The sequence below is a fragment of the Bacillus sp. hwrm1 genome (genome assembly GCF_040207805.1).
Lineage (GTDB): Bacteria > Bacillota > Bacilli > Bacillales > Bacillaceae > Bacillus > Bacillus velezensis.
Genome location: NZ_CP157943.1, coordinates 2,981,642 through 3,443,014 on the forward strand (window position 1 = coordinate 2,981,642; position 461,373 = coordinate 3,443,014).

Genomic DNA, 461,373 nt, shown 5'->3' on the forward strand with positions numbered 1-461,373 from the left:
CATATGGTGAGTCTGGAACGGCTCTTTAATAATGGAACGCAGCGTTTTCCTCGGGTTAAGGGATGCGAAGGGATCTTGGAAGACCATCTGGATGTTTTTGCGGACGCTTTTTCTCAGCTTTTCTTCAGATAAGCCGGAGATATCCTGACCCTTAAATAGAATCCGGCCGTCTGTCGGCTTGTATAAACGGATCATCGTCCTTCCCGCCGTTGATTTGCCGCATCCTGATTCACCGACGATGCCGAGCGTCTCCCCGCGCTTCAGTGAAAAAGAAACACCGTCAACAGCCTTTATATCACCGACTTTCCTTTGAAAAAAACCGGAGCGGATCGGGAAATATTTTTTTACGTCTTTCAGCTCTAAAATCGTTTCTTGGCCTGCAGCTGTCATTTTGATTGGGCACCCTCTTCCTCATATAAAAAACATCTTACAGAACGGCCGCTTTCATGCGTTATCAGCTCCGGCTGCCCTGTTTTACATTTGTCCATCGCTTTTGAACACCTCGGGGCGAATCGGCAGCCTTCCGGAAGATTATCCGGTGTCGGGACACTGCCTTTGATCGCTTTTAATGTATCAATCTCTCCATCTATCACCGGTATGGAGTTTAACAGCCCTTCGGTATACGGATGAAGAGGGTTTAAAAATAAGTCCTCCACACTCGCGCTCTCTACGACTTGTCCGCAGTACATCACGATCACCCTGTCGGCGGCTTCGGAAACCACACCTAAATCGTGAGTGATCAGCAGAATGGAAGTATCGAATTTTTTGCAGAGGTCTTTCATCAGCTCCAATACTTGGGCTTGTATCGTCACATCAAGCGCCGTCGTCGGCTCATCAGCGATCAGAAGCTTCGGATTGCAGCTGAGCGCAATGGCGATCATCACCCTCTGTCTCATCCCTCCGGAAAGACGGTGCGGATATTCTTTCATTACTTGTTCCGCTCTGGAGAATCCGACGAGTTCCAGAAGCTCAACGGCTTTTTTGGACGCTTCTCTTTTATTCATTTTTTTATGGTATTCAAGCACTTCGGTAATTTGTTCGCCGATGGTCAGCACCGGATTCAGGGAAGTCATGGGCTCCTGAAAGATCATAGAGACGTCATTTCCGCGGATTTTGCAATATTCGTTTTCGGTGAAGGAGGCCAGGTCCCTGCCTTCAAGCTTAATCGAGCCGTCCATAATTTTTCCGCCCGAGCTTTGGACAAGTCCCATAATAGAAAGCGAGGTGATGCTTTTGCCCGAGCCGGATTCTCCTACAAGAGCGACGGTTTCGCCTTTGTTAATGTGAAAATCAACCCCGTCGACTGCGGGGATCGGCTGTTTCTTTCTGAAAAAATAGGTCTTTAAATTATTCACTTCTAATAGTGTGCTCATGATACGCCCCTTTCTCATTCCGCTGAAGCAGAGGGAAACATACGTTTCGCTATCACAAAATATAGAATAGTCGAAAAATTTTATAGTTGTATATTATTACATCATTATTACAAAAGCAAGAATTTTTTAGGATAAATGTAATATCCTTAAATAATTTCCATTCTTTTAATCTATTAAAGCGTTGCCTCCAGAAAGGTTTTTGAAGGGATGGCCAATGCTTCTTTTACTGTTTTTTGATGGTCGGTTAAATATTTTTTTACTATATTGAATCCGACGGCATAGCCGAGCATTGAGGGGAAGTATCCTTTTCCGTATAACAGCTGGGAAAACATTCTGCTGTCTCTCGTTAAGCGGAGGTTCGGCTTGACTCTTTTTTCAAACAGAAAATCAAGCTGCTCAGGCGTATAGTAGGACGTCCATTCCGCCGTAAGACTTGAGCCGAACCGCTCATATACAGCATATTCTGCCAGCCCCTCCATCATGATTGTATCAAGAAATGTCTCGTCTTTTTCGTCCTTTGTCACATGCTCTAACCGGCAGACGTGATTATATTCATGTGTCATAAGGGCGGATACAGCTGAATTGGAACTATCCGACGATAGAAAGAGGAACATTTTGTCCCGAAAGGCCAGACCGGATTTTGATCCGAATTCCTGACGGATTTTCCGGTTTCGTTCATCGACGGGCAAAACTACGATCGGCACGTCCGGCCCGTTCCACTTCTCCTTTAAATAGGCTTCCTCCTTTTGAATATGGCTGTAGCATCCTTTTTCTTTCAGCCGTTTACTGGTCCTAACGCCATCCTTCAAATGGCGGAACATGCCGTGGTTTTGCAGCATGCCGAGTATCGGCTTCCACTCTTTCTTATCGGCCCCTGAAAAAAGCGGCAAAAGATGCGGGGCCAGATCATTTACGGATGCCGCCTTTTCCATCCATTGATATGTCTGCTTGACGCTCATACCGGTTCGCCTCCTCTTGTTGTTATCATATGCACGCACAAAAAAACCGGCCACCTTTTTCAGGCAGCCGGTCAGAAACTGTATTATTGATATTTTTTAAAGATCAAAGTGGCATTATGTCCGCCGAAGCCGAGCGAGTTGCTGAGAACGACGTTGACATCCTGCTCGCGCGCTTTGTCCGGTACATAATCTAAATCACACTCTTCATCAGGTGTTTCGATGTTAATCGTCGGCGGGATAATGCCGTCTTTAATGGCCATGACGGAGAAGATTGCTTCAATTCCTCCGGCAGCGCCTAACAAATGACCCGTCATTGATTTTGTCGAACTGACGGCAAGCTTGTACGCATGATCACCGAAAACGGTCTTAATGGCTTTTGTCTCATATTTATCATTGTAGTACGTGCTTGTGCCGTGAGCGTTGATGTAATCAATTTCTTCAGGCTTGATGCCCGCATCTTTGATTGCTTCCTGCATCGCTCTCGCACCGCCTTCCCCGTCTTGGGCAGGCGCGGTAATGTGATAGGCATCACCCGTTGAGCCGTAGCCGACAATTTCCCCGTAGATTTTCGCACCGCGGGCAAGGGCATGCTCAAGCTCTTCAAGCACGACGATCCCCGCGCCTTCTCCCATGACAAAGCCGTCACGGTTTTTATCAAACGGGCGGCTTGCCGTTTTTGGATCAGGATTTGTAGAAAGGGCTTTGTTTGCGCTGAAGCCCGCAAATGACATTCTTGTCAGCGGCGCTTCCGTTCCGCCCGTAATCATCGCATCGGCATCGCCGCGCTGAATGACTTTAAACGCGTCACCGATAGAGTTTGTTCCCGTCGCACATGCCGTCACCGTACAGGAGTTGACTCCTTTTGCTCCGAGAGCGATTGAGATTTGGCCTGTCGCCATATCAGGAATCATCATCGGAACAAAGAAAGGGCTGACCCGTCTCGGCCCTTTTGTCAGGAAGATTTCGAATTGGGATTCAAGCGTTTCAAGACCGCCGATTCCGGACCCGACCCAAACGCCGACTCTCGGCGCGATCTCGTCTGTGATGTTCAGACCGGCATCTTGAACGGCCATTTTCGCGGCTACGACAGCGTATTGCGTGAAGCGGTCCATTTTTCGCGCTTCTTTTTTATCCATGTGATTTTCAATATTGAAATCTTTCAGTTCAGCAGCTACTTTCGCCGGATACTCGTCCGATTCCACACGTGTGATCGGTCCGATTCCGGATACGCCGCCGATTGCATTTTTCCAGCTTGTTTCGGCGTCGTTTCCAAGCGGAGACAGGGCTCCAAGCCCTGTAACGACTACTCTTTTTTTACTCATCTTGTGTGCACCTCACCTTTTTTTATCGTCCCCAGCGTATTGCTATGGCGCCCCATGTCAATCCTCCGCCGAAACCGACCATGACGATGACGTCGCCGTCTTTAATTTTGCCTGCTTCCAGTTCCTCTACTAATGAAATCGGAATGGATGCTGCGGATGTGTTTCCATATTTATGGACTGTTTTAGACATCTTTTCAACCGGAAGCTCCAAACGTTCCCGTGCGGCTTCCATGATGCGGATGTTTGCCTGATGCGGAATCAAAAAGTCTACGTCCTCTTTGGAGAGGCCGGCTTTTTCAATGACATTTACACTCGATTCACCCATTTGCCGGACGGCGAATTTGAATACTTCTCTTCCATGCATGATTGTATGCCCTTTTTCATCTAAGTACAAGTGCTGACCGCCTGTACCGTCTGCTCCGAGCTCAAATGACAGTATGCCTCTGTCGTCGCTGACCGGTCCGATGACCGCCGCTCCGGCTCCGTCTCCGAACAGCACAGCCGTATTGCGGTCGTCCCAGTCGGTAATGCTTGAGAGCTTTTCCACGCCGACCACGAGGACATGTTTGTATGTTTGCGATTCAATGAATTGTTTGGCGGTTACGATACCGTACATAAAACCCGCACATGCGGCGCTGATATCCATCGCGCACGCTTTTTTGGCCCCGAGCTTCTCTTGTATCATACAGGAAACGGTAGGGAAGGACTGGTCAGGAGTAACCGTCGCCACGAGGATCATATCAAGCTCCTCAGCGGAAATGCCGGCCTGATCAAGCGCTTTTTGCGCAGCCTCAGCGGCCATGCCGGATGAATACATATCTTCCGCGGCGATTCTTCTTTCTTCTATACCTGTTCTCGTACGAATCCACTCGTCCGATGTATCTACCATTTGTTCAAGATCATGATTTGTCAGCACTTTTTCCGGGATGTAACGGCCGACGCCAAGAATTCCAGCTTTCATTGGAAAGACTCCTTTTTTATAATGAATTTAAAACTAATTAGTTATGATCAATTATTAGTATCAGGTACTAATTCTACCCTATTTTTTTTCTGTTGGCAATATATTCGTCTAAACTATCGGACGCTGCTCCTCATAGAATAAAAGGAAGACGAAAGGAGGCTTCACTATGGATATTTTCTCCAAAATGATGTTCGGCGATTCCAGAGACCGGGATAAAGAACCGGAAGAAAACCCGGAGCAGCCTCAGGCTGAAAACGAAGAAGAGATCGATTACAACCACGTGATGAATCAGCTGGGGTCCATCATGAACTCTCTGGATCAATTAAAGCCCGTATTTAAAGACTTCGCGCCGATGGTGTCCGCTATAAAGAAAAAAATCATGTGAAAAGCCACTTCATGAAAAGTGGCTCTCTTTATTTATTCAGCTCCCCGGCATCAGATCTGCCAAGCTCATACGCTTCCGCCATGACCGATGTAAACAGGTCCATAAACGGCTGAATCATTTCCATAGACAGATCTATGCCGGATTTCTCAAGCTCCGCCTTTGCTTCCGGCAGGTATTTCATCGCGATCTGCATAAATTCAAGAGACTTTTCATGCTGCATGTGTATCCACCTCTATTCATTTGACGGCAGTTCATTTGTTCGGTTATACGTTTTTACAAGGTCTGAGATTTTGTCTTGAAATGCTTTGTCCACCAGAGGGCTGAACGTCCCCATTTCAACGACTCCTTCCCTGAAATCAAAGTTGTGATCTCCGCTCTTGAGCGTACCTTTATTATATTGCTCGGCAATTAATGTATAGGCTTTATCTACGTTTTGCACCGTGCTTGTCAGCACCGTGTTTTTGCCGAGATTCGATTGCTCGGCGACATAGCCGATGGCGTAAAGCCCGTCTTTTTTGATTTGCTGAATGACAGGAACATTATACCCGTCTCCGGCCGGATATACAACATCCGTGCCTTCCGCTTTTAACTTCTCGTAAAGATGCAGCGCTTCATTGCCGTTATCCCAGTGGTCCGTAAATTCAGTGTTGACGGTGATATCAGGCTTTTCATATTTCGCCCCTTTGATAAAGCCGTCTACTTCAGGCTGCCACAAAAAGGAGGCGATGACGCCGACCTCATTGGTTTTTGACATATGGGCGGCTGTCATTCCCCCGAAAAAACCCATTGCTTCTCCCATAAGATGAACGCTTGTGACATTATCGCTTTTCGCCGTTCCGTTTGCGACGACGAATTCCATGTCGGGATAATCCTTGCTGATCATATTGAAGATTTCCTCGTATTCATTTCCGTGCCCGTATAAAAGATTGACTCCTTTTTTATGAAAATCATCTATCGCTTTTAAAATATCTTCATCGGATCTGATATTTTCTTTATAATAAACGTCAACGTTAAATTCAGATTGTATCGCTAATAAACCTTTGTAACCTTTTGTGCCCCATACCAAGTCACTGATGGTATCGGGAAAAAGCATTCCGACCTTCTCAATTTTTCCTTTAAACGGAGTTTGTGCGCATCCGCTCAATAAAAGGAGGACAGAAAAGATCATGACAAGCCTGGTGATCAAGCCATGTTCAACCCCTTTTCAAACTCATAACATGTATAATTGATATACGTTTATTGTAGCGGTAATGCACATAACATGGAAGGTATTTCTTAAAAAATGTCGAATATTGATGAAAATTGTCTTTTCCATTCTTTAATTTTTTCTTCCGCTTCCGTTTTTTGCGTTTTTTCTTTTATTTCCAGGGTAATAATCTGATTTTCGTCTTCTGTGCCGTATGCCTCAAGCTGATTCATCAGCCCGCAGACTGCGTCTTCTAAAAAGATCCTGCTTTCGCCATCTTCTTTTGCTTCTGTCCACGGACCGTAAAGGGGAGGAAGGATAATCGCTTTTGCCGTATCCCGCTGACCGTTTTTTTCCCAGTCTCCGTGATCCTCACTGTAAACAATCCAATATAAAGGCTCAGCCCTTTCTTCAGGCAGACACCCGCTCCCGTATTGAACGCAGATACGATCGTATTCCTTTTCACCGATTTCATCTATTATTTGAAAAAGCCCGTTTCTCGCGAGCCACATTAATCGTTCTTCTAAATACAGCTGCCTCGTTTTGTCCTCCGGTTCTGCCAAAATGACATCAACATGCACGCCCTCATCCATCAACCGTTCGCACAATGAAAGGCCGAGAAATTCGTCTGCTCCAATGATCAGCGCTGTCTTCATCACATCTGCCGCCTTTCCGGTTTTTCATTCGCACACAAGCCAAACAGCCCTCTGAAAAGAGATGGCTGTTGTATTCTATTCATTACAGGTCTTTTTCATGACTGCGGAAAAACCGGCAGATGGCTCTGTACATACGCGCAGGGTTCTCAAGCAGGTGATACGTGATATCAGTCTTGCTTCCGGTCTTTTCCCGGGCTTCTTTATACGCATTCGCATGCAGGGTGTACGGGTACGGCGCTCCGGTCGTTCTTTGCCATATATGTACCGGCACGCGGGTGCGGCAGCCGGTAATGGTCTGATAGCTCAGTGAGCTTGCCTCTTTTTCAGAAACACCGAAGCTCTGTGCCGTTTCCCTCAGAAACTGCTTATAAAAAAACTTATTTTCTTTCTCTGATTCAAAATGGGCTTGAAGGTCAAGACAAGGATCTAACATTGCGGCTGAACGGATATGCTCCGCTGAAGACTGCAGCAATTGATCGGCGATAAGGGCGCCCATGCCTTCTGCGAGCAAGTGTATTTTCGGATTGAGGGTTTCTTGTTTCAACACATAATGCATCAGCTGTCTGGCGTAAAGGACGGCTTTTTCCGAACCCCAATGCCGTCCGTATAAATTGCTGTTAAAAATCGTGTACCCTCTGTCAAGCAGCACATGTAACAGCTGGTTTCTCCCTTCATGTTCGAGCCAAAAGCTTGAGTCCCGGCTGACAAAGTGGGTTCTGTCCCCCAGAATAAAGATACAGAAGCCATTCGGCCGATACGGCAGATGGATGACGTTCAGCTCAGATCCGAATTGGAAAAATCTTTCCGTAATCCCCATGCCTGCCCGCCTCCTTTTACTCCTAATCTCTCTATTGGCTATCATATGTAAGAAGAATGAAAACGGATCGGATAAACTCCTATTTGCTGCTATGTTTTGGCTATTATCCCGAGCACGGGAACCGAATTTTCCTTCAGACGGCCTGACAGGCGGGCAAATGTCAGTTTCAGGCGCGCTTTTTGATGAGAAAATGACCTTCCGCCCGCGCTTTATGTATGGTATGATACAACGTAGAATAAAATGAAGGACGAGGTGGAAACGTGCGGTTTATTATCGGTTTTATTTGGACGTTCCTTTTAACACATATGGCCTGTTATTTGGTCGCCTCCATGAACAGCGCGGCGTACAATTTCAAGCAATCATCCGTTATTGCCGTGGTTATTGCGGTGCTAGTCTTTGTTCTTGCGGAGATCATGCCTGTCAAACAGGATGCAAGCCAGCATTAAATAAAAAAACCTGCTATTCAGCAGGTTTTTTTGTGTTCACGGTTTTCGTTGATACGTCCACAATCTGTTGTGGTTTGAAGTTTCAGGGAACATTTCTCCCACTGTAAGCTTGATTTTTTGCGGGTTTTTGACCATGCTTCCCGTTTCGCCGATTTCAACGTACACACCGTTATTCGGCGCTTTTTGTCCCGGGCGGAATTGATGCTGCTGTCCCACGTCATTTCCTCCTTTTTCTTTTTTATGTAGTATGCGCTTGTATGCGGAGAAATATCAAAAACCGCTGAATGAGATTCAGCGGTTTTTTTGTTCATCCTGTTTGTAAAGAAGAGCTTTCAGGAGCGCTTTTTGCGCGTGAAGCCGGTTTTCCGCCTGCTGAAATACCGCAGAGTTCGGGCCGTCGATAATCTCGGACGTGACCTCTTCTTCCCGATGCGCGGGCAGGCAATGCAAAAATGTATAGTCGGGTTTGGCGAGACTGACGAGTGAGGCGTTGACTTGATACGGGGCAAACACATTCAGCCGCTGCTGCGTCTCTTCCTCCTGCCCCATGCTCGTGAAGACGTCGGAGTAAATCACGTCTGCATCCCGCACCGCTTCCTGCGGATTTTCGGTAAGGGTGATTTTCGCTCCGGAAACAGCCGCCGCTTCTTTTGCGGCATTTGCCGCCTCTTCCTTTACTTCATAGCCTTTCGGCGAAGCAATCGCAATGTCACAGCCCATTTTTGCGCAGCCGATCATTAGTGAATGCGCTACATTATTTCCGTCACCGATATAGGCGGCTTTTACTCCTTTCAGTTTTCCTTTTATTTCTTGTATCGTTAACAGATCCGCGAGTGCCTGACACGGGTGATACCGGTCGGTCAGCCCGTTTATGACGGGAATGTCTGCATGCTCGGCAAGCTCTTCGACTTTTTCATGCTCAAAGGTGCGGATCATAATGGCATCAACGAAGCCGGACAGCACCTTCGCCGTATCCGCGACCGTCTCCCCCCGCCCAAGCTGCAGGTCGCTGCTTGAAAGAAATAGTCCCGTTCCCCCGAGCTGGGCCATTCCCGCTTCAAAAGACACACGTGTGCGGGTTGAAGATTTTTCAAAAATCATCGCCAATGTTTTCCCTTGGAAAATCGGCTGTATCGGATGTTGTTTTAATAATGAAGCTTCTGTCAGAAGCGCATTGATGTCTGACGGGCTGACATCTTTTAAGGAAAGAAAATCTTTGCCGTACAAATGGGTTAATGTGTGTTCCGCTTTTATTGTGTGCATGATGCCACTTCCTTTTGATAAAGATCTTTGAGCGATACAGGCTGAGGTTTGCCCGAGCCGCTTGCTAAAAATGCCTTTACGGTTTCCGGTTCAGTAAAGACCGTCACACCGTGCGTCATGGCTTCGATCCGTTGTTTACGCGCTTCTTCAGAGTGATTGAAATTGATATGGACCGCTTTATCCTTTCGCTCTGCCCATGCCGGGAACGCATCTTTGCATACCGTAAATCCCGCCTCTTGAGCCTGACGTTCCAATTCCGCATCACAGCCTTCCAGATAGATGCTGCCTTTTTTCTCCCAGACGTGCGCGTAGATTTTTTTCAGGGCGCTTTCTGCGTCAAACGCGACACACATGCCTTCTCCGGTCGACTTCATTTCCGGCCCGGGCTTTACGTCCACATCCTGAATGGCGTGCGAAGAAAAAACCGGGAATTTCACTGCCGTTCCGTGCTGATTTTGAACCTCAGGCTTGATGTCTTTAAGGGAAGCGCCGGCCAGCAATCTGGCGGCAAGCGGGATCATCGGCACCCCCATCACCTTAGACACGACAGGAACCGTGCGGCTTGCCCGCGGATTCACTTCAAGAACGAGAATATCCCCTTTGTCATCAATGACAAACTGAATGTTCATGATGCCTTTAAAAGCCAGTTTTACCGCGATTTTTTCGGCGGCCTCTTTTATATTCCGCTGCATATCAGGTGTGACAGACGGACCCGGAAGAATCGCAAAACTGTCGCCCGAATGGACGCCGGCGCGTTCAATGTGCTCTGTGTAAGTCGGCACGAATACTTCATGTCCGTCGGAAATCAGATCGATCTCCAATTCTTTTCCTGTAATGTACTGATCGATCAAAATCGGATACGGCATGCCCGCTTCATTTTCCAGCAGTTCTGACATTTGCGCTTCTGAATCAACGATGATCATGCCCATCCCACCGATGACATAAGACGGACGGATCAGCACGGGGTAGCCGATTCGGCTTGCTTTTTCCGTTGCTTCTTCTTTTGAATAAGCGGTTTCGCCTTTGGCATGTTTGAGGTCAAGGTCATCAAGCAGCTGATAAAACAGATCCCGATCCTCCAGCGCATCAAGGGTTTCAAAGGATGTTCCGAGCAGCGGAATGCCCGCTTTTTCCAGCGGTTCAGCGGCATTGATCGCGGTCTGTCCCCCAAACTGGACGATGGCAAAATCAATGTTTTCATGTTCCGCCACATTCAAAATATGTTCTGTCGTCAGCGGTTCAAAATAAAGCCGGTCGGCGATTTCATAATCCGTGCTTACTGTTTCCGGATTGTTATTGATCATAATCGTTTCATACCCCAGCTTTTGCAGGGTCAGAACGCCGTGGACGGCGCTGTAATCAAATTCCACTCCCTGACCGATGCGGATCGGGCCTGAGCCGATGATGAGGGCGCGTTTTTTCTCTTTTCGGCTGATATCTCCGTCGCTTTCCCCGAGGTAGGTGGAGTAGAAATAATTCGTCTTGGCATCAAATTCAGCGGCGCATGTATCTACGATTTTAAACGACGGGACGATGCCTGATTTCTTTCTGAGAGCACGGATGTCTTCTTCCGTTTTTCCCGTGAGAGATGCGATCATGACATCCGTGAAGCCCTTTACCTTCGCCTGCTTTAAAAGCGGGAAAGACAGATGATCCCCTTCTTCCATCAGCTTGTTTTCCAATGTGATGATATTTCGGAATACATGGAGAAAAAACGGGTCAATTTTCGTTTTGGCATGGATGTCTTCTATCGTTTCACCGCGGCTTAACAGCTCCATGACGACGAAAAATCTCCGGTCATCCGGCGTTACCGCTAATTCCCACAGCTGATTGATCGTACAGCCGCCGAGTTCAGGCAGGCGGGTGCCGATCGTTTTCAGCTCAAGGGAGGCCGCCGCTTTTTGAATGGCCGCTTCCATATTTCTTTCAATCGCCATGACCTCTCCCGTCGCTTTCATCTTCGTTCCGAGCGTGCGGTCGGCATGTTTAAATTTATCAAACGGCCAGCGCGGGAATTTGACGATGACATAATCAAGCGCCGGTTCAAAGCTTGCATAAGTAGAGCCCGTCAGCGGATTTTTCAGTTCATCAAGCGTATAGCCGACGGCAAGTTTCGCCGCCATTTTGGCAATCGGATAGCCGGTCGCTTTTGACGCGAGAGCTGAAGAGCGGCTGACACGCGGGTTCACTTCAATGACATAGTACTGTTTGCTGAACGGATCCAGCGCAAATTGAATGTTGCAGCCGCCGACCACATCCAGCGCCGAAATAATCGCCAGGCTTGCTGAACGCAGCATCTGATATTCTTCATCCGTTAACGTCTGGGACGGTGCGACGACAATGGAGTCCCCTGTGTGCACGCCGACGGGATCGATGTTTTCCATATTGCAGACGGTGATGCATGTATGATTGCTGTCGCGCATGACCTCATATTCGATTTCTTTAAAACCGGCGATGCTTTTTTCGACGAGGCATTGGCTGATCGGGCTTGCTAAGAGCGCCTGTTTAATAAGCGTCTGAAACGCTTCTTTCGTTTTCGCGATTCCGCCTCCCTTTCCGCCTAACGTGTACGCCGGTCTCAGAATGACCGGAAATCCGATAGACTCAGCGAAACGGAGGGCGTCTTCTTCGTTGTCGACGATTTCGCTTTCCGGAACGGGCTGATCGAGCTCTTTCATCAGGGCGCGGAACTGCTCCCGGTCTTCGCCTTTTTGAATGGTTTCCACCGATGTTCCCAAAAGCTTGACGTGATGCTTCTTCAGCACGCCTGCTTCTTCAAGCTTAACGGCTAAATTCAATGCCGTCTGGCCGCCCAAATTGGCAAGCAGACCGTCCGGTTTTTCTTTTTCAATAATGGCCTCGATGCTGTCGGTTGTGAGCGGTTCAAAATATATTTCATCGGCAAACGCCTCATCCGTCATAATCGTTGCCGGGTTGTTGTTGACTAGAATAACGCGGTATCCTTCTTCTTTCAGAGCCATGCAGCCCTGCGTTCCTGAATAATCAAATTCTGCCGCCTGGCCGATGATGATGGGGCCGGAGCCGATGACTAATATGCTGGAAATGGTTGTATCTTTAGGCATGAGCGATTTCTCTCCTTGCTGGTATCACTTTCTCTAGAAATTCATCAAATATCCACTCGCTCTCAGCCGGTCCGGGATGAGCTTCAGGGTGGAACTGGACGCTTAATACGGGAAGGCGCTTATGAATGAGCCCTTCCACCGATGTGTCATTGACATGATGAAATCTGATGGACAGCTCGTTTTCGTCAATTGATGCTTCATCAACGACATAGCTGTGGTTCTGGCTTGTCATAAACACCCGTTTCGTTTTCCGGTCAATGACGGGATGGTTGGCACCCCTGTGGCCGAACGGCAGCTTATACGTATTTCCTCCGAAAGCCAGGGCAATCAGCTGATGCCCGAGGCAAATGCCGAGTGCGGGGAAATCACTGAGTAATGATGTAATCCGGTTCATGTACGGCGCAATCGCTTTCGGGTCGCCCGGGCCGTTTGAGAGCACGATTCCGTCGGGCTGAATGTCGTAAACAGCGTTCATCTGCTGATACGGAATGACCGTTACTTTACAGCCGCGCTTTACAAGTGACGAGGCGATTGATTTTTTATAACCGAAATCAATCAGCGCAATATGCCGGTCTCCATTCCCCATTGACGTGATGTCTTCAGACTGCGCCAGCTCCGCCGGGTTTTCTGTTCCGGATGCTGCCGGAATTTCTCCTGTTGTTGACACGGCAGCGTTCATCGTGCCGCCGGAGCGGATGGTTTTGACGACGGCCCGTGTGTCCACTTCGGTTAAGAGCGGGATGTTCCATTTATTTAAATACTCTCTCAAGCTTGAGACTGCTTCGTGGTGAGAAAAATGTTCACACGCTTCATAGACGGCAACAGCCTTGACTTGAGGAATCTTACTTTCAAGGTCTTTTTCATTAATTCCGTAGTTTCCGATGAGCGGATACGTAAAGACGATGATCTGACCCTTATATGACGGGTCTGTAAGCACTTCCTGATAGCCCGTCATTCCGGTGAAAAAAACCGCTTCGCCAACACAGCGGGCTTCTTTTTCAAGTTCACCGCCAAATGATGTTCCGTCTTCCAATACTAAATAGCCTTTCATCTAAAGCCCACCTCTTGATGAATAATTAATTAAAAATATGAATTTTTATACTTTTATATCGAAAAAAATTACCGTTTCACTGCCGAATGCGCTTCGATCGCTGCCTTAAGCATACTGACGGCCGACAGCATTTCTTCTTCAGAAACCGTAAGCGGCGGGAGCAGCCTGATGACATTCGGTCCGGCCGGAAGCACGAGAAGCCCGCGTTCCTGCAGATCTCCGATGATGCCGGACACGGGACCTGCGCATTCAATGCCGATTAATAACCCTTTTCCGCGGATTTCTTTTACAAAAGGCCCTGTCAGTTCACGGTTCAGCTGCGCTTTTAAAAATGATCCTTTGTCTGCTGCCGCCTGGAGAAAGTCCGGCTGAAACACAATATCCAAGGTTGCTTTCACAGCTGCCATGGCAAGCTTATTGCCGCCGAAAGTCGTACCATGCGTACCCGGCGTAAAGGCCTCTCCAAGCTTCTTTTTGCCGATCACGGCTCCGACGGGAAAACCGTTTCCAAGCCCTTTCGCAGCAGTGATGATGTCCGGAGAGATGCCGAAATGCTCATAGCCGAATGCCTTGCCCGTCCGGCCGATTCCGGTTTGAATCTCGTCTGCGATAAGCAGCGCCTGTTTGTCTTTGCAAAATGTCTGTAAGGCTTCGATGAATTCCGGATCGGCGGGATTGACTCCCCCTTCTCCCTGCACCGTCTCAAGCATGACGGCGGCGATATCATCCTCTTTTGAAAGCGTGCTGAATGCCGACGGATCATTGAACGGAAGATAGTGAAAGCCTTGAAGCATCGGTCCGAAACCGGTCTTGATTTTGTCTTGTCCGGTGGCGGCCATCCCCGCATAGGTCCGTCCGTGAAACGATTGATGAAATGTTACAATTTTTGTCTTTCCCGTTGCTTTACGGGCAAGCTTAATGGCGCCTTCATTCGCTTCGGCCCCGCTGTTGCAGAAGAAAACGAGATCTCCCGCGCTATGTTCGGCAAGCTTTGCCGCGGCTTTTTCCTGAAGATCATTTTCAAACAGATTGGAAACGTGCCATACGCTGTCAAGCTGTTCTTTCACTGCTTCTGTGACCTCATCATGACAATGGCCGAGATTGGAAACGGCGATGCCCTGAATAAAATCGAGATACGTTTTTCCGTTTTCATCCTCTGCAATTGTCCCTTTCGCTTTTTTGATATCGATGGGCCAGCGGCTGTAGGTTTGAAATAGACTGCTCATGACACGCTCTCCTTTTCTTTGACGATTTTTGTTCCTTGGAAGGCTTGATCGGTAAAAAACGCTCCTTTTCCGTTTACGATCATCACTTCCTCGACGTCTTCACTCAGTGCCGATAATGCCGAGTTTACCTTCGGAATCATCCCTCCTGAAATCACGCCGTCATCTATGAGGGCCTGAATCTCTTGCGGCGTCAAAGTATCCAGCCTGTTCTCTCCGTCCATAATTCCTTCGACATCCGTGACAAATAAAAGTTTATCGGCGTGTAAGGCTGAAGCGACGGCCGATGCCGCGGCGTCTGCGTTGACGTTCAGCGTTTCGAAATCACTTGTCATGGAAAGCGGAGCGATAACGGGAATGATGCCTTCTTTCATTAATGCGTGAATGATTGACGGATCGGTTTTTTGTATTTCGCCGACTTCTCCGTATTTGTCTTGATTAAGATAGGATGCTTGAAGGAGACCGCCGTCCTTTCCTGATATTCCCGCGGCTTTCAGCCCGTTTTTCGCGAGTTCGGTTACGAAAAATTTATTGATCGTCCCTGACAAGACCATTTCCGCTGTTTCCAGCACCGGTTTGGTCGTTTTCCGCTGTCCATCGACAAATTCCGTTTCAATCTGCAATGTTTTCAGCATTTTTGAAATGTCCGGGCCGCCTCCATGGACGACGGCAATGTTCCAGCCCGATTGCATAAGCTCTTTTACATTTTGAAAAAAATCGGCGGATAACTCTCGGATTACGCTTCCGCCGCACTTAAAAACGATCGTTTTCTTCATGCCGCTCCCCTTTGTTATGTGCGATAGCTCGCATTGATTTTAATATAATCATAGGTTAAGTCACAGCCCCATGCCCGGCCGCTGCCGGAGCCTTCCTGCAGGCGGACTGCAATCGTAATCTCATCACCTGATAAGTACTCCTTGGCATCAGTTTCCGAAAACGGCTGAGGTTCGTTGTGTTTAAACAGACACTGGCCGCCGAGGAAAACTTCCACTTGTTCGGCCGTTACGCTTGCCGCACTGTGCCCGATTGCGCCGATGATGCGCCCCCAGTTGGCGTCTGTGCCGTAAACGGCGGTCTTCACAAGGCTTGAGCCGACGATTTTTTTGGCGATAATATTCGCCTCAAGGTTGTTTTTCGCGCCTTCGACTCTGGCTTCAATTAATTTCGTCGCTCCTTCACCGTCTCTGGCTATATCTTTGGCAAGGTCTTCGCATACAAGCTTTAATCCCTTTTTAAAAGCCGGCCAGTCAGGGTGCTGATCCGTCAGGCAATCATTCCCCGCGCAGCCGTTTGCCATCACAAGCACCATGTCATTCGTCGATGTTTCTCCGTCAACGGTGATTTGGTTAAATGAAACATCCGTAATCTCTCTAAGCGCGTTTTTGAGCGCCTGTTCTTCCACGGCCGCGTCCGTTGTGACAAAGCCGAGCATTGTCGCCATGTTGGGGTGGATCATGCCGGAGCCTTTCGCCGCTCCGCCGATCGTGATGATGTCTCCGCCGATCACCAGTTCATAACACGTCTGTTTCGTCACTGTATCCGTCGTCAAAATGGCTTCTTCAAATGCTCCGGACACGGACGGCGCTTGACCGAGCTGTTCAATGCCCGCTTGAATTTTTTTCATGTCTAAAAGCTCGCCGATCACCCCGGTTGACGAAACCGCAACAAGCTCCGGCTCAATGCCGAGCTGGCTCGCGAAGCCGTCCCGCATTTCATAGGCGTCCTTTAATCCTTGGTCTCCCGTACAGGCGTTGGCAATCGCGCTGTTGACGATAACCGCCTGAAGCACACCCTCTTTTTTCAGGCTGGCTTGCGTCACTTTCAGCGGCGCTGCCTGAAAATGGCTCTGCGTATATACCGCTGCACTGACTGCAGGCGCTTCGCTGATAATTGCTCCAAGATCTTTTTTTGAATAGCGCAGACCGCAATGCACGCCCTTTGCCTCAAACCCTTTCGGCGAGGATACGCCGCCTTTTATTTTCGTGATTTCCTCACTCAGCTGAATCATATTTTTGAATCCCTCTTTCGTTCTATGGATAGACTGGCGTCATCGTAAGTCCCGTTTCTTCCTGCCAGCCATTCATGATATTTAAATTTTGAACCGCCTGCCCTGCGGCGCCTTTCATCAGATTATCTATGACAGAAACGATGGTGGCACGGTTTGTTCTTTCATCCACGGTGACACTGATATCACAAAAATTGCTGCCGTATACCTCTTTCGTCGCCGGAAATTCACCTTCCGGCCTGATTCTGACAAAATATGAATCTTTGTAGAATTCGGAATACAATTCTCTTACCTGTGCAGCAGACATACCCGGAGGAGCCTCCGTATACATCGTCGCCATAATGCCCCTTGTCATCGGCGCCAAATGAGCGGAAAACGTGATCGGGCCTGTGCCGGGCTGCCAAGCCGCTAATTGCTGTTCAATTTCCGGAGTATGCTGATGCTCATTAACCTTATAAATTTTGAAATTATCATTCAGCTCAGAATAATGAGTGCCCATGGATGCTTTTCGGCCGGCGCCGGATACGCCCGTTTTCGCATCAACAATCAGAAATGAATCTTGTAAAAGCTTATTCTTCGCCAGCGGGGCGAGCCCGAGCAGCACAGCCGTCGGAAAACATCCCGGATTGGCAATCAGCTTTGCAGTCTGAATCTCTTCTTTTTGCAGTTCAGCTAAACCGTAAACCGCGCTTTGAATCGTTCCTTCCGGAGCGGCCTTCCGCTTATACCACTTTTCATACACGGCCGGGTTTTGAATGCGCAGATCGCCGGATAGATCAATGACCGGGATGCCCGCCTCCGCCAGCTTGGGCGACCACTCTCCGGAAACGCCGGGCGGCGCGGCTATGAACATGACATCAATTTCGTTTCGGATCGTTTCTATATGAAGCGGCCGAAGTGATTGTGACGCTATATTCCTCAAATGCGGATATGAAGCGGCATATTCTTTTCCTTCGTCGCTCGATGAATATAATATACAATCTTCCGCATAAGGGTGATGGTTAAGAATCCTGACAAGTTCGGCGCCTCCATAACCAGTCGCGCCTATAATACCTATTTTCAACGGGTTCACCTTCTTGGTTTTTGTGAAATTATTTAACATTATAACATGAATAAAAATTAATTCAATTGTATATTTAATATTTTTTCATTCATTTTCCATCTGTTTTCGCTGACAAAAAACCCCCTCTCGATCGAGGGGGGGCATAAGAAAAACAGGCTGATCGGATCAGCCTGTTTTTTCAGCATCATCAGCCCGCTTATAAAAAACAGCACGGAGCTGGCGTAAAAAATAATATAAACCGTAAAGAAATCAGCGAGAAACCCGCCGAGAATAATGGCGGCAGCTGAAAATACGGCCGTCCAGAAATGATAGCTGCCGACTTTTTTTCCCCGCTCCCCGCCGTCGGTGTAATCGGCGATCATGATTTTCTCGCCGTGTTTTTGCATCGCGCCGAACAGGCCCAAAAGCACCTGCACAACATAAACCTGGTGCACGCCGGTAATGTGCGGGAGCGTCAGAAGAAGCACCGCCATCCCCCACGAATTTGCCATAAGGAACCAGCGGGAATCCAGTCTTGCCGACAGCCGGCCGAGCAGCGGATGAATCAATGCGCCGCTCAGACCGAACAAGCCGTATGAGAGACCGAATTGCGTGTAGCTGGAACCGATGTTTTTAATAAATAAAATATAAAACGGAAAGATCAGGCTGCCGGCAAAAAAGACACTGCTCTGTGACAGGATCAGCCATTTTAAATGGTTGTGTTTCATGATTTGTACCTCTGATAAAAATAATTCATAAACAAGTCATCCGGATCATATTTGTGTTTTTTCTGAAAGAACATATCGCTTTTCGGATATGCCTCGCGCATCTGCTCTTTCGTTTGATACAGCATATACGGGAGATAATAACTGCCGCGGTGGCGCAATGCCGTATCCGTCATTTTTCTGACAATCCGCGCAGCACTTGCCTGGCTGTCTGTTGAAAACCCTTCATTGATTAAAAGAACGAGTGAAAACATGTCTTCCTTTGCGTATGACAGATCGGCTTTTTCATTTTTTTGCACGTAGCGGATCGTAATATTTACGAGATTGAGATCTTCATGTGACAGCGTCTTGCGTAAATCATGAATGTACGGCGCAAATTCGCCGACTGGCACGAAGTATTCTTGCAGCACATCGGTGTTGTCCGTGTTTTCATATTCCAAAAATTTCGATTCTGACCGCATGACATTGTTCCTGGAGACTTTCACGCCGTTTTGGCTGAGAAAATAAGACTGCTGGGTTGACCAGAACCAATTTCTGCCCCAGTCATACCGGCGGGAGAGGCCGAGCGCGAATTTCGTCAGCGCCGGATGCTCATCTTCTTTCAGTTCATTGTGCCGCTTTAATTCTTTCTGGTTGTCTGAGAGTGTGTAATCAGTCACATACATATCGTGCAAAAAGCCTTTATCCCCTGTTGCGATCCGCGCGAGATGCATGCGCACGGCGGGGTTGCGCCGAACATGCTGCGTAAAATATTGACTGTATGTATCAGCGTTCATGCGTTTCGTTTTCATTTCATAAAGCTCATCATCCGTCAGCTCAATATCCGCGTCAAGGATGACGCCGAACAGGCCGTAGCCGCCGATGACGGCTGAAAACAGGTCATCTTTCGGAGTAACGGTGATGACTTTGCCGTCCGCCTTTAAAAGATGAAACGATTTGACCGTATCAATCAGCGAACCGTACCGGATATCCCGGCCGTGGGCGTTGGCGCTCAGTGAGCCGCCGATCGTAAAAATGTTTTGCGATTGCATGACTTTTACCGCGAGCCCGTACGGATTGACATAGCGCTGAATATCATTCCACGTCGCTCCCGCCTGCACCCTGATGATTTTTTTCTTTCGGTCGAGACCGAGTATTTTGTTGTAGCCCGTCATGTCGAGAACGATACCGTCTTCATAATACGTCTGGCCGCCCATTGAGTGCTGGGCGCCTGCGATTGAGATCTTCAGATGCTTTCTCTTTGCTTCCTTAATGGTTTCGACCAATGTTTCTTTCTCTTTTCCTTTGACCGTCTGCTTAATTTTCACGGGCATGAGACGGCTGACATCCGTCATTGTCCCTGCCTGCTGCACCGGCTCTTTGTGAAAAGCGGAAACAGCGAACAGCGCCGTATAAACAAGAATGCTAAGGATAATGAGAAGTAATTTTTTCTTCATGGATTCCTCCCTCGCATGCAGCCGGTCTATTATATCATGCCTCACGTCCGTTTTTTTCCTTTTTAACCCGATACCGCAAAAAACCCCGAATGGTGGGAAACTCGGGTTTTTTTAGTGACTTGCCCTTCTTTCCGAACGCCGGTCTGCAGCGGCAAAGCAGACAGAACGGCGCCCGACAGAATCATGTTTAGTACAGCTCGAAACGGTCAGCCGGAAAACACCGGGCATAAAAATCCACAGAAATCCTTAAAATGATTTTTTAGTCAGTATATAATCGATATATATGCAGATGTATTACCAGAGGGATTGTTTCAAACAAACATGTTAAATGAGGTGGGGAAAATAAACATAAAAGGAATCAATCATCTTCTTTTTTCTGTTTCAAATTTGGAAAAATCTATAGAATTTTATGAAAAAGTATTTCATGCACAGCTCCTGGTTAAAGGACAAAAGACAGCATATTTTGATCTGAACGGGCTTTGGCTTGCACTTAACTTAGAGGCGGATATACCAAGAAATGAAATACATAAATCTTATACGCATATGGCCTTTACAATTGACCCAAAAGATTTTGATGCAATACATCAAAGGTTAAAAAATCTAAATGTAAATATATTAAATGGGCGTCCTAGGGATAAGCAAGATCAAAAGTCAATTTATTTTACTGATCCCGATGGACATAAATTTGAATTCCACACAGGTACACTCCAAGACAGACTGTCCTATTACAAAAAAGATAAACCTCATATGAAATTTTATATTTAAAGGTTTGTTTGCGATCCAAAACAAACCCTCACTGTCGCTTATCCGCGTTGATTTTTTCCTTGTAAATGCAGACAAAAGAAAAGCACCTCCAAACTTTAGGATGTACCTAAAATCCGAGGTGCATTTTCTTATTACTGAATCCCTAATGCGATTTTTGCGTAGCGTGACATTTTGTCTCTTGTCCAAGGCGGATTCCAGACGATGTGGACCTCCGTCTCTTTTACATCCGGAATGTCGGCGAGCGCTTTTTTCACCTCGTCGACGATGATCGGAGCGAGCGGGCACCCCATTGATGTCAGTGTCATCGTAACGTGCGTGAGGCCGTCGTCATCCATATCAACGTCGTATACAAGGCCGAGATTGACGATATCGACGCCGAGCTCAGGGTCAACAACCTGCTCCAAGGCGCCCATGATGTTTTCTTTTAATGCTTCTTCCACGTTCCATCACTCCTTTTTCCTCAGTATAACGTAAAAGCGGCTTTTGTTAACACCTTTGTGCTTTATAAATGCTTATCGAACCAGGCGACGGTTTCTAAAACGGCGTATCTCGGGACTTTATGATCAGCCCGTTCGTCTTTCAGAAACTGAAGATGGTCGGGCCGGCTGCTGTAATGAGGTTTAATCGTTTCATAAAAGCCGCGGGTCGGTGCATACGGAACGACTTTGTCTTGAACGCCGTGCCAGAACAGCAGCGGGCGGCTGCGGAGTTTTTCCGGTTCCAGACTGAGATCGAACGGTTTGAGCCGCGCAAACAGTTCATCGACCTGTTCTTTTGTGACGTCAATGTCGATGTCCTGCTTTTGAATGTGGTCAATCTGCTGCTGAAAAAATGCCGTATAGTTCGGGCTTCCCATCAGACTGACGCCGGCTTTGACCCAATCATACGCGGCCATCGCGCCGAATGTCGTAATTCCGCCCATTGACGTGCCCGCAAGACCGATCCGCCCGTCTTCAATCAGACCGCGCGCTTCAAAATCCTTTTTCAGCACGTCAAGCTCCTCGATTTCATTTAATACAATGTCCCAAAAATGGACGGCGAGCTCTTCTGCTGACAGCTGTTCAGCGCGTTCACCGTGGTAAAGAGCTTCCGGCAGCACGGCCCTGAAGCCCTTTTCAGCAAGCAGGTAAGCGAAATGAAGATTATGCTCCTTCGCGCTTGTAAAACCGTGAATAAAGAAAACAAGGGGAGCGGGACGGTCCCGATTTTCTTCTTTTACAATATGTAAAAACGGAATGCCTGATACGGTTTGATGATCAATAAGAATCACGTTGACTCCCTCCTTAGGATAACCATAATCATAAGTGTAACATGTAGACAATAAAGATGGTAAAAAGCTACACTGTACATAAGTGAAAAACAGCAAATTATATGACAAAAGGAGTTATTTATGGAGACAAAACCTTATCTCATCGCCTTAGATCTGGATGGAACTTTATTAAAAGACGATAAAACCATTTCCCCTGAAACGGCACGGACGATTCAGAAGCTGAAAGAAGCGGGCCATCATGTCTGCATCTCAACCGGGCGCCCTTTCCGTTCCAGTTCGATGTATTATGACGAGCTTGGGCTGACAACGCCGATTGTCAATTTTAACGGGGCATTTGTCCACCACCCGAAAGACGAATCATGGGGACGCTACCACACGTCTTTATCGGTCGATGTGGTCAGACAGCTTGCCGAACTTACAGAGACCTATCAAATACATAATGTGCTCGCTGAGGTCATTGATGATGTGTACTTCCATTATCATGATGAGCATTTAATTGAGGCGTTTCATATGAATACGGCGAATGTCACATTCGGCGATCTGCGTGAAACGGTCAAGGAGGATGTAACGTCCGTATTGATTCATGCAAAGGAAGAGGACGTCGCGGATATACGCGCACATTTATCCGATGTGCACGCCGAGGTCATTGACCACAGAAGATGGGCGGCTCCGTGGCATGTGATTGAAATCATTAAACACGGGATGAATAAAGCGGTCGGCCTGAAGAAAATCAGCGACTATTACCAAGTGCCGAGAGAACGGATCATCGCGTTCGGCGACGAAGACAACGATCTTGAAATGCTCCGGTTTGCCGGGTGCGGCGTAGCGATGGGAAACGGCACGGATGAAGTCAAACAGGCCGCCGACCGCGTCACGGGATCAAATGAAGCGGACGGAATCGCCGAATTTTTAAAATCCTATTTCTCCCTGTGAGGTTTTGCCGCTCATAACACAAAGCCTTCCGCCCATACTAAAACAGACGACTCATCTCGTCTAAATATGGAAGGGGGACATTGCAATGGGTAAACGAAACAAATCAAAACGGTTTATTCAGCAAGGCAAGGACTCTGTCAGTCTTCATGACGCAAGATTTCCATATCGGTCTACATTAGAGGAAGCACAGCATGATGCAGCAAAAGATTCGGCTGAAAGGCAGGTTGACTTTTAATGAGAAACGAACTGTTTTCTCAAGCCAAGTCATTTGTCCAGCAGGCCGTCATGATTGCTAACGGTTTCGAGGACGGCGATCAGGAAAAAGCTGTCTCACGCGCCAAAAACGCCGTGTCTTCCGCGTACGCCAATTCGACGGATGCAGAACGTCAGCAGCTGCACCAATTTCAGGATCAGCTGGAGAAATTGCAATAAAAAAAGGCGCCCCGTTTAGACGAGGGCGCCGCTTTTTTATTTCACTTCAAATGTTTTTACCGTTTTCAGTCTTTTTCCGATCTGATCGGACTTCCCTAAAAACGTCACCGTCACCGTGTATGTTCCCGGACCGGGCACGTTCTTCCACACATCTGAAAAGTCATACGTTTCATTCGGCATTAAGGTCACAGTCTGAAACGCCTGAGTAAACATTTTGTCTTTTGAATAGCGGTACAGTTCTTTGTGATGTTGGTCATGTACGGTCAATTCGAATTTCTGCCCTGAGCTGAATGTGAAATCGATCGGGCTGCCGCTCTTGTTTTTTAAAGACATTTGAAATTCGATCTGCTGATCCGTCTGCACAGGGTTTACGGCTAATTCCGCTTGCTGTTCATTCATCTCTCCGGATACCTCCTCAGCGGGCTCCTTCTGCCCGGATTGACTGCTGCATCCGATCAATAAAATGACCGGTAATAACAGGCCAAACAGCCACTTCATTCTATCCGCTCCTATCAGTCTTTTCTGAAGAAACCAAAGATCCCCGTCGTTTGCACGATGTTTGTGAAGGCTTTCGGGTCGACTTCTTTCACGATTTTCTCAAGGTCATACAATTCGTACCGCGTGATGACGATGATCATCATTTCTTTCTGTTCGTTTGTGTAAGCGCCTTTTGCCGGCACCGTCGTAATGCCGCGGACCATTTTCCCGTAAATCGCTTCTTTGATTTCATCGGCTTTTTTTGTAACGATCATGGCGGTCAGTTTCATGTGGCGGGTGTGAATGGCGTCAATCACCCTTGTTGTGACATACAGAGCGACAAGGGTATATAATGCTTTCTCCCATCCTTGCAATAATCCTGCCGTCAAAATGATAATCCCGTTCAAAATGAAGAAATATGTGCCGACCGGCTTATCCTTCCATTTGGCCAGCACCATCGACACGATATCAAGACCGCCTGTCGAAGCGCCGAATTTCAGCGTTAAACCGATGCCGATCGCTGAGATGACTCCTCCGAATACGGTATTCAGAAGAATATCGTGCGACAGTCTCATTTCCGGGAGAATTCCCATAAAGACGGACGTCAGCGCTACGCTTAAAATGCTGTATACAGTGAATGATCTGCCGACTTTCAGCCACCCTAACACACCGATGGGAATGTTTAAGAGGAACATGAGAACTCCTGTCGAAATATAAAAGGGGGCGTATTGATCAACGACGCTTGACAGCAGCTGGGCGACACCGGTAAAACCGCTGGCATATACATTCGCCGGTATCAGGAATAAATTCAGTCCCGCCGCATACAGAAACGCGCCGATGACGACGATTGCTAATTTTTTTGCTTGTTCTAGTACCATGGCTTGCTCCTCCGCTCATTTTCATTATTAGCTTTTCCCTTAAAATAAAGTTTTGAACACTATTTTGCCACATTTATATGATATAGTTGGCATCACTCTCACCAATCGGAAAGAAGGGAATTATGATGACAGTTCACCTTATTGCTGACAGCGCCTCTGACCTGCCGAATTCTTATATTGAAGAAAACCGGATCGGGTTCATTCCGCTGCACGTAACACTTGACGGAAACGAATATGAGGACACGGTCACCATTCAGGCGGATCATATATTTCAAGCGATGCGGGACGGGAAAGTTCCGAAAACATCCCAGGCATCACCGGATACGATAAAAAAAGTATTTTTACAATACGCGGAACTCGGAGAACCGGCGATATACATCGCCTTTTCCTCAGGTCTTTCCGGCACCTATCAGACGGCCGTAATGATCGCCAATGAAGTAAAAGAGGAATTTCCCGATTTTGATTTACGGATTGTAGATTCCAAATGCGCTTCATTGGGCTGCGGCCTTGCGGTGATGCACGCGCAAACACTCTGTGTTAACGGGAATACAATACAAGAAATCGAAACGTCTGTAAAGAGCTTTTGCGCACGGATGAAACATATATTTACGGTCGATGATGTCGCTTATCTCGCGCGGGGCGGCAGAATTTCAAAAACGTCCGCTTTTGTCGGGGGGCTTTTGAACATCAAACCGATTCTGCATGTGGATGACGGCAGGCTCGTGCCGCTCGAAAAATTACGCGGACAAAAGAAACTGTTTAAACGGATTATAGACATGATGAAGGAAGAAGGCGGCGATTGGGCGGATCAAACCGTGGGGATCAGCTATGCAGATAACGAGGAGACGGCGCTTCGGATGAAGGAAATGATTGAAGAAGCGTTCCATCCGAAAGAGATCATTCTTCATTCAATCGGCTCTGCGATCGGCGCGCACTCCGGGCCGGGCACGCTCGCGATTTTTTTCCTGAAGCCATAATTTCAATGCGGGCGGGCATCCTAACGGACAGAAGGGAGGCTTTGCCGCATGAAAGATGATGATAAAAAACCGTTGGACAATAACGCCGTAAATCAGAAAAAGAACCGGCTTGCCGAAAAAAACCGGCAGGCGGGAAAAAACCAGAATTCCAAAAAACCGGACCATCTGTAAAAGCAAAACAGCCCTCTTGTGTATGAAGATAGAGGGCTGTTTTTTGTTCTATATGCGTCTAACATCACTTATCACGAATCCGCTTTCAGGCAATGCCGGCATTCTGGACAGGCTGAAGCTCAAATCTTGGGACGGAACATCGTACTCTATTTCATTGGCAAGAAACGCAAGGGAAGTTTTCATGACTTCCACGGTCATTCCCTCACCCGGACAGCGGTGGCCATTAGCCGGATCACCTCCGCCCTGGGGAATGAAATCAAATTTATTTTCCTCCCGCCCCTGAAAACGTTCCGGGCGAAATTCATTGGGATTTTCCCAAAGCCGGGAATCATGGTTTGTCCCATATAGGTCAAGCATGACGGATGCACCCTTTTTAAACTCACAGTTCTTCCATACGAAATCTTTTTTCACAACGGCTCCTAAAAACGGGGCAAACGGGTAATACCGCCGAACTTCATGTGCAAATCTTTCAGCCTCCTGATCATCTCTCGATCTCAGTTTGCCCCGATATTCAGGGTAATCATGCAATGCAAGAGCTGAAAACGTAATGAAGTAAGAAATGGCAGCAATCGGGCGCAGAACATTAATAAGCTCAACAGCAGCCATGTGAGAATCAAGTCTGTTCCCGTCAAGTTCTGTATGAAAAGCCATTTCATACAAGGCTGAGCACTCCGGCGTTTGCAGCTTGCCGGACCGCACATCCTCAATGACCTCCTCTATCCATTTCTCCGTTTTCAGCCTCGCCCTTCTGCCTTTCCAATGACGCGGTCCGACAGCGCCGAATGCGTCTACCATATCGGTGAAATCCTCCGCCCGCTCTTTCACCTCTGAGTCTTTCAGCGGGACGCCGGCCCACTCACAGGCAGCCCGGCACAGCACTTTCTTCGCTTCATCAAAAAGGACAATTCGGTTTGAACCCTCCCACATTTCCGCAGATGCTTTCCACTGTTTTGCCACCGCTTCCGCAAGCCGTTTTTGCCGGGGCGGCGTCATCAGCGACATAAATAGAAGCTTCCTGTGCTTATGCCGTTCACCGTCCATTGCCTGGATTGCCCCTGTTCCGAATAACGTTTTCTGCACCCGTTTGGGGAGGGCATGCTCCCGCTGAAATCGTTCTGTGTCATAAAAAAGCTTTGCGGCTTCCGCTCCGCTCATACAAATGAATGTCTTCCCTAATAAACGGGCGCGAAACACATCCGAGCGATAAGTCTCCGCTCGGTTTTTCACAAATACATAACCATCGCGTAATAAAGCCAGACTATTATCAAGACCCTTTTCATGCGGAATTTGTTCATCCATCCCGATTCCTCCCTTCTTTTTTCACCTTTCTCGAAAAAGAATAAATAACACAAGTATATTCAGTATTTGTGTTTCATTCAGAAGTTACTCATGTCAGGCTGCAAAAATCAGGGGGCGGGGCATAAGCCCGTTACAAAGTAAACCGGCGGACCTGATCGTTTAACCGCTCTGTCAGGCTCACCAGATTATTGACGCTTTCCGCCATTTTATGAAAAGAAGACAGCTGCTCAAGCGCGGAGGCAGAAATCTCTTCGCTTCCCGCAGCCGTTTCCTGAACGACGGCGCTGATGCTTTCGGCATGATGCAGCACTTGCTCACCAAGCTGTTTCGATTCGATGATCCGTCCGTCCAATTGAGTAAGCTCGGCTTTAATATGGGCGGCTTTTTGTTCAATATGGACGAATGATTCTGACGTTTTCTCCATCAGCTCCTGCTGTCTGTCCGCTAAAGCGACGCCGGTCGTGACAGCTCCGGTAATAGATGTGATGCCGTCTTCAATTTGCTTTACCATATCGAAAATCTGCGCGGTCGCTTTGGCTGATCCGTCTGCGAGCTTCCGTATCTCCTCGGCAACGACGGCAAATCCTTTTCCGGCCTCGCCTGCTCTGGCCGCCTCGATTGCGGCGTTTAATGACAGCAGATTGGTCTGGCCCGCAATGTCAGAAACGGTCTGCGCCATCATACTGATGCCTGCCGCATGCTCTATGAAGAGATCGGCGGCTTCGGAAATCTCTTTTGATGTCTCATTGCTTTTATCAATGGCTTGCTTGGTCTCGGCTAAAGCACCGCGCCCCGCAGCCACCGCCGCAATCGTCTCTTCGCTGCTTCTCGTCGTTTGTTTTGAACGTTCGGCGTTCGCCTTTGAATGTTCATCCATTTGTTCAATGAATTGCACCGCATGCTGCAGATCTTCTGAAATGGTTTGGGAGCCTTGCGCCATTTCTTCCGTCGACACGGACACCTGCTCGGTCATGTCCTTCAGCGTCTGGTTTTCCTTCGTCAAACCTTCCGCGAAAGTCTCGACTTCACGGCCGACCTCTCCGATCGCCTGAATTAAGGTGCGGAGCTGTTCAGCCATCATTCCGAATGAGTCATTCAGCTCTTTCAGTTCGTCCTTCCCTTTATAATCAAGCATTTCAACAGCAAGGTTCCCTCCTGCAATACGACGGGCATTTTCAGCCATGCGGCGGATCGGCCCTGCAATTCTCTTCGTCAGCCTGATGGAAGATATGACGGTGACGGCAAGTATCACGATGGTCAGCACGGCTGCGCTGTAAACGATAAACTGAATCTGGTCAGCCGTCTGCTTCTGCATGTCTTCATAGTGATCCCGGCTTTTCAGATTCAGCATATAAATATCATTCAGAAGACCGTTGATGCGGGCCGCCGTCCTTGTCGCTTCAGCCGGGCTTTTCGAATCAAGAGCAGCGTCCGCCTCCGCCTGCCATGATTCGTATTTTTTGGCGAGTTTGTCATAAGCGGCTTTGTCCGCATCGTCCGTCATCGTTTTTTTGAGCGCCGCCAGTTTGTCTGAACTGCTTTTCATATAGCTTCGCACATCTTCTTTCTGGGCGTCTGCGAGCGTATTGGAATAGCCGGTGATGCTTTCTTTTAACGTATTAAGGTCAGCTTTTGCTTCCTGGACGTTTAACAGCGCGTCCACTTCATCTTCATTTGAAGCCTGAATCTTCATCATGTTTACGATGGTAAAGCCGATGACGGCGGCGAAGCAAATCATCGTAACGGCTGCGTTAACGAGCAGCCTTGTCCGTAATGTCACTTCAGATCGCCTCCTTTTTCAATCAGGCTGTTTTTCATATCCGTGATCTTTTTCGCCAGCCCGCCTGCGTTTTTGACAACTCTGATCTTAGCTAAGTCCATGCCGTTTTCCTTCAGTCCGTAAACGATCTCACCGCTTTTGATCTCCTTGTTGTCTGTTAAATCTTTCGCCAATTCATAGATGACATGGTCGACGTTTTTCACTAAAGAAGAGATAACCGCGTGCTCGGCGGTGTAATATTGATCGCTGTCAACACCGATGGCGTATACTTTTTGCGCCTCCGCTTCTTTCAGTGCGCCGACACCCGTGAAGCCGGCCGCCGTAAACAGGACATCGGCTTTTTTTCGGATCATGTTTTGGGCGATGCTCTTCCCGAGCTTATCATCATCAAACGTACCGCTGATGTCCGACAGCACGCGGATATTCGGTTTGACTGATTCCGCGCCTTTCAGATAGCCTTTTTTAAACCGTTTAATGACGTCGGCATCTGAACCGCCGATAAATCCGATCGTGCCGGTTTTGCTCGTCATGGCCGCCAGCGCTCCGGCTAAGAAGCTTCCTTCATCCTCTTTAAACGTGACGGAGGTGACATTACCCAGGTCTGATACGGAATCAATCAGCACAAACCGCTGCTTCGGATATTTTTTGGCGACCTTTTCTAAATCCGCCTGCATGCTGTAACCGAGCCCCACCACAAGATCATTGCCTTCACGGACAAGCTGGGTCAGTCCTTTTTCGTATGTACCGGTGTCTTTTATCTCCCGGTAATCAAATGTGATGCCGAGCTCGTCTCTCGCTTTCATCAAACCTTGAAAGCCTGAATCATTAAATGATTGGTCGCCGAGGCCGTTGTCTGTCAGCATGATGCCGATTGTTTTCGTTTTTTCGGCCGCCGTTTCCTCAGATTTGCCGGCACATCCCGCCGTGCTGAGCGCAATCAGCAGTACAGCCGCAAATATCGCCATTTTTCTCATTGAAACTCTCCTTTTGTTTTTTTCTATAGTTATATATCGGTTCGGATGTCAGAATATTTTATTTCAATAAAATATGTATGTTCGGCAGGATGTTAAACAAATGAGGGTATAGGAGCTTTTGAGAAAATAAAAAACATCGGTTTTGGTTCACCGATGTTTTTGCAGAAAATTTATTGTTTTTCGTATGTCCAGCCGTCTTCCTGATAGACCTTGCCGTTTTTCATCAGATGCCCGAGCGCCCGCTTAAAGGCGGCTTTGCTTAAATGAAACCGTTCGCGGATATCGTCAGGATGGCTTTTGTCTCCGTAAGGCATCGCGCCGTTTCTTGATCTCAGATAGGTCAGAATCTCTTCCGCGTCAACCGAAAGCGCATCCTGCTTTCTCGGCAGCAGTGACATGTTGACGGAGCCGTCTTCCTTCACCTCGATGACACGCCCTGTCACGCGGCTGCCGAGTCTCGGCTCTTCTTTTCTTTCTGAAGGGTGAATAAACGCGCGGATGCCTTCATCGGTAATCAGAAAAGAGCCTGATGCAATCAGTCTGTACACCGTGCCCGTCAGGTCTTTATTCATGACGTCTTCCCCTGCATCCGTAAATAATTCACTGATGATATCTTCAGGCGCCGGCTTGGCAAACATGCGCCCGCGGCTTGTCACCTTCAGCATGCAATACAGTCTGTCTCCTTTTTGCGGCCAGACGGATTTGTACGGAGGCAGGTGCTCCGTTGCGACGAGCGCGTCTTTTGACAGACCGACGTCGACGAATACGCCCATATCTTCCACAGCGTCCGTCACTTCCACCCATCCGTAGTCATAAAAGCTGATGAGCGGCTTTTTCATCGTCGCCGCGAGTCTTTCCTGATGATCGACGTAAATAAATACGTCCACTTCATCTCTGTCTTCGATATCCTCTGTGATTTCACTGTTATGTAAAAGAACCGTATCCTCGCCGTCGGTTAAAAAATAACCGAAATCGGTTTGGTGATCTATACTAAGCGTGAGCTGCTGCCCTGGTCTCATGTTATCGTCCTTCCTGATTCGCCCGTATGAGGCTGATGTTTTTCTCATTTTTTCCAATATGCATAAATTCATGCTTTATGCTGTTGGACATTTCTCTTTATTCTACTATAATCAACTCATAAGTGAAATGTTATAGGAGGTTTTCTCATGGCAAAAGAAAGTTCTTTTGATATTGTATCCAAAGTTGAATTTCCAGAAGTGCAGAATGCGATTCAGATGACGCTGAAAGAAATCGGCACGCGCTATGACTTTAAAGGATCGAAAAGCGATGTAACTTTAGAAAAGGAAGAGCTTGTCCTGATTTCTGATGACGAGTTTAAACTGAATCAGCTCAAAGATGTGCTGAGCGGCAAGCTGATCAAACGGGACGTGCCGACGAAAAACATTGAATACGGCAAAATCGAAAATGCATCGGGAGGCACGGTGCGCCAGCGCGCGAAGCTTGTACAGGGCATTGATAAAGACAACGCCAAAAAAATCAACGCGGTGATTAAAAACTCCGGCTTGAAGGTCAAGTCGCAGATTCAGGACGACCAAGTGCGCGTCACCGGAAAAAATAAAGATGATCTGCAGCAGATTATTGCAGCCGTCCGCGGAGCAGACCTGCCGATTGACGTTCAATTTATTAATTTTAGATAAATTATGTGATTCCTATTGATTATTGTCTCTATTTTCGGTAAATTTGGAGAAAGGGATTTTCACAGTTAAGTTTTGGAAACCCATGACAATTACATGAACGTTCTTATCAAGAGAAGCCGAGGGACTGGCCCGACGACGCTTCAGCAACCGGTGTAGTGGTTTACCCAAACCATGACCAAGGTGCTAAATCCAGCAAGCTAAAAACAGCTTGGAAGATAAGAAGAGAGACAAATGATTACAAAGTCTTCTTCTTAAGAAGACTTTTTTTATTTCTCTTTTTTCCTTGCTGAATGTGACGAAGGAGGCAAACAATGGGACTATTACAAGACTTAAAAGAACGGATTTTAATCGGAGACGGCGCGATGGGCACTCTCCTCTATTCCTACGGCATTGACAGATGTTTTGAGGAACTGAACGTATCAAAGCCCGAAGAAATCAAGCGGATACATAAGGCTTACGTGGAAGCCGGGGCAGACATCATCCAGACAAATACGTACGGCGCGAATTTTATTAAGCTCTCAAGATACGGACTTGAGGATGAAACGAAAAAAATCAATCAGGAGGCGGTCAGAATCGCGCGCGCTTCCTCAGACGGCGCTTATGTATTGGGAACGATGGGCGGCATCCGCACCTTTAACAAAAACGCCTACAGCCTGGAGGAGATTAAACGCAGCTTTCGGGAGCAGCTTTATTTATTGCTGCACGAAGAGCCGGACGGTCTGCTTCTGGAAACATACTATGATTTAGAAGAGGCGCGTGAAGTGCTGAAGATCGCGAGAAAAGAAACGGAACTTCCGATTATGCTGAACGTATCCATGCACGAACAGGGCGTGCTGCAGGACGGAACGCCGCTTCGGGAAGCCCTCAGGTCCATTGCCGATCTCGGCGCTGACATAACGGGAATCAATTGCCGGCTCGGCCCGTACCACATGATTGAAGCGCTCACCGAAGTGCCGATTTTCCGTGACGCTTATTTATCGGTCTATCCGAACAGCAGCCTTCCGTCTTTAGAAGAAGGCCGGCTTGTTTATGATACGGACGATGCCTATTTCCGGGAGAGCGCCGTACAGTTCCGCACTCAGGGCGCGCGCATTATCGGCGGCTGCTGCGGTACGACGCCAAACCATATCAGAGCCATGGCTGAAGCGGTTCGCGGCCTTTCCCCCGTCACTGAGAAAGAAGTGAAAATCAGACGGGAAGAAGAAGTCATCTCAGTCAGCAACGAACGGACCGAGCCGGGTTTAAACGAAATCGCCGCTCAGAAACGGTCAATTATCGTAGAGCTTGATCCGCCGAAAAAATTGAATTTTGACAAATTTCTGCAAGCGGCGGCTGAATTAAAAGAAACCGGCATAGAAGCGCTGACGCTCGCCGACAATTCATTGGCGACACCGCGGATCAGCAATGCCGCCTGCGGTTCATTGCTGAAAGAGCGCCTTGATATCCGTTCTCTCGTCCACATTACATGCAGAGACCGCAATATAATAGGCCTCCAGTCACATTTAATGGGGCTGGATACGCTCGGGCTCACCGACATTTTAGCCATCACAGGTGATCCTTCAAAAATCGGCGACTTTCCGGGGGCTACCTCCGTCTATGATTTAACGTCCTTTGACTTGATCAGGCTGATTAAACAATTCAACGAGGGCATTTCTTTATCAGGGAAACCGCTCGGCAAGAAAACGAACTTTTCCGTAGCCGGAGCATTTAATCCGAATGTCCGCCACCTTGATAAAGCAGTAAAACGGCTGCAGAAAAAAATCGAGTGCGGAGCTGACTACTTCGTGTCCCAGCCTGTCTACTCGGAGCAGCAGCTCATTGACATTCATCATGAAACGAAGCATCTCAAAACACCGGTGTATATCGGTATCATGCCGTTAACGAGCAGCCGCAACGCAGAGTTCATCCATCATGAAATCCCGGGCATTAAGCTGTCAGACAGCATCCGCGAAAAAATGGCGCTCGCCGGCGAAGACAAGCGGAAGCAGAAAGCCGAAGGCCTCGCCATCGCCAAGTCGCTTCTCGACACGGCGTGCGAACTGTTTAACGGAATTTATTTAATCACCCCGTTTCTCCGTTCTGATTTGACGTCAGAGCTTGCAGCTTATATTAAGCAAAAGGATGAAAAGCGGGCTGATGTATATTTGCATTGACGCGGAAGAGGCCGCCTGATATGACAGGTGGCTTTTTCATGGTACGATACAGAAAAAGAATCAAGCAAAGGAGGATTTTTTCATGGTTGAAGTAAAACCCATCACCGCAGAAGACACGTACGCGATCAGACACAGCGTGCTGCGCCCCCATCAGACGATTGAGGATTGTAAATATGATCAGGACAGCGTCAAAGGAGCCTTTCATCTCGGAGGTTTTTACGACGGGACATTGATCAGCATCGCTTCTTACTACCCGCAGAACCAGCAGGCGTTACAGGCAGCGCCCGCCTACCAGCTGCGCGGCATGGCGACGCTTGAGGAATACCGGACGCAAAAAGCGGGAAGCACGTTAATCGCCTATGCAGAACGAAAACTGGCAGATATGGGGGCGGCGCTTGTCTGGTGCAACGCCAGATGTCACGTAAAGGGATATTACGAAAAGCTCGGCTGGAAAAGCACGGGCAGCCCCTTTGACATACCCGGCATCGGCCCGCATGTGATCATGTATAAAGAACTCGCCTGAAACAGACAAATGCCCTTGGGGACATGTCTCTAAGGGCATTACCTTGAATGTCACGTCTGCTTTTATATACGGTACTATTGACGCCCTACCTCTTTTTTAATACCCTTTGTACATTATGCAACAGCTAGGATGGCAGGCAGAAAACGATATCTGTCAATTGCCGTTTTCAGCTATTAATTCAGAAAAGGAAGTATGAGATGAATACGATCCAAAAACCGAAAATCCCGAAAGAATTGCCGGTGCTTTCTTTCACAGAAGCGCTTCAGGACGACCTCATAAAAGAAGTCGTCATAGAAAACGCCGTCGTAAACAGCAAACTGGACGGCCTGCGCGCCGAAAAAGTCATTTTCAGAAACACCGTTTTTACGGATGTCTCTTTCAGACATATGGAATGTACGGATGTCCTGTTTGACAAATGTGATGTCTCAAACGCTGATTTCAGCGGAAGCATCATCCATAGAACGGCGTTTCAGCATTCAAAACTTCTCGGCTTGAATCTGGCGGATTCCGCCATGCGTCATGTACGGTTTGAAGACTGCCTCGCAAATTACAGCTCCTTCAGCTATTCCAATATGAAGCATGTCCGGTTTGACACGTGCGCTCTTACAGAAAGTGAGTGGAATGATGCCGTTCTTGAATACACAGATCTTGACGTCTGTGATTTGAACGGCGCAAACTTCATCGGCACGTCTCTTTTTAATATGGATATCAGCACGTGCACATTTGATCATCTGCACGTCTCACTTGAGAAGCTGAAAGGATGCCGCATCTCTCCGTCTCATGCCATTACATTCGCAGAAGCACTCGGAGCCATTGTGACGTGATCTTTTATTAAACGAAACGGCGGGCGATGTCCGCTATCGTTTGAATGCCTTTTTCCAAGTCCGGTAAGGATGCGTATGAATAGGAAAGACGCAGGCTTTGCCGGTCTTCGGGAAGATAGAGAGCTCCCGGATTGATCAGCACGCCGGCCTCCAAGGCACGGGTGAAAAGCGTCTGAACGGCGATTGCTTGATGAAAAGTGACCCAAATATAAAAGCCCCCCTCCGGCACACGCCACTCCGCAATATCTCCCGCGTATCTTTCAAGAGAACGCAATGCCGCATCTCTTCTGATTTTAAGTTCCTTTCTGAGACGCAAAAGGCGCGCTTCATAGCGGCCGCTTGACAGCCATTGACATGCCGCCCATTGAGATAAAGCACTGGAGCCGTAATCCGTCTGCATTTTAATATCGGCGAGCCTGTCTGCAACCGGCTCAGGGGCGACGACCCATCCGATGCGCAGACCCGGGCTTACGGTTTTTGACAGCGTGCCGATATACAGCACATTCCCCTCACCGTCCATGGATTTTAACGGAGGCGGCGGTTCTTTATCGATCCATAAATCACCGTATGCGTCATCTTCAATGACAGGCAGGCGGTGATTTCTTGCGAGGACGATGAGTTCCTTCCTCCGCTTGAGTGACATCACCGTTCCCGTCGGATTATGGAATGACGGAATGGTGTACAGCAGCCCTGCTTCGTATTGCCGCCGGTAAGCGGGAAGATGATCCGTTTTGATTCCGCTCCCAACCATCGGCACTCCCTTAAGCCTGACGCCCGCTGATTGAAACACACGCAGGGAATGGAGATACGACGGGTTTTCAGTCAGCATGACGGAGTTTGGTTTTAGCAGCCCGATTGAAATGAGCTGAAGCGCCTGCAGCGCGCCTGAGACGATTACGATGGATGCCGGGGACGCGTGAATCCCCTTTGTTTTCAAATGTTCCGCGACGCTTTGCCGAAGCTGCAGGCTGCCCTTCGGTTCTTCATAGCCGAGCGCAAAAATGTTAGTTCCCGCTTCACGGAACAGTTCGGCCATCTCCTGCTCAGGCAGCAGCTCTTGACTCAGTTCACCCGTCCCCAGCCTGATCAGATCCGGACGCGGCTCGTTTTGATTAATGGCCTGAATCAAGGATGAATTCGGCTGATGACTCCCCGATGTAACGTATGTGCTCCAATCAAGGGGCTTAGCCGCTGCCATGATGCTCCACGTATTGTTGACGACCTTTGTGCCTCCCCCTCTTTTTCCTTCCAGAAGACCTTGGGCGATTAACTCATCAACTGCTGCCGTCACTGTGCTTCGGTTGACCTGAAGCTCCTCGGCGAGCTTTCTTTGTGAGGGAATTTTCGTGCCGATGGTCCATTCGCCATGAAGTATTTTTTCTTTTATATGCTGTTCGATCTGGAGATAAAGCGGTATGTGCGACTCCCGATCCGGACGCCAGCTGTTCATACGTCATCCCTCCTTCTTTATTTATTATACATTTGGCTGGTTCAAGTACCAGCCAAATGGCCGGAGACATCAGCACACAGTGCGGCTACAATGAGATTTAGTTGACGATTGGAGGGTTTTACGAAATGAATGCCATTCTTCACGGAGTGATGCTCGCTTTCGGCCTTATTTTGCCATTGGGCGCGCAAAACGTGTTTATTTTTCAGCAGGGAGCCTGGCAAAAACATGTGTGGCAGGCATTTCCCGCAGTGATTGCCGCCGCGGTATGCGATACGATTCTCATCAGCGCGGCCGTCGCAGGCGTGTCAATGATTATTGCAGAGATTCCCGTTTTTCAGACCGTCATGCTTATAGGCGGCTTTTTGTTTCTCAGTTTTTTAGGCTGGCAGACTTGGAGAAGCAAACCGCAGGCCGAACAGGCGAGAAAAACGGTTTTCACGGCAAAAAAACAGGCGGTCACGGCCGTCATGGTATCCCTTTTGAACCCGCATGCGATTTTGGATACCGTCAGTGTCATCGGCACAAGCTCCGCCGCCTATCCGGGAATTGATAAATGGCTGTTTGCCGGTGCTTGTATCGCGGTTTCCTGGGTATGGTTCGCCGGACTGGCATTCGCGGGACGGCTCGTTCAAACGGCGGATACAGGAGGCCGGCTCCTCGGCATCCTGAATAAATGCTCGGCATTGGTGATGTGGGGTGCTGCTTTTTATTTTGCGGCGCTTTTGTTTCGATAAAAGGAATTCGGCCAGGCCATGTTGAATGTACCGGAAGAAGAGGGGGAATTGGAATGTCAGACATTTTAAAGCTGTATCACTACCACAGATGGGCAAATGAGCAAGTTATTCAGCATCTGAAGACGCTGCCCGCGGTCAGCTTACAGCAGAAACTGAAAAGTGTTTTTCCGACTGTGAACGCCGTGCTTGTGCATATATACCGGGCTGATTACATTTGGCTTCACGTGCTTTACGGAGAAACTTTCGAACAAATCGTCTCGCAGTTTGATCAATTTGAAAAGCTTGACGGAGATTTTGAGGCGATTGAACATAGAATGACTGAACTGGACAAAGAATTCAGCGAATTTTTAAAAGAAATGGAGAACCCGGAAGGTCCGATCTCTATTTCTCATCCGCGCCTGGGGACGCTTCAGACGACATATGCCGATGTGATCCGGCATGTTGTGAATCACGGCACATACCATCGCGGCAATATCATCGCGATGCTTCACCAAATGGGCTATAAAGGCGTGCCGACTGACTACATTTTTTTCTCATACGAATCATAAAAAAGCAAAGGCCTCCCGGGCCTTTGCTTTTTTACTTCGAATCTATCATAATCCGATATAGCCGGAGACGCCCGCTTTTTCGGCCACATCGTAAATTGTCATTTTCATGCTTACCGATCCCTCTTTTGTTCTCTGGTTTTAGGTCAGTCCGTTTTCCGGCTTACGAATTTGCGGTATTCAAGCGGCGAAATGCCTTCAATCTGTTTAAACAGTTTGGAAAAATAGGTCGGGTCTTCCATACCGATGGCATCCGCGATTGTCCCCATTTTGTCATTGGTTGCGGACAAAAGACGTTTCGCCTCCGTCATTCTGACTTTGTTCGTATACTGGCCGGGCGTGACGCCGAGCACCTGCTGCATACAGCGGGTCACGTAGTCTTGGTTGTAATGAAGAGCCGATGAAAGCGCTTTGATGGTTGTTTTCTCCTTGTAGTGCTCCTGCAGGTACCGGGCGGCCTCCCATGCGACTCTTTCCTTTGCGGACGGGATTTGGAACGCTTCCTTCTGAAGATGGAGCAGCAGCTCTTCAAACAGAATCTGCTTTCTGAGCGGCAGGTCGGAATTCTCGGCGCTGTCATCTGTCAGCACACTGAATTGCCCGGCCATAAACTGCGGGCGTCTCACCTTCCCTTTTTGCGGCAGGGACAGGCGGTAGCGGGACGGCTCTTCAAAGCTCCCTTTTTTTCGCCTCAGCTCCGACCAATTGTTCCCGGTTGTTTCCGCCATCTCATAATCCGCTCCCTCAAAATGAAGCCACGAATAGGATGTCGTTTCTTCACTGCCTTTTGTCCCGTAATGTTCAAGCCCGGGAGAAAGCAGAATATATTCTCCCGCTTCAACGGAAAAGGCGTTTTCGTCTTCTGTAATGTAGAGGACGCCTTCTTTCACATACAGCAGATCAAACACCGGGAAGACCCGTCTCACATGGGTTTCGCCTTTTTTGAACACTCCTTCTCCCGCAGCGATAAAGACCGGGAACGGAGGAACTGTGAACTCGAGAAAGGACATATTTTCGGCCCTCCTTTTTAAGTCGGATTTTTGCAAGAAGTTTCGTTTCTCTCCCTTTTTATTATAAGAAAATGGAGGTACACTTTTAAACGTTGATTTTGTCAGGAAAGGGGTTAAAAGAAATGAAACAAGCGATTTTAAAACGGGCTGCGTTCAAACAATCCTCTGATCACAAACTCTCATTATACGCGCTGACTTGGCCGATATTTATTGAGGTTTCATTATATATGTTTATGGGAAACGCCGACACTCTTATGCTTAGCCAATACTCTGACAACAGTGTGGCGGCCGTGGGTGTCAGCAATCAGATTTTAAATTTAATTATCGTGATGTTCAGCTTTATCGCAACGGGTACGACAATTGTGATTTCACAGTTTTTAGGATCTAAACAGAAAAAAGAGGCGCAGGAAGTGGCTTATGTATCAATAGGAGCGAACTTTGTCATCAGTCTCGCCATCAGCGCCGCCATATTTTTTGCGGCCGTTCCGCTGCTTCATGTGATGGGTCTTTCCAATGAATTGATGCCGGATGCCAAAGTCTTTTTGCAGGTGGTCGGCGGGCTGTCCTTCATTCAGGCTTTGATTATGACGTTCAGCGCCATTTTAAAAAGCTACGGTCATACGAAGGATACGATGTTCGTTACGATCGGGATGAATATTTTAAATATTGCCGGAAACTTTCTTGTCATTTTCGGGCCGCTCGGCCTTCCGGTGTTAGGCGTCGCCGGTGTTGCGATGTCAACGTCCTTCGCGCGGATCATCGGGCTGATCGCGATGATTGTGATCGTCAAAAAACGCATCGGACTCGGTCTGACATGGCAAAAGATTTTTCACGTCCATAAAGAGCACTTGCGGAAACTCCTGAAAATCGGGATTCCGTCTGCCGGCGAACAGCTGTCTTACAACATTTCGCAAATGGTTGTCACTTATTTTATCGCCATTATGGGCGCTCAGGCGCTTACAACAAAGGTTTATACACAAAACATCACCATGTTTATCCTGCTGTTCGGAACAGCGATCAGCCAGGGCACACAGATTTTGATCGGCAGATATATCGGCGCCAAACGGTTTGACGACGCTTATGACCGCTGCATGAAAAGTCTGTACTGGGCGCTTGGCATTGCCGCTTTGACATCCGTGATCATGACTTTGTTTTCAAAGCAGCTGATCGGAATTTTCACAAGCAGCCCTGACATTATTGCGACGGCGAGCATGCTGATCGCCATGACGATCATTCTTGAGCCCGGCCGTTCATTCAATGTCATTATCATCAACTCGCTGCGGGCTGCCGGAGATGCAAAATTCCCCGTCTACATGGCGATGATTTCCATGTGGGGTATCGGACTGCCGCTCGCTTATCTGTTCGGCATCCATTTCGGATTAGGGCTTATGGGCATCTGGATTTCATTTATCGCAGATGAATGGGTCAGAGGCATTCTTATGTACAGAAGATGGCGGTCGCGGATTTGGATTCAAAAAGGGATTGCATAAACGCCCGAAGCTTCGTTATGAAGCTGGGCGTTTTTTTATGCTTGTGAAAGCCGTTGTCTCATGTCACCGAGCTCTGACCGGTAATGTGTGAGCAAGCCGGTAACGGCGGGCCTTGAGTATAACGGAAACAGCTCCAGCTCTTCAGACGCCTCCTCGAAATACGCCTCGGCCTCGAATGCGATGTACTCCCATACATTCATAAAAGCTTTGTTGACGGTATGGCTCTCCAGTTCTTCTTCCGTATAGCCGAATTGCTTCATCACCTGGCGCGGGAGACGCTTTTTCGCCCGCTCGTCCGTATGGACCTCCAGAAGCACCCGGGTCAGCTGAATGGCTGCTCCTAATGAAACGGCTGCATGGCGGAGTTTCTCTTGGTTCCGGCGCGCACAAACCGGCAGCAGCAGCAGGCCGAGGGCTCCGCCTGTTTGGCCCGCATACATCAGCAGGTCATCAAACTCTTGATACGTTACTTTTTCTCTGTCAGAGATTTGGCCGGCGATAAACTCACGTAACGGCTCTTCTTCAAGCGCAAATTGCTGCCGCACATCGGTGAGCGCCTCCCACAAAAAGCCGTCGGCGCGTGACCCGTTCAGAAAGTCTTGTGCCGCCTGTTCAAATCCTCCAAGTTCCTGCACATCAAGCCGGTCAGCTTCGTGAAACAAAGCAAGCACCGCCCATGCGGCCCGCCTGTTTTTTGGCGGCAGGGATGAGAAAGTCCGTTTATATAAAGGAAAGTGCGCCTCGGCAAGCTGGGCGCATGTTTCGTATTCGGTCATGGTATCACTCCTCTGTTTTTTAGTGTACCATATGTTTCACAATAAAAAGACCGATATCCTTCAGCGGAAACCGGTCGCGGCACTGTTATTCTTCTATATCGATACGGTACGCCTCAAACCATGTATGGATCTGGGCAAGATGGGCGATCAGCTGCGGGCCTTTCATCAGCTGGCCGAACCACGGAACCTGAAAAGATGAACCTTCTGTCTCCAGCAGCATTTCCAGCTTCTTTCTGTCAAGCAGGGTGTGAAGCACGGAATCTTTCTGTTGTAAAATCGTTTTCAGCCATTCTGTGACCCCCTGCGTGTATTTCGGGTGATGCGTTTTCGGATAAGGACTTTTTTTGCGGTACAAAATATCTTCAGGAAGCAGTCCTTCAAGCGCTTTCCGCAAGATACCTTTTTCCCGGCTGCCATGCATTTTCATTTCCCAAGGAATATTCCAAACGTATTCCACAAGTCTGTGGTCGGCGAACGGCACCCGTACTTCAAGACTTGCGCCCATGCTCATGCGATCTTTGCGGTCGAGCAGATTTGTCATAAACCAAAGCATATTTAAGTAGAACAGCTGCCGTCTCGCTTTATCTGTTCCCGTCTCACCATCTAACAGCGGCGTTTCCGCAATGGTTTCTTCATATCTCGCATTCACGTATTCTCTAAGATTCAGCCGTTTTTGCCACTTTTCATCCAAGAGCGTGACCCTCTCCTCAGTCGACCTCATCCAAGGAAATCCCTCTTCTTCTGCCGCTGTGTGAAACCACGGATATCCGCCGAAAATTTCGTCCGCACATTCTCCGGAAAGGCTCACGACAAAATCTTTTTTAATTTCCCGGCAGAACCATAATAGCGATGAATCAACATCAGCCATGCCCGGCAGGTCTCTGACGAGAACGGATTCCTTCAGATGTTCAATCAGCTGATCCTGCGTAATCACGCACTTATGATGCTGTGTGCCGAATGCATTTGTCATTTTATCGATCCACGGGCCGTCATCATTCGGCTGAAAGGCGCTCGCTTTAAAAAATTTGCTGTTCTCCTCATAATCAATTGAATAAGTATGAAGGGGATCTCTGCCTTGTTTCTCAAAATGAGCCGCGGCTATCGCGGTTATCGCGCTCGAATCAAGCCCCCCTGATAAAAACGTGCAAATCGGCACGTCAGATACGAGCTGGCGTGTCACTGCATCCTGAAATAAGTACCGAATGTGAGCTGCGGTTTCATCGAAGCTGTCTGTATGCTTTTCGCTCTTTACATTCCAATAACGCCATATGGACAAACCGTCCTTTGAGAAAGTGAACGCATGGGCGGGACGCACCTCGTGAATTCCTTTAAACACCCCGCAGCCCGGAGTTCTGGACGGCCCGAGTCCGAATACTTCCGCAAGTCCGCCGCTGTCTGTGCGGGCTTTCACATCAGGATGAGCAAGGATGGCTTTCAATTCCGACCCAAACAGAAAGGAAGAGCCGTGTTCTTTATAAAAAAACGGTTTGACGCCGAGCCGGTCTCTTGCCCCGAACAGCCGCTTGCGCTTTTCATCCCAGATGGCAAAAGCGAAAATACCGTTCAAGCGGTCCACGCACTCCTCCCGCCACTCAATATAGCTGTGCAGCAGCACTTCTGTATCAGAGGTCCTCTCAAAACGGTGGCCCCTCGCCTGAAGCTCCTTCCGCAATTCCTCCGTGTTATACAGCTCGCCATTATAAATGATGGTGTACGTTTCCTCTTGATGCGTGCAGGCCATCGGCTGGCGGCCGCCTTCAATGTCAACGACCGAAAGTCTTTTATGTCCGAATAAAACATGGGGCTCTCCCCAGACGTTTGAATCATCAGGCCCTCGTTTTGAAAGAGTGTCTATCATATTGTTCATAATATGTTTCTCTTGGACGAGCTGCTTTTGAAAATCGACCCAACCCGCAATTCCACACATGTGATATCAGCTCCAATCCCGTTTCTGTCGGTATCAAATTCGTTTCTATCAGCACTTTACCCAGTTTATGCAAAGAAACGCAGATAGTTGATTTGTCCCACTAAGAGTTGTATGAGACAAGCCCGATTTGGAAAGAACGGAAGAGAAGAAACAAACAAAGGAGACCGGCACGGTTATGAAACGAAAACAGCTTTTCTCAGAAAAAAACAAATGGGGGCGCGGCACCCTGATGATAGAGGACGGCATCTGCCTCATCGAAAACGATGAAGGCGATATCCTGCTTGCAGACAGTCTAGCAAACGCAGACGTATTGATGAAACGCGGCGGCAGATGGCAGCCGGCACGGATTTGCGGCGGCGCGGCCGAAATCGGTGCAGACACCATCCCCCTGCTCGGCGGGGAAGAAATCCGTTATGAAAAGGCGGTCAAACGGCCGCTGTTAACCTTGCTCGATTCGCTGGACGATGAAACGTTCCTGCTGTTTCTCAGCCATCTGCACGGGTTCGGCCTGTCTGTATATGATTGCGTATTTTCCTACAATCAGGCGCTGTTTTCCGGTGAAGGCGTTTCGTTTTATCACTTCTCGGCGGATGACGCACAATGCGCCCTGCAGCATCACCGCGGCAGCTCGGGTAAACACGACAGATTTGAATGGACGGCATCTGACGGGCGGCGCTCCATTATGTATTCTGCGGCAAAACAAGACGGCACCGCGTAACAAACAGGCGGCACCTTTTAAATAGGTGCCGCCTGATGTATTCAGCTTTGTTTTTCACGCTGATTGATGCCCGGCGTTTGCTTTTACCCTTCACAGCCGTAGCTTTTGCGGCAACAAGAGTGATTGACGCTTTTGGCATCCTGCACATCTCCTTCGCCTCATCAACATCCCCTGTCACGGCATTTCTCATTCAGCGGCACAGTTGCGCAACTAAAAAAACCCGGATGCATCCGGGTTTTTCAAGCGATGGATTAAAATACGTGAAAGCCGATCGGCAAGTGAAGGCCGAGCAGCACCGTCAGGACGAGCACGATAATAAAACCGATCCACAGTCCGCCGGTTGATTTGCCTTTTTTCTTACGGATGACGAGCATTTCCATCAGTCCGATGGTAATGATGCCGAGCAGCATTTTTCCGGCGTATTCTCCGTTCCAATTCGCAAAACGGACAAAAAGCTCAGCTCCGGTCAGAATAATAATAATGTAGAATAAGCGCAGAATCATATGCGTAATTTTTGCGCCCTTCGCTTTTCCGGAACCGTACAGCCCGTAGCTGACAAACACCAGGATAAGCGCAACGACCCATGAAGTAATATGCCAATGTGTCATTATGTTCAATTCCCCCTATCAGATCAATCTGCCTCACTTATGGTACCACAACAAGCCGCTCGGAGCATTATCAATCGTGCGATGGACACACAATTATCCGATTTGGTTCGACAGCGTGCCGATCGGTTCAATTGTAATGTCAATGCGGTCCCCCGGCTTTAAAAATTTCGGCGGCTTAAACCCTTTTCCGACACCGGACGGCGTCCCCGTCGCTATAATGTCACCGGCTTCAAGCGTCATTCCTTTTGACAGCGTTTCGATTAATTCAGCTATCGGAAAAATCATGTCCCCCGTTGATCCTGATTGGCGCAATTCTCCGTTCACCCGCGTTTCAACTTTCAGGCTTTGCGGATCACTGACGGCCGACTTATGTACAATGACCGGGCCCATCGGGCATGTCGTATCGAGGCTTTTGCCGATAAAAAACTGTTTATGTTTCTTCTGCAGATCGCGCGCTGTTATATCATTTACAATTGTATAGCCGAATATATGATCAAGCGCATGTTCTTTGGAGATGTGCGATCCGCTTTTTGATATGATTACCGCAAGCTCCCCTTCATAATCAAGCTGCTCCGTTACGTCCAAGTGGCTGTCCACTGTTTCTCCGTGTCCTGTAACGGCAGCGGGGGCTTTCGTAAAAACCATGGGATGCTCCGGTATATCAGCCTCACTCCCCATTTCAACAGCATGATCACGATAATTTTTCCCGATGCAGATCACGTTCTTTGAAGGTCTTGGAATAGGCGCGCAAAGCTTTACGTCAGACAGCGCATACATAAATGAACCCGACTCGTCATTCGGTTTTTTCGCCCATTCCGCAAGCTGTCCGGCATGCGCGACAAACTTATCTCCTTTTTGAATGCACTCGATCAGCGAACCCGGAATCGTCTCAAGTTCAAACAATTTTTTTTCAGCCTTTTGCAGATCTAAGATTTTGTCATCATCAATGATCAGACCGACAAATGTTCGGCTGTTCAGTTCCCCTGTCGCAAATTTCATGTTAATCCCCCATCATTTTTAAATCTGGCATTCCTTTATGTATTCTTCCTCCGGGCGGGAAATTCCTCTTTTAAACAGGCTGAAAATAAGTGTAAAAGAGTATCAAAAATTGTCACTTTTTTAGTCATATTGACGAAATAAAACCTTCTTGGCCAAAATGGGTTATACTATTATCATCCTATGTTTTCCAAAATAATCGAGAATTGGAGATCACACGATGAACAAAATTGAAGAAAAAAGATTAACTTTATTCGAGACAGCGCAAAAATTCGGAATCAATGCAACGGAGACCATCAGGTGCAGCCAGGAGCTGGACAGCCTTTTAAACGGGTGCCGGGGCGGGCTCATCCAACAAACGAAAGACAGCGGGCTGAACCCGGCCGCACAGATTGAGCACGGCCGCACCGCAGGAAAAAAAGAGGCTTTCTCATAAACGTGATATGTATATAAATCTGTATCATTTATGTATAAGACCCGGCATGCGTAAAGCGCCGGTGTTTTTACGTCTAAAGTTTTTTCCGCTCACAAAAATGTGCATTTGTCATAAGCTATTTTAGGCAGGCAGCCCAGATAAGCTCCTGAAGTGCAGTCATGAAAATCTTCACGAAAAGGATGTGCTCGTATGCCCGCAATTGTCGGAGCGTTTAAAATTAATGCCGTCGGTACGAGCGGAGTCGTTCATATAGGCGACTGCATCACCATTTCTCCAAAAGCAGAGGTTAAGACATTTGCCGGAGCGGGCAGCTTCAATACCGGAGACAATCTCACACTGACGAATTACAGGAATTCAACGAATGTGTACGATAATGATGTAATCGATCAGCCGATGGCAGGAAACGCATAAAGGAGGCGCCGTATGAATTTTTACGTCAATCAGTCGATCCATATCAATTACATGCGTGTAGAATCTGTCAGCAATTCCTCCATACTGCAAATCGGAAGCGCCGGTTCAATTAAATCTCTTTCCAATCTGTACAACACAGGGAGTTATGTTGAGCCGGCGCCGCCTGTCACCGCGGGGCAGCAGACTGTAACAACAGGGGGAGGTCCCGGCACCTCATCATTTGTACCGCTCCAGCCGCCAAGCCGGTAGTTTTAATGAAGGAAACGAGACGCGAGGTGAATGTCATGTATGATCAATCCGTTTCATCCTACCTGCAGAATTTAAATTCTTTCGTCCAGCAGCAGGCGCAGCAGATTCAGGAGCTCGAACGGCAGCTGAAAGAATTCCAAAATGAAATTTCAACGCTGAAGCAGCAGCCTTCTACAAGAATCGATCGGCTCGAGTATAAATTTGATCAGCTGAAAATTGAACGGCTGGAAGGAACGCTGAATATCGGATTGAATCCGACTGATCCGAATGCCGTGCAAAACTTCGAAGTCGGCCAGACATCTCCGCAGGTCGGAATGATGCAGCAGGAACAGGCGGGCCAGCAAATGCAGCAAATCCGCCAAAACGTCGATATGTACCTGAATGAAGAAATCCCCGCGCTTTTAGAACAGCTCGAAACTCAGTATGAGAGCAGGCTGGACGAAACGAACAAATATCATATTATTGAAGATATCAGAAAGCAGATGGACAGCCGGATTCAGTATTATCTGTCCCATGTCCCGAAAGAAGAAAATACGGCGCCCGCGCAATATGCCGAGCAGATTGCCGAACATGTGAAGCGTGATATTGTCAGGGCCGTTGAGCACTTTATTAAGCACATACCTGGTGAAATGAAAGGTGATGATCCGTCATGATTTTTACAGTGATTAACCGGAATATTGAAGTCGGCGACATCCGGTCTACCGGTGTGTCCAGTTCTTCCTTATTATTAATCGGCGACACCGATTCCGTCTATCTGTCTTCCATCTTTGACACGCCTCCGGAATCTCTTATTATCGGGCCTTATGTGCCGCTGGCGCCGGAATAATGTTAAAGCGCATTTCACGCCTCCGGAACGCCAAAATCAATTCAGTCGGGATTGCGAGTGTCTTTCAAGCAGGCGATACGAATGAAATCAATATGCGGATCAAAGTATTGGCCAATCAGCGTACTATTGCCTTATACAGAGACGATGAAGGCTCATTTAACAAAAAAGAATACCAGATCTTTCGGCAGCCGGCCGTCATGCCGTTACCGGAAACGGGAGTCCAAAGCGCATTCTGCCATGAAAACCCTTCAATTCGGGTAAGGAATGTGAAAGTTCAAGGGGTATCGTCAGCGTCCGTGGTTCAAATCGGATCGACGTCGATCGTTCTGGGAGATTCGCGGCTGAAACATATTAGGCAGATTGTCACACCAAGCTCACAATCACAGCAGCCCTGACATATAATGACGGTGAGACTTCTATAAAGGGTGTCGTTTATGCCAGCAATTACCGGACCTATAGCTATCAATTCCATATCGGGCGGAGTCGTAAACTTTGGTGATTCCTTTTACCTTTCTCCAAAAAGCTCTTCTAAATCTGCGCTCGGTTCGGGAGCAGGCAATACCGGAGATTTCCTGTTATTAAACAACGTTGTCAATGCGACAAACTATATAGACCCCGATGTCAGCGATCAAAATGTGGTAGGAAACGCCTAAAAAGCAGCCGCTCTTTCAGAAGAGGGCTGCTTTTGGTTCAGCGTTATGTTCGTTCATTTGCTTTTTTTGTTTTTACAAGCTTTTCCGGCGGCTGTTTTCTGATCCATTTCACAAACCGCGCGAGTTTCGGGTCACGCCGCAGCTCTTCTATTCCCGCGAGCCTTGCCGCAAGCTCCTGATTCGTATAGAGCGCGTGAACCTGTTTATGACAAGGGATGCAGAGCATTGCGGTCGGAAGGAATGTCCCGCCTTCTTCCTTAGGCGTTAAGTGGTGCTCCGTCAGCCGCACATGATGGCGGCCGCATAATTCACATGTGCCCTCGGCAGAATCGGCCATAATTCCTTCTCCTTTCTACATGATCTCCAATGTGACCCGGGTGCCTTTCCCGCCCGGTTCGGACGGATGAACGATTAATTTTTTCGGCAGACGCGCTCTCAGCTCCTGCACATGGCTGATCACTCCGACGGATAAGTTGTCCGATTGCAGCTTTTCGAGCGCTGTGACAACGGTGTCTAAGAGCCCTTGGTCAAGAGTCCCGAATCCTTCATCTAAGAAAAAGAATTGCAGCGGGTATTGCCCCCTCAGCTGAATCTGGGCGGACAAGGCAAGCGCAAGCGACAGCGATGTCAGAAACGTCTCCCCGCCGGAAAGGCTTGATACGGGCCGTTTGACGCCTCCGTTCGCGTCATCACGCATGACGAAACCGCCTTCTGAATCGACTAATATGGCATATCGCTGCCTTGTCAGCGCTCCGAGACGGGCAGAGGCGTCCCGAGCCACGCTTTCCAGCTGTTCTTCCGCTAAAAATTCGACGAATGTATTGCCTTTACATACAGACTGGAGCTTATCAAGCCTGTCAATCTGTGTCTGCCAGCTTTTCAGTTCGGCTTCAATCTCTTTAAAGCGCTTATGCTGTTTTTGCATAACCGCGAAGGCTTTTGCCTGTGCTCCTTTTTCCTCCATGGCGGCCCCTAACTCAGCCTCTGCCTGCTTCAGCAGAGAAACGGATGCTGTCCATTCTTCCTCCGATATCCGGCGCTCGGCTAATTTATCAGTAACACGGCTGATATTTGCCGATAGCTGTTTTGAGGTGTCCAGGAACTCATCAATTTCTTTTTTCATTTCCTCTGCACGCCCTTGCGGAAGCAGACTTTTTTTGACTTGGTCCGGCTCGGCAAACCCGGTGTCTTTTGACCTCACGCGCCAGTCGTTTTGCGCTTTCTCAAGGGAGGTCTCAGCATCCCTGAGTGACATGAGACTCCCGGATTCCCGGCCTTTTGCGTCATTCAGTGATTGCTGCGCCTGCTTCAGCGCGTCGAATAGGGACTGTTCTTTGGATTTTAACAGCTGTAATTCCTGCCGCACCGCTTCAAGCTTTGCGGAAATTGATGTTTCTTCGGCTGCTGTTCCGAGCTCTTGTTCATATCCGTCAATCACCTGCTGCAGGCGCTCAGACGCATAGTGAAGCTCGAGCCGTTCCCGTTCAAGCCGATGCTTCATCTCCTGCAGGCGTTCTTTCTCCTCTTCATGTTCCTTGAGGAATGCGATGCTTGTTTCAATGCGCTTCTCACATTCTTCTGCCTGCCTGTCCTTCTCATCTATCGAAGCCTGCCAGGCGTCAATCCGGTTTGGCGGAATATCACCGCAGACTTCATTGTACTGATTCAATCGGCTTTCTGACAGCGATTCAAGCTCTTCTAATGAATGTCTGAGACGGCCGACTTCTTTTTCCTCGTAGCGGATTCGTTCGGCAAGCTGCTCAGCTTGTTTCACCGTCTGCTGATGCGCGCTGATCAGTCTTGTGACCTTCTCTTTTACCGACAGCATATCCTGTTTCATTTGTTTCCACTCCAAGCGGACGGCGCTGAACGCTTCATCAAGCGGGCGTCCGCTGATGGAGGAAGCGGCTTCCAGCTCCGGAACCCGGGCGCTTTGCAGAAACGGACATTCTTCGGTAAAACGCCCCGACTGTTCTTCTAATGCAACCTTGGCCGTCAGCACCTCCTGAGAAAGAGCCGCCGCCTCAGAAAGCAGCGCTTCAACCTGCTGCAGCTGTTCCTGTACAGCCGTATCAGGCGAGAATGTTTCATGAGCGGAACGCGGGCGGTCATGCTGCGTCGAGCCGCATACAGGACAAGGCTTTCCTTCGATTAGTTTTTCCGATAATTCTTTTGTTAATGCAGCCGTTCTCGCTTCCTCTGAGCGCCTGCGGAGATCGGCTTGCGTTTTGTCAGCCCGTTCGGCTACGGCTTTCAGTGAACGTTCCGTTTCACAGACCATATGGTAAACGGTTTGAAGCGTTTGATAAGCGTGCGTAATATCTTCCTCTTCCGTTTTCGCTTTCGCTGTGAGCGACTCGCTTTCTCCGTTCAGCTTCTCCACGTTTTTCAGCTGCGTTGTCAGATTGGCCCGTTCTTTCGTGATTTGTTCCTGTGTCTGCTGAAAGCCTGCCGCCAGCTGTGCGGCGGTCTGGCATTTTTTCCGTTCATCGGCGGTCACTTGAACTGCTTTCAGCTCTTCTTTCAGCTCATTCTGCCTGTTTTGGCCGCGGGTCAGGCGGTCTTTCACTCCGGCCAGCTGTTTCGAGGCGGCTTCGTATTCTTCCTCTTTTTTGCTGTGTTCCGCATTTGTTTTTTCCGCTTCTTTTTTCGCTTCAAGCAGTTTTTGTTCAATGGCTGAAAGTCTTTGATACAGCTCTTCTTCCTTGACAAGCTTCGGCTCCTGTTCGGCCTTATGGGCCCGCCATGCTTCATAGGCTTCATTTTGCCGGGTAAATGAAACGGTTTCCGCCTCTGATTTCCGTTTGGCCAGTTCGTGTTCCTGTTCGGCGCGCTGCTTCCGGCGGACGGCTTCTGTGTAACGGTCTGCGTACGGCTCAAGGGCGAGAGCTGTTTCCGCCTCTTTAAGACGCTCAGTCAAATCCGTGATGTACGGGCGTCTTTCCTCAAGCTTTTTCTCCCGGCGCTCATATTCATCTCTTTCTGTCTGCAGGTTCCAAATTTCCTGGTGATTCTCAAAGCGCTCTTTTGCCCGGACCCGTTTCTTCTCAGCTTCTTCAAGCCGTTCGTTCGCTTCGTGAAACTGCTGTTCAGCCTGCTTCAGCGCATCTTCTCCTGCGTCTCCGAGGCCGGATTGTTCGGCCAGCATTTCATTTTTTTTCGCTGCCGCTTCCTGCGCCCGCCGCCGCAATTTTTTGACAAGCCTGTCCCCGTACTGTTCCAGATTAAACAGGCGCTGGAGCATATGTCTTCTTTCCGCGCCTTTAAGCGACAGAAACTCGGCAAACTTTCCTTGCGGCAGCACGACGGCTCTTGTAAAGTCGTCAATGGTCAGGCCAAGAAGCTCCTCTACCTTTTTGTTCACTTCATTCGCTTTATCGGCCAGCACCGTTTGTTCGTCTTTGATTTCAATCAGGCGGCAGAGGGCGGTTTTTACTTTCGTTTCATCCGTTCTCTTAAAAACGCGCTCGACCTTGTAGGAAACCCGGTGGCCGGATTGAAGCGCGAATGTAAATGAGACGGCGAGCTGATCTTCGGCATGATTCAAGATGCCGTGCGTATTATTTGCGGCGCGCTCCACTTTTCCGTATAAAGCGAGTGTCATGGCATCAAGGATCGATGATTTTCCGCTTCCGGTCGGCCCGAAAATTCCGAACACCCCGGCTCCGGACAGTCCGGCAAAATCAATGGTCTGTTCCTCCCTGAAGCTGTGGAGCCCTTTTATCGTTAACAGAATCGGCTTCATGTCGCATCCTCCTCATCATCTGTTGACGCAAGCTCTAAAAACAGCTTGACCATCTCCTCATCCGGCACGCCGCCGCCCGTTTGTTTTTCATAAAACTTCTTAAATCGATCCTCAATTGATGTGTGTTTCACTTCAATCCGGTCATTGCCGGTCTCTTTTTCTTCAAAAACCGGCCTGATATGGATAAAGCCGGGATGCGCCTTTCTCAGCCGATGAATTTCCTCGAGAGAAAGCTGATCCGTCAAATGGATATCAAGATCGATCCAGGCATTCCGGTCACGCCCTTCATCGAGCCAGCCGTGAACCTCGCTCAGCCCCTGCGCTTTCCATTTGACGAGCGGTTTACCGGAAGACAGGAAAATCTCTTCCCACTTCGCTTCTCCGCCGGGCTTCGCTTCTACCACCGTCACCGATTTGGCATAACCGGCTTCTGAAAAGCTGTATGCCAGCGGAGAGCCTGAATAACGGGCAGCCGTCTTGGCGCGCTTGATCGTTTGCGGACGGTGGAGATGGCCGAGAGCCACGTAAGCCGCATCAGCCGGCAGGCTGTCAGCGGCGACCGTGTAAGCTCCCCCGACTTCAATCGGACGCTCTGAATCGGTCTGATTTCCCCCCGCGACATAAATGTGGCTCGCCGCGATTTTCACGGCATCGTCCCGGCACAGTCCGCACATGTGAGTAAACGCCTCTCTGATTTTGACATCGTAATGATCGCGAAGAAGCTTTTCCTCAAACGTATCAGAAAGCACTTCGTTTAATCTCGCCTCTGACGGATATGCCAGCGCAGCTACGGCTAACAGCTCGTCCGCCGACGGCACTTCAATATGCACAGGTTCTGTCCGCGGATAGCCGATTAAATGAATGCCGCGCTCATTTGTTAACGGAGAAGCCGCCGCCAGCCTGTCGGGATTGTCATGGTTTCCGGCAATGACGACAACCGGGCGCTTTCCGCCGTCAGAAAGCGCGGAAAGACTTTCGTAATACAATTGTTCAGCGAGCGCAGGCGGGTTGACCGTATCAAATACATCCCCCGCCATAATGACCGCATCAATATTTTCTTCCTTGACAATGGTATTCAGCTCTTCCAATACCTCGGCCTGCTCGCTCAGCCGGCTTCTGCCTTCCAGCGTTTTGCCGAGGTGCCAGTCAGCTGTATGTAAAATGCGCATACCGCATTCACCTCACTTTTTGATAGAAAAAAAGATCCGCTCCAAAAAGGAGCTTCGGATCTTGTTACAGTGTAAGAACGTGACCTCCATCGAAAAAATAGAGCGCACGCCCTTTCACTTTCGTTTTTGTAATTTGTTCAACCGCTTTTGTATACAATTCGATTTGTGTTTCATACCTTTTTTGCAGAATCGGAGCCGCGCCTTCAAATCCGTTCCGGAATTTCCCCTCTATCCGATCTGTTTTATAGTCCAGCAAATAGAGACCGTCCGCAGTTTCGTAGAGGCAGTCAATAATCCCCTGCACGAGCAGCGGTTCACCGGCCGTTTCGGCATCCTTGTACACCTCGCCGGCCGGAAGCGCCATACTGAACGGCACTTCCCGGTCAATCCGCAGCGCCCTGAGAAGGTCTTTCCCGATTTCAGTTCCGAAAAACTGAACAATTTCTTCTATATCAATAGCTTCCTGCTGTTCTTCTGTCAGCAGCTCTTTTTCGTAAAGCATCCGGACCGTCCGCTCCGCTTCTTCGGCAGTCGGAACGTGCGTCAGCGGTATGTGCTGCATCACCGTATGCATCGCCGTCCCTTTTTCGGCGGCTGTCAGCCCTTTTTTCATCATAAAACCGGGACGCCTGTATAAAAGCGTGTCTCCTGACGGTTTGATGAGAGAGCGGCCGCTGTATTCATCCTCGTATTCTTGCTTTCTCTTCAGCTCAGAAACTGACTGCTTCGTTCTGATAGCCGTCAGCTCTCGGTACGGATATTCCCATTCAAGCAGACGGCGCGCCTGATCATCAAATGAAAACGAATCAGGAATCGGCTCACCCTGCTGAATCGCTTTGAGACGTTTGCTCTTTTCTTCAGCACGCTCTTTTGGATTCTCTTCCAGCAATTCACTTTGCTGAAGCATCCGGATGTGAAAACGCGACGGGTCGCGCGCGATATCCTCAGATGAGGAAAGTCCCGGCGTCCTGTGCGCCTCCATGTCACGGTGGCGGATGAGCGCCGGCCCGATAAAGTCCAAATAAGATGACGCCTGATAGCGGTCGAATTCAGAAAGAAGCCAATCGGCCCGGTCTGCTTGCGCCTGCCATTTGGCCAGCTGTTTTTCCCGGTTTTTGCAGGAACCGACGAGAAACAGCTTTTCCTTCGCTCTGGTCAGCGCCACATACAATACGCGCAATTCTTCGGATAAGAGCTCTCTGCGCATCTTTTTCTTCATCGCCACAAGCGGAAGAGTCGGATAGCTGATTCTGAGTTCCGGATGAATATACTTCGTGCCGAAACCGAGCTCTTTATCAAGCAGGTATGATTTGTTGAGATCCATCATATTAAAACTTCTGCCGAGTCCGGCGGTGAAAACGACGGGAAATTCAAGTCCTTTGCTGCTGTGGATCGTCATCAGCCGAACGACATCCTCCTGCTCGCTGAGCGCCCGGGCCGTCCCCAGATCATCGCCGCGCTCCTGCATCCGTTCAATGAACCGCAAAAAGCGGAATAACCCGCGGAACGCCGTCGCTTCGTACGAGCGCGCCCGGTCATACAAGACGCGCAGATTGGCCTGGCGCTGCTTTCCGCCGGGCATGCCGCCTGCATAGTCAAAATATCCGGTATCGCGGTATACTTCCCAAATCAGCTCAGACACCGAATGATTCGTCGAAAATGACCGCCACTTTTGCAGACTGTCATAAAAGGTTCTCAGTTTTTGATACAGTTCATCATGTCTGTCAGCGTTCGCTATATATGCTTTCAGCGCTTCATAAAACGGCGCTTTTTTCTTTTCAAGGCGTATCAGCGCAAGTTCATTTTCGTCACATCCGACAATGGGCGAGCGCAGCACGGAAGCAAGCGGAATATCCTGATACGGATTATCAATCACCTTCAAGACTGAAAGCGCCGCAGCCACCTCCACGGCTTCAAAGTAACCCGACGTCAAATTGGCGTACACCGGAATGCCCTGGTTTTTCAGCTCTTCCATTAATTGCGGCGCCCACGGCATGGAGCGCAGCAAAATTACGATATCCCGGTACTGGATATTCCGGTGTGTTTTTGTTTTGCCGTCATATACCTTAAACGGAGATGAGACAAGCTTTCGGATCTCCCCGGCTATCGCTTTCGCTTCCCAGTGCACGGTTTCAAAGTCTTCGGCATCCTCGGAGCTGTCTGCGCTATCAGCGCTGTCAATGAGCAGCAGTTCCGTTTTTGCCGCGTCATTCGGCGGATACGATGCGCCGAGCTTCAATGCCGCCTGTTCATCGTAGTCCACTTCGCCGATTTTTCCGCCCATCAGCTGCTTAAACAAGAAATTCGTACTGTCCAAAATATCGGAGCGGCTGCGGAAATTTTGGTTCAGGTCAATTTTCTGCCCCGCGCCTTCCCCGCTTTCTGTAAACCTTTTATATTTCCCGAGAAACAGCAGCGGCTCAGCAAGTCTGAAACGGTAGATCGATTGTTTGACGTCGCCTACCATAAACAGATTTCCCGCCTCTTCATTCCCGCTTTTAACAAGCTGCAGGATAGACTCCTGCACAAGGTTCGTATCTTGATATTCATCAACCAGAACTTCATGGAACTGGTCTTGATAATAAACTGCCGCTTCGCTCGGCACCCGCCGGCCTTCTTCATCAGCCGCAGTTAAAATCGCCAGGCAGTAATGTTCCAAATCTGAGAAATCAATAATTGATTTTTCTTGTTTCGCCGCTTCAAATCGTTTTCCGTACGATATCACGAGCTGAACGAGCGTTTCGATGACAGACTTCATATCTGCTAAACTCTTTAAGTGATCTTGCGGACTTCTTGTAAAGTAATCATTCTTTAACTTTTCGATCAGTTTCTTCGCGCCGTTTCGCAAATCGGTCGCTTCGTCCAAAAGCGCTTTGTCAAATTCATCACCCTTTACCGCCTTCGCCCGCTTAAATGAGACTGCGGGAACCCGTTCATACAGCGCATCGAAGTCATGCCGGCAGCTGATCAGCTCTTCTATCTGCTGAAGGTCATCCAGAAAATTATCAGCGCGCGGGGCCGGCCCGCCGGGCGCTTTTGTCAGTTCAAGCGCCTTTTCAAGCTTTTGTTTTGCCCCGAAGAGCGCCATTTCAGCATCTTCTCTCACATACTGGTAAAACGGAAGCTCTTCCATTTTGCTTTCTTCCGTCACGTCATACAGGCGGACAAAGCTTTGCAGCCACGCTTCCGGGTCAGGATGCGACCGGGAATACTCGTACACCCGTTTGACAAGGTCTTGAAGATCCAGATCATGCCTGTCTGTCGTATATCTGTCCGCAAGCTCAAAAAACGCCTGATTCCCTTTTGCGTATTCATCTTCAAACAGCTCATCAAGCACTTCGTCTCCGAGCAATTCGCCTTCCGTCTGGTCAGCCATCCGAAAACCGGGGTCAAGATCAATCATATAATAATATTTTTTAAGCACTTGCAGGCAGAAAGAGTGAAGCGTCGAAATGCTCGCCCGATTTAATAGAGAGAGCTGCCGTCTGATATGCAGAGATCCCGGATTTTTGGCGAGCTCTTTTTCTAATGCTTCCGCGATCCGATGCTTCATCTCCGCTGCTGAGGCGTTTGTAAAGGTCACCACAAGGAGCCTGTCAACATCAACCGGATCTTCCTCCGCGGTTATCTTTCTGATCATCCGTTCCACGAGCACGGCCGTTTTACCTGATCCGGCTGCGGCAGCGACCAGAATATCGCGCCCGGAAGAAACGATGGCGCTCCATTGGTCATCCGTCCATATGCTGTCTTTCGGTTTAGGAATTTGCATCATCATCCGCCTCCTTCTTCAGCCAATCCAGTATGGTGCCGTCTTTTTCCGCTTTCAGGCTGCGGTATTCATTTTCCTTAAGCGACTCATCAAACTGGCACACCGATTGAAACGCACAGTACGTACAAGGCGTCTTATCTTTCAGCTTATACGGGGTAATGGACACAAGCCCGTCCGTTATCGCTTCGCCCGCCTGTTCAAATGTCCGCCGCACATGGTCTGTCAGCAGATGAAAATCCCGTTCGCTGACCGCGGCTGAGTCGGATCTTAAAGAACCGTCCTTTTTCAAACCGGCATTGACGATATTTGAACGCCCTTCCTCCAAAGTCGTGTCCATCAGGCTGATCGCCTCCCGGTCACCGAGGAGAAGGCCTTTCATTTTAAATTTCTTAAAAATTTCCTGCTCGATTTCATCAAGCCCCATCGGCAGACTGGCCTGAATCATCGGATCATGAATATGGAAATACAAAACGCCTGCCGGGGTCGCTTTCATACCGAGCCAATCTTCGGAATGTGTAATCGATAAGTCAAGATATGTGAGCATTTGCAGAGCGAGCCCGTAATACACCTCAGCCAGATCAAGCCCCCTGTCGCTTGATTTATAATCAACGATTCTCAGCAGCAGGCCTTTTGAACTTTCCGCTTTATCCACGCGGTCGATCCGTCCGACGAGTTCCATCGTACAGCCGTTTTTCAGCGTGAAAGTGAGCGGAGGCAGCGGCCCGCTTCCGCCGAAACCGAGTTCAAGACCGACCGGGACGAAACCGCTCGCCTTCGCATGCTCGCTTAATATGCCAGAAACACGCGTGACGATCTTCTGCAGTTTTTCCTTCACATAAAAGTGTCTGTTTGAGCTGAGCAGAATCTCTTTTTGCAGCTTTGGCGCAAGCCGTTCCACCGCTTCATAGGAGAAATTCCGGCACTGATCTTTCGTCAGATCGCGCCATTCCAGCTTCTGCTCACGAAGCCGGTCTGAAATCAGCTTCAGGCTGGAGTGAAACAGCTGGCCGATATCCGGCGCGTCCAGCTTGAAAAACTGCCGCTCTTTTAATTGAAGCCCGTGAGATGCAAAATGAGAGAACTGGCAGGCATTAAACGCCTCCATCCGGGAGACGCTTCCTTTAATATGCTCGCCGTAAAGCTGGCGCGAAACAGGCCGTTCAAGACGCTTCGCCTCATTGCGGAAAAACAAGCTTGAAAACAGCTTTTTCGCACGCCGGTGATCAGGCTCTTTCATCAGCACATTGTATGCGCTCCACCATACGTCACTGATCTCGTACTCTCTTGTCCACAGCCTGAGCTGGCTTGCCGTATATGTCTGAGCCGCCTGTTTATTGACGAGATACTGAAGCTGCTCTTCTTCGCTTACCTGCTCGGGATCAGCCGCTGACAGCTTTTCCTGATGATCGGGAAACAGCTCGCCAAGCCTGTTTACAACGATTGACGGCAGGAGCGTTTTTCCTTCCGCATCGGCAATCGGGTATGACACATAAAGACGGTCAGACGGACTTGACAGCGCCATATAGATGAGAAAATGCTCATCAAGCAGCCGCTCACGCCCCGCGGAAGACAGCTCCACTCCGACTGCTTTCAGCCACTCCCGGTCATCATCAGACAGCACGCCGTTTTCATCCGGGCGCGCCGGAAGAACGCCGTCATTGGCCCCGATGACGAATGTGCAGGACGTGCCGTACATTCTTGAGAGATCCATATTCCCTACAAATACTTGGTCAAGCGCGGGAGGAATTAAAGAAAAATGAAGCGATTCCGTTCCCGTTTCAAGCATTTGCTGGAACAGCGCCAAAGATATTTCATCTTCACCCATCATGCCGGCAAACTCCTCGAGAAGCTGGATAACGGCATCCCACGCCTGGCCGTGCTGCTGCGCTTCGATCATGTTTCCGTCCTCTTCGGCCCGCTGCCTTTTCCGGTCCAGCTTCAGGGGAACATCGGTATCTTCCAAAAAGAGATAAAGAGCCTCCGCCATGCTTTGAACCGTTTTCGCCTTTTTCATCCGGTTTTGAAGCCGGACAAGGGGCGCGGCCATCCACTCTCTCGTCTCATTCAGCATGTGTTCCATCTCTATTTCCTGATCCGTCTGCGCGAAATCCTCATCGAGCGATACGAAGCGCCTGTATACAAACCGCTCGCCGCTCGTCCAGCGCTCCCCTTTAATGCCGTAGGCGATACAGTAATTTTCAAGCTGATCAACCTGCTCCCTTATTTTCTGCTCCGGCTGATCAAGCGGGAATAACAGTTCGGTTTTCGCACAGCGGAACACCGCTTCATATCTCCAGTTCCCCTTCACAACATCCAGGCTTGAACGGATGAATTCAATAAGCGGGTGATGCTGCATAGAAGCTTTTCCGTCAATAAAATAAGGAAGCCCGTAATCGGCAAACACTTCCTTCAGCAAATCTTTATAATCTTCCGGCCGACGGATGAGAATCGCCATATCTTTGTACCGGTATCCTCCGTCCCGGACAAGCGATTGAATTTCCCGGGCAATACCTTCAAGCTCAGCTCTTCTGTTTTGCGCCTGCATGACGGTAAAAGCTTCCTGTCCGCCGGTATACGCCGCGGCGGGACGCACATCGTACTGCGACTCTATGCAGGCAAGCTCCGGCACATGCCGATGCCGCTTCGTGCCATGCAGTTCCTTGCAGGAAATATCGGCATTCAATTCCTTTGCCGTCTGATAAAGCTTATAGTATGTGCTTCCCGTCATTCTGAACAGATCGAGCTCATCCGGTGCCTGTTCCGCCGAAGGGCTGTCCGCCGTCAGCGAGAATGTGACATGTTCAGCATGCATGATCAGCTGCTCCAGCACCCTTAATTCCTGCGGCGTAAATTGATAGAATCCGTCGACGTAAACACAGGCGCCTTTTACAGCGTCCGCCAAAGGAATCTGCTGAGCGAGCAGCGTCAAATAGTCCTCTGAATGCAAATAGTGTCCGGCGAGGCTTCTTTCCATCTGCTGATATAAAATGCCTAAATCATGAAGTTTTTCAGACAGCATCCGCTCTCCGCGATATTCTGACGCCGTTCCGCTTTCCGCCATGCGGCGGACGTCTTCAGGCTCAATACAGTACCGCTTAAACTCTGTCAGCATCCGTTCCACCTGCTCAGTGAATCCGGCTTTGTCACTCGCTTTTTGATACACTTTAAAATCTTGCTTATGTTCTTCAATCAGTTTCCTTAAAAGCATCTGCACACCCGTCGTCGTCACAAACGGGCGGTTCATGCCCCCGGTATGTTGAAGCACGCGCCACGCCAAACGCGAAAAACTGAACACTTGAGCGCGTATCATGCCGCCGATATCCGGCGTTTTAGCAAGCTCATATTCCATTAAAAACGTCATTTGATCCGGGACTAGAAAAATGATCGGTTTCCCGAACGACTCCCGGCGCAGTTCATCTTGAATGCTGTCGATAATCAGCCTCGTTTTCCCACTCCCCGATCTGCCTACTAAAAACTCAACACCCAAATTAGAAGACCCCTCTCTTTTTATCTTTCTACATTTTATCGAAAGTTGACGAAAATGACCAATCTCATCTGCTGGTAAAAACGGGATGACTGTTTTAAACATATCGTTTTTGACCAAATTAAAGAAAAAAAGGATTAAATATGATGTCAGAATATCCCGAAGTGATTGTGCGAACGATTCTGTCGTTCAGCATTCTGTTTATCGGCGCCCGGATACTCGGAAAACAAACCATTTCACAGATGACGCTTTTTGATTTCATTGCGGCCATCTCGCTCGGCGCCATCACGGCAAATCTGTCGTTTAATACAAAACTGCCGATTCATTTTACTGTCAGTGCTTACACGATTTTCGTGGTCATCATTTATCTTGTCGCATATCTTTCTATGAAAAACAGAACCGCCAGGGGTTTCTTTGCGGGCAAACCGACCATTATCATTCAAAACGGAAAAATACTTGAGCATAATATGAAAACGATGCGCTATACCATCGACTACTTGAACCAGCAGCTTCGTGAAAATGATGTATTTGACATTTCTCAGGTTCAGACTGCCATCATTGAAACAAACGGCAGCATGTCAGTGGAGGTCAAACCGGAATTCGCGCCCGTTACAAGACAGGATCTCGGCATCTTTGCCGGACATGAAAAGAACTTTGCCGTTGAGCTGATTATGGACGGCCGGCTGGTGATGAAGAATCTGGAAGAAAACCACGTATCGGAAAAATGGCTGAGAGAAGAATTGGACAAGAGAAACCTCAAACCGGAAGACGTCGTATACGCTGTGCGCGGAAGCAACGGCCGGCTTTTTGTCGACACATACGACGACCATATTACATCGCCGCTAGATCAAGAATAAACATGACATCCGCACATGTCACGGGCTGCCGCCGTATAATACCCTATAAACATCCGGGGGTGAGTCCAATGCACGAGAATTTTTTTCATTATACAGCCATCTGCAGTGACGATTCTGTGCTTATCAAGGATCTGGTAAAATCCATAAACGGTGAATACAGCGCTGTGATTTGCTACTCAATATTAGCCGAAAAAGCGCCGACCGCAGAAATCAGAAGACGAATCGAACATATCAGAGAGGAAGAAGTGCGCCACCTGCACGCTTTCTCTTCACTGTATACGTCAATTACCGGAAAACAGTTGATGCCGAAACAGACGGAGCATTGTCCGCACACATACAGAGAAGGACTGAGGGCGGCGTTTTATGATGAGCAGAAAACGAATGATTTTTATTTGCAGGCATCCGATAGAGCGGTGCATCCGGAAGCGAAGCGGTTATTTGCCCGCACGGCATTTGACGAACAGCGTCATGCCGTCTGGTTTTTATACGATATGGCCCACTCTCCTTCCCACCATACAGGGGGAACGGTATCAAACGCGCCGAACACAAGCTACACCGAGGTGAATACCGGCAAATAACGGTTCAGGCAGATCACGCTCCCCCGCCGGGAGTCTTCAGACCGCTGACAAACCCCGTTCTTTCAACATGAGAGAATGGGGTTTACTTTTCGAGCCGTTTTATACTCCCTCTAAACAGTGGATACCTTCTTCATTGTATAATCAGCAAAAACCCTTTATAATAAAATAAACCAACTGGTCGGTTTTAAACGAACCGAGCCCCGCTTTGCCGGGACAACGATATGAATGAGGCGGAAAGGATCTGTGTGAAGTGACAAATACAAAAGGCGGTGCCGGAAAGAGCGAAAAGACGAAGAACAGGCTCGTATCCGCTTCGCGTGACTTATTTGCAAAAAAAGGATATTCAGAAACATCGATTCGGGATATTTTAGAGGCGGCCGAAATCAGTAAAGGCAATCTATATCACCATTTTAAAGGAAAAGAGTTTCTGTTTCTTCATATCATGGAAGAGGATCACCGCGTGATGATCGAGACGTGGAGGGAAATGGAAGCTGATCTGAAAGATGCTGCCGAAAAACTGGCGGGCTTTGCGGAGCTGCTCAGCCGGATGAGCATCAATTACCCGCTTATGAGAGCAAGTGAAGAGTTTTATGCGAGTGCGTTTACGTCAGAGGAGGTCGTAAAGCGGCTCAACAAAATTGATATTGAATATGACGATGTGATGAGAGAGATCTTAGAAGAGGGGAATCAAGACGGCAGCTGGTCCATTCATCATGTCGAATCAAAAGTAAAAATCCTGCTATCCGTCTTCTACGGTTTAGATGTGTTATATAAAAACGATACCATTCAGCAAAGAATCGAATTGCAAAAAGAAGCCATCTCCGTGTTTATTCACGGGTCGATCAGCGCTGATAAACAGAATGACAGCTGACAAAGGAGAAACAACATGCAAAAACCGATCAGAGAACAAAAGGCTGTACTCATCATCTTATTAAGCAATATATTTATTGCGTTTTTAGGCATCGGATTGATCATTCCCGTTATGCCGCTGTTTATGAATGTGATGCACTTGACGGGCAGCACAATGGGATACCTTGTCGCTGCCTTCGCCGTTGCGCAATTAATTGCATCCCCCATTGCGGGGAGATGGGTTGACCGCTTCGGCAGAAAAATCATGATTCTCGCCGGACTGTTTTTATTCGCATTATCCGAACTGACCTTCGGATTGGGCACACATGTCTCCATTTTATATTTCGCAAGGGTGCTGGGGGGCATCAGTGCCGCTTTTATCATGCCCGCTGTTACAGCGTATGTCGCAGATATTACGACGGTGCAGGAAAGATCGAAGGCGATGGGCTATGTATCTGCCGCCATCAGCACAGGGTTTATCATCGGGCCCGGCATAGGAGGATTTATTGCCGATCACGGCGTTCGTATGCCGTTTTTCTTTGCGGCGGGAATTGCATTTATCGCAGTGATTTCCTCTGTCTTTATGCTGAAAGAGCCGTTAACTAAAGAAGAACGCGCAAAGCAGCTGGAAAGCGTCAAAGAATCAACTTTCTTAAAAGATTTGAAAAAGTCGATTCATCCAAACTACTTGATCGCCTTTATCATCGTTTTTGTTTTGGCATTCGGACTGTCGGCGTACGAAACGGTATTCAGCTTATTTACAAACCATAAATTCGGCTTCACGCCAAAGGATATCGCCATTATTATTACGTTCAGCTCCATTGTGGCGGTCCTCATTCAAGTACTCGCGTTCGGAAGACTTGTCAACTTCCTTGGGGAGAAAAAAGTCATTCAGCTTTGTCTGATCATCGGCGCCGTGCTGGCTTTCGTTTCTACGGTGATGTCAGGATTTTTGCCCGTGCTCGCTGTCACCTGCATCATTTTCCTTGCGTTTGATTTACTGCGCCCGGCACTGACTACTTATTTATCGAAAATCGCAGGAAATCAGCAGGGGTTTGTTGCCGGTATGAACTCAACATACACGAGTTTGGGCACCATTTTCGGCCCGGCTCTGGGCGGTATTTTATTTGATATGAATATTCACTTCCCGTTTCTGTTCGCAGGTGTGGTTTTATTTCTCGGTCTGGGATTGACCTTTGTGTGGAAAGGAAAAGCGGGCGAGGTTTCGGAGTAGGGTGCACTCACCCATCTCCGGAGCTTTTTTTGCGTTTGCGATAAGAAAAATGAGTGGATTATGAGAAATAATTCATTATTTATTTATCTCAAAATCTATACTATAGTAATAGTAAGGTTAACGAGCTTAACAATTTAATATGAATGTTTCAGGAAGAAGGGTTTTCATTGAAGAAAGACAAACATCTCCTTACGGATATCTGGTTTATTCTCATCAGTGCGGCAGGGGGGTTTCTTCTTTCGCTTACAGGGATGTCGATCGCCTGGATGCTCGGAACGCTGGCCGCCGGCTGCATCCTCTCCATGACGAGGCCCCGCTGGCTGTTCATGGCGCCTGACAGAAGAGGGATTCACCGCAGATGGCTTGCAGCGGGACAAATGATCCTCGGCATCGAACTCGGCCAGAAACTGAACCTGTCCGTTCTGTCGGTTTTACGGGAGCATTGGCTTCCGGTAGGCTTCATGCTGATTTTCTCTATCGTGATGGCGCTTGTTTCCGGATATGTGCTCTTTCGGTTCAGCCGGACGGACATGATGACAAGCTTTGTAGGCACGGCGCCGGGCGGTTTATCCGCCATGCCCGGTATCGCCCAGGAAGTCGGCGCAAACACCGCGATTGTAAGCCTTATTCAGCTGACGCGCGTCCTTTTGGTCGTCATGACAATACCGTTTCTCGTCATTTTCTTATTTACCAAACAAAACGGTGCAGCTCAGACATCAGCCGGAGCCGTTTCGGCAGGAGCTTTACATCCGGGCCTTACTCCCGTCTTGTTAACGGCCGGATTTATTTTGGCTGCCTGGCTTGCAAGCAAAGGCGCAAAACGGCTGAAATTTCCCGCCCCTTGGCTGCTCGGCAGCATGATCGGCGTTGCTGCTGCGGAAATCGGCGTGTCCGCCTTGGCGGGCAAAGACATGCTGGCCTGGTGGCCGCCGGAAGCGAACCAGCTGTCACAAATTTTTCTCGGCGCCACAATCGGATCAAAAATGTACAAAAGCATGTTCACCGGCGTGACGAGAGTGCTGACCGTCGGATTTATTTCTTCCGTCGGATTAATCGCCGCCATGATTCTGAGCGCGATTGCGGTTTCTAAATTAACGGGCATCTCCATGATTACATCTGTTCTCGCCTTTTCTCCCGGCGGGATCGCCGAGATGGCGGCGACTTCGATCACCCTGCACGAAGACTCGACTTTCGTCGTCGCGGTTCAGGTCATCCGGATCGTTCTCGTCATCGCCATGCTTCCGCCCTTCTATCGGCTGCTGCACCACCTTTCTCAGCTGAAACGGGCACACGGCGAGAGAGGCCGGGCAGAAAGAGGAACATGATCCGAATAAAAAAACACGCATTCATATGCGTGTTTTTTATTTGAACAGCTCTCCGCCGCCATTTACAGACCGCCAGTTTGCTGAAAGATCACGGAACAGCCGTTCAGCAAATAACAGTTCTTCATCTGTATAGCGGTCTAAAAACGCCAAGAGCCGCTTTTTTATCAATTCATGATATTCATGATGAAGGGAATGCAGCTCTTTCCCGGCAGGAGTCAGCCGGAAATAGACTTCTTTTTTATTGTCGCTCAGCCGGGTCCTGCGCAGAAAGCCGGCTTCCAAAAACTTCGCGCAGCTTCTCGACACGGTCGGCTTTGTCGTCTTCATTTTTTCCGCTATTGACGTGACATTGATCGGTTCATGATCTCCGATACACGACAAAATGTGAATTTCCGTCAAGGTCAGCTGTAATTTTTTCCCGTTTTCTTCACGGAGTTCGTCCATCCGTCCGGCCAACGACGCCCTGATGTCCTCCTGACACCTCTCCTGCTCGTGAAAAATATCTGTCAGCCCTTCAAGAATCATGTGTTTTGCATGGTCTGGCTGTCTTCTGTCCAACTGCTGAATCACCCTTCCGTATTGATTGTTTCTTTTACTATAACGTTTTGTTACACAAGAAACAATCACACAGGCGCATAAAAGGGTATCAGATGAATCCCCATCTCTCCAAACCGGCCAGAACAGCTTCTTCCGCTTCACGTCCCGAGCCGCCGGCTGCCCATGCCGCGTGGCCGTCCGGCCGGATTAAAACGGTGTGGACGTCATCCCAATCGGCACGTGTTTCAGCAAGCTCCGCACTGACAGCTGCCACGCTGTCCGTATCAATACCGGCATGAATGCTCCCTCTTAATGATAAAAGCACAAAGGCGCCCTTATGAAGAAAATCATACAGCCGGGCCGGCCGCCCGTCATGAAGGGTCAATTCGATATCCGGCAGGCGTTTTCCGTTCAGGATATGCGGCGGCAGCTCCGCATCCGGTTCATAATGCAGATCAAGCGCGGATACTTTTCCCGCCAATAAACGGTTGGACTCCTGAAAATCCAGCAAAGCGGTCATCGTTTCTCTTAAAGCCATCCCCGACTCGGTAAAATCCATGAGCTTTATCTGGGTTTTTATATTGTGCAACACTTCTTTTCCTATGCTGTGCCTTTCCTGATGATAGCTGTCCAGAAGATAAGGCGCCGCTTTCCCCTTCATTTGCGCCGCCAGCTTCCAGCCGAGGTTGAAGGCATCCTGAAGCCCCGTGTTCAGCCCTTGGCCGCCTGCGGGAAAATGAATGTGCGCCGCATCACCGGCCACAAAAACCCGGCCTGATCGGTATTGTTCGGCCTGACGCTCGGCATTGCCGAACCGCGACATCCATACCGGATCACTCAATCCGAAATCAGTGCCGCATATCCGCCGCAGGTCTTCTTTCAGCTCATTTTCGGTGACCGGCTCTTCCTTCCGCTTTTGCGGAGCGTGCGGAGAAACGATGAGGACGCGGAAAAGTCCGTCCGTAAGAGGGACAATCACAACCGATCCCTCCAGGCGGCACGTTGAAAAAAAGGAAGATTCGGGCGGATGTTTCAAAGCGGCATCACAGAGGGTTCCTGTTAAGTCGGCATCAGTGCCCGAAAAAGCGATGCCCGCCTGTTTCCTGACAATGCTCCCCGCTCCGTCTGTACCCGCGGCATATAAGCTGTGAAGAGTGCGGATCCCGCTTTCGTCCCGGAACACCGTCTCCACTCCGTCATCCGTCTGGGTGACAGCCACCGCTTCCGCCCCGCGGATGATGTCTGCGCCGAGACTTGATGCATACTCCTCCAAAATCCGCTCCGTTTCTGCCTGAGGCAGCATTAACGAATAATTCTGCTTCGTATCCAGCCGAGAAAAATCCAGCCGTGTATCCAGCATGGAAAAATGGCCGGAAGACACCTTCGTCCCTTTTTCCAAAAAGCGTTCCAATATGCCTCTCATGGCAAAAAGCTCAAGTGTGCGCGGATGCATGATAAGCGCTTTGGAATATGGCACCGTCTTTTTCAATCGTTCAATAACAGTCGTTTTCACTCCGGCCAGCGCCAGTTCTGATGCAAGCATAAGCCCGACCGGACCTCCCCCGATAATGGCAGCCTGTGTTTTCATCTCATCAGCCCTCTTTCATATTTTTTGTTACACGAGTAACAAAATCACCAAAAAATAAAACGCCTCCTTTTTGTTTCGCGCGTAACAATTTTCATTATAGTCTTCCCTCTGCTTTTTTACAATCATTTCCGAAAAAAAAGACGCCGTTTACTTGGCGTCTGATTCACTGATGACTCCGACAATGTCTTTATCCTTAATCGGACCGAAATGACGGCTGTCGAGGCTGTATATGCGGTTGTCGCCAATAACAAAGTATTGTCCCTTCGGTATGCTTTTGCGCCCGGTCGTTTCCTTCAGCGTATAATCACCGGTCACATGGCTCCCGACGGACAATGATGACTTTAACGGTTTTAAAAACGGTTCCGCCACCCGTTTTCCATTCACATACAGCTGATCCTCCCTGTATGCGATTGACTCGCCGGGGAGCCCGATGACACGTTTGATCAGCACTTTGCGGTGCGGGCCTTTGAACAGGACAATATCGAAACGGCGGATCGTTTTGTAACGATGGGAAAACTTGTTGACCATCAGCTCATTTCCTTGTTTAAAGGTCGGATTCATGCTGATTCCTTCGACTTTATAATCAATAAAAATGGCATTCTTTAATTGTATGGCCAAAACAACGATAAGCACGCCGGCTATAAACCAAAATCGTTTTTTCAAGATTCCTGTCTCCCTCCGTCTTTCTCATGCTGACTGATTCTCGTCTGTAAACGCCGTTCGATATGCTTTCCGGCATACCACAGCACCGCGATCACCATTATGGCGCCCGCCATCCTGAAAGGCTGTGTCATGAGTGCGTGTAGATCATATCCGATAAAGCTGATCATAAAAATCATGACCATTTTCCCCATAGCGGCTGCTGAAATAAACTGCAGCGCCCCCACCCGTGACAGACCGGCAACGATATGAACCGCAGCGGACGGCGTAAAGGGGAAGCAAAGTAAAATAAACAGCGGACCGAAACCGTGCCGCTCAACCCAGAGCATCATCCGCCTTATGGTCTGATGCCTGCGGATGAAACCGAAAGCTCTTTTCTGTCCGAAACGGCGGACGGCATAAAACATCAGCATCGATCCTGCCGCAGACCCGAGCCATGACAGAAAAAAACCTTCCCACAAACCAAATGCATTCGTATTCGCCACCACAAATACAACGAGCGGCAAAAACGGAAGAAACGCTTCAATAAAAGGCAGTGCAGCCGCAGCCGCCGGGCCGAAAGCTCTATAGCTTTGGAACCATTCCGTCAGCTGTTCCTCAGTCAAATATGATAAAAATTGCTCCAACGTTTATACTCCTTAACGAGTTTGTCTATCCTTATTCTACACATTATCTCCAAAAAACGAAAATGTTTACGAGATTTTCCGACTTGAAATATCGTGTAAGCGAGTATAAAATAAGAACAAACGTTCTCTTTTTTAAGAAAGAAGGAGTATTTATGCCTGACATCCGGAGCGGCACCCGCGATCTCATCGAAAAAGGGCTGTTTCTGCCCATGGCGGCTGCCATCCTGAACCGGGACCTCGAAGCGCTTGATTCGTGCCAGTTCAAATTAAAACAACCCTATAAACAGCTTATCAGCTGCTCTTTAAAATTAGCACAAAAGGATTTGAGTGATGTTCGAAAAGAGTTAAGAAAGCGTAAAATTAAAATATACGAAGCGGAAAGAGACGAAGCATTTACGCTTTATATATGCACCATTAACGGCTATGAAGAAAAACACCGTTATTTCAACCCGAGAATACGGGAACAGGTAACCGCCTTATTAGAATATTACCTGTCTCTTGCGACCATTTAAAAAGCAGCCGGGACTGCTTTTCCTTTTCAGCTGATAAATTTCAGACTATTCACACTATACATTCGACATGATTTTCTTTATAATCGGGACACGCTGTTTTCAATGAAAAGGAGGAATGTTATGAAACTGATTCATGTTCTCGCCGCCCTGCCCTTTTTCGGAATTCTCGCCGGCATTCCATTTGCCAACCGGGTGACGCCTTATGTTTTCGGAATGCCTTTCATTCTCGCGTATGTCGTCATCTGGGCGGTGCTGACTTCCGTTCTGATGGCCGCCGTTTACAAATTGGACAAAGAAAACAAGGCGGGTGAGGCGGAATGAACGCAGCATTTCCCGTAATGGCCGCCGTGCTCCTGTTTTGTGTATATCTCGGAATCCGGGCCCGAAAAGGAAAACATATGGACCTTGAACAATGGACGGTGGGCGGACGCGGCTTCGGCACGATGTTTGTCTTTTTATTAATGGCGGGAGAAATATACACGACCTTTACATTCCTCGGCGGAAGCGGATGGGCTTACGGAAAAGGAGGCCCCGCCTTTTATATTATCGCGTACGGCTGCCTTGCCTACATTTTGTCATATTGGCTTCTGCCAGCCGTGTGGACTTACGCCAAACAACACAAACTGATGTCGCAATCAGATTTTTTTATTTCAAAATACAACAGCCCGCTCCTCGGCATTCTCGTATCGCTCGTCGGCATCGCATCCCTCATCCCCTATCTCGTCCTGCAGCTGAAAGGGCTCGGATTAATTGTTTCAGCAACGTCATACGGACAGATTCCGCCCTCAGCCGCTGTCTGGATCGGCGCTGTCTCCATCACGATTTATGTGATGATATCAGGAATCCACGGTTCAGCGTGGATATCAGTCGTTAAAGATATCATGATTTTAGGCATCGTCCTGTATTTAGGCATTTATCTGCCCATTCATTACTATGGCGGATTTACGGAGATGTTCAAACAAATTGACGCCGCAAAACCCGGTTTTCTCACGCTGCCGGAAACCGGACAGAGCGTTTCCTGGTTCAGCTCAACGGTTTTGCTGACCGCCCTCGGCTTTTATATGTGGCCCCATACATTTGCCGCTTCCTATTCGGCGGAGCATCCGCGGGTGTTTCGGAAAAACGCGATCATCATGCCTCTTTATCAGCTCGTCCTGCTGTTTGTCATCTTTACCGGATTTGCGGCGATTCTGCAGGTGCCCGGTTTAAAAGGGACGGACACGGATCTCGCCTTATTAAAGCTGTCTGTGAAAACCTTTGATCCCTGGTTTGTCGGACTGATCGGATCGGCGGGGATTCTGACGGCGCTTGTACCCGGTTCAATGATATTAATGGCCTCAAGCACGCTGTTCGCCAAAAATGTGTACAAAGCCATTCTGCCCGGCACGACTGACGAAAAAGTCTCACGGCTCGCAAAATACGCCGTACCCGTCATCGCGCTGATATCCGTATATTTTACGCTGAAAGGCGGAAATACCATCGTCACCTTGCTTTTAATGGGCTACAGCCTTGTCACCCAGCTTTTCCCCGCCCTCTTATTCAGCCTGCCGAAGCGGCGTTTCATCACAAGCCACGGCGCTTTTGCCGGCATAACGGCCGGGGTCGGAACGGTGGCCTTCATTACGCTGACCGAATCAACCATCGGAACCCTCTTTCCGTTTCTTCCGCAGATCGTTAAGGATATGAATACAGGCATCATCGCACTGGTTCTGAACATTGCCGTCATGTTTGCAGTCAGCGCCGCAGTCAGAAAAAAACAAATCAGCGCAGCCGAAAAGGCGGCTTAAATGGTAAGATAGCGGTAAGATACACGAAAGGGGAAAAACGCATGATCATGACAACGACCGAAACCGTTGCCGGAAAACAGATTACGGAAGTGAAAGGCTTGGTGACAAGCAGTATCGTCCAGTCCAGACACATCGGCAAAGACTTGCTTGCAGGCTTAAAATCTGTCGTCGGCGGCGAATTGAAAAGCTATACTGAAATGCTGGAAGACTCCAAAAAAGCGGTGAAAGAGCGGCTGATCAGAGAGGCGGAGCAGCTCGGAGCGAACGCCATCGTCGGCCTGCGGTTCGAACTGACCGCAGGACAGAACACATCCGAATTAATCGGATACGGAACCGCCGTCACCGCCGAATCCATTTAAAAAACAAACCTCTTTAAAGAGGCTTGTTTTTTTATTTCTCACATGCGATATAGTCTTTATCTCGGTCAAGTCTTTTATTTGCATTGTAAAGCGCTTTTGATACATACGGCTTGTACTTTGTTCTGCCGCCCTTGTTTTTCACTTTCGACGATTTGGCCACGCCGCCCTTATACACCTTATTCAGCGCCTTGCAGTTTTGATACGTTTTCACCTTTGTTTTCGCTTCTGCCGTCTGCCCCGCTCCGTATGAACATCCGAACACAAGACCGAAAGACAAAAGCACAGCTGCCGTCTTTTTCATCTCTATCCTATCCCCTCTCCTGAGTTATGCGGTATTGCTGAACATATCATAGTTCAAATAATCTCCATTTACAAGATAAATAGGAAAATAGTTTTAATTTACGTCCGACTGTATATCTTTTATGGAATTTTTCCCAAAACCTTTTATAATATGAATTGATAGCGCGATCTGACTATGATGATAGGAGGAGAAATGATGATGAAAAAAGGGCTTTTTGCGGGTGTGCTCACTACAGCCGTTCTATTCGGCACATGTACGGCGGAAATTCCGGGGTTGATCAATCCCAATACGGCGGAAGCGGCGTCCCAGCTCAGCAAAGGAATCGGAGGAAGGGCCTACCTGAACAGCACAGGCTCAGTTCTCGTCACGAAAATTCAGCTTCCAAGCTCGATTCAGGTGTCAAATGGGACAGCCTATATTTACTCAGGATTTACCGGAGGCACAGAGGCTGATATCGGGCTTCAGTACAGTGACACCTATCATGTATGGAAACCGATCATGAAAGTCGGTTCAAAGGGACAAGGCCAGGTCCGGTATCTGGAAGGAGAAAGCCAATTCACCTATACGAAAGGCTTCCGGCCCGGCAGCACCGTACAGCTGACCATCTACAAAAATCTGAACGGCAATACCCGCGCCACATACTGGGGCACGAATAATGACGGATACACCGGCCGCATCATCTCAGAACTCGCCCAAACAAATGTAGGCTCTGTCTCAAAATGGAAAGCGCTCGCCACCGTCGCGGTCACATCAGAGGATCAGCGCCCTTACATCAAATCAAACTTCTCAACAGCCTTTACGAACATCACGATTGACAATAAAGCAGTCACACCTGTGATTGATACACAGGATTTTGCCAAATTGACAGTGTCAGGCAGCAGCGTCAGCATGTCTGTCGTCAAATAAAGAATGTTGAACGCACGATTTCTGTCATCGTGCGTTTCGTGAGGGTCAGCCGGATACGCAAATCCCTTATTTTTCGGATTACGTTTAATAAACAAACTCTGTTACATTCAAAATGTCGATTTCTATATAACAATTAGAGGAACCTCATTTGTTGAGGTTCCCCGTTATTCTCCAACTCACGCACCAGTTAACTTCACATACTGTCAGCCGGCTCAGGGCTGTCCAATTTTAGTTAGAATATAGCTTTAACAGGTCTTGTGCTGGAAAACGATCTGCATCGTTTGCCTCAACAAAATATGCCAACTGCCATTTTTGTGTTTCGATAGCTTGTTTGCTAGTGGGATTTTCCCATTCAGGGTAAACTCTAATTGCCATTTTTCCTTTTGTAGCGGCTGTTTTAAGGATATTTTGCTTTACAAGAACTTCTTTTGGAAAAACAAATTGTCCAAAATGATTATTACTGGCAAAAGTATTGATAACCAATAAATCAGCAGCTTTTTCATATGAAAAGGCTTGGTTTTTACCATCTCCATCTTTTTCCCAAAAAGCAACAAACTGTCCTATCTTGTTAGGCGTTATTTTTGCGACTCTGAATCGAACTGATTTTGAATGCAGTTGAAACATACCGGCCCCATACTCTGAGTTTTGAGCTTCTTCTTGAATATCATGTATCGTTAAGTGATTTGGTTCATAAAAAATTTTATTTACATATGTTAACGCCTTATAAAATTCATTCACTGCTTCGTACTCCTTATTTTTTATAGTACGTCATCCATTGCTTCTTGATTAAAATGGGCTGATCATGTGTTTCCAATAAAAAAACAGCCCTCCTCAGGGTTGTTTTTTTAACATTTCTTTCATTATTTCCGCCAAAATGCTGAGCAGTCCGCCTTATCCTGAATATTGAATTGAATCATGCGTTCAAGCAGCTCATAATGCACCGGTTCAGTCCATAGAATTCTGAACAAACGGGAAGTAGCGCTGTAGCCGGCATGGGCAATGTCGTCGGCAAAATGCGCAATTCCAGCTTCTTCGGGGGAAACACTTACATGATGCTTTGCCGCCGCAAAGCCGATAATAAAGGTGCCGTGATCGGTAAACATCGGCGTGTTCCACTTGATCTGCGCTTCTAAGTTCGGAAATTGGCCAGCCGTCCACGACAGGATTTCCTCCATTCGCAGACGATGATCAGGGCTGTCGATACTTGATAAATAGTCTTTGAAAACGTCCATGTCTTCCTCCTTCAACATCACGTCCGCTAGCGCCAAAACCCCGGATTTTCAGCTTTTTCCTTGATGTTAAATTCGATGATCTTCTTAAGCAGATCATAGTGCACCGGATCAGTCCATCGAATTCGGAACAGGCGCGAAGAAGCGCTGTACCCGGCTTGAGCGATGTCATCGGCAAAATGCTCCATCGTCTCTTTTTCAGGTAAAATGCTCAAATGATTTTTTGCCGCGGCAAACATAATGATATAGGTGCCGTGATCGGTAAATGTCGGTTTGTTCCACTTGATCTGCGCTTCTAAGTTCGGAAATTGGCCAGCCGTCCACGACAAAATTTCCTCTGCTTTGAGACGGTGATCCGGGTTATCGATTCCTGATACATATTTTGCAAACACATCCATGCCCATCTCTCCTAAAATGAAATATCATTACTCTTTACATCATCATAGCCAACAGACGGACACGATACAACTCTGGCCGGGCATGTAAATCGAAAAAAGCCCTCCCCAAAAGGAGAGGGCCCGTCCCTTCACATCACAGCTTTCTCTAATATCTCTCCCCCAGCTCCCGCAAAATAAAGTCGTAGATCATTCTTGTCCGCTCTTCTTTCGGATACAGCATGAATTCCTGCCGCTTCGGGATATGACTGCCCATCCTGTCCTGAAAAGTGGTTCTGAGATAGGCGGTTCTGTAAACCTGATTTTCAAAAGAATGATAGGATACTTCCAGTTCCATCGTTTTGCCGTTTGAGAACGTGACAGCTGTGTCATCAAATGCCGTCGGTTGAAAATCTTTAACGTGCACATGAGATATCCAGCCGCATTGAGGCCTTGCAGAAGAAAGTGTAGGGAATAAAAAGATGTGATTTGAAGGGTCCACCATAATCGGCGGCTTGTGAGAAATTTTAATCGCTTCATATGTTCCCGCTTTTCTCCCGGCATAGCTGGAGCCAAAGTAGCGGCAGCTTCTGTCGATGATGTGAATCGGCTTCATGCTGACATACAGAATGCAGTCTTTTTCAATGACCTTCGACCCCATTTTACCGTCTATTTCCTCAGGCAAAACAGCGATGGTTGAACGATTTACTTCATAGCTTTCTAAGGGTGCGTGTGTTTTCTGGCACATAATGTGCAGCCTCCAATCCTTTTCTTGAAAATTTATACTAATAATCTATCATCTGTCATTGGAAAACGACAGGTTTTTTTTGAATATAGCTAAAAATCACCTTTTAAAGATGTAATTTAGTCTTAAATTACTATTTAAATATTGTTTTTCTTTTTCGTTTCACCTCATTTATACGATGATCATTTTCGTTTTTTCGTCAATTTGCAGGATATGTCGATATATTTCCAAGTATTAGTTGTCTAAAGATTATAAAAATTAATTGATTTTTCCGGCCGTTATCCATATACTATAAAAAAGGCATTGGGGGGATTCTTTATGAAAGAGAAAAAGTCGTACACTGAGCTCATGAAGTCCCGCAACACGCAAATAGCAAACGAATTCGATGTGACAATGGCCGATATTTACATTCAAATGGTGCTTGATGAATCCTTGTATAAACGCCGGCTCGCCATGCTGACCATGCAGATTAATAAGGCGCTTGATGATAAAAATAAAGAAGCGTTCCTCACGCTTTCAAAAGAATATGCAGCACTTAAACAGAGTGAATAAGCCAATCCATATGGATTGGCTTTTTTTACATTATCCGTTTACGATGGTGCCGCCGTTCACATGAATCGTCTGTCCCGTGACATAGGAAGAATCATCGCTTGCTAAGTACAAATAGCTCGGCGCCACTTCAACAGGCTCTCCCGGGCGCTGCATCGCCACGTCTGAGCCGAAGACTTCCACTTCCTTCGCCGAGAAGCTCGCCGGGATCAGCGGCGTCCAGATCGGCCCCGGCGCCACTGCGTTTACCCTGATGCCCTGAGTGACAAGAGATTGGGAAAGAGATCTTGTAAACGTGACGATCGCCCCTTTTGTCGCTGAATAGTCAATCAATGTTTTGTGGCCTTTATAGGCGGTAATAGAGGCCGTATTAATGATTGAACTTCCTTTTTTCAGGTGAGGGAGCGCGGCTTTCGTTAAGTAAAACATTGAAAAAATATTCGTCTGAAACGTTCTGATGAGCTGGTGGCTCGTGATTTTCTCAATCCCCGGCTGCACGTGCTGCTCACCTGCGTTGTTGACCAGGATGTCAATGGAAGGAAAGGCTTGGCCCGCCTGGCGGATGACATCGTTGCAAAAGGCTTCGTCGCCGACATCCCCTGCAATCAGCAGACACTTCGCCCCCTCTTTTTCTACATATTGCTTCGTCTCTTCGGCATCCTGATGCTCATCAAAGTAAACGATGACCACATTAGCGCCTTCCTTCGCGAATAAAACGGATACGGCGCGGCCGATCCCGCTGTCTCCGCCCGTGATGATCGCCGTTTTCCCTTCAAGTTTTTTCGCCGCTTTCGGTTTGTCAAAAACGGGGCGCGGGTCCATTACATATTCAAAGCCCGGCTGCCGGTTTTGATGCTGCGGCGGCAAGGTTTTCTTCTTCTGGTTAGCCATTTTGATCACTCCTTTACATTAATTACTATATTATGAGTAATTTGAGCATCTTATACGAATTTCATGTATGAATAGAGTCTTATTGGAAAAATTAAGAATATACAACAGAGGAGGTAAATCTGAATTGACTACTTTTTCAAACGAGGAACCGGCTTCCTATTGGAAAGCAACAGCTGACATTCCTTCCTTTCCCGCCCTCACTGAAGATACGGAATGTGACGTTGCGGTTATCGGCGGAGGAATTACGGGCCTGACAACGGCATACGAACTGACGAAAAGAGGTTTCCGTGTCGCTGTCATTGAAGCAGACCGGATTTTAAACGGGACGACCGCGGGCACGACCGCAAAAATCACCGCCCAGCATGATTTCATCTATGCCGATCTTATTCAGCAGATCGGCCTGACCAGCGCAAGGCTGTATTTCGAAGCCCATCTCCGCGCCATGGAAGACATGAAGCAGATCATCAGAGACCTTTCGATTGACTGCAGACTGATTGAACAAGACGCATATCTTTACACGAATACAGAATCAGGCGTCAAAAAAATGCGCAGTGAGCAGGAAGCTTATACCAAGCTCGGTATTGAACACGAGCTTGTGAAAGAACTTCCCGTCCCCGTTGATTGCAGGCTCGGTCTCGCCATGAAGAATCAGGCGCAATTCCATCCGCTTTTATATGGTGCGGCGCTCGTCAAAGAGATCGTTAAAAACGGGGCGCGGATTTTTGAACAGACGGCTGCGATCGACATAAAAAAAGAACCGCAGCCGGAAGTGGTCACGAAAAACAGACACGGCATCAAGTGCAGCTATATTGTCTGCTCTTCCCACTTTCCTTTTTATGACGGAGGCGGGCTTTACGCCGCCAGAATGTATGCCAGCAGATCCTACGTACTCGCGGTAAAACCGAAACAAGCGTATCCGGACGGGATGTATCTCAGCATAGACAAGCCGTCCAGATCACTGCGATACACCGATTTGAACGGTGAAAAACTGGTTCTTGTCGGCGGCGAAAGCCACAAAACAGGCCAGGGAAAAGAAATGTCCGAGCATTACGAAGCGCTGAAACAATTTGCGGAAGACACAATCGGGGTTGAAAGCATCCCATATCATTGGTCTGCACAAGACCTTGTCACCATTGACAAAATTCCGTTCATCGGTCCCATCTCAGGAGATGAAGAACATATTTTGGCGGCGACCGGTTTTAAAAAATGGGGCATGACAAGCTCAGCGCTCGCCGCGAAGCTTTTTGCTGATCATATTCAAAACAAAAAGAACCCGTTTTCCGGCCTGTTTATTCCGTCACGCTTCCACGCAGATCCGGGACTGAAAAAACTGATTTCCTATAATGCCGACGTGGCCAAACACCTTATCTCGGGCAAACTTGAGAGGCCGGACGCTTCACCTGAGACTCTTCGGCCCGGGGAGGGAAAAATCGTAACGGTAAACGGCAAACGGGCCGGCGCCTATAAAGATGAAAAAGGCTGTCTGCATCTTGTCGATACGACATGCACCCATTTGGGCTGTGAGGTCGAATGGAATGACGGCGAACGGACGTGGGACTGTCCTTGTCACGGGTCCCGGTTCACACCCGACGGCGGGGTTGCCGAAGGTCCCGCCATCAAGCCGCTGAAGCGCCTCAGCCAAGATTAACTAAACCATTCTGTTCGAATGGTTTTATTTTTTTGCATTAAAATATTTTTATCAGATTCCTTCATTCAAGTTCCTTCCATACCGATAAAAAGAAAAAGAGAATATCTGGGGGAACTTATATTGTTATTTAAAAAAGACCGCAAAAAAGAAACAGCTTATTTTTCGGAAGCCGATGGAAAAAAACGCATCGCGCTTTCAAATCAATATGCAGATGTCCAAAAACAGCTGAAAATGGTCAGGCTGGGAAACGAAGAACTTCATGTGCTTGAAGAGCTGCAGCCGTTAATAAAAGAACATATCTCAACAATCGTCGATTCCTTTTACCGAAACCTGGACCACGAAAAATCATTAATGACGATCATTAACGACCACAGCACGGTCGAGCGCCTGAAAAAAACATTACGGCGTCATATCCATGAGATGTTCGCCGGCACGATTGATGATGAATTCATTGAAAAAAGACAGCGCATCGCTTCCATCCACTTGCGGATCGGCCTTGAACCGAAATGGTATATGGGAGCGTTTCAGGATCTGCTTCTGTCGATGATGAACATATATGAAGCAACCATTCCGGATTTGCATGAGCTTTTAAAAGCGATCAAAGCGACGACGAAAATATTGAATCTTGAACAGCAGCTCGTCCTTGAAGCATTCCAGAGCGAATATAACTGCCAGCGTGACGAACAAGAGGAAAAGAAAGCCCGTCTTCATCAAAAAATCCAGGAAACATCCGGATCACTCGCTGATTTGTTTTCAGAAACGAGCAGAGCCGTGCAGGAGCTGGTCGATAAATCCGAGGGCATTTCCGAGGCGTCAAAAGCCGGCACCGTCACTTCCGTACATGTCGAAGAAAAATCAATCGGCGGGAAAAAAGAGCTTGAAAGCCAGCAGCAGCAGATGAATAAAATCGACGCCAGCCTTCTGCAGATTGAAGAAGAAATGGACAAGCTGAATGACATCGCCCAGCAGATCGAAAAAATCTTCGGCATCGTGACGGGGATCGCCGAGCAAACGAATCTCCTGTCACTCAACGCTTCAATAGAATCCGCGAGAGCCGGGGAGCACGGCAAAGGGTTCGCCGTTGTGGCGACGGAGGTAAGAAAGCTTTCAGAGGATACGAAAAAAACCGTTTCCACCGTATCAGAGCTCGTGAACAATACCAATACACAAATCAACATTGTGTCCAAACATATTAAAGATGTAAACGGACTTGTAAGTGAAACGAAAGAAAAAATGGCGCAGATCAACCGTCTGTTTGATGACATCGTCCAAAGCATGAAAACGAGCAAAGACCAGACAGGCAAAATCGACGTTGATTTGCAGGCCTTTCTCGGCGGCCTTCAAGAAGTCAGCCGCGCGGTTTCCCACGTTGCATCATCCGTTGATTCACTTGTTATCCTTACAGAAGAATAAAGATAAACCGACCGGCCTTTTTCATAAAGGGCCGGTCTTTTTAATGTTAACTTAAAATATAATAGAGTTGACATATATAAAGACTCGCTTTATTGTATAAACATATTTTGATAAGCTGGAGGAATACATAATGAAATTGACAGAAATGATGCATATTGCCGTGTTTACCGCCATTATGGGACTTTTGGGGGTGCTCCCGCCGCTTTTCTTATCCTTTACGCCGGTTCCGATTACGCTCCAGACGATCGGTGTGCTCTTATCGGGAAGCATCCTAAAACCGAAAGCGGCGTTTTTAAGCCAATTGCTGTTTTTGCTGATTGTGGCATGCGGAGCGCCTCTCCTTTCAGGCGGCAGAGGCGGGTTCGGGGTTTTTTTCGGGCCGAGCGCCGGATATCTCATCGCATATCCGCTGGCGGCATTACTGCTGAGCCTCAGCATCCAAGGCCTTCGCTCAGCTGCTGTCCCCCATTTGTTTATCAGACAGTTCTTGTTCGGCGTGCTGTTTTTGTATGTCATCGGCATTCCCGTTCAGGCTTTTATGATGCACATTGATATCTTGACTGCCGTAAAGCTCAGCCTCATCTATGTGCCCGGAGATCTGCTTAAAGCGGCCGCAGCCTCATTCGCAGCCGTAAGAATCAGAAAAACTCTTCAAGCAAGCCGGCTTTTGCCGACGAAAGGAAGCTGATTTTAGTCATCATGATTACATCATCATATTCAGATACAGCCGGACAAGCGCCGGAACAGATCGCAATTCAGACAGAAACAGAACAGATCACCTATCAAACTTGGAACAGGCTGGTAAACCAAACCGCAAACTGGCTTGGCAGCCTTTCAGGTAAGCCGGAAAACATTGCAATATTACTGCCGAACGGCATCCCTTTTTTACAACTTTTCGCAGGGGCGGCGCATGCCGGCTGCACGGCGGTTCCGTTAGATCCCCGCTCGGCAGCGGCGGAACTCGCGGACCAGCTGAACATCAGCAAAACCGGCCTCGTCATCTGTGACCGCCGGCTGAGCGGCAGACTGGACGGCGTCAAAACGCCTGTCATCCTGTGGGATGAATGCAGGCCTTTGATCGAGGCGGAAAAAATGGAAGGCGCTTTTATCAAAAACGCCGGCCTGCCCTTTTATACCGGATTCACCTCGGGATCGACCGGTAAGCCGAAAGCCTTCACCCGCTCTCACCGTTCGTGGCTGGAGAGCTTTTCTTGTACGAAACGTGAATTCGGCATTTCCCCTGATGACAAAGTGCTGGTACCGGGCATGCTTCGCTCGTCACACTTTTTATACGGCGCCGTCAGCACTTTGTTTATCGGCGGAACCGTCATCCTTCAAAGAAAATTCAACCCGGCCGGAATGAAAGACCGGCTCAGACAAGCTGACGTTCTATATACCGTTCCGACAATGACGGACGCCCTGCTCTCACTAGAGGCGTTTCCGGATACACCGCTCAAGGTGATTTCTTCCGGTGCAGACTGGCCCGCTTCGTCTAAACAAGCGTTGTCAGAGCGCTATCCCCATTTGCGGTTATACGATTTTTACGGAACGTCTGAGCTGAGTTTCGTGGCGTTCTTATCGCCTGAAGACAGCGCCCGAAAGCCTGACGCCGCGGGCCGCCCGTTTGAAAATGTTACAATCGAAATCCGCCGGCCCGGCGGAGAACGCTGCATGCCGGGCGAAACGGGGAAGATTTTTGTGAACAGCCCGATGAAATTTTCCGGATACATCAACGGCGCAAAACCTGATGATTCCGGCTGGATGACGGTTGATGACATGGGATATATTGATCGGGAAGGCTATCTTTATATCGAAGGACGTGAAAACGGGATGATCGTATCAGGCGGCCTGAATGTATTCCCTGAAGAGATAGAACGTGTGCTCAACCGCTGTCCGGGCGTCAGAAAAGCGGCCGTCATCGGCATTCCTGATGATTATTGGGGCAGCATCGCCGTTGCGGTGATCGACGGAGATGCAAATGTAAAGGAACTGAAGAAACAGTGCCGCGAGCAGCTGGCGGCATATAAAATCCCGAAAAAATGGCTGTTTTCAGAAATACCGGAAACAGGCGGCGGAAAGATCGCCCGTGCCGCCGTACAAAAGCAGGCAAAGGACATGATGGAATGGAAGCTGTAATTACGGATGCGAAACGGACAATTTTCGCCCGGGAAAACGGCCTGTTAAAAGACTGTCTCCCAGAAGATTTGGCAGCTCCGCTGATCCGCCATTTGAGCCGGAACATGCCCGAAGACATTGATGAAGTCCTGATCGGAAACGCGACGGGCCGCGGCGGGAATCTCGCCCGGCTGTCAGCCTTGGCCGCCGGACTTCCTTTGAGCGTGTCCGGTACGACCATCGACAGGCAGTGCGGCTCCGGACTGGACGCCGTGAGGGTCGCGTGCCACTTTGCTAAAGCCGGTGCGGGGAGCACATACATCGCGGGAGGAGCGGAGAGCAGCAGCCGTTCCCCTTTCTCATCCCGGGCGCGCTTTTCTCCTGAACACATCGGCGATCCTGATATGGGCATAGCAGCAGAGTATACGGCACAGGCTTACGGCGTAACGAGAAAGATGCAGGACGAATATGCCCTTCTCAGCTATGAACGGAGCGTCAAAGCGCACGAAGACGGCTTGTACCGCCCGGAAATTCTTCCCTGTCACGGATTCGCCGCTGACGAAAACATGCTGAAAAAGCGGAACATGGAGCCTCTCATCTCCCGTGCCAAGCCCGTCTTTCAGTCCGGAGGCTCTGTCACCGCCGCCAACAGCTGCGGAATTTCTGACGGGGCGGCGGCAGTTTGTGTGATGGAAGAACAAAAAGCGCGGTCTCTCGGTTTAAAGCCGGGATTGCGTTTTATCGGAAGCGCGGTAAGCGGCGTCCATCCGCATTATCCGTCAGCAGCTCCGGTTTATGCCGTCAAAAAACTTTTGAAGGAACGGGACCTGTCACCGGATGATATTGATATATACGAAATCAACGAGGCGTTTGCCGTCAAAATATGCGTTTTTTCACAGCAGCTTCGAGTGCCGTATTCTAAAATAAATGTCCGGGGCGGCGCTCTGGCCGTCGGGCATCCGTACGGGGCTTCCGGAGCGGCGCTTGTCACCCGGCTTTTTTATGAAGCAAAAAGACGCCCGGATGCCCGCTACGCAGCAGCAGCGATCGGCAGCGGAGGCGGAGTCGGACTGGCGCTTCTCTTTGAAGTGTTAACGTAACGGCAGTATAATAGATGATATCGATAAAAAATGATCGGAGTGGAGACTTTATGACTGCCGTTTGTTTAGTAAGACATGGAGAGACTGATTGGAATGCCCAAAAGAAGCTTCAAGGCAAATCGGATATTCCGTTAAATGCGACGGGAGAGCGTCAGGCGAAAGAAACAGGAGAGTACTTAAAGGGGTCCGAATGGGATGTCATCGTCTCAAGCCCGATGAAACGGGCCAGAAAAACAGCTGACATTATTAACGGATTTTTGAATCTTCCCATTGTCGTCATGGAAGATTTCAGAGAACGGAGCTACGGTGATGCGGAAGGAATGTCTTTACCGGAACGGTCGAAGCGCTACCCGGATAAAAACTACCCGAACATGGAGACAGCAGAAGAGCTGACAGACAGAATGCTTGCCGGTTTAGTGAAAGTTCAGGAGCGGTTTCCTGAGCAAAAAGTTCTGATCGTCGCTCACGGCGCAGCCATTCATGCCCTCTTGTCCGCCATTTCTGACGGTGATACCGGCATCCAAAACGCAAAGCTTGTCAATGCGTGCCTAAGCAATATCGAACGAATTGAAAATAAGTGGCGCATCAAAGATTACAATGTAAGCAGCCACCTATCAGAATCATAACAAAAAGGCCCGAATTCAGTTTTGGGCCTTTTTGGCGAGCATTTTTTTCTGAAGATCATGTAATATGGCGTCCGCCCCGTCAATGCTCCGGCGCTCCGTCCATACCGCCCTGTCCGCGCGGTAAACGTGTCCGTTTTTTACGGCTGTCAGCTGTTTCCAGAGGTGATTTTTTTCGAGTTCTTTCTCACCGTCCAACAGCACGATGTAATCAGGATCGATATGCAAAAGCTGCCCGGGCGCCATCTTGATAGAGTCTGATTTCCCGCCGGAATCCGTCTGGACCGCATAGGTAAACCCTGCGAGCGTCAAAAGCCGGGACGTAAAAAACTGATCATCCTTTACGGAAATGCTGTCATTTGCAGCGTCAATTAATAAAATCGTGCCGCCTTCTGCATCCAGCTTTCTTTTGATGTCATTCAGCTTTTCTTCCTGAGCCGACAATTGTTTCTCTATGATGCCATCTTTACCGACCGCCTTTTCAATAGTAAGGGCAGCGTCAACCGCATCCTGATAATCCGCAGCTTCATTTTTTAAAGCGATTGTCGGAGCGATCTTTGTCAGTTTTCGGTATATCCCCCTGTGAAGGCTTGAGTCTGCAATGATGAGATCGGGCTTTAACGAAGTGATCTTTTTCAAATCAGGGTGTGACGGTGGTCCGACAGACGGACTGCCGTCTTTTCGCTCTGTCCGGTTATCCGCCGCGGCCGCCGGCTTTATGCCGAGATCATGGAGGGTATCAATAAAGCCCTCATTCAATACGGCGATGCGCTGCGGGTGCGCAGCCACATGCGCCGTCCCCAGATCGTGCCTGACGGCGGTTTCATGTTCCCGTTCTGAGCATGCCGTTATGAAGAGAACGGATAAGATCATCAGCATACTGAGCATTTGTTTCATCTGTTCCCCCTCTTTCGTTTTTCCGCAATTATATCATTGACAATATAAGTATCAATGATATTCATTATCATTATTTTTATAAAATGGTTTCACAGCTTTTCTCCGTCAAGAAAGCCGAAGACTGATTCATGCCGGCCGCTTTATTTCATTCCGCTTCCGTTTCCATCAGACTTCTGCATTCAACAAAAGGTGACATTTATCCTGTTTTTGCCGCAGCTTCCAAAAATGGAATCAAACCGTTCGACCCAGCAAACAAGAGAGCGATTGCGGCTGTGTACAAATACTCATGTCCTTCCATCGGTTTTTTCCATTAAAATTTAAATATTTCGGGTTCCTATTAAACGAAAGAGAGATGATATACCTAAATAGAAATAAAACAAATTGAAAAAAATTGGGTCTACTAAAATATTATTCCATGCTATACAATTAATCCACAGAATAATCTGTCTATTGGTTGTTCTGCAAATGAAAAAAAGGAGAGGATAAAGAGTGAGAGGCAAAAAGGTATGGATCAGTTTGCTGTTTGCTTTAGCGTTAATCTTTACGATGGCGTTCGGCAGCACGTCTCCTGCCCAGGCGGCAGGGAAATCAAACGGGGAAAAGAAATACATTGTCGGATTTAAACAGACAATGAGCACGATGAGCGCCGCTAAGAAAAAAGATGTCATTTCTGAAAAAGGCGGGAAAGTGCAAAAGCAATTCAAATATGTAGACGCAGCTTCAGCTACATTAAATGAAAAAGCTGTAAAAGAGCTGAAAAAAGACCCAAGCGTCGCTTACGTTGAAGAAGATCACGTTGCAAAAGCGTACGCGCAGTCCGTGCCTTACGGCGTATCACAAATTAAAGCCCCTGCTCTGCACTCTCAAGGCTTCACTGGATCAAATGTGAAAGTAGCGGTTATCGACAGCGGTATCGATTCTTCTCATCCTGATTTAAAAGTAGCAGGCGGAGCCAGCATGGTTCCTTCTGAAACAAATCCTTTCCAAGACTACAACTCTCACGGAACTCACGTTGCCGGTACAGTTGCGGCTCTTAATAACTCAGTCGGTGTATTAGGCGTTGCGCCAAGCGCATCTCTTTACGCTGTAAAAGTTCTCGGCGCTGACGGTTCCGGCCAGTACAGCTGGATCATTAACGGAATTGAGTGGGCGATCGCAAACAATATGGACGTTATTAACATGAGCCTCGGCGGACCTTCTGGTTCTGCAGCGTTAAAAGCGGCAGTTGACAAAGCCGTTGCTTCCGGCGTCGTAGTCGTTGCGGCAGCCGGTAACGAAGGCACTTCCGGCGGCTCAAGCACAGTGGGCTACCCTGGTAAATACCCTTCTGTCATTGCGGTAGGCGCTGTTAACAGCAGCAACCAAAGAGCATCTTTCTCAAGCGTAGGTTCAGAGCTTGATGTCATGGCACCAGGCGTCTCTATCCAAAGCACGCTTCCTGGAAACAAATACGGCGCGTACAATGGTACGTCAATGGCATCTCCGCACGTTGCCGGAGCGGCTGCTTTGATTCTTTCTAAGCACCCGAACTGGACAAACACTCAAGTCCGCAGCAGTTTAGAAAACACCACTACAAAACTTGGTGATGCTTTCTACTACGGAAAAGGGCTGATCAACGTACAGGCGGCAGCTCAGTAAAACATAAAAAAACCGGCGTCGGCCATGGCCCCGCCGGTTTTTTTTATTATTTTTCTTCCTCCGCATGTTCAATCCGCTCCATGATCGACGGGTGGCTCCCTCTGAAAATTTTGACGAGAAACGGCGGGTTGACCCGGCTCAGTCCCGTATCGGCCAAGTCCTGAAACGTCTCAATCGCCGCTTCCCGGTTTCCGGTCAGCTCGATGCCGTAACGGTCGGCGGCGTTTTCCTGATACCGGGAGACGGCATTCGTAATCGGATCAGAAGCAAAACTGAGAACGGATATGAGCAGCAATAACAGCGGGAGGGCGGCCAGATCTTCAGGCCCCTTTATATGAAGCATTCGGCCGAAGAATTTGGACAGCCGCTTATAAAGCTTGTCAATGATATAGAACCCGGCTAATGACAGCAGGAGATACCCGGCCAGTCCGATGTACACGTGCTTCATCACATAGTGCCCCATCTCATGCCCCATAATGAACAAAATTTCCCGATCCTTCAGTTTGTTAAGCGTCGTATCCCACAAAACGATTCGCTTATTCGAACCGATTCCCGTCACATACGCATTCAGCGCATTCGTTTTCTCCGACATATTTACTTCATAAACATGGCTGGCCGGAATATCGGCCTTGTCGGCAAGCGACAAGATTTTGCTTTCCAGCTCCTTGTCTTTCAGCGGATAGAAATCATTGTATAAAGGATCAATCACGACCGGCTGCAGGAAAAACAAAAACAGGGTAAACGGCACAGTAAGACACCAAGCGTAAAACCACCATTTTTTTGTATGCTTTGTGATCAGCCAGTAAAACACAAGCACACACACGGCAAACAGCGGAAAACTGATCCAGAAATCAATGACATGGTCTCTTATCCAACTTGCTGTTGTCTGCGTCGAAATATGATACGCAAGCGAAACCCGATATCCGATCCATTCAAGCGGAAGCGAAGCCGCCGTAACGATGAGTGAAATCACAAATACGAAGCTTCCGATTTGCAGCACCCGAAAGCGCACCGCTGCTTCCAGCCAATGCTTTATTTTTTTGGCAAGCCCCGTAATAAGCAGCAGAAAAAATAAAAACCAATCTAACGGCGCACCGATGAAAAATAAAAAATCCTTTACATTTGAAAAGTTTTCAGCGGCTTCCAGGCGGCCCGGGTCCATAAACGAGGACGGATCGGCTTTCGTTCCCTTTACGGCCTCCGGGACGGCGGAGTCGCCTGTCATAAAGAAATACCAATAGAAAAAAAGGCCGTACAGCACATAAGCAAGTCCCGCTGCCGCTATCCATTTGCGCATGGAAGTCTCCCTCCTTAGCCTGATGACTTACTCCTATTGTAAGCATAAATGCAAATAAATAGAACCAGGCCTCCGAAACGGATGTTAATCTTTTCATAACAGAAAAGAATGGAACAACAGGAAGCGGGAAAGACTAAAAGACGGAGTGATGAATATGAAAAAAATAATCGCGTTTATTGTAGTAATCGCCCTTTTGGTTATTGCTTTCTTCTATGTATACAGCCGGACCGGCGATGTGTTTCCATCAAGCAACGCAGATCTGATTATTCTGTCTGAGCACGGAAAAAAAGAAATCAAAATTAAAGACAGGCAGAATGTAAAAGATATGCTCGATATCTTGAACCAAGGAAAACAAGTCAAACTGACCAAAAGCGTATCTCCCGATTACGACGGAACGGTCAAATACCATGAAGACCGTTTTGATTCATTCAGCATGTGGCTCGAAGGCGGCAATTATATGCTGTACAAGTATAAAAACACGTATTACAAACTGACCCGGCATGATACGAAGCTTGTGCAAAGCATCATTAAGGAAGAATCGCAGAGCTGACCGGATCAGCATGTAAAAGCGAAGCCCCCGGCTTCGCTTTTCGTCCGTCATTTCGGAAGCATGTCCCGGACCGCCCGCCTCAGCAGCTTCCCGGTCGCGTTCTTCGGAATCTCATCAAGAAAAACCACTTCCGCCGGCCGTTTATATTTTGCCAAATGTGTTTCACAGTAATCAAAAACCGCCTGCTCTGTCAGCTCACCGTCCCCCGGCACTATATAAGCATGCACCGCTTCCCCCGTTTTGGCGTCAGGAACGCCGATGACCACGGCTTCTTTAATGCCCTCATGGCTGTAGAGCACTTCTTCTACTTCGCGCGGATAGACGTTGTATCCGCCGACGAGAATCATATCTTTTTTTCTGTCGACGATATAAAAATAACCGTCTTCATCGCGCTTCGCCAAATCACCCGTGTACAGCCAGCCGTCTTTCAGCGCGTGCTCCGTCTCCTCGGGCATCTTGTAATAGCCTTTCATCACATTCGGCCCTTTCACGATCAATTCTCCCACTTGATGGTCGGGCAATTCGCGTCCGAGCGTATCGACGACTTTATTTTCGACATGTAAAATATTCGTCCCGATCGAGCCGGGCTTTCTCCCCCGGTCAAACGGATTAAAACAAGTAACCGGAGACGCTTCAGAAAGTCCGTACCCCTCCAGAATGGTGACGTCAAAGGTTTGTTCAAACGTCTGCAACAGAGCGACCGGCATGGAGGCCCCGCCTGAAATGCACAGTCTGACGGACGCAAAATCCTCCGCCTTGCCGTGCTCGTATTGATACAGATAGTTATACATCGTCGGAACGCCGGCAAAAATGGTTGCCTGACGGCTTTTAATCAGTTTAAACACAGAAGCCGGGCTGAATTGCGGCTCGATTAAGACACACGCTCCGCTCATCAGAGGCGCATTCATACAAACGGTTAAACAAAAAACGTGAAACATCGGCAATGCCGCCACAATTTTGTCTTTCTCATTCATTCCTAAGTATCCGGCGACATCATTTGCATTGGAGAAAAGATTCTGATGGGTGAGCATGGCGCCTTTCGGTTTTCCGGTCGTCCCTGAGGTGTATAAAATGACGGCAGTATCATCTTTGGACAATATCGGATAAGTTCTGCTGCGCTCCGCCGGGCAGAGCATTTTTGCAAACGTTGTCATTTTTAAGCGCAATTGAGGGTCTTCTGTCGATGGAGCGTTCTCTGCTGTCTGGCTGATAATGATATGCTCCAGCAGCGGCAGCGAGCCGTGCAGGCTTTCAAATACGGGAATTAAAAGGTCGATGCCGGCGATCGCTTTGACATCGCCGTTTTTCAGCATGTATGCGATTTCTGAAGGTGTATATGCCGGATTTACAGGTATGACGACAATTCCCGCTTTTAACGCACCGAAAAACGCAATAACAAAATCAGGCGTATTTCCGAGCAGCAGCGCGAGATGATCCCCTTTTTTCAGTCCCCTGTCCCCCAAGCCGTTTGCAAATGCTTTGATTTTACCTGCCAGCTCCTCATACGTCATGTACTGATCTTGAAACAGACAAGCTGGTTTTTCCGGTTTCTGCGATGCCGTTTCTTCCAATTTGGAAACCAGATTCATTTTCCCACCCCTTTAAAAATTGTAATGAATGAATAGTCATTCATTTATCCGGAATAAACGTTCACTTTTATTATAGAAAAATATAGAAAAACACTCAAGGGCAAAAAGCCCCGAGTGCCGTAAAACCGGAAACTATAATTGTTTCAGCGCTTCACTGACCGGCGTGCCGCCCGCTGTCAGATCGAACGCTTTTTCATACGTATTCGGTTCATCAAGGGATGCGATAACGGTCTTGGCGACATCTTCTCTTGAAATGGAGCCTCTTTCTAAATCAGCCGCGGCTTTGATATTTCCCGTGCCGGGATCATTTAATAACCCGCCCGGCCGGATAATCGTATACGTCAGACCGCTCGCTTCAAGAATTTTATCCGCATAATGCTTTGCGGCGTAATACGGCTTCAGCGCTTCATTCCAATTGCCGCGGTTATGAGCCTGAAGGGCGCTTACCATAATGAACCGCTTGATGCCGGCTATCTTTGCCGCTTCTATCGCTTTCGCGGCTCCGTCAAGATCAATCAAAAGCGTCTTATCGTATCCGGTGCTTCCTCCTGATCCGGCGGTAAACACAATCGCGTCACAGCCTTCAGCGGCTTTCGCGATGTCTTCCGGGCTTCCTTCCAAATCTGCAAGAACGGCTTCTGTTCCCGCGGCTTGAAGCGCTTCTTTCTGCTCTTGTTTCCGGACCATCGCCCGCAGCGTATGCGTGCCGTCTTTTTGAAACAGCCCGGTCAGCCGCTGTCCGATCTGTCCGTTTGCTCCGATGAGAAATACTTTCATCATGATCCCTCCCCATTCATTATGGTTCTATCATTTCACAAAAACGGGCGCTGATTCAAATCATGCGTTCGGCAAATGTTCTAATAAATCAGCTCGAGGAAATCTTCCAGCTCTATTTTGCCGAAATACTGTTTCAGATCGATTCCGGCCAGCGCCTCCTTGATAGCGGTTCGGTCATACTGTTTTCCGGTCAGCGCCTGTTCGACTTCACTCACATCTTTCGCACCGAAGAAATCACCGAAAATTTTGCAGTCCTGAATGATTCCTTTTTTCACTTCAAGACGCAGATCAATCGATCCGACCGGATAACGTTTCGAATGCTGAAGGTTAAATGCGGGCGACCTGCCGAAATTCCAGTCCCAGTTTTGATAACGCTCTTCGGAAATCTTCCGGATCGCTTTCCAGTCTTCATCGGTCAGTTTATATTCCGGCACTTCGGAAAGATCATTTGTATTAAAAATATGGTGAAGCAGGTGCTTTTTGAATTCATCCGCCGTCATTTTGTCATCAAGAAACTCGCTGATGTTGGCGACACGGCTTCTGATCGACTTAATGCCTTTTGATTCAATTTTGTCTTTTTTCACTTTCAAGGCTGACACAACATGATCAATGGCGGAATCCAGCATTAATGTTCCGTGGCTGAAAATACGCCCTTTCGTCGAAAATTGAGCGTTGCCGGAAATTTTTCTGCCGTCCGCCACGATGTCATTTCGGCCGCTTAATTCAGCTTCCACACCGAGCTGGCGCAACGCCTGAATAACGGGTTCGGTGAATTTTTTAAAATTGTGAAAGCTGTCGCCGTCATCCTTCGTGATAAAACTGAAATTCAGATTCCCGAGGTCATGGTAAACCGCACCGCCTCCTGACAGCCTGCGGACGACGATAATTCCGTTATCTTCTACGTATTTCGTATTGATTTCTTCTATTGTGTTTTGGTTCTTCCCAATGATAATCGACGGCTGATTGACATAAAACAGCAGGTATGTCTGTTCAGGGTCGAGATGCTTCACGCAATATTCCTCGATCGCGAGGTTGATCCTCGGGTCGGTTATGTTTTGGTTGTCGATAAATAACATGGTGCTCCTCCTTTATTTCTCCCACTTCAATCCGGAAGCGGCGATTGTCACTTCGCCCCCGAACACGGATTCCGCTTCTTCTTTCAGCTTCCGGTGCTCGCCGAAATGAGGCAGATGCGTGAGAATCAGCTCCCCCGCTCCGGCCTCCTTCGCGATACGTCCGGCTTCCAAACTGTTCATATGGCCGGCTGACGTGCCGTCCTGGTCTGCGTAAAAATTGCACTCGCAGATCAGCAGATCGGCATTTTCCGCAAACGGGATAAACGCGTCCTGGTAGCTTGAATCAGCCGTATACACAACAGAAGCTGAACCGTCAGTAATCCGCATCGCATAACAAGTGACCGGATGCACTGTTTTCAGAAAGGTAATGGTGAACGGACCTAGAGAAAGCGGGCGGTCCGGCTGATAGGCCACTCCCTTTGTATGCGTTTTATATGTAAGGCGCTCAAACTGTTCTATATCAGCATCATGCCCGTAAATCGGCAGTGCATGCGTCCCTTTTCCGAGAAAGGAGCCGACCTGTTTGGCAAATTGAAGCGGCCCGATATCAGCGATATGATCATGGTGATAATGGGACAAAATGACGGCATCAAGCTCTTCTGCCGGAACATAGGCAAACAGCTTTGATAATACGGCGCTTCCGCAATCGACGAGCAGAGAATAGCCGCCGGACTGAAACAGATAGCCTGAAGTTGCTTCGTTTGCGGCCGGAAACCCGCCGCAGCATCCAATAACTGTAACTTTCATATAATCCTCCGAATGTTTATGATAAAAAGATCCTTTCCTCCAATATACCTATTTTTCGTACAAATTGCATGTTTTAAACATTGTGTCAAAACAGCCGTTGATTTTCCAAAACTGTTATAATACAATATAGAGACAAAACAATGAAAGAGGGATGGGTATGTTGGAAAAGATGTCGGATTTTTTCAGAAATTTACCCGGTAAGAAATGCGAAGAATGCGGAAATGAGATTGTTGAGCAGTATGAGTGTCACATTAATCTGTGCAATGACTGCTTGAAAATTAAGGATATGTGACAATAGGGCGCCGCACAATTCTAAGTTGTGCGGCGCCCGTTTTTTCGGCCGTCATCATACTTTCTGAATAGGGCGTTATTCACCATTATTAGCAATTATCTGTACGTTTTAAAAGATTCAGTATTTTCAATCTATATTTTTCTATAGACGGATTGTTTTCTTTTCTATTATAATTTGTTCTAATAGCTATCTTTTTAGATACTTATTGCACTTTTTTCTTCGGGAGGTAATCTATGAAAAAATTACGCTTTGGACTAGCGACGCAAATTTTCGTCGGACTCATACTAGGGGTTGTAGTCGGTGTCATCTGGTACGGCAATCCCGCCATTCCAACATATTTACAGCCTATCGGCGATTTGTTTTTACGCTTAATCAAAATGATAGTGATTCCAATTGTCGTCTCCAGCTTAATCATCGGCGTTGCCGGCGCGGGAAGCGGAAAACAAGTCGGAAAATTAGGCTTCAGAACGATTTTGTATTTTGAGATCATTACCACTTTTGCCATTATTCTCGGGCTGGCTTTGGCGAATCTGTTTCAGCCGGGAGCAGGCGTTAATATACATGAAGCTCAAAAGACAGATATCAGTCAATATGTTGAAACAGAAAAAGAACAAAGCGGTAAATCCGTTGCGGACACATTCCTGCATATCGTACCGACAAACTTCTTCCAATCATTAGCCGAAGGAGATCTGCTTGCCATCATCTGCTTTACCGTGCTGTTTGCACTCGGCATCTCGGCAATCGGTGAAAAAGGAAAGCCCGTATTGGCCTTCTTTGAAGGTGTTTCTCATGCGATGTTCCATGTTGTGAACCTCGTCATGAAAGTTGCGCCGTTTGGTGTTTTTGCGTTGATCGGTGTTACCGTTTCCAAATTTGGGCTCAGTTCCCTGCTTTCACTCGGTAAACTGGTCGGTTTAGTATATGTAGCTTTGGCTTTCTTTCTCATTGTTGTATTCGGAATCGTCGGAAAGCTTGCCGGAGTAAACATTTTCAAATTCCTCGCCTATATGAAGGATGAAATTTTATTGGCGTTCAGTACGTCAAGCTCCGAAACCGTACTCCCCCGCATCATGGAGAAGATGGAGAAAATCGGCTGTCCGAAAGGTATTGTTTCCTTTGTTGTGCCGATCGGATATACCTTTAACTTAGACGGATCTGTGCTGTACCAATCAATCGCCGCTTTATTCCTCGCTCAGGTATACCACATTGACTTGACCATTTGGCAGCAGATTACCCTTGTGCTTGTCTTGATGGTCACTTCCAAAGGAATGGCTGCCGTGCCCGGGACTTCTTTCGTCGTCCTGCTTGCGACACTCGGCACAATCGGCGTTCCTGCAGAAGGCCTTGCATTCATCGCCGGTGTTGACCGGATTATGGACATGGCCCGTACGGTCGTCAATCTGACCGGAAACGCGCTGGCATCCGTTGTGATGTCAAAATGGGAAGGCCAGTATGATCCCGTTAAAGGCGCGAAGGTCATGAGCCTCGCCAAAACAGAACAAAACACAACCATCTCAGGTTAAAATGAAAACCCTGCACGGAATGATTTCCGCGCAGGGTTTTTTATGCCATCGGCGATAAAACGTACCGGTGCAAAAGCTTCGCCGTATTAAGAAGCGATAATTCATGCGTGCGTTCAAAAGCGTGTGAAGCATCAATTCCCGGGCCGATCAGCCCATGGACGATGTCATGGCCCGAACGGATGGCTGCTGAGGCATCAGAACCGTAATACGGATAAATATCAAGCTGATAATCAATGCCATAGCGCTCCGCAAGCCCGGCCAGATGTTTTCTGAGCTGATAATGGTACGGGCCGCTCGCATCCTTCACGCAAATGGAGACGGTATATTCATCCGTAGACTGGCCGTCGCCGATCGCCCCCATATCAACAGCCAAGTATTCGACGGTCTCAGGAGGAATGTTGGAATTGCCGCCGTAGCCGATTTCTTCATTATTAGAAATCAGAAAATGCGTCGTATACGGAAGTTCGATTTTCTCTTCCGTGATGCGGCGGATTAAATTCAAGAGCAGAGCCACGCTCGCTTTGTCATCAAGATGCCGGGACTTAATAAAGCCGCTCGGCGTAATCTGCACGCGCGGGTCAAATGAGATGAAATCGCCGACCCTGATACCGAGATCGGACGTCTCTTCCTTCGTCCGGACAGGCTCATCAAGGCGGACTTCCATATTCTCCTGATTTCGCTCTGCCTTGCCGGCGTCCTTGTAGACGTGCACTGAAGTCTGATGCATTAAGATGGTGCCTGTATAGGTTTTGCCGGAAGAAGTTTGGATCTCGCAATATTCCCCTTCAATCGAGTGATATCGGAAGCCGCCGATCAAGTCAATCTTCAGCCGGCCGTCCGCCTTTATCTCCTTTACCATCGCGCCGAGCGTATCGACATGCGCCGTCAGCAATCTGTGTTTCTTGTCATCACGGCCGGGAATTGTGACAAAAAGACCGCCTTTGCGGTTTCTGTAAGAGGAGACGCCCCATTCTTTTAAAAGACTTTCTGTATAGGCGATAACCTCGTATGTATTGCCCGTCGGACTCGGAATCGACACCAATTCTTTAATCAGTTCCATCGTATGTTTCATATTTGCCACAGGTCATTCCTCCTATCAATTTTATTCTTCTTAAAATATACTCTTTTGATCCACAACCCGTCCAATCTTTTCCTTCTCTTTTTTCATAGAATGAAGGGAGCATGAGCATAGGAGGGAAATGTATGATCAGCCGTAAACCGCACAAGCGGAAAAGGTTTCATAATGATTGGTTTGAGGATTGGTTTGAGGATGATTGGTCTGGTGCAGCCTTCTGGGGCTGTAAAAAAGAAGAAGATCACTGTAAAAAGAAAAAAGAAGACCCTTGTAAAAAGAAGAAAGAAAAAAAGAAGAAAGACAAAAAGAAGCATCATCATTCATGCCGCCGCTGCTGCCGTCATTGGTAATCGTTCACACAAGCCCGTTTTACAAATAGATATCTCATGCTCCCCAAACAGCGGATGCTGCTTGGGTTTTTTTATTAAAATTAGTACCAAGTAATAATATCAGGTGTTATAATCTGATATAAAGGAGTGATTTTTTCATGTCAAAATCTAAAATTACAGCAATCGGTACATATGCTCCGGCACGCCGATTAACAAACGCGGATTTGGAGCGTATCGTCGATACATCTGATGAATGGATCGTCCAGCGCACCGGTATGAAGGAAAGACGCATTGCCGGCGAACATGAATTCACATCGGATTTGTGTGTGGAAGCGGTGAAAAACCTTGCAGAACGATACAGCGGAACTCTTGATGATGTCGATATGATCCTTGTCGCCACAACGACGGCGGACTATGCGTTTCCAAGCACCGCGGCACGCGTGCAGGCTTACTTCGGCTGGCCGCACACGGGGGCGCTTGATATTAACGCTACATGCGCCGGACTCACTTACGGCCTTCAGCTCGCAGACGCATTAATTACCGCCGGTTCCCATCAAAAAGTGATTGTCATTGCCGGTGAAACATTATCAAAGGTAACGGATTATACTGACCGGACGACCTGCGTTCTTTTCGGAGACGCTGCAGGCGCCCTATTGGTGGAACGCGATGAATCAGCGCCGGGCTTTTTGGCAGCCGTGCAAGGAACAGCGGGAGGCAGCGCGGACGTGCTGTATCGCACGGGACTGAGCGCAGAATTAAACGGCGAGCCGCTTAAAGGCGGAGGAAACATGGTGCAAAACGGGCGCGAAGTATATAAATGGGCGGCCAGAACCGTGCCTGAGGAATGCAATGCCCTTTTAGAAAAAGCCGGCTTTTCAAAAGACGATCTGGATTGGTTCGTTCCTCACAGCGCCAACATGCGGATGATCGAATCCATCTGCGAAAAACTGCCCTTCCCACTTGAACGGACGTTGACAAGCGTTGAATATTACGGCAACACTTCATCGGTTTCTATTATTCTCGCATTGGATGAAGCTGTGAAAGCAAAAAAACTGTCGGAAGGCCAGACGCTGGTATTATTCGGGTTCGGCGGCGGATTGACGTATACCGGACTGTTGGTAAGATGGGGATTTTAATAATACGACGATCGAAATCTAAAAAAAGAGGCCCTGAGCATCTGCTCAGAGCCTCTTTTTCTTATGCTGTTATTTCTTCTTCCGTTTTGTGTTCTTTTTTGCTTTGCACCGTAAAATACACGATGGTCAGCGCGATCATGACAACGGCGATGCCCAACAGAATGGATGCCTGCTGCCACATGTAGCCGTAGTCGCCATTTGAAATGACGGCACGGAACCCGTTGATGCTGTAAGTCATCGGCAGTGCCCCGTGAATCACTTGATAGAATCCCGGCAGGAGTTCAAGCGGGAAGGTTCCTCCGCTTGCCCCGAGCTGGAGCACCAGAATGATGACAGCGATAAAGCGTCCCGGATTCCCCATCGTTGTCGCCAATAATTGAATCATGGACAGGAACGCGATGCTGGTAATCATCGTAAAGAGATAGAATCTCCACGTGCTTTCCACATCAAGCCCGATTCCTTTTAACAGAACCGTGGCGACAATAACGGATTGAATCAGTCCGACAAGCAGAATAACACTGAATTTGCTGAGGAACCATTCAAAACCGTTTCTCGGACGCCCTGAAGCTTCACTCAGAGGGAATACGACCGTCAGCATCAATCCGCCGACATACAAGCCCATAGAGAGAATATAAGGCGTCAGTCCGGTACCGTAGTTAGGCACGGAATGAATCGCGTTATCGTCCGTTTTTACCGGATCGGCAAACATGCTGTACGTTTTGTCATCTGTCTTAATGTCCCCGGTTTGATCGGCCGCATCTTTCAGCTGGCTGGACAATTGTCCGGTGCCGTCTAAAAGCTTGCTTAAACCGGTGCCGAGAGACGCTTGCCCCTGCTCAATTTTGGACGAACCGTCATGGATTTTGTTTTGCGCGTCCAGCAGTTTCGTTAAGCCGCCTGATACTTGGCCGCTCCCTGACACTAACGCTTCTGATCCTGATTTGAGCTGTCCGAACTTGCTGTTGTATTCGCCGATGCCGGCTGTCAGTTTGTTTTGGCTTTCAAAAACGGTCTGCGCTCCGCTGTATAATTTATCAGTTCCCGCTGTCAGCTGGTTAATCGCGTCTTGTACCGCCGCTGCGCCGTTATACAGTTTCGATGTGGACTGAGGCAGTGCTTTCAGCTGATCAGCCTTCGCTTTTACATCTTTGAGCGCGCTTTTTATGACTGACATATCCGGAAGCTGAATATCTCCGCCGGACGGAAGCTGGCTGACGATATTGTCTAAATCCGGAAGGTCGGCCTTCGGAAGCTTCTCATTCAGAAGCTGAACAAGTTTCGCTTTTTGCTCATCCGTTAAGAAATCACTGTCCTTAATCACCTTTTTGACCGCGTCATCCCGGGCATCCAGGCTGTTTTTCAGATCAGAAAGCTTCTTCTTAAACTGCTGCAGATCCTTTTCAGTCTGTTCAAGCTGCCCAACCGCGTTTTCAATGTCTGACAGGTTGACTGAATTGATCGCATCTTCAAATGCCGCCGCTTTTTGCGACACTTCCTGCGCCTTGCTGTTTAACGCACTTAATCCATTCGTTAAATCCGGAAGCTTTTGCTGGAGCTGCTTTTGTGCGTCAAGGCTTGTTTTCAGCCCGCTGGCCACTTGGCCTCCTCCTGAAGCAATCTGTCCTGATTTATCTTGAATTTCGGCGCTTGCGCTCTGAAGTTTTGCGATAGAGCTGTCAAGCGTTTGAATTCCGCTTGTCACTTTCGCCGCGCCGTCTGCAAGCTGCTGTGTTTTATCGCCGATGGTGGCGGTGCTTTCAGTAAGCTTCGCTAAATTTTCCTTCAGCTTGGCGCTGCCGTCTTTCGCGTTTTTCGTGCCGTCGTCTATTTTCTTGGCTCCGCTGCTGGCTTTGCCGAGCCCTTTGGCAATATCTTTAAAGTTATCAAAAATGACTTTTGCGTATTGCTCTGTCACTTCTTTCGACACGGAGGCTTTCAGTTTGTCGATCGCCTTTTCCCCGATTGTCGCGCCGACATAGTTTGATCCGGCATTCGTATGATATTTCAGATCCAGCTTCTTCGGATTTTTATCCATTACCGTGCTGGCGTTTTTAGAAAAATCTTCAGGAATCTCGACCAATAAATAATATTTAGCATTTAATAAGTCCTTTAACGATTGATCAAGATCGCTTGAAAAATGCCAATCAAAATTATCATTTTTCTTTAACTCTTTCACAAGATCGTCACCGATCTGAAGATGTTTCCCTTCGTAGTCCGCCCCTTTATCCTGGTTGACAACGACAACCGGCAGCTGATCCACCGTGCCGTACGGGTCCCAGTACGCCTTCAAAAACACTCCGCTGTAGATCAGCGGAACGAATAATATGGCAATGATGGGGATTAACAGTTTCTTGTTCGTTACAATGTCTTTCCACTGGCTTTTTATTGTATTCAACCCTGTTGCCTCCTTCCGCAAACTGACTCATTTGACAAAACGGTCACTGCACCTAAAAAGTGAAGGATCATCTATTATTTAGATAATCCTTGACCAACATACATTTCCAGCAATTCGGCGATCGTCTCTTTTTCAAGAGGCGGATGGTTTTTTTCCCAGTCAAATATCAGCGCGATGTAGAGCTTGAGCATCACAAAAGCGGTCAGTTCCGGATCACACGGTTTAATGCTTCCGTTTTCAATGGCTGTTTCTATCTTTTCTTTAATATATGACAGAATGGCCCGCTCCATTTTCGCAATGACATCCTGAACGGCTATTGTACCAATCTCGGCGTTCTCCTGAAAAATTTTAATAGTCAGCTGGTGTGTTTTTCTGAATTCCAAAATCGCGACAAGCGCCCGGTGGACATTTTCGTGAAATGAAAGCTCCGGTTTCATCGCTTCGTCTGCGTGTTCCTTCATTTCTCTTAAAATAGTGGTGAAAATATCATCAAACAGTTCTTCTTTGTTTTTGAAAAACGTGTAGATGGTTCCCTTCCCCACATTTGCAAGCTTTGCCACCAGATCCATTGTCGTTGCTTTGTAGCCGAATTGTGTAAAAGACTTCGTTGCCGCTTCCAGAATGAGCTTTTTCCGATCGACGGACATGTTTCCCACCTCGTTAAATTGACCGTTTGAACGTTTTAGTCATTTTGTACATAAGATAACTTATCACAGTCATAAAGAAGATTCAAATGTTTTCTCTCTTTATTGGTGTTCCCTTTACAGAACGGGAACATGCAAAAAAACCTCCGTTTTACGATAACGGAGGCTGGTACGTTTCAAATAAATAAGCCAGTGAATCGTATACGGCGGCTTTTCCCTGGTCGATACAGTCGGGGATGCCCACCCCTTCGAAAGACGCGCCCGTCGCGTATACGCCCGGATAGGAAGCTTTCAGCGCATCTCTGAACTCTTTGATGCGCTCCTTATGGCCGACATGGTATTGCGGCATGCTTTCGTTCCAGCGGGTCACACAGGTCATTTCCGGTTCGCCATTTATTTTCATTACTTTTTTCAAATCTTCCATTACGATTTTAATGATCTCGTTATCTGAAAGATCTACGATGGATTCATCTCCGGCCTTTCCGACGTACGCTCTGAGAAGCGTTTTGCCCTCCGGCGCCGCGTGCGGCCATTTTTTATTCGTCCATGTGCAGGCCGTGATGGAGAAGTCGCTGTTTCTTGAGATAACGAATCCCGTACCTTCATGCTCCATCTTGACGGCTCCCTCAGGAAAACCTAAAGCGACGTTGGCAACGGACGTAGAATGCATGTCTTTAAGACATGAAACCGCCGGCAGATCAGAAAGCATTTTCGCCGCGGCTTTATGCGGGGCTGTCACTATGCATCCTTCCGCATAGAGCACTTTGCCGTTATCAAGCGTCACGGAGTATCCCTTCTCCTCGCGGCCGATATGGGTGACTTTCGTTCCTTTCATCACCCTTGTCAGCGTAAGCTGCTTTTCCAGCTCCTCCACCAACGTTTGAAGCCCTGTCGTCAGCGTTAAAAATTGGCCCTGCTTTTTGGCCGTCAGCTGCTGTCCCGAAGGCTGCGGACGCGATTTTTTCATGCCGAGAATCAGGCTTCTGTGCTTCTGCTCAGTCTGATAGAATTGCGGAAACGTGGACATGAGGCTCAGCTTATCAATATCTCCGGCATAAATCCCTGATAATAGCGGTTCTATTAAATTCTCAACGACTTCGTCACCGACGCGTCTGCGGAAAAATTCACCCAGAGACTGATCTTCCTTCGGTTTGCTCGCAGGCAGGACAAAGTCAAGCGCCGCCCGCGCCTTTCCGGGAACAGAAAATAAACCGGTGGAGATGAACGGAGCGATTTTGGTCGGAATGCCCATCACCGCGCCCTTCGGCATCGGATGGAGCGTCTCGTTGACGAGCACGTAAGACTGGCCGGTCGCATTGTTGACGAGCAGATGCTCAAGCCCCAAATCCTTGACGAGCTGCGGCGCGCTTTTTTTCCTTTCCAAAAAAGAATCCGGCCCCCGCTCAATGATGTAGCCGTCTTTATGCGCCGTCTGAATTTTGCCGCCCGCTCTCGGGCCCGCTTCAATCAGAGTGACCTCAAGCGGCAGCTGTTTTTCTTTGATTTCTTTTTCCATGTAGAAGGCGGCGGCTAATCCCGTTATGCCGCCGCCGATGATGACCAGATGTTTTTTATCGCCACTCATTTTTATCGCCTTCTTTACCGTTTAATTCTACTTGTCCAGCTCTTTCAGCACGACCGCTGCAAGCGCGTCGATAAATTCAGGCTGTGCGTTCGGCATAGCCGGACGATAGTAGCTTGCGCCGACTTCTTCGGTCACAGCTTTGCATTCATAATCATTATCGTAAAGCACCTCTAAATGATCGGCAACGAAGCCTGCGGGCACGTATACAAATGCTTTATAAGGATGCTTTTGGTACAGATCGCGCGTGAGATCCTGCACATCCGGCCCGAGCCACGGATCAGGGGTATTCCCTTCGCTTTGCCAGCCGACTGCGTAATCGGTAATTCCGGCGCCTTCGGCAATCAGTTTTGCGGATTCCTCCAGCTGGTCAGGATACGGATCGCCGTATTCTTTTATTTTTTCAGGAAGGCTGTGCGCTGAGACGATCAGCATCGCGTCATCCCGTTCTTCTTTCGGCATTGATTCATACGTTTTCTTCACCTGGCTGACCCAATAATCAACGAATTTCGGTTCATCATACCAGCTTTCAACAGACTTGATGGTCAAGCCGCCGAGCTTCTCCGCTTCTTCTTTCGCGCGTTTGTTGTATGACTGGACGCTGAATGTTGAAAAATGAGGGGCGAGCACAAGGCTGACAGCTTCTGTAATGCCGTCTTTATGCATGTCCGCCACCGCGTCTTCAATAAACGGTTCAATATGTTTTAATCCGATGTACACTTTGAATGTTACGTCATCCTGGATTTCATTTAAACGCTGTGCGAGCTTCTCCGCCTGCTCCTGCGTAATTTTTGCAAGCGGAGAAATGCCTCCGATCGCTTCATATCTGTCTTTTAAATCTTGAAGCATATGAGGCTCCGGCTTTCTTCCGCGTCTGATATGCGTATAATAACGTTCTATGTCCTCTTCTTTGTAAGGCGTTCCGTAAGCCATGACAAGAAGTCCCATTTTCTTTTTGCTGCTCATTTTGTTAAACACCTCTTTTGATGGTCTGTCCACCTTGATTTTGACAGGAAAATCTTCTTATAACCAACGATCTGCTCAGGAAGATTGTTCCGTTTTTTTGGCCGCGGAATATTCATGTACAAACGCCGTCAGCTTTTTCAGCGTTGCCGGATTGACATCAGGGAATACACCGTGCCCTAAATTGAAAATAAACCCGTCCGTTTTCATGCCTTGATCAAGTATCGCTTTCGCTTTTTTCTCGATGACTTCCCAAGGCGCAAGAAGAAGCGACGGATCAAGATTGCCCTGAACCGTTTTTGTAATGCCTTGTTTTCTGGCGTCATCTATGCCGAGTCTCCAATCAAGACCGACGACATCAAGAGGAAGGTCATGCCAATCCCCGGCCAGATGGCTTGCGCCTACGCCGAACATGATCAGCGGAACTTGCTCTGCTGAAAGCTCCCGGAATATTCTGTCCATCACCGGTTTTATAAACTGCCGGTAATCTTCGCGGTTCAGCGCGCCGACCCATGAATCAAAGATCTGAATGGCTTTTGCGCCGGCGTTAATCTGTGCTTTCGCATAAACGATAATCATGTCCGCGAGCTTGTCCATCAGCATTTGCCACGCTTGCGGCATACTGTGCATAAACGCTTTTGTTTTGTTGTAATTTTTAGAAGGCCCGCCTTCAATCATATAACTGGCCAGCGTAAAAGGCGCTCCCGAAAAACCGATGAGCGGAACATTCAGCTGTTCGTTTACGAGTAATCGGATCGTTTCCAGCACGTAAGGAACATCCTGTTCGGGATTCAGTTCGCCGAGCTTTTCAATATCCGCAGCAGAGCGCACCGGCTGATCGATCACCGGGCCGATTCCGTTTTTTATTTCAACATCCACTCCGATATAAGGAAGCGGCGTCATAATGTCTTTATATAAAATGGCAGCGTCCACTCCGTACTGCTCGACCGGGAGCCTCGTCACATACGCGCACAGCTCGGGCTGATGCGTAATTTCGACTAAGCCGTACTTTTCCTTCAGCTTGCGGTATTCCGGCTGAGACCTCCCCGCCTGTCTCATGTACCAGACAGGGACGTGATTTGTTTTTTCTCCCCGTGCCGCTTTTAAAAACGTATCATTAAACGCTTCTCGTTTACTCATCTGAATTTCCACCTTTCCTCCTGCAACCATACGTTCGTGTTCTTCGCCCATTACACTATACCTTGTTTTTTCAAAAGCGTATAGAATTGAGGCTTAATGTTCAAAAAATCGCCGAATTCATGATTAAGAAGAAAAAAGCTTCGGCTGAACGTATTCCGTTCCCTCTCCTTCTTGATCCGTCTGTGAATTATATGGAACGACTTTGTATGAAGCCCCTGAAAACAGATTGGCGTACGGTATGTCAAAGCTGCCTTTTCCTTTCACCGAATCCAGAAGTTTGTCTTTTCCGTCTTTCTTCTCATATATTCGGTAAACAACCCGATCATCCTTTTGAATATCCCATTTTAATTGAACCGTAATCAGTCCCATCGCCTTAAATGTATAACGGGCCGACAGGGACTTTACCGCCTCCAGCTCAATCGGGCTGCCCAGTTCCTTCACATTTTCAGGCTTTTTGAATGTCCGGCCGTTTTCCCCCGCTTTTGTGACGATATCTTTAAAGAGTCTGACCGGGTATTGGCTTCCGCCTTTCAGGTAATGGGTTTTATCCGTTTTGTCATAGCCCATCCAGACGGCTCCCGTCAGTCCGGGAGTGTATCCTGCAAACCAGGCGTCCTTTGTCGCGCCGGGGACGCCGGGAAATGTGGTCGTGCCGGTTTTCCCCGCCAGGTCACCTTGATAGCTGCCTTGTGAAGCGGTTCCTTCTTTTACGACCTGCTGAAGCATTCTCGTCATATTCCATGCCGTCTGTCCGCTGAAGACGCGCGTTTTGCCGTTTTTAGGCCCGGATAACGTTTCTCCGTCTTCGTCCGTGATGTTCTCTATAAAAAATGGCTTCGTATACATTCCGTTTGCCGCAAAGGTATGATAAGCTCCGGCAAGCTGAAGCGGGGTGACGCCTTCTGACAGACCGCCAAGCGCAATCGCGAGTCCGTTGTCAGAAATGTTCATGCCGTTTTTCTCAAGATACGATTTTCCCGTATCTACGCCGATCTGCTTCAATGTCCAGACAGCGGGCGCATTTATGCTGTAAGTGATCGCATCCTGCATCGTCACTTCCCCCTTGTACTGTCCGTCATAATTTTTCGGTTCATACCCGTCGTAGGACGTCAGTTTGTCTTGGAGAAGCGAATACGGTTTGAACTTGTCTTCCTGCATGGCGGGCCCGTATACGGCAATCGGCTTAAACGTTGAGCCCGGCTGCCGCTTCGCCGTAACCCTGTTGTATCCTTTTGTCACGTAGTCGCGTCCGCCGACTGCCGCGCGCACGCCTCCGGTTTTATTATCAATAAAGACGGCGCTTCCCTCTGCCGCCTGATCCGTCCCCGGAAAATAGCCGCTTTCCTTCATGAGGGTGTATGCCGTTTTCTGCAGCTTGGAATCAAGTGACGTCCGGATCGTATAGCCGCCTTGAAGCAGCTGTTCACCTGACATCGAATAACGGGATTCCGCCTCTTTGATGACAAGATCAATATAACTGTCAAACCAAGGCGTTTCTGATGTTTTCTTGACATTAAGCCCCAATGTCCGGCCCTGGGCTCTGACGGCTTCCTTGGCGCTGATATAGCCTTGGTCGTTCATCATTGCAAGAATCGTATCGCGGCGTTCTTTATTTTTATCCGGATGCTGAATCGGCGAATAAAGAGATGGCGCCTTCGGAATCGCTGCCAGAACGGCTCCTTCCGCAACGGTTAAATCTTTTACTTCTTTATTAAAGTAGTAGTGGGACGCGGCTTGAATGCCGTAAACGCCATGGCCGAAATAAAGCTGGTTCAGGTACATTTCAAGCAGCTTGTCCTTGCTGTAATCACGCTCAAGATTGATGGCGATAATGACTTCCTTCGTCTTGCGCAAAAATGTTTTATCATGAGTCAGAAAAATGTTTTTCGCCAGCTGCTGGGTGATCGTGCTGCCGCCCTCCACCTTGCCGCCTGCTAAAACATCCCGGAACACCGCCCGGCCGACAGACTTCACATCAATGCCGTGATGTTCGTAAAACCGTTTATCTTCAACGGCGATAAAGGCATCTCTCACATCTTCCGGAACCTGCTGAATGGATACCGGCTCGCGATTTTCCGTATAGAGGCTCGCGATTTCATCACCGTTTTGATCGACGATTTTTGAAGATGCGTGCAGTATTAATTTCTTTTCATCGATGACATAATGGCCGAGAAATATAATGATAATGTATCCGATTAACGCGAGAAAAGCGGTTGCCGCCGCAATTACAGCCGGAATAAAGAATCTTTTTTTCTTTTTCAGCATAAGTCACCTCGCCTTTCTTAACTTGTAGTATGGGAAATATTGTTTCGAATTATGTCAGAATGAGTCGCCAATAGAAACTTATACCACTCTTTTGATATACTAGCAAGCAGGAGGTGGCTGATATGAAGGTTTATATTACATACGGGACAGCCGATTTTTTAAAGACGATTGCAAAGAAACACCCGAGCGAGAATATGGTGCTGATGCAAGGGGAGGATAATGCGGTTTTAATTCATGAAACAAATGGAGAAACCGTTTTTCAGGCGCCCCATTCCTATGAAAGCATCGACAGCGTCGGGGAAATCAAAAAGCCGGGCTACGCCGTCCTCAACAACATCGCCGTTACCCAGGAAGGCCGTCCGCTGTTTGAAAACCGGTTTAAAAACCGCGCCGGCAAAGTGGAAAATGAACCCGGTTTTCAAGCCATCCGCGTATTAAGACCGCTCGAAGGCGATACGTATGTCATTTTGACCCTGTGGGAAGAGGAAAAAGCCTTTCAGGGCTGGCAGCAGTCAAACTCTTATCAGGAAGCCCATAAAAAACGCGGAACATCTGCCGGCATCGACACGATGTCTATTTTTTCCCGCCCGTCTTATGTAACCGCTTATTACGCAATAGACTGAAAACCGCCGGAGATTCTCCGGCTTTTTTAATGTCCCGATTTTACGCTTCGTTCTTTGCACCTTCCGCCCGCCTATGAATAACCTGTAGCAATCCTATTTATAAACGGAGTGGTTCAATTGGGGATCGGCGTCTACTCGGTACATCTGCTTTATGTTGCTTTTATCGCGGCCATTATCGTTTTTATGCTCCTCAGGAAAGATACAACCTTTATTTCACTCGCCGGCATTTTTGTGATTGCGCTATGGACGACGCATTCATTCTCCGCTTCGGTCAGCAGCCTGTTTCACAGCTTCACGTATGCCGCCGGAGAATTGCTGCCGACGATTTTTATCATTTGTTTTATCGTGGCGATGAGCGGCCTCTTGACCGAAACCGGTATTAATGAAGCGATGATTTCTCCGTTTGCAAAGGTGATGAAAGGGCCGGCTGTCGCGTATTGGGTTATCGGCTGTCTGATGTTTGCCATCTCTCTTTTTTTCTGGCCGTCCCCAGGGGTGGCGCTGATCGGCGCTGTGCTGCTTCCCGCAGCGATCCGGGCGGGCCTTTCTCCGATCGCCGCGGCAATGGCGATGAACCTGTTCGGCCACGGATTCGCTTTATCGGGGGATTACGTCATTCAGGCGGCCCCGAAATTAACGGCCGATGCCGCGGGCATTCCCGTGAGCGATGTCATGCAGGCAAGTATTCCGCTCGTTTTGATCATGGGGTTAACGACGACAATCACCGCTTTCATCCTCATCATGCGGGATCGAAAAAAAACGAAGACCCCCCTCTCCTTGGACAGCTCCGGTTCTTTGGACACAAGTATGTATCTGCCGAAAAAACTCAGGGTGGTCCTGGCGGTTTTCATTCCGCTTGTTTTTCTCGCCGATATTATCTGTATGATCGTATACCGTCTGCAAGGAAACGATGCGACGGCACTCGTCGGAGGAACCGCGATCGGCATTCTCCTGATCATTCATTTCATTGTATATAAAGAGCGGCATTTAGAAAAGATCACCGAGTATTTTATCGGCGGTTTTCAATTCGGCTTTAAAGTATTCGGCCCCGTCATTCCGATCGCGGCCTTCTTTTATCTCGGTGACGCGGGGTTTAAAAGTATTTTGAACACCCCGCTGCCGAAAGGATCTGCGGGGATCGTCAATGACCTCGGATTGGCCCTGTCCCATTCTTTTCCGATGTCCGGAGAATTCGCCGGCATCGCCCTGGCCGCAGTCGGTGCGATTACCGGGCTCGACGGGTCAGGGTTTTCCGGTATATCTCTTGCAGGCTCGATGGCAAAGCTGTTTTCCGCCGCGCTTCATACGGACCCGGCCGTTTTAACGGCGCTGGGCCAGATTTCAGCGATCTGGGTCGGGGGCGGAACATTGGTCCCTTGGGCACTGATCCCCGCTGCGGCTATTTGTAAAGTTGATCCGTTTGAGCTTGCCAGGAAAAACTTTATCCCGGTTGCGGCCGGGCTAGTCGTCACAACGATCGCCGCCATCATCATTCTCCCGTAGCAAAAGGATTGAAATCTTCTGACATTTTCTATACAATCATGGGAAAAGCAGACGAGGGGGCATCGCTTTTGACGTTAACGATACTTCAAAAAAGCTTAAACGCTCAGCTTGACGGGCTGTATGAGGAAATGGTTGAAATCAGGCGTCACCTTCACATGAATCCCGAGCCATCCTTTAAGGAGAAAAAAACACCGGCGTTCATCGCCTCATTTTATGAAAAGCTCGGCGTTCCCATCCGGACGAATGTCGGGGGAAACGGTGTCACAGCCTATATTGAAGGCGGTGAACCGGGACCGGTCGTGGCACTCAGAGCTGATTTTGACGCTTTGCCGATACAGGATGAAAAAGATGTGCCCTATGCTTCACAAATTCCCGGCGTCATGCACGCCTGCGGGCATGACGGCCATACGGCGGCTCTGCTCGCGGTCGGAAAAGTGCTGTACCGCAACCGGGAAAAACTGAAAGGGTCATTTGTGATGATTCACCAGCACGCCGAGGAATTATCTCCCGGCGGAGCAAAATCAATGATTGAGGATGGCTGCCTCGAGCATGTCGATGCCATTTTCGGCACTCACCTTTGGGCGACTGAACCCGTCGGGACGGTCTTATGCCGCCCGGGCGCAGTGATGGCCGCCGCTGACGGCTTTACGATTAAAGTCATCGGGAAAGGCGGCCACGGCGCGATTCCTCACGATACGAAGGACGCCGTTTTAATCGGCTCACAAATCGTCACGGCTCTTCAGCATATCGTCAGCCGGCGGGTAAATCCGGTGCAGCCGGCCGTCATCTCAGCCGGCTCGTTCACCGCTGAAAATCCGTTTAATGCGATTGCCGATCAGGCAGTCATATCAGGCACCGTCCGCTCGTTTGACGAAAGTGTGCGCAGCCTGCTCGAAGCAGAAATAGAAGCCGTCGTAAAAGGAATCTGTTCCATGCACTCCGCTTCCTATGAATATCGTTTCAAGCGCGGTTATCCCGCCGTCGTTAATCATCCCGAGGAAGCGGCGCACGCGGCGGCAGCCGCAGCGGAAACAGACGGCGTCACGAAGGTCATTGAAGGAGAGCCGCAGATGGCCGGAGAGGATTTTTCCTATTATCTGCAGCATACAAAAGGCGCATTTTTCTTTACGGGCGCCGCTTTAGAAAACCCGGAAACCATTTATCCTCATCATCATCCGAAATTTGATTTTAATGAAAAAGCGATGCTGACGGCCGCCAAAGTGCTTATCGGCGCCGCGGTGAGCTACCCCCGATAGGGCATAAAAAACAGCCGGTACATTACGTACCGGCTGCTGTGATTCTTAAATGAAAAACGTGCCTTGCCGTCTCACCGAGCTGTGACAGCAGTTTATAATTGGCCGCTCCGCCCACGGCGGCTCCGACGACCGGCAAAAGCTGAAACAATTTCACTACGTCCAGATAATCGCGGTATTCCTGCTGAAAAACTCTCCAATCGACATCATGCTTTTTCGAATCCCATTGTTCAATCATTGAGTATATGCGTTTCCGCTGTTCACCGCTTGAGAAAGCCAGCTGAAAAATAAACAGCAAAAACAATCGCTCATCCCTGTCTTTCACATCATAGCCGTAAATGGAGGCAAGATCGAACAGACATTTCATTTTAATGGATAACAGCAAAGGAAAATCAGCCATCCCTAAAAAAATTCCGCCGGCCCCCGTACCGATACCTTCGGCTGCCGCGACCTTTTGGTACGATGCGACGGTTTGTCTGGCGAGGGCATCTTTTTCAGCAAGCGTCATACCGTTTGTATCCCGCTTGCTTTTCACCAGATTTGAACCCGCCATTGTTGCTTCGGTCATTTTTTTAATGCTTTCTGTGATGACGGCATGAATTTTATCGGGAATCCGCTCATTTATTTTCGCCTGCATTCCTTTAGAAAAACGTTCAAGCATAGAATCTTTGCGCAAAAAACGCGCTTTCCATTGCAGTGCTTCCTGTATCAGCTGCTGATCGTCGGTCATCTGTGTCTCCTTCTTTCATTGAGGTTTCAAAAACCCGATTGATTACAGCTTGCCGTACTTTTTCAATCTTCCGCCCATATACGAAGGCATGATCACAAAAATCAGAACGGCTGAAGCAACGGCCGCATACAGCGCCCCGCTGACTCCCGCGGCATAGGCTGACGCTGCGCAGAACAGCAGCGCCTGCACGGTTAATGCCGATTTCATCAGCGAAAAGAAACTTTGCAGCTTCGCTTTCTGATTGACCGGGTAAAGCTCCTGCAGAGAAAGATGATGAAAATGCCCGAACAGCGGCAGAAGCTGTATTCCCGTAATAAAGACGGTAAATACGGTTAACGCCGCCGTTATCCACGGATTGGCGGAAACGAGCATAATAATCAGGATAAAAATAATCGTGAGCCTGACCTGAATGCCGAGATAATCATTTGAACGCAGAAAGGCCCGCGCATACATATAGGAGAACGTTTTCCGCTGTTCGAACGGAATCATTCTGAGCAAAAAGTCGAGATACGCCCGGCGTTTTGCCTGTTTTTTCAGGTGAGGCACATCGGTAAACAGATTGGCGATTCTGTAAAAACGCTGCTTCCTTCTTAATTCATATTCAATATGGGCTTCCCATTTTAATGATTTATGTTTTGCGGCCGATGTGAAATACACATAAAGGCCGGCCATCACAATGTAGACGGCGGCAGCGTACACATAAAACGACTGTAAGACGAAGTATAAAAGCAGCATATTGCAGATAAAGCGTATGACCGCATCCTTCATTTTCATGCTTCTGTCATTCATAAACGTCATCCGCCACTCCATGGCCTGATTCCACGCTTTTACCGCCAGCATCTGAATAAATACGGCGGCATATGACGCAAGCGACGCCCCCGGACTTACAGCGAAAAACAGAGGCATGCATACAAGCGACAGAGCAAGAAGCGGAAACAGCTGTGACAGATAGCTGTACTTAAATGAATGCTTAAAGTATGTCCCCATTTTCGGTTCAAGCGGCAGCAGAAACACGAGGTCCGCTTCCTTTAGCAGCGTCCGGACGTATGAACCGGTCAGCACAAATGAAAAGAGCACCGCCATCACCCAAAATGACGGAAAATGAACGGGAATGTCTTTGACCCACTTGCTGTACCAGCTTGCCGCGCCGGCAATAAAAAAGATCAGCACAATGACGAGATGATCATTGAGCATATATTTCATATACATTCTGGTTTCCTTTATATGCTCTTCAAGCCGGGACTGCCAAATCGTAGACATATTATTCATGGCCGGCGTCTTCCTTCGTCAGTTCGATATACAAGTCATCAAGAGCTGCGTCTTTCATGCCGAACTGCTCTCTCAGTTCTTCCAGTGTGCCGCTTGCCCGCACTTCGCCGTTATGTAAAATAATGAAAGCGTCACAGTAGCGCTCTGCCGTAGCCAGGATATGCGTTGACATCAGCACGCTTGATCCGGCTTTTTTCGCGGCCTCCATCCGCTCCAGCAATGCATTGATCGCAAGCGGATCAAGGCCGAGAAACGGCTCGTCAATGATATAAAGCGAAGGCTCCGCGAGAAACGCGCACATGATCATGACTTTCTGCTTCATCCCTTTAGAAAAGTGAGCGGGAAACCATTTCAGCCTTTTTTCCATTCTGAATTCTTTCAGAAGCGGAGGAAGCCTTTTTTCAAGCGTTTCTTTGGAAAGGCCGTACGCCATGGCCGTCAGCTCCAGATGCTCTTTGAGCGTCAGTTCTTCATACAGCACCGGCGTTTCGGGGATGTACGTAAATTGCGAGCGGTAGCTTTCCTTATCCTCCGAAAACGTCTTGCCGTTCAGCTCGATCGAGCCTTTATGCGGATCCATTAATCCGATAATATGCCGGATCGTCGTGCTTTTGCCCGCGCCGTTTAATCCGATGAGTCCGACAATCTGGTTCGGCTCAAGGGTGAATGAAACATTTTTTAAGACCGGGTTTCTCGTATAACCGCCGGTTAAGTCTTTTACCGATAGCAGAGACATAATTTCTCCCCTTCTGATTCGTTTTTCTTCATAGTACCAAAAATAAAGTCTGATTTGAAACGATTCCCTTTTTTTCTCACGTGAAAAGTGTGCATAGTTATCGTTTTGGGGGACATCATAATGTATGTAGAAGGAAACAGCTTTAATCAACTGAAAATGAGGTGTTTATAAAAGACGTCTTAGAACAGTTGGATGAAAATCAACATGTCCTGTGCTTACAATTTCTTCACACACTGCTTTGATGATGTTCTTCATTCATGATGAAATAATCAAATGAGGTGTTTGTCCCAGGAATGATTAAGCAGACCCATAAGTCTTCATTTTAAAAACAAATGAGGTGCTTACAAAAGGCATATTCAATTTTCTATGATAAAGCTCGTACTTCTGCATCAGGGTGAACGCGCAGCCGTTCATCCTGTTTTTTGTTTTGGCCGTTTTTGTGGTACGATGAGAATATACATATATTTCTTTTCAGGGAGGAAACCCATCTATGCACAAAGCGGACGATTGTATTTTCTGCAAAATCATTGCCGGTGACATTCCGTCTTCAAAAGTATACGAAAATGAACACGTCGTGGCGTTTCTTGATATCAGCCAGGTCACAAAAGGCCATACGCTCGTGATTCCGAAAACACATATCGAAAACGTGTACGAGTTTACGCCTGAGCTTTCTAAAGAATATTTTGAAGCGGTGCCGAAAATCGCACGCGCCATCCGCGATGAATTCGAGCCGATCGGGCTGAATATTCTCAATAACAACGGTGAAAAAGCGGGCCAATCGGTGTTCCATTTTCACATGCATATCATTCCGCGTTACGGAAAAGGCGACGGTTTCGGGGCTGTCTGGAAGACCCACGCCGAAGACTATACGCCTGACGATCTTCAGGAGATCGCTTCAACCGTCAGAAAACGGCTTGCCTCATCTTAAAGATGAGGTTTTTTTGCGTCCGGAAACACAAAAAACATAAATTATATTTTTTTATATCAAAAAAATCAAAAAATTGTGATAGGATAATTGTATTATTTCTTACACTAAAGCGGAAAACAGGGAGAGATCGTAAACATGGAACGTACAACGAATTTCAATGCAGGACCCGCAGCCCTTCCACTGGATGTGCTGCAAAAAGCACAAAAAGAATTTGTCAACTTCAAGGATACCGGCATGTCCGTCATGGAGCTGTCCCACCGGAGCACGGAATATGATGCGGTGCACCAAAAAGCCAAAAGCCTTCTGAAAGAACTGATGGATATTCCCGACGATTATGATATTTTATTTCTTCAAGGCGGCGCAAGCCTTCAATTCTCCATGCTGCCGATGAACTTTTTAACGCCGGAAAAAACGGCGCACTTCATCGTAACGGGCGCATGGTCTGAAAAAGCACTCGCCGAGGCGAAACTGTTCGGAAACACATCCGTCACGGCAACAAGCGCAGATTCAAACCACAACCACATACCGGAAGCGGACCTCTCAGGAATCAAAGACGGCGCCTACCTGCATATTACGTCAAACAACACGATTTTCGGAACGCAGTGGAAAGAGTTCCCGAATTCACCGATCCCGCTCGTAGCCGACATGTCAAGCGACATCCTGAGCAGAAAAATTGATGTCAAAACGTTTGATGTCATCTATGGCGGAGCCCAGAAAAACCTCGGGCCGTCCGGCGTCACGGTCGTCATCATGAAAAAATCATGGCTTGAAAACGAAAACGCCAACGTCCCTAAAATGTTGAAATACTCCACCCATACAAAAGCCGATTCACTGTATAATACGCCGCCTACATTTGCGATTTATATGCTGAGCCTCGTCCTTGAATGGCTGGCTGAAAACGGCGGTGTCGAAGCGGCTGAACGGCGCAATCAGGAAAAGGCCGACATCCTGTACGGCACAATCGACGCAAGCGGCGGGTTTTACGCGGGGCATGCCGCAAAAGACAGCCGTTCTCACATGAACGTCACGTTCACCCTCCGCGACAGCAGTCTCACGAAAAAATTCGTTGAAGAAGCGAAAGCGGCTAAAATGACCGGACTCGGAGGCCACCGCTCAGTCGGAGGCTGCAGGGCGTCTATCTACAACGCCGTCAGCCTGGCTGATTGTGAAAAACTGGCTCAGTTTATGAGAAAGTTCCAGCAGGAAAACGAATAAATTTCTTCTAACATAACGGTTCCTTTGATATACTGTTTGCATATCAATTTTTCCGGCCATCGCAATAAATGACGAGCATATTATTGGATGGCGAAAAAGCTTAGCAGAGGAGAGCTTAGTATGAAAACAAAAGAATTAGTCATTATGGCCCTGTTTGCGGCAATCGGAGCGGTGCTTCATTCCATTATGCCGCCGGTATTATTCGGAATGAAACCCGATATGATGCTTGTGATGATGTTTATGGGTATTCTGTTATTCCCCCGTGTGCAGAACGTGCTGATGATCGGGATTGTAACGGGAATCATTTCCGCACTCACGACATCTTTTCCGGGCGGACAGCTTCCGAATATCATTGAAAAACCGGTAACGGCGTTTCTGTTTCTCGCGCTGGCGCTTTTGGTGAAAAAGAGCGTGAAAACAGCGCCCGCCGCCGTCATTACGATAGCCGGCACCTTCATCTCCGGTTTGCTCTTTTTGGCGCTGGCCCTTCTGATTGTCGGCCTGCCGGGCGGATTCACCGCATTGGTGCTCGCGGTCGTCCTTCCGGCGGCTGCGCTGAATACGATCGCCATTATCATTATGCATCCGATTGTGCAGACGATCTTAAAACGGTCCAATATGATTGAAACGGTGAAATAACCGCATACCGAAACCTCTTCCGGCCGGAAGAGGTTTTTTAATGTGTTTCAGCATGTTTTATACGAGAAGTTTTGTGAAAAAAATAAGGAACAATGCGAGGGCGGTTCCTGCTGAGCAGACGATGGCCTTTTGGCGGACGACCCGCTTCGGCGGATAAGAAGCGGCCTGGCCGAGCAGTTTCAGGTAATAAACGGCGCCCGCCGCAAAGACAAGAGCCATACAAGATAAAACAATCATAAAGACAGACAACCTTCTCCCTCCTTTTCCCTTAAAAAATATGCTAAAATAAAGCAAGCTATGTATAGAAGTTTATTCTTCTGAACAAAAATGATAAAAGTTATGAGAAAAAAAACGGGGTGATTTCAAATGGCTGACGGACGTTCCCTTTTAACAGGCCTTTTCGTAGGCGGATTGATCGGAGGCGCAGCGGTGTTACTCTCGGCTCCTTCATCCGGAAAAGAGCTGCGGGGCAAAATCAAAGAGAATTGCAATTCAATTGAGGACACAATCAAACGGTTAAAAAAAGACGGAATGGCGCTTAAGGACCAGCTTGTCCAAACGGCGAAAGAAAGCGCAGAAGTCATTAAAGACGTAGGCGGAGAGCTTCAGACCAGCATTAAAAGGTGGCAGGAGGAAATCAAACCGCACCAGCAGGATCTCCAGAAGGAAATCGCTGATATTGAAGAGAAAATCAGACAGCTGGAGAAAACCTTACAAAACTAATATCCTATACAACCAAAAAAAGTGCGGACATATTGCGTTCCGCACTTTTTTTTGCGGTTTAAAGCCTTTCCCAGCAACGGATCAAGAATTTATTATAAAATTCTTAAATTTTCATCTTTATTAATCTTTATTTTATTGGCATAATAGAGGAAAAGAAAATGTGAAGCAGGTGATCTGTATTGAATCGTGTTGAACCGCCTTACGATCTAAAAGAAGCTTTAATCTATACCCAAAAAATGGCGCAGCTGTCCAAAGCGCTCTGGAAATCTATCGAGAAAGACTGGCAGAATTGGCTGAAGCCGTACGACCTTAATATTAATGAGCATCATATATTATGGATTGCCTATCAGCTTAAAGGAGCTTCTATTTCAGAAATCGCCAAATTCGGCGTTATGCACGTATCAACTGCATTTAACTTTTCAAAAAAGCTTGAAGAACGGGGATATCTGAAATTTTCCAAGCGGCTGAATGATAAACGGAACACGTACATTCAGTTAACAGAAGAAGGGGAAAATGTATTCGAAAGCCTGCTTGAGGAGTTTGATCCGTCGAGAAACGCTGTGTTTAAAGGCTCACAGCCGATCTACCACTTATTCGGGAAGTTTCCTGAGGTTGAAGAATTAACCTGTGTCATCCGCCACATTTACGGCGAAGATTTTATGGAGATATTCGAGAAATCATTGACAAACATAAACAATGATTTTGATAGTGAAGACGGAAGGCTGAAGAAAAAAACGGACGAATCGGCTGTCCATGAAACGGCTGAAGAGCTGGAACCGATCAACAGTTAATCAAAGTGCTTCATAATCTCAATAAATTCTTCCATCAGCGCTGTATAAAGCCCCTGCTCATAAAGAGCAAAAATCGTTTCATGAACATCTAATTTTTCGTTCAGCTGTCCCGCAAAAAGCGCAAGGAGCTTGTCAAACGTCACAAAGCCTTGCGCTTTTTGCGACTCCAGCTCGTCCTCCAATTCGCGGCAGATCCGCCCGACCTCTTCTCCTTCTTCTTCGGTCAGCCCTTTTTCAATCATCATCGCATAAAAAGGGTACTTATCCATATCCACCGTTTTCACCAGCAATTGTATGTAATATTCTAAACGCCCGATACGCTGATCCATTGAATCCATCCGTTTCACTTCTTTCTATCTTTAATCTTATTTTAGCTGATAATGAATGGAGAAGAAAGGTTAAACCGTACATTTCCATGTTTCACCGAGCTCTTCTGTTCTTCTCTTTCCAGGTTTATTTTTTTCTTTAAAAAAGGATTGATTTTTTCTCCTGAAGAGAGTAAATTATTTTGAGATTGTATTCCATCTTTGTACGGAAGGATGACTCTGATGAATTGCTGGAAAACCATTAATCTGATCAAAGATTATGGTGCGGTTCGTTTATTATTGACTGCTGTAGGTTTTATGATCCTGTTTTTTATATGCAACTTCTTGGCATTCGGGCTGCTGCGTCCGAATATCAGTTTAAGTGACGGGCACGTGTTTGCTTTTTGTGTTCTGCTCGTTGTTACTTTATTTGTACATAAAGTCATACATGTCCTGCCGATGATCTGTAAAAAAAGAAAAAAGGAAATGAAAATGTACTTCTTACGGATGCCGACATGGAAAGGCATACCGAAAACGACGATGCTGATTTCAACGATCAGCCCGTTTTTATTCATTACGCCGTTATTGTTTTATGCCGGACTGGCATTTCCGAGACACGCTCATTACTTTTATATGATTTCGAGCATTCATGCGGGGTATTGCCTGCCTGATCTTCTGTTTGCCCTGCATCTGGTCAAAGCGCCCAAATCATGTCTGATTGACCAGGAATCCGACGGTTTTGATATTTTAGTAAAAAAAGTGCCGGAGTCTTGATGTCCCGCTGATTTTTCAGGTTACATTCTATCTTTTTTAATAAATATTTGGTAATGTAATATGGGAGCAGTTCAGAGAGAGGGGGAATCTCCCATCATTTTATTCTATTTTATCGTGGCTGCCCTGTTTATTCTTTATTTCATAAACAGGCTCACAAATACATTATGCCTTGTCAGAGAGATTCCTGAAGACCGGCAGGATAAGGTATTCCGTTTTATTAATGTATCTATTTTAATTTTACTGATCTCTTCATTCGTCGAGATCTCCTTTACTGTGTAAACAGGCAAAAAAATATGGCTGACGGAGGTCTGACTCCCGACAGCCATATTTTTTTCTTAATAAAGCCAAGAAGCGCCGATGATGATCAATAAGATGAACAGAACAACCAATAATGCAAAACCGCCTGCAAATACTTCACCCATCTCCAAAAGCACCTCCTACAAAACGTTTTATTTTTCCAATTACATCATATGCAATTTACTTCTGAAACGATTAGGCGCCCGGGTAAGAAAACGGACCGCTTTTGGAAAAAGCGATCCGTTTCGCTTAACAAATGTAAGCTGCACCTACGATGATAAGCAATATGAACAGTACTACGAGCAGTGCGAAACCGTTTGAATATCCTCCGCCCATGGTTCATTACCTCCTTTTCATGATCAATATATTTGTATGTATCAGGAAAAAGTTTGACTAGACGAATGCCCTTTATTTAAAATCTTTTTACAGAAAGCCACAATATGTTATGATACGCATATGCAATTTAATTTGGATGATTAGGAGTGTTTAATGGAATGAAGAAAATCGCGATAGCAGCTATTACGGCAACGAGCGTCCTGGCTCTCAGCGCTTGCAGCAGCGGCGACAACGACGTGATTGCCAAGACGGATGCCGGAAATGTAACAAAAGGCGAGCTCTACACGAACATGAAAAAAACCGCGGGCGCAAGTGTGCTGACACAGCTCGTACAAGAAAAAGTATTAGCAAAAAAATACAAAGTATCGGATAAAGAAATCGATACCAAGCTGAAAGAGTACAAAACGCAGCTCGGCGATCAGTACAGCGCCCTTAAACAGCAGTACGGCGAAGATTACCTGAAAGATCAGGTGAAGTACGAACTGCTTGCACAAAAAGCGGCGAAAGACAACATCAAAGTGACTGACTCCGATACGAAAGAATATTACGACGGCTTAAAAGGTAAAATCCGCGCGAGCCACATCCTTGTCGCTGACAAAAAGACAGCTGACGAAGTGGAGAAAAAGCTGAAAAAAGGCGAGAAGTTTGAAACGCTTGCGAAAGAATATTCAACTGACAGCTCAAAAGACAACGGCGGCGACCTTGGCTGGTTCGATAAAAAGTCAATGGATGAAACATTCAGCAAAGCTGCATTCGGCCTGAAAGTCGGACAAGTCAGCGATCCGGTCAAAACAAAATTCGGTTATCATATCATCAAAAAGACAGAAGAACGCGGCAAATATGATGACATGAAAAAAGAACTGAAAGAAGAAGTTCTTAAGCAGAAATTAAACGACAACTCAGCTGTACAGGCGGCAATTCAAAAAGTCATGAAAAAAGCTGACGTAAAAGTGGAAGACAAAGACTTAAAAGACACGTTTAACACTTCAACTTCTTCTGAATCTAAATAAAAAAACTGTGCGGGCTGGGACTGCCCCCCGTTTTTGAGACAGGGGTCAAAACACCTTTTAAACAGCCAATTGCCGATAGTTTATCGGTGATTGGTTGTTTAGTTTGGTTTGAATACGAATATTGTTATAATAATGAATGTATTCTATGACAGTGCGTTCTACGATGGCAGTCGTAGTTCGATCAATGCTGTTAAGATAGAACGTTTCAGACTTTAGCGAGGAATGAAACGATTCGATGGAGGCATTATCAGCGGGCGTCCCTTTGCGGGACATGCTCATGGTAATGCCTTTTGTTTTAACAGCTTTTTGATACTCGTAAGATGTATACACAGAACCTTGGTCACTATGTAACACGCAGTTCTCAGGCAGCATTGGTAGCTGATCAAGTGTGTCTAAGACAAAGGCTGTGTCCTGCTTATCCCCAATAGTAAAAGCAATCACTTCTCCATTGTATAAATCTAATATACTGGAAAGGTACAATTGTTTCTGTCCATAAGGCAAATATGTGATGTCCGTTACTAGTTTTTCAAGAGGACGATCAGACTGAAAGTTCCGATCCAATATATTATCGACCACGGCATATGGCTGCCCATCCTTCTTGCGCTTTTTCACCTTAACCCGACACTGCCATTGATTTTTCTGCATAATACGTTGAACCGTTTTATGGTTAATACACATTCTCTTTTTTAGTATGGCTGTGATTTTTCGATATCCATATCGATACTTGTGCTCTCGGCACAACGTGCCGATTTGTTTTTCCAAATGGCGCTTGGGATGATCCTTCATCAGATTCTTCTTCCAACGATAATAAGACGCTCGAGAGATACCTAAATGAATACAGATATCCTGTACGGTCATTGTGCTGTGCAATATTTCTACAAGTTCGACTGACGTTTCGCTATCAACTTCCTTTCCAATTCGTTGTACTTTTTTAAAACTTCATTCTGTTGTCTCAGGTAACGAATCTCTGCCTGCAGTTTCTCTAAATCGGAAGAATACTCCGGACCTTTTCCGTAAGTGTATTGCTTTCCAACAGGCTGTTCGAATCGATGTGTATCACCAGCCTTATACCATCTAACCCATGTCTGAACCTGTGTCTTATTCTTAATATTCAACTCCTGCAGGATCTCTTTCATAGGTACGCCTGCCAATCTCATTTCTACAGCCTTCTGTTTCACTTCAACCGGATAACTCACTCTTGTTCTCATAGAAAAAACACCTCCAAGTCTAATTTCGGATAACAATCATCCGTATTCAAACTTGAAGGTGTTTTTATTTGTCTCATCTTATGGGGTCAGTCCCGGCTCTCGGCGAGCCGCACAGTTTTTTTATGCGATGGAATGATTGGAGTTTTCTTCCGCATCCCCGTTTTCACTTGCGGGCGCCGCCATACGGCGCTCGCGTTCCTGTTCCATCCGTTCAATATACACCCTTCCTTCTTTTTCAATAAACGACTGGTCAAGCTTTTCCTCTTCTTTAGCTGTTGTGAAAAGCTTATAAGCGCTGAAAATAATTCCGATAATGCAAAGGTATACCCACCAAGGAAAAAATAGCACGTCGGTTTCCTCCCTTTTTCGCCCAGAGTCTTTATTCTAAGCTATGCTTGATAAAGACAAGTTATGAGAGCTGAACGTAAAAAAGACCGATCATAGAGAATCGGTCTTTTTTATCTTATTGATGGAAAGTCGGTTTGTAGAAAGAACGGTTTTCAAGCGCAAATACACGCTCTGTGTATTCGCCCGGCTTCACCCGTTCCAGCGCTCTGTCCATCATGATCATTTTTGCATCCAGATTGTCAATGTAGTGAAGAATTTCCGCTTCTTTCACCATCGGCGGTTTCGGGCTTCCCCATTCCGCTTTTCCGTGATGGCTTAAAATCAAATGCTTCAGAATCAGCACTTCTTCAGCGTCAATCTGAAGCTCTTCGGCTGCTTTTGAAAGCTCTGTCACCATGATCGAAATGTGTCCGAGCAGATTCCCTTCCACGGTGTACGTCGTGGAGACGGGGCCTGAAAGCTCTTTTACTTTGCCGAGATCATGCAGAATGACTCCGGCATACAGTAAATCCCGGTCAAGAGACGGATACAGATCGGCAATCGCTTTTGCCAGGTTCAGCATGGACACTACATGATACGCGAGCCCGGAGACGAACTCATGGTGGTTTTTAGCCGCCGCCGGGTAGTCCATAAACTCAGCCGCATATTTCTTGACCAGATGTCTTGTGATCCGCTGGATGTTTGGATTTTTCATTTCAAAAATGTATTGAGTGACGGTTTCCATCATTTCGTTTTTCGGAATCGGCGCCGTTTCCAGAAAATCATCAATGCTGACATTTTCGTTCTCGCCGGCCGGCCGGATGTTTCTCAGCTTAAGCTGGTTTCGTCCGCGATAGTGATGGACATCTCCGATCACCTTCACGATCGTCTGCGCCGCGTACGTTACTTCATCAGTCGGCTTGGCATCCCACAGCTTCGCTTCGATATCTCCCGATTGGTCCTGCAGCATTAACGTCAGGAATGGTTTTCCGTTGCTTGCGATTCCCTTAGTCGAAGATTTAATCAGAAAGTATTGATCGACCTGCTCGCCGACCTCGTGCAGCATAATACCTTTTGCCATTCTATTAAAAGCTCCCTCCATATCTTACATAATACCAGTATAGCACATACCTCTTTTTTGAAAATAAACTCTTTTATGACAGGAGCCGCATGACTTGTCCGCTGTGAAAAGACCGGCTGACATGCTCATGGCAGGTGAAATAAAGTATCTGCCGCCCGCCTTCTGAAAGCTGATTCAGCACATCAAACAGCCGCTGCAGCCGCTGCCTGTCAAAATGGACAAAACTGTCATCAAGTAAAAACGGCAGTGATACCGCAGATTCCCTCTCTGACGCAAGCGCAAAACGAATCGCCGCATAAAGCTGCTCGCATGCCGCCTGTGACAGTTCGCCTGCAGAAAACACCGTTCCGTCTTTCCGCATAACCATAATGGAATCATCAGCCTCGGAAAAATACAATTTGTGATAGCGTCCGTCCGTAAGCGGTCCGTATAATGCACCGGCGGTTTCTAACAGACGGGGAAGCGTCACTTTTTTATGCCGCTCCATTTTTTCCCTGATAATGTGTCTGACCGTCTGTAATGCGGCCCACTCTTTAGCGGTTTTTTTCACGCGCTCCTTCTGCATTTCTGTCTGCTGTTTTAAATCGGATACAAGCCCCGAGGACTCCAGCTGCTCTTGCTTCACCGTTAATAAAGCGGTTTGCTCACGGAGCTTGGCGCTTTTTTCCTCAAGCGTTTTTTTCTCTGTTTCCTTCTGAACGACTGTATGTTCAAGTTCGGACACTGTGCGGCTCATGTACGGCTCCAGCTGTTTTCCGCCTATGCCGGACAAGTGCGTTTTGATTTCGCGCAGCTGCCGCTCTGTTTCCCGGCGGCTTTCAGTCAGCCTGGCGAGTTCACAAAAGTGTTCGCGGTTTTTTGCGCCTGCCGCCATGAAAAGCTGTTTGACCTGCTGTTCGTAGTAATGAACTTCTTCATTTAATTCACGCATTTGCTCTTGTGCATGCAGCAGATCCGTTTCGAGCGCCTGCTTTCGTTTTGCTTCCTCACGGGCTCGTTCCGCCTGCGCCAGCAAAACGTGCAGTCTTTCTTTTACGGACAGCTCCCTTCCGTCTGAAGGACTCAGCTTTTTGACCCGGTCCTCAAATGCTCTTTGCAGCTTTTGCAGCCTGCCCGCTTCAATGGTCAGCTCATGCTTGTTAAGGATTTCTTTTTTGACATCTTTCATCACATGATATGCGTCAAGAAGATGGGAAGGACTTCCTGAAAACCCCAGTTCATTCATAAAAAGTTCCGCCTGTTTTTCAGACGGCGCCATTTCGGCCTCCCATTCTTCATATTGGCGGATGACTCTTTCATATGCCGCTTCTTTCTGTTCAAGCACGGCTTGATCCGCAATCAGCTGCTGCCGGTGCCGGCCGTCACGCCAAAGCTCTTCCTGCAGAAGATCAGCCGCTTCTTTAGAGATCGCCGGCTTCTTTTTCTTGTGTCCGGGCCCTCCTCTTTCTGACGGCAGCGGTTTTTGCATGCCGGACAGCATATACAGCAGCAGAGCGCCGGTAAAAAGGGCGGCGGGCAGCCATTCCTTTAACATAGCGAAAATCGCAATGAACAGAATGCCCGCACCGAGAAAGAGCTTTTTTTGTTTGGCGCGCTGTTTTTCCAGATGCTGAACATGTGCCTGCCATTCGTTTCCTTCTGTATCAGCCATTTGCTTATATGATTGTAAAGCGGCTTCTTTTTCTTTCCTGACAGCGGGGTCCAAAATGTTTTCTGCCGTCAAGGCATGTTTTCGTTCGGCTTCTTCCAGCTCCAGCCGCGCTTGTTCGAAAATCGCATCAAGCTGTGTCTTTCTTTCTCTTGCCTGTCCGGCGCTCTGCACGGCTTCCTGCAGCCGCCATTCATATTCATAATCGGTGTTCAGTGAAAGAATGCCGTCCTCCTCATGTCTTCCGAGCTGCTGCAATCCTGACGAAACGCGGGCAGATGTCTGCCGGATCTGTGATTGGATGGCGGCAAGCTGTTCGCCGCGCGATTCGTACATATGCTGCTCGCCGGAAAGCTCCTGCAGCTGCCGCTCTTTTTGCAGCAAGTCCTCATTTGGAGCGAGCAGATCAGCCTGCCGCCTGAGTTCAGCCGCTTTTGCCCGAAGCCCCTCAAGACGGGCCGCTTTCGGATGGAGATGCGATTCGTATTTTTCAAGCTGATGCATTCCGTCCTTCGGGAATTGCTTCAATGCTACCGGATAAGAAGAAAGTTCGCTTTCCAAGGCTGTTTTTTTGTCTGCGAGCGGCTTTGCTTCTATCGCCGATTTTACTGTTTTGATTTCTTCAGTTATGTCTTTCAATCGTGCTTCGGCATCCTGCAAACGGCCGCCGGCGCTTTTTTTCTCTTCCAGAAGGCTGTGATAGCCCGCTTCCGCAGCTTCCGCCTGTTTCAGCTGGGCGCTGAGCCGCTTTAATGTATCCAACTCCTGATTTAAGCGGGGGTTCCGCCCGTTCGGCTTATACATCCTGTCAAGTTCTTTTGCCAGTCGCCCGTCAAGCTTTGCCGCCGCTTCCGACCCGAATAAGCTCGAATACAGGAGAAACTCGCCGATTTTGTCCCGGTTAAAAGCTTGAATCTCCTGCAGTCCGAATACATCGAACGAATAGATCGCTTCGTACAGCGCCCGGTCTGTATCGGAGAGAAGCTGTTTGAGCCATTCTCCGTCCTTGATTTCGCCTGAAGCCGTATACACTCTGACTTTTTCGGCAGCGCCTTTTGTCCGTTCGATTTTGACAGCGCCGTGATCGCCATGCTTCAATTCCACAGTGCCGCCGTAAACCCCGCCGTTTTTCGGTTCGTATTTTTTTGATTTCGGAAAACCGAACAGCACGCTTTTGATAAAGGACATCAATGTCGTTTTGCCCGCTTCATTTAACCCGTAGATCACTTGCACGGGAGAATCTGACAGCTGAAAACTTCGGTCGGAAAATTTTCCGTATTGGTAAATATGCATCGCCGTTATTTTCATCTCTGAAGCTCCTTCATCTGGCGTCTTAAAACGGCTTGAGCCTGCCGCTTAATATCCAGTATCTCTTCATCTGTAAATGAAGCCATCTGACGCCGGTATACGGGATGACGCTCAAGGGCTTCAAATACACCGCTCATGTCTGCGCATTGTTCTATGTCCTGAAGGAGCCCTTTAAAAAACGGATCGGGCGGCACGGTGTCTGTTTCATCCGTCCGATCCTCAAGCGCAAGCGGCCAGACGAAACATTCCTCTTCGGCCTCTTCCTCCTGTAAAGCGGAAAGAAGCTCCTCCGCGATACCTGCGGGCGCCTCCGTCCAAAAGCGGGGCGCCGCGCCGCGAAGCACCAGCCTGACACATGCCGGGCGGCCCGCCGCGCGCAAGCCGGAGAATGTATCCGATGCGGCTTTCAGAAGTGAAGTCATATGTTCAGCTCCGGAGATATCCAGATCAATTTCCTCCCATAACACATCATGCGCTTCTTTGAATTCCCAAGACATCTCACCGTTTGCCGCCCGGACGAGATAATATCCCTTAGGCCCGGTTTCTTTTAAATGCCGGGCTTGAATATTCCCCGGGTAAATGGCGGCGGGATGCTGGGCGGACAGAACCTGCCGTTTATGAATGTGTCCGAGCGCCCAGTAATCCATGCCGCTTTTTTCAAGGTCTTCTTTCGTAAACGGGCAGTACGGGTCATGCCCTTCCGCTCCTGATAACATGCCGTGGAGCATGCCGATATGATAAGGCGCGCCGGTCATTTTCCGGTAACGGGCCGCCTGATTGACCGTTACGCTTCTTTCCTGATAGCTGCATCCGTATATGCTTGCCGCAAGCTCTCCGTTTTTAAAGAAAGATTTTTCCTCCGGTGTATCCGAGGTGAAGATATGTACATTTTCCGGCCATTCAATCGGCGACCACTTACCGCCCAAATGATCATGGTTGCCGAATATGACGAACACTTGGATATCCGCTTCCTGTAATCTCGTAAACTGTTTTCTCAAAAACAGCTGGGCTTTTAAACTTCTGTTGGCTTCGTCAAACAGATCCCCCGAAAGCAGCACGAAATCTGCCTGCTCCCGGAGTGCCCCGTCCGTCAGTCGGCGGACGCTGTGAAATGTGCTTTCTTTAATACGCGCATATACCGGTTCAGGCAGATTCGAAATGCCGTAAAACGGGCTGTCCAGATGCAGGTCAGCGGCATGAATAAACGTCAGATCAGCCATCTCGCCCTCCCCTTTCTGCAAATTGAATTACCCTTATTTTAGCACCGTTTTTATACGAATGCACGTTCTGTAAAATAAAAAAACAGCCCGGCTGTTCCGGGCTGTTTCACTTATTTTTTGGAGATGCGCAGCGCTTGTTTGATCGCTTTGAATCCGCTGGCGTTTCCGTAAATCAAAACGCCGCCTTTGTAAATTTTCGCGCCGACCGCTGCAAAGATCACGATAGTGAGCAGTGTCAGGGCGATTCCGGCCGCAGCCTGCCAAAACGGGATATCGAGCATCCCGACGCGTAAAAACATAATCATCGGCGTGAAAAACGGAATGTAAGAGGTAACGGTAATAAAACCGGCGTCAGGATTGCCGATGCCGAACATGGCGATCATAAAACCTGCCACGACTAAAAAAACCATCGGCTGAATCGTCTGCTGTACGTCCTCTATCCGGCTGACAACACTGCCGAGAAACGCGGCAAGCGTCGCGTAAAGAAAATAGCCGAGCAAATAGAAAATGACAGCATAGACTATCGTCGAGACGGGAACATCCTTAAAATTGAGAAATGCACTGATCGGCGACGACGCATCATTTTGAGGGTTCAGCTTCAGTGAGAGATAACCAGCCGCAATCAGCACCGCAAACTGTGTGATCCCCACGAGCGCGATACCGAACAGTTTGGCAAACATCTGCTGAATCGGCGGCATGCTTGAAATTAAAATTTCCATGACGCGGGACGATTTTTCCGTCGCCACTTCCATCGCAATCATGCTTGCGTACATGATAACTGAGAAGTAGATGACAAACAGCATGATGTAGACAAGCCCCATTACCTGACCGAGCTCTTCCTCAGATTTCGCCCCTTTTTCCAGCGCGTCTTTGCTGACTTCCGGCGGAGTGTAGAGGCTGCTGACTTTTTCTGCCGAAATGCCGAGCTTGGCGGTTTCGACAGCGGTTTTTGTCTGGGTTAAAGCCTGCTTGAGCAGTTTATACGCTGATTCATCAGAAATGGTCAGCGCTTTGTATGCTCCTGTTATCGTTCCTTTTTGATCTTGTCTGATGATAAACAGTCCGTCCCATTCACCGTCTTTGACACGCTTTACGGCATCTTTTTCGGACTCCTTCGTCTCCATTGCCTGCAGATCATTGTCTGTATCCGCCGCTTTAAGCTGTTTTGCAAACGCCGGGTACAGCCCGCCCGTTTCATCAATCACCGCAATTTGCTGCTTGCCGTCATCCGATTGAAACACGGATATAATCGATTGCAGATTGGTCACCGCTAATACTAATAAAACGGTAATGGCGGTCGAAATAATGAATGACTTTGTCGCGATTTTGTTTTTATATGTATGAAACAGCATAATCCAAAATTTATTCATAAACGGCCCCCACCTTTTCTATAAAAATATCATGCAGTGACGGCTCTTCCAATTCAAACTTCCGTATAAAACCTTTCCCTTGCAGCGCCCGGAAAATATCCTGAGAAACCGGTTCATTCGCGACCTGCAGTCTGATTCCGTCATTTGTTTCCTTCCATTTCACGACGCCTTCATGCGTTTTTAAAAAGCTGAGGTCATCATCTGAATGAACGGTGACATTTTTTTTGCCGAAAGACCGCTTAATGTCTTTCAGATTGCCTTGAACGACGGGTTTTCCCTTCTGGAGAATGCACAAATTCTCGCAAAGTTCTTCCACATGCTCCATTCGGTGGCTTGAAAAAACGATGGAAACGCCGCTGTTTTTCAAAGAAATAACCGCTTCTTTCAGCAGCTCGACATTCACCGGATCAAGACCGCTGAAAGGTTCATCGAGAATCAGCAGTTCAGGCTTATGCAGGACGGCCGAAATGAACTGGATTTTCTGCTGGTTTCCTTTCGACAGCTCTTCGACTTTCTTATTCTTGTAATCTGTAATGCCGAACCGCTCGAGCCATGTCATGAGCTCTTTTTCCGCCTCTTTTTTGCCCATTCCTTTTAATCTCGCCAAATAGACAAGCTGGTCACTCACCTTCACTTTCGGATACAGCCCCCGCTCTTCCGGAAGATAGCCGATTTTTTCACTGATGGAATAATTGACCGGCTGCCCTTTCCAGGTGATATGCCCGTCAGTCAGGCTTAAAAGACCTAAAATCATCCGAAAGGTCGTCGTTTTTCCCGCGCCGTTTGCGCCGAGGAGCCCGAACATTTCCCTTTCAGGTATTTGCAGGTTCAAATTGTCAACAGCGGTAAAGCTGCCGAATGTTTTCGTTACGTTTTCAATTGTAAGCACGAATCCAACTCCTTCCTTGACCCATTATATACTAATAATGGGTAAAAATTAATGGAGGATTTTAAATTCTTTATCAGAATATCATTCTATAAAGGGGGTGACATGATGGGACAATATGTATTGACCGCATTCCATGCGTCGGGAGAAACGCTGCTGAATGAACGGATCGAAGCGGATAATGAGGTGGAGGCGAAGGCCGCCGGAGAGGCTTTATTGAAGGAAAAAAAGCTTGAGAACAGTACTCATCGCTTGGTAAATGAAGCCGGAAAGCTGATTTTATTCCACAGATAACAGAAGCTTTCCGGCTTCTGTATTTTATCGGTTAAATTGCGGCGTCCGTTTTTCTAAAAAGGCGCGGATGCCCTCTTTATGATCATCCGTTTTTCTCATATTTTCCTGGGCCTTTCGTTCAAGAGACAAAACATCTTTTAACCGGCTGATATGGAGGCTCTGATAAATAGCCTTCGTTTCAATCATCGCTGACAGCGGCGCATGCAGCAATCGGTCGATATACGGTTGTGCCCCCTCCGCAGGGCCGCCGCTGAACAGCCCGTCGGCAAGCTTGAGCCGCACCGCTTTTTCAGCCGGTAATTTTTCACCGCTCCAAATCAGTTTTTTCGCTTCGATCTCACCGACGCGTCTCATTAATAAATAATGGCCTCCTCCATCGGGAACCAATCCGATGCCGATGAAATTCATCGCGAGGCGGGCGTTTTCTTCAGCGAGCACCACATCGGCGCACAGCGCGAAACTCAGCCCGAGCCCCGCCGCGGCTCCGTGGATGGCGGCTATCACAATTTTTTTCATATCATAGAGCGTCAGCGTAATGGATTCGATCATTTTCATGAGCCGTTCATATTCTCCTGAATCATGATCAGACGTCATCATCTGGATATCACCGCCCGCGGAAAATCCCCGGCCTTCCCCCCGCAAAAGGACGATAAGCGCCTCACTGTCGGCTGCCATCACGCATGCGTTTTCCAATTCCCGGAGCATTTGTTCATTCAGCGCGTTGTAACTGTCAGGCCGGTTCAGCACAATCTCCGCGATCTTTCCCTTTTCTTCATAACGAATATACTTCATGTTTACATCCCCCTTGAATCCGCTTACATATTTTGTTCAAATGATATATTCCTTCCGCCGAAGCGAAATTCCTTTATTTTTCAAGGTCAATAGATACCGAAAAATGCATATCATTTGAAACTGAACATACATTTTTATATAGTGAAATTGATATACAAAACAAAAGGGGGGGAAAAACGCCGATAATGAAATATGTGATACTCAGCTTGTTACTGAGCTTTTTTATGGTGCTGTTCCCCCCTTCGGATGTCGCTCTTCCTTCCCAATTGGTGACAGAAACAGACAGCCATGTACAAATTTCGGTTTACCCGCAGGAAACGGATTCGGCAAAGACGCCGGTTCACACCAAAACCGCTCCGCAAGGCCTGTCAAAAGGATACGGTGCGTTATCCCGGATGATCTCCCTGTTATCTGTCAAACCTCTTGATCAATTCATTGATTCCACAATGGAAAGGACATGCGCCATTCCGATACAATACCAGTCAAATTACCTCCGGCATCAGACCATTTCTCATTGCCAATCTGTATTTACGGTGTAAAAACAGTATATTCCGGAGGGATTTTTTATGAATATTAAAGAAAACGATCTGCCCGGTATCGGGAAAAAATTCGAAATCGAAACGAGAAATCATGAAAAAATGACGATCATCATTCATGATGACGGCAGGCGGGAAATTTACAGATTTGATGACCGCGACCCTGATGAGCTTCTGGCAAGCATTTCACTTGATGATGCGGAAGCAAGACAGATTGCCGCGATTATCGGCGGGATGGTGTACAAACCGCAGGCGCTTGAATCGATTGAAATGGCGTTCAACGATCTGATTATCGAATGGTTTAAAGTTGAAAAAGGGGCAAAAGCGGCAGGGCGGACGCTCGGCGAACTGGATGTGCGTCAGAACTATGACGTGACGGTCATCGCCATCATTAAGCATAACCAGAAAAAGCTTTTAAACCCGGGCGCTGATTCGCTCCTTGAAGCAAACGATACACTCGTCCTCTCAGGTGAAAGAAAGCATCTGAAAAAGCTGATCCAAGACTTCCTCTCCAGAGACGGAGTGTGATCTGTTTATGGACCATCTCGTATTTGAAGTCGGTACGGCGTTAGTTCTTGTAGCCATTGCGAGTGTCATCGCCAATAAAATTAAATTCTCGATCATCCCCTTCCTGATCATTTTAGGAATGCTTGTCGGGCCGCACGCGCCCCAAGCGGGCATCATTGACCTGACGTTTATCGAAAGCCGGGAAGTGATTGAATTTTTCGGACGGATGGGCGTCCTGTTCCTCCTCTTTTACCTCGGGCTTGAATTCTCGGTCGGAAAATTAGTCAAATCCGGACGTTCAATCGCCGCCGGCGGAACGATTTATATTCTGATTAATTTCAGTTTAGGGCTGATATACGGCTTTATCACGGGCTTTTCCTTTTTGGAAGTGCTTGTATTGGCGGGCGTCATCACGATATCATCAAGCGCCATTGTCGCAAAGGTGCTTGTCGACTTAAAGCGCACGGCCAATCCGGAAACGGAGCTGATTCTCGGCATCATTATGTTTGAGGATATCTTTCTGGCGGTTTACTTATCCGTCGTTTCCGGGCTTGTTCTGGGAGACGCGACGTCTGTCGGAGGCGCGCTGATGTCAATCGTGATCGCTTTCGGATATATGCTGCTGTTTTTCATTGCCGCTCGAAAATTGCCGCCTCTGCTGAACAAGCTGCTTGATATCCGTTCAAACGAGGTATTTGTCATCGTCATTTTCGCCGCGCTCTTTTTCATTGCCGGCTTTTCCGAAACGATTCATGTCGCTGAAGCGATCGGCGCGCTCTTGCTCGGACTCGTGTTTTCGGAGACGGCCCATTCTGACAGGATTGAGCATCTTGTCGTGCCGTTCCGTGACTTTTTCGGGGCCATGTTTTTCTTCAGCTTCGGTCTGAGCATTGATCCGTTTTCACTCGGAGATGCGGTATGGCTTGCCCTCGGCGCCGTTCTGCTGACGATTGCCGGAAACTTTATCGCCGGCATGATCGCCGGGCGCCGGGCGGGGCTTTCTCATAAAGCATCGTCTAATATCGGGCTGACCATTGTGTCACGCGGCGAATTCTCCATTATCGTCGCAAATCTCGGCATCGCCGGCGGCCTGTCCGCTTCACTTAAACCTTTCGCCGCCTTATATGTTTTGATACTGGCCATCTTCGGCCCTTTGCTCACGAAAGAATCGAAGCGGATATATCTCCTGTTGAACAGCGTGTTCAAATGGAAGACGCCTGAAAAGAAGCCGCAGAAATCATAAAAAAAACTGACCTCTTCATAAGGGGTCAGTTTTTTTGAGCGGGAAGAAATTGCTGAAAAGCCGTTTTTTTATTAATGGAGAAATGCTCTTTTCCCAGAATGGTATTGATGATTTTTTGGTTTCTGTAAACAGACAGCTTCAAATTCGTAGCGCCCGTTCCGTGAGCATGATCAAGATTCGTTAATGTGAAAAAATGATGCCGCCTGTCGTCCTTAAAGACAAGACGGGAATCGGCCGTCACTTTAAACCGTTTCTCATCCTCCCATTCGATATCGGGGGCAATTGCCGTAAACCATTCCGGAATATGAGGTTTAAAGCCGGTCGCCAAAATCACTTTTTCTGAATCGGCCGTAAAGGTTTCATCCATCTGCCATTGATGAAAGCTCAGTACGCAGCGCCCGTTTTGCTTTTCAATTTTTTTAAGCTCCGCCATCGGCTGAATATATACGTCAGGCGAACCTCCGCTGATCGATCTGTGATACAGGGCATCGTAAATGGCGGCAAGTGTGTCAGAATCAATGCCGTGGCGCAGTCCGTCCAGCTCAGGGAGCGTGTTCAGCCGTTCTTTAAAAGGCAGGCGGTTAAAATATTCCACATAATCAGGTGTAAACATTTCCTGTCCGAGCTTGGCGGTTTCCAATTCTCGGAATCCGGCGGAGCGTGTCACCCATTGCAGCCGGCTGCGGCGGTATTGTTCATCGTGCAATAAGTCAGAAAAGATCTCCGCGGCGCTCTGTCCGGAGCCGACCACTGTAATTGATTCGGCGCCGGCGAGCTCGTCTTTCCGAAACAAATATTCCGTGCTGACCATCGTGTCCTGACGCGCTTCGGCAGCAATCTCTGCGGGAATAAGCGGTTCAGACCCCGTCCCCATGACGAAATGCTTCGTTTGATAGACACTGATGCTTCCGTCCTCAATGTTCTTGACGCTGACGTCATAATGTCCGCCGGCATTTTTCACGCCGATTACCTCTGAGCCGAAACGGCATGATTTGATTTCTGAAGCCGCCCAGCTCAAATAGTCGTTAAATTCCCGTCTCGGAATATCAAATTCATTAAACGTATAAAACCGGTACAGCCGGTCATGTTCATGGAGAAAGTTTAAAAACGTGTAGCGGCTTTTCGGATCGGCGAGCGTGACCAGGTCCGCCAGAAACGCCACCTGTAAATCCGTCCCTTTAATTAATAGACCGGGATGCCACGCAAATTCTTTCTTTTTATCGAAAAAAAGAGCGTCTGTTCCGGGTATATCCTCTAACAATGCGGCAAGCCCTAAATTAAACGGCCCGATTCCCGCTCCTATGACATCATACATATTATGCACCTCTTGCGAATAACAGTCTGATGGTCTTTTCCCGTTTTTACAGACGGTTAAACATAAAAAAACGGCACGCTGATTCCGTGCCGTTTTTGATATTATAATGCAGATTTGACGAACATCTCATCTAAGTATTTGATTTTCTCTTCTGTATAATGCTCGAATCGGTCATTATATGATTTCGGGTCTTTCGGATTGGCGAAGTGCGTGATTTTTCCGGTTTCCGGATGAATGAATTTGCTTGCCGCGCCGCAGCCGATACCGATAATCGTCTGCACTTCTTCCATAATCATAATGTTGTAGATGCTTTCCTGACCAGGGAAGGAGTAGCCGACATTTTCAAGGTTTCCGAGAATGTTTTTCTGCCGGTACAAGTAGTACGGCGTATAGCCGTGCTCTTTTGTCCAGCGGACGGCGTCATCCATCATGCGGGACACTTCCTGTCTGTCGGCAACTTTATACTTATGCTTGTTTCTCGTCATTTCTGACGCCCGTTTAAAAGAAAGCGTATGAACGGTCAAAGATTCAGGCATCAGCTTTTCCGTTTCCTCAAGACTGTGCCTGAACTCAGCCGTCCCTTCTCCCGGCAGGCCGATGATCAGGTCCATGTTGATGTTGTTCATGCCGTGTTTGCGGGAAAGATGGTATTTTTCGATGGTTTCTTCAACTGTATGATGTCTGCCGATGGCCTTAAGCGTTTCGTTTTCATAAGATTGCGGGTTGATGCTGATTCTGTCAATCTTATACTTATTTAAAACGGCCAGCTTCTCCTCCGTAATCGTGTCGGGACGGCCCGCTTCAACGGTAATCTCCCTGATATTCGCGACATCCGGGAAAGAGCGGACCATTTCTTCATATAAAAGATCCATTTCCTCAGCGGTAATGCTTGTCGGCGTGCCGCCGCCGAAATAAATGGTCGTCACTTTGATATCATGCCGCTTCAGCCATTCTCCGATTTTCTGCATTTCATAGTGAAGCCCCCATAAAAAGGAGCCGACTCTTCCCGCCTGTCCTTGAATGGCATAAGCCGGAAACGTGCAGTAGGCGCATTTCGTCGGGCAGAACGGGATGCCGATATATATGCTGACTTCATCTTTGACCCGGTACAGATCGGGAACAGCAGCGAGCTGGCGGTCGACGATCTCCTGCATCAGATTGATTTTTTCATCATGGATCAGATAATCTTTTTTCAGATCGGCATGCGCCTCTTCTTTTGTCAGGCCGCTCTGCAGCTTTTTATGAAGAAGTTTAGTAGGCCTGATGCCGGTTAAGATTCCCCATTTTTGTGTCATGCCCGTATGCGATTGAAGAAGATTTAAGTAGACATATGACAGCGTGTTTTTCACCTGTTTAAATACTTCTTTTTCGCTCCATCCGGCAATAAGCGGTTTCGTATGGTGTTCCTTTTCGCCGGTTCCTTTGATTTCTCCAGATACCGACACGCTGTCTGCATCTTGAGAAATGGCAAGTGAGATGACGAGATCAGAGGGTTCCTCCGTTTCGCCGTACGCAAGAACACACTCTTCAAAAAATAAATTCGCGATGTTTTGCAGCGGACGATGCAGCCTGTCATCCGTGATGCCGTCTATTTTTATTTGCAATGTGATCACCTTATTTTTCAGATTCAAAACTTTCTTTAGTGTACAGAAAGAACAGGCTAAAATCAATCCGCGAAAAAGCCGCAGACCGGCGTTTCGCGTCTGCGGCTCTTGATTACGGCCGTTTCATATGGAACTTATCGAGAAAGCCTTTGCGGTGCTGCATGCGAAAATATTCCTTAATCATATAGGCGACTCCTTGTTCATCATTTGACCTTGTCACCCAGTCCGCTTTTCTTTTTAATTCATTTGAGGCATTCCCCATCGCGACGCCGAGACCGGCCAGCTCGATCATCGGCAGATCATCTTCCTGATGGCCGATAGCTACAACCTCTTCCATTGAAAGCCCGAGTTCAGCGGCGACCATCGAAAGTCCGCTTTCTTTTGAAACCCCTTTAGGCACGATGTTCAGTTTTTCTCCGTTGACGCGGATCACATCGACGGCCGGGAATGCTTTCATTATCGTATCCGTTATATCAGCCTGCAGGCCATCTTCGGCATGCACTTCAATGACGGGCGCTGAAACCGGCTCATCAAGGAGCAGGTCACTTAATGATTCGACAAACTGCACCGGATAAAAAATCGGGTCAGACGGATGAATCATCGTTTTCCCGACCAGATTGGAGTTCACTTTCTTCTTGTTTCCGATCGAATATTTTTCGTGAAGAAGCCGGATATTGCATGGATAGCTTTCCAGCACCTGAACAATATTAAACGTGTGATCTTCTGATATTTTCTTTTCAAAAAACGGCTCATCTATTTTTTCAGAAATGTATGCGCCGCTGTGGGTAATCAATTTCGCATTCAGCTTTAATATTTTCGCCACTTTTTGAGCGGAGCGAAAATGGCGGTTTGTGACCAGTGTGACGTAAATTCCTTTTTTCTTGACGTATTCGATGGCATCCTTTGTCGTCTGATGAAGTTTGCCGTTGGAGCGAAGAAGCGCTCCGTCTATATTTAACGCCAGCATTTGTTTTGACACAGAGAAGTCCCCCTCCTTGATGACTGTACTTGTCATTAGGATATGACCCTGTCTCTTTGTTTAGAACAACCTTTTCTCCGCAGCAAAAAAGCCTGCCTCAAGCAGACTTTGAACTGTCGTTTTGTTGGGATACGATCGATTTGCTGCCTTCTCCCCAATGTGTATTTCTATTTACGAAATATATCAGGAACCCCTTATTTGACCGTTGATGCGCTCGTTTCACTTACTCTCTGTTGCTACCCCTTAACATACCAGGCAGTATAGGCGACCGTATCCTTAGATCATCTGTAAGTGTAGGCGCTTTCAGAGTTATTATCTCAATTATATTGTTAAAAAACAAGGGTTTTTTTAACTAAAAAAATCAGAGGAAATATCTATGCTGAATGTATGATAAAGTTGCGAGGGAACATACATTCTCATATAATAAAAGAAAAAAAGCGGTGACTGTCATGTCTCTATTAAAAGATATTTATAACGAAGAATTTGCAGAAGCACTTCTGAACAGAATCAAATCGGCGTATCCGGCTTTTGAGCGGGACAAGTGCCGGGCGCTGATGTTTCAGGAAGATTGGCCCGGACTGACGTTAAAACAGCGGATGCGCCGGATCACAGACTCTTTATATGAAACACTGCCGAAGGATTACATACGGGCGCTTGACGTCTTATATGAGACAGCTCCCCACTTCTCAGGGCTCGCCGGGATTATTTTTCCCGATTATGTCCAACAGTACGGAACGGATCACTGGGACGAATCAATGAAGGCGCTTCAGTATTTCACTCGTTTTTCCACTTCCGAATTTGCGGTCCGCCCGTATATCAGGCTTGACCGGGAGCGGATGTTCAAAGAGTTCCTTTCCTGGACGGAGCATCCGGACGAACATGTCAGAAGGCTTGCCAGCGAAGGCTCAAGACCGCGCCTGCCATGGGGAATCTCCATTCCGGCTCTTCTTGACGATCCTTCCCCGATTCTCCCTGTTCTGGACCGCTTGATGCAGGATGACTCGTTATATGTCAGAAAAAGCGTGGCGAATAACCTGAATGACATCTCCAAAACACATCCGGATGTTCTGGCACAGATCGCAGCCGAGCGGTTCGGAAGCTGTCCGCACACGGACTGGATTTTGAAGCACGCCTGCAGGACACTGTTAAAAAGAGGAGACAAACAGGCGCTTGCGGTTTTCGGGTTTGAAGACGCCTCCCGGATTTCATTGGAACGTTTTACACTGAATTCGGAAACGGCCGCCATCGGAACAAGCATACATTTTTCTTTTCAGATCCGCTCATCCGCCCGGCAAAAAGTCAGGGTTGAATACGCGATTGATTTTGTAAAGAAAAGGGGGCACCGCAGCCGCAAGGTGTTTAAGATGTCGGAGTCCGCCATGGATAACGGAGACGTAAAAGCCTTCAGCAAACACCATTCCCTTAAAGATTTAACCACCCGCAAGCATTATCGGGGAATTCACACTCTGTCTGTCATCATTAACGGAACGGTAAAAGGTTCGCTTGATTTTTCTGTTGAATAAAAAAAACCCCTCCATTTCATAGATGGAGGGGTGTGGAGCTTATTCCGGGCTGCCGTAAAGCTCTTCAAGAGGTTTCATAATGATTTTGTTTAACTCGCCGATCAGCATGCTCATGCGCTGTTCCGCTTCCATCAGCTGAGAAATCAATTCATGCTGCTGTACGAGAGCAACCGTTTTTTGTGCCTGCTCTACCTCTTCCTGAGTGATTTCTTCACCTGACATCTGTTTCTGCTGCAGCTGCAGCTGTACATTGCGGAAGTTATCAAACATGCGTTTTGCGGATTCATCTGCGTTTACTTGATCATAAAGCCCTCTCAGACGGCTGTATTCATCACTGTTTCGCAAAGCTTTTTCAAGATCATATGCTGCATCATAAAAATGAACTGCCATAATAACCGCTCCTTTCTTCCTTTCGGACATACCACTCCACTATAACAGACTGCGGAGCGACTTTCATCATCGGCGTATGTTTTCCTTAGAAAAGAATGACAAACAAAGCCTGAATTGCTCCGATTATCCCGCCGAGCAGACCGCCTAAATACGTTATCATCTTAAATTCTCTCTTGGAAATCGACAGCACCATTTCCTCCAGCCGTTCAACGGGAAACTGATCAACCTGCTCTTTGACCACTTCCTCAAGACGCAGCCGTTTCAGCACATTCTCCAAATGAGCGGCAATACTGCCGAGTGCCGCATCAAGCAGCTTCGGCGCGTACGTTCCCGTAATCTCACCTTCATAACGGGAGATGATGTCACCGAGCCGGCATTCGAAAAAGGGCGCGGTTTGAAGTGCGGCCAAAGCCCGCTTTTTCATGCTGAACAGCAGATCTTTCGCATTCCACTTTTCATCGGCCTCATAAAGTGTATAAGATTTGAGCTTGCCCCATTCTTGAGAAAGCAGATCAGCCAGAAGCTTTTTCGTTTCCTCATTGCGCAAAAACTTTAACAGCTCAGGCAGCACACGGTCTGCCAAGCTTGAATTGCCGAGGAACATCTGCACCATGCTGCCGAGCATCCCCCGGGAATTCAAAAAGTCGTCAATCATATTTCCGAGCCTGTCTTTCCCTTCTTCGCTCTCAAAATAATCAATGCTCCGCTTCAGAATATAATCTGCGGCCAACGGGACTTTTTCATCCAGCTTTTCCTGAAGCTCATCAGGAAGCCAGTCTTTTATGGCGCGGTGCTCATATTTCCGGTACAGTTCCGAAAGCTTTTCATCGGTAAAACGGTCAATCCAGGCATCCGTCTTTTCCTGCGGATTCCGGATGCCCGCGGCAGCCAAAGCTTCGTGCACCGTCATCTCGGAAGCGGCCATTTTTTGCGTGAATTGTTCGGCGAAAAGAAGCGCCTGGTTTTTAACGGTATCTGATAAAAGCCGCTTTTTTATTCCTTCCGGGGTTAAAAGGTGGTTCGTCACCATGAGCCCCATTTGTTTTGCCAATTCATCCCGTCTTTTCGGGATCAGCCCCGGCGTAAACGGAACCCGTTTTCCGAACAGGTAATACGGCCGGTACGGACGAAATAACATCTGAATGGCAAGATGATTCGTCACCGCGCCGATCGCGGCTCCGATCACAATCATAAATAGAAACGTTCCTGCTATGCCCATTCCTTTTCTTCTGCCTCCATCTTATGTTCTATTTTCTTGATGATATATCTATTCGTATTATAGAGGCTGGCGGGCATGCGGGCAAATGAAGAACCTGAATTGTTGTTTGTGAGGAATAAGGCAAGATGCTGTTTCGTACTCTTTACAGTAGATCATCTTTTATAACGCGCTTAGCATATTTATTGGATGGAAGGGCCGTTCCATCAGCGGCTTTTTGAATAAAGGGGGAGTAATAATATGACAACACTCGGTTTTATGTCTGTATCCCGCCGGCACGAGGAAGATTACGCCGGGGAATTGGCTGAAAGAGCGCCTCAATATAATGTGCGCTTAGCCCGCTTTACACCGTTTGATATATTTCCGGATTCTTTGCGCGTGAAAGCGCTCGTCTATCACCCGCAAAGCGGAAAGTGGAACGAAACGGAAATCGATATTCCCGAATATATTTACGACCGCTGTTTTTACGGAAAATCCGCTGAAGCGCAAAAAGCCAAACCGATCGTCGAATGGCTGAAAAAATATCGGAAAACGGAATTTATCGGCCGGGGGCTTCCTGATAAATGGACGGTCACGGATGCGCTCCAAAAGCATCATCTGATCAGTCCCTATATTCCTGAAACGGCCGAAGTCAGCCGCTATGAACAGGTGCAATCATACTTAGCCAAGGAAAAAGCATGTATACTTAAGCCCGCTTTCGGCGCGGGAGGCAGAGGCATCATCCTGCTTGAAACAGGCAAAAAATCAATTACGGCCACTTACTATATCGGAAAAAACAAACAAACAAAATCATTTTCCAATCACGTGTCTTTTAAGTCTTGGTGCAAAAAAGTGCTGCAGCACCGCTATTTGCTTCAATCCTACTTAAATATCCAGGATAAAGAGCGGCATCCGTGCGACATCCGCATTTTCATGCGCAAAACGGAGTCAGGCGTTTGGGAAACGGTCGGAAAAGCGGTCAGAAGGGGTTATCAGAACGGTCTTTTATCTCATTTGCCCGGAGGATCTGAACCGATTAAGTTTGACACATGGTTTGAGGAAATTCCGAGAAAGCAGCAGGCCGTTTTATTGGATGATGTCTTTTCGATCACCCAATCCGTCCCTTATTTCCTTGATGAACGGTTCGGGCCGCTGTTTGAGCTGGGGCTCGATATTTGTTATGCCAAAGACGGACGCATCTGGCTTTTGGATGTCAACTCAAAGCCGGGACGGAAAGCTATTTTAAGCGTGGCTCCGGAGGCGAAAGAGGATTTGTATACGAGTCCGCTGAGACGCTTCCGCGAACTTCAGTCACAGGAAAGCCGGAAAGGAGTATTACCGCGTGAATCATAAAGGGATGATTGTCGGCATCGATAAAAAAAGCAAAAATACGCTGTTTCTCCCCTCCTCCATGAAACGGGAAGGGCTTTTATCCGCTGCCTTCGGGACCAAGGTTGTCAAATGCCGTGTAGCCTTTTCTCAATCACTTGAAAAAAGCGCGCTCCTTTCTGAAGATTTGTTCGAGGAGCTGTTGATACCGCATAAAAGCCGGGCTGACTTTCTCATACACGGCCAGACGGTGCACATCGGACCGCTGATCGGCGTTTTCACAGCCGGGTTCACATCATCGCCGTCCCGCCCGTTAAGAGACCGTACAGCCTTCTTTTCCAAGATGCTCTCTCTTCATGAACAGGCGAACGGATATTGTTTCGTTTTCGGGGCCCATCAGATCAACTGGGAAGAAGGCACCGTCCAAGCGCTGATTTATAAAGAAAACAGCTGGAAACGGACGGCCGTCCCGCTTCCGAATGTCGTATATGACAGGCTCCCGAGCCGAAAAACGGAAGAAGTTCCGCTTTTACAGCAGACAAAACAAAGGCTGATGAATGACTATCAGATTCCGTGGTTTAATCCGCAATTCTTTAATAAATGGGACATTCATAAGCTTCTGGAAAAAAACAGTCTCACCGCTTCACTTCTGCCAAAATCTGTCCTGCACCCGAATGCAGAAGCGTTAGAAACGTTATGCAGCACGTTTGACACCGTCTATATCAAACCTGCAGACGGCGCACTCGGCACGGGGATTTACAAGGTGGAAAAAACAGATGCCGGCTTATCTGTCAAACACACGAATGAGGAAAAAACGGTGGTGACGGCAGAGTATTCAGATGCGGCATCCTTCATGACATCATTTAAAGAAAACAATGACCCGTCCGCATTTTTAATTCAGCAAGGCATTGACCTGATCCGGCTGGATGGGCGCCCCGTCGATTTCAGGGTGCACACGAATAAAAACGCCGAGGGGAAATGGACAGTGACGGCCATTGCGGCAAAAATTTCCGGTGAAAACAGCATCACGACGCATCTCGCAACCGGCGGAGAAGTCAGGACGTTAGCTGAATTATACGGCGATCCGAGAGAGAGAGTCGGCATGATGCGGAAACTTTCAAAAGCCGCCTTGGCGGTCAGCCGCGTGTTAAATGAGCACATTGAAGGTTTTATCGGCGAAATCGGTTTTGACCTCGGCGTCGATCATTCAGGGAAAGTTTGGATGTTTGAAGCCAATTCCCGCCCCGGGCGCAGCATATTTTCCCATCCGAAGCTGAGATCGGTCGATTACCTGACAAAACGGAGAAATTTTGAATACGCGTCGTATTTATCAGAACGGTCCATCACCGCCCCGGAAAAACTTTGGCGGTGAGGCTGTCTTTTTTTAGGTTTACCCGGGACAGGCATTGAACGATGAGCTACAATGAACAAGATCAACATTTCCCATAAGGAGCGTGAACGTCATGATTTCGCACTTCAGCTGGAAACCGTTATTCAAAAAAGAGAAACTGCCCGGATGGCGGATTTCATTTTACTGGCAGGGTACGCATTACGAAGGGATTTACCACAAGTCAGGAGACATTGAATGGGGACACACACATCCGGGAAAAGAAGAGCCGGCTCTCGTAAAAGAGCTGCATGAATTAATGCTTTATCACATATATGACTGAAAGCTAAAAGCTCAGCCGCACCAGGCTGGGCTTTTCTTTTTCCTTCCGCTATTTACCACACCGTTTTCCGAATGAGATGCCGTTTGATTCACCATAATACGTAGTACAAAGCGGCAAACAGCATTGGGTGAAGCCGAGCTGGCAATGGTTTTCGTTCCGAAAATCATCGGCTGGTGCAATTCCAGCAAACCCAACCATACTACTTTATAAAGGAGATCATACAAATGGCAAACAACAACTCTTCAAACCAACTAGTAGTACCCGGCGCTGCTCAAGCAATCGACCAAATGAAATACGAAATTGCTTCTGAGTTCGGCGTAAACCTTGGCGGAGAAACAACTTCTCGTGCAAACGGTTCTGTCGGAGGAGAAATCACTAAACGTTTAGTATCTTTCGCACAGCAGAACATGGGCGGCCAAGGCGTACAATAACTCAATAAATGGCTTACAGAAGGCGCGGGATACCGCGTCTTCTTTTATGCCGTCACCCTTTTTTCCTATTCCACATACCCTAGGAAAAAAGGAGGGAAAACATGTCATTCATTGCCTCAGTCAATTGGGAGCTGATTCAGTTCGTAAGTGTTTCTTTGGTCAATGAATATGTTGCCCACCATTTCCCGTTTATTCACAGGTATTCTTTTCCCCGCTGCTTTGAATGATATAATGAGCGGCGAGGAGGTTTTTTACATGAACATCGCTTTACTCGGAGCAACGGGAAGAGTCGGACAGGCTTTTATAAAAGAAGCGCAGAAACATGGACACATGGAGATATTCGCTCTTGTCAGATCAGCCGGAACAGTCCTTCCCATTCCTGAAAAACAAATCATAACAGGGAATGCGAGGCGGCGGGAAGATGTAAGCCGATTGATTTCCAAAGCGGACACAGTCGTGAGCTGTCTCGGCACGGACGGTGACGATACCCTTTCAACCGCTATGACCCATATAATAGACAGCATGAAACGGCATCATGTTCAGCGTCTGATTACGATCGGCACCGCGGGTATCCTTCAATCACGGCTTATGCCTGATCAATACCGTTTTGAATCGGCAGAATCAAAACGAAAATCAACAAGAGCCGCAAAGGAACACGCCCGCGTATACGAGATGCTGCTGGCAGAGGATCTTGACTGGACGATCATCTGTCCCACCTACCTTCCTGACGGAGATGCTGCCGGAGTTTACCGGTTCGAACAGGATCGCCTTCCTGAAGACGGCGCTGAAATCACCGTCGGAGACACGGCGCACTTTCTGTACCGTGAGCTGATCAGCCCGCAGTTTGTCAGAAAACGGGTGGGACTGGCTTACTGAATGAAAAAAAGGGCGAATCTTTGATTCACCCTTTCCGATTACACCGCGGACTTCGCCGTTCCTTTCTGCAATTCATACATTTGGTGGTACTGCCCCTTTTGCGCCATTAATTCGTCATGGCTTCCCTTTTCAATAATGCGGCCCTTTTCCAGCACGAGAATCTGGTCTGCGTGTCTGATCGTGGAAAGCCGATGGGCGATAATAAATGTCGTGCGTCCTTCTTGAACGACTTGCAGCGCTTTTTGAATGACTGCTTCTGTTTCGGTGTCAATGTGCGCCGTCGCCTCATCCAAAATTAAAATGGCCGGATCGAACACAAGCGCTCTTGCAAAAGAAATCAGCTGACGCTGGCCTGAGGACAGTGTGCCGCCTTTTTCGGTGACGGGCTCTCTGATGCCCTTCGGCAGGGATTGCAGAAGACTTGCGGCGCCGACTTGGCGAAGCGCTTCTTCCGCCTGCTCCAAAGAAATACGCTGATCATCGAGTGTCACATTGGAGCCGATCGTGCCCGAGAAAAGATACGGGTCTTGCAGCACAATGCCCATATGCGACCTCAGCTCCTGCCTCGACATGCCGTATATGCTTTTATCGTCCAGCAGGATATCTCCTTTTTGGGCATCATAAAAACGGAACAGAAGATTCAGGATGGAGCTTTTGCCGGACCCCGTATGGCCGACGAGGGCGACCGTCTCCCCTTTTTCAGCTGTAAAGCTGATCTGTTTCAGCACCTCTTCTCCCTTTCGATACCCAAAAGAAACATTGCGGAATTCCACTGTCCCTTCCGCCTTTCTGTCTGCGGGAGCGCCTTCTTCTTCCGTTTCCTCCTCCTGTAAAAGCTCGAATACCCTGGCGGCAGAGACACGGGCCAATTCAAGCTTCGAAAATTGGTTGACAATCCCCGTAACCGGCTGGAACAAACGGTTTAAATAATCAACAAATGCATATAAAACACCGATCGAAACAATACCGGCCGCACTCAGACTCGCGCCTCCGAAATACCAGATCAGCCCGACAAACGCCAGATTGCGCAACACATTGACAAGACTGTGGGACATGAGGGAATTTAAGGACAGCATTTTGTTTTTGTAGCGGAAATGAGCTTCATTCAATTCTTCAAATTCCTTCATCGTTTCCTTCTCGCGGCGGAACGCCTGAATAATCGGCATTCCTTGAATGGACTCGTTCATTTTCGCATTAATGTCACTGTTAATGGAACGGATTTTTTGGTTGAAGACGGATGCGTATTTGCGGTACACAACCGACCAGATCATTAAAATCGGAATAATCAGCAGGCAAACGGCGGCCAGCCTGACGTCAAGCATAAACAGCGCCGTAAAAATGCCGAGCATATAAACGCCGCTTGTGATAAATGTCGACAGCACCGTTACATATAAATCCCTGACCGCTTCTGTGTCATTCGTAATGCGGGCCACGACTTTTCCGGCAGGCAGATTATCAAAGTAGCGGATCGGCATTTTCTGAATGTGTGAAAATACATCCTGCCTCATGCGCTGTATGATCCGGTTCGCTCCCATCTGCAGCAGATAATGCTGGCCGTAATGAAAACATACGGAAAACATGAGCAGTCCCGCGTAAATGGCGGTCAGCGTCAGCAATCCTTTTATTTCGGGACGGTAAAATTGAAAAATCTCCTGTCTTGATAACGTAATGGCGGGATATGACCTGCTTTCTTTACCGTTTGATATTGTCAGCCGGCCGTCAGACACCGAACGGTTTCCGTCAAAACTGACGGGACGGTCAACAAAATAGTAGCCCGCACCGACTTGATAAATGTGCGCCTCTCCGGTTTTGTCCGCCCCCGGTTTGAGCCGGTCCTCCCTGACATAATCATGCCCCCGGAACCTGACGGCGCCCGGATCGTCCGCAGAGGCTTTAACCCATGTTTTTTCAATGCCGAGAATGTGGTCGTCAATCATTTTTTTTCCGATAAACGGGCCGGTCAGCTCAGTGCCGACCGCAATAATGAGCAGGACGACCGCCCATATCAGCAGCTTCTTATATTGAAGCGCGTAATTCCATAATCTTCTCCCGGTCTTCATGCGCCCGTCCCCCCTTCTTCAAGAGAGGACAGCTGCTGCCTCTCATATTGTTTTCGATACCAGCCGTTCTGCGCCAACAGCTCCCGGTGCGTGCCTCTTTCAGACACCCGGCCTTCATCCATGACGAGAATGAGATCTGCGTGTTCAACTGCCGAGAGCCGATGGGTGGTGATAATCGTTGTTTTATGCCGCCGTTTTTTACGGATGCTGTCAATGATGGCGGCTTCCGTTTTCGCGTCTACGGCAGAAAGCGAATCATCTAATATGAGAATGTCAGGATCGGTCAAAAGCGCTCTCGCAATTGAGATGCGCTGCTTTTGTCCGCCAGAGAGCGCTACGCCCTTCTCGCCGACCAGCGTCTCAAGCCCGTCGGAAAGCATACCGATATCGTTTTCAAAATGCGCATCTTTCAGCGCGCTGCCGATTTCCTCTTCGTTTGCATCCTGCCGTCCGTAAAGCAGATTCTCTTTTACAGTCTTTGAAAATAAAATATGATCCTGCGGCACATAGCCGATCCACCCGCGGAGCTCCTCAAGCGGAATCTCCTGAATCGGAACGCCTGTAAACGTGATTGCTCCCGCGCCGGGCGGATATTCACGCAACAGCTGCTTAATGATCGTCGTCTTTCCGCTTCCCGTCTTCCCGACGATGCCGAGTGTCTGCCCTTTTTCTACGGAAAAAGATACATCAGAAACCGCCGGTCCCGCTCCGCTCGGATACGTGAAAGTCACTTGTTCAAAAACAAGACGCCCGGGCTCCTTGATGCCGGCGGGGTGCTTGGGCCCGATCACGTCTGGCTCATAGGAAAGCGTCTCATTGACACGATCCAAGGAGGCATTCCCGCGCTGCATGATATTGATTAATTCTCCGATCGCAAACATCGGCCAGATCATCATTCCGAGGTACACGTTAAACGATACCAGCTCTCCCAGCGTCAGCCGGTTTTGAAAAACGAGATATGCGCCGTAGCCGAGACCGATGAGATAGCTGAGGCCGACGAGAAGTTTCACAGTCGGTTCAAAAAGTGAATCGATAAACGCCACCTTCATGTTTTTCTCATATACATCCGCCGTCATATCACCGAACCGGCTGATATCATTTTTTTCCTGTACGAAAGCCCGGATGACCCGGACGCCGGATACCGACTCCAGCACCTTGTCATTTAATGATCCGAAAGCATCCTGCGCTTCCGTAAACCGCTCATGGATCTTTTTTCCGTACAGGCTGACCGCAGCCGCCATTATCGGCAGCGGAATAATCGCGGCAAATGTCAGCTTCCAGCTGATGAGAAGCCCCATTGTCAAAAATATCGTCAGCATATACATCGTCGAATCAACGAGCGTTAAGACCCCGAAGCCCGTCGTCATACTGACGGCCTGCAAGTCATTTGTCCCCCGCGCCATTAAATCGCCCGTTCTGTATTTCTCGTAAAACGGCGGTGACATTTGAAGAAGCCTTCCCATCAGCTTTGAACGGAGAATCTTCTCCATGACATTCGCCCCGCCGAAAAGCTGATACATCCAAAAATAAGACAGTAAATAGACGGCTGCCGTTAATGCGAGAAATACACATATGTAAAACAGCATCCCGCTTTTTGTAAACACGCCCGCCTTCATATCGTCTATCGCGTTACCGAGAAGTTTAGGCGGAAACATTTCAATGACATTCACAATCAATAACAGAACAATCGCTGTCGTATAGCGCAGCCAATAGGCTTTAAAAAACCATGCGAGCTTTTTTAATACAGTAAACAAATACTGTCATCCCCTTTCATCAATCAGCCGCCCTCAAGCTTTTCCGGATTGTTTTTCATTGTTTTCGCTAATACCGCCACAAGCATCACACCTGTCTTTCTTTCATTTTTTTGTATAAAAAAAGACATGAAGCCTCAGCTCCATGCCTCTTATTATTATAAATAAGGTACAGACCCGCCGCTTATGCGCGACTGCCCCGTTTTTAAGCAAATGTTCAGAAAACGGACGCTGTATGGGAGTCACGCCGGTATTCAGCTGAAGATGAGTTGACAAGCTTTAGTTTTGACATGATCCATACCTCCTTTTTCCCTATATTGTTCCTTCATCATATAAACAAATCCTTTTTTTGTCAATGCAGGTTTTACATTTCTGCCATTCGGGTATTGTAAAACAAACCTTTTTTACTGAAAGGATGAGGCCGATGTTTCACGCGGACCGGTTGATAGCAGCTTTTGACGGAAGTGATGATAGTAAAAAAGCGCTCCAAAAAGCCATAGACCTTTCAAAAACATTTCACGCGGATTTAACGGTCGTACATTCCCACAATGCAAAAGATACCCGGACGATTGTTGATCCCCCGAGGCCGGGAGCCGGGGCAACGTATATCGGCGGCGGGATTGCAAGCGTTCCTGACCCGCTCCAGGCGGAAAGAATCTCCCCTGATCCGATGATTTATGAAGACCGTACGGAAGAAATCGTTGCGGAAGCGAGAATGCTGATGAACGACAGCCAGATTGACGGGGATATCGACATTTTAGAAGGTGATCCCGCTGATGCCATTATCGAGCATGCCGACCGTATATCGGCGGATTTGATCGTCATGGGGAGCCGGGACCAGAACAGGCTGAAAAAACTTTTATTCGGAAGCGTCAGTGAAAAACTGTCATCGAAATCCGATATTCCCGTGCTGATCGTAAAATAATTCTTTCTGTAAAGCAGCTTAATCAAAAGCTGCTTTTTTTACAGCTCCCGGCTGTTTCTTCTTTTTTTCGGCATCACAAAAAAACTCGCCATGATCAAAAAATCGATGCACAATACGACAGACCAGCCCTTTAACAGCTTGCTGAGCGCTTCGGTGCGGGAAGCGTCCTGAATGAGAAATACCGTTCCGGCTAAAAGAACGCCGCCGATGACAAATGCTAATACATGTCTTCCCCATCCTTTTGCATAATGTTTGGCATAATCCAGTCCGTACCGTTTGACCGGTTTTGCCCCTTCCTTGACCACATAATAGCGGAACCGCTCATCCGCCCATTGAATCATGCTTTTCCCGAAGGCGACAGACACTCCGATATAAATGGCCGCCACCGCATGCGCCATAGTCGCCGCCGCCCCTCTGTATAAATCAGCTGCGGCCGCCAGAAACAGTACGGCATCCAATAAAGGAATGAGAGCGAAAAAAAACATTCCGAGCTTTTGCCGCCTGAATATATAGCGCGCCGCCAATCCGAAGATGACAGCCGCCCAAAAAGCAGCCTCACAAATGACAATCAACCAAGCAATCGCGTTCAATCCGGTTCCCCCTTATCGTTTTCTAAAATGCATTGTATCACTGCTTTTTATTTAATACAACTGTATTACAAAATTGCAAGAAAAAATATTTCCTGTTACACTGGAACCATGCCTAAAATAATCGATCATGAAAAAAGAAGAAAACAAATAGCCGAAGCCACTTGGCGGACGATTTTGGAGCGGGGAATGGAAGGAGCGACAGTGAGAAACATCGCCCAGGAAGCGGGTCTTTCTTTAGGCGCGCTGAGGCACTATTTCACCACCCAGGATGAGCTTTTAGGGTATGCGATGACACTCGTAAAAGAAAAAGCGGCCGCCAGAATTAACGAAGTTGCCATGAAAGATCTGCCGCCGAAAGAAAAAGCGGTGCGTCTGATGCTTGAAATCATCCCGACAGATGAAGAAACGATGGCTGAAATGGAGGTATGGTTCGCTTTCACAGCTTATGCCAGACATAAGGGAGAAGAGTTTCAACCCCAGCAGGACGGGATCTTGGCATATATCCGCGGTCTGATTGACTGGCTGGATGAAAATAAGCTTCTGAAACCGAATCTTGATAAAGAGATCGAAGCGGAGAAAATGTACGCCATCGCCGACGGATTGGCGCTGCATGCCATGCTTGAACCTGAGCGTCTTTCAAAAGAGAAGATCTCCCGTGTGCTCGTTCAGCATATCGAATCTCTTTTTATCTGACTGAAGTAAAAAGGCCGGATGTGTTCCGGCCTTTTTTCAGCTTATGACTGAACCCCGAGCTCCTGCTGAATGTGCGACTGAAAAGCCTCCTGAATCGTTTTGGCTACAGGTCCCGGCACTCCGCTTCCGACCGGTTTCCCGTCAAGGGTTACGATCGGGATTAATTCAGCCGTCGTTGACGAGATGAAAATTTCATCCGCATCCCTGAGTTCGTCTTCGGTAAGAGCCTTCTCCCGCACCTCAATATCGTTTTCTTTCATCAGCTCTAACAGTTTCATCCGCGTAATGCCGTTTAAAATCAGCTCATTTGCAGGATGCGTCCGGACAGTGCCGTTTATGACGGCGTATACATTGGAAGAGGTTCCTTCCGTGACCGCTCCGTCCCTTATCAGCACCGCTTCATAAGCGCCTGCTTCATAGGCTTTTTGTTTAATCATCACATTATACAGTAAATTCAGACTCTTAATGTCACACCTCAGCCAGCGTTTGTCTTCCGCCGTTATGGCCTGCGCTCCGGCTTTTTGTTCATTTTCCGGTTTTTTTACTGAAAAGGTGTATGCCGTCGTCTGCGGTTCCAATCCTTCGTCATACTGGTGCTTCCGCGGCGCCTTCCCTCTCGTCGTCTGTATATAGACCCCGCCGTCAATGAGTTTGTTTTCCTGTACGAGCTTTTGCAGATCCCATTCTATGTCCTCTGCGGAGAACGGCAGGGTGATGCCGATTTCTGCGGCGCTTCTGAAAAGACGGTCGATATGCTCACGCAGACCGAATAAGGCGCCGTTATACACTCTGATGACCTCATACACACCGTCACCGAATTGATATCCGCGGTCCTCAATATCAACTGCCGCTTCTTCACGATCAACCAACTGGCCGTTTACTAATGTCTTCATGTAAACCCTCCTCATCGTTATCTGCCGTGATGTGCATTCTCAGCTGTTATTGTCAACTATTCTATCATACTGAACGAGCCGGCTGCGGAGTTTATTTTTTTCTTAAAATCTTATTATTCGACATCTTTTCTATGTCTTTTCCAGTTTTGTTCCTGTATACTTGATTCGACATACATATGCTGTTAACTTATGGCACTTCGCAAGCCTCCGCTGTTATCGGCATTATGCAGAAACTTATGCTACTGGAGAGATTGTTATGCGCAACACAAAAGAAGGTGCTTCCCCTTCTCTGTTTTCATTGGCTTTTAAACTTACGAGTTTAGCAGTTTTGTGCGGACTGCTTCTGGTAATCGTCATAATGGGATATTCCGCTTCCGCCGCAAAAAACAAACAGGTCACCGTGACCGCAAACGGGCAGCTTCGGGATGAAGCAGAAAGCCTGCGGCTGAAAAATGATTCTCCCGACATCTTAATGAAACATTTGCAGAGAGAGCGTGACCCAGGAAAAAAAACGGTATATTTAACCTTCGACGACGGGCCGTCTCCATATACTGAACAGCTGTTGAATGTATTGAAGGCAAATGGCGCAAAGGCCACTTTTTTTATGCTTGAACCGCGGATGAAAGCCTATAAGCATTCCGTGCAAAGAGCGAAGCAGGAAGGAATCGCGCTCGGCCTGCACGGCGTGACGCACGATAATCACCTGTTTTATCAAACACCGACATCACCGCTGAACGAAATGCAGCAGGGACGCGATACACTCGAGGCAATCACCGGGGTAAAAACGGATCTTGTCCGCACGCCTTACGGCAGTAAACCGTCATTGACGGATGCCCAGATTAAGAATCTCGAAAAAGGCGGATTCGTGTACTGGGACTGGACGATAGACAGTGAAGACTGGAAGTACAAAAACGCACGGTACGTGCCGGAAGTATTGAATCAGCTCGCATATTTGGAAAGCGTTCATACGAGCAGGCCGCATGTCATTTTAATGCACGATCTGCCTGCGACGGTGCACGCTTTGCCGAGCCTGATCCAAAAACTGAAAGCCCAGGGCTACTCCTTTGATGTTTTGACGGATCAAATGATTCCCGTCCATGAATAAGAAAAGCCGGATCTGTATATGATCCGGCTTTTTTTATGTCGCGGCGCTGATCCGTTTTGCAAATTCACCGATCTTCTCATGGATGACAAGATCAAATAAATGGTCGCAATATGTCGGCTCAAGGTTAATGATCACCTGCTTCAAACCGGGAATCCGGCCCGCATCCTCAGGGACAAACCTTGCCGGCGCCACTTCAAGCGAAGTGCCGATCACAAGAAGAAGATCAGCTTTATCAAGCTTTTCATAAAGGGTTTCAAAATGCTGAACGAGATCGCCGAACAGCACGACATCCGTTTTTAATACGGTGCCGCATACCGCATGATCACCGATTTCCGCCGTACATTCCGGCACTTCGTCCTTCAGCAGATGAGAAAGCCCGTAGCGCGCTCCGCAGCGGGGGCATGCGGCGGTCTGAATTGAACCGTGAAGCTCATAGACACTGCTGCTTCCCGCTTTCTTATGCAGCCCGTCAATATTCTGCGTAAAAATGTCTACCTGCTTTCCCCGCTTTTCAAGATCCGCCAAATACGTATGGCCGGCATTCGGCTCATAGCTCCCGCTCATTTTCATCTGAAAGAGCTGTTTGAATTTAGGCCAGAATTCACGCGGACGGCGTTCAAAGTATTCCCTGCTCATCGCTTCCATTCTGGATGTGTCTTCGGTCCATATACCGCCCGCCGAACGAAAATCAGGAATGCCGGATTCCGTGCTCATTCCCGCTCCCGTCAGCACCACGATACGTTCCGCCTGATTGATCAATGTCATAAACGCTTCCACTCTTCCACCGCCTTTTCTTTTTATCATATCATGAAAAAAGAACGGCGCCTGTTATGCCCGTTCTTTTTCTCCGGAATGATCCTTCACATGAACCGGATCATCGTGGCTTTTCTGTTTTACGAATACATTCTGGCCCGGATAGGCGAATTCCACGCCTTCCTCAGCAAAAATATCAATAATCCGGCGGTTGATATCCTGCCGCACATCCAGGCTTTCCGCCCACACGATGGTCTTTGTGTAAAAGTTGAAAAACAGATTGTAATAGCTGTCCGCAAACACGTCAAAGTTAACCATAATCGTATCATCATGCACGCCTTCATGTTCACGAAGCATTTCTCTGAGCCTTGTGATGCACCGCTCTAAACGATCAATCGGCGTCGCATAAGAAACACGAACGGAAAACGTGACCTGGCGCTTCGTCATCCTCGTCCAGTTTGTGATGGCTTCCATGGACAGCGTTGAATTGGGTACGGTAACAAGCGCCCCCTGCGCCGTGCGGAACCTTGTGCTTCGGAATGTGATATCTTCAACGCCCCCCGTTACAGATGACGTCTCGACCCAGTCGCCGATCGTAAACGGCTTTTCCGTAATGATGATAATGCCGCCGAAAAAATTGCTGATCGTATCTTTAGCCGCAAGCGCGAAGGCCAATCCGCCAAGTCCGAGTCCGGCCACGAACCCGTTTACATCATAATTGAATTCCTGCGCGATCACACTGACGCTGAGCGCGAGAATGACAAAGCGCAGCACCTTGGATAAAAACGGCGCCAAAATGTCATCCATATCAAGCTCAAAGCGCTGATTGACTTTATGAAATAAAAACGAAGACGCCGATGTCAGATTGCAAAGCCCCCAGGCGATCAGCGCAACGATCAGAGAGCGGTATAATTTTTTGACAATGTCCATCTGCCCGTCTAAAAACGGCGAATACTCAATCGCCAAAAATAGACCCAGCGCCACGAAAAACCATCTGGCCGGCTTGTCAAACGCTACGGCAATCTGTTTGAATATGTCGGTTTTCGGCTTGTTCGCCAATTTGTAAATGAGCTGAAAAAAGTATTTGACAAACAGTTTTCTCAAAACGAGAAAAGCCGCTAAAATTCCGATGCTGATACTGATCTGCAAAATATGGTCAAGCGTAAAAAAGCTCTGAAATTGTGTCATCATGGCATATGCTCCTTTGTCTTGTCGAAAATCTATTATACTAAAACATTCGGACATCAGCTTCTTTTAATGTCTTTAGGCAGCCTGAAAAACCCCGGCATCAGAGCACAGCCGGGGTTTTTCACACATTCGTTCATCTTTCAGCCAGATACAACAGGGTCAGGCACTATTTCTTCTTTGATTGTGTCTGTTTCAGGAGAGTCGCTTTTTGGATTTCAGCATCGGTTTCGGCCTTAATTCTTTCTTCCACTTTCAATCTCCCTTTTCCCATGATCTCGCCTCCTTTTTGCCATTATAAATCATCACTGCGGATTGTAAACCGAAAAAAGCACTATCTTTATTCCAAAAAAATACTGTTTCGCACATTCACCAGTTTGAATCGCTGTGCATATACGAATCTGATATAATAACAGAAATGCCCATGAGGGGAGCTGACAAGCTTGTATACCATCGCTCATCGCGGCGCATCCGGTTACGCGCCCGAAAATACATTTGCGGCATTTGATATCGCTGCCGAAATGAACGCTGATTTCATTGAGCTTGACGTCCAGCTCACAAAAGACGGCCAGATTGTCGTCATCCATGATGACAAAGTCGACCGGACGACGGACGGCTCCGGTTTTGTAAAAGATTTTACGCTGAAGAAGCTGCAGTCTCTGGATGCCGGCAGCTGGTATGGGGCTGAGTTTAAAGGGGAGCGGATTCCCCTGCTCGAAGAGGTTCTGAAGCGTTATCATTCTGAAATCGGATTTTTAATTGAACTGAAGGGGCACGTTTCTCAAGTCGGTCTTGAAAAAGCAGTCGGCCAGCTGTTAAGCAGGTTTTCCTTTTCCATCCGCCCTATCGTTCAATCATTCAGCCTCAAGTCAATTCAGACCTTTCACGACATGTATCCGTCCGTTCCGACTGCAATAATTGCAAGACCCAGCTTCGGGATGTTTTCCAAAAGCCAGCTGGCCGCCTACAAATCAGCCGTAAATTATGTCAATATTAAATATACCCGCCTGAATCGGTTCTTGATTTCCACCGCTCACAGACACGGCCTGAAAGTATTTGCCTGGACGGTCAGAAATCAAAAGACGGCCGAAAAACTGCAAATGATGGCAGTTGACGGCATTGTAACTGATTTTCCGGATTTTATTTCTAAGGATGGCTGATATGAAACAATACATCGCAATTTTTATCGGAGGCGCGCTTGGCGCATTGCTCCGCTTTGAAATGAGCGCGCACATTCACAGCAGTTCTTTCCCGGCGGCCACTTTCCTCGAAAATGCGGCGGGAAGCCTTTTACTCGGTCTTATTACGGGTTATTTCATCATTCGGGCTAAACGCCCTCTTTTGACCGCCTTTTTAGGAACCGGTTTTTGCGGAGGTTTCACGACGATGTCAACCTTCGCAAAAGAAACCATTTTTCTGCTGCAATCGTCTCCCGCAGCGGCTTTTTGTTATTTTGCCGCGACATTAGTCTCTGGCATTACCCTTGCATGTGCCGGCATTTTCTGGGGACGGCGGATTGCCCTTCACGCAGCGGGAAGGGGGCATGATACGCCATGACGATTGTCCTGATGCTTATCGCAGCGGGTATCGGAGCGGTATTACGGTCTCTGCTGGGTAAAACAATTTCAGAAAGAACAAAAGGTTTTCCGATGCCGCTTGGAATGGCTGCGGTCAACCTGCTCGGCTCCTTCGGCCTCGGCATGTTCACCGGCCTGGGCCTGGATAATCCTTCTGCCGGCATCATCATCGCGACGGGCTTTTTCGGTGCGTTTACGACCTTTTCCACGTTCAGTATTGAAGCCGTGCAGCTGATGATGAACAATCGCATAAAGGAAAGCCTGCTCTACATCGCTGTTTCAGCAGCCGGAAGCCTTTTGGCGTTCTGGTGCGGCTTTGTTATGATATCCATTTAAAAAAACCTTGAGCTTATTTTTCGCTCAAGGTTGCGTTATGAAGCATGACCGTTTCAGGCACGGGCAGCTGGCGGTTTATTGTTCCCTGACCGCCCGGGCGGCCCTGTTCTTCTTTGAGTTCAAGCTGTTTAATAAACCGGCCATCCATTTCTAATATGAGGGCAGTGTATCCCCCGATTTGTATCGACTCACCCGCACAGATGTCAATATTCCGTTTCAGCACAAGACCGCCGATCGTGTCGACTTCCTCTTCAATCCCTGCGCCGAGAAGATGATTCACCTGATCAATCCGAACCTTTCCGTCCAGCACATAATGGCGTTCGGACAGCTTTTGAATCTGCGGCTGTTCGTCCTCATCAAATTCGTCTCTGATATCGCCGACGATTTCTTCAAGGATGTCTTCGGTCGTCACAAGACCGGACGTTCCGCCGTATTCATCAGACAATATCGCCAAATGAATCCGTTCTCTCTGCATTTTTATCAGCAGGTCGTGTATCGGGATCGTCTCGATGACTTCAATCACCGGGCGGATGTAAGACGTGATGGATACTTCCGCTTTTTCATCTTCTGTCATAAACAGCAGATCTGAAAAGAGATGCTTCGTATTGATCATGCCGATGACACTGTCTTTGTCCCCGTCCGTTACGGGCCAGCGCGTATATTTGTCTTTCAGCATCATCTCAAGCATTTCCGGCACGTCCATATCAGTGGAAACAGCCGCGATTTCTTTTCTCGGGATCATGATTTCCTTGGCGATCCGATTATCAAAATCAAAAATTTTATTCACAAATGTATATTCAGACGGATTGATTTCTCCGTTTTTTAAACTTTCTGACAGCAGGATCCGCAGCTCTTCTTCAGAGTGGGAGCCTTCATGCTCAGATGCCGGCTTTAATCCGGCCAAACCGGTCAGAATTCTCGCGGAGCCGTTCAGCACCCAAATAAACGGGAACATGAACACGTAAAATAACCGAAGCGGTCCGGCAATCCATAACGTCAGCTTTTCCGCTTTTTGAATCGCAACCGTTTTAGGCGCAAGCTCACCGACGACGACATGCAGAAACGTAATCAGCCCGTACGCCGCAGCAAAAGCAATCACATGCTCAGCAGAATCCGGCAGCCCCATGCCCTGAAACACAGGATGAAGCATCCGCTCAAATGCAGGCTCTCCCAGTACGCCGAGCCCGATGGATGTGAGTGTAATGCCAAGCTGCGAGGCGGATAAATACTCATCAAGATCCGTAATGATACGCTTTGCGAGCACCGCCCGTCTGTTCCCTTCTGAAATGAGCTGATCGATTCTGGATCTTCTCACTCTGACGATCGCAAATTCACTCGCCACGAAAAATGCCGTTAACGCAATGAGCACACCGATTAAAATCAAACTGTCAATATCGTCCATTTCACCTTATCCCGAATTGAAGGATAAGGACGTCACCTCCTGATTTCATCGTTTTTTCTTAAGCGAGAGGAACGAAATGGATGATTGACTACACAGAGGGCCCCATCCTGCCACCTCCTAAGTCAAAGCATGATTGTCATTTGTATAGTTTATTGTATCACAACTCCATTCTTTCATCATTTTCAGATTTTTATCATATAAAAAACAGCCTTCAAAAAGAAGGCTGCCGTTATCTGCTTCGGAAATGATTTTCTAAACAAAGCGCCGTATTAATCCCCCCGAATCCCATGCTTAAGCTTAACGCATGGTGTACGGTATGGGCGCTCGGCCCGTCGGTCACCCACTGAAATGAATCGTCAATCGGCTCCGTTAAGTTTCGGATCGGATGAAGCTTGTTTTCCCGCATTTGCAAGAGAGCAGCAATGATTTCCACCGTTCCGGCCGCACTCAGACCGTGTCCGGTAATCGATTTTGTCGCATTAATCCGCGCGTGCGACAGGCCGCTTTCAGAAAGCGCCCGGCATTCAGTCTTATCACCGATCGGCGAACCGGTGCCGTGCGGGTTGATGTAATCGATCTCTTTTGCTGAAAGACCGGCCCGCTCCAGCGCCTGGCGGATCACCGTCATTTCGCCCTCTGCTGAAGGATTCGGGTTGCGGTTCGCATCGGAAGCCATCCCCCAGCCCTTTAAGCCGGCCCACGATCGTGCGCCCCTCTGTTCGGCAGATTCAGCGCGTTCCAGCACAATCGCCCCGCACGCCTCTCCGAATATAAACCCGTCCGTATGCCGGTCAAACGGGCGGCAGGCGGCTTCAGGCCGTTCAGCGTATGTATCAGTGCCCATCGCTCCCAAAGAACGGAGAGCATGACACTCCATGTACGACAGATCGGCCAGCGCCCCGATCACGATGCACCGGTCAAACAGGCCGCCTTTGATTCCTTGAGCAGCCTGAATAACCGCCGCCTGGCCGCTTGCCGACGCGCCGCCGACCGTAAAGGCCGGCCCTTTTATCCCGAATTGCTCCGTACAAAGCCCCGACAAATCACTATCCATAAAAGAAAGCCCGTATGTCGGATTTACAAATTGCGGCGTTTCACCGTTTTTCTCAAAGGCCTGCAGCAATTCGCGCTGCGTCATATTCGAGCCGCCGATGATCAGACCGGTGCGGCTGTGATCAGCGCCGTCTAATTGAGCGTCATGCCACGCTTCATATAAAGCGATAAGCGCCGTCTTTCCTGATAATGCGGCCCTTCGGTACAAGCGCTTCGACAGCGCGTCCGGCGGCGTTAATTCGCTAAGCTCCGCGCCGATAAACGAACTGCCTTTCTGCCGGCCGGGCCGTTTCATCACATCAAAGGCGTGCCGCCCCTCCATAAGCGCATCGAGAAACGCCTCCTTGCCTTGTCCGACCGCGGTTAAGACTCCGATTCCTGTAATGCTGATGTCTGACGTGCCATTATTACTCCTCGACATTTGTCCGTTCTCCCATCTTTATGTATTGGAAGCTATGAAGAAAAATCTTGATACAGTGCTTTGAAAATATCGCGCGACTGTCTGATCTGTTCTGAAGGCACGCTGAAAGATAATCGGAAATAGCCGCTTTTTCCAAATCCGCTGCCGGGTACGATCAATAGTTTGTATTTCTGTGCGGCATGCATGCAGAATGCCACCTCGTCTTCAATCGGTGATTTCGGAAAGACGAAAAAGCCTCCTTTCGGCATTTCAAATTCGAAGCCGGCTTCTGTGAGGATGTCCACCATAAGGTCTCTCCGCTTTCTGTAAGGTTCAGAGTCAATCGAAAGATCATCCATTTTCGCCACGGCGCGCTGCATCATGACCGGAGCGTTCACAAAGCCGAGCGTCCGGTTGCAGAAAACGAACGCATCCGTCAGAAGATCGCCCTCAGGCATTTGGGCGCCTGCCGCGATATACCCGAGCCTTTCCCCCGCAATGCCGAGATCTTTACTGAACGAACTGACTAAAATCACGCGGTGATACGCCTGAAACGGATTCGCCTGCTCTTCTCCGTAGATCAGCTGGCTGTACGGTTCATCAAATAAAATAAATATGCTTTGGCCGTTCCGCTCTTCGGCTTCTTTTAATAAGGCGCCTAATTCGTTAAGGTTTTTCTGGCTGAGCACAGTCCCCGTCGGATTATGCGGCGTATTAACGATCAGTCCTTTCGTACGGGGGGTGATCGCACCTTTAACCGCTTCAATATCAATCTCAAATGAGTCAGTCAGCGGGCAGATGACGGGTCTGCCGCGGTAATTTTCAACATACGCTTTATATTCCGCAAAATAAGGCGCAAGTAGGATGACTTCTTCCTCGGGGTTTAAAATGCTTTTCAGCGCGACATTCAGCGCCCCGCCGGCTCCGACCGTCATGACTGTATGCCTGGCGGAAATTTCTGTCTGAAACCGCTCTGACAAAAAGCGCGCAACCTTTTCTCTCGCCTCCGGAAGCCCCTGGTTTTGTATGTATCCGTGCCGCCCTGTTTCAGCCGCTTCGCAAAGCGCCTTTTTAAATGTTTCAGGCGGCTCCGCAACCGGATTTCCTATTGAAAAGTCAAACACCTTATCGGCGCCGAACTCTTTTTTCAGCCGAGCGCCTTCATCAAATAGTTTGCGTATCCATGAACCTTTCTCCAGATTCTGTGTCACTTCCCGTGATAAACCGGCCACTGTCATCTGTCCCTTCTGTCTTTTTCTTCCGTTTCTATTTACAATGATTATGAAAGATTTACATGGCGCAGTCAACGCTTTTTCAGACAGCCCGCCGCGCCGTTTCAGGAGAAAGACGGAAAACAATAAACTTGTGCAAACTCCCCTTCATATATTAAACTATTCTCATAACTATAACGTGATGGTTGGGGAGGGATTTAGATGGGGCTGAGACTTATCGCATCAGTGAATTAGCAGAGCTTGCCGGTGTAACGAAACGCACGGTGGATTACTACACAAACCTCGGGCTTTTAAAGCCTGACAGGTCTTGTTCGAACTATCGTTACTACGATACACTTGCACTTAATCGGTTAAAGTTTATAGTCGCTTGTAAAAAGCAGCGATTGGCCCTGTCTGATATAAAAGATCGACTGGAGAACCAGTTTCCCTCTTCAGCCCTGCCTGACGATATTGGAAATCTGGCATCGGAAATTGATCACATGAATCAAAACATCTCCGTGATCTTGAATCGGTTTGAAAAGCTTGAACCAGAGGAGCGCGCCCAGCTGAAAAAAAGGCTGGCTCCTGAAAAGCTTGCAGTGCTTCAATCATTTATGCTGCTGTTAAGTTAAACCATTATCTTACTAACAGGAGGTGTTACCTTCATCTTCCCAAAAGGAGTGAAGGTTCTAATTGGACATTGTGAATTTGATTTTAGTCGCGGTTTTAATCGCGCTGACGGCATTTTTCGTAGCATCTGAGTTTGCGATAATCAGAATCAGAGGCTCACGGGTTGACCAGCTTATAGCAGAAGGAAATAAAGCCGCAATCGGTGTCAAAAAAGTGACCACGCATTTAGATGAGTATTTATCGGCGTGCCAGCTCGGCATAACATTGACTTCCATCGGTCTTGGTGTCTTAGGCGAATCAACGATTGAACGCTTGCTTCATCCGCTTTTCACAAAGATAAACGTACCAAGCTCATTATCGCATATTATTTCATTTATTCTCGCCTATGCGATCATTACATTTTTACACGTGGTCGTGGGAGAGTTGGCGCCGAAAACAGTCGCCATCCAGAAAGCGGAAGCCGTTTCAATGCTGTTTTCGAAACCGCTCATTTGGTTTTACCGCATCATGTTCCCGTTTATCTGGCTTCTGAACAACTCCGCCCGTCTTTTAACGAAGACGTTCGGTCTGGAGACGGTATCTGAAAATGAGCTTGCCCACTCTGAAGAAGAGCTGCGCATCATTTTATCGGAAAGCTATAAAAGCGGTGAAATCAACCAGTCTGAATTTAAATACGTGAACAAAATCTTTGAATTTGACGACAGACTTGCAAAAGAAATCATGATTCCGCGTACGGAAATCGTCAGTCTGCCGCATGATATCAAAATTTCTGAAATGATGGACATCATTCAGATTGAAAAATATACCCGTTACCCTGTCGAAGAGGGTGACAAAGATAATATTATCGGCGTCATTAACATTAAAGAAGTGCTGACCGCCTGCATCAGCGGCGAAGTATCAGTCGACTCGCCGATTACCGATTTTGTCAATCCGATCATCCATGTGATTGAGTCGGCACCGATTCACGATCTGCTTGTAAAAATGCAGAAGGAACGCGTTCATATGGCGATTCTGTCGGACGAATACGGCGGAACCGCGGGACTTGTCACCGTTGAAGACATCATCGAAGAAATCGTCGGGGAAATCCGTGATGAATTTGATATCGATGAAATCAACGAAATCCGTAAACTCGGCGACGGCCATTACATGCTTGACGGCAAGGTCCTGATTGATCAAGTGAACGAACTCCTCGGCATCCATTTAGAAAATGACGAGGTCGACACCATTGGCGGCTGGTTCCTTACCCAGAAATACGACGTCGAACAATACGACTCGATTATCGAAGAAGGCTGTGAATTTATCATTAATGAAATTGACGGCCACCACGTCGCATATATCGAAGTGAAAAAACTGGCGTTTGATGAACTGCTGGAAACGGCCGAACAAAAAGAAGCATAACAAAAAAGCTTGCGCGTCTGATACAGACGGCAAGCTTTTTTTCATTTACAATTGTTCAAGTTTTTTCTCAAGCTCTTTAATTCTGGCATTCAGCTCTTCTGTCATGGCCGCAAGCCTCTCCTTCGGCGCAAGATCGGAAAAGTCCTCCAAAAAAATCGGCTCGCCGATGATAAGCCGCATTTTTCCCTTTTTAAACAGCGCTTTTCCCGTAGACGGCCCTTTATATGCGGCCGGAACGAGCGGCGCTTTTCCCATTTGGGCGATGGTCACGGCCCCTCTTTTCAGCGGGACGTCTTCTGATGTTCTCGTACCGCTCGGAAAAATCCCGACAATCTTTCCTTCCTTCAGAAGCTTAATCGGCGTTTTAATGCTGCTTGGGCCCGGATTTTCACGGTCAACCGGGAACGCGTGAATCTTCTTCAAAAAACGTCCGATCCACTTTTTCTGAAACAGCTCTTTTTTCGCCATATAATGAATCTGATGGGGCAATATCCCGACACCGAGCGTGAGGACGTCCACCCAGCCCGCATGCGTGCACGCGATAACGAATCCTTTATCAGACGGAAGATTCTCTTTATTGTACACTTTCACTCCTCCGCGCAGGGATAGAATGCATTTGATGGCATTTGCACAAAACTTATACATAACGCACTTCCTTTGTTGTAATGATCAAAAGTGTTCTCTCTCTCTATTATAACAATATTTTTTATTACCTGGTACTAATAATTATATTTTTCCTCCGCCGATCTCTATCTTTTATGACGGATTTTGGGTACTATAGAGAAATGGTGTTTGATGAGGTGAAAATGAATTTAAGCCGTTTGCATGGAACGTGCAACTTTAAACCTTTCTTATGCGTGTATAACATAGAGGGGAGAAAAGGCAGTGACGATCGATGAAATTTACCAAATGTATATGAATGATGTTTACCGGTTCCTGCTCTCCATGACAAAAGACAAGCATCTCGCTGAAGATTTGCTGCAGGAAACCTTTATGAGGGCATACATACACATTCACTCCTACGACCACAGCAAAGTAAAGCCATGGCTTTTTCAAGTGGCGAGAAATGCGTTTATAGATTATGTCAGAAAACATAAAAAGGAAGTGACCATTTCCGATGACTTAATTGGGAGCCTTTTTCAGACGGCTGTTCAAAGCCCGGCTCATCAGATTGAAATCAAGGAAGTGCTGACAGGGTATATGTCCGAACTTCCCGACAATTATCGGGAGGCCTTAACACTGTATTATTTAAAAGAACTGAATTACAAAGAAGCATCCCATATTATGAATATTTCAGAGGCTAATTTTAAAAGTGTTTTATTTCGTGCCAGACAGCGGCTGAAAGCACTTTATAATAGAGGTGTTAATGATGAATGAAGAATTTAAAAAGCGTTTTTACCAATACAAAAATGGAGAAATGAGCGACCGGGAAATGGCCGCCTTTGAAGAAGAGCTGGAAAAGCTGGAAGTCTATCAGGAGTTGATTGAAAGCGAAATGCAGGACGACCGGGAATGGGACGTCGGCATCAGCCCGGAAAAACAGAAGGCCATTTTATCATACGGAAAACGCAAATCGTATTTGCGGATTTCAGTTCTCGCCGTCATCTCCACTTTGATGATTTTGCCGCTTTGTACATTAGGAAGCTACCTCTATTACGGTCTGGGAGGAAAAGAAAGCACCGGCAATCAATTAATGGAGACCGCGGCAGTGACGGTGGCGACCACAATGCCGAACGTCCTCGTCGATACCTCCGGACTGAAAAGCCAGGTGAAGCTGTTTGGAATGAATACGGAATTTCCGCTGCAAAAGCAGATCGGCACAAAAACGAAATCCGTCGGCGGAGAACGGATTGAAATGTTTTTAGATACGGTCAAATCGCCTGCCGTTAACTACTATGATCTAGACGCGGCACAGGCAAAGCATTATTTCGCCCATCCTTCCGGCTTAAAGGAACGCACGATTGACAAAGCCGGACAGACATTAAAAAAATTGCCTGAAGGAAGCGTGGCGGAGGTCTATCTTTCTTATGACAGGGCCTACCCTTCTTCTCAAGTATATTCGACTTTTAAAAAATACGATGTGAAGTTTTTATGGAACGCGGTCGAAACGGAGAAAAATCTGAAAGACAGTCCTTATGCAGAGCCGTTAGGATTTCCCGGGAAAGATTCCAAGATGGTGTCCTCTTTCGAAACGCAAGGACAGACAGACCGTGAACAATTTATCAATGCCCTTGAATTTATGTCCCGCCATAAAAAATGGGCGCATGCAATATCGAAACGCAAAGACATGAATCTGGGCAGCCGAATCGACTATGTTGAACATCACGGAATGAACGTATACGGCTCTGTCGTGACGGGGCCGACAAAAGAAATCGAACGTCTGCTGAAAAACAAAACAGTAAAAGCAGCAAACATCGGTGAGGTGGAATTATGGAATTGGTAAGAATTTTTAAAGAGCATAATGTTTTCGGCTGGATATCAGTCGGTACCGCGATTTTGTCGCTGCTGCTTTTGAACGTGGCAATCATCAGCAATGTGACTTTCTATTCTTATCAGATGCTGCCGTTTGCGATGGCCGCCGTGCCGTTCGGCATCATTGAGCTGTTTATTAAAAAAGGACGGACGGGCCCGGGACTGCTCGGTGTCATTCTCAATCTGTTCGTCATTGTCTGTGTATATACGATCGTTGCCGTTGATACGAATCTGCAATTCGGTTTTTAAACATAAAAACAGGCCCTTTTACGGGGGCCTGTTTTTTTAAAATGAAAGAACGCCGATTAAATGCAGCAATACGACAATGATCGCCAGCGGCACGAGATATTTCAGAAGGAAATACCACACCTGAAAGAAACGATAGCCGATGGCGGAACCGCTTTTCATCTCGGCAAACAGCTCCTGCTTCGGTATTTTCAGCGGGACGAAGATTGATATTAATAAAGCGCCGAGCGGAATCAGCACATTGCTGACGGTGAAATCCGCAAGATCAAAAAACGTTTTTCCGAACAAATGAACATCACCGAGAACACCGTATGATAAACAGGACGGAATTCCGACTAAGAAAATGAGCAGACCGCTTGTCCACGACACCTTCTTTCTTTTCGTTTCATCACCTTTCCCGACAGTCGCCACGATAATTTCCACCATCGAAAAGGCCGAAGTCAGCGCGGCGAAGAAAAAGACCGCCAAAAAGCTGATAAAAAACAGCGAGCCGAACGGCAGCCGGTCAAACACAGCCGGCAGCACGGTAAACAGCAGTGTAGGCCCTTCATCCGGTTTAAAGCCGAACGAAAAAACCGCCGGGAAAATGGCCAGTCCCGCAAACAGCGTAACGAGCACATTCATCATAACAATGGAACCCGCCGAACCCGGAAGATTTTGGGTTTTCGGCAGATACGAACTGTATGTCACCATGACCGAAACACCGAGCGTTAATGTAAAAAACGCCTGTCCTAAAGCATATAGGATGGATTCCGGCGTCAAATCTTCAAAGTGCGGAACCAATAAAAATCTAATCCCCTCAACGGCATGATCGAGCGTGACTGATCGCAGCACAAGCAATAGAAACAGCACGAATAAAATCGGCATCAGCACCGCACTGACACGTTCAATCCCTTTCTGCACGCCTTTTGCGACGACCGCCACCGTCATGATCATAAATACAAGCTGCGCAATGAGAGTCTGGATCGGATTTTCAATGACCGTCCCGAACACCGTGCCGTACTGCTCCTGAGTGAGCCCGGATAAAGAACCGGTAACGGCTTTTAACACATAAAGCAAAATCCACCCGCCGACAACACTGTAAAAAGACAAAACTAAAAAACAGGCCGCCACACCCACATAACCCGTAAGGTGCCATACCGACTTCGGCGCGGCTTGTTTGTAGGCATCAATCGCATTTGTCTGGCTCCGTCTTCCGAAAATAAATTCACCGAGCAAAAGCGGATAGCCTAAAAGCACGGTAAAGAGGACGAATACAAGAAAAAAAGCGCCTCCCCCGTTCGTACCCGCTACGTAAGGGAACTTCCAAATGGCTCCCAGGCCGATCGCCGAACCGGCAGCGGCCATAATAAATCCTATTTTTGAGGCCCATTGAACCCTTTTTTGGTCAGACACGACTTTCCACTTCCCTTCCGCCCTATATTATCCCTTATTCACTGCGATAACTTAAGCCCATTTCAATATGTTTCATTATTCCGAAAAATGAAAAGGAGCGGCGGGTGCCGCTCCTTACAAATCCCCGTTTAATTTCGAATGCTTTCTCGAATATAAGAAATAAATCACCAGACCGATGATCAGCCAGATAAAGAAACGGAATATGGTGGTGGCGCCAAGGTTAATAATCAAAAACACGCAGAACAGAATGGACAATATCGGAATAAAGGGAACCCCCGGACATTTAAAAGCCCTTGGCAGATCAGGCTGTTTCTTTCTCAATACGATAACCGCCACGGAAATCAGGACAAATGCGGCAAGCGTGCCGATGTTCACCAGCTTCGCCAGTTCATCAAGCGGGACGAGCGAGCCGAGTAATGCCGACAGGATGCCGAACACCCATGTCACCACGTGCGGCGTTTTATGCTTCGGATGGACTTTTGAAAGCGCCCCCGGCACCAAACCGTCACGGGACATGGCAAACATCACCCTCGTCTGGCCGTACAGCATGACGAGCATCACCGTTGTCATCCCCAACACTGCGCCGATATCAATAATCCCGGCCACCCAATTCTGTCCGGCCATCTGCAGGACGAGAGACACGGGATGGTCAACGCCTTCAAAGCGGGCAAACGGAACGACGCCCGTCATAATCGCCGATACGGTCACATACAGCACGGTGCAGACGATTAATGAAAAGATAATTCCTTTCGGCAGATCCTTCGCCGGATTTTTCGTTTCTTCAGCGGCGGAAGAGACGGCGTCAAAACCGATAAAAGAGAAGAAAACGAGCGCCGCGGCACTGAAAACACCGCCGAACCCCATCGGTATAAACGGCTGCCAGTTGTGAGGTTTGACATATACGGCCGCAACGGCGATAAACAATAGAACAACCAGAACCTTCAAAATGACCATAATATTATTGACCCGCTTCGATTCCTTAATGCCTAAGTAGAGAAGGAATGTAATCGCAAGCACGATAACAAATGCGGGGAGATTAAAGAATGTGACCGTGCCTTTAATAGATCCCGGCGCGGCCGTTAATGCGGTCGGAAGATGAATGCCGAAGCCCGCCAAGAATGATTGAAAATAGCCGGACCACCCGACCGAAACCGCGCTGACGGCGAGCATATATTCCAAGATTAAATCCCATCCGATGATAAACGCGAGAAGTTCACCCAGTGTCGCATAAGTAAACGTGTAGACGGAACCTGAAACCGGGACGCTTGAAGCAAATTCAGCATATGACAGAGCCGCAAATAAACACGCAAGAGCGGCGATGACAAATGAAACGGTCAGCCCCGGCCCCGCCGTGACAGCGCCTGTTCCGGTTAATACAAAAATCCCCGTTCCGATGATGGCCCCTATCCCCAGAAGGGTCAAATCAAAGGCCCCTAACTCTCTTTTCAGCGACTTTTCCCCGCTCGTTGCGGCAAGCAGGTCCTGAATGCTTTTCTTTCTGAATACGCTCCCCTTCATCTGCTTCACTCCTTGTAAACCAATATATGTTAGAATATTCAGATAACAATAGCAATAATGACTAAATTCTTATTTTTCGCATGAAATGTTTCAGCACATCATTCCTTTCTCCTATGTCATATTATAGCGAAAAATATAAAAATGAAAATAACTTTTTTGAAAATTCTATATATTATTTTTAGTTTTCATAAAACAGAACTCAGCGGATTCTCCACTGTGAAATATTAACATTAGTGATTCAGCTGGAGACTTCCATTTTTTGAAAATCGTATTCATATGTACGTTCAAATAAAAATCCCGCCCTTTTTAAAAGCGCGGGATAAGACTTGCGTATTATGTTGAAATAAATCTGCCGCCATTCACGTGAATGGTTTGCCCCGTCATATAGGAAGATTCATCTGAAGCCAGAAGCACGTAAGCTCCGGCGTGTTCCGCAGGCTGTCCCGGTCTTCCCATCGGAGTGTCCAGACCATGCTTTTCCACCTTTTCTTCAGTAAACGTTGCCGGAATCAGGGCGGTCCAGATCGGGCCAGGGGCCACCGCATTTACTCTGATCCCCTGATCGGCCAATGACATCGCCATTGAACGCGTAAAGGAAACGATGCCGCCTTTCGTGCACGAATAGTCGATCAATGATGTGTCTCCCTGATAAGCGGTAATAGACGTTGTATTAATGATGGCGCTCCCTCTTTGCAGGTGGGGCAGCACGGCTTTTGTCATATGAAACATGGAAAACATGTTTGTACGGAATGTCTTCTCCAGCTGTTCAGCTGTAATATCAAGAATCCCGTTTTGCGGATGCTGCTCAGCCGCATTATTAACGAGAATATCTATTTTTCCGTAGTGATCTAAGACTTGCCGGACCGCCTTCTGACAATGCGCCTCATCACCGACGTCTCCCGGAATTAACAGGCATTCGGCCTGGTATTCTTCCGCACGCTTTTTCGTTCTCTCAGCATCGGCATGTTCGTCTAGGTACAGGATGGCAAGATCCGCTCCTTCCTTCGCGTAAGCGATCGCAGCCGCTGCGCCGATGCCGCTGTCTCCGCCCGTGATGACGGCGACTTTTCCTTTTAATCTGCCCGACCCTTTTACATCCGGGTCCTCCAAGAGCGGTTTCGGCTCCATGTCTGACTCAATGCCGGGCTGGCGCTTTTGCACCTGCGGCTTTTGTCCTTCCGTCTGTCTGTCCATCGGATTCATATTCTCACACTCCTGCAATTGGTATTACTGAGACGATACCACGCAGCGCGGGGAGTTAAACGGACAAATATGCCGGTGATTAAAGCTGCTGAGCCGTTTCGGGAAAAGCGCCGGTGTATTTCGCAGACGGCCTGTAAATCATGTTGTCAGCGGACTGTTCAAGCACGTGTGCGCACCAGCCTGCCATTCTGCTTGCTGAAAAGGTCGGCGTAAATAAATCATTGTCGACATCAATGGCCTGCATCACAGCCGCTGCGTAAAACTCCACATTCGTATACAGCTTCCGTCCGGGCTTATATTGCTCTAACAGGCGGATGGCTTCCTTCTCCACATAAAGCGCCAAGTCAAGCGACGGATCATTTCCCGCCACTTCTTCAGCCTTTATACGCAGCGCTTCCGCCCGCGGGTCTTTTGTTTTGTACACCCTGTGCCCGAAGCCCATCAGGCGTTCTCCCCTCATAAGCTTCGCTGCCAAATACGCTTCTGCATTTTCTTTTGTCCCGATGTCTTCAAGCATTTTCGTGACGCCTGAAGGCGCGCCTCCGTGCAGCGGCCCTTTCATCGTACCCAGTGCGGCAGTGACGGCAGACACTAAGTCCGATTCAGTCGAAACGGTGACTCTCGCTGAAAAAGTCGATGCATTCATCCCGTGCTCCATCGCCAGAATCATATACGTTTCAAGCGCTTTCTTTTGGGCTGCGGACGGCTGCCTGCCTGTCAGCATATACAAATAGTTTTCAACGTGTCCGTATCGCGCCACAGGTGACAACGCTTCCTGCCCTTGTTTACGGCGGTATCTGTACGCAATAATCGTCGGTGTGACGGCAATCAGTTTAATCGCTTCTTCCGGCTTGGGCGGATATGTAAATGAATCTGTGCCCAAACCTGAAACAGCCGTTCTCAGCACCGCCATGTCGTCCATTTCATCCGGAAGCGTTTCCAGTAAGTCGATCAAATGTTTCGGAAGCCCGCGCTCGGCTGCAAGTTCTTCCTGAAACGCAAGCAATTGCCGCTCATCAGGAAGCGCCCCGTTCAAAATGAGATACGCCGCTTCTTCAAAACTGAATTGCAGCGCGATATCCTTCGCATCATAGCCGCGATATATTAAATGCCCCTTTTCTCCGTCAATGTGGCTGATAGCCGTTTCTGCACAAGTAATCCCTTTCAATCCACGATAAATCAATTTCATTCCCCCTTATCCTCTTTCTGTTATTATAGTAAATATAATATTTAAAAAATAATGAATATTTTTAAGGGAATTAATTAAAACTTTTAATCAGAGGAGTGCATCTATGGATTTTAAATGGCTTCACACCTTCGTCACCGCGGCAAAATATGAGAATTTCAGAAAAACGGCGGAAACGCTTTTTTTATCTCAGCCGACCGTCACCGTTCATATAAAATTATTAGAGAAAGAAATCAGCTGCAAGCTGTTTCAGCGAAGCGGCCGGAAAATACAATTGACGGAAGAAGGAAAAGCATACGTGCCGTTTGCCATGAGGCTTTTGGAAGACTATGAAAACAGCATGGCGGAACTGCACAGGGTGCGCCAGGGCTACTCGCACACGCTGACACTCGCTGTTTCGCCGCTTATCGCCGACACCGTTCTCCCGTCTGTCATGAAGCGTTATACAGAGGACAATAAAGAAACCGAAATGACGGTCACCATTTTCGAATCGGAAGAAATCGCCTCTCAAATCAGAAACGGCTCAGCCGATATCGGACTGAGCTGCTTAAAGGTGCAATCATCTTCCCTCACTTGCCGCCCCCTGTACAATGACCCCGTTGTCCTCGTCGCGCCGCCCGGCCGAAAACCCGGAACAGGGAAGGCGGATGAAGTGAAAGACCTGTTCGGACAATATCTGCTTTTGACCCATAACCATCCTGACTATTGGGATGATTTGCTCCGCCAGGTCAGAATACAGTTCCCTTTCGTCAGGACAATGAAGGTGACACAGACGCATATTACGAAACGATTTATTAAAGAGGGGCTGGGTGTCTCATTTCTGCCGCTGTCAGCAGTACGGGCCGAACTCGCCGCAGGCAGCATGATTGAAATTCCGTGCGAATTCGCCCAGATGCCGAGCGCGGGCGCGTACGCCATCGCCCTCTATGAAAATGAAAAAAAGAAAACCTTTTTAGATTTTTTATCACATTTTCATTTTTAGGTGAAACAAATGGAGCTCTGTCCCGTCTAAATAAAAAACCCGTTCTGATGAACGGGTTTCTATCGCTGCTAGAATCTTTTCGCGCCAAGATAGCGAGGTTTCCAGTAGCTGTTATTCAGATCACTTGTTGTGACGCCGTCAGAACCGGCATGGATGAACTTGTTGTTTCCGATGTACACACCCATGTGTGAAGGGCCGGCCTGATATGTTGTAAAGAAGACGAAGTCTCCTCTTGACGGGCTGGACACGCTCTTCATTGAGCTCCAGTATCCCGCAGTGCTCGTTCTGCCGACACTCGTCTGTTTGTTTAGCAGGTACCAAATAAATCCGCTGCAGTCAAAGCCGGAAGTTGTTGTTCCGCCCCATACATACGGCGTCCCGGTTAAAGATTGCGCATCAGAAATCAGCTTGTTTACATTCAGGCTCGTCTGTGCAGCATTATGGCTGGATGAAGGCTGCTTTGATGACGAAGATCCTGAAGACGTTGAACCGGAAGTTGATCCCTTTACTTTAAGAACTTGTCCGATGCGGATCAGGTCCGTTTTTAAACCGTTTAAACTTTTTAATTGGTTTACCGTCATTTTGTATTTATTCGCAATTTTCCAAAGGCTGTCGCCTTTTACGACTTTATATGTAGACGATGATGACTTGCTGCTTGAGCTTGAACCTGAGGATGATTTACCGTTAATCGAAAGCGTCTGACCGATGTAAATGATATCCGATTTTAATTTGTTCTCAGATTTAATGGAATTAATTGACGTTCCATACCGATTTGAAAGTCCCCATAATGTATCGCCTTTTTTTACCTTAATCGTTTGCGCAGATGCCGCGCCCGCAAACAAAGTCGTCCCCAAAACCACTGCCGTTGTTGCTGTAACAAGTTGCTTTTTCATATTTTCCTCCCTGAATGATTCTATCTATTTTATGTGTCTCTTTTTTAAAGTTTTTATCTGTTTCCTATTATAAGGTTCAATTTCCACTAGAAATAGACTTGACTTCCCGTGACAAATTTCTTACTAATTCGTTTTAGAAAAAAGTTTTTAAGGGTATTAAATATTTCAATTTGATTTCAAACGTGACGAAAAACAAGTCAATTTGTCATGTTTTTTTCCTGTGATCCTCGTATTTTGGAAAAACAAAGCAGTTCATTTTCCAAATAACCCCTTGTTAAAAAAATCCTCGTCTTTTTCAAAAAAGTGAATGGTTTTCACTCTTTCTTGAAAACATAACATTACACCGGAATTTACATTTCTAACAATGTTTCACCTGAAATTTACAGGAGGAACAGGCGCTCTTTACAAACACCCCCTACCATTAGACATGCAGACACGATTAAAGGAGGACGAGTGAGAATGAGTCTATTTAAACAGGTTCGATCAAAACTTCTGCCGGCGGCAGCCGTATCCGTGCTGACAGCCGGTCTGATTGCGGGCGCGGTGCTTCAGCACTCCGAACAGGCTGCGGCAAAAAAACAGCCTGACAAAAACGAGATCAGAAACGTCATCTTCATGGTCGGCGACGGAATGGGCGCTCCCTATATGAACGCCTACCGTTCGGTCATTAACAAAGGAAAGCCTTCGGATGGTATGAAACTGACGGCATTCGACCCCAATCTCACCGGTATGATGATGACTTACCCCGACGATCCTGATTCCAATATTACCGATTCCGCGGCGGCAGGCACGGCAATGGCCACAGGCGTGAAAACGTATAACGCGGCGATCGGAGTCGATAAAAAAGGAAAGCGGGTAAAATCCGTCCTCGAAGAAGCGAAACAAAGAGGGAAATCCACCGGACTTGTCGCAACTTCGGAGATTGCCCACGCCACCCCTGCGGCATTCGGAGCCCATAACAAATCCCGAAAGAACATGGATGACATCGCAAGCAGCTACTTTGATGACCGCATCAACGGAAAACAGAAAGTCGATGTGCTCCTCGGAGGCGGCAAGTCAAACTTTATCCGTAAAGACCGCAATGTAACAAAGGATTTCAAAAAAGCGGGATACAGCTACGTGACATCAAAACAGGAGCTCAAAAAGGATCGTAACAAGAAGATTCTCGGCCTGTTTGCCGATGGCGGACTCGACAAAGCAATCGACCGCTCAAACGCCGTCCCTTCATTAGAAGACATGACAACGGCGGCGATCGACAGGCTGAACAAGAATAAAAAAGGGTTTTTCTTAATGGTCGAAGGCAGCCAAATTGACTGGGCGGGACATGACAATGATATAGTCGGCGCAATGAGTGAAATGAAGGATTTTGAAAAAGCGTATAAAGCAGCGATCGCATTTGCCAAAAAGGACAAACATACGCTTGTCGTTGCCACGGCTGATCATACCACCGGCGGATTGACGATCGGCGCGAATGACGATAAAAACTGGCATGTTGAACCGATTCTTGCCGCAAAAAAAACCCCGGCATTTATGGCTGACCAAATCAAAGCGGGCAAATCCGTATCTTCCGTGCTTGCGCATTATACAGACCTGAAATGGTCAAAAGCGGAAATCAAACAGATCGAAACGGCCGCAAAACAGGATGCTGACAAGAGCATCTACAAAGCGATCATTAAGCTCTTTAATGCGAAAACCAACAGCGGCTGGACAACCGGCGATCATACAGGCGAAGAAGTTCCCGTTTACGCATACGGTCCGGGAAGAGAGTCATTTACGGGGCTTTTAAACAACACGGACCAGGCCAAAAAGATTTTTCACATCCTGAGACACGGAAAATAAAAAAGGATGCGGGGGTTTCCCCGCATCCTTTCTTCTTTTACAGATATCTCCGGTGCACTCCTTTGCCGTCATACGAAAACATCACTTCTCTGTCTTCAAGAACAGATTCGATGTGCACGCTCCTGCCCCACAGCTGGTACAGATACGGCAGCACTTTCTCCAAATATTTCAGATCAAGCTCAATTCCCTCATACCAATGTTTAATATAAAGTTCATTATTCTTCAGGTAATCCCCGTCATTGACGGTCAGATAAGGAAATCCCCCGTTGACCCGCATGTTCACGAGCTGGTCGCGCACGGCCTTCCATTCTTTGTCGATCACTTTATAGTCCCTGCCCTGTTTTTGGAATAAATACAAATCCTCACGCATCACGAGATCTTTCGTCAAATAATTGCGGATAAATGATATATCCGATTCAATTTCCCTGACCTCAAACATTTTTTCGCGTCCGGAACCGGACTTTACTCCTGTTTTTTTCATTTCATCTGTCGGGTTGTCATAACGCTCTTCGATGTCTTCAAAAATTTTCAGCCCTAAATAATACGGGTTGATTCCCGTTTTTGACGGCTGAACGACGCCTGCGTTCAGCTTCGCAAATTCGATGGCTTCATCTGAAGTCAGGTCAAGCTCGCGGATAATCCGCTGATGCCAATAGGATGCCCAGCCTTCGTTCATGATTTTCGTTTCCAGCTGCGGCCAGAAATACAGCATTTCTTCTCTCATCATGGTTAAAATGTCACGCTGCCACGGTTCAAGCTCCCGCGAATGTTCTTCGATAAACAGCAGAATATCTTTTTCCGGCCGGGGCGGAAACGGTTTTTTCCCTTTTTTCTTTTTCACCTGCTTCGGCTTATCCATTCCCCATAAATCATCGTAAGGCGATGACGCGGTTTCTTCTTCGTCCTCCTCTTCGTCATCGACGCTCCACAGCAGCTTCGGCCTGACGAGCGACGGATCGATATGCTCCTGAACCGCTAGAATGGCATCTAAAAAGGACTCCACCTCTTTTATCCCGTGAATTCTTTCATAATGCTTAATCCGCTCCGCTGCAGCCGCCATACTCTCAACCATGTCCCGGTTCGTATTTTGAAAGCGGCAGTTATGTTTGAAAAAATCACAATGGGCAAGAACATGGGCTACAATTAATTTATTTTGGATCAGCGAATTGCTGTCCAGCAAAAAAGCGTAGCAAGGGTTGGAATTAATGACAAGTTCATAAATTTTGCTCAAACCGAGATCATAATGGAGTTTCATCTTGTGAAATTGTTTGCCGAAACTCCAATGGCTGAATCTCGTCGGCATGCCGTACGCGCCGAATGTATAAATAATCTCAGCCGGACAAATTTCATATCTCATCGGGTAGAAATCAAGGCCGAAACCCTTCGCAATGTCGGTTATTTCCTCAATTGCCCGCTGTAAACCTTTTGTCTCCTCCGCGTTCAACCGAATCCCCCCTACTTGGACTTATTTATAATGTATGACCCCTCCTCTCAAAAGATGAAATAACAGACCGGTTTCCGTCTGAAAACTTTCGGCACATCCGCCCCGTTTGCTTTATCTGTAAGTGGGTAAAACACACACCATACCCCAAAAAGAAAAGGAGCGATTCTACTTGAATACAGCAGACATGCTTACGACGTATCTCAGCAAACTCCCGAATCTGATCATCGCACTGCTCGTCCTGCTTATCGGCTGGGGCATTGCCAAAATCATTGAAAAAGCCGTATACAAAGGCCTGCAAAAAACAAAAATCGACGACAGGCTGTTCGCCGAAAAAAAGCCGGCGCGCTATTCCTCAGAAAAAGTCATCAGTAAAGTCATTTATTTTATCGCATTAATCATCGTTTTTATTCTATTCTTTAACATTCTGCATCTGACAACCGTGGCTTCGCCTTTTGTCAGCATGCTGTCAGCGATAACGGCGGCTGTGCCGAGCATTTTAAAAGCCGGCCTGATTCTGCTGTTGGGCTGGGCGGCCGCTTCGCTTTTCAGCTATCTCGTCAAAAAAGCGGGCATGAAACTCGCTGAAAACGGCCGGCTCAGAAAATGGACAATGGTGTCTGAAGAAGCGGAGATGAGCAGATCCGTTACGGCCGCTTCACGAATCGTTTTTTACTTCGTCTTGCTCTTGTTCCTGCCCGGCGTCTTGGCCGCTCTCCAAATCAGCGGAGTATCAGGGCCGTTTACAAATATGATCCAAAGCGTTTTGTCCTTTATACCGAAATTATTCGCCGCGGCGCTGATTGTTTTAATCGGCTGGCTTGTTGCCCGTCTCGTTCGTGATATCGTCACAAACTTTCTGGCGAGTATCGGCACGGAAAGGCTCGCCGCACGTATGGGGCTTTCTATATACCTGAAGGATACAAGCCTGTCGGCAATCATCGGAACGATTGTCTACGTGCTGATTTTCATTCCGGTGATCATTTCTGCGCTTGACCGGCTTGATGTGGCGGGTATTTCTGAACCGGCGTCAGCCATGCTGCACACGGTCTTCACAATGCTCCCTAATATCATCATCGGTATCGTGCTGATCATCGCCGGCATCTGGATCGGAAAATGGGTCAACAGCATTGTATCCGGGCTCTTGCACCGGGCCGGTTTCGACTCTCTTCTCGGTAAAATGGGCTTTGAACAGACGGGTACCCCGAAGCTGACGCTTTCTCAGACGGTCGGCATGATTGTTCAGATCATCATCGTCCTGCTCTTTACGGCAGAGGCGCTGCAGCTTGTCCATCTTGAATTTCTCGTTGTTATCGCAACAGGTATTATCGCTTACCTGCCTAATGTTCTGGCCGCTGTATTTATTCTCGGAATCGGGCTTTTGGCCGGACAGCTCGTCAGCAGGCTGCTTGCCGGCATGCTGAGCGGAAAGGAATTCAGATTCCTGGCGCCGCTTGCGAAATATACCATTATCACTCTTTCAATCTTTATGGCGCTGGATCAGCTCGGTGTCGCCGACACGATCGTAAATGCCGCGTTTATTCTGATTCTGGGCGGTTTCGCGCTTGCCTTCGGACTTTCATTCGGTCTTGGCGGAAAAGAATTTGCCTCCCGTTATCTCGCAAAATTGGATCGCAAAATTGAAAAACATCAATCGGCTGACGATCGGAAGCCGCCGATGTCTTAACGAAAAAAACGTGCGCTCAGAAGGAGCGCACGTTTTTTTTTTTGAGTTAAGGGGGCAAATTCCTTTTTTTTCATTTTAGATTCATATATGATAGACTGTAACAGAAGCAAAATCTCTTTTTTCGAGGTCATTCTATGAAATTAACGAACTATACCGATTATTCTTTACGCGTTTTGATTTTTTTGGCTTCCAGACATTCCGACGAACTTTCCAACATAAAAGAAATCGCAGATACTTATTCCATCTCTAAAAACCACCTCATGAAAGTCATTTACCGCCTCGGCCAGCTCGGGTATGTCGAAACGATCCGGGGCCGGGGAGGCGGAATCCGATTAGGAATGACACCGGAAGACATAAACATTGGAGAAGTCGTTCGAAATACAGAAGACGACTTTAACATCGTAGAATGCTTTGACTCCCAAAAAAATCTCTGTATCATATCTCCCGCCTGCAACTTAAAGAACCTTCTGAATGAAGCCCTGCAAGCTTACCTGGCCGTTTTAGACAAATATACGTTAAGGGATCTGGTCAAAAACAAAGAGGAGATTATGAGACTGCTCAGAAGCTGAAGGAATGCCCGCATTCCTTCTTTTTTTATGCCGGCATAAGAAAAAAGGACTATTTCTATTAATATGATAAACGATTGCAGACAAGTGCCGATATAAAGATTATCATTACTGATATCCTCACCTTGCGGCTGCAACGAATGGGGATAGTAAAATCATCGCAGGAAAAGGGAGATTCATTATGAAAAAAAAGGTAGCGGTCGGTTTGACTGCATCTGCGATCGTCGGGTCTGCGTTAGCTGTAACACCGGCAGAAGCACAAACGATTAAGGTTAAAAGCGGAGATTCATTATGGAAGCTTGCCCAAAACTACAATACGAGCGTGGATGCCATTACATCAGCGAATCATCTAAAATCCACCGTTATTTCTATCGGGCAGACGCTCAACATTCCTAACGGCAAATCAGATTCCGGCAGCAAAAAGCCATCTTCAAAGAACAGCGGCACGACTAAAAGTGTCTATACAGTGAAAAGCGGCGACTCGCTGTGGCTGATCGCATCTGATTTTAAAATGTCCGTACAGGAACTGAAAAAATTGAACGGTCTGACAAGCGACTTAATCCGCGCCGGACAGAAGCTGCAAGTGACGGGGAAAGTTTCCTCAAGCACCGATCAGAAAAAAACCACGCCGGGCAGCAGCTCAAACAGCAGCAAAAATCAGTCATCATCTTCCGGGACGTATAAAGTCAAACTCGGCGATTCACTATGGAAGATCGCAAACAGCGTCAATATGACCATTGCGGAACTTAAAGTATTAAACAACTTAAAAACGGATACGATCTACGTAAACCAAGTCCTGAAAACAAAAGGAACGTCTTCTTCGGGAAACACGCCGTCAAAAGACAATTCAAACCAAAATAAAAACCAGACGCAAACGTCCTCTTATACAGTAAAAAGCGGAGACTCACTCTGGAAAATCGCAAACGCATACAATATGACGGTTCAGCAAATCAGAAGCATCAACAAACTGACGTCAGACATGCTGCGGGTCGGACAAGTGCTTAAGCTGACCAAAACGTCATCTTCCGGCTCTTCACCGTCAACTCCGAACCAGTCCGGAGATACAGGGAAAACCACTACATATACCGTGAAAAGCGGGGATTCTTTATGGGTGATCGCCCAAAAGTTCAATGTGACCGCCCAGCAGATCCGCGAGAAAAACAATCTGAAAACAGATGTTCTTCAAATTGGACAAAAGCTGACGATTACCGGGCAGCAGACAAACACGACACCGAATCAGTCCGGCAACACAGGCGGCACAGGTTCAACAAGCGCGAAGATTAATGTAATGATCGATGCCGCAAAAGCTCAGCTGGGCGTACCGTATGTATGGGGCGGGACAACGCCGAGAGGCTTTGACTGCAGCGGTTTCATTTATTACGTTCTCAATAAGGTCACTTCTGTATCCAGACTTTCAGCCGCAGGCTACTGGAATACGATGACATCAGTCAGCCAGCCGGCTGTCGGTGACTTTGTCTTTTTCTCAACTTATAAAGCCGGACCTTCCCACGTCGGTATTTATCTCGGGAACGGCCAGTTTATTAATGCCAACGATTCGGGTGTCGTTATTTCCAGCATGAACAATTCCTATTGGAAACAGCGCTACCTCGGCGCAAAACGTTTCTTCTGATATCTGACAAGCTGTACGGCCTCAATTAGGCTGTGCAGCTTTTTTTACAGTCTGAAAATATTAATGCTGATCACATGTTTTGTCACCGGATGGAAATACACTTCAGCACGGGATGAAAACGTTTCTTTTGCTGTTTGCACCGTTACGCGAAACACATCTTTCGTCTGCTCCCGGTTCACTTTTGTACGGCCCATGTACGAATAATCGGTAAGCTCGGCCCCCTTGTATTCACGTTCAAGCTGGTTCCATGCGAGCTGCTCCCATTTTTCAACTGATGGATCAAGGTGTTCTGTATGCCCTTTTTCAGCGATAGAGGCAATGAGAATGCCGCAAAACAAGAGGGCAAGCGCAAATGGAAGGGATTTCATCTTTATGTTCTCCTGAGTCGTTTTTTGTCAATCTTAGCGTGTCCAAAGAAGAGACGGATATGCGGTTTTATTTTATGTCTCCCTCATATTGCTATGCCGCAGTGATAAGGCCACCAACTTTTCCCCCGTTGCATCGGTCTTCGACGGCATAAACTAACGGAGAACTTCTCATTGAAAGGAGAAGCGTTAGATGGATCATGCCGATTATGACAAAGCCTTGTATTACACACACCGGTCTCAATGGGACAATTTGTTAATTTTGATGGTTCGTACAAAAGATGATTTATTATCAAAGCGTATTGAGCACTTTCTGCACGCGTATCATTTCGAATATGATCATGCGGTGCTTGAAAAAGAGCTGTATTCTCTTCTCGGGTATATTGATCATGCGACAGAGCTCGCTTATGAAGATCAATTAGCCATGCTAACATAAAACAATCCCGGCGTCAGACGCCGGGATTTCTTGTGTTTGTGAACATATTCAGCTCTTCAATCATCTCTTTCAGGCTGACCGCCATATCCTCAGATACGGTCCGGCGCTCCATGTCAATGTGAATCGGGTCTAAGACCAGCTGTTTCGGGATGACATTTGCATAAACGCCCCGCATGACCGTCCGCATATTCGCCAGCGCGTTCATGCCTCCTTTTCCTCCGCCCGCCGCGGCAATGATTGCCACCGGTTTGTATGCCCAGTGATCGCTGCTTAAAAAATCGATGGCGTTTTTTAAAGCGCCGCTCATGCCGCTGTGATACTCGGGAGATAATAAGACGACGGCCGCCGACTTTTTCACCTGCCGCCTTAACTCTTGCACTGCAGGCAGCTCGTTCTGTTCTTCTTCACCGTTATAAAGCGGCAGTTCACTTTCGCTCAAATCAATAAAATCGGTATGAAACCGATCTCTTATATAAGAAGCGGCAATTCTAGTCCGCCCGTTTTTTCTCGGTGTTCCGCTGATCACTAATATGCTCATGATTTTACCGCCTTTCCAAAAACATTATATTTTACCGCATACAATGCCGCCTGCGTCCGATCGGAAAGATTCAGCTTTGACAGCAGGTTGGACACGTGGGTCTTCACTGTTTTTTCTGAAATAAACAGTGCCGCCGCAATTTCCTTATTGCTTTTTCCTTTGGCTATTTCTTGAAGAACATCTTTTTCACGAGGGGTCAGCTGATCATATTTTTCCTTATCCTGATCATCCTGAACCATATGGGTCAGCACGTGAGGCACAATATCCGCCGACAGCCGGTAACGTCCGGAATACACTTCCCGGAGCGTTTTCACTAAATCATCGGGCTGGGCGTCTTTCAGCTGATACGCTTTTGCGCCGGCTTTAAGGGCGGGAATGACATGCTCCTGATCAGAATAGCTCGTCAAAACGACGATACTGATGTCCGGGAATCGTTCCGCCGCAATTTTTGCCGCTTCTATGCCGTCCATATCAGGCATTGATAAATCCATCAGAATGATGTCCGGCTCCGTCTTTTCAGCTTGCTGAAGCGCTTCAGCACCGGTGGACGCCTCACCGACAACTTCAATGTCTTCCTGAGTGGCGAAGAAATAGCGCAGTCCTTTGCGGACAACGTGATGATCATCAGCAATCACAATTTTCATCAATCAGACCTCCTGTCCCGAAACGGAAGCCGAACGGAGACAATCGTTCCGGCGCCAAGCTCAGATTGCAGTGTAAAGCGGCCGCCGATTGCTTCAGCCCGCGCTTTCATGCCGGCCACGCCGAGCGATGGGAGCACAGCATGCGCATCAGCGCTGAAGCCCGCTCCACGGTCGCTAATATGAAGCTCTGCGCAATCCGGCTTTTTGACGGCGGAAATGATAACCCGGTCCGTTCCCGCATGCTTTTTACAGTTATTCAAGGCTTCCTGGGCGATCCGCCAAAGCGCGTGTTCCTGTTCATCTGTAAGCTCCAGCTCATCCTCCATTTCACAAACGGCTTCCAGGCCGATAAGAGCGGCATAGCTTTTGATCGACGCATACAGCCCTTTCGTCAAACTTTCCGGCTTCAGCTGCCAAATAAGCGCCCTCATTTCTGTTAGCGCATCCTGAGACAGCTCTTGAATAAACGTAATCATCTGCCGGAGCCGATCATCATCTGTAAAGCTCTTTGCGGCTTTTGCCGTTAAGCTGACAGAAAACAGCATCTGATTGACGGAATCATGCAGCTCTTGCGCAAGTCTGCTTCGTTCCATCAACAGGGCGTTCTGCTGCTCAAATTCGGCCAATTTCATCCGCTGAATCGCCGTTCCGATTTGAAATGCAACCGCTTCAAGCAGATGCAATTCTTCTTCGTTGAAAAATGTCTTTTCGCTTGCGGCGACGTTTAATAAACCGAACTTCCGGCCGCCGTCCTCAAGCGGTACGGTCGCATGATGGGTAATGCCCTCCGTATCGCGGCAGTTCGTCGTCTGTTCCGCAAATTCAATCCGTTTACAATTCATTATGTTTACGGCCTTTGTCAATCCGCCATTGCTGAATTTGGTCAGACAATAGCATTCCCCGCTGCACATGAGTGCATTTTCCCGCTGACCGAGAGCCGGCGGTAAATAAGCGGATGCGGCGAGCGTATAAGATCCGTCCGGCTCAATCAGAAAAATCCACCCTGTCTGCAGCCCGGTCAGGCTGAGCAGTTCGCGAAGCACTTTATCAAGCGCTTCCTTTAAATCGTGGCTTTGGTTTAAGGTTTCCGCAATCGCTTTTAACGTTTTTAACGTTTCTACCGTCGTTTTCGTCAATTTCCCTCACTCCGGCCAATCAGAATTATCCATATTATATCAATTCTTTTCTGTATATTCCTTTGTTTTCAGCATGAATTTTCCTCATACTTTCGGATGAGGCGTATAAAAAAACCGCCGGATGTCGCTTCCGGCGGTTTGTTGTTTATTTCGTTTTTTCCACTATGCCATCCACCGTTTTCATGACAGCTTCAGATAATGCGGCAAGACGCTGTTCGCTGTCTTGTAAAGAAGTTCCCTTCACGGCGAAATAGAACTTCACTTTCGGCTCCGTTCCCGATGGACGAAGGCAGAACCAAGAGCCGTCTTCAAGGAAATATTTCAGGACATTTGACTTCGGCAGATCAATATCTTCTTCATGATGATCGGCAAATACAGTCCGTTTTCCCGTTGAATAGTCTTCAGCCTGCGTGATTTGTTTTCCGGCCATCTGCTTCGGCGGATCGTTTCGGAAGGAAGTCAGGATAGCGGAAATCTGCTCTGCTCCCTGTTTTCCTTTTAACGTCAATGACTTCAAGCCTTCACGGTAATAACCGTATTCTTTAAAAATGGACAGCAGCGCGTCATAAAGCGACATGCCCTGCTTTTTATAAAAGGCGCATACCTCGACGGCTAACAGTGCAGCCTGTATCGCGTCTTTGTCACGCGCGAAATCGCCGATTAAGTAGCCGTAGCTTTCTTCATACCCGAACTGGAACGTGTATTGGCCTGATTTTTCATATTCTTTGATCTTTTCACCGATAAATTTGAAGCCTGTCAGTGTGTCAACCGTATCTAATCCGAACGATGAAGCGACGGCGCGGCCCAATTCGCTCGTGACAATCGTTTTCATGACGACACCGTTTTCAGGAAGGGCGCCCTGTTTTTTCTTCTCGGAAAGCAGGTAATGCAATAAAAGCGCGCCTGTCTGGTTTCCCGTCAGCACTGTGTACTTGCCTTCGCTGTTTTTTACCGCAATGCCGAGACGGTCGGCATCCGGGTCCGTAGCGACAAGAATATCGGCATTTTGTTCTTCTCCGAGCTTAATGGCATATTCGAATGCCGCGTGCTCTTCCGGATTCGGCGATTTGACGGTTGAAAAATCCGGGTCCGGCAGCTCTTGCTCCTTTACGACGGTGACGTTTTTGTAACCGAGTGCTTCGAGACCGCGGCGCACCGGTTTATTTGCCGTGCCGTGCAGCGGAGTGAACACGACGCTGACATCCACTTCATCCGAAAGCTCGGGATGTACGGAGATGGAAGTCAGTTTTTCAGTATATGGTTTATCAATTTCTTCACCGATTATTTTAATCAAACCTTTTTCTTTCAGCGACTGTTCATCTTCAACTTGAATCGTTAATTCATTTTCTATGGCATTCACTTCCGCAATGACGATGTCCGCTTCTTTCGGCGGCAGCTGTGCGCCGTCATCGCCATACACTTTATATCCGTTATATTCAGGCGGGTTATGGCTGGCCGTCACGACGATACCGGCATAAGCGTTCAGCTTTCTCACCGCAAAAGACAGCTCAGGCGTCGGGCGGAGCTCATCAAATACGTATGTTTGAATGCCTTGGGAAGCAAGGGTTTTTGCAGCTTCCATCGCAAACTCAGGAGATTTATGACGGGAGTCGTATGCGATCGCAACCCCTCTTTTTTTCGCGTCTTCCCCCTGTTTCGCGATATACGCCGCAAGTCCGGCGGATGCTTTGCGGACCGTGTAAATATTCATCCTGTTCGTACCCGGCCCGATTTCTCCTCTCATGCCTCCTGTTCCGAACTCAAGATTTTTGTAGAAAAAATCTTCCAGCAGCTGCTCGTTTCCTTCTGCGTCCGCCAATAATTTTTTCAATTCTGAATCTAATTGTTCGGCCTGATTCCAGCGTTCGTAACTCTTACTCCAACTCATGTTCGTCCTCCTATAATTTCAGCTTATGACCATATTTTAATATGAAGCGGCTGCCCGTGTCACTTGATAACTTAACCAAATGCTTTATGTAAAAAGATAAAAGAAGGGCTCATGCCTTTTCGGCACAGCCCTCCGGTTATTATTGTTCGAGCGGAACAACCGCGTCGTGCAGCAGCGTATTTAACCACTCAGTGTGTTTTTCTTTCGTTTCGTCATTCCATTGGAATCGGTCGCTCATGTAATCAATCACGGCTGTTTTATACGTTTGCACCCATTTGATGTCGAAGAACAGTCTTCCCGTTCTGCGGACGAAGAAATCGGCAGGTGTCGCAGCCATTTCTTCTTCGATGCTGTAAGCCGCTTCCGCCAGAATGTGAACCGGAATCTGGCGTTTTTCCGCTTCGTCTTTCAGACCTTCAATCCGGCTGAATACATTTTCAACGTTAGAGCCGTATCTGATGGCTAACTGCTTAGCGGTTTCCTGTGATAAACCGATTTTCAAGCCGTCTTTTGTCTTTGCTTCCACAAATGACTCGAAGTTTTTAGAGCCGCCGACATGTCCGCCGGAAATCGGCATCGTCTTCGTCTTGCAGCCGCCGAAGTCCTGGCCGCCCTCTTCTTTCAAGCGGTCGCGGACAAGATCGACAATGTGCTCAGCCATTTTACGGTAGCCCGTCAGTTTTCCTCCGGCGATCGTAATCAGGCCTGATTGAGATGTCCAGATTTCATCTTTACGGGAGATCTCAGACGGGTCTTTCCCTTCTTCGTGAATAAGCGGTCTGAGGCCGGCCCAGCTTGATTCAATATCGTCCGCCGTAATGTTCAGTTCCGGGAACATATAATTGATGGAGCTGACGACATAATCGCGATCCTGCACCGTCATCCGCGGGTGCTCAAGTTTTTGTTTGTAAACCGTATCGGTCGTACCCACGTATGTTTTTCCTTCACGCGGAATGGCGAACACCATCCGGCCGTCCGGCGTATCAAAGTACACCGCCTGTTTAAGCGGGAATACGGATTGGTCGAATACGAGATGGACCCCTTTTGTGTGCTGAAGATGTTTTCCGCTTTTGCTGTGGTCTTTTTCTCTCAGCTCGTCGACCCACGGACCTGTCGCATTGACGATTTTTTTGGCGTAAACTTTGTATTCCTTGCCTGACAGCAGATCTTCAATTAAAACGCCGACAACTTTTCCTTTTTCATAAAGCAGTTCTTTCACTTTAGAATAGTTGACAGGCTCCGCACCGAATTTAACGGCTTCTTTCATGACTTCAATCGTCAGTCTCGCATCGTCCGTCCGGTACTCTACATAATAGCCTCCGCCTTTTAAGCCGTCTTTTTTGACGAGCGGCTCTTTTTGCAGCGTTTCTTTAGCAGACAGCATGCTTCTGCGCTCTGATTTTTTTACTCCCGCTAAATAGTCATACACACGCAGGCCGATGGAAGTAGAGAATGAACCGAACGTGCCGCCTTTATGAAACGGCAGCAGCATCCATTCCGGCGTCGTGACGTGCGGGCCGTTTTCGTACACGATGGCACGTTCCTTACCGACTTCTGCAACCATTTTGACTTCAAATTGCTTCAGATAACGCAAACCGCCGTGGACAAGCTTTGTGGATCGGCTTGATGTGCCGGCCGCAAAATCCTGCATTTCGCTCAAAGCGACTTTCATTCCCCTTGAAGCAGCGTCAAGCGCCGTACCGGCACCCGTAATACCTCCGCCTATAATAAACAGATCGTATGTTTTTTTAGTCATGTCTTCCAGCATATGATCCCGTTCCAAACTTGAAAATTGGTGATTCATCATTACGTTTCCTCCTTGTTGTCACGGTATAGAAAAAGAGACCACAACAGCCAAAGCGCATGTCATCACTTTGGTGCTGTGGTCTCTCCTCATCTCAGGACCGTTCCTATTAACTTGTTTTCAGTATACCACATTTTTATCTTATTTAAAAGCCATAGCTGCATTTACTGCTTTTTTCCATCCGCCGTACAATTCATCGCGTTTTTCATCTTCCATTTCCGGTTTGAATTGCTTATCAAGGTTCCATTGATCAGCGATTTCAGTGCTGTCCTTCCAGTAGCCGACAGCGATTCCGGCCAAATACGCAGCACCGAGCGCCGTCGTTTCATTAATTTCCGGACGTTCGACCGGCACATCAAGCAAGTCGCTTTGGAACTGCATGAGGAAGTTATTTTTTACCGCTCCGCCGTCTACACGCAATGTTTTTAAAGAGATGCCTGAATCAGCCTCCATGGCATCAAGCACATCTTTCGCCTGATAAGCGAGAGATTCAAGCGTAGCCCGGATAAAATGCTCCTTCGTCGTTCCGCGTGTCAGGCCGAAAACTGAGCCGCGCACGTCACTGTCCCAGTACGGTGTGCCTAATCCGACGAAAGCGGGCACGACATAAACACCGTCAGCGGAATCCACACGCTCTGCGTATGTCTCGCTTTCTTTTGAATCTTGGAACATCCGCATGCCGTCTCTCAGCCATTGGATGGCAGAACCTGCGACAAAGATGCTTCCTTCCAGTGCATACTCGACTTTTCCGTCTAATCCCCAGGCGATTGTCGTCAGAAGGCCGTGATCAGAAGTGATGGCTTTTTCTCCGGTATTCATCAGCATAAAGCAGCCTGTGCCGTATGTGTTTTTCCCCATGCCTTCTTCAAAGCACGCCTGACCGAACAGCGCAGACTGCTGGTCTCCGGCCGCTCCCGCAATCGGAATGTTTTTACCGAAGAAATGATAATCAACCGTTTTCGCGTACACATGAGAAGACGGTTTCACTTCCGGCAGCATTGATTTCGGCACGCCTAAAATATCAAGCAGCTCGTCATCCCATTTTAATTCATGTATATTAAACATCAGCGTTCTTGAAGCGTTGGAATAATCCGTTACGTGCGCCGCCCCTCCGGACATTTTCCAGATGAGCCATGAATCAATCGTTCCGAACAGAAGACTTCCGTTTTCCGCTTTTTCCCGCGCGCCTTCTACATTGTCAAGAATCCATTTGACTTTCGTTCCTGAGAAATAAGGGTCGATCAAAAGTCCCGTTTTTTCTCTGAATGTATCATTATATCCTTTTTCACGAAGCTCTTCGCAAATGCCGGATGTTTGTCTCGATTGCCAGACAATCGCATTGTATACCGGCTTTCCGGTATCTTTATCCCATACGACCGTCGTTTCCCTTTGGTTCGTGATGCCGATACCGGCAATTTGATCAGCGCTGATTCCGGACTCGGAGATCACAGTCGCGATAACGGCGAGCACCGATCCCCAAATTTCGTTCGCATTGTGCTCCACCCAGCCCGGCTGAGGGAAATGCTGTGTGAATTCCTTTTGAGCGGAATGCACGATTTTTCCTTCTTTATTAAAAAGAATCGCTCTTGAACTTGTTGTGCCTTGGTCAATTGATAAAATATAGGTCTCCATGATGCCGCTCTCCTTTTTAAATATATTCAGAATTTGATAATGTTTTCTGTGATTGAGATTTCTTGGTATAAATATAGAGTATGAAAAGCACTACAACCATTATAACGCTTACAAACCAAAAGCTAGGTGTCACATTTCCTTTAAACGCGGCATTGTAAAATACGCCGCCGAACGCACCGCCCATGATCGGACCGATTACGGGAATCCAGGCATATTTCCAATTTGACGGCCCTTTTTTCGGAATCGGCAAAAAGGCGTGAGCGATTCTCGGCCCCAAATCCCGCGCAGGGTTGATCGCATATCCGGTCGTCCCTCCAAGAGAAATCCCGATGGCAACGATGAGGAATCCGACAATCAGCGGGTTCAGCCCTTTTGTAAATTCATTCGCTCCGATTGCCAAAATGCCGAGCACAAGCACAAACGTACCAATGACTTCACTTATCATATTCCCAAATGTATGAGGAATACTCGGGCCGGTCGAGAAAACGCCCAGTTTAGCGGCCGGATCATCCGTCGCCTTCCAATGCGGCAGATAATGAAGGTACACAACAACCGCACCGATCATTGCTCCGATCATCTGTCCTGCAATATAAACAGGGACCTCTTTCCAAGGAAAGCTGCCTTCAAGCGCAAGGCCTATCGTTAAAGCCGGATTCAAGTGGGCGCCGCTGATGCTGCCGACGGCATATGCCGCCATGGCTACTCCCAATCCCCAGCCGAATACAATAACAATCCATCCGGATTGGTATGAAAGCGATTTCTTTAAATTGACTCCCGCACAAACGCCGCCGCCGAAAATAACAAGCAGCATTGTACCGATTACTTCTCCCCAAAATGCTGTCATCATCATTCCTCCTAAATGACATAATAGCAGGTTTGACAGAGTTATAGAGAATAAAAAACCCACAACAAACCGCTTTACGCTTTATTGCTTCCGTAAAGAGCTGTTGTGGGTCTCCGGGTCTCCATCACATAGTATTAACCTAGGTCTATTGTAACAATGGGTGTAAGCGGTGTCAATCTTTTTTTGTCATAGAATGTTCATATTTAGCCCATAGGTCGGTGTCTGAAGTCGTCACGGCCGTGGCTCCTGCCTGCAAGGCGTTTTCAACGTCCTGCTCCGTGCGGATGAAGCCGCCGGCAAAAATCGGAATCCCCGTCATTTCTTTAATTTCTCTGATTAAAGTCGGAACGATGCCCGGGAGAACCTCGATAAAGTCAGGCTTATGCTTTCCGACGAATTCCATGCTTTTCTCCATGGCGCTCGTATCTAAGAGAAACAGACGCTGGATCGCGTATATTTTCTTTTGTTTCGCTTTGACGATGACTGATGATCTCGTCGAAATGATGCCCGCGGGCCGGATATCCTGGCAAATGAACTCCGCACCGTATTCATCATGCTTAATGCCGTGGATTAAATCGACGTGAACCATCAGAAGTTTTCCGTGTTTTTTCGCTTCATTCACGACACCTTTTAATTGACCGAGGTGGATATCTAAAATGACGCCGTATAAGAACGGACTTTCTAAAAATGCATCGAATTGCTTCATGTTCCGGATTGCCGGTAGAATCTGCTGGTTGTGAAAACTCATGTTTTACTCCTTTACATTAAAAATCAATGCTCAGCACGCTTTCCTTGACGGTCGAAATGATGAAAGAGAGCTCCTCGTCCGACAGGCAAAAAGGCGGAGACAGCTGAATGACATTATTATATCCCGCTACAGTATCGCCATTTTTCCCGACAAGCAGGCCTTTTTCTCTGCACGCGGTGATGACGTGCTGCACAAGGGCGGCATCAGCGGGTTCCTTCGTGACTTTGTCCTTGACGAGCTCAATGCCGGCAAGAAGGCCCTTGCCCCGTACATCTCCGACCGCCGGATGTTCTCTGAGCGGCTCAAGCTCACGGAGCAGCCTTTCTCCAAGCTCCCGGGAGCGGGCGATCAGATTTTCGTCCTCCATCAATTGCAGGTTTTTCAAGGCCAGGGCGCAGGCTGCCGGATTGCCTCCGAATGTATTCACGTGCCGGAAGCGGCCGTACGGCTCACCGCCCGAATACGCCTCAAAAATCTCCCGTTTTACTGCCGTTGCCGACAGCGGCAGATAAGCGCTCGTAATGCCTTTTGCCATTGTGACGATGTCCGGTGAAACGCCGTAATGCTGAAATCCGAACGGCTCTCCCGTGCGGCCGAAACCGCAAATAACTTCATCACTGATCAGAAGCGCGCCGTGGCGGCGGCAAATGTCCTCTACCTTTGCCATATACCCGTCCGGGGGCATCAGTATCCCTCCGCCTGTAATAATCGGTTCCATAATAACGCCGGCAATCGTTTCGCTTAACTCCCACGTCATGATCCGGTCGATTTCATGCGCGCTTTCCAATGTGACGGCATCGCCGGGATTCCGATAGAGATCAGGCGGCGCCGCGTGCAAAAAACCTTGTGAGAGCGGCTCATATTTATACTTTCTCTGCGCCTGGCCGGTAGCGGCGAGCGCCCCCATCGTATTGCCGTGATAGCCTCTGTACCGGGAGATGAATTTGAAGCGGCTGTGATCGCCGTTTTCAATGTGGTATTGGCGGGCAATTTTGAACGCGGTTTCATTTGCTTCCGATCCGCTGTTGGAAAAGAAGATTACATAATCGCCGCCGAGCCATTCATTCAATTTTTCCGCAAGCTCAATCGCGGGTTGATGGCTTTGGGTCAGCGGATAATAAGGAAGCTCCTTCAATTGGCTGTAAGCCGCATCGGCAAGTTCCTTTCTGCCGTATCCGATATTGACGCACCACAGGCCTGACATGCCGTCCAAATACCGTCTGCCGTCAATGTCCGTAACCCAGGCGCCTTCCCCTTTTTGGACGATTATGCTGTCATCCGGCTCCGCCCCTTTCATCGCGTGCCAAATCAGCTCTTTATCCTTTTGTTTGAGTGACTGATTTTTTTGTACATGTTCCACACCGCTCATCTCCCTTTCAATATCATTGCACTGTATCGAAAGCTGCCCGGCTTCTGACGCCGATTCTCTTGGTGAAGTTTTCCTCTTAATAAGAATATAAAGGCGCGGCATGGGCGAGTCAATAAAGCGGCGGCAATTAAAAAAACGCTTTCTCCCAGAAAGCGAAAGGGCTACAAGAGCATATCCCGAAACCGGGGCCGGTGCAAGTGTTTTTATAAAAAAACCCGCCCCTTAAGCGGAGCGGGCGTTTTTTTTATTTCAGATGCGTAATCCGGTAAATGTCTTTGCGCCGGTCTTTCAGCTGGCGCACGGTTCCGTTTTCACGCTGCCTTCTTAAGATTTCAAGGTCCACGTCCCCGATCACGACCATTTCGATATTCGGATTCGTTTCACCGACGATTCCGTCTCTGGCAAATTCAAAATCAGACGGAGCAAAAATGGCTGACTGCGCGTATTGAATATCCATATTTTCTGTTTGCGGCAGGTTTCCGACCGTACCTGAGATGACGGTGTAAATTTGGTTTTCAACCGCTCGCGCCTGAGAGCAGTACCTTACGCGCAAGTAGCCTTGGCGGTCTTCAGTGCAGAACGGCGTAAAGATAATTTTCGCCCCTTGATCCGCGGCAATTCTCGCAAGCTCCGGAAATTCGATATCGTAACAGATCTGAATGGCGATCTTTCCGCAGTCCGTATCAAATACGCGCACCCTGTCTCCGGCGCTGATGCCCCACCATTTCCGCTCATTCGGCGTAATGTGAAGCTTATATTGTTTTTCAATCGTGCCGTCACGTCTGAATAAGTACGCGATGTTATAAATTTTCCCCTCTTCTTCAACGAAGTGGGAGCCGCCGATGATGTTGACGTTATATTTCACCGCGAGATCTGTAAAGAGGCTGATATAGTCCTCGGTATATTCGGTAATCCTCTGAATGGCCAGACTCGGAGAACGCTCCTCGAGGAAAGACATGAGCTGCGTCGTGAAAATCTCCGGGAACACTGCGAAATCAGATCTCGCATCGGAAGCCACATCGACATAATATTCAACCTGATTGGCAAATTCCTCGAAGGAGTAAATCTTTTTCATTTCATATTGAATGACGCAGATGCGCACCGGAAATGCCGATTTGTAATAGCGCTTCGATTGCGGCAGGTAATCGACATTGTTCCATTGCATTAATGTCGCATATTTAATGGACGCGGTGTCATCCGGGAGATAATTCGGATTGATCCGCATGAGCGTAAATCCGTTCATCAGCTGGAAAGAAAGCACCGGATCATAAATCTGATGGCGCGTCACCTGTTCGACATAGGCTCTCGCCGTCATTTCTTCCGCATACTTATGATAATTCGGAATCCGCCCGCCGATAATGATGCTTTTCAGATTCAATCGTCTCGCCAAGTCTTTTCTCGCCTCATACAGCCGGTGTCCGATTTTCATCCGTCTGTATTCCGGGTGAACCATTACCTCAATCCCGTACAGATTCAATCCGTCCGGGTTGTGGTTCGTGATATAACCGTCGTCTGTAATGTCCTGCCACGTGTGGCGGTCATCATATTCATCGAAATTGATGATCAGGCTTGAGCATGAACCGATAATTTCCCCTTCATACTCGGCGCAAAACTGACCTTCCGGAAAGTGCGCGAGATGGCTGATTAAATGCTCAGGCTCCCACGGCTCCATCCCCGGAAAACAATCCTTTTGCAGCTCAATAATTTTGTTGATATCTTTCTCTTCCATATTCCGGATGACCATTTTCTTTTCAAAACGGGTCAGATCAAGTTTCTCAGACAATGCTGCTTCCCCCTGCCGTTTCGTTTTGATCGTTCAATCGCTGTAAGAGTAATTCAAGTTCCATTTCCGCCATCGATTCCAGTCTGTGATCGTATTCTTCAAATAACAGGGCGCTTGTTACCTTATTCGGGACGATGACACATTTCATGCCGGCCCGTTTGGCTGCGATTGAGCCGTTGACCGAATCCTCAAAGGCCAGACATTCAGATGGTTCAACGCCTAAATGTTCCGCAGCTTTCAGATAGAGCTCCGGATTCGGCTTCACTTCTTCTACGTCGTCAGCCGTCTGAATCACTTCAAATTCATCAAACAGGCCTAATTCCTTCAGATGGCCCGATACCCATTTAAAATCTGAGCTGGACGCGAGCCCCACTTTCAATCCTAATTCTTTTGCCGCGGCTAAATAAGCCTCCACCCCGGGACGCGCCGTTTCCGTCTTCATCCGCTGTTCGAAGCGCCCGCGCCTGATCGCCGTCAGTTCATCATGATCGAGCTTTCTTCCCAGCTGCTCCTCTAAATATGCGAACGGCTTAAACCCCGCGGCCGTTCCGATCACCTTTCCCCAGACGGATAAAGGCAATGTTGAACCGTGTTCTTCAAACATTTCCTGCAGCACTTCATATTCATGGGTTTCTGTATCTAAAATTAACCCGTCAAAATCAAAGATTAATGCTTTTATCAATGGTTACAGCTCCTTTAGCTAAACGTACTGACCTATGTATACACTATACCGTGAATTTCTTTCGCGTTCAAAATGTAACATTCTCACGGAAAGAAGAGCCTGCATGAGTGCAAGCTCTCTTCATCCGTTACTGTGTGTTTTGACTGGAAATATTGGAAAGAGCTGCTCCCGCAGACTCATTTGAACGCTGATCGACCGCTAAGTCTCCAAGCGCAACGATCCCGACCAGATGATTTTGATCGACAATGGGAAGGCGGCGGATTTGGTGTTGGGCCATCAGATGTGACGCCTCTTCAAGACTCATTTCCGGGTTTCCGGATACAACTGTAGAAGACATCACGTGTGAAACAGGTGTTTGGCCGTCGCGGCCTTGAGCCGTTGTTCTCAATGCGATATCACGGTCTGTCAGCATTCCTTTTAATTCCCCTCCGTCAACGACGGGAATTGCTCCGACATTATGCTGGTGCATCAGCGCAGCCGCTTCCTGAATCGTTTGATTGGGAGAAACGGTAGCCACGTGGGTAGTCATTGATTGTTTGATTGAACTCATTGTAAAGCACCCCTTTCGACATTTATTATGCTCGGGGATTTGTCTCATTATAAAGGGAGTTAGAGGAAAGAAATTGTGGTATCATGTCAAGGAAGCAAAAAAGAGCCTGTCAAAAGGCTCTTTATACCCGTCAGATCAGCCTTCTGTACCGCAGGCTTCTGATCCGGCCCCTGTCTCGAAAGCATCATAGGTAAAGGGAAAATTCATTCCGCATTCATTCAGCAAAGCGCAATTTTTATCAAACAGCGCCCGCTCTTTGACGTCATATACCGGGTGCGGCTTTGACAGCATGATATGTACCGTTTGCAGACAAGCCATAATTTGAAACGCTTCTTTTAAAGTTCCTTGGTAACGTTGGTTTTGTAATGATAATACGCCCCTTTTTTTAAAGCGCTGAATTTCCAGTTCGGAGAAATAAAGAGGAAAGACATTTTGAAACAATTCAGAGGAAAGCTCTTGTATCGCGCTTTCTTGTCCGTCAGTCGCTGCGTTCACAATTCTCACATCAATCACCTTTCTTGCCATGTGAATATCCTTAATCTTTATCAAGAATAGCATAGAAAAAAACGCGAAAGCTAAGGTAAGTGTTTCCTATTGAAACAGCCGCTTTCCGCTTGAAAAGGAGCTTTATGATATGAAACAAAATGACCGCGGTCTGGAACTCCTGATTACGGAAAAGCACGCCGGACAATGGCTGTTTTCAGTCCTGAAATCTGAATTCCAGGCGTCAAAACCCGTAATTACGGAATGGATGAACCAAGAAAGCATTCAGGTGAATCGAACATCCCCGAAAAACAACATCATACTGAAAACCGGAGATCGCTTATTCATTGATCTTCAGGAAAAAACGGGTTCTTCGGTGACTCCGGAATACGGAGAGCCGGACATTTTATTTGAGGACAATCATATGCTGATTGCAAATAAGCCGGCGGGAATGCCGACTCATCCAAATGAAGAGGGTCAGACCGGCACCCTCAGCAACCTGATCGCTTACCATTTTCAAATCAACGGCGAGCAGGCGAAAGTGCGCCACGTTCACCGTCTTGACCGTGACACGTCAGGCGCGGTCGTTTTCGCGAAACACCGCCTGGCCCATGCAATCCTTGACCGTCAGCTCGAAACCAAAACATTAAAACGCACCTATATCGCCGCGGCGGAAGGAAAAGTCACGCCTAAAAAAGGCACGGTTGACTCGCCGATCGGCCGCGACAGGTCACATTCCGTCAGACGGCGCGTCTCACCCGGCGGACAAGCCGCCGTCACCCATTACAAAGTGAAAGGCTATCATCCCGGTGCGCAGCTTACATTGGCAGAGCTTGAACTGGAAACCGGGAGAACACATCAAATCAGGGTGCATATGGCAAGCATCGGCCATCCGTTGGCGGGCGATGACCTGTACGGCGGAAGCAGGACGCTGTTTCACAGGCAGGCGCTTCACGCAAAAAAAGTCAGTGTCGTCCATCCGATCTCAGGAGAAGAAATCGTTGCCGAGGCGCCGATGCCGGCTGATCTGGCTCATTTTACCGAAACGTATTTTTCTTAAACAGGGTCGGCATATATAATATATCGTTTCGGCGCATTTCCAATGTAAGAAAACGGATAGCAAGTGGTCAGGATCAGTTCCTCCCGCTTGTGCTGAAGGGTGATGACAGATGTATCATCCCGGCTGACGATTTTTGTACGGCTGATTTTATAAGAAAACGTGCCGTAAGACAAAATCACGTTCAGTCTGTCTCCTTTTTTCAGTTCGCCGGTCCGGCGGAACACCGTGTCCCTGTGGCCGGATAACACAATTTGGCCGTGATCGCCCGGATAATAGCTGTCCTTATAATGTCCGACGCCTTTTGCTAAATCATCTGCGTCAGTCCCTTCGACGATCGGGAGCTCAGCGTCGATTTCAGGGATTTCTAAAATGCCGCTTGCCTCACCCGTTTCGGGGTGAAATTCTTTTTTGCGCTGTGTCAGCACAGCGCTTTTTGTTTCGTTCTTTTCCAAGACAGGTTCTGTTGCTTTTTTTGCTTCTTCAAGCGAATGGTTCGTTTTCATATGTGAATCAATGATCTTCCAGCTTCCGTAACATGTGATGATGATACCGGCGATGATGACGAGAAGCGGAATATGTTTCAGTTTGTTCATCGTGTGCGGGTTCCCCTTTTCTTTCTGAAAAGCCAATATACGCCGGCACCCGTGATCACCAGTCCGGCCAATGCCGTCTGATGGCTGCCCGCTGAAGTATCAGGCAATGGGCGGCCTTTTTGTGTGCCGCTTTCAGTCTGTTTTGTGCTTTGTTCCGAATTTGCGGCAGACGCCGGACGGGATTCGGGAATTGACTGCACTGTATCAGATGCTGTTTCTTCTACGACAGGACGTTCAGGTTTTTTGGTTTGATCAGGCTGTTCTGCTGCATCCGGTTTTTTAGCGGGTTTTTCCGCTTGAGGTTTTTCTCCTTTATCAGGCCTGGTACCGCCCGGTGTTTCCCCGCTTCCCGGCTGATTGCCGGTGTCATCAGGTGTTTCGGCGGCTGATGCCGTGCGGATTCGGCCGTCGGTTTGATAAGAAATCGGCGCGGAAAAGCTTTTGACATAGTCTACTGTCGCTTCCAAATCCTCAGGCCCCGTCACCGGATTCTTGCCGAGTTTCCCGATCGGACCGTATTTTGCCCCCGCTGCCGTCGCCATAAATTGATTGACTGTTACTGTATATCCTTTTTCGGGCTGTATGTCTGTCCCGTCCGCCATTTTCATATCAACCGCTTGTCCGGTTTCCGGGTTCCATGTATAGGAAAATCCGCTGATGCTGTAATCCGGTCCGTACACCGGAGAAATTTGCGCGTTAATGATCTCCCGCAAATCTTTTCCTTTGATTTCAAGCTTCGTCAGCACATTGCCGAACGGCTGTACATTATAAAGGTCTCCCCATGTGATCGGCCCTTTTTTTAAGCCGTCCCGGATGCCTCCCCCATTCATAAGCGCAAAATCGGATTTCATCTTCTCTTTCATACCGTCGGCAATCAGATTTCCGAGCGCCGTGTCGCCGTCATTTGAATACCCGCCCGTTATATCATGGGCCGCTTCCCCGACCGCTTCGCTGATAATCGGTTTCACTTTCTCTTCATATTTGCTTAATATGCCTGCCGCAGCCGGGTCAGGCTTGATTTTACTTTGATCGATATATTGGATTTCCGCTGATTTTTTCACGATATCCTTCGACTCTTTATCAAGTTCAAGATCGGCGATTCCGATTGCTTTTCCGTATTCAAATGCCTGCACGATCAGCTTGCCGTCGATTTCTCCGTTTACGACTTTATGATTGTGCGCGGCGAAAATCACATCAATCTCTGAGTCTGTTCCGCTTGCAAGCTTTGCGGATTCTCCCGTGATCGCTGAGCCATTTTGTTCAGCAGACATATGGGCGAGCACGGCGATTGCTTTAATTCCTTTTTTCTTCAGGTCAGCGGCGGCTTCATTGACGGCCTTTACCTCATCCGTAAACGTAATATTTTTAATTCCGTCCGGGATGACCATGCCTGCCGCCGATCTGGTTACAACCCCGATAAATGCGACCGGAATTCCGGAAACGTATTTAATTTCATACGGCGGCAGAAAGGACTCCCCTGACTTCAGTTTACAGTTGGCGCAGACGAGCGGGAAATTTTGGCCGTCATAACCGCTTGTCCCCTTACCGTCCGGATGATCTCCTCCATTGATGATCCGTTTAAGCTCATTCGTTCCTTCATCGAATTCGTGATTGCCGACAGTTCCGACATCAAAACCGATGTCTTCCATCAATTCTACTGTCGGTTCATCCTGAAAAAGGGCTGACACGGGAGAGCTGCCCCCGATCATATCGCCCGCATGCACGACAAAGGCGTGTTCTTTCTCGGCTTTCGCCTTTTTAATGTACGCTGCGGCGTAGTCCATCCGCCCGAACGTGCCATCCGGTTTACCGTCTCCGTTAAGGTCAAGCTCATATTGCTGATCAATTTTTCCGTGCAGATCATTCATGCTGATGATTCTGAGCGGGACACGGCCGGAGTCTTCAGTCTGCCGTTCTTTATACGCTTTATCCATTCCAGCTTCATTCAGTGATCCTGCTTGTCCGATTGCTTCCGCATCTTTCACGCTGAACATCATAAAACAAACCGTCAGCAAACAGCACGTAAGACGCATACCCCTTTTTTTCTTCATTTATTTCCCCCCTGTCTTCTAAGAAATACGTTAGCTTATTTTCTTAAAAATCACATCACTTTTTTGTAAAGATTGTCTTCACTGGCGCAAAATAGTAAATAATCCCCACGTAACGAAACAGGACTTGATGTATAACGGATCGGCTTTTTTCACATCTTAATGATGATTTGACATGAAGGAGGAAAACAACCAGTGGAACAGCAGCAGAATCAGCAGCAGCAGCCAGTAAATCAGGGGATCCCGGGTTCACCGCAAGTGAATCACGGAGGACATGAGCTTTTCGATATGCATGAAGTGCTGGCCGGAACAGTCGGCGTTTTGGATCAATTTATGATGCTCAGACAATTTATACAGGATCAGCAGCTGGCCGACATCCTTGACCGCCAGTATCAATTCATTCTCGGACTCTATAATCTGACGGCAGAATGCTTTAAGACCGGCCAAAAGCCTTCTCAGGAAACGTCGACATATATGATGAAGGAACAGAACCAGGCCGTCTACGGTATAAAACCGACTCAGCCGAAAAAACCGAATCAATCATTAAATGATGTCAAAGATCTCGGGATCAGCGGCCATATGCTCGGCCTGATTAAAGCTCAAGCTTCTCTCTTGACGATGAGCTCGCTTGAAATGACCAATCCCGTCACAAGAAGAGTGCTCTCCGCGCAAATTCAGCAATATGTCGAAATGGCGTTTGAAATCTTCTTATACCAAAATAAACACGGTTATTATCAGGTTCCTCAGCTCAATGCACAAGATATGCAGACCATGCTGAATTCATTTGCACCGGCCCAGGGACAGCCGCAAATGCCTCCGATTAAAGGACAAATGGGACAGCAGCAGCAAAACCTCCATTGATTAAAAAACGGCGTTGGAAACCTGACTCTCCAATGCCGTTTTCTTTTTTTCATATGCTTTTATGAAATCATGTTCAAATTGTTTCAGGCTTTCTTTCGTAGCTGCTTCAAAGCCTTTTTCAAAATCCTGTGTTTCGGCGGTTTTGTTGATAATGGTTAAGATAATGCCTTCTCCGAATGTTTCGGTTAAGTCCTTTATCATATAGAAGCTTTGCAAATAGACATCCGTTTCATATTCCATACGCGATTTCTGCCATTTTCGGTCGGTCGTTAATTGATCAAACGGCACGACGGAAAATGCAATCGGATCAATGACTACATCATAATGCGCGACCCACTCGCTCAGCCCCTCATGAAACCAAAGCGGAAATACAGACGTATCCGTCCCCAATTGCCGCGTTTTTTGATGAAACGCATAGTGTGTATATTCATGTATAATCAATTGCTTATACATGAAAACGGCCAGCTCATCTTTTTTCAAAAGCTGTTTTTTCTCTTCAGGCAAAAGCCCCATCATCTGCTCCTGTTCTGAATAAAAACCGACTACATTTTTCAATCCTGAATATTGCTCCATTTCAGCTTCATCCGAAAAGAAAATGAGTTCAAGCGGCGCTTCACCTTTATAGCCGACAATGATTTGATTGATACGCTTTGCGTGGTCCAGCGTAAGCTTGGTCAGATCCAAGAGCGGCTTTTCATCCGCCGTATAGTAAATCGCTGTATGTTTGTAAATTTCTTTATCCATGTGTTCAGTCACTTGTTCCTTCGTCGGAACAGAGCGGCTGTTTTGGCCTGACAGGATGTACATCATACTTACTGAAACGGCTGAACTGACAGCCAATATGACAAGGACTCCGCACAGGATCAGAGTGAATACCGCCCGTTTCCCCATGCCGTCACGCAAACAAGCTCCCCTCCCCGATCCTTTCATTTTCATCTCATTCTTTACTTTATGCTCAGGAGCGCTGGGTCGTGACGGCAGATAAAATAAAAAAGCCGCAGCAAATGCGGCTTTTCCATTCATTTATTTATTGGGGTTTGGGAATACACGCTGAACCATTTGGCCGAATTCATCAAACAGACCGGATACAGGATGTCCGTTTTGGATTCGTTTTCCGTAGCCTTGCATGCGTTCAACGAAGTCCGGGTTCGCTGATACATATACAGTCCGGACATGTTTATCGGCTGATTTCACCTTATCGGTAATCTTATTTTTTAAATGGTTGGCGATGGCGCCTTTTTGCCCGTTTGTCAAAACAACGGCAACATATGCGCTGTTTCCGGCAACGATCACAGTCGCATTTTTAACCTCTTTTAAATCAGTCACCTTGTCGGCGGCTTTATCAGCCACTCTCAGGTTACGATTGTCATTGTGATCGGTGTTTTGGTTATGACGGTTCACTGTATTCATATTTGTCGCACCGTCGTTAGGCGTGTTGCGGTAATTTACATTCTGGGTGCGGTTGTCATTTCGTTTTCCTTCTCCTTGGTTCCCCATACTGCACCCTGCGGTAATCAGCATCGGCAGAAGAAGGGCAGAGATAACTGCTTGCTTTTTTATCATGTGAATTCCTCCTTTCTCACTTTACGTATAGGTTTTTCTATTCGGCGGGATTTATGCACGCCGTTTGCATTCTGAGCGGTTTGGATAAATATCAGAAGGAAAGGGAAAGGTAAGCGTAATCAATTGAATGAGGAGGGATTTAACTTGTTCAGAAAAAAAAGCGGCATCAGCCCGACAGCGCTGCTGATCGGATCATCGATTCTGATTGCAGCTTTATCACCCGAAATCCGCCGGAAAATCTCCGGAATGGTTTCAGGCAGAATGCAGCATAAAGATGGCACACACTCCATGCAGCCTGTTGACCTGATTCAACAGGCGTTCGGCGGGGAATCCGGCGGACAGCAGCACGCAGACAAAGCCCGGCATTCACAAACCGGCTCATTGCAGCCTGCCGAGCTGATCAAACAAGCTTTCGGCGGGGAATCCGGCGGACAGCAGCACACGGACAAAGCCCGGCATTCACAAACCGGCTCATTGCAGCCTGCCGAGCTGATCAAACAGGCGTTCGGCGGGGAATCCGGCGGACAGCAGCATGAGCAGACTTCCCGCAATCACGCCGGCTCATCCCATACGGACGGACAGGCAGACCGCAGCCGCAGTAAAGAAACTTCGCCGAAGCCTCACTATACCGAGCCGATTCACTTTGAAGAAAGCGCGGTGAATGTTTTAAATGACAGCACCGTGATGAATATGCTGGAAGAAATTGAACCCGGAAATCATTAGAAACGAAAAAAAATCCTTCATTCGTTCAACGATGAAGGATTTTTCGTTTTAGCGCTCTATCTCATATTTTTCTATAAGAGAATGAACCATCGATCTGCTTTTTTGTTAAGCCTCTTCAGCTTCAATGACGATTGTGGAATCATTGTACACCGCGGTATCGGTTTCCTTCGTCATTTTACTTGTTAACAGCCCTGCGGTCATACTGCCGCTGACATTTAAGGCGGTGCGCCCCATGTCAATTAACGGCTCAATTGAGATGAGCAGTCCGGCAAGCGCGACAGGCATGTTCAAAGCGGATAGGACGAGCAGAGCCGCAAATGTCGCGCCGCCTCCCACGCCTGCTACACCGAATGAACTGATTGCCACGATGGCGATGACGGAAATGATAAATCCCGGTTCAAACGGGTTTTGCCCCACTGTCGGCGCAATCATCATCGCGAGCATCGCCGGATAAATGCCGGCACAGCCGTTTTGACCGATCGATAAGCCGAATGAACCGGCGAAGTTTGCAATGCCTTCCGGTACGCCCATGCTTTTTTGTGTTTTAATATTGAGCGGCAAAGCCCCTGCGCTTGAACGGGACGTAAACGCAAACACCATAACCGGAAATGCTTTTTTCACGTATGTGATCGGATTTAAACCGCTGAACGTGATCAGCAGCAAGTGAATGATAAACATGGCGATAAGCGCGGCGTATGAAGCGATCACAAACATCCCCAGTTTCGCAATGCTGTCGATGTCGCTTGTCGCGATCGTTTTGGTCATAATCGCCAATACCCCGTAAGGCGTCAGTCTTAAAATTAATGTCACGACGCGCATAATAATCGCGTAAACCGCATCGACAATTCCGCTGAAAGTCGCTGCGTGCTCCGGCTGTTTCCGTTTCACGCCCAGAAAAGCGATGCCGAGGAAAGCGGCGAAAATAACGACTCCGATGGTGGAAGTCGGTCTGGCTCCTGTGAAATCAAGAAACGGATTCCCCGGCAGAAGCTCAACGATTTGCTGAGGCAGCGTTTTGGCCGTCATATCCTCAGATTTTTGCTGCAGCTCCTGACCCCTTGATAACTCAGTGCTCCCCTGGTCGATATGAACGGCTTTCAGATCAAAGGAAAGCGCCGAAACAATTCCGACTGCCGCGGCAATTGCTGTCGTAGCGATCAAAATTCCGATGATCAGCCCGCTGATTTTCCCGATGTTATGGGTCAGTTTAAGCTTCGTAAATGCGCCGAGAATAGAAATAAAGACTAGCGGCATGACAATCATCTGAAGCAATTTGACATAACCGCCGCCGGCAATATTAAACCAATCGGCCGTTTGTGCCACGACATGTGAGGCCGGCCCGTAAATCAATTGCAGCGCAAAACCGAATACAATGCCTAATCCGAGCGCGGTAAAGACACGTTTAGAAAAGGAAACGTGTTTTTTTTGCATCACAAACAGACCTGCTATAAACAAAAACAAAATAAAAACATGTAAGATTACAAATAAATTCTCCAAAACAGGTAAACACTCCCTTGCTCATTATCCTTAAACACTATATTACATCAATTCCGATCGGTCAAGTAAGAATTGACAATATATGTATTTTTAATGATTTTTCTCTTTTCTTTCCATCCTTTCTTTAGTAACTTATATAAGGGTGATTGTTATGCTGAAGGAACTGTTTCTTAATTTGACGATTTTAATCACATTTAATTATCTCTTCACCGTTCTTTTTAAAGAGTCGCTTTCACATAAAGAAGACCGTCCGATGTTTCAATTACTGAAGGGGGCGGTTTGCGGGCTTTTAGGGGTTTTTCTGATTGCTTTCGGCTTTTCTTACTCCGATTCCATCATTGATCTCAGAAATATCCCCATTATCATCGCCGCTCTTTACGGAGGCTGGGTGTCTACAGCAGCTGCCTTTATCATTATCGTGGCAGGCCGTATCCTGATCAATTTCAATGCCAGCGCCATTTATTCTATCGCCGCAGTCGGCATGATTGCGATACTTTCTGTGGCCGTATTCAGAGGAAAAAAGCCGAATCACAAAAATGCGTTCGTTATGCTGCTCTTTTCAAATGTTATTATCACCCTGACGCTGCTGTTACTTATGCCTGAACAGCCTGCCGGGGCCCTCGTTTATTTTTGGCTCATTTCTACCTTGGGCGGAATGCTGTCGCTGTATATCATTAAACACGAAGCCGATGCCCGCCTTTTGTTCAAGCAATACAAGTTTCAAGCGAATTATGATTTTCTGACGGGGATTTTTAATAAGAGAAAATTCGAGGAAGTCTCGCGCGTTCTGTACGATCGGGCGTCTCAATCCCCCTCGTCTCAGCTCGCGCTTATTTATTTGGATATTGATCACTTTAAGCAGATCAATGACCAATACGGCCATTATGAAGGGGACCAAGTGCTGAAGGAATTGGGGGCGCGCATGAGGTTCTTACTCAGCAGTTCTGATCCGTCAGCCCGCATCGGCGGGGAAGAATTTGCCGTGCTTATGCCCAATTGCACGTATACAAAAGGGCTTCACCTCGCAGAAGAAATCAGGCACACGATTGACGCGAACCCGATTCTGCTGACGAGCGGAGATACAATTCCCGTGACCGTTTCCCTCGGCATCGCGCATTATCCGACAAATACATCGGACCCTCAGACATTGCCCCTGATCGCGGACCGGATGCTGTACAAAGCGAAAACATCAGGGCGCAATCAAGTGTGCAGCACTGAAAAAAAAGAATGATCGCCCGAAGAGGAAATCATTCTTTCTTTTCAGTGAGAAAGCCGCCCCTCAGGAAAACAGGAATCAGGCTGCCCTCATATTCTTTTTCAATAAACGCCGCGGTATCATCTGATTGATACAAAGACAGGAGTTTTTGCATCCGTTCATCATCTTTATCCTCAGCCCTGACGGCGACCAGATGAATATACGCTTCCTTCATTTGCGCCGATCGGATCAGCGCGTCCTTCTCCGCATGAAATCCTGCTCTTTTCGCCTCGCTTTGACTGAGAACTGCTGCGTCAGCATGTTCCGCCGCCTGATATGCGTTCTTTTTTGTTTCCGTTTTTAAGGTCAGATGCTTCGGGTTGTCCTTGATCATATCAGTTGAACCCGTACCGGTGAATCCCTTTTTCAATGTCATCAGTCCGGCCTCCTGCATGAGAAAAAGCGCCCTGCCGAAGGCCGCCGCTTCACCAGGCACGGCAATGACCGCTCCGTCCGGTATATCCTCCAGCCGTTTATGTTGCTTGGAATACACCCCCAGCGATGCCGCATATGTCGTTCCTAAAGGAGCCAGCTTCTTTTTCACATGAGGCGGCAAAGATTGAAAATAAGAAACGGATTGAAACGCATTGGCATCGAGATCCCCGCCCGCAAGTGCCAAATCGGCCTCGGCATAATCCGAAAACATTACCAAAGAAAGCTGCAATCCTTCCTCACCGGCTTTTTTCGCGACAAACTCCCAGATCGATTGATCAGATCCATTGATTCCGATAGTAATTGTCCGGTTCCCGTCAGGATAATGGCATGAAGTAAGTGACATGATCAAAATGAAAAGAAACAGACTGTTTATAAGCCGCAGATTCAAGTTGACCTACTCCCTATCTATTTTTATGTACAGAAGCTGCACCATGGTATTCGGGCTCATGATTACATACAATACCGATTAAAAAAAGGGTTGTCAATTGCTTCCTTAAGAGGCTGCAAAGCGGTTTTTATCAGCTGAAAATGGGCTGTTCTAGTCTCAAATCTGATTTCCGTATCAGAGCGTTCCCCTCTTAAAACATGTTATTTCGAAAAAAGTTACATTTAGCAGTTGTTTTTTCTTCGAATTACTGGTAGAGTAAAGGTAATTATTTTTGTTCGAACTATCTTTAAGAAGAAAGTTTTGTAAGAGTTTTCGTCTTGGAAGTTTGTTTTAGAGCAAGAATAGTGAATTTAAGCGTTATGTCGCTTTAGGAGGAAATTTCATGTTAGAAGGTAAAGTAAAATGGTTCAACTCTGAAAAAGGATTCGGATTCATCGAAGTAGAAGGTCAAGACGATGTATTCGTTCACTTCTCTGCTATTCAAGGCGAAGGCTTCAAAACTTTAGAAGAAGGCCAATCTGTTTCTTTCGAAATCGTTGAAGGAAACCGCGGACCACAAGCTGCTAACGTAACAAAAGCATAAATTGTTTAAAAACCCTGCCGGTGTACGCCGGCAGGGTTTTTTTCATCTAAAACGAAAAGCTGTTTTGCAAAGGCAAAACAGCTTTTTTATATCAGGTGGCAATATCGCGTTTTAAGAAGACGCCGAATGCGAGCGCCAGAAAAATAACGAAGTAAATCACAAGCATCACAACCGAAAATGTCATCGTCATCCCCTCTACTAAAGGAGTCCCGTTCATATATTGCGACAAATCCGTGTTCGCGAATAAAATATATTTGGTCCATTCAAATTTCGTGGCAAGAAATACAGTCGCCGTGTTTCCCATAACCAATAGAAAAATAGAAAATCCGACCGCTAATGAGCTGTTCCGGAATACCGCAGACAGCATAAACGCCATCGTCGCAAGCATAAAAGCGGAGACAGATTCATAGATATATGTTTTAGCGAGGAAAGCGATGATATTTTGCTCAAAAACATGGCCGTCTTTGTATACGAGATGAATATCAGCCGCAGTATCTCCCCCTGTACCGAAAAAGACCAATCCCAACAGAGCGGAGCCGGCAAATAAAATCACAAGCATCAGCAGTCCGAACAGCAGCACCGTCATATATTTAGAAAGCAAAATCTGAAAACGGCTGAGCGGACGGATAGCCAGCAGCTTGATCGTCCCCCAGTTGAACTCATTCGCCACGATGCCTGCGGCAATGATAATCGTAAACAGCCCGGTCAAAACAGTCATCATCGAAGAATCAGCTACGTATGACCACACTGTGTACCCTGTATCCTCAGGGATGTTATGATCCATACGGTATTGATTTATCGCGACATTCTGTTTCAGGTTATCAATGAGCGTCTGGTTTCCGGTTTCCTTCATCTGCTGTTTCATTTCTTTGTTTTCGGCCTGGAGCTCCTGTTTCCAATTCGGATTGGCTTCGCTCGAGGTGAAATGGTTTGACAGAAGCGCAAAACCGATCATCGAAACGCCTAAAATTACAATCATAGCCCACGTGCCGACGCGGCTGAAAATTTTTATCCATTCATTATAGATCAGCTTAAACATATTGAACCTCCTCTTTCGTCCCGCCGGTAATCTCCAAGAAACGGTCTTCCAAAGATTTTGTCATGATTTTCACTTCATATAAGCGGATGTTTTCACGGACGAGCAGTGATATCACATCAGGCACTTCCTGTTTTGACAGCTTGATCTCAATGCCGTTTGTCTTCTTCACACAGTCAAACTGACTCAGAACGGCCAGAGCCTCTTCTCTTTGTTCAATATGGAAGAAGTATGTATCTTTATCCTCTTTTCCTTCATCCCTTACTTTTTGAATATCGACAAGCTCCCCTTTTTGCAGAATGCCGATTCGGTCGCACATTAACTCCATTTCTGACAGCAGATGGCTTGAGACGATGACAGCCATTCCTTTTTCACGTGTCAGCTTTTTCAGATGGTCCCTGATTTCCCTGATGCCCGCGGGATCAAGGCCGTTTGTCGGTTCATCCAGAATCAGCACCTTAGGATTATGCAGCAGGCTTTGGGCGAGGCCGAGACGCTGTCTCATTCCGAGAGAGTAGGTTTTTACTTTGTCATGTATTCTGTCCTGCAACCCGACGAGCTCGATGACCTCATCTATTTTTTCTTTCGTAACGCCTTTTACCATCCTTGCGTACTGCTGTAAATTTTTATAACCGCTCAGGAATTTGTACAGCTCCGGGTTTTCCACGATGGCTCCGACGTGCCTGACCGCTTTTGCATAGTTTTTCGTAATGGATTCCCCGCAGATTACGATGTCTCCCTGAGACAGTTTCATTAATCCGACCATCATTCTGATCGTAGTGGTTTTCCCCGCTCCGTTCGGCCCTAGAAACCCAAACACTTCGCCCGCCCGGACGGAGAAGCTCAGATCATGAATAATCGTTCGTCCTTTTATCGTTTTCTTTACCTGTTGCAGTTCTAATACCGTTTCCAATTAGAATCCCCCTTCTATTTCGTGCGCCTGCATGACGCTTCTGTACCATTGCAGCACGGACATTCCTTCCTGTTCCCGAATTTCTTCGACCTCGCGCCGTTCAGCGATTTTCCCTTTTATGAAAACCATCACTTCGTCTAACAGCGTCTCAATCTCGCCGATCTCATGCGTGGCGATGACGACGATCTGGCTGTCAAAATCAATATAAGATACGAGACTGTTGACAATCGATTCTCTGACCGCCGGATCAAGACCTGAAAACGGCTCATCCAGCAGAATGACGGATGCTTTTCTCGACAGGGCCAAAACGATTTTCAGCCTGCCCCGGCTGCCTTTGGACAGCTCTTTTATCTTCTGCTTCGCTGAAAGATTCATTTCCGTTAATAGGTTATGTGCTTTTTCCAGCTGAAAATCCGGGAATTGCGAATGATAAAATGTGAGCATATCACCGACGGTCGTCCGGGCGAAAAACATATCATGTTCGGTTAAATAAGCCGTACGAAACAGCATGTTCCTGCTTACTGCGCAGTCTCCGATCCGGACGGCGCCCGAGGTCGGGAACGCAAGCCCGGCAAGCATTTTAAGCGTTGTTGATTTACCGCTTCCGTTCGGCCCTAAAATTCCGTAGATTTTACCCGGAGACAATGAAAATGATACATCGCTGACCGCGAGCCTGCGGCCGTATTTTTTTGTTACGCGTTCAAAATCAAGATTCATCGTTTGCTTCCTCCGCATATTGTTTGATCCCGTCGATCATTTCCTCAGGAGATAACCCCAGCTCCGCCATTTCCTGAATAAAGCGTTTGAAAACGTCTTTAGTCAGCCTGTCTTTCAGCTCCGCTTTCAGATCGGACCTTTCCGCTATAAAGGTTCCCTGTCCTCTTCTCGTCTCCACGATCCCCAGCCTTTCCATTTCACTGTACGTTCTTTGTATCGTATTCGGATTCACTTTCATCTGTACGGCCATCTCCCTTACGGACGGCAGTTTGTCCCCCGGTGAAAGCTCACTTCGGATCAGCCGGTAATATACACGATCGGCAATCTGCAGATAAATCGGCTTGGATGACTGAAATTCATTCTCCATCATTACACCTCAACCTTTCGATTCAGCAGCATAGAGGCCAGCGCGAGACAGAGCGCCGCAAGCACGATCACTGCCAGGAAGCTGAAAAGCGAGATGTGGACGGCCTTCAGCTCCACCGTCCAGCCGGTCAATTTTGTATAGTGAAAATCAAAATTCGCATACACTTTTACCGGCCATAAATCATGTTGAGATGAAGTGAAAGGCGTAATGATTTTATCGTCAATATAGGTCCAGACAAACGCAAGCACGATGCAGATCACCCACCGGAGGACGGGAACATGTTTTAATGAGTGAAAAACAGTCCAAAAGACGGCCACGATCACAGATAAATACGCTGAACTGATCAGCAGGTAAGCATTCAGTCCGGTTAATGTGCCGGCCAGGGGAATGGTGTGTTCCAGCGCTCCTTTTGCAGAAAGCATCCGGTACATCCAAATGCCGTAACCGGTCAGCGCCAGCTGCCCGATCAACTGATACAGCAGTGAGGCCGTCAGCTTGGAAGCCAGCAGATAAAATCCTCCATTCGGATTGTAAAGCCACAGCTGATTTTTTCCTTCTTTATGAAGGTGATAGTACATAAAAAGCGGCGCTACAAGAAATTGAAAAAACCCCATTGCCGTAAAAAAGCCGAAAATGACGAGCGGTTCTTTCTGACGGGCAGCGATGACGTGGGCTGCAAACGCCCAGCAAATCATGCCGCAAAGCCACACCGCAAGCCAAATCCATGAAACTTTCGCATCTTTTTTCAGCAAACCTAAAAACGATGTCATTCTTTCTCTCTCCATTCGGATCAAGTGTATGAGTAACATAGTACACTAGATCATCACGTATTACAATATCTTCAATAAAAAAAAGACAAATCCGCTCTTACGCAGATTTGCCTTTTCAATTACTTCTTTTTGTTTTTTAAGGAGAGCAGCGCATCACGATAGCTGCTATCCTGCATTTTGCCGCCGCTATCAGGATCGTTTGGTTCCTGATCTGTCTCAGAAGTCTTAAACTTCTGAAGCGCCTGACGGTACACATCATCGCCCATTGTATTCTTTTTCTCACGGGGAGATTCAGATTTTACAACGACTGGAGCATGCTCGGCTGAGCGCTCCTCGGCCGGATCATGCTTTTCCGGCTGTTCGGCTGTAGTGCCGATCGCTTCTCTCTTTTCTTCTTTGACATCCTGTCCTGCAGAAGTGCTGCGGACATTGAATGTGATAAGAAGTGCAATCACAATGACAGCAGCAATAACCGCTATAATAATGGCCATATAACCCTCTCCTTACTGTCGTCCGGCAGTTAGATTACCTGTGACTTGGCTGACACGTCTGCCAAGCGCACGGCCTAATTGAAGGCCTTCTTCCGTCATCAGCACATCGCTGTCAACCGGGCATGTGACGCCCGCGCCGTAGTAAGAGCCGTACAGCGCGTTTTCAGGAACGTTGCCGGGAAGTCCGACAACAATCATGCCTTGGTGAAACATAGGAGTGATCAGATTGTGCATTGTCATTTCTAATCCGCCATGTGTTGTCGCCGTCGTACAGAATACGGCGCCGACTTTATCAATCAGCTCGCCTTCAGCCCACAGATAGCCGAGTCTGTCGATCCACGCTTTTAAGCCTGAACTGATGGTGCCAAAGTGTCCCGGGCATCCCCAGATAATGGCATCCATGTCTTTCAGCTTGCGGATGTCTGCTTGATCGACATGATCGATCAGGACTTCAGCCTCAGCGTTTTCTCGTGCTCCTTCGGCAATGGCTTCAGCAAGGTGTTTTGTATGTTCGCCTTCACTATCGTACACTACGTAAATTTTCATTCAGGAAACCTCCCATTCAGATGATTAAGATTCCTTCACTTCTTTAGGGGCCGGAAGCAATGACAGCTCCTCTTTTTTCTTCGCCCGCTGTTTGTCTTTCCGTACGTCACGCAAGAACAGGCTCAGGACTACGCCGATAACCGCAAAGATCGTCGCCCACATAAACGCGTCATTAATCCCCATAACGTTGGAATTAAGTGAAGCTGTTTTGTAGAGATAAGAATAAACGGTTTGTTTTGCCGCATCAAGCGACATGTTCATGTTGACCATTAAATTCGAAACCGCGCTTTGGAACGACTGCATGAAGCTTGGATCAGCCGTGCTCGTTTTATCCGCAATCTGCGAATAGTGCATTGTCGTACGGTTCGTATAAATCGTTGTGATCAAACTTGTTCCGATTGAACCGCTGATCTGGCGGAGCGTGTTGCTCATCGCCGTGCCGTGGCTGTTCAACCGTGCCGGAAGCTGGTTCATTCCGGCTGTCATAACAGGCATCATTAACAGTGACATACCGAATGCGCGGATGGCATAGACAAGCATAATGTGCGTGTAAGGTGTGTCAATTGTCAATTTTGTGTACTGGAATGTCGTTGCGACCGTGATGACCAGCCCGATAATCGCAAGCGGTCTTGGACCGATTTTGTCAAACAGAATACCGGAAATCGGCGACATGATCAGCATGACAATCGCGCCCGGCAATAGCAAGAGGCCCGATTGCAGCGCCGTAAAGCCGACTAAGTTCTGCAGGTAAATCGGAAGCAGGAACATTCCTGTGTAAAGCGCAACGGTAATAATGATGTTAATCACACTGGAAAGTGAGAAAATATCATATTTAAATACCCGGAAGTCGAGCATCGGTTTTTCAGAGCGCAATTGCTGAATGACAAACGCGGCAATCGCGATGACACCGACAATGACGGTAGACAGCACGATCGGATCTCCCCAGCCGTCGCTGCCCGCTTCACTGACTCCGTAAAGCAATGAGGCAAATCCGACAATGGATAGAATCGCACCCAAGCTGTCGAGTTTGATTTTTTGCGGTTCCACCAAGTTCTTAAAGAGGAAGAACGCTATGATAATAACGATTGCCCCGATCGGAACAAGGCCGTAGAACATAATGCGCCATGTGTAATGCTCGATGATCCAGCCGGAAAGAGTCGGTCCGACCGCCGGAGCAAACATCATCGCAAGACCGAAAATCCCCATTCCTTTTCCCCTGCTTTCAGGCGGGAAGATAAGCAGAATGGTTGTCATGACCAGCGGCTGCAGGATACCGCCGCCGACCGCCTGAATTAACCGGCCGATCAGCATGGTTGAGAAGTTAGGCGCGATTCCGCAGACTAACGTTCCCGCTGTAAAACAGAACATGGCTACGAGAAAGAGGCTTCTCTGTCCGAACCGGGTAATTAAGAACGCAGATAACGGAATCAAAACACCGTTGACCAGCATGTATCCGGTCGTAAGCCACTGAATCGTCGTCGCACTCACACCGAACTCGGTCATTAAGTGCGGCATCGCCACGTTAAGAAGCGTTTGGTTCAAGATCGCCAGGAATAACCCGGCCATAAGCACAATAAGCAATGTTTTAGGACTTTTTACTTGATTATCTGATTTAGCCACCTAAGACAACCTCCCTTCATGGTTTGATGACTGATCTGTATTATTCAGAGATTTTTACAGATGCGTTCATACCAGGAAGCACCTTGTCAGATGGGTTGCTGAGTGAAATTTTAACAGGAACTTTTTGCGTTACTTTTGTGTAGTTGCCGCTTGAGTTTGAAGAAGGCAGCATATCAAATGTTGAATTTGTCGCATAACCGATTTCTTCTACTGTTCCGTCAAATGTTGTATTAGGGTCGCCGTCAACAATTACGTCTACTTTGTTTCCTACTTCAATGTCTCTAATGTCTGTTTCTTTAATGTTTGCAGTGATGTAAAGGTGTTTCATGTCAATTTCCTGGGCAATTGTCGTACCGGCTTGCACCATTTGGCCGTTTTTCACTTCATTTTTCACGATTGTTCCATCCATGATGGCTTTTACGTCAGCATTTTGCTGTCCTTTGATTTTTGCAACAACGTCGTTTTTGCTTACTTCTTTCCCCTCATCAAGGTTCCAGTCAGTTACTTTACCCGCAGCAGGAGCTGTGATAGCAGCCATGTCGCCGGCAACTTTTGCTTCATCGGTTTTTACATAGTGTGTGCTTTGATAATAGTAGTAAGCACCTCCGCCTATAATTGCAAGAACAACAATCAAACCGATAATGTTGGTCAGAATTAAACGTCCTCTGTTCATTTTGTTTTCTCCTTTCGTTTCTTCCTCTATCATTTTGTGGAATGATGATAAAAATATGTGGGGATTTTTTTATTTTCCGTTTTTCACTGCACAGCCGTTTGCAAGCTTCGTTAAACTTTCCGCAAGCTTGCGCAGGTACTGCAGTTCAGCGGTATTGAGCTGCCGGTATAAGACCGCCGCTTTTTCGGCATATTGAACAGCAGCTTTCTTTAGAAGTTCTTCCCCCTCTTCGGTTAACTGAATCATAACAACACGCCGGTCGTCGTGATAGTCGCTCCGAACCATTAGGCGGCGCTTATACAGAATATCGGTCATTCTCGTGACAGACGCCGGTTTCAGATCAAGCGACAAAGCCAGCCTTGAAAGCTGCGTGCTTTTGCTCTTATGTATTTTGAACATCAGCAGATACTGCAGCACTGTAATATCAAAAGGTTCAAGAACTGTCTCCAGAATCATTTTCTGCTTTTTGTAAATCGATCTGGAAGTATCAAACAGTTGTTCAAAACTGAGCAAAGCGAGCTCTGATTCAATCACCGTATTTTCACCTCATTCCCTTAATAATAGTTCACAAGATAAAATATTAATAAATGAAAGAAGGTTTGTAAAGAGAAAAGTTTCATTTTTTAAGGATTTTTTTTATGCCGTTTTTTCTCTTTATTTTTAATTTAAAAAAGCCGGGTGAAGAACCGCGGCCGCACGATTCTTCACTCGGCTTTATGTTTCATACGATGCTTTGCTTACACCGGCTTCCTCATTTTTAAAAAAGCTTTTCAGCGCTTGAAATACGTCTGATTTCTGTTTCAGGACGTAGTATTTAAATTTATCATCTTTGACATTTTTATAGGCGGACATGAGGGTGGAATGCCTGTTATATTGATTGACCTCACCGTAACAGAACAGATTCGATTTTTTCATGATGTCATTGACGAGCTTTACGCACCGGGCGTTATCCGAAGTCAGGTTATCTCCGTCTGAAAAATGAAACGGATAGATGTTGTAGCGGGCGGGGTCATATTTTTCATCAATTAATTCAAGAGACTTCCGGTAAACGGAGGAACAGATGGTGCCCCCGCTCTCGCCTTTCGAGAAAAAATCTTCTTCGGACACAACCTTCGCTTCCGTATGGTGGGCGATAAATTCGATATCAACCGTTTCATACTTTGTCCGTAAAAATCGTGTCATCCAAAAAAAGAAGCTCCTCGCCATATACTTTTCCCATACGCCCATCGAACCGCTTGTATCCATCATCGCTAAAACGACAGCTTTCGATTCCGGCTTCGTCACATCATTCCATGTTTTGTATTTCAGATCTTCCGGATAAATAGGGTAAAACGACGGCTTGCCTGTCATGGCGTTTCGTTTATAGGCCGACAGCATCGTCCTTTTCTTATCGATATTCCCTGTCAGCCCGGTTTTCCGGATATCATTGAACTCGATATCGGTATGGACGATATTGTCCCTTTCCTTTTGCTGCAGATTCGGCAGTTCTAATTCCTGAAACAGCGCTTCTTCCAGATCCATCAATGAAACTTCCGCTTCATAATAATCCTCGCCTGCCTGATCGCCGGCTCCCTGGCCTTTTCCAGCTCCCTGCTTTTTATCTGCGCCGTCTCTTGCGACGACATCGCCGACTTCGCTGTCGCCGTCGCCTTGGCCGACATGTTTATTTTTATCATAGTTATAACGGATTTTATATTCATCAAGCGAACGAATCGGGATTTTCACGACATCTTTTCCGTTGGACATAATAATGCTTTCCTCAGTGACAAGATCCGGAAGGTTGTTTTTTATCGCTTCCTGTACTTTCTTTTGGTGGCGCTGCTGGTCGTCAAAGCCTTTGCGATGGAGGGACCAGTCTTCCTCTGAAATCAAAAAATTTCCGCTGTCATTACGGGACATGAATTCCCCTCCTTAACCGTTATGGTCGTTTTACATGTGTATTCCGGCTTGGTCCTGTTTATGAAACAAGTCCGGCGAAAAGATTTATTTTTATCTTATGCCGGCCGGACTCTCCAATTGACAAACAATTGCGAAAAACAGACAAAAGAACCCGTCCTTTTACAGACGGGCCTCTCAATGAAATCAAACATCAGCGGTTTAACAAGCTTCCGACATACTTCAGCAGTTCATTAGCGCTAGTCGAATTATAGCCGTGTTCATCTATTAACCTTGCCACTACCTCATTGACCTTTTTAAGCTGCTGCTCATCCGGCGTTTTGGTTGAGGTCGTAATTTTCACCACGTCTTTTAAGTCTGCGAACAGCTTTTTCTGAATCGCTTCGCGGAGTCTTTCGTGCGAATTATAGTCAAAGCGTTTTCCTTTTCTTGCATAGGCGGATATGCGGATTAAGATTTCTTCGCGGAACGCTTTTTTCGCGTTTTCTGAAATGCCGATCTGCTCTTCAATGGATCTCATCAGTTTTTCGTCAGGATTCATTTCTTCACCCGTCAGCGGATCGCGGAGCTTATTTTTATTGCAGTACGCTTCCACATTATCTAAATAATTGTCCATGAGAGTTTTCGCGGATTCTTCATATGAATAGACGAACGCCTTCTGCACTTCTTTTTTAGCGATGTCATCGTACTCTTTCCTGGCGGCGGAAATAAAATTCATATACCGCTCTTTGTCCTCGGCGGAGATGGACGGATGCTGGTCAAGTCCTTCTTTTAAGGAACGCAGCACGTCAAGCGAATTGATCGATTCCATATTTTTTCTGATAATTGTTGAGGAAATGCGGTTGATGACATAGCGCGGGTCAATTCCGCTCATTCCTTCATCATGGAATTCCTTCTTCATATCCTCAAGATCAACGGAATTGTAACCTTCAACGCTTTCTCCGTCATAAAGCCTCATTTTTTTGACGAGATCAATATCAGAGCGGTTCGGTTCCTTCAGCCGGGTCAAAATAGAAAACATCGCGGCCACTTTTAATGTATGGGGGGCGATGTGTACGTCAGAAACATCACTTTCAGAAATCATTTTTTCATAAATCCGTTCTTCCTCTGACACCTTTAAATTATAAGGAACAGGCATCACGATGATCCTGGAGTGAAGGGCTTCATTTTTCTTATTGGCAATAAACGAGCGGTACTCCGTTTCGTTCGTATGCGCAACAACCAATTCGTCGGCTGAGATGAGCGCAAACCGTCCGGCTTTGAAATTCCCTTCCTGCGTGAGTGACAGAAGGTGCCACAGAAATTTTTCATCGCATTTCAGCATTTCCTGAAACTCCATCATTCCGCGGTTCGCTTTATTTAATTCACCGTCAAACCGATAAGCGCGCGGATCTGATTCTGAGCCGTATTCGGCAATTGTTGAAAAATCAATACTCCCCGTCAAGTCGGCGATATCCTGTGATTTCGGGTCAGACGGGCTGAAGGTTCCGATTCCGGTACGTTTATCCTCCGAGAAGAATATACGTTCAACCTTTACATCCTCAATTCTGCCGCCGTATTCTTCTTCAAGCCGCATGACATTAAGCGGAGAAAGGCTGCCCTCAATTCTGATGCCGTATTCTCTGTAGAAGTCGTCGCGCAGATGATGGGGAATGAGATGGAGAGGATCTTCATGCATCGGGCAGCCTTTAATGGCGTAAACAGCGCCGTTGTCTGTCAATGAGTAGGCTTCAAGCCCTTTTTTCAGCATGGTGACAAGAGTTGACTTTCCGCCGCTGACGGGTCCCATCAATAGTAAAATCCGTTTTCTTACATCGAGCCGCTTGGCAGCCGGGTGAAAGTATTCCTCCACGAGCCGTTCCAGAGATTCCTCAAGGCCGAACAGCTCCCGCGAGAAAAAGCTGTATGTCTTTTTACCGTCATCCTCCTCGATTCCGCTGTCTTTTATCATATTAAAAACGCGAGAATGAGCAGACTGCGCGACCAATGGATTTTCTTTTATGATCTCCAAATAATCAGCGAACGTCCCTTCCCATTTGAGACGCTGCTCTTCCTCTCTGTACTTTTCAATTTTCTTTAATATATCCATAAGAACCTCCTCTATCATGGTTAATGCACTAGAAATAAGGTACTTTGTTACAATCTATGCGGTGACGTGATAATACATGCTTTTCGTTTCTTAAAAATAAAGACGTTATAAGGCCGTCATTGACAAGGGTCCGGTGCACCGTTCATAATGAAAGAAATACAGTTTCATCCAGACTCGGACATCAAATGGAAAAGCAAAGAGGAGGAGAAATGATGAAAACGATCATTTTACTTGGGGTCATTCTCACTTTTTTAGTATCCATTTTTACGGCGGGTTACGACAGCAAACCTGAAAACAAATAACGGCAAAAGGGTGCTCTTCATAAAGAGCACCCTTTCCTGTACAACATAACAATGTTTCATATTTGAATATGTTCTTGGACAGTTGATTTTTCATGAGATTTGCAGCTTGTTTGATACTCGATTTTTCCGATTTTGCAGCCCGGGCCGATTTCCACATGCTTTCCTCTGACGATGTCCGCTTCCGTGTATTCGAGGTAAATTGCGTCTCCTTCGATCAATTCAGCAGAAAGCGTGCCGGCTTTCCGTTTAAGAAAACCGGGTTTCCGTCTGACGGTGATCGATGTGCCGCCGATTTCTTTCACGCGGCTTCGGTCATAACGCAAATGGATGTTTACGTCCCCCGCGTTTAACAATCCCGCCACATTGATACATCCTGTTACATGAAGCAGCTCCGTCTGGCAATCACCGCTGACGGTGAGACTGCCTTTTATATGACACCGCTCTCCCGCGGCCCCGCCGCCAATTTCAGCAAGTCCTTTCAGCCTCATCGTGGCGAAACGCATGGAGCCGCCGACTTTCAATGTGCCCATCACATTTGCTGAACGTGCTGATAAATCTCCTGCAACTTCATGCTCTCCGAAAATTTTCAGCCTGTTGATCTCGGCATCTCCGAGAAAAAGTCCCGTACCGAATATCCGGCAGCGTTCGCTTTGAAGTCCTTCGCCGACAGTTCCTTCCCCTTTAATGCTTACATTTTGGTAGGAGCCGCCGGAGGCGTGTCCGGCTCCGTACATTTTTAAATGACTCAATTTTTTTGTCGTTTCCATCGCAGTTCCTCCTATCGTTTCACGACTTTGTTAACCAAAGCGGAAGGATCACATGTAAAATCGCCGCTGTATTCCACAGTCCCAATGGTGCAGCCTGCGCCGATCCGTACATGATTTCCGCGGACTGTCTTCGCGTTCGTGTCCGCCAATTCAATCATGTCACCTTCAATCAGCTCCGCTGTCAGCACCGGGGCCGGCATCAGCTTAAAACGCGTAAGCACGCTCTTTCTGCTCATCACTTTCAAATGGCGGCAGCCGATCTCTTTCACATGGCTTTCTCCCGCCGCCAGCTTAATACTGACTTCATCGGCATTCAGCAGGCCGCCGATCTTGCATTTGCCTTCCGAACGGAACGTCTCTGTCTCGCAATCGCCTTCAATCGCGGCTTTCCCGGATATGAAAATATCATCAGCTTTCACACCGCCGCCGAAAGATGAAAATCCCGCGACGTTCAGCCGCTCCGTTTTGACATCACCTTTAATGACACCCGTTCCATTGATACGGATGGATTCAGCTTCGGCACTGCCGGAAATTTTCCCCGAACCGCTGATCGTCAGCGTTTGCGTCTTGACATGTCCGTCTGTTTTTCCGCTGCCGTTAAACAAAAAGCTCGCGCACTCCACATCACCTGACACCGTGCCGCTTCCGTTGATCTCCACTGTATGAAAACGGCCTCCTTTTGAACTTCCTGAACCGTTGATGATTAATTTATCTGTTACTTCCATTGATGGTCCTCCTGCATCCATTTCGTTTTTAATTCTTCCGATGCCGCAGCAAGCGCCACCCGTTCAACCACTTTGACAGTCGGTTCAAATAAAATATGTTCCGCGTCTGCGATGAAGCACGTCGTTATGCCAAGCTTTCGGAGCATGACAAGCTCCGTATTCGCTTTCAGTTCGGAAGCCTCATACGTTTTCAGCACCCCTGCCGCCAATTTTCCTTCCTCAAGGCTGATATTGCCCGATTGCAAAAGCCCTTCAAGCACATATAAAGACAGCAGCGCGCGGGACGTGAATGTCACGCCGTCTTCGCCATAAACTTTCAGCGCGGCTTTTGAAATCAGTCCCTTTTGAAGCAGCTCCGCAGACGTTATATTGACATCAGTCATTTGCGGAGACAGCATTTCCCTCATTTCATCCAAAGACAGATTTTCTTTCATTTTCTGTATTTTTGAGATGCGTTTTAATATTTCCGCTCTCGGAAAAAATGTTTCCTGGCCTGTAAATGTTGATTTTCGGATAAACCATTCTTCAGGAATTAAATTTTTCCGTTTCCAGCGGTACAGCTGCCCGTATGAGATTGATGTTTCTTCCAGCAATTCTTTTTTAGAAATCAGTTGTTCCTCCATGAATCCAGCTCCTTCGATGAAAGTATTGTAACATAACACTGTTACGTTGTTAAGCCTGAAATATAAAAATGCTGTGAACAGCTGCTGTCCGTCTTTTTTATTCAATAAAAAAACGCCCGGATGCGGGCGTTTTTTCACGTCAAATCTCTGTAATTTTGCTGGCGCAGCGCTTCATATACAAGAATCGCGGCCGTGTTGGACAGGTTTAATGATCTCACATGCTCGGTCATCGGCAGACGCAGGCAGCGGTCCATATTGTTTTCGATCAATTCTTTCGGAAGTCCGCTCGTTTCTCTGCCGAATACGAAGAAAAAGTCTTCCTCCGTATTTGAGTAATCAAATGATGTGTGCGGCTTTTGGCCGAATTTTGTAATGAAGAAAAACTTTCCGTTCTCATATGCCTCAAATAACTCTTCCAATGAATCATGATATACGACGTTGACGAACTCCCAATAATCGAGTCCGGCGCGCTTCAGCATTTTATCATCGGTCGAGAATCCGAGCGGGCGGATTAAATGAAGCGTTGTGTCTGTTGCCGCACAAGTACGTGCGATATTTCCCGTATTGGCCGGGATTTCGGGTTGATATAAAACGACATGTAATGCCACGATGTTCACCTCTGTTTTTTATTCCGCCCACCATTATATCATTAATTACTCTTTTGTCGTATCATCCGTAATATGAAAAAACGCATATCTGATGGAAGGAGTATACGCCGTTGAATCCTCATATGACCAATATCTCATTCTGCTGTCATACGTTTGGGCATTGACAAGCGGCATATTGCTTTTATCTTTCGCGACCACGATCGCCGTATGATTAAAACGGCCGTCCCCTTCAAAATCATAGCAAATGATATCTCCGGGCATCAGTTCTTCGGCTCTTGATACTTGCACCGCGCGAAGCCCTGCCTTGGATTGGGCCAGATACATCTTCATCGAATGCGCGACCGTCCAGCTGTAGCTCCACGAGCTTGCCTTCATCCACCAGCCTGAGCCTCTGTTCGGATGCCCCCGCATCGGTGCTTTTCCGGCATGTAAACATTGGGAAATAAAATTGGTGCAGTTGTCGCTGAAATTTTTATAAGCGGGATTTCGTTTATTCCAAAACTTCTCCGCGTACTGCACGGCAGCCAGACGGTCGTATTGAAACGCCCGCCCGAAATCTTCCCGTTCACTCCGCTCATATTCAATTACGCTGTTTCCGTCAGAAAATCCCGCCGGTTTTTTCTTTACTTCCCGGTCTTTAATCAAAAGCTGATCATAGAGAAATGCAGTCCGTTCCTCAATCTGCTCTTCTAAGTAAAGGTGTCCGTCATGCTCCTTGCACAAATATTCGAAATGAATCGTGTACATGACGCATAACGTGCCGTCGTCCTCAAGGCTGCTTTTGACAATGACGGCTTTTGCCTTCGCTTTCACGATGTCAACTTTCCGTTTTTCAAACAGCTCTTTTTTTCTCGTCAGGACCTCAAGATCGCCGGGCTGCCCATTGTGCCTCATCTCGGTTCCGTTGATTAAATAATGAAGCCGGGCCTCCGCTAAATCTTCAATAATATGCTTCAAGCGCTCCACCCACCATACTGTTTTATAAAGAAAAAACACTTGAACTCACGCCAAGTGCTTTTTCTCTATACATATGTCAGGACCGGCCGGTTTTAGTCTTATCAGAAACCGATAACAGCTCCAGTCCCTTTTCAATTTCCCGTATAGCTTCCTCATCCTGCTCCTTTTGAAGCGCTTTTTCTAATTCCCCCGCATAATCAGGATCACCGATTTTCCCGATGGCCCAGGCGGCCGTCCCCCTGATAACGGGGCGCGGATCTTGGTGCATCAAGGCCGTTAATTCCGGAAGAGACGAGGCATCTTTAAAATGAGCCAAAGCTAAAATCGCATTCCGCTGTATCGGCTTCTTGCCGCGCCATGATCCCGATACATGTCCGAATTTTTCTTTGAATTCGCGGTTGCTTATGGTCAAAAGCGGCTTTAACAGCGGCTTTGCGATTTCCGGATCAGGCTCCATCTGCGGATGAAGATGAAAATCTTTCCCCTTATTAATCGGACAGACCGTCTGGCACGTGTCACAGCCATACAGACGGTTTCCGATTTTCGTGCGGAACTCATCCGGCAGAAATCCCTTTGTCTGGGTCAGGAACGAAATACAGCGCTGGGCGTTAAGCTGTCCGGGATTGACGAGCGCGCCGGTCGGACACGCGTCTAAACATTTTGTGCACGTACCGCACATATCTTCAATCGGCACATCCGGTTCAAAGGGCAGATTGGTGATCATTTCAGCCAGATAGACGTAAGAGCCGTATTCAGGCGTGGTGATCATGCAGTTTTTGGCGCTGAAGCCGATTCCCGCCCGTTCAGCCACGGCCCTGTCGGACAATTCCCCTGTATCCACCATTGACTTTGTGCGGATATCCTCATGTTTGCTTTGGAGAAAATTCTCCAGCAGATCAAGCTTTTCCCTCAGCACGTCATGATAATCCTTCCCCCAGGAAGCTCTGCAAAAAATGCCGCGCCGCCCGTCCCTCGTGCTCCTCGGCGCATCTTTCATTTTGGAAGGATAAGCAAGGGCGATGGCGACGATTGATTTGGCTTTCGGGAGAAGCAAAGACGGTGTAACCCGTTTTTCAATATCCGGCTCTTCAAACCCGGATAAATAGCCGAGTGATTCCTGAAGAATCAGCCGGTCCCGCAGACTGTCGAACGTATCAGCCGTCGTAAACCCGATTTTGTCGACTCCTATGCTTTTGGCGTATTCGATTAATTCCTCTTTCAGTTTATGAATATTCATTTTTTGCACAGCCTCCTTTCTTTGTGATCAGGCTCCCGCACAGGTATAATAGAGTTTTATCATCCCGAAATGGAGTGAACACACTTGAACATCAGTTTAGATCCACTTATTGCTGAACGGGTGCCGGGGATCAAAGCGGCAGCCGTCTTATATGAACAGATCGAAGTCGGGCCTGCTCCGCAAATGCTGAAAGGCCGCCTCCGTTTATTTCAAGAATCTCTTTACTTTGATTATGCTGACGGGGGTATAGAAGAGCAACCTTTTGTACAAGAATGGGCGCGTATGATGGAACAGCTCAGTCCCGCCTTTTCAGGACAAAAAACGCCGATGGAGCTTATGCTCGGCGATATTTCCCGGGAACGATTCATTGAAAGTGTGAATTCAGCCCATGATACCATACTTTTTTTCTCCTTGAAATATTCATTGCCTATCATGACGTATGACGCCGCAGAAATAGATGAACCGATTTCAATTAAAATCGGAGAAAAAGAAAGCGTACTGTCCTTCTCCGGCCCGGATGGTGTTTTCGGCGACTTCACCGGACATATCAATACCCGCCCGGTCACGCCCGGCACAAAGAAAATGCTGCAGCTGATCTTTTTCCCGCCTTCATTTCATGCCGACGCGGCGGATGAGCTGCTATCATCCTTAACCAAAATGTTTGAACAAATTCACGGAGGCACGCATACCGTCTCTTGGCTTTCATAAAAAGACACGCCTTTCGTGTCTTTTTTCACATAAAAAAACGCAATACTTCGTTTATCAGAGAAACGAAACACTGCGTTAATAACGTATGTATGGAGCGGGTGATGAGAATCGAACTCACGACATCAGCTTGGAAGGCTGAGGTTTTACCACTAAACTACACCCGCATCAAAATTATTTTTTGTCAGTACCGATTTGATGTTTCTAATATTACATGTTTATTTTTTTTTCGTCAAGGGAATGTTAAAAAATTTGTCGAAAAAAATTCTTTTTTTGTCCATATGTTAAGTTGGGTTTACATTTTGTTAAGAGTCTCATACAATATAAAAAAGAAGAAAACTTGAGGTACGCCTGATGATGAAAAATAAAGTAAAAGAGCTGAGAGCCAGATTCGGCTATTCTCAGGAAACGCTCGGAAAAGAAGCCGGAGCCACCAGACAGACGATTGCAGCGATTGAAAAAGGAGATTATGTGCCTTCACTTTTATTGGCGCTTAACATCTGCCGGGCTTTCTCCCTGCCGATGGAGGAAGTTTTCTGGCTGGAGGAGGAGAAAAAATGAGTTTGAAAAGAAAAGCGTGTTTTCACCTTGCACTCTACGGATTGGCCTGCTGGACACTTATTTCCTTTATGGAAGCGGCGCCGCGGATCGCTCAGTTTTTCCAAACGGAGGGGAGCGGTTCATTTGAGCTGAATATCACGCCGTTTCTGCTGTTTACCGTTTGTGCCGCATTGTATATCTATGCCGAAAAGAAAAAACGGAACGGCAAAAAGCACAGGCTTGTGCCCGATGAATTTGAGGAACAGGATGAAAGAGAACGAATGATGACGGCTAAAGCTTGCCGTTCCTCGTATATCGCCGTTTACTTCTCATTGCCGGCCGCAGCCGTTCTGCTTTTGTTTTATCCGCTGATTCAGCCGCATCTACCCTTTTTTCCGATTCTTTTGATTTTCATTCTGATGATGATTCAGCATTTGGCTTATGTTTTCACTTTTCATAAGCACGGCAAAAACTCCGGTTCATGACAGATCCGGAGTTTTTTACATTACCAGCTCGCTTTTTTCACCCCGGGAATCCGGCCTTTATGCGCCAGCTCCCTGAATGCGATTCTGGACAATTTAAATTTTCTCATATATCCGCGGGGCCGCCCCGTCACCGTACAGCGGTTATGAAGCCTGGCCGGAGCAGAATCACGCGGCAGTTTGCCCAGCGCTTCCCAGTCTCCTTTTGCCTTTAATTCTCTTCGGATGTCCGCATATTGTTCAACAAGCTTCTGCCGCTTGAGCTCTTTGATCACTTTTGATTTTTTTGCCATTTCAGCACTCCTAACAAATCGTAATAATTACGTTTTGTATCATATCATCCATATGAGTATCGTGCAAGCTAAGCGCTTAAAAAGGCGGGTGAATACCCGCCTTCACTGCCGGCATTTCCCCGGAAATGAATCCGCAGAAAGCGCCCGCCGTCAATTATTCGCCTTGCGACGTCATCAGACTTTCGCTTTCTTTCCTCTTGCAAAATGGTCGTTGCCCATTGCTTCACCCAGTCTGCGCTCAAGCTTTTTAGTCCGTTCATTCTGAAACGGCAGAAGCGGAAACACGAGTTCAGCCAGATAATAAGCTTCTTCCAGATGCGGGTAGCCTGAAAAGATAAACGTCTCAATGCCGAGTGCCTGATACTCTAAAATTCGAGCAGCGACAGTCTGCGGATCACCGACAAGCGCCGTGCCCGCTCCGCCTCTGACCAGTCCGATGCCGGCCCAGAGATTCGGGCTGATCTCAAGCTTCGAGCGGTCACCGTTATGGAGATCGGCCATCCGTTTTTGTCCCGAAGAATCAGCCCGCCGGAGCGAAGCCTGCGCTTTCGCAATCGTCTCTTCGTCTAAATGGCTGATTAATCGTTCAGCCGCTTCCCATGCCTCTTCCTCAGTCTCCCGGACAATCACGTGAAGTCTGATGCCAAAACGCATCGTCCTTCCTTCCTTGGCAGCCTGTTTTTTAACAGTTTCAATCTTTTCTTTTACCTGCTCCGGCGGCTCTCCCCATGTTAAATAGACATCTGTATGTTTCGCCGCAGCCTCAATTCCCGCCTGTGATGAACCGCCGAAATATAATGGCGGATGCGGAGACTGCTTTGGCGGAAACAGCAGATTGCTGTTTTCCACTTTGATATGGTCCCCTTCATATGTCACCGTTTCGCCCCGCATGAGTCCGCGCCAGACGGTTAAAAATTCTTCAGTCGCCTTATAACGTTCATCGTGGCTGATAAACATGCCGTCTCCCGCCAGTTCATAAGGATCTCCGCCCGCTACGACATTTACGAGCAAACGGCCGTCTGACAGCCGATCCATTGTCGACGCCATTCTCGCGGCGACAGACGGCTGCATCAGTCCCGGACGGACCGCCACTAAAAATTTCAAGTCACTCGTTTCCCCCGCTAAAGCGGCAGCCGTCAGCCACGGGTCTTCACATGATCTCCCCGTCGGCAGCAGAACCCCCGTATACCCGAGTCTGTCCGCCGCCTGTGCCACTTGCTTAAAATAAAGATGATCCGCCGTTCTCCCTCCCGTTTGCGTCCCTAAATACCGGCCGTCACCATGCGTCGGAATAAACCAAAGAATCTCCATATGAATCTCTCCTTTTTTAATAGGTTACCCTTCATAACTGTTCCGCCATTTTAATAGTTTCCGTTCGAGCATTCTGACCAATGCATCTGTCAGCTTGCCGACAGCCGCAAAAATGATAATGCCGACAAACACCTTATTTGTCTGTGAAAATTGTCTGGCATCCATAATCATATAACCGACGCCCTCGCTCGATCCCATCAGTTCCGCCACCACGAGACCAAGCCACGCAATGCCGAGAGAGAGCCTGATGCCGAGCAGGATATTCGGCAGAGATGCCGGAAGAATTAATTTCGTCATCTGCTGATACCAGTTAAATTCCAGCACCCGCACGACGTCAAACAGCTTCGCGTCCACACTGCGGATTCCGAGAAACGTATTAATGTACACGGGGAAAAATGCCCCTAATGCGATCAGCAGAATTTTTGATGTCTCATCAAATCCGAACCACAAAATGAACAGAGGAGTCACGGCCAAGTGCGGAACCGTTCTGAGCATTTGCAGAGACGGATCAAGATATGCTTCCGTCCGCTTTGAGAAACCGACCAGCAGCCCGAAAACAAGGCCGAGGCCCGCGCCAAGCAGAAATCCGGCAGCCGCCCTGTATAAACTGATCTCTAAATGGCCCCACAGTTCACCTGAAAGAAGAAGTTCCTGAAACGTCTGCAAGATGACGACAGGTGACGGGAGCACCGTTGTCGAGACGATGCCCAGACTTGCGATAACCTGCCATACTGCGATGACCGCAGCCGGGAGTACAACCCCTTTCATCCATTGGTATGAATACTTCCGGGAAGTTGCCAGAGCTTTCTTTTCTGATTGGCTTATTGCGCCGGCAGCCGTTGATGCTTCTGCTTTCATTACTTGCCATCCCCCGTTTCAAGCGCTTTTTTAATAAATGAATTGTCGACAACGTCTTTTACATGAATTTTCTTATGAATCGCTTTTGTTTGATATTGAAAATCAGCGGTTTCCTGCTGGGCTTTGACAATATCATCATTGATCGGTTCATTGAGAGGCTCAGTATTGTTAAGCACGTTTCTGACGACTTTCGGATCAAGATGTTTGATTTTCGCATATAAAGAGACAGCTTCATCTTTGTGTTCCTTTTGCCATGCAACTGCTTTATTGAACACTTTCAGAAATCGGACAACCTCATCCGGGTGTTCTTTGGAAAATCCCGTTCTGACTAACGTGAAACCGGGAGAATATAAATCTGTGCTTTCTCCGTTCGCCAATATTTCCGCCCCGTGCTGCAGCGTTTCAATTGACAAATACGGCTCCCAAATGGACCATGCGTCAACTGATTTGTTTTCAAAAGCGGAAACCGCCTCATCAGGCTGAAGCTGGATGATGGTGACGTCATCGGCGGAAAGCCCCGCTTTATCTAAAGCTTTATAGAGAAAATCAAAGCCGCTGCTGCCTTTGGCTACAGCGATTTTTTTACCTTTCAATTCTTTCAGGCTCTGAATCCCGCTGCCCTTGTTTACGAGAATGCCATTTGCCTTTAACCCGTCCTGAGACAGCCCGATCTCTTTAAAATCAATTCCAGCCGCCTGACCGGAAATGACCGGTGAATTGCCGACCTGGGAAAAATCAAGCTTATCGGCGGCAAGACCTTCAAACTGCGGAGGACCGCTTTGGAATTCGACCCATTTTACTTTTATTCCGTCTTTTTTGAAGGCCTCTTCAAACCAGCCTTTTTCCTTGGCAATGAGAAGCGGGCTTAAACTCTGCTGGATGCCGATCCGGATTTCTTTCACCGTTTTCCCGCTCCCTCCTGTCCTGTCTGCACTGCATCCGGCTGACATCATGACTGCTGCGGCTAAAAGAATGATGATTTTTTTCACTTCACTTCGTCCCTTCTATATCCCGGACCCATCCGCAAACCGGAGGTCTTCCGTTTTCTCAAACTCAGAAAGCACCTTCTGCCGGACGGCCTGAAAATCCGCTGAGGTCCGATTGCGCGGATGCGGAAGCTGAATCGGCATCAGGCTGTGCAGCCGGCCGGGCTTTGCGCTGAGGATCGCCAGCTTATCGCCTAAATAGACGGATTCATCAATATCATGCGTGACCAGAATCATCGTCGTTTTTTTCTCGCTCCATATATCAAGCAGCACATCCTGCAAATGTTTTCTCGTAAAAGCGTCAAGCGCCCCGAACGGTTCATCTAAAAGCAGCACCTCCGGCTCGCGCAAAAGGGCTCTGGCGATGGCAACCCGCTGCGACATGCCGCCGGATAATTCGCGCGGATAAGCGTTCTCCGCTCCCTGCAGCCTGACAACCTCAATCAGATCATCCACTTTTTTCCGAACGGCCGGGTCGTTCATATTGAGATCGGCAGCGATGTTTTGTTTTACCGTCAGCCAGGGAAACAGCCGGTGCTCCTGAAAGATAAATCCCTGCCGGATGCCCGGTCCCGATACATTGCGGCCGTTTATTGTGACAGAGCCTTTATAATCGGTATCAAGACCGGCAATCAATTTTAAAAGCGTGCTTTTGCCGCATCCGCTCGGCCCGATGACAGTCAAAAATTCTCCCGATGCAATTGACAGCTCAATATCATTCAGCACCGGCGTTTTCCGGCCTTCATGCTCAAAAGCTTTTTCTTGTATGCTGATGGTTACAGCCATCTGTCTTCCCCTCTCTTTCTGCCGCGTGCGATCGAAAAACAAAAAGGCCCCCATCTCCGATTGCTTGCAGAGATGGGAGCCTTCGGCGGTCCGATCGGCAACCCGTTTGTTTTTAAATTTGAATATCATGTTAATTCAAATTATTCCGACTTGTCAACTGTTTTTTATAAGGATTAAAATACGCCCTCCGGCATAACCCTGCCAGAGAGCGCATCGGCTGTATCACGTATTTACTTCCTTTTCTTGGCGGGCGATTTTCAATAATGTCCGCGCGTTGTTGCCGAAAATGTTCTCTATATCTTCTTCCCGCATATTGATTTCCCGGCAGGTCCTCACCTGCTCCTGAAGATATCTGTATACATATCCTCTCGGAAATCCGTTCGAATCCGTCCCGAAGATGATCCGTTCAGCACCGATTAATTCAGTTGTCTTCCGAAACAGAATTTCCAAATCAAGCGGGTACGGCATCCACCTCATCCACTGATTTGAGCCGGACGTGTCAATATACACATTCGGGCAGCTCCAGCACAGCTGCAGCAGTTCCTGATAATATCCGGCGCCGAAATGCGGAATGATGAACGGGATATCAGCATACTCTCTCGCGACGCGATAGATGGAGAGCGGGTTGATGTTGCGATGGCTGACAATGCCCCCCGCTCTTCCTAAAAGCCCGAAGTGAATTAATACAGGCAGCCTTTTGTCAGCCAGATACGTCCACAGCTTTTTCAGCGACGGATCATGAAAATCGATGTCTGTCAGCGGCCCGAACAGTTTATATCCTTTCAGACCGAGCTCTTCTACCGCTCTTTTCAGCTCTTCATACGCATCCTCCCGCTCCAAAGGATGATATGCAAATCCGGTAAATCTCGCGGGATTGGCTTGAATAAACGCCGCCATCCGGTCATTGCTCTCTGCTGTTAAAAAATTCAGCACGTCAATGCCGTACTTATCTAATTCATTCTCCCATCTTGTCATCAAAGCGATTTCGCCGTCATTGCCCTCAACATCATGCGGATCAGGAAAATCCCAAGTCAGATTCATTCTATCTGACCGCTCCCGGTTATAATCGGAAAATGTCTTATCGTTTTTGCCGAAATAAAGGCTGTACGGCAGATGACCGTGAATATCGACAGGTTTAAAATGCTGCCGGAAAAGCATACAATCGCCGCCTCCCTTACCGCCTGACAATAAAAAAAGGCCCTTATCCAGTGAAGAATAAAAGCCTCTTGTGTCCAAGTCAGCGGTTTCTATTTTTTCTCATCTTAAACCATTATTCCCGTCAGTCAAGTAAGCTTTCAAATCCAAACCCTTTTTTCGATAATAAAAATAATTATTTTATAATCATTATAAAATAATATTGACTTTTTAATGATAGGTGATATTATGTTTTTATAAATCTAAAGAGGTGATCACATGAGTTCAAATAAATTGACAACCAGCTGGGGCGCTCCTGTCGGAGATAACCAAAACTCAATGACGGCCGGCGATCGCGGTCCTGCTTTAATACAAGACGTCCATCTGCTTGAGAAATTGGCGCACTTTAACAGAGAACGCGTTCCCGAGCGTGTCGTTCACGCAAAAGGCGCGGGCGCACACGGTTATTTTGAAGTCACAAATGACGTTACAAAATATACGAAAGCCGCATTTCTGTCAGAAGTCGGTAAACGCACGCCGCTCTTCATCCGTTTCTCAACCGTTGCGGGCGAACTGGGCTCTAGTGACACAGTGCGCGACCCGCGCGGATTTGCCGTTAAGTTTTATACAGAAGAAGGAAACTACGACATCGTCGGAAACAATACACCCGTGTTCTTCATCCGCGATGCCATCAAGTTCCCTGACTTTATCCATACACAAAAAAGAGATCCGAGAACACATCTGAAAAACCCGACGGCCGTTTGGGATTTCTGGTCTCTGTCACCGGAATCCCTGCACCAGGTCACCATTCTGATGTCAGACCGGGGCATTCCGGCGACTCTTCGCCATATGCACGGATTCGGAAGCCATACATTTAAATGGACAAATGATAAAGGCGAAGGCGTCTGGATCAAATATCACTTTAAAACAGAGCAAGGCGTGAAAAACCTTGATGTTAATACAGCCGCAAAAATCGCGGGCGAAAATCCCGATTACCATACGGAAGATTTGTTCAATGCGATTGAAAACGGCGATTTCCCCGCATGGAAATTATATGTTCAAATCATGCCGTTAGAAGACGCAAACACATATCGCTTTGATCCGTTTGACGTCACAAAAGTATGGTCTCAAAAAGACTATCCGCTCATTGAAGTCGGCCGCATGGTTCTGAACCGCAATCCGGAAAATTACTTTGCGGAAGTAGAACAGGCGACGTTCTCTCCCGGCACATTAGTCCCCGGCGTCGACATCTCACCTGACAAAATGCTTCAAGGCCGGTTGTTCGCATACCATGACGCGCATCGCTACCGTGTCGGCGCGAACCATCAGGCGCTGCCGATCAACCGTTCCCGCAATGAAGTGAAAAACTATCAGCGTGACGGACAAATGCGTTTTGATGATAACGGCGGCCGCTCCGTCTATTACGAGCCTAACAGCTTCGGCGGCCCGAAAGAGTCACCTGAAGATAAACAGGCGGCATATCCTGTATCAGGTTTCGCTGACAGTGTAAGCTATAATCATCATGATCATTACACACAAGCCGGCGACCTGTACCGCCTGATGAGCGAAGAAGAGCGCGCGCGCCTTGTCGCCAATATCGTCAGTGCGATGAAACCTGTGGAAAAAGAAGAAATTAAGCTGCGCCAGATCGGCCACTTCTACAAAGCTGATCCTGAATACGGCAGACGCGTTGCCGAAGGACTCGGACTGCCATCACCAAAATAACATCAAAAAACCTGCCGGTCTGCCCGGCAGGTTTTTCCTGTTTATTATCAATAAAACCGTTTTTTTCTCAATTATACGAAGTGGCATGCCACAAAATGATGAAGCCCTTTTTCTGACAGCGCCGGACTTTTCTCAGCACATATCTTCTTGGCTGCCGGGCATCTCGTTCGGAATTTACAGCCTGAAGGCGGATCAGAGGGGCTCGGTATATCACCCTTTAAAATTATCCGCTCCCTTTTCGCTCCGGGATCAGGAACAGGCACGGCTGATAACAGCGCTTTCGTATAAGGGTGAAGCGGCCGTGAAAAGAGCTCCTCCTTTGACGCGTATTCCACAATCGTCCCTAAATACATAATGGCGACCTTCGTACATAAGTGCTCCACCACGCTTAAATCATGAGAAATGAACAAATATGACAGCCCGTGCTGTTTTTGAAGGCTGCTGAACAAATTGATCATCTGCGCCTGGATGGAGACATCTAACGCCGCCACGGGTTCATCCATAATGATAAATTGCGGCTTGAGCGCCATCGCTCTTGCAATCACGATCCGCTGCCGCTGCCCTCCGGAAAATTCATGCGGATAACGGTCGATAAAGTTTGCGGAAAGGCCGCAGGCTTCAAGAACTTCCGCCGCTTTATCACGCGCGTTCCGTTTTACCGCCAATTGATGCTCGATCATCGCTTCACCAATGGCTTCTCCGATCCGGCGCCGGGGATTTAAAGAACTGAACGGATCTTGAAAGATGAGCTGCGCTTCTGATCTGAAAGTTTTGAGCTCGCGCCGGCTCATCCGAAACACATCACGCCCCTGAAAAAACACCTCTCCCGCTGTCTTTTCATGAAGCCTCAAAATGGTCTTGCCGATTGATGACTTTCCGCTGCCCGATTCTCCCGCTAAGCCGAACACTTCTCCCTTTTCTATCGTAAAACTGACACCGTCAACCGCTTTTACGGGATTTTTGCGGGTCTTTCTCATCCCCCCATGCTCCTCGTAATATTTTTTCAGCCCCTTGACCTCCAGCAACACATCACTCATCTGCTTTCTCCTCTCTGTAAAGCCAGCACGCCGCCTGATGCCCCTTCCCGAATTCAGTAAAATGCGGGCTCGATCTCCGGCATATTTCCGTGCTGTGTTCACATCGCTCCGCAAAATAACAAGACGATCCCGACAGGTCCGCAAGCTCGGGGACCTGCCCCGGAATGGTGTACAGCATCTCCCTTCTTTGACCGATAACCGGCTTGGCCGCGAGCAGCCCTTTCGTATACGGATGCTTCGGATCAGAAAACAGCTTTGCAACCGGTCCTTCCTCCACAATTTTTCCCGCATACATGACAATCACATAATCAGCCATTTCAGCAACCACGCCAAGGTCATGAGTAATGAATAAAATAGACGTGCGAAATTGCTTTTTCATATCCCGCAATAAATCCAATATCTGCGCCTGAATGGTTACGTCAAGCGCTGTCGTCGGCTCGTCGGCAATGATCAGTTTCGATTCGCAGCTTAGCGCGACAGCCGTCATGATGCGCTGCAGCATGCCGCCGCTCAGTTCATGAGGATATTGGTGCATAACCTGCTCGGCATGCGGGATCTCCACTAACGTGATCAGTTCAACGGCCCTCCGCCATGCTTCTTTCTTACTCAGCAATAAATGTTCGCGAATCGGTTCGGCCAGCTGCTCACCGATTGTAAACACCGGATTCAAAGATGTCATCGGTTCCTGAAATATCATCCCGATTTCGCTGCCGCGGATTTTCTGCATGTCTTTTGGTTTCAATTCCAACAGGTTCCGTCCGGAAAAATGCACCGCTCCCCGTTCGATTCTCCCCGTCTCGGGAATAAGCTGCATAATGGACAATGACGCCATGCTTTTCCCGCAGCCGGACTCCCCTACAATACAAACCGTTTCCTCCTCATGTATCGTAAAGCTGACATCGTCCACGGCCTTTACCGCCCCCTCCTCTGTATAAAAAGCCGTTTCCAAATGCATCACTTCTAAAAGCGGTTTTTTCATTTCATTTTCACCTGCCGTTTTACCTTAGGATCAAAAGCGTCTCTTAAACCGTCTCCAAGCAGATGAATCGCCACAACGGTCAGAAAAATGGCCGTTCCCGGCGGAATCCACAGCCACGGACGGAGTGTAAAATCCATAAAATGATTCGCCGCTTCCATCATGTTTCCCCAAGAAGGTGTCGGCGGAGCAACGCCAAGCCCGAGAAAACTCAGCGCCGATTCACTCAGCATCGCTCCCGCCACATGCAAAGTCGCCGCTACCAGTAATAACGGCAATGTATTGGGAAGCAAATGATAGAGGATTTTCCGTTTATCACTAAGCCCCAAAACTTCCGCGGCCATCATAAACGGCTGCTCCTTCAGCGACAAAATCTGTCCGCGTACAAGCCGCGCCAGACCGGGCCATCCGATCAAGCTTAACATCATCATAATCAGGTACATCCTGTATTCAGAAGGCACTTTCCACTCCGACATCACCGCAGCCAAAATCAAAAGCAGCGGCAGGCCCGGGATGGACATGAGCATATCAGCAATGCGCATAATGATCATATCAGCGGCTCCCCGATAAAATCCGGCCGCAGCCCCGAGTAAAGAACCGATGACAAGCGACAGCACCATTGAAGCAAGCCCCACGGTCAGAGAAATCTGCCCCGCCAGCATCAGCCTCGTCAGCACATCTCTCCCGTACTGGTCAGTTCCCAGCCAATGATGGATTCCCGGCTGCTGATTGGCATTTGAAATATCCGTCCGATCTGTTATGTACGGAGAAAAAGACGGCCCGATAAAGCACAATAAAAACATAAAACATAAGAAAAGAAGACTGATGACCGTCAGCTTATGCTGCAGCAGGCGGCGGTACGTCTGCTTCCAAAGAGAAGGCGGCACCCCTTTTTGTTTTTTCATTCCGAACACCCCCTATTTCAGCCTGACCCGCGGATCAACCGCGGCATAAGCGATATCCGCCAAGAAGTTCCCCACAATCGTTAAACAAGACAAAAACAAGGTAAACGCCATCAAAACCGGATAATCACGATAATGCACAGATTCCAGCTGAATACGTCCGACACCCGGCCACCCGAAAATCTGTTCAATAATGATGGCTCCGGAAAACAGTCCCGGCAGTTCAAAAGCAAGAAGAGTGATGGCCGGAATGAGCGCGTTTTTCAACGCATGTTTCCAGATGACGGTGCGCTCTTTCAATCCCTTCGCTCTCGCCGTTCTGATATAATCCTGTCTGATCACGTCCAGCATGCCGGAGCGGAAATACCTTGTCAGCGAGCCGATGCCGAGCATAGATAAAATCACGACCGGAAGAATCATATGTCTGGCGGCTTCAAGCACGTACGAAAAACCTGTACTCGTGCTTCCGGTATCAATCATCCCGCCGACGGGCAATATTTTCAAATCCACCCCAAACCACTTAATAAACAGAAGGCTGATAAAAAAAGACGGGAACGCCATGGAAGCAAAAACAAGAAACGTCACGATCCCGTCAAACCATGAGTATTTCCTGACAGCGGATATGACACCCGTTATCATCGCGGCTGACCATGTGACAAGCAACGCCAAAAACGCGACAAAAAACGAATTCCAGACATATTTCCGAAGCAGTGACAGGACGTTCTCCTGATATTTCAAAGAAAACCCAAAATCTCCGCTGAGCACATTTCCGAGCCATGTCACATAGCGCTGCCAAATCGGCTGATCCAGCCCGTAAAGCGCTTTTAACTCCTGCGCTCTTTCAGGAGTCAGATTGACATTGGAATCAATATAGTCGCCCGGCAGCATGGCGAATAAGAAAAAAATAATAAAGGAAGTACCCAATAAGATCACAAGCATTTGAATGAATCGTTCTGCGGCATACCGTTTCACAAAAAGCCCCTCCTTTCCGCTGAAAGGGCAAAATCCCCAGGATGCACCGGGTATTTTGCCCAACCGTTCTATTGAATTGAGACATTTGAGAGACTTGAACTGATTCCAGAATAATTGTCAGGCTCAAGCCCTTTTATTTTTCCGCTGACCGCCCTTGCGCTCTGACGGTAATGAATCAGAATGTAAGGCGGGTTTTCCCCGAGCTCCCGGTACAGCTGGTGATAAATCTTTTTTCTTTTGCTGATATCAAGCGTGCCGGCTCCTTTCTCTATCAGCCGGTCCGCTTTCGGATTGGAATACCCCGTTACATTATTGGGATGGCCGGAAGCCAGCTTTTCCACCGTGTCATTCGGATCAAGAATCTGCGAGGTGGAAACGGCGGCAAGGTCATATTGTTTGTCATTTATTTTCGCTACTTCTGTATTAAAATCCATCACTTCCGGTTTTAATGAGATTCCGATGTCCGCGTAATTTTCTTTCGCGATCGGGATGAAATCATCATCCGCTTTAGACGTGTAATAGCTGATTTCAAGCTTTTTGCCGTTTTTTTCACGTACACCGTCTTTGCCCGTTTTCCAGCCTGCTTCATCGAGAAGCTTTTTGGCTTTTTCAGGGTTAAACGCGTACCGATTGACATCTTTGTCATCATAAGCCCACGAAACCGGAGACACCGGCACATTCGCGACTTCTCCGTAGCGTTTAAAGCGGACATCGACGATTTTTTGACGGTCAAGTCCGTAAATAAGCGCCTGGGACACTTCCTTATCTTGAAAAGGCGGACGCTTGTGATTGACGTACACAAGCCCGTAATCATTCACGACAGATACGCTTATATTGGCAAAACCGAGACTTTTTAAATGCTGAACCGTATCATCATCAGGTGAGAAAGAAGCGTAATCAAGGTCACCCGTTTCAAACAGCTGAAGGGAAGTTGACGGATCGATAATTTTATAAATCAGCTTTTCCGTTTTCGGTTTTCCTGCATAATAGTGTTCATTAGCCTGATAGCGTATTTCCTGTCCCGGAAGATATTCTGTAAATTGATAAGGTCCCGCTCCGAGCGGTTTGGCATAAAGCTCTTTTAAATAGTCCAGTTTGCCGAATTGATAATTCTTTCCGTAGTAGGCTTCTGACAGCACCTGCCCGCCCAAAAGAAGCAGCGACTTCGCACTGACTTTCTCAGTCGTGATTTGAATGGTTCTGTCATCAAGGACACGAATGCCCTCTATCATCTTTGCCTTTCCTTCTTTGTAAGCCTTACCGCCTTTAATATAAGCCGTGGTGATATCTTCATAGCCCGCATATGCAGGATCATGCAGCAGTGTTAAAGTGAATGCGGCATCCTTTGCGGTCAGCGGTGAACCGTCGCTGAAAACGAGATTTTTTCTTAAACGGAACGTGTATGTAAGCTGATCTTTGGAAATTTTCCAGCTTTCCGCAAGAGCCGGGGTAGGCTTCCCCGTTTTATCCAATTTGACTAACGGTTCAAAAATAGGATCTGTCGCATTTCCGTCCCAGCCGTTTTCGTAAAAGTACGGCAGAAACACACCGCCCGGCGCGGAAATCCCAGCAACAAAAGTGTCAGTTCTGGCTTTCGATTTAGCGGGAATCGCCGCCGGATGAGAAGCTTTAAATTCCTTTGTCTTGACATGGGCAATACGTGTTTCTTCCTTTTTATCCGCCGCAGATGACGGTTCTTCTCCGGCACTCCCGAACGCGCACCCTGATAACATGATGGATACCGACAGCGCGAGTACCGTTGTTTTTATCCTCCATTTTCTCTCCTTCATCTTTATCGAACCCCCGCATGCTTTTCATCTATCTTTATATAAATCTGCTCCATCTGTTCCTCATTTCTCATAATCTCCCGTTTGTTTTTCTCTACAAGCAGTTCGAAATTCAATGTGTGTTTTCTATACTTTTTTCGTTTTTTGCTCTTTTTGCGCACATGTGATACCTTTTTTAACGCCACTTTTCATCCCTCCGCTTTTCATTTCATTCATGACTTTCACGCAAAAAAGGCCCTTATCTGTTTAAAAGATAAGAGCCTTCGGTGATCCGATCAGCCATCGTTTGGAAATATGTAATGATTATGTTAATTCATACAATCCCTACCTGTCAACTACAATTTAAAATATCGTTTCCTTCCGGGGGTTTTCCTCATACACTCTCTCATTTTTCCGCATATGCTAGAAAACATAGCAGAGTACAAGTGAAAGTGAGTGAGAATGTGGAAAAGACAACATTGACCGGTCGCATCGTCAAAAAAGATGACCCGGACTATAATGCTGCGAGAACCAATATCAATTTAAGCCTGCAAAGATATCCAGACATCATTGTGTTTTGTCAAAACAAACATGACGCCCTCAATGCGGTGAGATGGGCGCGTGAGAACAATGTGCCTTTCCGTATCAGAGGCGGAAGACACAGCTACGAAAATTTTTCCCTGTTAAATGACGGACTAGTCATTGATCTCAGTGAAATGAAGAAAATAAGAGTAAATGAGGATAAGCGGCTGGTCTCGATTGAAGCGGGAGCCGAATTGGGGGAAGTCTACCAGACACTTTGGCGGTACGGCTTGACCCTTCCTGCGGGAACCATTGCGAATGTGGGAATCACGGGGCTGACGCTCGGGGGAGGAATCGGATATTTAACAAGGACAGCCGGACTTACTTGCGATCGTCTCCTCCAGCTCGAAATGATCATAGCGGACGAAAAAACAGGTGCTGACTTGATCACAGTCAACCGTTCAAAGCACTCTGATCTATTTTGGGCGTCTCAGGGAGGAGGGGGAGGCAACTTCGGCATTGTCACATCCATGATGTTTAAAGCCGTACCGATCTCGTGCGTGTCTGTTTTTTCTGTCACTTGGGGCTGGGATGATTTTGAGGAAGTATTTAACACATGGCAGCGCTGGGCTCCATTTATAGACAACCGGCTTACCTCATCAATTCAGTTTTGGCCTAAGGAAGTAAACCGCATAGAAGCGCTCGGTCAATTTACCGGGACAAAAGATGAGCTGAAAGAACTGCTGGCTCCGTTAATGAAAGCGGGAAAACCGACAAGCGGCATGGTCAAGACAGTGCCATTTATTAAAGCGGCAGCCTTTTTTAACAGCCCGGGAGGCAATCAGCCGCAAAAGATGAAGCGGTCAGGATCCTTTATTGAAAAACCATTATCAACACGCGCAATATCCACTTTAAAGCGCTATTTAGAGCACGCTCCGAACGAAAACGCCAGTGTCTGGCAGCAATCTCTCGGCGGGGCGGCCGGACGGATCGCTCCGGACCAAACGGCATTCTACTATCGCAACGCAATCATTGCCCAAGAATATATTACAACTTGGACATCTGCTGAAGAAGAAAGACAAAATGTCCGCTGGATCGAAGGACTGAGAACGTCCCTATCAAGAGAAACGATGGGAGATTACGTGAATTGGCCTGATAGAGAAATCAGAAACTGGCTGCAAACATATTACGGAGAAAATGTTCACCGCCTCCGTCAAGTCAAAACGAAATATGATCCGGAAAATATATTCCGCTTTGAGCAGAGCATTCCGCCGCTTCGCCGTTCACCGTTTTTCTAAAAAAGATGAAGATGGGCAAACTCCATCTTCATCTTTTCTTTTATTGATATAAACGGCTTCCCTTCTCTGCAAACTCTTTTGCTTTTTCTTTCAGCCCTTCGTTGACGGCCTCGTCTTCAGTAAGTCCGTTTTCCTTCGCATAATCACGAATATCCTGAGAAATTCTCATACTGCAGAACTTCGGACCGCACATCGAACAGAAGTGAGCCGTTTTTGCGCCTTCAGCCGGCAGCGTTTCATCATGATATTCCATTGCTCTTTCAGGATCAAGCGACAAATGAAATTGATCACGCCACCGGAATTCAAACCGCGCCTTAGACAGAGCATCGTCACGGATCTGTGCACCCGGATGCCCTTTAGCAAGGTCTGCGGCATGTGCCGCGATTTTGTACGTAATGACGCCTTCTCTTACATCATCACGATTCGGCAGCCCCAAATGCTCCTTCGGCGTGACATAGCAAAGCATCGCCGTCCCGTACCAGCCGATCATCGCCGCGCCGATTGCTGAAGTAATGTGGTCATAACCCGGAGCGATATCCGTCGTTAATGGCCCGAGCGTGTAAAAAGGCGCCTCTTTACAAATTTCCAGCTGCTTGTCCATGTTTTCCTTAATTTTATGCATCGGCACATGACCCGGTCCTTCGATCATCACTTGCACATCGTGCTTCCACGCAATCTCCGTCAATTCTCCGAGAGTCTCCAATTCCGCAAACTGCGCTTCATCATTGGCATCCGCAATCGAACCGGGGCGAAGCCCGTCACCAAGAGAAAAAGCGATATCATAGGCCTTCATGATTTCACAAATTTCTTCAAAATGCGTGTACAGAAAGCTTTCCTGATGATGAGCCAGGCACCATTGCGCCATAATCGCCCCGCCGCGGGATACGATTCCCGTCTTGCGTTTAGCCGTTAACGGGACGTAACGAAGCAGTACGCCGGCATGGATGGTGAAATAATCCACGCCCTGCTCCGCCTGCTCAATCAATGTGTCACGATAAATGTCCCACGTTAAATCCTCGGCAATGCCATTTACTTTTTCAAGCGCCTGATAAATCGGCACCGTCCCCACAGGCACGGGGCAGTTGCGGATAATCCATTCACGCGTCGTATGAATGTCTTTTCCCGTGGATAAGTCCATCATCGTATCGGCGCCCCAGCGAATCGCCCACGTCATTTTTTCAACTTCTTCTTCGATAGAAGATGTAACAGCCGAGTTGCCGATATTTGCATTAATTTTCACATGAAAATTCCGGCCGATAATCATCGGCTCGCTTTCCGGGTGGTTGACGTTAGAAGGAATAATCGCCCGGCCGCTGGCTACCTCGTCTCTGACAAATTCGGGAGACACATGCTCACGTATTGCGATAAACTCCATTTCCGGCGTAATGATGCCTTTTCTCGCATAATGCAATTGTGTTACATTTTTCCCCGGCTTGGCCCGAAGCGGTTTCCGCTGTAGGCCGGGGTATTCAGCGGCACGGCCCTCTTTTTTATAACCGTTGTCTTCAGGTCTCACGGTCCGGCCATTATATTCTTCTACATCTCCGCGCCCGGTAATCCACTTTGTGCGGAGCGCCCCCAGCCCTTCATGAATATCAATCTGTACATCCGGGTCTGTATACGGCCCGCTCGTATCATAAACACGGACCGGCGCATTCTCCTCTTCCCCGAATGCCCCCGTAGTCGCACTCAGGCTGATTTCCCGCATCGGCACTCGTATATCGGGCGAAGAACCTTCTGTATAAACCTTTTTACTGCCGGAAAAACTCGACATAATGGAAATGTTCGCTTGCTGTACTGATTGATTTTGCATACAAATCTCTCCTTTATCATTTGAATAACAGAACCAAGCTCAGCACCAGCACAAAAAAACCGGGTTCAAAGAAGAACCCGGTTTTGCAGTCAGAAAGAAACTATTATTGTTTTCATCAACAATAATAAAACCTTTACTTCCCCACGCTGGTACGAACCAGATCAGGTCCAAAGGGTTAAGAAGCCGCCGCTTCTCTCTCAGCCCGCTCAGACGGGCACCCCCAGTAACTATTGATTTCGCTCTCATCGTAACATAAGTTGTGTACAAAAAAAAGCATATTATCAAAATTCAGATAACGGTACGGTCATAAGCTCTGTTTCCCGAACGCCTTCTTTGGTATTAAAAACCCGATAACCCTTTGCGGTTTCCCTGGAAGAGACAGCCCGGAACAGCTGACCGTCTTTATAATGAAGCGCAACACCATCATCAGCGGCATAGCCCTCGCTGAGTTTCTTTTCTGAAATCAGACGGTGATACACCGGCCGGCGCTCCGCTTCTCCGTCATAGTGCGGACAAAAGCTTCCCGGCAAAAATCCTAAAGCTCTTAACTCTCTCAAATCTCCAGCCGAATCCGTCAACCCTTCTTCATACCAGCAAATCGCCCCGGCGCTGAGACCCGCCAACATGATGCCGTTTTCCCAAGCCTCACGAAGAATAAGGTCAATCCCCCACTCTTTCCATAAGACAAGCATATTGCGCGTATTTCCGCCGCCGACATATATAATATCTTTCTTCATGAGAAAGGATCTGAGATCAGAACCCGGCGGTTTAAACAGCGACAAGTGATCCGGCTCATACCGCAGCTTTTGAAAGGCCTGATAAAACCTGCCGATATAATTCTCCGAATCTCCGCTTGCCGTCGGCAAAAAACAAATTTTCGGCTTTGACCGCGCCGACTGCTCTAAAATATACTGATCCAGCACAAGATGATCCGGCTCCATGGAAAAGCCCCCGCCGCCCATTGCAATAATCTGCTTCAATGTCATCACCTCTTTTTTCCTCTAGTATAACAGCTCATAAAAAGGCGTTATCCCCATTTCGGATACCGCCTTTAAAAAGTATTTGTTATCTGAAAAATGAAAACGCACCGTATAACAAAACGGAGATCCCCGCGGCGATAAGCGCCGGAACAAGCTTCGAACGGGCATACTTCACAACATCGATCCCCAACACCGTACAGGTTGTCACCGTATTATCACTGAGAGGAGAAGCAAACGCTCCAAATGTTCCGCTCGCAAACACGGCCCCGATCGCTAATAATAAGCTGGTATGTGACTGAACCGCCAGCGTTACGCCGAGCGGCATTAATAGCCCCCAAGTCCCCCAGGATGACCCGATAAAATAGGATATAACAGCCCCCAGTATAAAAAGAGACGGCGCAATAAACATATGAGGGATCCATGACGTTAAATGAGAAGTAACATATTTCGAGAATCCAAGGTCTTCAGATACTGCTGTTACGGCCCAAATCAGCGATAACATAATAATAACGTTGACCAATTCGTTTCCGCCCTTAATAAAATGGGTAACAAGCTCGCCTGCATGAAAACGCTGAAACATAAAAAGAGCAAATGCTGCAATAACCGCTGCCAATAATGCGGTTAACATGACGCCAAGCATATCGCTTTTGATAAAAGCATTCAAAAACCCTTGTGCTTTTGAATGGCCGTCCCACCAGCTGAGAAAGAGTGTTAATAGCAAAAACAGCCCGATCGGAATGATTAAATTCCAAGGCCGAATCGGTGTTTCGTTAATATAAGCACGGTGCGCCGAATCCAGCTCCTCCTGCTGGTCAGCATGCTCATCACTTTTGAACATTCCCGTATGTCCACCGTGAATATCTGAGATCGTCCCTGTTTCCATGTTGAATGAACCTGATCCTTTTGAAAGCAACACACCCCTGTTCCGCGGAATCGGTTCCGTATTTTTGTTATGTTTGCGAGCAGTAGTTTGTCCGCTCTTTTCTGTTTTTTCTAAGCTTTCGTCCGCTTTTTGTTTCTTAAAAAAGCAGTAATAAATTCCGACTACTATAATCACAATGGAGAAAAAATTGAAGGGAATACTTTTCACATACACCGTGTAAGCCGGCTGATCTATTCCTGACGTTTTAAGGGCCTGTCCGATAATGGAAACCATGTAGCCGACAAATGCCGTTGCTATCGGAATCAAGGCAATGACAGGGTTTGCCGTAAACTCAATGGCATACGCAATTTTCTGTTTCGACAGGTCCAGACGCTTGCTTAAAGCTTTCATGATCGGTGCAATTGTGACGATGCGAAAGTCCGGTTCACTGAACGTGCCAAATGTCGACAGCCATGCAAGCAGCATCGCACCTTTTTTGGTTTTAACTTTTTTACTGATCAAATGGACGAATCCTTTTATCCCGCCGGTCAGCTTTATAATCCCTACAAGGCCGGCAAATGAATATAGAAACACAATGATTCTAATATTATTGGTGACGACAATGTTGCTGATGACATATTGAACCATATGTTCAATCCCGCCAAGCAAGCTGGGATGCAAAAGATAGCTTCCGACCAGCAAACCGACAAACAGACCGGACTGCACTTGCTTTGTAATGATTGAAATGGGAATGACCAGAATAAATGGGATAAGACAAGCCCAAGTCCCTTCCATAAAAAACACCTCTTTCAAAGAACTTCTTGTTAGTATCTTTGAAAAAAGCGGATTTATACAATCAGCAGGTATCATGTTTTCACAAGCCTTGGAGGATATTTTCACACAACAAAAAAGGCTTCTACATATTGTAGAAGCCTTTGTATACCGGTGGCCGGGGTCGAACCGGCACTCCAGAAGGAACACGATTTTGAGTCGTGCGCGTCTGCCAATTCCGCCACACCGGCATGTAATGCGTCGTGTTCAACCGACGTATATAAATGTAACATGTATTTCATAAAACGTCAACGGTTTTAGCAAAGTTTTTTAAATGGTAATGCAGTATATACGATACAAGCAAGAAACTTATATTGATAGTCATTACGTTTTATTATATAAAAAAAGTGATCTGCAATATGCAAATCACTCTCATATATGTTTTATAATGTGAAAACTGATGACCAATTTAACATAGTTCGTTCAAAGTTAAATTGGTGCCGAGGGCCGGACTTGAACCGGCACGGTAGTCACCTACCGCAGGATTTTAAGTCCTGTGTGTCTGCCAATTCCACCACCCCGGCAATAGAAAGGCGACACCCGGATTCGAACCGGGGATAAAGGTTTTGCAGACCTCTGCCTTACCACTTGGCTATGCCGCCGTAATTTGGAGCGGAAGACGGGATTCGAACCCGCGACCCCCACCTTGGCAAGGTGATGTTCTACCACTGAACTACTTCCGCAACATGTAAAAGAACTTAATACATCTTATGCTGTTGTTTTTTAAAAAATGCAACTGGGCTAGCTGGATTCGAACCAACGCATGACGGAGTCAAAGTCCGTTGCCTTACCGCTTGGCTATAGCCCAATGATAAAATGGGGCGATTGATGGGAATCGAACCCACGAGTGCCAGAGCCACAATCTGGTGCGTTAACCACTTCGCCACAACCGCCATAATCTGAAGATGAATAAATAAAATAGTGGCAGGGGCAGTAGGAATCGAACCCACACCGGAGGTTTTGGAGACCTCTGTTCTACCGTTAAACTATGCCCCTATTTAAAATGGTGGAGGGGGGCAGATTCGAACTGCCGAACCCTGAGGGAGCGGATTTACAGTCCGCCGCGTTTAGCCACTTCGCTACCCCTCCATCATTTAGAGTGCCGGCCAGAGGACTTGAACCCCCAACCTACTGATTACAAGTCAGTTGCTCTACCAATTGAGCTAGACCGGCAAATGGTGGCTCGGGACGGAATCGAACCGCCGACACACGGATTTTCAGTCCGTTGCTCTACCAACTGAGCTACCGAGCCTTTTTATAAATGGCGGTCCGGACGGGACTCGAACCCGCGACCTCCTGCGTGACAGGCAGGCATTCTAACCAACTGAACTACCGGACCATTTTTTTGGTTGCGGGGGCAGGATTTGAACCTGCGACCTTCGGGTTATGAGCCCGACGAGCTACCGAACTGCTCCACCCCGCGATGATAATGGTGGAGGATGACGGGCTCGAACCGCCGACCCTCTGCTTGTAAGGCAGATGCTCTCCCAGCTGAGCTAATCCTCCATCATATAAGTGACCCGTACGGGATTCGAACCCGTGTTACCGCCGTGAAAGGGCGGTGTCTTAACCGCTTGACCAACGGGCCCTGGTATTTTTTCGTTTGTTATGTATTGATAATTAGTGGCGGAGAGCAAGGGATTCGAACCCTTGAGACGGGGTTACCGCCTACACGATTTCCAATCGTGCTCCTTCGGCCACTCGGACAGCTCTCCATAAATGGCTCCGCAGGTAGGATTCGAACCTACGACCGATCGGTTAACAGCCGATAGCTCTACCACTGAGCTACTGCGGAATGAAGTCTGCCTGGCGATGTCCTACTCTCACAGGGGGAAACCCCCGACTACCATCGGCGCTGAAGAGCTTAACTTCCGTGTTCGGCATGGGAACGGGTGTGACCTCTTCGCCATCATCACCAGACGTTTTAGTGACATGTATTATTATACTATGTATTTCAGAAAAAGCAAGAGTTTTTTTAAAAATTCTCTCAAAACTAGATAACAGTAAGCATACATTCAAATTGGTTAAGTCCTCGATCGATTAGTATCTGTCAGCTCCATGTGTCGCCACACTTCCACCTCAGACCTATCAACCTGATCATCTTTCAGGGATCTTACTTCCTTGCGGAATGGGAAATCTCATCTTGAGGGGGGCTTCATGCTTAGATGCTTTCAGCACTTATCCCGTCCGCACATAGCTACCCAGCGATGCCCTTGGCAGAACAACTGGTACACCAGCGGTGCGTCCATCCCGGTCCTCTCGTACTAAGGACAGCTCCTCTCAAATTTCCTGCGCCCGCGACGGATAGGGACCGAACTGTCTCACGACGTTCTGAACCCAGCTCGCGTACCGCTTTAATGGGCGAACAGCCCAACCCTTGGGACCGACTACAGCCCCAGGATGCGATGAGCCGACATCGAGGTGCCAAACCTCCCCGTCGATGTGGACTCTTGGGGGAGATAAGCCTGTTATCCCCGGGGTAGCTTTTATCCGTTGAGCGATGGCCCTTCCATGCGGAACCACCGGATCACTAAGCCCGACTTTCGTCCCTGCTCGACTTGTAGGTCTCGCAGTCAAGCTCCCTTGTGCCTTTACACTCTGCGAATGATTTCCAACCATTCTGAGGGAACCTTTGGGCGCCTCCGTTACCTTTTAGGAGGCGACCGCCCCAGTCAAACTGCCCACCTGACACTGTCTCCCCGCCCGATAAGGGCGGCGGGTTAGAAGGTCAATACAGCCAGGGTAGTATCCCACCGATGCCTCCACCGAAGCTGGCGCTCCGGTTTCCAAGGCTCCTACCTATCCTGTACAAGCTGTACCAACATTCAATATCAGGCTGCAGTAAAGCTCCACGGGGTCTTTCCGTCCTGTCGCGGGTAACCTGCATCTTCACAGGTACTATAATTTCACCGAGTCTCTCGTTGAGACAGTGCCCAGATCGTTGCGCCTTTCGTGCGGGTCGGAACTTACCCGACAAGGAATTTCGCTACCTTAGGACCGTTATAGTTACGGCCGCCGTTTACTGGGGCTTCAATTCGCACCTTCGCTTACGCTAAGCGCTCCTCTTAACCTTCCAGCACCGGGCAGGCGTCAGCCCCTATACTTCGCCTTACGGCTTCGCAGAGACCTGTGTTTTTGCTAAACAGTCGCCTGGGCCTATTCACTGCGGCTCTCTCGGGCTTGCACCCTAACAGAGCACCCCTTCTCCCGAAGTTACGGGGTCATTTTGCCGAGTTCCTTAACGAGAGTTCTCTCGATCACCTTAGGATTCTCTCCTCGCCTACCTGTGTCGGTTTGCGGTACGGGCACCTCTCACCTCGCTAGAGGCTTTTCTTGGCAGTGTGGAATCAGGAACTTCGCTACTATAATTCGCTCGCCATCACAGCTCAGCCTTCACGGGAAACGGATTTGCCTATTTCCCAGCCTAACTGCTTGGACGCGGATATCCAATACCGCGCTTACCCTATCCTCCTGCGTCCCCCCATTGCTCAAATGGTGAGGAGGTGGTACAGGAATATCAACCTGTTATCCATCGCCTACGCCTTTCGGCCTCGGCTTAGGTCCCGACTAACCCTGAGCGGACGAGCCTTCCTCAGGAAACCTTAGGCATTCGGTGGAGGGGATTCTCACCCCTCTTTCGCTACTCATACCGGCATTCTCACTTCTAAGCGCTCCACAAGTCCTTCCGGTCTTGCTTCACAGCCCTTAGAACGCTCTCCTACCACTGTTCGAAGAACAGTCCGCAGCTTCGGTGATACGTTTAGCCCCGGTACATTTTCGGCGCAGAGTCACTCGACCAGTGAGCTATTACGCACTCTTTAAATGGTGGCTGCTTCTAAGCCAACATCCTGGTTGTCTAAGCAACTCCACATCCTTTTCCACTTAACGTATACTTTGGGACCTTAGCTGGCGGTCTGGGCTGTTTCCCTTTCGACTACGGATCTTATCACTCGCAGTCTGACTCCCAAGGATAAGTCATCGGCATTCGGAGTTTGACTGAATTCGGTAACCCGGTAGGGGCCCCTAGTCCAATCAGTGCTCTACCTCCGAGACTCTTACCTTGAGGCTAGCCCTAAAGCTATTTCGGAGAGAACCAGCTATCTCCAGGTTCGATTGGCATTTCACCCCTACCCACACCTCATCCCCGCACTTTTCAACGTGCGTGGGTTCGGGCCTCCATTCAGTGTTACCTGAACTTCACCCTGGACATGGGTAGATCACCTGGTTTCGGGTCTACGACCACGTACTCAATTCGCCCTATTCAGACTCGCTTTCGCTGCGGCTCCGCATCTTCTGCTTAACCTTGCACGGGATCGTAACTCGCCGGTTCATTCTACAAAAGGCACGCCATCACCCGTTAACGGGCTCTGACTACTTGTAGGCACACGGTTTCAGGATCTCTTTCACTCCCCTTCCGGGGTGCTTTTCACCTTTCCCTCACGGTACTGGTTCACTATCGGTCACTAGGGAGTATTTAGCCTTGGGAGATGGTCCTCCCGGATTCCGACGGAATTTCACGTGTTCCGCCGTACTCAGGATCCACTCAGGAGAGAACGAAGTTTTGACTACAGGGCTGTTACCTCCTATGGCGGGCCTTTCCAGACCTCTTCATCTACCTCGTTCCTTTGTAACTCCGTACAGAGTGTCCTACAACCCCAAGAGGCAAGCCTCTTGGTTTGGGCTGGTCCCGTTTCGCTCGCCGCTACTCAGGGAATCGCATTTGCTTTCTCTTCCTCCGGGTACTTAGATGTTTCAGTTCCCCGGGTCTGCCTTCTCATATCCTATGTATTCAGATATGGATACCACTCCATTACGAGTGGTGGGTTTCCCCATTCGGAAATCTCCGGATCAAAGCTTGCTTACAGCTCCCCGAAGCATATCGGTGTTCGTCCCGTCCTTCATCGGCTCCTAGTGCCAAGGCATCCACCGTGCGCCCTTTCTAACTTAACCGTTAAAAAGAATCACTACGTGATATCTTGCATTACTAATTGAATGTGAATTACTTCTGTTATCTAGTTTTCAAAGAACAACATCTCGAAGAATCGAATGATCCTTCAAAACTAAACAAGACAGGGAACGTTCTGTTTATAAGACCCAAGGTCTTATATTCCGTTAAAATCCTTAGAAAGGAGGTGATCCAGCCGCACCTTCCGATACGGCTACCTTGTTACGACTTCACCCCAATCATCTGTCCCACCTTCGGCGGCTGGCTCCTAAAAGGTTACCTCACCGACTTCGGGTGTTACAAACTCTCGTGGTGTGACGGGCGGTGTGTACAAGGCCCGGGAACGTATTCACCGCGGCATGCTGATCCGCGATTACTAGCGATTCCAGCTTCACGCAGTCGAGTTGCAGACTGCGATCCGAACTGAGAACAGATTTGTGGGATTGGCTTAACCTCGCGGTTTCGCTGCCCTTTGTTCTGTCCATTGTAGCACGTGTGTAGCCCAGGTCATAAGGGGCATGATGATTTGACGTCATCCCCACCTTCCTCCGGTTTGTCACCGGCAGTCACCTTAGAGTGCCCAACTGAATGCTGGCAACTAAGATCAAGGGTTGCGCTCGTTGCGGGACTTAACCCAACATCTCACGACACGAGCTGACGACAACCATGCACCACCTGTCACTCTGCCCCCGAAGGGGACGTCCTATCTCTAGGATTGTCAGAGGATGTCAAGACCTGGTAAGGTTCTTCGCGTTGCTTCGAATTAAACCACATGCTCCACCGCTTGTGCGGGCCCCCGTCAATTCCTTTGAGTTTCAGTCTTGCGACCGTACTCCCCAGGCGGAGTGCTTAATGCGTTAGCTGCAGCACTAAGGGGCGGAAACCCCCTAACACTTAGCACTCATCGTTTACGGCGTGGACTACCAGGGTATCTAATCCTGTTCGCTCCCCACGCTTTCGCTCCTCAGCGTCAGTTACAGACCAGAGAGTCGCCTTCGCCACTGGTGTTCCTCCACATCTCTACGCATTTCACCGCTACACGTGGAATTCCACTCTCCTCTTCTGCACTCAAGTTCCCCAGTTTCCAATGACCCTCCCCGGTTGAGCCGGGGGCTTTCACATCAGACTTAAGAAACCGCCTGCGAGCCCTTTACGCCCAATAATTCCGGACAACGCTTGCCACCTACGTATTACCGCGGCTGCTGGCACGTAGTTAGCCGTGGCTTTCTGGTTAGGTACCGTCAAGGTGCCGCCCTATTTGAACGGCACTTGTTCTTCCCTAACAACAGAGCTTTACGATCCGAAAACCTTCATCACTCACGCGGCGTTGCTCCGTCAGACTTTCGTCCATTGCGGAAGATTCCCTACTGCTGCCTCCCGTAGGAGTCTGGGCCGTGTCTCAGTCCCAGTGTGGCCGATCACCCTCTCAGGTCGGCTACGCATCGTCGCCTTGGTGAGCCGTTACCTCACCAACTAGCTAATGCGCCGCGGGTCCATCTGTAAGTGGTAGCCGAAGCCACCTTTTATGTCTGAACCATGCGGTTCAGACAACCATCCGGTATTAGCCCCGGTTTCCCGGAGTTATCCCAGTCTTACAGGCAGGTTACCCACGTGTTACTCACCCGTCCGCCGCTAACATCAGGGAGCAAGCTCCCATCTGTCCGCTCGACTTGCATGTATTAGGCACGCCGCCAGCGTTCGTCCTGAGCCAGGATCAAACTCTCCGATAAAGTAGTTTGACTGACTACGCACATCGCTGTGCGATTTATTTAAAACTTTGAATTAACAGGTACGTTTTGTCTTGTTTAGTTTTCAAAGATCATTTCAACCTCATCTCGAGGCGACTTTTTCAGTATAACATTTCAGCGAGTTGCTGTCAAATGTTTTTTTGTTTTTATTTCTCCGCCGCTGTGAGCTTTTTGTTGAAGCGCATCAGCGACGTTTAATAATATACCATGCCTATGATTCAGCGTCAACACTTTTTTTGAAAGAATATCCTCGATGATATACTTCCTGCCCTTTGGTCTCTATTTGAGATACTTCAACAAAGCCTTTTTCCGTCAGGTAATCAAGCATGACACCAAGATCTTGGGTGAAGTGCACCAGTTCAGGGTGCTGAAGCAATTCTCCAAACTGCCACAGTTCTTTTTCTTTCATCACTTGAAAAAGGTGCGCAGAACCGATTTCAGCTTTTGAATGGATGAGAAAATCATTTGCTAAGAATAATAATTCGAGTCTTTTCTCCAAACTTTCGTGACTCTCGACAAGTTCGGAATATAGCTTATATACCTGCGGCTCAATGTGACGGACCTGGTTCCAGACTGTCGTTTCGGGATAAAACCCCCGGTCAATCACTTCTATGCGGGCCAAGTGGTGAAGAGCATGCACTACCGCATAATATGCATCCAGAAAATGATCAGCTTCAAAAAACGCTTTTCCTTCTACAAATCTTCTGATCAGCTTGCCGTATTCCATTCCGATCTTTAATTTCCGCTCGGCGAAAGGAAAAGTGCTGAGCCGGTCATTGAGTTCAGATATATATTCATTGCGGTCAAACAGCACTTTGCCGTTGATGATCCAATCTATGACTCTTCTATTGGTCCCAAGCAGAATCCATTCCTGAAGCAGAGCATCCGTTACAATATGTAAAGAAGCGGTTTTTTGTTCGAATTCATAATGCTTTATAAAAAGAGGTTCATCAGCCTGTTTGACAATGACAAGCATGACCGCATCAAAGTTATCCGTGATGGATGATGCTTTACTCCTTCTCTCAATCATAAGGACGGCCAGCGTATCGGGATGACTTGCTCTTTCTTGGTAAATTGGACGGAGAAGATTGTCCATTACGATTCCTCCAATGCGATTGTTTCACTAGCTATTGTTTCTACATTTCTATGATAAAACATGAAAGTCCTTTTTTCTAAACACATTGCACTATTATAACAAATTTCCTTTCAGGTGCCATATTTATTCTTCCCTTTTCTTACGAAAACATGAAGAATATGCCATCTGTTTTGTGCTATAGTTAAACGAGAGGGGGATGGACATGGCGAAATACTCAAGCAAAATTAATAAGATCAGAACGTTTGCGTTAAGTTTGGTTTTCGTTGGGTTTATCATTATGTACATCGGGCTGTTCTTTAAGCAGTCTGTTTTGCTTGCCAGCTTGTTTATGATTCTCGGCCTGCTGTCGATCGGGCTCAGCACCGCCGTTTATTTTTGGATCGGCATGCTGTCCACAAAAGCGGTCCGGGTGATGTGCCCCGCTTGCGAGAAAGAAACGAAGATTCTGGGCAGAGTGGATATGTGCATGCATTGCAGAGAGCCGCTCACATTGGATAAAGGATTGGAAGGCAAAGCGTTCGATGAGTCTTATAACAGAAAAAACAGTGTAAAATAAACGAAGCTGACCGTATCAAAGCGGTCAGCTTCGTTTAGTGGTTTTCTTTTTTGGAACATTCTTGGCAGACGCCGTAAATCTCCAAACGGTGGTGGCTTACCTTAAACCCCGTGACGTGAGCCGCAAGCTGTTCTACTTCGTCAAGTCCGGGATAATGGAAGTCTACGATTTTTCCGCAGCTTTCACAAATGGCGTGATAATGGTCAGAGGTGACAAAGTCAAATCTGCTGGACGCATCTCCGTACGTCAGTTCCTTTACAAGCCCCGCTTCCCGGAATACACGCAAATTGTTATACACTGTCGCAACACTCATATTAGGGAATTTCCCTTCCAAGGCTTTATATATATCGTCCGCTGTCGGATGTGCCATAGAATCCACGAGATATTCCAGAATGGCATGACGTTGAGGAGTAATCCGGACTCCCGTATCCTTCAACGTGTCTAAGGCTTCTTTTAATTCATGTGCAGCCATCCGTCATGCACCTCTCTTCTAAAAAAGATTCTTACTTTATAATGTTTATAATTAGTGTACATCTTTTTCCGGTCTCCTGTCAAATGTAATCTGAAGAAAACCCCGTGAGTTCAGCATTTGTCCATTAATTAGACGCAATTTGTTCCAATTCGCGAAGCGCCTCGGCAACGTGATCTTTCACTTTTACCTTTCTCCACTCCTTCACAAGACGGCCTTCTTTGTCTAACAAAAAAGTGGATCGCTCGATACCCATATATTCTTTCCCAAAATTCTTCTTCAGCTTCCACACATCAAAAGCTTCCGCCAATTTGTGCTCATCATCAACGAGGAGCTGGAAAGGAAGATCGTGTTTTTGCTTAAATTTTTCATGTTTGTCACGGCTGTCAGGGCTTACTCCGATGATAACGGCATCAAGTCCCGCGAAACTTTCGTGCTGATCACGGAAATCACATGCTTCCGTCGTGCATCCGGGTGTCATGTCTTTCGGATAAAAATAGAGAACGACGTACTTCCCTTTAAAATCCGTCAATGCTACTTCTTCCCCGCTGTCATTCACCAATTTCATATCCGGTGCTGTTTGTCCGATTTCAATCGTCATTTCTTATACCTCCGGGTTTTTTATTAAGCGTATCCAATTCACGTTAAGATTACAACCGTTATCCTCCCGCTCTTTTCTGGAAGCATGAACCGTTGTGCTCGCAATGAAGCATGCTACAATAGAACATGATGTAAGGAGATATTAGGAGGGTCATTTTTTGTATACAAAATCAGTTGAACTTCATAAGGAAGCGTTAGAGCATATCGTCGGAGGCGTGAACAGCCCGTCCAGATCCTATAAAGCGGTAGGCGGCGGTTCACCCGTTGCGATGGAAAAAGCGAACGGCGCTTATTTCTGGGATGTAGACGGGAATCAGTATATCGATTATTTAGCGGCTTACGGCCCGATTATTACCGGACATGCCCATCCGCATATTACTGAAGCGATTAAAACAGCGGCTGAAAACGGCGTGCTGTACGGGACGCCGACCAAACATGAGGTCACTTTCGCCAAAATGCTGAAGGAGGCCATTCCTTCACTTGATAAAGTACGATTCGTAAACTCAGGCACTGAAGCGGTAATGACAACGATCCGGGTTGCACGCGCTTATACAGGCCGGACAAAAATCATTAAATTCGCTGGCTGCTATCACGGCCATTCTGATCTTGTACTTGTCGCTGCGGGTTCCGGTCCGTCTACGCTCGGCACTCCTGATTCCGCCGGCGTGCCGAAAAGCATCGCCAATGAGGTGATTACCGTTCCTTTCAATGACATTGAAAGCTACAAAGCCGCGCTGGATAAATGGGGTTCAGAAATTGCAGCGGTTCTCGTCGAGCCGATCGTCGGCAACTTCGGCATCGTTGAACCTGAAGAAGGATTTTTAGAACAGGTAAATGAATTGACCCATAAAGCGGGCGCGCTCGTCATTTATGATGAAGTGATCACGGCGTTCCGTTTTATGTACGGAGGCGCGCAGGATCTTCTTCAAGTGAAGCCTGATTTAACGGCGCTCGGTAAAATTATCGGGGGCGGCCTGCCGATCGGCGCTTACGGAGGCAAAAAAGAGATCATGGAGCAGGTTGCTCCGCTCGGCCCGGCATATCAAGCCGGCACAATGGCCGGAAACCCGGCATCTATCCTATCAGGCATCGCCTGCCTGGAAGTGCTGAAGGAAGAAGGCGTTTATGAGCGGCTTGATGAGCTCGGCGCCAGACTTGAGCAAGGCATTCTCGCCCATGCGGAGACACACGGCATTACCATCACCGTCAACCGTTTAAAAGGCGCGCTCACGGTTTACTTCACTGATGAAAAGATCGTCAATTACGAGCAGGCGGAAAATACGGACGGAGAAGCATTCGCCAAGTTCTTCAAGCTGATGCTTGAGCGCGGCATCAATCTCGCTCCATCGAAGTATGAAGCTTGGTTTATCACAACCGCACATACTGAAGAGGATATCGACGCCACTTTACAGGCCGTTGAAGATGCGTTCAGACATATGAAAAAATAACTGCTGAAACAAGCGGGAGCCCGGGGCTTCCGCTTTTTCTTTTTGTCCGATTTGTGAGATAATGGTTTTTTCAAAAAAAGACCTTGAATAATTGGTATGATCCCTGTATATTACTTTATTGTTTAGCAAATCAGCCGACAGGGAAATGTAAGTGTCAGCCGTTCGTTCGGCACATAATTTATTAGAGAAAGGAATGCACGCACAAACCAATGAAACTTGGTGCCCGCATTTTTAAAACAGGGATTGCGATTACGCTCGCGCTCTACTTAGCATCATGGATCGGACTTCCGTCGCCGATCTTTGCCGGGATTGCAGCTATATTTGCCATACAGCCCTCTATTTACAGGTCTTTTCTTATCATTATTGATCAGGTTCAGGCAAATATCATCGGCGCTGTCATCGCTACGGCATTCGGACTGATTTTCGGACCGAGTCCGATTATGATCGGATTGACCGCAGTGATTGTCATCACGATCATGTTAAAACTGAAAATTGAACACACCATTTCGATTGCGCTCGTGACGGTTATCGCAATTTTAGAAACACCGGGAAACAGCTTCCTGACGTTCGCTCTGATACGAACAAGCACCGTTATTTTAGGCGTGCTGTCTTCTTTTATTGTGAACCTTGTGTTTCTTCCGCCGAAATACGAAACGAAGCTGACTCATCATACGGTTGAATATACCGATGAGATCATGAAATGGATCAGGCTGACGATGCGTCAGTCCACGGAACACTCGATATTGAAAGAGGATATTGAGAAGCTGAAGGAAAAGATGATGAAGCTTGATCATACGTACCTTCTTTATAAAGAGGAGAGAAGCTACTTTAAGAAAACGACGTATGTAAAGTCGCGCAAGCTTGTATTGTTCAGACAGGCGATTATTACGGCGAATCGGGCGCTTGATACGCTGAAAAAGCTGCACCGCTATGAAAACGAGATTTATCATATGCCGGAGGAATTTCAGGAGACGCTGACAGAAGAAATTGATTATCTGCTTCATTGGCATGAAAGGATTCTGATGCGGACGGTCGGCAAGATCAAACCGCATGATGACGATGCTGAAGAAAGCATAAGATATAAACAGCTTTTGACGAAGTCTTTCTTGAAAAATCAGCAGAACTGCGAGGATGAACTGCTTGATTACAATATGCTCAGCATTATGGCTGCGGTTGCGGAATACCGCGAGCAGCTGGAGCATCTCGATACATTAATTACGAGTTTTCAGACATACCACCCGAAAGACAGCGAATTAGAAACAGACGAAGAGTAACCCGGTGCTTCCGTAAAACCGGGTTTTTTTGCATTCAAAAAAACTTATGCCGCCCATTCGGACGGCATAAGTTTTTGTATCAGTTCAAATTCTGAATCGTAAATAAGTGTCTGTACTGGCCGCCTTGGGCCATTAATTCCTCGTGCGTGCCGGTTTCGACGATGGCGCCGTTTTCCATGACGACAATTTTATCCGCGTGCGTAATCGTGGACAGCCTGTGGGCGACGATAAAAGTCGTCCGGTTTTTCGCAAGCTTTTCCATCGCTTCCTGAATGTAGTGTTCACTTTCAAGATCAAGAGCCGATGTCGCTTCATCCAAGATTAACAGCGGCGGATTTTTTAAGAATACACGCGCGATGGAAATCCGCTGTTTCTGCCCGCCTGACAATTTGACGCCCCGTTCGCCGACTTTGGTTTCGTAGCCTTCGGGGAAGTTCATAATAAATTCATGGGCATTTGCCGCTTTCGCAGCCGCAACCACCTCATCCAGAGACGCTCCCGGTTTACCGATGGCGATATTTTCACGAATCGTCTCACTGAACAGAAACGTATCCTGAAGCACCATTCCGACTTGATTGCGGAGGCTTCTCGCTTCATAATCGCGAATATCTGTGCCGTCAATCAGCAGGCTGCCGCCGGATACATCATAAAAACGCGGTATGAGGCTGACAAGCGTCGATTTACCGCCGCCGCTCATCCCGACGAGCGCGACGGTTTCCCCTTTTGTCACCTTTAAGGAAACGTCCTGCAAAATCGTTTCTTTTCCTTCCTCATAACGGAACGAGACATTTCGGAATTCAACTTCGCCCTTAATGCCGTCAGCTTTTACTGCATTCGGTTTATCAGTCAGTTCATACGGCTCGTCGATAAATTCAAATATGCGGTCCATTGAAGCGATCGACTGGGTCAGCGTCGTCGATGAGTTGATCAATCTTCTGACCGGATTGTACATTCTGTCAATATAGCCGACGAACGCAACCATCGTCCCTACCGTCAGCGGACCGTTTATGACAAAATAACCCGCAAACGCGATAACGAGCAGCGGCGCCAAATCCGTAATGGTATTCACGACTGCAAACGTTTTTGCGTTCCAATTCGTATGACGGATCGCTCTGTCCAGAAAATGTCCGTTTTTTTCATCAAAATTGGCTTGTTCATAATCTTCAATGGCAAAACTTCTGATGACGGGCATCCCCTGAACCCGTTCGTGCAAATGTCCCTGAACTTGGGCGAGTGCCTGAGAACGCTCCCGTGTCAGTTTTCGGAGACGGCCGTAAAAGTATTTCACTGAAATTCCGTATAACGGAAACAAAATGACAGATATCAATGTCAGCTTAACATCGAGTGTAAACATAATGCAGATGACGATCAGCACCGTCATCATATCAAGCCAGATATTCATCAGTCCCGTTATGACAAAGTCTTTTGTCTGTTCGACATCATTTATCACCCGGGAAATGACTTCGCCCGTTCTCGTGTTGGCATAAAACCTCAGGCTCAATTTTTGAATATGATCAAACAATACTCCCCTGATATCATAGAGCACCCGGCTGCCCGTCCATTGCGCGAAGTATTGCCGATAGTACTCTACCGGGGGACGCAGAATTAAAAACAGCACGAACATGATGCCCATTATCGTGAATAGCGATGATGTTTTAGCGCTTGCCGTTCCGCTCCCTTGAATAATGTCATCGACCACGTATTTTAACAGCAGCGGGAGAGCCAGCGGGATGGAGAATTTTATGATGCCGATTAACACTGTGATAAAAATTTGTTTTTTATAAGGTTTTACAAATTGCATATAGCGTCTGATTACGCCCACACTTTATCCCCCTCTCTCTTTAAGGCGTGTGAGCCCATGTGAAAAACCTGTTGACACCCCAACAGGTTTTTTATTGTATTCTTTATTTTGTATAGCGCAGATACCGTTCATACCACATATCAACAAATTCCGGAGCAAACGGTCCTTTCCGCTGATGAATCCAGTGCAGCAGCGTATTCAGATACTCCTTCAGAATGCTGTCGATCTCTTTAGGGTAATTCATTGATTTGCGGTGGTCATCGTATTCATCCTCGTCAAGAATGTTATACGTCATATCCGGAAACACCTTGACATCCAAATCGTAATCAATATATTTGATGGCCTCTCCGTCATAAGCGAACGGCGAGCTGATGTTGCAATAATAGTGTACCCCGTCATCTCTCAGCATTCCGATGACGTTAAACCACTGACGGGCATGAAAGTAGCAGATCGCCGGTTCTCTCGTCACCCACGTCCGTCCGTCGGATTCCGTCACCATTGTCCGGTCGTTGGCTCCGATGATACACAATTCCGTACTTTTTAAAATCGTCGTTTCATTCCAAATTCGATGAAGCAGCCCGTTATGCTTATAGCTGTGAATTTGAATGGTTTCTCCTTCCTTGGGATATCCCATATTTCTCCCCTACTTTCTGTAAAGCCCTGCAGTCAATGCAGCCGCAATTGCTTTCCGACAAGTCTTTTCACTATTATAACGTTACGAATTAAAAAATGAAAATAAAAGAACCACTCCGCTTCCGGAATGGCACATTCATTTCTGCACATAGGAAGACGGCTTTTCCGTGCTGCGATAAGACTGGATGACTTGCTCTGTCTGCCTTTGGAATAACTCCTGTATGCCGGCCAGGTCTTTTCGCTTTGTCGCAATTTCGTCCTGTACATTGTCCAGCTTTGCATCTCTTTCCAGACTGATGAGTTCCGCTTCCACCTGCCGGCAGCGGTCAAGTTCTGACTGCAGCTCGAGAAGCTGATCCATGATTTTCATCTGTTCACTTACAAGCTTTTCAAACTCTGACATCGGGTTCCTCCTTAGGCTTTTAGGTTGATACTCCTTACCATTTCGATTTTACGCCGGAAAACCCTTTGACTCATTCTGTAGAGGAATCACAAGTTTTGTCGTTTTGGCAACAGAAAAAAGCACTTCCATCCGAAGATGAAGTGCTTTTTCGTTTCAGTGATTAGCTGTTTTGCTGTTTGTTTTGTTCAGCAGATTGGTTTTGCTTTCTAACCTGCTGCGCATCAGTTTCACTGCCGAATTCAGTGCCGTATTGACCCTGACCGGAAGCTGATTGCTGGTTTTGTCTTTTCACCTGCTGAACGTCTGTTTTGCTGTATTTTGAGTTTGCCATTGTTATCACCTCCACGCACTTTAGAATGCGCAGGAGATGATAAGGCTATTCATCTTTTTTTAAAACTTATACGAGCAGAGAACGTCCGCCGTCAATAATGATGGTCTGGCCGCGGATCATGTCCGCTTTTGAAGAAACTAAAAACTCCACCGTATCGATCATATCTTTAATTTCGACCATTCTGCCGGCCGGCGTATTTTGGCGGGCATCTTCCAGCAGTTCATCTCTGTTAGGGAAATGCTTCAGCGCGTCCGTATCAATCGCTCCGCCTGACACCGCGTTTACGATGATATTTTTCGGAGACAGCTCAACCGCCAGATAACGGGTTAACGATTCTAAAGCGGCTTTTGAGACTCCGACCGTCGTATAGTTTTCAAGATAGCGGATGCTGCCGAGCGAGCTGATGCTGACGATGTGGCCGCCTCCGTTTTTCTCCATCATCTTTGCCGCTTCCTGGGCGCAGAAAAGCAATGCTTTCGCATTGATATTCATTGTCCAGTCCCAGTGTGTTTCTTCGAGTTCCATGACCGGTCTCAGCACGCCTGAAGCCGCATTATTGACGAACACGTCCAGTCTGCCGAATGTTTCGTCAATCTGGCGGAACATGTCTTTGATTTTTGCCGGCTGGCCGACATTGGCTTTAATGACGAGCGTTTTAACGCCGAGTTTTTCAATTTCTTCGGCGGTTTCTAATGCCGCTTTTTTACTGCGGGCGTAATTGATGACGATGTTGTATCCTTTTTCCGCGAGTCTGATGGCGGCTGCTTTCCCGACGCCGCGGCTGCTTCCCGTGATCAGTGCGCATTTATTTTGTTCCATTTTTCCTCAGCTCCTTGCTGTGTATAGTTCTTTTCATTCAACAAACAATAAAAGCAATATGTGTTGAAAGGGGTCTTTTATATGTATGTCGGACGTGATATGGGCGAATTGGCCATGATGCCCAAAAAAGATTGGAGAGATTCAGAGCTCGCCTATTTCCATCATGCCTTCCAGCAAATTATGCCGTATTTAAACGAAGAAGGCCAGTCCAAATACCGGGAACTGATTCAGGAAATCGAAGCCCGCGGCGGACTGAAACGGAATGAAGCGGATTACGGCCACGGCACTCGCGTCAGCTATGACTGACGTTTTTTACAGGCGGCCGCTTTCTTCCGCCATTTTCCATATCTTTTGATGGGAAACGGGAAATGCGTATTCCTCGAGCTCCTCTTTTGTGACCCGTATGAATTCCGTTGTATCCGACACTTGTTTTACTTTACCGAAAAAGACCGAAATATTCCAGACGAGATGGGTGAAAACATGTTCTACGATGCCTTCCAGCTCCCCGATTTCAGCGGTTGTTCCCATCTCTTTTTCTAAATAGGCTTCAAGCTGCTCTCTTTCGGTTTTGATTCCTTTCTGGGTTTCGGTATTCGGAAACTCCCACAAGTTGGCGAGCAAGCCTTTTGGCGGCCGTTTATGAATATAGACATCGCCTTGATCGTCTGTCAGCACAACGGCTGCCATTGTTTTTATTCCGGGCTTTTTCTTTTTGCTTTTAACGGGCAGCTCCCGCTCTGTCCCTTCCGCAAATGCCGAACAGTGCTTTTGTACGGGGCAAAGCAGGCAGGACGGCGATTTCGGGGTGCAGATGATCGCGCCGAGCTCCATTAAACCCTGATTGAATTCAGATGGTTTTTCATGAGAAATGAAAGCGGATACCGCCTGTTCGAAAATGGTTCTGGTTTTAGGTTTTGCGATATCGTCCCATATGGAAAGAATTCTCGACATGACACGCATCACATTGCCGTCTACGGCGGGAATCGGTTTGTTGTATGCGATGCTGAGCACGGCGCCTTTTGTATAAGGGCCGACGCCTTTCAGTCCGCCAAATTCCTTTTCCTCGGCAGGGACGACTCCCCCGTACCGCTCATGCACTTCTTTTACGGCGCTTTGCAGATTTCTTACACGGGAGTAATAACCTAGCCCTTCCCAGGCTTTGAGCACTTTTTCCTCATCGGCTTCAGCGAGCGCCGAAACGGTCGGAAATTGCTCAACAAACCGCCGGAAATAAGGGATAACGGTTTCTACGCGCGTCTGCTGCAGCATCACCTCTGATACCCACACCCGATATGGGTCCTGATTTTCTCTCCACGGCAGAATTCTCTGTTCTCTTTCGAACCATGTAATTAAGTCCTCGCGAAATTTGTCTATATCTTTTTGTTTCATTTTTTCTTCAAGTGCGTTCATATCTTCTCCTCAGATGTTTCGGGTTCCGCTTTTCTTGACACCTTATTTTGGTGTAAACTTAGGGCACGTTACGATAATATGTTACATTAAATAGTGATAAAGAAAAAGCGGAAACATATGAGAACGGCGGATAAACGCCATGATTGGGCAAACAGAAAATGGGGAATATCTTATAATGCGAAATATGCGGGCGACTGATTGTTAACGCCTGCTAGGAGGTCAACAATGGATACTGGCACTCACGTTGTCATGGGTATCGCGCTTGGCGGAATCGCAACTCTTGATCCTGCCGTCGGCATGCACACCCCCATGTCTCAGGCAGTTATGATCGCCGCTCTTGCCGGCTCTCAGGCACCTGATATTGATACCATATTGAAGCTGAAAAATAATGCCGTTTATATTCGAAATCATAGAGGGTTCACGCACTCCATTCCCGCCGTTTTATTTTGGTCCGTTCTGATTCCGGGTATTTTGTTTATGTTTTATCCGGAAGCGAACTTTTTGCACTTGTGGCTGTGGACGCTTCTCGCTGTCGTTTTGCATGTGTTTGTTGACATTTTTAACGCGTACGGCACGCAGGCCATCCGCCCGTTTTCGAGAAAATGGATCGCTCTCGGTTTAATCAATACCTTTGATCCGTTTATTTTCGTCAGCCATTTGGCCGCGATTGCCATGTGGTATATCGGAGGTCATCCGGGCGTGACATTTCTGATGCTTTATATCATCCTCGCAGGATATTACGCCGTCCGGTTTTTGATGCAGCTGCGGATAAAGCGAAGGCTGCGCGAAATGATTGAAGAGGAGATTGAAACCATCATTATTTCGCCGACGATGAAATTCAGGCAGTGGCGTATCGCCGTGACGACGGCGCATGCCTTTTATGTCGGCAGAAGCCTTGACGGCCATGTCGTGATATTGGATACATTCAACCGCGTGCCCGTTCCGGAAACCGATGTGATGAAGGCCGCAAAACAGGACGAAAATATTGCAGCCTTTCTTTCATTTTCCCCCGTTTACAGGTGGGAGGTCGATACCTTTAAAGATCATTATGAGGTGCGTTTTATTGATTTACGCTACCGGAGCAAAGGCCACTATCCTTTTGTCGCCATCGTCCACCTCAGTCATGATTTAGAGCTTCTCTCTTCTTACACGGGCTGGATTTTCAGCGAGGAAAAATTGCAGAAAAAATTAAAGCTCGGCTCTGTTTAAGAGCCGGGCTTTTTTTGTCTTCTCACATATATAACCGCAAACACGAGGCTGATCACCGATAGAGCGGCCGCGGGTTTAAAAAACGGCGGGTAATACGTTAATTGAATATCGTTTTTTCCTTTTTGCGCTTTAAATCCGATAAAGGAATAATCCGCTTTTTCAATCTGCTCTTTTCTGCCGTTTATCTTCAGCTCCCAGCCTTTTTCATATGGAATCGGAAGCATGATATACGGCGCGCGGGTTTTGTTATCATACGAGATATGAAGCGTATTTCCGCGCCAGCTGAGATCGGCCCGCGGTTCTTTTTCCGCTTTTCGGTATGCGCTTTTCAGCGTATCGTACCGTTCTTCATAAAGCGCCAGTCCGTCAAGCTGATAAGATCCTTTCGGCAGACGGATTTGGATGTTTTTTGTTTTCGGCACTCTCACAGTAAGATCGTTGACACCTGTTTTGTAAATGGATTGATTCGATTTTCTCGTTGTCGTGTAATCGTTCACTTTTAATGTAAAGCCCTGGTCCTTCGCTTTATTCTTCAAATAAAAGCTGACGTAATAATCGCCGCCGTCCATCTTAGCGGCTTGCGGCGTAATGACCAGGCCGCCGCCGTCTTCGTTTACCGTCAGGATGCCGTTATGATAATCGCCATGTTCGGCCGCTACCTCTGCATGGCGGATCATATTTTTCGCCTCAGGCGCTTTTTTCGTGTTGGTTGTGCTTGATTCCATGACGATCCCGTCAAGCATTGCCCGTTCCCTGGCAAGGGCGGGCGCTTTTTTCAGGCCGCCCTCGTTATATACGCGATCGGCTGTCCGTACGAACGGAAGCATATATTGATTTTGATAAACCGCATAATGGGTTGATTCCATGATTTTTTTGAACCCGTACGGCACGCCGGCCTCGTTTGTTTTTTCCGTCATATAATATTTTCCGTAAAGCAGGCTGTATAAATTAGCCCTGTTTCCTAATGTGGCATAGCGGCTGACGCTTTCTCTGCCCATGTCAATCTGGAGGTCGTGCCAGTAAAAGGACAGCAGATTGCGGTTCAGTATACTTGAGTAAACGCTGAATCCGTTGAACCCGTATATGATCGGGGTGTTATTGAAAACACCGTTCATCCAATCTAAACGGGCAAACGGATCAGGGTCTTTTTCTTTCAGACGCTGAATGAGCTCTGATTGTTCTTTGCCTTTATAGTCAGCACCCGTCATAAATGTATGCGATACCGTATAAATCTTCCCGCCTTCTGATAAAGCATATTTTTCATATGTATTAGCCGTAAGCACAGCTGTAAGCAAAATGACGGCATAGACGGCGGGCACCGCGCCTTTCAGTCTTGTCTTTGCTGCAAAGAAAGCGGCTATGCTCAGCACCAGAAGAAGGATGACGGGCAGGTTGGCGTGATCAGAAATATCCAGACTGTACCGCCTCACCTGGCTCCAATAGAGCAGAACGACGAGTACGGCGGACATCAGCATACTCTTCATGCTGATGTCTGAAAGCTTAGAAAGCCCTGCTGAAACCGTTCCGGCAATCGTGAAGCACAGGACGTATTCAAACCTGTTCTGCGGAGCTGAAAAACCGTTAAAGGCACTTGCCGCGAACGGACTGAAGTGAAACAGAATATACAGCAGACTGATTCCCGCAAATAGCCGAAACAAGCGGTTTTTGTATAAAGTAAATGTAAATAGAAAAAGCAAAAAAGCCGCCGGCAGGATGATTATCCTGCTAGAAAATAAAATGTTGTCGGAAAAATCAAGCCATGCAATATGCTCTGAATACGGAGGCCGCAGATTATGAAGGTATCCGTATACGACAGGAATAAAGGAAACTGCGCTTATGCCGAACCCGAGAAGGCCCGACAGAATAAATATCCTGCATTGAGTGAGCTTTTTCGCCTCATTGCCTTCAAGGGGGATCACCCACCTGAATAAGATATAAATGCCGATGAAAATCAGATTAATATACGCAAAATAAAAGTTGTTGATCAATGTCAGCGCACAGGCGAAGATAAACCACGCCGGCTTTTTTTCCCGGATGATTTTTTCCGCGCCCAACACAAGCAACGGCAGCCACACCATACTGTCAGTGAAAAAGTCCCAATATACCTCATGCCGGAAGTAAATAATCGAGACCCCGTACAACACGGCGCCGGCAAAAGCAGGCACCGTCCGTTTGACGAAATAACGGAACACACACGCCGCCGTGAATATGATAAAACTCTGCTTGGCAATGCTGATAAAAACGGAGGCCTGCGCCCAAAACAGCGCATCAGCCTCACCCGTCAGCTGAATAAGCTGCAAAAAGCGGACAGCGGCGGAGATAAACAGGAATAGAAAAGAAGTAGAGAAATAATAGCCGAGCTGACTGTACACGCCCCCGCCCAGTCCGAACGAATAGCTGTAAAACAGCCTGCCGTTCATATATTGATCAAACAGCAGCTTTTTGAAGACCGCCATTTGGGCGATCCCGTCTCCAGACCCCGTCATATAGCGGCCTGCCGACCACTCTTTTAAGAAAAAAATATGAGCGGCTGCCGCAGCCAGCACACAGGCTGCCGGCAAGATCCATTTATTTTTTTTCATACAACGTCCCCAGACCCTGCGCACAGCGGCGGCTGTTTAATGGTTCCACTTGCGCTTTTTTGTATAATTCGTTTCATTTTGTTCTCCGTACGTTATATTCGCTTCTTTAATTAAATAGTGCGGGCGTTTTTTTGTTTCATAGTAAATCCGGCCGATATATTCTCCGATGATGCCGAGACTCAAAAGCTGGATGCCCCCTAAAAACAGCACGGCGGAAATAATGGTGAAGTATCCGGGTACGGACACGCCGTGTGTCAGAATATGAACAAAGGTCGTTACAATATACACCATCGACAGAAGCAATATCAGAATACCGGTGAAAAAGCATACCCTAAGGGGCTTGTTGTTGAAGGAGACGACCCCGTCCATTCCGTAGTTGAACAGATTGCTGAATGACCATTTGGACGTGCCGTTCTTCCTTTCGACATTTTCATAAAATACGATTTTCTGGTCAAACCCGATCCAGCAGAACAGCCCTTTCGAGAAACGGTTCCCTTCACTCAGCTTCAAAAGGGCATCAACGGCCTGCCGGCTCAGCAGGCGGAAATCTCCGACCCCGTCACGCAGGTCCACTTCGACGGCTTTGTTGATAAATTTATAATACAGGGAAGAAAGCACGGAACGCACGGGGCTGTCCCCTTTTCGGTTGCGCTGCGCGATGACTTGGTCATACCCTTCTTCATAGCCTTGAATGAAGTCTTTCAGCAGATGGGTCGGATGCTGCAGATCGGCGTCCATCACGATTACCGCTTCGCCCTGCACGTGTTCAAATCCTGCCAAAATGGCCGCTTCTTTTCCGAAGTTGCGGGAAAAAGATATGTATTTGACGCGATGGTTTCTGGCGGCCAGTTCTTTAATCTGCTGAAGGGTGTCATCCGCGCTTCCGTCATTGATGTAGAAAATTTCATAGTCATAATGAATCGTCTGAAACTCTTTTTTTAAAGATTCATGGATGAGCTTGACGTTGTTCCCTTCATTGTAAGACGGAATAATAATTGAGATTAACCTTTGTTTCATGAAGGCACCTTCTTTGTATTATTCTTTTTTTAGGACGGCCTTAAAGGAATTGTCCGCAAAACTTCAGTAAGGCTTTTCCTTTTTTTAATGACGTTTAAACCCTTTTTTTGTTACAGGGAAAGAAAATTTTTTCTGCATATGGTTTATATTTTGTCATGTTTTTCGGCAGATATGAGAAAAAAAAGAAAAAGTCTGTACGCGGGACAGACTTTATTGCTGAAGGTATTCATGAATCAAATGGCTGACGATGCGCGGTTTTTCGTGAATGACCCAATGTGAGGCATCATCTATGAAGATTAAGTCGCCGGTTGGAATCATCCGTTTTGTTTCCTTGGCGAGCTTTTTGCTCAGCGCTCGGTCATTGACGCCCCATATTAATCGGTACGGAACGGGCATTTTAAGCGGAACGGCAGGGCCTAAACCGCCGGCTCTGATCGCCCGGTACCAGTTCAGCATCGCCGTGAGCGCTCCTTTTCTGCCCCAAGCTTCTTTGTAGCTGTCGACATCTTCCCGTGAAAAAAGCGCCGGTCGTTCGGATAAGCCGATCGCGTGATCCAATACGCGGTAATTGTCTTCAGACAATCTCCGTTCCGGCTTTTCCGGAAGCTGAAAGAAAGCAATATAAGAGCTTTTCTTCCACTGCGGCGGGTAGAACGGTGTGACCTTCCGCATAACCGCCGGGTGCGGGATATTGACCGTGATCAATTTTTCAACGTATTGCGGCCGCGTGGATGCCAAATGCCAGGCCACGGCTCCTCCCCAATCGTGGCCGATGACGACGGCTTTGTCATCTGTAAAATGAGTGATCAGCCCGATAATGTCGTCTCTGAGCGTATCAATGGTATAGTTTTCAATGCCCTCCGGTTTGTCACTGAGATTATAGCCGCGCTGATCAGGCACGACAACATGGTATCCGGCATCCGCCAGCGGTTTGATCTGGCTTTTCCAGCCGTACCAGAATTCCGGAAACCCGTGCAGCAGCACCGCCAAAGGACCGTCTTTCGGACCGGCTGAAGCCGTGTGCAGCGTCACTCCGTTTGTTTCGATCATGTGAAACGTAATGTCATTCATCGATTCTCCTCCCCGTTTGTTTCAATCTTCTTTCTGTTAAGACGATGATCAGTACGCTGATCACAATCAACAATACGGCCTGAACGATCAGGGCGAACGGCTGAGTCAGCCGGATAAGCAGGCTGACCGCAAATCCAGCTGCCGCCGAAATAAGGCCGAACAAAATCATGAGGAGCGCACTGAATCGATTGCCTTCTTTCCACTGCGACTCATCCGCCATAGAGCGCTTCGTCCGATATCCGTACAGGCTGTTGATCGACTTCGGCGGAAAAAATGTGACTGAAATGCCGGCCGCAGCCATCAGAAGGCCGCCGATTACCATTATCATATCCGTCACTCTCCTTTTCATCTTTTACGAAAGGAAAGACAGAAGGTTTCAGAAAAAAAGCAGGCTCATTCGCCTGCCTGAATCTTTATTTTTGAGTTAAGTCGGCCGTTTTCACATAACCTGCTTTCCCGCCGTATGTGACGTACGCCCATTTACGGTCAAACCCTCCGTCATGGCTGAACCCCCAGCCGAGCACATTGACGGTTTCACCCGCTTTAACGGACCCTTTTTTGCCGGTTTCCAAAGTCGGCGTATAAAAAGCGGTTTGTTTCGCCGTCACCGCCTTCACCGGCTGCTTCATCAGAAAATGTGTGGAGATATAGGCTTTGTGACCTTTGTAGTCAATCTCAGCCCAATCTGCTCCTTGAAGCCGTTTAACCTTTACGGAATCCTCTGAACGAAGCGTGCCGATAATCGAGCCTTGTTTATTTGGTTCTTTGCGGACGTTAAGTTCTCCTGCTTTCACGATATATGTATCTGCTGCGGTGTCTATTTTTGTCTGGTGAACTGCTGCGGCATTCGCTGCCGGATCGAAAAAAACGGTGCCTGCGGCTAAAAATAAGCAAAGTCCTGCGGCCGGAATAAATGCGGTTAACCCCTTTTTCATGTTCATTGTGGTTCCTCCCCGCTATTTTATAAGTTATTACACATTTCCACATTCCGCCGGTCGCCAAACATGATTTTTCTATTTCTTTTATAAAAAGTAAAAACCGCCGGACTTGTATCCGGCGGGCGAACTGCTATGTTAATGCAGGAGACCCCTGCTTTGATCCAAATAATGAGAAATGTCTTCCCGAACGCTCTGGAACATATGGAGCTTGCTGCCGTATGATTCGATCCATTCCTTGACGACGCGTTCCGTCATTTGCTCTCCTTGATACGGGCGGCCGGCTTTTGCGTAAGTTGCTTCGAAATCTCCCCATAAAAGCTCAACCCAAGTTCGCGCTTGCAAATAGCTGAGCATGTCATTTTTCTCAAGCAGCAAATTCGTCAGTTTGTCGATATATGTATTCATGTCTCTGTCTCCTTTCCTTGGGAAAACCTGCTGCTTTTACGCAGCTTGTCACAGGCATATACTAACTTTACGTCTTCAGTCCAGAAGGCGCAACCTTTTGATATTGGCCGAGGGGGAAAACAAATGGTCCGGAACAAGGCAAAAGGATTTCCTAATCAGAACAATAATAAGTTTGAAGGCGAACCGCGGGCAAAGGATGACTACGCTTCTAAACGGGCGGACGGTTCAATTAATTCGCACCCGCAAGAACGCATGAGAGCTTCAGGCAGGCGATAACACACACACCGTAAGAGACCGGGAATGACCCGGTCTTTTTTTTTTGCGGAAAAAAACATCCTTTTGCGGTCATAACGCTAAATAAATTCCATAATATGTTAAATGTTAAAACGAAAGCCGGTAGACAAAAAAGGAGGGGTTTTATAAAATGAAGACAGTTTCAAAACGATTGCTGAGCCTTACCGCATTCTTACTGTCAGTTTCATTATTTGCTGTTTCAGCAGAAGCAGCGGGCAGCCCGCAGACATCTGTATCAAACAGCGGTGAGGAGTTTGACGCACATCAGAATCAGCCTGTACAAACAACACAGACATCCCCCGCTTATGAAGGAACGGGCCTCACCAAAAGACAGCTTGCACAAAACAGCAAAGCTGACATCAAGTCATTAAAGCCTTCCAGTATTATTGGGACAGACGAACGAATCAGAATTTCTTCTACAACATCATTTCCATATCGAGCGACAGCACAGCTGACCGTTACATACAGCGGCAGCACAAGCACCTACGGATGCACCGGTTTTTTTGTCAATGCCGACACGATCGTTACGGCGGGACATTGCGTGTATGACCAGAAAAACGGCTGGGCATCGAAAATTACGGCAGCTCCCGGCCGCAACGGATCATCGTACCCGTACGGCTCTTATTCAGGCAAGACATTCTACAGTGTCAAAGGGTGGACAGAAAACGGTGACACAAACTACGACTACGGCGCAATCAAAGTAAACGAATCGCCCGGGAATACCGTCGGCTGGTACGGCTACCGGACGACCAACAGTTCCAGTCCGGCCGGGCTTTCCTCAACCGTGACAGGATATCCGTGCGACAAAGTGTCCGGTTCCATGTGGTCGGACAGCAAGCCGATTCGTTCTGCCGAGACATATAAACTCACTTACACGACAGATACGTTCGGCTGCCAGAGCGGATCGCCCGTTTACCGCAATTACAGCGACACCGGCCAGACCGCCATTGCCATTCATACAAACGGCGGGTCGTCTTACAATCTGGGAACAAGGGTGACAAACAGTGTATTCGACAACATTCAATATTGGTCAAATCAATAAAGCTTTGGTTTTCTTTCTCGCCGCGGCCGTTTTATGCGGATGCGGCAAAGCGGATGATTCTGCCGCCAAAAAAGCATTGCCCGTTACGCTCCATGTTGAGGATGCAGACGGTTCACCGGCGGCCGGTGTGACGGTCACCGTGATGAAAGCGGCGGAGTCAGATCATCAGCCGAATATAGACCGCGGAGAGATAATAGGCAAGACTGATCACCACGGCGAGATTGCATGGAAAAGCGGCGCGAAAGGAACCTATGCCGTCGTTTTTGAAAAAGAAGGGGTACCGGAAACCCGGAATATGTCCTTAGCCGAGAGTGATAAACATACGGTGATCAGCATTACATTGAAACACTGAAAAAAGCTTGCAGGCGGAATATCCCCTGCAAGCTTTTTGTTATCCTTTATGCACTTGGTATTCATAAACATCTTTCTTCTCAGACAGATGAGCGAACGTGGAAAGCACAAGGCCGAGAGCCGTCATCAGCGCACCGCCGGCAAACAGCCATGAGTAAGATCCCGTTCCCCCGAGAATCAATCCGCCGATCCAGGCGCCGAGCGCGTTTGCCAGGTTAAAGGCGGAAACGCTCACCGCAGCGGCGATTGTCGTGCCGTTTTCAGAGGAAGAAATAACCTTGGTCTGCAAAAGCGGCGGCGTGCCGAACGCACATGCGCCGAATAAAAATGTCGCTGAAACCGCGGCGGCGGGAAAAACAGCGATATAAGGGAAAATCGCCAAGACGCCGATCAAGCCGATCATCACACCGATCATCGTGCGTGTCAGCAGTTTGAGCGGCACTTTCCCCGCGAAGAAATTCCCCGCCACTCCGCCGAGACCGTAGGCAAATAACGCACCTGTGATGCCGACTGTGCCGAACCCCGCTGAATCTCTTAAAATCGGCTCAATAAACGTGTAAGCGATAAATACGCCTGAGTAGCCGAGAATGGTGATCGCAAAGGAAAAAATCACTTGTTTATGCTTAAAGACACTCCATTCATTCATCAGCATCGGAATCACTTTCGGTTTCCGGTTCGGTACGACCAGCATCAGTCCGATCAGCCCGATCATGCCTAAAACGGAAATAATGAAAAAGACGGCCCGCCAGTTAAGGGCATCCCCTAAATAAGAGCCGAACGGGACACCGAGCATCAGCGCCACGGTTAATCCGCCGTTCATGGAAGCCGCGGCGGCGGAACGTTTTTCAGGCGGCACCATTTCACTCGCAAACACCATGGCGATCGCAAAAAAAGCTCCGTGGATGGATGCGGATAAAATTCTGGAAATCGCCAGCACGGCGAAGTTCGGCGCGAAGACGCTCATCAGGTTGGCAAGGACGAAGATGCCCATCAACCCTAGCAGCACCGGCTTTCTTGGCAGCTTAACCGCGATAATGGTTACGATCGGGCCCGTCAGGCAGACGCTTGCCGCGTACGCCGTAACAAGCATGCCCGCTGAAGATACATGTATATGAAAGTCATCGGCAATCGACGTCAGAATACCCATGACAGCATATTCCGTATACCCGATGGAAAATGTGCAAATCATTAAAACAAAAATCATTAATTTCACTGATGGCTGTTTCATTTTGATATTCAACGCAAATCGCCTCCTTTTTATTAAAAAACAACGAATTCCATCTTAAAAGATATCAAAAATGAATTCAATCATTTTTTACTGAAAGTATGAAACGAATGTGCCTGAAAAGAAAAAGAGGCCGGAACCGGCCTCTTTTGTTATTTTTTTTCTTTTAAAACGGAAATCGGCAGTGCTTCTTCCCCGTCAGACGGGGAAGATCTGTGTCCCCAGGCGAATACGCCGTTGATGTAATCAATGCGGAAAGTGTCATCAGAACCTTCTATCTGATACACCCCGCCGGGCCGAAAGTCTTCCGGGTTCAGCATGTAAGCTTTGGCCATCGTAATTTTCCGTTCAAGCACGGCCAGTTCATTTACAATGCCCATCTGTTCCGCTTTTCGCGCTTTTTCCGTCAGTCCCGCAATTTCTGTCTGTAGTTCATGAGACGTCATTTGACTGTATCGTTTGTCCATTTCAGTTTACTCCTCTTCCTGCAAGAATTGATCAATATCGTCAATCGAGAATCCTTTTCTGAATAAGTACTGTTTAACCTTCATTCCGCTTTCATAACTGCCGTCATAACGGTATTTCCTGATCGCTTTTTCCGCATGAGCCTTCAGAGCTTCCATCTCGGCTTCATCGTCATTCTCATACTCCGTCTGCTCCAGAGCGGCATTGATGACGTCGAAAGGGAAACCTTTTCGCTGAAGCTGCATCTGCGCCCGCTGTCTGATCTCTTTTGTGGACAGCTTTTTGTCTTTTTTCAGGATTTTGCCGATATGTTTCAGCGCTTCTTGTATCTGCTCATCAAATGTAAACGCACTGAGCGTCTCCTTGATGGTATCGTCGTCTATTCCTTTCGCTTTCAGCTCGCGGAACAGGACGTCAGGGCCTTTGCCGTTTGTTTTTTTGTGGGTGCTCGCATAGGCTTCGGCAAATTCTTTGTCATTTAAGTAGCTGTAATCGTACAGTTTATGGATGACTTCAGAAATGACCATGTCCGGCGTTTCTTTTTTCTTCAGATGATCCCGGACTTCTTTTTCAGAGCGCATCCGGTATGATAAAAATTCTACGGCGCGGTTAAAGGCTTTTTTCACGTCATCGCCGTACTGGATTTCAAGAATGTCAAGCTCGTCCAGTTCTTTCCCTTTTTTCAGGTCAAAACGCACAAGCACGTCGGCGTCGACGCTGAATGCATATTTCTCATCAAGAAAGATGTTGAAGCGCTCGGTATTTTTCTTTTGGGTCGATATTTTTGTAATAAAGGGCATCCCGGTCTCCTTTCCCGCCCCGATGTTCAGGCGTTTTTCTTTTTGGCAAATGAGGTACAGTATATGTATCAACGTGTAAGGAGAGATGGATATGAATATCGCGATGACAGGCGGCACTGGTTTTCTGGGCCGGCATCTGACAGGTGTGTTTACCCGCCGGGGACATCATGTCTATATTTTATCAAGAAAACAGAGAGAAACCGAACAAAAAAATGTGACATATGTTCAATGGCTGGCCGAAAACGCGGCGCCTGAGCGCGAGCTTCCCCCTATTGATGTATGGGTGAACCTCGCCGGCAAATCCATCTTTGACCGCTGGACGGACACAACGAAGGAACAAATCATCTCAAGCAGACTAGAAGCGACGAGAGAAGTCAGACGGATTATGAAGCAGCAGCCGAAAAAACCCCGGGCTTTGATTCAGGCCAGCGCCGTCGGCATTTACGGCACAAGCACAGAAAAAACGTTCACCGAACAGTCAGATACGTCAAATGAAGATTTTCTCAGTCATACGGCTCATATGTGGGAACGTGAAGGCCAGAAAATTGAAGCGCTCGGCATCCGGACGGTATATGCCAGATTCGGGGTGATGCTCGGTGAAAAAGGCGCCCTGCCGCTCATGGTTCTCCCTTATAAGCTGTTAGCCGGCGGCACCATCGGCTCTGGACGGCAGTGGCTGTCATGGGTTCATGTGGATGACGCCGCGGAACTCATCGCTTTTGCGGCGGAGCATGATGACTTGTCCGGTCCCATGAATGTGACATCGCCGAACCCCGTGGAAATGAAGCAATTCGGAAAGACGATCGCAGGCGTCCTGCACCGCCCCCATTGGATTCCCGTACCGGAACTTTTTCTGGAGAAGGCCTTGGGAGAAATGAGCCTGTTGATCGTAAAAGGCCAGCGCGCCCTGCCTAAGCAGGCGCTGACATCCGGTTTTCAATTTACGTATGAAGAACTTGATTCCGCTTTAAAGGATCTCTTATCTGCATAAAAACGGAAATAAAAGCCAATCCTATTGGTATTCTGTTTTGAAGGAGGGTCTTCTTTTGGAAAAGAAGCGCGAAAAACATCAGCAGGGAGCCAATCTGAAAAAAATGCAGGAAGTCCTTTATTCCGGGGAATTCAAAAAAGCGGAAAGAGCAGCCAAACGGAAATAAACTGAATAAAGTCCGGAACCGGGCAGATACTATGTTTGTTTGATATCACTTTTTTCAGGGGGCGATTGATATGGGCAGAAATCATACTCACAAAAACCGTGATAAAAACAAACAAAAACTTCCTCAAGTTCCGGATGCTTTGAAACGCGAAACAGACGGCACATATGAGGAATATTCAAGCGAGCTTGCTGATTCCGCTGACCGCGAAGCGCAGGCGCGGATGAAAGCCGCTGACAACAGAGCTAAAAGCAAAACCCGCTAATACGAAATCCCCGCCTCTGTATAGAGACGGGGATTTTTTTACAGTTCGGTAAACAGGCTTTTTGCAGGCGTCCGTTCTTTCGCCTTAGGCTGTTCATCCGGATAGCCCGTTTGAATGATGGCGGCAAAGCGCTCATTGTCAGCAAGGCCGAAGTCTTGGTGCACCTGTTTGTCATACATAATGCGGCCGCTTTTCCAGACCATGCCGATGCCGTTTTCATGTGCGAGAAGCTGAAGGTTTTGAATCATGCCGCTCAGCGCCGCAAAATCATCGTTTCTCGTAAATTCATTTTCATCTTCTTTAAAGACGACCAGCAAAAATCCCGGAACGGCGCTGAGATTTTTTCTCATGTTCCGCTCTTTTTCCTCGTTGAAATCATCTTTTATCTTTTTGAAAAATGAGACGTAGCTGTCCGCAAGCTTTGCTTTTCCCGCTTCGCTTGCTGCGTAGATAAAACGCCATGGCTCCGTCAGCCTGTGGTTCGGTGCGTAAACGGCGGTTTCAAGCATATCTAATATGACTTCAGAAGGTACGGTTTCCGGTTTAAACGACCGGATGGATCTTCTGTTTCTGATTGTATGTGCAAGACTTTCGTTTTGCTGTAATTGTTCGGTTTTCGGCATGCCGATTCACCTTCCTATCCAAATGAAAATGATTATCATTTATAATATAACGGATACGACCGGCTTTTGTAAACCGTTACGGAAGCTGAAAATTGATTGTTTCGGCATACACGGCCGTTCCCGTCATCTTGATGTTCATCTCTCCGTTTTCCTCCGTGATCCTGATTTCCACCTTTCCGTCTTTCCCGATTTCCTGGCCTTGTTCAATCGTGAGGCATTCGGCTTCAGAGCCTCCGTATTGCCGCATATAGGCTGCCATGACGCCTGAAGCGGTTCCCGTGACGGGATCTTCGGTCGTTCCGGAGAAAGGGGAAGAAAAATGGCGTCCGTGCAGATCACTTTCCGGATGAACGGTTTCCAGAGAAAACGGATGAACGCTCGCTTTCGGAAGATCGCGCAAAATAGCGGGGAATTGTGCGTTGTCCGGCACCATATTCCGTGATGCTTTAAGTGATCTCAGCGGAACAATCAGTGTCCAGATCCCCGTTGATCCGTAAACAATCGGCAGCCCGCTGTGAAAATCCTCAGCCGTAATCCCGAGCGAGGCCGCAAGCTTTTCTTTGTCGCCCGTAAACGGCAGAAATTGCGGGGGAGCCTGATCGAGTGTGATGTATACCCGGCCGTTTCGTTCAGCGGCTTTTGCGGGAAGAATGCCGGCTTTTGTTTCAATTTGATATATCTGATCAGCCTGAAGCCTTCCCTTTTCAATTAATGCGTAAAGAGAGGCGACGGTAGCATGTCCGCATAAATTCATTTCGTGGCCGGGTGTAAAATAGCGGATGCGCAGATCGGCTTCCCCGCTTTTACAGAGAAATGAGGTTTCATTGTACCCTGCCATTTCGGCGATCATCTGCATCTCTTCATCTGAATAATCATCTCCGTTAAAGACGATTCCCGCGGGATTTCCCAAATCCGGAATATCGGAAAACGCTTCATATTTAAACACGGTTGCCTGTTTCATTCATCAGCCATCCTTTCACCTTATGATCATGTTATTCAGTATAACAGAGTGAAATTAGAATTTTTAGTCAATTATTCAAAAAAAAAGACGCCTTTTAACGGCGTCTTTTTTTGGTTTTTCCGATCAGGCGGGTGACGAGGATCATCGTGACGGACAGCGATCTGTTTTTGCGGTACGCCAAGTATTTCCCGCGCCACTCCGGTTTGTATTTTTCTTTAAAGGCCCGCAGCCCGCTGAAGCTGTACATATACCGGACGTTGTTGAAGATGACGGCCGCGATTCTTTCCGACCAGAAAGATGTAAAAGCCGTTCCTACGTTTGACAAAGGCGCCATGCCCATATTGAAGGTGGTATAGCCTTTTTCCTGCGCCCAGAGAAACAGACGGATGAAAAGCGCGTCCATAATACCGTTCGGCGCGCTTTTCCGATAACGCATCAAGTCGACGGATATCTCGCCTTCCTGATACATCGGCATCAGGTTGGCAAAAGCGATGATCTCCCCTTCCGCGTCTTTCACGTAAGCAATCGGCGCCTGTTCCAAATAATCCCGGTCGAAGAAACCGAGAGAAAAACCTTTCTCTTTTTTCGGTCCGAGCCATTCGTCCGAAATGTCTTTCAGCTTGGCGATAAACTCGGAGGAAAACGGCGGTTCCCCGACATGAAATGTGTAGCCTTCGCGGTCAAATTTGTTGTTAATCGCCCGCAGCCCCGCTTTTTTCTTACCTGAGAGCGTAAAGGCCTCCATATCCACGAACGCTTCTTCTCCAAGCTTGAAGAAGTTATAGCCGAAGTCATGGTACAGCGCCAGATCTTCACGTTCGATCTGATAAAACATGACACTCAGCCCCTGCTTATGCGCTTCATTCAGAAATTCCTCAATCACAAGCGGAAAAGAGTCTCTCTGTCCTGACGGATCACCGAGCACGACAAGCCTTCTGGAAATCTGGCTGAACAATAAAAGCGCTTTGCCGTCGCTTGAGAAATAAAACCGCTTATCCCCGAGAAAGCCGAGATGGCTGAGCGCATTTCCGCCTTCTTCCGCCAAAAAGGACTTCAGCCGTTCAGGATCGGCCTCTTCTCCGATCGGCTTCGATCTTTTATGATAAAAGAACGTAAACAAAAGGAAAAACAGCGGCACAACAATAATGGCCGTCATCGTGGCATATGTAATGTGCGAATTGTTATGGACGAAATAATCGTGGCGCAGCAGCCGATTCATTTTATCCCAAATAAAGCCGGCAATGAGATTGTAGTTAAACAAGGCGATAATAAACAGAGCGGCCGCAAAAATCATCTGGCCGAGCGTATACGAAGCCTGCTCTCTGATAAACTGCCGCTTTAACAGCACAAGCAATACGATGACGACAGGCAGAATAAAGATCGCGCTGATGTTCAATCCTTTTAAGAAACTGAACACAAAACCGCCGACCAGCGCGGCAACCGCCATTGAATAAGAACGTTTCGTCCGTTTGTATAATTCAATCGGCAGGATTAATAGAATCAATGCCGCACTTAGCGATAACGCGTTAAACGCAAGGAGCGCCGGGCGCGGAATATGCGGAATGACCGTCTCCCTGTCAATCGGCAATGCGACGGATGCAAGCACGACCACTCCCGACACGAAAACCAAAAGCGACAGCGAGCCGTAAAGCACTCTGATTAAGATCCCGCGCTGCAATACGAGAAGCACGTTCGTCGTTTCTACGGCAGGCGCCATCTTCGGATTTGATTCCAGCCGTTTCAGCGTGTTTTCCGTTAAGTCGCCGGCCGCAAAGAACAGCCCGAACACAAACGGAATAAATGAATACACAATCCGGTAGATGACGATGGATGTCACGACCGCCTCCTGCGGAAAACCCATATTCTGCATGCCGAGCAGAAACAGGAGGTCAAACGAGCCTAATCCGCCCGGCACAAGGCTGATGATTCCCCCGATAGCGGCTATCGCGAATACACCGAATACATGGCGGACATCTGCGTGAATCCCCATGACATGCAGTGAATAATACATAACGACGGCCGCCGCAAACCATTCGGCAAACGAAGCCCCGATATAAGAAAAAATCGGATGCCTCAGTTTTGCTTCACCATCTTCCGTTCGAGCTTTTTTATTGTTGATCCAAGCGGCGATTAAGGCCACCGGCACAATAAGCGCCACGCCGGCGATGACAGCCCACATCCACGGCTTCTCGCCTGTGATTTCGCCCACCGGCAGCACCCGGGCGACAGTCAGAATACTGAAGACCGACAGCCCGAGCAGCGCTGAAGAAGTAAGCCAGGCAATGCCTGCGACAAGTCGTTTTACGTCGTTCGTATGCTCTTTGTACAGCATCGTCCGCAGTCCGACGCCCGCCAGACCCCCGAATCCAAGGACATTGTTAAAGGAATTGGCGATAAAGGAGACCCTGAACACTTTCCAATTCGGAATGTTGAGCCGCAGCGTCCGTTTCAGCACAAAGTCATAAAAGGACATCGCACTGACGGCAAGGAGGCCGAGCAAAACGAGGATAAATAAATCGTACCGCTCAATCCCGTTAATAATGTACAGCGTGCGTTTAAAAGAAAGATCTGTCAATTCCTTCTTCGACTGATAAATCACTAAAAGCAAAACTGCAATAGGAAATAATACTTTTAATATTGATAAGGCATTCTTTTTAGTCAGCAATGTTCTCTCCAATCATCATAAAATAGCTTATATATTATAATTCCTCCAATAATCTCCAACATATTATACACTACCACCTCCTATTCAAACAAAACTCGTCTGCAACTTTCTTTCTCAGATGAAAATCAGTAATATGGTATGAAGGAGTATGAATGAGGAAGTGAGACGATGGATTACAACCTGCATGATACAACGGTATTGGGCGGCGATATTTTTTCTCCTGAGGAACGGGATATTTGGGTGCTGTACATGAAAGTGATGACGTCGGCTGGACTCGGCGATGTGTCAGAATGGATGAAGCTTGATATGAGCATGCCGCAAATGAAGGTGCTGATGCTTCTGAACAACCACGGGACGCTGAAGGTGAGCGAAATTGCAGAAAAAATGGGTGCTTCCCTTTCAAATACCACGGGACTGCTTGACCGGTTGGAAAAATCGAGTTTCGTTACACGCGCCCCGTCAGAAGAAGACCGCCGTTCAGTCGTCGTTCAATTGACGGAAAACGCGAAAGACATTTTCCGCAGCCTTTATCAAAAAGGACATCTAAAATTGAAGCGTTCATTGGAAACGCTGACCGCTGAAGAAAAACAAACGGTCAATCAAGGGCTCGCCATTTTGGCAAGAGCGCTTGATTCTTCCAAACAGGGATAGAGATGAAAAAGGCCTGCCGGTATCGGCGGCCTTTTTTTGTTTGACATTTAATTCACTTGAAGTGAATAATATATTCGAAGTGAATTAAAAACAGGAGGATTGATCAGTATGCCGGGACGAGTGCAAACAGGAAAAAACCAGAGCTGGGCCATCACCCTTTTTACGATCGGTGTGTTCATGGCGGCGCTGGACAACGGAATTATTTCCGCTGCTCTGACGACGATTAACAGGTCTTTTGATATTTCTCCTTCATGGGGATCGTGGGGCGTGACCCTTTACACATTGGGACTCAGTGTCAGCGTGCCGATTGTCGGCAAGCTGTCGGACCGCTACGGGCGGAAAAAACTGTTTATGATTGAAGTCGGACTGTTCGGTCTTGGCTCTTTGCTTGTCGCACTCAGTCAGAGCTTTCCGATGTTTTTGGCGGCGCGGCTCATTCAAGCCTTTGGCGGCGGAGGAATTTTTATTATCGGCAGCTCACATGTGCTGGCTGTGCTTCCGAAAGAAAAACAGGGAAAAGCTCTCGGGCTTTTAGGGGCGATGAACGGTATAGCGGCCGTCCTCGGACCGAATATCGGGAGTTTTTTGCTTGATGTAACCGGGTCGTGGCATTGGCTGTTTTTGATTAATCTGCCGATAGCCGCCGCTTTGGTTGTGTGCGGCGGTTTGTTTATTGCTGAAACGAAAGAGCCTGAGGCGAAAAAGCTTGATCTTGCCGGCACGATGATCCTGTCTCTCGCAATCTTATCTTGCATGATCGGTATCACAAACCTCGACGGGGCAAAGCTGTCAGAAAGCATAATGGACGTGAAGGTGTACGGATATCTTCTGGGGGCGGCACTTCTCTTTTGGGCGCTGCTTAAGGTTGAAAAGCGGGTTGAAAACCGCGGGGGCGATCCGATTCTCGCCTACTCACTGCTGCAAAATAAAGTGTTTCAATGGACGCTTGTCATCGGGTTTTTATCGGGCGGGCTGCTCGCTGCGGTCATTTTTATTCCTTCTTATGCGGAGCAGTATTTGCACGTATCGGCGGAGAAAGCGGGATATTGGATGACGCCGCTCGCGTTGGCATCAGGCATCGGCGCATGGCTCGGCGGGGCGGTCACGGATAAAAAAGGGCCGGTCTTCTCTGCTGTTGTATCAGGCGCTATCGCATTTGCCGGCTTCAGCCTGTTTCCGTTATGGGTGACAGATAAATGGGAATTTGTCACGGCGAGTGTCATTGCGGGGATCGGTTTCGGATTCCTGCTCGGAGCTCCGCTGAATGTGCTTGTATCAGAAACGGCGGGCCAAAACAAAGGGACGGCGCTCGGCACGCTTTCCCTCGTGAGGCAGGTCGGGCTGACGCTCGCCCCGGCCTTATATGCCGGCTTCATTACAGCCGGCTTTGGCCGGATCGGAGATGACATCAAAAACCGTTTAGCAAAAAGCGGCATTCCCGCTGACCAGGTGCAATTGCCCGATATCAGCGGCGGGCTTTCTTCGTTGCAGGAACAGGTAAGCCGAATCCCCGTTCCCGCTGTCAAAAAAGCGGTTTCTGATGCGATTGAAGCGGGCATTGCCAGCGGCTATCATCATCTTTATACGGCAGCCGCCGTCATTTCGCTATGCACGATTGTGTCCGCGGCTGTTTTGGCGTTTTTCCGGAAGCCGGCATCCGCTAAGACAAATGCCAGCCCATCCGCCGGCAAAGCTCAGTAATATGGGCGATATGATGTTCAGAATGCCAGACATATAATCCGAGCGCTTGTTCCAGCGTAACCGTCTCTTTGGAAACAGGATGGAAGTATGTCCGTTTGAATTGAGCTTCCGTCATGGAGCGCAAAAGAGCGGCCCATCTTCTGTGCAGGATTGTTAACAGCTCAAGCGCATCCCCGCAAGCGGCGGTTTTTGAATCATAAAGATCGGCCCAGCTTTTTTCATCATAGGGACGGATTTCCGGTTCATCTTCTGTTAAAGCCAATTTAAACCGGGTATAACCGTTCATGTGGCTGTCCGCCAGATGGTGAACCACTTGGCGGACAGTCCATCCCCCTTCGCGGTACGGCGTATCAAGCTGACTGTCCGACATCGCTCTGACAGCTTGTTTCAGTTTGGCCGGAGCGTGTTCGAGCGTATTGATCCATTCTTGTTTCTGTCCGGCCGAAATCGATTCAGCCGGCTGATACTCTCCAATCGGATAGCTGAGGATTTGTTGTTCCATTTTTGTCTCTCTCCCGTTGATCGTATTATGAAAGTATGATGGTGATGTCGCAGCCTTCCGCTTTCGCTTCACGAAAGACCTGAAGCACACTCTCGGCTCCATTTTCTGTAAGCTGCTTACTTTGCTCAAACTGTCTCCATTCTAAAACGAGGGGGTATTCCACCCAGCCGGTCAGACAATCCCATAAAGCGTCAAGGTTTTCACCGTAGTATTCAGGAAGGGCAAGTTCCTTTTTCAATGTCTGGTGCAGGTCGCTCATACTTCTGATTTGCTCCCCGTTAATAACTGCTTTATTCATGCGCGGCTCCTTTCCCATGTTTTTATTCTATCAGTTTACCATTTTCCTCTTCAGAAGTGACCAGAGTCTGCCGCGGTTCCAGCTGGACAATGCCTTGCCCGCCGTCAACGGCCACCCTGTCCCCCGTTTTCAGTTTTGACGTTGCATTTCCGCACCCGACAACGGCAGGAATCCCCAGTTCCCGGGCAACGATTGCCGCGTGGGACAAAGGGGCGCCGACGTCCGTTATGATAGCGGCCGCTCTTGGAAAAAGCGGGGTCCAGCCTACATTGGTTGTCGACGTCACTAAAATTTCCCCCGCCGCAAAAGAATCCCCGTCTTCCGGGACATCAAGGACACGGACAATGCCCTCCACTCTCCCGGCCGCTCCCGCGAAACCTTTTAAAGTGTGCGCATCATCAGCTTCCGCAGGCATAAAAGCATCGTAATAATCCGCTCTTCTGTCAGGATTTTCAGCCCATTTAAACGGATTGAATCTTCCGTTAATAACGGATGGGAACGGCGGCAGTTTTTTATAGGTTTCATAGTTTTGCTTTCTCGCTTGAATCGACGCAACCGCCGGCTCTTTCCCCGCGAGCAGATCGGTTATTTCATGCAGATACAAGAAGAAAATATCGTCCTTCATGCCGGTCATTTCCGCCGCTCTGAGCGCGAATGCTCTGGCTGTCCGATACACCCTGACAAATTCGGATCTGGTTGTTTCTCTCATATTCGCGTATTCTGACGCTTTTTCCATGTTGGCTTTGAGCCATTTGACCTTATGAGGAAACTTTTCTTCAAATCTTCGGAAGGCCTGTTCATGCGCCCGCTGCTGTTTCAAAAGCAGTTGTTCGGCATCAATACCCGACTCCTTGTGTTCTTTGATCTGCTTCGTCAGCCAATCCCGGTTTTCTCCCGGATGCGGTATGGAAAGTTCGTATTCATGCGGACCTCGGTGGCCTTGGTTCCTGAGATATTCTTCCTCGCTCATACGGCCTTTTATGACTTGATCAATGCCGATAATCGGCTCCAGGCTGGCCAGTCCGCCTTTTCCCCTCAGATTGGACAGCAGGAGATTCGCATCTTCTATCCCTGCGAGTTTTGTTAATTGAGAGGTTAACGACGAAGAGGATTGCGCAGAATCACGCCCGCCGGATATTAACGCAAACCACGCGTTGCATAAATACGGATAGATCTCATTGTTCCATATCGCTAATAATGTCCGCTCCGTTTCGGCCCGTTTCAGCTTTTCCTCAATATTCCGGCACCACTCCGGCGATTCGTCCAAGTAGGAGGACATGTTTTTTTTCGCGTGCTTCATTTTCGACAGATACGGTTTCAGTTTTTTCGAGATGATCTTCAAAAGTTCATACTTTGAGAACGGATATAAGGGAATTTTCATTTCCGCCGGGATTTCTCCCAATGTATCGCTCATCATTTTTCCTATTTTTCCGCCTTTCGGATTCAGACCGAAAGCGGCGAGAACGGAAAGAGGCTGGCTCATATTGTTATAGGCTCTGCCGCAAATATTGCCGGACCAGACATAATAGCCCGGAATAATGCCCGACTCTTCATCCAGATTCCGGAGGAGCGACCATGTCAGCGGCGTCATCACATCGGGAATCGCTTCTCCTATATTTGTGTTTGTCCATAAAAAATCACCGCTGAAAGAATCATTCCATTCATAGGTTTCCAGATTTCCGGCCTGTAAGGTCGTAATCGGGCGGGATTGAAGAATATACAATGTCCCGCCCGCGGCGGCCCATTCAATATCCTGCGGCCCTCCGAGATCTTTTTCCAGCTTTTTCGCCAGTTTATAGAGCTTTGACGCATATTTGCGAAATTCCCCGGGGCCGTCATATTTTTTCTTAGGCCGTGCCAGTTTAAAAGAATAGGCATCGGCTTCCCCGGAAACGAGCTGCTCCCCGAGACCGTAGACGTAATTGCCTGTCATCTCCCGCCTGCTCCCCGTAATCGGATCTGCGGTAAACAGCACTCCGGATATCTCAGACGGTATCATCAGCTGGATGACGATTGCGATTTCATGCTCATCTTCCATTCCCTGAACGGCGCTGTACGCTTTTACCCTTTCAGACTGTGCCGATCGGCGGACTTCATCAATCGCCCTGGACATGTCTTGATCTGTTTTGACATTCAACACCGTATCGAATTCTCCGGCAAAGGAAGCCTGAGCGGAATCCTCGCTCAGCGCGGATGATCGTACGGCAAACAACGCAGATGCATGGCGGCTGCGGATGGATTTTACATGTTGATCAACAGCCTCTCTCGCCTGATGGCGCAGCTGTCCGTCCTGAAAGGCAGACGGCAAAATCACAAACCCTTCAGGCACAGGATACCCGCTTTGATACATTTTAGAGAGAATGCTTCCTTTTCCTCCCGCAAAGGAATAAAGTTCGTCCGGAAGTTCTCCGAATGTTTTGACACAGTCATTCATAATGTCCCCGCTCCTTTTTAGTCGTTCATCCAAGCTCACAGTTTTTCTCTTTTTCACTTTTTTTGAAAGTATTTCCTATAAGTATACAATATATCGGTCTTCACAAGGGAGAAAATCGATGGCGTTATGTTGTCATAAATGCATCCGTCAAAACGGCCGGAGGCGGGGTCTTCAGCCTTACAGTGAAAGCGCTATTAAAATTAGGGATAGGCTGCCCGATACTGCTTGCCTGGCATTCGCTTCCGGCTTGCCGCGGAGGGTTTCGTTTGCAGGTTATGTACAACTTCCGTATCAAAAAAGGCGGCTGAAACGCCGCCTTTTTTTCAGACTGTGCGGCCTTGATGCGCCGCCGTATTTCTTTTGGTCTGCTTCGGCTGATACACTTTCCCGACAAACAGGTATCCGTATCTGAAATGGTTGCACACCCAAGATACGAAAATGGGACCGAGCGTGCAGATCAAAAATAAAAGAAGGATGGCAGCCGGCAAAGGCATTGATCGCAAATAGCCTTCCAGAAGATATCCGCTGATTAAAAAGTAGGAGTGCAGCAGATAGATTGAAAACGAATAGTTGCTGATCATCATCACAATCGCGGGCACTTTTTTGAGCTTTGAAAACAGATGAAAACACAGAAAGATCATACTGACCGCGTAAATCATAATATCCGGACGCTTAGAGGAAATGGAGCCGCCGCTGATATATGAAACGGCCACAATCAATATTGCCGATACGGCCGCGCTGAAGTAAACCGCATAACGGTACTGATTGATGAGCGATAAAAAACGCGGATATTCCTTTCCGCAATAAAATGCCAGACAGAAATAAAACACCCAGCCCGGAAACGGAACCCAAAAGAACGGAAAAATAGAATCAAGCCCCGATGATGCCGGCGGATGAAAGATGGAAAAGTAAGCCAGATAGACGGCGTTGATGATAAACGAAACAGACAGCACCCACATGGGAGATTTGTTGTTCAGCCAGCGGTGCAGCAGCATATGGAGAATGTAAAATTGAAAGATCACAAGAATGAAGTAGCCGATGAAGTTTCCTAAAAACACATTTTCTAAAAATTTACCGATCACTGAAACGAAGCCGGCTCCTTCTTCCGCCACGCTTTTCATTAAAATGGCATCCACCGCGGCAATAAACAGAAACGGCACGAAAATGACTTTGCCCCTTTTCTTTAAAAAACCCGCGGGAACGCCTCCCGGGTATGACCTGGCAAGCAGAAATTCCGAAATAAAGATAAACGCCGGCGTGCTGAACATCAACAGGGTCCGAAAAGCATCAACTGTATGGGCGGCACTGGCTAAGGACTCTTCCTGAATCATCAGCACCATTGAAACTACGTGAAGCAGAACCACACTTAAACAGGACAGGCAGCGAATCACGAAAATTTCTTTTATCTGCATGCGGCCGCTCCTTTTTCACAAGCGCGCCGGACTTTAGCGTATGCTTGGCGCAGCCATTTTTCCCGCAGCTCGGGTGTGCTCGTTTTGACGACAGAAAAAAGGTTCCGCTCGGCTTTTTGAATGCCGCAAAATTGCAGAATGCCTTTTTTCAGCGTAATCCAGTCCGAGTTTTTCCGGAACCACTTTAAGTACCAGCCCGGGGAATCCGCCGTATAAAAGACCTGTGCCGTCTCTGCCCGGAGCAGTCCTTTTACGCGGCCTTTTTCATATGTGTAGGCTTCTCCAGCGACAAGCACTCTGTCAAAAAAGCCTTTCATAATCGCCGGAACGCCTCCCCACCACAGCGGGTAGATGAAAATGAGATGATCCGCTTCTTTCATCAGTTTCCGGTATTTCTTCGTTTCAGCGTCCCGGTTCATGTCAGAGCGCTTTTTTTCGCCGCTGTACTTCAGCACGGGATCAAATTGGTCGGCGTATAAGTCAATGACCGTATAGCTTTTGCCGCTGTCCTTTAAAGCCATGACGACGTATTTTACGAGAGCCGCATTGAAACTGTTCTCATCCGGGTTTGCATACACAATCACCGTCTTCATATGTCCCTCCCATTATTTCTTAATTTTTACAATGATTATATCATGTTGTCATATGAATGAGGCAAAGACATGAGAAAGGCTTTTTCCAGTTCTGCTGCCGTTTCGATAACCCCTTTCTGCATATTTTCGCTGATTTTGCCGCCGCAGATTCAATTACAAGCATCCGGCACTTCTGCGTTTTTGAGCGGCCGTATGGTATACTAGCTGTCAAATGAATGGCTTGGAGGACAACATGAGAATTTTAAAGTACGCGATTTTAGGGCTTTTGCGAAAAGGCGAATTGAGCGGATATGATATATCGAGCTATTTTAAAGAAGAGCTCGGCCAGTTTTGGAGCGCAAAGCACAGCCAGATTTATCCGGAATTAAAAAAACTGACGGCTGAGGGATTTATTACGTTTCGCACTGCGATTCAAGGAACGAAGCTTGAGAAAAAAATGTACACGCTGACTGACAAGGGAGATCTGGAGCTTGCTGCCTGGCTGACGAAAAAAGACCCGATTCCGGAAACGGTGAAGGATGAATTTATGCTGAAGGCTTATTTCATCTCAGCTTTGACGCAGGAAGAAGCGGATGAGCTATTCACCGATCAGCTCGTAAAGCGGAAGGAGAAATTGTCCGATCTGGAAAACAGTTATCAAGAACTGATGACATCGTCCGCGGAGGCGGATTCTTTTTCTTCTCCTGATTTCGGCCATTATCTCGTGCTGACAAAAGCGCTTGAGCGGGAACGGAATTATATTTCCTGGCTTGAAGATATTTTGGCTCTCATCAAAAAAGCATAAACAAAACGGGGCGGCTCTGTATCTGCAAGCCGCCTGTTTACGTTCTGAGAACCGCATTGATAAACGAATCAGCCATTAAAATAAGAAAAAGCAGACTGAAATACACAATCGAATAAAAAAACATCCCCTTCGACCATTGCGTGTCATCCGCCGCCTGAAAGCCTTTGACGCTCCGGTACAGCCAGATGGCCCCGAGCAGGAGAGCGGACGCGGTATAAAACGGGCTGACGTCTATATAAAGAGGAACGAGCAGCGAAACCGCAGTCAGAACGGCAATATAGCGCAGCATTTTTATTTTTGTGGCGCGGTTGCCTTTTATGATCGGCAAAAGCGGAATGCCGGCGGCACGATACTCTTCCTTTCGCCTGATTCCGATCGCCCAGAAATGCGGCGGCTGCCACAAAAACATAATCGCGTATAACAAAATCGCGGGCATATCAATGTACCCGGTCAGCGCGCAATAACCGATTAAAGGCGGAGCCGCCCCGGGAAAGCTGCCGACAAATGTGCTCCAGACGGATTGTCTTTTAAACCAAAGCGTATAAACGACGGCATACAGCAAAAATGCAAGCAAGCCAAGAACGGCGGTCAGTACATTAAGCGAAGCAAGCATGATGAATCCGCATGCGCCGAGACATGTGCCGTACAGGATCATGACCGGCGGCGGTATTCTCCCCGTGACGCTGGCGCGGGTGCGGGTTCGCGCCATTTTTGCGTCCATGCCGCGGTCAAAAAAGTTATTAAAAACAGTGCTTGATGCCATGACCAACGCCGTTCCGATCATGGCAACCGCCATGGCGGCAAATATACCGGGCCCTCCGTCCGTCCTTTCTGACTGAATCCATGCGATCCAAAATCCGCCCAATGCGGCGAGTGAATTTGAGATGATAATCCCCGGTTTGGCAAGAATGATAAAGTCCTTGACCGTCATCCGGTTTCCGTTATGCTTCAGCGGCTGTTCCGTCTGTGCTGCATTTGAGTTCATTTGTTCAGGTTCTCCTTTTTCGGCTTATCATATCAGGAAGAATCAGGAAGCGCAATTTATTTTGGGCATTTTTCACACAATTGTAAATTGTGTATGAAAAGCCGCATCTTGTGACCGGATGCGGCTTTTGCCTTTTTCTATTCAAATCCTGTCCATACAGCTTTTTCAATCCAGCGGATGCTCCGAGCTCGGGCCGGCGATGGCGGCTCCACGCGTCATTTTTGCGCCTCACTGAGATGTTCGCTCTCTTCAGTCACTCAAAAGCCGTGTGTATATTGCAAATCGACGTTCTTCTTTCCCGAGCCTTTTCAAGAAAACTTCAGAAAAATAGAAAACCTTGCCGATTAGACGGCAAGGTTTGTTTCTTACAGTGTAAATGCGATATCCGCCCCTGATACAGGGTCTTTGACGAATACGCCCTCTTCTTTTTCTTCGATCTCAAAGCCGGCATCGGTCAGCGCTTTTGTCACACGTGACAGCTCTTTTTGATGCGGCAGCGCGGTGGTGTAATAATCCAGCCCGCTTGCATTTCCCGGTTTCGGCGGCGCATGTTTTCCGGCCCATATATTCAGACCGATGTGATGGTGATACCCTCCCGCTGAAACAAACAGAGCGGACATGGCGGCGTAATTGCCGACAATGTCAAAACCGAGGATATCGGTGTAAAACGCTTTGGCTTCCTGTAAGTCCGTCACATGAAGATGGATGTGGCCGATAACAGTTCCTTCTGGAAGACGGCTTTTCCGTTCAGCTCCGGCTTCTTCCAAAAGCCCGTCCACATCGACGGGCGCCGTTTGCATGACATAATTGCCCTCTGCATCGCGCTGCCACGTGCTGCGGGGACGATCGGCGTATATTTCAATACCGTTGCCGTCCGGATCAGACAGGTAAAGAGCCTCACTGACCGCGTGATCCCCCTGACCGAGCGCGATGCCGTTTTCAATCAGCCTGGCCAATGCGATGCCGAGTTCTTTCCGGTCAGGCAGAAGTATCGCGAAATGGTAAAGGCCGGTGACAGACCGCTCCGGCAGAACGACGGCGCTTGGATTTTCTTCAAGCACCAGCAGGACGCGTTTTCCGTCTGCTGACAGTCTTGCTGAACGATCTGTCTGCGAGATGACTTGAAGGCCGATTACATTCCGGTAAAAGCCGAGCGAACGTTCCATATTTTTAATGGTCAATTTGACATAACCGATTGCCGTATCTTGATGAATGCCGGTCATTTGAACGCCTTCTTTCTTATGCTGAAAAAGTTTCTCCCTTTTTTGATTTGAAAAGGAGCTGATCCAATGAAAGCAGACGGCTTCCTGAAAGCGCTAAGTGAATTGACGCAACCAGTAAGATGAAATCAAATTCCGATCCGCCCATAAATGGTGAGGAAAGCTTCGCCGTGAAGATGGCGCCGACTAATGTGACGGCAAACAGAACGCCGATAATGCGCGTTGCCAAACCGAAAAAGATCAGAACCCCGCCGACAAGCTCAATCGTCGCGATGACATAGACCATAAAGGCCGGAATCCCGATGCTCTGGAAAAATTGCGCAGTTCCTTCCAACCCTTGAAACTTGGATAAACCGTGAACAAAAAAGATAATACCTGTTACAACCCTTAAAAGCAGTGTTCCTGTTTCGAATGATTTATTCATAAAATCCTCCTTGAAAATTATTATCACTTACTTTATGTAAGCTAGTATATATACATAACTTATTTACGTCAAGTAATTTTGTTACATTTAACGAAAATAACTTAAAAGTACTATTTGCCTTCGCGAAAAAAAGACCTCCGCACTCTGTCGGAGGTCTTTTTCCCTATCTACGATTCCCGGAACTGGCTTTCATATAATTCCCGGTAAAACCCGTTCTGGCTGAGAAGTTCGGCGTGAGTTCCTTTTTCTTCCATTTCGCCGTCTTTCAACACAAGAATCTGGTCGGCTTTTTGAATTGTGTTCAGCCTGTGAGCGATGATGACGCTTGTTCTGCCCGTCATTAAACGGCCGAGCGCTTCTTGTATTTTCACTTCGGTCACTGTGTCAATGTTGCTCGTCGCTTCATCCAAAATGAGCAGCACCGGGTCCGCCAGCACAGCTCTCGCGATGGAAATGAGCTGTTTTTGTCCTTGGCTGATGCCCGCGCCGTTTTGGGTAAGAACGGTATCGTAGCCTTTCGGGAGCCGTTCGATGAACCCGTGGGCATTGGCGGCTTTTGCGGCTTCCTCCACCTCTTTGTCAGAAGCATCCAGCCGGCCGTAGCGAATATTTTCCCTGATGGTGCCCTGAAAGAGAAAGGAATCCTGCAGGACAAACCCCATGTTTTTTCTCAGACTGGATCTCGTCAGTTTTTTGATATCCGTTCCGTCAATGAGGATTTTTCCGTTATTCGGCTCGTAAAAACGGGCGATCAGGCTCGTAACGGTTGTTTTACCCGCTCCGGTCGGTCCGACGAAGGCGATGGACTGTCCTTTCGGAACGCTGAAGGACAGGTGTTTTAAGATCAGGCTGTCTTCCTGATAGCCGAAGGAGACATCTCGGAATTCAATCTCTCCCGTTTTGATCGGCTGGTACAGCGCATGCTCTTCATCTTCCCGCTCCTCTTTTTCATCAAGCACGTCAAACACCCGTTCAGCCCCGGCGATGGCCGATAACATCGTATTGAACTGATTGGCTAAATCATTTAAAGGGCGCGTGAACTGCCGCGAATATTCGGCGAATACGACGATGGAACCGATCGAGATCCACCCCTTCAGCGCAAACAGCCCGCCGACCGCCGCTATAATCGTAAAGCTTAAATTGTTTAAAGAGTTCATTACTTTCGGAATGAATCCCGAAATCGTCTGCGCCCAAAACCCCGATGATTGTAACGCCGCGTTTTTTTCTAAAAATTGTTCCATGACGCGGTCTTCCCTCGAATAGGCTTTAATGACCTTCGCCCCTGATATCGACTCTTCAATAAAACCGTTCAGCTCGCCGAGGTTTTTCTGCTGCTGCTTAAACAGCAATCCCGTCCGGTTGGTGATCCATTTAATGCTCAAAAGCATGATCGGAATAATCAAAAGCGTGATCAATGTTAAAAGCGGACTCATGTACAGCATGACGGAGATTGTGCCGACGAATGTAATGACGCTTGACAGCACTTGAATGACGGATGTATTTAAAGTGGAGCTGACATTTTCGATATCATTGGTGACCCGGCTCATTAAGTCCCCGAGCCGCTGTTTATCAAAAAACGGAATCGGCAGCTCATGCAGATGGGTAAACAGCTCGCTCCGCATTTTAAACACGGTGCTTTGCGAGATATTGATCATCCAATAGTTTTGAAACCATAAGGACAATGATTGCACGAGGTAAATCCCAAACAGGATGAACAGCACCCCCGCCAATCCGTCTATCGTCTGTCCGACGATAAAATGATCAATCGCTTTCCCGATGACGAACGGTCCGAGCAGGCCGAATATGGCGCTTATGACTACCATGATGATCACAAGGGTTAAAAGCCCTTTTTTCTCGGCTACATAAGACCAGATTCTGCGCAGCGTGCCTTTTGTATCTTTTGCTTTCACGCGTTTTCTGCCGCCTTCATTTGATTTGAGCGGTATTTTCGGATATCGGAAAGGTTTACGAATGTCTTTTTGCATTGTCAGCTCCCTCCTTTCCGAATTGTGATTCATAAATCTGCCGGTACAGATGAGACTGTGCCATCAGCTCTTTGTGCGTGCCTTTGGCCAGCAGTTCGCCGTCTTCAAGCAATAAGATGGTGTCAGCCTTCATCGCAGTCGTTATTTTCTGCGTAATAATCAGTGTCGTGCATTCATAGGATCTGATCGCTTGTAAAAGCTTCGCTTCCGTTTGAAGATCAAGCGCGCTCGTACTGTCATCTAACAGCAGGAGGGACGGCTTTCTGATAAAAGCGCGCGCGATGGAAATCCGCTGCTTCTGCCCGCCTGACAAATTGACGCCCCGCTGTCCCAGCACCGTGTCGTATCCGTTTGACAGCTTCATAATCGTGTCATGGATTTGCGCGTCTTTGGCCGCTTCCATTACTTCATCTAGTGAAGCATCCTCCCGCCCCCAGGCGATATTTTCACGGATGGTGCCCGAAAACAGAAGCACTTCCTGCGGAACATAGCCGATTTCCCTGCGCAGCCCGCAAGCGGAGAATTCACCGATCGGTTTGCCGTCTATGAAAATACTGCCCGAATCAGCCGTGTACAGGCGCGGAATCAGCTGAAAAAGCGTTGATTTTCCTGAACCTGTCGCGCCCATAATGGCAACCGTTTCTTTCGGGCTGGCTGAAAAGGACACGTGATGCAGTGCGTCTTTTTCCATGCCCGGATAGCGGAAGGACACTTCGCGAAACTCAATCCCGCCTGCAAGCGCCCGTGCCGGGTCCTGCCCCGTTCCCTCGCCGCCTTCTGTTTCCAGCACCTCGCCGATTCTTTCTCCGGAAGCCTTCGCCCGGGAAAATACCATGATGAGAAAAGGAAGGACGGACAGCGCGCCTGTAATCCGCGTCGCATAGTTAATGACGGAAACGACATCGCCGACCTGCGCTCCGCCCTGAGCAATGCTTTTGGCGCCGAACCATAAGATAAACAAAATACAAATGTTCATCAGCAGCATTAAAATCGGCATCGCCGCTTCCACGAGACGAAAAGCGGAGACCGTTTTTTCCATCAGCTTCGTATTCGATTTCAAAAAACGTTTCACTTCGTGGTTTGCACGGAGGAGCGCTTTAATCAGTTTGATCGCCGTCAGGTTTTCCTGCATGATCGTGTTGACCTGATCAAGCCGCTTTTGCACAGACCGAAACAGCGCGCCGCCTCTTTTCAGCACCCACAGCAAAAACAAAAGCAAAATCGGCACCGTGATCAGCAGAAAAAACCCGAGTTTCGCATTGACGGTCAGCGAGAGAATAATGCCCCCCGCAATCATTAACGGCGCCCGGAGCATAAACCGGAGACTCATGAAAAGCATATTCTGAACCTGTGTCACATCGTTTGTCAGCCGGGTGATAAACGATGTGGATGAGAATTGCGCAAACGTCGAATAGGAGAAGGATTGAATTTTTTGAAAAAGCCCTTTTCGCGTATCATACGCATAGCTCTGGCTGATGTGGGCGGAGTAGAATGAATTTAAAATGCCCGATGCGAATGAAACAGCGGTCAGTCCGATCATCACGCCGCCCCACAGCCAAACCGTATCGAGATCCTGCTTTAAAATTCCTTCGTCAATGATTTTCCCGATCAGCAGGGGCTGTAGCAGCTCTACCGCAAGCTCGATGAGCATGAAAAACAAAGCGATTCCTGCCAAAAGAGAATACGGTTTTACATATGATAAAGCCTTTGACATGTGTAAGCCTCCAAATCCTTTGTTCAATATGTATGTATATTTATTTTATTTGTTTGTCTTAAATGAATAAAGGATTAACCCTTGAACCTGCACTTTTATTATGTACTTTGTGTAAAAAAAAACGGAAATATCATTGAGGATAAAAATTGTGGGAATGAGGCGTGCAGATATATGGAGGCTGTCTTATCTTTTCTTTTTACCAGCTCCTGAACCGGAGCCTTTTATTTTAAAATGACTAGCGGAGCCTTTAAAAGACGTCCGCTAGTCAGATGATCATTCATACCGTGTCATTTCATTTAACGAATAAAAACGAGAGCGACCCCGAATCCTTTATCAGCATCAAACTCATTGATCACTTTCATGACCTGCCAGCGCTGGTTTGGAGCATCAGATTTTGTTGCAATCCCATTATGAGCGTGAATAAAATCTCCCGCTTTCACAGTCTCATCGCATCTGACATATACCTGGCCGATGAGTCCGACAATGTTCCACTCGTCTCTCTCTTCTCTTGAAGCGTAGTCTTCTTCAGGCCGAAAGTCCGGATTTTCCTTTGGCGCCATGACCGTATGGCCATTCGCATCTTTCTGTTCTTCATAAACATAGCCGCCAAATTCATTCTTTACGTATCGTCCCGACCAGTGAAAACTCGACTCACCAAGAATCACTCCGGCGGTCTCGGAAATGACCCCAAGCATGAGGTCACCTTTTTCAGCCGGTCTGATCTTATCACCTTCAAGTGTGACAAGTGTTCCCGTCTGAATCTTTTCCCCTCTCAGGCTTTCAAAATACTCGGCGTAGTCAGAGAATGTCGAGGAACCTGTTACGCCTCCCGTAGCCTTAATTGTTCCTTCTTTTGCGTGAAGCTCAATCTTTCTGTTGGCTGATGACGGAGTGCTGCCGGCACCCCAGCCAAGTGCTACAGAATCTGAATTCGGATTAATTGTATTGTACGAAGAAAGCACTGAAGATTGAGCCGCTCCGGTTGCTCTTCCCCGAACAGAACCAGCCACAAAATTATTATTGCCTGTAGCGTGAGATTCACGGGAGCCAATGACCCCGCTTCCTTTATGTTTGAATAAGAAATAAGGAGTGACTGCTCCTCCAATGTTAAAGTCAGTTTCATAACCTGAAAAATCACAATTGGATACATTAAGATCTGGATCTGAGGAATAAATTCCAACTGTCCCGCTATTATTTTTTGGAGATCTCTGTCCCCAAACATTACTAACAACAGACTCGTACATTCCGCTGCCAAATGCAACTCCTTTTTTTCCGGAGTCAATCAAGGTGACACCATCCACCATTACTTTTCCTACTGAGTTATCCCCGCCGACAATATATAAATCATTGTCTGCAGTCTTAAATCCGCGAATGGTTATATTCTTTAAGCTAATTAAGCGTCCTTTATAAAATACGCTGACTACCGAATTACCCTTATAATCAATTGAACTATCATCACAAACAGCATGGAAATTCACAACACTCACACCATCATATCCGGAGATTTGCAACGCGTTTGGACCCGCCCCTTTGTAAAGATCATTCGGCTTAGGGTTATATGCGATACAATTCGCAAGCTGCACATCATGGGCTGTCGCTGACTGAGGATCGCTTGCTGTGTGGTGACCGATATGGCGAATGCTATATCCAATGGCATTTTCGTATGCGCGACAGTTAACAAGCTGTACTCTCTTCGCAGCCGGTGCATAACCGTGTGCCTTAATCTCAAAGCCTCGGACTCCTCCAATTGAGATACAACTATCAATCATTACGTCTTGAGAGCCGTCATCAATTTCAAAACAGTTCGTGTTAGAAGTTCCATCGTTTAGCCCCATAGGATGATAAGAGAGGCAATGACTGAAAGTCGTGTGTTTCCCAAAGTGACAAGTAAAGTTATCATCCCCGGACCCTGTTGCTTCACAATGTGAAAACGTTACAAAGTTACAGCCGTTGGGCTGATAATAAGTTGGATCATCTTTTTCTCCATGTCTGTTATAGTTCGGGCTTGTAGAATCAAAGCCGTGCAGGCCGGCGTTCTTCGCAAACACATGCTCGACAAAAGAATAGTCAACATTCGCAAAAAGCAAACAGCTTGAAGTGGGGCCTTTCGGAATCTTCCAGCCGGAAGGACGCGTATCCTTGTTCCAATCCAAAGTGAGATGGCCGACGTAAATATTTTCATTACCGTTCGTATAATCACTGTTGGTCAGAACAGAATGGCCGACCGGTGTTTCGTCTAATAATTTAATGACCGTTCTTTTCTTGCCTGCTCCGACAAGCATTGTATTTGACGGAACAAACAATCCCGATGTTCTGAATACACCCGCGGGAACTGTTACGACATAACCTCCGTCGGCCATGGCATCATGAAATGCCTGCGTATCATCCGTTACGCCGTCTCCTTTAGCTCCAAAATCCATAACGTTCCGCTCTGTCACATGTTCAAATCTGTTTTCATACATGTTAAGTCTTTCGTTTAAATTTTCATAAGTTGACGTGCCATTGCTAAGCGCAGCACCGATTTTGCTGTCAATCGCTTCAAAGTTTTGAGCAATGCTTTCAACTTCAATCCCTTCGGCTTTATCGGGTTTGTAAAGTCCTAAGAAAGTCGTATAGTTTGTCATTGTCTTGCCTCCTATTTGTTAATTGCTATTTAAAATACCGCAGAAGTCATTTCGTTTTTTGCACCCTCTCATTTTCACTCCTGCATGTACAGGTGGCAAAGGTATGACAAATTCATACATTTCTTCAAAACATAAAAAGAGCGCCGGATTAACAAGCGCTCTGCACATAATCTGCTGCTGCAGTATTTTAACCATTCAATATTTTCTCGACACGCTCCCGCATTTGCGGAACGCCTAATCCGACAATGACCTGAAGCGCCCTGCCTTTTCTGACGACCCCGTGGGCTCCCAGCTCTCTGAAATCGGCGTCACTTTTGACCTTTGATTCATCAGCGACAGTGACGCGGAGACGGGTGGCGCAATTGGTGACCTCCGTAATATTGTCCTTTCCGCCCAGCGCTTCAATATACAAAGCGGCTGTATCCCGCTGTGTTTCGTCTGCCGCCGCTGTTTCTTTTGAAGCCTGCTTCCGTTCTCTGTACTCCTTTTTCGAATAGAGCTTTGTTTCCTGCCCTTCCTCTTTTTCTCTGCCCGGTGTGGCGATGTTGAATTTGAGAATGAGGAAACGGAAGACAAAAAAGTAAACAGCGGTAAAACACAATCCGATAATGATCTGGTATACATACGTCAAGCCGTGGCTTGACGCCAGCGGGATCCAGTTCAAGGTCGCAGCTTCGATCAAACCGCCTCCCATATTTCCGACGACGCCGGCCATATACATGACGGTTGCCATGGAAGCGGCAAGCAAAGCATGAACCGCAAATAAAAACGGCGAGATAAAAAGGAATGTAAATTCAATCGGCTCTGTAATTCCCGCGACAATGGACGTCAAGGTGACCGGGATCAATAGGCCGGCGACGATTTTTTTCTTTTCCTTTGAAGCCGTGGCGTAAAAAGCGAGCGCGATTCCTGGAATGCCGAAGATTTTCGAGTTGCCGTGAAGCGCGAAGCCCCCCTGCGGGAACAATTCTTTCAGCGGTTTGACGCTTTGAGAGTATTCCCCGAGATGCTGGGCCCAATAGGTGACGATACCGCCTTCAGCCACAGCCGGACCGTAAATAAACGGAGAGTAAATAAAATGATGCAGGCCGGTCGGAATTAAAATCCGCTCCAGGAACGTGTAAATCCACACGCCGATCGCCCCGGAAGAAACGAGAAAACTTTGCAGCGAGCCTATTCCGGACTGAACCATCGGCCACACGTATGCCACCGCAAGCGAAATCGGTATCATAATGAAGAAAGAAATGATAACGATGTAGGAAGATCCTTGAAAAATCCCCAGAAAATCCGGCAGTTTTTTATCAAAATAACGATTGTGCAAATACACGACAATAGATGAAATAAAGATGGCGCCGATAATATTCGTATCAAGCGTTTTGATCCCGGCGATCATCGTCAGCCCGCTCGTTCCGCCGGCTTCCTGAGTCATATCGACATGAAAAGCCCCGCCCCAAACCGTCAGAATCGCATTGATAAAGTAATTGAATGTCAGATAAACTGTAAGCGCTTCCAAACAGGCCCGCGCCTGCGCTTTTTTCGCTAAGGCGACAGGTATGCCGATCGCAAACAGGAGCGGCATTTGATTAAAGACGGTCCAGCCGCCCTGTTCAATGACGTACCAGCATTGATACCAAAGCCCGTCAGGATCAGCCAGCGGCCCCATCAGCGTTTTATTTTTAAACAGCGTACTCAGACCGACAATAATACCGGAAAATGCAAATAACAAAACAGGCACAAACATCGCGCTGCCGAAGCGCTGGACTTTTTGCATCATTTCACGTGACCTCCCGCTATTTATCAAAATTTTCGAGCTCTTTATAATCAACATATGCACGGAATAACGCTTCGCCCACCAGAAAAAACGGGGCAAATGCGACAATTTCCGTTTTATCGCTTAACATCACCGGCTTGCTGGTCGCATAAAGATTATACGGCGTCATTTGCGCCAGTACGTTGTTTTTCAGATTGGTGATTGAAATAAACGGAACTCCCTTTGCGGACAGGGTCCTTACCTGCGGAATTAATTCGGGTGTTTCGCCTGATAAAGAAATAATGATGAATACGTCATCAACCGTAAAATCATCACACATGATATCAAACTCTGTGATGTCCTGAATTAAAATCAGATACTTCCGCCGGGATACAAACATCCGCTGCAGCTCACGGGCGCACACCCTCTGAGCCGTGCCCGATCCGTAAACGAAAATCCGTTTTGCTTCATCTATCAGCCGGCACATCTCCGTCATATCTTTTGACTTCACGTATTTTACATTGGCTTCAATATCATCCAGCAGCTTTTCAAACGTCATATTCTCGCCCTCTTCAGGCTGGTCCTCCCATTTCAGAAAAACCCGGAATTCACTATAGCCGCTGAAGCCCAGTTTTTGGGCAAGCCGCAGGATGGAAGACCGAGAGACATTGCAGGCTTTCGCCATGTCATTGATACCGAGATGATAGCACGTATGCTTATGATTCAATATATATTTTAAAATATAAAAATCGTTATCATTTAATTTCGCGTAATGCTGATTAACCAGTTCTTCAAGACTCATCCCAAAAATCCCCCCGTTTTCTTTCTATTATATAGAATAACAGATAAAGAAAACGGGGAAGATTGTCATCAGGAAATAGGAGACGGACTTACATCAAGCTCAGGCCAGTAGTCCTTGTTAGCCTCCATCAGATCTTCAAGAATCAGTCTTGCCACACGGGCGTTCGGCACTGTTTTTGACAGGATCAGCGCCTGCCACAGCTTTTGAAATGACCGCTCTTCCCACGCTTCAGCCGTCAGTTTTTCAACAGACACCTGCTGTTCCATCAGGCCTTTTTGAAATTGCGGTATGTTCCCGACTGAGAGCGGTTCCGGTCCGTTTGAGCCTACGAGACAAGGAATCTCAACCATGGCTGACGGATCAAAGTTTGCGATCGCGCCGTTATTTTCAACGATTAACAGCATCCTCTCCCCTGTGTTGTAAGCGATGGCCCGGGCAAGGTCGACGATATAGGAAGCATGATCATCAATTTTAATTTCACTGTTCTCCGACGATTGTTCGCGCGTAATCATATCGCATTGGCTGAAAATGAAAGCTTCCCGCCCTTCCATGACTTCGTTGGCTCTCGTATGGTTCGGGTTTGATTTTTTCACCATATCATCCGGGAATAAGTAATATTGCAGATATGTGTTCGGAAGCGTATCCGGATCAGCCGCCTGTACGTCGCGCGCTTTTTTGAATGTGTCATTCCAGCTTGCTTCAGTCTGTTCGGCCTCCGTCTTCGGAACGTAGCCGTATTCACGGACATGCTCTTTCAGCTTCGGCATTAAATCATTGCCATGCCGGTCTGTGATGGACGTCCACCAGCCAAAGTGGTTCAAGCCGTAGTAACGGACGTTCATTTCTTTCCGTGAAGATAATCCGAGGATGTTCGCCATGCGATCCTCAATTCCGACCGGCATGTCGCAGATGTTCAATATTTTTGAATTCGGTCTGAGGCGCCGTGTAGCTTCGGCCACAATCGCCGCCGGATTGGAGTAATTCAGCATCCATGCGTCGGGCGAGTACGTTTCCATATAATCAAGAATCTCCAGAACACCGCCGATAGAGCGCATGCCGTATGCAATTCCGCCCGGCCCGCATGTTTCCTGGCCGACCACGCCGTACTTCAGCGGGATTTGTTCATCGAGCGCGCGCATCGCATATTTTCCGACGCGGATATGCGCCATGACGAAGTCAACATCCGTAAAAGCCGTCTCTGGGTCATCAGTCGCCAGAAATTCAATGTCCGGCGCTTTTTCTTTTATAAATACCTCACACGCACCCGCAATCCGCTCCTGCCTTTCTTTATCATTGTCATAAAGTTTCAGCTTTCTGATCGGAAACTCTTCCAGGTGATTCAAAAGCATTAATACAATTCCGGGGGTAAATGTGCTGCCGCCGCCTGCAATAACGATTGAGAATGATTTGTCTGTCATGTGAAGCCCTCCTCTGATAACGTTTACATTTTATTTATATCATGAGAAGGTCCGATCTGTACCGGGTTTGGAGGAGTTAGATCATTTAATCATTTTTAGTTATTTTTCTCAAAAAGCGGGAAAGTTCCCACAGGTACGAAAAAGGCCTGCTGTCATCAGCAGACCCATTCTCAAAAATGCTCTTGTAAATCAGAAAGCAGCACTTCCTGCTCAAATTGCGGATTTCCGATCGGAAAAATTCTGGCTGTTTCCTTGTCTTCGTTGACATGCTGAATATAAATCGGAACTCCTTCGTACGTCACATACGCCATGGCGGCGGATTCTGAAATGTCTTTCGCACGCTGTGTATTCACGTCTCAAACCTCCTTTAGGCCTCACACATAACGTGTCCGGCAGCCAAGAGAAGTATGCTTGTTTCTTACAATTGTCCGGCGGTGAGTTTGAATTTTTTGAGACGTTTGTAAAACGTGCTCCGCGGGATTCCGGCCATTTTGGCGGCCAGCGTGACATTCCCCTTCGCCGATTCAAGCGCGTTTACGATGATGTTTTTCTGAATGTGCTCCCGGATGGAGACAGGGGGCGCTTCTTCCTGTTCATAAGACTCGGCCGCCTCTTTAAGACCTGACGCTTCAAGCAGGGCTGCGATGGGGCGTTCTGACAGCCGTCCGTCCGGGAACATGACGGAAAGACGTTCAAATACATTAAACAATTCCCTGATATTCCCCGGCCATTTCCGGCTCTTTAATAGGTCTAAAAAGTCATCAGGAAGCTCCCCCCGCCAGCCGCGATTTCGCTGAAATTCAAGGAAAAGGCCGGGAATGTCTTCGGTGCGTTCTCTTAATGGAGGGAGGTGGATCGGACAGACGTGAAGCCGGTAAAATAAATCTTCTCTCAGCTTTTTGCATTCGACAAGCTGTCTCAGATCAGTGTGGGTGGCAGTGATGATTCTGATGTCAACGGGAATCTCTTTTGTCCCGCCGACCGGGGTGACTTTCCGTTCCTGCAGCACCCGTAACAGAGCGACCTGCATGGAGTGTGATATTTCTCCGATTTCATCGAGGAAAAGCGTGCCTTTATCGGCTTTTTGCAAAGCGCCGTTATGTCCTTTCCGTTTGGCCCCGGTGAAGGCGCCTTCCGAGTAGCCGAACAGTTCGCTTTCAATCAGCTTTTCGGGGACCGCTCCGCAATTGACGGCGATAAACGGGCCGTTTTTCCTGGAGCTGTTGTTATGAATCGCCCGGGCGGCAACCTCCTTTCCCGTCCCGGTTTCTCCCGTAAGACAAACGGTTGCGTCCGTTCGGGCGACAAGCTCCAGCTGCTGAAGCATATGTCGGGATGACGGGCTTTTGCCTGCCGCACCATGGAATATAAAAGACGGCTTTTCTTCTCGTTTGGATAAATAAACGCATGTGTAGCCGTTCTCCTCCCGCTTCGCCTGCTTGATGTGAAATCCCTGTTCCTCAAGCTCGCGCAGCGTATGTCCGGTAAAATGCTGAACGGGACGGCTTGCGGCGATAACCCGGCTCATTTCATTGCAAAGCACGATCGGATCGTGAGACCGGGTAAGCCCGGCGAACTTGCTGATCATGTCAAGTTCTGTCATTTTGATCTTTAGGGCAAGCTCCCGTTCCGCCGTATAAGCAATGGAGGAGGCAATTCCGAGCATAAACGGCTGAGCGCGGGCGGCGGGGCAGGAAATATCAATGACACCCGCCAGCCGCCCGTCTTCATAACGGATCGGCGCGGCGGAACAGCTCCATTGATGAGAAGCGAGCGAATAATGTTCAGAGCCGTGTATCATGACCGGCTCATTTGTATAAAGAGCCGTCCCGATCGCATTCGTGCCGACGGCCGTTTCCGTCCAGCGGGCGCCTTTTAAGAAATTGATGCGGTTCGCTTCATGAATGGTGCGCGGGTGGCCGTCAACTGAATGGACAACGCCGTCAGAATCAATCAGAAGAACCATCATTTCCATTTCCCACATCGCCGTTTTCATTCTTTCTGCATGAGGCGTTGAGGCCGCTAAAAATAACGCATGCTTTTCGGCCTGCCTTTCTAAATGATCTGCCGGCATTACATTCGGCCCCTTTTCGAGATAAGGGTTGACGTCGGCTTTTTTGCAGCGGTGCCATGAGGCGGCCACCCGCTTCTGAATACGGGATTCATCGAGCACGCCTTCTTTGACAAAACGCTTCCAGGTTTTAAAATCATTCCGAATGACATTCATTGTATTTGCTCCCCCCTGTTCAGACCATCTTTTCATATATTGTAGGGGAAAAATAAAGCGCTTTCAACGAAAAATACCCCTTCTCATCTGAGAAAGGGTATTCCGGTTATACGGAATGCACCGCAAGTCCGGTGACATTCAGCAGGGCTTCCTGAAGCGTTTCTGACAGAGTCGGATGCGCCGCGATAAAGTGCTCCGACATATCAGCCGTCATTTCACCGTTCATCATCATGACCGCCTGACCGATCAATTCCGTCACGTCCGGCCCGATCATTGACACGCCGACGATTTCTCCGAATTCCGGTTCGGCAATGATTTTCATTTTGCCGCCATGCTGATGTTTAATTAACGCTTTTCCGTTAGCAGAAAATGAGCATTCTCCGATTTTCACATCTCCGTATGCCTCTCTCGCCTGTGTTTCCGTCAGCCCGACAGCGGCCATTTCCGGCGATGTATAAATACAGCGGGGCACCGCCCGCATATTGACTTTGCTGTCCTTTCCCGAGGCATGCGCGGCGGCTGTGATTCCTTCATGAATGGCGGCATGCGCGAGCTGCATTCCTCCGGCCGCATCGCCGCACGCATATATATGAGGCACATTGGTCTGCATATGGTCATTGACTTCAATGCCGCGCGGAGAATACCGGATGCCGGCCTGCTCCAGATTCAAGCCATGCAAACGCGGCTTTCTCCCAATTGCAACCAAAACGTGATCAGCCTGAGCCTCAATTTCTTTGCCGTCTTTTGTCCACACCGCGGTTTTCCTTTCTTTGTCAATCCGCTGAAGGGCGGCTTTCGTCTGAATATCAGCCCCGCTGTCTCTTAAAGAGTCTTCGAAAACGGCGGCGATTTCTCCGTCTTCTGCCGGGAGCAGCCGGTCAGCCGATTCAATCACCGTCACTTTCGTTTTAAACCGGCTGAATAAAGAGGCAAATTCACAGCCGATCACACCTCCCCCGACAATAAGCAGAGAAGAAGGGATTTTCTGTAAAGAAAGCGCGTCTTTGCTGTCGATCACCCAATCGCCGTCAAATGGGGCAAACGGCAGCTCCGCCGGTTCAGATCCGGATGCAATCAATATCCGATCCGCTTCCAGAATGTCTTTTGCGCCTCCTTCTCCTTCAACAAGCAATGTCTGCTCTGTGAGAAATGAAGCTGTCCCGCTGATGACTTTAATCTGATTTGCTTTCATTAAGTATTGAATTCCCTGCACGAGCTGGCTGACGATTTGCCGTTTGCGCCCCTGCATGCGGGCCCAATTGAGTGTAATGTTTTGCGGCAGTTCGATGCCGAATGTATCTGCGTGCCTGATTTTATCGAGCACATTCGCGCTTTCCAAAAGCGACTTTGTCGGGATGCACCCCTCATTGAGACAAGTGCCTCCGAGCGGCCCTTTGTCGATCAGAACGACTTCTTCTCCCCTCCGCGCGGCAGTCACGGCAGCTGCATATCCGGCAGGCCCGCCGCCGATAATGGCTAGTGTCAATCTCTTCACCCTCTCTATAAAATCAATCCGGCCGGCTCTTCAAGCAGCGCTTTGACCGTTTTCAGGAAGTCCGCAGCCGGTGCGCCGTCACATACTCTGTGATCAAAGGTAAGGCTCAGCGGCAGCATGATGCTTTTGACAAGCTCATCTCCTTTAAACGCAGGCGTTTCATAGCTTGCGCCCACTCCGAGAATACCGGCTTCAGGCGGATTAAGAATCGGGGTGAAATGCTCAATTCCGTAACCCCCGAGATTTGTAATAGAAAATGTCGATCCGTGCAGATCATCTCCGGAAGCATTGCCTTCCCGCGCCCGGCGTGCCGATGTGCTGATGTGATCCGCAAGCTCAAGGAATGAAAGCTTTTCCGCATCCCGAATCACCGGCACGACGAGACCGTTTTCAAGAGAAACCGCCATCCCGAGGTGGACATATGGATAGGTGATGATCCGCTCCTCTTGATAAGAGCTGTTCAGCTCAGGATGCTGTTTCAGCGCAAGCACCGCGGCCCGGGATACGAAATGTGTGACCGTCAGTTTAACACCGCTCCGCTTTTTCGCGCTGTCGGCGAGCTGCTGCTGCCATTTTACAAGCTCCGTAATGTCCGCTTTCATCGTCAGCGTCAGCTGGGCGCTGTTTTGCAGGCTTTTGTGCATTCGGTCTGCAATCACTTTTCTCATCGCTGAAGCCGGTTTTCCCTCCGGCTGTGCCATCTGATCCGAAGACTGCGGTTCAGATTCCGTCTTCATGGCCTTGATGACGTCAGCTTTTACGATTCTGCCTCCAGGCCCCGTCCCGTTCAGCGTTTCAACTTTCAACCCGGCTTTCTCTGCCATTTTTCGGGCAACGGGAGATATTTTCACGCGGTGTTTACGCTTTTGCACGGCTTTGGGAGCGGGAATATGTTCAGGTTCAGATTGCGGTTTCCCTGCATTTTCAGGAGCCGGCGCCTCCTTCTCCCGCACTTCTTCGCCGTTTTCCCCGATATAACAGATGGGCGTTCCCGGCGGGACTCCTTCTCCCTCTTTGACTTTAATATGGAGAAGCGTGCCGCTTTCAGGCGCTTCTATTTCCATTTCTATTTTTTCCGAGTTGATGCTGGCGATGCTTTCTCCCTTTTCAACCGGGTCGCCGACTTTTTTATTCCAGACGGATACTTCACCTTTCTTCATCGCCATTCCCAGCTTCGGCATTACTACTTTTACAGCCATTCTATATCCCTCCTTTAATTCATTGCCGGCTCGCCAAGCAATTCAAGCGTGACGCTGACAATTTGGTCTGATGTCGGCAAATATTGATCTTCAAGCACCGGCGAAAACGGCACTGGTGTATGCGGCGCTGTAATCCGTTTAATCGGCGCATCAAGCAAATCAAAGCCCTTATCGGCGACAATCGCAGCAATATCCGTGGCGATGCTGCAGCGCGGATTGGCTTCGTCAATGATGATCAGCCGGTTTGTTTTTTCTAACGATGTGAAAATCGCTTCCTCATCTAAAGGAGACAGACTCCGGGGATCAAGCACCTCGGCGTCGATGCCTTTCTCAGAAAGCTGCGCAGCCGCTTCAAGCGCAGTATTGACCTGCTTGCCGACTGCAAAGAGCGTGACATCATTGCCTTCGCGTTTGATATCCGCTTTTCCGAGCGGAATTGTATAATAATCTTCCGGCACCTCGCCCTTCATGTTGTAGGACGTTTTATCTTCAAAAAAGAATACCGGATCATTGTCTTCTATTGCCGAAAGCAGCAAACCTTTGGCGTCATATGGATTGGACGGCACAACCGTCTTCAGACCCGGGATGCTGGTGAACAGGCCATACAGCGCCTGCGAATGCTGAGCGGCTGCCCGGAACCCGGCTCCGTATGTGGTGCGGACGGTGATCGGCACTTGCGCTTTACCGCCGAACATATAGCGGAATTTCGCCCCTTGGTTGATCACTTGGTCAAAGCACGTTCCGATAAAATCGTTAAACATCAGTTCCGCAATCGGTCTCAGCCCCGTGGATGCCGCAGCCATGGCCGCACCCATGTAGCCCGCCTCAGAAATTGGTGTGTCCAGCACCCTGCTTCTGCCGAATTCCTGTACGAGCCCCTTTGTGACCCCCAATACACCGCCCCATGCTTCATCATCTTGCAAGTGATCGACCGCCGCTCCCCCGGCGACATCTTCACCGATTACAAGCACATTGTCGTCTTTTCTCATCGCAAGCTTCATTGCTTCATTGATCGCGTCCGACATGCTTATGACTCTCGCCATCTCACATTCCCCCTTTTTCATATGACACGTAGACGTCTGTCAACAGCTCAGACTCTTTCGGATATGGACTCTTTTCGCTGAACGAGACGGCTTTTTCAATCGATTCGCTGACACGCTGTTCGATGTCTGACAGTTTATTTGCATCTGTTTCTTTTAGAAGATAGTTTTTAAAGCCTTGGATGGCATCCTTTTCTTCAAGATGCTCAGTCTTTTCATCCTTTGTTTTATAAGTTTGGGCATCCCCTTCGAAATGGCCGTAGTTTCTGTAAGTCATACATTCAATCAAAGACGGGCCTCCGCCGTTTCTTGCTCTTTCTATCGCTTCCCCGGCTGCCTGATAAACTGCTAAAATATCTTTTCCGTCCACCGTGACCCCCGGCATGTTGTAGGCAGCCGCCCGATCGGCGATTGAATCACAGGCTGATGCGTACTCAAATGTCGTGGCTTCGCCGTAACCGTTGTTTTCGGCGATGAACACGACAGGAAGATTCCATACTGCCGCTAAGTTCAGCCCTTCATGGAAGGTCCCTTGGTTATTGGCTCCGTCCCCAAAAAAGCAAACGCTTACATTTTTAGTTTGTTTATATTTAGCCGTGAGCGCTGATCCGCATGCGAGCGTGAATCCGCCCCCGACGATTCCATTTGCGCCTAACATGCCTTTATCAAGATCCGCAATGTGCATAGAACCGCCTTTTCCTTTACACAGTCCGGTCGCTTTTCCGAATATTTCCGCCATCATGCCGTCCAGATCACAGCCTTTGGCGATACAATGGCCATGTCCCCTGTGCGTGCTTGTAATGCTGTCGCCATCATCTAAATGAGCGCACACCCCCGCAGCTACCGCTTCTTCACCGGCATACAAATGGACGAATCCGGGAAGCACTCCTTGCGCGAACAGTTCATGCACTTTGTCTTCAAAGCCCCTGATTTCCAGCATCTTTTGGTACATCCACAGCGCTTTTTCCTCAGTTAATGACAAGCCTTCTCGTTTTAACAATTCCATTTTGTGCGCCTCCTTCTATTTAGGGTTCACACTTATAAATGCAAGAAGCATGCCAGCCTTTGAAGCCCGTAAAATGAATGTTTTTACTTTTACAATGGAGACAGTTTGAGACAGGTGTCTCATTTTGTCTCGATCTGTTCCCTTTGTCTCGTTTTAAGGCATACAAAAAAGACCGGGCATCACCCTGTCTTTGACAATGATCGACGTATTTATTTCCTCGGAAATCTTTTATTGCTTCATTCTTCTGCATACAGTTTATCATGGCGTTTGAGTGGTTACACTCTTTTTTTCATATCCACGTGCTGCAGTTCATGCTTTTCTTCAACAGCCCGATTCAGCGCTTGAAGCATGTAGCCAATGCCTTTATACGATGACAAAGGCCAGGTGATATGCTGATGCTCTCCGATGACGGCGTTTAGGACGCTTCGGTATTTTTTTCCGCCAAGCATGACAAGCTCTTCGATGTCGGAAAAGCCTTTTTCATGAAATTGACGGCGCAGCTCGTCCGCTGCCATGATCTCCGGATGACCGGTTCCAAAAGTGACATCGTAATTTCCGGGAACCATATCGTCCGGACGAAGGAATCCGTGCTTCGCCGACAAAATCACCCACTCATCGAAAAATGCTTTCGCATATCGCTCGCACGCCTGATGAAACGGGCTGAGATAAGCGTCTTCCGCCCTTACCGGACCTGTATCTGAATGGACATCCCAAATTTTTTTCTTGCCGCAGGGGATGATGCACAGTCGTTTCATTTTTCTCTCCCCCTTTATGATGTATCTCCTATCAATGTACCATTATTCGTTTATTTCTGCATGACGGATCTGTCTGGATAAAAACTGCACACAAAAAGACCCGGAATTCAAACCGAAATCCGGGCCGGATGAAGACTTGTTTAGGTCACTCTTGCTCCATCCCCTCAAGATACTTTCTCTCAAAGTCATCGAGCAATGCACGCACTTCATCTGTTGACTTTGTATTCATGCATTGATTTCTTAATTCACTTGCTCCACGGAATCCGCGGAGATATATCTTGAAAAAGCGGGGGAGCGGTTTATATGCTCGAGCTTCTGCTTTTGAATATTCATCATGAAGATCCAGGTGCAATCTCAAAAGATCAAGCAATTCCTTACTGCTATGCTCTCTCGGCTCCTTTTCAAAGGCGAATGGATTAGTAAAAATGCCTCGTCCAATCATAATCCCGTCAACACCGTATTGTTCAGCGAGTTTCAAGCCGGTTTCACGGTCAGGAATATCCCCATTGATCGTCAATAGGGTATCCGGCGCTATCTCATCACGAAGTTTCTTGATTTCCGGGATGAGCTCCCAATGCGCATCTACTTTACTCATTTCCGCTCTTGTACGCAGATGAATGGAAAGATTCGCAATGTCTTGTTTCAGTATGTGTGTCAGCCAGCCGCGCCATTCGTCTATATCCGTGTAGCCAAGTCTGGTCTTCACACTTACCGGCAGACCTCCTGCTTTCGCCGCCTGTATTAATTCGGCTGCAACTTCAGGACGGCAAATCAGGCCGCTTCCCTTTCCATTCCCCGCCACATTAGGTACAGGACAGCCCATATTGATATCCAGGCCCTTAAACCCTAATTCCGCCATCCCAATACTCATTTGGCGAAAGTTTTCAGGCTTATCTCCCCATATGTGGGCAACCATCGGCTGTTCATCCTCCGTGAATGTCAAACGGCCGCGCACACTATCCTTCCCATCCGGGTGACAATAGCTTTCTGAGTTTGTAAACTCTGTGAAAAACACATCAGGTCTGCCTGCTTCACTCACAACATGGCGAAAAACGACATCCGTCACATCTTCCATTGGTGCCAGTACAAAAAATGGCCGTGGTAATTCACGCCAGAAATTATCTGTCATAACAAATCCAAATCCTTTCATGATGGGATACAGCCAAACCTTTATCCCAAAATTAAAAACTGACCATGCTTCTTTTACACTTATAGCATGTGTCAGCACTTCTTATCAAACGATAGTAAATTTTGAACATTTCATTAACACACATAAATGGTATTAGGTTGAAACAAATCATTCATATTACTTGCTTTTGCTCTAATCAACGTGATCGCCTGTCCTCTTATGTTTCATTTTTTAAAATGAAAATCTGGAGAGGGCCGCGCAAGAAAAAGACCGAAGATCGACAATGCTCATTATTACTAAGAAGACTCTTTAATGTATACTTATGTCTACTTAATCTATTACGCATGCTACCTTCCCCCACATATATACAATTACGAGTTTGGTTTTTTAAATCTGTTACATAAACACCTTTCATTGATCTAAATTTTTGATCTTTTAGCCCATTTTATATGTTCAGGCAAAGGAATTTCAAAATTAATTGTATGATTAGCCTTTCCCTTAATGAAGAATTCCTATGGTAATTTGATTTTCAAATCCATTATCATCTCCTCCAAAAATCCACATTATGAAAAAATTCCCTATTTATCTATCAACGCTTAGCTTGCCTAACATATATCTTTAATAGTAATTACATCTTAAAAATAGACCCACCATTTATCTCTAAGTTTAGCTGTAGGCATAAATTTAAGCTTGCATTCAATGAGTGGAGCTTATTTTTTTTATTCTGCAATTTTTTTAATCTTTTTAATTTCATCCTTCTCTAAACCTAATCTTTGCAATAATTCTTTATCGTATTCGATAAAATCACCTAATTGATCATTATAATATGGGTATTGAACAGTTAAATCATTTATCGCAAGGTTTCTATAATTCTTTTTGACTCTTATATTTCCCAACTCTATTTGTGGAGGATTTTTCAACATATTAATTAGCTTTTCAGATGTTATATTTCCTTCAAAATCTTCGTGATACGGTTTTAAAGATCTATTTCCTATTGAAAAACCCGGAGGATTCCTATCTAAAAACCGAACAAAAGCTGAAGTATCAGCAATATAGCAATCATTATAATACATACTTTCACCAAGCATTGCTGTCGTTACAATAACTTTATAAATATTTTTAGGATGCCATTCTTCTTCTAGTTTCAATTCTTCTCTTACAATGTTTATATTCTCCACGTAATAATCAACAATACGATTTAGTTGCTCGACAGCACTTCTTTCTTTATGGCTTTTATTTATCTTTTCCGTTTCCCTTTGTATTATCTTTATTAAGAAATTATAATATTCCCTAATAGTTAGTGGTTGACCAAAGGCTTTTAATTCTACAAAGAACAAATCATTGTCAATAGTAAAAACTACATCACATTCATATGTTTCACCATTAACAATTCTCTTTAGTCTTTTCGCACCAATATCTAGCTTGTTTAGTTTATTTAATATGTATTCTTCTAATCCAGTACCCTTAAAAGAAATATCCACTTTCTTCTTATTTAACAGAGATATCAATGACATTGAAGGATCTATATGTGATGCCACAGAAGGAATAATAATCAAACTGTCATTATGAACGACAAAAGGACAATCTAACAAATCTTTTGCATCTTGATTAAATTTGAAGTTATTGATGATTTTAAGAGCACTGGCTTGAGTTACTCCCTTTGAAACAAATAAGTTTATCCAGTAAGTTTCAGTTTTCATAATAGTCCAATTATTTAAGTTTAATGGTTTAACTACTTTTGACTCGAATCTTTCCTTTAAATAATTTTCAGCCTCAATTTGAATTACAACGTAAGCTCTAATCCATTCTGCGAGTGACACACCTAAAAGCCTTATATTTAGATCATGAGTGTGTAGAAATTCTCCTATCGCAATACAATAATATGCTTCATTCTCGCAAAGATAATGAGCTGGAGGTAATTTCTTTGCATTTTGATCAATTTTACGTTCCAATTCTGTTTTATCGGCTAAATTAAAATCCGTATACCATTTACTTCTTTGATCCTTAAATCTCACTTTTGAGATTTCTTGTGCATGTAAAAAATCTTCATTCTTGGGCTGGATGTGAATTTTCTTATTATCTATATCAAAATCTGTACCGATAAAACGCCATTTTTGTTCAATGTTCAAAAGAGACGACCACAAATCAAATAGTTCAATATGCTCTCTTGCGACTCTTATGTGACTCATGCGCATAGTTTCAAGTTTTCCTATATTACCTTTTCCACCTCCCATAGACTTCAGTAAACTCCCCGCAAACTCTGCAATACTATCAGCTATACCTAATACACGATTTATATCTTTTTGAGCAGGTAATATTTTTTGTTTACCTTCATCAAACAATGAGATGACGTATGGATACACCTCTTTAATTCTATGTATAGAATTCCCATTAATATACTCAATTAGAGAACCTAACATAATCTCTAAAGAAAGAATAAATGTTATTACCTCTCTCTTCTGAGGAATTTGGTCTAATTTCCTGGATGATCTCAATTTATAAAAATCCTTAAAAATTGAATTAATTATATTAATTTTTTCTTCAAAATTATCAATTAACTTAATATCACTCTTATAAACTGCTTTAATGTTAGATATGACTTTTTTTGATATCTTTTGTCTATTATTGTAGATGTTAAAACAAACGCCTGAGACTCTAACGATTTCTAAAGTATCTTCCAGAGAATTGTTTTGCATAAATTCGTTTAAAAAAGGAATAAATTCCTTTGAATCTTTAAACAAAGCCTCAAGTTCATAATGGTTCCATATTTTCAAGTTGTTCTCTCCTTCTATATTTTTTTCAACAAATCCACTATATATATTTCTCCATTTATGTCTAGCTATAATCAAGACTTCTATCGCATGGGGTTTGTATTGTATATCTATTACAGCTTTATATTTCCGTTACCAAAACCCGCATGCAATTGGATCTTATAGACAGTCAAATCTTCTCCTTGGTTTATAATAACCCAATTAATCTCCCTTATAATAAGCAACTTTATACTTTCCTGAACTTCGCTTATGTACTTTGGGTACGAATTAATTTCTTAATGGGAACTATGAACTATCCCTCATTAAATGAAAACTTCCATTCCTATTAGTTTACTTCCCAATATTTAAATTTATACATACTCTTAAAGGAATCCGTTTGAGATAAGGCAATTTTCTCTGCTTTTCTTTCATCATATGAGGACATACCAGTAATACCAAACACCTCAAATATTATATCCTTGTCTTTATTGATAACGTATCCATCCGGAATAAAACTTCCATAACCTTCTATTGGCAAATAAGGCTTATAAAATGTTAGATTATCTTCACATAACCGATCATATATATTTTTTTCATGAGAACTTTCACAATATAAACCTCTACCAGATATCGGTATTAAACAGTAATTTTTTAGAGTCATACATTTATGATACTTGTCTTCTTTATACACAAAACCTGCTACCACATATTCAGGGCTATGCGGTTCTATTTTTTTCTTGTGTTCATATTCCTCCTTTTCAACATAGAAGCGATTAGTTCGCCCAAAAGCATCTTCACAATACAGAATATCTTTTTTTGTATTATCAAATAGAGTATCTTCTCCAAGCGGTATTACACTATTTACATACATGTAAACAAAATAGATATCTTTTTTTACTTTTACATTCCATATGCCTACTTGTTTATAAAACATCTCGTTTAAAGTTTTTCTTTTTCTCGATAACCTAATTCGAGCCGATATACCATAAACATGTTTAGCTAACTCATATTTATCATTAGGAACTCTATGTTTTTTTCCTAACACCATACTTTCCCACGCCATCATATTTATTCTTGTGGCTAAGCCAAAAATCGTTGATACATTTTTATTAGATCCCGTTCCTTCATGATAAATCACATTATTTCTCACATTACTGTTTCTTTCGTTATTATCCCCTAGCTGAGAAAGATGTAATTCTTTAATTCTAACAATATGTAATCCCTCTTCCTCATCGTAGCTCCAGGCCTTTTCATATGGGCTTGAACCCACAAATTGAGGATGTCGGCAACAATCCTTGGAATGTTTAAATTGTCTGGTAGAATTATATAAATACGGTGATTTTGCATTGGAAACTTTAAGCACTATCTTATCAGAACACTCACACCTTAATTCTATTTCTCCCTTTTCATTCCTAGTTTTTAAGTTTAGTAACAGAGATTCTTTTATAGGTGAATAAGGTAGTTTTGTTATGTTTCCTTTTGGTTTTTCAATTACAATAAATGATTTTTTGACCAATATATCCCTTCCTCCTATATTAAACAGACTACAATTCAATTATAGTTGAAGTTAACACAAAAATCGTTGAAGAATTTCCAAAAATCTTATATTTTAGAATTACTATTAAAAGGAGGAAAAAAGAATCGAAAAGACAGCCAGGGCAAAGGCTGCGCATAAAAAAACCCGGAAATCGGAATTGTTTAATTTACCGAAATCCAGGTCTGATTACAAATTGTTTATTTTAGTTAGACGATTTTAATACAAGCTTCGCCACGGCTTCCACATGAGCCGTCTGCGGAAACATATCAACAGGCTGAATATATTCGACACGATAGTCCTTCGACAGCGTCTGCAAGTCTTTCGCCAGTGTGGAAGGATTGCAGGATACGTAGACGAAGCGTTTCGGTTTTACTTTTTTGATGGTATCTAAAAATGTTCTGTCACAGCCGGTTCTCGGCGGGTCGACGATGACCACGTCAGGACGGAAGCCTTCTTTCGTCCATTTCGGGAGCCAGTGTTCGGCTGTTCCTGTGACATATGCCGCGTTTTTGATGCCGTGTTTTTTGGCGTTTTTCTTCGCATCGTCAATTGATTCTTTAATGACGTCCATGCCGCGGATCTCTTTTGCGCCGCTTGAGACCCACATGCCGATCGTACCGACGCCGCAATACGCGTCTACGACTTTTTCTTTTCCTGTCAGCTGAGCCGCTTGTTTCACTTCGTCATACAGCTTGACCGTCTGCTCAGGGTTGAGCTGGAAGAAGGCGCGGGCGCTCAGTTCAAATGACACGTCGCCGAGCACTTCTTGAATGGCATGGCTTCCGGCCAGCGCTTTTGTTTTGTCACCGAAAATGACGGATGTGCGCGCGCCGTTGACGTTTTGAATAATCGATTTCACTTCCGGCAGACGGTTCTGAATGGCTTTGACGATCTCGTCTTTATTCGGCAGTGTCTCTTTCGCGGTGACAAGCACGACCTGCACTTCGCCTGTTTCAAAACCGACTCTCGTCACGATGGTGCGGACATCGCCTTTTTTGGTCCGTTCGTTATAAACGGATACGTTGTGTTTTTCCAAAATACGGCGGACGATACCCGTTGTTTTGTTTGTCGCCGGATGCTGGACAATGCATTCCTTAATCGGAACGATTTTATGGGAATCAAGTCCGTATAAGCCGGCAATGATGCTGCCGCTTTGCGAGCGTCCGACTTGAAACTGGCTTTTGTTCCGGTAATTCCAAGGGTTGTCCATTCCGATCGTATCTTTAATGTTCATTTCTTCGACATTGAATCTCGTATGACGTTCCAGAGACTGAATGACGATGTCGCGTTTTTCGCGAAGCTGCTGGGTGTATGCCAGATGCTGAAGCTGACAGCCGCCGCACTGGTCGTAGACCGGGCATGGCGGCGTGACGCGGTGTTCAGACGGCTTGCGGATTTTTTTGACGCGTGCTTCTGAAAATTTCGGCTGCACATTTGTCGCTTCGGCAACGACTTCTTCACCGGGCAGAGCGCCGGGAACGAAGACAACTTTTTTCTTAAAATAGCCGACGCCCTCTCCGTTAATGCCGAGACGTTTGATGGTCAGCGGAAATGTCTGTCCGATTTTCAATTCGGCAGGCGCCTTTTTTTGATGTTGATTCACGTTTTTTTCTCTCCGTTTCTATATAAAGCCTTTCTCCTGGGAAAACGGCTGCTTTGAAATATCACATCTTTTCAGTATAACATGCAGCCGGCGGTTCCTTCATGTTTTTCACTGGAAGTTTCCAAAAATCCTCATCATTCAATACTTCTCCACAAGTACAAGGACGCATAGCTTAAATACGGCGCCCATTCGCTGCTTACCTGGAGCATCACGTCTTTTGACGGTTTATCCTCTAGGGCGAAGCGGCGTTTGACGGCGTTTTGCAGGCCGATATCCGCCAAAGGAAACAGATTCGGGCGGCCGAGGCCGAACATGAGGACGTTTTGGACGGTCCACGGGCCGATGCCTCTGATGGTGATCAGCTTTTTCATAATGTCTTCATCCGACAAATGGGTAAGTTCCGCCAGATTGAGCGCTCCTTCTGCAATCATCCGTGAAATGTCAATCGCATATTCCGCTTTTCTCATGCTGAACTGGAGCTCCCGCAAGTCATGATATTCAAGCCCCGCGATCGTTTTCGGCTCGGGATAGCACCAGACGCCGTCTTTTTGTTCACCGAAGGCATGGACGAACCGTTCCGTTAAAGTAAAAGCGAAGGACAGGTTGAGCTGCTGGTGGATGATGCATTTCATGAGACAGTTGTAGACGTCATATTCCAAGACGAGCGGGGTTCCCGCATGCTCCTCAAAAAGCGCCGACAGATTTGTTTTTGAGAAATGATCAAGCACAGGCTGAAGCGGCTGCTCCCACTGAAAAATGTGTTTGATCCGTTCAATCATCTCCTCGCGGTCCGTTTCTCCGCTGACGAGGAAGACCGGGTCTGCGGCGGTGCCTTCCGCTTGAACCGTGATGACGGACAGTTTGCCGTCCCGTGTTCTGAGCGGCACTTTGATTGATCTTGCATGAAGATCGACCGCATTCAGCGGATCGAGCGACAGCCTTTCAAGGACTTTATCAAAATGATACGGCGGTGTGACCGAAACCGTTTCCTTCCACATATGCTCCACCCCTTTTTGTCCAAGTATATCATGAAGCGGCCGGGCGGCAATTCGTATACTTTTCTTCATAACGCCGCATGATATAATGGCAGGCGGAGGGTTGTTTATGATACATATAACCGCAATCACAACACATAATGAGATATTAGATAATATCCCCCTATCACGTACAGAACAACCGGACATCGCATGGTACTGGATTGATTTTTTCGGCGCTGAGATGCATGAAACCGAGCTGCTGCGTGATTATTTTCACTTTCATCCGCTTGCGATCGAGGATTGCTTTCAGCATATGCAGCGGCCGAAAATCGACCATTATGACGGCTACCGTTTTTATGTGCTCCACGCCTTGAACCCGGACACACTGGAAATGGAAGAGGTGGACATTTTTCAGTCCGACCGTTTCATCGTCAGCTTCCATTTGCACGAATCGCCCGGCGTCTCAAAGGTGAGAGAACGGTTTTTCGCTTCTCCGGGATTAGCCAAAAAAGGGCCCGGGCACATCACTTATATGATTATGGATCAGCTTGTCGATGAATATTTCCCCGTGCTGTACAAAATTGAAGACCGGCTGAATGAAATTGAAGACAGCAGAACACATAAATCTTACGGCACTTTAATGAATGAAGTGTTTGAATTGCGGACTGATCTTTTGAACCTGAGGCGGACGATCATTCCGATGCGCGATTTAATGTACCGGATTTTGAGCCTTGACCATGTAAAAGAAAGCCGTGAAACGAAAGCGTATTTCAGCGATATTTATGACCACCTGTTAAAACTGGCTGAGCTGATCGAGTCAAACCGTGATATGACGTCAGATTTGCGGGACAGCTATGTGACGCTGAATTCAAACCGGATGAACGCCATTATGATGACATTAACCATCGTCTCGACCATTTTTATCCCGCTGACGTTCATCGCGGGGGTTTACGGCATGAATTTCGATAACATGCCTGAGCTTCATTGGAAATACGGGTATTTTATCGTTTTGGGCGTAATGGCCGTTCTTGTGGCCGCCATGCTGTTTTGGTTCGCCCGCAAAGGCTGGTTTAATATTTTCAAGTAAGAACGGCTGCCGGCTGTTCTTTTTTTTGAGAAAACATGATAGTCTGGAAAAAAACGTAAAGAGGTGTGCGCCGTTACCATCCTTTCTCACAAAATCATTTCTTCTGTCCTCCTGGCTTTCAGTGTCATGTCCATTGCCCCGCTGTATAACGGCCGTACGGTGTCTGATTACATCTTTGAGTTACTCGGCTTTTCCTCTTGGCCGGAAGATGGAGCCCATATCTCCGTCATTCCCGGGGTCGTGCTTTACTTTGCGGCGTTAATCTGGTGTGCCGCCGCGTTCAGGCGGACGCTTCCCGCGGCGGGGCTGTTTCTGATCTTTCTCAGTATGGGGGCCGCTTCCGGTATCAGTCCTGCCACCGAATATGCCGTTTTTTCCTTAAAACAGTTCGCGCCCGAAAAAGAGGCTGTCGAATATGTGAAGCACCGCAGCGAATGCAGTCATCTGGTTGAGCGAAAAAGAGCGGGCATGAGCTGCACGCTTTATATCAATCATTACGGAAAAGGGAAACAAACCATTTCTGTCACCCCGGATTTATCAGAAAACATAAAGGACGTCACATTCAAATCAAAAACGTTCACTGTAAAACCCCGTTCAAAAACAATCATCAAAACCCGATTTACCGGATTTTATAAGGGGAAAGCCGCCTCAGACTCCGGATGGTCTTCAGAACCTGAACTGAAAGTGGCAATCCTGTACACAGCAGATTAACCATTTTGCATGTATAATGGTGGAAAACTTTATTGGAGGGACTGTCAAATGAAGATCGCCATCGTCGGACTCGGCAATATGGGCCGCCCCATCGCCGAAAATATCATGAAAGCCGGATACAGCCTGACTGTATATAACCGGACGAAAGAAAAAGCGGCTGATCTGCTGGAAAAAGGGGCCGGATATGCCGAAACGCCCCGCCAGGCAGCTGAACATGCCGACATCGTGCTGTCCATGCTGTCAGACGATGACGCCGTAACAGACGTGACTTTCGGAGCTTGCGGCATTATTGCCGGGTTATCTGAAAACGGCATTCATATTTCAATGAGCACAATCAGTACGGCGCTGTCAGAACAGCTTTCCGCCGCACATTCGGGCAGAGGGCAGTCCTTTATTGCCGCTCCCGTCCTCGGCCGCCCCGATGCCGCCGAGAAGGCCGAGCTTCGCATCATCACAGCCGGACCGGCAGAAGCGAAGAAAAAGGCCGAACCGCTGCTTAACATCCTGAGTCAGCAAGTATTTGACACTGGTGAAGAAACAAAAACGGCCAATGCCGCGAAAATCAGCGTCAATTTCTTGCTGGTGTCCATGCTTGAGGCGTTATCTGAATCATTCTTAATGATGGAGAAGTACGGGTTAGAGCAAAAACAATTTTTAGAAATCGCCGGCGCGCTCTTTGGCTCTCCCGTCTATCAAAATTACGGAACCATGATGGCTGAGCAGAAATTTGAGCCGGCCGGTTTCAAAATGTCTTTAGGGCTGAAGGATACCAATCTGGCGCTCGCCGCCGCAGAACAGGTTTCTGCAAAACTCCCTCTTGCCGAACTGGCCAAGAGCCATTTTGAAAGCGGGATCGCACAAGGCTTCGGGGATCTGGATTGGGCTGCACTGATTAAAAGCTTAAAATAACAAATTAACACCTCTCCATTACCAGGAGAGGTGTTTTCTACAGGCGCGGCAGTTTCATTTCTTTCTCAAACATCAGGTCATCAATGCTTTTAAACGTGTAGCCTTCTTTTTTCAAATCGGTAATGGCATCGTCCAGAGCTTCTGAATTGTCCTTTGAAACGGTGTGGAGAAGGTAGATCGCGCCGGGATGAGCCTGCTTTATCATGTGATCATAGGCGTATTGTTTCCCTTTTTGCTCGTTAACCTTCCAGTCGACAAATGCGACGGACCAGAAAACGGTTTGGTAGCCGAGGCGCTTCGTTTCTTTCAGGACATATTCGCTGAATACGCCGCGCGGCGGACGGAGATACAGGTTGTCCCGCTTTCCGGTAATGTTGTACACAGCTTCCGTGACGGAATCGAGTTCGTCTTGAATCTGATCGCCCGTTTTTGTCGTCAGATCAGGATGATGAAAAGAATGATTGCCGATGATATGGCCTTCCTTTGACATCCGTTTAATCAAATCAGGCTGCTCTTTCACAAAATGACCCGTGACAAAAAAAGTGCCCGTGACGTGATGTTTTTTTAACACATCAAGCACTTTCGGGGTGTACCCATTTTCATATCCGTTATCAAACGTTAAATAGATGGTCTTTTCTTTCGTATTGCCTAAATAAAAGGCATCATATTTTTTGACCAGATTGTCCAGCTGTCTGCCGGCATCCGGCGGCTGATGATTGACGCTGCGTTTAAATCCCCAGTTTATCCGTTCATTCGGCACGGCTTCTGCGCTGTTGATGCCTCCCGCAAGTAAAACGGCCATGCAGCAAATTGAACAAAACCATTTCATGACCAGCACTCCTTCTGCATTTTTCCTTATTTTGCAGTAGGCTCTGCTCTTTTATACAGCCGCATTATGGAAAAAGAAAAACCCCGGCATCCGCCGGGGTTTATTCCCAATCCTTTTTAAAGCGTTCGTATTTTGCTTCCAGATCATCAAGCATGCCGATGAGCCGGTCTATATCTTCAACGTCCGTTGATTCAGGGTCTAAGGAATCAATGACATTCATAAACATATCGAGTCTGTTCTTCAGGTAATCGAGCTGCTGATCTTTGCTGTTTACTGCATTCCCCATACTTCCACTCCATTCATTTTTTATAATGGTAGCGTATTTTTTGCCGTTTTTCAATGGTTCCGCTACTTGCGATCTTGGCAGATCAGGTCTAAAATTAACAGTTGGCAGACGTTAGTATGCCCCATTTATAAAGGAGTTAGATAGTCATGACACAAAACACAACACTGCGTCCGATCACACCGGAGTACGATCCTTGGGAAGCGTACATGGATGTCGACCAGTATGGAGATATGAAACTGACGAACGTTGAATTCACAACGACGACTTTGTGCAATATGAGATGCGAGCACTGCGCCGTCGGGTACACGCTCCAGCCGAAAGACCCGAATGCGCTGCCGATCGACCTTTTATTAAAGCGGCTTGATGAAATTCCTCTGTTACGCTCTATCAGCATTACGGGCGGCGAACCGATGCTTTCGCTGAAATCGGTAAAGGAATACGTCGTCCCGCTTTTGAAATATGCCCATGAACGCGGCGTGCGCACACAGATCAATTCAAACCTGACGCTTGATATCGGGCGCTACGAACGGATTATTCCCTATTTAGACGTTCTTCACATTTCTCACAATTGGGGAACGGTCGAGGACTTTGCCGACATCGGATTTGCAATGATGGAGAAGAAACCGACATTTGAACAGCGGGCGCGCTATTTTGACAAAATGATTGAAAACAGCCGCACGCTGGTCGAAGCAGGCGTAATGGTTTCAGCGGAAACGATGCTGAACAAACGGACGCTGCCGCATATTGAACATATTCATCGGCAAATTACCGAAGAAATGAAATGCCAGCGGCACGAAGTCCATCCGATGTATCCGAGTGATTTCGCCAGCGCGCTTGAATCACTCAGTCTGAAGGACATGAGACAGGCCATTCATCATCTGCTCGACATTCGCGATGAAGAGACATGGATGCTGTTCGGTACGCTCCCGTTTTACGCATGCAGCCCTGATGAAGAAGACCAGAAGCTCCTCCGCCGCCTGCGGGAAGCGAGAAACGTTACGGTGCGAAACGACCCTGACGGCCGCTCCCGCCTGAATGTCAACATTTTTGACGGAAATATCATTGTCACGGATTTCGGCGATACACCGCCGCTCGGCAATATTAAAACAGACAGCCTTCCTGAAGCATATGACAAGTGGAGACAGACGAAGCTGAGCAAAGAGCTGAACTGCCGCTGCACAAACGTCCGGTGCCTCGGCCCGAACGTCCTTGTCAAAAACAGTTATTATCAGGACACAGATTTTTCATTACGAAAAGCCAGAGGTTAACAAAAGATGGAAACGACAATTACGGACATTTTGAAAAGCAAAGTGGTTGAGATCATCATCGTCGCTCTCGTGCTTTACGCCGGTGTTTTTCTGATCAACCGCTTTGTCCAGGTGTTATTTAAACGCACGGATTTCTTGGAGGAACGGAAAGGGAAAACGATTGAAAGCCTCGTCCGATCCATCACCCAGTATACGGCGACGATCGGTTTTATCTTTTACGTCATTTCTTTATTCGTTCATGATTTCGGCCGAATTTTAGCCGGGGCGGGTGTTGCCGGTATCGTCATCGGTTTTGGCGCCCAGTCGTTAATCAAGGACATATTGGCCGGTGTCTTTTTAATATACGAACGCCAGCTTCATAAAGGTGATTACGTGACGATTAACAATCTGTTCAACGGCACAGTCGAAGAAATCGGACTCCGTTCCCTCCAGATCCGTGAGTGGACCGGCAAGCTGCTTACCATATCTAACGGTGAGGTCAGACAGCTTCAAAACTATAACATTGATTTTATGCGGATTACCGAGTCCGTCGTGATCAGTTACAAGGAAGATCCCGAGCGGGTATATGCCGTCTTAGAAAAAGCCTGCGATATGCTCAATGATGAGCTTCGCGATTCACTGAAGCGGGATGAATTTCTCAATGCGACGGAGCCGTTTCAAGTGCATGGAATTATGAGTCTGAACAAATTAACCAGAGGCATTGAATTTACAGTAAAAGGCATGGTTCAAGACACAGAATACTTCTCGGCGAGCCTTGCGGTGAGACGCGTTCTTGCCCGGGAGCTGTACAACAACAATGTGCAATTGCTCGAGGAAATGTATCACACACAAAAAAGCTGATTCCCGAACCGGAATCAGCTTTTTTTATTTATCTCGGCTGCGCTGTCATTTGAAAACCGAATGTGACGTGATCCTGCACCGGAATCCAAGCCCCGATTCCTTGCGAAGTCACATTTTTGACGACAAGTTTCCGCTTGCTGCCTTTCAGCACCAAATACACTTCACCGTATGTTACTTTTCCTTTTTCATTAACGGCCGGAGCGTAGGCGTGCAGGTAGCCGAGCCGCTGCGGAGAAATTTTGTAGGTTTGGTCGCGTTTTGTGCCTGCGCCGATAACCGTTTCAAACGCGAGCGGCAGTTTTGTTTTCTTCATCGCTTTTTGCATCATCATGCTTTTTACGTCTTCTGCGTTCGGCACCTTCGCTGTGAGACCGCCTTTGATTTTGTATTGCTGTTCTTGGGCGTATGAGATAACCGCGGTTTGCTGTCCGCCCCGGTTATCCGCTCTGTTCGTATTGATTTTTTTATATTCCCAGTTGGCGACCGTTTCGTTCGACTGATAGCCGAGCGCCCATTTCCCGAGAAATATTGTCGCCCGGTATCCGATGGCAAGCGGTGAACCGGAAACCGAGGATTCATTCAGCATCTTTATCAGATGCGGATTTTCGATGTTGATCTCTGATGTATCTAACAATTCCTTCGCCAGTTTGCTCGGCTGAAGCATCGGCTGGTCCTGTGAAGCATTCGGATACGTATTTTCCTTTGAAATGCTTACGACAGAGTTGGGAACTTTAAACGGTTTTTTTGCACCGGCAGACGGCGTTGCGAAAAAACTAAAGGATAACAGCAGAATCAGTGTGGCATGAAACAGCTTTCTCATCATATCACTCTTTCTATAGCATTTTCCTTTAGTCTTTTCCTCCGCAATCGTTGTTATCCGCATTTTTTACAGGTTAAAGCAGGAAAAAACCGATCGCCATAATGACATAAGCGGCAAGGAGCGTAGCCCCTTCAAACCAGTTCGAATCACCGTCATTTGAAATCATCGTCATCAAAAGGACGGATGAGATCATCGCGACAAGCTCGGGCAATGTGAATACAAGCGGCATATTGACCGGAAAAAAGATGGAACAGATCACAAGAACCGGAGCCACAAACATGGCGATCTGCAAAGTCGAGCCTACCGCGATTTCAACGGCGACATCCATCTTGTCTTTGTACGCCATAATAATCGCCGACGCATGCTCTGCGGCATTTCCGACGATTGCGACGATAATCACCCCGATAAACAGCTCGCTCCAGCCGAACTGTTCAGCCACCGCATGAAACGTATGGACAAGATTTTCAGATATGTAGGCGACGATAATGGTTGAAATAAATAAGACGGCTGTCGCTCTTTTCCCCGACCACTCAGGCTGCTCCTCTTCTTCCTTTGCCTCCGGCTGATTCGGCTGATAAACACCGCGGTGGGTGACGAGCTTGAAATAAAGAGCTGCCACGTACAAAAGGATCATGATGATGCTGATGCCGACACTCAAATCAAGCTTGTTTTTTTCCCCCATATCCATGGAAAACACTTCGGGAATGACAAAAGCAACGATAATGGCAAAAATCAGCAAGCCGGAATTATGCCGTGCATCATGAATATTGAATTCCTGCCGCTTGTATTTCAAACCGCCGATAAAAAACGACAATCCCGCGACGAGCAAAAGATTGCCGAGCACCGAACCGGTCAGTGAAGCAAGCACGATGCCCGTCAGCCCTTCTTTTAGGGCGAAAAGCGATATAATCAGCTCTACCGCATTGCCGAACGTGGCATTCAGCAGACCGCCGATCCGCGGCCCCGCGATAATGGCAAGAGATTCAGTCGCTCTCCCCATATAACTTGCAAGCGCAATAATCGTCAAGCAATAAATAATAAACAAAACCGCTGACGGCCAGTGCATCAGGCCGCCGATGACTGAAAGCGGCACTCCCGCCGCAGCTGTAAAGAAAAAAATCCGATTCATATCTGCCTGGCTCCTTTTTTCGAATGAGTCTTTTTATATCCTTCTCAAAAACTCCCTCAATTACACTTCCGCGGCAGCCCGAATTGGCATTTTCAGGTTGCCGGACGCGACAAATCCGTGTACGATCAAGAAAGATACTGAAGAAGGAGAAATACGCGATGTCACGACTGTACTTCTTTATTTTGGTTCTTCTTGTTTCCATCTCCGGATTTTCCCAAGGCATGCTTCTGCCGGTGATCTCCGTCATTTTTGAAACGAACGGGGAATCAGCCGCTATAAACGGACTTCACGCAACCGGCCTTTATATCGGCGTGCTTCTGGCGTCGCCGTTTATGGAGGCTCCGCTGCGCAAGCTCGGATTCAAACCTCTGATGGTCATGGGCGGATTTCTTGTTATCATCAGCTTATTCAGTTTTATTTGGCTTCAATCCATATGGTTATGGTTTTTTCTTCGGCTGCTTATCGGAATCGGGGATCATATGCTGCATTTTTCAACCCAAACGTGGGTGACGTCAAAGTCAACGCCCCGAAACAGAGGAAGAAACATTTCGCTGTACGGACTGTCCTTCGGGCTCGGATTCGCTGTCGGCCCGTTCATGGTCCCTCTTGTGAAAACAAGTCCGTCCCTTCCGTTTATCGTATCCGGCTGTATCAGTCTTGCCGCCTGGCTGTTTGTATTTGTCTTACGTAACGAGTACCCGGCGCAAGGTCCGGATGAAACATCCGGGGATAACAGCGCAAAACGGTTTTACCGCGCCCTTCTTTTCGGCTGGGTCGCTTTTCTCCCGGCTTTCGGATACGGTTTTTTAGAAACGGCGCTGAACGGAAGCTTTCCCGTGTACGCCCTGCGCTTAGGCATATCCGTCGATGCCGTCGCGCTGATATTGCCCGCTTTTGCCATCGGAAGTATTGTATTCCAGTTCCCTCTCGGTTTATTAAGCGATCGATTCGGGAGAAAACGTGTCCTGCTCGTCATCTTATTAACGGGTGCCCTTTGCTTTTTGACGGCCGGACTGCTTCCGTCGCCTTCTGTCATCGGCTGCTGCTTTTTCACGGCGGGAATGGCGGTCGGCAGTATGTTTTCCCTCGGCATCAGCTATATGAGCGACCTGCTGCCTTCCCATCTGCTGCCGGCGGGCAATCTGCTCTGCGGCATTTCCTTCAGCCTCGGCAGCATGATCGGCCCGGTGGCGGGCGGCTGGTATATGCAGCGGTTTGAAAGCGCCAATTTGTTTTACTTTATTACGGTGATTCTGGTCTGTATTTGGCTTGCGCTCGTCTTCGGGAAAACAAAGCACAGCCCCGCATCCGAATCCCATTCTTTTCCGTCCTCATAAAAAAAGCCGCCTGATCTAAGTCAGGCGGCTTCTTTCTAGTGGTATCCGTTCTGCCCGTTAGCGCTTCCGCTTGTTTTATTCTTCGGGCCGTTTTTTGAGTTTTGTTTATTATGGCTTCCGCCTTTTTTCGTATGCTTGGTCATAGCCGATTCCCTCCGTTTTTCAGCTTGAACGTCATCCGTTCCTCTATAGCTTGCTCCCGCGGTACGGATTTTCATCAGGAAGCTTTTTACGTTTATGTAAAAGCGCGTTGATTTCGCCTCCTAAAATCAGCAGTGTTCCCGTAAGGTAAAACCAGATCATAAGGACGATAATTCCCCCGATGCTCCCGTATGTGGCGCTGTAGTTGGCAAAGGTGCCGACGTAAAATGAGAACAGCATACTGACGATAATCCAGCCGGCTGCCGCAAATACGGCTCCCGGCAGCACAAAACGGAGGGAAAGCCTTTTATTCGGCGCGAAAATGTAAAGCGCGGTAAACACGATTAAAAGGATAAGCGGACTGATACCCCAGCGGACAACCGACCACACCTGCAAAAACAGGCCGGAGGCGCCGATGAAATCTGCGGCCAGCATTCCGATTTCTCTGCCGAACACCGGCAGAAGCAATGCGATTAAAATCGTAACCACCATCGCGATGGTTAAAAAAATTGAGGTCAGGCGAATGATGATAAATGAGCGGTTTTCCTCGACTTCGTAGGCATGGTTAAATGCTCTGACAATCGCGTTCATACCATTCGAAGCCGACCAGATGACGGCGATAATCCCGAATGACAAAAGTCCGCCGCTGCGCTTGTTCAGCGTTTGCTCCGTTATGGATTTCACCATAGACATGGCGCTGTCGGGCGCGTATTGATCGACCGCCCCGAGCACGTCTTCTGCCGATATGGGAAGATAGGCGGTGAGCGTCAGCATGAAAATCATCAACGGAAACAATGACAGCAGGAAAAAATACGCCAGCTCCGCCGATTTACTTTGTCCTTCATGGAGAGAAAACCTTGCAAACAGCTCCTTTATAAAACTCATGACATCCCACCTCAATGATCGTTTTTCGAAAAATGCTCCTTCGTTTCTTTTAACAGGTCAATGACCTGCGGCGTCGTCTGCTTCAGCTTAGTGATCTGCCCGTTTAAAAAACTCAGATCTTCCGATACGGTATTGGCGATGATTTTCACTTGATCCAGTTTTGCAGAAGCCTGCTGTTTCAGGGCTTCAGGATGTTTTCGGTAAAATGCCGCACGCTGCCTGCACGCGTCCATGTTCCGGAAACATGCCTCTCTCGTCGGCTTATGTAATAAGGACAGTGCTCCGCCGGCGGCAGCGCCGATCAGAATCGCTTTTGCCATGATGCGTGTCTGCTTCATCGGTCAATCCCCCTTATAAATGATGATCTTTCTTTATTGTCTCCAGCAAATGACGGCACCCGGACTCGACCAAAGCGTACACCTCGCTGAAATTCCCGGTATAATACGGATCGGGCACGTCCGCAAGGTCCGACTCCGGTACATAATCAAGCAGCCTTGCAATACGCGGCGCCGCTTTTTTATAACCGGCCATGCTGCGCAGATGCCCGATATTTTCTGCATCCATCGCAATGACGTAATCAAAATCGGTCAGATCAGACTCACGCACCTGCCTCGCCGTGATGCCGCTTGCGCTGATCCCTTTCTTCTTCAGGATCTCCTTTGTCCCTTCATGCGGCGGATTTCCCGCATGCCAGGCGCCGATTCCCGCTGAATCAATGTTAATCTGCCTGTTCAGCCCGTTTTTCTTCACCATATCAGAAAACACCGCCTCTGCCATAGGCGACCGGCAAATATTTCCCAGACAGACAAACAACACATGTATCATATCGATAACCTCCCTATTCTTTCCCCGCATTTTGAGGATCAAAAACCTTATCATCATCTTAGCAACTTTTCTGCGGCTGTGGAAATAAGCTTTTATTCTAAATGAATTCTGTTAGAATAAAGGGTACGAAAACGGTCATGAAAGGATGCATGAATTTGCCGAGCCAACAAACAGAAACGTTAAACAAAATGATTGAAGACATTTCGCAAAAGCTCAACATGCTCAATGTCGGCGTCATCAGAGCGGAAGATTTCAGTGATGAAAAAATAGAAGATCTTACATACCTTCATCAAATGGTCATGAAAAAAGCATCATTCAGCCCGAGTGAAATGCAGGCCATTGCCGAGGAGCTCGCCTCTCTCAGAAAATAAACCCATGTCAGACCTGCCGAAAAACGGCGGGTCTTTTTTTGATTTAAAAAAGTGAAAAATAAAAGTTCATCGGTTTGACACATATAAAAAGAAGGAGTATAGTAACTGTGAACTTGGTAGAACGATATACTAAAAGAGCGGGCCGCTTATCTTTTTTTATTTAGTAGAACGATATACTAATTGTGATATCAGCGTTATTCAAGTTTGTCTCTGCAACCGTTTTATCAAACCAGTTTTCAAAGAAAGGCAGTGGTTCAATAAAGGGGAATGGTGCTGTGCTTTTGTTAATTTAAAAATTAATTTAATTCTTTATTAACCGCATTAGGGGATGTCATCATGAAAAACATATACACCAAAATGGCAGCGGGTCTTTATATTAATTATTTCCTGCTGGGCATGATCAATATTATTATCGCATCCAATATGGAGGCATTATCAAAACAGCTTCATACATCCGCAGCCGGGGTCAGCTATTTGGTCTCCGCCATCGGGATCGGGAAGCTGATTTCACTTCTGTTTGCCGGGAAGCTTTCGGATACATTCGGGAGACGGCCGTTTATCGTGTCGGGCGCCTTTCTGTATCTGATTTTCCTAATCGGAATTCCGCTTTCGACAAACTATACGGCCGCGTTTATCTTCGCCATTTTCGCCGGGATCGCCAATTCCTTTTTGGATTCCGGGACATATCCGGCGCTTATTGAAGGATTTCCGAAAAACGCAAGCTCTGCAACCGTGTTAATCAAAGCGTTTGTATCCATCGGCGCGACGGTGCTTCCGTTTTTCATCGCGTTTATTGCGGACAGGCATTTGTTTTACGGCTGGACGTTTTTCGTACCGGGTATTATTTTCTTCCTGAACGGCTTTTTCCTGTTAAAAGTTCCGTTTCCGAATCATAAGCAAAAAGAAGACGGCGGCCGGACGGAAGCCTCTCCGTCTGGTCTTGCGATCATTCTGTTAGGCTTTTCATCTACGGCGCTGTTTATGCTCGTTCAAGTATGGCTTCCTAAGTTCGGGCAAACCGTTTTGGGCATGCCTGAGGTGCAGGCTGTCAAATTGCTGAGCTATTACAGCATCGGTGCGCTTGTGTCCGTATTATTGCTGGCTGTGCTGTTAAACAGAGTGATTCAGCCGATTACGGTAATGGTGCTGTACCCTGTGATCGCGGCAATCGCGCTGCTTGCTCTGATTTTCATCCATCAGCCGGCCGTATCAGTCATCAGCTCCTTTGTCATCGGACTTTCAACTGCGGGCATTCTGCAATTGGCGATGACGGTTATGGCTGTTTTATTCCCTAAAAATAAAGGTACGATCACATCTTTTGTTAATATAGCATCAAGCTTATCTTTTATTGTCATTCCGCTTGTAACGGGAGCGATCTCCAAAGCGGCCGGCCTGACGCCTGTTTTTCTGCTTGATATCGGAATTGCGGCCGTCAGCGCCCTTCTCGCATTGTTTATCGGAATCCGCTTTAAGCAAGTGATGAAAGCCTGACTATTTTTTAAGGGAGAGGATTTATCATGCAATCTATCACGATCAGAAACACGGTCATCGGCGAAGGGCTTCCGAAGATCATTGTGCCGCTGATGGCGGCCGGAGAGAAAGAACTGCTCGAAGAAATTGAAGCCGTCAACAGGCTTCGCCCGGATATCATTGAGTGGCGGGCGGATGTGTACGAGCACGTTGACAGCCTGGACGCCGTAAAAGGCATGCTTGAAAAGCTGCGGAAAGCCGCAGGCGCAACACCGCTGCTTTTCACATTCAGAACTCATAAAGAAGGCGGAAATAAAGTTATTGATGACCGCTTTTACATTGAATTGCTTAAAACCGCCATCGAAACAAAACACATTGACCTTGCAGACGTTGAGTTGTTTACGGGAGAAGCGGAAGTCAAATCAATTGTGAAAACCGCTGAAGACAACGGCGTATATGTCGTCATGTCCAATCATGATTTTCATCAGACACCGAAAAAAGAAGAAATCATTTCTCGGCTGCGGAACATGCAGGCGTACGGCGCGCACATTCCGAAAATCGCGGTGATGCCGCAAAGCACTGAAGATGTTTTCGTCTTATTGGATGCCACTCACACGATGAAAACACAATACGCAGACCGGCCGATCATCACGATGTCAATGGCGGGAACAGGTCTGATCAGCCGCCTGGCCGGCGAAGTCTTCGGTTCAGCGTGCACGTTCGGAGCGGGCAAAGAAGCATCAGCGCCCGGACAGATTCCCGTTGAAGAATTGCGCAGCGTACTCAGCATTTTAAATAATCATATGTAATCAGCGTTTTTCTGCCCTCAAAGCGGGATGAAAAACAAATGAATGGACTAACGGAGGAATACATCATGAAGAAAGATTTAGGACGGATTAACGGAAAAACTCAGCTTATCGGATTATTCGCGACACCGATCGGACACTCTTTATCCCCGGCGATGCACAACCTGGCGTTTAAAAAATTAGGATTGAACTACGCTTACCTCGCGTTTGAAGTCGGCAATGAACAGCTGGAAGATGTGGTAACGGGAATGCGCGCCTTAAACGTCAGAGGCTTCAATGTCTCGATGCCGAACAAGATGAACATTCTCCCTTACCTCGATGAACTCGCGGATTCAGCGAAATTCACCGGCGCGGTGAATACAGTCGTTAATGAAAACGGCAGACTGATCGGACACTCCACTGACGGTATGGGATACGTCCGCAACTTAAAAGAACACGGCATCGATATCACGGGCAAAAAAATGACGCTGGTCGGTTCCGGCGGGGCCGCCACTCCGATAGCGATTCAATCCGCATTGGAAGGTCTCGGAGAAATCTCTATTTTCGCCCGCAATGACGCGTTTTTCGAAAAAGCGGAAGAAAACGTCCGCATCATCAATGAAGAAATGAAGGGATCTTCTTGCAAAGCGAAAGTCTTCCCGCTCGAAGATCAAGATGCGCTGCGTGCTGAGATCGCTTCAAGCGATATTTTCACAAACGGAACGGGTGTCGGCATGAAACCGCTTGAAGGCTTGAGCGTCATTGAAGATACGTCCATGCTCCGTCCTGATTTGATTGTGACAGACGTCGTTTACAACCCCGTTACGTCGAAATTGCTTGAACAAGCTCAAGCGGCCGGCTGCAACACCATTAACGGCCTCGGCATGATGCTTTGGCAGGGCGCCATGGCGTTTGAATATTGGACAGGCCGAGAAATGCCTGTTCAGTATATTAAAGAGCAAATGTTTGAATAACCTATTGTGACAGAAGCGCCGAAGGACAATCCGTCTTCCGGCGCTTTATCATTTTCTCCCCCTCTCTCTTTCTTCTCATGCGCCAAAACGCTTATAATGGATGTAACGAATAAAAACCAAGTGAGGAATGCGACGTATGAAACAGCAAAAAAAACGCCGGGTGACATTGCAGCAGGTCGCTGAACATGCCGGCGTCTCAACATCCACCGCTTCATTAATCGTCCGCAATAATCCGCGAATTTCCGAAGCGACCCGTGAGAAAGTGCTGCAATCCATGCGGGAGCTGGGGTACGTATATGATCGGGTCGCCGCGAATTTACGATCACAGACGTCCACAACGGTAGGATTGATTATTACTGACATTTCCAATACGTTTTTCTCAGAGTTTCTGATCGGCGTTCAGAATACGCTTGAGGAAGTCGGATTAACGGTGCTGTTAGGCACGACATTTGATTCCGTCGCCAAGCAGGAGCAGCTGATCTCAACCATGCTGGAGCACAGGGTCGGCGGATTGATTTTGTGCCCGGTTTCAGGTACGGCTGAGGAAACCCTTTCCCGCCTTGAGCAGCTTGACATTCCGGTCGTGCTCGCCGTCAGGGAGATTGCCGATGCCGACTGTGATTTTGTCGGAGCCGATTATGAGGAAGGCACCTATAAGGCAGTGCGTCATTTCATTGAGAAAGGCCATCAGGAGATTGCGTTTCTGGGCGGCGTGAAGCACTCGTCAACATGGACGAAGCGCATGAAAGGGTTTAAAAAAGCGCTCCGTGAAGCGGATCTGGAAGTAAAAAATGACTATGTCATTGACAGCGTGCCAACCCGCGAAGCAGGCTGTGAAGCCGTGACGGAGCTCCTCCGCCGGTCTGAGCGCCCGACCGCGATTTTCTGCTTCAGTGATTTGGTCGCGTTCGGCGTCATGCAAGGGATCAGAAAAGCCGGGCTCATTCCGGGCGAAGATATTGACATTGTCGGCTTTGATAACGTGCCGGAAGCTGAAATTTCTTATCCCCCGCTTACAACCGTTTCTTCCTTTCCGCGGCAGTCGGGAAAAGAAGCGGCTCAATTGCTGCATCATAAAATCACCAGTTCCCAGCACAAAAAACAACGCATTATTCTGGCGCCTGAGCTGGTTATCCGGGAATCTTCACAAAAAAAGCGGAACGCCTGATACGGCGCTCCGCTTTTATATTACGCAAGCAGTTTTAATGATTCGCGGTTGAATGCCGGTATGTCATCCGGTGTGCGGCTTGTGACCAGCTGGTTCTGGCAGACGACGACTTCTTCATCCACCACATTTGCGCCCGCGTTTTCCATGTCGATTCGGATTGATGTAAACCCTGTCGCTTTGCGCCCGTCCAATGCTTTCGCGTTGATGAGAAGCTGAGGTCCGTGGCAGATGGCGAACACCGGTTTTTTATCATCCATAAACGCTTTGGCAAATTGGACGAAACGGTCATCCGCACGCAGCATGTCAGGAGAGAATCCGCCCGGGATCAGCAATGCGTCAAAGTCTTTCGGATTTACATCATCGATGGACGCATCCACTTTCACTTCCGCTTCCCCTTGTTTGCCTTTGACTGTTTTTCCTTTTTCCTGTTCAATTACGGTTAATTCATGACCTGCATCTTTAAAAGCTTTCGCAGGTTCAGTATACTCGACATCCTCAAAATAATCCGTTAATACAACTGCAATTTTTTTACCCATAGTTACTACCTCCTGCTTGATGAAGTCTACATAAATCCATGTACCCCAGCCACACTAACATCAAACATAGGTAACGCGTTTGCCGCTCATCCGTTTTACATAGGTCATTATCCTCATTTTTCATCTTTTTACAAGAATCATCATGAAATCTATATGAACTTTCACAAAATATTCTTACAATGGTACTGCATGACAAAATTTGTTGAAAGGTGGAGAACAGGTGAGAATACAGAAAAGACGATGCAGCGTCAATATGACACTCCGTATTCTGCTGCCCCTAGTTATGATACTTAGTCTAATCCTCCCAACATCACCCATTAAAGCAGAAGAAAACAAATCCTCCAGTGTGAATCTCAGCATTTTAGCCACAACTGACGTTCACGCTAACATGATGGACTACGATTACTACAGCGACAAACCGACAACGGAATTCGGGCTGGCCCGAACGGCTCAGCTTATTGAGAAGCACAGGCGCGAAAACCCGAATACGCTGCTTGTCGATAACGGAGACCTAATTCAGGGGAATCCCCTCGGAGAATACGCCGTAAAATATGAGAAAAATGATATTATTTCAGGCGCAAAGACCCATCCGATCATTGAAGTGATGAACAGTCTGCATTATGACGCAGGAACACTCGGCAATCATGAATTTAATTATGGGCTTGAATTTCTGGACGGGACAATCAAAGGCGCTGATTATCCGATCGTTAACGCCAATGTGAAAACATTAAGCGGCGAAAACCGTTATACGCCTTATGTCATAAAAGACAAAACCGTCACGGATGAAAACGGCGGCAAGCATCAGATAAAAGTCGGCTACATCGGCTTTGTTCCTCCCCAAATCATGACGTGGGATAAGAAAAATCTCGAAGGCCGCGTTCAGGTCGAAGACATTGTGGAATCCGCAAAGAAAACCGTTCCGAAAATGAAAGCTGAAGGAGCCGATATCGTCATCGCCCTCGCCCACAGCGGCATCGAAAAAAAAGCGCAGTCTTCCGGAGCGGAAAACGCCGTTTTTGACCTGGCAACGAAAGTCAGCGGAATTGATGCGATCGTATCCGGCCATCAGCACGGGCTTTTCCCTGATGCCGAATACAAAGGCGCTGATCAATTTGACGTCGATAAAGGCACGATTAACGGCATCCCCGTTGTCATGTCAAGCAGCTGGGGCAAATATGCGGGCGTCATCGACCTCCGGCTTGAAAAAACAGACAGCGCGTGGCATGTGGAAGATGCAAAAGGCAGCATCGAGCCGATTGCCGGCAATGTGACGTCGGAAAACGAAACCGTCGTCAATACCGTCAAAAAAGCGCACGAAGGCACATTGAAATACATCAGAGAACCCGTCGGCCAGACAAAAGCCGATATCAACAGTTTCTTCGCCCAAGTCAAAGATGATCCGTCCATTCAAATCGTAACGGATGCGCAAAAATGGTACGCCGAAAATAAGATGAAGGATACGGAATACAAAGATCTGCCTATCCTCTCGGCGGGCGCCCCGTTTAAAGCCGGCGGGCGGAACGGCTCAAACTACTATACAAACATTTCCGCTGGCGACCTCGCCATCAAAAATATCGGCGATTTGTACCTGTATGACAACACGGTTCAGATCGTCAAGCTGAACGGAAGCGAAGTGAAGGACTGGCTCGAAATGTCCGCAGGGCAATTTAATCAGATCGATCAGGCAAAAGGCGGCAGCCAAGCGCTTTTAAATGACGCCTACCGCTCATACAATTTTGATGTCATTGACGGTGTCACCTATCAGGTCGATGTCACAAAACCGGCGAAATACAACGAAAACGGAACAGTCATTCATCCCGATGCAAGCCGGATCGTCAACCTTTCTTATCAAGGAAAGCCCGTCAGCGCCAAGCAGGAATTTCTGATCGTCACAAATAATTACCGCGCTTCAGGCGGCGGAGGATTCCCTCACTTAAGCAATGATAAAATCGTATACTCTTCTGCCGATGAGAACAGGCAGGTCTTAATGGATTACATCATCCAGCAGAAAACGATTAATCCGCAGGCTGATCATAACTGGTCCATCCTTCCGGTCAAAGGGGCAAACATGACATTTGAATCTTCCTTGGCCGCAAAGCCGTTTGCCGACCGCGCAGATGACGTCGCCTATATCGGTGAATCACAAAACGCGGGCTACGGACAGTACAAGCTCCAATTCAAAGATGATGAACCGGGCACAGATCCGCCGAAAGATGACGCATGGAAACTCACCGTTATGCATACAAACGACACGCACGCCCACCTTGATAACGCGGCGAGGCGGATGACGAAAATCAAAGAAATCAGAAGCGAAACCGACCGCAGCATTTTGCTGGATGCGGGAGACGTTTTCTCAGGCGATCTCTATTTCACAAAGTGGCAGGGGCTGGCTGATTTAAAATTGATGAACAGCATGGGTTACGACGCAATGACTTTCGGAAATCATGAGTTTGATAAAGGCCCGGGTGCTCTCGCCAGCTTCCTGAGCGGGAACGGAAGCGCGGCTGACCCGTCCGGAAAATACAATTTTCAAGCGCCTGACTTTCCGCTCGTCAGCTCAAATGTCGATGTGTCCAAAGAGTCAAAACTCAGACCATTCATGAAAAAAGCAGACACATTTACGGCAGGGAAAAAGAAAAAAGCAGGCATCTATCCATACATTCTGCTTGATGTAAACGGAGAAAAAGTCGCCGTATTCGGCTTAACGACAGAAGATACGTCCGTCACATCAAGCCCGGGAAAAAGCATTGTCTTTCATGATGCCTTCCAATCCGCACAAGATACGGTAAAAGAAATACAGAATAAGGAACATGTCAATAAAATTATCGCCCTGACCCATATCGGGCATCAGCGTGATCTCGATCTTGCCAAAAAGGTAAAAGGCATCGACTTGATCGTCGGCGGACATACGCATACGCTTGTAGATAAAATGGAAGTTGTCAAAAACGAAGAGCCGACCATCGTCGCCCAGGCAAAAGAATATGGCGAATATTTAGGCCGTGTCGATGTCGCATTTGACAAAAACGGCATCGTCCTGCCGGAACAATCCTCTCTTCAGGCGCTGCCAGTGAACGAGCAGACGAAAGAAGACCCGGATCTGAAAAAAGAGCTTGATCCGTTTAAAAAAGAGCTCGTCTCCGTCAAAAATGAAAAAGTCGGCTCAACAAAGGTCGCACTTGACGGCCAGCGCGAGCATGTCCGCTCCAAAGAAACCAATCTCGGAAACTTCATCGCGGACGGCATGCTGCAAAAAGCGAAGGAAGCGGCCGGCGCCCAAATCGCGATCACAAACGGGGGCGGCATCCGCGCGGGCATTGATAAAGGAGACATCACACTCGGCGATGTGCTGAATGTGATGCCGTTCGGCAACACGCTTTACGTCGCGGATTTAACCGGAAAACAGATCAAACAAGCCTTGGAGCAAGGGTTAAGCGGAATTGAGGCTCAAGGCGGCGCCTTCCCTCAAGTTGCCGGTTTAACATACACGTTTACACTGAATAAAAAGCCGGGACACCGCGTTCTTCAAGCTGCGGCCGTACAGGATGACGGCAGCGTAAAGCCGATTTCTGATAAGAAGACATACAGAGTCGCCACCAGTAACTTTGTCGGTGAAGGCGGAGACGGATATTCCGTCTTTAACGAAGCGTCCCATAAAGAAGACCTTGGCTTTGTCGACTATGAGGTCTTCACCGAGCAGCTTGAAAAAGCGGGAAAAGCGGTGGAACCGAAAGTTGACGGCCGCGCGCAGGAAGTGTACCTGCCGACGAAACAAAAAAACGGTTCGTGGACGCTTGAAGATGACAGCGCATTTGCCGCCTATGCCAAAAACGCCAACACGCCGATCGTGTATTACGATAAGAATGACGGCGCCAAAAAGCCGATTGATCTCAGCGTGACCAAAAAACAAATCGGCCTGTTAAAGGACAGAACATCGGATTCTTCCCTTACGATCCTGCATGACAAGTTCAGCATGAAAATGCCGATGGCAAACGCTGCTTCAGCTGATACACGATTCGGCGTGACGCCGAAAGGAAAAGTAAGCGGGGCGCTTTCAAATGTATACGACTTTACAATGAAGCAGAAAAACAAAGACATCAAAACATTCAAAGCGCCGGTAAAGCTCACCCTGCGCATTGAGAATACGAAAAAGGCGAAACAGCCGGGCATTTACCATGTAGACCGGAAAAAGAACGTCTATACAAAAATAGACAACGGTTCGGTTTCACACGATCTCGTCACGGGCTATACAAATCATTTCAGTGAATACACCATATTAAACGCAAACACGAAGAGCGCGCCGCCGCCAAGCGGAGACCAAGGCTCCGGAAAGCAGCCAAGCGGACAAAAACCGTCATCCGGCCCTGCACAGGACGGGGTATCGCCGGGCGGCCTGCTTCCTGATACGGCCACAACGATGTATTCCATCCTTCTTGCCGGGTTACTCATCAGCGTGCTCGGAACGGCACTGTATCTGCATCAAAGAAGAAAAGCAAAAAAAGTGAACGACGCATAAAAAGACCGCTTTTATCGGGCGGTTCATCCAAAAGCTCTCCTGATCTGGTATCAGGGGAGCTTTTTCTCTTGGTCCCCCTCTGAGTCGACAGCCGTACGGCCGAGTGATAAAATATGAACGTTATTCGCGAAAGACTGCATCCGCATCGTTTAACACTTCACGGCAGGGCCTCTCTTTCATACGGCGCCGCCTGTTTGGAGGACTTTTTTTGAAGATAACAGGACACAAACGAAACCGCATGTCTTACAAGAAAAAGCTGTTTTACGTGATAACAGCGCTCTGTTTTATCAGCTCGCTCATTTTTGTCACTCACAATGCTTCTTTTTATGAGCGGCCGATTGCCAAAGTGACGAAAACAACATTGGAACATCAGTCTGACGTACAGGACATGCATAAAAACAAAGATAAGATTTTCAATCAGACGATCACTGCCAGACTTGAAAACGGCAGTCAGAAAGGACAGCTCATTCATTTGTCCAATCAGTATTCATCATCCGGAGCGAATGATCAGAAATATTCGATTGGCGATGAAGTATTCGTTTCTATTGATAAAGGGAAACCATCAAACAAGGATATATCGGGAAGCATTATAGATAAAAAACGGGATAAACAGCTTTTGCTGATCGCTTGGGTTTTCATCTTCACCTTGCTTATCGTCGGCAAAAAACAAGGCTTCTTTTCGATCGTCAGCCTGATGTTTAACGCCGTTTTACTGTCGTTTGCATTAGATTTGTACAGGAAGCATCCTAATATAGGGTTAATTTTCATCTGCGGTATCTGTATTCTCATCTTTACTGTCATCTCATTGCTGCTTGTCAGCGGTTTTCACGCGAAAACATACGCAGCCATTGCCGCGACGCTCGCAGGCACTTTCGTTTCCCTGCTGATTACGTATCTGGTAATGCTGGCAACCGGTGAGAAAGGTCTCAGATATGAGGAAATGCAGTATTTAACCCGCCCTTATCACACGGTGTTTATGGCCGGGGTATTTATCGGATCACTGGGAGCGGTCATGGATGTAGCCATTACCATGACGTCATCTGTCTTCGGATTATATGAAGAAAACAAGGGAATCTCATTACAAGCTCTCAGACGTTCCGGGATGGAGATCGGAAAAGACATCATGGGGGCGATGACCAACATTCTGTTTTTTGCTTATATAAGCGGCTCTATTCCGATGATGCTTTTGTATTTGAAAAATGATTCCCCGATAGGATTCACTCTTTCTATGAACATTTCCTTGGAAATAGCCAGAGCATTGGCCGGAGGGATCGGAATCGTATTAGCCATACCCGCCAGTCTGTATGCTTCTATCTTTTTTATTAAACGAAAGAAGGCAAGCTCATGAATGTCATCGTAATTCTCGCGGCGATTTTATTTCTATTGATGGTCATCATCGGCGGAAAAAAAGGAGCGAGGTCTTTTATTGCGTTATTCTTAAATTTCGGTGTTCTCTTTCTCACCATCATTTTCATGACAGACCCGCATATCAATCCGATTGTTTTAACATTGCTCTCTTCCGCCGTGATTTGCAGCATTACTCTTTTTTATATAAATGGAGGAAACGTCAAAACCGTAACCGCCTTTATTTCTGCAATGCTGACGATTGTACTGCTGCTGTTTTTTATTATGTCTGTAACAAAACATACTTCAATTCAAGGATTCGGTGAAGAAGAATTGGGTGATATCGGCATATTCACACTGTTTGTCGGGGTGGATTTTGTGAAGGTTACCGCAGCCATGATCATCATGGGCACGATAGGGGCGATTACCGATGTCGCGATTTCCATTACTTCACCCATGCGGGAAATTTACAGTCATAATCCGTCCATGAGCAGAAAAGATCTGTACACATTCGGATTAAGCATCGGGAGAGATATTTTAGGAACGAATACGAATACGTTATTCTTTGCTTTTTTCGGCAGCTATTTGGCTTTAATTATCTGGTTTAAAGACTTATCATACTCAGCTGAAAAAATAGTGAACTCAAAAGTATTCAGTGCGGAAGCCGTCACCATTCTTTGTGCCGGAATCGGGATCGGCATCATCATTCCCGTTACGTCCTGGATCACCGCCTGTTTTTTAGCAAAACCAAATAAACGTTAAAAGCTGCCGGGACACGCCCGGCAGCCTTTTTTATCTTATACCCACTTTACAACGTCTTTTGAGGCAGATCTTGTTTTCGGGCGCGGTTCTCTGACACGGTAGCCGAATGCGGCCATAACAGAGATGTCGAAACTTCCGTTTTCCAGAAGCCCTTCTTCTTCAAGAATCCGGTGAATTTCTTTGTAGTTGAAGCCTTCTACAGGGCAGGAGTCGATTCCGATCTGCGCAGCGGCTGTCATCATATTGCCGAGAGCGATGTATGTCTGTTTGGATGCCCAGTCAAACAGCGCGCGATCTGATTCAATCAGATTGAAATCATTTTTCTGGAAATCTTCCGTTTTGCTGATATAGCCTTCATACATATCTTCCGGCATTTTTTTGACTTCCCGCAAGTGGTTTTTGACATAGTCGGCGTCAAAACGGATATCCTTTGCCGTCCGGGCAAGCAGAAGTACGAAATGGCTTGCGGTCGGCAGCTGCTTTTGCGCGCCCCATGTGAACTCGCGGAGTTTTTCACGAAGCTCCGGATTTTGAACGACGACAAATTTCCAAGGCTCCAAACCGAGTGAGCTTGGGGATAATCTTCCCGTTTCTAAAATGAATTCAAAATCGCTTTCTGAAATTTTTTTCTCAGGATCAAATTCCTTTGTGGCGTGTCTGAATTGATACGCTTCGATGATCTGCTGTTTTTTATCTGACATTCATGATCTCTCCTTTTCAATCGTTATGTACTATTGTAGCCATTATTTTTGAAAGTACCAGTACGCACATTTTTGTTGGATAGTATTCATTTTGATACTGACAAAAAAACGGGCTGCCGCGGCAGTCCGTTTTTATTTTTCTCTTCTCGCAAAGTCGACGAAACGGAATTTATCGAGCCTGTGCCGGCTTTCCGTGTACTGAAAGAGGCTGGTATCCTCCAAAAAGACGCGGTTTTTCACGACCGCCATATGGCTGAACCCGCCTAGATCCAAATACTTCCGGTCCTCCTCCCCCGCCGGCTCCACGACAATTTCCTTTTGCGCGTAGCTGATGGAGAGGCCAAGTTCTCCTTCGAGATACTCATAGATCGAATCTTCACAAATCGCCTTCGTCAATAGAGGCACATGTTTTTTCACAAAGTAATCCTTGTCCAAAATAATATGTTCTCCGTCAATCCGTCTTGATCTGACGACTTCCCACACCTTTTCATCCGCTTCTGTACCAAGCTCTTTTGCGGCTTCTGAGGGAGGCAGGATCAGCCCGAGACGGTGAACCGTCGTTCTCGTCTCTTTTCCGAGCGTTTCCGAAAGCTCTTTGAAGCTGATCAGGCCTGAGACGGGAAAACGCATTTTTTCTCTGTCTAATATGACGGAGCCTTTGCCTTTGATTTTCTGGATGTAGCCGTTTTGCGCCAGCATATTGAGCGCTTTGCGGACGGTTTCTCGTGATGTGCCGTATTGATCGCACAAATCATTTTCAGACGGAAGAACGTCTTCAGCCTGCCGCTGGCCGCTTTCGATCTGCCGCACCATATCTTTATAGATTGTGATGTATTTATTCACTTTCATTTGACCACCCAGATTAGTGTATCACGCTTTTGTCAGATGATAAACGATCGATTCATACGGACGGAGCGTCAATCGTTCCGGCCGCCCTTCCCTCGGTTCATCATTCGTCAGCAGCACCGTAAACCGCCAGCCGTCCGTGTCTTTAAACGGAACCGTAAAGTCCGCTTCTTTCCCGTAGAAGTTGTTGATGCACAGCAGTTTTTCATCCTTGCCGTGTCTGACGTACGCCAGAACCGCCGGATCGTCTTCAGCAAGCAGCTCAAACGTTCCTTCAGTCACGATGTCATATTCCTTTCTGAGCATGATGAGCTTCTGATAATGGTAGAAAATTGAATCCGGGTCCCGCAAAGCCGCTTCCGCGTTAACGTCCCGATAATCATCCGCCGCCGGAATCCAAGGCGTGCCCGTCGTGAAACCGCCGTGCGGCCCGCTGTTCCACTGAATGGGGGTTCTTGCATTGTCTCTTGATTTCTCTTTTAAAATGGCGATAATGTCTTTTTCGGGCACGCCTTCTTCCTTCATCTTTTTGTAAATATTCAATGATTCGACATCGCGGTATGAGCCGATGTCATCGAATTTCGGATTGCCCATGCCGATCTCTTCACCTTGATAAATGTAAGGCGTGCCCTGCATCATATGAATGGCCGCCGCCAGCATTTTGGCTGATTTCGTCCGGTATACGCCGTCGTCTCCGTATCTGGATACGGCCCGCGGCTGGTCATGGTTGCACCAGAATAATGCGTTCCAGCCTCCGCCTTTTTGCATCTCCGTCTGCCAAAACGCTAAAATCCGTTTCAGCTTCAGAAAATCAAACGGAGCGAGCGCCCATTTTTCACCATTCGGATAATCCACTTTTAAATGGTGAAAGTTAAAAGTCATATCGAGTTCTTTATTCTCAGGGTTTGTGTACCGGATGCAGTGGTCAGCCGTTGTCGAGGACATTTCACCGACCGTCATGCTGTCATATTTCGAAAACACTTCCCGGTTCATCTCATGGAGAAATTCGTGCACGCGCGGCCCGTCCGTATAATAAGGGCGCCCGTCACGCCCATCCTCGGCATCAGGAAACGATTGGTCTTTAGAAATGAGGTTGATCACATCCAGCCGGAAACCGTCGATTCCTTTTCGGAACCAAAAATGCATCATGTCGTAAACCTCTTTTCTCATCTCTTCATTTTCCCAGTTCAAATCGGCCTGCGACACATCAAATAAATGCAGATAGTGCTGGCCTGACGCCGGGTCGAGCTCCCAAGCGGAACCGCCGAATTTTGATTCCCAGTTGTTCGGCGCCCGGCCGTCTTCCTTTCCGTCTTTCCAAATGTAAAAATCCCGATACGGACTGTCGGGTGACGAGACCGCTTCTTTGAACCACCGATGCTCGACTGATGTATGGTTGACGACAAGATCCATAACGACCTTGATTCCTCTTTTGTGCGCTTCATCGAGAAGGCGTTCAAAATCCTCCATCGTTCCGTACTCTTCATAAACGGTGCAGTAATCGCGAATGTCATAACCGTTGTCATTCTGCGGCGAATCGTAAATCGGCGTAAGCCAAATGACATCAATCAAAAGCTTCTGCAAATAATCAAGCTTCTCGATAATACCGTTCAGATCACCGATCCCGTTTCCCGTCGTATCATTAAAGCTCTTCGGATAAATTTGATATACCGCTGCCTTTTTCCACCATGGTGTGCTGTCTGTTTTCATTTTTCTTCACCGCCTGTAATGTTTTGAATTGAAAGGGAAAAGGGACAGCCTGATAGAAGGCGCCCCGCAGGTTTTCTATTTTTGCCGTTTCAGCCGCGCATACCCGTATGTTCCCGCAAACGGGAGAATCAGCACGATCAGCATTCCGATCGCAAACGGACCCCAGTACCGGCTCATAATGGAGAAGATCCCCGGCACGCCGCCGACTCCGACCGAGCTTGCGAGAACGCCTTTGACGGAGATGAACATCCCCGCGATTCCCGAACTGATCATGGCAATCACAAACGGAAATTTGTAACGAAGATTCACGCCGAAAATCGCCGGCTCGGTAATGCCCAAATATGCGGAAATGCCGGCCGTCAGTGAAAGCCCCCGCTGTTTTTTATCTTTTGTAATCAGCATCATGGCCAAAGCCGCCGATCCTTGAGCGATATTTGACAATGCGAGCATCGGCCATAAAAATGTGCCGCCGAGCTTTGATCCGATTAATTGAAGATCGACCGCGAGAAACGTATGGTGCATCCCCGTGATCACAAGCGCCGAATACAGCCCTCCGTACAGCAGGCCTCCGATGGCGGAGAATTGTCCGAAAACGGCAATCAATCCCGCCGTCAGCGCGTTACCGATCGCAAAGGTAATCGGACCGATGATGACAAAGGATAGAAAACCGATGACCAAAAGCGTCACCGGCGCGACGACCAACAGCTGAATGCCCTCCGGCGTCCGTTTCGTCAAAAAGAGCTCAAGCCTGGCAAGTAAATAAGACGCCAGCAGAATCGGGAGCACCTGACCTTGATACCCGACTTTCTGCACCTCAAGGCCGAACAGGTTCCACACCGGAATATCGCCGCTCTGCTCGGCAGCCCCGTAGCCCCATGCGTTTAACAGATCAGGATGCACCAGCATCAGCCCGAGCACGATGCCCAAAAGCGGGCTTCCTCCGAACCGCTTCACTGCCGACCAGCCGATTAAAGCCGGCAGAAAAGCGAAAGCCGTCCCCGCGATCAGATTAATCATATTGGCGAGATCCGCCCATTGCGGATACACTTGGACAATCGATTTCGTGCTGTAGAAAATGCCTTCCGCCGTTAAGATATTGTTCAGACCCATTAACAGCCCGGCCGTGACGATCGCCGGCAAGATCGGAATAAAGATGTCCGCAAGCGTTTTCACAGCACGCTGTAAAGGATTCATTTTTTGCGCCGCCGCCTTCTTCACGTCATCCTTGGACGCTTCACCCATCCCCGTTTCCTTCACTAATTCCGCATATACTTTGTTGACCGTCCCCTGCCCGATCACGACTTGAAACTGCCCGTTTACCGCAAAAGATCCTTTGACAATGTCTATTGCATCAAGCATTTTTTGGTTTACCTTGGTTTCATCTATTAATGCAAACCGCAAACGCGTCACACAATGAGTCGCCGCCTCAATATTTTCAATTCCGCCGACAGCTTCAGCGATCTGCCGCGCAGCCCGGTTAAACTCACCCATGCCAACCCCTCCGTAACCGTTTTCATTTTGTCTCGCAAACTTGTATATACATGTTTATGACTCTATTGTAATGATGTATATACATGTCGTCAATCTATTTTTATAGCGCTTTCATCACAAATATACTGCGAAAGACCCTGAAACAAAAAAAGCCCCGCCGGAACCGGGCCTTGACTTCTTGTTTGGTCGGGAACATGTCCGGGCGAAATTCACAACAGGAGCACAAAAAGCATACAGTACTGTACAACTAAGTTAAAGAGGTGTGAAGAGATGCCATCCACTGTTATCAACCTGTACTATTTGAAGATTAACAGTATTTCTGGCAACGGATCTATTACGATTGGGGAAGCGGCATACAACAGTCCCACCACAAATAACAAATCACAAGGACTGAACTCTTCATTCGGCGATACGTCACCTATAGAATCGATGATGGAGAACTTGTTAAATGATCCTGATGTCAACGACCAGACAGAAATCGGAACCGCAGATACCGCAAATGTTATGCCGGTACCGCCGACTATAGATTAAAGGGGTTTTTATGAATGCCTTACCAAATTAACGTCGTCAATATAAAAGTAAACGGAGCAACGCAAAACGGAAACGTCGATATCGGTCAGACCGTACAAAACAGCCACACCGCCAACAGCAAATTTGTCGGCGCGAACTTTTCTTTAGGGGATTTTTCGCCGGCCGCCGGATGTTTGAATTCGGGCCATCTTGACCCTGACGTGAGCGATCAGGATCAGATCGCCAACCCGTCAATGCCGATCGCAAATCAAATATAGGGAGGTTCTGCCGAAGTGGATATCGAAAAAATGAGAAAGTGGCTTGAGATTACGAACGAGCACAAGCCCAGCGACTTTTGGACTAATGTCCTGAAACGGAAATCTCCCGAAGATTTTTTCTCCTTACAAAAAAACACCCTGACTTATGATATTTATCAGGATGAACAGTACACATTTGTCATTGTGGAAATGCCCGGCGTTTACGAAGAAGAATTGACATTGAGGCTGCTGTCAAGGACACGGCTGCATATAAAAGGCAACATCACACCCCTTTTCCCAAAGAACATGGGAGTTTGCCAGAACCGATATTACGGGGAAATCGATGAGACGATTGAGCTTCCTGAACCGGCTGAGCCCCACCTGTTACAGGCGCAGTGCGTAAACGGCCTGCTCCACATTTCCTGCCCGCGCCTTATGGAGCACATTCCTTTTCAGAAAAACATATAAGGAGCCGGCTTACGGGCGGCCCAGCCGTCTGTACACTTTCTCCTTATAATGAGAAGATGCGGGTTTTGAGAACATGGCTTTCTCCTCCGTCAGTTTGTCGAGTCTGACTTGTTTTTCCGTCCGTTTGTTCCGCAGGTGATCCCGCTCCTGTTCATTGCGGCACTTGGCGATCAAATAATCGAGCGTCATCAGCTCTTTCTTCAGCGCGCCCTCATCCTCGGCGATCCCGGCGTTTTTTAATATGCGGTAGCCCATTCTGAGCGACTCCGGAAGATGTGCGGCATCGTCTTTCGGCAGGGGCTTTCCCATTCCTTTGATGCCGGCGAACTCTCCATCCTTAATGGCGCGCTTGATTTTATCTTCAGCCACGATATGGGCAATATCCATCACTGTTCACCTCTTTTTTCAATAGAACCGGGTATGATCATACGGAAACACAAATCCCAGTTTGTGCCATTTATATGTTTTAAAGCTGTCATTCAACAGATCAACCGCCGTTGCGACAGCGTTTTTCGCCCTTTTTCCGATGAGCCTTTTCCACCTTTTCTATTTGCTGGTTTCATGGTATATTGATTACGTTCGTTTTTTCTATCGTTCCGTGTAAACCGTGATCGGAAAAAAGGAGTGTAACAATGAAAACATTTATAAAAGAAAGAGGACTTGCCTTCTTCTTGATAGCGGTCGTGTTATTGTGGGTGAAAACATATGTCGCTTATATTTTAAACTTTAACCTCGGCATAGACAACACGATCCAGAAAATATTGCTTTTTGTGAATCCGCTGAGCTCCAGCTTGTTCTTTCTTGGATTTGGGCTTCTTTTCAAGAAAAAATTACAGCAGACAGCCATTATTGTGATTCATTTTTTATTGTCTTTTTTGCTTTTTGCAAACATCGTCTATTATAGATTCTTTAATGATTTCATTACCATCCCGGTCATGATGCAGGCAAAGACAAACGGCGGCCAGCTCGGAGACAGCGCGTTCTCGTTAATGAGATGGACAGACGCCTTCTACTTCCTGGATACCGTCATTTTGATTATTTTGGCCCTTAAGATGAAAAAACCGGCTGAAAAACCGGCGAAGAAATCATTCAGAATCGTTTTGGCTTCCGCCGTGCTTATGTTCCTGATCAACCTCGCCGTCGCGGAATCCGACCGTCCTGAGCTTTTGACACGCTCATTTGACCGAAACTATCTGGTGAAATACTTGGGCACGTACAACTTTACGATTTACGATGCCGTGCAGAATGTGAAATCAAACAGCCAGCGCGCGCTTGCCGATTCAAGCGATGTAACGGATGTGGAAAACTATATGAAGGCCAACTATGACGTGCCGAATAACGTCTACTTCGGAAAAGCCGAAGGAAAAAACGTCATCTACGTCTCATTAGAGTCTCTGCAATCCTTTATCATTGACTATAAAATTAACGGCAAGGAAGTGACGCCGTTTTTAAATAAGCTGGCGCACGATAATCAAACATTCTACTTTGATAACTTTTTCCACCAAACGGGACAAGGTAAAACATCTGATGCGGAATTTATGATGGAGAACTCTCTGTACCCGCTTTCGCAAGGTTCGGTTTTCGTCAATAAAGCGCAAAACACGCTGCAGTCCGTTCCTGCGATCTTAAAAGGCAAAAAGTACACGTCTGCCGCTTTCCACGGAAATACGCAGACTTTCTGGAACCGTAACGAAATGTACAAAGCGGAAGGCATCGATAAGTTTTTCGATTCCGCTTATTATGACATGAGCGAAGAAAACACGAAAAACTACGGCATGAAAGATAAACCGTATTTCAAAGAATCCATGCCGCTCTTAAAGAGCCTGCCGCAGCCGTTCTATACGAAGTTCATTACGCTGTCCAACCACTTCCCGTTCGGAATGGATAAAGAAGACACGGACTTCCCTGCGGGAGACTTTGGCGATTCAGTCGTTAATAATTACTTCCAGTCCGCGAACTATCTGGATGAATCAATTGAACAGTTCTTTCATGACCTGAAAAAAGACGGCCTGTACGATAAGTCGATTATCGTGATGTACGGAGACCACTACGGCATCTCCGAAAACCATAATAAAGCGATGGCGAAAGTGCTCGGCAAAGATGAGATCACTGAATACGACAATGCCCAGCTTCAGCGGGTGCCGCTCTTTATCCACGCTCCCGGCGTGAAAGGCGGCCGCAATCATAAATTTGCCGGTGAAGTCGATGTCGCGCCGACCGTTCTTCATCTGCTCGGCGTCGATACGAAAGATTATCTCATGTCAGGTTCAGATATCTTATCGAAAGAGCACAGAGAAGTCATTCCGTTCCGTAACGGAGACTTCATCTCACCGAACTATACGAAAGTGTCCGGCAAGTATTACGATACGAAAACCGGAAGACTTTTAGATGATTCAGAAGTCGACAAAAAAGAAGACTCTCTCGTCAAGACTGAGCTTGAAATGTCTGATAAGATCATCAACGGCGATCTGCTTCGTTTCTATCAGCCGAAAGGCTTTAAGAAAGTGGATCCTTCACAATTCGATTATACGAAGCGTGAAGATTCCTCAGCAGATGATCAAAAAGAATAAACAAAAGCCAGATCATATCAATGATCTGGCTTTTTTATGTTCAGCTCCCGGCGGCGGCCATAGAGCGCTTTTGCAGGCTGTCGGAAAGAACTGAATAAGCGACGACTTTCTTTTTCTGCTGTTTGACGACATCTACATGATCTTCGTAGCTGTATACAAACACCGTCACATCTTTTTTCCCTTTTCTCGTCTTAATGACAAGCGGATCGGCTCCGTTTTGCGGATGAAGATAACGCTCTTCATCCCCTGGGTATATATAATGCCGTTCGATAAACACGGCTTCGTTAAAATCATCAATCACCCGGCGTTTGTCTTCGCCTTCCAGACGTTTTCCGCCGAGGGAAACGGCAGCGGACGCGTCACTGAGCTTTGAATGGGTTTCAAACTTGCGGAGGATCCATTCCACCGCTCCGGTAGGAAGGCATGTCAGCACAATCTTAATCAGGCTTATGACAACAATTGAAACAACTGCAATCCATGTCACCTTACATCATCTCCATACTTGTTCTACATGAATCTTAACATAGAAGAAAACGTTGTTTTTTGTACATTATGTGAAACTTGATATATGTTCAAAAAAAATCCGGATCACATAGGTGATCCGGATTTTTCAAGTCTGCTTCTGGTCGTCACGGCGGACGGCTTCTCTCAGCTCTTCCGCGACAAATTCGACGTTCGGCCCGATAATGACCTGCGCCGTTTTATTCCCCGTTTTGATAACCCCTTTTGCTCCCGCTTTTTTAAGCGCCGCCTCATTAATGAGAGACGTATCCTGCACGGTCAGCCTGAGGCGGGTCGCACAGTGATCAATCGTTTCGAGGTTTTGCCTGCCGCCGAGCCCCTTGAGCATGGCATGTTCTTCGACGGAACCGGCCGTATCTTCACTAAGCACTTCTTCCTCTTCCTCATCATCTTCCCGTCCCGGCGTTTTCAAGTTTAACGTTTTGATGAGCATATAGAAGACGACAAAATAGATCACTGCATAACAAAGCCCGACAACGAGCAGCAAAAGCGGTTTTTCGGCAATGCCGTAGCTGAGGAGATAATCGATCGCCCCCGCCGAGAATGAAAAACCTGACCTGATTCCGAGAACATTCACGATAAATAAAGAGAACCCGGTTAATATAGCATGAACCCCGTACAAAAGCGGTGATAAAAACATAAATGCAAATTCAATCGGCTCTGTAATTCCGGTAATAAATGCCGTCAGCGCGAGACCGATCATCATTCCGGCCGTCGCTTTGCGCTTGCTTGGCTTAGCCGCGGCAATCATTGCCAGACATGCGGCAGGAAGCCCGAACATCATAATCGGGAAGAATCCCGTCATATAAGTTCCCGCCGTCGGATCCTTCGCAAAGAAGCGGGCCAGATCTCCCGTTTTTCCGTGAAAATCGCCAAACTGGAACCAAAAAATATTATTCAGCACATGATGAAGGCCGAATGGAATCAAAAGCCGGTTAAAAATCCCGTAAATCCCGGCGCCGATTCCGCCAAGCCCGATCATCCATTCCCCGAAAGACGTAATCACCGACTGAATCGGCGGCCACACAAATCCGAAGATCCCCGCCAAAATAATGGTAATCAGCGCCGTTACAATCGGAACGAGCCTGCGCCCGCTGAAAAACCCGAGATATTCGGGCAGCTTCGTATCTTTAAAGCGATTATACGTGTATCCCGCAATTAACCCCGCGATAATCCCTCCGAAAACGGCCATATTATTTGTCGAATTGATTGATTTTACAGCCGCGTCCAGCATGATATAAGAAATTGCTCCCGACAGAGCGGCGGCCCCGTTGCTGTCTTTGGAAATCCCGATCGCGATTCCGATCGCGAAAATCAGCGGCAGATGATCAAATACCGCGGTCCCCGCCGCGTAAATGAACGGAATATTTAATAAGTCCTCTCTGCCGATGGCCAAAATAATACCAACGGCGGGCAGAACGGCAATCGGAAGCATAAATGATTTTCCGAGTTTTTGCAAAAATTGAAGCATTTTACCCATCCCCCTTCTTTTTTCTTAAATATACCACATAAGTTATCTAGTGATCTATACCAATTTTCCTTCATTTATTCACATAAGGCTTGTTGGTTTTCTATTTATAAACCAGTTGTGGTAAGCTTGAATCAGATGATTAAAAATAGAAAGCGGGAATGACAATGATTGTAACGAACGATCAAGAATTAGAAGGCCTTAAAAAAATCGGCAGAATCGTCGCGCTGGCGCGTGAAGAAATGAAGAAAAAAGCCGAGCCCGGCATGAGCACGAAAGATCTTGACCTGATCGGAAAGGCGGTGCTTGACGAGCACGGAGCCGCTTCCGCTCCGGAGAAGGAATACGATTTCCCGGGCGTGACATGCATCAGCGTAAATGACGAAGTCGCTCACGGCATTCCGAGCGCCTCTAAAATCTTAAAAGCCGGAGATCTTGTAAATATCGATATTTCGGCGGAGTTCGGCGGTTTTTATTCCGATACGGGAATTTCATTTGTACTCGGAGAAGGCGATGAACGTCTGCAAAAGCTTTGTAATTGCGCAGCATCCGCATTTCAGAAAGGATTGGATCAGGCAAAAGCCGGCAAACGCCAAAACCAGATCGGCAGAGCCGTCTATCATGAAGCCCGCTCCAATGGATTTACCGTTATTAAAACGCTGACGGGCCACGGAATCGGCAGAAACCTCCATGAAGCGCCGAACCACATCATGAATTACTATGATCCGTTTGATAACGCGCTGTTTAAAAACGGAACCGTGATCGCGCTTGAGCCGTTTATTTCCACGAAAGCGGAAACGATTGTTGAAGCGGGAGACGGCTGGACGTTTAAAACGCCGGATAAAAGCCTTGTCGCCCAAGTGGAACACACCATCGTGATCACAAAAGACAAACCGATTATTTTAACTGCATTGTAATGTTTCATCTCCCTTCCAAACAGGTATACAACAACTAACCCGAAGGAGGGAGACGCATGAAAAAAGATAAAGAAAAAATCAAAATCGAAAACGAAATACACGCCATGCACGGCGTAACGAAACAGCAGATTTTAGAGGATTTCGAGGAATTTAAGGCGTACCTTCATCAGAAAATTTCCGCCGGAAAAAAACTGGGCCTGGATGACAGCAAAATCATCAAAAGCGCCGCCATCCTCGGGGACTATCTCGCCAAACACGAGGAGCCCCGCAATGCGGAAGAAAAACTCTTACAAGAACTGTGGGACATTGCGGATGACAATGAAAAACAGCATTTGGCCCAGCTTCTCGTCAAACTTGCCGGACACTGATACAGTGCCCGGCTTTTTTATGCTCCGTTATAAGAGTTGTGCTACACTGGACATATGTCTGTGAAAGGAGCCATTTTTCAACATGTGGTTTATTATCTTTGGGTTTATTTTCTTTATTGAAAGCATCATTCTCACCGTTTACGGAGTGAAGAAAAAGAAGGGGATGCTGGTTTATTTCGGCGTCGTTTTCGGAATCATGACACTCGGAACGGTGCTGTTAAAATTAACCGGCCATTAGGCATGAAAAGACCGCCCTTTACATATATATGTAAGAAAGCTTTACATCTCTGAATCGAAAGTCTCAGTTTTTGCGTTATCCCTTTTCAGCGTCTTTTTATAGATGTTACAATGCCAAAAGTTTGGCAAAAACTGAAGAAACTCTCCTCAACGGGAGAACGGAGAAAGGAGTTTTCTGACATGCATTATGGCAGTAAAGGCTGGTATGTAGAAGAGTTAAAGAAAAAAGGAATTACCCACTATGAAGGAAGAAAGCTTCAAAGCTTCAAAAAGTACTTCCTTGCCAATCTGCTGGAAACAAAAAAACAAGCATAACGTAAATCAGCCGTGCTGTCAGTGCAGCACGGCTTTTTTCTATACATTAGTGAGCCTGTCTCTTTTTTTAAGGAAGGACTCCCTCCAGCTTTCTGACAGCGCTTCTTCCCGCAGTATTTCTTCAATCGCTGACAGATTGCCGGAATCACGATATTTCACTTCATTCGCATACCAGACGGAAATGCTTTCTTTTCCTCTCGACAGACGCTTGAGGACGGGACGCGGATCGACATATCCTTCTTCAAGCACCCTGAAATAAAAGCCGGTAAATCCCGTCTGCTGTACACGGAGCACCATATCTTTGATGCCATATTTGAGCGCGAGTTTGACGCAGGGCTGGCGCGGCTGGCTTACTTGAACGACGGCTTCCCCCAGCTGAAAGACGTCTCCGATCCACACGTCTTGTTCGGCAAGTCCTTTGACCGTTACATTCTCCCCGAACGCGGCGGCGGGAAGTTTTCTCGCGAGCGTTGTTTCCCAATATGAATAATGCTCGGCGGGATACACGCACACCGCTTTATCGGGGCCTCCGTGATGCTTCAAGTCGGCTTGCCCGTCCCCGTCAAAATGGGTTTTATACAGCATGACGGGAGAATCTGCGGGCCGCTTTATGATGCCGGAATTGATTTGTCTGCCGGCAAATTCATGAATTGCGGGCTTTCCGAGATTGATAGATAAGACAGAATAGTCTTGCGTCACCTCGTTCACATCCTTTGCGAAATCTCATATCTTTCCTTTATCATAGTAAGAAAAAGGTGGTTTTTCCATGCTTCAATATCATATGATTGCAGACGGCCGGGTTCAGGGCGTAGGTTTTCGCTACTTCGTCCAGATGGAAGCCGACAGACATAAGGTAGCCGGCTGGGTAAAAAACCGTGATGACGGCCGGGTGGAAATCCTTGCCGAAGGTCCTGAAGAGTCGTTAAAACAATTTGCCGAAGCAGTCAGAAAAGGCAGCCCCTTCTCAAATGTCACCGGCATAACCATCGAAGAATCACACCGTCTGAAAGGGTACCGCACTTTTACCATCAGTTACTGATAAGGCTTGTCCTGATAATAATAATTCGGCTTCACAATCGTATTGTCATATGATTTATGGAAAATGTGGGTGGAAGCCGGCGAGATCGGCGGAATCAGCCAGGTCCAGTCGCCCGTCAGCTTTCTGCCCGCGTCTTGTTCCTGTTCTTCAAAGCGTTTAAATTGATTCGCCGCCGTATGGTGATCGACAATGCTGACACCGTGTTTTTTGTATGAATAGAGCACTGCCTTATTCAGTTCCACCAGCACCTGATCCTTCCACAGGTCGGTATTCAGGCTGGCGGAAATCCCCATGACCGCAGCGGCTTTTTTGAGCATATCATACCGTTTTTCGTCAGCAAGGTTCCTTGCGCCGATTTCGGTTCCCATATACCATCCGTTAAAAGGCGCCGCGTTGTACGACAGCCCGCCGATTTCAAGCCTCATATCGGCGATAATCGGAACCCCGTACCATCTGAGATTTAAATCGGCAAACTCTTCAATATCCGGATGGGTGATCGGCACTTCTTTCACGAGCGTCTGAGGCAGGTCATACCAGACCGGCTTCCCGTCCCCTTTCATCCGGAAAAGCAGCGGCAGAATATCAAAATCGGTCCGCTTCCCGCGCCAGCCGAGTTTTTCGCAGACAGCCGTCAGCTCATATGATGCCGGATCACCGACTCTTCCTTTTTCAGTCTCATATCCCGCATAGCGGATGAGCTGGTGATTCCAGATTTCCACTTGCTTCTCCCCATTCTTCTCAGGGGGGAAAATCGTAATCGTCGGTTTAATTTTTCCGCCGTTCGTGGCGATTTCAATATGTTCAAATAATGCGTCGCGCACCTCTTCTTTCGTTTTCACACCGCGCCGGTCAATGACGTTCAGCGATTGCCAGAACAGACGCCCGATACAGCGGTTGCTGTTGCGCCACGCCATTTTCGCCCCGTGTTCAAGCTCTTCCGCCGTATGGACGTAACTTCCCGTCCGATCTATCTCATCTTTTATCGCGTGCAGACGCGCGTTGATTTCCGATTCCATTCCGAGTTCCTGATAGCAGACATCAATAAAACCCTTCGCCTCATCCCAAAGTATTTCCGTATGTTTCAAAAAACTCTCTCCTTCAATTTACATCTGTTTCCCATTGTATCGTTTTTAAGAGTGAACACAATGGTTTTTTTGTATCATACTGGAAACTGCAAAGAAAAAACACCTGTGATGTTCGCAGGTGTTTTACAAAACGGAATGCAGTTTTTCAGCCAGTGTAAGCAAATCCTCACGGTAGTTTTTTCCCGTCATCGGAATTCCGTGACCCGTCAAAAGCGCTTCCGGCTCCAGTTCGGCCAGTTTCTGAACGGATGCGGCCGCCGTCTGCGTATCCGCTGTAAAATAAGCGGGCGGCCCGTGAAGCTCTTGCTTTTGAATGACAACGTCCGCAAGCGATTCCTGTTCAACAGTGATCACGGCATCACCGGCAAGCAGAACGCGGTCTTTATCCCGGAATAATGAAATATGGCCGGGTGTGTGGCCGGGCGTATGCACCCATTTCCATTCTTCAAGAAACGGAACGGTACCGTCTGAAGGCAGTGCCTGAACGGACGGAATGCGGATCGTATGGCGCGGAAACAGCGGTGACAGCTTTGCGACAAGCCCTTTTTTCGCATCGGGCCTGGCAGGCGGATAATCCGCTTTCCCCGTGACGTACGGGAGCTCCTTTTCATGAATGTAAACCGGCACATCCCAAAGTTCAAGCAGCTCTTCAATCGCACCGACATGATCAAAATGACCGTGTGTCAAAATGACCGCCTTCAGCTGATACCCCTCTTTGAATCGGCGTTTCATTTCTTCTGTTATCATCTCCGCCGATTGAGGCATTCCCGCGTCAACCAGAATGATTTCCTGCGGAGCTGAGGGATTTTCGATAAAGTAAACATTCGCAATCTGCACGGTCAGTCCGTAAACGCCGTCCGCCGCTTTAAAACCGGCCCCGCTTCTCACTGAAAAAAGCGGCATAAACGGATCACTCATCATGACACCTCCTCTGATGCCTTTAGTGTGCGACGAACCGGGTGTTTTATGTTAAAAAATCGTGATTGCGCCGATGATGAGCGCAAAAGCTGTCATGACGATAACGGCAAGAACCGCCCATTTCATCGCAAACTTCTGGTGTTCATCAATGGTGACCCCGGCAAGCCCGACTAATAAATGCGTCGACGGCACGAGCGGGCTTAACATATGAATCGGCTGGCCGATGATCGAAGCGCGGGCGATTTCCACCTTATCTACACCGTACGCCACGGCGGTCTCGGATAAAATGGGCAGCACGCCGTAAAAATAGGCGTCATTGGGCATCAGAAACGTAAAGATACCGCTCGTTAAGGCAACAATCGCCGGAATAAATCCCCCCATCTGTTCCGGAATAAGCGATACGAGGGAAATGGCCATCTCATCAACCATCTTCGTCCCCGTTAAAATTCCGGTAAACACGCCTGCGGCAAAAATCATCGAACCGATCGCAAGCACATTGCTCGAATGGGCTGAAATACGCTCCCTTTGATCGTTAAGCTTCGGATAGTTGACAATCAGCGCGATACAAAACGCAATGATGAACAGCACAGTTAAATTCACTTTTCCTGACACTAAAAATCCCACTAAAGAAAGCGTTAACAGTAAATTGAACCACCACAGTTTCGGCCGCCTCCATTCATCTTCCGCAGCCGCAGCCGTTTCATTTGTATGGGACGGCTGCTTTAATTCGATCACCCCGAGCCGTTTCCTTTCCATCCTTCCGAGTACATAAGCGACCACAATCATACATACCATGCCGCTGGCAATGACAGGCAGCATCGGCCCCGTCAGCTCTGCCGGGTCAACGCCGAGCGCACTCGCCGCACGCGGCGTCGCGCCGCCCCATGGTATCGTGTTCATGATACCCATGCCGACACCGGCGATTCCCGCTAAAATAATCGGACGGATTCCGAGCATGATATACAAAGGCAGCATTGCGCTTGTCGTAATCATATACGTCGTCGAGCCGTCTCCGTCCAGTGCGACAAGCATGGTTAAAACGGCTGTTCCGACTACAATTTTGAGCGGGTCGCCTTTAACCAGCTTTAAAATACGCGACACCATCGGATCAAATAAACCGGTATCAATCATAATGCCGAAATAAAGAATCGCAAACATAATCATGACTGCAATCGGCGCCACCTGTTCAATCCCGGAAATCATCATCTCGCCGACCCGGTTAAAAGAAAACCCGGCAAACAGCGCAAACACGATCGGCGTTAATACGAGCGCCGTTAACACTGAAAGCCGTTTTGTCATAATCAGTACCATAAAAACAAGCATCATAAGAAAGCCTAAGATTGCTAACACAGTATGTCCCCCTTATCATGAATACGCTTACATTTTAAAGGCCCGATCCCCTTTATCCGCCTTTTTGCTATCTTATGAGAATTGGATATTGAAGTAAATATTTTGGATTTTAAAGATTTTTAATTTTTTATAACCTTTTCGTTCATTTTGTTCATTTATAAATAAAAAGCCTCCCGCAAATATGCGGAAGGCTTATTTTTCGCTGCTCATCATCTCTTTATAAAACTCGGTCTGCTCTTCTAAAAAGCGTTTTGCGCCGCTGCTGTTTTTATAAAAGCTCTCCCAATCCCGTTTTTTCAACATTTGCTTCCACTCCGCGGATGAGGTAATCTGTTTCAAAGCCTGATCCCAATAGGCGATCTCGCCTTCGGTCATGTCTTTCGGCCCCATGATGCCTCTCCAGTGCGCAAAGACAAACGGCACCCCCTGCTCTTTCCATGTCGGCACATCGCTGAAGCCGGAGAGCCTTTTGTCCGACGTAACGGCCGCCAATGTGATTTTCCCTTTCCGATAGGCGTCTCTCGCTTCTGAAATGGTCATTGAAGCGGCGTCTATCTCGTGGCTGATAAGAGCTTCAATGACTTCATTGCTGCTCCCGTATTGAAAAAAGCGGATATCAAACGGAGAAATTTCGGCCATTTCCGCCGCTCTCGCAAAGGAGAGCTGGTCATCATTTCCGAGGCCGGGCGCAAATCCGATTTTTATGCCGCCCGGATGTGCTTTAATATCGCCGAGCAGCTGCTTTCCGCTTTTTATCTTTGAATCCTTCGGAAGAGCGACGGTCTGCCACTCTTTTGCGATAATGGCCAAAGGCGTAAAATCAGCTGCCTTCAGCCGGCTTTGTCCCAAAATTTCATTGCTTAACAGCAGGCTTGAATTCATACTGATGACATCCGTTTTTCGTTCGTTTACATATTTCCAGCCGCTGTCTCCGCCTCCGCCGGGTTTATAGACGATCTTTACGGGCCGGCCTAATATTTGCTTCCGCTCTATTACCGATTGCAAAGCTTTTGCCGTTACGTCCCAGCCCCCTTGAGGCGCTGCCGGGACGACAATTTCAACCGGCCCTTCGGCTGAACGGATGCCCGCCATCTGCCGTCCGTCAAAAGAAACCAGCGCCGCCAGCATGACAAGAAGCACTCCCAACCGCTTCATTTCTCCCATCCCTTATTCATGTGCTAAATAATATTTCCGTTCCGGCCTGCCGATAATGCCGTACTCTAATTCAGCGAGCGCTTCTTCCTGAGAAACGAGAAACTCGGCGTAGCGCCGCGCCGTTGTTCTGGAGGCGCCCATTTTTTCGCCCAGTTCTTCGGCCGTCATCCCTTTTTGGGCTTCCCTGAGCGCGTTTTTGATTTTTTGAAGTGTAATCGAATTAATCCCGGTCGGCAGATCATTGAGCTGTTTTTGTTCTTTCTGACCGCTTCCGAAAAACATGTCGATAACGGACTGGCTCAGCTCCGGCTGTGAGTGCAGCCATTCTCTTTTTTCCCGGTACTGCAAAAGCACTTCTGTAAATTTATGTGCCGACACCGGCTTTATAACATAGTGGGAAACGCCTGACCTGAGCGCTTCCTGCAGCAGTCTTGTTTCGGCAGAAGCCGTAATAATGATGATATCAACGGAAGGAAAACGGCCGCGGATAAGCGGGAGCAGATCTGTTCCCAGCTCATCCGGCATATAAATATCCAAAAGCAGCAGATCAGGCTGCCGTTTCTCAAGCAGCGATATGGTGTCTTTGGCATTGATTGCTTTACCGATGACATTGAATCCATCAAGATGTTCGATAAATTTTTCGTGAATTTGCGCTATTCGAAAGTCGTCCTCTGCAATCGCGATGTTAATCACACCGATTCCCCCTTTGGCGTTTCTTTCGGTATAAACACCGTAAATACGGCACCGCCGCTCTTTTGCTGCGAAATCTCTATCGATCCCTGCAATTCACTGACGGCTTCTTTCAGATTGGCTAAGCCGTATCCTCTCCTCGTCCCCTTTGAAGAGTAGCCCTTTTCAAATATGGTTTTTGTTTTTTCCTGAGGCACGCCGTCTCCTGAGTCCGCCACTTCGATGACGATATCCCTGCCGATATCGGTCATAAAAAAGGCGACCTCTTTTTTCTCTTTTTCGGCGACGGCTTCGAAAGCGTTATCAATAAGATTTCCGATGATCGTAATGAGCTGGGATGAACCCACATGCTCCGGCAGCGATTCTAAAAAGCTGTTTTCATCTATTGAAAGCTTCACTTTCTTCTCAGAAGCCTTTCCCATTTTTCCTAATAGTATGGCCTGAACCCGCTGTGAATGAATGTTTTGAAAGAGGATTTCATGCTGTTCATTCTGGATGGCGTACTCTTCTTTTATCAGTTCAATGGCTTCATTATATTCTCCCAGCTCTAACAGACCGAGGATCGCGTAAAGCTTATTCGAGAATTCATGCGTTTGCGCCCGAAGATCCTCTGAGTATTTTTTCATTTCAGTCAGCTTGTTAATCAGTTTCTTGAGCTCTGTTTTCTCCCGGAAGCTGATCACCGCTCCGTATACTTGTCCGGTCTGCTTCATTTCTTTCACGTTTAAGATAAATACTTTATTTCCGGCACGCACCTCCACGTTCGGCGGTAATTCTCCCCCTGCCAACACCGGCATGAGATTTGCGCCCGGCATGATTTCTTTTATATGCCTTCCGATCATCGGTTCCGGAAGATTCAGCATATCAGCCGCAGATAAATTCATCATGGTTACCGCGCCTTCTTTGTTTACGGCGATAATCCCTTCTTTAATCGCAAGGAGCATCGCATTGCGCTCCCTGTACAGCGCTGCAATTTCATGCGGTTCAAGGCCGAGTGTATCTTTACGGATGCTTTTTGCGAGCGCCGCCGCTCCCCCGATGCCGATAAGAAACACCAAACATGCAAAATAGCCTAAATGCCGCAGATGCGCTTTCATATCTTTTTCTATCTCATCTTGTAAAAACTCGACTGTCACCGTTCCGACGACTTCGTTATGATTTTTTTCCTCCAAAATAACCGGGGCGCTCCCCCGGACAGCCTTCATTCCGTCGGAAACCGGTGACCCGCCGAACATGATGGTTTTATTTTGCAGATTTTGATTTTCTTTCGGAATACTGCTTCGGGCCGAATGAAATGCAACATGCCCTTTTTGATCAGTGATGTAGACGGCGTGCGCGCCTGCCTGTTCTTTCATTTGTTCAATGACATCTAACTTTGTAAAAGCCTCTTGATCCGCAAGCCGGAACGCCTCTTTTACAGGAGGCATGTATGAAATGGTTTTTGCCGTTTGCACCGCCAGCTGTTCAGCCTGCTTCTGCCCTTCCTTTAATTGCTGAAAGGCAAATATAACCGTGAGCGTTCCGATGACAAGTATTAATAAAGCCGTAATTAATCCGGCGATTTTCATTTGCAGAGAGACATAAAACCGCTTCGCTTCCAACACAGCACCAGCCGTCCTTTCCTCCTAAAATCATACCATTTTTTAAATCTTCATTTCTCATTTTTGAGAATTTTCGTGATCTTTTTCTCTTGTCATTTCTTTCAAAAAGTGCAGTCTGGTATAATTTCCCTCAAGAGAGATAAGAAGGATGAACTTTTTATAATCGCTGCGCAAAAAAAGACTGACAGAAGCCAGTCTCGGGATGTTTAACAGCGGACGTATATTCAGTTGAAAAAGTGTTTCTCTATGATGGCCGAGATACATTTGAATGACCGGAAATATCAATCAATTTTCCTTTGACGGCCAGGCGTCCTTCGGTTCTTACCGCTTTGTCGCATGTGATTAATGTAATCTCTTTATCTTTTGTCTCCTGAATTGCGTTTGCTTCTATTTCTGAAATCATGGTTTTTGATGTTACAGAATAAATATAGTCTTTTCTAAAGTCGGTCATCACGATTTGCGCGCCTTTTTTTATGTGTAAAAGAGGGCCGAACAATAGGTTCTCCTGCTTCAGATGGTGGCCTGCCAACGGGTAGTTTCCCTCGCCCATTTTCTGATCCGGACGCATAGTTGCCGCGCCGATCAGCAGGTTTTCATTGGTTGTGCCTTTTAAAATCGGAAGGTCTAAATCGATGCTGCTGATGGTTATCCGTCCGATTATCGGTTTTGGTTTGCGATTAAAACTTGACTGAACTGTTTCCCTGAAACCGGGCGGATGAATGGATTCAAAATCATAGTCCGCTTTTTTCATGTTATTTTTCCGCGCTTGTTCTGCGGTTAATTCCGATTCAATTTGGCTTTTACTGAGGTACGCGATCAAACAGCCTTTCATGAGAGGTGAGAAAATGAGAAGCAGCCCGGACAAAATAAGAACGGCAATGATCATCTTTTTAACCATGAAGAAAATTCCTTTCTTGTACGTCATGCGGTGAGTATTTGGTGAGAAATGATTCTCTTTTTAAAAAAGCACCTGATCGATTCTTACATGATCAGGTGCGATAACGTCTATCTATTCCTTGCTTTCTTTCTTGATACAACAGCCGCGGCTCCGCCGGCTAATAGCAGCAGAATACCGGCCGTGACCGGCATCATACCGTCCGTATCACCGGTTTTCGGCAGGTTTTTGCCTGTATCCGAATGATTGGTTTTACCATTGGTATCAGGATGATGCCCGCCTTGATTCGTTTGATGATTCGGTGTGTCTTTCCCAGGTGCGGGATTTTTTAATTTCTTATTAGAAACGACGACCTCAACGGCTTTTAACTGTCCTTTTTCAATTGTGAATTCAATTGGTTTTTCGTTCAGCTGATAGCCGTCAGGCGCTTTTGTTTCGATAAATCGATACTGCCCGGGCGCTAATCCTTTCACCGTAAACCGGCCCTTTTGATCCGTCTTCCATACCGCCGGCCGTTCTTTGCCGCCGGTGTTTACCGGATGTCCGGCAGAATCCGTGATCTTGAATTCAGCACCTTCCAGCACCTTATTTTTATCGTCATGATCCACTTTTGTCAGTGTGACATCACCAGGCGTCAGTGTATTCTCCGCACTGATTTCGACTGGTTTTATGTCGGTATTTGTGATCTTGAATGATATTGGCGTTTGATCCAAACTGTAAAGTTCGGGCGCTTTTGTTTCGATAAATTGATATTCGCCCGCTTTCAGTCCCCGTACAATAATTTGTCCGTGCTCATCTGTCGTCAGACCCTCTGTCAGTACTTTGCCGTTTGCATCTGTCAGATTAAACTTCGCACCTTGCAGGACTTTCCGTTTGTCACCTTGATCCAATTTTGTGAGAACAACGCTGTTCTTGATGTTAACTGCAGTCAGGGCAGCCTGATTCGGTTTTCCGCTGTTCTCAGCCTTAATCGTAAACGGCACAGGGGTTGTTGACAGCAGATAACCATCCGGCGCTTTTGTTTCAACAAATTGATAGTTTCCGGGCGCCAAACCGCCGGCGTCAATTTTGCCGCCTTCTTTTGTCATCAGATCGTCTCTTACGGTTTTTCCATCACTGTCAATGATTTTAAATACTGCACCGTCTAAAACGTTTCCGTCTTGATCCTTCTTGATCAGCTGGACAGAGCCTTTATAGTTGACGGCCGTTCCTGCGTCAGACGGCTTCGGCTTTCCTTCCGCTGTTTCTGAGATGGTAAACTCTTTTTTCTCCGTATTTAACACATAGCCGTCGGGCGCTTTCGTTTCGATGAAGGCGTAATGACCCGGTGCAAGACCGGATGTTTCTACTTTTCCGTCCTTATCTGAAACCAGATCTTCTTTAACCGTTTTTCCATCACTGTCGACGATTTTGAAGACTGCACCTTCAAGCTTCTTGCCTTCCGCATCTACCTTCGTCAGCCGGACAGAGCCTTTATAGTTGACGGCCGTTCCTGCGTCAGTTGACTCCGGCTTTCCTTCCGCCGATTCTGAGATGGTAAACTCCACTTTCTCCGTATTTAACACATAACCGTTGGGCGCTTTCGTTTCGATGAAGGCGTAATGACCGGGTGCAAGGCCGGATGTTTCTACTTTTCCGTCCTTATCTGAAACCAGATCTTCTTTAACCGTTTTTCCATCACTGTCGACGATTTTGAAGACTGCGCCTTCAAGGTTTCGGCCTTCCGCATCTTCCTTCGTCAGCCGGACAGAGCCTTTATAGTTGACGGCCGTTCCTGCGTCAGTTGACTCCGGCTTTCCTTCCGCTGTTTCTGAGATGGTAAACTCCACTTTCTCCGTATTTAACACATATCCGTTGGGCGCTTTCGTTTCGATGAAGGCGTAATGACCGGGTGCAAGGCCGGATGTTTCTATTTTTCCATCCTTATCTGAAACCAGATCTTTCTGAACCGTTTTTCCATCACTGTCGACGATTTTGAAAACTGCGCCTTCAAGATTCCCGCCGTCTGCATCTTTCTTCGTTAATGCGGCTTTTCCTTGATAATTCACCATTGATCCCAATTCAACATCAGGTACTTGATTCTTTTCGTTCTTTGCGATTGAGAAGTGAATGGCTTTTGTGTTTACGATAAACCCTGATGGGGCTTTCGTCTCCATCAGCCGATAGTATCCGGCGGGCAAACCGTTGATCTCAACTTTCCCATTTTTATCGCTTTCAATATTATTTTTTATCAGAGTATAGGTGCCGTCGCTTGATTTTTTCTCAAGCTTAAATACAGCACCGGCCAAAGGCTTGTTGTTTTCGTCTTTTTTGATAAGCGTCACCTTATTTTTTTGATTTATGACTTTATAGAGTGCTCCTGCAGCGGAGGATTTGCCGTCAATCGTAACGGAGACCCCGTTTACATAAGCATCGCTGATGGTGTAGCCGTCCGGAGCTTTTATTTCTTTCAGTACATAGGTTCCGTAACGGATATTCCCAAACGTAAGTTTACCGGCATCGTCTGTTGTGCCCGTACGCAGCAGCTGCTTGCCGTCTTTAGACCATAATTGAAAGCCGGCTCCTGAAAGAGATGTTCCGTCTGATCCTGTTTTAGATATCGTCAGGCTTCCCTTCTCTCCTGATCCTGAGCCGCCGCCGCTTGAAATGGCGACAAACACTGAGCTGTTGTTCTCTTGGGTCTGCTCCTCAACATTTGTCCCTGATATCGACACTTTGTTGCTGACCTGACCGCTGCTGCCGGAAATATTAATGAGAGAACGATATTGTATGACATACGCGCGGTCGATTTGTTTATAGCTGCCTGTAAAGGTAAGGACAAATGATTGTTCGCCGGTGGCATTGTCAGTTTTTATATCTAGTTTATAGTCCTTATCTTTTTCAAGCTTCACATCACCCGGAATAAGGTTTCCGCTGCTGTCTTTCATAACGCCGTTCTCATTATATTTTGCTTGATATACTTTAAAAGAATCTTCATCTATTATTTGATTCTCATCCGGTGTGTCTTTGACTTTTACGTCATCCAGTGTCGATTGGCTGGCATTGACATTGATGTTCCAATCGATATTGTTTCCGTTCTGTTTGCCGCCTTTAGAAATCAGGTTTCCTCCGTTTGCGATGGAAACTGAACCCGTCAGCGTTCGGTCTGCGTGGTCATTATTAAAGTACTCTGCTTTGTTTGTGTATTGATTCTGTTTGATGACCTGGCCTTTTAATGACGTTTTAAATTCAATCAGGTATGGTACAGCGTCATCTGTTTTGAGATGTACGGTTAACGTATTTTTGTTGCCATCTGACGGCTCCTCTATTTCATATTTTGAAGGATCCAGCGCCTCTCCTTCAGTGATGGAGCCGTTTTTGCTGATGGTATACGATTTAACAGCAACCGATCCATGCAAAAATTGCTGACCATCTGTGATCGTATCTTTTATATAAGGATTTTTTGAAGGTTCGCCATTATAATTAATGCCGACTTTCCATGTGATTTCTTTTGAAACGGCGTTGTATGAGCCGTTTTTGAATCCATTATGGGACGTCTGATTGTTCGGTGTGAAGCCGCTCGATTCCTTATTTGTGCGTTTGCCGCCGTTTTTATCCGTCCATGTCGACTCAGCCGTATTCTTAATGGGTTCGTTTGAAAAGTCAGCGTTGAATTTTGTCTTATACGTGATCTTAAACTGACTGTTTGTTTCTGCATAATCCCCGATCAATGCTATTGTAAAGCCTTGATTTCCGGGTTTTTTTGTTAATGTATAGTCTGTTCCTTCTTTCAGCGTTTTGTTATCAGTCGTGTCTTGCATGTGAAATGAATCGTCAATGAGCGCCAGGCCTCCGCTGGTGAATTGATCATCCAGCGTCCAGTCTTTCATTGTGTAACCGTTTTTATTAACTGTGATTGTCCAATCAACCGTCTTCTTCTCATAGTCTGCATTTGAATAATTTTTAATCAGATTCTGCTGAATGGCGGTTCCCGGAGTTTCCTTTGATTCCCCTGTATCTGTCATTGCTGTATTGGTGTATTTGACAGGACTGTCAATAATGACCCCATCGTTGACTTGAGATTGATAAATGATCTTATATGCTCCTGTGACAGTTTGCTTGAATTTTATTTCAAAGCCGTTCCCGTTATCAGTCAGCGTATAATCCTCACCCTCTTTTAATGGGGCGCCCTCTTGTTCGCTGCCGTTCTGGCTGAATGTAATCGGAAGGACTTTCAATGAACCGGGAACAAGATGCAGATCGTCTGATCCGAACGTATCCTTGATGCCGGCTTTGGATTGATCAATCTTTTTCTCACCGTAGTTGTACATAACAGCCCAGCTGAACGTTTGGGATTCTCCTTTATAACCTGTCGAAGATTTTTCTATCATTTTTCCGTAACCCGCTGTTACGGAAGCTTCCGCAGAAATCGGCTTCGCATTGTCTCCGCTGAATGCCGCCTTGTTTGTCAGCGTGATGTTTCCGCCTTTACCCGGCTTTGCCTCATCTTTAATTTCCGTGTCATATATGAGCCGGTAGGCTGAATCGATCGTCCCGGCGAAGGTGACACTACCGTTTTCGCCAACGGTATAACCTGAAGTTATCTCATTTCCCTGACTCACCGAGCCGTCAATATTCACATCAAGTTCATACACTTTCACAGAGCGGAAAATCAATTCGTCCGGAAGGCTTTCAGTCAATTTCGCATGTTTAACTTCTTCTTCCTTTTTATTAAGATCAACCGTCCACGTTACCTTTCCGGGATTAATACCTTTATCCAATGACCCTGATTTCTCAATGGTTTTATTGACATTCGGTTTAAAATAAACCGTTACGTCCGGCGTATCAGAGTTAACCGGAAACTTAATCTTTTGTGTGGTTGATCCTTTTATTTCTTTCTGATTGAATTGGGTGTTTACATACAATGACCCCTTGACGTTAGTATCTTCTTTTACCTCGCCGTTAAACGTCATGATGACATGGCCGCTCGTATTAATGGAAAAAGTTCCGTACGTACTATCGCCGTCGGTCAATGGCTGGTTCGTAATGTCATTATGCATGATAAATTCTTTAGGCAGATCAAATTCATATCGATCACCGTCGTTTATTGTTTTCCCCAGCTCATTCGGAATCGCCCATTGAATGGTGATATTTGCCGGAGAGTTCGTATTCGCAGGGTTGTTTTTGTCATATGGTTTTCCTTTTTCATCCGTCAATTTCACATCAGTTAAAATATTTTGCGTAATCCGGCTTCCGCCTGATTGAAGACTTTTAGCGGCAGATTTGCTTGAAACCGCCATTTTTGATTGACTGCGTTTAGCAGAAGGTGTTGATTTCGTTTTCTGTTCTGCTTTATCACCGCCGTCCGCAGATGCTGATTTTTCCTCTGTCTTTTCCTGAGGTTCAGCAGGTGTTGAAGAGGTGTTTTTTTCTGTTTCGGAATCCGTTGTTCCGTCTTTCTTCACAGGTATTAACACCTGCTGGGTCTTGCCGGCATCCAGTTGAAAAAGAACTTTTGCCATTTTCGTCTCATCTGTTATGTCGGGAGTAAACTTCGCCGACAGTGTAATGGAGCCTTTGGCATCCCCGGCATTCGCTTCAGCATCGTTCACTTTCACTTCCAGCGCGCTGCTGTCTGCTTCAGCTTTATATATACCGATCACCCGATCAGCTGATGTCAGCTCACCTTCGGCATCGTTATCTAATGTAAAACTTTCCGGAATCTTTAAGGTGATATTCCGGTCACTTGCATCTTCCTTGTTTTTTAGCGACCATTCGTATGTCAGTGTCACTTTATCTCCCGGTGCTAAAGCGGGCTCACTCCCTTTTGACCCGTCAACAGTCTGCTGTCTGCCGTCTTTGACTGCAACTGAATCAAAGAACCCGCTCTCGCTTTGTTGTGATCCGGAAGCGGCTGCGATCGGAGTAAAGCTGACAACTTGGCTGAAGATGAAAAACAGCGTGAAGCATGAAATTAATGCCGCCCTCAGCCTTTTGCTTTTTTTCGGGCTGAACGAAAAGTTCCTCACTCCCAATGTCTTATTCCTCCCCTTTTATATAGACTTACGTTCGAACAAGCCGGTAAGCATGGGATTCTCCTTATCCGAACCAAACTACATTGTATGAAATCGGCCTATACAAATTCTGTACATGGGATCATTTCAGAAATAGCGCACAAAAAAAGACCGGCATCAGCCGGTCCGGTCATTCAATCGTCAATTGATTTTATCTTTTAATTGTTTATAGCGTTCGTATTCCTTTATCGCCTCTTCTACCTTTCCCAGTTTATTATATAACTGCAGTTTGTATTGTATAATTTTATCGTCACCGGGCTCTATTTTCTCAACCTGCAGGCAAACGTCCATCGCTTGATGATCGTTCTTCTCTTGGATGAGAAAACCAATCAGTTCGTACGCTTTGCTGAGCCACAGATGGGCCAGACGCGCTTTTTCCGGCTCCGCCCACAGATAGCCATTCTCCATGAGATAATGGTTTTCATATGACATGACAATGTCCATGTGCCGGGTTAGTGCAGCTGCGCTGAGCGGAGGAGCCTCTTTTAATGTTTTTTCCCATTCAACTGTATCAACCTTTACCCCGGAAAGCCGGAGAATGTATCCTATATCAGTATTTTCTATTGATTGGCTGAAAGGCAGCTGACCGATTAATTTCCGTATCTGATATATTGTCGAGTAGAGCTGGGTGCTTGCTTTTGATACATCATAAGCAGGCCAAAACATCTCCATCAGCATGTCTTTACTGACCGTGCGCCCTTGATTAAGAAGTAAAAATGCATACAGTTCACGGGCTTTGGATGTTCTCCACTTGACTGTTATGTATGTTTTGACACCATTTACCGATTGATAAAAGTCCAGGTTCCCAAAACATTGTATAACATAATCCGTCCCGGTATTCTCTTCTGCCGTCCTGAGTTTTTTATTCATTCGGATCCGCTCAACAGTTGTCAGCAGCCGGGCATTGTCAACCGGTTTTAAAAGATAATCGACAGCATTTAATTCAAACGCTTTGATCGCGAATTCATTATAAGCGGTGATAAAAATAACTTGGATATTTTCATTGACCTCCTGAATCGATTCAGCAAGCTCAATACCGTTTATCCCGGGCATTTCAATGTCAAGAAACACCGCATCAGCTGCTGAAAGCTCCGAATGCTCCAGAACTTCCGCCGGATCTTGAAACGTTATAATAGATTGAAAGGCGTTTGTCCGCTCAAGCATACGATTAAAATGAAGCAATGCCAGTTCCTCATCATCCACAATTAACGCTTTCAAACCGCATCCCACCCGTCAATATAGATATATCTGAAAATAATTTCAATTATACCATGTCCAACGCCCTATATAGTTGGATTCTTTTTCTTTCTCTTGTTGTATTATAACGTTTGTGATTACAATATTTATACATTACATAAGATAATAGAATGCCCCTGAATGGGATAAAGGAGTAATGATGTGAAAGAAAAATTTATTTCGATTTCGATTATTTGCGGCTACGCTGCTTTCTTTATGATTTTTATGGTCCTGAATCATTTTTCAGGATCATCCCTCCCTCAAGCGGAACAGGGCGTGATTAATCTGGAAAAGTGGGATTTTCAAAAGGATGGAAATGTCCAGCTGAACGGGAAATGGATTCTATATCCAAATCAGATGCTGTCACCGCAGGCGCTTCATTCAGCAAAAGGAAAAAACCCCGTACTCGTTGATGTCCCCGTCAATGTGAAGCTGTTCGGAAAAACGGCCGATGTGGATTACGGGACGTACAAACTGACAATCCGATCAAATGAAGACAATCAGGTTTTGGGGATCAGCACATCTTATATCTACAGTTCAAACCGCCTTTATCTTAATGGGAAATTAATTGGACAGAGCGGCAATCCTACAGAAAAAGCTGATTTTAAGGCGCAGAACAAACCGTACAGCAGCTTTTTCAGGCTTCACAAGGGTGACAATGAACTTGTCCTGCATTTTTCGAATTTCGGAAAAGTTCCCGGCTGGGGGATCGCAAAACCGATAACGTTTGGGACTCAAGAACAAATTATACGCGAGAATCAAATTTCCTTTTTCAATGATTCCATTATGATTACGGCTTTTTTCATTACCGGTTTATATTTTCTCGGCTTTTTTCTGCAACGGACAAAGGATAAACATTTATTGTTCTTTTCCGTGATGTGTCTGCTTTTTTCTGCCATTATTCTTATGATCGGGAAAGAAAGAATTATCTTTCTCCTCTTTCCGTCTATTTCATTTTCATTGCTGAATTCCTTGCGTATCATCTCAACCGTGCTTGTCAGCATGGCGGTTTTTCTTTATCTCTTTTATGCATACAGAGAAATTGTTTCAAAAACGACGATCACCATTTTAACCGCTGTATCCGGGATCATCTTGATCACTGATTTTATGTCCGGACGTTTCATTGACCACCTCTCATACATTTTACATTCTGTGCTTGCCGTTACGACTCTGTTTTATATTACATATATTTTTACGATTGCCGCCATAAGAAAAATAAAAGGAAGCACGTACCTTACACTCGCATCCGTCTCGATGTGCGCTTTTGTGATTCTTACGACCATTTCAGCTTACAGCGGCAAAACGGCTTTTTCTTTTAATTCGCTCTATTCATTGCCGACAGTCATCGCTTTATTGGCGGTGGTTCTTCTGATGGCGCAGCAATTCGCCGGAGCTTTCCGGGACAATGAAGTCCTCTCACGGAAATTAGTCAAAATCGACCAACTGAAAGATGAATTTATCGCCAAAACTTCACACGAATTCAAGACGCCGCTGAACAGCATTATTAATATATGCCAAACCCTTGTAGCCGGCAGAAAAAAGAAGACGATAGAGGAAGAGAAAGAAAATATGCAGCTGATCATCCGTATGGGCTACAGACTTTCCGATCTCGTAAATGATATTCTTGATTTGGAAAAAATGAAGCAGGGTATGCTGCAGATTCGTCCGGTTCCCGTCGATGTGCATGCCGTCATATGCAGTGAGATGAACTTCTACCGGCTTTTATCCAAACATAAAAAACTTGCCATTCTTAATCATGTGCCGGACGGCCTCCCTTTGGTGCTTGCAGATGAAAACCGATTCCGTCAAATCTTAACCAATCTTGTTGAAAACGCAATCAAGTACACATCCGAGGGGAACATTATTCTTTCTGCTGAAAGCCTGAATGACAAAATGATCCAAATCACGGTGGCCGATACCGGCAGCGGCATTCCTAAGGCTGATCTTGAAACCATTTTTGATTCTTTTCAGCAAGCGGGAGGGACGGAAGAAGATGGAACGGGTTTAGGTTTAAGTATTGTGAAACAGCTCGTCAAGCTCCAAAACGGGGACATCTGGGCGGAGTCAGCGGCGGCGCAAGGATCAGCCTTTCATTTTACGTTACCCGCCGCTCAAATTGATTCTTTACCGGAAGCAAAGACCGAACTTCCTGAATCACATCCCGGGCAGAGAATGTCGGATATTTCGCTGGTCACGCCTTATCACTCAGAAAAAATCGATGCTCCGACGATTCTGATCGTCGACGATAACATCGAGAGTTTGAAAATTTTAACTGATATGCTGGAAGGTGTTCCTTATAACGTAATCGCAGTAAAAAGCGGAAAAGAGGCGCTTCAAGCTGTCTCTTCCTCGAAGCTTGACTTGGTCATATTAGACTTGATGATGCCCGACATGACGGGTTTTGAAGTCTGCACAATCATCCGCGAAAGATTCAGCATGGTCGATCTGCCGGTTCTTATCGTTACGGCAGCCATTATCAGCCATGACAAATACAAGGCGTTTCATGCCGGAGCAAACGACATCTTACAGAAGCCTTATCATTACTCTGAATTCACCGCGCGTATTAAAAATTTAATTTTGATGAAGCATACGGCTCACCAAGCCACAAATTTAGAAATGGCATTTCTTCAGTCGCAGATTAAGCCTCATTTTCTTTACAACGTATTAAATACGATCATCGCGCTCAGCCATTTGGATATTGAAAAAGCACGGGAAACGACTGCTGCATTTACAAACTATTTAAGGATGAGTTTTGATTTTCAAAACACTTCGGACATCAGCTCATTCAAAAACGAACTTTCTATCATTACGTCATATCTTTCTATAGAAAAAACACGCTTCGGCAAACGGATTGATATCCTTTTTGATATTGAACAGGACATTGACTTCCCCCTTCCGCCTTTAATGATACAGCCATTGGTGGAAAACGCCGTTCATCACGGGATCAGTAAGAAAAGAGGCGGCGGACGGATAAAGCTGACAGCAAAAAAACAAAGCGAAAACACGTATTTTATCAAAGTGGAGGATAATGGAACCGGCATCATGCCGGACATACAGAAAGATATTTTGTCTTCTGATGTTAATCGCAGTGTCGGCCTGAAAAATATCAATCGGCGGCTGAAGCATTTTTGCGGAAGTGAATTGACGATCACCAGCACCCCGGATGAGGGCACCGCTGTTTCGATGATGATTCACACTCCCGGCACAACGGATGATTTGATCTCACTAAAAACGTCTTCATTAAGATACTGATTAACTTCAGAAGGCTTGTAAATACTTCTGCCGGCTGTCGGGGAATTCCCGTCAGCCTTTATTTACCCAAAAAGACGTAAAAACAAAAAAGCTTGAAGAAAAAGTGATATCTTCTCCAAGCTTAGATGATCCGCACCAGTCTGGCCGTTTTCACTTAAGAAATCGTAACTCCCGCGCTTGCATATCCCGCCACTGTATTAATAAGCGAAAGGCCTGTCGCAGTGGCGGAGAATACCATTAACAGCCGGGTTTGAGGAGTTACCGCAATGTTCAGCCCTGTCGTGATTCCGTTGCTGATGCTGCCGATTGACAATATGCCGGTGAGGGGAGGAGCTAAAGTGACGGATGCTCCGGGGATCGGCGTGAACGTATTGTTCGGCACTGTGGAACTGTATAATTGTGCGGTTATCGTAACAGTCGAGCCGACAAGCGACAATGCTGCGGTTGTACTGAAATAGGCGGCAATTGATGTAATGGTTCCGCTTCTCGGAGCAGAAAAAGCAAAGTTCAGCAGAGTTCCTCCAGCCCCGGTAAGATCAATTGCACCTCCCCCTCCGACATTGACGCCCGTCACAGAATTGCCGAAGCCGACAAGGCTCACCGTTCCGATTAATCCGCCGGCAATGGTCGTCACGGCAGTTGGAAGACCTGAAGCATAGGGAATGATCGCGCCTGCTCCGGTGGCTCCTGTTATCCCAGTTGCTCCAGTTACCCCGGTGGCACCGGTTATTCCAGTCGAGCCTGTTACTCCCGTTGCGCCGGTTAATCCCATTGCTCCCGTTACCCCGGTGGCACCGGTTATTCCAGTCGAGCCTGTTACTCCCGTTGCGCCGGTTAATCCCATTGCTCCCGTTACCCCGTTGGCACCGGTTATTCCAGTCGCGCCGGTGGCGCCGGTCGAGCCCGTTACTCCCGTTGCTCCCGTGGCGCCGGGATCTCCAGTGACGCCGGTTACCCCAGTCGCTCCGGTATTCCCAGTCGAGCCCGTTGCTCCGGTAAACCCCGTTGCTCCAGTGAATCCCGTTGCTCCAGTCAGCCCTGTTGCTCCGGTCAGCCCCGTTGCTCCGGTGCACCCCGTTGCTCCGGTGAATCCTCTTACATGAAAATGATTTGGATGACAGCATGGACACCATCTTTCATGACAGCAAGAGTTTTCGCAACAGAATCCTTCACAGCAATGTGCCCGATTTTGATAACTGCGCCTTTGATTTCTTCTTTTATGTTGAAAATGACAGCAACACTCATTACTATTCCGGCAGTCGTAATCCCAAGAGTCGTATCTGTTATACCAAGTATCTCCTTTTCTCATTACACCACCTCTATTTTCATAATATTTCCATGATAAAAAAAGGTGTGGCAAAACCCCACTTCTATTGGGCAAATTTTTAAATGTTCTTTAAGGCTGCATCATGCAGCATTTACAGAAAAAAGACCTAACTGTGCATAAGTCAGGTCTTTCATCTTTAAAATATCAGTCTGCTGTTGTATTAGGTTGTCGGGAAACGAATGCTGTTAAAATCGATATTGAGAGCTGTCGCTGTTGTTATATTATTCGCAGTTGTGAAAATAACTCTCAGCTGGTACGTATTTGTTCCTGCGGTCTGTGCTGTATCCACTGTTGTATCAGCAATCGAAAAACTATCCGTAGCTGCGGTAGTACTAGTTCGCGACAGAGTTCTTGTATGAATTTGTACTGTTCCCCTATATAATCTCACCTCAAAAACAAAGTTTGAATTGGCTGCAGTTGTTAGCGCGACACTGAGTGCATAATCAAGCTTTACATTCTGCAAAGCGTTAACCGGGATTGCCAGCGTAGCAATGGGAACTTCTGTATTTAACGGCGGATAAACAGTGAGCGGCCCGTTGGTTCTTGTGAAGAGCAAGGTTGGTGTACTGCCTGTGGCGCCGGTTGGTCCTGTTGCTCCAGTTGGGCCCGTTACTCCTGTTACTCCTGTTGCCCCGGTTACACCAGTCGAGCCGGTTGAGCCTGTTGCTCCAGTCACTCCCGTTGAACCGGTTACTCCGGTTGAGCCTGTTTCTCCAGTTGCTCCAGTTACTCCTGTTGAGCCTGTTGCGCCGGTTGAGCCTGTTAATCCCGTTACACCTGTTGGGCCAGTCACTCCTGTTGCACCAGTTAACCCAGTTCCTCCCGTTGGGCCGGTTGAGCCTGTTAATCCTGTCGCTCCTGTTAATCCAGTTGAGCCGGTTAGGCCCGTTGCGCCTGTCGATCCGGTGGCTCCAGTTACCCCCGTTGACCCTGTTGGGCCGGTTACTCCTGTTACACCCGTTGATCCGGTTATACCAGTTACACCTGTTGGGCCTGTTATGCCGGTTGATCCGGTTGACCCCGTTACCCCGGATGCACCCGTTGCTCCGGTTGATCCTGTTTCTCCGGTCGCACCAGTCACTCCGGTTGTGCCTGTTGGACCGGTTACTCCTGTCGATCCGGTTGATCCTGTCACTCCCGTTGGACCAGTTGGGCCAGTCACACCGGTTAAGCCTGTCGCGCCTGTTATTCCGGTCGATCCCGTTACGCCGGTTACTCCTGTTGACCCTGTTACTCCGGTTGCTCCTGTCGCTCCTGTTATCCCCGTTGCCCCAGTCACTCCAGTTGAGCCCGTTTCTCCGGTTATACCAGTTGGGCCTGTTACTCCGGTTGTGCCGGTTTCTCCCGTGGCACCGATTACTCCGGTTGGACCGATTTCTCCAGTTACCCCTGTTGCACCGGTTGACCCAGTTCCTCCTGTTGGGCCAGTTTCTCCCGTTGCTCCAGTTACTCCAGTTGCACCGGTTGAGCCGGTTACACCAGTTGGGCCTGTTGAACCAGTCGAGCCGGTTGCTCCTGTTGGGCCGGTTGAGCCCGTGGTTCCGGTTATTCCTGTTGCTCCTGTTATTCCTGTCGACCCGGTTACTCCGGTTGGACCCGTTACTCCCGTTTCTCCTGTTGAGCCAGTTGCCCCAGTTGAGCCCGTGACCCCAGTTGGGCCGGTTGAGCCGGTTACACCAATTGGACCAGTTTCTCCGGTTGAACCAGTTACACCAGTTACACCAGTTGGACCTGTTACTCCAGTCGATCCGGTTGAGCCCGTGGTTCCGGTTTCTCCTGTTGATCCTGTTGCTCCTGATGGTCCAGTTGATCCGGTTTCTCCTGCTGGGCCGGTTGCCCCAGTCACTCCAGTTGACCCCGTTTCTCCTGTCGATCCGGTTGGGCCTGTTACACCAGTTGGACCCGTTTCTCCCGTTGAGCCAGTTGCTCCTGTTGCACCTGTTACTCCGGTCACTCCAGTTAATCCCGTCGCACCAGTTGATCCGGTTTCTCCTGTCGATCCGGCTACTCCTGTTGGGCCGGTCGCTCCGGTTGCACCTGTTGGGCCAGTTTCTCCCGTTGATCCCATTACTCCTGTTGAGCCTGTTACTCCAGTCACTCCTGTTGAGCCCGTTACCCCAGTTGGGCCGGTTTCTCCGGTTGATCCAGTCGGTCCTGTTGCACCAGTCGAGCCGGTTGTTCCCGTTCCCCCGGTTACACCAGTTACCCCAGTCGCTCCTGTCGATCCCGTTGCTCCGGTTGTTCCTGTTACACCGGTCTCTCCTATTGCGCCGGTTGGGCCTGTTAATCCGGTGGCTCCTGTTACTCCCGTTGCACCGGTTACTCCTATTGGCCCTGTTGCTCCGGTTGAGCCGGTTTCTCCCGTTGGGCCTGTTGCACCAGTCGAGCCAGTTGTTCCCGTTCCGCCAGTTACACCAGTTACCCCAGTCACTCCAGTTGAACCGGTTTCTCCTGTTGGGCCGATTGGACCAGTTGCTCCGGTTGAACCAGTTATACCAGTTGAGCCTGTTACTCCAGTCGCCCCTGTTGCACCGGTTGAGCCGGTTTCTCCAGTTGTTCCTGTTGAACCGGTTTCTCCTGTCGATCCCGTTGCTCCGGTTGTTCCTGTAATTCCAGTTGGGCCGGTTTCTCCAGTTAATCCCGTCGCACCAGTTGATCCCGTTTCTCCTGTCGATCCGGTTACTCCGGTTACACCAGTTGAGCCCGTGACCCCAGTCGGGCCAGTAACTCCTGTTGATCCGGTTTCTCCTGTTGACCCGCTTTCTCCAGTTGGACCAGTTACACCACTCGCCCCAGTTAGGCCAGTCACACCAGTTGGGCCTGTTGCTCCTGTTACTCCAGTTGGGCCGATCTCTCCCGTTGTCCCGGTTGCTCCGGTTATTCCTGTGGCCCCAGTCACTCCCGTTGCTCCGGTTACACCGGTTGTGCCCGTTACTCCTGCTGGGCCGGTTTCTCCCGTTGCCCCAGTTACTCCAGTTGGGCCAGTTTCTCCCGTTGCCCCAGTTACTCCAGTTGCACCGGTTTCTCCTGTTGTGCCAGTAATCCCTGTTGCACCGGTTTCTCCGGTTGAACCAGTTGGGCCTGTTGCACCAGTCGAGCCGATTGTTCCAGTTATTCCAGTGGCGCCCGTTGCGCCGGTTGTTCCTGTTGACCCGGTTGCTCCTGTTGGGCCGATCTCTCCCGTTGGCCCGGTTTCTCCTGTTGAACCAGTTGACCCTGTTGCTCCGGTTATTCCTGTTACTCCAGTTGATCCGGTTGAGCCCGTGGTTCCGGTTTCTCCTGTTGCTCCTGTTGATCCAGTTAGGCCAGTCGAGCCGGTCGATCCTGTTGTGCCGATCGGGCCAGTAACTCCTGTTACTCCGGTGGCTCCCGTTGCTCCGGTTTCACCTATTGCTCCAGTCACTCCGGTTGACCCTGTTGCTCCGGTTACACCAGTTATGCCTGTTACTCCTGTTGCACCCGTTGGGCCTGTCGCCCCGGTTACCCCCGTTACTCCTGTCGATCCCGTGACCCCCGTCGGGCCAGTCACACCAGTTGCTCCGGTTATGCCAGTGGCGCCCGTTGATCCTGTTGAGCCGGTTGATTCGGTTGAACCGATTGTGCCTGTCGATCCCGTTGCACCCGTTGAGCCGGTTATCCCTGTTGCCCCAGTTACACCGGTCGCCCCGGTTTCTCCTGTTGATCCGGTTTCTCCAATTAATCCCGTCGCACCAGTTGATCCCGTTACACCAGTCGGGCCGGTTGAGCCTGTTACTCCGGTTGCGCCAGTAACTCCAGTTGCACCGGTTGATCCTGTTACCCCAGTTGGGCCAGTTGGGCCGGTTGTTCCAGTCGGTCCTGTTGCACCAGTCGAGCCGGTTGTTCCCGTTCCCCCGGTTACACCAGTTGCACCGGTTGAGCCGGTTTCTCCCGTTGTTCCTGTTGAACCTGTCGATCCCGTTGCTCCGGTTATTCCTGTTGCACCAGTTACACCGGTCGCTCCGGTTTCTCCTGTCAACCCCGTTACTCCGGTTGGACCTGCTGCGCCAGTTGTGCCTGTCGCTCCGGTTTCTCCTGTTACCCCAGTTGTCCCCGTTACACCAGTCGCCCCTGTTACTCCGGTGGGGCCCGTTTCTCCGCTTGACCCTGTTGATCCGGTTACACCAGTTATGCCTGTTACTCCTGTTGCACCCGTTGGGCCTGTCGCCCCGGTTACCCCTGTTACTCCTGTCGATCCCGTGACCCCCGTCGGGCCAGTCACACCAGTTGCGCCGGTGAACCCCGTTACTCCGATTGGACCTGCTACCCCAGTTGCTCCGGTTATGCCAGTGGCACCCGTTGCGCCGGTTGATCCAGTTGCACCGGTCGCTCCTGTTACTCCCGTTGGGCCTGTTACTCCAGTTGAGCCTGTTTCTCCGGTTATACCTGTTGAGCCAGTTGCGCCTGTCGAGCCGGTTGAACCGGTTTCTCCGGTTGCGCCTGTTGGGCCGGTTACTCCAGTAGCTCCGGTATCCCCGGTTGAGCCAGTAATCCCTGTTGCACCGGTTACTCCAGTCGGACCAGTTACTCCGGTTGGGCCAGTTATTCCGGTTACTCCAGTTGGACCCGTTACTCCGGTTGAGCCTGTTCCACCAGTTATGCCTGTTACTCCTGTTGCACCCGTTGGGCCTGTTGCCCCGGTTACCCCTGTTACTCCTGTCAATCCCGTGACCCCCGTCGGGCCAGTCACACCAGTTGCTCCGGTTATGCCAGTGGCGCCCGTTGATCCTGTTGAGCCGGTTGGACCGGTCTCTCCCGTTGGGCCAGTTTCTCCCATTGCACCGGTTTCTCCTGTTGCTCCAGTTACACCGGTTATTCCTGTTGACCCTGTTACACCAGTCGCTCCGGTTTCTCCTGTTGACCCTGTTACACCGGTTGTTCCCGTTACTCCAGTTGGACCCGTTACTCCGGTTGGGCCGGTTTCTCCCGTTAAGCCAGTCGGTCCGGTTGAACCTGTTGATCCTGTTGGCCCCGTTACCCCAGTCACTCCTGTTGAGCCAGTTTCTCCGGTTGCGCCAGTAACTCCAGTTGGACCTGTTACTCCAGTTGAGCCGGTTATCCCCGTCGCCCCGGTTGCTCCTGTTGCTCCCGTGACCCCAATCGGGCCAGTCACACCAGTTTCTCCGGTTGAGCCTGTTGCTCCTGTTGAACCAGTTGGGCCTGTTGCACCAGTCGAGCCGGTTTCTCCTGTTGACCCTGCTACACCGGTTGAGCCAGTCGAGCCGGTTATCCCCGTTGACCCTGTCGCTCCTGTTGAACCGGTTGCACCTGTTACTCCTGTTGGGCCGGTTCCTCCCGTTGAGCCAATCGTGCCAGTTGCTCCGGTTGGACCGGTCTCTCCCGTTGGACCGATTTCTCCAGTTACACCCGTTGCCCCAGCCACTCCAGTTGCACCTGTTGATCCGGTTGCTCCCGTTGAGCCGGTTGAACCTGTTGCTCCTGTTACACCAGTCACTCCAGTTGTTCCTGTTACTCCAGTCACTCCGGTTGAGCCCGTAGTTCCGGTTGCTCCCGTTGCACCAGTTACTCCTGTCGCTCCTCTTGCTCCAGTCACTCCGGTTGAGCCCGTGGTTCCGGTAGCTCCTCTTGCTCCTGTTACACCAGTCGAGCCGGTAGCTCCAGTTACTCCGGTTGCTCCGGTCGCTCCTCTTGCTCCGGTCACTCCTGTGGGGCCCGTCACTCCAGTGGGACCTGTAATTCCTGTTACGCCAGGTTCACCCCCGGTTTGCGCCAATGAAACGTCGTCTATTAAAACCGTGCCGGAAGAAACCTTACTTAATACAATGACAGCAGAGGCCGCGCCAGAAGGCACACTGCTTGTTTTATAGATTTCAGACCATGTGTGAAAGAGCACGTTCGGCAAATTTCCGGGTGTAATATTTTCTTGAATGGAACTGATTTGTTCACCTGCTGCGCTGACATATATGATCTGGAGAGTTACTTGGGGACTTGGCTCATTTCCGAGCGTTGCGAGTGATACGAATAGAGTCACTGACTTGGCTGAAATTGGAACGATTTGACTGAGGTAAGCATATGGCTGAGCTCCAATAAATTGCGCAGAATATCTCCCTGAATGTGCAAACAAACTGTTAATCTGGGTATTTGCCGAACTCCACCCCGCTAATGTGCCGGTTTCAAAGCTTCCGTTTATAATCGGATTATTCATTCAATCTTTTTCCCTCTCCTTCCCGTTGTTGACCGTCTTACTTATTAAGACAGCATATTAATACGGGCTGTGTTTTGACAATCTAAATAAAAAAGGTGATTTCTTTTCATCACCTTAATCCGATCCTTGAATGGGGAATCCCGTCGCAATGAGGGAGCGGTTTGCCGCAGCGACTTGTGTTACGTAATTCGAAGAAAGGACGGATAAATAGAGCTGGTACGCGGCTGTTTCATCCGCCTTCATTTCGTCGATGTACGTAAAAGGAATTCCTATGATTTGTCCGCCTGAAGAAAAGAGGTTCCGCTCTTGTCTCTGTGTTTGTATCGATACGCCATTTCTTTGCAGATCGACAGCTAAGACCAATGAGAAATGAGACGCGAGCGGATCTAATTCCACATTTACTTGTATGACGGCATCCGTTTTCACCAATTGATCTGTCGGCGCGGCTATCACTGCGCTTAACACGTTTATCGGTGTTCCTTCTAACGGAATCATCATTTGGTCTGCTGTATTTTGAAAAGCTACCGCAGGAACCGCTCCCGGCGGCCCCTCAGGCCCCGGTGGACCGGGCGGACCCGCCTCCCCTTGCGGACCGCGGGAGCCGGCGGGTCCTCTTTTGCCTTCGGGACCTCGCAGCCCGGGTACGCACAAGGCAGATCGATTTTCATCTGAAGACGGAAACCGTTTTTCCGTCCCTGTTTCCGGCCTTTCATGTTCACATGGTAATTGTTCATACCGATGTTTCATATGTCTGCTCATATATTTGTAAGGTTTCTGTTTCAATATCATGTATTGATTACGGCCGCTGCTCATATTATCACCCCGGCCATATTCTATTCGCACTGGAGTCATCATGTGCAGGCCCTTCCCCTTCCTTACAGAAATAAAAAAAGGCAGACCTGAGTCTGCCTTTTTCTTCTACCATAACCCTAATACTTTCCACCATAATCCGCCGATCACAAGCCATGTCACAATATGGACGATTGACAGGATAAAGCCGATGGACCACCATTTGCTTTGCGATATATAACCCGCTCCGAAAAAGACCGGAGCCGCTCCTGAGCCGTAATGCGTCGTCGAACCGAAAAGGTTGCTGAAAAACGCCAGGCTGAGCGCCGCCAACAGCGGCGGAGCGCCTGCCGCCACGATGACGGCGAGAAATGCCGCATACATGGCGCTGATATGCGCGGTTGCGCTCGCAAAGAAGTAATGCGTGTAATAATACACGACAATCAGAATCATAAATGCCACAATCCATGAAAAACCGGAAACAGAAGATTTCATCATATTGCTGAACCAAGACACCATGCCGAGCTCATTCAGGAAATTCGCCAGCATCACAAGCGCCGCGAACCAAGTCAGCGTATCCCATGCACCTTGTTCTTTTTTGATGTCCTCCCATGTTAATACCTGTGACAAAAGCAAAACGGATAATCCGATCAGGGCCGTCGTCGTTGCGTCAATATTTAAGCTTCCTCCGAAAATCCACAGCGCAAGCACTAATAAAAAGACGATGACCATGGAGAGTTCGGATTTTTTAAACGGACCCATTTCTTTCAATTTTTCCGTTGCGATTTTAGCCGCATCCGGTGTTTCTTTAATTTCCGGCGGATACAGCTTATAAATGACCAGCGGCGTAATGATTAAGCTCGCCAATCCCGGTACAATGGCTGCGATTGCCCAGCTTGTCCATGTGATGTCCACCCCTGCGACATCGTGGGCCAGCTTGGCGATCAGCGGGTTCGCCGCCATTGCCGTCAAAAACATCGCAGACGTAATCAAGTTTCCTTGAAAACCGGTTTTTAATAAGAAAGCGCCGATTTTCCGCTCTGTTCCGTCTGCCGGCGTTGATCCGAAAGTTTCGGATAATGATCTGATAATAGGAAAAATAATGCCGCCCGCCCGTGCCGTGTTGCTCGGAATGGCAGGTGATAAAATTAAATCACTGAAAAGCAGTGAATAAGAAAGGCCGAGTGTTTTCTTCCCGAACCGTTGTACGAATACGTAAGAAATCCTGGCGCCGAGCCCGGTTTTGATGAAACCCCGGGAAATAAAAAAGGCGATGACAATCAGCCAGATTGTCTTGTTTCCAAATCCGCTTAACGTATTTTCAATAGATAGCGTTCCCGTTAACGCGGTGACTGCCAATGCAAAAATTGCAATTGCGCCCATTGGCAAGGGCTTGGAGATAAAGCCGATAATTGTTGCGACAAAAATAGCGAACAAATGCCATGCTTTAGGTTCAAGTCCGGACGGCGCGGGAATAAACCAAATGATTAATCCCACAGCAACAGTAATAAGCAAAGGAATGATTTTTACTGCCTGCTGTTTTTTTGCGTCTTTTTCTGAAGCCATTACAGGTCTCCTCCTATTTTGTTGTCTTCCATCCCCTATCCCATTTTACTACTTAACTAAGTTAATAAACGTTTTTGTTAATTAAAAAACACAAAGGAATATTTTCCTTTGTGTTTCTTGTTTCTTATTTTAATATGCCCGACCCGGCTTTAGATATAACATCTGATTTTACATTTGATGATGAGCCGATGGAACCGTGCAATGACGGTGTCCAGCCGACGGACTGACTTAATCCGTTGGCGGCTGACGCGTTAATGGAGGCGCCGTTTAAAAGAGTGCCGTCTTCATGAAGCGCTTTTCCGCCGCTGAAGACGCTGATGACTTTATCAGCAGCCAGTCCCGGCACTTCAAAGACATTATTCTGGGCATATATTTTTGACGCGTGGCCCGCGCCCCACGCATAGCTGAACGGGTATGCGGCGCTTTTCGAGCCTGCGTAAAAATTATTATAAATATGAACCTGCCCGTACCGAACCCGCGGTGCGCGCTGGACGATGTTCTGATAATAGTTATGGTGAATGGTCACCTTCAGTTTTCCTTCATCCGACGTCTTGCTGTCGCTGTTTCCGATGACGGAGCCTTTGTCATGGTCATGATATTTATTATAGGACAATGTAATATAATTCGCCCCGTTGGCTATATCCGTCTGGCCGTCATGGTGCTGATATTTTCTCCCGTAATAGTAGGGAAAACCGCTGTCGGGATTCGATCCGTCATTAAAGGTGCAATGATCGATCCAGATGTGCGTCGCGCCGTTAATGGTGATATTGTCATATTCCGAGTTCCAGTTGCCGCTGCTGCCGTCCGTCGGGTCCCATTGCGGAAAATAGTCGTAAGCGTCTTGAAATTCAATGTTGCGGATGATGACATTGTCGACGCCGTTCTTAATATTAAAATTCCCGCCTGTCACTTTGGCATTTGAACCCGAGCCGATGATCGTCGTATTTGAAGGAATGTCAACCACGACCCGTGCCTTCTGGTTTTTTTGCGATCGCTGTCTGGCGTCTTCCTGGGTGCCTGACGGCGCTTTTTTTCCCCATTTGTCCGGGTCGTACGCCTTCAGATAGGCGTTCGGATCATATGCCGGATCTTTATAATCATTAAAGCCGAGCGTTTTATTGCGGTCGTCCGTATTCATATTGATTGTGCCTTGTATGTAAATAATCTTCGGTGTGCTGTTGGCGCTTCCCCCTAATGCAGAAACGAGCTGCTGTCTGTTTGATACGGTGTATACATTCGATGAAGAGGCTTTCGCGCCGCCGGTTGTCCCGCCGGAAGCGGCTCCCCAGCCGTCATTTGTTCCTAACGTCTGCCGTCCCAGGTCAGCGGCATGGACGCCCGCAGGGATCATACATAAACAAACCGCCAGCATAAATAACATTTTTTTCATGAATTGTGCTCCTCCTGATTTTTAATTCCAATTTATTGCAATCGAATTGTATCAAATCAATTGAGAAACAGCACCGAAAATATACAGAATGTGTCTTTCGGTTTTATTGCGGAATCCGCAAAAAAATCCCAAGGGACCGAAAACCCCTTGGGATCTGTTCAGCTTACGCCCATGATTTTACTTTTTCGTTATCCGTGACAAACAGAAGAACTTTTCCTTCATCTAAGCGCTTTTCAAATTGTGATGCTTCCTCTTCTGAAAAGCCGATTTCGTGAATTTTGTTGCGGAGCTCGTCGCCTTTTTTATTAAACATATTGCCGACTGCGTGTTTAATGCCCGTTTCTTTCGCTCCGATGGTATTGACATCAGTATTATCGGCCAGGCGGTCCGTTCTGTCGTCATCATGAGAAAGCACATATACGTCTTCTTTTGCGACACCCAATTGCTGAAGCTCTTTTACGTCCTGCATCAGTTTTTGATCATTTGTATATTCTCTTACTACCGGTTTCATTGATAAGTCCTCCCTTTTGTTTTGTATATTGGATGTTTACCCGATCAATCAAGGATCAAACAAAAGAAAGAGAGTTCAGTGGGAAAACGGGCAGATTGTCGGTGGATATTTTCTGGCGGGACATGTTACAGTAGAAAAAGCAACTTTTATCAGAAAAATAAAAATCTTCATGAGCCGATTAAGCAGGGAGGTGGTTCCTATTCATTACTTTTCACCGGAACAGCGATTTAACGCTTGGGTTGTCAGTGATTTAGTGAAGCAGGTATTCCGCCGGCATACCCGCTGCCCGGATGGAATAAAAGAGCTTACGGCCTTTGCTGAAGATACTTTTCATATTAATATCGATTTCGTTTTCTCTATCATTATCAATATCGGTGATATCGAATCCGTTCTGCCGACAGAAATTGAAAATAGGCTGAATTCTTATCTGACCGCGCTTCAGCCCGTGATTACCGCTGACATGCTTCATTCTTCAAAAACAAATGCCTATGAATATTTGGAACATGAGAAAAACACCGATGTGTACCGGTTATTCTATTAAATATGCATATAAGGAAAGAAGGGCCCTGGCCCTTCTTTTTTTATGGCCGCTGACGGTTTGATTTTGTAATCGGGAAATGGTTCGTGTTACATTTGGAACAACCACTTATCTTGAAGGAGGATTCAGTATGCCGAATCATCAGCAGCAAATTCAATTGGCAAGACGCCCCAAAGGCGTTCCCGCCCATGACGATTTCCGCTTTGAAACGATTGCCGTGCCCGAACCGAAAGACGGCGAAGTGCTTGTGAAAACAAGTTATGTGTCCGTTGATCCGTACATGCGCGGACGGATGCAGGATACAAAATCATATGTAGAGCCGTTCGCTTTAGATGAAGCCATAACAGGCGGAGTGATTGCCGAGGTTCTGACAGACGGCGATAAGCTGAAAAAAGGAGATGTTGTGATCGGAAATCTCGCATGGCAGGAATATTCAGCCGTCAATGAGTCCGCCCTCCGCAAGTTGGATACGGATATCGCACCCGCCCAGGCGTATCTCGGCATTTTAGGGATGACCGGACTGACCGCTTACTTCGGGCTGCTCGATATCGGCCGTCCGAAAAAAGGCGAAACCGTCGTCGTTTCAGGCGCGGCGGGCGCCGTCGGCTCAACAGTCGGACAGATTGCCAAAATCAAAGGCGCGCGGGTTGTCGGCATCGCCGGATCTGATGAAAAAATCGCGTATTTGAAAGAGGAGCTTCAATTTGATGAAGCCATTAATTACAAAACGGCGGATGATATTCAAAAAGCGCTGGAACAGGCATGTCCTGACGGCGTCGATGTCTATTTTGACAATGTCGGCGGACCGATTTCAGATGCGGTGATAAACCTGCTGAATGAATTCGCCCGCATTCCGGTATGCGGAGCGATCTCATCGTACAATACCGAAAGTGAAGAAGAAGACATGGGCCCCCGCGTCCAGCCGAAACTGATCAAAACAAAAGCGCTGATGCAGGGATTCATCGTCAGTGATTATGCTGACCGCTTTTCCGAAGGTGCGAAACAATTGGCCGAATGGCTTAAGGATGGAAAGCTTCATTATGAAGAAACGATTACGGAAGGATTCAGCCATATTCCTGACGCGTTCCTCGGCCTGTTTAAAGGAGAAAACAAAGGCAAACAGATCATCAAAGTCAGTGATCTAAGTTAACATGATGATAAAAAAAAGGAGGGCTTTGTCCCCTCCTTTTCTGTTTATTTGGGATCAGCCGCGAAGAATCAAAGTAAGAAAGCCGTCTTCATCAGGCTCCGTATCTTCCAAAGTGAATCCCGCTGCTTGAAAGCAGGCTAAACTGATTTGATTGTCTTTTTCGATGTTTGCCGCCCATTCCCGCACGCTGGTAAACCCAGGGTCAGTCAGCAGTTTTTGCAACATCTGTTTTCCGTACCCTTGAAGCTGGTACAAAGGATTGACGATCAATCCGATATACGCCCGCTCCTCCACAAACTCCATAGAGACCATGCCTGCCGGACACTCCCCGTCATATGCCATAATGACAGTATCGTCTTCATCTTTATTCAATCGTGCATACCACGCGTCTAATGGCAGCATCGCATCCATTCTCCGTCTGATATTATCGTTCTTAAACCAGTGTTCAAGTATTTTCAGCTCACGTTCCTTCAATATTTGAAATCTGTCTATTGAAACCATCTTCCCGCCCCCGCCTGAACCTTTTCTATTATTTTACAACAAAAAACGAAGGGCTTCCCGCCCTCCGTTTCTTATTTCTCAGATAATTTTCCGCCTGAATAAACGGCCTCTTTCAGCGCAATTCCGAGTGATTTGGCCATTTTTTTCAATTTGGATTCTTCCATCGGCGTGACAAGGCTGAGTACGGTTCCTTCTTTACCGGCCCGCCCCGTCCGGCCTGATCTGTGAATGTACCCATCTTCATTCGGGATGTCCGCGTGAATGACGTACGGAAGATCATCGATATCTAGTCCGCGCGCCGCAATGTCAGTCGCCAGAAGCAGCGGAAATTCTCCCCGTTCAAACGCTGATAATATCTTTGCCCGCTCCATTTTTTTCGCTTCTCCGTGCAGGATGCCGAGATCCACATGGTGATAGGCGAGTTTTTCCGCATAGACGCTTAAATTTCCGATATCTCTGACGAACACGAGCGCCTGCATGCCGTTCAGCCGTGACAGCTTTTGCAATAGCTTTACTTTATCCCGCTGATCGCAGACGAGATATTGATGCGTGACGCGCGCTTTTTCCGCCGTATTCCGCTTCACTTTCAAAACGGCCGGTTCGTGTGCGATGGTATTCAGCACCTGTTCTGTTTCCGGCTGCAGCGTAGCGGAAAAGCTTAAAAGCTGTCGGTCTTTCAGCGTCGTTTTAATGATTTTTTTCATCGTTTCGCGGTGTTCCTGTGTCACGAGCTGATCCGCTTCATCAAGAACGATCGTCTTGACTTCATGCATTTTCAGCTTTTTCGCCTGAATCAATTCGAGCACCCTGCCCGGTGTGCCCGCAATGATATGCGGTTTATTTTTGAGCTTCTCCACCTGCTTTTTCACGTTTGCCCCGCCGATCAAAGACAAAGCGCGAAGATCGGAGCCTTTTTTCCAATCCTGAATCACTTGGAAAATCTGCATCACAAGCTCACGGGACGGTGCTAAAATGATCACTTGCGGATGTTTCTGTTCCGGGTTGATCCGCTCCAGAACCGGAAGCGTGTACGCCAATGTTTTTCCCGTTCCCGTCGGGGATTCGGCAATGACGTCTTTCCCGTCCATAATCACCTGAGCGGCTTTTTCCTGAATGACGGTCGGCTCCTGAAAGCCTGAGGCCTCCCAGTTTTCGGCGATAAATGGTTGTGTATGCTGTAAAAATGGCCATGTTTGGGTCATGTCGTTCTCCTCAATTCTTAAAATCTACTCCATAGTATCTCAAATGCACGCGCCAAACGCAATTTTCTTTTTCCTTCCAAGCCTTTTAACAAACGGTCTCCTCCTTTATAATCATAAATGAGAAAGACACATGATAAAAAAAGCGTGTCTGATAACGATAGAGGTGTAATGATGAGTATTTTATCCGTAAAAGATTTAAGCCACGGCTTTGGTGATCGTGCGCTTTTTAACAATGTATCGTTCCGTCTTTTAAAAGGGGAGCACGTCGGCTTAATCGGAGCAAACGGCGAAGGTAAATCAACGTTTATGAATATTATTACCGGAAAGCTTGAGCCTGATGAGGGTAAAGTTGAATGGGCGAAAAACGTGCGCGTCGGCTACCTCGATCAGCATACCGTGCTTGAAAAAGGAAAAACGATCCGCGACGTGCTGAAAGATGCGTTCCATTACTTATTTGCGATGGAAGAGGAAATGAATGAGATTTACAACAAAATGGGCGAAGCGGACCCTGATGAGCTTGAGCAGCTGCTTGAAGATGTCGGTGTCATTCAAGACGCCCTGACAAACAATGACTTCTACGTGATTGACAGCAAAGTTGAAGAAATCGCCCGCGGCCTCGGCCTGCAGGATGTCGGACTTGACCGCGACGTCACTGATTTAAGCGGCGGACAGCGGACGAAAGTGCTGCTCGCCAAACTGCTTTTGGAAAAACCGGAAATCCTTCTGTTGGACGAACCGACCAACTACCTTGATGAGCAGCATATTGAATGGCTGAAACGCTATTTGCAGGAATATGAAAATGCGTTCATCTTAATTTCTCACGACATTCCGTTTTTAAACAGCGTGATCAATTTGATTTATCATGTGGAAAATCAGGAGCTGACACGTTATGTCGGCGACTACCATCAGTTTATGGAAGTATACGAAGTGAAAAAACAGCAGCTCGAAGCCGCCTATAAAAAACAGCAGCAGGAAGTGGCTGAGCTGAAAGATTTCGTCGCCCGCAACAAAGCGCGCGTCAGCACGAGAAATATGGCGATGTCCCGCCAGAAAAAGCTTGATAAGATGGATATGATCGAACTGGCGGCCGAAAAACCGAAACCGGAATTCCATTTCAAGCCTGCGAGAACGTCAGGCAAGCTCATTTTTGAAACGAAGGACTTAGTCATCGGCTACGATACTCCGCTGTCACGCCCGCTCAATCTCAGAATGGAGCGCGGACAGAAAGTCGCCCTGTACGGCGCAAACGGCATCGGGAAGACGACGCTGTTAAAAAGCCTGCTCGGTGAAATCCAGCCGCTGGAAGGCACGGTGGAACGGGGCGAGCATCAATACACGGGCTATTTCGAGCAGGAAGTGAAAGAAACCAATAACAATACGTGCATCGAAGAAGTGTGGAGCGAATTTCCTTCCTTTACCCAGTACGAAATCCGCGCCGCCCTCGCCAAATGCGGACTGACGACCAAACACATTGAAAGCCGCGTCTCCGTTCTCAGCGGAGGAGAAAAAGCGAAGGTCAGACTGTGCAAGCTGATCAATTCAGAAACAAACCTGCTCGTGCTTGACGAACCGACAAACCACCTGGATGTCGATGCGAAAGAAGAGCTGAAACGCGCGCTGAAAGAATACAAAGGCTCCATTCTGCTGATTTCCCACGAACCCGAGTTCTACATGGATATCGCGACGGAAACATGGAATTGTGAATCTTGGACGACGAAAGTGCTGTAAACACAAAAAGGAACTCCCGCCCATGCGGAAGTTCCTTTTTTTCTTAATGTCCGGCTTTTATTCCGGCGAGATGTTTGCGTCCCATGAGAAGGACAAGCATGCCGACAAAAACGACGATCCCGCCTACTGTATATGGAGTGCTTGCGGTGAAGTGTTCTGACAGCATTCCCGCAATCCACGGAGCGAGCGCACCGCCGATAAAACGGACTGAGCTGTAGGCTGAAGACGCGATTGAACGTTCAACCGGCGCAGAACCCATCACAGCGGTTGTCATGATCGTATTCACCATACCGAGAACAGCACCGGCGACAACGATACACGTAATGATCAACGTCTGATGGTCAGTCCAGATCCCCATGACGATGAGAATGACCGCAAAGGCGATAAAGAGAACGACGAGCGAACCCACTGTTCCCAGCGCTTTGTGCACGAGCGGCGCCGTAAAGACTGACGTAATTGCCAGCAATAACCCCCAGCCGAAGAAGACGTATCCAAGGCCGTGTTCATCTAAATCCAGCACGAACGGAGAATAAGCAAGCAAAATAAAAAATCCAAAGTTGTATAAGAATGCAGATACTGCCATTGTCAAAAGGCCTTTATATTTGAGTGCCTTCATCGCATCAAACACACCGACGCGTTTCGCCGGTTTCGGCAGCTTCGGCAGCATGAGTGAAATCGCGCAAAGCGCTATGAACATAAGGACAGACACTCCGAAGAACGGAGCGCGCCATGAGATGCTGCCAAGCTCTCCGCCTGCAAGCGGCCCGACAGAAATTCCCAGTCCAAGCGCGGCCTCATACAAAATAATGGCTTTGGCGCTGCCGCCGACAGATACCCCGACAATGACGGCAAGCGCGGTTGAAATAAAGAGAGCATTCCCAAGCCCCCAGCCGCCGCGATAGCCGACAAGCTGAGCGATTGAACTTGAGCTTCCGCCGAGGGCGGCAAACACGATGATAAAAATAAGTCCGAGAAGCAGCGTCCATTTTGCGCCGATCCGGCTTGAAATCGCGCCGGAGAAAAACATCATAAAACCGGTAACGAGCAAATAACTTGTAAATAACAGAGATACTTCACTAGGTGAAGCATGTAATTGTGCGGCGATCGCCGGAAGAATCGGATCGACAAGACCGATTCCCATAAAGGAAATAACACAGGCAAACGCAACCGCCCAAACGGCTTTCGGCTGGCTGAATAAGCCTGTTTTCTGTTGTGATGATGTATCCATTTGACCAGACCTCCTGTTTCATCCATTAAAAGAAACGCTATATCCATAGCGTTTACAGCAAAATCATTCGATTGATTGAATGGCGCGGTCAGCTTTTTCTTTCATTCCGTTAAGGCGCGTTTTAAAATGCTGAAATGTGCTGATCTTCTCATCAATCATCTCAAGCTGGTGGTTCAAAGCGTGCTGAATCTCTTCCAGCTTTTCTTTCCGTTCCTTCGGATCCAGTGACAACAAGTACCCCTCTTTGTTTAATTCCAGCTGACGGCTCATCTCCATAAACTGCTGAAGCTCCTGAAGGGAAAAACCGAGCACTTCTTTTGTGCTGGTTACTTTTTCGAGCTCCTCCATATCATCTTCAGAGTAAAGCCGGACGCCGCCTTCTGTCCGTTTAGGAGCAGGAATCAAACCAATCTCCTCGTAAAAACGAATGGTTCGTTTTGTCAATCCGCTTCGCTTGGCAACTTGATCAATCTTCATCCATTCCAAGGTGAATCCCCCTCTTGTCGTATCTGTTTCTATTATACACCATTTGAACCTTAACGTAAACGTTAACTTTTTATGCTGATAAACTTTGCTTGGACAAAACGTTTGTCTTTAAAGCGCCGGGAGACATCTGTGTAAGATAAAAAAGCCGGAATGACCCGCCATCTTTCTCGGGGGCCGTACCGGCTTTTCTTAATTCTCAAGTTCTTCAATCATCAGTGACAATTCGGTCCAGCGCTCCATCGCCGCTTCAAGCTCTTCAGCCGTTTTTGCCTGTTCGGCCATCAGTTCTTGAATCTTTCCGAAATCACTTCCCGCTTCAGCGATTTCCGCTTCCAGACGCTGATGCTTTTCTTCAAGGCCGGCGATTTTGTCTTCGATGCCGCCCCATTCGATCTGATCCTTATATGAAAGCTTTTTGCGCTTTTTCTTCGGCTCTTCCTCCGCCTTTTTCTCTTCGGCCGGCTGTTTTACCGCCGTCTTCTTCGCTTTTGCGTGTTCCATGTATTCACTGTACGAACCTTGGAAACGGGAAATGACACCGTGTCCTTCAAATACGATCAGGCGGTCAATGACGCGGTCAAGGAAATAGCGGTCATGGGATACGGTGATGACGACGCCCGGGAACTGTTCGATATAATCTTCGAGCACGCTTAATGTTTCCGTGTCCAGATCATTGGTCGGCTCATCTAAAAACAGCACATTCGGTTCCTGCATCAGTACATTCAGCAAGTACAGACGGCGCTTTTCCCCGCCCGACAGCTTTCTGATATATGTCTGCTGCATCGGACGCGGGAACAGAAAACGCTCAAGCATTTGTTCCGCGGTGATGACATCGCCTTCCGCCGTTTTGACGATTTCAGCCGTCTCTTTTATATATTCAATGACTTTCATATCACCGTTCATTTCGCTGTGGTCCTGGGTGTAGTAGCCGATCCGGACCGTCTGCCCGATGGTGATACTGCCGCTGTCAGGCTGAATTCTGCCGGCGAGGCTGTTTAAAAGTGTCGTTTTCCCGATTCCGTTCGGCCCGATGATGCCGATTCGTTCCCCCGGGATGACAAGCTCATTAAACCGGCTGATCAGCGCTTGGCCGTTATAGGTAATGGCGACGTTATCGGCTTCGATCACCTGTTTTCCGAGACGGTGGGAACCGATCGCGAAATCGAGTGATCCGGAGACTGCCGGCCCTTTTTGCTCTTTGAGCGCCTCCGCTCTGTCCACTCTCGCTTTTTGTTTCGTCGAGCGCGCTTTCGCCCCTCTTCTGAGCCACGCCAATTCGCGGCGCAGGAAATTTTGACGTTTTGTTTCTTTCTGCTCCGCCAGCGCTTCCCGTTCGGCCCGTTTTTCCAGGAATACTTCATAGTTTCCTTTATACGTATAAAGGCTGCCTCTCTCAAGCTCGTAAATTCTGTTCGTCACCCTGTTCAGAAAATATCTGTCGTGCGTGACAAGCATAACGGCGCCCGGATATTGCGATAAGTAGCCTTCCAGCCATTCAATCGTTTCATTGTCCAAGTGGTTTGTCGGTTCATCCAAAATGAGCAGGTCAGCCGGCTGGATGACGTTTTTCGCAATCGCGACGCGCTTTCTCTGGCCGCCGGACAGCTCGCTGACATCCTTCATCAGATCGGTGACGCCAAGTTTGGTTAAAACCGTTTTGGCTAACGTATTCGCCTCCCACGCATCATTCGCGTCCATTCGGGCCTGCGCATCAAGCAGCTGTTTCTGGCGCTGGTCATTTTCCGGTTCTTCATTCAGCGCCTGAAGCGCTTTTTCGTATTCTCTCATCGTTCTCATGACGGCTGATCCGCCGGAATAAATATGCTCAAGTACGGTTTGTCCGGCCGGAAGCTCAGGGTCCTGATGCAAAAACTCAATATGCACGCTTCCTGAAGCCGTAATCTCGCCTTCCTCCGTTGATTCAAGGCCGGAAATGGTTTTCAGAAGCGTAGACTTCCCCGTTCCGTTCGGGCCGATTAAACCGATTCTTTCATTCTCTTCAATATGAAAGGAGATATGGTCGAATAATGTCTTATCTCCGTATGTTTTATAAAGGTTTTCCGCTTTTATGATGCTCATGGTCCCTATCAATCCTCACGTAAGTTCATGTGTTCATTTTAAATCAGGCGCTGGAATAAAACTAGTAAAAGGACAGACAAATTTCTTGGAAGAGATCATTTTGTCCGAAGAATGTTTCCGCCTCTCCTTTTATACACTGGAGGGGAAGAGGTGATGACATGATCAGCGTCAGTTTGTGCGTTATCGTGAAAAATGAAGAGGAAGTGCTTGCGGGCTGTCTTGATTCCGTTAAAGACATTGCGGATGAAATTGTGATTGCTGATACGGGCTCGACCGACCGGACGAAAGAAATCGCGGCCCGTTATACGGATAAGATTTATGATTTTGAATGGATCGATCACTTTGCGGCCGCCCGTAACTTTGTGTTTTCGAAAGCAGAAATGGATTATATTCTGTGGCTGGACGCCGACGATATATTGACGGAAAAGGACCGTGAAAAGCTGATTGAACTGAAGGCGTCGCTTTCAAAAGAGGTGGACGCGGTATCCATGTATTATCACGTCGGCTTTGATGCTCGGGGAGAGGTCAGCTTCAGATACCGCCGCAACCGACTCGTCAAGCGTGAAAAAGGGTTCCGCTGGATCGGAGCCGTGCATGAGTATCTTGAAGTATACGGAAACATCATAGAAACCGATATTGCCGTCACACACCGGAAATCCGAGAAAAAGCACTCGCCTCCCTCAGACCGCAACTTGAAGATTTATGAGAAAATGGCGGAAAACAGTGAAACGATGACACCGCGCGATTTGTTTTACTTCGCGAATGAATTAAAGGATCACGGCCAGTATCAGCGCGCCATCACGTATTATCACCATTTTCTTTCCACAAAACAGTGCTGGATCGAAGACGAGATCAGAACGTGCCAATATCTATCCGATTGCTACAGGGCGGTCGGCCATGAAGAGGCCGCCATGACGTCTCTCTTAAAATCATTTCTGATCGATTGTCCGCGTCCGGAGTTCTGCTGCAGGCTCGGCGACTATTTTGCGGAGAAACGGCAATACCGGCAGGGCGTGTTTTGGTATGAACTCGCCCTATCCGCCAAAAGCAGTGATGCAGGCTTTACCCAGCTCGAATATTCCACCTGGTATCCCCATCTGCAGCTCTGCGTCTGCCACTGGCAGCTCGGCGACAGAGAAAAAGCGAAGATTCATAACGACAAAGCCGCCTCCTATCATCCGTCACATCCGAGTGTCCTGTATAATCAAAACGTGCTCGGCACATAACATCGAAAAAAAGAGCTGCCCCGTATGAAGGGCAGCTCCTTATTGATTACGCTGTCGGAATTCCTCCGCTTACACTGTAAATTTGGGATGTCACATAACTCGATTCTTCTGAGGCCAAAAAGACATAAATCCCTGCTAGCTCCGCCGGCTGTCCGGCGCGCTTTAATGGAACGGCCGGTGTTTCCTTACCGAATTTCGGAATGTTTTCACCGGGCTGTCCTCCCGAAATCTGCAGAGGCGTCCAGATCGGCCCCGGCGCTACCGAGTTGACTCTGATTCCTTTATTCGCCAGCTGTTTTCCTAAGCCGACGGTAAAACCGATAATGGCATGTTTCGTCGCGGCATAATCCAACAGCATCGGGCTTGGATTATACCCTTCTACGGACGTTGTCGTGATAATAGACGCGCCTTCCGGCAGATACGGAAGCGCGGCTTTGACGAGCCAATACAGCGAGAATACGTTGACTTCAAATGTTTGATAGATTTGTTCTGTAGTAAGATCGCTGATATCATCCACTGCCTGCTGTTTGCCGGCGACAAGAGCGAGCGTGTCAAGACCGCCAAGCTCTTGATACGCTTTTTCCGCCAATTCTCCGCTAAACGCTTCATCGCTTAAATCTCCCGGCAGCAGAACGGCTTTTCTTCCCTCTTTTTCAATTAACGCTTTCACTTCTTCAGCATCCGGCTGTTCCTCAGGCAGATAGTTAATCGCCACATCCGCCCCTTCCCGGGCATAAGCAATCGCGGCGGCCCGGCCGATACCTGAATCGCCGCCGGTGACGAGGGCTTTTCTTCCCTTCAGCTTGCCGGCTCCTTTATAGCTTGTTTCACCGCAATCCGGCACAGGCTTCATCTCTTTCTGCAAACCGGGCGGTTCTTGATATTGTTTTGGAAATTCATCATGATCATATTTCGTCAGCGGGTTGTGCAGATTTGCATCAGACATACAAGACTCTCCTTTATCATGGGTGATGTATTCGTATGTGTACCCCTTTAGCATGACGGATCAAACGTGTAAGTGCAGTTTCCGATTGATAAAAGGAAAACAAAAAAGGAGCCCGTAAGCTCCCTTTTTTTATGACTCTCCGAGTACGTTTTCAGCCATTTTCGCTAAATGCTGGGCGCTTCCCGAAATTTCCTGCATCGTGGCAGAAATTTGTTCAACCGCCGCCGCTTGGCCGTTTGTGTTCTGGTTGATGGATTCAATAGAGTCCTCCAGCCCTTTCAGCAGGCTGTGGATTTTTTTCGTAATCTGGTCAATTTGGCCGACGTTGTCTTTTGAATGAGTGGCAAGCTTGCGGATCTCATCCGCCACCACGGAAAAGCCCTTGCCGGATTCTCCTGCTCTCGCGGCTTCAATGGCCGCATTCAAACCGAGCAGATTGCTTTGATCCGAGATGCCCTTGACAGTGACGGAAATGTCGGCGATTTCTCCCGCGCTTTCACTGACTTGTTTCGCCTGAGCGGAAATTCCGGTCATCTGTGCTGAGAAACCGCTGATGGATTCTGAGATATCCGCGATGGCCGAAGCGGTCTGTTCCACGACGGCGGACAGGCTTTCAGCGACATCATGAAGCTTGGCTGATTTTTCAAGGCTCGTGCCGAGACCGACGCCGCCGATGACTTTTCCGTTTTCATCGTGAAGCGGAATCGCTCTGGCGATCAGCGGAAATCCGAAGAGCTCTTTCGGCACCATGCTTGTCTTCTTCTGATTCATGCGGATCGCGTCTGTAATGATGTCCCCTTTTTGCAGCGGGTCTCCCGGCTTTACATTAAGAGAAAACGTTTTAGCCGGAATATTCACGATTAATTTTTCTGTATCATAAATTCCGATGGTGATGTCATCTTGGATCAGGCTGTTTAAAAAAGGCGCAACTTTGACAAATGCGTCAAGCAGGCTGTGCGTTTGCTGCTCCGTCTGTATACTCATTTCTTTCACTCCTTCTTAATATGGGAATTGCCGTTTTTCATGCTGAACCGAAATCCATTTCAGCGTGGTGAATTCTTCAAGGCTCCATTCGCCGTTCAGCCTGCCGAGACCTGATTGCTTCTCACCGCCGAACGCGACGTTCGGTTCATCATTAATGGTCGTATCGTTGACGTGAATCATGCCGGTTTCGATCCGCTTAGCAAACTCAACGCCGCGCTCAACGTTTGCCGTATGCACGGCTCCGCTTAAACCGAACGGTGTCGCGTTTGCGATGCTTACCGCTTCATCCTCCGTTTCAAACGGCATGATGCAGACGGCCGGTCCGAACAGCTCCTCCTTCGCAATGTTCATCTCAGGTTTCACATCTTTTAAAATGACGGGCTCAGCGACCGTTCCGCTGAATCGGCCGGACAGCACCGGAACCGCTCCCTCTTCTATCGCTTTTTCGACAGACCGTCTCAGACCTTCCGCCTGTCTCTCATTGATTAAAGGACCGATAACCGTATCAGGGTCCATCGGATCGCCGACTTTCAGCGATGACACTTTCGCTTCGTAAAGCTCTGTAAATTTGTCATATACAGATGTGTGAACGAGCACGCGGTTCGCCGACATGCAGATCTGGCCTTGATGCGTAAACCGGCTGAATACGGCCGCATTGACGGCGTATTCAAGATCAGCATCCTCAAGCACGATCAGCGCGCTGTTTCCGCCAAGCTCCAACAGCGGTTTTTTAAAGTGTTTGACCGCAAGCTGTCCGATATAGCTGCCCACTCCGGTTGAGCCTGTAAATGAGATTATCCGCGGGACGGGATGCTCAACAAAGCTGTCGCCGATCTCCCCGATATCCGTCACGATAACATTCAGCAGCCCGTCCGGTACGCCGGCCGCTTCAAAAATTTTCGCGATAAGCGTTCCGCCGCAGATCGGTGTTTCTTCATGAGGCTTCAGCACGACGCCGTTCCCCGCGCCGAGTGCCGGCGCAACAGATTTCATCGAAAGGAAAAACGGGAAATTAAACGGGCTGATCACCCCCACGACTCCGGCGGGTATTCTGTACAGTCTGTTTTCTTTTCCGTCAATCGTGGACGGGAGAATTTTCCCTTCCATCCGCACCGGAAATGTTGCGGCTTCTTTTATCATATTTTTGACAAGTCCGATTTCAAACTCAGCCTTCAGCCGTGTTCCGCCAAGCTCCTCCATGATTAAGTAAATAATCGCTTCTTCGTGCTCTTCAATGAAAGAAACGGCTTTTTCCAAAATGGCCCGCTTTTTAAAAGGGTTTACTTTGTCCCATTCTTGTTTCGCAAGAGCCGCGGCGCGATATGCCGCATCCACATCATCAGACGTCGCTTTTTGGAATGAGGTGATGACTTTTTGAGTATAAGGATTTCTGTTTTCCAATACGTTCCGGCTGCTCCCATCCCTCCATCGGCCGCCGATAAACTGCTTATTTAGTTCTTCATATTGAAACATGTAAAACATCTCCCTTTCACCGAAACTTGAAATTAGTTGATGAGTCATCTTTTGTATCGGTCTTAAGGTGAGAAAATTGAACTATTTCACAATAAAATTCCCGTTCCTTCCGTGCATCGACGCTTTTTAGCTTTGTCCTTTTAAAGTGGAAAATTCTTTAATTGACTGCGAGAAATTTCGACAATATAATACAAACGTCAGTGTATATAATGATAAGAATATTATGAATTTTCAGGAGGACTCATATGTCTTTACTATTTCGGAAAAAGCCGCTGGCCGACTTAAAGGCTCAGAGCAAACAGACCAGTCTGTCCCGCTCGTTAAGCGCTTTTGACTTGGTTTTGCTCGGAATCGGCTGTGTTGTCGGCACGGGGATTTTTGTGATTACCGGGACTGTGGCCGCGACAGGCGCAGGACCGGCTTTGATTCTGTCGTTTGTGCTCGCGGGCCTTGCCTGCGCGCTCGCCGCGTTTTGTTATGCGGAATTTTCTTCATCCATTCCGATTTCAGGCAGCGTATATACGTATTCATATGTCACTCTCGGGGAGTGTCTCGCGTTTTTAATCGGATGGGACTTAATGCTTGAATATGTCATCGCGCTCGCCGCCGTCGCAACCGGCTGGTCATCCTATTTCCAGTCGCTTCTTGCGGGCTTCGGGCTGCATCTTCCGGAGGCGCTGACCGCCGCACCCGGCAGCAAAACGGGTGCCGTGTTCAACCTGCCGGCCGTTATCATTATTTTGGTCATTACCGCGATTGTTTCAAGGGGCGTGAAAGAAAGCACCCGCTTTAACAATGTCATTGTATTGATGAAAATTGCGATCATTCTGCTGTTTATCATCGTCGGTTTCGGCTACGTGAAACCGGAAAACTGGTCGCCGTTTATGCCGTTCGGAATGAAAGGCGTCATCACGAGCGCCGCGACCGTTTTCTTCGCGTATCTCGGATTTGATGCCGTATCAAACGCGTCGGAAGAAGTGAAAAACCCGCAGAAATCAATGCCGGTCGGAATCATCGGCGCGCTCGCCATCTGCACCGTCCTTTACATTACGGTATCGCTCGTCCTGACGGGAATGCTTTCGTACACTAAGCTGAATGTCGGAGATCCGGTATCTTTCGCGCTCCAATTTGTCGGCCAGAACAAGATAGCAGGCATTATTTCCGTCGGCGCGATTATCGGGATTACAACGGTCATGCTCGCTCTGCTTTACGCTCAGGTGCGCCTTACATTTGCGATGAGCAGAGACGGCCTTTTGCCCCGCATGTTTTCCAAGGTTCACCCGCGTTTTAAAACACCGTTTCAAAACACATGGGTGACGGGGATCGCTGCCGCCGGGATCGCGGGTTTTATTGATTTGGGAACCTTGGCGCATCTCGTCAACATGGGAACCTTGGCGGCCTTTACGGTCATTGCGATCGCCGTCATCGTTTTAAGAAAGAAACATCCGGAGATCAAATCTTCCTTCCGTGTTCCTTTCGTGCCTTTTGTGCCGATCATCAGCGCATGCTTATGCCTGTATCTCGCAAGCAGCCTGCCGGGCGTGACATGGCTCGCCTTTGTCATCTGGATCGCCGCCGGGATCGTCGTTTATATGATGTATTCGAGAAAACACAGTTTGTTAAATAAATAAAAAGGGAGGCTCTTTTTTCTGTTTGAGAAAGAAGAGCCTTTTTTGCACTTGATAATTCATTCACCTTATGAATAATATGGTGTATGCTTCGTTTACATAAAAAGGAGGAGAATCACTTTGGCAATTGCCGCCCCGCTTAAAGAAAAACCTGTCCATCGTCCCGAGACAACCATGTATTCTATTTTGTTCATTATCGGGATCTGTCATTTGCTGAACGATTCACTGCAAGCGGTGATTCCGGCGATGTTTCCGATATTGGAACGTTCCATGAATCTTACGTTTACGCAGCTCGGAATTATCGCCTTTACGCTGAATATGGTGTCTTCCGTGATGCAGCCCGTCATCGGCTGGTATACGGATAAACGCCCGATGCCGTATGCTTTGCCGCTCGGACTCACCGCAAGCATGCTCGGCATTTTAGGTCTCGCGTTCGCCCCGTCTTTTCTGACGATTTTATGCTGTGTCTTTTTTATCGGCCTTGGCTCCGCCGTCTTTCATCCTGAAGGATCGCGTGTCGCCTACATGGCCGCCGGCGAAAAGCGCGGGTTGGCGCAATCGATTTACCAAGTCGGAGGGAATACCGGCCAGGCGATGGCGCCCTTGATTACCGCGCTGATTCTCGTTCCGCTTGGTCAATTCGGCTCTGTCTGGTTTACGCTAGTCGCCGCAATCGCTGTGCTGTTTCTCATCTATATCGCCAAATGGTATAAAGGCCGCCTTATTCATTTGCGCGCCGTAAGTAAAAAATCACCGGCCTCCGCTGTGCAGACCGTGATTACAAAACCGATTATTCTCGCCCTTATCATGATTATCTTCTTAATTTTCGCGCGCTCCTGGTATGTGAGCGCGATCGGCAACTTTTATACGTTCTATGCGATGAATGCCTATCATGTCAGCATTCAGCAGGCACAGAGCTACATCTTCGTCTTTTTATTTTTCGGAGCTGTCGGAACGTTTCTCGGCGGGCCGCTTGCAGACCGTTTCGGAAAGCGGAACGTCATCATTGTTTCGATGATAGCATCGGCTCCCTTGACGATTTTCCTTCCGTTTGCGGGGCCTGTCATCGCCTATGGCGTACTGGCGCTGATCGGCGTTGTTCTGATGTCCAGCTTCTCCGTGACGGTTGTCTACGCGCAGGAGCTTGTTCCAGGCAAAATCGGAACGATGTCAGGGCTTACAGTCGGGCTCGCCTTCGGAATGGGCGCGATCGGAGCCGTTGCGCTCGGAGCTCTTATTGATTCAGCGGGATTGACGCCGACCATGACAGCCGTCGCCTTTCTGCCCGTTTTAGGTCTGCTCGCCTTTGTCCTGCCGAGCGACAAAACATTAAAAGAATGGCATTCATAAAAATAATCCCTGCCTTTTCGGCAGGGATTTTATGTTTCAACCGTATAAAAATGAGTATCAGGAACCGCATATTTCGGAATAAACCCGTCTCTGAAATCAGGAAACGCTTTTTGAATTTCATCAATCCATTTTTTTACGTTTTTGATGTACGGCACGTAAATCATATTGACTGTCGCCTCGTCATCAATGTGATAGTACCAGCACAGATTGAATTCGTTCTCCGTGACGAGCGTAAAGCCTGAAAAATGATAAAAAATCAGCGGGGTGTCATTGACATATACAGCCCCGCCGCGCAGGCTGACGTCATATTGCTCAATATTCCACAGCGCCGCATTCGCGCCGATCGACTCCGTGACATGAACGTCTTCAAACTGCGCGGGCCACTTTTCAACATACCTTTGATCACCGTATGTCTTTTTTTCTTCATTCATCTCCACCGTACAATAAGAGATGCAATCCTGCCTCCACTGCCAGACCGCCCGATACGCTTCCCCGGTATTCCGCGCGCCGACAAACCCGGTGTTGTACTGCCCTGTCAGCTTGTAATAAGACGCAAACCGTTCTGAATTGCGGTGGTCCGTCAGAAAAAGGGAAGCATCCGGCTTTTCCGCAAACAGCTCGCCCGCATCTGAGAAGAAAAAGAGATCGGTGTCCAAGTGGGCAAAATATTCGGCTTCATCATACTCCGTCATCACATGGAACAGAAATGCCGGCTTCAGCGTCCAGCAATATTCATGAAACGTCCGGCCGCCCTTTGCTTCAAGCAGCTCCGGGTCCTCCATTTCATGGAGCTGAACCGCCGTGATATGTTCCCACGGCACCTGCTGAAGCAGTTCGTACGCTTTCTGATCGACACACAGCACATACAGATGAAAATCCCGGCAATGCTCATGGAGAGAATGAATCATCGGCATCAGTTTAAAGATATGCGTTCTGGAAACAATGGTTGAAAAATGATATTTACTCACCATATCACATCCAATTTATTTAAGATCCACATGCAGTAAATCAGCAGCCAGCGCTTTGAACGCCCTTGCAAAGTGCGTGACGCCCAGCTTTTTTTCTGCTTTTGCCAAAAGCTTTCCGACCTCCGGCAGATTGAAGCTGTTCGCCGTGATCCGCGGGCTTTTCGTCTTCCAGTCCGGGTCGAGGTTGCGGTCTTTAACCGCGTGCAGCAGCTCGAGAAAAATGTGCAGCAGGCTTTCATATTTCTCATAATTAAGCAGCACTTCGATGTCTGCCATCATGCTGTTGGTTAACTCCGCGTCAAACGGGCCGTTAAACGCGAGGTGCACGTCAAGCGAATGAATGTCATTATACTTGTCGCACATGTACGCGATATTCGCCCTGATGTCATCAACGGAAGCGCAGTTGCTCGGATGCTCCTGATGGACGCTCATGATATCGCGCCGCAGCTGAAATCTCATTCCCGACTGATGAAGCCTGATGCCGAGATCATAATCTTCAAAGCCGTATCTGACAATGCCTTCATCAAACAGGCCGAGATCTGCCACGTGCTGTCGCTTGACTGACGAATTGTTCGTAATGAAAAAACGCCACGGCAGACGGTAGCCGTTCAAATCATCTCCGTATTTTTCCAAAATGCTTTTCAGCACCCGGATAAAGTCGGTATCTAAATCAAAGCATTGGTCAAGAAAACTTCCGTCTCTGATATCACTTTCATGAAGGAGCGGCTCTTTATCGCCCGGCAGCTCTTCATACAGTTCGGCGAGTTTCTCTTTATGCTCTTTTTCAAAACGGTCATAATAAAAGCTGTAAATCCGCTTCCAGAACATACCGCATACGACAAGATCGTCCCGGTTCTCATGAGCCTTGATATGCTTCGCCACCAAATCCTTTTCGGCAAGCATATCGCTGTCATGGAAGATCAAAATATCGCCTCTGGCATTGCGGACCGCCTGATTCCGGCCGTAAGCGATCCCTCTGTTTTCTTTAATTCTCACAAAAATCAGCGGAAAATTCGCGCTGAATGATTCAAGCATGGATAAGGTTCCGTCTTCCGAACCGTTGTCAGCCACAATCACTTCGAACGGCTCTGTGCATTCCTGTTCATTCAGGGACAGCAGGCTGTTATAAAGCCGCTCCTTGGAATTATATGCGGGAACAATGACGCTTGCCTTCACTTTTCGTTCACTTCCTGTATATGATCATTTATTTGTTATCATCCTCAGATGCAAAGCCGCTGAACTCCGGGCAGACGGCGCTGACCGTCCCGATCACCCGCTTCAGAATGTCCTGATAAAGCTGATGGACAAACGGCAGGTCGGTCCGGTCCGTCTCATGAATCTGCCGAATGTCGCCGGCTGTAACGATCCGGTATCCGCTGAAATGATAGAAAATCAGCGGACTTCCGTCTTCGAGCACAAGACGCCCGTCCTTCCATGAAAACGTGTGGCGGCCGTAATTCCAATGGCCGATATTCACGCCGGGCGTGGTGATGTCACACACATTCGGGAACAGGCCGGACATGTAATCCAAGTAGCCTTGATCTCCGAATTTTCCTTCGCCCGGCGCATTTTTGCATTCTTCCAGGCAGCGTTCTTTCCACCATCTGAGACAATCTGTGCCGGCACTGTCGGTTTTGAAGCTGAGAAAACCGGAATTATACCGGCCTAAAAGACGCTGCAGCATGTCGATTTCCTGTTTTTCAAATGAGGGAATGACGATATCGCCCCGTGACAGAAGCACCGAACAATCCGGCTGATTGTCAAAAATCGCGCGCGGATCAGCGAAGAAAAACAAATCGGCATCAATGTACGTGACACGCTCTAATTCCGGATGTCCGTCCAGCACGAATTCGAGAAATACCGGCTTCACCGTCCAGCAGTATTCGCTCTGATCCCTCGTCCGCTTCAGTTCAAGGAGCTCCTCATTTTCCAGTGCGGACACCTGAATCAAGGTGACATTATCCTGCCGCATTGCCTGAAGCACGTCATAGGTGTCTTGATCCATACACAAAGTAAAAATGGGGGCGTCCGCCTGAACCGCTTTCAATGAGCCGAACAAAGCGATAGCCTGATACAGCCTTCCTTTTGATAAAACTGTGCAATATGCGCTTGTCACGTCTTTCTCTCACCTCTGTTTCTGTTACTTTTGAAAAAAGGCTTTATACCATTCGATCGTTTTTTCCAATCCTTCATCAATGGTATGTGCGGGCGTCCAATTCAGAAGCTTCCTCGCCTTTTCCGCCGATAAATATTGGTGCTTGATTTCATGGCTTCCCTGGTTGAGCACTTTCGGCTTGAGGTCACTGTCCATGGCCTTAAGAATTTTTTCTACAAGCTCCAGCACCGTCAGCTGAATCTCATTGCTGAAGTTGAACGCTTCTCCCGCAAGATTGAGCTCCTCCATCTTTTCCGCCAGCAAAAGGTATGCCTCGACCGCATCCTCGATGTAAAAATAATCACGGATAAATGTGCCGTCGCTGCGGATTTCCGGCGCTTCACCGTTCAGCACGAGCTGAATCGTCTGCGGAATAATCCGGTTGAAGTTCAAATCTCCGCCGCCGTACAAGTTGCCGCAGCGCGTAATACAGACCGGAAGTCCGTACGTATTAAAATATGTGTGGCTTAACAAATCGGCACAGCTTTTTGATACGTCATACGGATGTTTGCCTTGAAGAGGCATGTTTTCATCGTACGGCAGTGTCGGCTGGTCGCCGTACGCTTTATCACTGGACGCGACGATCACCCGCTTGATGAGCGGATGCCTGCGGCACGCTTCAAGGATGTTCCATGTGCCGAGAATATTGGCTTCAAATGTGGAAATCGGATTGCGGTTTGCGACGCCGACGATCGCCTGAGCGGCTAAATGAAAGACCGTGTCAATTTCATATTCGCCCAGCGCCCGCTCAATCACATCCAGATCTTCAAGCGCGCCCTGCACGATATTCATTTGCTTCACTTGTTCTCCCTGATACAGGTTCGACTTGGGCACAGTGTCACGGACAAGTCCCGTCACATTGGCCCCCTGATCGATCAGTTCCTTCACCAAGCAGCTTCCTAAAAGACCTGTACATCCCGTCACAAACACATTTTTATTTTTCCAGAAACTCAAACTTGATCACCATACCTTCCATACATGTTGTCCCCGGTCCCACATCTTGTTGATTTCCAGCAGGTTTTTATACGTATCGATCGCCGTCCAGAAACCGTAATGCCGGTATACCGCCAATTCGCCGTCTTTCGCCAGCTCCTTCAGCGGTTCTTCTTCAAACATGACATCCCTGTCTTTCGGCAGATAATCAAATACCTTCGGGCTGAGCACGAAAAATCCGCCGTTGATGATGCCGTCACTTGAGGTTTTTTCAGAAAAGCTTTTCGCCATACCGTCTTCAACCGTCAGCGTTCCGAATTGCGAGGTCTTTTCTATACCGGTGACGGTCGCCGCAGCCCCTTTTGATTGATGATAGCTGATCAGATGAAACAGGTTGATGTTGGCCAGTCCGTCCCCGTACGTCATAAGAAAGGTTTCATCACCGATGATGTCCTTCGCCTGTAAAAGCCGCCCCGCTGTCTGCGTGTGTTCCCCCGTGTCTAAAAAAGTGATTTTCCACGGCTCGGATTTTCCCAATATCCGCACTTCTCCGGTAGAGCTGTCCAGCGTCATGCTGTGATTCTTCCAGTCATAATCTAAGAAATATTCCTTAATCATCTCTCCTTTGAAACCAAGAAGCAGGATAAATTCGTTCACGCCATAGTATTGATAGAGTTTCATAATATGCCATAGAATCGGTTTGCCGCCTATCATGGCGAGCGGTTTGGGACGTTCATTGGTGATTTCGCTCATTCTCGTTCCTTTTCCGCCGCAGAGAATGACTGCTTTCATCTCTACCCCTCTTCTCTGTGAATATTGGATTCGAAACCGCCCGTATAAGAGAAACCAACCCGATAATTTGTCCGATTCTCTATTACCGGTTTCAAAATCTACTGTAAGATATGAGAGATTGGCGCCCTTTGTGACCAAAAGCTCTCTCTTTTTTCAGATTGGTGAAGATACACACAAAAAAAGAGCCCCACGGAAATTCCGTAAGGCTCTTTCTATTATTTATTATCCTGATTCAGCTTTTCTTTGCCGTAATGATATTTAGACGGATCAACCGGCGTAAAGTCGCTCAATTTGTGGAATCTGAGCAAGTCTTTGTACATCACGCTGTCAGACAGCTTCAGCTGCTCTGTGACTCTGGCTTTCAGGTTTTTCGTTTCCTGATTGCCTTTCAGTTCTTTTCCTGTCTTCGTATCGTATACGACATTGGAGATGGAAGTATATTTCGGCGTGACGTAATCTCCGTTACGGAACGTCACCGTATCATCATGGTCTTTCGAGAAGAGATCGGTGCCGAAATTAATATATTTCTTAGAATCGATGCCTTCCAAGTGAAGGATCGTCGGCACAACGTCCATTTCACCGCCGTACGTATGGTTCACCCCGCCTTTTTTGCCCGGGATGCGAAGCATAAGCGGCACACGCTGATTCTGCGCGTTTTGATAAGGCGTAATTTCTTTGCCGAGAATTTCTTTCATCGCGCGGTTATGGTTTTCAGAGATTCCGTAATGGTCTCCGTAAAGCATAATCACCGAGTTGTCATATAAACCGGATGACTTCAGGTCTTTAAAGAACTGTTCAAGCGCCTCGTCGAGATAACGCGCCGTCTGGAAATAGTCATCCACAGTCGCGTCGCCCGTTTTCGCTTTTTCGATCGTTGCGTCTTTTTCATCAAGCGTAAACGGATAATGGTTCGTCAGCGTGAGCAAATGCGCGTAGAACGGCTGTTTCAGCGATTGAAGCTTCGGAATGGATTCTTTGAAGAATGGTTTATCCTTCAGTCCCATATTGACAAGGTTGTCATCAGACATATCGTATGTGCTGGCGTCAAAGAATTTATCGTAGCCGATATGTTTGTAAATCTGGTCACGGTTCCAGAATGATTTGTAGTCACCGTGTAAAACGGCGCTTGTATAGCCCTCACTTTGGTCAAGGATGGCAGGAAGCGATTGATACGTGTTTTCCCCTTTTGTCACGAAGGCTGATCCTTCAGGCAGTCCGAACAGGCTGTTATCCATCATCAGCTCGGCGTCAGATGTTTTACCTTGGCCCGTTTGGTGGAAAAAGTTATCAAAGTACGTCATGTCCTCTCCGCCGCGGGCGAGTTTATTCAGGAACGGCGTGACTTCTTTTCCGTCAAGTTTGTAGTTGATCAAAAACGATTGGAAGCTCTCCAGGTGAATCTTAATGATGTTTTTGCCTTTGGCCTTGCCGAAATACTCGGCGTTCGGCTTCGCATAATGCGACGATGTGTAGTTTTCAACGCTCGTCAGGTCATCGCTGCTGGCATATGCCCGCTGTGATTCCGTCTGCGCCGTCTGTACGCCGTCATAAATTGTGTAATTATAAAGGCCTAAGTATTTTACAATGTAATTGCGGTCAAACGTTCTTGTCAGCAGCTCCGGGCGGTCCTCTTCGGCAATCGCCAGGTTCACGAAGAACAAAACAATACCCGTCACGATAATTAATGACGTATACCGTTTTTTCAGCTTGAATTCCTTCAGCTCACGTCTCCACACCAGAAGCGCGATTAAAATAATAATATCAACAAAGTATAAAATATCATGGCCGGACATAATGCTGAAGATGCCGTCTCCCATATTTCCCACATTACCGGATTGCTTTAAGTTCGGGAATGTCAAGAAATCATCGAAGAATCGATAGAATAGGATATTTGCATACAAAATAAACGTCATGATGAAATCAATAATCACCATGATAATCGCTGATTTGCGGCCTTTCGCAAACAATGCCAGTCCTAAAAAGAAAATGGCGCTTGAGAACGGATTGATCACAAGCAGAAACTGCTGCGTCGGACCCTTCACCCCAAGGTTGAATTCAGCATGATAGGCTAAATACGTTTTGGCCCAAAACAAAATAATAGCCAGTACAAAAAAACTAAGTCTGTAAGAAAATAATTTCTTCATGGCAACCTCTACTTTCCTAAACACTTTAAATCTGTATTCTTACTTTTTGCTTCAATTCCTGCTTTCCGAGCAAAACGAAAGCATCACACAGCCCCATAAACACACCATTTAAAAAAACGATATATTTATCATTCGTGTCATGCCCATTGAACATCTTATCCCGCCAGCCATTAGACGCAGGATATCCGTTCTTCGTTTCACATTTTTTTCTGGCATTAAAAGGTACCGTATCAGACCGGGTCTGAAAATAGGAGATACCAAATATAAGAATAACACAAACTTCTAAAAACGAACAATGAATATCAAAGACAGCCGCCCAACAGGCGGGCTGAAGTTATTGTATGCAAAGGGGTTAAAAAACTTGAAGGTTTTTTTGGCTGATGTAAAAAAAGGACTGGAGTCATCCAGTCCTTTACCTGTCAAATTATCGCTTAGACCCTAAAGATATACAAAAATGCTTTCTTCACGTTTACCTTTTGTTTTTTATAATCCAACCATGCAGCAGAGCTGGCATTTGTGACTGCTTTAACTGTTCTCCAACACTGGTCCTTAACGCGTCTTGCAAATTTCTGTTTCTCATTAGCGAAAAAAATTGTGAACTGGTTTCATCAAACCCGCCAATAAAGGAATTACCCACCTGAAATGACACCCCATGTTGTTCTTTGGTCACAACATGCAGCAGCTGTTTAAATTCTTCCAGTGTTAAAGAAGCACGATATTGATCTTTTAAATAGGCTTCTTCCTCACGAGATTGCGCTGCGTTAAGGCCCTCTCCCAAACTGTTCCTGTCCAAGTCTACAATATAGATACATGATTGATCTGATAATAGATGGATGAGTGTATTTACAATAGCAATAGGATTCTTAAAGAGTCCAAAACATAGATGTATGAATATAATGTCTTGCTTCTTAGACACATATTGCATAATATTTTCTGCATTTGAACATATAAAAGATGCATTAATACCGAGTTTTTTTGCTGAAGAAATTGCTTGGGCAGAGGAATCAATACCTGTCAGTTCGATCTTTTGAAACCGACTGTTCAAATATTGAATTACTTGCCCCTGTCCGCAACCAATATCTAATACAGAATACGGCTCTCTATTAAATTTACTGGAGTAAAACGACAGAAATGTTTCAATTGAAATACTTCTAATGGATGAGGTTTCCCTCTCATCATACCGAAAGCTCACTTTACTTTTCTCAGGATGAGAAAACCATGTTTGTGCTTGAATTCTGTTGGCTTCTGACTCTCTGACAATTGTTTCAATTTCCATATAACTGTGACACCTCCAAAGAGTTTACCACTCTGCTTGAGACATTGTCGGCGAAGATGGATTTATTTTCTTTTTGCTGACAGGACGAAAATACTGGATAGTTAAATTATGCACAATATGGAATGCAGCTGCTGATAAAAAATCAAATTGTGCAGCTATTACAGCTATTACAGTAAATACAGTCATATAGGGGGCTGACTTTACACCACCGAGGGGAATATGGAGCAGTAAGAATCCTATCGAGCTAATACACGTACACAATAAGACAGAATCAAAGAAGTATAGTTTAAATAGAAAAGGAATACAAATTCTCCATATTAATTCCTCTGAAACTGCGCATAAAGGCAGGAAAATCAATGTATCAAGTTTATTTACTTTTCTTTTAACAAATACAACGGATTTGTTTTTCCCCTTCCAGATAACATAAGGAAAAAAGAAACCTAGGGCACTAAATAATAAAACACCGTACGCATTATTGCTATGTATTAAAAAAAAGTTATCATCTAATAAGAAGATGCTGCAACACATAATTCCACCAAAAACGGTGATAATATCATAACTGCGCTGCGGTGTTATATGACGAGTCAGTTTATATTCCTTAGTTCTATGCTTGATTTGATACATAACTGTTAGCTTTGAAACATAGGGACCCATCAAATGAATCAGGATCCCTATAAAGATGCATGCCCTTAACTCCATCATGTTCCTGCAACTAAAGTATATATAGGGGCATCGTCTACTCCATTATGGCCACCAATAAGATCCATGAGCTCATCATCTATAAACCCTCCGTATGGACGGCTCTGGATACATTGGGCTGTGGCCAATAAAATCATATTCTGCATCAGATGACCCGCTTCAATAAATATAAATCGATATGAACGATGGCCATATTTAAACCTTGACCTCCAAAAGCTAGCCGATATGATTACAGCGAAAGAAAAGTCCTTTACAGCTTCTTCTTGTAACATTATTCTTCCGAAATCCTCTTCAGAGTACTCACCTAGATGAACTAGGCTCTTACGATAAGGATCAAAGTGATATAGACCTTTTTCCAAAGAATCCACCTTGTTGCTAACAACGTACAGATCCAACGGATAAAGAGCTCCGCCAGAAGGAATAGGGCGTCTAGGACCTTCAGGGCGCTCTATTAATCCATAACTACCCTGCAGAATGGTAGAAAGCTGTGCTAATGTTGTACTACCACCGTTAAACTGTTCGATACTTCTCCTATTTTGAATAACTTCATCTAATGATACACTTGTCCTCAATGGGGAAGGTAATGTAATCAATGGCAAGTCATCAAATCGTTTACCTGCATGAGTAGCGATCTTCTGTAATGTTGCAGATCTCATTAGGCCTGCTACTCCTGGCGCGTCCCACGCCATAGAGCTTCGATAAACTTTCGAAGCCTCAAACCAGTTCTCAGAAGGATCATCAAATCTTAGTTTTTCATTGCCATAGACTACATCAACCAAATTAGTGGCATGCCTTTCAATCTCTTTCATTTCGTTAACCCCTTTCACCTTAGTATTTATGGGAATGGATGAGGTACTGGATTAAGTGTTTCGATTGTAAACGGGTCTGGTACTAACCCTAAATCGTAAGAATGTCGTAATATACGTTCTCCACCCAACATTCTTCCCCTGTAAAGGACATCTATAGGTTTAAACCCTGGAATGATGGACTTTACTACATAAGCTCCGGCATCTTTTATATCAGGACTTGTTAAATCAAATGTAGCCACTTTGAAACCTTTTTCATATAGGTGATCATTTAGACTATTCCAAAGTACATCAGGAGAACTATCATCGAATGACTTAAATTGGTTAACATCAACTAAAGTGCTGTTACTTGTAAGGAAATCAGCTTCCTTGACGATATCGGTTCCTGCGTAAAGCTTAATATGGTCCTCAAAACTATTGATATCCCTATTAAAATCCGCATTCACTAATGCGTTACCTAAACGTTGTTCCGTCTTGACCCAAGTTCTTGTATACATACCTTCAATTGCTGCCTTTTCACAAGCCCTTTCTATTGAATAGGAGGAGGCGGCTCCAATTGCAAAAGGGGCTAAATTCGTATGAGGATTTCTGACAACTGCTAGCACAGAAGGAATACCTGAAAATACAGTCATATCAACTAAGTGCAGCCGCAATGATGTTGGTTTAATATATCTTTCATAAAAGCGTTTTAATCTCGGAGAAGAATTCACATCAATCTGGGGCAAGCTCAGCTTGTTATACCAGGTAAGCATAAAAGCATCCCGTTCAATCGTTTCAAATAAACCTGAAATTGCTGCTTCTACAAAGGTAATTCCGCAAGCAAGACCATTACTTGTAGCATGACCTATATTAGTGTCCCCAGGCCATTCCGTATGATTGGCGATATGGATTAGTTGCCCTGGGGTCCATACCTCCTCATTTGTTTTAGCATATGTCCCTTTTCTCCACCACAGCTTAGTATTTTCATTCCAAACTTCATGAGGAAATATAGGATCTTTGAATTGAGTTGGAGCGTACAATTCCCAATCTTTATATCCAATGAAACGCTTATTCTCCTTCTCTAATTCCTTTTGTGATCCAAAACATACAACATCAGAATCAAATGGAAGATAAGCTGCACTATATCTTTCCACCGTTTCCCCAATAGCAGCTAGTCTTGCCGCAGCCGCATTATCCGATCCGCCTCCATTATAAGAATTAGAGGGGACTCCGAATAAAATTTTACTGTCTGTCCCATGAGCACCGTACGAGTGTCCCCAAACGTCATCTACATCGCGTAATTTCCGATACTCTCTTCTCACTATACCTACATATGGATCAGCAAGACTATCAAGGACTTTCCATGAATCTTCTAATGTCGTCCATTTACTCACCATAATTATTTGGCCACCTCGCCGTGATACCATACTTGAGGAAACCCTGTGTCAGCGGCAGGAGAACACTTTTGGCATCTCGGTACTCTATATACACGATGGTTATCAACTGAAACTCCCCTGTCATCCAAATTGACAGTTATAAAACCACCTGGAACGGCGCTTGGTGCATAGTCTCTTAGTGTAATCCACTCTGTGACAAGATTATTCGCTATTCCTGCCTGTACCAAATGAACTGGCTGATTATATACCGGTTGTTTCGCAGCGTTGACTGGCTTGACCTTCATCAATTCTGAACGAAATACCTCATCTGAAAAGTTTGCTGATTTACGTAGGTTATAACAATGGAGACATGCAGACTTGTGCGGGATGAAAAATGGACCAACCCAAGCTGTCTGACCATCGTATGGAATAACACACAACCAAGGGACATGATCTTCTAATGACTGATCATTTACTTGTTCTAACAGCGGGTCCAAATGTGAAGCTGCTACAGCAATACGTATCGAAGGCTTCCCATTATCCGGTTTTTCTTTCCAATCTATGTTTAATCCTGTTTCCTGCAAGCTATTAGTAAGGGTTATTGCTAGGTTATTTTCCCCATGTGCTACAACTTCCACTATGCTTGTCTTTAATCTATGTAAGATCTGGTTGACTTCCACTTGCCCCCCTGCCCTCTCATATGCCAAAAAAGCAGTCATGTCAAAATTAGAAGTAGATTGTATACACAATCCGTTCGTCACCAGGAAATCGAAGACGTTTCTTAACTGATCTTTCTCTAGGTTGAACCTTTGGTGCAGTTCTTCAATTGAGACTCCATTCTCACATACAAGATATTCTGAAATTGCCTCAAAGAATTCAACGATTCCTTCTCCATCAACTTTTGTAATGGATTGTGCTTTAAAGCTTAACAGGCTTCCTTCCAATTCTCCCAAAGTAATATGAGGAGATAATTTGAACCTTACAACCGTTTGAATAGATTGAGTTTGTTGAGACATCTGTATTCCTCCTTAATTAATTTGTTTATTTTCAAATAATTGAGCTGCATTTGGCGGATGCCCAATTATCTGTTCCAGAATATTAGTAGTTGGTTCTAGTCGGTCATCGGAAGACAGTATCTGATATTCTACCAACCATTCTATTAGATCCAGTGGCATGTTATTTTGCATCAGCATCCTAATCGCTTCCTCTTTATTTTTACATTGTAAATCTATCTGCATTTCCAAATCTTGTTCAAATATATCTTTGAGTCTTTCCATACTAATAACTTCCGCTCCGGTTAGGTCAAAGGCTTTCCCTGCGCGAACATTTACATCTTTTTTTGAGATTAAGCATGCAGATGCAACATCTTGAGTGGAAATCCAATTTACGCCTACCGGAGAAAAAGCAGTGAGCAGTATTCCTGTGGCTGCTGCCCATCCTCTGTACAACTCGATTCCGATATCCAAAGGGGATGTTCTGTATAAAATACTTTTTTTATATTTTTGTAGTAACTCTGTTTCCACGTAACCCAATTCATCATTCAAATTATATCTCCGGTTTGAAAGTATGATTGTTTCAGCATCCAAGTCAAAAGAGTTGATGAAAGAATCACTTTCGTACTTTATTGATCCGCCTAAATCTACAATCTGCAGTGGATAATCATGGAGCTCAGCCGCCTTATCCTCCAATATTTGTTTCAGGGGTTCCCTAACTCCCATGTAGTGAATTTTCACGTCTAATACCTCCTAGTCAATAATCTCACTCGATCAATCTCATGATTTGTCATCAGAAAGATAAGCAAAAAAGTTAATATAACCAATTAATACTTAATATGGAAATCATAAATTTGATAATCACCGTGAATAAATGTCTTAACAAAAGATGGTTGAACCATAAAAGTTAGGACAGTGCAGCAGCAAATAGAAAACAGCATACAAGATTAAGTTAGTTAGGATCAGAAGTTAAATACCTTTCTTAAAGTAAACAAAGGATGGTGTCTTGAGAAAACAAATAAGTTAATAACGTATTACTTCCTCCTACTTTAGATCGCCAGGGGCGGCCTGGTTCATCTCTCTGTGCGACAAAATAATACAGGGAGTTACGAATTCACAAATATCATTAAATCAATTATTGATTTTGTAATACTATCTGAAGAAGCTTCTGAAGAATGCTGAGGTAATACAAAGAAGAGTAAATCTTTCGTAGGTGACACCAGAATCATTACAATACCAATGGGGTACAAGAAACCCTTAGTAAATTAAGCTTTATTCTAAGCAGTCGGGCAGTCACCCCTTTTGTCCAACAGACAAAGCTCAAGCTTCCTTGAAGTTTGACATTTCCTGTTAAGAATCCACCCAAAGCCCCGATCAGCCTATGCGATTTGCCTGAATTAGCTTAGCTTTAACTTCAAACAACGTTTCCTTTTTCCTAACAAGTTGGGTTATTCCGCTTAAAAAATAGTATTTATTCCCATAACCCTATTAAAACACATACTTTCCCTCTGATCAAATACAAAATTCAGAATTATTAATTTCATTTTTAACTAAATTTAGAGTGATTCAGCTTCTTAAACCAAATTGCTCATTATAAATTCATTATCTATATCACAAAAAATTACATATTTGGGTTGACAATGCTGTCCATATAAATCACAATATGGTACATATCGGTAAATTCTTTGTCGATAAATTTTATGGAGGAGGTAACAATTATGACTCAAATTAAAGTGCCAACTGCTCTTATTGCAAGTGTACACGGAGAAGGTCAACATTTATTCGAGCCAATGGCTGCACGCTGTACCTGTACCACAATCATCTCTAGTTCATCTACGTTTTAACCTCTAAGACAAATAGACCAATAAGATGATTCTTATTGGTCTATGCTTCTTTATATTAAATTTAAATTAATTCTACTGAATGTAATGAAGTCCCCTCTTCTTGCAGTATACGGTATGTTGTTTTATCCATTTTGCCTCCTGTAATTTTAACGTTTGCAATATCACAAGATTCAAACCGAATATTAATTAGATTGCAGTTCGTAAAGGATACTTTCTTTAGATAGCAGTTCTTGAAGAACGTATGCAGGATGGAGGTATCTGTAAAATTGACTTTTGGGAGGTGACAACCGGTATAAAGCATATACTCAAGTTTACATGTGTCATAATTTGACTGGCTGAGATCACTTTTTTTAAATGTCGATTCTATGATGGCGGAGTCTTTACATGAGAAATTCTTGAAGTAGCAGTTTTTGAAGACAGAGTGTTCGACATCGATATTCTGAAGAGTTGCACTTTTAAAGTCACTGAGATAGTACTCGGCATTTACCGGCTCAAAATCCTCCGTTTTTTGCAAATTCTTATTTATAAACGTCTTTTTTTTGAGTTTTAATACATTGGATTTATCTATATTCAGGTCACTGGTATCGACCGCCAAGCTTTTGGATTCTATTTCGCGTATAAGCAACTTCTCAATATCCAGCTTTGTCATACCCTCTGCTTCCAGGCTAATACCTCTATCATGAAGCTTAGTTAAAAGCTCCGTTTTTTTTCTGCTCAGTAACGAATTTCTTTCGTACTTTTTAAATAGAGCCTCGACATACAGTTTTAGTTTTTCACTTATCATTTCCCGCTCTCCTTTTAGTCCCAGCTGCGTTTTAATGACCCATTCTTCAGCGGTCTAGTTTCTTGCCATTTTAATGTAATGCCGGTATCCAATTAGAGAAACTATAAATCCCAGTATTGTATAGCTCAGTACAACAAGGGTTACCCATATTAGACTTTCTCCTCCCGATATCGTCGAGACCGATTGAATTAACCCTTGATGCGCCCAGTACTGCGGAAAGAGCATTCCAATAGTTTGAAGATAGCTTGGTAATTGATCATAAGGGGTCCATAAACCACATACAACAGCGGTACCTAATGCAATCACATTTGTCATGACCAAACCGGTATTTTCAGTCTTTGCAAAGACTGAAATGGCAACTCCCCAGGATGTAACCAGTAAAGATATCAACACAACAACCCACAGATACGCCGGAAAATTATTAATTTCAATATCATACAGAAATATTCCTAAAACAGAAAGGAGAAGAATTTGCATAAAAGTTATGACTAAAAAAGGGATACTTTTTCCTAAGAAGAAGTTATAAGGCTTTAAAGGGGTACTTGCCAGTCTTGATACAATTCCTTTTTCCCGATCCTTTACAAAACTTATAACGATGGAGATAATAATGAATGTAGAAAAGAATACGCTCATACCGGTTACAGATTGTGAAGCTACTAAAGTTTTGTTTGTACTGTCTGTCGTAAATAGCTCAATCAGCAATATGATGGACACAATAGGTAATATAATCGTCCAAAAAAACAGAGACTTATCCTTTAACTGTTTTAGCGTTTCAATTTGAGCGAGCGGTAACATGATAAATTCCCCCTTTATTCTTCATCACGCAAATCAGTGCCGGTAAGTTTAAAGAATACATCTTCTAATTTTGGCTTATATAAAAACAACTGATGAGGCACAATATTGTTTTCCTTACTGACGCTAATTAAGCGCTCCATGGTTTCTAAAGGTTTTTTGGTTTTTATTATCAGCCCTGAATTAACGACTGAAAACTCAAAACCATGGCTCTTTATTAATTCATGAGACAATGAGGAGTTAAACATAATAGATGATTCTTCATGTCGTTTAAGCAGTTCATTTATTTCTCCTTCATCGATAATCTGCCCTCTGTCGATAAAAGCTACATAGTCACAAAGAGTTTCAATCTCTTCCATGTAATGGCTCACATAAATAATGGTTTTACCGGCTTTTTTGAGTCGATTTACGATGTTAAAAATGTAGCGGCGTGATTGCGGATCCACGCCTACCGTCGGCTCATCTAGAATAATTAAGTCTGGATCGTGCATTAATGCACACCCGATATTTAAACGGCGCTTCATTCCTCCGGAAAAGTTCTCCACAACGTCGTTTGTCCTTTCTGACAACCCGATATCTTCTAACAGTTTTTTTGTTGTTTGCTTTAGTTTTAAGCCATTCAGTCCATGTACCTTTCCGAAAAATTCCATATTGGTCTTTGCGGTTAATTTTTCTTCAAGGCTGATATCCTGTGGAACATAACCCAATCTGCCATTTTCATTACCGACAAATTCAACCTTACCGTCATATTCCCGGATGATGCGTGAGATGATCTTAATTAAGGTAGATTTGCCGGATCCGTTCGGTCCAACAAGTCCATAGCAGACTCCTTTCGGAATTGATAAAGCCACATTGTCCAAAGCCAGAGTCGTGCCATAGCGCTTACTTATATGTTCAACTTGCAGCATTTACACCATTCCCCCACTGTTATTTATTTTAAATATGGATTCAATTGTATTAATGTACTCCTTGTAGGCTGCTTTCCCTTCTTTCGTAATCTGAACAATAGTCTTCGGCTTTTTGGATACGAACTTCTTGGTTAGTTCTATATAAGCTGCATCTTCTAACTTTTTCAGATGCGAACCTAAATTCCCATCTGTGATGTCTAATGACTTTTTCAGGAAAGTAAAATCACATTGATCATAAGTCATCAGTAAACTCATAATTCCCAACCGTACTTTGGCATGTATTAAATCATTGATATTGTTAACATTACTCATTTCCTTGCCCTTTTCTTTTCAAAATCATTCCTGTAAGTAATAGGCTGCCTCCGCCAATAAATGCAAAAACAATATTCATTGCCTCAGGAAATAAACAGAATGTAAGCATACCGAGTATGCTCAGCCAAAATCCCATAATAAAAATCTCTTTTGTTAACACGATGCCTAAGAATATGTACATAATAGACACCATTAACACAATCAAAAACGATAGAAATTCTCCTGTTCGCGGCAATAATCCCATTAAAATCAGGAAAACAAAAATGCATACCATTAATATGAATCCAATCCATGCATATTTTAATTGATTCTTTAAGAAAGTGGGCATGGGATCAAATTGTTTCTGCTTAAGATATGTCTTCAAAGTCAGTATCCACCCTAATACTGCCAGTATTAACCAGACACAAGCAAGGACTACAGAAGGTACCTTACATAAAGAAACGGAGTACGCAATAATCCATATACAGCCCCAAATAATGAAATATGGACTGGTTTGCCTTGAGTACTCAGTCTTGTAGTTCGTCAAGACCTTGATATGAGATAAGTTTTCAGCTATCTCTGATTCTCGAAAATTCTGATTTGACATAAGACAGGCTCCTCTTTTTACAAAGTACTTTGTGAAACAGAGTATATTCTAATTCCATATATTTGTAAAGAGGTTTTATCCAAAATAGACGCAACTATTTAGTCTCGGAAACAGCAGATGGGACTCTTGGCGCTGATATCCTTCCACCACTGTGAGACATCCTTATCTTGTTATAAGATCTCACAACAAAGCCTTCAGATTGCTGACAAACCGAATGTATATCGATTGGAAAGCAATTCATTTTCTTGAAGGAAAAAGGACTGGAGTCATCCAGTCCTTTACATCAAATCGGTCAAATCCCCGCCCAAACATCTTTTGCGTAAATGCCTTTTGTCTGGAGGTCCAAAAGCCATTCTTGCGCTTGCCGTTCGTCTGTTTCGCGGACCGACTGATACGCTTTTTGCAGCGTTGCCTCTACATCGGGCGCCATTTTGCTGCCGTCGCCGCATACGTAGAGGTGCCCTCCCCGGCCGAGGATGGAAATTAAAGCGCCGGCGTCTTTCGCCATTAAGTGCTGCACATACGTTTTCGGTACGCCTTCTTTGCGGGAGAAAGCCGTATGAAGCGTCACGATTCCGTCTTTTTCATAAGCTTCAAGCTCGTCACGGTAAATAAAATCATGATCGTTTCTGCATCCGAAATACAGATGAGCCTCCCCCAGCTCTTTTCCTTCTTTTTTTAACGCCGCCCGGGCCTGCAGAAATCCGCGGAACGGGGCGACTCCTGTGCCGGGACCGACCATAATAATCGGTTTTTCCGGATCTTCCGGCAGCCGGAATCGTGTTTCCGGAGTGCGGACAAACATCACGATACCATCCTCAGGGCCGCGGTCCGCTAAATAATTCGAAGCGACTCCGCGATACTCACCCAAACCGCTCCGGGCGGGGCCGCGAACGACGCCGACGGTAATTGAAGCCTGCCCGGGATGTTTCCGGGGCGAACTTGAAATCGAATAATACCGCGGCTTCAACGGGCGCAAAAGCTCCAGAAATCGCTCAAACGGAAGTTCACACGCTTCATATTTTTCAAGGAGATCGAGCATCGAGACGCGCGATGTTAAGATTTGCTCCTGATAGACGCCCTCCTCAAGAAAATCTTCCAATTCCCGTTTGTGCGGCGGGCAGACCGTATAAGCGGCCATTTCCCGGATTTGAGCCCTTGATGCCGCTTCCTGCAATTCGACACAGCTGCTCAGAAGATCATGCAGCCTGACCGGCCGATCGAGCGGGAGATGAGCCGCGCTCTGTCCGCTGGCCGTCAGCAGCACTTGATCATTCCCGTTCAGATTGAACCGGCGGAGAACACGGCTGACCTGCTCTTTGCTGTTTACCGGCAGCACGCCGAGATGATCCCCTTCATGATAGGCAGCCTCTTTCGGCAGAGTGATTTCGATATGCCTTGTGCTCCGGCCGCTTTCCGGCGCCTGAAGTTCCCTGTTTTCCGCAACGGATGCGTAAACCGCTTCATACGTCTGTGCCAAAGGAGACCCGCCAAGCCCGCTGACAAATTGAAGGCCCAGCGCACTTCGCTCTTTTTCGGCATTTTCATTCAGCTTGAGACCGAATGCCTTCATGGCGTCCGTCCACATGCTTTTTTTCCATTCATCAAGCTTTCCTTCAAAATCGCCGCTGACGTCCCCCTCGCCTCGGGAGGAAAAGCGTTCCGCCCCTTTTTTGGCAAGCTTCTCATCAATAAGCCTCGGTACAGCCTGATATGTCGCCGCCCAGTTATGATCACCGCAGCCGAAGACGGCATATCGGACGCCTTCCAGTTCCCCGGGTTTGACTTCTTCAAGCCATTGAACGAATTGTCCCGCGTTGCTCGGAGGCTTTCCGTTATAAGAGGACGTAATGATCAAGAGAGCTCCTTCTTTCGGCAGTTGTCCGATCCGGTCATTTAAAGGCGCCGTTTCAGTCCGGACGCCGTGCATCCCGGCAGTATCGGCAAGCTCCCGCGCCACGCCTTCTGCGGTTCCCGTATCTGAGCCGTACAGAATCAGAAGCGGTCGGTTATCAAGCCCGATAATGGATGCGCCTTTTGTTTCCCGTTTTTCTTTTTCGACGTCTTCCGCCGCTTTTTCAGCCGCCGGGAGAGCAGCCGCAACGGCTTCTTTATTTCTCGGCCGCACCCGGATATGAAAGTCGCCGGGCTTGATCGTCAGTGTCTGTTTAATATCGAGCTCATAATCGGTGTGATCGATAAAGGTAAAATGCTGCAGAATCATCCCCAGAACAAGAGTTGCTTCATGCAGGGCGAACTGCATACCGATACACGCCCTCTGACCGTTTCCGAACGGCTTATACGCATGGTGAGGCACTTGATCAGGATGTTCAAACCGCTCCGGATAAAATTCCTCCGCATTGTCTCCCCACGCTTCTTTATCACGGTGAAGCTGGGGAATTAAGACGGAAATTCTGTCTTTCGGCGTGATCGGATATTTCCCGCCGATCACCGTATCCTCTTTCGCATAAAGGCTGAACGCAGGCGCGGTCGGCCATAAGCGCAATGACTCCTGCAAAATCATTCGGATATAAGTAAGATCCAGCACTTGTTTATATGAAGGAACAGGATCGGTCAATACCCGATCGGCTTCTTCATAGGCTTTTTCCAAAACACGGGGATGTTTCAGCAGAAAATAGATGGCAAAGGAAAGCAGGCCGCTTGTCGTTTCATGGCCGGCAATTAAAAACGTGATGATTTGGTACCGGATATTTTCATCATCAAGTTTTTCGCCCGTTTCCGGGTCTTCCACATTCAGCATTCTGGCCAGCAGATCCTTTTCATCCCGGCCGCCTGACCGGCGCTCTGCGATAATACTGTCTACTAACGAAAACATCGCCTGAATGTCATGATGAAATTGGCGCTTCGTCCTGATCATAAGCTTATCCTGAACATCAAGGCGCTGCATTTGGTGCATCGCTTCATCAAGGGCGCGCACCATGCTGTTGATAAACGGATGAGGCGTTTCCCTGTAATAGCTGTTAAACCGATAGTTAAAGCCGCAAAGCCCGATCGTATCGAGCGTCAGGCGGGTCATATCAGCAGGCACATCAACGGCCTCATCCGGGTTCAGCCTAGCCCATTTTTGAATCAGCTGCACCGCGATATCAGTCATCATCGAATGGTAATCTTTCATCGCGCGCTGGCTGAAGGTCGGCATCAGAATATGATGCGCCTTTCGCCAGTTAGGCTCATGCGTCCAGCTTGTAAACAGCCCGTCACCGGAAAACGCCCGGACTTTCTCCAAAGCTCCTTCAATGCTTTTATCGAACCGTTCTTCATCACAAACCTCTTTCACCAGTTCATGGCCGGACACGACGATAATGGCGCCCGCCGGGGTATGCAGCTGAAAAATAGGCCCCTGCTCGTTTGCCAGTTTGATTAGCGACATTGTAGGCTTGTCTTTATCAAGCAAAGGAAGATTGCCGAGCGGACCGAATGTCTTCGGCTGCGGAATCGGACCTGTTTCCTTCATGAATAACACCCTTTCTAACACATTGATGCGTTCCTTCCAACTACAGTGCCCTTTTCACCGGCCAATTATCCGCCGTTACGGATCAATCCCCGGATTGACGATCGATAACGGTTTTTTCTATACTGGAGAGGCTTGTTAAATACAGAAATAAGGTGAGTTCACATATGGATTTTGAAATCAAGTTTTTATCGTTTTATGTCATTCAAGTGGAAGGAAAAGACGAACAGGCAAACAAACAGTTCAAACATTTCCAGACCCTTGACACGGAAGAATTTGAAGAAAGCGAGCTGAAGGATTTTCTTGACGGGGAATTGAAGAAAATCGTCAAACGGAAAGCCGAACGGCATCCGCAATCCGAGCAAGTCCCAACAAAAATCGGCCATTTTATCACGGAGCCGGGTCATGAGCTTGATTCAAATCCGAATTACAACCTTTTCAACCGCGCCAGACTTGCGGATACGAAGGAAGCATTTATCGAAGCAAGCGAGCAGTTCGTCCGCACTTACCTTGACACGAGCGCCGTGCGCGGCGGTGTTTTTATCGTGGCATCGGCCGTTCCGCGCAAGTATTTTGAAGACAAATTCGTCTTTATGATGAAATGCGATTTCGAGCCGAAGGTCGCCCGCATCTCAGACGCCTCGTCTCTCATTAAAAAGGTCGAAATGGCCATCACGACAAAAAACATGAAAAGCATTCAATATCCGTATATGCCGGAAGAAGGCATGACGGAAGAGCATGAGCTGAAAATCCACCAGGCCTCGCACGCCCGTTATTTCGAAGATTTTCTCAAATTTGTCGAATATGGCGAATCGATGCCGGAAATCATGAAAAGCCAAGTCATGAACATGGTGCAGGAACACGTGTATGAAACTTTTGAAGAAAACAGCGAAGAGCTTCAGCAGTTTGAGCACGACATTGAAATTTGGGAAGCAAGTGAAAAGCGGGAAATTCAGGAGCGCCTCGACACCCATCAAGTCATCGAGGCATCCGCGCAGATCATTGAACACACGCCGGAAGCCGAGCTGAAAATGAAAGTAGGAGAAACAGAGATTAAAGGATTACTGGCTGATTTCGGCGAATCCATCCATCTCGCAAAAGTGAACGGGCGCTATGTCGCGCTCATTGAGGCGGAGACGATCTCGTTTGAAAAAGGCAGTTCGCCGGTGGAGTTTCACAAGCCTGAGGGGCTGCATGAGGTGATTGAACGGATACGGAATAAATCTGAACAAGACTGACAAAAGTCCAGACGCCATGTTCTGGACTTTCTTTATTTAATAAGGCTCTTTGAGCAATCGATAGCATGCACCGATGATGTCTTGGACGCCGGGCGTTCCCTTTATCTCGCGGCGGACGATTTCAGATGAGAGATTCTGCACCTGTAATGCCCGCTCCGCCCGTCTTTCGAAGTATGCTTGACATGCAGTTTCATGGTTTTCGTGTTTTCGCAGTTCTTCACTAAGCACAATCGCGTCTTCAATCGCCATCGCCGCTCCCTGCGCCAATGTCGGCGCTCCTGCATGGACGGCATCCCCGCCCAGAACGACGCGGCCTCTGTGCCACGGTTCTTTGACCGCCATCTGCTCAATCTTATGAAACAAAACGGGATATTCCTTTGACATATTCTCTGTCACAAACTTTACTCCCGGAATTCCGCGCAGCAAGTCTTTCACCCGTTCAAAACGCGTGTCCTCGTCATCCCTGAAGTCAGCGTCATACGGCCGGATGATAAATACGTATCCTGTTTTTTCAGAGAGCGGCACGACTCCGACCTGCGTCTGCCCTTTTTTATACATCAGTGTCGAATCATGAAATATCGGCTCGGGAAAAGAAATGTAAAATCTGTGCGCTCCCATGCCGAGATACTCTGTTTTCACTTCTCTTTGCAGCATGTGATTGCGGACAGCGGAGCGGATGCCGTCAAAGCCGGCGAGAATGTCAGCCGTCATCGCGGTTCCGTCTGCACAATGCACCGTTATTTCATCTGCCGTTTCTTCGTAAGACACAACTTTTTTACCGAGCAGAATCGTGACCCCCGCCGCTTCAGCATGCTTTTTGAGGATATCGTTTAACGTTTGCCGCAATATATTATTCCGCCCCGGCAATGAATCATCTAAAAACGCCTCACTCACTTTAAACTGCAGCGTTCCGTTTTCATCATGCTGCTTCAGCCATTCCGTTTGAAAACCGTGTTGGCAGCATTCATCATACACACCGATTTCCCGAAGCACCCGCAGCGCATTTTGAGGCTGGAGAATGCCCGCTCCGCTTTTTCGCATGCCGGACGCCGCCTCGCAAAGGGTCACTTCAAAACCCGCTCTGCCGAGAGAAATCGCTGCGGACAGGCCGCCGATCCCTCCGCCCGCTATGATGATCTTTTTCACTTCATGGTTCATCACGATACCGCCTTCTCTATTTATTTATCACTTATTAACTATTAGCCACCTTACTATATAGGCTGAAAAACTGTCAATCTTTATAGGTTGCCTTTTGAATCCGGCAAGCTTATACTTTGAATCACTAAAATGGTACGGAGGCTTACAAAAATGGAGTTGAGACATTTGCCGGATTACTCGCAGATTGCCGGACGCGCTGAGATTTACGCCGATATGGATGCTGAATCATTGAAAACATTTTTGACGTTATTTGATATGTCTAAAAAAATGAATCAGGTCATGGAGCATTATTTCTCAAGTCACGGATTGTCCGAAGGGAAATTCAAAATTTTGATGTTTCTGTTTGACGCACCCGGCCACAGCCTGAGTCCGACAGAGCTAGCAAAAAAATCCAATGTCACCAAAGCGACCATCACCGGATTGATCGACGGACTCGCACGGGACGGCTTTGTAAACCGCAGCCGGCATACCGGCGACAGACGAAAAATCAGCATCGAACTCACAAAAGAAGGAAAAGAAAAGCTGATGCTGTTTCTTCCCGGCCACTTCTCCAATATTTCAGGAGTCATGGAAAGCTTCACCGCTGAACAAAAAGCGGAATTGACAAAAATGCTTGAAGTATTATTTGATAAGCTTCTGCTGTTTTCCGGCGGCAGAACATAAAAAGGCGCCCCTCTCAGCAGGGCGCCTTTTTCGCGCGGTTAATCATCACTGTTTAAAATTCCGAAAAACCGTAGCAGGTTGATAAACAAGTTAATAAAGTCGATATAAAGCGTCAATGCCATCAAAGGAATCAGGTCAGCCGTGATGTCCCGGTGCTTGATCTGGTTCAGATCGTATAAGATGTACATTGAAAACACAATCGTTCCGATGACGGAATACGCCATCATGGCGGCGGAATTCAGCGGGCTGAAAATATTAAAGATCCCCACTGCGAGAAGTGCGATAACAGCGACAAGCAAGAAGGACCATAAAAATGACAAGTCCTTTTTCGTCTTAGCGCCGATCGTGCCGAGCACCGCAAAAATCACAAACGATGAACCGAATGCCTCCAATACGACATAGGCCCCCGCTGCGGACGCATAATGGCTGATAATCGGAAACAGCGTCATTCCGGAAATGAAAGCGAATGAAAACACAAACACATATCCGACGGCTTTTTTTCGGCGCAGCCAAAATGCGGCGATGATCATGACGACCTCTAAGACCGACAGCGGCAGCATCAATGCCGGCGGAATGAACTGGCCCGTATACAGGCCGATTGTCGCAACTAACAGTGTAAACACAAATACCGTTATAATGCGCTGCATAATAGATTGTTTGCTCTCATAAGCAGCAGTTTGCATGTCAAAAGTCCTCCCAAAAAAATGATCTTGATAGGTCTATTATAAATAAAATGGGAGAAATTTGTATGATTTTAAGAAGATTTTAAGGATGTCAGGCCTGACGTTTTGCTGCGCATTCCTGCATATCCATGAAATCATGCAGTTTTTTCGTCAAGCCGCCGTGCCCGAATCGGATCTTCCCCTTCTGCCCCGGCGTTTTCGCGAAATCGAGAAATGCCAGCACATAAAGACGCCTGACGGGAATCGGAATGACGCCCGCATCATAAAACCAGCAGTCAATTGTATTGAGCACGCCTTTGTTAATACCGTATTGCTTCGTGCACCAATGCAGAAAGCGCACTTCGGGCAGGTGCAGATACCGGCTCTCCCGGAAAGGAACAGTTGAATGCTTCATATGTACCGCCTCCTGTCATTGGCTGTTTTTTAAGATTGTTTTACTTCTTTGCTCTTCAGGGAAAATCGATATTTCTCCACCTTATCAATTTGTGTCACTTGGGAATTATGAACCGTAATCTGAACTGTCCCGAAATCGAGCGTTTCCAGCGCGCTGATAATCTTTTCGATCACATGCGGATCTACGTTTCCTTTGGACGTCATCATGCTCCCCCTTTATGTCTGGCCGTTCGTCTTTTGACAATGAGCGTTTTAATTCATACTATTCTGATAAGAAATATATAATTATACTATTATGTTTTCATTCAGAAATCAATAACATTTACACAATTTTTGGATATGTTTTCTTTGCGAAAACTGTCACTTCCTTCGCTTTGATATAAACCGTGTCATCCCGAAATCGACTCCCAAGGCGTCATATAGCTGTTTTTAAGAACGCAATCTTCAAGTTCCGACATATTTACATTGTTTTCCGCTGACAAAAAAAGCGCCCCGCCTCTGGCCGGAGCACCTTTTTACTATGCTTTTGCTTCCTCGATCACACATGTGACACCCATGCTGGCGAGCGCCTGCTCCAGGGAGCCGTAAGTTTGATACTCTGAAAAATCAAGGCCCAATTGGATAGAAGTCTGTGCCACATCAGGCCGAATGCCGGAAAACACGGTTCTGATGCCGAGGAGAAATAACGTTTTCGACAGCATATACAATTGCTGCGCCACCATCGTATCGACAATGGGTACACCGGACAGATCAATCACAAGGTTTGTGATCCGTTTGGCGACACAGTTTTCCGGCACCGACTCCAAAATCACGCGTGCCCGTCTCGTATCAATCGAGCCGATGAGCGGCAGAGTGCCGATCGTATCCGCGATCAAAATAACCGGACAGCTCAATTCGGAAATAAGCTCCTGCTGAGATGACAGCCTCGCGATCATTAATTTCTGAAACTGTTCAGTAAAATCCGTCATCAGCTGATCAAACGAGCCGTTGACAAGGTGATTCCAGCGGCGGGCATCCTCGTTTGTTACGATGTCCTGATGCTCATCCATAAAACGGGTGACCGCCTCCCAAAAGACGGTTCTTGAATTGCCGATCGCCTCAACGACCTCATGAACCTCCGCGTCTTGCTCCACTCTGCTTTTCGCTACCTGTGCGGCCCATTTTTCTTTGTTATGCTGAAAAACGGCCGGATCCTCCAAAAAAGCGCTTGCGATGACCGTGTTTGTAAAGGTATGCTGCTCGATCAGCAGCCGTTTCATTTCCTCACTTAATTGATCCGCAGAATAAAAACGCCCTCTCAGCTTCCGTCTCAGCTTGAGCCATTTTTCCGTCAGCTCTGCCGAATGTGTAATAATATAATCATGAAGTAATTGGTCTTTGTTCACTGCCGTCTCCTCTTTCAAGAATATGTACTTTTGTCTAAATTATAAATCGGAATCGCCGATCGTACTAGAGAAATTAAAAAAAGCCTGCACATTAAAGCTGTTGATTGCTTTTTTCGGCAGGAGGATACACTATAAAAGAAATGAAACAGGAGGTCAGTATGATGATCAAAAAAATCGCAACAGTCGCCGTATACACTGATGATCAGCAAAAAGCGAAAACATTCTGGACGGAAAAAGCGGGGTTTGAAACCGTAGCCGAGCATCCGATGGGCCCGGGCGCCTTCTGGCTTGAGGTAGCGCCCAAAGGGGCCGCCACTCATTTGGTTATTTATCCGAAATCGATGATGAAAGGGGCCGAGCATATGAAGGCTTCTATCGTATTTGAGTGTGAAGATGTCTTTGCCGCATACGAACAGATGAAAAAGAACGGCATCACCTTTTTAGATGAACCGAAACAAATGGAATGGGGCAGCTTCGTGCAATTTAAAGATGAGGATGGTCATGTCTTTCTCCTGAAATCGTAATCCGTCATGCACCTTAATTGACTTTGAGAATCATTTTCATTTAAAATGTTGGATAAAGCGTGAAAATGATTGGAGAGCTGCCAGATGTTTGTGCAAATCAGAAAAATGACCGTAAAAGAAGGACATGCCGACAAAGTAATCGAACGCTTCAGTTCAGAAGGCGTGATTGAAAAGCAGGAAGGTTTGATAGACGTAACGGTCCTGGAAAAAAAAGTCCGCCGCGGTGATGAAGAAGTCGTCGTGTTAATCCGCTGGGAGTCTGAAGATCATTGGAAACAATGGGAAAAAAGCGAAGACCACATCGCGGCCCACAAAGCAAACCAAGGCAAGCCGAAACCTGATTATATGCTTGGGACGGATGTCGGTATGTATCATGTCAGAGCCGTTAAAACAGGCGTACACGAAAAATAATAAAGAGCATTTGCCCCAGGGCAATGCTCTTTTTATTTTTTCTCCTCATACGGCAGGACAAACAGCGGTTTATCGGGCTTCCATTCCGCATACAGCACATCCTCCGTTTTTTTGATGTTCAGCTTTTTCAGCTCCTGATTCAGCTGCTTTTCTTCCAGCCCGGCTTCTTTCAGATTTTCATACAGCACTTCGCCGTCAATAATCAGCGTGACCGGCAAAGAGACCTGCTTCGGCTTTATTTGCATGTCGCCGTTTTTCGTCGTGTCATATTGAAATTTCGGCAGGACACTGACCATCCCGTTTGTTTCTAAAATCGCGTACTCCGCTTCCTGTATGGAAAAGCAATTCGCCTGTCTGAGAAGGCTTTGCAATTGATTAATGTCCAGCTTATTCTTTTTCAGCACATCATATTTCAGTTTTCCTTTATGTATGATAATACTCGGCTCGCCTTCCAACAGCTTTCTGGAGCTTTTTACTTTCTGCGTAATCAGTTCGATGAGATAAATTAAAACCCCCCATAACAGAGAGGCAAAAATGATTTCAAAAATCCTGACGCCTTTATCATACACCGCATTTCCGACCAGTTCGCCGAGGATGAGCGCGGAAATAAAATCAAACGGCGTAATTTGCGAGAATTGAGTTTTTCCAAGCAATTTTAAAATCACAAATAAAATACCCAAACCGCATACTAACTCCCAAGCCACTGTAAGTAAATGTCCCATATTCGCACCTTCTTCTTAAAAGTCATTACCATTATGGACATCCGCCTGTTTTCTATACAGCGGCCGGCAACACACAAAAAAACGCAGCCGAGGCCGCGTTTTTTCACTTCTGCTTACTGTTTTTGATTCGATCTGACGACCCGTAAGCACACCTCAGCGGCATAACCGGCAGCCGCTCCGGAACCCGCAAACATCGCGGCAAGCCCCAAGCCCATTCCTTCCCAGCCGCCGACACCGAAAATGCTGTAAACAACCGTACCGAAAGCAGTCAGGCCCAGCACCGCCAAAAGGCACTCAGGCCACATCTTTTTCGGCCATTTCTTGCGGAGCACAGCCGATACGGCAAAGTTAAGACAAAATGCGGCCAGACAGATCAGAAAAAAAAACCCCATGTCTTTTGCACCTCCGTCATGAGTAGCTTTTTATTTGCTCACCTTTTTTTCAAACAAATGATAACCCGGCGCGGGTCCTTTTGATTCGTACCCCATTCCGCTGTAAAACGACTGAAGCGCCTTGTTTTCGGACACGCAATCGAGCCGGATTTTCGTTTTTCCCGGACAAGACACACCCCTCTCCGCCCAAGTCATGATTGTCCGGCCGAGCCCTGCCCCTGCAAACCGCCTGTTAATCGCCAGCCGGTGAAGATATACGGACTCCTCATGTCCTTCATCGCCCCAAAGACGTCTGTCCCACCCGCTTGCTTCGGGAAGCAGCATGACGACGCCGGCCAACTCTTCATTCTGCCTGAATAAAAAAACATACCCTTGGGCGATCGCCTCCCGCATATTGTGGGTATCTTCCCCTTGCAGAAGGCCGCTCCACTGGTTCGACCCTTTATCGCGAAGCCATTCTGCCGCTTGCACGAGCAGATCCATGACCTCTTTTGCATCATCTTTCCGGGCGGAGGTGACCCGGAATGCCCCCGCCTTCTCCTCCGTGATCGTAAATGGTGTCATAAAAGCCTCCCGTAATCAGAATATTCGACACCTTCATTATAGACCAAACGCAGAAAGGAAAAAAACAGCCGTCATGTTTGAGGGCCGTTTAAAAAATTTTCTTCTTATCACGTTCTTCTTTTAAAATCTCAACCGCTTCCCTGAAACGCATAGAGTGGACGATTTCACGCTCACGCAGAAAACGGAGTGAATCATTCAGGTCAGGATCATCGGAAATATCAATAATCCATTGATACGTCGCTCTCGCCTTTTCTTCAGCCGCAATATCTTCATATAAATCAGCGATCGGATCTCCCTTCGCCTGTATGTAAGACGCTGTGAACGGAACTCCGGCCGCATTGTGATAAAACAGCGCGCTGTCATGGTTGACGTAATGATCGCTGAGCCCTGCATCACGCAGCTGCTCCGGGGTCGCATCTTTTGTCAGCTTATAAATCATCGTCGCAATCATTTCTAAATGCGCAAACTCCTCCGTGCCGATATCCGTCAGCAGGCCGATCACCTTGTCAGGAATCGTGTAGCGCTGGTTTAAGTACCGGAGCGCTGCGGCCAATTCGCCGTCCGCCCCGCCGTATTGTTCAATGAGAAACTTAGCCAGCATCGGGTTGCATGTACTGACTTTAACCGGATACTGCAGCTTTTTTTCATATACCCACATTTACAGATCCCTCCTTATACTTGCCATGGCCAAGGACCGCGGCCCCAGTCCCATTGAGCGCCGACCTGACTCACGCCGAATTGCAGAAGCGGTCCGTACTCAGGTTCAAACCGCTTTCTAAGCTGTCTTGAGTACCGGGAATATTCATGAAACTGCTGAAGCGCGAGACGGTCATGGGGATGCGTATCCAGATAAAGCGTCAGCTCCACCAAGACAAAGTCCGCCGCCTGAATTTGCTCCAGCAGCCGATAATATTCATCATCAATCTTTTTCGCCATATTCGATTCCCCCCCGATAAGGATTATCATAGAAATCGTAAAGATCCTTCCAAAGGGTCCCTTTTCTCAATGCCTCCATCGGAGAAAACTGCTCTAAGTGATACGGCTGAAACCGCATATAAAGATGCGGCGGCGTTCTGAAGTATTTTCTCCCGATCGGCGGGCAGGGATCAAACCGGCTGTGGAAGGGTTTATAGGATTTGACCGGTGTAAACGGCTGATTTTCTTTCATTACGATCCTCCTTTCCTCAACACATGACCTTAATAGGTATGAATCCGTATCGGCATTTATGCCCCGCAAGAAATGAAAAAAGCCAGCGCTTAGAAACGGTCACAAAAAAACACTCTTGCTGTTCCAAGAGTGCTTTTTCCCGAATGGTCAGATATATTGGCTGTCCCGATGATGATGATGGAACGGGTAGCCGCCGTAGCCTCCGCCATAGCCGCCAAAACCGTACCCCGGATATCCCCCGAAGCCTCCGTAGCCGCCAAAACCGCCGTAACCGCCAAAACCGTATCCCGGGTAGCCGTAGCCTCCGCCGAAACCGTATCCCGGATATCCTCCGTAGCCGCCGTAGCCGCCAAAACCGTACCCCGGGTAGCCTCCGTAGCCGCCATAGCCTCCGCCATAGCCTCCGCCGTAAATCGGTCTTCTTTCATTCATGGTTTATCGCTCCTTCACATAGGTTACAGTCCAGTTTATGACATCCGGAAGGAAACGTATGGGCATCCGCCCAGTTTTGGCGAAATAATCAATAATTGCTTACGGAGAAAAATACGATACAGGCTGACCGCTTAAGCAAAATAAAAAGGCCGGAACTTATGCCGCCCCGGCCTTTTTGTCTTTATTCGCCTAAATCTACATTGTGATAAACCTGCTGTACGTCTTCGAGGTCTTCCAGCACATCGATCAGCTTTTCAAATTGAGCTTTCGCATCTTCCGGAAGCTCGACTTCATTTTGCGCAAGCATCGTCAGCTCCGCAACCGTGAACTCTTCAACACCGGCATTTTTGAATGCCTCCTGCACGGCATGGAATTGGTCAGGCTCGGCATACACGATCACACTGTCATCCTCTTCTAAAATATCGCGCACGTCCACATCAGCTTCCATCAGCAATTCCAGCGCTTCATCCGCCGTCTTGCCTTCAACGCCGATAACGGCGGTCGCATCAAACATGTAAGCGACAGACCCGCTCACACCCATATTTCCGCCGTTTTTCCCGAATGCGGCGCGCACTTCAGGCGCCGTGCGGTTTACATTATTCGTTAACGCATCAACGATGATCATTGAACCGTTCGGCCCGAAACCTTCGTAACGCAGCTCGTCAAAGTTCTCCTCCGCGCCGCCTTTCGCCTTTTCAATCGCACGCTCAATAATATTTTTCGGCACGCTGTACGTCTTCGCACGCTCAAGCACCACTTTTAACGCCTGGTTCGATTCCGGATCTGGCTCGCCTTGTTTTGCCGCCACATAAATCTCACGGCCGAACTTCGCGTAAATCCGGCTCGTATTTGCGTCCTTTGATGCTTTCTTTTCTTTAATATTGTTCCACTTACGGCCCATTTTGTTCCACTCTCTTTCACGAATTGAATCTGTATGATAAATACTCTGCTTCTATTATACCTCAGCGGTTGGGTTGTTTCGAGTGTAAGACATTAGAAAAAACAGGCACGCTTAAAATCACCGGAGCGCAGTAAGCCGAATGTGAGGGTTATTATACAAAACATAAAAAGCCTCCCTTCATACAGGAAGGAAGTCGCAAGCCAAAAGATTCATTTTATTCTCATTACCTATTTCCTACACTGTATATCCTGACTCACGTGGTAAAATTTTGATATCGAACAAAAGAAAGGATATGGTCATGAAAGTTTTCGAAGCAAACAGCCTACCCAAGAGGTGATGTCAATGATTGAAACAAATATTTCTGAACCTTTATTTCAATTTTTAGGAGGTATTTTCCACCAAGATATAGACACTCCTGAGTCAGCACTTGAAGAATACTTAGAAGAAATACCTAAAAAAGAACAAGAAAACGATGTAGTAGCACTCAAAGCGTTTATAAAAAGCGATTACTCAGATGAACAAAAAAATGATTTTATAGAAGAGACTGCAGATGGTGTAGATATCAATAGTTACGGACTATCCCCAATACTATGGCTCGGACAAATCATTCAAAAAATCGAAAAGAATATTGAGGCTTTATAGATTCAGGGAAACCCTATTCCTATGTTTGCACAGTCTCTGATAAGTTTCTTAATCTTTCCCTCTATAAACTGAAAAAATAACCCCCGAATGAAAGGATATGGTCATGAAAGTTTTCGAAGCAAACAGCTTGTTGACAGCTGCCAAACAGCGTGCGAGTGAATACAAAGAACTGCGCGGCCAGATGGTCAATCTAAAAAAAGCGTTTCAAGGTATGGCTGATCTTGGTGACAATGATTTCTCTGGCCGGGGCGCCAATAACATCAAAGCTTTTTTCAAGGACCACGCCGGCGTCACAGACAGCTGGCTTGATCTGATCGATATGAAAATCGCATTTCTCACAAGCCTTCCCGGTAAGGTCGAAGATGCCGGACTTTCTAATTCGCATGTGGAGGAATCATTTCTGGAGCATGAGCTCACCCACGCCCTCAGTAAATCAAAGGCGATTATGGAAGAGCAGAAAAAGGACATGCGCTCCATCCTCGGAGAGATCGAAGATATCATCTCGCTTGATCTGTTTTCAACCGAAAGCACAGATCAGAAGCTCTCTTCAGCTGACAAAAAAAGAAGCGAAACGATACATAAGCTCGGCAAGCTTGATCACGATCTAACGAAAGAATACGCAGAAACCGAAGCAAATGAACATTTTATCCAAGCAGATTTCCAGCAGCTCCAAAACGCTACAGGCAAAGGAAAAAACGCCACGCCGCTTCACTACAATGCCAAGGCGTACCGAGAAAGCGACATCCATAAGAAAAAAGACGAGATTGCAAGACATTCGGATGCTTATTTGACGATTAAAAAGGAAGAAGCGAAAGAGCGGGAGATTGAAAAACTGAAAGAAAGACTGAAAAACTACGATTATGCGAATGCCGATGAATTCTATTCAATGGCCAAAACGATCGGCTATAAAAACCTGACAAAAGAACAGCAGCGCTACTTCACTCAAATTGAAAACACGCGTGAACTTACAGACGGTTTCAAAGGCGTTGCCGTCGGCCTTTATGATTCCGGAAAAGACGCGGTCACAGGCCTGTGGGATATGGTCACAGATCCGGGCGGAACGGTTGAAGCCATTACAGGAGCGGTGGCTCACCCGATCAAAACGTATGAAGCCATTTCAGCGGCAATCGAAGAATCGTACCAAAAAGACATGGTGAATGGCGACACCTACTCCAGAGCAAGATGGGTGTCATATGCAGTGGGCACCGTTGTGACATCAGTCGTCGGCACAAAAGGCGTCGGCGCCGTCTCAAAAACAGGCACAGCCGCCAAAGTGACAACCAAAGTCAAAACAGCAGCAAGCAAATCCGCCACAGCTCAAAAAGCGATAACGGTCTCAAAACAAACCGTTGATCGCATCAAACAAAAAGTAAACACAGGCATCGAAGTATCAAAAAAACGTGTCAAAACCAAGTTAAATCAAATCGGAGATGTCACCCTGGCTGATATTCTCCCGTATCATCCGCGTCACGACTTAGTGCCGGCGGGCGTTCCTTACAACGCAGTCAACGGGGTCACACTTAAAGAAGGACTTCAGAAATTCGCCAAGGTCATCCTGCCGAAACCGTACGGAACCTCCGCAAGCGGCAGACGGACACCGGCACCGCATGTACCGCCGGTAACGGTCAAATACGGCGAGCATTTTGCGAAATGGACTAGAAAGAAAGTATTGAAGCCGAATGTCATCTACAAAACAAAGGAAGGCTACACGTACACCACTGACAACTATGGTAGAATTACAAGTGTCAAAGCAGACTTGCAGCTGGGAGAAGCAAAACGCAACCAATATGCACAGTCAAAAGCAGGTAAACCAGACCGTCTGACAGATGACGACGGAGGCCACCTAATCGCCACCCAATTCAAAGGCTCAGGCCAATTCGACAACATCGTGCCGATGAATTCTCAGATTAATAGGAGCGGCGGGAAATGGTACGAGATGGAGCAAGAGTGGGCAAAAGCCCTAAGCAAAAAACCACCTAAAAAAGTAGCAGTTCAAATAGAACCAGTCTATTCTGGAGATTCACTTAGACCATCATATTTCGATGTAACCTACAAAATTGGGAGCAGAAAAGAAATAAGCGTCTCTATTAAAAATCAGCGAGGGGGTTAACCTAATGGAAACTAAGAGAATGCAAGATTTATATCAACTTATTGGAGAAAAACTAAATGACATTATACCTGGTGAATGGACAAAGATATATCTTTATGCAGAAGTATTAGATGATTCCACAATGGTTCTTTTTCACTTCAGAACACCCGAAAATAATCAAATTATTTATTCACAAGATATACCTAGCCATTACAACGTAAGCAAGGACATTTTCAAGACGTTGTTAAGAGAACTAAGAGAACTTTTTGAAGAATTAAAAACTGAACACAGAAATAATAACGATGATGTTTGGACTAACCTTACACTAACATTGGATCGTAGCGGAGAATTCCAATTAGATTATAATTATGATGATATTTTAGCATCAGATTTAGATGGATATGAAAGAATCGCAATATGGGAATATCAAAACTTGGGGATTTTGCCTGAAGATGAGGACGATAAAGAATTTGTAATAAGCTACTTCGGTCTATAAATCAATAATGGCCCAGCGCTTCTCTGCTGGGCTATTTTTTATAACTAGGATTTCTCGACGATTGAAGGTGAAAAGGTTGGAAAATGCAAGATCTGTACCAGCTTATTAGTAAGAAATTAAATGACATCATACCTTGTGAATGGGCAAAAATATATCTTTATGCAGAAGTATTAGATGACTCTACCATGGTTCTCTTTCACTTCAAGACACCAGAAAAACGTCAACTGATTTATTCACAAGATATACCAGCCTGATACAGTGTAAGCAAAGATATCTTCAAAACTTTATTAAGAGAAATCTGAGAACTCTTTGAGGAATTAAGAATTGAGCCCACAAAAAGAATAATGATAAACAAAACAGGCAGCATCCAGTAAACGGATGCTGCCTGTTACATATGTATCGTCTGAAGAGGTCATTTATTTTGTTTTTTAAATATGAAAATAGATATGACGGTAAATATGATGGCTGTAATGACAATGCCCCACAAGCTCGCAGCCGTACTGATAAAATGGCCGTTTAACTTGTAGACGATCCCGTAATGCTTTTCATATTCCTGTATTTGGTCCGCAGAAGCATGTTTAAATACTTTATCAACTGAGTCTGTCATAAACGCTTTTCTGAACAGAACAGCGGTGTGGCTGATAGGGAAATACATAATAATTTTCTGCACAAACACCGGTACGCCGCCGATCGGCACATATACTCCGCATAAAAAACCGATGGCTGTTCCGACAATCGTACTTAACGTCGAAAATGCATTTTGTGTATGAATAAACAGCGTTAAAAATAAATTTATGGAACTTGACAGTGCAACTGAAAGAATAATGATCCCCAATACTTCAAGTATATCTGTTCCGCTTAAAAGTTTGCTGCCTGTTGAAACGAGAAAAATTTCACAGCCTAAAAAGGCGATGAATGAAAAGATCAAGCCGATGACAAATGAATGAATGACGTAGCTCAATTGGATGGTCGCCCTTGATAAAGGAGCTGTTAAAAAGTCATACGTTCTCTTGCTTTCTTTATCTTTCACCATAATTCCGAAAGCGCCTAAAGTCGTTGTCACAGCTGTAATGGACAGCAATCCCGCCACCATCCATTCGTTCACCATTGCTTTGGAATCATCTGTCGAACCGACCAAGGCCTTAATGGCGTCCAGCTGTGTCTGCTGTAAGAACACGGCATATAACAGAATGACGATAAATACTGACAGCAAAGAAAGAAACAAAAGCGTTCGATCACGGAAGTATATTTTTATATTTCTGCTGATTAAACTGGATAAAGACTTCATTTATGCAATGCTCCCCTTTACTGGCAAACTGCTTCCTTGTTCTTCGATAATATGGATAAACACATCATCCATATTCCCTTTAATCACCTCGAAAGATTCAATTTTTCCTTCAAGACCTTTCAAAATGTCAAACGCTTGGAGAGTGGACTCTACACGAAGGGAATAAATAGAGTTTTTAACCGTAAAATCCAGTTGTTTATTTTCAAACCATGCAGTCGGATCAACGCCTTGCTTAAACATCATATGCAGACTGTCAAACGCATATTGATCTTTCAGCTGACTCGGTGTACCCTCTGCGATCAGACGTCCTTCTTTGATGACCACAACGTTATCAGCTACAGCGGCCTCCTCCATGTAATGGGTCGTTAAAAAGATCGTCATGTTTGTTTCTTCCTGCAGCCTTTTAATCGCATTCCAAACAAAAACTCTCGTTTGCGGATCAAGACCTGTAGTAGGCTCATCTAAAAATAATATAGTCGGTTTATGGATGATGGCACGGGCAATATCCGCTCTTCTTCTTTGTCCGCCTGACAAATCGCTGTATTTTTTCTCCTTAATATCATCCAATTTTAAATAGTCTGTTACAAACTGATAGTTCTCTTGCACTTGTGCCTTGCTTAAATGATAATATTGTCCGCGGTTCATGATATTTTCATAAACGGTCAATCGTTCATCCAAAATGCTCTCTTGGAAAACAACTCCGATCTTTTTGCGGATATGATTATTCTCTTTCCCCTCACCAAGCGTATAACCGTCTATTACCACTTTTCCGGATGTCTTTTTAATCAGCGTACAGAGAATATCGATAGTGGTCGATTTCCCTGCACCGTTCGTTCCCAGAAATGCAAACAGCTCGCCGCGTTTGACAGAAAAGGATACCCCTTTCACTGCTTCAAATGATCCATATTTTTTGCGCAGATCCGTTACTGTAATAATGTCTTGTTCTTCTCCCATTCTGTTCACCTCGAAAAGTAAGATTCTATACCGTTGTTCACTAACTTTATATCGTCATTTCCGCCAGGATTTTCTCATTTTTATCCAACTTTATTATCTTTTTATAAATAATTATAACGATATAATTTATTATTTTCGCGTTTTGTTATTGGGTTTAGGCTCGGTGGATTTTGTATACATAGGGATCACTTATTGATTTTGCATGAAACTTATACATGCTGTAATCAATAAACCCTTTATCATTAAAAAGGGTTTTTATTGGTTAAGAATCTCTAATACTATTTAAAATTCTTGTTTGTAACCGAAATACATATTATCTTAGAATATTCAGAAAGGAGAACGTAATGGAAACATGCCCTTATTGTGCAACTTCAATTCAAAAGGATAATCAGTATTACTGTAGTTTTTGCTTAATGTACATACATAATGTTCAGAGAGATGGCAAACGTGAAATCATAGAATATCGTGAGCATACTTCTGAATTAGATTTGGATAAGTCGACACCAGAACTAATGACTCTGCCAACAATTGAATTATTTCATTTACTGCGGCTCTCAAGAAAAATACGCAAACAGAAGTATGATCAGCTATATAAATCTCGACTTGAATCAGAAAAGGGAAATGAATCAGAAAGTGTTCAAATCGCAACGGATAGTTACCAATATTACACAAAGAAAATGTATATCATAGAGAATATACTAAATAAACGTCTGGGTTACATTCCGGATAGGATAGATAATGTATTTCTTAAGAGTTATTTAGAAAAAGTAATGATTAGTAAGGAGAAAAAACAAGATATGAAAGTGTATTAAAAAAGCTGCCCCTCTAGAGTGAATATTAATAAAGGGTTCCTAAAAAGGTACCCTTTATTACATAAAGAGATGTATAGAAAGCTATATTATAGGCGTTAGCCAAACATCTTCTGGTACTCCTCTCATGTCACGAGTTCGTCCTGAATGCAAAAAAAATGCGGATTAAAAAAAGGCAACCATCCCTAAGGGTTAGTTGCCTTCTCTTAATTCCAGCACAGCCACACACTCCACATGATTCGTATGCGGGAACATATCCACAGGCTGCACTTCTAGCGTCTGATACCCGCCATCCTCAAGCACCCGCAGGTCTCTTGCAAGCGTGCCTGGATTGCAGGATACGTACACCACCCGCTTCGGTTTCATCTCGATGATTGTCCGCAGGAGGGCTTCGTCGCAGCCTTTTCTTGGCGGGTCGACGACGAGGGTGTCGGCCGTGATACCTTCTTTATACCATTTCGGAATGACGGTTTCCGCTTCTCCGACTGCGAATTCCGCGTTTGTGATGCCGTTCAGCTCAGCGTTGCGTTTCGCATCCTCGATGGCTTCCGGCACGATTTCGACGCCGTATACTTTCTTCGCCTGCTTCGCTAAGAAGAGAGAAATGGTTCCGATGCCGCAGTAGGCGTCGATGACGGTTTCTTCCCCTTGCAGCTCCGCGTACTCAAGCGCTTTGTCGTAGAGCACTTTTGTCTGTTCCGGGTTGACCTGATAGAACGATCTGGCGGAGATGGCGAATTTGACGTCTCCGATGAGGTCGTAGATGTATTCTTCGCCCCAGATGACGTTTGTTTCGTCCCCAAAGATGACGTTTGTTTTATTTGGGTTGATGTTCTGCACGATTGATTTGACGTGCGGGAATTGCGCCGTGATGTCTTCGATGATCTTCGCTTTGTGCGGAAAATCGCTTGTTCTTGTGATGAAGACGATCATCATTTCGCCCGTGACGACGCCGTATCTCACCATGATGTGACGGAGCCAGCCTTTATGGCGTTCTTCGTTGTAGGCTTTGACACCGTATGAGGTGCAAATGTCTTTGACAGCTTGAACGGCTTCGTCGTTTTTGGATTGCTGGATCAGGCAGGCGCTCATGTCGATGATGTCATGGCTTCTTTGCTGATAGAATCCGGCGACGAGTCCGCCTTCCCGTTCTCCTACCGGCACCTGCGCTTTGTTTCTGTAGTTCCAAGGGTCTTTCATGCCGAGTGTCGGGTGCACGGTGACGTTGGACAGGTCCAGCTTGCCGATCCGTTCTAAGACGTCTTTGACTTGTTTCTGTTTAAACAAGAGCTGGCCTTCATAGGTCATGTGCTGAAGCTGGCAGCCGCCGCATTGTTTGTAGATCGGGCACGGGGCATCCGTTCTGTGCGGGCTTTCTTCCTTCAGCTCAATCAAGCGGCCGAAAGCGAAGCCTTTTTTGACGCGTGTCACTTTGATTTGCGCTTTTTCCTCAGGCAGGGCGTTCGGCACGAAGATCGGGAATCCCTGAACCTTTGCGACGCCCGCTCCTTCGTGCGTCAAATCCTCAAATGTCACATCATAGTATTCATTTTTTTCTATCGGGGGTTTCATTTTCATCTATAATCACCTCTAGTTTTACCAATAGCCTTGTTTCAGCGTGCTGGCAAACCTTCAAATTCAATGTCAGCCTTCAAAGGTTTCCGATCACGCTGAAAAGATGACAAAATCCTAAAACGAATACTGTTTTAGGATTTTGTCCGCGTATTAATCATCCAGCTGTTCCGCTTTCTCCTTCGGCATGATGACGTGAATATGCCGGTACAGGTTCACGAATTCGCCCGGCAGCATGCCGCCGTATTCGCCGTCCAGGTTCAGCTGCATCTTTTCTGATACATTGACTTTCACACGGTTCGCTTTTGTGTAAATAATGTGCTGATCGTTAATATGATCGCCTCTGAGCGCCATGCTCGCGACTCTGATAAACTCCGCGAGATTGGCTTTTTTCAAAATAATCAAATCAAACATGCCGTCATTCAGGCTGGAATCAGGGGCCAGTTTCTCGAATCCGCCGACCGAGTTGGTCAGCGTCACTAAAAACAGCATAATTTCGCCTTGAAACAGCTTGCCGTCATATTCAATCTCGACTTCTGTCGGTCGAAGTGAAGGCAGCATTTCCATTCCCTTTAAATAATAAGCAAGCTGTCCGAGCATCGTTTTCAGTTTGCTTGGCACATCATACGTCAGCTCCGTCAGACGGCCTCCGCCGGCGATGTTGATAAAATACTGACCGTTCACCTGTCCGATGTCGATCGGGCGGGCTACGCCGTTAATGACGGTATCAGCGGCATTCAGTACATTCTCTCTCGGAATGCCCAGCGCTCTGGCGAAGTCATTTGTCGTGCCGACCGGAATGATACCGAGTGTCGGGCGTTTGTCTAACGGTGCAAGGCCGTTGACGACTTCATTAATCGTTCCGTCTCCGCCGGCTGCGATAATCAGGTCAAACTCCCGCAAAGCGGCTTCTTTTGCGGCGTTGGTGGCATCCCCCGCGCATGTGGTGGCATGGGTGGAGGTTTCATAACCGGCTTGTTCAAATTTTTGCAGGACCTGGGCAAGATTTTTCTTAAAAAGCTCCCGTCCTGAAGTCGGATTGTATATTATGCGTGCACGTTTCATTATCTCATCATCCTACTTAAGAGTATCCGATCCATTATTAACACTAACAACCTTTAATTATACTATGACTTGAGAAAATCGCAACAATATGTACAGGAATTGCCAGAAGAAAAAAGGCCCCGGCTCCGTTTAAGGAGCCAAGGCCCGCTGTCTTACTCTTCTTCCGTTCCAGGTTTTTTCTTACGGAATTTCGCTAATACTTCATATACGATCGGCACAATCAGAAGGGTAAGCAGAGTCGAACTGATTAAACCGCCGATAACAGTGACACCGAGTCCTTTAGAAATGACCTGGCTTCCGCCTTCGAAGCCCAATGCCAATGGAAGCAGGGCGCCGATTGTCGCGATCGCCGTCATCAGAATCGGACGCAATCTCGTAGAGCCGGCTTCCAGGAGCGCTTCTCTCGTCGATAAGCCTTCCGCTTCTTTATGGATGACGCGGTCAATTAAGACAATCGCGTTTGTGACGACGATTCCGATCAGCATCAGCATACCGATCATGGCATTCAGACTGATCGTCTCTCCGGATACATACAGTCCGGCTAATGCGCCGATGACTGTAAACGGAAGCGAGAACAGAATCGCAAACGGCGCTAATGCTCCGCCGAACGTGATCACAAGAACGAGGTACACGATGGCGATTGCGGCAAGCATCGCTAAGCCGAGTTTCGTAAAGGAATCAGCAATATCCGCTGATACACCGCCGGTATCAATCGATACATTGTCCGGGTGATCCAGTTTGTCAACTTTCTTTTGAACGGCCGATGACACCTTCGTGACGTTGTCAGAAGTGACGGTTGCCGTTACGTCAGCGTACACTTTGCCGTCGCGTTTGGAAATGGTATCGGATGTCGTGCCGTTTTTCACTTTCGCCACATCGCCGATTTTTACTTCTTGGCCTGCAGGCGATGTGATGGTTTTATCCTCTAATTCTTTTACACTCTTATACTGGTCTTTTTCTGTTTTGATGTTCACATCAAGCTCTTTGCCGTCCTTTTTCACCGTTGTCAAAGGAGACTGTGACGTTTGGGACATCAGGGCTTGGGAGATTTGCGAAGCCGTCAGGCCCTGCTTGCTGAGTTTCTCCTGGTCAGCGACGAACGTGTACTCATCATATGTGCTGGAAAGGCCTGAGTTGACGTCTTTCAGATCTTTCTGCTTTTTCATGATGCCTTCGATGTCTTTGACCGTGCCTTTAATATCAGACTCTGAATCTCCGTACACATAGTACGTTAATTCGTTGTTGTTGCCTGATGAACTGAAATTTTGTGATTTCCATTCGCCGCGGCTGGATGTTTTTTTGATTTCTTTTAAGACATTGTCTTTTTCTTTGTCAAAATCAGGCGTGTCATCCTCGTATTTCACGTAGAACAATGCGCCGTTTGAGCTTCCGCCGAGCGGACTTTGCGAGCCTAATGAATACTGAACGGTATCGACATGTTTGCGTTTAAGCAGCATGTCTTCCGCTTTTTGCGCAGCTTTTTCAGCTTCGCTTTTCGTTTCGCCCGGTTCAGGCGTGTATGTGAGCTGCATCGTTTTGTCCGCTTGCGCAGGCAGGTAGCTCGCGCCGATCAGAGGTACGAGGAACAAACTGCCGACAAGCATCAGAACCGCGATGATAGATGTAATCCATTTATGTCTTAATGACCAATTCAGCACTTTTTTATAGAAATTGGCCAATCTGCCCGGCTTATGCTCTTTCGCTTTAACAGGCGCGCCTGTGAGCGATTTTTTGAATAAGCTGTGCGCAAGCATCGGCACCAGTGTGATCGAAATCAACAGCGATGCGGCAAGCGCGAAGACGATTGTTAATGCAAACGGCATAAACAGTTCGCCGATCTGTCCGCCGACCATGGCAAGCGGCAGGAATACGGCAATGGTTACGATCGTTGATGACATGATCGGTTTAAACATTTCTTTCGTCGCTTCACGCACCAATTGCTTCCCGCGTAAAGGTTCATCTTTCAGCCTCATGCGGCGGTAAATGTTTTCGATCACGACAATCGAGTCGTCGACTACCCGTCCGATGGCGACCGTCATCGCACCGAGCGTCATTATGTTTAATGTGACATCAAGCTGATTCAGCACAAGAAGCGCAATCAGCAGTGACAGCGGGATGGAAACGATAGAAATCATCGTTGATTTAATATCTCTTAAGAATAAGAGAATGATCACGACCGCAAAAATCGCGCCGAAAATCGCTTTGCTTAACATCGTATCCACCGACTCTGTAATCGGCTCTGCCATATCAAGAGTCGAGCTGTACTTGAACCCTTTATGGTCTTTTTTGTATTGATTCAGTTCATCTTTAATCGCATCGGCCACTTCTACCGTGTTGGCGTCATTGGCTTTTACGATATTAATTCCGATGCTGTCCTTTCCGTTCGTGCGGGAAATGGATTCAGCTTTTTTCACATCTTTAATGTCGGCAATGTCAGAAAGCTTGACTGTCGGCACCCCTGCTGTCGCGCTTTGCTGTGCCTGCTGCATAGCCTGAGCGTCCGCCGCAGATGCCGCACCGGCTCCGCCCGCTTGACCTTGAGCGGCAGAAGAAGATGTGACCGGAATTCTCATATCTTTCAGATCTTTAATTGACGTAATATCTCCGTTAACGACAACTGATTTTTCTTTGTTGCCGAATGTGTACAATCCAAGCGGCGTATTGACGTCAGAGCCTTGGATCACTTTCTTGACGGTATCTTCATCAAGTCCGTACTCTTTCATTTTTTTGTCTTTGAAAGAGAATTCCACCTGCTCTTCCTGCTGTCCGGAAACTTGCACAGACGCAACGCCCTGAATGCCTTCAAGCTTAGGAACGAGAGTGTTTTCCACATTTTTGGTCAGGTCTTCAAGCGAGCTTTTGCCGCTTGTCACACTGAGCGTCAAAATCGGGAAAGAGTTGAGGCTGTAACGGGAAATGTCAGGTTTTTTCGCGTCGTCAGGAAGGCTGACACTGTCCAGCGCTTCAGCGACTTCGGTTTTCGCCTTGTCCATATCCTTGTTGTAATCATATTCAATCATAACCGATGAGACGTTTTCAGAGGATGTGGACGTTACGACGCTCACTCCTTCTAAATTCTGGACCGCCTGCTCGATCGGTTTTGTCACGTCATCCGCAACTTGACTCGGAGCAGCTCCGGGATAAGTCGTATTTACTGAAAGGTAAGGCATGTTGACGTCCGGTATGGATTCCTGCTTCATATTCATACCGGCATACAGCCCTGCTACAGTAACGATAATCGTCATCAGCCAAACTGCGAATTTGTTCTTCAGTACAAAGTTAATAATGTGGTTCATCATGTCCTCCGTTAATTTTTATTGACTGACTGGTCATTCTATATAATACTAAACGGTATAACTCAACATCGTCAACTAATAAGGCAGTAAATTTTTCTAAATTTTTCAGGATTAAGGGGAAGCACGTCATGAACGAAAAAAAAGAGAAAATCATAAAAACAGGCATCCATTTATTTGCCAAAAAAGGGTTTTCTTCAACAACCATTCAGGAAATCGCCGGTGAATGCGGAATTTCAAAAGGGGCCTTCTATCTCCATTTCAAATCAAAAGAAGACCTTTTGCTCTCAGCATGTGAGTATTACATCGGCATGTCTATGGAAGAAATAAAGAAAATTAAAACAGAACATCAGCATAAACCGCCTAAGGACGTATTCCGAAAACAAATCGCATATCAATTCCAGGAATTTATGGAACACAAGGACTTTATCATTCTCTTGCTGAGCGAAAAGGTCATTCCTGAAAATCAAAAGGTCAAGCAGTATTTTCATGAGGCCAATATTCAATTTAACATGCTGTACCGGGATGCATTGCTCTCCGTTTACGGAGATGCCGTCACACCGTTTTTAGCGGATGCGTCCGTTATGGCGCAAGGAATTGTGAGCTCCTATATTCATTTCTTGATTTTTAATGAACATACGGCATTCCGGACGGAAAACGTGGCGGCCTTTCTGATTGCCAGAATTGATGATCTGATTACGGGACTGATAAGAGACAATCCCGATCCGCTGCTGCCTGAGGATATCTTCACTCAGCCCGCGGCGGACAGAGAAAGACTGCTTGCGGATATTCAAAAGATAAAAGCACAGCAGGAGCTGCCTGAGGACGTCCTCGTATCGCTTGAAGTCATTGAAGAGGAATGTGCAAAAGAAGAGCCGCGAAAACCGATTATTAAAGGAATGCTGTCCAACTTGGCAGGCAGCGGAAATGAGCAGATTGAAACGCTGCGGGCTTCCATTGAAACCTATTTCATCTTATAAAAAAAGAGACCGGCGCTTACCGGTCTCCGTGTCAGCAGCGCCCTTAGAGGCGGCTGCTTTTTTTTATCGTTTTTTGATTTCTTCAAGTAAGATCTTGTTGACCATCGGCGGGTTGGCCTGTCCTTTTGAGGCTTTCATAATCTGTCCGACAAGGAAGCCGATCGCGCGGTCTTTTCCGTTTTTGAAGTCTTCAATTGACTGCGGGTTGCTGTCAAGCGCATCTGTTACCAGCTTCAGAAGCACGCTTTCGTCAGAAATCTGCACGAGGCCTTTTTCTTTGACGATTTTTTCCGCGTCGCCGCCTTTTTCAATTAATTCTTTAAAGACTTTCTTCGCGATTTTAGACGAGATGGTTCCTTTTTCAATCAGCTTAATCATGCCGGCAAGGCCTTCAGGAGTCAGTGCGACATCCTCAAGCTCTTTTTGTTCGGCGTTCAGGTAAGCTGAGACTTCACCCATCAGCCAGTTTGATGCCTGCTTGGCTTCTGCGCCTTTATTGACCGTTTCTTCGAAGAAATCAGCCATTTCTTTCGTCAGCGTCAGAACCATTGCGTCATAAGCCGGCAGGCCGAGCTCTTCGATATAACGCTTGCGGCGCTCGTCCGGAAGCTCAGGAATGGTTGCTCTTACGCGTTCTTTCCATTCGTCATCGATGTAGAGCTCGACAAGGTCAGGCTCAGGGAAATAGCGATAGTCGTCCGAACCTTCTTTGACACGCATCAAAATGGTTTTTTTCGTCGCTTCATCGTAACGGCGCGTCTCCTGCTGAATGACTCCGCCTGACAGAAGCACCTGCTCCTGGCGTTTTTCTTCATGCTCAAGTCCTTTTTGCACGAATGCGAAGGAGTTCAGGTTTTTCAGCTCCGTTTTTGTGCCGAATTTCTCCTGGCCGATCGGACGGAGGGAAATGTTGGCGTCACAGCGCAGTGAACCTTCTTCCATTTTACAGTCGGAAACGCCTGTGTATTGGATAATTGATTTCAGCTTTTCGAGATATGCGTAAGCTTCCTCCGGTGTGCGGATATCCGGCTCAGATACAATCTCGACAAGCGGCGTGCCCTGGCGGTTGAAGTCAACGAGGGAATAGCCGTCGCCCGTATGCGTCAGTTTTCCCGCATCTTCTTCAAGGTGAAGACGGGTGATGCCGATTTTTTTCGTTTTTCCGCCGACTTCGATTTCGATCCAGCCGTTTTCGCCGATTGGCTTGTCAAATTGAGAAATTTGATATGCCTTCGGGTTGTCCGGATAGAAATAGTTTTTCCGGTCAAACTTCGTATCCGTTGCGATTTCGCAGTTCAAAGCCATTGCGGCTTTCATCGCGAATTCGACCGCTTCTCTGTTCAAAACGGGCAGCACGCCGGGATAGCCGAGGTCGATGACGCTCGTTTGGGTATTCGCTTCCGCGCCGAATGGCGTCGGTGAGCTTGAGAAAATTTTAGATTTTGTTTTTAATTCCACATGGACTTCAAGTCCGATTACCGTTTCAAAGTTCACTTCATTTCACCCCTTACAGTTCAGGTTTCGCTTTATGATGATCTGTTGCCTGCTCAAAAGCATGAGCGACGCGGTATACAGTGCCTTCATCGAAGTGTTTTCCGATGATTTGCAGTCCGAGCGGCAGTCCGTCCGCAAATCCGCACGGCACGCTGATTCCCGGCACACCCGCGAGGTTGACAGGGATCGTTAAAATATCGTTGGCGTACATTGTGAGCGGATCGCTGGTTTTTTCGCCGATTTTGAATGCCGGTGTCGGCGTTGTCGGTCCGACGATGACATCGTATTTCTCAAATACGTCTTCAAAATCTTTTTTAATAAGCGTGCGCACTTTTTGCGCTTTTTTGTAATACGCGTCATAGTAGCCGGAGCTGAGCGCGAAGGTGCCGAGCATGATGCGGCGCTTCACTTCGTTGCCGAAGCCTTCAGAGCGTGTCTGTTTATAAAGGTCGATCAGGTTGTCCGCATTGTCTGAGCGGTAGCCGTAGCGGATGCCGTCAAAGCGCGCAAGGTTTGCAGACGCTTCGGAAGAAGACAGCAGATAATACGTCGCAAGCGCGTATTTGCTGTGCGGCAGAGATACTTCTTCCCATGTCGCTCCGAGGTCTTCAAGCACTTTTAAAGCGGCTAAAACCGATTCTTTCGCTTCTTTGCCGACGCCTTCTCCGAGATATTCTTTCGGTACGGCGATTTTCAAGCCTTTAATATCGCCAGTTAATGAAGAAAGAAAGTCCGGCACTTCGACATTGGCGCTCGTAGAGTCCATTTTGTCCGGGCCTGAAATCGCCTGAAGAAGGAATGCGTTATCTTCTACGGTTCTTGTGATCGGCCCGATCTGGTCCAGTGAAGACGCAAAAGCGACCAAACCGTAACGCGACACACGTCCGTATGTAGGCTTTAATCCGACGACGCCGCAGAAAGAAGCCGGCTGGCGGATGGAGCCGCCCGTATCAGATCCGAGTGAAAACGGGACTTCGCCCGCGGCAACCGCAGCTGCGGAACCGCCGCTTGATCCGCCGGGAACCGTATCGAGATTCCAAGGGTTTTTCGTCGCTTTGTACGCGGAGTTTTCAGTAGAAGAACCCATCGCGAACTCGTCCATATTCAGCTTTCCGATCGTTACGGCTTCAGCGGCTTGAAGGCGCTCCACAACCGTCGCATCGTAAATCGGATCGAAGTTTTCGAGGATTTTGCTTGAGCATGTGGTGCGAAGCCCTTTGGTCACGATGTTGTCTTTGACGCCGATCGGCATTCCGAAGAGAAGACCGTGTTCAGACCGTCCGTCAACCGCTTCGTCAAGTTCTTTCGCGTAAGCGCGGGCTCTTTCTTCATCAAGCTGTAAAAACGCCTGCACCTTATCATCCACGGATGCGATCCGTTTGTAAGATTCATCAACAAGATCGGAAATCTTGATTTCTTTTTTATGTATCATTTGTTTCAGTTCTGTGATTTTGTGATCAAATAATGACATACTGTCTCCCTCCTTTAATCCAGAATAGATGGCACACGGACATAGCCGTCTTTATGATCGGGAGCATTTTTCATGACATCCTCGACCGGAAGGCCTTTACCCGCTTCATCTTCTCTCATTACGTTTTTCATTTTCAGCACGTGTGTTGTCGGTTCCACGTTATCCGTGTCCACTTCATTAAGCTCCTCGGCAAACGAGATGATACTGTCAAGCTGTTCTGTAAACATTTCAGCTTCTTCATCCGTAATGGCGAGTCTCGCCAAATGAGCGACATGCTTTACTTCTTCTATAGAAATTCGTGACATAAGATCCACCTCCGCATAATTCTCCGTTTCGTCATATAATACTGATCATATCAAAAACGAGCCCTCTAAAGCAACAAAACGCCGCCTTCTGAGGCATGATGAAACCCTCTCTATTTTATCCTAAATCGGGGAGAAAGAGAAACGAATTATATGTCAGAAAATTTTTACTTTTATAATTTATTGGTAGCGTTTTCATCTCTAAGCTGTTCTATGTTGGCGGGGATTTTTTCCTTGAGCGGGCCAGGTTTCGAGAGTTGATTGATCGGGGATACTTTGTTAGGTTTAGTAACCATAGCCAGCACTAAATCATGCGATCCGCATGGAATGATGACTAAAGGCTGGATCGCCGGCACATATTCCGGCACTACTAATCTGCAGAGGTGATGCAACATTTACATGAAAGAAGAGAGGGTCCAAAAACGTGAGTATTGAATTAATTATATCTCTTGGCATTTACTTTGCTGCCATGCTGTTAATCGGCTGGTACGCATTCAGGAAGACAACGAATATTAATGATTACATGCTGGGCGGAAGAGGACTCGGCCCGTTCGTAACGGCGCTGTCCGCAGGTGCGGCCGATATGAGCGCATGGATGCTGATGGGAGTTCCCGGCGCAATGTTCGCAACGGGGTTATCGACCTTATGGCTGGCGCTCGGTTTGACGATCGGCGCGTATTCAAATTATCTGCTGCTTGCTCCGAGGCTGCGCGCTTACACGGAAGTTGCGGATGATGCGATTACGATTCCCGATTTTTTCGATAAACGGTTCCGCCACTCGTCATCATTGCTGAAAATTGTTTCCGCCGTGATTATTATGATCTTTTTCACACTGTACACATCGTCCGGGATGGTATCCGGAGGCAGGTTATTTGAATCGGCATTCGGCGCCGACTACAAATTCGGTTTGTTTTTAACGGCCGGTGTTGTTGTGCTTTACACGCTGTTTGGCGGTTTCCTCGCTGTCAGTCTGACTGACTTTGTACAGGGAGCGATCATGTTTGCGGCATTAGTGCTTGTGCCGATCGTTGCTTTTACCCAGCTCGGGAGCGTTTCAACGACGATTGATTCGATCAACGCCGTTAACCCGAAACTATTGGATATCTTTAAAGGCGCGAGCGTCATTAGCATTATTTCTTATTTGGCATGGGGACTCGGCTATTACGGCCAGCCTCATATCATCGTACGATTTATGGCGATTAAAGAAGTGAAAGATTTAAAACCCGCCCGCAGAATCGGGATGAGCTGGATGGTTATTTCAGTTGTCGGTTCATTGCTTACCGGGATTATCGGGGTTGCGTATTCTCATCACTTCGGGGTCTCCGTAAAAGATCCGGAAACGATTTTCATTATTTTTTCTAAAATCTTGTTCCATCCGCTGATTACGGGCTTCTTGCTGTCCGCGATTTTAGCGGCGATCATGAGTTCCATTTCCTCACAGCTTCTCGTAACGGCAAGCGCCATTACGGAAGATTTATACCGCGCCTTTTTCAGACGGGAAGCGAGCGATAAAGAATTGGTCATGACCGGACGCCTGTCGGTATTGATCGTGGCCGTTATCGCCATTTTGCTTTCCATGAATCCGAACAGCACCATTCTTGATCTGGTCGGATATGCGTGGGCAGGCTTCGGTTCGGCTATCGGCCCGGCGCTCTTGCTCAGTCTGTACTGGAAACGGATGAATGAATGGGGATCGCTTGCGGCGATGATTACCGGGGCCGCGGCCGTTTTAATCTGGATCACGACAGGGCTTGCCGCTTCAACCGGCGTATACGAAATCATTCCGGGGTTCTTCCTCAGTCTGATTGCCGGTATTGCCGTCAGCCTGCTGACCAAAAAACCGGCCGATGCTTCTTATCAGCTGTTCAGCCGGATGGAAGCTCTTTTGAAAAACAAGAAATAGACAAAAAGCCGTCAGATTTTATCCCTGACGGCTTTTTTCTTCCGCACTTGTCCTGCTATAAATACTGTGAGAAAATCATATCAATTTATTATAAGAAAAATTGCGGAGGTGCTGTGCAAATTGAGCTGGCCTATCGAACCAGACATTTTATTAAAGCTGGGCATTGCCACGCTGATCGGCATGATCATCGGTCTTGAACGCGAGCTGAAAAACAAGCCGCTCGGACTGAAAACCTGTATCGTCATCGCCGTCAGCTCCTGTATGCTGACGATCGTCAGCATTAATGCGGCATATCATTTCCCAAAATATTACCGAATCATGATGGATCCGCTCCGCCTTCCCGCCCAAATCATTTCCGGCGTCGGTTTTATCGGCGCGGGCGTGATCCTGCGTAAAAGTAATGACGTCATATCCGGCCTGACGACATCGGCCATCATCTGGGGCGCAGCCGGGCTCGGTCTGGCTACAGGCGCCGGCTTTTATAAAGAGGCGTTCGCAAGCCTCTTGTTTATCCTGATCAGCGTCGAATTTCTTCCGTGGCTGATCAGAAAAATCGGTCCCAACCGCTTGAAGGAAAAAGATATCCGCGTGAGAATGTCTCTTTCCGATAAAGACAAAATGACCGAGATTTTAAAGGCAATGAAAAGCAAACAGCTCCGCATTCACTCCGTCCGGATTGATGATCTGGGCGAAAAAGAATTTCCGATTATGGAAGTGAAAGTCAGTGTTCATAAAAACCGCTACACCACTGACGTCTATTATGATATTAAAGAAATTCAAGGTGTCGTCGGAGTGAAGTGTGATACGTTATAAAAAACGCCGGGCTGGATTCAGCCGGCGTTTTTCTATTTATACGAATGCAGAAAAGTTATACTCCGTAATCGGGGTTTCATTTTCGATATCGCGCCTGAAGGTTTTCAGCATCTCAAGTTCCTCGTCCCCGAGTGAGTTGAGGTCAAACGCCTGATGCAATAATCCGTAGATCAGCATATGGCGCAGCCGGAGAAAATCCGGGATGTGTTCAAGCCAGGCGAGATCAAGGTCATTTTCTTCCCTGTAGCCTTTCATAAAGTGAGTCATGAATTCACCCGTAAACGCGGCCTTGTCTTCATACGGGATGACCGGATACCACAACATATTGTACAGCAGAATACTGATATCATTCACAAACCAATTGTAGCCGATATCATCAAAATCAAATGCAGTGATTTTTCCGTTGTCCCAATTGAAATTGCCGTGGTGCAGATCGGCGTGCACAAGGCCGTAGTTTTCAGGGTTCTTCGGCAAACGGCGCAGTTTTTCCATTAGAGCATCCGCCCGCTCAAATACGAGATGCTGATCTGCGGGTACGTATTTTCTCAGCTTCAGCTGCTCCTCTTCATCCCATTCCTGCCTTTTATATAACGGATCGCTCAGACGGTAGCTTTTCGTCAGCCGGTGCATGTTCCCCGTGTACTTTCCAAGCTCGTAAAACAGGGTTCCGTTCCAGTCTGATTCCTCCACTTTGCGTCCGGGCGCTTTTTCATAGACTCTTACTAAAAACGCTCCGCCTTTTCCATCCGGCACTTCTTCGACATCTTTGCCATTTAATGAAGGAATTGGCTTTGCTGCTGAAAGCCCTCCCCTTGCCAGATGATGAAGCCATTCCATTTCTCCGAGAATATATTCCGGTGTTCTTCTGATCGTATGCGTAATTTTTAAGATATACGGTTCGTTATCTTTCACAATTTCATATACGTAGTTCTCTGCGTCCGCAATAAATTGAAATTTGGTAAAGCCGTATATTTCACCGGCCTCAGCCAGCACCTTATCTTCCTCAAAAATCGCTTTAATATCTTTATGCATGCTGATTCACCCTTTTCATAACGTTTGTAGGCGGTGTGTGTACTCAGCAAATGTCATTCATCAACATTCCTGCCCTTCTTTTTTCACAGCAGATTAGTAACATCCGCTTAGAAATGAAATGTGTTTTCCTGTTAATTCCTGATTATACAAATATCTTAACATACCTCATTCCTCGCTCCAACGATATTCACAATAAAAAAACCCTTGCTCATACAGAAATGAACAAGGGCATCTTGGTTAATCGTAAATATGGACGGTCGGTTCTTTGTCACCCGCATTGCGGACGATCAACGCTTCCTGCCCGTCAGACGAGGTAATGTTAATTTCGACATCAACTGAGCCTTTTGAATAATAATCCATCAGCTCACCTGTTAAGTATTGGGTGAAGGCGATGACTTCGCTTTTCCCGTAAAATTGCATCGGGATTTCAATCTTCATTTTTCTCATTTCATCGTTTTCGTACATTGCCGTTCCGACGACTCCGGTGTAATTCGGGAAGTAGCTGTCGATGGCGTTTTTGAAGCGTTTAAATACTTCGGAATCATCAGGGTATTTCTTTGCCGTGTCTGTATCCGCCGGATAGAAGACGTACTTTTCTTTGACATCATCCCAGTTTGAAATGGTGGATGAGCCGGCTTTGACTTCTGTTTTTGCAATGTAATTCCCCGGTACGATTGATGTTTTCGGCGCTTGTTTATAAAGGGCGACGGTAATCGGCACATTTTTCAGGTTATCCATTTTCCGAAGGCGGTTAACGACTTCCTGGGCGATTTCTTCACCGTGGCTGCGGATCGTTTTGTCACTGAGCTCCACTTCCTGCTGCGGATCACCTGTGTTTTCACGGTAATAGTATACAGAGTTGAGAGCGAGACCGATCATGATACCGCCAAGCTGGATGGAATTTTTATCTTTTCTTACTAAGTAATCCTGCTCAAGCATGGACGCTAAGTAAATCGGGCTGTTTTCATTTTTCTCTTTTGCCGATCCCGAGCTTGGCAGCACGGGATTTAAGCCGAGATTCTGAAAATTGGAATCTGCCTTTTTCGCCTTTTTCAGATCACTGCCTTCTTTTTTGCGGTCAAGCCAGCTGAGTACCGTGTCCTCATCTAAATACTGGCCTTCCTGATACAAATAGTCATCCGTCGGGAACGTGTCTTGAGCGAGCCGCATCAGACCCGTCTCGAATTCATCGATGTCCAGCCTCGTGTTCAGCCGGTCCGCGGTCAGGCCGCGCGCTTTTCCGGCCTTAAACGGAAGCACCATTTTATAGTAGGAATCAGAGATATTATATTTCGGTATGATCGCTTTTTCAGAAGACTTTGCCGTTTTCTGCGTGATCTCTTCCTCTTTGTTCCCCCCGAAACTCGGCGAACAGGCCGACAGCATGAGTACTGCCGCCGTTGCCGTCGCCGCCAATGCCAACATCTTTTTCAATAGAAAACACTCCTCTTATTTCTTTAGCTCTCCCAATAGCTGTGCTTCATTCCATACTTCAATGTTTAATTCCTGCGCTTTTGTCAGCTTGCTTCCGGCCGCTTCTCCGGCAATCAGCAAGTCTGTTTTTTTGCTGACAGATCCCGTCAGCTTTCCGCCGAGCGCTTCAATCTGCGCCTTGGCTTCATTTCTGGACAGCTCTTCAAGCTTTCCGGTCAACACGATGGTTTTGCCGGCAAAATAAGAGTCGCTGTCCTCCGCTTTTACTTTTTTCGGGCCTTTGTAGAGTGTGTTCACACCGAGTTCCTCAAGTTCATTCAATAGCTCAAGCATTTCTTCTTTGCGGAAATAGGTGATAACGGCATCGGCCATCTTTTCGCCGATTTCATCTACCGCAAGCAGCTCTTCTTCCGTAGCTTGTTTCAGATTTTCCAGGCTTTCAAAATGCATGGCGAGTGTTTTGGCCGCTTTTGAGCCGATAAAACGGATGCCGAGACCGAACAGCAGGCGTTCCAGCGAATTCTCTTTCGACTTTTGGATGGAGCTGATCAGATTGTCAGTTGATTTTTCCCCCATCCGCTCAAGCCGGATGACCTGCTCTTTCGTCAGCTTATACAAATCAGCGACATTACGGACGAGATGTTCACGGAAAAGCTGTGTGATGACACGTTCTCCGAGTCCGTCAATATTCATCGCGTTGCGTGAGACAAAGTGAATCAGGCCTTCTCTGATCTGCGCCGGACATTCCGGATTGATGCAGCGCAGCGCGACTTCTCCTTCAATGCGGACAAGTTCGCTTTCGCACTCAGGGCAGCTGGTCGGCATATTGAATTCTTTTTCTTCCCCGGTCCGCTGTTCGATTAAGACATTGACGACCTCAGGGATGATGTCGCCCGCTTTTTTGACGACCACTTTATCGAGAATGCGGATATCCTTCTCTTTAATTAAATCTTCGTTATGAAGGGATGCTCTTGAGACCGTCGTTCCCGCGACTTTTACCGGTTCCAGAACGGCGGTCGGCGTAATGACGCCCGTTCTTCCGACATTCAGTTCGATATCGAGAAGTTTTGTCACGACCTCTTCCGCCGGGAATTTATAAGCAATCGCCCAGCGCGGGCTTTTTGCCGTATACCCGAGCTCTTCCTGCTGGTCGAGCGAATCGACTTTGATGACGATTCCGTCAATTTCATACGGGAGATCGGCCCGCTTCGCCTGCAGCTCTTCGATCATTTCAATGACTTCATCTATCGTGGCGCATTTTTTCCGTTCCTGGTTTGTTTTAAAACCGAGCTCATCCAGAAAATCCAGGCCCTGACTCTGTGTTTCCACACCCATCTCGTCAAGCTCCGCTATACTGTAGACGAAGATGTCAAGATTTCGTTTCGCTGCAATTTTCGGATCGAGCTGTCTGAGTGAGCCCGCAGCCGCGTTCCGGGGATTGGCGAACGGCTCCTCTTCATGTTTCAGCCGTTCTTCATTGAGCGCTTCAAATGACTGTTTCGGCATGTACGCCTCTCCGCGCACTTCTATGGAAAGATTCCGTTTCATTTTCAGCGGAATGTTGCGGATCGTTTTTAAGTTTTCCGTGATATCTTCGCCCGTCGTTCCGTCTCCTCTTGTCGCGCCTCTGACGAAATAGCCGTCTTCATAACGGAGAGAAACAGCAAGACCGTCTATTTTCAGCTCCACATTATAAGCGACGCCGTCACCGACAGCCTGACGGACGCGGCGGTCAAAATCGCGGAGATCATCATCGTTAAATGCGTTGCCGAGACTGAGCATCGGCGTGCCATGCTGCACCTTTTGAAACGATTCAAGCACCGCTCCCCCGACCCGCTGTGTGGGCGAATCAGGCGTTCTGAGTTCCGGGTGCTCTTCCTCTATGGCAATCAGCTCCTGCATCAGTCTGTCGTACTCGGAATCCGGCACGCTCGGTTCATCTAAGGTGTAATATTCATAACTGTACTGATCGATGGTGCGGCGCAATTCTTCTGCCCGGTGTTTCGCTGTTTCTTTGTCCATCATGTTCTTCCTTTCCTCTTCAGGTTACTGCTTTTCAATCGGCGCAAAAGCGGCAAGCAGACGCTTCACGCCGACTGGGCTCGGGAATGCGATATCAAGCTCGGTGCTTTCGCCTTCTCCTTTTACGCTGACAACCGTTCCGGTGCCCCATTTTTTATGGCCCGCTTTATCGCCGACCGCCCAGCTGAGCGAGTCGCCGCCTGTTTTGTTCGCATAGGAAACGGGACGGGATACGGGCCCGCGTTTTGGCTGCACTTTTCTTCCCGGCTGCATGCGAGGTGTTTTCTTCTCATTTAGGTTCTCCAATAAATCGCCAGGTATTTCCCTGATAAAGCGGGATTCCGGATTCATATTGGTGCGGCCGAATAAGGTGCGCATTTTGGCATTCGTTAAATACAGTTCTTCTTCCGCCCTCGTAATGCCTACATATGCGAGCCTGCGTTCTTCTTCCATCTCGGCTTCTTCCATCAGGGAGCGGCTGTGCGGGAACACGCCTTCTTCCATGCCCATTAAGAACACGACAGGAAATTCAAGCCCCTTAGCGGCGTGCAGTGTCATTAAAGTGACGGCATCCTTTCCGCCTGATTCCTCTTCCTTCTGGTCGAGCTGGTCAATATCCGCAATCAGCGCCAAATCAGTCAGAAACGCGACGAGAGACTTGTCTTCGCTTTTTTGTTCGAAGTTTTTCGTCACGGAAAGAAACTCGTCGATATTTTCAAGACGGCTTTGGGCTTCGATTGATTTTTCGGCCTTCAGCATTTCTCTGTATTCCGTTTTCTCGAGAATTTCTTCCGTGAGTTCCGTAATGGACAGGTAATCCTGCATGTTCGTCAGATTTTCAATCATTACGCCAAAACCGTCAAGCGCGTTTGCCGCTTTCGCGCTGACGCCGATGAAATCAACCTGTTTGATCGCCTGGAACATTGACATTCCGTTCATCGCCGCATATGAAGCGATTTTTTCTAGCGAAGTGGCGCCGACGCCCCGCTTCGGCACATTGACGATCCGCGTAAAACTGATGTCGTCGTCCGGGTTTGACACAAGGCGCAGGTATGCGAGAATGTCTTTAATTTCTTTCCTGTCGTAGAACTTGGTTCCGCCGACGATATTGTAGTTCAGTCCGGATTTTAAAAGGGTTTCCTCAATGACGCGCGACTGGGCGTTTGTCCGGTATAAAATCGCGATATCGGAAAGCTTCCGCCGCCCCGAGCTGTGCAGCTCATAAATTTTGCCCGCGACGAATTGGCCTTCGCCGAATTCATTGTCGCCGCTGTAATAAGAAAGCTTGATGCCTTCGTCATTTTCCGTCCACAGGTTTTTCGGCTTGCGGTTTGAGTTGTTTTTGATCACTTCGTTAGCCGCTTGCAGAATCCGCTTTGTTGAGCGGTAGTTTTGCTCGAGCAGAATCACGTTTGCGCTCGGATAATCTTTTTCAAAGGAAAGGATATTCGCGATATCCGCCCCGCGCCATCTGTAAATGGACTGGTCGGAGTCACCGACGACGCAGATATTTTCAAGACGGGCCGCAAGCTGCTTCACAAGCAGGTATTGCGCCCTGTTCGTATCCTGATACTCGTCTACGTGAATGTACTGGAATTTGCGCTGATAAAACTCAAGCACTTCCGGCACACGCTCGAAAAGCTTAATCGTTGTCATGATTAAATCATCAAAATCAAGCGATTGGTTTTTCAGCAGTTTTTTCTGATAATCGGTATACACGTCACTCGTGACCTGATCGTAGTAGCCGCCGGCCGATTTTGCGAATTCCTCAGGTTCGATCAGCTCGTTTTTTGCGCTGCTGATGGAGCCTAAAATACTTCTCGGATCAAACTTTTTCGGATCGATATTCCGCTCTTTCAGAATCCCTTTAATAACGGAAAGCTGATCAGCCGTATCAAGAATGGAGAAATTTCGGTTGATGCCGATTCTGTCAATATCCCTGCGCAGAATCCGCACGCACATGCTGTGGAAGGTGGATATCCAGATTTCATCCGCGCCGGGTCCGAGAATGCTCTCTACCCGCTCCTTCATTTCTCTGGCGGCTTTATTTGTAAATGTAATCGCCAGAATGTTCCATGGCGCCACGTGTTTTTCCGCCATTAAGTATGCGATTCTGTGCGTCAGCACACGTGTTTTTCCGCTTCCCGCGCCCGCCATCAGAAGCAGCGGACCGTCCGTCGTCTTGACCGCTTCCTGCTGAACGGGATTTAATCCGCTTAATAATTGATTGCTAATGTAATTCATATCCGTTCACCGCCTATCAAACATATGTTCTATCATAAATCAATTTCGTCCGCTTGGCTACTTTGTCTTTACAGCCGCCACCGTTTTAAGCGCCTGATCAAAATCTTCATATACGGCATTTCCGACAACGATGACATCGGCATGACGGCCGAACCGTTCCGCCGTTTCCGCGTCTTTAATGCCGCCTCCGTAAAACAGGACGGACTTGTCCAGCACAGCCTTCGTTTTCTCCACCGTTTCTATGTCCGCCAGCATCCCGCTGTATTCCAGATAAAAAATCGGGAGATGAAGCAAATGCTCCGCAACCCGCGCATAGGCGAGAATATCTTCTGTTTCTATATGTGTATCCGCCTCCGTCAAAGCGGCCGCCTTACAATCAGGGTTGACGATGCAGTAGCCCTCCGTCACGATTTCCTCCATTGACATGAGCTCTCCGTATTCTTTCATCGCCTGATGATGCATGCCGACAATCCAGTCCGCCTTTTTGCTGTTGAGCACACTCGGAATGAAATAAAGATCAAACCCGGGCACAATGGAATCAATCGTCGACACCTCAAGTACGCACGGCACTAAAAACCGCCGCACCTTTGACATCAGTCTCAGCACATTGTCCTCGGTGATATTGTCGCTTCCTCCGATCACAATGGCGTCAGTCCCTGATTCACAAAGCTGTTCCAGTTGTTCATCCGGTAAATCTTTATTCGGATCGAGTTTAAAAACATGCTTCCACTCGTTAACATCGTACATGCGTTTTCGTTCCTCCATTCGTTTCTTGCCATTTAAACATTATAACAAATTCGTTTGGCCCGGAAAAACGGAAAAAGACGTCATTCACCTGATTCACAAAAAAAGATTGCGCTCCGCCGGACGGGAAACGGCTATGTTTGAAAACAGACAATATGTGGAATGTCAAAGAGAAAAAAGACAAGGAGTCTGATCTCAATGGAACAAGCCATTATCGTACTGATTTGTATATTGATTTTTATTATTTTAGTTCCCGCCGCATTGTTTCTCTGGATATACATAAGAGACGAAAAGCAGGAAGAACATTCAGTGCTGCGCAATTATCCCGTAGCGGGAAAACTGCGCTATATATTTGAAAAAATCGGACCTGAGCTGCGGCAGTATTTATTCAGCAATGATAACGAAGAACAGCCGTTTTCCCGGAGAGAATATGAACAGACGGTCATGTCCGGAAAGTATAAGAGCAGAATGATGGGCTTCGGCTCAGAACGGGATTTCAATCAGCCGGGCTATTATATCCGTAACGCCCTCTTCCCGAAACAAAGGGAGGAGCTGCGCGCAGATCAGACGCCGAAGATCGACACGATGGTATACAAGATTGACAAAGACAACCTGCTGAAACGCAGCGAACACCGCGAAAAAGCAAAAGCGGACCCTTATTACCTGCATCCGGACGATGTGCAAGTGATCGGCCGCGATACATGCAAGAAGCCGTTTTATGTGAAAGGGTTAATCGGACAATCAGCGATGAGCTACGGCTCACTTGGCGACCGGGCAATCACCGCCCTGTCAAAAGGGCTGCACCAGGCCGGCGGCACATGGATGAATACAGGCGAAGGCGGCCTGTCTGAGTATCACCTGAAAGGCGGCGCGGATATTATCTGCCAAATCGGCCCCGGGCTGTTCGGCGTGCGCACTGAAGATGGAGAATTTTCATGGGAAGAATTTAAGAAAAAAAGCCGCCTCGAGCAGATTAAAGCCTTTGAATTAAAGCTTGCGCAAGGGGCGAAAGCAAGAGGCGGGCATATTGACGGTTCAAAGGTGACCGAAGAAATTGCCGCCATCAGAAATGTGCAGCCCGGACAATCCATTGACAGCCCAAACCGCTTCAACGAGTTCTCAAATGTTCCGGACATGCTTGATTTCATTGAGAAATTAAGGACTGTCGGTGAAAAACCGGTCGGTATCAAAATTGTCCCGGGCAGCCGCAAAGACCTTGAAGACCTTATTTCCTGTATGAGTTCATCAGGCAAACTTCCCGACTTTATTACGATTGACGGCAGTGAAGGGGGAACGGGAGCTTCTTTCCATGAGCTGGCGGATTCCGTCGGCCTGCCGATTCTGACCGGCCTCCCCCTTGTTGACGGCCTTTTGAAGACATACGGGATAAGAGATAAGCTGAAAATTTTCGCATCCGGAAAGCTGCTCACTCCGGATAAGATTGCCGTTGCCCTCGCGTTAGGCGCGGATTTTGTCAATATTGCCCGGGGAATGATGTTTTCAGTCGGCTGTATCCGCGCTCAAGTATGCCACACCAATCATTGTCCTGTCGGAGTGGCGACAACCGATCCAAAACTTCAGCGCGCGCTCAGTATCGAGGATAAACAGCACCGCGTCTGCAACTACGTGCTCTCGTTGCGTGAAGGGCTGTTTCACCTCGCCGCGGCGGCGGGCATCAGCTCACCGATTCATTTCTCAGCTGAACACATCGTATACCGGGAGGAAGACGGAAGCCTGAGGGAACTTCCCGGCCTTTTGAATCAGCACGCATAAAAAAACCGCCTGCCGTCATCGGCAGAGCGGTTTTTTACGTAGCTGAGGAGGATTCTCCTTTGTTTACGCGGTCAAGCGCCATTTCATAGGCGTCGTTACCATAATTTAAGCAGCGCTTCACCCGGGAAATCGTCGCTGTGGAAGCACCCGTTTCGCTTTCAATTTTGTGATACGTATTCCCTTCGCGGAGCATTCTCGCCACTTCCAAACGCTGCGCCAGCGATTGGATTTCATTAATCGTACAAAGATCGTCAAAGAAACGATAGCATTCCTCCAGATCTTTCAGCGATAAAATAGATAAAAATAACTGGTCCAGTTCTTTTCCGCGTAATTTATCGATTTGCATCGTCAAACACCTTCTCCTTTACTAATGGAAGCTGCATCGAGATCAGGCACGATATTAATCCATGTCTTTCCTGGCACAAACGGAAGAATCTCACCGCCTTTTACGGGCAGAATACGGCCGTCTTTATATTCCCAGTCTGACTCCATAACATCGCCGTGCTGAAGCAGGAGGCCCTTCCCCCCTGACTGAATATCGATGGCTCGCCTTCCATCTTTGTCTGTCATGCGATGGCCGGCTTCAACAATAAAAATGTTGTGCATGGCTAAAGGCTTTCCGGTCTCCCGGTCTGTCGCTTTCACACCATCAGAGCTTCTTGTATAAGCATCAGCTTTTTTATCATAATCGTATTCGACAAGATTTGTAATGTTTTGTGTTCCATAATCTATCCGAATATTGTAGGTTTCATTTCCTGGTTTTGCATCTGATGTCTGAAATGGGAGCGGTTCTGTTTTTCCGTTCAGCTTGTATCCTTTTTGTTCCGCCGCCTTCCTGATATTGTCATACGACGTATAGGAATTGTGGGGCGGCTTGCTGAAATCGGCTCTCCAAAACAGGCTTCCATCAAAATCCAAACCGTTTATATAATCGTAAGCTCCGGACTCCAGCTGCTTTTTTGCGCCGGGACTCCAGCCATGATGGACAAATATGCTGTTAAACCCGCTGCTGAGCGTGACAAAATATTCCCTCGCGCTCCGCACAGGCCCGACCGTTTCCGGCATCTCACTTTGAAAAATCGCGAGAAACCGCGTAATCCGGCCCTCCGCGAGCGCTTCGATGACAACATCCGCCTTTGACAGCCCGGATTGGGGCCTCGCCTTCGGATGATTGTTCACTGCGACTGCAATCGGACGGCGTTCTGCAAGCTTCTGCTCAGTTTTCAGCCCCGTTAAAGGAGCTTCCGCTTCTTTCGGCTGCACCTGATCGGCATTATTCTGCCGGCAGGCGGCAAGCAGCAAAAACGCAAAACAAAGCATACAAACGGTTTTCCATCTTTTCATATGTCGGCTCCCTGCTTTTATATTTTAACGCATTATCGATGGAAAGAGTACAGTTTTTTTCATCACGTCGAATATTCCTCTCGGCGTAATGCGGATATAAGGCAGGTGTGTGCTCTGCAAAAAGAGCAGCGTATAGATCGGATCGCAGAATCGGTAGCCCCGCTCCTCCAGCAACATCCTCAGTTTTTGCTCTTTCTCAAGCACTTCTTCATACTTCTCCGCAGATGCAGAACCGTTTAAGGCGAGGGGAATCTCATGCAGAATCTTCCCGTTTTCGGCAAGCACGATTCCGCCGCCGATTTCTTTCATCCGTGAGAAAGCGAGCAGGATATCTTCCTTATTTTTTCCGGCAGCGATAATATCTCCGGTTGTCGTGTAGGAACTGACAAAACCCTGCACCCGATCGGCAAAACCTTTCAGCATTGTATTGACCCGCCATTTTCCATGCTTATCGAGAAGCGTGAGATAGCATTCATCATGATCAAAAGAAAGCTGGTCAACAGAATTATCAATCGCAATCATATACGGCTCCATAATGACCGCGTTGCGCATTATCACACCCATCGGCATTGAAAACTGTAAATCATCCATCGTCATATCATATGAAAGCTCAAGAGGGACAAGACCGCCCTTTTTCCAATCCGTTTCTGTAAACGCATTCATATTTCGGCCGTCTTCCCTCAGCAGGATGCCTTTGGAGATCACCGTGACCGGGTCCGGATTCATCGGGTCATCAAGAATATTCAATGAAGCAAGCCGGCCCGGACCGACCACACCGAGAAAGTCGTCCATCTGATAATACTTCGCGATATTAAAGGAGGCCATATTATAGGCATCGATCGCCGGAACTCCTTCCTCCAAAGCGATTTTGATTAATTCATTCGTCATGCCGCCTTTATAAAAATGCGGCGTTGCTCCATCCGTCGTGTAAAAGAAATGATCATAATGCCGGAAGCCTTTTTGATGGAGATCCTGCAAAATCGTTCTCAAATCAGGGCGGATGGATGAATGTCTGAGCGAAACATAGTAGCCCAATTCAAGCCGTCTCATCACCTCGCCGCCATTCATCGCCTCGTGGTCGGAATCAGCCCCGAACAGTTTCATCTTCGTCAGTGTTTTTTCAGAGGCTCCGGGAAAATGCCCTTCTATCCGCTTGCGCAGTTTTTTTGTCGCCTGCATGCAATGAAGCATCAGGTCATCGCCGTCCATGAGGCGCGGCCATCCGGTCAATTCTCCGCCTTGAATGACATCCGGGTGCTCAATCCATTGCTTTCGGACATCAAAAGAAAGAAGCTGATCCTCATTCAGCACTTCAGTCTGCAGATCATATCTGGACCACCAGAAATATTGCACCGGCTGTTTTTTCAGTTCCTCCAATATAGTAAGCGCTTTCTTTTTACCGCTGTGCAAAAGAAAAAACAAGTTATCATTAACAAACGTCGTTGTTCCGAATTGAGACACATATTCGGCGAGCGTTTGGGGATTATATATTTGAAAAGGATGTGTATGCGGTTCAATGTAACCTGGCACAATGTATTTTCCTTCACAATTTATGGTATGAATGTGCTCTGCTGCATCAGGAAGCTCATCACCAACATATACAATTCGGTCTCCGTAAATCCAGACATTCTTTTTCAGCCATTGTTTTAAAAAAGGATTTAATACGAGAGCATCCCGTAAAAGTAGCGTTGGAAGCAGCTTTGAGTCTACAACATCCGCCTGTGATCTGATGTCTTTATTTTTCCAGTTAAAGGTACGTTCGGACATTCACATACTCTCCTTCGCTTATATTAGACCCATCGTATCACATCCGCACAATTATCGCACGGCTAAAACGTTACAAATTATTGAAGATGCATGAAAAACTTTTTCTAAGGGAGCTGAAATGATGAAACCGAATATCAGTTTATTAAATGCCGTTATGCGCATCACTTGCGGCCTCACCATTTTGTCTGCTGCGTCAGCGAAATACACGAGAAAACCTTGGTGCAAGATGCATCTCTTCTGTATGATGATGGGCGCGATGAAAGCGGCATCCGGCATCCTCCGCTTCTGTCCGGTGACATATATGTTCCAAACCGGAATGAATCAGGATGACAGCCATCAGCAAGAAAAATAACAAGCCGTTTCGGCTTGTTATTTAATTTCTCCTGTCCCGCGAGTCTGAGAAGAATCCGTCTATACGCCGGAGGACTTCATCGATGACTGCGTGTCACACGGCAAGCCGACAGTCTTAGTCGTCTTTTCAGAAGAAAACCCGCATCTGATATGACGCGGGGTTTTCCTCTTTATCGCTGCGATGCTTTCAGCGCACGGGCGCCGATGTCGCTTCTGTAAAACAGTCCGGGTTTTGTCAGCCCTGAAACGGCGCTGTACACTTTATCTCTCGCCGCTTCAAATGTCTCCGCAAATGCCGTGACATTGGCGACCCGGCCGCCATTTGTAACAAATTGTCCGCCGTCTTTTTTCGTTCCGGCATGAAAAACGGCGATCCCGTCTTCAGCGGACGTCAAACTGCCGATCGGAGTGCCTTTCGCATAGCTTTCCGGATAGCCTTCAGAAGCCAGCACAACGCTGACGGCGGCCGTATCCTTCCACCTTAGGTCAACATCCTTCTCATGCAGAAGATCTAAGAGCACCTGAATGAGGTCAGATTCCATTCTCGGCACGACGACCTGTGTTTCCGGATCTCCGAAGCGCGCGTTGAATTCAATGACTTTTGATCCGTTTTCCGTCAGAATCAGCCCCGCGTACAGCACGCCCGTGAAGGAACGCCCCTCTTTGACCATTGCTTTTGCCGCCGGCTTCACAATCGTTTCGACTGCGCTTCTGACGATATCATCGGAAATGTGCGGCACTGGTGAGTAGGCTCCCATTCCGCCCGTATTCGGCCCTTTATCCCCATCGAAGGCGCGTTTATGATCTTGAGCGATTACCATCGGATAGACGGTCTCCCCTTTTACAAACGCCATTAAAGAAAATTCTTCGCCGGCGAGGAACTCTTCAATGACCACAGATGCGCTCGCCTCCCCGAATTTCTCATCCTCAAGAAAATCGTGCAGGCATTCAATCGCTTCTTCTTCCGTCATCGCGACCGTGACACCTTTTCCGGCGGCAAGCCCGTCCGCTTTAATGACAATCGGCGCACCTTTTTGCTGCACATATGCTTTCGCCTCTTCAAATGAAGTAAACGTCTCATAATCCGCCGTCGGAATGCCGTATTTTTTCATTAAATCCTTGGCAAACTGTTTGCTTCCTTCAATGATAGCCGCTTTTTCAGACGGTCCGAAAACAAGCAGTCCGGCTTTTTCAAACTCGTCCGCTATCCCTTCAATCAGAGGAACTTCGGGGCCGATAATCGTCAGCCCGACATGATGTTCTTTCGCAAACGCAATGAGTGCGGCATGATCGCTTTCTTCAATGTTGACCAGCGTCGCGCAGTCTGCCATACCGTCATTTCCGGGCGCGGCGTACACCGTGTCAACAAGCGGGCTTTGCGCCGCTTTCCAAGCCAATGTATGCTCTCTGCCGCCTTTTCCGATAATCAATACATTCACGCTTCGTTCCCCCTCTTAATGTTTGAAATGTCTGATGCCGGTGAATACCATGGCGATCCCGTATTCATCCGCTTTTTTAATCGAATCTTCATCGCGGACCGATCCGCCTGGCTGGATAATCGCCGTGACGCCCGCTTTTGCGGCTTCTTCGACTGTATCCGGCATCGGGAAAAACGCGTCTGATCCGAGCGCGCTGCCTTTTGCTTTTTCTCCGGCCTGCTCAATGGCGATTTTAGCTGAACCGACGCGATTCATCTGTCCCGCTCCCACACCGACCGTCATATGGTCTTTTGCAAGAACGATCGCGTTGGATTTCACATGTTTGACGACTTTCCAAGCCAGCTTCAAATCTTCCCATTCCTGCTCGCTCGGCTCTCTTTTTGTCGGGATGCTGATGTCGGCGTCATCAAATCCATGGACGTCTAAATCTTGAATCAAAAGACCGCCCTGTACGGATGTCAGCTGTTTTTCTTTCTTCCCTGATGCGGACACGTCAAGCGTGAGCAGACGAAGGTTTTTCTTCGCCGTCAGTACGTTCAGCGCTTCTTCACTGAAAGAAGGGGCGATAATGATTTCTAAAAAGATGCCGTGAAGGGCTTCAGCCGTTGCCTGATCAACTTCACGGTTCAGCGCGATGATGCCGCCGAAAATGGAGGTTTTATCAGCTTCATACGCTTTATTGAATGCTTCCTCAATTGAAGCTCCCGTACCGACTCCGCACGGGTTCATATGTTTAACGGCAACAGCTGCGGGTTCTGTAAATTCCCGGACGATTTGAACGGCCGCATCTGCGTCCTTAATATTGTTGTAAGAAAGCTCTTTGCCGTGAAGCTGTTTTGCCGCCGCGATGGAACCGGAGACGGGAAGTGCGCTTTGATAGAAAACAGCCTCTTGGTGAGGGTTTTCACCGTAGCGGAGCGATTGTTTTTTCTCAAATGTAACGGTGAATTGCTCAGAGTCTTTCTCACCGGCCTCGCGTGTTAAGTAATCAGCGATTAATGCGTCGTATGCCGCGGTATGGCGGAATACTTTGGCCGCAAGCTCGCGTTTTCTTTTAAGCGAAACGCCGCCGTGTTCTTTAATCTCATTGAGCACGGAGCTGTAATCGGCCGGATCTGTGATGACCGTCACATCCTGATGGTTTTTCGATGCGGCGCGCAGCATGCCGGGACCGCCGATATCAATGTTTTCTATCGCTTCATCGTATGTTACGTCTTCTTTCGAAATCGTTTCTTTAAACGGGTAAAGGTTGACGACCACAAGGTCAATGGGGGCAATGCCATGCTCATTGATCTGCGCCATATGCTCTTCATTGTCTCTTACGGCAAGCAGTCCGCCGTGAATATTAGGATGGAGCGTTTTTAACCGTCCATCCATAATTTCAGGAAATCCGGTCACTTCTGAAATGCCGATGACATCCACACCGTTTTCCTGAAGAAGTTTTTTTGTTCCTCCGGTCGAAATGACTTCGACGCCGAGCTCTGTCAGTTCCTTTACGAAAGGTACGAGATTTGTTTTATCAGAAACACTGATTAGTGCGCGTTTGATTGTCATGCCTTTTCACCTCTGTTATTTAGTCCCAGCAGCTGTTTCACAACGCTCGGATACCATTTGTGCTCAAGCTCGTGTATTGTATGCTCTATGTTTTCAAGCGTATCGTTTTCCTGTATTTCGAATGCTTTTTGCGCGATAATCGGTCCGGTGTCCATGCCTTCGTCGACGTAATGAACGGTAATGCCCGCCACTTTCACACCGGCCCGATACGCCTGTCCGACAGCGTCAATCCCAGGGAATGCCGGAAGAAGCGAGGGATGTATATTAATAATGCGGCCCCCGTATGCTTCAAGCAGCGTATCTCCAATCAGTCTCATATAGCCGGCGAGAACGATTAATTCCGCCCCGTGCAGGCGCAGCTGTTCAATAACGGCCCGTTCAAAGGCCGCTTTGTTTTCAAAAGATGACGGTTCAAAGGCGAATGACGGAATGTGTAAAGCCTCCGCCCTTTCCACCGCCTTTGCCTGAGGCTTATCCGTTACGAGAAGCGAGAGCTCCGCATCCCACTTCTCTTCTCTCATGCGTTTGGCAATGGCCTCGAAGTTCGATCCGTTTCCTGAAGCAAATACCGCAAACTTTTTCATGAAAGAGCCGCACCGCCGAAAGAAATGCCTTCGCCCCGCTTGACCCGGCCGATCAAATAAGCCTTCTCGCCCTGAGCTTCAAGCATGTCGATAACCTCTGTCAAGTCCTCTTCTTTAACGGCAAGGACAAAACCGATGCCCATATTAAAGACATTGAACATTTCTTCTTCTTTCAGCTTGCCGTGCTCCTGCAGAAACGGAAAAATCGGCGGGATCGGCCATGATCCGTGATCAATTTCCGCGCT

The 461,373-nt window shown here is 47.4% G+C and carries 439 protein-coding genes, 17 tRNA genes, 3 rRNA genes, 6 pseudogenes and 2 riboswitches (2 of these 467 only partly in view); of the genes and pseudogenes, 156 read left to right on the top strand and 309 right to left on the bottom strand.

Going from position 1 to position 461,373, the window contains the following annotated elements; translation table 11 throughout:
* From ABK447_RS14855 to ABK447_RS14875, 5 genes are all read right to left on the bottom strand, one after another.
* Positions 1 to 390, bottom strand: partial view of an ABC transporter ATP-binding protein gene (locus tag ABK447_RS14855; RefSeq protein WP_003155053.1) — the 5' portion only. It extends 600 nt beyond the left edge of the window; 390 of the gene's 990 nt are visible here — the first part of the coding sequence; it begins with the start codon at positions 388 to 390; its stop codon lies off the left edge, out of view.
* The gene (locus ABK447_RS14860) at positions 387 to 1,373 is read right to left on the bottom strand and encodes an ABC transporter ATP-binding protein (RefSeq protein ID WP_012117279.1); all 987 of its coding nucleotides are present in this window, start codon (positions 1,371 to 1,373) and stop codon (positions 387 to 389) included. Before ABK447_RS14860 ends, ABK447_RS14855 begins: the two co-directional genes overlap by 4 nt.
* A gap of 173 nt (positions 1,374 to 1,546) precedes the next feature.
* Positions 1,547 to 2,332, bottom strand: coding sequence for a DUF2268 domain-containing protein (locus ABK447_RS14865; protein ID WP_012117278.1), 786 nt, complete (start codon positions 2,330 to 2,332; stop codon positions 1,547 to 1,549).
* A gap of 83 nt (positions 2,333 to 2,415) precedes the next feature.
* On the bottom strand, positions 2,416 to 3,654 hold the full coding sequence (gene fabF, locus ABK447_RS14870) for a beta-ketoacyl-ACP synthase II (RefSeq protein WP_012117277.1): 1,239 nt from the start codon (positions 3,652 to 3,654) through the stop codon (positions 2,416 to 2,418).
* 22 nt (positions 3,655 to 3,676) lie between these two features.
* Positions 3,677 to 4,615 carry a beta-ketoacyl-ACP synthase III gene (locus ABK447_RS14875; RefSeq protein ID WP_007409122.1) on the bottom strand — a complete coding sequence of 313 codons (939 nt, stop codon included), beginning with the start codon at positions 4,613 to 4,615 and terminating at the stop codon, positions 3,677 to 3,679.
* Between the two features lie 166 nt (positions 4,616 to 4,781).
* Here ABK447_RS14875 and ABK447_RS14880 point away from each other — a divergent pair, with 166 nt between their 5' ends.
* On the top strand, positions 4,782 to 5,000 hold the full coding sequence (locus ABK447_RS14880; protein ID WP_007409123.1) for a hypothetical protein: 219 nt from the start codon (positions 4,782 to 4,784) through the stop codon (positions 4,998 to 5,000).
* A gap of 28 nt (positions 5,001 to 5,028) precedes the next feature.
* On the opposite strand, the gene ABK447_RS14885 is transcribed toward ABK447_RS14880, so the two are convergent.
* The 4 genes from ABK447_RS14885 to ABK447_RS14900 all read right to left on the bottom strand — a co-directional run bounded on the left by ABK447_RS14885 (position 5,029) and on the right by ABK447_RS14900 (position 7,659).
* On the bottom strand, positions 5,029 to 5,220 hold the full coding sequence (locus ABK447_RS14885) for a ComZ family protein (protein ID WP_003155061.1): 192 nt from the start codon (positions 5,218 to 5,220) through the stop codon (positions 5,029 to 5,031).
* Positions 5,221 to 5,232: 12 nt separating this feature from the next.
* Positions 5,233 to 6,186, bottom strand: coding sequence for a BMP family ABC transporter substrate-binding protein (locus ABK447_RS14890; protein WP_007409125.1), 954 nt, complete (start codon positions 6,184 to 6,186; stop codon positions 5,233 to 5,235).
* An 89-nt stretch (positions 6,187 to 6,275) separates the two neighbouring features.
* Positions 6,276 to 6,842, bottom strand: coding sequence for a hypothetical protein (locus ABK447_RS14895; protein WP_007409126.1), 567 nt, complete (start codon positions 6,840 to 6,842; stop codon positions 6,276 to 6,278).
* An 82-nt stretch (positions 6,843 to 6,924) separates the two neighbouring features.
* On the bottom strand, positions 6,925 to 7,659 hold the full coding sequence (locus ABK447_RS14900; protein ID WP_080130436.1) for a hypothetical protein: 735 nt from the start codon (positions 7,657 to 7,659) through the stop codon (positions 6,925 to 6,927).
* A 260-nt stretch (positions 7,660 to 7,919) separates the two neighbouring features.
* On the opposite strand from ABK447_RS14900, the gene ABK447_RS14905 reads away from it, so the two are divergent.
* Positions 7,920 to 8,105, top strand: a complete 186-nt coding sequence (locus tag ABK447_RS14905) for a YjzD family protein (RefSeq protein WP_007409129.1) — start codon at positions 7,920 to 7,922, stop codon at positions 8,103 to 8,105.
* 36 nt (positions 8,106 to 8,141) lie between these two features.
* On the opposite strand, the gene ABK447_RS14910 is transcribed toward ABK447_RS14905, so the two are convergent.
* The 10 genes and pseudogenes from ABK447_RS14910 to ABK447_RS14955 form a co-directional block, all read right to left on the bottom strand.
* Positions 8,142 to 8,321, bottom strand: coding sequence for a YjzC family protein (locus ABK447_RS14910; RefSeq protein WP_003155070.1), 180 nt, complete (start codon positions 8,319 to 8,321; stop codon positions 8,142 to 8,144).
* A gap of 75 nt (positions 8,322 to 8,396) precedes the next feature.
* The gene (argF, locus tag ABK447_RS14915; RefSeq protein WP_094031642.1) at positions 8,397 to 9,368 is read right to left on the bottom strand and encodes an ornithine carbamoyltransferase; all 972 of its coding nucleotides are present in this window, start codon (positions 9,366 to 9,368) and stop codon (positions 8,397 to 8,399) included.
* Complete coding sequence (locus ABK447_RS14920; protein WP_064107901.1) at positions 9,356 to 12,451, bottom strand: carbamoyl phosphate synthase large subunit; 3,096 nt, start codon at positions 12,449 to 12,451, stop codon at positions 9,356 to 9,358. The genes argF and ABK447_RS14920 overlap by 13 nt, the downstream gene beginning before the upstream one ends.
* The gene (locus ABK447_RS14925; RefSeq protein WP_012117273.1) at positions 12,444 to 13,502 is read right to left on the bottom strand and encodes a carbamoyl phosphate synthase small subunit; all 1,059 of its coding nucleotides are present in this window, start codon (positions 13,500 to 13,502) and stop codon (positions 12,444 to 12,446) included. Before ABK447_RS14925 ends, ABK447_RS14920 begins: the two co-directional genes overlap by 8 nt.
* A 68-nt stretch (positions 13,503 to 13,570) precedes the next feature.
* Positions 13,571 to 14,728 (bottom strand): acetylornithine transaminase, encoded by a 1,158-nt coding sequence (locus ABK447_RS14930; protein ID WP_094031641.1) that lies wholly within the window; start codon positions 14,726 to 14,728, stop codon positions 13,571 to 13,573.
* The gene (gene argB, locus ABK447_RS14935) at positions 14,725 to 15,501 is read right to left on the bottom strand and encodes an acetylglutamate kinase (RefSeq protein WP_032871177.1); all 777 of its coding nucleotides are present in this window, start codon (positions 15,499 to 15,501) and stop codon (positions 14,725 to 14,727) included. The genes ABK447_RS14930 and argB overlap by 4 nt, the downstream gene beginning before the upstream one ends.
* 14 nt (positions 15,502 to 15,515) lie before the next feature.
* Positions 15,516 to 16,733 (bottom strand): bifunctional ornithine acetyltransferase/N-acetylglutamate synthase, encoded by a 1,218-nt coding sequence (gene argJ, locus ABK447_RS14940; protein WP_015239557.1) that lies wholly within the window; start codon positions 16,731 to 16,733, stop codon positions 15,516 to 15,518.
* 22 nt (positions 16,734 to 16,755) lie between these two features.
* On the bottom strand, positions 16,756 to 17,793 hold the full coding sequence (argC, locus tag ABK447_RS14945; protein WP_094031640.1) for an N-acetyl-gamma-glutamyl-phosphate reductase: 1,038 nt from the start codon (positions 17,791 to 17,793) through the stop codon (positions 16,756 to 16,758).
* 176 nt (positions 17,794 to 17,969) lie between these two features.
* Positions 17,970 to 18,500: pseudogene (locus tag ABK447_RS14950) on the bottom strand (MFS transporter); the annotation flags it as partial.
* Positions 18,497 to 19,933: an FAD-binding oxidoreductase gene (locus ABK447_RS14955; RefSeq protein WP_007409138.1), complete on the bottom strand. Its 1,437-nt coding sequence runs from the start codon at positions 19,931 to 19,933 to the stop codon at positions 18,497 to 18,499. The pseudogene ABK447_RS14950 and the gene ABK447_RS14955, both read right to left, overlap by 4 nt.
* A gap of 321 nt (positions 19,934 to 20,254) precedes the next feature.
* On the opposite strand from ABK447_RS14955, the gene fosM reads away from it, so the two are divergent.
* Positions 20,255 to 20,698 (top strand): FosM family fosfomycin resistance protein, encoded by a 444-nt coding sequence (gene fosM, locus ABK447_RS14960; protein ID WP_007409139.1) that lies wholly within the window; start codon positions 20,255 to 20,257, stop codon positions 20,696 to 20,698.
* A gap of 131 nt (positions 20,699 to 20,829) precedes the next feature.
* Here fosM and ABK447_RS14965 read toward each other — a convergent pair whose 3' ends face one another.
* Entirely contained in the window at positions 20,830 to 21,138 is a 309-nt protein-coding gene (locus tag ABK447_RS14965) for a metal-sulfur cluster assembly factor (protein ID WP_003155088.1), read from the bottom strand.
* Positions 21,139 to 21,200: 62 nt separating this feature from the next.
* Complete coding sequence (locus ABK447_RS14970) at positions 21,201 to 21,968, bottom strand: prolyl oligopeptidase family serine peptidase (protein ID WP_007409140.1); 768 nt, start codon at positions 21,966 to 21,968, stop codon at positions 21,201 to 21,203.
* Between the two features lie 120 nt (positions 21,969 to 22,088).
* Here ABK447_RS14970 and ABK447_RS14975 point away from each other — a divergent pair, with 120 nt between their 5' ends.
* From ABK447_RS14975 to ABK447_RS14985, 3 genes are all read left to right on the top strand, one after another.
* Positions 22,089 to 22,901, top strand: coding sequence for a Cof-type HAD-IIB family hydrolase (locus ABK447_RS14975; RefSeq protein ID WP_007409141.1), 813 nt, complete (start codon positions 22,089 to 22,091; stop codon positions 22,899 to 22,901).
* 85 nt (positions 22,902 to 22,986) lie between these two features.
* On the top strand, positions 22,987 to 23,136 hold the full coding sequence (locus ABK447_RS14980) for a hypothetical protein (protein ID WP_003155094.1): 150 nt from the start codon (positions 22,987 to 22,989) through the stop codon (positions 23,134 to 23,136).
* Positions 23,136 to 23,333: a DUF3813 domain-containing protein gene (locus ABK447_RS14985; RefSeq protein WP_003155097.1), complete on the top strand. Its 198-nt coding sequence runs from the start codon at positions 23,136 to 23,138 to the stop codon at positions 23,331 to 23,333. The genes ABK447_RS14980 and ABK447_RS14985 overlap by 1 nt, the downstream gene beginning before the upstream one ends.
* A gap of 36 nt (positions 23,334 to 23,369) precedes the next feature.
* On the opposite strand, the gene ABK447_RS14990 is transcribed toward ABK447_RS14985, so the two are convergent.
* Complete coding sequence (locus ABK447_RS14990; RefSeq protein ID WP_007409142.1) at positions 23,370 to 23,831, bottom strand: BsuPI-related putative proteinase inhibitor; 462 nt, start codon at positions 23,829 to 23,831, stop codon at positions 23,370 to 23,372.
* Positions 23,832 to 23,845: 14 nt separating this feature from the next.
* Positions 23,846 to 24,688: a YitT family protein gene (locus ABK447_RS14995; RefSeq protein WP_007409143.1), complete on the bottom strand. Its 843-nt coding sequence runs from the start codon at positions 24,686 to 24,688 to the stop codon at positions 23,846 to 23,848.
* Between the two features lie 125 nt (positions 24,689 to 24,813).
* Between ABK447_RS14995 and ABK447_RS15000 the strand changes: the two genes are divergently transcribed.
* Together ABK447_RS15000 and ABK447_RS15005 are read left to right on the top strand one after the other, a co-directional pair.
* Positions 24,814 to 25,665, top strand: coding sequence for a DegV family protein (locus ABK447_RS15000; RefSeq protein WP_032871166.1), 852 nt, complete (start codon positions 24,814 to 24,816; stop codon positions 25,663 to 25,665).
* A gap of 48 nt (positions 25,666 to 25,713) precedes the next feature.
* Positions 25,714 to 25,836, top strand: coding sequence for a hypothetical protein (locus tag ABK447_RS15005; protein ID WP_003155105.1), 123 nt, complete (start codon positions 25,714 to 25,716; stop codon positions 25,834 to 25,836).
* 48 nt (positions 25,837 to 25,884) lie between these two features.
* Here the strand turns inward: ABK447_RS15005 and ABK447_RS15010 are convergent, their stop codons facing one another.
* The 4 genes from ABK447_RS15010 to ABK447_RS15025 all read right to left on the bottom strand — a co-directional run bounded on the left by ABK447_RS15010 (position 25,885) and on the right by ABK447_RS15025 (position 30,956).
* Positions 25,885 to 27,135, bottom strand: coding sequence for a cytochrome P450 (locus ABK447_RS15010; protein WP_072588974.1), 1,251 nt, complete (start codon positions 27,133 to 27,135; stop codon positions 25,885 to 25,887).
* A gap of 130 nt (positions 27,136 to 27,265) precedes the next feature.
* On the bottom strand, positions 27,266 to 28,915 hold the full coding sequence (locus ABK447_RS15015; RefSeq protein ID WP_094031639.1) for a methyl-accepting chemotaxis protein: 1,650 nt from the start codon (positions 28,913 to 28,915) through the stop codon (positions 27,266 to 27,268).
* A complete protein-coding gene (locus ABK447_RS15020; protein ID WP_349909091.1) occupies positions 28,912 to 29,889 on the bottom strand; it encodes a BMP family ABC transporter substrate-binding protein in 978 nt (325 codons plus the stop codon). The genes ABK447_RS15015 and ABK447_RS15020 overlap by 4 nt, the downstream gene beginning before the upstream one ends.
* Positions 29,890 to 30,059: 170 nt before the next feature.
* Positions 30,060 to 30,956: a S1 RNA-binding domain-containing protein gene (locus tag ABK447_RS15025; RefSeq protein WP_172615145.1), complete on the bottom strand. Its 897-nt coding sequence runs from the start codon at positions 30,954 to 30,956 to the stop codon at positions 30,060 to 30,062.
* Positions 30,957 to 31,055: 99 nt separating this feature from the next.
* Between ABK447_RS15025 and ABK447_RS15030 the strand changes: the two genes are divergently transcribed.
* The 4 genes from ABK447_RS15030 (at position 31,056) to ABK447_RS15045 (ending at position 35,047) form a co-directional block, all read left to right on the top strand.
* Positions 31,056 to 31,547 (top strand): YajQ family cyclic di-GMP-binding protein, encoded by a 492-nt coding sequence (locus tag ABK447_RS15030; protein ID WP_012117263.1) that lies wholly within the window; start codon positions 31,056 to 31,058, stop codon positions 31,545 to 31,547.
* A gap of 100 nt (positions 31,548 to 31,647) precedes the next feature.
* A riboswitch (SAM riboswitch) is annotated at positions 31,648 to 31,769 on the top strand.
* Positions 31,770 to 31,858: 89 nt separating this feature from the next.
* Complete coding sequence (locus ABK447_RS15035; RefSeq protein WP_094031637.1) at positions 31,859 to 33,700, top strand: bifunctional homocysteine S-methyltransferase/methylenetetrahydrofolate reductase; 1,842 nt, start codon at positions 31,859 to 31,861, stop codon at positions 33,698 to 33,700.
* 82 nt (positions 33,701 to 33,782) lie between these two features.
* Positions 33,783 to 34,223 (top strand): GNAT family N-acetyltransferase, encoded by a 441-nt coding sequence (locus ABK447_RS15040; protein ID WP_094031636.1) that lies wholly within the window; start codon positions 33,783 to 33,785, stop codon positions 34,221 to 34,223.
* A gap of 197 nt (positions 34,224 to 34,420) precedes the next feature.
* Complete coding sequence (locus ABK447_RS15045) at positions 34,421 to 35,047, top strand: pentapeptide repeat-containing protein (RefSeq protein ID WP_094031635.1); 627 nt, start codon at positions 34,421 to 34,423, stop codon at positions 35,045 to 35,047.
* 7 nt (positions 35,048 to 35,054) lie between these two features.
* Here the strand turns inward: ABK447_RS15045 and ABK447_RS15050 are convergent, their stop codons facing one another.
* Positions 35,055 to 36,497, bottom strand: a complete 1,443-nt coding sequence (locus ABK447_RS15050) for a PLP-dependent aminotransferase family protein (protein WP_094031634.1) — start codon at positions 36,495 to 36,497, stop codon at positions 35,055 to 35,057.
* A gap of 125 nt (positions 36,498 to 36,622) precedes the next feature.
* On the opposite strand from ABK447_RS15050, the gene ABK447_RS15055 reads away from it, so the two are divergent.
* Both ABK447_RS15055 and ABK447_RS15060 read left to right on the top strand, forming a co-directional pair.
* On the top strand, positions 36,623 to 37,231 hold the full coding sequence (locus ABK447_RS15055; protein ID WP_025284538.1) for a LysE/ArgO family amino acid transporter: 609 nt from the start codon (positions 36,623 to 36,625) through the stop codon (positions 37,229 to 37,231).
* 53 nt (positions 37,232 to 37,284) lie between these two features.
* A complete protein-coding gene (locus ABK447_RS15060) occupies positions 37,285 to 37,779 on the top strand; it encodes a DinB family protein (protein WP_094031633.1) in 495 nt (164 codons plus the stop codon).
* Positions 37,780 to 37,922: 143 nt separating this feature from the next.
* Here ABK447_RS15060 and ABK447_RS15065 read toward each other — a convergent pair whose 3' ends face one another.
* Positions 37,923 to 38,786: an AraC family transcriptional regulator gene (locus ABK447_RS15065; RefSeq protein ID WP_025284537.1), complete on the bottom strand. Its 864-nt coding sequence runs from the start codon at positions 38,784 to 38,786 to the stop codon at positions 37,923 to 37,925.
* 122 nt (positions 38,787 to 38,908) lie between these two features.
* On the opposite strand from ABK447_RS15065, the gene ABK447_RS15070 reads away from it, so the two are divergent.
* On the top strand, positions 38,909 to 40,276 hold the full coding sequence (locus ABK447_RS15070; protein WP_003155121.1) for an MATE family efflux transporter: 1,368 nt from the start codon (positions 38,909 to 38,911) through the stop codon (positions 40,274 to 40,276).
* 35 nt (positions 40,277 to 40,311) lie between these two features.
* On the opposite strand, the gene ABK447_RS15075 is transcribed toward ABK447_RS15070, so the two are convergent.
* On the bottom strand, positions 40,312 to 41,052 hold the full coding sequence (locus tag ABK447_RS15075; protein ID WP_095352252.1) for a squalene/phytoene synthase family protein: 741 nt from the start codon (positions 41,050 to 41,052) through the stop codon (positions 40,312 to 40,314).
* Between the two features lie 85 nt (positions 41,053 to 41,137).
* Positions 41,138 to 42,979 (bottom strand): asparagine synthase (glutamine-hydrolyzing), encoded by a 1,842-nt coding sequence (gene asnB, locus ABK447_RS15080; protein WP_167860039.1) that lies wholly within the window; start codon positions 42,977 to 42,979, stop codon positions 41,138 to 41,140.
* Between the two features lie 175 nt (positions 42,980 to 43,154).
* Here asnB and ABK447_RS15085 point away from each other — a divergent pair, with 175 nt between their 5' ends.
* Positions 43,155 to 43,697: a DUF2777 family protein gene (locus ABK447_RS15085; RefSeq protein ID WP_228550843.1), complete on the top strand. Its 543-nt coding sequence runs from the start codon at positions 43,155 to 43,157 to the stop codon at positions 43,695 to 43,697.
* Positions 43,698 to 43,948: 251 nt separating this feature from the next.
* Here ABK447_RS15085 and ABK447_RS15090 read toward each other — a convergent pair whose 3' ends face one another.
* Both ABK447_RS15090 and ABK447_RS15095 read right to left on the bottom strand, forming a co-directional pair.
* Positions 43,949 to 44,305, bottom strand: coding sequence for a YisL family protein (locus tag ABK447_RS15090; RefSeq protein ID WP_007409161.1), 357 nt, complete (start codon positions 44,303 to 44,305; stop codon positions 43,949 to 43,951).
* Positions 44,306 to 44,398: 93 nt separating this feature from the next.
* Entirely contained in the window at positions 44,399 to 45,304 is a 906-nt protein-coding gene (locus ABK447_RS15095; protein ID WP_031378473.1) for a fumarylacetoacetate hydrolase family protein, read from the bottom strand.
* A 217-nt stretch (positions 45,305 to 45,521) separates the two neighbouring features.
* Between ABK447_RS15095 and ABK447_RS15100 the strand changes: the two genes are divergently transcribed.
* From ABK447_RS15100 to ABK447_RS15130, 7 genes are all read left to right on the top strand, one after another.
* Complete coding sequence (locus tag ABK447_RS15100; RefSeq protein WP_007409163.1) at positions 45,522 to 45,737, top strand: aspartyl-phosphate phosphatase Spo0E family protein; 216 nt, start codon at positions 45,522 to 45,524, stop codon at positions 45,735 to 45,737.
* 189 nt (positions 45,738 to 45,926) lie between these two features.
* The gene (locus ABK447_RS15105) at positions 45,927 to 46,148 is read left to right on the top strand and encodes a spore germination protein (RefSeq protein WP_003155135.1); all 222 of its coding nucleotides are present in this window, start codon (positions 45,927 to 45,929) and stop codon (positions 46,146 to 46,148) included.
* A gap of 12 nt (positions 46,149 to 46,160) precedes the next feature.
* The gene (locus ABK447_RS15110; protein ID WP_007409164.1) at positions 46,161 to 46,397 is read left to right on the top strand and encodes a spore germination protein GerPB; all 237 of its coding nucleotides are present in this window, start codon (positions 46,161 to 46,163) and stop codon (positions 46,395 to 46,397) included.
* Positions 46,398 to 46,432: 35 nt separating this feature from the next.
* The gene (locus ABK447_RS15115; RefSeq protein ID WP_003155139.1) at positions 46,433 to 47,050 is read left to right on the top strand and encodes a spore germination protein GerPC; all 618 of its coding nucleotides are present in this window, start codon (positions 46,433 to 46,435) and stop codon (positions 47,048 to 47,050) included.
* Positions 47,047 to 47,223 carry a hypothetical protein gene (locus tag ABK447_RS15120; RefSeq protein WP_003155141.1) on the top strand — a complete coding sequence of 59 codons (177 nt, stop codon included), beginning with the start codon at positions 47,047 to 47,049 and terminating at the stop codon, positions 47,221 to 47,223. Before ABK447_RS15115 ends, ABK447_RS15120 begins: the two co-directional genes overlap by 4 nt.
* On the top strand, positions 47,223 to 47,618 hold the full coding sequence (locus ABK447_RS15125) for a spore germination protein GerPE (RefSeq protein ID WP_039062867.1): 396 nt from the start codon (positions 47,223 to 47,225) through the stop codon (positions 47,616 to 47,618). Before ABK447_RS15120 ends, ABK447_RS15125 begins: the two co-directional genes overlap by 1 nt.
* A gap of 39 nt (positions 47,619 to 47,657) precedes the next feature.
* Positions 47,658 to 47,876, top strand: a complete 219-nt coding sequence (locus tag ABK447_RS15130; protein ID WP_003155143.1) for a spore germination protein — start codon at positions 47,658 to 47,660, stop codon at positions 47,874 to 47,876.
* A gap of 43 nt (positions 47,877 to 47,919) precedes the next feature.
* Here ABK447_RS15130 and ABK447_RS15135 read toward each other — a convergent pair whose 3' ends face one another.
* The 5 genes from ABK447_RS15135 to addB form a co-directional block, all read right to left on the bottom strand.
* Complete coding sequence (locus tag ABK447_RS15135) at positions 47,920 to 48,213, bottom strand: hypothetical protein (protein WP_007610512.1); 294 nt, start codon at positions 48,211 to 48,213, stop codon at positions 47,920 to 47,922.
* Between the two features lie 15 nt (positions 48,214 to 48,228).
* A complete protein-coding gene (gene sbcC / locus ABK447_RS15140) occupies positions 48,229 to 51,621 on the bottom strand; it encodes an exonuclease subunit SbcC (RefSeq protein ID WP_349909092.1) in 3,393 nt (1,130 codons plus the stop codon).
* Positions 51,618 to 52,790: an exonuclease subunit SbcD gene (gene sbcD, locus ABK447_RS15145; protein WP_039062865.1), complete on the bottom strand. Its 1,173-nt coding sequence runs from the start codon at positions 52,788 to 52,790 to the stop codon at positions 51,618 to 51,620. Before sbcD ends, sbcC begins: the two co-directional genes overlap by 4 nt.
* A gap of 64 nt (positions 52,791 to 52,854) precedes the next feature.
* Positions 52,855 to 56,559: a helicase-exonuclease AddAB subunit AddA gene (gene addA / locus ABK447_RS15150; RefSeq protein WP_094031914.1), complete on the bottom strand. Its 3,705-nt coding sequence runs from the start codon at positions 56,557 to 56,559 to the stop codon at positions 52,855 to 52,857.
* Entirely contained in the window at positions 56,546 to 60,046 is a 3,501-nt protein-coding gene (gene addB, locus ABK447_RS15155) for a helicase-exonuclease AddAB subunit AddB (protein WP_338816704.1), read from the bottom strand. Before addB ends, addA begins: the two co-directional genes overlap by 14 nt.
* A 140-nt stretch (positions 60,047 to 60,186) precedes the next feature.
* Between addB and ABK447_RS15160 the strand changes: the two genes are divergently transcribed.
* From ABK447_RS15160 to ABK447_RS15180, 5 genes are all read left to right on the top strand, one after another.
* The gene (locus ABK447_RS15160) at positions 60,187 to 60,900 is read left to right on the top strand and encodes a DUF421 domain-containing protein (RefSeq protein WP_349909093.1); all 714 of its coding nucleotides are present in this window, start codon (positions 60,187 to 60,189) and stop codon (positions 60,898 to 60,900) included.
* Positions 60,901 to 60,968: 68 nt separating this feature from the next.
* Positions 60,969 to 61,478, top strand: coding sequence for a ferritin-like domain-containing protein (locus tag ABK447_RS15165; RefSeq protein ID WP_025284528.1), 510 nt, complete (start codon positions 60,969 to 60,971; stop codon positions 61,476 to 61,478).
* Between the two features lie 250 nt (positions 61,479 to 61,728).
* On the top strand, positions 61,729 to 62,349 hold the full coding sequence (locus ABK447_RS15170; protein WP_012117247.1) for a TetR/AcrR family transcriptional regulator: 621 nt from the start codon (positions 61,729 to 61,731) through the stop codon (positions 62,347 to 62,349).
* A 15-nt stretch (positions 62,350 to 62,364) separates the two neighbouring features.
* Complete coding sequence (locus ABK447_RS15175) at positions 62,365 to 63,561, top strand: MFS transporter (protein ID WP_007409175.1); 1,197 nt, start codon at positions 62,365 to 62,367, stop codon at positions 63,559 to 63,561.
* Positions 63,562 to 63,728: 167 nt separating this feature from the next.
* Positions 63,729 to 64,886: an AbrB family transcriptional regulator gene (locus tag ABK447_RS15180; RefSeq protein ID WP_020953962.1), complete on the top strand. Its 1,158-nt coding sequence runs from the start codon at positions 63,729 to 63,731 to the stop codon at positions 64,884 to 64,886.
* A gap of 36 nt (positions 64,887 to 64,922) precedes the next feature.
* Here the strand turns inward: ABK447_RS15180 and ABK447_RS15185 are convergent, their stop codons facing one another.
* The 4 genes from ABK447_RS15185 to ABK447_RS15200 all read right to left on the bottom strand — a co-directional run bounded on the left by ABK447_RS15185 (position 64,923) and on the right by ABK447_RS15200 (position 68,297).
* Positions 64,923 to 65,444 carry a MarR family transcriptional regulator gene (locus tag ABK447_RS15185; RefSeq protein WP_012117244.1) on the bottom strand — a complete coding sequence of 174 codons (522 nt, stop codon included), beginning with the start codon at positions 65,442 to 65,444 and terminating at the stop codon, positions 64,923 to 64,925.
* A gap of 88 nt (positions 65,445 to 65,532) precedes the next feature.
* Entirely contained in the window at positions 65,533 to 67,011 is a 1,479-nt protein-coding gene (locus tag ABK447_RS15190) for a monooxygenase (protein WP_100001356.1), read from the bottom strand.
* A 147-nt stretch (positions 67,012 to 67,158) separates the two neighbouring features.
* On the bottom strand, positions 67,159 to 67,674 hold the full coding sequence (gene lepB / locus ABK447_RS15195) for a signal peptidase I (RefSeq protein WP_284064820.1): 516 nt from the start codon (positions 67,672 to 67,674) through the stop codon (positions 67,159 to 67,161).
* Complete coding sequence (locus ABK447_RS15200; protein WP_052827239.1) at positions 67,671 to 68,297, bottom strand: TVP38/TMEM64 family protein; 627 nt, start codon at positions 68,295 to 68,297, stop codon at positions 67,671 to 67,673. The genes lepB and ABK447_RS15200 overlap by 4 nt, the downstream gene beginning before the upstream one ends.
* A gap of 152 nt (positions 68,298 to 68,449) precedes the next feature.
* Here ABK447_RS15200 and ABK447_RS15205 point away from each other — a divergent pair, with 152 nt between their 5' ends.
* The 4 genes from ABK447_RS15205 to ABK447_RS15220 all read left to right on the top strand — a co-directional run bounded on the left by ABK447_RS15205 (position 68,450) and on the right by ABK447_RS15220 (position 70,955).
* Positions 68,450 to 68,809: a hypothetical protein gene (locus ABK447_RS15205; protein ID WP_100001354.1), complete on the top strand. Its 360-nt coding sequence runs from the start codon at positions 68,450 to 68,452 to the stop codon at positions 68,807 to 68,809.
* Between the two features lie 120 nt (positions 68,810 to 68,929).
* Positions 68,930 to 69,130, top strand: a complete 201-nt coding sequence (locus ABK447_RS15210; protein WP_007409181.1) for a DUF3311 domain-containing protein — start codon at positions 68,930 to 68,932, stop codon at positions 69,128 to 69,130.
* Positions 69,127 to 70,596, top strand: a complete 1,470-nt coding sequence (locus ABK447_RS15215; RefSeq protein ID WP_015239531.1) for a sodium:solute symporter — start codon at positions 69,127 to 69,129, stop codon at positions 70,594 to 70,596. Before ABK447_RS15210 ends, ABK447_RS15215 begins: the two co-directional genes overlap by 4 nt.
* A 41-nt stretch (positions 70,597 to 70,637) precedes the next feature.
* Positions 70,638 to 70,955, top strand: a complete 318-nt coding sequence (locus ABK447_RS15220; RefSeq protein WP_003155166.1) for a YbjQ family protein — start codon at positions 70,638 to 70,640, stop codon at positions 70,953 to 70,955.
* Between the two features lie 31 nt (positions 70,956 to 70,986).
* Here the strand turns inward: ABK447_RS15220 and ABK447_RS15225 are convergent, their stop codons facing one another.
* Positions 70,987 to 71,256: an excalibur calcium-binding domain-containing protein gene (locus tag ABK447_RS15225; RefSeq protein WP_003155168.1), complete on the bottom strand. Its 270-nt coding sequence runs from the start codon at positions 71,254 to 71,256 to the stop codon at positions 70,987 to 70,989.
* 195 nt (positions 71,257 to 71,451) lie between these two features.
* On the opposite strand from ABK447_RS15225, the gene ABK447_RS15230 reads away from it, so the two are divergent.
* Complete coding sequence (locus tag ABK447_RS15230; protein WP_100001352.1) at positions 71,452 to 72,162, top strand: YrpD family protein; 711 nt, start codon at positions 71,452 to 71,454, stop codon at positions 72,160 to 72,162.
* A 228-nt stretch (positions 72,163 to 72,390) separates the two neighbouring features.
* Here the strand turns inward: ABK447_RS15230 and ABK447_RS15235 are convergent, their stop codons facing one another.
* From ABK447_RS15235 to ABK447_RS15250, 4 genes are all read right to left on the bottom strand, one after another.
* Positions 72,391 to 72,900 carry a MepB family protein gene (locus tag ABK447_RS15235; protein ID WP_012117237.1) on the bottom strand — a complete coding sequence of 170 codons (510 nt, stop codon included), beginning with the start codon at positions 72,898 to 72,900 and terminating at the stop codon, positions 72,391 to 72,393.
* A 122-nt stretch (positions 72,901 to 73,022) separates the two neighbouring features.
* A complete protein-coding gene (locus tag ABK447_RS15240; RefSeq protein WP_007409186.1) occupies positions 73,023 to 73,394 on the bottom strand; it encodes an iron chaperone in 372 nt (123 codons plus the stop codon).
* Positions 73,395 to 73,420: 26 nt separating this feature from the next.
* On the bottom strand, positions 73,421 to 73,789 hold the full coding sequence (locus ABK447_RS15245) for an iron chaperone (RefSeq protein ID WP_012117235.1): 369 nt from the start codon (positions 73,787 to 73,789) through the stop codon (positions 73,421 to 73,423).
* A 145-nt stretch (positions 73,790 to 73,934) separates the two neighbouring features.
* A complete protein-coding gene (locus ABK447_RS15250; RefSeq protein WP_003155179.1) occupies positions 73,935 to 74,513 on the bottom strand; it encodes a competence protein ComK in 579 nt (192 codons plus the stop codon).
* 315 nt (positions 74,514 to 74,828) lie between these two features.
* Between ABK447_RS15250 and ABK447_RS15255 the strand changes: the two genes are divergently transcribed.
* Positions 74,829 to 75,062 carry an IDEAL domain-containing protein gene (locus ABK447_RS15255; RefSeq protein WP_012117233.1) on the top strand — a complete coding sequence of 78 codons (234 nt, stop codon included), beginning with the start codon at positions 74,829 to 74,831 and terminating at the stop codon, positions 75,060 to 75,062.
* 30 nt (positions 75,063 to 75,092) lie between these two features.
* Here the strand turns inward: ABK447_RS15255 and ABK447_RS15260 are convergent, their stop codons facing one another.
* Positions 75,093 to 75,950 (bottom strand): SDR family oxidoreductase, encoded by an 858-nt coding sequence (locus ABK447_RS15260; RefSeq protein WP_221664047.1) that lies wholly within the window; start codon positions 75,948 to 75,950, stop codon positions 75,093 to 75,095.
* Between the two features lie 124 nt (positions 75,951 to 76,074).
* On the opposite strand from ABK447_RS15260, the gene ABK447_RS15265 reads away from it, so the two are divergent.
* The 7 genes and pseudogenes from ABK447_RS15265 (at position 76,075) to ABK447_RS15290 (ending at position 82,852) form a co-directional block, all read left to right on the top strand.
* Complete coding sequence (locus ABK447_RS15265) at positions 76,075 to 77,598, top strand: FAD-dependent oxidoreductase (RefSeq protein WP_191974063.1); 1,524 nt, start codon at positions 76,075 to 76,077, stop codon at positions 77,596 to 77,598.
* A gap of 231 nt (positions 77,599 to 77,829) precedes the next feature.
* Positions 77,830 to 78,204: pseudogene (locus ABK447_RS20940) on the top strand (protoglobin domain-containing protein); the annotation flags it as partial.
* A 9-nt stretch (positions 78,205 to 78,213) separates the two neighbouring features.
* Positions 78,214 to 79,011 carry a methyl-accepting chemotaxis protein gene (locus tag ABK447_RS20945; RefSeq protein ID WP_371265894.1) on the top strand — a complete coding sequence of 266 codons (798 nt, stop codon included), beginning with the start codon at positions 78,214 to 78,216 and terminating at the stop codon, positions 79,009 to 79,011.
* A gap of 130 nt (positions 79,012 to 79,141) precedes the next feature.
* The gene (locus ABK447_RS15275) at positions 79,142 to 79,699 is read left to right on the top strand and encodes a biotin transporter BioY (RefSeq protein WP_020955598.1); all 558 of its coding nucleotides are present in this window, start codon (positions 79,142 to 79,144) and stop codon (positions 79,697 to 79,699) included.
* An 11-nt stretch (positions 79,700 to 79,710) separates the two neighbouring features.
* Positions 79,711 to 81,147, top strand: a complete 1,437-nt coding sequence (locus ABK447_RS15280; protein WP_042635031.1) for an acyl-CoA synthetase — start codon at positions 79,711 to 79,713, stop codon at positions 81,145 to 81,147.
* Positions 81,135 to 82,226 carry an acetyl-CoA C-acyltransferase gene (locus ABK447_RS15285; protein ID WP_032866169.1) on the top strand — a complete coding sequence of 364 codons (1,092 nt, stop codon included), beginning with the start codon at positions 81,135 to 81,137 and terminating at the stop codon, positions 82,224 to 82,226. The genes ABK447_RS15280 and ABK447_RS15285 overlap by 13 nt, the downstream gene beginning before the upstream one ends.
* Before the next feature lie 50 nt (positions 82,227 to 82,276).
* On the top strand, positions 82,277 to 82,852 hold the full coding sequence (locus tag ABK447_RS15290; RefSeq protein WP_020955595.1) for a histidine phosphatase family protein: 576 nt from the start codon (positions 82,277 to 82,279) through the stop codon (positions 82,850 to 82,852).
* A gap of 15 nt (positions 82,853 to 82,867) precedes the next feature.
* Here ABK447_RS15290 and ABK447_RS15295 read toward each other — a convergent pair whose 3' ends face one another.
* Positions 82,868 to 83,746: an ABC transporter substrate-binding protein gene (locus ABK447_RS15295; RefSeq protein ID WP_191974064.1), complete on the bottom strand. Its 879-nt coding sequence runs from the start codon at positions 83,744 to 83,746 to the stop codon at positions 82,868 to 82,870.
* 489 nt (positions 83,747 to 84,235) lie between these two features.
* Between ABK447_RS15295 and ABK447_RS15300 the strand changes: the two genes are divergently transcribed.
* Positions 84,236 to 85,384, top strand: coding sequence for a S8 family peptidase (locus ABK447_RS15300; protein WP_007409199.1), 1,149 nt, complete (start codon positions 84,236 to 84,238; stop codon positions 85,382 to 85,384).
* A gap of 46 nt (positions 85,385 to 85,430) precedes the next feature.
* On the opposite strand, the gene ABK447_RS15305 is transcribed toward ABK447_RS15300, so the two are convergent.
* Positions 85,431 to 86,681 carry a M48 family metallopeptidase gene (locus tag ABK447_RS15305; protein ID WP_012117226.1) on the bottom strand — a complete coding sequence of 417 codons (1,251 nt, stop codon included), beginning with the start codon at positions 86,679 to 86,681 and terminating at the stop codon, positions 85,431 to 85,433.
* 154 nt (positions 86,682 to 86,835) lie between these two features.
* Between ABK447_RS15305 and ABK447_RS15310 the strand changes: the two genes are divergently transcribed.
* On the top strand, positions 86,836 to 87,231 hold the full coding sequence (locus ABK447_RS15310) for a hypothetical protein (RefSeq protein ID WP_012117225.1): 396 nt from the start codon (positions 86,836 to 86,838) through the stop codon (positions 87,229 to 87,231).
* Between the two features lie 47 nt (positions 87,232 to 87,278).
* Here the strand turns inward: ABK447_RS15310 and ABK447_RS15315 are convergent, their stop codons facing one another.
* The 4 genes from ABK447_RS15315 to ABK447_RS15330 all read right to left on the bottom strand — a co-directional run bounded on the left by ABK447_RS15315 (position 87,279) and on the right by ABK447_RS15330 (position 91,420).
* Positions 87,279 to 88,820 (bottom strand): fatty acid--CoA ligase family protein, encoded by a 1,542-nt coding sequence (locus ABK447_RS15315; RefSeq protein ID WP_076423837.1) that lies wholly within the window; start codon positions 88,818 to 88,820, stop codon positions 87,279 to 87,281.
* Between the two features lie 132 nt (positions 88,821 to 88,952).
* Positions 88,953 to 89,597 (bottom strand): SDR family oxidoreductase, encoded by a 645-nt coding sequence (locus tag ABK447_RS15320; RefSeq protein WP_191974065.1) that lies wholly within the window; start codon positions 89,595 to 89,597, stop codon positions 88,953 to 88,955.
* Between the two features lie 80 nt (positions 89,598 to 89,677).
* Positions 89,678 to 90,673 carry a lipoate--protein ligase LplJ gene (lplJ, locus tag ABK447_RS15325; RefSeq protein ID WP_007409204.1) on the bottom strand — a complete coding sequence of 332 codons (996 nt, stop codon included), beginning with the start codon at positions 90,671 to 90,673 and terminating at the stop codon, positions 89,678 to 89,680.
* A 12-nt stretch (positions 90,674 to 90,685) separates the two neighbouring features.
* Positions 90,686 to 91,420: an MBL fold metallo-hydrolase gene (locus ABK447_RS15330; RefSeq protein ID WP_007409205.1), complete on the bottom strand. Its 735-nt coding sequence runs from the start codon at positions 91,418 to 91,420 to the stop codon at positions 90,686 to 90,688.
* Between the two features lie 169 nt (positions 91,421 to 91,589).
* On the opposite strand from ABK447_RS15330, the gene yhfH reads away from it, so the two are divergent.
* Both yhfH and ABK447_RS15340 read left to right on the top strand, forming a co-directional pair.
* Positions 91,590 to 91,712 (top strand): protein YhfH, encoded by a 123-nt coding sequence (gene yhfH, locus ABK447_RS15335; RefSeq protein WP_370465857.1) that lies wholly within the window; start codon positions 91,590 to 91,592, stop codon positions 91,710 to 91,712.
* Positions 91,713 to 91,945: 233 nt separating this feature from the next.
* Entirely contained in the window at positions 91,946 to 93,235 is a 1,290-nt protein-coding gene (locus tag ABK447_RS15340; protein WP_191974066.1) for a cation:dicarboxylate symporter family transporter, read from the top strand.
* 40 nt (positions 93,236 to 93,275) lie between these two features.
* Here the strand turns inward: ABK447_RS15340 and ABK447_RS15345 are convergent, their stop codons facing one another.
* Positions 93,276 to 94,307, bottom strand: coding sequence for a M42 family metallopeptidase (locus tag ABK447_RS15345; protein WP_007409206.1), 1,032 nt, complete (start codon positions 94,305 to 94,307; stop codon positions 93,276 to 93,278).
* Between the two features lie 131 nt (positions 94,308 to 94,438).
* Here ABK447_RS15345 and ABK447_RS15350 point away from each other — a divergent pair, with 131 nt between their 5' ends.
* Both ABK447_RS15350 and fabHB read left to right on the top strand, forming a co-directional pair.
* Positions 94,439 to 94,660, top strand: a complete 222-nt coding sequence (locus ABK447_RS15350; RefSeq protein ID WP_076423834.1) for a hypothetical protein — start codon at positions 94,439 to 94,441, stop codon at positions 94,658 to 94,660.
* 137 nt (positions 94,661 to 94,797) lie between these two features.
* Entirely contained in the window at positions 94,798 to 95,775 is a 978-nt protein-coding gene (gene fabHB, locus ABK447_RS15355; protein ID WP_003155217.1) for a beta-ketoacyl-ACP synthase III FabHB, read from the top strand.
* A 61-nt stretch (positions 95,776 to 95,836) separates the two neighbouring features.
* Here the strand turns inward: fabHB and ABK447_RS15360 are convergent, their stop codons facing one another.
* The 6 genes from ABK447_RS15360 to ABK447_RS15385 form a co-directional block, all read right to left on the bottom strand.
* Entirely contained in the window at positions 95,837 to 98,170 is a 2,334-nt protein-coding gene (locus ABK447_RS15360; RefSeq protein WP_007409209.1) for a YhgE/Pip domain-containing protein, read from the bottom strand.
* Positions 98,171 to 98,244: 74 nt separating this feature from the next.
* A complete protein-coding gene (locus ABK447_RS15365) occupies positions 98,245 to 98,817 on the bottom strand; it encodes a TetR/AcrR family transcriptional regulator (protein ID WP_003155219.1) in 573 nt (190 codons plus the stop codon).
* Positions 98,818 to 98,965: 148 nt separating this feature from the next.
* On the bottom strand, positions 98,966 to 100,399 hold the full coding sequence (hemY, locus tag ABK447_RS15370) for a protoporphyrinogen oxidase (protein WP_020955589.1): 1,434 nt from the start codon (positions 100,397 to 100,399) through the stop codon (positions 98,966 to 98,968).
* A gap of 27 nt (positions 100,400 to 100,426) precedes the next feature.
* Positions 100,427 to 101,362 carry a ferrochelatase gene (hemH, locus tag ABK447_RS15375; protein WP_007409212.1) on the bottom strand — a complete coding sequence of 312 codons (936 nt, stop codon included), beginning with the start codon at positions 101,360 to 101,362 and terminating at the stop codon, positions 100,427 to 100,429.
* Positions 101,363 to 101,437: 75 nt separating this feature from the next.
* Positions 101,438 to 102,499 carry a uroporphyrinogen decarboxylase gene (gene hemE, locus ABK447_RS15380; RefSeq protein ID WP_029325967.1) on the bottom strand — a complete coding sequence of 354 codons (1,062 nt, stop codon included), beginning with the start codon at positions 102,497 to 102,499 and terminating at the stop codon, positions 101,438 to 101,440.
* 123 nt (positions 102,500 to 102,622) lie between these two features.
* Positions 102,623 to 104,764, bottom strand: coding sequence for a transglycosylase domain-containing protein (locus ABK447_RS15385; RefSeq protein ID WP_020955588.1), 2,142 nt, complete (start codon positions 104,762 to 104,764; stop codon positions 102,623 to 102,625).
* A gap of 122 nt (positions 104,765 to 104,886) precedes the next feature.
* Between ABK447_RS15385 and hmoB the strand changes: the two genes are divergently transcribed.
* The 3 genes from hmoB (at position 104,887) to ABK447_RS15400 (ending at position 108,146) form a co-directional block, all read left to right on the top strand.
* Entirely contained in the window at positions 104,887 to 105,387 is a 501-nt protein-coding gene (gene hmoB / locus ABK447_RS15390; protein ID WP_007409215.1) for a heme-degrading oxygenase HmoB, read from the top strand.
* A 117-nt stretch (positions 105,388 to 105,504) separates the two neighbouring features.
* The gene (locus ABK447_RS15395) at positions 105,505 to 106,890 is read left to right on the top strand and encodes a hypothetical protein (protein WP_100001342.1); all 1,386 of its coding nucleotides are present in this window, start codon (positions 105,505 to 105,507) and stop codon (positions 106,888 to 106,890) included.
* 38 nt (positions 106,891 to 106,928) lie between these two features.
* Positions 106,929 to 108,146: a M20 family metallopeptidase gene (locus ABK447_RS15400; RefSeq protein ID WP_373431978.1), complete on the top strand. Its 1,218-nt coding sequence runs from the start codon at positions 106,929 to 106,931 to the stop codon at positions 108,144 to 108,146.
* Positions 108,147 to 108,168: 22 nt separating this feature from the next.
* On the opposite strand, the gene ABK447_RS15405 is transcribed toward ABK447_RS15400, so the two are convergent.
* The 3 genes from ABK447_RS15405 to ecsA are packed head-to-tail and all read right to left on the bottom strand — an operon-like array spanning position 108,169 to position 110,878.
* A complete protein-coding gene (locus tag ABK447_RS15405; protein WP_014417334.1) occupies positions 108,169 to 108,873 on the bottom strand; it encodes an EcsC family protein in 705 nt (234 codons plus the stop codon).
* A gap of 42 nt (positions 108,874 to 108,915) precedes the next feature.
* On the bottom strand, positions 108,916 to 110,142 hold the full coding sequence (locus ABK447_RS15410) for an ABC transporter permease (protein ID WP_191974068.1): 1,227 nt from the start codon (positions 110,140 to 110,142) through the stop codon (positions 108,916 to 108,918).
* Positions 110,135 to 110,878: an ABC transporter ATP-binding protein EcsA gene (gene ecsA / locus ABK447_RS15415; protein ID WP_191974069.1), complete on the bottom strand. Its 744-nt coding sequence runs from the start codon at positions 110,876 to 110,878 to the stop codon at positions 110,135 to 110,137. Before ecsA ends, ABK447_RS15410 begins: the two co-directional genes overlap by 8 nt.
* Positions 110,879 to 111,368: 490 nt before the next feature.
* Here ecsA and ABK447_RS15420 point away from each other — a divergent pair, with 490 nt between their 5' ends.
* From ABK447_RS15420 to ABK447_RS15430, 3 genes are all read left to right on the top strand, one after another.
* Positions 111,369 to 111,806 (top strand): HIT family protein, encoded by a 438-nt coding sequence (locus tag ABK447_RS15420; protein WP_007409220.1) that lies wholly within the window; start codon positions 111,369 to 111,371, stop codon positions 111,804 to 111,806.
* Positions 111,807 to 111,941: 135 nt separating this feature from the next.
* On the top strand, positions 111,942 to 113,021 hold the full coding sequence (serC, locus tag ABK447_RS15425; protein WP_061861320.1) for a 3-phosphoserine/phosphohydroxythreonine transaminase: 1,080 nt from the start codon (positions 111,942 to 111,944) through the stop codon (positions 113,019 to 113,021).
* A gap of 120 nt (positions 113,022 to 113,141) precedes the next feature.
* The gene (locus tag ABK447_RS15430) at positions 113,142 to 113,660 is read left to right on the top strand and encodes a tryptophan transporter (RefSeq protein ID WP_007409222.1); all 519 of its coding nucleotides are present in this window, start codon (positions 113,142 to 113,144) and stop codon (positions 113,658 to 113,660) included.
* Between the two features lie 57 nt (positions 113,661 to 113,717).
* Here the strand turns inward: ABK447_RS15430 and ABK447_RS15435 are convergent, their stop codons facing one another.
* Positions 113,718 to 113,909: a hypothetical protein gene (locus ABK447_RS15435; protein ID WP_007409223.1), complete on the bottom strand. Its 192-nt coding sequence runs from the start codon at positions 113,907 to 113,909 to the stop codon at positions 113,718 to 113,720.
* 117 nt (positions 113,910 to 114,026) lie between these two features.
* On the opposite strand from ABK447_RS15435, the gene ABK447_RS15440 reads away from it, so the two are divergent.
* Positions 114,027 to 114,383, top strand: a complete 357-nt coding sequence (locus tag ABK447_RS15440) for a YtxH domain-containing protein (protein ID WP_014417330.1) — start codon at positions 114,027 to 114,029, stop codon at positions 114,381 to 114,383.
* Between the two features lie 179 nt (positions 114,384 to 114,562).
* Positions 114,563 to 115,174, top strand: coding sequence for an HTH-type transcriptional regulator Hpr (locus ABK447_RS15445; protein ID WP_003155240.1), 612 nt, complete (start codon positions 114,563 to 114,565; stop codon positions 115,172 to 115,174).
* Here ABK447_RS15445 and ABK447_RS15450 read toward each other — a convergent pair.
* Entirely contained in the window at positions 115,171 to 115,512 is a 342-nt protein-coding gene (locus ABK447_RS15450; RefSeq protein WP_003155243.1) for a YhaI family protein, read from the bottom strand. The genes ABK447_RS15445 and ABK447_RS15450 overlap by 4 nt on opposite strands.
* A 210-nt stretch (positions 115,513 to 115,722) precedes the next feature.
* Between ABK447_RS15450 and ABK447_RS15455 the strand changes: the two genes are divergently transcribed.
* Together ABK447_RS15455 and ABK447_RS15460 are read left to right on the top strand one after the other, a co-directional pair.
* Entirely contained in the window at positions 115,723 to 116,253 is a 531-nt protein-coding gene (locus tag ABK447_RS15455) for a DUF3267 domain-containing protein (protein WP_007409225.1), read from the top strand.
* A 60-nt stretch (positions 116,254 to 116,313) separates the two neighbouring features.
* Positions 116,314 to 116,532, top strand: coding sequence for a hypothetical protein (locus ABK447_RS15460; protein ID WP_003155245.1), 219 nt, complete (start codon positions 116,314 to 116,316; stop codon positions 116,530 to 116,532).
* A 56-nt stretch (positions 116,533 to 116,588) separates the two neighbouring features.
* On the opposite strand, the gene yhzE2 is transcribed toward ABK447_RS15460, so the two are convergent.
* Positions 116,589 to 116,675, bottom strand: coding sequence for a sporulation protein YhzE2 (gene yhzE2 / locus ABK447_RS15465; protein WP_003155248.1), 87 nt, complete (start codon positions 116,673 to 116,675; stop codon positions 116,589 to 116,591).
* Between the two features lie 124 nt (positions 116,676 to 116,799).
* A complete protein-coding gene (yhzE1, locus tag ABK447_RS15470) occupies positions 116,800 to 116,886 on the bottom strand; it encodes a sporulation protein YhzE1 (protein WP_017417375.1) in 87 nt (28 codons plus the stop codon).
* A gap of 158 nt (positions 116,887 to 117,044) precedes the next feature.
* Between yhzE1 and ABK447_RS15475 the strand changes: the two genes are divergently transcribed.
* Positions 117,045 to 117,896: a peptidylprolyl isomerase gene (locus tag ABK447_RS15475; RefSeq protein ID WP_015239508.1), complete on the top strand. Its 852-nt coding sequence runs from the start codon at positions 117,045 to 117,047 to the stop codon at positions 117,894 to 117,896.
* Between the two features lie 57 nt (positions 117,897 to 117,953).
* On the opposite strand, the gene ABK447_RS15480 is transcribed toward ABK447_RS15475, so the two are convergent.
* The 7 genes from ABK447_RS15480 to ABK447_RS15510 all read right to left on the bottom strand — a co-directional run bounded on the left by ABK447_RS15480 (position 117,954) and on the right by ABK447_RS15510 (position 126,947).
* Positions 117,954 to 119,104, bottom strand: a protein-coding gene (locus ABK447_RS15480; RefSeq protein WP_094031497.1) for an IS3 family transposase whose coding sequence is annotated in 2 segments (ribosomal slippage) — positions 117,954 to 118,831 and positions 118,831 to 119,104 — 1,152 coding nt in all. Because the reading frame shifts where the segments join, the coding sequence is not laid out codon by codon here.
* Positions 119,105 to 119,224: 120 nt separating this feature from the next.
* Positions 119,225 to 119,452, bottom strand: a complete 228-nt coding sequence (locus tag ABK447_RS15485) for a sporulation YhaL family protein (RefSeq protein WP_012117207.1) — start codon at positions 119,450 to 119,452, stop codon at positions 119,225 to 119,227.
* Between the two features lie 115 nt (positions 119,453 to 119,567).
* Positions 119,568 to 120,512: a 3'-5' exoribonuclease YhaM gene (yhaM, locus tag ABK447_RS15490; RefSeq protein WP_003155251.1), complete on the bottom strand. Its 945-nt coding sequence runs from the start codon at positions 120,510 to 120,512 to the stop codon at positions 119,568 to 119,570.
* A gap of 73 nt (positions 120,513 to 120,585) precedes the next feature.
* The gene (locus tag ABK447_RS15495) at positions 120,586 to 123,468 is read right to left on the bottom strand and encodes an AAA family ATPase (RefSeq protein ID WP_094031626.1); all 2,883 of its coding nucleotides are present in this window, start codon (positions 123,466 to 123,468) and stop codon (positions 120,586 to 120,588) included.
* Complete coding sequence (locus ABK447_RS15500) at positions 123,465 to 124,688, bottom strand: DNA repair exonuclease (RefSeq protein WP_015239504.1); 1,224 nt, start codon at positions 124,686 to 124,688, stop codon at positions 123,465 to 123,467. Before ABK447_RS15500 ends, ABK447_RS15495 begins: the two co-directional genes overlap by 4 nt.
* A 110-nt stretch (positions 124,689 to 124,798) precedes the next feature.
* The gene (locus tag ABK447_RS15505; protein WP_025284501.1) at positions 124,799 to 126,058 is read right to left on the bottom strand and encodes an ABC transporter permease; all 1,260 of its coding nucleotides are present in this window, start codon (positions 126,056 to 126,058) and stop codon (positions 124,799 to 124,801) included.
* Positions 126,051 to 126,947 (bottom strand): ABC transporter ATP-binding protein, encoded by an 897-nt coding sequence (locus ABK447_RS15510; RefSeq protein ID WP_007409231.1) that lies wholly within the window; start codon positions 126,945 to 126,947, stop codon positions 126,051 to 126,053. Before ABK447_RS15510 ends, ABK447_RS15505 begins: the two co-directional genes overlap by 8 nt.
* 105 nt (positions 126,948 to 127,052) lie before the next feature.
* On the opposite strand from ABK447_RS15510, the gene ABK447_RS15515 reads away from it, so the two are divergent.
* Complete coding sequence (locus ABK447_RS15515; protein ID WP_094031625.1) at positions 127,053 to 127,238, top strand: YhzD family protein; 186 nt, start codon at positions 127,053 to 127,055, stop codon at positions 127,236 to 127,238.
* Between the two features lie 24 nt (positions 127,239 to 127,262).
* Here the strand turns inward: ABK447_RS15515 and ABK447_RS15520 are convergent, their stop codons facing one another.
* On the bottom strand, positions 127,263 to 128,030 hold the full coding sequence (locus tag ABK447_RS15520) for an enoyl-CoA hydratase (RefSeq protein WP_015239501.1): 768 nt from the start codon (positions 128,028 to 128,030) through the stop codon (positions 127,263 to 127,265).
* 185 nt (positions 128,031 to 128,215) lie between these two features.
* Between ABK447_RS15520 and ABK447_RS15525 the strand changes: the two genes are divergently transcribed.
* The 3 genes from ABK447_RS15525 to ABK447_RS15535 are packed head-to-tail and all read left to right on the top strand — an operon-like array spanning position 128,216 to position 130,316.
* Positions 128,216 to 128,569 (top strand): hypothetical protein, encoded by a 354-nt coding sequence (locus tag ABK447_RS15525; protein ID WP_012117201.1) that lies wholly within the window; start codon positions 128,216 to 128,218, stop codon positions 128,567 to 128,569.
* Between the two features lie 27 nt (positions 128,570 to 128,596).
* Positions 128,597 to 129,094 carry a cation:proton antiporter regulatory subunit gene (locus ABK447_RS15530; protein ID WP_012117200.1) on the top strand — a complete coding sequence of 166 codons (498 nt, stop codon included), beginning with the start codon at positions 128,597 to 128,599 and terminating at the stop codon, positions 129,092 to 129,094.
* A gap of 7 nt (positions 129,095 to 129,101) precedes the next feature.
* Positions 129,102 to 130,316, top strand: a complete 1,215-nt coding sequence (locus tag ABK447_RS15535) for a cation:proton antiporter (RefSeq protein ID WP_003155266.1) — start codon at positions 129,102 to 129,104, stop codon at positions 130,314 to 130,316.
* Positions 130,317 to 130,341: 25 nt separating this feature from the next.
* On the opposite strand, the gene ABK447_RS15540 is transcribed toward ABK447_RS15535, so the two are convergent.
* The 3 genes from ABK447_RS15540 to ABK447_RS15550 form a co-directional block, all read right to left on the bottom strand.
* Complete coding sequence (locus ABK447_RS15540; RefSeq protein WP_094031624.1) at positions 130,342 to 131,631, bottom strand: lysine N(6)-hydroxylase/L-ornithine N(5)-oxygenase family protein; 1,290 nt, start codon at positions 131,629 to 131,631, stop codon at positions 130,342 to 130,344.
* 101 nt (positions 131,632 to 131,732) lie between these two features.
* Positions 131,733 to 133,235, bottom strand: a complete 1,503-nt coding sequence (locus ABK447_RS15545; RefSeq protein WP_094031623.1) for a coproporphyrinogen III oxidase — start codon at positions 133,233 to 133,235, stop codon at positions 131,733 to 131,735.
* 112 nt (positions 133,236 to 133,347) lie between these two features.
* Positions 133,348 to 134,214 carry a Cof-type HAD-IIB family hydrolase gene (locus tag ABK447_RS15550; RefSeq protein ID WP_012117197.1) on the bottom strand — a complete coding sequence of 289 codons (867 nt, stop codon included), beginning with the start codon at positions 134,212 to 134,214 and terminating at the stop codon, positions 133,348 to 133,350.
* A gap of 383 nt (positions 134,215 to 134,597) precedes the next feature.
* Here ABK447_RS15550 and ABK447_RS15555 point away from each other — a divergent pair, with 383 nt between their 5' ends.
* On the top strand, positions 134,598 to 135,737 hold the full coding sequence (locus ABK447_RS15555; RefSeq protein WP_079891469.1) for a DNA alkylation repair protein: 1,140 nt from the start codon (positions 134,598 to 134,600) through the stop codon (positions 135,735 to 135,737).
* Between the two features lie 39 nt (positions 135,738 to 135,776).
* On the opposite strand, the gene ABK447_RS15560 is transcribed toward ABK447_RS15555, so the two are convergent.
* Positions 135,777 to 136,127, bottom strand: a complete 351-nt coding sequence (locus ABK447_RS15560) for a YlbF family regulator (protein ID WP_014720937.1) — start codon at positions 136,125 to 136,127, stop codon at positions 135,777 to 135,779.
* A gap of 85 nt (positions 136,128 to 136,212) precedes the next feature.
* Complete coding sequence (locus ABK447_RS15565) at positions 136,213 to 137,346, bottom strand: DUF445 domain-containing protein (protein WP_052827224.1); 1,134 nt, start codon at positions 137,344 to 137,346, stop codon at positions 136,213 to 136,215.
* A 237-nt stretch (positions 137,347 to 137,583) separates the two neighbouring features.
* On the opposite strand from ABK447_RS15565, the gene ABK447_RS15570 reads away from it, so the two are divergent.
* From ABK447_RS15570 to ABK447_RS15595, 6 genes are all read left to right on the top strand, one after another.
* On the top strand, positions 137,584 to 138,675 hold the full coding sequence (locus tag ABK447_RS15570) for a YheC/YheD family protein (RefSeq protein ID WP_012117192.1): 1,092 nt from the start codon (positions 137,584 to 137,586) through the stop codon (positions 138,673 to 138,675).
* Positions 138,665 to 140,023 carry a YheC/YheD family protein gene (locus ABK447_RS15575; RefSeq protein WP_015239497.1) on the top strand — a complete coding sequence of 453 codons (1,359 nt, stop codon included), beginning with the start codon at positions 138,665 to 138,667 and terminating at the stop codon, positions 140,021 to 140,023. The genes ABK447_RS15570 and ABK447_RS15575 overlap by 11 nt, the downstream gene beginning before the upstream one ends.
* An 82-nt stretch (positions 140,024 to 140,105) precedes the next feature.
* Positions 140,106 to 140,321 carry a YheE family protein gene (locus tag ABK447_RS15580; protein ID WP_012117190.1) on the top strand — a complete coding sequence of 72 codons (216 nt, stop codon included), beginning with the start codon at positions 140,106 to 140,108 and terminating at the stop codon, positions 140,319 to 140,321.
* 224 nt (positions 140,322 to 140,545) lie between these two features.
* Positions 140,546 to 140,752 carry an alpha/beta-type small acid-soluble spore protein gene (locus ABK447_RS15585; RefSeq protein ID WP_007610368.1) on the top strand — a complete coding sequence of 69 codons (207 nt, stop codon included), beginning with the start codon at positions 140,546 to 140,548 and terminating at the stop codon, positions 140,750 to 140,752.
* 101 nt (positions 140,753 to 140,853) lie between these two features.
* Positions 140,854 to 140,979 carry a hypothetical protein gene (locus tag ABK447_RS15590; RefSeq protein WP_007409245.1) on the top strand — a complete coding sequence of 42 codons (126 nt, stop codon included), beginning with the start codon at positions 140,854 to 140,856 and terminating at the stop codon, positions 140,977 to 140,979.
* A gap of 28 nt (positions 140,980 to 141,007) precedes the next feature.
* On the top strand, positions 141,008 to 141,628 hold the full coding sequence (locus ABK447_RS15595) for an NAD(P)-dependent oxidoreductase (protein ID WP_076423810.1): 621 nt from the start codon (positions 141,008 to 141,010) through the stop codon (positions 141,626 to 141,628).
* A gap of 38 nt (positions 141,629 to 141,666) precedes the next feature.
* Here the strand turns inward: ABK447_RS15595 and ABK447_RS15600 are convergent, their stop codons facing one another.
* Together ABK447_RS15600 and ABK447_RS15605 are read right to left on the bottom strand one after the other, a co-directional pair.
* Positions 141,667 to 143,688 carry an ABC transporter ATP-binding protein gene (locus tag ABK447_RS15600; RefSeq protein WP_059366844.1) on the bottom strand — a complete coding sequence of 674 codons (2,022 nt, stop codon included), beginning with the start codon at positions 143,686 to 143,688 and terminating at the stop codon, positions 141,667 to 141,669.
* Positions 143,685 to 145,442: an ABC transporter ATP-binding protein gene (locus ABK447_RS15605; RefSeq protein WP_015239494.1), complete on the bottom strand. Its 1,758-nt coding sequence runs from the start codon at positions 145,440 to 145,442 to the stop codon at positions 143,685 to 143,687. Before ABK447_RS15605 ends, ABK447_RS15600 begins: the two co-directional genes overlap by 4 nt.
* Before the next feature lie 421 nt (positions 145,443 to 145,863).
* Between ABK447_RS15605 and ABK447_RS15610 the strand changes: the two genes are divergently transcribed.
* Complete coding sequence (locus ABK447_RS15610) at positions 145,864 to 146,364, top strand: universal stress protein (RefSeq protein WP_007409250.1); 501 nt, start codon at positions 145,864 to 145,866, stop codon at positions 146,362 to 146,364.
* Between the two features lie 38 nt (positions 146,365 to 146,402).
* On the opposite strand, the gene ABK447_RS15615 is transcribed toward ABK447_RS15610, so the two are convergent.
* Positions 146,403 to 146,954 (bottom strand): hypothetical protein, encoded by a 552-nt coding sequence (locus tag ABK447_RS15615; RefSeq protein WP_007409251.1) that lies wholly within the window; start codon positions 146,952 to 146,954, stop codon positions 146,403 to 146,405.
* A gap of 108 nt (positions 146,955 to 147,062) precedes the next feature.
* Here ABK447_RS15615 and ABK447_RS15620 point away from each other — a divergent pair, with 108 nt between their 5' ends.
* On the top strand, positions 147,063 to 147,647 hold the full coding sequence (locus tag ABK447_RS15620; protein ID WP_012117186.1) for a TetR/AcrR family transcriptional regulator: 585 nt from the start codon (positions 147,063 to 147,065) through the stop codon (positions 147,645 to 147,647).
* 41 nt (positions 147,648 to 147,688) lie between these two features.
* Here the strand turns inward: ABK447_RS15620 and dat are convergent, their stop codons facing one another.
* Positions 147,689 to 148,540, bottom strand: a complete 852-nt coding sequence (gene dat, locus ABK447_RS15625) for a D-amino-acid transaminase (protein WP_100001340.1) — start codon at positions 148,538 to 148,540, stop codon at positions 147,689 to 147,691.
* 256 nt (positions 148,541 to 148,796) lie between these two features.
* On the opposite strand from dat, the gene ABK447_RS15630 reads away from it, so the two are divergent.
* A complete protein-coding gene (locus tag ABK447_RS15630) occupies positions 148,797 to 149,645 on the top strand; it encodes a polysaccharide deacetylase family protein (RefSeq protein ID WP_015239490.1) in 849 nt (282 codons plus the stop codon).
* Between the two features lie 33 nt (positions 149,646 to 149,678).
* Here the strand turns inward: ABK447_RS15630 and ABK447_RS15635 are convergent, their stop codons facing one another.
* The 3 genes from ABK447_RS15635 to ABK447_RS15645 all read right to left on the bottom strand — a co-directional run bounded on the left by ABK447_RS15635 (position 149,679) and on the right by ABK447_RS15645 (position 151,857).
* Positions 149,679 to 150,410, bottom strand: coding sequence for an NAD-dependent protein deacylase (locus tag ABK447_RS15635; protein WP_301294548.1), 732 nt, complete (start codon positions 150,408 to 150,410; stop codon positions 149,679 to 149,681).
* 63 nt (positions 150,411 to 150,473) lie between these two features.
* Positions 150,474 to 151,589, bottom strand: a complete 1,116-nt coding sequence (locus tag ABK447_RS15640; protein ID WP_007409256.1) for a mechanosensitive ion channel family protein — start codon at positions 151,587 to 151,589, stop codon at positions 150,474 to 150,476.
* A gap of 163 nt (positions 151,590 to 151,752) precedes the next feature.
* A complete protein-coding gene (locus ABK447_RS15645) occupies positions 151,753 to 151,857 on the bottom strand; it encodes a YhdX family protein (RefSeq protein ID WP_003155299.1) in 105 nt (34 codons plus the stop codon).
* Between the two features lie 169 nt (positions 151,858 to 152,026).
* Between ABK447_RS15645 and ABK447_RS15650 the strand changes: the two genes are divergently transcribed.
* The 3 genes from ABK447_RS15650 to crcB are packed head-to-tail and all read left to right on the top strand — an operon-like array spanning position 152,027 to position 153,496.
* Entirely contained in the window at positions 152,027 to 152,743 is a 717-nt protein-coding gene (locus tag ABK447_RS15650; RefSeq protein WP_015417128.1) for a glycerophosphodiester phosphodiesterase family protein, read from the top strand.
* 1 nt (position 152,744) lies between these two features.
* The gene (locus ABK447_RS15655; RefSeq protein ID WP_032866192.1) at positions 152,745 to 153,140 is read left to right on the top strand and encodes a CrcB family protein; all 396 of its coding nucleotides are present in this window, start codon (positions 152,745 to 152,747) and stop codon (positions 153,138 to 153,140) included.
* Positions 153,137 to 153,496, top strand: a complete 360-nt coding sequence (crcB, locus tag ABK447_RS15660) for a fluoride efflux transporter CrcB (protein WP_012117180.1) — start codon at positions 153,137 to 153,139, stop codon at positions 153,494 to 153,496. The genes ABK447_RS15655 and crcB overlap by 4 nt, the downstream gene beginning before the upstream one ends.
* Positions 153,497 to 153,509: 13 nt before the next feature.
* Here the strand turns inward: crcB and ABK447_RS15665 are convergent, their stop codons facing one another.
* The 3 genes from ABK447_RS15665 to ABK447_RS15675 form a co-directional block, all read right to left on the bottom strand.
* On the bottom strand, positions 153,510 to 154,898 hold the full coding sequence (locus tag ABK447_RS15665; RefSeq protein WP_100001337.1) for a hemolysin family protein: 1,389 nt from the start codon (positions 154,896 to 154,898) through the stop codon (positions 153,510 to 153,512).
* 229 nt (positions 154,899 to 155,127) lie between these two features.
* Positions 155,128 to 156,372 carry a beta-ketoacyl synthase N-terminal-like domain-containing protein gene (locus ABK447_RS15670; protein WP_015239486.1) on the bottom strand — a complete coding sequence of 415 codons (1,245 nt, stop codon included), beginning with the start codon at positions 156,370 to 156,372 and terminating at the stop codon, positions 155,128 to 155,130.
* Positions 156,373 to 156,404: 32 nt separating this feature from the next.
* Positions 156,405 to 157,589 (bottom strand): pyridoxal phosphate-dependent aminotransferase, encoded by a 1,185-nt coding sequence (locus ABK447_RS15675; protein WP_059366855.1) that lies wholly within the window; start codon positions 157,587 to 157,589, stop codon positions 156,405 to 156,407.
* Positions 157,590 to 157,768: 179 nt separating this feature from the next.
* Between ABK447_RS15675 and ABK447_RS15680 the strand changes: the two genes are divergently transcribed.
* Positions 157,769 to 158,194: a MerR family transcriptional regulator gene (locus ABK447_RS15680; RefSeq protein ID WP_007409263.1), complete on the top strand. Its 426-nt coding sequence runs from the start codon at positions 157,769 to 157,771 to the stop codon at positions 158,192 to 158,194.
* 61 nt (positions 158,195 to 158,255) lie between these two features.
* Positions 158,256 to 159,590 carry a hemolysin family protein gene (locus ABK447_RS15685; protein ID WP_003155308.1) on the top strand — a complete coding sequence of 445 codons (1,335 nt, stop codon included), beginning with the start codon at positions 158,256 to 158,258 and terminating at the stop codon, positions 159,588 to 159,590.
* 45 nt (positions 159,591 to 159,635) lie between these two features.
* Here the strand turns inward: ABK447_RS15685 and ABK447_RS15690 are convergent, their stop codons facing one another.
* Entirely contained in the window at positions 159,636 to 160,235 is a 600-nt protein-coding gene (locus ABK447_RS15690) for a 1-acyl-sn-glycerol-3-phosphate acyltransferase (protein WP_007409265.1), read from the bottom strand.
* A gap of 240 nt (positions 160,236 to 160,475) precedes the next feature.
* Here ABK447_RS15690 and sigM point away from each other — a divergent pair, with 240 nt between their 5' ends.
* The 3 genes from sigM to ABK447_RS15705 are packed head-to-tail and all read left to right on the top strand — an operon-like array spanning position 160,476 to position 162,311.
* Entirely contained in the window at positions 160,476 to 160,967 is a 492-nt protein-coding gene (gene sigM, locus ABK447_RS15695) for an RNA polymerase sigma factor SigM (RefSeq protein ID WP_003155312.1), read from the top strand.
* Positions 160,957 to 162,033 (top strand): anti-sigma factor, encoded by a 1,077-nt coding sequence (locus tag ABK447_RS15700; RefSeq protein WP_088005355.1) that lies wholly within the window; start codon positions 160,957 to 160,959, stop codon positions 162,031 to 162,033. The genes sigM and ABK447_RS15700 overlap by 11 nt, the downstream gene beginning before the upstream one ends.
* Positions 162,021 to 162,311 carry an anti-sigma-M factor gene (locus ABK447_RS15705; protein ID WP_003155315.1) on the top strand — a complete coding sequence of 97 codons (291 nt, stop codon included), beginning with the start codon at positions 162,021 to 162,023 and terminating at the stop codon, positions 162,309 to 162,311. The genes ABK447_RS15700 and ABK447_RS15705 overlap by 13 nt, the downstream gene beginning before the upstream one ends.
* 36 nt (positions 162,312 to 162,347) lie before the next feature.
* Here the strand turns inward: ABK447_RS15705 and ABK447_RS15710 are convergent, their stop codons facing one another.
* The 4 genes from ABK447_RS15710 to ABK447_RS15725 all read right to left on the bottom strand — a co-directional run bounded on the left by ABK447_RS15710 (position 162,348) and on the right by ABK447_RS15725 (position 167,607).
* Positions 162,348 to 163,703 (bottom strand): sodium-dependent transporter, encoded by a 1,356-nt coding sequence (locus ABK447_RS15710; protein ID WP_100001335.1) that lies wholly within the window; start codon positions 163,701 to 163,703, stop codon positions 162,348 to 162,350.
* 114 nt (positions 163,704 to 163,817) lie between these two features.
* On the bottom strand, positions 163,818 to 165,221 hold the full coding sequence (locus tag ABK447_RS15715) for an amino acid permease (RefSeq protein WP_012117176.1): 1,404 nt from the start codon (positions 165,219 to 165,221) through the stop codon (positions 163,818 to 163,820).
* 333 nt (positions 165,222 to 165,554) lie between these two features.
* Entirely contained in the window at positions 165,555 to 166,424 is an 870-nt protein-coding gene (locus tag ABK447_RS15720; protein WP_007409269.1) for an SDR family oxidoreductase, read from the bottom strand.
* Positions 166,425 to 166,503: 79 nt separating this feature from the next.
* A complete protein-coding gene (locus tag ABK447_RS15725; RefSeq protein ID WP_100001332.1) occupies positions 166,504 to 167,607 on the bottom strand; it encodes a citrate synthase/methylcitrate synthase in 1,104 nt (367 codons plus the stop codon).
* 109 nt (positions 167,608 to 167,716) lie between these two features.
* On the opposite strand from ABK447_RS15725, the gene ABK447_RS15730 reads away from it, so the two are divergent.
* Positions 167,717 to 168,592, top strand: coding sequence for a LysR family transcriptional regulator (locus tag ABK447_RS15730; RefSeq protein WP_007409271.1), 876 nt, complete (start codon positions 167,717 to 167,719; stop codon positions 168,590 to 168,592).
* Between the two features lie 68 nt (positions 168,593 to 168,660).
* On the opposite strand, the gene ABK447_RS15735 is transcribed toward ABK447_RS15730, so the two are convergent.
* On the bottom strand, positions 168,661 to 169,485 hold the full coding sequence (locus tag ABK447_RS15735) for a C40 family peptidase (protein ID WP_012117174.1): 825 nt from the start codon (positions 169,483 to 169,485) through the stop codon (positions 168,661 to 168,663).
* 459 nt (positions 169,486 to 169,944) lie between these two features.
* On the opposite strand from ABK447_RS15735, the gene ABK447_RS15740 reads away from it, so the two are divergent.
* Positions 169,945 to 171,324: an alkaline phosphatase gene (locus tag ABK447_RS15740; protein WP_100001330.1), complete on the top strand. Its 1,380-nt coding sequence runs from the start codon at positions 169,945 to 169,947 to the stop codon at positions 171,322 to 171,324.
* A 37-nt stretch (positions 171,325 to 171,361) separates the two neighbouring features.
* On the opposite strand, the gene ABK447_RS15745 is transcribed toward ABK447_RS15740, so the two are convergent.
* Positions 171,362 to 172,768: a SpoVR family protein gene (locus tag ABK447_RS15745; protein ID WP_100001327.1), complete on the bottom strand. Its 1,407-nt coding sequence runs from the start codon at positions 172,766 to 172,768 to the stop codon at positions 171,362 to 171,364.
* A 104-nt stretch (positions 172,769 to 172,872) separates the two neighbouring features.
* On the opposite strand from ABK447_RS15745, the pseudogene ABK447_RS15750 reads away from it, so the two are divergent.
* The 3 genes and pseudogenes from ABK447_RS15750 to ABK447_RS15760 all read left to right on the top strand — a co-directional run.
* Positions 172,873 to 174,452 (top strand): annotated as a pseudogene (locus tag ABK447_RS15750) (mechanosensitive ion channel); the annotation flags it as partial.
* Between the two features lie 134 nt (positions 174,453 to 174,586).
* Positions 174,587 to 175,021 carry a nitric oxide-sensing transcriptional repressor NsrR gene (gene nsrR / locus ABK447_RS15755; protein ID WP_007409277.1) on the top strand — a complete coding sequence of 145 codons (435 nt, stop codon included), beginning with the start codon at positions 174,587 to 174,589 and terminating at the stop codon, positions 175,019 to 175,021.
* 178 nt (positions 175,022 to 175,199) lie between these two features.
* Positions 175,200 to 176,648, top strand: coding sequence for a LysM peptidoglycan-binding domain-containing protein (locus ABK447_RS15760; RefSeq protein ID WP_100001325.1), 1,449 nt, complete (start codon positions 175,200 to 175,202; stop codon positions 176,646 to 176,648).
* Positions 176,649 to 176,692: 44 nt separating this feature from the next.
* On the opposite strand, the gene ABK447_RS15765 is transcribed toward ABK447_RS15760, so the two are convergent.
* Positions 176,693 to 177,016, bottom strand: coding sequence for a DUF3889 domain-containing protein (locus tag ABK447_RS15765; protein WP_003155332.1), 324 nt, complete (start codon positions 177,014 to 177,016; stop codon positions 176,693 to 176,695).
* Positions 177,017 to 177,206: 190 nt separating this feature from the next.
* On the opposite strand from ABK447_RS15765, the gene ABK447_RS15770 reads away from it, so the two are divergent.
* On the top strand, positions 177,207 to 177,449 hold the full coding sequence (locus tag ABK447_RS15770) for a YhdB family protein (protein ID WP_003155335.1): 243 nt from the start codon (positions 177,207 to 177,209) through the stop codon (positions 177,447 to 177,449).
* 13 nt (positions 177,450 to 177,462) lie between these two features.
* Here ABK447_RS15770 and ABK447_RS15775 read toward each other — a convergent pair whose 3' ends face one another.
* From ABK447_RS15775 to ABK447_RS15835, 13 genes are all read right to left on the bottom strand, one after another.
* Positions 177,463 to 177,987, bottom strand: coding sequence for an NADPH-dependent FMN reductase (locus ABK447_RS15775; protein WP_039252202.1), 525 nt, complete (start codon positions 177,985 to 177,987; stop codon positions 177,463 to 177,465).
* On the bottom strand, positions 177,984 to 178,631 hold the full coding sequence (locus ABK447_RS15780; protein WP_020955565.1) for a response regulator: 648 nt from the start codon (positions 178,629 to 178,631) through the stop codon (positions 177,984 to 177,986). Before ABK447_RS15780 ends, ABK447_RS15775 begins: the two co-directional genes overlap by 4 nt.
* Positions 178,631 to 179,767 carry a GAF domain-containing sensor histidine kinase gene (locus tag ABK447_RS15785; RefSeq protein ID WP_014417287.1) on the bottom strand — a complete coding sequence of 379 codons (1,137 nt, stop codon included), beginning with the start codon at positions 179,765 to 179,767 and terminating at the stop codon, positions 178,631 to 178,633. The genes ABK447_RS15780 and ABK447_RS15785 overlap by 1 nt, the downstream gene beginning before the upstream one ends.
* Positions 179,768 to 179,912: 145 nt before the next feature.
* Positions 179,913 to 181,655 carry a phospho-sugar mutase gene (locus ABK447_RS15790; RefSeq protein ID WP_039062836.1) on the bottom strand — a complete coding sequence of 581 codons (1,743 nt, stop codon included), beginning with the start codon at positions 181,653 to 181,655 and terminating at the stop codon, positions 179,913 to 179,915.
* Between the two features lie 139 nt (positions 181,656 to 181,794).
* Positions 181,795 to 183,462, bottom strand: a complete 1,668-nt coding sequence (gene glpD / locus ABK447_RS15795; RefSeq protein ID WP_003155341.1) for a glycerol-3-phosphate dehydrogenase — start codon at positions 183,460 to 183,462, stop codon at positions 181,795 to 181,797.
* Positions 183,463 to 183,600: 138 nt separating this feature from the next.
* A complete protein-coding gene (glpK, locus tag ABK447_RS15800) occupies positions 183,601 to 185,091 on the bottom strand; it encodes a glycerol kinase GlpK (protein ID WP_007409284.1) in 1,491 nt (496 codons plus the stop codon).
* 16 nt (positions 185,092 to 185,107) lie between these two features.
* Positions 185,108 to 185,935 carry an MIP/aquaporin family protein gene (locus ABK447_RS15805; protein ID WP_015239469.1) on the bottom strand — a complete coding sequence of 276 codons (828 nt, stop codon included), beginning with the start codon at positions 185,933 to 185,935 and terminating at the stop codon, positions 185,108 to 185,110.
* Between the two features lie 172 nt (positions 185,936 to 186,107).
* On the bottom strand, positions 186,108 to 186,683 hold the full coding sequence (locus ABK447_RS15810) for a glycerol-3-phosphate responsive antiterminator (protein ID WP_007409286.1): 576 nt from the start codon (positions 186,681 to 186,683) through the stop codon (positions 186,108 to 186,110).
* A 16-nt stretch (positions 186,684 to 186,699) separates the two neighbouring features.
* Entirely contained in the window at positions 186,700 to 188,052 is a 1,353-nt protein-coding gene (locus ABK447_RS15815) for an aspartate aminotransferase family protein (RefSeq protein WP_088056574.1), read from the bottom strand.
* Between the two features lie 244 nt (positions 188,053 to 188,296).
* On the bottom strand, positions 188,297 to 189,835 hold the full coding sequence (locus ABK447_RS15820) for a bifunctional GNAT family N-acetyltransferase/carbon-nitrogen hydrolase family protein (protein WP_007408451.1): 1,539 nt from the start codon (positions 189,833 to 189,835) through the stop codon (positions 188,297 to 188,299).
* A complete protein-coding gene (locus ABK447_RS15825; RefSeq protein WP_007408450.1) occupies positions 189,828 to 190,517 on the bottom strand; it encodes an HAD family hydrolase in 690 nt (229 codons plus the stop codon). Before ABK447_RS15825 ends, ABK447_RS15820 begins: the two co-directional genes overlap by 8 nt.
* A 127-nt stretch (positions 190,518 to 190,644) precedes the next feature.
* Positions 190,645 to 191,067, bottom strand: coding sequence for a CBS domain-containing protein (locus tag ABK447_RS15830; RefSeq protein WP_007610283.1), 423 nt, complete (start codon positions 191,065 to 191,067; stop codon positions 190,645 to 190,647).
* A gap of 135 nt (positions 191,068 to 191,202) precedes the next feature.
* Positions 191,203 to 191,592: a DUF5365 family protein gene (locus ABK447_RS15835; RefSeq protein ID WP_032871063.1), complete on the bottom strand. Its 390-nt coding sequence runs from the start codon at positions 191,590 to 191,592 to the stop codon at positions 191,203 to 191,205.
* Positions 191,593 to 191,701: 109 nt separating this feature from the next.
* Between ABK447_RS15835 and ABK447_RS15840 the strand changes: the two genes are divergently transcribed.
* Complete coding sequence (locus ABK447_RS15840; protein ID WP_007408447.1) at positions 191,702 to 192,610, top strand: RluA family pseudouridine synthase; 909 nt, start codon at positions 191,702 to 191,704, stop codon at positions 192,608 to 192,610.
* Here the strand turns inward: ABK447_RS15840 and ABK447_RS15845 are convergent.
* Both ABK447_RS15845 and ABK447_RS15850 read right to left on the bottom strand, forming a co-directional pair.
* Positions 192,607 to 193,203: a class D sortase gene (locus ABK447_RS15845; RefSeq protein WP_039062837.1), complete on the bottom strand. Its 597-nt coding sequence runs from the start codon at positions 193,201 to 193,203 to the stop codon at positions 192,607 to 192,609. The genes ABK447_RS15840 and ABK447_RS15845 overlap by 4 nt on opposite strands.
* Complete coding sequence (locus tag ABK447_RS15850) at positions 193,200 to 195,254, bottom strand: 5'-nucleotidase C-terminal domain-containing protein (protein WP_100001322.1); 2,055 nt, start codon at positions 195,252 to 195,254, stop codon at positions 193,200 to 193,202. Before ABK447_RS15850 ends, ABK447_RS15845 begins: the two co-directional genes overlap by 4 nt.
* Before the next feature lie 192 nt (positions 195,255 to 195,446).
* Between ABK447_RS15850 and ABK447_RS15855 the strand changes: the two genes are divergently transcribed.
* Positions 195,447 to 196,112 carry a spore coat protein gene (locus ABK447_RS15855; protein WP_100001320.1) on the top strand — a complete coding sequence of 222 codons (666 nt, stop codon included), beginning with the start codon at positions 195,447 to 195,449 and terminating at the stop codon, positions 196,110 to 196,112.
* Here ABK447_RS15855 and ABK447_RS15860 read toward each other — a convergent pair whose 3' ends face one another.
* Both ABK447_RS15860 and ABK447_RS15865 read right to left on the bottom strand, forming a co-directional pair.
* On the bottom strand, positions 196,113 to 197,015 hold the full coding sequence (locus tag ABK447_RS15860) for a hypothetical protein (protein WP_025284476.1): 903 nt from the start codon (positions 197,013 to 197,015) through the stop codon (positions 196,113 to 196,115).
* A 120-nt stretch (positions 197,016 to 197,135) separates the two neighbouring features.
* Positions 197,136 to 197,675, bottom strand: coding sequence for a YhcN/YlaJ family sporulation lipoprotein (locus ABK447_RS15865; protein ID WP_003155362.1), 540 nt, complete (start codon positions 197,673 to 197,675; stop codon positions 197,136 to 197,138).
* Between the two features lie 144 nt (positions 197,676 to 197,819).
* Between ABK447_RS15865 and ABK447_RS15870 the strand changes: the two genes are divergently transcribed.
* Positions 197,820 to 198,398 carry a hypothetical protein gene (locus tag ABK447_RS15870; protein WP_039062840.1) on the top strand — a complete coding sequence of 193 codons (579 nt, stop codon included), beginning with the start codon at positions 197,820 to 197,822 and terminating at the stop codon, positions 198,396 to 198,398.
* 105 nt (positions 198,399 to 198,503) lie between these two features.
* Here ABK447_RS15870 and ABK447_RS15875 read toward each other — a convergent pair whose 3' ends face one another.
* The gene (locus ABK447_RS15875) at positions 198,504 to 199,895 is read right to left on the bottom strand and encodes an L-cystine transporter (RefSeq protein WP_100001318.1); all 1,392 of its coding nucleotides are present in this window, start codon (positions 199,893 to 199,895) and stop codon (positions 198,504 to 198,506) included.
* Positions 199,896 to 200,046: 151 nt separating this feature from the next.
* Here ABK447_RS15875 and ABK447_RS15880 point away from each other — a divergent pair, with 151 nt between their 5' ends.
* Positions 200,047 to 201,126, top strand: a complete 1,080-nt coding sequence (locus tag ABK447_RS15880; protein ID WP_100001315.1) for a diguanylate cyclase — start codon at positions 200,047 to 200,049, stop codon at positions 201,124 to 201,126.
* Between the two features lie 16 nt (positions 201,127 to 201,142).
* On the opposite strand, the gene ABK447_RS15885 is transcribed toward ABK447_RS15880, so the two are convergent.
* Positions 201,143 to 201,973: a MetQ/NlpA family ABC transporter substrate-binding protein gene (locus ABK447_RS15885; RefSeq protein WP_020955557.1), complete on the bottom strand. Its 831-nt coding sequence runs from the start codon at positions 201,971 to 201,973 to the stop codon at positions 201,143 to 201,145.
* Between the two features lie 382 nt (positions 201,974 to 202,355).
* Here ABK447_RS15885 and cspB point away from each other — a divergent pair, with 382 nt between their 5' ends.
* A complete protein-coding gene (gene cspB, locus ABK447_RS15890) occupies positions 202,356 to 202,556 on the top strand; it encodes a cold shock-like protein CspB (protein WP_003155376.1) in 201 nt (66 codons plus the stop codon).
* A 91-nt stretch (positions 202,557 to 202,647) separates the two neighbouring features.
* Here the strand turns inward: cspB and ABK447_RS15895 are convergent, their stop codons facing one another.
* From ABK447_RS15895 to queG, 18 genes are all read right to left on the bottom strand, one after another.
* The gene (locus ABK447_RS15895; RefSeq protein ID WP_007408439.1) at positions 202,648 to 203,595 is read right to left on the bottom strand and encodes an ABC transporter permease; all 948 of its coding nucleotides are present in this window, start codon (positions 203,593 to 203,595) and stop codon (positions 202,648 to 202,650) included.
* Positions 203,588 to 204,505: an ABC transporter ATP-binding protein gene (locus ABK447_RS15900; protein ID WP_012117151.1), complete on the bottom strand. Its 918-nt coding sequence runs from the start codon at positions 204,503 to 204,505 to the stop codon at positions 203,588 to 203,590. The genes ABK447_RS15895 and ABK447_RS15900 overlap by 8 nt, the downstream gene beginning before the upstream one ends.
* Positions 204,506 to 205,222 (bottom strand): ATP-binding cassette domain-containing protein, encoded by a 717-nt coding sequence (locus ABK447_RS15905; protein WP_025284469.1) that lies wholly within the window; start codon positions 205,220 to 205,222, stop codon positions 204,506 to 204,508.
* Positions 205,212 to 205,589 (bottom strand): GntR family transcriptional regulator, encoded by a 378-nt coding sequence (locus ABK447_RS15910; protein ID WP_012117149.1) that lies wholly within the window; start codon positions 205,587 to 205,589, stop codon positions 205,212 to 205,214. Before ABK447_RS15910 ends, ABK447_RS15905 begins: the two co-directional genes overlap by 11 nt.
* Before the next feature lie 2 nt (positions 205,590 to 205,591).
* Positions 205,592 to 206,359, bottom strand: coding sequence for a hypothetical protein (locus ABK447_RS15915; protein WP_039062843.1), 768 nt, complete (start codon positions 206,357 to 206,359; stop codon positions 205,592 to 205,594).
* Positions 206,360 to 206,478: 119 nt separating this feature from the next.
* Positions 206,479 to 206,850 (bottom strand): hypothetical protein, encoded by a 372-nt coding sequence (locus tag ABK447_RS15920; RefSeq protein ID WP_003155385.1) that lies wholly within the window; start codon positions 206,848 to 206,850, stop codon positions 206,479 to 206,481.
* A 12-nt stretch (positions 206,851 to 206,862) separates the two neighbouring features.
* Positions 206,863 to 207,396 (bottom strand): NAD(P)H-dependent oxidoreductase, encoded by a 534-nt coding sequence (locus tag ABK447_RS15925; protein ID WP_003155386.1) that lies wholly within the window; start codon positions 207,394 to 207,396, stop codon positions 206,863 to 206,865.
* Positions 207,397 to 207,420: 24 nt separating this feature from the next.
* A complete protein-coding gene (locus ABK447_RS15930; RefSeq protein ID WP_087920790.1) occupies positions 207,421 to 208,962 on the bottom strand; it encodes a DHA2 family efflux MFS transporter permease subunit in 1,542 nt (513 codons plus the stop codon).
* Between the two features lie 94 nt (positions 208,963 to 209,056).
* Positions 209,057 to 209,722, bottom strand: a complete 666-nt coding sequence (locus tag ABK447_RS15935; protein WP_007610259.1) for an HlyD family secretion protein — start codon at positions 209,720 to 209,722, stop codon at positions 209,057 to 209,059.
* 36 nt (positions 209,723 to 209,758) lie between these two features.
* Positions 209,759 to 210,223, bottom strand: coding sequence for a MarR family transcriptional regulator (locus ABK447_RS15940; protein ID WP_003155389.1), 465 nt, complete (start codon positions 210,221 to 210,223; stop codon positions 209,759 to 209,761).
* Between the two features lie 180 nt (positions 210,224 to 210,403).
* A complete protein-coding gene (gene yhbH, locus ABK447_RS15945) occupies positions 210,404 to 211,588 on the bottom strand; it encodes a sporulation protein YhbH (RefSeq protein ID WP_100001312.1) in 1,185 nt (394 codons plus the stop codon).
* 190 nt (positions 211,589 to 211,778) lie between these two features.
* On the bottom strand, positions 211,779 to 213,674 hold the full coding sequence (gene prkA, locus ABK447_RS15950) for a serine/threonine protein kinase PrkA (protein ID WP_003155391.1): 1,896 nt from the start codon (positions 213,672 to 213,674) through the stop codon (positions 211,779 to 211,781).
* Positions 213,675 to 214,032: 358 nt separating this feature from the next.
* Positions 214,033 to 214,743, bottom strand: a complete 711-nt coding sequence (locus tag ABK447_RS15955) for a hypothetical protein (RefSeq protein WP_072588933.1) — start codon at positions 214,741 to 214,743, stop codon at positions 214,033 to 214,035.
* 11 nt (positions 214,744 to 214,754) lie between these two features.
* Entirely contained in the window at positions 214,755 to 215,468 is a 714-nt protein-coding gene (locus ABK447_RS15960) for a polymer-forming cytoskeletal protein (RefSeq protein ID WP_232518272.1), read from the bottom strand.
* Positions 215,459 to 216,091, bottom strand: a complete 633-nt coding sequence (locus ABK447_RS15965) for a YhbD family protein (protein WP_179946981.1) — start codon at positions 216,089 to 216,091, stop codon at positions 215,459 to 215,461. The genes ABK447_RS15960 and ABK447_RS15965 overlap by 10 nt, the downstream gene beginning before the upstream one ends.
* 134 nt (positions 216,092 to 216,225) lie before the next feature.
* The gene (gene trmL, locus ABK447_RS15970) at positions 216,226 to 216,708 is read right to left on the bottom strand and encodes a tRNA (uridine(34)/cytosine(34)/5-carboxymethylaminomethyluridine(34)-2'-O)-methyltransferase TrmL (RefSeq protein WP_007610253.1); all 483 of its coding nucleotides are present in this window, start codon (positions 216,706 to 216,708) and stop codon (positions 216,226 to 216,228) included.
* Positions 216,709 to 216,744: 36 nt separating this feature from the next.
* Positions 216,745 to 217,656 (bottom strand): amidase domain-containing protein, encoded by a 912-nt coding sequence (locus tag ABK447_RS15975; protein ID WP_012117141.1) that lies wholly within the window; start codon positions 217,654 to 217,656, stop codon positions 216,745 to 216,747.
* A gap of 76 nt (positions 217,657 to 217,732) precedes the next feature.
* A complete protein-coding gene (queG, locus tag ABK447_RS15980) occupies positions 217,733 to 218,893 on the bottom strand; it encodes a tRNA epoxyqueuosine(34) reductase QueG (RefSeq protein WP_015239452.1) in 1,161 nt (386 codons plus the stop codon).
* 84 nt (positions 218,894 to 218,977) lie between these two features.
* On the opposite strand from queG, the gene ABK447_RS15985 reads away from it, so the two are divergent.
* Positions 218,978 to 219,601: a hypothetical protein gene (locus ABK447_RS15985; protein ID WP_072588930.1), complete on the top strand. Its 624-nt coding sequence runs from the start codon at positions 218,978 to 218,980 to the stop codon at positions 219,599 to 219,601.
* Positions 219,602 to 219,691: 90 nt separating this feature from the next.
* Here the strand turns inward: ABK447_RS15985 and ABK447_RS15990 are convergent.
* Positions 219,692 to 219,765: transfer RNA gene (locus tag ABK447_RS15990), tRNA-Gly, on the bottom strand.
* A gap of 190 nt (positions 219,766 to 219,955) precedes the next feature.
* Between ABK447_RS15990 and ABK447_RS15995 the strand changes: the two genes are divergently transcribed.
* Positions 219,956 to 220,159, top strand: a complete 204-nt coding sequence (locus ABK447_RS15995) for a helix-turn-helix transcriptional regulator (protein ID WP_003155407.1) — start codon at positions 219,956 to 219,958, stop codon at positions 220,157 to 220,159.
* Positions 220,156 to 220,623, top strand: coding sequence for a hypothetical protein (locus tag ABK447_RS16000; RefSeq protein WP_012117138.1), 468 nt, complete (start codon positions 220,156 to 220,158; stop codon positions 220,621 to 220,623). Before ABK447_RS15995 ends, ABK447_RS16000 begins: the two co-directional genes overlap by 4 nt.
* 20 nt (positions 220,624 to 220,643) lie before the next feature.
* Here the strand turns inward: ABK447_RS16000 and rpsN are convergent, their stop codons facing one another.
* The 6 genes from rpsN to ABK447_RS16030 form a co-directional block, all read right to left on the bottom strand.
* On the bottom strand, positions 220,644 to 220,913 hold the full coding sequence (rpsN, locus tag ABK447_RS16005) for a 30S ribosomal protein S14 (RefSeq protein ID WP_015239450.1): 270 nt from the start codon (positions 220,911 to 220,913) through the stop codon (positions 220,644 to 220,646).
* 174 nt (positions 220,914 to 221,087) lie between these two features.
* Positions 221,088 to 222,224 carry an FMNH2-dependent alkanesulfonate monooxygenase gene (gene ssuD / locus ABK447_RS16010; protein ID WP_072588928.1) on the bottom strand — a complete coding sequence of 379 codons (1,137 nt, stop codon included), beginning with the start codon at positions 222,222 to 222,224 and terminating at the stop codon, positions 221,088 to 221,090.
* Positions 222,225 to 222,248: 24 nt separating this feature from the next.
* Positions 222,249 to 223,082: an ABC transporter permease gene (locus tag ABK447_RS16015; RefSeq protein ID WP_094031618.1), complete on the bottom strand. Its 834-nt coding sequence runs from the start codon at positions 223,080 to 223,082 to the stop codon at positions 222,249 to 222,251.
* On the bottom strand, positions 223,082 to 224,071 hold the full coding sequence (locus ABK447_RS16020; RefSeq protein ID WP_020955546.1) for an aliphatic sulfonate ABC transporter substrate-binding protein: 990 nt from the start codon (positions 224,069 to 224,071) through the stop codon (positions 223,082 to 223,084). Before ABK447_RS16020 ends, ABK447_RS16015 begins: the two co-directional genes overlap by 1 nt.
* A 15-nt stretch (positions 224,072 to 224,086) precedes the next feature.
* Complete coding sequence (locus tag ABK447_RS16025) at positions 224,087 to 224,854, bottom strand: ABC transporter ATP-binding protein (protein WP_094031617.1); 768 nt, start codon at positions 224,852 to 224,854, stop codon at positions 224,087 to 224,089.
* Positions 224,855 to 225,076: 222 nt separating this feature from the next.
* Positions 225,077 to 226,012 (bottom strand): amidohydrolase family protein, encoded by a 936-nt coding sequence (locus ABK447_RS16030; protein ID WP_015239444.1) that lies wholly within the window; start codon positions 226,010 to 226,012, stop codon positions 225,077 to 225,079.
* A 255-nt stretch (positions 226,013 to 226,267) separates the two neighbouring features.
* On the opposite strand from ABK447_RS16030, the gene katA reads away from it, so the two are divergent.
* Positions 226,268 to 227,713, top strand: coding sequence for a catalase KatA (katA, locus tag ABK447_RS16035; RefSeq protein ID WP_094031616.1), 1,446 nt, complete (start codon positions 226,268 to 226,270; stop codon positions 227,711 to 227,713).
* 71 nt (positions 227,714 to 227,784) lie between these two features.
* Here katA and ABK447_RS16040 read toward each other — a convergent pair whose 3' ends face one another.
* The 6 genes from ABK447_RS16040 to ABK447_RS16065 form a co-directional block, all read right to left on the bottom strand.
* Complete coding sequence (locus ABK447_RS16040; RefSeq protein ID WP_015239443.1) at positions 227,785 to 228,750, bottom strand: ABC transporter ATP-binding protein; 966 nt, start codon at positions 228,748 to 228,750, stop codon at positions 227,785 to 227,787.
* The gene (locus tag ABK447_RS16045; protein WP_094031615.1) at positions 228,743 to 229,729 is read right to left on the bottom strand and encodes an ABC transporter ATP-binding protein; all 987 of its coding nucleotides are present in this window, start codon (positions 229,727 to 229,729) and stop codon (positions 228,743 to 228,745) included. The genes ABK447_RS16040 and ABK447_RS16045 overlap by 8 nt, the downstream gene beginning before the upstream one ends.
* Positions 229,726 to 230,631, bottom strand: a complete 906-nt coding sequence (opp4C, locus tag ABK447_RS16050; RefSeq protein WP_014417251.1) for an oligopeptide ABC transporter permease — start codon at positions 230,629 to 230,631, stop codon at positions 229,726 to 229,728. The genes ABK447_RS16045 and opp4C overlap by 4 nt, the downstream gene beginning before the upstream one ends.
* Before the next feature lie 12 nt (positions 230,632 to 230,643).
* Complete coding sequence (locus ABK447_RS16055) at positions 230,644 to 231,567, bottom strand: ABC transporter permease (protein WP_232518278.1); 924 nt, start codon at positions 231,565 to 231,567, stop codon at positions 230,644 to 230,646.
* A 101-nt stretch (positions 231,568 to 231,668) separates the two neighbouring features.
* Positions 231,669 to 233,390, bottom strand: a complete 1,722-nt coding sequence (locus ABK447_RS16060; RefSeq protein WP_094031613.1) for an ABC transporter substrate-binding protein — start codon at positions 233,388 to 233,390, stop codon at positions 231,669 to 231,671.
* Positions 233,391 to 233,392: 2 nt separating this feature from the next.
* Positions 233,393 to 233,572, bottom strand: coding sequence for an FbpB family small basic protein (locus tag ABK447_RS16065; protein ID WP_003155431.1), 180 nt, complete (start codon positions 233,570 to 233,572; stop codon positions 233,393 to 233,395).
* Positions 233,573 to 233,830: 258 nt separating this feature from the next.
* On the opposite strand from ABK447_RS16065, the gene ABK447_RS16070 reads away from it, so the two are divergent.
* Entirely contained in the window at positions 233,831 to 235,186 is a 1,356-nt protein-coding gene (locus ABK447_RS16070) for an FAD-binding oxidoreductase (RefSeq protein ID WP_094031912.1), read from the top strand.
* 40 nt (positions 235,187 to 235,226) lie between these two features.
* On the opposite strand, the gene thiC is transcribed toward ABK447_RS16070, so the two are convergent.
* The 23 genes from thiC to ABK447_RS16185 form a co-directional block, all read right to left on the bottom strand.
* A complete protein-coding gene (gene thiC / locus ABK447_RS16075) occupies positions 235,227 to 236,999 on the bottom strand; it encodes a phosphomethylpyrimidine synthase ThiC (RefSeq protein ID WP_094031612.1) in 1,773 nt (590 codons plus the stop codon).
* A gap of 121 nt (positions 237,000 to 237,120) precedes the next feature.
* Positions 237,121 to 237,231, bottom strand: a riboswitch (TPP riboswitch).
* 49 nt (positions 237,232 to 237,280) lie between these two features.
* Complete coding sequence (locus ABK447_RS16080; RefSeq protein WP_094031611.1) at positions 237,281 to 237,979, bottom strand: Type 1 glutamine amidotransferase-like domain-containing protein; 699 nt, start codon at positions 237,977 to 237,979, stop codon at positions 237,281 to 237,283.
* Positions 237,980 to 238,064: 85 nt separating this feature from the next.
* Positions 238,065 to 239,636 carry a Na+/H+ antiporter NhaC family protein gene (locus tag ABK447_RS16085; RefSeq protein ID WP_124934895.1) on the bottom strand — a complete coding sequence of 524 codons (1,572 nt, stop codon included), beginning with the start codon at positions 239,634 to 239,636 and terminating at the stop codon, positions 238,065 to 238,067.
* A gap of 145 nt (positions 239,637 to 239,781) precedes the next feature.
* Positions 239,782 to 239,863: transfer RNA gene (locus ABK447_RS16090), tRNA-Leu, on the bottom strand.
* A gap of 244 nt (positions 239,864 to 240,107) precedes the next feature.
* A tRNA-Leu gene (locus ABK447_RS16095) sits at positions 240,108 to 240,196 on the bottom strand.
* A 7-nt stretch (positions 240,197 to 240,203) separates the two neighbouring features.
* Positions 240,204 to 240,274, bottom strand: a tRNA-Cys gene (locus ABK447_RS16100).
* A gap of 6 nt (positions 240,275 to 240,280) precedes the next feature.
* A tRNA-Gly gene (locus ABK447_RS16105) sits at positions 240,281 to 240,355 on the bottom strand.
* Positions 240,356 to 240,408: 53 nt separating this feature from the next.
* A tRNA-Gln gene (locus ABK447_RS16110) sits at positions 240,409 to 240,480 on the bottom strand.
* 9 nt (positions 240,481 to 240,489) lie between these two features.
* Positions 240,490 to 240,565, bottom strand: a tRNA-His gene (locus ABK447_RS16115).
* 29 nt (positions 240,566 to 240,594) lie between these two features.
* Positions 240,595 to 240,668 (bottom strand) — tRNA-Trp (locus tag ABK447_RS16120).
* A gap of 8 nt (positions 240,669 to 240,676) precedes the next feature.
* Positions 240,677 to 240,761 (bottom strand) — tRNA-Tyr (locus ABK447_RS16125).
* An 11-nt stretch (positions 240,762 to 240,772) separates the two neighbouring features.
* Positions 240,773 to 240,845: transfer RNA gene (locus ABK447_RS16130), tRNA-Thr, on the bottom strand.
* Between the two features lie 3 nt (positions 240,846 to 240,848).
* Positions 240,849 to 240,924 (bottom strand) — tRNA-Phe (locus tag ABK447_RS16135).
* Between the two features lie 10 nt (positions 240,925 to 240,934).
* Positions 240,935 to 241,011, bottom strand: a tRNA-Asp gene (locus ABK447_RS16140).
* 7 nt (positions 241,012 to 241,018) lie between these two features.
* Positions 241,019 to 241,095 (bottom strand) — tRNA-Met (locus ABK447_RS16145).
* Positions 241,096 to 241,102: 7 nt separating this feature from the next.
* A tRNA-Val gene (locus ABK447_RS16150) sits at positions 241,103 to 241,178 on the bottom strand.
* Positions 241,179 to 241,188: 10 nt separating this feature from the next.
* Positions 241,189 to 241,260, bottom strand: a tRNA-Glu gene (locus ABK447_RS16155).
* A 36-nt stretch (positions 241,261 to 241,296) separates the two neighbouring features.
* Positions 241,297 to 241,387: transfer RNA gene (locus ABK447_RS16160), tRNA-Ser, on the bottom strand.
* 5 nt (positions 241,388 to 241,392) lie between these two features.
* Positions 241,393 to 241,467, bottom strand: a tRNA-Asn gene (locus ABK447_RS16165).
* A gap of 9 nt (positions 241,468 to 241,476) precedes the next feature.
* Positions 241,477 to 241,592, bottom strand: a 5S ribosomal RNA gene (gene rrf, locus ABK447_RS16170).
* 100 nt (positions 241,593 to 241,692) lie between these two features.
* Positions 241,693 to 244,622: ribosomal RNA gene (locus tag ABK447_RS16175) — 23S ribosomal RNA — on the bottom strand.
* Positions 244,623 to 244,797: 175 nt separating this feature from the next.
* Positions 244,798 to 246,347, bottom strand: a 16S ribosomal RNA gene (locus ABK447_RS16180).
* The 16S, 23S and 5S rRNA genes sit together here with 16 tRNA genes alongside, the layout of an rRNA operon.
* Before the next feature lie 229 nt (positions 246,348 to 246,576).
* Entirely contained in the window at positions 246,577 to 247,461 is an 885-nt protein-coding gene (locus ABK447_RS16185) for a nucleotidyltransferase-like protein (protein ID WP_015239435.1), read from the bottom strand.
* A gap of 202 nt (positions 247,462 to 247,663) precedes the next feature.
* Here ABK447_RS16185 and ABK447_RS16190 point away from each other — a divergent pair, with 202 nt between their 5' ends.
* Positions 247,664 to 248,017, top strand: coding sequence for a YgzB family protein (locus ABK447_RS16190; protein ID WP_007408568.1), 354 nt, complete (start codon positions 247,664 to 247,666; stop codon positions 248,015 to 248,017).
* A gap of 34 nt (positions 248,018 to 248,051) precedes the next feature.
* On the opposite strand, the gene perR is transcribed toward ABK447_RS16190, so the two are convergent.
* Both perR and bcp read right to left on the bottom strand, forming a co-directional pair.
* Positions 248,052 to 248,489: a peroxide-responsive transcriptional repressor PerR gene (perR, locus tag ABK447_RS16195; RefSeq protein ID WP_003155465.1), complete on the bottom strand. Its 438-nt coding sequence runs from the start codon at positions 248,487 to 248,489 to the stop codon at positions 248,052 to 248,054.
* 124 nt (positions 248,490 to 248,613) lie between these two features.
* Complete coding sequence (gene bcp / locus ABK447_RS16200; RefSeq protein ID WP_003155466.1) at positions 248,614 to 249,087, bottom strand: thioredoxin-dependent thiol peroxidase; 474 nt, start codon at positions 249,085 to 249,087, stop codon at positions 248,614 to 248,616.
* A 157-nt stretch (positions 249,088 to 249,244) separates the two neighbouring features.
* On the opposite strand from bcp, the gene ABK447_RS16205 reads away from it, so the two are divergent.
* Both ABK447_RS16205 and ABK447_RS16210 read left to right on the top strand, forming a co-directional pair.
* The gene (locus ABK447_RS16205) at positions 249,245 to 250,534 is read left to right on the top strand and encodes a glutamate-1-semialdehyde 2,1-aminomutase (RefSeq protein WP_007408567.1); all 1,290 of its coding nucleotides are present in this window, start codon (positions 249,245 to 249,247) and stop codon (positions 250,532 to 250,534) included.
* Positions 250,535 to 250,743: 209 nt separating this feature from the next.
* Positions 250,744 to 251,808, top strand: a complete 1,065-nt coding sequence (locus ABK447_RS16210) for an aromatic acid exporter family protein (protein ID WP_007610190.1) — start codon at positions 250,744 to 250,746, stop codon at positions 251,806 to 251,808.
* A 79-nt stretch (positions 251,809 to 251,887) separates the two neighbouring features.
* Here the strand turns inward: ABK447_RS16210 and ABK447_RS16215 are convergent, their stop codons facing one another.
* From ABK447_RS16215 to fabL, 5 genes and pseudogenes are all read right to left on the bottom strand, one after another.
* Positions 251,888 to 253,630, bottom strand: a complete 1,743-nt coding sequence (locus ABK447_RS16215; protein WP_012117125.1) for an ABC transporter ATP-binding protein — start codon at positions 253,628 to 253,630, stop codon at positions 251,888 to 251,890.
* Between the two features lie 82 nt (positions 253,631 to 253,712).
* Positions 253,713 to 254,243 (bottom strand): DUF402 domain-containing protein, encoded by a 531-nt coding sequence (locus ABK447_RS16220; RefSeq protein ID WP_003155475.1) that lies wholly within the window; start codon positions 254,241 to 254,243, stop codon positions 253,713 to 253,715.
* A gap of 135 nt (positions 254,244 to 254,378) precedes the next feature.
* A complete protein-coding gene (locus ABK447_RS16225; protein WP_003155476.1) occupies positions 254,379 to 254,645 on the bottom strand; it encodes a YgaB family protein in 267 nt (88 codons plus the stop codon).
* A gap of 160 nt (positions 254,646 to 254,805) precedes the next feature.
* Positions 254,806 to 254,958: pseudogene (locus ABK447_RS16230) on the bottom strand (gamma-type small acid-soluble spore protein); the annotation flags it as partial.
* An 84-nt stretch (positions 254,959 to 255,042) separates the two neighbouring features.
* Positions 255,043 to 255,795, bottom strand: coding sequence for an enoyl-[acyl-carrier-protein] reductase FabL (gene fabL, locus ABK447_RS16235; RefSeq protein ID WP_003155478.1), 753 nt, complete (start codon positions 255,793 to 255,795; stop codon positions 255,043 to 255,045).
* A gap of 81 nt (positions 255,796 to 255,876) precedes the next feature.
* On the opposite strand from fabL, the gene ABK447_RS16240 reads away from it, so the two are divergent.
* Positions 255,877 to 256,101, top strand: a complete 225-nt coding sequence (locus tag ABK447_RS16240; RefSeq protein ID WP_007408563.1) for a hypothetical protein — start codon at positions 255,877 to 255,879, stop codon at positions 256,099 to 256,101.
* Between the two features lie 6 nt (positions 256,102 to 256,107).
* Here ABK447_RS16240 and mutY read toward each other — a convergent pair whose 3' ends face one another.
* Positions 256,108 to 257,205: an A/G-specific adenine glycosylase gene (gene mutY, locus ABK447_RS16245; RefSeq protein WP_012117124.1), complete on the bottom strand. Its 1,098-nt coding sequence runs from the start codon at positions 257,203 to 257,205 to the stop codon at positions 256,108 to 256,110.
* A 225-nt stretch (positions 257,206 to 257,430) separates the two neighbouring features.
* On the opposite strand from mutY, the gene ABK447_RS16250 reads away from it, so the two are divergent.
* Entirely contained in the window at positions 257,431 to 258,414 is a 984-nt protein-coding gene (locus tag ABK447_RS16250; protein WP_015239434.1) for a metal-dependent hydrolase, read from the top strand.
* Here ABK447_RS16250 and ABK447_RS16255 read toward each other — a convergent pair.
* The 6 genes from ABK447_RS16255 to ABK447_RS16280 form a co-directional block, all read right to left on the bottom strand.
* Positions 258,411 to 260,996, bottom strand: coding sequence for a YfhO family protein (locus ABK447_RS16255; RefSeq protein WP_094031609.1), 2,586 nt, complete (start codon positions 260,994 to 260,996; stop codon positions 258,411 to 258,413). The two genes, ABK447_RS16250 and ABK447_RS16255, sit on opposite strands and share 4 nt — an antisense overlap.
* A gap of 36 nt (positions 260,997 to 261,032) precedes the next feature.
* Complete coding sequence (locus tag ABK447_RS16260) at positions 261,033 to 262,013, bottom strand: glycosyltransferase family 2 protein (protein ID WP_003155484.1); 981 nt, start codon at positions 262,011 to 262,013, stop codon at positions 261,033 to 261,035.
* A 210-nt stretch (positions 262,014 to 262,223) separates the two neighbouring features.
* Positions 262,224 to 263,084, bottom strand: a complete 861-nt coding sequence (locus ABK447_RS16265; protein WP_094031608.1) for an alpha/beta fold hydrolase — start codon at positions 263,082 to 263,084, stop codon at positions 262,224 to 262,226.
* A complete protein-coding gene (locus ABK447_RS16270) occupies positions 263,077 to 263,412 on the bottom strand; it encodes an SdpI family protein (RefSeq protein WP_349909099.1) in 336 nt (111 codons plus the stop codon). Before ABK447_RS16270 ends, ABK447_RS16265 begins: the two co-directional genes overlap by 8 nt.
* Positions 263,413 to 263,497: 85 nt before the next feature.
* Complete coding sequence (locus ABK447_RS16275) at positions 263,498 to 264,025, bottom strand: SH3 domain-containing protein (protein WP_015417063.1); 528 nt, start codon at positions 264,023 to 264,025, stop codon at positions 263,498 to 263,500.
* A 132-nt stretch (positions 264,026 to 264,157) separates the two neighbouring features.
* Positions 264,158 to 264,427, bottom strand: coding sequence for a YfhJ family protein (locus ABK447_RS16280; protein WP_094031606.1), 270 nt, complete (start codon positions 264,425 to 264,427; stop codon positions 264,158 to 264,160).
* 123 nt (positions 264,428 to 264,550) lie between these two features.
* Between ABK447_RS16280 and ABK447_RS16285 the strand changes: the two genes are divergently transcribed.
* The 3 genes from ABK447_RS16285 to ABK447_RS16295 all read left to right on the top strand — a co-directional run bounded on the left by ABK447_RS16285 (position 264,551) and on the right by ABK447_RS16295 (position 266,115).
* Positions 264,551 to 264,703 (top strand): small, acid-soluble spore protein K, encoded by a 153-nt coding sequence (locus tag ABK447_RS16285; RefSeq protein WP_003155495.1) that lies wholly within the window; start codon positions 264,551 to 264,553, stop codon positions 264,701 to 264,703.
* A gap of 148 nt (positions 264,704 to 264,851) precedes the next feature.
* Positions 264,852 to 265,763 (top strand): serine protease, encoded by a 912-nt coding sequence (locus ABK447_RS16290; RefSeq protein ID WP_094031605.1) that lies wholly within the window; start codon positions 264,852 to 264,854, stop codon positions 265,761 to 265,763.
* Complete coding sequence (locus ABK447_RS16295; RefSeq protein WP_094031604.1) at positions 265,726 to 266,115, top strand: DUF2606 family protein; 390 nt, start codon at positions 265,726 to 265,728, stop codon at positions 266,113 to 266,115. The genes ABK447_RS16290 and ABK447_RS16295 overlap by 38 nt, the downstream gene beginning before the upstream one ends.
* Positions 266,116 to 266,154: 39 nt before the next feature.
* Here the strand turns inward: ABK447_RS16295 and ABK447_RS16300 are convergent, their stop codons facing one another.
* The 3 genes from ABK447_RS16300 to recX form a co-directional block, all read right to left on the bottom strand.
* Positions 266,155 to 267,348, bottom strand: coding sequence for an MFS transporter (locus ABK447_RS16300; protein ID WP_025284446.1), 1,194 nt, complete (start codon positions 267,346 to 267,348; stop codon positions 266,155 to 266,157).
* Positions 267,349 to 267,491: 143 nt separating this feature from the next.
* Positions 267,492 to 267,806 carry a YfhH family protein gene (locus ABK447_RS16305; protein ID WP_032867739.1) on the bottom strand — a complete coding sequence of 105 codons (315 nt, stop codon included), beginning with the start codon at positions 267,804 to 267,806 and terminating at the stop codon, positions 267,492 to 267,494.
* A gap of 6 nt (positions 267,807 to 267,812) precedes the next feature.
* Positions 267,813 to 268,604: a recombination regulator RecX gene (gene recX, locus ABK447_RS16310; protein ID WP_015239427.1), complete on the bottom strand. Its 792-nt coding sequence runs from the start codon at positions 268,602 to 268,604 to the stop codon at positions 267,813 to 267,815.
* A 91-nt stretch (positions 268,605 to 268,695) separates the two neighbouring features.
* On the opposite strand from recX, the gene ABK447_RS16315 reads away from it, so the two are divergent.
* The 3 genes from ABK447_RS16315 (at position 268,696) to ABK447_RS16325 (ending at position 270,023) form a co-directional block, all read left to right on the top strand.
* Positions 268,696 to 269,595, top strand: coding sequence for a TIGR01777 family oxidoreductase (locus ABK447_RS16315; protein WP_012117113.1), 900 nt, complete (start codon positions 268,696 to 268,698; stop codon positions 269,593 to 269,595).
* Between the two features lie 55 nt (positions 269,596 to 269,650).
* Positions 269,651 to 269,761, top strand: a complete 111-nt coding sequence (locus tag ABK447_RS16320) for a YfhE family protein (protein ID WP_003155504.1) — start codon at positions 269,651 to 269,653, stop codon at positions 269,759 to 269,761.
* Between the two features lie 70 nt (positions 269,762 to 269,831).
* Entirely contained in the window at positions 269,832 to 270,023 is a 192-nt protein-coding gene (locus ABK447_RS16325; RefSeq protein WP_003155508.1) for a YfhD family protein, read from the top strand.
* Between the two features lie 38 nt (positions 270,024 to 270,061).
* Here the strand turns inward: ABK447_RS16325 and ABK447_RS16330 are convergent, their stop codons facing one another.
* The 3 genes from ABK447_RS16330 to mprF form a co-directional block, all read right to left on the bottom strand.
* On the bottom strand, positions 270,062 to 270,646 hold the full coding sequence (locus ABK447_RS16330; RefSeq protein WP_015417058.1) for a nitroreductase: 585 nt from the start codon (positions 270,644 to 270,646) through the stop codon (positions 270,062 to 270,064).
* A gap of 76 nt (positions 270,647 to 270,722) precedes the next feature.
* Positions 270,723 to 271,607, bottom strand: a complete 885-nt coding sequence (locus tag ABK447_RS16335; protein ID WP_015417057.1) for a PhzF family phenazine biosynthesis isomerase — start codon at positions 271,605 to 271,607, stop codon at positions 270,723 to 270,725.
* Positions 271,608 to 271,701: 94 nt separating this feature from the next.
* The gene (gene mprF / locus ABK447_RS16340; protein ID WP_094031603.1) at positions 271,702 to 274,272 is read right to left on the bottom strand and encodes a bifunctional lysylphosphatidylglycerol flippase/synthetase MprF; all 2,571 of its coding nucleotides are present in this window, start codon (positions 274,270 to 274,272) and stop codon (positions 271,702 to 271,704) included.
* A 168-nt stretch (positions 274,273 to 274,440) separates the two neighbouring features.
* Between mprF and ABK447_RS16345 the strand changes: the two genes are divergently transcribed.
* Positions 274,441 to 274,923 (top strand): MarR family transcriptional regulator, encoded by a 483-nt coding sequence (locus ABK447_RS16345; protein ID WP_094031602.1) that lies wholly within the window; start codon positions 274,441 to 274,443, stop codon positions 274,921 to 274,923.
* Between the two features lie 108 nt (positions 274,924 to 275,031).
* A complete protein-coding gene (locus ABK447_RS16350; protein ID WP_349909100.1) occupies positions 275,032 to 276,624 on the top strand; it encodes an MFS transporter in 1,593 nt (530 codons plus the stop codon).
* Here ABK447_RS16350 and bstA read toward each other — a convergent pair.
* From bstA to ABK447_RS16375, 5 genes are all read right to left on the bottom strand, one after another.
* The gene (bstA, locus tag ABK447_RS16355) at positions 276,584 to 277,126 is read right to left on the bottom strand and encodes a bacillithiol transferase BstA (RefSeq protein WP_094031600.1); all 543 of its coding nucleotides are present in this window, start codon (positions 277,124 to 277,126) and stop codon (positions 276,584 to 276,586) included. The two genes, ABK447_RS16350 and bstA, sit on opposite strands and share 41 nt — an antisense overlap.
* A 25-nt stretch (positions 277,127 to 277,151) precedes the next feature.
* Positions 277,152 to 277,424 carry a ribonuclease inhibitor Barstar gene (locus tag ABK447_RS16360; protein WP_007408543.1) on the bottom strand — a complete coding sequence of 91 codons (273 nt, stop codon included), beginning with the start codon at positions 277,422 to 277,424 and terminating at the stop codon, positions 277,152 to 277,154.
* 22 nt (positions 277,425 to 277,446) lie between these two features.
* Positions 277,447 to 279,858 carry a PEP/pyruvate-binding domain-containing protein gene (locus tag ABK447_RS16365; RefSeq protein ID WP_094031599.1) on the bottom strand — a complete coding sequence of 804 codons (2,412 nt, stop codon included), beginning with the start codon at positions 279,856 to 279,858 and terminating at the stop codon, positions 277,447 to 277,449.
* Positions 279,859 to 280,181: 323 nt separating this feature from the next.
* Positions 280,182 to 281,270: an acyltransferase family protein gene (locus tag ABK447_RS16370; protein ID WP_025284440.1), complete on the bottom strand. Its 1,089-nt coding sequence runs from the start codon at positions 281,268 to 281,270 to the stop codon at positions 280,182 to 280,184.
* Positions 281,261 to 281,863, bottom strand: a complete 603-nt coding sequence (locus tag ABK447_RS16375; protein WP_094031598.1) for an NAD(P)H-dependent oxidoreductase — start codon at positions 281,861 to 281,863, stop codon at positions 281,261 to 281,263. The genes ABK447_RS16370 and ABK447_RS16375 overlap by 10 nt, the downstream gene beginning before the upstream one ends.
* 232 nt (positions 281,864 to 282,095) lie before the next feature.
* Between ABK447_RS16375 and ABK447_RS16380 the strand changes: the two genes are divergently transcribed.
* The gene (locus ABK447_RS16380) at positions 282,096 to 282,647 is read left to right on the top strand and encodes a PadR family transcriptional regulator (RefSeq protein ID WP_015239418.1); all 552 of its coding nucleotides are present in this window, start codon (positions 282,096 to 282,098) and stop codon (positions 282,645 to 282,647) included.
* Positions 282,648 to 282,684: 37 nt separating this feature from the next.
* Here the strand turns inward: ABK447_RS16380 and cyoE are convergent, their stop codons facing one another.
* The 21 genes from cyoE to ABK447_RS16485 form a co-directional block, all read right to left on the bottom strand.
* Positions 282,685 to 283,632 carry a heme o synthase gene (gene cyoE, locus ABK447_RS16385; protein WP_094031597.1) on the bottom strand — a complete coding sequence of 316 codons (948 nt, stop codon included), beginning with the start codon at positions 283,630 to 283,632 and terminating at the stop codon, positions 282,685 to 282,687.
* A gap of 365 nt (positions 283,633 to 283,997) precedes the next feature.
* Entirely contained in the window at positions 283,998 to 284,855 is an 858-nt protein-coding gene (locus ABK447_RS16390) for a VOC family protein (RefSeq protein ID WP_191974098.1), read from the bottom strand.
* 16 nt (positions 284,856 to 284,871) lie between these two features.
* On the bottom strand, positions 284,872 to 285,276 hold the full coding sequence (locus ABK447_RS16395; RefSeq protein ID WP_012117101.1) for a DoxX family protein: 405 nt from the start codon (positions 285,274 to 285,276) through the stop codon (positions 284,872 to 284,874).
* Between the two features lie 167 nt (positions 285,277 to 285,443).
* Positions 285,444 to 287,261: an ABC transporter ATP-binding protein gene (locus ABK447_RS16400; protein ID WP_094031596.1), complete on the bottom strand. Its 1,818-nt coding sequence runs from the start codon at positions 287,259 to 287,261 to the stop codon at positions 285,444 to 285,446.
* Positions 287,242 to 288,975 carry an ABC transporter ATP-binding protein gene (locus ABK447_RS16405; protein ID WP_094031595.1) on the bottom strand — a complete coding sequence of 578 codons (1,734 nt, stop codon included), beginning with the start codon at positions 288,973 to 288,975 and terminating at the stop codon, positions 287,242 to 287,244. Before ABK447_RS16405 ends, ABK447_RS16400 begins: the two co-directional genes overlap by 20 nt.
* Before the next feature lie 296 nt (positions 288,976 to 289,271).
* Entirely contained in the window at positions 289,272 to 291,599 is a 2,328-nt protein-coding gene (locus ABK447_RS16410) for a peptidase G2 autoproteolytic cleavage domain-containing protein (RefSeq protein WP_099320041.1), read from the bottom strand.
* 187 nt (positions 291,600 to 291,786) lie between these two features.
* A complete protein-coding gene (locus tag ABK447_RS16415; protein ID WP_012117097.1) occupies positions 291,787 to 293,373 on the bottom strand; it encodes an alpha-glucoside-specific PTS transporter subunit IIBC in 1,587 nt (528 codons plus the stop codon).
* A gap of 16 nt (positions 293,374 to 293,389) precedes the next feature.
* Complete coding sequence (locus ABK447_RS16420; protein WP_085341829.1) at positions 293,390 to 294,151, bottom strand: MurR/RpiR family transcriptional regulator; 762 nt, start codon at positions 294,149 to 294,151, stop codon at positions 293,390 to 293,392.
* Between the two features lie 68 nt (positions 294,152 to 294,219).
* Entirely contained in the window at positions 294,220 to 295,569 is a 1,350-nt protein-coding gene (glvA, locus tag ABK447_RS16425; protein WP_007610111.1) for a maltose-6'-phosphate glucosidase, read from the bottom strand.
* Positions 295,570 to 295,739: 170 nt separating this feature from the next.
* The gene (locus ABK447_RS16430; RefSeq protein WP_003155535.1) at positions 295,740 to 295,922 is read right to left on the bottom strand and encodes an H-type small acid-soluble spore protein; all 183 of its coding nucleotides are present in this window, start codon (positions 295,920 to 295,922) and stop codon (positions 295,740 to 295,742) included.
* A 65-nt stretch (positions 295,923 to 295,987) separates the two neighbouring features.
* Complete coding sequence (locus ABK447_RS16435) at positions 295,988 to 297,796, bottom strand: sigma-54-dependent Fis family transcriptional regulator (protein ID WP_094031594.1); 1,809 nt, start codon at positions 297,794 to 297,796, stop codon at positions 295,988 to 295,990.
* Positions 297,797 to 297,902: 106 nt separating this feature from the next.
* The gene (lpdA, locus tag ABK447_RS16440; RefSeq protein ID WP_094031593.1) at positions 297,903 to 299,282 is read right to left on the bottom strand and encodes a dihydrolipoyl dehydrogenase; all 1,380 of its coding nucleotides are present in this window, start codon (positions 299,280 to 299,282) and stop codon (positions 297,903 to 297,905) included.
* Between the two features lie 14 nt (positions 299,283 to 299,296).
* On the bottom strand, positions 299,297 to 300,490 hold the full coding sequence (locus tag ABK447_RS16445; protein WP_094031592.1) for a dihydrolipoamide acetyltransferase family protein: 1,194 nt from the start codon (positions 300,488 to 300,490) through the stop codon (positions 299,297 to 299,299).
* A 14-nt stretch (positions 300,491 to 300,504) separates the two neighbouring features.
* The gene (gene acoB / locus ABK447_RS16450) at positions 300,505 to 301,533 is read right to left on the bottom strand and encodes an acetoin:2,6-dichlorophenolindophenol oxidoreductase subunit beta (RefSeq protein ID WP_052827183.1); all 1,029 of its coding nucleotides are present in this window, start codon (positions 301,531 to 301,533) and stop codon (positions 300,505 to 300,507) included.
* Position 301,534: 1 nt separating this feature from the next.
* A complete protein-coding gene (gene acoA, locus ABK447_RS16455; RefSeq protein ID WP_003155540.1) occupies positions 301,535 to 302,536 on the bottom strand; it encodes an acetoin:2,6-dichlorophenolindophenol oxidoreductase subunit alpha in 1,002 nt (333 codons plus the stop codon).
* Between the two features lie 275 nt (positions 302,537 to 302,811).
* Entirely contained in the window at positions 302,812 to 303,291 is a 480-nt protein-coding gene (locus tag ABK447_RS16460; protein WP_061581195.1) for a DUF6884 domain-containing protein, read from the bottom strand.
* A gap of 145 nt (positions 303,292 to 303,436) precedes the next feature.
* Complete coding sequence (locus ABK447_RS16465) at positions 303,437 to 304,420, bottom strand: tRNA-dihydrouridine synthase (protein WP_094031591.1); 984 nt, start codon at positions 304,418 to 304,420, stop codon at positions 303,437 to 303,439.
* A 719-nt stretch (positions 304,421 to 305,139) separates the two neighbouring features.
* Positions 305,140 to 307,194, bottom strand: coding sequence for a hypothetical protein (locus tag ABK447_RS16470; RefSeq protein ID WP_206701121.1), 2,055 nt, complete (start codon positions 307,192 to 307,194; stop codon positions 305,140 to 305,142).
* A 322-nt stretch (positions 307,195 to 307,516) separates the two neighbouring features.
* The gene (locus tag ABK447_RS16475; protein WP_052941788.1) at positions 307,517 to 308,686 is read right to left on the bottom strand and encodes a hypothetical protein; all 1,170 of its coding nucleotides are present in this window, start codon (positions 308,684 to 308,686) and stop codon (positions 307,517 to 307,519) included.
* Positions 308,687 to 308,909: 223 nt separating this feature from the next.
* Positions 308,910 to 310,310: a 23S rRNA (uracil(1939)-C(5))-methyltransferase RlmD gene (gene rlmD, locus ABK447_RS16480; protein ID WP_007408520.1), complete on the bottom strand. Its 1,401-nt coding sequence runs from the start codon at positions 310,308 to 310,310 to the stop codon at positions 308,910 to 308,912.
* A 134-nt stretch (positions 310,311 to 310,444) separates the two neighbouring features.
* On the bottom strand, positions 310,445 to 311,308 hold the full coding sequence (locus ABK447_RS16485) for a DNA-3-methyladenine glycosylase (RefSeq protein ID WP_094031590.1): 864 nt from the start codon (positions 311,306 to 311,308) through the stop codon (positions 310,445 to 310,447).
* Positions 311,309 to 311,414: 106 nt separating this feature from the next.
* On the opposite strand from ABK447_RS16485, the gene corA reads away from it, so the two are divergent.
* From corA to ABK447_RS16500, 3 genes are all read left to right on the top strand, one after another.
* Complete coding sequence (corA, locus tag ABK447_RS16490; RefSeq protein WP_007408518.1) at positions 311,415 to 312,374, top strand: magnesium/cobalt transporter CorA; 960 nt, start codon at positions 311,415 to 311,417, stop codon at positions 312,372 to 312,374.
* Between the two features lie 63 nt (positions 312,375 to 312,437).
* A complete protein-coding gene (locus ABK447_RS16495) occupies positions 312,438 to 313,085 on the top strand; it encodes a hypothetical protein (protein ID WP_094031589.1) in 648 nt (215 codons plus the stop codon).
* Positions 313,086 to 313,133: 48 nt separating this feature from the next.
* Positions 313,134 to 313,994 (top strand): NAD(P)-dependent oxidoreductase, encoded by an 861-nt coding sequence (locus ABK447_RS16500; RefSeq protein WP_094031588.1) that lies wholly within the window; start codon positions 313,134 to 313,136, stop codon positions 313,992 to 313,994.
* A 37-nt stretch (positions 313,995 to 314,031) separates the two neighbouring features.
* On the opposite strand, the gene pdaA is transcribed toward ABK447_RS16500, so the two are convergent.
* Together pdaA and ABK447_RS16510 are read right to left on the bottom strand one after the other, a co-directional pair.
* Entirely contained in the window at positions 314,032 to 314,823 is a 792-nt protein-coding gene (gene pdaA / locus ABK447_RS16505) for a delta-lactam-biosynthetic de-N-acetylase (RefSeq protein ID WP_003155556.1), read from the bottom strand.
* Positions 314,824 to 314,923: 100 nt separating this feature from the next.
* A complete protein-coding gene (locus ABK447_RS16510; RefSeq protein WP_003155558.1) occupies positions 314,924 to 315,109 on the bottom strand; it encodes an SE1561 family protein in 186 nt (61 codons plus the stop codon).
* 146 nt (positions 315,110 to 315,255) lie between these two features.
* On the opposite strand from ABK447_RS16510, the gene yfkAB reads away from it, so the two are divergent.
* Both yfkAB and ABK447_RS16520 read left to right on the top strand, forming a co-directional pair.
* Positions 315,256 to 316,377 (top strand): radical SAM/CxCxxxxC motif protein YfkAB, encoded by a 1,122-nt coding sequence (gene yfkAB / locus ABK447_RS16515; RefSeq protein WP_094031587.1) that lies wholly within the window; start codon positions 315,256 to 315,258, stop codon positions 316,375 to 316,377.
* A 6-nt stretch (positions 316,378 to 316,383) separates the two neighbouring features.
* Positions 316,384 to 317,217: a mechanosensitive ion channel family protein gene (locus tag ABK447_RS16520; RefSeq protein WP_007408513.1), complete on the top strand. Its 834-nt coding sequence runs from the start codon at positions 316,384 to 316,386 to the stop codon at positions 317,215 to 317,217.
* Between the two features lie 28 nt (positions 317,218 to 317,245).
* Here the strand turns inward: ABK447_RS16520 and ABK447_RS16525 are convergent, their stop codons facing one another.
* A complete protein-coding gene (locus ABK447_RS16525; RefSeq protein ID WP_094031586.1) occupies positions 317,246 to 318,040 on the bottom strand; it encodes a YfkD famly protein in 795 nt (264 codons plus the stop codon).
* 70 nt (positions 318,041 to 318,110) lie between these two features.
* A complete protein-coding gene (cax, locus tag ABK447_RS16530; protein WP_007408511.1) occupies positions 318,111 to 319,166 on the bottom strand; it encodes a calcium/proton exchanger in 1,056 nt (351 codons plus the stop codon).
* Positions 319,167 to 319,324: 158 nt separating this feature from the next.
* Between cax and ABK447_RS16535 the strand changes: the two genes are divergently transcribed.
* The gene (locus tag ABK447_RS16535; RefSeq protein WP_094031585.1) at positions 319,325 to 320,503 is read left to right on the top strand and encodes an MFS transporter; all 1,179 of its coding nucleotides are present in this window, start codon (positions 319,325 to 319,327) and stop codon (positions 320,501 to 320,503) included.
* 186 nt (positions 320,504 to 320,689) lie between these two features.
* Here the strand turns inward: ABK447_RS16535 and ABK447_RS16540 are convergent, their stop codons facing one another.
* Genes ABK447_RS16540 through ABK447_RS16550 form a run of 3 tightly spaced genes read right to left on the bottom strand, consistent with a single transcriptional unit; the run spans position 320,690 to position 322,354 of the window.
* Positions 320,690 to 321,529: a YihY family inner membrane protein gene (locus ABK447_RS16540; RefSeq protein ID WP_007408509.1), complete on the bottom strand. Its 840-nt coding sequence runs from the start codon at positions 321,527 to 321,529 to the stop codon at positions 320,690 to 320,692.
* An 11-nt stretch (positions 321,530 to 321,540) separates the two neighbouring features.
* Complete coding sequence (locus ABK447_RS16545; RefSeq protein ID WP_052827179.1) at positions 321,541 to 321,867, bottom strand: hypothetical protein; 327 nt, start codon at positions 321,865 to 321,867, stop codon at positions 321,541 to 321,543.
* A gap of 13 nt (positions 321,868 to 321,880) precedes the next feature.
* A complete protein-coding gene (locus ABK447_RS16550; RefSeq protein ID WP_094031584.1) occupies positions 321,881 to 322,354 on the bottom strand; it encodes a low molecular weight protein-tyrosine-phosphatase in 474 nt (157 codons plus the stop codon).
* A gap of 155 nt (positions 322,355 to 322,509) precedes the next feature.
* On the opposite strand from ABK447_RS16550, the gene ABK447_RS16555 reads away from it, so the two are divergent.
* The 5 genes from ABK447_RS16555 (at position 322,510) to ABK447_RS16575 (ending at position 327,122) form a co-directional block, all read left to right on the top strand.
* The gene (locus ABK447_RS16555; protein ID WP_003155571.1) at positions 322,510 to 322,725 is read left to right on the top strand and encodes a DUF1128 domain-containing protein; all 216 of its coding nucleotides are present in this window, start codon (positions 322,510 to 322,512) and stop codon (positions 322,723 to 322,725) included.
* Positions 322,726 to 323,061: 336 nt separating this feature from the next.
* Complete coding sequence (locus ABK447_RS16560) at positions 323,062 to 324,216, top strand: MFS transporter (RefSeq protein WP_191974096.1); 1,155 nt, start codon at positions 323,062 to 323,064, stop codon at positions 324,214 to 324,216.
* 26 nt (positions 324,217 to 324,242) lie between these two features.
* Entirely contained in the window at positions 324,243 to 325,004 is a 762-nt protein-coding gene (aroD, locus tag ABK447_RS16565; RefSeq protein WP_007408505.1) for a type I 3-dehydroquinate dehydratase, read from the top strand.
* A gap of 65 nt (positions 325,005 to 325,069) precedes the next feature.
* Entirely contained in the window at positions 325,070 to 325,954 is an 885-nt protein-coding gene (locus tag ABK447_RS16570) for a shikimate dehydrogenase (protein ID WP_007408504.1), read from the top strand.
* Between the two features lie 136 nt (positions 325,955 to 326,090).
* The gene (locus ABK447_RS16575) at positions 326,091 to 327,122 is read left to right on the top strand and encodes a LacI family DNA-binding transcriptional regulator (protein WP_100001301.1); all 1,032 of its coding nucleotides are present in this window, start codon (positions 326,091 to 326,093) and stop codon (positions 327,120 to 327,122) included.
* A 20-nt stretch (positions 327,123 to 327,142) separates the two neighbouring features.
* Here the strand turns inward: ABK447_RS16575 and ABK447_RS16580 are convergent, their stop codons facing one another.
* A complete protein-coding gene (locus ABK447_RS16580; protein ID WP_003155578.1) occupies positions 327,143 to 327,658 on the bottom strand; it encodes a type 1 glutamine amidotransferase domain-containing protein in 516 nt (171 codons plus the stop codon).
* 220 nt (positions 327,659 to 327,878) lie between these two features.
* Here ABK447_RS16580 and ABK447_RS16585 point away from each other — a divergent pair, with 220 nt between their 5' ends.
* The 3 genes from ABK447_RS16585 to ABK447_RS16595 all read left to right on the top strand — a co-directional run bounded on the left by ABK447_RS16585 (position 327,879) and on the right by ABK447_RS16595 (position 334,277).
* The gene (locus ABK447_RS16585; RefSeq protein ID WP_100001299.1) at positions 327,879 to 332,171 is read left to right on the top strand and encodes a multifunctional 2',3'-cyclic-nucleotide 2'-phosphodiesterase/3'-nucleotidase/5'-nucleotidase; all 4,293 of its coding nucleotides are present in this window, start codon (positions 327,879 to 327,881) and stop codon (positions 332,169 to 332,171) included.
* 208 nt (positions 332,172 to 332,379) lie between these two features.
* Positions 332,380 to 333,519: a YibE/F family protein gene (locus tag ABK447_RS16590; RefSeq protein WP_007408501.1), complete on the top strand. Its 1,140-nt coding sequence runs from the start codon at positions 332,380 to 332,382 to the stop codon at positions 333,517 to 333,519.
* Entirely contained in the window at positions 333,516 to 334,277 is a 762-nt protein-coding gene (locus ABK447_RS16595; protein ID WP_007408500.1) for a YibE/F family protein, read from the top strand. Before ABK447_RS16590 ends, ABK447_RS16595 begins: the two co-directional genes overlap by 4 nt.
* A gap of 35 nt (positions 334,278 to 334,312) precedes the next feature.
* Here ABK447_RS16595 and ABK447_RS16600 read toward each other — a convergent pair whose 3' ends face one another.
* The 4 genes from ABK447_RS16600 to treP form a co-directional block, all read right to left on the bottom strand.
* The gene (locus tag ABK447_RS16600; RefSeq protein WP_020955501.1) at positions 334,313 to 334,978 is read right to left on the bottom strand and encodes an NAD(P)H-dependent oxidoreductase; all 666 of its coding nucleotides are present in this window, start codon (positions 334,976 to 334,978) and stop codon (positions 334,313 to 334,315) included.
* Positions 334,979 to 335,110: 132 nt separating this feature from the next.
* Entirely contained in the window at positions 335,111 to 335,827 is a 717-nt protein-coding gene (gene treR / locus ABK447_RS16605) for a trehalose operon repressor (protein WP_007408499.1), read from the bottom strand.
* A gap of 21 nt (positions 335,828 to 335,848) precedes the next feature.
* Entirely contained in the window at positions 335,849 to 337,534 is a 1,686-nt protein-coding gene (treC, locus tag ABK447_RS16610; protein ID WP_007408498.1) for an alpha,alpha-phosphotrehalase, read from the bottom strand.
* A 75-nt stretch (positions 337,535 to 337,609) separates the two neighbouring features.
* Positions 337,610 to 339,025, bottom strand: a complete 1,416-nt coding sequence (gene treP / locus ABK447_RS16615; RefSeq protein WP_020955500.1) for a PTS system trehalose-specific EIIBC component — start codon at positions 339,023 to 339,025, stop codon at positions 337,610 to 337,612.
* 270 nt (positions 339,026 to 339,295) lie between these two features.
* Between treP and ABK447_RS16620 the strand changes: the two genes are divergently transcribed.
* The 3 genes from ABK447_RS16620 to ABK447_RS16630 are packed head-to-tail and all read left to right on the top strand — an operon-like array spanning position 339,296 to position 340,260.
* Positions 339,296 to 339,556, top strand: coding sequence for a spore germination protein (locus tag ABK447_RS16620; protein ID WP_014417185.1), 261 nt, complete (start codon positions 339,296 to 339,298; stop codon positions 339,554 to 339,556).
* A gap of 14 nt (positions 339,557 to 339,570) precedes the next feature.
* Positions 339,571 to 339,813 carry a spore germination protein gene (locus ABK447_RS16625; RefSeq protein WP_003155595.1) on the top strand — a complete coding sequence of 81 codons (243 nt, stop codon included), beginning with the start codon at positions 339,571 to 339,573 and terminating at the stop codon, positions 339,811 to 339,813.
* Between the two features lie 15 nt (positions 339,814 to 339,828).
* Complete coding sequence (locus tag ABK447_RS16630) at positions 339,829 to 340,260, top strand: Hsp20/alpha crystallin family protein (protein WP_038457280.1); 432 nt, start codon at positions 339,829 to 339,831, stop codon at positions 340,258 to 340,260.
* A gap of 9 nt (positions 340,261 to 340,269) precedes the next feature.
* On the opposite strand, the gene ABK447_RS16635 is transcribed toward ABK447_RS16630, so the two are convergent.
* Positions 340,270 to 340,647, bottom strand: a complete 378-nt coding sequence (locus tag ABK447_RS16635; RefSeq protein WP_007610033.1) for a DUF1992 domain-containing protein — start codon at positions 340,645 to 340,647, stop codon at positions 340,270 to 340,272.
* Positions 340,648 to 340,892: 245 nt separating this feature from the next.
* Between ABK447_RS16635 and ABK447_RS16640 the strand changes: the two genes are divergently transcribed.
* Positions 340,893 to 342,830 carry an LTA synthase family protein gene (locus ABK447_RS16640; protein WP_020955498.1) on the top strand — a complete coding sequence of 646 codons (1,938 nt, stop codon included), beginning with the start codon at positions 340,893 to 340,895 and terminating at the stop codon, positions 342,828 to 342,830.
* Positions 342,831 to 342,870: 40 nt separating this feature from the next.
* Here ABK447_RS16640 and ABK447_RS16645 read toward each other — a convergent pair whose 3' ends face one another.
* Both ABK447_RS16645 and nagE read right to left on the bottom strand, forming a co-directional pair.
* Positions 342,871 to 343,314, bottom strand: a complete 444-nt coding sequence (locus ABK447_RS16645; RefSeq protein WP_007408492.1) for a YfmQ family protein — start codon at positions 343,312 to 343,314, stop codon at positions 342,871 to 342,873.
* A 126-nt stretch (positions 343,315 to 343,440) separates the two neighbouring features.
* The gene (gene nagE / locus ABK447_RS16650) at positions 343,441 to 344,823 is read right to left on the bottom strand and encodes an N-acetylglucosamine-specific PTS transporter subunit IIBC (protein WP_015239387.1); all 1,383 of its coding nucleotides are present in this window, start codon (positions 344,821 to 344,823) and stop codon (positions 343,441 to 343,443) included.
* A gap of 164 nt (positions 344,824 to 344,987) precedes the next feature.
* On the opposite strand from nagE, the gene map reads away from it, so the two are divergent.
* From map to ABK447_RS16670, 4 genes are all read left to right on the top strand, one after another.
* Positions 344,988 to 345,737 carry a type I methionyl aminopeptidase gene (gene map / locus ABK447_RS16655; RefSeq protein WP_007408490.1) on the top strand — a complete coding sequence of 250 codons (750 nt, stop codon included), beginning with the start codon at positions 344,988 to 344,990 and terminating at the stop codon, positions 345,735 to 345,737.
* A 56-nt stretch (positions 345,738 to 345,793) separates the two neighbouring features.
* On the top strand, positions 345,794 to 346,105 hold the full coding sequence (locus tag ABK447_RS16660) for a DUF3243 domain-containing protein (protein ID WP_003155607.1): 312 nt from the start codon (positions 345,794 to 345,796) through the stop codon (positions 346,103 to 346,105).
* Positions 346,106 to 346,187: 82 nt separating this feature from the next.
* On the top strand, positions 346,188 to 346,343 hold the full coding sequence (locus tag ABK447_RS16665; RefSeq protein ID WP_007610027.1) for a hypothetical protein: 156 nt from the start codon (positions 346,188 to 346,190) through the stop codon (positions 346,341 to 346,343).
* 179 nt (positions 346,344 to 346,522) lie between these two features.
* Positions 346,523 to 346,657: a YflJ family protein gene (locus ABK447_RS16670; protein WP_003155609.1), complete on the top strand. Its 135-nt coding sequence runs from the start codon at positions 346,523 to 346,525 to the stop codon at positions 346,655 to 346,657.
* Positions 346,658 to 346,696: 39 nt separating this feature from the next.
* Here the strand turns inward: ABK447_RS16670 and ABK447_RS16675 are convergent, their stop codons facing one another.
* Positions 346,697 to 347,356, bottom strand: a complete 660-nt coding sequence (locus tag ABK447_RS16675; protein WP_015239385.1) for an MOSC domain-containing protein — start codon at positions 347,354 to 347,356, stop codon at positions 346,697 to 346,699.
* Between the two features lie 67 nt (positions 347,357 to 347,423).
* Between ABK447_RS16675 and ABK447_RS16680 the strand changes: the two genes are divergently transcribed.
* Complete coding sequence (locus ABK447_RS16680) at positions 347,424 to 347,696, top strand: acylphosphatase (protein ID WP_025284412.1); 273 nt, start codon at positions 347,424 to 347,426, stop codon at positions 347,694 to 347,696.
* Here ABK447_RS16680 and nosA read toward each other — a convergent pair.
* The 9 genes from nosA to ABK447_RS16725 all read right to left on the bottom strand — a co-directional run bounded on the left by nosA (position 347,690) and on the right by ABK447_RS16725 (position 362,661).
* The gene (nosA, locus tag ABK447_RS16685; RefSeq protein WP_094031581.1) at positions 347,690 to 348,781 is read right to left on the bottom strand and encodes a nitric oxide synthase; all 1,092 of its coding nucleotides are present in this window, start codon (positions 348,779 to 348,781) and stop codon (positions 347,690 to 347,692) included. The two genes, ABK447_RS16680 and nosA, sit on opposite strands and share 7 nt — an antisense overlap.
* A gap of 123 nt (positions 348,782 to 348,904) precedes the next feature.
* The gene (locus tag ABK447_RS16690) at positions 348,905 to 349,699 is read right to left on the bottom strand and encodes an MBL fold metallo-hydrolase (RefSeq protein WP_072588895.1); all 795 of its coding nucleotides are present in this window, start codon (positions 349,697 to 349,699) and stop codon (positions 348,905 to 348,907) included.
* 51 nt (positions 349,700 to 349,750) lie between these two features.
* Positions 349,751 to 351,049: a citrate:proton symporter gene (locus ABK447_RS16695; protein ID WP_007408485.1), complete on the bottom strand. Its 1,299-nt coding sequence runs from the start codon at positions 351,047 to 351,049 to the stop codon at positions 349,751 to 349,753.
* A gap of 192 nt (positions 351,050 to 351,241) precedes the next feature.
* A complete protein-coding gene (locus ABK447_RS16700) occupies positions 351,242 to 352,204 on the bottom strand; it encodes a tripartite tricarboxylate transporter substrate binding protein (protein ID WP_076425491.1) in 963 nt (320 codons plus the stop codon).
* 12 nt (positions 352,205 to 352,216) lie between these two features.
* The gene (locus ABK447_RS16705; protein WP_012117060.1) at positions 352,217 to 352,897 is read right to left on the bottom strand and encodes a response regulator; all 681 of its coding nucleotides are present in this window, start codon (positions 352,895 to 352,897) and stop codon (positions 352,217 to 352,219) included.
* Positions 352,894 to 354,498 (bottom strand): sensor histidine kinase, encoded by a 1,605-nt coding sequence (locus ABK447_RS16710; RefSeq protein ID WP_032867810.1) that lies wholly within the window; start codon positions 354,496 to 354,498, stop codon positions 352,894 to 352,896. Before ABK447_RS16710 ends, ABK447_RS16705 begins: the two co-directional genes overlap by 4 nt.
* 241 nt (positions 354,499 to 354,739) lie before the next feature.
* Complete coding sequence (locus ABK447_RS16715) at positions 354,740 to 355,393, bottom strand: class A sortase (RefSeq protein WP_038457258.1); 654 nt, start codon at positions 355,391 to 355,393, stop codon at positions 354,740 to 354,742.
* A 107-nt stretch (positions 355,394 to 355,500) separates the two neighbouring features.
* Positions 355,501 to 361,404, bottom strand: a complete 5,904-nt coding sequence (locus tag ABK447_RS16720; RefSeq protein ID WP_094031580.1) for a SpaA isopeptide-forming pilin-related protein — start codon at positions 361,402 to 361,404, stop codon at positions 355,501 to 355,503.
* Positions 361,405 to 361,584: 180 nt separating this feature from the next.
* Positions 361,585 to 362,661 carry a response regulator gene (locus ABK447_RS16725; protein WP_060674512.1) on the bottom strand — a complete coding sequence of 359 codons (1,077 nt, stop codon included), beginning with the start codon at positions 362,659 to 362,661 and terminating at the stop codon, positions 361,585 to 361,587.
* Positions 362,662 to 363,465: 804 nt separating this feature from the next.
* On the opposite strand from ABK447_RS16725, the pseudogene ABK447_RS16730 reads away from it, so the two are divergent.
* Both ABK447_RS16730 and ABK447_RS16735 read left to right on the top strand, forming a co-directional pair.
* Positions 363,466 to 364,731: pseudogene (locus ABK447_RS16730) on the top strand (ATP-binding protein); the annotation flags it as partial.
* A 225-nt stretch (positions 364,732 to 364,956) separates the two neighbouring features.
* Entirely contained in the window at positions 364,957 to 365,931 is a 975-nt protein-coding gene (locus ABK447_RS16735; protein ID WP_232518277.1) for a histidine kinase, read from the top strand.
* A gap of 154 nt (positions 365,932 to 366,085) precedes the next feature.
* Here ABK447_RS16735 and ABK447_RS16740 read toward each other — a convergent pair whose 3' ends face one another.
* The 7 genes from ABK447_RS16740 to ABK447_RS16770 all read right to left on the bottom strand — a co-directional run bounded on the left by ABK447_RS16740 (position 366,086) and on the right by ABK447_RS16770 (position 377,698).
* Entirely contained in the window at positions 366,086 to 366,775 is a 690-nt protein-coding gene (locus ABK447_RS16740; protein ID WP_349909103.1) for an exosporium glycoprotein BclB-related protein, read from the bottom strand.
* A 251-nt stretch (positions 366,776 to 367,026) separates the two neighbouring features.
* Entirely contained in the window at positions 367,027 to 367,176 is a 150-nt protein-coding gene (locus ABK447_RS16745; protein ID WP_015239372.1) for a hypothetical protein, read from the bottom strand.
* Positions 367,177 to 367,418: 242 nt separating this feature from the next.
* On the bottom strand, positions 367,419 to 373,442 hold the full coding sequence (locus ABK447_RS16750; protein ID WP_099320039.1) for an NTTRR-F1 domain: 6,024 nt from the start codon (positions 373,440 to 373,442) through the stop codon (positions 367,419 to 367,421).
* Positions 373,443 to 373,556: 114 nt separating this feature from the next.
* Positions 373,557 to 374,255: a hypothetical protein gene (locus ABK447_RS16755; RefSeq protein WP_094031576.1), complete on the bottom strand. Its 699-nt coding sequence runs from the start codon at positions 374,253 to 374,255 to the stop codon at positions 373,557 to 373,559.
* A 105-nt stretch (positions 374,256 to 374,360) separates the two neighbouring features.
* Positions 374,361 to 375,797: an anion permease gene (locus ABK447_RS16760; RefSeq protein ID WP_007408966.1), complete on the bottom strand. Its 1,437-nt coding sequence runs from the start codon at positions 375,795 to 375,797 to the stop codon at positions 374,361 to 374,363.
* Positions 375,798 to 375,921: 124 nt separating this feature from the next.
* Positions 375,922 to 377,187 carry a polysaccharide lyase family 1 protein gene (locus ABK447_RS16765; RefSeq protein WP_039062761.1) on the bottom strand — a complete coding sequence of 422 codons (1,266 nt, stop codon included), beginning with the start codon at positions 377,185 to 377,187 and terminating at the stop codon, positions 375,922 to 375,924.
* Positions 377,188 to 377,350: 163 nt separating this feature from the next.
* Complete coding sequence (locus tag ABK447_RS16770) at positions 377,351 to 377,698, bottom strand: general stress protein (protein WP_003155650.1); 348 nt, start codon at positions 377,696 to 377,698, stop codon at positions 377,351 to 377,353.
* A gap of 190 nt (positions 377,699 to 377,888) precedes the next feature.
* Here ABK447_RS16770 and ABK447_RS16775 point away from each other — a divergent pair, with 190 nt between their 5' ends.
* Positions 377,889 to 378,239: a DUF3212 family protein gene (locus ABK447_RS16775; protein ID WP_050551736.1), complete on the top strand. Its 351-nt coding sequence runs from the start codon at positions 377,889 to 377,891 to the stop codon at positions 378,237 to 378,239.
* A gap of 127 nt (positions 378,240 to 378,366) precedes the next feature.
* Entirely contained in the window at positions 378,367 to 379,386 is a 1,020-nt protein-coding gene (locus tag ABK447_RS16780) for an NADP-dependent oxidoreductase (RefSeq protein WP_007408963.1), read from the top strand.
* 54 nt (positions 379,387 to 379,440) lie between these two features.
* Here ABK447_RS16780 and ABK447_RS16785 read toward each other — a convergent pair whose 3' ends face one another.
* Together ABK447_RS16785 and ABK447_RS16790 are read right to left on the bottom strand one after the other, a co-directional pair.
* Positions 379,441 to 379,887, bottom strand: coding sequence for a GNAT family N-acetyltransferase (locus ABK447_RS16785; protein ID WP_007408962.1), 447 nt, complete (start codon positions 379,885 to 379,887; stop codon positions 379,441 to 379,443).
* A gap of 71 nt (positions 379,888 to 379,958) precedes the next feature.
* Positions 379,959 to 381,089 (bottom strand): DEAD/DEAH box helicase, encoded by a 1,131-nt coding sequence (locus ABK447_RS16790; RefSeq protein WP_094031575.1) that lies wholly within the window; start codon positions 381,087 to 381,089, stop codon positions 379,959 to 379,961.
* A gap of 171 nt (positions 381,090 to 381,260) precedes the next feature.
* On the opposite strand from ABK447_RS16790, the gene ABK447_RS16795 reads away from it, so the two are divergent.
* Positions 381,261 to 382,817, top strand: a complete 1,557-nt coding sequence (locus ABK447_RS16795; RefSeq protein WP_012117051.1) for an ABC-F family ATP-binding cassette domain-containing protein — start codon at positions 381,261 to 381,263, stop codon at positions 382,815 to 382,817.
* Positions 382,818 to 382,860: 43 nt separating this feature from the next.
* Here the strand turns inward: ABK447_RS16795 and ABK447_RS16800 are convergent, their stop codons facing one another.
* The 3 genes from ABK447_RS16800 to abc-f form a co-directional block, all read right to left on the bottom strand.
* Positions 382,861 to 384,045, bottom strand: coding sequence for an MFS transporter (locus tag ABK447_RS16800; protein ID WP_007408959.1), 1,185 nt, complete (start codon positions 384,043 to 384,045; stop codon positions 382,861 to 382,863).
* A gap of 63 nt (positions 384,046 to 384,108) precedes the next feature.
* Entirely contained in the window at positions 384,109 to 384,531 is a 423-nt protein-coding gene (locus tag ABK447_RS16805) for a MerR family transcriptional regulator (protein WP_003155658.1), read from the bottom strand.
* A 189-nt stretch (positions 384,532 to 384,720) separates the two neighbouring features.
* Positions 384,721 to 386,610 carry a ribosomal protection-like ABC-F family protein gene (abc-f, locus tag ABK447_RS16810; protein WP_349909105.1) on the bottom strand — a complete coding sequence of 630 codons (1,890 nt, stop codon included), beginning with the start codon at positions 386,608 to 386,610 and terminating at the stop codon, positions 384,721 to 384,723.
* A 158-nt stretch (positions 386,611 to 386,768) separates the two neighbouring features.
* On the opposite strand from abc-f, the gene ABK447_RS16815 reads away from it, so the two are divergent.
* On the top strand, positions 386,769 to 387,836 hold the full coding sequence (locus ABK447_RS16815; protein WP_007609987.1) for a glycosyltransferase family 2 protein: 1,068 nt from the start codon (positions 386,769 to 386,771) through the stop codon (positions 387,834 to 387,836).
* Between the two features lie 46 nt (positions 387,837 to 387,882).
* Here the strand turns inward: ABK447_RS16815 and ABK447_RS16820 are convergent, their stop codons facing one another.
* From ABK447_RS16820 to ABK447_RS16830, 3 genes are all read right to left on the bottom strand, one after another.
* Positions 387,883 to 388,782: an SDR family oxidoreductase gene (locus tag ABK447_RS16820; RefSeq protein WP_020955480.1), complete on the bottom strand. Its 900-nt coding sequence runs from the start codon at positions 388,780 to 388,782 to the stop codon at positions 387,883 to 387,885.
* A 129-nt stretch (positions 388,783 to 388,911) separates the two neighbouring features.
* A complete protein-coding gene (locus ABK447_RS16825) occupies positions 388,912 to 389,766 on the bottom strand; it encodes a methyl-accepting chemotaxis protein (protein ID WP_007408955.1) in 855 nt (284 codons plus the stop codon).
* Positions 389,767 to 389,781: 15 nt separating this feature from the next.
* The gene (locus ABK447_RS16830; protein WP_015417005.1) at positions 389,782 to 391,239 is read right to left on the bottom strand and encodes an aldehyde dehydrogenase family protein; all 1,458 of its coding nucleotides are present in this window, start codon (positions 391,237 to 391,239) and stop codon (positions 389,782 to 389,784) included.
* Between the two features lie 245 nt (positions 391,240 to 391,484).
* On the opposite strand from ABK447_RS16830, the gene ABK447_RS16835 reads away from it, so the two are divergent.
* Positions 391,485 to 392,870: an amino acid permease gene (locus ABK447_RS16835; RefSeq protein WP_031379282.1), complete on the top strand. Its 1,386-nt coding sequence runs from the start codon at positions 391,485 to 391,487 to the stop codon at positions 392,868 to 392,870.
* Between the two features lie 117 nt (positions 392,871 to 392,987).
* Complete coding sequence (locus ABK447_RS16840; protein ID WP_007408952.1) at positions 392,988 to 394,217, top strand: MFS transporter; 1,230 nt, start codon at positions 392,988 to 392,990, stop codon at positions 394,215 to 394,217.
* A 29-nt stretch (positions 394,218 to 394,246) separates the two neighbouring features.
* On the opposite strand, the gene ABK447_RS16845 is transcribed toward ABK447_RS16840, so the two are convergent.
* The 12 genes from ABK447_RS16845 to ABK447_RS16900 form a co-directional block, all read right to left on the bottom strand.
* Positions 394,247 to 395,185, bottom strand: a complete 939-nt coding sequence (locus ABK447_RS16845; protein WP_007408951.1) for a putative nucleotide-diphospho-sugar transferase — start codon at positions 395,183 to 395,185, stop codon at positions 394,247 to 394,249.
* 15 nt (positions 395,186 to 395,200) lie between these two features.
* Positions 395,201 to 396,361: a glycosyltransferase family 2 protein gene (locus ABK447_RS16850; RefSeq protein ID WP_059366706.1), complete on the bottom strand. Its 1,161-nt coding sequence runs from the start codon at positions 396,359 to 396,361 to the stop codon at positions 395,201 to 395,203.
* Between the two features lie 28 nt (positions 396,362 to 396,389).
* Complete coding sequence (locus tag ABK447_RS16855; protein WP_015239358.1) at positions 396,390 to 397,301, bottom strand: putative nucleotide-diphospho-sugar transferase; 912 nt, start codon at positions 397,299 to 397,301, stop codon at positions 396,390 to 396,392.
* Between the two features lie 24 nt (positions 397,302 to 397,325).
* The gene (locus ABK447_RS16860) at positions 397,326 to 398,294 is read right to left on the bottom strand and encodes a GDP-mannose 4,6-dehydratase (RefSeq protein WP_012117042.1); all 969 of its coding nucleotides are present in this window, start codon (positions 398,292 to 398,294) and stop codon (positions 397,326 to 397,328) included.
* A gap of 6 nt (positions 398,295 to 398,300) precedes the next feature.
* Positions 398,301 to 399,065: a glucose-1-phosphate cytidylyltransferase gene (rfbF, locus tag ABK447_RS16865; protein ID WP_052827163.1), complete on the bottom strand. Its 765-nt coding sequence runs from the start codon at positions 399,063 to 399,065 to the stop codon at positions 398,301 to 398,303.
* A 215-nt stretch (positions 399,066 to 399,280) separates the two neighbouring features.
* Positions 399,281 to 401,209, bottom strand: a complete 1,929-nt coding sequence (locus tag ABK447_RS16870) for an LTA synthase family protein (protein WP_003155677.1) — start codon at positions 401,207 to 401,209, stop codon at positions 399,281 to 399,283.
* A gap of 469 nt (positions 401,210 to 401,678) precedes the next feature.
* Positions 401,679 to 402,485, bottom strand: coding sequence for a trans-aconitate 2-methyltransferase (locus tag ABK447_RS16875; protein ID WP_076425516.1), 807 nt, complete (start codon positions 402,483 to 402,485; stop codon positions 401,679 to 401,681).
* Between the two features lie 24 nt (positions 402,486 to 402,509).
* A complete protein-coding gene (locus tag ABK447_RS16880; protein ID WP_227749529.1) occupies positions 402,510 to 403,184 on the bottom strand; it encodes a type II CAAX prenyl endopeptidase Rce1 family protein in 675 nt (224 codons plus the stop codon).
* Positions 403,184 to 403,993, bottom strand: coding sequence for a SagB/ThcOx family dehydrogenase (locus tag ABK447_RS16885; protein WP_076425519.1), 810 nt, complete (start codon positions 403,991 to 403,993; stop codon positions 403,184 to 403,186). The genes ABK447_RS16880 and ABK447_RS16885 overlap by 1 nt, the downstream gene beginning before the upstream one ends.
* 26 nt (positions 403,994 to 404,019) lie before the next feature.
* Positions 404,020 to 405,366: a YcaO-like family protein gene (locus ABK447_RS16890; RefSeq protein ID WP_015239353.1), complete on the bottom strand. Its 1,347-nt coding sequence runs from the start codon at positions 405,364 to 405,366 to the stop codon at positions 404,020 to 404,022.
* Positions 405,367 to 405,368: 2 nt separating this feature from the next.
* Positions 405,369 to 406,361, bottom strand: a complete 993-nt coding sequence (locus tag ABK447_RS16895; RefSeq protein ID WP_076425521.1) for a TOMM precursor leader peptide-binding protein — start codon at positions 406,359 to 406,361, stop codon at positions 405,369 to 405,371.
* Between the two features lie 12 nt (positions 406,362 to 406,373).
* Positions 406,374 to 407,078, bottom strand: a complete 705-nt coding sequence (locus tag ABK447_RS16900; protein WP_012117035.1) for a hypothetical protein — start codon at positions 407,076 to 407,078, stop codon at positions 406,374 to 406,376.
* A gap of 977 nt (positions 407,079 to 408,055) precedes the next feature.
* On the opposite strand from ABK447_RS16900, the gene pznA reads away from it, so the two are divergent.
* Positions 408,056 to 408,181, top strand: coding sequence for a TOMM peptide plantazolicin (pznA, locus tag ABK447_RS16905; RefSeq protein ID WP_157662605.1), 126 nt, complete (start codon positions 408,056 to 408,058; stop codon positions 408,179 to 408,181).
* 61 nt (positions 408,182 to 408,242) lie between these two features.
* On the opposite strand, the gene ABK447_RS16910 is transcribed toward pznA, so the two are convergent.
* From ABK447_RS16910 to ABK447_RS16935, 6 genes are all read right to left on the bottom strand, one after another.
* Positions 408,243 to 408,965: a pentapeptide repeat-containing protein gene (locus ABK447_RS16910; RefSeq protein WP_094031571.1), complete on the bottom strand. Its 723-nt coding sequence runs from the start codon at positions 408,963 to 408,965 to the stop codon at positions 408,243 to 408,245.
* Positions 408,966 to 409,019: 54 nt separating this feature from the next.
* Positions 409,020 to 409,760, bottom strand: a complete 741-nt coding sequence (locus tag ABK447_RS16915) for an ABC transporter permease (RefSeq protein WP_032867543.1) — start codon at positions 409,758 to 409,760, stop codon at positions 409,020 to 409,022.
* A gap of 14 nt (positions 409,761 to 409,774) precedes the next feature.
* Complete coding sequence (locus tag ABK447_RS16920; protein WP_015417000.1) at positions 409,775 to 410,665, bottom strand: ABC transporter ATP-binding protein; 891 nt, start codon at positions 410,663 to 410,665, stop codon at positions 409,775 to 409,777.
* Positions 410,666 to 410,977, bottom strand: coding sequence for a transcriptional regulator (locus tag ABK447_RS16925; RefSeq protein ID WP_007609957.1), 312 nt, complete (start codon positions 410,975 to 410,977; stop codon positions 410,666 to 410,668).
* Positions 410,970 to 411,563 (bottom strand): hypothetical protein, encoded by a 594-nt coding sequence (locus tag ABK447_RS16930; protein WP_015416999.1) that lies wholly within the window; start codon positions 411,561 to 411,563, stop codon positions 410,970 to 410,972. The genes ABK447_RS16925 and ABK447_RS16930 overlap by 8 nt, the downstream gene beginning before the upstream one ends.
* 292 nt (positions 411,564 to 411,855) lie before the next feature.
* Positions 411,856 to 415,038, bottom strand: coding sequence for a bifunctional cytochrome P450/NADPH--P450 reductase (locus ABK447_RS16935; protein ID WP_100001294.1), 3,183 nt, complete (start codon positions 415,036 to 415,038; stop codon positions 411,856 to 411,858).
* A gap of 164 nt (positions 415,039 to 415,202) precedes the next feature.
* On the opposite strand from ABK447_RS16935, the gene ABK447_RS16940 reads away from it, so the two are divergent.
* Positions 415,203 to 416,273, top strand: a complete 1,071-nt coding sequence (locus tag ABK447_RS16940; RefSeq protein ID WP_007609950.1) for a DUF3900 domain-containing protein — start codon at positions 415,203 to 415,205, stop codon at positions 416,271 to 416,273.
* A 36-nt stretch (positions 416,274 to 416,309) separates the two neighbouring features.
* Here the strand turns inward: ABK447_RS16940 and ABK447_RS16945 are convergent, their stop codons facing one another.
* On the bottom strand, positions 416,310 to 417,431 hold the full coding sequence (locus tag ABK447_RS16945; RefSeq protein WP_033574961.1) for an FAD-dependent oxidoreductase: 1,122 nt from the start codon (positions 417,429 to 417,431) through the stop codon (positions 416,310 to 416,312).
* Between the two features lie 150 nt (positions 417,432 to 417,581).
* Here ABK447_RS16945 and ABK447_RS16950 point away from each other — a divergent pair, with 150 nt between their 5' ends.
* Positions 417,582 to 418,094: a MarR family winged helix-turn-helix transcriptional regulator gene (locus tag ABK447_RS16950; RefSeq protein WP_007408942.1), complete on the top strand. Its 513-nt coding sequence runs from the start codon at positions 417,582 to 417,584 to the stop codon at positions 418,092 to 418,094.
* A gap of 38 nt (positions 418,095 to 418,132) precedes the next feature.
* Here ABK447_RS16950 and ABK447_RS16955 read toward each other — a convergent pair whose 3' ends face one another.
* The 4 genes from ABK447_RS16955 to ABK447_RS16970 form a co-directional block, all read right to left on the bottom strand.
* Entirely contained in the window at positions 418,133 to 418,777 is a 645-nt protein-coding gene (locus ABK447_RS16955; RefSeq protein ID WP_007408941.1) for a Bax inhibitor-1/YccA family protein, read from the bottom strand.
* A gap of 91 nt (positions 418,778 to 418,868) precedes the next feature.
* Positions 418,869 to 419,171: a hypothetical protein gene (locus ABK447_RS16960; protein ID WP_100001290.1), complete on the bottom strand. Its 303-nt coding sequence runs from the start codon at positions 419,169 to 419,171 to the stop codon at positions 418,869 to 418,871.
* Between the two features lie 29 nt (positions 419,172 to 419,200).
* Positions 419,201 to 419,374 carry a YezD family protein gene (locus tag ABK447_RS16965; protein WP_003155693.1) on the bottom strand — a complete coding sequence of 58 codons (174 nt, stop codon included), beginning with the start codon at positions 419,372 to 419,374 and terminating at the stop codon, positions 419,201 to 419,203.
* A gap of 314 nt (positions 419,375 to 419,688) precedes the next feature.
* Positions 419,689 to 420,555, bottom strand: coding sequence for an STAS domain-containing protein (locus ABK447_RS16970; protein WP_007408939.1), 867 nt, complete (start codon positions 420,553 to 420,555; stop codon positions 419,689 to 419,691).
* 161 nt (positions 420,556 to 420,716) lie between these two features.
* On the opposite strand from ABK447_RS16970, the gene ABK447_RS16975 reads away from it, so the two are divergent.
* A complete protein-coding gene (locus tag ABK447_RS16975) occupies positions 420,717 to 421,079 on the top strand; it encodes a VOC family protein (RefSeq protein ID WP_007408938.1) in 363 nt (120 codons plus the stop codon).
* 84 nt (positions 421,080 to 421,163) lie between these two features.
* Positions 421,164 to 421,490: a heme-degrading oxygenase HmoA gene (gene hmoA / locus ABK447_RS16980; RefSeq protein WP_003155696.1), complete on the top strand. Its 327-nt coding sequence runs from the start codon at positions 421,164 to 421,166 to the stop codon at positions 421,488 to 421,490.
* A gap of 32 nt (positions 421,491 to 421,522) precedes the next feature.
* On the opposite strand, the gene ABK447_RS16985 is transcribed toward hmoA, so the two are convergent.
* From ABK447_RS16985 to ABK447_RS17020, 8 genes are all read right to left on the bottom strand, one after another.
* Positions 421,523 to 422,212, bottom strand: a complete 690-nt coding sequence (locus tag ABK447_RS16985; protein ID WP_020953931.1) for a YetF domain-containing protein — start codon at positions 422,210 to 422,212, stop codon at positions 421,523 to 421,525.
* A gap of 113 nt (positions 422,213 to 422,325) precedes the next feature.
* Positions 422,326 to 422,604 carry a YesK-like family protein gene (locus tag ABK447_RS16990; RefSeq protein ID WP_007408936.1) on the bottom strand — a complete coding sequence of 93 codons (279 nt, stop codon included), beginning with the start codon at positions 422,602 to 422,604 and terminating at the stop codon, positions 422,326 to 422,328.
* 30 nt (positions 422,605 to 422,634) lie between these two features.
* Positions 422,635 to 423,168, bottom strand: a complete 534-nt coding sequence (locus ABK447_RS16995; RefSeq protein WP_015416991.1) for an N-acetyltransferase — start codon at positions 423,166 to 423,168, stop codon at positions 422,635 to 422,637.
* A gap of 88 nt (positions 423,169 to 423,256) precedes the next feature.
* Entirely contained in the window at positions 423,257 to 423,826 is a 570-nt protein-coding gene (gene cotJC, locus ABK447_RS17000; protein WP_003155700.1) for a spore coat protein CotJC, read from the bottom strand.
* A gap of 14 nt (positions 423,827 to 423,840) precedes the next feature.
* Positions 423,841 to 424,104 carry a spore coat protein CotJB gene (cotJB, locus tag ABK447_RS17005; RefSeq protein WP_007408934.1) on the bottom strand — a complete coding sequence of 88 codons (264 nt, stop codon included), beginning with the start codon at positions 424,102 to 424,104 and terminating at the stop codon, positions 423,841 to 423,843.
* A complete protein-coding gene (gene cotJA / locus ABK447_RS17010; RefSeq protein WP_007408933.1) occupies positions 424,088 to 424,336 on the bottom strand; it encodes a spore coat-associated protein CotJA in 249 nt (82 codons plus the stop codon). The genes cotJB and cotJA overlap by 17 nt, the downstream gene beginning before the upstream one ends.
* A gap of 147 nt (positions 424,337 to 424,483) precedes the next feature.
* Positions 424,484 to 424,768: a hypothetical protein gene (locus tag ABK447_RS20950; protein ID WP_015416990.1), complete on the bottom strand. Its 285-nt coding sequence runs from the start codon at positions 424,766 to 424,768 to the stop codon at positions 424,484 to 424,486.
* Between the two features lie 181 nt (positions 424,769 to 424,949).
* Positions 424,950 to 425,669, bottom strand: coding sequence for a YebC/PmpR family DNA-binding transcriptional regulator (locus tag ABK447_RS17020; RefSeq protein WP_003155709.1), 720 nt, complete (start codon positions 425,667 to 425,669; stop codon positions 424,950 to 424,952).
* Positions 425,670 to 426,011: 342 nt separating this feature from the next.
* Here ABK447_RS17020 and ABK447_RS17025 point away from each other — a divergent pair, with 342 nt between their 5' ends.
* The 4 genes and pseudogenes from ABK447_RS17025 to ABK447_RS17040 form a co-directional block, all read left to right on the top strand.
* Positions 426,012 to 426,311: a contact-dependent growth inhibition system immunity protein gene (locus tag ABK447_RS17025; protein ID WP_349909106.1), complete on the top strand. Its 300-nt coding sequence runs from the start codon at positions 426,012 to 426,014 to the stop codon at positions 426,309 to 426,311.
* 103 nt (positions 426,312 to 426,414) lie between these two features.
* Positions 426,415 to 428,421 (top strand): T7SS effector LXG polymorphic toxin, encoded by a 2,007-nt coding sequence (locus ABK447_RS17030; protein ID WP_033574959.1) that lies wholly within the window; start codon positions 426,415 to 426,417, stop codon positions 428,419 to 428,421.
* Between the two features lie 19 nt (positions 428,422 to 428,440).
* Entirely contained in the window at positions 428,441 to 428,896 is a 456-nt protein-coding gene (locus ABK447_RS17035) for a TIGR01741 family protein (RefSeq protein ID WP_094032660.1), read from the top strand.
* 83 nt (positions 428,897 to 428,979) lie between these two features.
* Positions 428,980 to 429,195, top strand: a pseudogene (locus tag ABK447_RS17040) (TIGR01741 family protein); the annotation flags it as partial.
* 113 nt (positions 429,196 to 429,308) lie between these two features.
* Here ABK447_RS17040 and ABK447_RS17045 read toward each other — a convergent pair.
* Together ABK447_RS17045 and ABK447_RS17050 are read right to left on the bottom strand one after the other, a co-directional pair.
* Complete coding sequence (locus tag ABK447_RS17045; protein ID WP_100001284.1) at positions 429,309 to 430,184, bottom strand: ABC transporter permease; 876 nt, start codon at positions 430,182 to 430,184, stop codon at positions 429,309 to 429,311.
* Positions 430,185 to 431,138 (bottom strand): ATP-binding cassette domain-containing protein, encoded by a 954-nt coding sequence (locus ABK447_RS17050; protein WP_003155721.1) that lies wholly within the window; start codon positions 431,136 to 431,138, stop codon positions 430,185 to 430,187. It abuts the gene before it with no gap.
* Between the two features lie 344 nt (positions 431,139 to 431,482).
* Between ABK447_RS17050 and ABK447_RS17055 the strand changes: the two genes are divergently transcribed.
* Entirely contained in the window at positions 431,483 to 431,950 is a 468-nt protein-coding gene (locus tag ABK447_RS17055; RefSeq protein ID WP_042634937.1) for a hypothetical protein, read from the top strand.
* A 189-nt stretch (positions 431,951 to 432,139) separates the two neighbouring features.
* Here the strand turns inward: ABK447_RS17055 and rlmD (ABK447_RS17060) are convergent, their stop codons facing one another.
* The 3 genes from rlmD (ABK447_RS17060) to ABK447_RS17070 all read right to left on the bottom strand — a co-directional run bounded on the left by rlmD (ABK447_RS17060) (position 432,140) and on the right by ABK447_RS17070 (position 437,880).
* Positions 432,140 to 433,525 (bottom strand): 23S rRNA (uracil(1939)-C(5))-methyltransferase RlmD, encoded by a 1,386-nt coding sequence (gene rlmD / locus ABK447_RS17060; protein ID WP_100001281.1) that lies wholly within the window; start codon positions 433,523 to 433,525, stop codon positions 432,140 to 432,142.
* A 147-nt stretch (positions 433,526 to 433,672) separates the two neighbouring features.
* Positions 433,673 to 434,584, bottom strand: a complete 912-nt coding sequence (locus ABK447_RS17065) for a diacylglycerol kinase (RefSeq protein ID WP_007408918.1) — start codon at positions 434,582 to 434,584, stop codon at positions 433,673 to 433,675.
* A 152-nt stretch (positions 434,585 to 434,736) separates the two neighbouring features.
* The gene (locus tag ABK447_RS17070; RefSeq protein ID WP_124934889.1) at positions 434,737 to 437,880 is read right to left on the bottom strand and encodes an efflux RND transporter permease subunit; all 3,144 of its coding nucleotides are present in this window, start codon (positions 437,878 to 437,880) and stop codon (positions 434,737 to 434,739) included.
* 128 nt (positions 437,881 to 438,008) lie between these two features.
* Here ABK447_RS17070 and ABK447_RS17075 point away from each other — a divergent pair, with 128 nt between their 5' ends.
* Positions 438,009 to 438,857, top strand: coding sequence for a TetR/AcrR family transcriptional regulator (locus ABK447_RS17075; RefSeq protein ID WP_124934888.1), 849 nt, complete (start codon positions 438,009 to 438,011; stop codon positions 438,855 to 438,857).
* 63 nt (positions 438,858 to 438,920) lie between these two features.
* On the opposite strand, the gene gatB is transcribed toward ABK447_RS17075, so the two are convergent.
* The 3 genes from gatB to gatC are packed head-to-tail and all read right to left on the bottom strand — an operon-like array spanning position 438,921 to position 442,127.
* Positions 438,921 to 440,351, bottom strand: coding sequence for an Asp-tRNA(Asn)/Glu-tRNA(Gln) amidotransferase subunit GatB (gatB, locus tag ABK447_RS17080; RefSeq protein ID WP_124934887.1), 1,431 nt, complete (start codon positions 440,349 to 440,351; stop codon positions 438,921 to 438,923).
* Between the two features lie 13 nt (positions 440,352 to 440,364).
* Positions 440,365 to 441,822 carry an Asp-tRNA(Asn)/Glu-tRNA(Gln) amidotransferase subunit GatA gene (gene gatA, locus ABK447_RS17085; RefSeq protein ID WP_007408915.1) on the bottom strand — a complete coding sequence of 486 codons (1,458 nt, stop codon included), beginning with the start codon at positions 441,820 to 441,822 and terminating at the stop codon, positions 440,365 to 440,367.
* 14 nt (positions 441,823 to 441,836) lie between these two features.
* Positions 441,837 to 442,127: an Asp-tRNA(Asn)/Glu-tRNA(Gln) amidotransferase subunit GatC gene (gatC, locus tag ABK447_RS17090; RefSeq protein WP_003155732.1), complete on the bottom strand. Its 291-nt coding sequence runs from the start codon at positions 442,125 to 442,127 to the stop codon at positions 441,837 to 441,839.
* A gap of 421 nt (positions 442,128 to 442,548) precedes the next feature.
* Here gatC and putP point away from each other — a divergent pair, with 421 nt between their 5' ends.
* On the top strand, positions 442,549 to 444,027 hold the full coding sequence (gene putP, locus ABK447_RS17095) for a sodium/proline symporter PutP (RefSeq protein WP_124934886.1): 1,479 nt from the start codon (positions 442,549 to 442,551) through the stop codon (positions 444,025 to 444,027).
* Between the two features lie 180 nt (positions 444,028 to 444,207).
* Positions 444,208 to 444,840, top strand: a complete 633-nt coding sequence (locus tag ABK447_RS17100; protein ID WP_238330704.1) for an MgtC/SapB family protein — start codon at positions 444,208 to 444,210, stop codon at positions 444,838 to 444,840.
* Between the two features lie 36 nt (positions 444,841 to 444,876).
* Here ABK447_RS17100 and ABK447_RS17105 read toward each other — a convergent pair whose 3' ends face one another.
* The 5 genes from ABK447_RS17105 to ABK447_RS17125 form a co-directional block, all read right to left on the bottom strand.
* Positions 444,877 to 445,872 carry a phosphotransferase enzyme family protein gene (locus ABK447_RS17105; protein WP_349909107.1) on the bottom strand — a complete coding sequence of 332 codons (996 nt, stop codon included), beginning with the start codon at positions 445,870 to 445,872 and terminating at the stop codon, positions 444,877 to 444,879.
* Between the two features lie 237 nt (positions 445,873 to 446,109).
* Entirely contained in the window at positions 446,110 to 447,306 is a 1,197-nt protein-coding gene (locus ABK447_RS17110; RefSeq protein ID WP_007408912.1) for a CamS family sex pheromone protein, read from the bottom strand.
* Positions 447,307 to 447,321: 15 nt separating this feature from the next.
* A complete protein-coding gene (gene ligA, locus ABK447_RS17115; protein ID WP_017419034.1) occupies positions 447,322 to 449,328 on the bottom strand; it encodes an NAD-dependent DNA ligase LigA in 2,007 nt (668 codons plus the stop codon).
* 24 nt (positions 449,329 to 449,352) lie between these two features.
* Entirely contained in the window at positions 449,353 to 451,572 is a 2,220-nt protein-coding gene (gene pcrA, locus ABK447_RS17120; protein WP_053104700.1) for a DNA helicase PcrA, read from the bottom strand.
* 57 nt (positions 451,573 to 451,629) lie between these two features.
* The gene (locus ABK447_RS17125; protein WP_025284376.1) at positions 451,630 to 452,319 is read right to left on the bottom strand and encodes a heptaprenylglyceryl phosphate synthase; all 690 of its coding nucleotides are present in this window, start codon (positions 452,317 to 452,319) and stop codon (positions 451,630 to 451,632) included.
* Positions 452,320 to 452,514: 195 nt separating this feature from the next.
* On the opposite strand from ABK447_RS17125, the gene ABK447_RS17130 reads away from it, so the two are divergent.
* Positions 452,515 to 454,089, top strand: a complete 1,575-nt coding sequence (locus tag ABK447_RS17130) for an FMN-binding glutamate synthase family protein (RefSeq protein ID WP_012117004.1) — start codon at positions 452,515 to 452,517, stop codon at positions 454,087 to 454,089.
* A gap of 34 nt (positions 454,090 to 454,123) precedes the next feature.
* On the opposite strand, the gene ABK447_RS17135 is transcribed toward ABK447_RS17130, so the two are convergent.
* From ABK447_RS17135 to ABK447_RS17145, 3 genes are read right to left on the bottom strand one after another with little or no spacing between them, the layout of a single operon-like run.
* Positions 454,124 to 454,435 (bottom strand): YerC/YecD family TrpR-related protein, encoded by a 312-nt coding sequence (locus tag ABK447_RS17135; protein WP_003155745.1) that lies wholly within the window; start codon positions 454,433 to 454,435, stop codon positions 454,124 to 454,126.
* A 2-nt stretch (positions 454,436 to 454,437) separates the two neighbouring features.
* Positions 454,438 to 455,433 carry a DUF3048 domain-containing protein gene (locus tag ABK447_RS17140; protein ID WP_017419031.1) on the bottom strand — a complete coding sequence of 332 codons (996 nt, stop codon included), beginning with the start codon at positions 455,431 to 455,433 and terminating at the stop codon, positions 454,438 to 454,440.
* A 24-nt stretch (positions 455,434 to 455,457) separates the two neighbouring features.
* A complete protein-coding gene (locus ABK447_RS17145; protein ID WP_032871754.1) occupies positions 455,458 to 457,200 on the bottom strand; it encodes an adenine deaminase in 1,743 nt (580 codons plus the stop codon).
* Positions 457,201 to 457,321: 121 nt separating this feature from the next.
* On the opposite strand from ABK447_RS17145, the gene ABK447_RS17150 reads away from it, so the two are divergent.
* Complete coding sequence (locus ABK447_RS17150) at positions 457,322 to 457,552, top strand: DUF2892 domain-containing protein (protein ID WP_017419030.1); 231 nt, start codon at positions 457,322 to 457,324, stop codon at positions 457,550 to 457,552.
* A gap of 169 nt (positions 457,553 to 457,721) precedes the next feature.
* On the opposite strand, the gene purD is transcribed toward ABK447_RS17150, so the two are convergent.
* The 4 genes in view from purD to purM are tightly spaced (at most 15 nt apart) and all read right to left on the bottom strand, a layout consistent with a single transcriptional unit that may run on beyond the window.
* Positions 457,722 to 458,990: a phosphoribosylamine--glycine ligase gene (gene purD, locus ABK447_RS17160; protein ID WP_124934885.1), complete on the bottom strand. Its 1,269-nt coding sequence runs from the start codon at positions 458,988 to 458,990 to the stop codon at positions 457,722 to 457,724.
* 15 nt (positions 458,991 to 459,005) lie between these two features.
* Positions 459,006 to 460,544, bottom strand: coding sequence for a bifunctional phosphoribosylaminoimidazolecarboxamide formyltransferase/IMP cyclohydrolase (purH, locus tag ABK447_RS17165; protein WP_124934884.1), 1,539 nt, complete (start codon positions 460,542 to 460,544; stop codon positions 459,006 to 459,008).
* Complete coding sequence (gene purN / locus ABK447_RS17170) at positions 460,541 to 461,128, bottom strand: phosphoribosylglycinamide formyltransferase (protein WP_012116999.1); 588 nt, start codon at positions 461,126 to 461,128, stop codon at positions 460,541 to 460,543. The genes purH and purN overlap by 4 nt, the downstream gene beginning before the upstream one ends.
* Positions 461,125 to 461,373 carry the 3' portion of a phosphoribosylformylglycinamidine cyclo-ligase gene (purM, locus tag ABK447_RS17175; protein WP_124934883.1) on the bottom strand. The gene runs 792 nt beyond the window's last position, so the window shows 249 of its 1,041 coding nt (coding positions 793–1,041); its start codon lies off the right edge, out of view; it ends in the stop codon at positions 461,125 to 461,127. Before purM ends, purN begins: the two co-directional genes overlap by 4 nt.

What these genes read in the sequence shown, in the direction of transcription:
- ABK447_RS14860 (WP_012117279.1), bottom strand. Translation starts at nt 1,373, where the DNA reads ATGAGCACACTATTAGAAGTGAATAATTTAAAGACCTATTTTTTCAGA.
- ABK447_RS14865 (WP_012117278.1), bottom strand. Translation starts at nt 2,332, where the DNA reads ATGAGCGTCAAGCAGACATATCAATGGATGGAAAAGGCGGCATCCGTA.
- fabF (WP_012117277.1), bottom strand. Translation starts at nt 3,654, where the DNA reads ATGAGTAAAAAAAGAGTAGTCGTTACAGGGCTTGGAGCCCTGTCTCCG.
- ABK447_RS14875 (WP_007409122.1), bottom strand. Translation starts at nt 4,615, where the DNA reads ATGAAAGCTGGAATTCTTGGCGTCGGCCGTTACATCCCGGAAAAAGTG.
- ABK447_RS14880 (WP_007409123.1), top strand. Translation starts at nt 4,782, where the DNA reads ATGGATATTTTCTCCAAAATGATGTTCGGCGATTCCAGAGACCGGGAT.
- ABK447_RS14885 (WP_003155061.1), bottom strand. Translation starts at nt 5,220, where the DNA reads ATGCAGCATGAAAAGTCTCTTGAATTTATGCAGATCGCGATGAAATAC.
- ABK447_RS14895 (WP_007409126.1), bottom strand. Translation starts at nt 6,842, where the DNA reads ATGAAGACAGCGCTGATCATTGGAGCAGACGAATTTCTCGGCCTTTCA.
- ABK447_RS14900 (WP_080130436.1), bottom strand. Translation starts at nt 7,659, where the DNA reads ATGGGGATTACGGAAAGATTTTTCCAATTCGGATCTGAGCTGAACGTC.
- argF (WP_094031642.1), bottom strand. Translation starts at nt 9,368, where the DNA reads ATGCACACAATAAAAGCGGAACACACATTAACCCATTTGTACGGCAAA.
- ABK447_RS14920 (WP_064107901.1), bottom strand. Translation starts at nt 12,451, where the DNA reads ATGCCTAAAGATACAACCATTTCCAGCATATTAGTCATCGGCTCCGGC.
- ABK447_RS14925 (WP_012117273.1), bottom strand. Translation starts at nt 13,502, where the DNA reads ATGAAAGGCTATTTAGTATTGGAAGACGGAACATCATTTGGCGGTGAA.
- ABK447_RS14930 (WP_094031641.1), bottom strand. Translation starts at nt 14,728, where the DNA reads ATGAGCAGTCTATTTCAAACCTACAGCCGCTGGCCCATCGATATCAAA.
- argB (WP_032871177.1), bottom strand. Translation starts at nt 15,501, where the DNA reads ATGAAGAAAACGATCGTTTTTAAGTGCGGCGGAAGCGTAATCCGAGAG.
- argJ (WP_015239557.1), bottom strand. Translation starts at nt 16,733, where the DNA reads ATGATTCAGCTGAGTGAGGAAATCACGAAAATAAAAGGCGGCGTATCC.
- ABK447_RS14955 (WP_007409138.1), bottom strand. Translation starts at nt 19,933, where the DNA reads ATGAAGAAAAAATTACTTCTCATTATCCTTAGCATTCTTGTTTATACG.
- fosM (WP_007409139.1), top strand. Translation starts at nt 20,255, where the DNA reads ATGTTAAATGAGGTGGGGAAAATAAACATAAAAGGAATCAATCATCTT.
- ABK447_RS14975 (WP_007409141.1), top strand. Translation starts at nt 22,089, where the DNA reads ATGGAGACAAAACCTTATCTCATCGCCTTAGATCTGGATGGAACTTTA.
- ABK447_RS14980 (WP_003155094.1), top strand. Translation starts at nt 22,987, where the DNA reads ATGGGTAAACGAAACAAATCAAAACGGTTTATTCAGCAAGGCAAGGAC.
- ABK447_RS14985 (WP_003155097.1), top strand. Translation starts at nt 23,136, where the DNA reads ATGAGAAACGAACTGTTTTCTCAAGCCAAGTCATTTGTCCAGCAGGCC.
- ABK447_RS14990 (WP_007409142.1), bottom strand. Translation starts at nt 23,831, where the DNA reads ATGAAGTGGCTGTTTGGCCTGTTATTACCGGTCATTTTATTGATCGGA.
- ABK447_RS14995 (WP_007409143.1), bottom strand. Translation starts at nt 24,688, where the DNA reads ATGGTACTAGAACAAGCAAAAAAATTAGCAATCGTCGTCATCGGCGCG.
- ABK447_RS15000 (WP_032871166.1), top strand. Translation starts at nt 24,814, where the DNA reads ATGACAGTTCACCTTATTGCTGACAGCGCCTCTGACCTGCCGAATTCT.
- ABK447_RS15005 (WP_003155105.1), top strand. Translation starts at nt 25,714, where the DNA reads ATGAAAGATGATGATAAAAAACCGTTGGACAATAACGCCGTAAATCAG.
- ABK447_RS15010 (WP_072588974.1), bottom strand. Translation starts at nt 27,135, where the DNA reads ATGGATGAACAAATTCCGCATGAAAAGGGTCTTGATAATAGTCTGGCT.
- ABK447_RS15020 (WP_349909091.1), bottom strand. Translation starts at nt 29,889, where the DNA reads ATGAGAAAAATGGCGATATTTGCGGCTGTACTGCTGATTGCGCTCAGC.
- ABK447_RS15025 (WP_172615145.1), bottom strand. Translation starts at nt 30,956, where the DNA reads ATGAGAAAAACATCAGCCTCATACGGGCGAATCAGGAAGGACGATAAC.
- ABK447_RS15030 (WP_012117263.1), top strand. Translation starts at nt 31,056, where the DNA reads ATGGCAAAAGAAAGTTCTTTTGATATTGTATCCAAAGTTGAATTTCCA.
- ABK447_RS15035 (WP_094031637.1), top strand. Translation starts at nt 31,859, where the DNA reads ATGGGACTATTACAAGACTTAAAAGAACGGATTTTAATCGGAGACGGC.
- ABK447_RS15040 (WP_094031636.1), top strand. Translation starts at nt 33,783, where the DNA reads ATGGTTGAAGTAAAACCCATCACCGCAGAAGACACGTACGCGATCAGA.
- ABK447_RS15045 (WP_094031635.1), top strand. Translation starts at nt 34,421, where the DNA reads ATGAATACGATCCAAAAACCGAAAATCCCGAAAGAATTGCCGGTGCTT.
- ABK447_RS15050 (WP_094031634.1), bottom strand. Translation starts at nt 36,497, where the DNA reads ATGAACAGCTGGCGTCCGGATCGGGAGTCGCACATACCGCTTTATCTC.
- ABK447_RS15055 (WP_025284538.1), top strand. Translation starts at nt 36,623, where the DNA reads ATGAATGCCATTCTTCACGGAGTGATGCTCGCTTTCGGCCTTATTTTG.
- ABK447_RS15060 (WP_094031633.1), top strand. Translation starts at nt 37,285, where the DNA reads ATGTCAGACATTTTAAAGCTGTATCACTACCACAGATGGGCAAATGAG.
- ABK447_RS15065 (WP_025284537.1), bottom strand. Translation starts at nt 38,786, where the DNA reads ATGTCCTTTCTCGAGTTCACAGTTCCTCCGTTCCCGGTCTTTATCGCT.
- ABK447_RS15070 (WP_003155121.1), top strand. Translation starts at nt 38,909, where the DNA reads ATGAAACAAGCGATTTTAAAACGGGCTGCGTTCAAACAATCCTCTGAT.
- ABK447_RS15075 (WP_095352252.1), bottom strand. Translation starts at nt 41,052, where the DNA reads ATGACCGAATACGAAACATGCGCCCAGCTTGCCGAGGCGCACTTTCCT.
- asnB (WP_167860039.1), bottom strand. Translation starts at nt 42,979, where the DNA reads ATGTGTGGAATTGCGGGTTGGGTCGATTTTCAAAAGCAGCTCGTCCAA.
- ABK447_RS15085 (WP_228550843.1), top strand. Translation starts at nt 43,155, where the DNA reads ATGAAACGAAAACAGCTTTTCTCAGAAAAAAACAAATGGGGGCGCGGC.
- ABK447_RS15090 (WP_007409161.1), bottom strand. Translation starts at nt 44,305, where the DNA reads ATGACACATTGGCATATTACTTCATGGGTCGTTGCGCTTATCCTGGTG.
- ABK447_RS15095 (WP_031378473.1), bottom strand. Translation starts at nt 45,304, where the DNA reads ATGAAATTTGCGACAGGGGAACTGAACAGCCGAACATTTGTCGGTCTG.
- ABK447_RS15100 (WP_007409163.1), top strand. Translation starts at nt 45,522, where the DNA reads ATGAACAAAATTGAAGAAAAAAGATTAACTTTATTCGAGACAGCGCAA.
- ABK447_RS15105 (WP_003155135.1), top strand. Translation starts at nt 45,927, where the DNA reads ATGCCCGCAATTGTCGGAGCGTTTAAAATTAATGCCGTCGGTACGAGC.
- ABK447_RS15110 (WP_007409164.1), top strand. Translation starts at nt 46,161, where the DNA reads ATGAATTTTTACGTCAATCAGTCGATCCATATCAATTACATGCGTGTA.
- ABK447_RS15115 (WP_003155139.1), top strand. Translation starts at nt 46,433, where the DNA reads ATGTATGATCAATCCGTTTCATCCTACCTGCAGAATTTAAATTCTTTC.
- ABK447_RS15120 (WP_003155141.1), top strand. Translation starts at nt 47,047, where the DNA reads ATGATTTTTACAGTGATTAACCGGAATATTGAAGTCGGCGACATCCGG.
- ABK447_RS15125 (WP_039062867.1), top strand. Translation starts at nt 47,223, where the DNA reads ATGTTAAAGCGCATTTCACGCCTCCGGAACGCCAAAATCAATTCAGTC.
- ABK447_RS15130 (WP_003155143.1), top strand. Translation starts at nt 47,658, where the DNA reads ATGCCAGCAATTACCGGACCTATAGCTATCAATTCCATATCGGGCGGA.
- ABK447_RS15135 (WP_007610512.1), bottom strand. Translation starts at nt 48,213, where the DNA reads ATGGCCGATTCTGCCGAGGGCACATGTGAATTATGCGGCCGCCATCAT.
- sbcC (WP_349909092.1), bottom strand. Translation starts at nt 51,621, where the DNA reads ATGAAGCCGATTCTGTTAACGATAAAAGGGCTCCACAGCTTCAGGGAG.
- sbcD (WP_039062865.1), bottom strand. Translation starts at nt 52,790, where the DNA reads ATGCGCATTTTACATACAGCTGACTGGCACCTCGGCAAAACGCTGGAA.
- addA (WP_094031914.1), bottom strand. Translation starts at nt 56,559, where the DNA reads ATGCAAATTCCTAAACCGAAAGACAGCATATGGACGGATGACCAATGG.
- ABK447_RS15160 (WP_349909093.1), top strand. Translation starts at nt 60,187, where the DNA reads ATGATGTCAGAATATCCCGAAGTGATTGTGCGAACGATTCTGTCGTTC.
- ABK447_RS15165 (WP_025284528.1), top strand. Translation starts at nt 60,969, where the DNA reads ATGCACGAGAATTTTTTTCATTATACAGCCATCTGCAGTGACGATTCT.
- ABK447_RS15175 (WP_007409175.1), top strand. Translation starts at nt 62,365, where the DNA reads ATGCAAAAACCGATCAGAGAACAAAAGGCTGTACTCATCATCTTATTA.
- ABK447_RS15190 (WP_100001356.1), bottom strand. Translation starts at nt 67,011, where the DNA reads ATGAAAACACAGGCTGCCATTATCGGGGGAGGTCCGGTCGGGCTTATG.
- ABK447_RS15205 (WP_100001354.1), top strand. Translation starts at nt 68,450, where the DNA reads ATGCCTGACATCCGGAGCGGCACCCGCGATCTCATCGAAAAAGGGCTG.
- ABK447_RS15210 (WP_007409181.1), top strand. Translation starts at nt 68,930, where the DNA reads ATGAAACTGATTCATGTTCTCGCCGCCCTGCCCTTTTTCGGAATTCTC.
- ABK447_RS15215 (WP_015239531.1), top strand. Translation starts at nt 69,127, where the DNA reads ATGAACGCAGCATTTCCCGTAATGGCCGCCGTGCTCCTGTTTTGTGTA.
- ABK447_RS15220 (WP_003155166.1), top strand. Translation starts at nt 70,638, where the DNA reads ATGATCATGACAACGACCGAAACCGTTGCCGGAAAACAGATTACGGAA.
- ABK447_RS15225 (WP_003155168.1), bottom strand. Translation starts at nt 71,256, where the DNA reads ATGAAAAAGACGGCAGCTGTGCTTTTGTCTTTCGGTCTTGTGTTCGGA.
- ABK447_RS15230 (WP_100001352.1), top strand. Translation starts at nt 71,452, where the DNA reads ATGATGAAAAAAGGGCTTTTTGCGGGTGTGCTCACTACAGCCGTTCTA.
- ABK447_RS15240 (WP_007409186.1), bottom strand. Translation starts at nt 73,394, where the DNA reads ATGGACGTTTTCAAAGACTATTTATCAAGTATCGACAGCCCTGATCAT.
- ABK447_RS15245 (WP_012117235.1), bottom strand. Translation starts at nt 73,789, where the DNA reads ATGGATGTGTTTGCAAAATATGTATCAGGAATCGATAACCCGGATCAC.
- ABK447_RS15250 (WP_003155179.1), bottom strand. Translation starts at nt 74,513, where the DNA reads ATGTGCCAGAAAACACACGCACCCTTAGAAAGCTATGAAGTAAATCGT.
- ABK447_RS15255 (WP_012117233.1), top strand. Translation starts at nt 74,829, where the DNA reads ATGAAAGAGAAAAAGTCGTACACTGAGCTCATGAAGTCCCGCAACACG.
- ABK447_RS15260 (WP_221664047.1), bottom strand. Translation starts at nt 75,950, where the DNA reads ATGGCTAACCAGAAGAAGAAAACCTTGCCGCCGCAGCATCAAAACCGG.
- ABK447_RS15275 (WP_020955598.1), top strand. Translation starts at nt 79,142, where the DNA reads ATGAAATTGACAGAAATGATGCATATTGCCGTGTTTACCGCCATTATG.
- ABK447_RS15280 (WP_042635031.1), top strand. Translation starts at nt 79,711, where the DNA reads ATGATTACATCATCATATTCAGATACAGCCGGACAAGCGCCGGAACAG.
- ABK447_RS15285 (WP_032866169.1), top strand. Translation starts at nt 81,135, where the DNA reads ATGGAAGCTGTAATTACGGATGCGAAACGGACAATTTTCGCCCGGGAA.
- ABK447_RS15290 (WP_020955595.1), top strand. Translation starts at nt 82,277, where the DNA reads ATGACTGCCGTTTGTTTAGTAAGACATGGAGAGACTGATTGGAATGCC.
- ABK447_RS15295 (WP_191974064.1), bottom strand. Translation starts at nt 83,746, where the DNA reads ATGAAACAAATGCTCAGTATGCTGATGATCTTATCCGTTCTCTTCATA.
- ABK447_RS15305 (WP_012117226.1), bottom strand. Translation starts at nt 86,681, where the DNA reads ATGCGCAAATGGATAGCGGCAGCGGGACTTGCTTATGTGCTGTACGGC.
- ABK447_RS15310 (WP_012117225.1), top strand. Translation starts at nt 86,836, where the DNA reads ATGAAAAAAATAATCGCGTTTATTGTAGTAATCGCCCTTTTGGTTATT.
- ABK447_RS15315 (WP_076423837.1), bottom strand. Translation starts at nt 88,820, where the DNA reads ATGAATCTGGTTTCCAAATTGGAAGAAACGGCATCGCAGAAACCGGAA.
- ABK447_RS15320 (WP_191974065.1), bottom strand. Translation starts at nt 89,597, where the DNA reads ATGAAAGTATTTCTCATCGGAGCAAACGGACAGATCGGACAGCGGCTG.
- lplJ (WP_007409204.1), bottom strand. Translation starts at nt 90,673, where the DNA reads ATGTTATTTATCGACAACCAAAACATAACCGACCCGAGGATCAACCTC.
- ABK447_RS15330 (WP_007409205.1), bottom strand. Translation starts at nt 91,420, where the DNA reads ATGAAAGTTACAGTTATTGGATGCTGCGGCGGGTTTCCGGCCGCAAAC.
- yhfH (WP_370465857.1), top strand. Translation starts at nt 91,590, where the DNA reads ATGTCGGATTTTTTCAGAAATTTACCCGGTAAGAAATGCGAAGAATGC.
- ABK447_RS15340 (WP_191974066.1), top strand. Translation starts at nt 91,946, where the DNA reads ATGAAAAAATTACGCTTTGGACTAGCGACGCAAATTTTCGTCGGACTC.
- ABK447_RS15345 (WP_007409206.1), bottom strand. Translation starts at nt 94,307, where the DNA reads ATGAAACATACGATGGAACTGATTAAAGAATTGGTGTCGATTCCGAGT.
- ABK447_RS15350 (WP_076423834.1), top strand. Translation starts at nt 94,439, where the DNA reads ATGATCAGCCGTAAACCGCACAAGCGGAAAAGGTTTCATAATGATTGG.
- fabHB (WP_003155217.1), top strand. Translation starts at nt 94,798, where the DNA reads ATGTCAAAATCTAAAATTACAGCAATCGGTACATATGCTCCGGCACGC.
- ABK447_RS15365 (WP_003155219.1), bottom strand. Translation starts at nt 98,817, where the DNA reads ATGTCCGTCGATCGGAAAAAGCTCATTCTGGAAGCGGCAACGAAGTCT.
- hemY (WP_020955589.1), bottom strand. Translation starts at nt 100,399, where the DNA reads ATGAGTGGCGATAAAAAACATCTGGTCATCATCGGCGGCGGCATAACG.
- hemH (WP_007409212.1), bottom strand. Translation starts at nt 101,362, where the DNA reads ATGAGCAGCAAAAAGAAAATGGGACTTCTTGTCATGGCTTACGGAACG.
- hemE (WP_029325967.1), bottom strand. Translation starts at nt 102,499, where the DNA reads ATGAGTAAACGAGAAGCGTTTAATGATACGTTTTTAAAAGCGGCACGG.
- ABK447_RS15385 (WP_020955588.1), bottom strand. Translation starts at nt 104,764, where the DNA reads ATGCTGAAAAAGAAAAAAAGATTCTTTATTCCGGCTGTAATTGCGGCG.
- hmoB (WP_007409215.1), top strand. Translation starts at nt 104,887, where the DNA reads ATGAAGGTTTATATTACATACGGGACAGCCGATTTTTTAAAGACGATT.
- ABK447_RS15400 (WP_373431978.1), top strand. Translation starts at nt 106,929, where the DNA reads ATGGGAAAAGCAGACGAGGGGGCATCGCTTTTGACGTTAACGATACTT.
- ABK447_RS15405 (WP_014417334.1), bottom strand. Translation starts at nt 108,873, where the DNA reads ATGACCGACGATCAGCAGCTGATACAGGAAGCACTGCAATGGAAAGCG.
- ABK447_RS15410 (WP_191974068.1), bottom strand. Translation starts at nt 110,142, where the DNA reads ATGAATAATATGTCTACGATTTGGCAGTCCCGGCTTGAAGAGCATATA.
- ecsA (WP_191974069.1), bottom strand. Translation starts at nt 110,878, where the DNA reads ATGTCTCTGCTATCGGTAAAAGACTTAACCGGCGGTTATACGAGAAAC.
- ABK447_RS15420 (WP_007409220.1), top strand. Translation starts at nt 111,369, where the DNA reads ATGCACAAAGCGGACGATTGTATTTTCTGCAAAATCATTGCCGGTGAC.
- serC (WP_061861320.1), top strand. Translation starts at nt 111,942, where the DNA reads ATGGAACGTACAACGAATTTCAATGCAGGACCCGCAGCCCTTCCACTG.
- ABK447_RS15430 (WP_007409222.1), top strand. Translation starts at nt 113,142, where the DNA reads ATGAAAACAAAAGAATTAGTCATTATGGCCCTGTTTGCGGCAATCGGA.
- ABK447_RS15440 (WP_014417330.1), top strand. Translation starts at nt 114,027, where the DNA reads ATGGCTGACGGACGTTCCCTTTTAACAGGCCTTTTCGTAGGCGGATTG.
- ABK447_RS15450 (WP_003155243.1), bottom strand. Translation starts at nt 115,512, where the DNA reads ATGGATTCAATGGATCAGCGTATCGGGCGTTTAGAATATTACATACAA.
- ABK447_RS15455 (WP_007409225.1), top strand. Translation starts at nt 115,723, where the DNA reads ATGAATTGCTGGAAAACCATTAATCTGATCAAAGATTATGGTGCGGTT.
- ABK447_RS15460 (WP_003155245.1), top strand. Translation starts at nt 116,314, where the DNA reads ATGGGAGCAGTTCAGAGAGAGGGGGAATCTCCCATCATTTTATTCTAT.
- yhzE2 (WP_003155248.1), bottom strand. Translation starts at nt 116,675, where the DNA reads ATGGGTGAAGTATTTGCAGGCGGTTTTGCATTATTGGTTGTTCTGTTC.
- yhzE1 (WP_017417375.1), bottom strand. Translation starts at nt 116,886, where the DNA reads ATGGGCGGAGGATATTCAAACGGTTTCGCACTGCTCGTAGTACTGTTC.
- ABK447_RS15475 (WP_015239508.1), top strand. Translation starts at nt 117,045, where the DNA reads ATGAAGAAAATCGCGATAGCAGCTATTACGGCAACGAGCGTCCTGGCT.
- yhaM (WP_003155251.1), bottom strand. Translation starts at nt 120,512, where the DNA reads ATGGCAAAAGGTATTATGCTGCACGAGGTCGGCGAGCAGGTCGATCAA.
- ABK447_RS15495 (WP_094031626.1), bottom strand. Translation starts at nt 123,468, where the DNA reads ATGAAAATAACGGCGATGCATATTTACCAATACGGAAAATTTTCCGAC.
- ABK447_RS15500 (WP_015239504.1), bottom strand. Translation starts at nt 124,688, where the DNA reads ATGGCTGATCTGACGTTTATTCATGCCGCTGACCTGCATCTGGACAGC.
- ABK447_RS15505 (WP_025284501.1), bottom strand. Translation starts at nt 126,058, where the DNA reads ATGAATAAATTTTGGATTATGCTGTTTCATACATATAAAAACAAAATC.
- ABK447_RS15515 (WP_094031625.1), top strand. Translation starts at nt 127,053, where the DNA reads ATGGGACAATATGTATTGACCGCATTCCATGCGTCGGGAGAAACGCTG.
- ABK447_RS15520 (WP_015239501.1), bottom strand. Translation starts at nt 128,030, where the DNA reads ATGAAGTATATTCGTTATGAAGAAAAGGGAAAGATCGCGGAGATTGTG.
- ABK447_RS15525 (WP_012117201.1), top strand. Translation starts at nt 128,216, where the DNA reads ATGAAATATGTGATACTCAGCTTGTTACTGAGCTTTTTTATGGTGCTG.
- ABK447_RS15530 (WP_012117200.1), top strand. Translation starts at nt 128,597, where the DNA reads ATGAATATTAAAGAAAACGATCTGCCCGGTATCGGGAAAAAATTCGAA.
- ABK447_RS15535 (WP_003155266.1), top strand. Translation starts at nt 129,102, where the DNA reads ATGGACCATCTCGTATTTGAAGTCGGTACGGCGTTAGTTCTTGTAGCC.
- ABK447_RS15540 (WP_094031624.1), bottom strand. Translation starts at nt 131,631, where the DNA reads ATGTATGATGTCATAGGAGCGGGAATCGGGCCGTTTAATTTAGGGCTT.
- ABK447_RS15555 (WP_079891469.1), top strand. Translation starts at nt 134,598, where the DNA reads ATGTATGATAAAGTTGCGAGGGAACATACATTCTCATATAATAAAAGA.
- ABK447_RS15560 (WP_014720937.1), bottom strand. Translation starts at nt 136,127, where the DNA reads ATGGCAGTTCATTTTTATGATGCAGCATATGATCTTGAAAAAGCTTTG.
- ABK447_RS15565 (WP_052827224.1), bottom strand. Translation starts at nt 137,346, where the DNA reads ATGGGCATAGCAGGAACGTTTCTATTTATGATTGTGATCGGAGCCGCG.
- ABK447_RS15570 (WP_012117192.1), top strand. Translation starts at nt 137,584, where the DNA reads ATGACAACACTCGGTTTTATGTCTGTATCCCGCCGGCACGAGGAAGAT.
- ABK447_RS15585 (WP_007610368.1), top strand. Translation starts at nt 140,546, where the DNA reads ATGGCAAACAACAACTCTTCAAACCAACTAGTAGTACCCGGCGCTGCT.
- ABK447_RS15590 (WP_007409245.1), top strand. Translation starts at nt 140,854, where the DNA reads ATGTCATTCATTGCCTCAGTCAATTGGGAGCTGATTCAGTTCGTAAGT.
- ABK447_RS15595 (WP_076423810.1), top strand. Translation starts at nt 141,008, where the DNA reads ATGAACATCGCTTTACTCGGAGCAACGGGAAGAGTCGGACAGGCTTTT.
- ABK447_RS15600 (WP_059366844.1), bottom strand. Translation starts at nt 143,688, where the DNA reads ATGAAGACCGGGAGAAGATTATGGAATTACGCGCTTCAATATAAGAAG.
- ABK447_RS15610 (WP_007409250.1), top strand. Translation starts at nt 145,864, where the DNA reads ATGTTTCACGCGGACCGGTTGATAGCAGCTTTTGACGGAAGTGATGAT.
- ABK447_RS15620 (WP_012117186.1), top strand. Translation starts at nt 147,063, where the DNA reads ATGCCTAAAATAATCGATCATGAAAAAAGAAGAAAACAAATAGCCGAA.
- dat (WP_100001340.1), bottom strand. Translation starts at nt 148,540, where the DNA reads ATGAAGACATTAGTAAACGGCCAGTTGGTTGATCGTGAAGAAGCGGCA.
- ABK447_RS15630 (WP_015239490.1), top strand. Translation starts at nt 148,797, where the DNA reads ATGCGCAACACAAAAGAAGGTGCTTCCCCTTCTCTGTTTTCATTGGCT.
- ABK447_RS15635 (WP_301294548.1), bottom strand. Translation starts at nt 150,410, where the DNA reads ATGACATTGATCAATCAGGCGGAACGTATCGTGGTGCTGACGGGAGCG.
- ABK447_RS15640 (WP_007409256.1), bottom strand. Translation starts at nt 151,589, where the DNA reads ATGATGACACAATTTCAGAGCTTTTTTACGCTTGACCATATTTTGCAG.
- ABK447_RS15645 (WP_003155299.1), bottom strand. Translation starts at nt 151,857, where the DNA reads ATGGGAAAAGGGAGATTGAAAGTGGAAGAAAGAATTAAGGCCGAAACC.
- ABK447_RS15655 (WP_032866192.1), top strand. Translation starts at nt 152,745, where the DNA reads ATGAAACAATACATCGCAATTTTTATCGGAGGCGCGCTTGGCGCATTG.
- crcB (WP_012117180.1), top strand. Translation starts at nt 153,137, where the DNA reads ATGACGATTGTCCTGATGCTTATCGCAGCGGGTATCGGAGCGGTATTA.
- ABK447_RS15665 (WP_100001337.1), bottom strand. Translation starts at nt 154,898, where the DNA reads ATGGACGATATTGACAGTTTGATTTTAATCGGTGTGCTCATTGCGTTA.
- ABK447_RS15670 (WP_015239486.1), bottom strand. Translation starts at nt 156,372, where the DNA reads ATGTCGAGGAGTAATAATGGCACGTCAGACATCAGCATTACAGGAATC.
- ABK447_RS15675 (WP_059366855.1), bottom strand. Translation starts at nt 157,589, where the DNA reads ATGACAGTGGCCGGTTTATCACGGGAAGTGACACAGAATCTGGAGAAA.
- ABK447_RS15690 (WP_007409265.1), bottom strand. Translation starts at nt 160,235, where the DNA reads ATGTATAAGTTTTGTGCAAATGCCATCAAATGCATTCTATCCCTGCGC.
- ABK447_RS15700 (WP_088005355.1), top strand. Translation starts at nt 160,957, where the DNA reads ATGATGAATGAAGAATTTAAAAAGCGTTTTTACCAATACAAAAATGGA.
- ABK447_RS15705 (WP_003155315.1), top strand. Translation starts at nt 162,021, where the DNA reads ATGGAATTGGTAAGAATTTTTAAAGAGCATAATGTTTTCGGCTGGATA.
- ABK447_RS15715 (WP_012117176.1), bottom strand. Translation starts at nt 165,221, where the DNA reads ATGAAGGGGAGCGTATTCAGAAAGAAAAGCATTCAGGACCTGCTTGCC.
- ABK447_RS15720 (WP_007409269.1), bottom strand. Translation starts at nt 166,424, where the DNA reads ATGAATCCGATGGACAGACAGACGGAAGGACAAAAGCCGCAGGTGCAA.
- ABK447_RS15730 (WP_007409271.1), top strand. Translation starts at nt 167,717, where the DNA reads ATGGATTTTAAATGGCTTCACACCTTCGTCACCGCGGCAAAATATGAG.
- ABK447_RS15735 (WP_012117174.1), bottom strand. Translation starts at nt 169,485, where the DNA reads ATGAAAAAGCAACTTGTTACAGCAACAACGGCAGTGGTTTTGGGGACG.
- ABK447_RS15740 (WP_100001330.1), top strand. Translation starts at nt 169,945, where the DNA reads ATGAGTCTATTTAAACAGGTTCGATCAAAACTTCTGCCGGCGGCAGCC.
- nsrR (WP_007409277.1), top strand. Translation starts at nt 174,587, where the DNA reads ATGAAATTAACGAACTATACCGATTATTCTTTACGCGTTTTGATTTTT.
- ABK447_RS15760 (WP_100001325.1), top strand. Translation starts at nt 175,200, where the DNA reads ATGAAAAAAAAGGTAGCGGTCGGTTTGACTGCATCTGCGATCGTCGGG.
- ABK447_RS15765 (WP_003155332.1), bottom strand. Translation starts at nt 177,016, where the DNA reads ATGAAATCCCTTCCATTTGCGCTTGCCCTCTTGTTTTGCGGCATTCTC.
- ABK447_RS15770 (WP_003155335.1), top strand. Translation starts at nt 177,207, where the DNA reads ATGGATCATGCCGATTATGACAAAGCCTTGTATTACACACACCGGTCT.
- ABK447_RS15775 (WP_039252202.1), bottom strand. Translation starts at nt 177,987, where the DNA reads ATGAGCATATTAGTGATCAGCGGAACACCGAGAAAAAACGGGCGGACT.
- ABK447_RS15780 (WP_020955565.1), bottom strand. Translation starts at nt 178,631, where the DNA reads ATGAAAATTGTGATTGCTGATGATCATCACGTTGTCCGCAAAGGACTG.
- ABK447_RS15790 (WP_039062836.1), bottom strand. Translation starts at nt 181,655, where the DNA reads ATGAGTTGGAGTAAGAGTTACGAACGCTGGAATCAGGCCGAACAATTA.
- glpD (WP_003155341.1), bottom strand. Translation starts at nt 183,462, where the DNA reads ATGATGAATCACCAATTTTCAAGTTTGGAACGGGATCATATGCTGGAA.
- glpK (WP_007409284.1), bottom strand. Translation starts at nt 185,091, where the DNA reads ATGGAGACCTATATTTTATCAATTGACCAAGGCACAACAAGTTCAAGA.
- ABK447_RS15805 (WP_015239469.1), bottom strand. Translation starts at nt 185,935, where the DNA reads ATGACAGCATTTTGGGGAGAAGTAATCGGTACAATGCTGCTTGTTATT.
- ABK447_RS15810 (WP_007409286.1), bottom strand. Translation starts at nt 186,683, where the DNA reads ATGAGTTTTCACAACCAGCAGATTCTACCGGCAATCCGGAACATGAAG.
- ABK447_RS15815 (WP_088056574.1), bottom strand. Translation starts at nt 188,052, where the DNA reads ATGAGCGGTGTGGAACATGTACAAAAAAATCAGTCACTCAAACAAAAG.
- ABK447_RS15830 (WP_007610283.1), bottom strand. Translation starts at nt 191,067, where the DNA reads ATGAGTTCAATCAAACAATCAATGACTACCCACGTGGCTACCGTTTCT.
- ABK447_RS15835 (WP_032871063.1), bottom strand. Translation starts at nt 191,592, where the DNA reads ATGGCAAGAAAGGTGATTGATGTGAGAATTGTGAACGCAGCGACTGAC.
- ABK447_RS15840 (WP_007408447.1), top strand. Translation starts at nt 191,702, where the DNA reads ATGAAACAAAATGACCGCGGTCTGGAACTCCTGATTACGGAAAAGCAC.
- ABK447_RS15845 (WP_039062837.1), bottom strand. Translation starts at nt 193,203, where the DNA reads ATGAACAAACTGAAACATATTCCGCTTCTCGTCATCATCGCCGGTATC.
- ABK447_RS15850 (WP_100001322.1), bottom strand. Translation starts at nt 195,254, where the DNA reads ATGAAGAAAAAAAGGGGTATGCGTCTTACGTGCTGTTTGCTGACGGTT.
- ABK447_RS15865 (WP_003155362.1), bottom strand. Translation starts at nt 197,675, where the DNA reads ATGATAAAAAAGCAAGCAGTTATCTCTGCCCTTCTTCTGCCGATGCTG.
- ABK447_RS15880 (WP_100001315.1), top strand. Translation starts at nt 200,047, where the DNA reads ATGCTGAAGGAACTGTTTCTTAATTTGACGATTTTAATCACATTTAAT.
- cspB (WP_003155376.1), top strand. Translation starts at nt 202,356, where the DNA reads ATGTTAGAAGGTAAAGTAAAATGGTTCAACTCTGAAAAAGGATTCGGA.
- ABK447_RS15895 (WP_007408439.1), bottom strand. Translation starts at nt 203,595, where the DNA reads ATGTTTAAGCTGATCTATAATGAATGGATAAAAATTTTCAGCCGCGTC.
- ABK447_RS15905 (WP_025284469.1), bottom strand. Translation starts at nt 205,222, where the DNA reads ATGAATCTTGATTTTGAACGCGTAACAAAAAAATACGGCCGCAGGCTC.
- ABK447_RS15910 (WP_012117149.1), bottom strand. Translation starts at nt 205,589, where the DNA reads ATGGAGAATGAATTTCAGTCATCCAAGCCGATTTATCTGCAGATTGCC.
- ABK447_RS15915 (WP_039062843.1), bottom strand. Translation starts at nt 206,359, where the DNA reads ATGACATCGTTTTTAGGTTTGCTGAAAAAAGATGCGAAAGTTTCATGG.
- ABK447_RS15920 (WP_003155385.1), bottom strand. Translation starts at nt 206,850, where the DNA reads ATGGCCATTATTATAGCGGTTATTGCTGCTGTCATTGTGATTGCACTT.
- ABK447_RS15925 (WP_003155386.1), bottom strand. Translation starts at nt 207,396, where the DNA reads ATGAAAATTTACGTAGTGTACGATAGTGAAGGCGAACATACAAAACAC.
- ABK447_RS15930 (WP_087920790.1), bottom strand. Translation starts at nt 208,962, where the DNA reads ATGGCCGGGTTATTCCTGGCGATCTTGAACCAAACGCTTCTTAACGTG.
- ABK447_RS15935 (WP_007610259.1), bottom strand. Translation starts at nt 209,722, where the DNA reads ATGATAGAGGAAGAAACGAAAGGAGAAAACAAAATGAACAGAGGACGT.
- yhbH (WP_100001312.1), bottom strand. Translation starts at nt 211,588, where the DNA reads ATGTCCCGTAATGACAGCGGAAATTTTTTGATTTCAGAGGAAGACTGG.
- prkA (WP_003155391.1), bottom strand. Translation starts at nt 213,674, where the DNA reads ATGGATATATTAAAGAAAATTGAAAAGTACAGAGAGGAAGAGCAGCGT.
- ABK447_RS15955 (WP_072588933.1), bottom strand. Translation starts at nt 214,743, where the DNA reads ATGGAAACGACAAAAAAATTGAGTCATTTAAAAATGTACGGAGCCGGA.
- ABK447_RS15960 (WP_232518272.1), bottom strand. Translation starts at nt 215,468, where the DNA reads ATGGAAGTAACAGATAAATTAATCATCAACGGTTCAGGAAGTTCAAAA.
- ABK447_RS15965 (WP_179946981.1), bottom strand. Translation starts at nt 216,091, where the DNA reads ATGGAGGAACAACTGATTTCTAAAAAAGAATTGCTGGAAGAAACATCA.
- queG (WP_015239452.1), bottom strand. Translation starts at nt 218,893, where the DNA reads ATGAATATTCATAAACTGAAAGAGGAATTAATCGAATACGCCAAAAGC.
- ABK447_RS15995 (WP_003155407.1), top strand. Translation starts at nt 219,956, where the DNA reads ATGAAAAATAAAGTAAAAGAGCTGAGAGCCAGATTCGGCTATTCTCAG.
- ABK447_RS16000 (WP_012117138.1), top strand. Translation starts at nt 220,156, where the DNA reads ATGAGTTTGAAAAGAAAAGCGTGTTTTCACCTTGCACTCTACGGATTG.
- rpsN (WP_015239450.1), bottom strand. Translation starts at nt 220,913, where the DNA reads ATGGCAAAAAAATCAAAAGTGATCAAAGAGCTCAAGCGGCAGAAGCTT.
- ssuD (WP_072588928.1), bottom strand. Translation starts at nt 222,224, where the DNA reads ATGGAGATTCTTTGGTTTATTCCGACGCATGGTGACGGCCGGTATTTA.
- ABK447_RS16015 (WP_094031618.1), bottom strand. Translation starts at nt 223,082, where the DNA reads ATGAAAGCAGAAGCATCAACGGCTGCCGGCGCAATAAGCCAATCAGAA.
- ABK447_RS16025 (WP_094031617.1), bottom strand. Translation starts at nt 224,854, where the DNA reads ATGGCTGTAACCATCAGCATACAAGAAAAAGCTTTTGAGCATGAAGGC.
- ABK447_RS16030 (WP_015239444.1), bottom strand. Translation starts at nt 226,012, where the DNA reads ATGCTTTTCCGGCAGCATTTTAAACCTGTCGATATTCACGGTCATCTG.
- katA (WP_094031616.1), top strand. Translation starts at nt 226,268, where the DNA reads ATGAGTTCAAATAAATTGACAACCAGCTGGGGCGCTCCTGTCGGAGAT.
- ABK447_RS16040 (WP_015239443.1), bottom strand. Translation starts at nt 228,750, where the DNA reads ATGAGTGATGTGTTGCTGGAGGTCAAGGGGCTGAAAAAATATTACGAG.
- ABK447_RS16045 (WP_094031615.1), bottom strand. Translation starts at nt 229,729, where the DNA reads ATGAAAAAACCGCTTTTAGAAGTGATGCATTTGGAAACGGCTTTTTAT.
- opp4C (WP_014417251.1), bottom strand. Translation starts at nt 230,631, where the DNA reads ATGAAAAAACAAAAAGGGGTGCCGCCTTCTCTTTGGAAGCAGACGTAC.
- ABK447_RS16055 (WP_232518278.1), bottom strand. Translation starts at nt 231,567, where the DNA reads ATGCTTGTGATCTTATTGGGTACTTCCTTTATTATTTTTTTCTTATTC.
- ABK447_RS16060 (WP_094031613.1), bottom strand. Translation starts at nt 233,390, where the DNA reads ATGAAGGAGAGAAAATGGAGGATAAAAACAACGGTACTCGCGCTGTCG.
- thiC (WP_094031612.1), bottom strand. Translation starts at nt 236,999, where the DNA reads ATGCAAAATCAATCAGTACAGCAAGCGAACATTTCCATTATGTCGAGT.
- ABK447_RS16085 (WP_124934895.1), bottom strand. Translation starts at nt 239,636, where the DNA reads ATGGAAGGGACTTGGGCTTGTCTTATCCCATTTATTCTGGTCATTCCC.
- ABK447_RS16185 (WP_015239435.1), bottom strand. Translation starts at nt 247,461, where the DNA reads ATGGACAATCTTCTCCGTCCAATTTACCAAGAAAGAGCAAGTCATCCC.
- ABK447_RS16190 (WP_007408568.1), top strand. Translation starts at nt 247,664, where the DNA reads ATGGCGAAATACTCAAGCAAAATTAATAAGATCAGAACGTTTGCGTTA.
- perR (WP_003155465.1), bottom strand. Translation starts at nt 248,489, where the DNA reads ATGGCTGCACATGAATTAAAAGAAGCCTTAGACACGTTGAAGGATACG.
- bcp (WP_003155466.1), bottom strand. Translation starts at nt 249,087, where the DNA reads ATGACGATTGAAATCGGACAAACAGCACCGGATATGAAATTGGTGAAT.
- ABK447_RS16210 (WP_007610190.1), top strand. Translation starts at nt 250,744, where the DNA reads ATGAAACTTGGTGCCCGCATTTTTAAAACAGGGATTGCGATTACGCTC.
- ABK447_RS16220 (WP_003155475.1), bottom strand. Translation starts at nt 254,243, where the DNA reads ATGGGATATCCCAAGGAAGGAGAAACCATTCAAATTCACAGCTATAAG.
- ABK447_RS16225 (WP_003155476.1), bottom strand. Translation starts at nt 254,645, where the DNA reads ATGTCAGAGTTTGAAAAGCTTGTAAGTGAACAGATGAAAATCATGGAT.
- fabL (WP_003155478.1), bottom strand. Translation starts at nt 255,795, where the DNA reads ATGGAACAAAATAAATGCGCACTGATCACGGGAAGCAGCCGCGGCGTC.
- ABK447_RS16240 (WP_007408563.1), top strand. Translation starts at nt 255,877, where the DNA reads ATGTATGTCGGACGTGATATGGGCGAATTGGCCATGATGCCCAAAAAA.
- mutY (WP_012117124.1), bottom strand. Translation starts at nt 257,205, where the DNA reads ATGAACGCACTTGAAGAAAAAATGAAACAAAAAGATATAGACAAATTT.
- ABK447_RS16250 (WP_015239434.1), top strand. Translation starts at nt 257,431, where the DNA reads ATGGATACTGGCACTCACGTTGTCATGGGTATCGCGCTTGGCGGAATC.
- ABK447_RS16255 (WP_094031609.1), bottom strand. Translation starts at nt 260,996, where the DNA reads ATGAAAAAAAATAAATGGATCTTGCCGGCAGCCTGTGTGCTGGCTGCG.
- ABK447_RS16260 (WP_003155484.1), bottom strand. Translation starts at nt 262,013, where the DNA reads ATGAAACAAAGGTTAATCTCAATTATTATTCCGTCTTACAATGAAGGG.
- ABK447_RS16265 (WP_094031608.1), bottom strand. Translation starts at nt 263,084, where the DNA reads ATGAATGACATTACGTTTCACATGATCGAAACAAACGGAGTGACGCTG.
- ABK447_RS16270 (WP_349909099.1), bottom strand. Translation starts at nt 263,412, where the DNA reads ATGATAATGGTAATCGGCGGCCTTCTGATGGCTGCGGCCGGCATTTCA.
- ABK447_RS16275 (WP_015417063.1), bottom strand. Translation starts at nt 264,025, where the DNA reads ATGAACATGAAAAAGGGGTTAACCGCATTTATTCCGGCCGCAGGACTT.
- ABK447_RS16280 (WP_094031606.1), bottom strand. Translation starts at nt 264,427, where the DNA reads ATGAATACATATATCGACAAACTGACGAATTTGCTGCTTGAGAAAAAT.
- ABK447_RS16285 (WP_003155495.1), top strand. Translation starts at nt 264,551, where the DNA reads ATGGTCCGGAACAAGGCAAAAGGATTTCCTAATCAGAACAATAATAAG.
- ABK447_RS16290 (WP_094031605.1), top strand. Translation starts at nt 264,852, where the DNA reads ATGAAGACAGTTTCAAAACGATTGCTGAGCCTTACCGCATTCTTACTG.
- ABK447_RS16305 (WP_032867739.1), bottom strand. Translation starts at nt 267,806, where the DNA reads ATGGACAAACGATACAGTCAAATGACGTCTCATGAACTACAGACAGAA.
- recX (WP_015239427.1), bottom strand. Translation starts at nt 268,604, where the DNA reads ATGCCCTTTATTACAAAAATATCGACCCAAAAGAAAAATACCGAGCGC.
- ABK447_RS16315 (WP_012117113.1), top strand. Translation starts at nt 268,696, where the DNA reads ATGAATATCGCGATGACAGGCGGCACTGGTTTTCTGGGCCGGCATCTG.
- ABK447_RS16325 (WP_003155508.1), top strand. Translation starts at nt 269,832, where the DNA reads ATGGGCAGAAATCATACTCACAAAAACCGTGATAAAAACAAACAAAAA.
- ABK447_RS16330 (WP_015417058.1), bottom strand. Translation starts at nt 270,646, where the DNA reads ATGCCGAAAACCGAACAATTACAGCAAAACGAAAGTCTTGCACATACA.
- ABK447_RS16335 (WP_015417057.1), bottom strand. Translation starts at nt 271,607, where the DNA reads ATGAAACAGGCAACCGTGTTTAAATATGAAGCGTTTTCCGATATTCCG.
- ABK447_RS16345 (WP_094031602.1), top strand. Translation starts at nt 274,441, where the DNA reads ATGGATTACAACCTGCATGATACAACGGTATTGGGCGGCGATATTTTT.
- ABK447_RS16350 (WP_349909100.1), top strand. Translation starts at nt 275,032, where the DNA reads ATGCCGGGACGAGTGCAAACAGGAAAAAACCAGAGCTGGGCCATCACC.
- bstA (WP_094031600.1), bottom strand. Translation starts at nt 277,126, where the DNA reads ATGGAACAACAAATCCTCAGCTATCCGATTGGAGAGTATCAGCCGGCT.
- ABK447_RS16360 (WP_007408543.1), bottom strand. Translation starts at nt 277,424, where the DNA reads ATGAATAAAGCAGTTATTAACGGGGAGCAAATCAGAAGTATGAGCGAC.
- ABK447_RS16365 (WP_094031599.1), bottom strand. Translation starts at nt 279,858, where the DNA reads ATGAATGACTGTGTCAAAACATTCGGAGAACTTCCGGACGAACTTTAT.
- ABK447_RS16370 (WP_025284440.1), bottom strand. Translation starts at nt 281,270, where the DNA reads ATGCAGATAAAAGAAATTTTCGTGATTCGCTGCCTGTCCTGTTTAAGT.
- ABK447_RS16375 (WP_094031598.1), bottom strand. Translation starts at nt 281,863, where the DNA reads ATGAAGACGGTGATTGTGTATGCAAACCCGGATGAGAACAGTTTCAAT.
- ABK447_RS16380 (WP_015239418.1), top strand. Translation starts at nt 282,096, where the DNA reads ATGAGAATTTTAAAGTACGCGATTTTAGGGCTTTTGCGAAAAGGCGAA.
- cyoE (WP_094031597.1), bottom strand. Translation starts at nt 283,632, where the DNA reads ATGAACTCAAATGCAGCACAGACGGAACAGCCGCTGAAGCATAACGGA.
- ABK447_RS16390 (WP_191974098.1), bottom strand. Translation starts at nt 284,855, where the DNA reads ATGACCGGCATTCATCAAGATACGGCAATCGGTTATGTCAAATTGACC.
- ABK447_RS16395 (WP_012117101.1), bottom strand. Translation starts at nt 285,276, where the DNA reads ATGAATAAATCATTCGAAACAGGAACACTGCTTTTAAGGGTTGTAACA.
- ABK447_RS16400 (WP_094031596.1), bottom strand. Translation starts at nt 287,261, where the DNA reads ATGCAAAAAGACATTCGTAAACCTTTCCGATATCCGAAAATACCGCTC.
- ABK447_RS16405 (WP_094031595.1), bottom strand. Translation starts at nt 288,975, where the DNA reads ATGTCAAAGGCTTTATCATATGTAAAACCGTATTCTCTTTTGGCAGGA.
- ABK447_RS16410 (WP_099320041.1), bottom strand. Translation starts at nt 291,599, where the DNA reads ATGACAAACTATACGACTTTCTTAGGACTTTACAAACCCGATAAAGCC.
- ABK447_RS16415 (WP_012117097.1), bottom strand. Translation starts at nt 293,373, where the DNA reads ATGATGCAAAAAGTCCAGCGCTTCGGCAGCGCGATGTTTGTGCCTGTT.
- ABK447_RS16420 (WP_085341829.1), bottom strand. Translation starts at nt 294,151, where the DNA reads ATGAGTCTTGAAGAACTGGTTAATCAGCATTACGCGAAATTAAATGAT.
- glvA (WP_007610111.1), bottom strand. Translation starts at nt 295,569, where the DNA reads ATGACAGACAAATCATTCTCAATCGTTATTGCAGGCGGCGGCAGCACA.
- ABK447_RS16435 (WP_094031594.1), bottom strand. Translation starts at nt 297,796, where the DNA reads ATGAATGTCATTCGGAATGATTTTAAAACCTGGAAGCGTTTTGTCAAA.
- ABK447_RS16445 (WP_094031592.1), bottom strand. Translation starts at nt 300,490, where the DNA reads ATGGCTGTAAAAGTAGTAATGCCGAAGCTGGGAATGGCGATGAAGAAA.
- acoB (WP_052827183.1), bottom strand. Translation starts at nt 301,533, where the DNA reads ATGGCGAGAGTCATAAGCATGTCGGACGCGATCAATGAAGCAATGAAG.
- acoA (WP_003155540.1), bottom strand. Translation starts at nt 302,536, where the DNA reads ATGGAATTGTTAAAACGAGAAGGCTTGTCATTAACTGAGGAAAAAGCG.
- ABK447_RS16460 (WP_061581195.1), bottom strand. Translation starts at nt 303,291, where the DNA reads ATGAAACGACTGTGCATCATCCCCTGCGGCAAGAAAAAAATTTGGGAT.
- ABK447_RS16465 (WP_094031591.1), bottom strand. Translation starts at nt 304,420, where the DNA reads ATGACAGATAATTTCTGGCGTGAATTACCACGGCCATTTTTTGTACTG.
- ABK447_RS16485 (WP_094031590.1), bottom strand. Translation starts at nt 311,308, where the DNA reads ATGTGGAAGGAAACGGTTTCGGTCACACCGCCGTATCATTTTGATAAA.
- corA (WP_007408518.1), top strand. Translation starts at nt 311,415, where the DNA reads ATGATACATATAACCGCAATCACAACACATAATGAGATATTAGATAAT.
- ABK447_RS16500 (WP_094031588.1), top strand. Translation starts at nt 313,134, where the DNA reads ATGAAGATCGCCATCGTCGGACTCGGCAATATGGGCCGCCCCATCGCC.
- pdaA (WP_003155556.1), bottom strand. Translation starts at nt 314,823, where the DNA reads ATGAAATGGTTTTGTTCAATTTGCTGCATGGCCGTTTTACTTGCGGGA.
- ABK447_RS16510 (WP_003155558.1), bottom strand. Translation starts at nt 315,109, where the DNA reads ATGGGGAATGCAGTAAACAGCAAAGATCAGCAGCTCGATTACCTGAAG.
- yfkAB (WP_094031587.1), top strand. Translation starts at nt 315,256, where the DNA reads ATGACACAAAACACAACACTGCGTCCGATCACACCGGAGTACGATCCT.
- ABK447_RS16520 (WP_007408513.1), top strand. Translation starts at nt 316,384, where the DNA reads ATGGAAACGACAATTACGGACATTTTGAAAAGCAAAGTGGTTGAGATC.
- ABK447_RS16525 (WP_094031586.1), bottom strand. Translation starts at nt 318,040, where the DNA reads ATGATGAGAAAGCTGTTTCATGCCACACTGATTCTGCTGTTATCCTTT.
- cax (WP_007408511.1), bottom strand. Translation starts at nt 319,166, where the DNA reads ATGAATCGGATTTTTTTCTTTACAGCTGCGGCGGGAGTGCCGCTTTCA.
- ABK447_RS16535 (WP_094031585.1), top strand. Translation starts at nt 319,325, where the DNA reads ATGTCACGACTGTACTTCTTTATTTTGGTTCTTCTTGTTTCCATCTCC.
- ABK447_RS16540 (WP_007408509.1), bottom strand. Translation starts at nt 321,529, where the DNA reads ATGAGTTTTATAAAGGAGCTGTTTGCAAGGTTTTCTCTCCATGAAGGA.
- ABK447_RS16545 (WP_052827179.1), bottom strand. Translation starts at nt 321,867, where the DNA reads ATGAAGCAGACACGCATCATGGCAAAAGCGATTCTGATCGGCGCTGCC.
- ABK447_RS16550 (WP_094031584.1), bottom strand. Translation starts at nt 322,354, where the DNA reads ATGATACATGTGTTGTTTGTCTGTCTGGGAAATATTTGCCGGTCGCCT.
- ABK447_RS16560 (WP_191974096.1), top strand. Translation starts at nt 323,062, where the DNA reads ATGAAAAACATATACACCAAAATGGCAGCGGGTCTTTATATTAATTAT.
- aroD (WP_007408505.1), top strand. Translation starts at nt 324,243, where the DNA reads ATGCAATCTATCACGATCAGAAACACGGTCATCGGCGAAGGGCTTCCG.
- ABK447_RS16570 (WP_007408504.1), top strand. Translation starts at nt 325,070, where the DNA reads ATGAAGAAAGATTTAGGACGGATTAACGGAAAAACTCAGCTTATCGGA.
- ABK447_RS16575 (WP_100001301.1), top strand. Translation starts at nt 326,091, where the DNA reads ATGAAACAGCAAAAAAAACGCCGGGTGACATTGCAGCAGGTCGCTGAA.
- ABK447_RS16580 (WP_003155578.1), bottom strand. Translation starts at nt 327,658, where the DNA reads ATGGGTAAAAAAATTGCAGTTGTATTAACGGATTATTTTGAGGATGTC.
- ABK447_RS16595 (WP_007408500.1), top strand. Translation starts at nt 333,516, where the DNA reads ATGAATGTCATCGTAATTCTCGCGGCGATTTTATTTCTATTGATGGTC.
- ABK447_RS16600 (WP_020955501.1), bottom strand. Translation starts at nt 334,978, where the DNA reads ATGTCAGATAAAAAACAGCAGATCATCGAAGCGTATCAATTCAGACAC.
- treR (WP_007408499.1), bottom strand. Translation starts at nt 335,827, where the DNA reads ATGAAAGTGAATAAATACATCACAATCTATAAAGATATGGTGCGGCAG.
- treC (WP_007408498.1), bottom strand. Translation starts at nt 337,534, where the DNA reads ATGAAAACAGACAGCACACCATGGTGGAAAAAGGCAGCGGTATATCAA.
- treP (WP_020955500.1), bottom strand. Translation starts at nt 339,025, where the DNA reads ATGGGTGAGTTTAACCGGGCTGCGCGGCAGATCGCTGAAGCTGTCGGC.
- ABK447_RS16620 (WP_014417185.1), top strand. Translation starts at nt 339,296, where the DNA reads ATGCCATCCACTGTTATCAACCTGTACTATTTGAAGATTAACAGTATT.
- ABK447_RS16625 (WP_003155595.1), top strand. Translation starts at nt 339,571, where the DNA reads ATGCCTTACCAAATTAACGTCGTCAATATAAAAGTAAACGGAGCAACG.
- ABK447_RS16635 (WP_007610033.1), bottom strand. Translation starts at nt 340,647, where the DNA reads ATGGATATTGCCCATATCGTGGCTGAAGATAAAATCAAGCGCGCCATT.
- ABK447_RS16640 (WP_020955498.1), top strand. Translation starts at nt 340,893, where the DNA reads ATGAAAACATTTATAAAAGAAAGAGGACTTGCCTTCTTCTTGATAGCG.
- nagE (WP_015239387.1), bottom strand. Translation starts at nt 344,823, where the DNA reads ATGCTTCAATTTTTGCAAAAACTCGGAAAATCATTTATGCTTCCGATT.
- map (WP_007408490.1), top strand. Translation starts at nt 344,988, where the DNA reads ATGATTGTAACGAACGATCAAGAATTAGAAGGCCTTAAAAAAATCGGC.
- ABK447_RS16660 (WP_003155607.1), top strand. Translation starts at nt 345,794, where the DNA reads ATGAAAAAAGATAAAGAAAAAATCAAAATCGAAAACGAAATACACGCC.
- ABK447_RS16665 (WP_007610027.1), top strand. Translation starts at nt 346,188, where the DNA reads ATGTGGTTTATTATCTTTGGGTTTATTTTCTTTATTGAAAGCATCATT.
- ABK447_RS16670 (WP_003155609.1), top strand. Translation starts at nt 346,523, where the DNA reads ATGCATTATGGCAGTAAAGGCTGGTATGTAGAAGAGTTAAAGAAAAAA.
- ABK447_RS16680 (WP_025284412.1), top strand. Translation starts at nt 347,424, where the DNA reads ATGCTTCAATATCATATGATTGCAGACGGCCGGGTTCAGGGCGTAGGT.
- ABK447_RS16690 (WP_072588895.1), bottom strand. Translation starts at nt 349,699, where the DNA reads ATGAGTGATCCGTTTATGCCGCTTTTTTCAGTGAGAAGCGGGGCCGGT.
- ABK447_RS16700 (WP_076425491.1), bottom strand. Translation starts at nt 352,204, where the DNA reads ATGAAGCGGTTGGGAGTGCTTCTTGTCATGCTGGCGGCGCTGGTTTCT.
- ABK447_RS16715 (WP_038457258.1), bottom strand. Translation starts at nt 355,393, where the DNA reads ATGGTTAAAAAGATGATCATTGCCGTTCTTATTTTGTCCGGGCTGCTT.
- ABK447_RS16735 (WP_232518277.1), top strand. Translation starts at nt 364,957, where the DNA reads ATGCTGGAAGGTGTTCCTTATAACGTAATCGCAGTAAAAAGCGGAAAA.
- ABK447_RS16740 (WP_349909103.1), bottom strand. Translation starts at nt 366,775, where the DNA reads ATGGGATTAACCGGCGCAACGGGAGTAACAGGCTCGACTGGAATAACC.
- ABK447_RS16745 (WP_015239372.1), bottom strand. Translation starts at nt 367,176, where the DNA reads ATGAGTGTTGCTGTCATTTTCAACATAAAAGAAGAAATCAAAGGCGCA.
- ABK447_RS16750 (WP_099320039.1), bottom strand. Translation starts at nt 373,442, where the DNA reads ATGAATAATCCGATTATAAACGGAAGCTTTGAAACCGGCACATTAGCG.
- ABK447_RS16755 (WP_094031576.1), bottom strand. Translation starts at nt 374,255, where the DNA reads ATGAGCAGCGGCCGTAATCAATACATGATATTGAAACAGAAACCTTAC.
- ABK447_RS16760 (WP_007408966.1), bottom strand. Translation starts at nt 375,797, where the DNA reads ATGGCTTCAGAAAAAGACGCAAAAAAACAGCAGGCAGTAAAAATCATT.
- ABK447_RS16765 (WP_039062761.1), bottom strand. Translation starts at nt 377,187, where the DNA reads ATGAAAAAAATGTTATTTATGCTGGCGGTTTGTTTATGTATGATCCCT.
- ABK447_RS16770 (WP_003155650.1), bottom strand. Translation starts at nt 377,698, where the DNA reads ATGAAACCGGTAGTAAGAGAATATACAAATGATCAAAAACTGATGCAG.
- ABK447_RS16780 (WP_007408963.1), top strand. Translation starts at nt 378,367, where the DNA reads ATGCCGAATCATCAGCAGCAAATTCAATTGGCAAGACGCCCCAAAGGC.
- ABK447_RS16785 (WP_007408962.1), bottom strand. Translation starts at nt 379,887, where the DNA reads ATGGTTTCAATAGACAGATTTCAAATATTGAAGGAACGTGAGCTGAAA.
- ABK447_RS16790 (WP_094031575.1), bottom strand. Translation starts at nt 381,089, where the DNA reads ATGACCCAAACATGGCCATTTTTACAGCATACACAACCATTTATCGCC.
- ABK447_RS16795 (WP_012117051.1), top strand. Translation starts at nt 381,261, where the DNA reads ATGAGTATTTTATCCGTAAAAGATTTAAGCCACGGCTTTGGTGATCGT.
- ABK447_RS16800 (WP_007408959.1), bottom strand. Translation starts at nt 384,045, where the DNA reads ATGGATACATCATCACAACAGAAAACAGGCTTATTCAGCCAGCCGAAA.
- abc-f (WP_349909105.1), bottom strand. Translation starts at nt 386,610, where the DNA reads ATGAGCATCATAAAAGCGGAAAACCTTTATAAAACATACGGAGATAAG.
- ABK447_RS16815 (WP_007609987.1), top strand. Translation starts at nt 386,769, where the DNA reads ATGATCAGCGTCAGTTTGTGCGTTATCGTGAAAAATGAAGAGGAAGTG.
- ABK447_RS16820 (WP_020955480.1), bottom strand. Translation starts at nt 388,782, where the DNA reads ATGTCTGATGCAAATCTGCACAACCCGCTGACGAAATATGATCATGAT.
- ABK447_RS16825 (WP_007408955.1), bottom strand. Translation starts at nt 389,766, where the DNA reads ATGAGTATACAGACGGAGCAGCAAACGCACAGCCTGCTTGACGCATTT.
- ABK447_RS16830 (WP_015417005.1), bottom strand. Translation starts at nt 391,239, where the DNA reads ATGTTTCAATATGAAGAACTAAATAAGCAGTTTATCGGCGGCCGATGG.
- ABK447_RS16835 (WP_031379282.1), top strand. Translation starts at nt 391,485, where the DNA reads ATGTCTTTACTATTTCGGAAAAAGCCGCTGGCCGACTTAAAGGCTCAG.
- rfbF (WP_052827163.1), bottom strand. Translation starts at nt 399,065, where the DNA reads ATGAAAGCAGTCATTCTCTGCGGCGGAAAAGGAACGAGAATGAGCGAA.
- ABK447_RS16870 (WP_003155677.1), bottom strand. Translation starts at nt 401,209, where the DNA reads ATGAAGAAATTATTTTCTTACAGACTTAGTTTTTTTGTACTGGCTATT.
- ABK447_RS16875 (WP_076425516.1), bottom strand. Translation starts at nt 402,485, where the DNA reads ATGGAAATTGAAACAATTGTCAGAGAGTCAGAAGCCAACAGAATTCAA.
- ABK447_RS16880 (WP_227749529.1), bottom strand. Translation starts at nt 403,184, where the DNA reads ATGGAGTTAAGGGCATGCATCTTTATAGGGATCCTGATTCATTTGATG.
- ABK447_RS16885 (WP_076425519.1), bottom strand. Translation starts at nt 403,993, where the DNA reads ATGAAAGAGATTGAAAGGCATGCCACTAATTTGGTTGATGTAGTCTAT.
- ABK447_RS16890 (WP_015239353.1), bottom strand. Translation starts at nt 405,366, where the DNA reads ATGGTGAGTAAATGGACGACATTAGAAGATTCATGGAAAGTCCTTGAT.
- ABK447_RS16895 (WP_076425521.1), bottom strand. Translation starts at nt 406,361, where the DNA reads ATGTCTCAACAAACTCAATCTATTCAAACGGTTGTAAGGTTCAAATTA.
- pznA (WP_157662605.1), top strand. Translation starts at nt 408,056, where the DNA reads ATGACTCAAATTAAAGTGCCAACTGCTCTTATTGCAAGTGTACACGGA.
- ABK447_RS16910 (WP_094031571.1), bottom strand. Translation starts at nt 408,965, where the DNA reads ATGATAAGTGAAAAACTAAAACTGTATGTCGAGGCTCTATTTAAAAAG.
- ABK447_RS16915 (WP_032867543.1), bottom strand. Translation starts at nt 409,760, where the DNA reads ATGTTACCGCTCGCTCAAATTGAAACGCTAAAACAGTTAAAGGATAAG.
- ABK447_RS16920 (WP_015417000.1), bottom strand. Translation starts at nt 410,665, where the DNA reads ATGCTGCAAGTTGAACATATAAGTAAGCGCTATGGCACGACTCTGGCT.
- ABK447_RS16925 (WP_007609957.1), bottom strand. Translation starts at nt 410,977, where the DNA reads ATGAGTAATGTTAACAATATCAATGATTTAATACATGCCAAAGTACGG.
- ABK447_RS16930 (WP_015416999.1), bottom strand. Translation starts at nt 411,563, where the DNA reads ATGTCAAATCAGAATTTTCGAGAATCAGAGATAGCTGAAAACTTATCT.
- ABK447_RS16935 (WP_100001294.1), bottom strand. Translation starts at nt 415,038, where the DNA reads ATGAAGGAAACAGGTCCGATTCCGCAGCCGAAGACATTCGGTCCGCTC.
- ABK447_RS16940 (WP_007609950.1), top strand. Translation starts at nt 415,203, where the DNA reads ATGGATTTTGAAATCAAGTTTTTATCGTTTTATGTCATTCAAGTGGAA.
- ABK447_RS16945 (WP_033574961.1), bottom strand. Translation starts at nt 417,431, where the DNA reads ATGAACCATGAAGTGAAAAAGATCATCATAGCGGGCGGAGGGATCGGC.
- ABK447_RS16950 (WP_007408942.1), top strand. Translation starts at nt 417,582, where the DNA reads ATGGAGTTGAGACATTTGCCGGATTACTCGCAGATTGCCGGACGCGCT.
- ABK447_RS16955 (WP_007408941.1), bottom strand. Translation starts at nt 418,777, where the DNA reads ATGCAAACTGCTGCTTATGAGAGCAAACAATCTATTATGCAGCGCATT.
- ABK447_RS16960 (WP_100001290.1), bottom strand. Translation starts at nt 419,171, where the DNA reads ATGAAGCATTCAACTGTTCCTTTCCGGGAGAGCCGGTATCTGCACCTG.
- ABK447_RS16965 (WP_003155693.1), bottom strand. Translation starts at nt 419,374, where the DNA reads ATGACGTCCAAAGGAAACGTAGATCCGCATGTGATCGAAAAGATTATC.
- ABK447_RS16975 (WP_007408938.1), top strand. Translation starts at nt 420,717, where the DNA reads ATGATCAAAAAAATCGCAACAGTCGCCGTATACACTGATGATCAGCAA.
- hmoA (WP_003155696.1), top strand. Translation starts at nt 421,164, where the DNA reads ATGTTTGTGCAAATCAGAAAAATGACCGTAAAAGAAGGACATGCCGAC.
- ABK447_RS16985 (WP_020953931.1), bottom strand. Translation starts at nt 422,212, where the DNA reads ATGGGACATTTACTTACAGTGGCTTGGGAGTTAGTATGCGGTTTGGGT.
- ABK447_RS16990 (WP_007408936.1), bottom strand. Translation starts at nt 422,604, where the DNA reads ATGGGGTTTTTTTTTCTGATCTGTCTGGCCGCATTTTGTCTTAACTTT.
- ABK447_RS16995 (WP_015416991.1), bottom strand. Translation starts at nt 423,168, where the DNA reads ATGACACCATTTACGATCACGGAGGAGAAGGCGGGGGCATTCCGGGTC.
- cotJC (WP_003155700.1), bottom strand. Translation starts at nt 423,826, where the DNA reads ATGTGGGTATATGAAAAAAAGCTGCAGTATCCGGTTAAAGTCAGTACA.
- cotJB (WP_007408934.1), bottom strand. Translation starts at nt 424,104, where the DNA reads ATGGCGAAAAAGATTGATGATGAATATTATCGGCTGCTGGAGCAAATT.
- cotJA (WP_007408933.1), bottom strand. Translation starts at nt 424,336, where the DNA reads ATGAAAGAAAATCAGCCGTTTACACCGGTCAAATCCTATAAACCCTTC.
- ABK447_RS20950 (WP_015416990.1), bottom strand. Translation starts at nt 424,768, where the DNA reads ATGAATGAAAGAAGACCGATTTACGGCGGAGGCTATGGCGGAGGCTAT.
- ABK447_RS17020 (WP_003155709.1), bottom strand. Translation starts at nt 425,669, where the DNA reads ATGGGCCGTAAGTGGAACAATATTAAAGAAAAGAAAGCATCAAAGGAC.
- ABK447_RS17025 (WP_349909106.1), top strand. Translation starts at nt 426,012, where the DNA reads ATGATTGAAACAAATATTTCTGAACCTTTATTTCAATTTTTAGGAGGT.
- ABK447_RS17030 (WP_033574959.1), top strand. Translation starts at nt 426,415, where the DNA reads ATGAAAGTTTTCGAAGCAAACAGCTTGTTGACAGCTGCCAAACAGCGT.
- ABK447_RS17035 (WP_094032660.1), top strand. Translation starts at nt 428,441, where the DNA reads ATGCAAGATTTATATCAACTTATTGGAGAAAAACTAAATGACATTATA.
- ABK447_RS17045 (WP_100001284.1), bottom strand. Translation starts at nt 430,184, where the DNA reads ATGAAGTCTTTATCCAGTTTAATCAGCAGAAATATAAAAATATACTTC.
- ABK447_RS17050 (WP_003155721.1), bottom strand. Translation starts at nt 431,138, where the DNA reads ATGGGAGAAGAACAAGACATTATTACAGTAACGGATCTGCGCAAAAAA.
- ABK447_RS17055 (WP_042634937.1), top strand. Translation starts at nt 431,483, where the DNA reads ATGGAAACATGCCCTTATTGTGCAACTTCAATTCAAAAGGATAATCAG.
- rlmD (WP_100001281.1), bottom strand. Translation starts at nt 433,525, where the DNA reads ATGAAAATGAAACCCCCGATAGAAAAAAATGAATACTATGATGTGACA.
- ABK447_RS17065 (WP_007408918.1), bottom strand. Translation starts at nt 434,584, where the DNA reads ATGAAACGTGCACGCATAATATACAATCCGACTTCAGGACGGGAGCTT.
- ABK447_RS17070 (WP_124934889.1), bottom strand. Translation starts at nt 437,880, where the DNA reads ATGAACCACATTATTAACTTTGTACTGAAGAACAAATTCGCAGTTTGG.
- ABK447_RS17075 (WP_124934888.1), top strand. Translation starts at nt 438,009, where the DNA reads ATGAACGAAAAAAAAGAGAAAATCATAAAAACAGGCATCCATTTATTT.
- gatA (WP_007408915.1), bottom strand. Translation starts at nt 441,822, where the DNA reads ATGTCATTATTTGATCACAAAATCACAGAACTGAAACAAATGATACAT.
- gatC (WP_003155732.1), bottom strand. Translation starts at nt 442,127, where the DNA reads ATGTCACGAATTTCTATAGAAGAAGTAAAGCATGTCGCTCATTTGGCG.
- ABK447_RS17100 (WP_238330704.1), top strand. Translation starts at nt 444,208, where the DNA reads ATGATCATCGGTCTTGAACGCGAGCTGAAAAACAAGCCGCTCGGACTG.
- ABK447_RS17105 (WP_349909107.1), bottom strand. Translation starts at nt 445,872, where the DNA reads ATGCATAAAGATATTAAAGCGATTTTTGAGGAAGATAAGGTGCTGGCT.
- ligA (WP_017419034.1), bottom strand. Translation starts at nt 449,328, where the DNA reads ATGGACAAAGAAACAGCGAAACACCGGGCAGAAGAATTGCGCCGCACC.
- pcrA (WP_053104700.1), bottom strand. Translation starts at nt 451,572, where the DNA reads ATGAATTACATTAGCAATCAATTATTAAGCGGATTAAATCCCGTTCAG.
- ABK447_RS17125 (WP_025284376.1), bottom strand. Translation starts at nt 452,319, where the DNA reads ATGTACGATGTTAACGAGTGGAAGCATGTTTTTAAACTCGATCCGAAT.
- ABK447_RS17130 (WP_012117004.1), top strand. Translation starts at nt 452,515, where the DNA reads ATGGAACAAGCCATTATCGTACTGATTTGTATATTGATTTTTATTATT.
- ABK447_RS17135 (WP_003155745.1), bottom strand. Translation starts at nt 454,435, where the DNA reads ATGCAAATCGATAAATTACGCGGAAAAGAACTGGACCAGTTATTTTTA.
- ABK447_RS17140 (WP_017419031.1), bottom strand. Translation starts at nt 455,433, where the DNA reads ATGAAAAGATGGAAAACCGTTTGTATGCTTTGTTTTGCGTTTTTGCTG.
- ABK447_RS17145 (WP_032871754.1), bottom strand. Translation starts at nt 457,200, where the DNA reads ATGTCCGAACGTACCTTTAACTGGAAAAATAAAGACATCAGATCACAG.
- ABK447_RS17150 (WP_017419030.1), top strand. Translation starts at nt 457,322, where the DNA reads ATGAAACCGAATATCAGTTTATTAAATGCCGTTATGCGCATCACTTGC.
- purH (WP_124934884.1), bottom strand. Translation starts at nt 460,544, where the DNA reads ATGACAATCAAACGCGCACTAATCAGTGTTTCTGATAAAACAAATCTC.
- purN (WP_012116999.1), bottom strand. Translation starts at nt 461,128, where the DNA reads ATGAAAAAGTTTGCGGTATTTGCTTCAGGAAACGGATCGAACTTCGAG.